Genomic DNA, 326,359 nt, shown 5'->3' on the forward strand with positions numbered 1-326,359 from the left:
GACGGCTTCAAGCACCTTAAAGCAGAAGCCGGAAGATGTCAAATGGGTTCTATACGACCAAATACCTAATCAACAACCACACACTCTTTCCGTTTTTTGCGCCTTTCTTACATCCTAAACAGGCTCAGAAACTTTGGACTGATATGGAAGGGGCACGAGGACCAGCTATCAAAATGCGCTCTGGTGTTATGGCAAGTACTGTTCGTCCTCCAGAATGGCTGAGATTTTGTCCCCTCTGTACATTACGTGATGAACAAGAATTTGGTGAGTACTATTGGCATCGTCTTCACCAATTACCAGGAGTTCAGGTTTGTCCTGAACATAATGTTTGTCTGGTCAATAGCCAAGTTCGAATTCTAACGCCTAAAACCCGCCATGAGTTTGTTGCAGCAGAGCAGGGAATTCAGCTACCAAAGACACTCCCACTCGCTGTAATACAACCTCACCACAAAATTCTGCTGAAAATTGCACAGGATGCTGCTTGGCTGTTAAAGCAAACTATTTCCCCGTCCGGATTAGATGTGCTGTTGAAGCGTTATCATCAACTCCTCACAGAGAGGGAACTTGCTACAAGTAGCGGTAGGGTGCGGGTTAGCCAGTTGCTGAACGAGTTTTGTCATTTCTATTCCAACAATTTCCTGCAAAGTCTTCAATGTGAGATTAATGCTGAAAGTCAGCACAACTGGTTATTTCGGTTAATTCGATCGCCCAAAGGATCTCAACATCCCCTACACCACCTATTGCTCATGCGATTTCTGAAGTACTCAGCCGAGTCATTCTTCCAGTTTCCTAATCAATTCAAGTCTTTTGGTAAGGGACCTTGGCTTTGTCTAAATCAAGCTGCTTCTCACTTCCATCAACCTGTAATTCACAATTGTGAAATTACCTACACTCAGGATCACGGAAAGCCAATAGGTACATTCCATTGCTCTTGTGGCTTCATCTACTGCCGTACTGGTCCTGATAAAACTCAGGAGGATCAATTCCGTATTACAAAGGTTCGAGCTTTTGGCTCAGTTTGGGAAGAAAAGTTGAAAGAACTGTGGGCAAATTCAACAGTTAGTCTTCGAGGCATGGCACGGGAGCTTGGAGTTGATTCAACTACTGTCAAACTACACGCTGCTGCACTGCAATTGCCTTTTCCACGCCAGGGCAAACGGCAAACAAACAGAAGTAATAGGATGCTTGTTTCTTCATTAGAACATCAAGAAGGAGTACCAGCGAATACTCTAGAGAACTACAGGGCAGAATGGTTGACTGCACGAAGCGAAAACCTTACATCACGAAGAACGAAACTGAAGAATCAATTTCAAAGAGTTTATACTTGGTTACGGCGAAATGACCGCCAGTGGTTAGAATCTAACCTACCTCCTAAACAACAAATAAACTCGCCATCTCTACGTGTAGATTGGAGCAATCGAGATTCTGAACTTGCAGAAGCAGCGAGACTTTCTGCTACCAGTTTATACAAGCAGGAAGGACGACCAAACCAGGTAACAGTTGCAGCGATCGCTCGAGAACTCGGTCAACTAGCTTTGATTCAAAAACATCCAGATAAGCTACCGCTGACATCGGACGTTCTAGCTAATGTTGTAGAAACCCGTGAATCTTTTGCATTGCGACGAATCGACTGGGTGGTGCATTGCTATAGAGAGGAGAGAGTTTGTCCGCAAAGATGGCAACTGATTCGCCGAGCAGGGTTACGACCAGAGCTTGCAAAGCTTGAATCGATTCACGAAGCAATCAATTCAGCATTAGAGTCTCTGAAGATCCTTTAAGGATTACTCTTCTGCTGCCTCTGCTGCCAGTCCAATTGCATCATTGAACTATTGCTGTTCTATGCCGCACCAGAATTTGGGATTAGAGTTACCAGTTAGCAACCCTACAGAGTTTGCTTACGGAACTAGAAGGGGAAATTGCTTTTCCCTTTTCCTATTCATAACTAGCAGAGAATACCACTTCCATGCGTCAAGCAGATCAAACGGTTAAACTATTTCTACCCGCAGTGCTTGTGTATCAGAGGTTTCAATGACTAAGTATTTATGCTCTGTGCCAGTTAGTAAAGAATTCTATTCCCTACTTAAGAATTCTATTCCCTACTTAAGAACCCTATTCCCTTTGTACAATATGAAACTGCTACGGAAGACAGGTTACTCCACGGTAACTGATTTTGCCAAGTTGCGCGGCTGATCGACATCTAAGCCTCTACGAGCTGCAATGTGATAGGCCAAAAACTGTAGTGGAATCACCGTCAGAATAGGAGATAGTAACTCTTCTACAGCGGGTACAGGCAGCAGATGATCGAAGACCTCTGCTGCTTCTGCATCATTCATGGGCGTAACGCCAATTAGCTTTGCATCTCGCGCCTTTGCCTCCTGGGCATTAGACAAAACCTTTTCATAGACCATTCCCGGCATCGCGATCGCCACCACGGGCACTTTTTCATCTAGCAGGGCGATCGGCCCATGCTTCATTTCTCCGGCTGGATAGCCTTCGGCATGGATGTAGCTGATCTCTTTGAGTTTCAAAGCGCCTTCCAGGGCGATCGGGAAATTGATGCCGCGCCCGATAAAAATAAAGTCTTGAGTTTCGGTGAACTCATGGGCTAACTGCTCCACATACCGTTCTTGCACTTCCAAAATCGACTCAATTTGGGCAGGCAGCAGCCGTAGTTCTGTGACGATTTCCTCTAGGCGATCGAGCGACAGCGTTTTACGACGATAGGCAAGATCGATCGCCAAGCAGTAGAAGGCAACCAGCTGAGCCGTAAAGGTTTTGGTAGCTGCCACCCCAATCTCAATCCCTGCATGAGTATTAATCAGGTGATCGACTAAGTGGCTGAGGGTGCTGTCCGTTCGGTTGGTAATGCCCAACAGCTTCGGCTGAAATTTTCCACCCATCTCGGTTCTGCGACGCTTCTCCATATCTAGTGCCGATAGGGTGTCAGCCGTCTCGCCCGATTGAGTCACGCCGATCGTCAGCGTATGGGGAGTCAGCGGGGAAGCCCCATAGCGAAACTCTGAGGCATACTGTACCTGCGTCGGAATATCCGCAAGCTGCTCTAGCAGGTACTTCCCTACCAGGCTTGCGTGCCAGCTCGTACCACACGCCACAATTTGAATTTGCTCTAGGTCAGCATAAAACTCTTCTGGTAGGCTCAGGTGAATGGGCGATGTGAGAGACTGTGCTGTCCATTCGCTATCCAAATAGGCTTCTAGACCTGCCCGCACGACTCCCGGCTGCTCATAGATTTCCTTGAGCATGAAGTGCTTGAAGCCCTGCTTTTCCACCAGAATGGGGTTCCAATTCAGCGTTTGCGGCGTTTTGCGGAGGCGATCGCCCGCAAAGTTATATACCTCTACGCCCAGACGCGTCAGACGGGCAATCTCGCCGTTCTCCAAGGTCAGCACCGTGCGCGTGTGGCTGACTAACGCGGGCGTATCCGAAGCACAGAAAAACTCGCCTTTGCCAAAGCCGATCGCCAGAGGAGCCTGCTGCTTGACCGCGATCAGCTCATCGGGATAGTCAGCATTGACGATCGCCAAAGCAAAAGCACCGCGCAGGTCATTAACGGCTCGGCGAACGGCTTCCAGAAAAGGAGTCAGGTGCTCTTCTGCTCGGATGGCCTTCAAATATTCCGCAATCAGGTGGGGAATCACCTCAGTATCGGTGTCAGAGCGAAACTCGTGTCCTTTCGCTTTCAGGTCTTCCCGCAAGTCTCGATAGTTCTCGATAATGCCGTTTTGCACCACTGCAATCCGGCGAGCGGTGTCCATGTGGGGATGGGCATTGTATTCTTCGGGCTTGCCGTGGGTTGCCCAGCGCGTATGTCCAATGCCGACCTGCGCCGGATTTTCCACGCCTTCTAATCTATCCTGTAAATTTTGCAGCTTGCCCTTAGCCCGGACACAGTGAATTTCATCGTCCCAAAGGGTGGCAATGCCCGCAGAGTCATAGCCTCGATACTCCAATTTTCGCAGCCCTGCCAGCAAAATTGCGCTTGCGGTCTGATTGCCGATATAGCCCACAATTCCACACATGACCTATTTCTCCTGATCGAAGCTAGAGATTGCTTAGCATACAATACTTGACCCGACAAATTAAGCCTTATTGCAAACTCGCTATTCCTGCAAATGTTGCGATAGCTTTGGAGCATGAGCTTGAATACGAGCTTCGGAGGACAGCACAATGGGATTTAAGCGAATTCTGGCGGCGATCGATCACTCTCCCCTCAGCCAGTTAGTGTTTGAACAGGCGCTTGATCTGGCAAAAACCAATCAGGCAAATTTAATGTTGTTTCATAGCGTGTCAGCAGACACAGTGGCACTGTCTCCCGTCTTCCCTGGCGAGTTTGGCGTATCGCCACAGTTTATTAATCAGGCTTATCAGGGTGAGCTTGTCCGTTTAGAGCAGCAGATTCAAGAAATTCAGGCGACCTTGCAGCATTTTTACGATTTGGCAAGACAGGCAGACGTGGCGGCAACCTATCAGTACAAAATTGCTGAACCGGGGCAAGGTCTTTGTGAAGCGGCTCAGCAGTGGCAAGCCGATCTAATGATAGTGGGTCGGCGAGGACGCAAGGGTTTGACCGAGGCGCTACTGGGCAGCGTCAGCAACTATGTGTTGCACCATTCTCCCTGCGCGGTGCTGGTGATTCAGTCGGCAGGGCTATTGGCAGGACAGTCGGAGCGATCGGCGTTTCCGCAAGCGTCCTTCAAGCAAACAGCACCAACCACAGCGGGATAGTCAGCAGCAGCATCGCGGTAGACAATACAATGCTGCTGGCAATGAGTTCGCGATCGAGCTGATATTCTTCTGCCAAAATCAATCCGGCAAACGCTGAGGGCATTCCCGACATTAAAACCAGGGCAAGACGCGCATCGCCTCCCAGACCGATGAATGGAGTCAGCAATCCAATCAGCACCGGGCTAACCACCACTTTTAGCAAAGCTGGGACAATAGCAAGGCGTAGACTCGACCAGCCTCGCAACTGGCTCAGCCGCATTCCCATGAGCAGAAGAGCCGCCGGGATGACCACCCACACGGAAGCCTCAAGCCCAAACTCGATCGCCTCTGGCAATACCACCGAACGGGTAGAAGAACCGATCGCAAATGCCCAGAGCGAAGGTACAGTCAGCACATCCCGAATCTGCGTCCACCAGTGGCTCTTTTGCAGACTGCGCCCATAGTAGCTCGACAAAAACACGCCAATCCCATAGGTGCCTACCACGTTTTGCGTCACGCTGTAAAGCACCAGCCAGCTCGCATAGGCAGAATCGACAAAAGCAGGCGCGATCGCCAAGCCCACAAATCCCGTATTGCCAAAAATTGAGGTGAGAATAAAGCTGCCTCGTCGAGCGCGATCGTGCCAGGGATCAATTTCTGCAATTGGAGCAGCATCAGGTTCCTGTAGGGTTTCACTCTTCTCAGCTTTTGGCTTCTCAGCTTTTGGCTTCTCAGCACTGGATAAAGGGAAAGGCAATTGCCGAACTGCCTGAAGACTGAGCCAAGCCAAGCCCCAAACGACGATGAGTCCGGCGATCGTTACAATGGGCGCTAACCCAACCTGCCTTGAAAAGTGAGTCTGGCGTGCCAATGCCAGTATTTCTAAAGGCACACCCACCCAGTAGAGACTGCGCCCTAGTACGCGAGGCAGCGACTCCGGCAAAAAGCGCAATAAGACTACTCCTAGTCCCGTCCAAAGAAAGAGCGGTAAATAGGCTTGGATCAAAGAGTCTGTCATTCCTCCAGTCTAGGAGAAAAACCCGTCTTGAAAACCCATGTTGGAGATCTCCGGGCAGGATGGTTTAGAGCGCCTGAATAGATTCGATCCGCCATTGGTCGCCCTGCCGAATGAGGGAATACTGAACCCGCAGATTTTCAGGACTGGCAGTGTTGCCATCGGGTCTTCCATTGGAGTAAGGCTGAATCTTTTCGGTGACCGTTGCCTCTACTGTGGCGCGATTAGTCTCTCCTGCCGTAGGAATTGGGCTGGCAGAATCAGAGGGGGAAGCGATCGCCCCCTCTGTCGGTGAAACGGTGGGCGAGCTGTCTGTAGATGGGTCAGCTGGTGAGGCTGTACCCGACGAAGCTGTATCGGTTGGTGAAGCTGGAGAGCCTTCTGTCTCTACTGAGGTGACCTCTACGTTAGAGTGTTCGTACACCAGATAAGAATTGGCAGCCTTTACCTGCTCTGCATCCCCTTTCCACTGAGACAGAATCGGCTCAGCCAGCACCTTATCGAGCTGCGTCAAGTCATGATTTTCGCCCATTGCAGCTGCCTTTGCCGCCAGCCAGGACTCGATCACAGATTTTGCTTCTTCTGGCGTTAAGGAAGCGCTGGCGGTCGCAGGTCTGCCCTGCTGAGTCAGCTGACCAAAGCCCTGCTCAGCTTTCGTTATTGCACTGGCGGTTGCAGTCTGCGATCGCCCACCCAAAAGCCTGCTGCCCAGAAAACCTAGCAACAGCAAGCCTAAAATTCCTAGCGCCGCCAAAAACAAGAGGCGATCGAGTCGAGGGGCAGGAGAACGCCGAGAAGGAGCATCTTGCCCGACTCGCGTTGGGGCAGTACCAGACGATTCAGACCGATCTATCGAGTCCCCGCTGTAGCCGTTACCCGTATCCGTAGAAGTCGGGTAAATCACCTCAGACAAGCCTGAGCCGTTATTGGCATACCCTGAGTTAACGTGTTCAGAATCGGTGACAGAAATATTCTCACTCGATACTCGACCCGTTTCGAGCGGTCTCATGCGCGGCGTGTAGGGGACATCAGATTCTCGACGGGGCGACTGTCGAGGGGTCTGCCGGGGAGCAGGCGATCGGCTCCATGCCACCGACATCTCTGGCTCGTTGGGCAGTTCCTCTAGGTAAGCCTGTACATCCTCGTCAGCGAAATATTCTTTCAGAGAGGGCTGCTTTCTCGACAGGTCGCGGAAGTGGGGAAACACTTCAGTTTGCAGCCAGCGTTCGCTGTACAGGCAAAGCCCAGGCAGCAGGTCAGGCGATCCTTGAGAATGCTCCCGGATAAAAGCAAGCGAGTCAAATTCCTGGCTTAGCCCTAGCGCCCGACTGGCTTCATCGGTTTGTCCTAACAGCAGAGCGCAAACGGCTTGCTCCAGATGCACATCTTGCTTGGTGCCTAGCCGCAGCAGCACTAATTTTGCCCGTCGGATGAGGGAAGGCTGACGTTCGGCAAATCCGCGAGCTAGCAGCGCATAGACGGCTAGATAGGACGCAACCGCCGAGGGACGCTGAGCCTCAGCCTCAAACAGGGTTTGCTGCTCGGTTGCGGTCAAATAGCTGCGCAACTGCTGAATGAATCGGAGGAAATCATCGACTCCCAACCCCGAATGATCGTCTGCAGAGCCATCAATGCCACCGCGATCGTGCAGCATATCCTCCAGTAGGCTCAGCCCCTGCCGCCTCACATCCTCCCGGTTTCCGGGCATAGCCAGCAGCTCTAAAATTCGGTAGGGTCGCAATTTATAAAGATCGGATCGCATCTCACCCCGTAGACTTGCAAAAATTCCTTCTCGTAACAAAAGCTGTTGCCCCGTCTCCAGAGATTCAGCCGCATTTTCATACTGTCCCTGCTGCCATTGCTCTCGTCCGAGTTCTAGGCAAGAGAGCGCCACCGTTAAAACAATATCGGCTGACACAATCTCTGGGTCGCCGAATTCGCCAGCTTTGAGGCTAAGGTTGCCGCCGCTGAGGTACGGACGACCCAGCCGCAGCACTAGCTCATATTCCCCCAGCTCAAACAGAACCACAAGGGCACCAATAAACTGAGATTCTGAAATTTCGATACTTGGGCTGTGGGGATCAGTGCTTGAGTCCTGAACGGCCATTTGTTCGCGGCCAATCTCGCTGTCAGGTTCTATACTTCTACCTGCATCCAAAAGCTCATAAGATTTAGCCAGAAAGCGAACATCATACTCTTGACGCGCCTCCGGATCAGAGAGTACTGCGTAGGCTACATCCAAAAGCTGCCGCCGCGAGGCGATCGCCGCCTCCGAGAATTCGCGCCTGGGAAGTTGCTGGGAGCGATCGCGATGAGCTTGCCGCAGCTGATCAGCCGTGGCTTGAGTTGGTAAACCTAAAATCCGATAATAATCGAGCGGAATTCGCACAATTCCCATCCCCGCAACTAATAAATCCATTAAAACCCCAGCTTTTCCCACTCATCGCGGTTGCGATTTAACCCCACTATTTAATTTTGGCGGAACCTCTGTAAGAGCGTTCGCCAAAATTCACCCCAACCATAGACAAAAAATCAGCAGCTTTTACACATATTTTCTAAAGCGTTTACATATATTTTCTAATTGAGAAGCTTGATCTTACTCTCTATCAAAACCTGAATCAAATTTACACTTGGTTATACTTCGGACTCTAAAGGATTGCAACTGCTCATATCGTAACCCCTGGCATATAAGTGCATTGGAGCTAGCGTGCTAAAGCTACAGAGCAAGCCATAGCGTGAGCAATAGGGCTTGGAGTAAGGGCGAAACTCACGTGAGCCATAGCACAAGCGATTTTCAGCAAGGAAGCCGAAAGCCAAGAGCTTACTTTATTAGGACTTACGCAAGCCAGCCGTAATGCATTTTTGTTGTGTGTGGTGGGCTGCGCCCACCACACACAACAAAAATGCGTAAGTCCTATTTATTTTCCATCTGTTGAGTGGAGCGATCGAGCCACTCAGTCATCCAGAGAAGTACTTCTATACTGAAATATTTCCGTACTAAGCGGTTGACCGAGGGTAGATCGGCGCGTAACTTAATTTACAGGAAGATTGCCCTTAAGGTTAGCTGACACAGATATAAATTAACCGAGTCAGATAACGGTTTTATGTGCTTTTAGCTGAGCAAAGCTTAAAATAATCTGCTTTAGGTATAGGTAGATACGGTTGCCCTGAGTCATGTCAACATAATCCTTTCTCACAAGGGTGCTGACCGGGTTATCTTGGAATGAATATATCTAAAGACTACACCGCTTTCTAAAGGATACTGTACGCCCATGATTGAGGAACGGATCATCCCCACACTGCCTTCGATCGCATCCATCTCGCGAGAAGAAGGGCAAAGGCTCTACGAAGACATGAATCTGGGGCGCATGTTTGAAGACAAGTGCGCTGAAATGTACTATCGGGGCAAGATGTTTGGGTTTGTCCACCTTTATAACGGACAGGAAGCGGTTTCGACGGGCGTCATCCAGGCGATGCGTCCGGGTGAAGACTATGTGTGCAGCACCTACCGAGATCATGTCCATGCCCTCAGCGCTGGCGTACCTGCCCGCGAAGTCATGGCAGAGCTATTTGGCAAAGCCACAGGGTGCAGTAAGGGGCGTGGCGGATCTATGCACCTGTTTTCATCCGAGCATCGGCTTCTGGGGGGATACGCCTTCATCGGCGAGGGCATTCCAGTCGCGCTAGGAGCCGCATTTCAGTCGAAATATCGGCGCGAATCGATGGGGGATGCCTCTGCGGATCAGGTGACGGCGGCATTTTTTGGCGATGGTACTAGCAACAACGGTCAGTTTTTTGAATGCCTGAACATGGCGGCATTGTGGAAACTGCCGATTTTGTTTGTTGTAGAAAATAATAAGTGGGCGATCGGCATGGCTCACGAACGCGCCACCTCCCAGCCGGAAATCTACAAGAAAGCCAGCGTTTTTGGAATGCCGGGAGTTGAAGTAGACGGCATGGATGTTTTGGCAGTGCGCACGGTGGCTCAAGAGGCGGTGAGACGTGCCCGTGCGGGTGAGGGACCTACCCTGATTGAGTGCTTGACCTACCGTTTTCGAGGACATTCTCTGGCAGACCCAGACGAACTGCGCTCTAAGGCCGAAAAAGAGTTTTGGCTAGCCCGCGATCCAATTAAAAAGCTGAAGGCTCATCTAATCGATCAGCAGCTTTTTGAAGAAGAAGAGCTGAAGGCGATCGAGCGGCGGATTCAAGCCGAGGTTGAGGAAGCCGTTCAGTTTGCTCAAGACAGCCCAGAACCCGATCCTAGCGAACTTCACCACTTCGTATTTGCGGAAAACGAGTAAATTGCCACATTGAAGCGCCACAAGAACTTTTTGTGGCGTTTCGGGTGATTCGTATAAAAATCTCAGCAAGCCCTTTATCCGTCTCGCTATGCCCGATCCGCTGATGTATCAGGCGAATGAAGCCTACGTCATTCTGGAACCCAACCAGCCAGAGCAATTTCTCACGCCCACAGAGCTGCTGGAAAAGCTAAAGGTCATTTTGGGCGATCGCCAAGATGATTTGCCCCAAGATTTGCAGCGGTTTACTGACCTCACCGATCAGGCGAGGCATCTGATGGAGACAACCTGTGAGCTAGATATGGAGCCAGGGCAGTTTTTGCAGTGGTATGCGGTGCGCCTAGAAAAGTGATCTGCGAAAAGTAGTCTGCAAGAAATAGTCTGCAAATCGCTCAATAGGTCGGGAACTGCTCTTGATAAGCCAGATAAACTGCCTCCAGAAATTGATCAGAAGTTAATCCTGGCGGGATTTCTGCAAGCTGGACGATCGCCCTCGTTTGTCGCGCCAGATTTAGGCTAAGTTCGCTTTTAGCTTTGGCATCCATAAAGCCTCGGCGCTGAAGATATTCGCGGATCACCGCAAAGTCGTCGGGCAAGAGCTGGGTTAACTGCGTCATTTGAGGCAGATCCGCCGCTAACCGCTTTGCCTCTGGACTGACCAAAATGCCAGACCGACTTTGCGGTCGCTCCTCCTGCACTACCAGCGTTCCGGCAACCCAGTCGCCTAGCCGCTTTTCTCGCTTGCCAAAGAAAATAAGAAAAGCTCCGGTGAAAAAGAAATCATCTAGCGGTCTGAGCAAGGCTCGTAATGTCGCCTGACTCATTCTGATGGGTCTGCCGTTATCGCGAATCACCCGAATCTTAGTCAGGCGCTTTCCGGGTGTTTGCCCCTGCCACAGCATCTCAAAAAACACAAAGTAACCCACAAAAATTGCAAAGCTGACCAGAAGCGCGATCGCTCCTAGCCAAATAGGCAGACTTTGGTAGGCAGCTCCTGTATTCTCCAGGTAATTTAAAACCTGATTGGAAATGATGCCCCACACCGTCCAAAATAGCAGCAGACACAGCAGCAAAAAGGTGTAGTCGAGGGAGAGTGCCAGCGCTCGGCTGCCAATGCCAGCTAGCGTAAACTCTAGCTCAACGCTTTCGGGAGTCAGCAGTTTAACTCTGTTAAAAAGGCGCATGGGGGAGATACATGAATGGGCAATCGCTGGGTGTACTAGCCACGTAACCGTAAGCCAAGACCTTCTCGACGGCTACGCAAGTCGTAATACAGGGCAGCTTTGATGGTTTGCCAGAAGGGTAAAAACAAAGCGCTGGTCATGAAGGCAAAAATATAGCTAACCGTTATGGACAGAAGATAGAGCGCGGAAACTCCTGAAGGCTGGATGGCTACTAGGACACCGCTAATAATGCTGGTGACAATTTGAATCAAGAGCTGCAAAACGAACGCAATCATAGCGGCAATAAACAGAATCAAAAAGATGCGCCACGCGCTTTTTTTCGTCAGCTGCCAGCTTCGACCGACCGATCGCGCCCCATCCATATCTAATTCGATCGCCAATGGCACATCGGCGATGGAAAAGCGAGCGCTGAACCAGCCAAAGATCGCAATGAAAAGAACCACAACCACCAGCATACCCAGACCAAAAGTTAGCAGAAACCCAGGGCTACTAGCGATTCTCTCAAACACGGCCTCTGGCGCTGCGGATTGAAGCACCGACAAACCGCCAACCGCTCCAAAGGCGACGGCAAATAGCACCGCCACGAGCAAATAGAACGCAGTTAAAACGCCGCCAAAAATCAGCGAAGTCAGGAGTGAAGTGACCCAAAACCACCACAGACGCGAACTGGTAAACTTCTTGGCTTGCTGCGTTGATTCAGGCTGTTGTGTCAGTTCCCCAAACGCTAGTCGGGCGATCGCTGCCGAATCTGCCATATATTTGCCGACACAGTAGGCTAACAACACCAGCCATGCGGGAATAATTAGCCCTAGCAGGGCATAGTAGTCTTGCACCGACGCAAAAAAACCGACGATCAGGGCGATCGTCACAATGGGTAGCAAAATCCACAGTGTGGCAACCAGCGCCACCCCCATATACTGTTTGAAGTGGTCGCTATAGAGCCGCAGCCCGACGCTGACGACATTGCCAACGCTCAACGGCTGAACCAAACCTTGAGGATCAGAACTTGAAGCCATCTGCTACTTTCTCCCAGATTTCAGGTGCAAATGAATACGGCATTCCTATGTTTCCCTGTTTCAATCGAAACACATCCTCAGCCGGATCAGAGGCAGTGAATCACCTCCTACAAGCTGAGTTTATTGATCTGTATTACTCAAACTATCGTCTAAATTTCAGCAGAATACGCATTACAGCTTTCAATTGCATAAACCACAGTTATTTTTTAGAAGCCGTGCGGAGCAGGGTTTCTGAAAAATGACCCACACTTAGCCAAGCGCAAAGCACTATAAGGTCAGAACTTAAAGTTAGAACTTAAAGTCAAAACTAGAGACAGACAAAGATGGATATTCAGCGTTGGGTTGCGCGACGAGAACAGACCTGGAAACAGTTGGAAAGTTTGCTCGATCGAGTAGAAAAATTTGGCATTAAATCTCTTAAGGCAAAAGAAGTTCAGACGCTAGCCAGCCTTTATCGCTCTACGTCAGCAGATTTGGCTCGTGCCCGTACCCATCAGGTGGGAAACCTGATCGTGCAAAATTTGCAGACTTTGGCGACCCGTAGCTATGCACAAATCTATCAAGGATCGCGGCGGCAAGAATGGAGAGCGATTCGACAATTCTATCTCTGGGGCTTTCCTGCCGTTGTGCAGCAAACTAGAGGCTACATTGCCCTGTCTACAGCGCTGCTGTTAGTTCCTGGCTTAGTGAGCTGGTGGTTGGCATGGCGTGATCCCACTTATCTGGCTCTGGTGGTGCCACCCGATCTGATTTCTCAGGTGCGCGATCGCCAGGAGCTTTGGATGGGTTCTATCCTGGGCGTAGAGCCATTTGCCTCTGCCAATATCATGATCAACAATATTCGGGTGTCTTTTAGCGCGTTGGCGGGCGGTATGACAGCCGGATTGGCGACCACCTACATTATGGTGATTAACGGCATCTCGTTGGGGGCGATCGCCGCGCTGGTGGCTCAAAACAATCTTTCCTATCCCTTTTGGGCGTTTGTGTTTCCCCATGGCGCTTTGGAGCTACCCGCGATTTTTTTTGCCGGAGCCGCAGGGTTTTTGTTGGGGCGGGCGATTTTGTTTCCGGGGCAATATCGGCGTGGGGATGCCCTGAAGCTCTATGGTCAGCAGGCAGCTCAGCTGATGTTTGGGATTGTGCCGCTGCTGATTATTGCCGGAACGATCGAGGGGTTCTTTTCCCCCAATCCTGCCATTCCCGATCTGGTGAAATATGCAACGGGCATCGGGCTGTTTGTGGGGTTAGTAATCTATCTCCGACGGAAAGTCTCTACCCAATAGTCCCTACTTGATATGGCGCTACGCGCTTAGACCCAATGAGTTATTTTTTGAGAGCTGCGCTCTGCGCAGCTCTCAAAAAATAACTCATCCTCACTCGATTACGTAATGCTACATCGATGGGGATAGTTTTCTGGCATGGTAGCCCCGCATAGTTCTTTTGTACTATAATGGAAGCAGCTCAATCTTCCACAAACATGCTGGTTTCCACCTACCGCAAGGGCGATCGCTCCCAATTGCCAGTTGCCCAACCTGATTCTGACTTGCTGGATGCGCTACGAATTGAAAACCTTTGCCACACTGCATATCTAGAGAGCAATATGGACATTCGAGACATTACCACCCAACTCAAAGCCTGGTTTCCACCCGAAGCACACCGAGAGAGAGATTTACCGGGCGGTAGCAAATGGTTCTATATTCCTTGGCAGACAATCCGCGAACGATTTGACGAAGTTTGCCCTGACTGGGAGGTGTCTTACTCGGCTCCATCCTACTTGGGTGATTACTGCGCCATCACCTGTACTATTACGATCGGCGGGATTGCCAAACAGGGAGTCGGCAATGCGGAAATTATGCTGCTGAGCAGTAGCGGCAAAAACATGGCAAGAGGGACACCGATCGAACGGGCGACTGCCGATGCCTTCAAGAATGCCGCCGAAGTCTGGGGCGTAGCCCGCTACCTTGATGAACAAACGGACTCGAAAACAAAGGCAGATTTTGTTCGCTATATGCAGCATGCGGGTGATGGACGAGCCGCCGATTTTCACCACCGCAATGTGGGTAATTTGCCAGCTCGTTCGTCTGCTACCAAGATTCAGGCAAAGCCTTTTGGTCAGTCTTCGTTTGGACAGCCTTCTGCAAAACCCGTTGTCAAAAACACCCGCGAGATTAGCCGCGAAGAATGGGAGTCGAAACGACAGCAAGCTGGGTAAGTAGAGGTATCATCCGTTTGCTGGGAACATTTTGGCGGGGCGCAAAGCGCCCCGCCAAAATGTTCCGGCATTAATCAGGAAGGTTTGACCAAAACTTCCAGGGCTTTAAGATTTGCAGCTACATTTAGCTGAGCTTTTCAATAATCTGCTGGAGTCATACCAATTTGAATTGGAACCACGACAGATCCCGGTACGGGCTTGGCAATGCCAAGCCCCTTCTGAGTTCGATGTGCCCACAAATTCTTTTAAATCGGTATCACATTGATCTGCCCTTGACAGAAGATTTTCCCTTCAGCAATCCGTAGTTCTCTAAGATTGACTTCTTCCCCTAGATCCGCTTCAAAGGTTTCAAAGGCAGTGAGAGGTTGCCCTTGCTCCGCTCCTGGTGAGGACAAAGACTCTGGATGATCGAACCGCAGACGAGAGCCGTTGAGCATCTGCAAACCCGTTCGCAACATAAAGGGAAGGGTTCGATTCTCGACAATGAGTTGAAGGGTTAGAATCGCTCGATCGCCTCTCAACACCACTTGATGGGGTTGAAAGTCAGTAAGGCGATCGCCCCAAAGCTCTCCGGTTGCAGGATCGGTAATGCCAGACCGCAGCAATGGCAGTAGCGCCGACCGCATGGCTTCACTGAGCAAGGGCGAACGGAGAGAGAGATTCAAGTCGTCTTGCTGAAACTGAACTTCTCCAGCGATCGGGATCTTTGCCAGCAGCCTTAAGGGCTTTCCTTGCAAAACCTGACTCAAATTAATCCGAATTTCCCCAGCAGTAATAGCAGTCTGGCTAATATGAATGCCTCGGTAAACGGCTTTTTCAGCCGTGACGACAACACCTGGAATACAGCCTGCGAGGATTTGGCGATCGCTGCCCTGAATTTGAAATTCTAGATGAGCGATCGACTCAACCTGCGATCTAATCCACAGACGCACCGCAGGAGATAGAACTTTGCTAATTAACCGACTTTGCATGGCGTACTTCAAACAGGCAAACTCACCAGACGCACAGCTGAGATTGAATCTGCACTTGATGAGCAAATTTACTCATTTTGCTTATGGTATACCAGTCGCATGGGCGATCGCCTAATGTCATGATTTCACAACATTAGGCGATCGCGTAGACTCCAGGCGAGCTGCAAAATGTCAGGATTTCTTGACATTACGATCCCCGTTTTTCCTATAGTCCCGTAAAACGCTTCAGAATCAAGCCTGTCACCCCCTTGCTTCCTGAAAGAATTTTCTGCACTATGGAGAGGCAAGTTGATCCCCATAGCCTGAAAGCTGTGATCCCAAAGAAAAGTGATAGATTTGCAGAGCAGCGATCGCCCTTTTTATATGGGAAGCCACTTGTAAAGCGCTATAGCCGTTTATCTATTGAATTTTGTTAATTTTGCTCGTTAAAGCTGATTGATATCTGAACAACCGGAGGTATTTTCTATGTCTGCCCAAAGACCACCCGTGGAGGAAATGACCCTCCGACAGCTCCGCCGAGTGGCTAGTGAGTTGAATATTTCTCGCTATAGCCGGATGCGTAAGGATCAGCTGCTTAACTCTATTTTGGAAATTCAGCAGCTCCGAACTGCTTCTGACTCTACTCGTGTTCTCGAAGCGCAGACAGCAGAAGCAGGGGTTAAGTTTGATGAGGAGCAAGCTGAGCGTTCCCGTACTTCACTCGCCACTGTTTCATTAACTGATGTGGATGAAACATTGCCCGATTTGCCCAATGGCTATGGCGAGAGCCGTATTGTCTTGATGCCTCGTGATCCTCAATGGGCATACGCCTACTGGGATGTCTCTAATGCCAGTAAGGAGAGCCTACGTCAGCAAGGAGGCATACGGCTGGCGCTAAGGTTTTACGACATTACCCACGTTGATATAGAGACTCAGCGCCCGCACAGCTTGCAGCAGTACGAGTGTGACGAATTAGCAAGAGAGTGGTATTTGCCAGTTCCAGTGAGCGATCGCGATTACATGATCGAGATTGGCTACATCACACTAGAGGGGCGCTGGCTAATGTTAGCGCGATCGGCATCGGTGAGGATTGCGCCTGTCTATCCCTCGGATTGGATCGATGACCAGTTCATTACAATCGACTGGGACGAAGACTTGCGGAGCAAAACGTTTCTCCGTCTGGTGCATCCTGCGAGGCAGCTAGCGGTTGCTAGTGTTGCCATGCCTGTCTATCAAGAGGCGTTTGCCTTGGCAGAAAAGGCAGAGTCGAAGCGATCGACAGGCTCTGTATTTGGCTCAGTGCAACAAGTTCCAGAAGAATCTATCAGTTCCTATGTTTTCCCTTCGGGTATGGGGCAATGGGCATCGGGTGCAGGTTCTTTCTCTGAAGCGGAAAACATGTCGGGCGTTGGGCGATCGTCCGGTGTGGGTGCAACTGGAATGTCAGGTGTAGGGATGACATCTAGTACGGTATCCGGTGTCGGGGCGATCGGAATGTCTGGAATGGGCACGATGTCGGGCATTGGTACCATGTCGGGTATCAGCACAATGTCAGGTATCAGCACAATGTCAGGTATCAGCACGATGTCTGGAATTGGAATGTCGGGCATTGGTGCAGCAGGGATGTCGGGTATGGGAATGTCCGGTGTCGGAATGTCAGGTATGGGTGCAGCAGGAATGTCCGGTGTCGGTACTGTGTCAGGTATCGGATTCTTGGGAACGGGAACATCGGGAATGGGGATGTCCGGTATCGGTATCATGTCAGGTACAGGTATGTATACAACTTCTGGCACAGGAATGTCGGGTATCGGAATGTCGGGTATCGGAATGTCAGGAATTGGTTTCTCCGCGTCCATGCCTCCTATTCGCCCACGCCAATTTTGGATGATTGCTGATGCCGAGCTGATTATTCATGGCGCAACTGAAGCAGATGCCAACGTGACGATCGCTGGACAACCCATCAAGCTAAATCCTGATGGTACCTTCCGGATGCAAATCTCTTTTCAAGATGGTGAAGTTGACTTCCCGATTATGGCGGTAGCGGCAGATGGAGAACAGACGCGATCGATTCATCTGAAGTTTAATCGTGAGACTTTAGAGCGCCGCACTAATTCTCCAGAGGAATCAGCGCCAGAATGGCTGTCCTAGTCTTTCAATTCGTTGAGCAACAAAACGTCCTTGAGAGTCTCTGTCCCTCAAAAATTTGGGGGACTTTTTGTTGCTAAGGATTTTTTTATTGTTTTGCTAGATTGACTTTTGTAAATAAGCTTAAATCGAGATGAAATAAATGGGCGATCGCGTCAATACTTGAGCTAAGTACAAAAATTCATCGGGTACGCCGGGTCATTGCTCTAGGTTTTACAGGATTCAACTCGTGATTCAAACGATCTATGTGTTAGTGCATGAGCTGATTAGAGCCATTCAGCCCTTCATTGTGCCGATTTGCTTTGTCTTTGCCTGGGCGATCGTCCTACTGATGATTTGGAGTGTCGTTAGCTCTCTGTGGGTAGGCATTGCTAACGTGAGGCAAATGCATCAAATTCCCTGTGCCAACTGTCAGTTTTTCACCCAAAACTACTATCTCAAGTGCCCCGTGCATCCGTCCAAAGCGCTCTCAGATGCGGCTGTTAACTGTCCTGATTACGAACCGTCCTGACTATCTAATGCCAAGGATTGCATACAAAATGAAACCCAATAGTTTTTTGGAAGTGTCGCGCGGAGCGCGACACTTCCAAAAAACTATGCCAGATCAATTAATTGGTGATCCTAAGCACTGAGCTGCAAAGCTACGCAAGTTCCTCTAACCAGGATTTTTAGACAGGACTTTGACCAAAATCTCAAGCTCGATCGCCTTATCCCAATTTACTTCCCCTCCATGCTGATCCAAAAACTCTCCGATTGCCCAGAATTTATTGCTGGAGATGGAACTCGGCTACGGGAACTGCTTCACCCTGATAAGCAGACGATCGCCATTCGCTATAGCTTGGCTCACGCGATCGTTCCCCCTGGACAAACTTCAGTTCCACACGCTTTGACCACAACAGAGGTGTACTACATCCTGAGTGGAGTCGGCGAGATGCACATAGACAATGAGACACAGCGCATAGAACCAGGTGATGCAGTGTATATTCCACCTAATGCCAAGCAATTTGTGCATAATTACGGCTCTGAACCGCTGATCTTTGTGTGCATGGTTGATCCTGCATGGCGGCAGGAAGATGAAACAATCTACTAATTTTTAGCGTTGGCTATTTTTTGTGAGGCTACAAGAGGCACACGCCTCACAAATCGTAGGGTGCGGAGTCTGTTTCAAGAGTCCGGTGCAACGGTTGTTGGGCAAGGAGAGCTTGGAATAGTTCGCGATCGAATCGCGATCGAAAATTCTGCCGCCTGTAATAGCGCCGTTTATAATGGGCGTGGCTCCTGAGTTAGGTGATAGATGGCACGTTTTAGGGAATTCTAATCTTGAAGACCCGTCGAATTTTTGCCCACTGTCCTTAAATATTTACAACAGTTCCCTTTTGCCACCATGCAAGTAGCCCTCCCATCTTCCACTAGCCGCTACACTGCCCTGATTTTGAAGCTGACGGGTGTCATCTTGATCTTGGGTGTGCTGCTTGATTACGTCGTTCTATCATTTCCGCCCAATTTTAATAATTTTGACTGGCTTGTTGGCTTGATTAACGAATGGGTAGGGCGTGGTACGGTGCCGCTGTTAGGTGTTGCGTTTATCGTGTTCGGCACCTGGATCGATCGCACTTCCGGTCATTCTCCAGCCGATCGCAGCGCCCTAATGACGGGCGCTCTCGTTCTTTCGCTGCTGTTAGGAATTATTTTTTTGCTGTTTGTACCTCTACACTTCAACAGCAGCCGCCTGTCTAGCGCCGCATCAACCCGGCAAATTAATGACCAAGCTGCTCAGGCTCAGCAGCAGCTTGAAGCCACTCTAGCGCAGCAGAAAGCCAAGGTGACCGCTCTGCTAGCGAACCCCCAACAGGTAGCGCAGTTGCAGCAGCAGCTAGACAGCGCCGAAATTCCTGCCGATCAGCAGGCACAGTTGCAGCAGCTCAAAGACACGCTGCAAAAGGTTAAAGCTGATCCAAAAGTGCTGGATCAAGAAGTGGACAAGGCGCGATCGCAAGGCATGAGCCAAATCCAGCAGCAGCAGCAACAGCAGCTTGATCAGGTGCAGGGGCAAATGCGCAACTCTAGAAATCAGGCGACGCTTAACAGTTTCCTGCTTTCGATCGGCTATTTCATAGTGGCAGCAACGGGGCTGGGAACTGCTAGAGCAGGGCGAGTGAAATCGTCGAGACGATCGCGAAAGTAGTGGTTTCTGCCCGTAAGACTGCTGCTGTAGCTGGTAATGTGCAGCATACGTAATTAAGTTAGGACGAGTTATTTTTTGAGAGCCGCGCTCCGCGCGGCTCTCAAAAAATAACTCATTGGATCTAAGCGCGTAGCGCTACAGCAATTGATCAAAAACAGCAAACCTATTTTTCTTCCCCTTGCAGCACATCTTCCAACAGGGGAACCAGCTCTTTATTCAACCGTCCGGCTCGGACAAATTCTGCATAGGTATCGGCTTCGATCGCCAGGAGTTCTCCACGTAGCTGCTCAGCCATAAAGTCCCGTAGATCAGGATACTCATCCCGCAAGGTTTCGATTTTTGTCTTCAAGGTTTCACTCTCCCCTTTGAGCAGCGCTTCCTGATAACGATAGAACTCTGGCTCAATTCCAGGTCGGGTGTCCGCTTGCAAGTGTTGAAGGGCGCGATCGAGCGCCACGTTACGAGCTACCAGCTCTAAATACTCCTCTCGCATCGGCTGATCTCCCAGTAGATTGAGCCACTGAAGCAAGGGTTTGACCGTTAGACCTTGTGCCAGCAACGTAAACAACACCACACCAAACACAGTTGCAATGACTGTTTCACGTTCGGCTATTACTGTAGGTACGCTCAGCGCTAAGGCAATCGATACAGCTCCTCGCAAGCCGCCCCACCAGAGGACGGTCTGCTGGGGCAAAGAGATCGTTTCAGTGGGAGCGAAACGGTTGCAGAGACTGCTGAGAACAAATGTAGCGATCGCTCGTGCCACCACCATTCCAGCGATCGTAATTGCAATAATTCCCGAATTGTTCAGGACGCTGTCGAAGTGAATTTGATCGCCAATTAGCAAAAAGACGATCGAATTGACGAAGAAAGACAAGAACTCCCAGAACTCAGACACAATCACGCGAGTTCTGGGACTCATACCGATGCGGGAACCAAAATTTCCTAAGATTAAGCCAACGCTCACAACCGCGATCACCCCAGAGCCACCCAGTTCTTCGGTAACGAGATAGGTACCATAGGCAGATACTAATGTAATAGATTGTTCCACTAACGGCAAATCAAATCGCTGCGTTACATAGGAAATGCCGAAGCCAACGACGCTACCCACCGCAAGACCAATGCCAACTACCGTAAAAAGCTGAGTTAGTACCGACTGGACTCCTAAATTTGCTGTCCCTAAAGGCAACGCCACCAGTAAACTAAAGGCAACGACTGCCATCCCGTCATTAAACAAGCTTTCGCCCTCCATCAATACAGAAAGGCGTTTTGAGACTCCCAATTCTCGGAATAAAGCTGTTACTGAAACTGGATCGGTTGCCGATAAGCTAGCGCCAATCAGCAGCGCTGTGGTCAGAGACATTCCTGCTAACTGGTTGAGTCCCAAAGCCACTCCAGCAATAGAAATACCTACGCCAACGATCGCATATAGACAAATAGGCAGCAAATCCCGTTTGAGGTCTGACCATTTAAGGTTCCACGCTGCTTCAAACAAGAGAGGAGGCAGCAAAATAGTCAGAATCAATGCGGGAGAGAGATCTACCAATCGCACATCCAGAAACGCTAATCCGGTGCCAACGATCACCAACAGCAGAGTGTAAGGAATTTGACGAAACCATCTTAAAACCTGGGGAAGCGTTGCAACGGTTAAAGACACCGAAAGCACTAAAAGAAATTGCTTCAGGTGGGCTTCGATTGCCGCTTCACCCACTGCAGAGTCGATCGTCATATTCTAATTCCTAGAACTTCATAGGCAATATTACTGATCTGTCCACCAGATAGCAACTTTTTGCTTACGATCGCTTCTCCACCCAAACCGAGACCGAGCCACCATTGCAACGAAACTCTCCCCAACCATCCTGATTTGTATAAATGGATTCTTTGACATGTTCAGTCAGGTCATAGAAAGCAGTGTTGGGCTTACCGACCTCCATCCACTTGCTGCCGCCTGACGCGTCACTCATAATCACCGCCATTGCTCCTGGATGCTGTTCTGTGCCGAGTCGCGTCCAGCCAATGATATCTGGGTGATCAAAGTAGTCATACTGCGCGCCATAGGCAAAGTTTTTGCGCGCAAACAGGAAGCGATCGAGAATCCACTGGTGCGAATCCATCCAAATTTCGTAATCGTTACCGTCTCTGCCTTTATCCTTATAGTGGGCACCGTAGTAATCGCAGTGAAAGATACAGGGATATCCTTCTGCACGCAGTAGCGTAATGGCATAGGCTAGCGGCTTAAACCAGGATTCCACCATCGATTCCAAAGCTTGCAGCGGCTGAGTGTCATGGTTATCGACAAACGTAACGGCAAACAGGGGCAGGTTCTTCATCAAGCTGTTGTCGAGGATCAATCGCATATCAAATCTGCCACCCGACTTGCTGGCCCGGTAGAAGTTGTAGTGGAGCGGCACATCAAACAGGTTCAATCTGCCACCCGCGTTACCGATGTACCAGCTCAACGTACCAAAGTCTTCCGTCCAGTATTCACCCACGCAAAATAGGTTTCGTTTTGTGTAATTTTCTAGGTGATCGAGCCAGTCGTTGAAGAAGTCTCCCTGAATATGTTTAACGGCATCTAGGCGAAAGCCATCGACTCCCACCGTGTCCATAATCCACTCGCCCCAATACTTCAGCTCACCCCGCACCTGGTCATTATTCATGTCCAGATCGCAACCCATCAGGTAATCATAATTGCCCGATCGCAAGTCTACCTTATTCTCGAAGTTTTTATCCTTCATGCGGTAAACAGCACGATAGTTAGGATCGTTGCTGTTGTAGTCTACTGAGTCAAAGTGCGTCCAGTTCCATTTCATGCTGGAGTAGGTATTCCCCCGACCTGGAAAGTCAAACTTTGTCCAGGACTTAATTTTGTAGCTATCGCCTAAAGGACGGTTGCGATCGTTCGGATCAAACGGGATGATCTCAAATTCCTCCTCAGCATCACCCCCCATTTTGTGATTAAAGACAACATCCGCATAAACCTGTAATCCTGCCTGCCGCGCCGCCTCTACAGCAGCAACATATTCATCTTTGGTGCCGTATTTGGTGCGAACGCTGTCTTTCTGATTAAACTCTCCTAGATCAAACAGGTCATAGATACCATACCCCACATCAAACTTGCCGCCGTTGGCTTTATAGGCAGGCGGCATCCAGAGGGCAGTAATCCCTGCATCTGCCAGCGCCTTAGCCTCTTGTTTTAAGCGGTTCCAGTGGTTGCCATCACTAGGGGTATACCAGTGAAACCATTGCATTAAAGTACCGTTAAACTCAGCCTCCGCCTTTTTCTCAGCGAGGTTAGCGGCATATTCTTCCAGCCACTCCTTCAAGTAAGTTTTGGCATCTGCTAAGACGGCTGGGTTCAAATCTTTACCCAGCGCTTTAAATCGTTGCTGTAACTGTTGAAATGGGTTGCTCATTTTTCTGAAGGAGGTTTGGGAAGAGTTACAGAGAACTCTATACCAAAACTGTTTCTCTTCAGAGTCAGCTACGTAACCTTATTCTTCGCGGTTCGGCAGTTCTTCTGGAATAGATATTTGCCGAAAATCGGGTATTTCCAGCCGTTCTTGCTCTACCAGCTCCTTCTGAGGCTGCTTTAGCTCAAGGGGTAAGGCGATCGGTACGGCTTGTTCGATCCAGCAGCTGGCGATCGGCAATGTGTCTTCCAGATCTTCCAGCGGTCTGGGAATCACCATGACGGCATGAAGTTCGCCAATCCGTTCTGCCTCATGCATCCCCACTTCTATTGCCATAGCTACATTGGCAACCTGCCCCCGAATAATGGCGGTGCATAAGCCATCTCCCGTCACCTCGTAGGCAGCAAGCTGCACATCCGCAGACTTCAACATGGCATCGGCTGCGCCCACCATTGCCGGAAAACCGCGCGTTTCCAGCAGTCCGATCGCCATATTGCTTAGGAGGCTATGACCTTGCTCAGCCGCATACTTCGAGAGACGATTGCTGATGGGTAGCACCACCTCCAAGTTAGGCATGGGGCGGGCAACAATCGTCTTGGACACCAACTGCCCAAACTTCTCGGCAACGTCAGCCCCAGCCTCTACCGCCAGCCGAACATCCGAGATGTTGCCTCTAATGACCGCCGTGCAGAAGCCGCTACCCGTCTTTTCGTAGCCCACTAGCCGAACTGATGCCGATTTCAGCATCATATCTGCGGTGCCCACGATCGCAGGAAAGCTGCGGGTAGAAACCAGACCTAACGCACTGCCTTCTGGAATGGGCGATCGACTGAATGAATTCATGACAAATCCCGCTATTGCAGGCAACGTCAGCCTGTGTATCTCATCTCAGTATAGAGCTTCAGCCCAGGACACCATTCATGATCCTAATGCAGGTTTATCCTGATGTCGGTTCAGATGGCGGGATGATCAATTGCTCAGATGCCTGCCGATAGGGAAACATCGTCACCAGGATCTTTTCTAGATAGGTGCGCCCATAGATCGGCGGCTTGGGCGATGACCCATTCTGCACCGGATCGTTCTGAGTTGCGGCAGGCGGCTCGATAAATTCGCCGCCCTGCCCGTTCAAGTCAATCTGACGGCTCTCGTCTCCTATCAGAGAACCAGATGCGACGACTTGCTGTGGGGCGATCGACTGATTGAGAAGAGTGACCGCCGAGCCAATACAGGCATTTGCGCCGACCGTGACCTGACCCACAATCAGCACACCGCTCCCCAGCGTTACACCTGCTTCAATCATTAAGTTGCCCTGGTAGGCATGAAGAATCGCGCCAATGCCCACACAAACGCCCGCGCCGACCACAAGCCGACACCCTGGATCGGCTTGCAGCAAAACTCCTGACGCGATTGCCGCCGTCGGATGAATCGTAACATCGCCAGTCACAAAAAACTGCGAGTCATGAATCAAATGCGGTGCAGGCGATCGGATGGGGGGATTCATTACGCTCAATTCATCGTTGCCTCATAGCCTTCATAGCCTTTATAGCCTCAGCCTAAGGGCGTTGAATCATCAGCTCTAAAACCCGTCGCTTGGTCTTAGTATCTACTCCCACTAGACGAACGTATTTGCCGGAATTTTCGTTCACGCAGGACTCTAGAGCCGACAAAACATCGGTATCGCGACTGCTCTGAATGGGAGGGCAGGTCGTCCAAGAGCTAGTCTGAAAATGTCGCTTGTCCGCATGTTCAGCCGAAACTCGATACCCTTGAGACAGAAGTTGACGCACTTGGTTTACCACTTCGGCACTCAGCTTACCGGACGCTTGCTTGTGGCTGCCGTTATTAGCCGACTGGCTGCTGGGCTTGCTCGACGAGTAGCTGCTAGAAGCAGACGAGTGGCTGGGTGCGGTCGTTACTGTTTTGTCTGCTGGACGCTGAATAATCATTTCTGAAACGCGCTGCTTGGCTTTGGTATCGATACCAAAGAACCGAACATATTCTCCTGCATGTTCTATCAGGCAGCTTTCTAGAGCCGCGATCGCATCGCTCTCCCGATTGGCTCGAATCGGCGAACAGCTTGTCCAGGAACTTGTCTGGAAACGGCGCTTATCAGCATGTTCTGTGCCAATCAGATAGCCCTGAGCCACAAACTGACGGATCTTGGCGATCGCTTCACCGCTGAGCTTTGTATTAGTCGGAGCTGCCTGTCCACGGCTGAAACCACCGCTAAATCCACCGCCAGACCCACCGCTAGCCTTGACGCTGGGCGCTGGAGCCGCCGCACCACCTGGGCGCTGAACCATCATTTCTGAAACCCGACGCTTTGACTTGGTATCAATGCCAAATATGCGAACATATTCACCAGGATGCTCAGCTACGCAGATTTCCAGTGCGGAAAACACGTCAGCTTCACGATGGCTCTGAATGGGCGTACAGCCATACCAGGAGCTAGTTTGAAAATGGCGTTTGTCGGCGTGTTCTGAACCGATCTGGTAGCCCTGAGCAAGAAGCTGGCGAACCTGTGCGACAACGGCGGAATCAAGACGAGCAGTAGTTATCATGGGACTGTTTGAGATAGAAGAACTGGTTTTTCTGACAGAATCGGCGTTAACAGAATCGGCGGTGTAAACTTTTTCGAGCTGCTGACGAATGGGCGCAATCCCAGCAATGTCTTGATGATGCCCCGATCGCAGGGCTTGATTGGCTCCCACCATATGAGCCGCAAACTGAGCATCAGCTTCCTGCACAGGGGGTAAGCGATCGGCTTGCTCTTGTGAGGTGATAATCGACCCGGACGGCACAAATTTTCCGGCAGCAATTTCCACATCTTGAATCAGCGCATGCATCATAACAATGCAGCCATCGCCAATTCGGGCATTAATCACGGTCGATCGGAAGCCAATAAAACAGCCATCTCCCACAAAGGCTGGCCCATGAACCAGAGCCATATGGGTAATCGACGTGTTTTTGCCAATCCAGATCGAGTAGGGATGCTGATCATCCCCCAAAACTCTCCCTTGCCCCAGACCATGAATAACAACGCCATCCTGGAGATTGGTGCCCTCTCCAACATACAAAGACCCTCCTTCCTCTGCCCGCATAGAAACTCCGGGGGCAACCAGCACATTTGCGCCGATCGCCACATCGCCAGCGATGCTAGAGAAAGAATGGATGTGAGCGGTCTGATCGATTTTGGGTTGCATCAGACTATTGGGTGCTGAGGCGTATGGAGTATGTGAAGCAGCAGAGCCGCTGACAACCATAGGAATTTCTCCTAACTAAGTAGCAGCCTTAAACTGCCCCAAGACTTGAGCTGCCTCAAAAACAGAGTACAGCTTCAGGCTGCCATAAAAATTAGGGCTGCCATAAAAGTTAAAGTGCAGCTTGAAGCTGTCATATTTATAAAACGTTGCTGAGCGGACAAGGCTGCTGAGCAGCGAAGTATGTAGGAGGACTATAGGAAGGTGATGAGGCGATCGTTCCCGAATCGCCACACCTTCTACCGATCCTGGTCTCGCTTACTGTAGAGTCGCTGGTTTCCGATGCTTACCGTGTCAATAATGCCCACAATTAGCGCATCAAGTGGGCGCGCTTCGCTGCTGGAAGACTGACGTGCAGCGCTTCCTCGGCTCACCAAAACCCACTCATCCAGTCCAGCCCCTACACTATCTGCCGCGACCTCATACTCAGACAAAGGCAAGCCGCCTTCATCAAGAAACTGCACTAACAGAAACTTGACTCCGGTCAGGCTTTGCTCTTTGTGATTACTGACCACCGTGCCGCAAACTCTAGCAATTTGCATGAGAGCTAATAAGATCCTGCTGATTACGATCTTACGGGCGACCGATCGGACGGATACCGCTAACGCTCTCCCGGAATGCTTCAACTGCCTCGGTGTAACGGATAGGCAGGACATACTCCAAGTTTTCGTGAGGACGCGCAATGATGTGAGTAGACAAAATCTGTCCGCCGTTTACCCGCTTAACGTTTTCAATGCCAGCCGCGACTGAAGCTTGAACCTCAGACACATCGCCTCGCACGATCACGGTAACGCGACCGCTACCAATTTTTTCGTAGCCCACCAGGGTAACGCGAGCCGCTTTCACCATCGCGTCTGCTGCTTCCACTACTGCTGGGAAACCTAGGGTTTCAACCATTCCAACTGCAATTGCCATCGTACTTTCTCCCTTCCAGTGATTGCTTTAAACTTAATCGCGCTGAGAATTTCAGCGACTTCTAGCCATCAAACCGTTCTATCTAGGAACGGAACTGATCTACCGCTTCGGTGTAGCGAATTGGCAGCACATACTCTAGGTTCTCATGCGGACGCGCAATAATGTGAGTCGAAACCACTTCGCCACCATTCACTCGCTTTGCACACTCTACCCCAGCCGCAACAGAAGCCTGAACCTCGGACACGTCGCCCCGCACAATCACGGTGACGCGACCACTCCCAATTTTCTCGTAGCCCACTAGAGTGACACGAGCCGCTTTCACCATGGCGTCTGCCGCTTCGACTACCGCAGGGAATCCCCTGGTTTCAATCATTCCTACCGCAATTGGCATCGTCTATCTCCCGCAACAAATAGAAACTCTTAGTTAAATGCTGTCTAAAAACTTCGACGGAATAACCGATCGTTAAATCTTTGTTAAGGCATTTTCAGAATCCCCAGATCTAACAATACTAGGGTTGTTTAACGTTTGCAATATAAAACAAAATGATTGTAATTTATGTGAGTTATAAAATACGTTTATCTGTACGGATCATTTTTAGATAAAGTTCTGCAAGCCAGGTTGGCTAAATATTAGCCAACCTGGGTCGTGCTAGTATTTCGTTAATAAACTGTGAGATTTCCTTACTTCTCTCTCTTACTTTTCTCTCTAAGTATCTGGCTCTGTACGTATCTCAAAGAGGTCACGAGCTAGTCTGCGGAGCTACCCTCCACCCTCAGCCTACCTCCATCGCCTAGCCACTGCTCGGACTGGGTTGGCTTTTATAAGAAATAAATTCAATAAGAAATCTAAGACAAATTCATGATTGAGCTTTTCTCACAGACTAGCTGGTGGGTTCCCGTTTACGGCTTGATCGGCGCGGTCATCACTCTGCCCTGGTCAATTGGTCTAGTGCGTCGCACGGGATCTCGACCTGCGGCATATCTCAACGTGCTAATGACCGTTTTGGCGCTGATCCATAGCTCCATATTGCTATGGAGCGTTTGGGATTTGCCTCCAGAGCGATTGCTGATTCCCTGGCTCCACGCTCCTGGGTTTAACATTTGGCTGACCCTCGTGACTTCCAGAATTAGTGTCGGCGGCACGGTGATCATCGCAGGTCTGAGCCTGCTGGCTCAAGTTTTTGCCTTGGGCTACATGGAAAAAGATTGGGCATTGGCGCGTTTCTTTGGGCTGATGGGAGTCTTTGAGGCGGCGCTGAGCGGCATTCTCCTCAGCGATTCGCTGTTCTTTAGCTATGCACTACTGGAGATTTTGACCCTCTCTACCTACCTGCTGGTGGGCTTTTGGTACGCACAGCCTCTAGTCGTCACTGCGGCAAGAGACGCATTTCTTACTAAGCGAGTGGGCGATCTACTGCTGCTGATGGGCGTAGTCACGCTCTCGTCGGTTGCAGGCAGCCTGGACTTTACGCACCTCGCTATTTGGGCAGAAACGGCTCAGCTTTCGCCCCTAGTGGCAAACTTGATGTGTCTAGCCCTATTGGCAGGGCCAGTAGGTAAATGCGCTCAGTTTCCGCTGAATCTATGGCTGGATGAGGCAATGGAAGGCCCTAACCCAGCTTCGATCTTGCGAAACTCGGTGGTGGTTGCCTGCGGAGCCTATGTGCTGATTGCGCTTCAGCCTGTGTTGGCGCTCTCTCCGCTGGCGCTGACGACGCTGACGGTGCTGGGGGCGATGACAGCGATCGGGGCTTCTTTGGTGGCGATCGCCCAAATTGATATCAAACGTGCTCTATCTCACTCCACTAGCGCCTATTTAGGTCTGGTGTTTTTGGCGGTTGGGATGCAGCAAGATGAGATAGCGCTGCTGTTCCTTTTCGTTCATGGGTTAGCTAAAGCGCTGCTGTTCATGAGTACCGGGTCAATTATTTTGACCACCAGCACTCAAGACTTAACTGAAATGGGCGGACTTGCCTCTCGGATGCCCGCAACTACGGCAGCCTACGTTGTCGGTGCGTTTGCCTCCATTGGGCTGCTGCCGTTGGGCAACTTTATGGCAATGGTGGAGTGGGCAGAGGCTGCCTGGATCTCAGCGCCTTGGTTACTGGGTGTGCTGATTACAGTCAATAGCCTGACGGCTTTTAACTTGGTGCGAGTCTTTGGGCTAGTGTTTTGGGGAGAGCCAAAGGTTAAGACGCGCCGTGCCCCAGAGGTAGGCTGGCTGATGGCGGTGCCTATGGTGACATTGACCATCTTTAACTTACTGACCCCGTTTATTCTGCAAAAGTTTTATATCTTGCCCACTTGGGATGATTCAAACCTTAGTCTGGTGGTAGTACTGGTGCTTTCTAGTCTGTTGGGCTGCGGTTTAGGCGGATGGCTCTACCTCAGCCCTCAGCGACCCAAGCTGGCTGGCGCAGTTGCGGCTCCGTTACGCGAAGTATTTGCCGATGATTTCAAGATGAACCGTCTCTATCAGCTCAGCGTTGTATTTGCAGTCTTGCTAGGATCTCGTATGGCGGCGTGGTTCGATCGCTACATTGTGGATGGTCTGGTCAACTTTGTGGGTGTCGCCTCAATTTTTGGCGGCGAAACGCTGAAGTACACGATCTCTGGTCAGTCGCGGCATTATTTGCTGACGGTGTTTATCGGCATTCTGCTATCCATTACGGTCTTGAGCTGGACGTTTTGGGAGTGGTCGCCCGATCTCCATTCCTTGGCAATTAGAGTTCAGCCCTAGATCTGGTTTGCTCTGGAGCTGTTTTTTGGGCGATCGGCGGTGACGTAAACAAGTTTAGTCATAAGGACAGGAGCCGTAGGTTAGGAATGCTGAGTGTTTTAGTTTGGGTTCCCATTGTTGGCGCGATTTTAATTGCGGTATTGCCTGAGTCTGGAGTGCAGACCCGATCGCGGCAGGTGGCGCTGGCGATCGCGGGTCTCACCTTGCTTTGGACGGCTTACCTGTTGATTCAGTTTGATGTCACTGAACCGGGCTGGCAGTTTCAAGAGTCGCTGCCCTGGATTGAGAATCTAGGGCTTGCCTATCAGATGGGCATTGATGGTCTTTCCCTGCCGCTGCTGCTGCTGAACAGCTTGTTGACGGCGATCGCCATTTTTTGCACCGATTTGAATATCAACCGTCCGCGACTCTACTACAGTCTGATGCTGGTGTTGAGTAGCGCGGTGGCAGGAGCGTTTTTGGCGCAGAATCTGCTGCTATTTTTCCTGTTCTATGAGATTGAGCTGATTCCGCTGTATCTAGTGATTGCGATCTGGGGCGGGGCGCGGCGCGGCTATGCGGCTACAAAATTTTTGATCTACACAGCAGCTTCAGGTGTGCTGATCTTGGTGGCTTTCTTTGGGCTAGCGCTGGTTAGCGGTCTTTCTAGCTTTGACTATGAGGCGTTGCGATCGCACACGCTTCCCCTTTCGACTCAACTTGTCTTGCTGATAACGCTGCTGATCGGCTTTGGCATTAAAATCCCGATCGTTCCTTTCCACACCTGGCTACCCGATGCCCACGTCGAAGCGCCAACCCCCGTTTCCGTTCTGCTGGCAGGGGTCTTGCTGAAGCTGGGAACCTACGGCTTGCTCAGGTTTGGTCTGGGGCTGTTTCCTGAAGCATGGAACATCATTTCGCCGGGATTGGCGGCGATCGCTGTAGTCGGCGTCCTGTATGGCTCTTTGGCGGCGATCGCGCAGACCGACATGAAAAAAATTGTTGCCTACAGTTCGGTTGGGCACATGGGATACATCATTTTAGCGAGCGCTACTGCTACACCCTTGAGTCTGGTGGCAACGATCGCGCAAATGGTCAGCCATGGTTTGATTTCGGCAATGCTGTTTTTGCTGGTGGGCGTGGTCTACTCCAAGACGGGAACTCGCGATATTAATGTGCTGCGCGGCTTGCTTAGCCCAGAACGCGGCTTGCCTTTGGTCGGCAGCATGATGGTGATCGCAACGATGGCGAGTGCTGGAATTCCGGGCATGGTGGGCTTTATTGCCGAATTTTTAGTCTACCGCAGCAGTTTTCCAGTCTTTCCGGTACAGACGTTGCTGTGCATGATCGGCACAGGGCTAACCGCCGTCTATTTCTTGATGCTGGTCAATCGCGTGTTCTTTGGTCGCTTGCCCGAAAGTTTGTCCAACCTCCCTAGGGTCAAATGGCGCGATCGCATTCCGGCTGGGATCATTGCTGCCCTCGTCATCCTTTTAGGCATTCAACCCAACTGGATGCTGCGCTGGAGCGAACAAACGGCTACGGCAATGGGGATGAACAGCGAGGAGCGCGTAGCCGAAATGAAGCGGATGGAGGCTGCCCATGAAATTGCAGAGGGCGAAATGACACAGCGTTTAGAAAAAGCTATCGAAGCCCCCGAAGTGAAAGTTTCGGTATCCCAAGATCGATCGCATTCTTGAAGTAATCTGAAATAATTGAGGGGCAATCTGCGGCTGAGCTGGAATCCAGCATCAGTCGGGTACATTGCTATAGGTTGTTATACTGAGATCGCGCCATACCTGGCTTTAAAAGCCTTTACTTTGAGTCTATGCAGCCCACCGACCCTAGCAAATTCACCGAAAAAGCCTGGGAGGCGATCGTCAAATCCCAGGATGTTGCCCGTCGTTTTCGGCACCAGCAGCTAGAGGTCGAACATCTGGCGATCGCGACCCTCGAACTAGAAGGGACGGTGAATGCCATGCTGACTAAGGCGGGAGCAGATCCGGTAAAGCTGAAGCAGCAGATGGAAGCCTTTGCTCAGCGTCAGCCCAGGGTTGCTGCCGATGGACAGCTTTATCTGGGACAAGGGCTAGACACCCTGCTAGACAATGCCGAAGCCTCCCGCAAGTTTTTTCAGGATGACTTTATCTCTGTCGAGCATTTGTTGATTGGGCTTGCCGAGGACGATCGCGTGGGTCGTCGTCTGTTCCGCAGTTTGGGCGTGGAGCCTAAGCAGCTTGAAACCGCCATTAAAGCCATTCGGGGTAGCCAAAAAGTTAAGGATCAGGCTCCAGAATCTAGCTATGCGGCGTTAGAAAAGTATGGACGCGACTTAACCGAGCAGGCAAGAGCCGGAAAACTCGATCCGGTGATCGGTCGAGATGAAGAAATTCGGCGGGTGGTGCAGGTGCTATCTCGCCGCACCAAAAACAATCCTGTGTTGATTGGGGAACCGGGCGTGGGCAAAACGGCGATCGCTGAAGCCTTGGCGCAGCGGATTGTTAACGGCGACGTGCCAGAATCTCTAAAAGGAAGGCAGTTAATTAGCCTGGATATGGGGGCTTTAATCGCTGGAGCCAAATATCGCGGCGAATTTGAGGAGCGGCTACGAGCCGTTTTGCGAGAAGTCACGGGTTCTGGCGGACAAATTGTGCTGTTCATCGACGAGCTGCATACCGTCATGGGTGCCGGGGCGGCTCAGGGAACGATGGATGCAAGCAACTTGCTAAAGCCGATGCTGGCACGAGGCGAACTGCGCTGCATTGGCGCGACAACTCTGGATGAGTATCGCAAGTACATTGAAAAAGATGCGGCGTTAGAACGTCGATTTCAGCAGGTTTATGTGGATCAGCCTTCGGTAGAAGACACGATCTCAATTCTGCGGGGACTCAAGGAGAAGTACGCCACCCACCACGGCGTCAAGATTTCGGATTCGGCATTGGTTGCCGCCGCCACCCTATCCGATCGCTACATCAGCGATCGCTTTTTGCCCGATAAGGCGATCGACTTGGTGGACGAAGCTGCCGCCAAGCTGAACATGGAAAACACCTCTAAGCCCGCAGAGCTGGAAACCATTGAGCGTCGCTTGCGCCAGCTCAAGATGGAGAAGCTGTCTTTAGAAGGAGAAGGGCAGCCTGCTGTGGCGATCGGAGCCTATCAAGGATCGAGAGAGCGGCTGGAGAAAATAGATCAAGAAATCAGTGATCTAGAACAACAAGAGGGTGACTTTAACTTGCAGTGGGGGTCTGAAAAACAGCTGCTAGATGCTATTAATGCCCTCAAAGAAGAAGAGGAGCAACTGCGTCGTCAAATTGACAAAGCTGAGCGAGGATATGATCTGAACACAGCCGCCCAGCTCAAGTACGGCAGGCTAGAAGCCGTTCATCGTGACCTGGAAGAAAAAGAAGCCAGCTTGGTAGAAATACAAAAGCAAAGCCGATCGCTGTTGCGAGAGCAGGTGACAGATGCTGATATTGCCGATATTGTCGCCAAATGGACAGGCATTCCGGTAACGCGATTAATGGAATCCGAGCGCCAAAAGCTATTGCAAATGGAGCGTTATTTGCACCAGCGCGTCATCGGTCAGCAGGAGGCTGTAGAAGCAGTTTCAGCCGCGATCCGACGCGCCCGTGCAGGTATGAAAGATCTGGGTCGTCCGATCGGCTCCTTCATGTTTTTAGGTCCGACAGGTGTGGGGAAAACCGAGCTGGCGAGAGCGTTGGCAGAATGCCTGTTTGACACTGACGCGGCTCTGGTGCGGCTAGATATGTCGGAGTATATGGAGAAAAACTCCGTGGCGCGGTTAATCGGCGCACCGCCGGGGTATGTCGGCTATGAAGAAGGCGGTCAGCTTTCTGATGCGATTCGGCAGCATCCTTATTCTGTGCTGTTGCTAGATGAAGTCGAGAAAGCTCATCCAGACGTGTTTAATATCCTGCTGCAACTGCTGGATGACGGACGCATTACCGACTCCCAGGGACGCACTGCGGATTGCCGCAATACCATTGTGGTGATGACGAGCAACATCGGCAGCGAACATATTTTAGATGTGTCAGGGGATGAGGCAAAGTACGAAGAGATCCAAAAGCGGGTAATGAATGCTTTGCGATCGCATTTCCGTCCCGAATTCCTCAACCGTGTAGACGACATCATCCTCTTCCACCCCCTCAGCATTCAGCAATTGCGCCAAATTGTGAGCATTCAGCTTCGGCGCGTACATCGTCTGCTGGATGACCAAAAAATTGGACTAGAGCTGACGGTTGCTGCGCAAAACTTCATTGCAGACGTAGGCTATGACCCCGTATATGGGGCACGTCCGCTGAAGCGCGCCATCCAGAAGCTGATCGAAAACCCGATCGCCACCAAGATATTAGAAAACGCCTTTGTTGAAGGTGACATCATCCAAATTGAAGTGGTTGATCACAAGCTAACGTTCGTCAAAAAATCGCCTGTTGTGGGCAATGCACCTGCGATCGTTCCTCAAGCTTTGGCGGCTGAAAACTAAAAGAACACTTTGCGCTGAACACTTTGCACTACGGTAAAGCCATCGAGGTCGCATAGGAGAAAGCCATGCAAACTCAGCCAAGCTATCACAAGCCTGAAGAATCTGTCCCTGAAGAACCGACCTTGGCGGAGTCTGCGCTCAAACGCTACACGCCCGAAGAATATTTACGGCTGGAGGAAACTGCGGAATTTCGCAGCGAGTATCGAGATGGAGAAATTACGCCCATGACGGGAGGTTCAATTAACCATAATCGTATTGTGGGCAGCATCTATGCTTATTTAAAGTTTGCGCTACGCGGTAAAAATTTGGAGGCCTTCACAAGCGATTTGCGTCTCTGGATTCCGACCTATCAGCTCTATACCTATCCGGATGTCATGGTGATTCAGGGCGAGCCTGTCTTTCAAGCCAAAAGAACTGACACGGTCATGAACCCTTGTCTAATTGTAGAAGTGCTGTCAAAATCAACTCAAACCTACGATCGCACCCGCAAGTTTAAGTTCTACCGATCGATCGCTGCACTTCAGGAATATGTGCTGGTTGATCAATATGCGATCGAGATTGAGCATTATACTCGGCTAGAAGATAATTCTTGGCGGCTGCGGGACTATGGAGCTGATACACAGAGCCTTACACTTTCCTCAGTGGAGCTGGAGATCGCGATCGCCGATCTCTACGAAGGCGTGAATTTTGACCTTCAAGACCCTGAAGCCGCACCTTCTGAAGCACAAGCTGAAGAACAAGCAGCAACTTGAGCAACGTCTCTACTCGTTCCGAACCTCAATCAAGTTGCAAGTCGTACTCATAACGAGTATGATTAATTGAGTGAAGGATTCACAAGGAGACTCAGAGCAATGACCGCTACTCTACAAAACCCGACTGCCAGCATTGTTAGCACCCTTAACCGCGAACAAGCCAACGCCTTAGTTGCGTACCTTAACTATAAAAAATATCACTGGCTGACTTTTGGCCCCTTATTCCGCGATCTGCACCTGCTGTTTGAAGAGCAAGGCGGCGAAGTCTTTGCCATGGTAGACGAGCTAGCCGAACGTAGCCTGATGCTAGATGGCAAACCCATCGCTGACCCGGCTGACTACCTGCGGACGGCAACAGTTACTCCCTCAACAGGCGAGCTGGCAGTGCGCGATATGGTGGCAGAAGCGATCGCTACCCACGAGCTGATCATTAGCGAAATGCATGAAGATGCGGCGATCGCCAATGACGCAGGGGATATTGGCACGGCTGACCTGTACACGCGCTTGGTGCAAGTTCATCAAAAGCACCGCTGGTTTTTGAAAGAGCTACTCAGAAAAGGGGACAACCTCGTGTCTTAGTTGGATACAGGGTAGCCCTTGAGAGGTGAGGATTTTTAGTGGCGTGGGCAAAGCCCACGCCATTAAAAATCCTCACCTAAGTACCACTACCAGACACAGTTAGAGCGACATAGTTTTTGAGAGAAATACGCTGCACACCTTTCAAAAAGTAAGCGTTGCTGATGTACCTGTAGCTTGGACATTCCGCCCACACTACAGGTACATTTTTATTCAGAAATTTCCTAGATCACGCGATGTGCGACTCTTTTTCTAAGGCTCTTGATCTATGTGGGACAGGCATCTTGCCCGTCCGAATCTGGGGAGGCAAGATGCCCATCTACAAGACTTTCAGACCAAGTTGGACGTCGCGTTAGATCCTTATTTCACAGTGCCGTCTGGCATTGTTGTATTTGACAAAGTAGCATTGCCTAAGTCAACCCCAAACAGATTAGCTCCTTTGAGTTTTGCCCCTGTTAGATCCGCGCCGTCGAGATTTGCGTCACTGAGATCCACGCCACTGAGATCAGCATTGCGTAGATTTACGCCGCTGAGGTCGGCTCCCTTGAGGCTGGCGCTCTTGAGGTTGGCGAAAGATAAATCGGCACTGCTTAAATCCGCGCCGATAAGTTTGGCGTTGCTGAGATTGGCAAACGAGAGATCGGTCTGGCTCAGGTCGGCATTGCTGAAGTCGGCTGCCGTCAGATTGGCGAGGGATAAGTCGCCGCCTTTGAGATCGGCACTATTAAAATTGGCATTGCTCAGGTTAGCAAAGAACAGCTTGGCATCTCCCAAACTGGCTCGGAAAAACTCGGCACCGCTTAAGTTAGCAAATGACAGATCCGCACGATTGAGCGTTGCCCGAAATAGTTTGGTGCCGCTAAGGTTGGCGCGGCTGAGATTGGCATCGCGCAAGTCAGCATCGCGCAGGTCAAGATTGCTCAGCGTCACGCGACTTAGGTCGGCGCTGCTCAAGTCGGCACCTACGAGAGAAATCACCGGAGTTTTGCTGTCAATCAAATAAGACTCTGCTAAAAACTTGAGCAGAGCCGCTTTCCGCTGGCTGTCTAATTGTTCGAGCGTGGCGATCGTCTCTTGCTTTGCCTGAGTCCGAATGTCACTGCCTTCTAAAGATGTTTTCAAATCCCGATTTACAACGAAAGCATGAATCTTGTCCTGATAGTCTGCTAATAGTTCTTGCTGCGATCGCCTTACTGCTGGCTGCGGATTAGAGCGCCTCATCCGGGTCGGTTCATCTGCTATGTACGTCGGCTCAGAGGCATACAGGTCACTGTCAACTGCTTCTGGCACAGTTGCACCAGAGGTATCATCTATATTGGAAGCATCCATATTGGAAGCATCCGTTGCACTGGTGGCATCAGGATTGACGCTAGAGTCGCCGCCCACAGCGCCATCCACAGCGCCATCCACAGCGCCATCCACCAGATCAGAGCTGACAGGTGTCTCGATCGCAGTAGGGATAGGGGGGCGATCGATATAGACAGGCTCATCGGCAATCTGTATCGCCTCTATGGGTCTAGAAGGGTTCTGCTGAGATTGACCCGGTGGCAGGGGAGAGCGATCGTCCTGTATTGATTCGGATGAGAGCGTTTTGGCGATCGAAACTCCCTGAGACTGCACCAAAAGCAGGGAAACGACCAGCAGTTTTAGGGAGGGCCACCAAGTTTGCTTCAATTTTTCTCTAGACATGTTGAATAGCCGGGATGGGAGGAGAATGGGTAGTGCTGGCATCAAGTAACTCTTTTAATCATTACCTGATGAGAAATTAGAGATAAGTAAATGAGACATAGTTGAGAACTACGTCATTATTATTTTTAAATAGAGGTACGATCGATTCAGGATTACATCCGGATGAATGATCAAAGTTAATGACGGTCATTCGCTTAATTTAGCTCCCGCTGTCCTGGCTTAATTTTGTGAATTTATAGCTGTCGCCAGTTTGCTTAGGACATTTTGGGTGGGGCGCTTCGCGCCCCACCCAAAATGTCCCCGTCCTCACCCCTTTGGCGGTTACCATAGCAATCATTACGAAGTTCTAGCTGCAAAAGCGCTACACCGGAGAAGTCGATCCCTTGCTCGATTTCCTCTAACGAATTTCCCCAACGCATCGCTTTTAACCATTTGATGAGTAAAAACTCCCCTCGTCGATCGCCACGTTCACGCCCTTCACGTCCTGCAAAAAAGGTGTCTCGCTGGCTTGCCAAAGCGATGTCTTCATTGCGGAACAGAGTCAGAGGCATACTGCAATGGCTGCGTCCCCACCAGCCCATGGGCGTAGGGCTACTATTACTTTGGGTGATTGGCTCTCTGCTGGTGATTCGAGTGCTTTCAGGAGAATTTCAGACAGGTCAGAGTCAGACGGGTGATCGCTCCCAGTTTGAATCTGCTTTTCAATGGGTTTCTCAAATAGGGGCTTCTGATACTGATGCGCGAGCTAGCAAGTTTGGGATCAACCAAATGACTTATAACCGCTGGCGGCGATCGCAAAATCAGCCTTATCGGAATGTGAGTGAAATCAGCGAAGGTGAAGCCAAAAGACTCTACCAGACTTACTGGCAGCAAGAACATTGTGGCAGCTACGCGGCTCCGCTAGATGCTACCTGCCTCGATACGATGGTTAGTTTCGGTATGAGCGGCTCCCGTTCAACGACGGAAAGATTCTTTTCAAACCTGCCTACTGATCCTCAGGCAGCGGCGATCGCGGTTCTCAATCGCCGTATAGATTATCGTCAGCAGCTCGGCACAAGATATGGAGACCAGTCACCTAACTCCCAAACGCCACTTCGCGGTCAGTATCCGCATTCTGCGGGGCAATCTCAAGGGCGACAATCTCAAGGGCAGCTCCCACGATCGCTCCAGACTGGAGTTGCACAAGGATTGAGGCGTGATCAAGAGCTGCTTGCCCAAGTCGAAGCCTACCGTTCGCCTCAGCCCTCTGGTTCTCTATGGGCAGCCGGATCAACTTTTTTGCAGCGGCTAATTTTTCCCTCTGGCACTTCATCCAGTTCACCATCGCCACAACTGCTTTCATCTGACCAAATTCGCGCTAACGCAGAACCCTTCACTGTTGAAGTCTGGATTACCCTAGAAGACGGCACTTCTGCACCCGCCACTGGCATTGTGGTTGCTGACGGATTGATTCTCACCAATGCCCATGTGGTTGAGGGTAATCCGCGACCTACCATCCACACGCGCGATCGGCTGCAAAATGAGCAAACCTACAGCGGACAGGTCATTGCAGACGATCGCAGCGTCGATATGGCGCTCATCCAGATCTCTGCCAGGGGATTGCCGATCGCCCCTTTAGCGGACAGCACGGCTCAGGTGAAAGTGGGAGACACTGTATATGCGTTAGGTTCTCCAGTGGGCTTTCATTGGAAGTTAACCACGGCAAAAGTGATTGAAGTGCAGAGTCAATGCGGTCTTCCAGGATTGAAGTGTATTCGGATGCCGCGAAATTTCTTGCACCCCGGCAACAGCGGCGGCCCCCTGCTTGACGCAACTGGAATGGTGATTGGCATCAACCGAGCCGTACAGGGCAGTACAGGCGAGGGAGTCAGCATTCCTGTTGAAGAAATTAAGCGCTTTCTACAGGAGGAAGGACTGCGATCGGCAGCACATAAGCCTGATCTCTCCAACCTGACTTAACGCCATACCCTTTTGCCTTCCCGCATTTATTGTTGTGCGCTTACACGCGTTGGCTATACGCCGGGTCTAATCACAAAATCGTCAAACCAGGCATGTTCAGCAGAACCTTCGCTAGGCTGATCGCTCTCTGCAAATAGCCCTACCTTGACGGGACCTTCAGGCAAATTGCAGGAAGTCTCAAAATGACGTATCCAGGGCGTTTTTTCGTTCTCACGAATTTCAGAAAGTAATCTGCCCTTACTGTAGGTCAGCCTAAACTCTACTTGGGTTTTGGGATGCCAAGGCAAATCAATTAAGTCCTCTGGTGTTCTGGAGTCTACGCCGTCAGTTTCCTTTAGGAGAACCACAACAATCTGCTGCATGATATTGAACTCAATAACGACTTTGCAATAATTATCGAGGTCATTAAACAGCAGAATGCCTGCCTGCCCAAAAGCCTTTTCGTTATAAAAACCGACTTTGCACTGCACCTGAAACCCTTCTGTAAGTCGGTACCCTACCCGATAGAGAATAGGGACAGGAGTTTGTCCGTGATAGGTGTCGGGAGTGCGGTAGAATCCGTGACCTTGATAGCGGCGCATGTCTAAGCGCCCCTCCAAAAGCTTCCAATCAGATGGAGACTCATTTACCCAGTAATATCCGGGCTTCAAAGTTGATCCCTCAAAACCATCGGTGAATATTTCATCAGGTTGAGATATCTGAGTAGATGGAGAGCTTTGAGTAAATTGAGATATCTGAGTAGGCTGAGAGCTTTGAGTAGGCTGAGATATTTGAGTAGGCTGAGACACTCTAGAAGAACGCGCGTTTACAAGAGTAACAGCCTGCACGGTTCCAAAGGCAGTTGCCATTAAGACAAACTCTCGTCTTCCTATCATTGCCATAATACTTTTCCTCCGCTGTTAGATTCCATCATCCACCTACAGATTTTTCGGCAGCTTCCGTAAAACCCGTCAGATCTGAGTTTAGGTCTGGGCTATGGGCGAAACTGCTCTCAAAAATTACCTAAATCTTCATCAGGATGCACTCTGGAATACAGCCATTGATCCCAGTCACGGAAGCCAGGATTTTTAACTGAACGTAGATATATTGCCTCAGGCTTTTCTATATTAATCCACTCTATTTAGCTTCCATCTCTACCTTAAGACGGTGGCGCTTGGAAAGCCTTCCTGAAAGTTGAGACAAACAGCTAACTGAGTCTTTCTCTAATTTGTCCGGGTCTACCCCATAGTACGCGCTCCTGCTTATAGATCACCATTCCGGGCTTTGCGCCCTTGGGCTTGTAGACAAGCTTGGGTTCTGTATAGACCACCGGAGCCTGATCGCCTTGGCGCGCCCGACTGTAGTAAGCCGCCAAGTCTGCCGCGCACTGTAGATCGATCGCATCGGCAACGGCTCCAGGCTCTAGGCGCAGCAGCACATGGCTTCCAGGAATCTCTTGAGTGTGGAACCAAAGATCGTAATCTCCGGCGACGCGGAACGTCAGCTGATCGTTCTGACGGTTGTTGCGACCAATCAACACCTCGAAACCATTGGGAGTGCGATCGCGCAAAAAGTTCGTCGTTTCAGCCGCACCCGTATTCCGGTAGCGCTGCTCAGGATCATCCATGTAGCTTTGCTGAATCAGCTCCTCGCGGATTTCTGCCAGAGACACCAGATCTTCGGGATTGATGTACTGATCAAACTGAGCGATCGCCACCTCAATTTGCTCCAGGTAATGAATCTCAGCCTGAACTTCCGCTAACAGCGGCTCTAGGGCAAGGCGCGATCGCTTTAGCTTTTGGTGCCGCTTGTAGAACGCCTGAGCATTCTGTACGGCGTTCTTTTCAGGATTGAGCGGAATCTGGACAGGCTGCTCGGTGGTAAAGTCAGTCAGAGTAATTTGCTTCATTCCGGGCTGCCATTCATGCAGGTAGGCCATCAGCAAATCAGCCTGTTCGCGGTACTGGTCGGCATTGTCTGACTGTTGTAGCCGCGACTGAAAATCTTTTGCCTTCACGTACAGCTTTTTCAGAATATTGCTCAACTTTTGGCTAATTTGGTGCCGCAACTGAGAAAAGTCCTGCTGGTTTAGCTCATCGGTATAGTAGCGATTTAATAGCGCCTGCACCGTTTTCTCAGGTCGCTCTATGCCCCAACCCATGACCGTGTAACCTGACGATCGCCATCCCGGCTGAAACTGCTCCTGCTCTAGTCCGTTCAGCCAGGTTTGCCAGCCCTGAAAGAGCTGCTGCCAATCCAGTGCCGTCAGCGTTTCGGTAGACTGCTCAGGGTCTAGCCCTGCCGCGTCAATCATCGACAGCACCAGCGCCGAACTTAACCCGCGATAGCATTTAATCAAATTTCGTCGCAGCGATCCCGGAATCAGGCTCAACCGCTCTTGCCAGCGCGATTGAGATTCCGTTAACGTCGGCACAGCATCCGTTAGCGCCGGGGGAAATTCGTAGGGCTGACCAGTTTGGATGGGTCGGACTCTGGACTGCTGAGCGCTGACCTGATGCGCCGCCGTCACAATTAGATCCTCTTGATTGGTCAAAATTACGTTGCTGTAGTTGCCCATGATTTCGACATAGAGATGCCAGAGGGCGCTATCTCCGGGGCGGCGGGCGAACTGCAAGTCTATCACCCGCTCCCAGGGAGAGAGGGGAACGATCGCCACCAGTGCCAAACTGCCCAACTGATGCCGTAACTGCTGGCTAAAGGTAAAGGTATCGGGTAGCCGAGGCGGCGGGTCACCCATACAGACGCGAGCCGCCTGGGGATGCCAGGAGAGGGTGAGCCAACCCCGCTGATCTAGGGTGCGGAGCGCTAGGGCGATCGTGTGGCGATCGATCTGATACACCTGCTCCAGCCGAGCCGGAAGCCAATCGGCTCTGAGTTCGGCACAGGCAGCCATTAAGGTTGTAAAGTCTACAGGTTGCACAGAGGATGAGAGAGATAAAGAGTATTGCGGGAAAAGTGATTTAAGCGCTCAAAACCCTAAATTTTTGATGAAGCATTTCATCATTTAAGTCAAGAGTTTTAAGGAATTGAGAGGTTTAAGTTCTGAACTTTCTAAATTTAAGTTGAGTACAGTACCTTAAGATTCAGGGTGTAACCGCCAAACTTTCTAAAAATTGAGAATATTTCTGTCTTTGGATAGAGTGATGTGGTTGTAGGTCAATATTTTTCCCGATAACATAAAAAGGCAACAAGGTTCCTGATCGGCTACGAAAACGGGTTACTTATGGATATTAAGCTCATAAACATTGGATTTGGCAACATTGTGTCTGCCAGTCGGGTCATTGCAATCGTAAGCCCAGAGTCAGCTCCGATCAAACGAATCATTACAGATGCTCGTGAACGCAATCAGCTCATTGATGCGACCTATGGTCGTCGGACGCGAGCCGTCATCATTACAGATTCAGGACATGTTGTGCTCTCGGCCATTCAACCTGAAACAGTTGCAAATCGCTTTGTGGTCAGTAAAGATATGGCAGGAGAAGATAAGTAGCTCGGTTCAATAAAATCGATATCTTGCAAAGTCAACAGTGTTTTGTAGAATCAACAGAGTATACTGAACTACATTTGGCGATCGCACAACGGTACAGATATGGCTAAAGGTAGACTAATTGTACTGACTGGACCCAGCGGTGTCGGCAAAGGTACGTTGCTGCAATCCCTGTTTGCGCGTCATCCAGAACTGTACTTATCCACTTCTGTGACCACCCGTGCGCCTCGTCCGGGGGAGATCCACGGACAGCACTACTACTTTGTCACGCGTACCGAGTTTGAACGCATGGTGGCAGAGGGCGACCTACTGGAGTGGGCAGAGTTTGCCGGAAACTGCTACGGTACGCCTCGCCGCCCCGTAGAGGAGCAAATTCAGCAAGGGCGATGGGTTGTCCTAGAACTTGAGCTTCAAGGCGCTAGACAAATTCACAAAAGCTTTCCAGAGGCGCTGCGTGTTTTCATTATGCCGCCTTCGCTGACCGAGCTGGAGCAGCGCCTACGCAACCGAGGGCAGGATACTGAAGAGGCGATCGTCCGTCGTTTGAAAACTGCTAGAGCTGAAATAGCAGCCGTTGACGAGTTCGATTTTCAGGTCGTTAACGATGATTTAGACAAAGCGCTACACCGCATTGAACAAGCTTTGTTTATGCCGATCGCCAGCGGTGCGTAAATAAAGCTTGCAGCAGAAGCTCATCAAGCAAATTGGGGCGATCGCTCCTCTCTTAAACTACCCTGCTGTCAGGCAGAGCCGAAAGCTTGGGAAGGGTGAGCGATCGCACTCTGCAACAAAGATTACTGGGATAAATCTATGCAAAGTTGAAAATTGGGAGAGGGTGGGAGCGATCGCACGATTAGCAATTAAGCACACAGGCGCAGTTCTCTCTGACAAGAATTGATAAACTGTTGATCGGAACTCTGAGGTCAAAGACCTATGCTCAAGAACTCTTCAACGATTAGCATCTCTTCTGAAATAATGGGCGGCACTCCGGTTTTTGCTGGCACTAGGGTTCCTGTGCAGACGCTTCTGGATTATCTTAAAGCTGGAGAATCGATCGACGATTTTTTAGATGGATTTCCAACGGTGGCTAGGGAGAAAGTGATCACCTTTCTAGAGGAAGTAGGAAAACGGTTCATTAGCGTAGCATAAAATAGTGGAATGACATGAAGCTATTGTTGAGATGATTTTACTATGGTTCAAACCACAGAGCACCTTTATATCGTCAGAGATGAGCAGATTCTAGGCAGTGAACCAATTATTAAAGGAACGCGTACACCTGTTAGGGCAATTGTTGAGACTTGGCGCATGGGAATTGCCCCTGAAGAGATTTCAAAGGGATTACCCCACCTCACCCTTGCACAAATATTCAATGCGTTGAGTTATTACAGCGATCATCAAGATGAGATTAACGCTTATATTGAGCGAAACCGCATCCCCGATGACTTAATTGATCCATTAGTGATCGATCTATGAGTAGCCTATTTATTCGTCTGTATCTGGACGAAGATGTCAATGTATTGGTGGCAGATTTACTGAATGCGAAAGGATTTGATGCTTTAACCGTAAGAGATGCGGAGCAACTTCAGGCAAGTGATGAAGAGCAACTTGCCTACGCAGTCAATCAACAAAGGGCATTTGTTACCCACAACCGTAGTGATTTTGAAGAACTTATCCAGACTTATTTTGATGCAGAACGAAAGCACTATGGCGTAATTTTAGCTGTCCGTCGTTCGCCTCAAATAATTGCACAGCGATTATTGGCAATTTTGAACCAAGTCACAGCAGATGAGATGGAAAATCAGGTTCGATATATCTAATTATTCAGTTAGACGGCTTGCTTTTGGGTTTCCAAGTGCGAAGTTGAAAACCTGGATGGGCGATCGCGCTCTGCAACAAAAATCACTGGGATGAATTTATGCAAAGTTGGAGAGGGGGCGATCGCTCCTCTCTTAAACTAATCTGCTGTCAGGCAGAGCCGGAAGCTTGGGAAGGGTGGGCAATCGCGCTCTGCAACAATCACTGGGATAAATTCATGCAGGGAGATTGAAGGAACGATCGCCCTACAACCTTAAAATTAAGCTTCGTTGACGACATCCAAAATCTTGTTGTACAAGGCTGTGGACACTCTAAATTCTGATGTTGCAATCAGGGCATCCATCAAGGGTCTAACGGCAACAATTAGATTTTTCCCCTTTGCCTCAATTAGGATACCTAATAATCCAGTAATCCTAATGCCTAAGCGATCGGCTTCTGCTCTGCCACGACGCTCATCAATCAAGAGCAGATCTGCATCAAGCTCTAGGGCAAGAGCGATCGCCTCAGACTCTCCAGGATCTAGCTTCACCTCGTCTTGAAGACGTTCAACGATTTCGCGGCTAATCACCTGTCTGACTTCAACCCAAGGAACTGTCTGAATTTCGAGAGTTCCCGGAACAGGAGGATCGATATCAGCAAGTTCTCGATAGACTGCTTCAGGAATTGTGACTTGATCGTAAAGCTGGGGCAAAAGTTGTAGGTAGTGAATTGCCGCTAAATTTGTGATGGCTGACGTATCGCTAACAACAGTCACAATCGTCCCAATTCACGTAAGTTTTTCAGATCTAGGTTAAAGTCTTCGACATCATAGGGGTAAAGTGGAATGCTGCGCTGCTTTAGAAGCTGACGAAAGGTGTTAGGGGGCATCTCTGCTAACTGACTGGCATAGCCTAGCGTCAGACGACCTGTTTCAAACAGGTGCAGTGCAATTTCTTGGCGAAACTCGCTTGGGGTGAGGTGAGATGCTTGCAGGATTTCGTCCGAGATTACGACACTCATAACAGGGTTACCTTGCCAATAATGCTTTCAGAGTAACCCAAAACCCTCTAGCCTGACAGAGATCCAGCGATCGCGCTCTGCAACAAAAATCACTGAGATGAATCTATGCAAAATTGGAGGGTGGGGCGATCGTTCCTCTGTAAACCACAACTTGGCGTGGAATCTTGGAGGTAATCGAAGAAGTCAGCTAACGGTTCTAGTCAGCGGCTACCGATCGCTTTAAAACTCATCCAATCGACTTAGACCAGTCCGCTGCACTAGAATCGTTATGCTGCATCAACTTCTATTGAAAGTAGAAATCGTTAAAGAAAACTCCTTTACCATCTAAATTGTCTACACAAAAAGGTAGAAGCTTACCATTCCAGGGCGCATCGGGGTTAGGCTTCTGAATAACAATCTGTCCTCCCTGACCTGCTGTGGGTGAGTAGTTCGCCGCGAGTCTAGAGCATTCATCATGAGTAAGTTGAGGGTTATTGGTGTCAACTTGAATACGCTTGCCATTACCTAGGGGCGTTTCACTCACACGATGAGGTGGAAGAGCAACCACGCTGGGACTAGGTGACGAGTTCGCTGTAGTGCGAATATTTTGATGCGCATATTCTAAATTCGTTTGATATTCAACCGCTTTTTTCTGGGCAGTCTCATAATTCGGACTAGCCTCAGGGACAGCTTTCATAAGATTAATAGATTGTTGCCAGGAAGCTGCTACCTTAGTCCACTCCTCAGATGTCTTAGCTGTCTGTGCGAGTTTTGCAGCTTCCATCGCCTGATTGACCGCATCTCTAAATGAATTAGCCTGTGTAGATTGATTTGAGGCTGTTGATTCAATAGCTTGAGGACTATTCGGTTGTGCTTCTGGCGCTGGATTATCAGAAATACAACCAGTTGTAGATAGAATCAAAGCCTCTGTGCATACTGCAAGAACACATACATTTATTCGCATTACAATTTCTCACGGCTATTGGTGTACAAACATAGATGCTCAACGCATACAGCCTATTTGTAGTATTCCCAACCGATCGCTTCAGCGGACGCAGGTACCTTTGAAATCCATGAAGCAAATTTCATGTTCCACTGCAACACGGTTGTTATGTCTCTTTGATTTATTCTTACTTTCGCGCTGCACGGAATTTAAGGAAAAATGATACCTCATTCAGTTGCTCATATATATCATTGCTTGCTAGCAACAACTTTTCAAAAGGATCGTCCTCATCTTCTTGCTTCACAAATGCCCACTTCCACATTCGTCCAACACTATGCGCTTCAGCAGTACGAAAATTATCGTCAATCTCTCTAACATATTTCTCAAATTGATCAATAGACTGTTCTAAAGCCTTATTCCACTCCTCAGCCTCCTCTATCTGCTTTTCATCGGCTATTTTCCATGTATCTACAACCTTTTTAAATGCTCTAAGCCTGCTTTTTGCTCCAGAGAAGCTCTCATATTTATCTGGACAATATAACAGTACTTTAAGACCCATCAACTTGTCCCACATTGCTCGAAGTCGTATGGCTGTATTACTTGAGGCTATGTATCGTCCCATACGAAGGGAGAAAAAACCGTCGATTTCTCCTCCCTTGTATTCACGATTTGTCTCATCTTGAATAACTTTAAGATCACTTTGTAGGGCTACGTCTTGCAGATATATATCAAAAAAGGCAGAGAAAGATTGACGGAATTTTGGATACCCTTCTAGAGCATTAAAAGTGTCTTCAAGGGAAATAAAAGGCCATTGATGAATGTGATGGTCTAATCGATATTGATTTAACAACTGATCAAATTTTCTGGCATCTAATTCTGTTAAAATTTTGAATTCAGTAGCCTTCATGAGATGAAAACCTAGTAGTGTGCATCATAGGGGTGAGAGACATAACTATTGATTAGGCTGAATCCCGTCGGGGTATTCACTCAATTGGCGCATTAGCCCAAATATTTTTCGCCTAATTCCTGAAATAGGGAATTAGACTAACCTCTTTTCCGCATGATACTTCTTACCTGCTGATTAGCCCGAAAAAATCATGATTTTTTCGGGCTAATTCTTGCTAAAGCTCTGCCTAATTCGCCTAGTGCAAGATTAGAGCGATCGCTCTCCATAATCTCCAAAAGTAGTTAGTAATCAGCTATTCCTTGGGAGCAGCAAACTCGTCGGGCATTTCTTCCAGCGTCCAGCCCATCAACCGACAGAGCCGCTTTACCTCGCGGGGAGTCATTTTTGGCTCATACAAGCCTGTTTCCCAATTGCTGATGGTTTGAACGGTTTTGTCGAGTGCCGCAGCAATTTCTCTCTGCGTCAAACCCAATTCTTCTCTACGCTTTCTTAGCGGAGATTCTTTATCTTGCTGTGGTTCTTTAGTCATGCTTTGTTAAAGAACACTTATATAACCCATATTGACAAACGGGTTTAAAGTCTGCTTATATAACTTTTATGGATAAGTGATCCAAGATTTTCGGGCGATCGCCAGCCAGCGTTTGCCTTGAAAGCCTTTGGTTCGTTCCTTAGTTTCTCATCAATTCAGCGATTTACGGTCTTTTGTCCTCGCAATGCGGCGAGTTAGCTGCGTTCGTCTGTGAACGAGAGCCGCCTTGCAATCCTACCCATCCCCCTAGCGCGATCGCCCGATCGCCCCCATTTCCCATGTCTTACTCCGAGATTTTGTTTCCCTGGTGCATCATTCTCTGCTTGCCCAACGCCCGCACGATCGTCATAGAACGCTTTCGCCGCCGCAGCGATGCCGAGGCGTATCTGCGAATACTGCGCCAGATTAACACTGAGGCAACCTACAGCATCATGTTCGATTGGGGCGATCGGCGCTCTTAATTAAGACCAGCACATATTATCGTGAATAGATTGTCCCTCGCTCCCCATCTCCCCATGCCTACCCCAAAAATCATCGTTCTCGACGACGACCCCACTGGTTCCCAAACCGTTCATAGCTGCCTCCTGCTCATGCGTTGGGATGTGGAAACGCTGCTGTTGGGGCTACGGGATGCCGCACCGATTTTCTTTGTGCTGACCAACACGAGAGCCATGACCGCCGAGAATGCCCTGCACACCACGCGAGAAGTTTGCCAGAACCTAAAGCAGGCATTAGCGATCGCCCAGATCACCGATTTCCTGATCGTCAGCCGCTCCGACTCGACGCTGCGAGGACATTACCCGGTGGAAACCGATGCGATCGCCCAAGAGCTAGGCTCCTTTGACGCCCATTTCCTCACGCCAGCATTCTTTGAGGGCGGACGGTTCACAAAAGACAGCGTGCATTACCTGATGGTGAACGGCGTGCCGACCCCCGTACATGAAACTGAGTTTGCCAAAGATTCGGTGTTTGCCTTTAGCCATAGCTATCTGCCGGACTACGTGGAAGAGAAAACCGAGGGCAAGATCAAGGCAACCCAAGTCGAGCGGATTTTGCTGGAGGACGTGCGATCGGATCAGGAGGCGCTGCGTCAGCGGCTAATTCAGTTCCACGATAACCAGTGCGCCGTGGTCGATGCCGAAACGCAAGAAGATCTCAACCAGTTTGCCGCCGCGATCCTGGCTGCCGCCTCGCAGGGCAAGCGGTTTTTGTTTCGCAGCGCGGCAAGTCTGCTGACGGCGCTAGCAGCCCTGCCACCCCAGCCTGTTCCCTCCGAAGACATGGCATCCTACACGCGCAACGGTAAGCCCGGAGCTGTGATTGTCGGATCTCACGTTCAGAAGACGACTGAGCAGTTTGAGGAATTGCTCAAGGCAGAAGCGATCGTGGGCATTGAGATTGAGGTATCCCGGCTGCTGGAAGATTTGCAGGCGCGATCGCGCCTGCTCCAGGAAGCTCTAGAACAAGTCCATGCCGCCCATGCCGAGGGCAAAACCCCTGTGATCTACACCAGTCGCCAAGAGCTGAGCTTTGACGATGTTCAAACCCGTCTCGACTTTGGCACCGCCGTTTCTGACCTGCTGATGGACATCGAAAAGGGCTTGCCTGCCGATATCGGCTTTTTGATCAGCAAAGGCGGCATCACCTCCAACGACACTCTTAGCAATGGACTTGCATTAACCGCCGCCCGTCTGCTGGGTCAAATTTTGCCCGGAGTTTCCGTCATTATCACGCCCGACGACCATCCCCAGTTTCCGAAAATGCCCGTGGTGCTGTTTCCGGGTAATGTGGGCGATCGCCATGCCCTAGCTGCCGCCTATCAGCGATTGCGGGGAAAGGGGTAACATAAAGGCGTTCCCAGTTCTAACCTGCTTTGACGGGATTTGCATCGCATGAACTCTGATTCTTCCCTGCCCTCTCTCTCGACAAGCAGCTCACCCGCCCCTGATGAACAGATGCCGTCTGACGAAGGACGAGACGTGCCGCAGGTGCGTCTCAAAGGCGAAGGTGGACGGCTGTTGCTGCTATTGCCCCCCGAACTGGATACGCCCAGCGCACCCAACACCTGGACAGAAGTGTGTCGGCAGCTTCAGCAGCGGTTAATGGCTGGAGAGCGCTTTTGGCAACCGCACACTCCCGTGCATCTGATGACCCGCGATCGCCTCCTCGACGGACGGCAGCTCCAGACGATCGCCGATACCCTGACAGATGCACAGCTAATCCTCAAGCGGGTTTATACCAACCGTCGTCAGACCGCCGTAGCGGCAACAATGGCGGGGTTTTCTGTAGAGCAGCAGCCGATCGCTCAGCTCAGCGTCACTCAATCTAATCCGCCCCCGGAAGGCAAAGCGCTAGTGGAACCGCTGTATATTCAGAGTACGGTGCGATCGGGCGTAGAGATTCGCCATCCCGGCACGGTCGTGGTGCTGGGCGACGTCAACCCTGGCGGCAGCATTGTTGCCGAGGGCGATGTGCTGGTATGGGGAACGCTGCGGGGCTTGGCGCAAGCGGGATCTGCCGGAAATGGTCTTTGCCTGATCATGGCGCTGCGGTTAGAGCCAACCCAAATCCGCATTGCCGACTTTGTTGCCCGTGCCCCCGAAGCCCCGGCACAATATCAGCCTGAGGTCGCTTATGTCAGCGAAGGCGGCATTCGCATTGTCCGCGCCGCCGATTTCTCTCGCGATCGCCCTATCTAGCCCCGCTCCCCACTCCCAAACATCCTGCTCACCCCTCGCGCACTGCGAAGATCTATCTACTGCGAAGATCTATTACAGGGCGGCACAAAAAAGTCCGATCGCCTGGTTCAAAAATCCCATCTCAAGCTATAGTTCAGTCCACTGCTCCATTTATTTCGGCAACGCATGAGTCGCATTATTGTTATTACGTCTGGCAAGGGTGGAGTTGGCAAAACAACTTGCACCGCTAATCTGGGAATGGCGCTTGCCCAACGCGGTCACAAAGTTGCTGTGGTGGATGCCGATTTTGGATTGCGCAACCTGGATCTATTGCTGGGTCTAGAAAACCGCATCGTCTATACCGCAGTTGAGGTTTTGGCAGGGGAATGTCGCCTAGAGCAGGCTTTGGTGCGAGATAAACGTCAGCCCAATCTGGTGCTGCTGCCTGCCGCCCAGAACCGCACCAAGGATTCTGTCTCGCCCGACCAGATGAAGAAGCTGGTAAATGCCCTGACCAAAGTTTTTAGCTACATCTTGATTGACAGTCCGGCCGGAATTGAGATGGGTTTTCAGAACGCGATCGCCCCAGCTAAAGAAGCCCTCGTCGTTACTACGCCGGAAATCTCTGCCGTGCGAGATGCCGATCGCATTGTCGGGCTGCTAGAAGCCAACGGTATCCGCAATGCCCACCTGATTATTAACCGCATCAAGCCTGCGATGGTGGCACAAGACAAAATGATGTCGGTGAAAGATGTGCAGGAGATTCTGGCGATTCCTCTAATTGGCGTGATTCCCGACGACGAGAAAGTGATTGTCTCCACCAACCGAGGGGAACCCTTAGTTTTGGCGGCTGAAGCCAGCCAGAGAGGACTGGCAGGGCAGGCACTCCAAAATATTGTTCGCCGTCTAGAGGGTGAGACAGTCCCGTTCTTAGACCTAACTCCTCCCGCTGATGACTTTTTGGCGCGGCTCCGTCGGCTCTTTCGTCCCACCGAATAGCCGCCTTGTCAACCAGTCTCGTCAAGCCGCCTCACCCAATCCCACCGAATAGCTTCTTCTATTCATCGCCTGTCCATGCCTTTCAGATGTCCGCCCATGTTGCAAGAACTCCTCGATCGCCTTTTTTCCCGTGGCACGGCTCAAAAGACCAGCCGGGAGACGGTCAAACGTCGCCTACAAATCCTTCTAGCCCACGATCGCGCCGATCTCTCCCCGGCAGTCATGGAAAAAATGCGACAGGAAATTCTGGAAGTCGTATCGCGCTATGTAGAAATTGACCCCGATCATTCGGAGTTTTTGCTAGAGAGCGACCAGCGCACCACCATCTTGACCGCAAATTTGCCGATTCGAGGGGTCAAAGAAGTCCCTGATGCTCCGAAGATTGCAGATTCAGCCGCAAATAGAATCCCAGAGGCGACTAGCTCGACCCTGCCCCCCGCTGAACCCTCAGCCGATTCTCCGCCTGACGTTTTAGATCTTTCAATGCTGGATGCGATCGATGCAGCGATCGACCCCAAAACGATCTCCAGCCCTTCTAATGAAGGCAGACAGACACTCTAGTAGAACTTACGCATCTGTCCCCTAAATTCCCCAAATTTGAGGAACTTTGAACTCCGGCTCCCCCAGAATTGGGGGTTGGGGGGCAGATTTCGCTTCAATTTGCGTAAGTTCTGTCTGGTTCTGCTCCTGCTGAAAAGCTCGTATGGCATTACTTAATTGAGTTAGGACGAGTTATTTTTTGAGAGCCGCGCTCCGCGCGGCTCTCAAAAAATAAATCATTGGATTTAAGCGCGTAGCGCTATACCTAAAAGATTTCAGAATCTCAAATCCAAAAGGTTTCGCCTTAATGAAATCTTGGCAGCCCGTTAATGACCAGTTGGTAGAGTTTTCTCATCTACTGGTTGTTACCAACATCATGAACTGGCACCCTTCTTCAGATCAACAGCCTTCACCTCTGCATTTTCTACCGTCAACCTTCAAGCGGCGTGACCTTCTTCGGGGAGCGGGCGTTCTAGCAGGCTTGGCTCTCACAAGTCAGTTTCCGCAGCGCGTCGTAGCCCAGCCCAAATTTTCCAGCTATCCCTTCACCCTCGGAGTTGCCTCCGGTGATCCCATTCCAGATGGCGTAGTGCTATGGACAAGGCTTGCACCCGATCCACTCAACGGCGGCGGCGTGTCTAATTCCAGAATTGCGGTGCGCTGGCAGATTGCCGCCGATGAAAACATGCGGCAGATCGTCAAGTCTGGAACCGAAGTGGCGATCACAGAATTAGCCCACTCCGTTCATGTTGACGTGCGGGGGTTGAAGCCCAATCGCCCCTACTGGTATCAGTTTAAGTCGGGTGGCGAAGTGAGTCCGATCGGTCGGACTCGCACCGCACCCTTGCGCAACCAGACACTCAACCATATGCGCTTTGGGTTAGTCAACTGTCAGGACTGGCAGAATGGATACTATACCGCCTACAAACACCTGGCAGAAGAAGAGCTAGATGTCGTGCTGCATGTGGGCGACTATATCTATGAGTATGGACCTGAACCAGGCGGCCCTCGTCAGCACAACAGCCCTGAAATTAGGACTCTGGCAGATTATCGCAACCGTCATGCGCTGTACAAAACGGATGTCAATCTTCAGGCAGCTCATGCAGCGTTTCCCTGGATTGTGACCTGGGACGACCACGAAGTTGAAAATAACTATGCTGACGAAATCTCTGAGGACAGCGATCCCGTCACAGAGTTTGTCCTCCGCAGAGCCGCTGCCTACCAGGCGTATTACGAACATATGCCGTTGCGGAAGTTCTCCTTTCCCAATGGAGCAGATATGCGGCTGTATCGTCGGTTGACCTACGGCAACTTGGCGCAGTTCAACGTTTTGGATACGCGCCAATACCGCACCGATCAGCCCTGCGGCGATGGCTTGAAGCCGCTGTGTGAAGAGGCTCTTGACCCTAATGCCAGCCTGACCGGAGCTGCACAAGAGCGCTGGTTATTTGAAGGCTTACAGCGATCGTCCGCCCAGTGGAATGTCTTGGCTCAGCAGGTGATGTTCTCTCAGTTCGACTTTGATGCCCGTCCAGAAGTTCAGGCGTTTAACGTCGATCAGTGGGATGGCTATGTTGCTGCCCGCAACCGCATTTTGTCCTTCTTGGAACAGCAGCAGCCCTCGAATCCGATCGTTCTGGCGGGTGATATTCACTCAAGCTGGGTGCATGACATCAAAAAGGATTTCAGCAATCCCAATTCCAAAACGCTGGGCACCGAGTTTGTGGGAACCTCAATTTCCTCAGACTTTCCTACGGCGTTTCTTCAGCCTGTCACCCTGGCGCTGTCCAACAACCCACACACGAAGTTTTTCAACGGGGCGCTGCGGGGCTACGTCCGGTGTGATTTAACGCGCGATCGCTGGCAGAGCGACTATCGGGTCGTTTCCACGATCGCCGAACCTGAAGCAACGATCAGCACTGGTGCCTCGTTTGTTGTAGAGGATGGCAAACCCGGCGCTCAGCGGGCTTAAGATCGTAAATTGAGTAACCTGTGGGATAGCAGGATGCCCATCCCACAGGTTATTCCACCCACAATCCTACCCCTAGGGAGCATCTAGGCAAGGCTGGCAGTGAATCCAGAGTTAGTGCTAGCTTTAAGTTCAGAGTATTGCGCGAGAGCTATGCGTTATGTCTTCTACATCTGTCACTACGATCGTCAAAATGCTCGAATCTCTGCCTATTGAAGTTCAAGACCGAGTTGCAGAGCACCTCCGGGAGTACATTGACAATCTACAGGATGAAATTAGGTGGGATCAATCTTTTCAACGAACTCAGTCAAAGCTTATTACTGCTGCACAACAAGCCAGACAGGAGATCGCTAAAGGGCACGCAACCGCAATGGATTATGACCAGCTATGAAGTCGGCTGTTCTTCCATCCTTTTGGGTTGAATATCGGCGGTTGAATATCGAAATTAGGCAGAGTACAAGGAAAGCGTACCGACTTTGGGAAGAGAACGCGTTTCATCCATCCTTACATTTTAAGTGCATCAACAGTGAAGAAAAAATCTGGTCTGTCAGGATAACGCGAAGCCATCGAGCACTTGGAGTATTAGAAGGCGACACAGTGACGTGATTTTGGATTGGCAGTCACGACGACTATGAGCGTTTTTTCTCATGAGTTGCGGTAGAGGGTGTTCAGTCACTATCGTCAATCACCGCCGCCCGATCGAGCAACAGCAGATCTCTTAGCCCGTTGGTATCTAGCTCAGCTAGCCAGTTTTCCCCTGCGCCCACCACCTGCTCCGAGAGGGCTTTTTTGCTTTCGATGATCTCGTGGATGCGTTCTTCCAGGGTGCCTGTGCAGACAAACTTGTGAACCTGGACGTTGCGGGTTTGCCCAATGCGGAAGACGCGATCGGTTGCCTGATTTTCCACCGCCGGATTCCACCAGCGATCGAAGTGAAACACGTGGTTGGCGCGGGTCAGGTTCAAGCCGACACCGCCCGCCTTCAGGGACAGGATAAAAATCCTCGCGCCCTGCGGATCGTTCTGGAAGCGATCGATCATTTCCTCTCGCTGCTTTTTGGAAGAACCGCCGTAGAGAAACAGCACCTCCCGATCGAACTTTTTCGCCAGGTAGGGCTGAAGCAGCTTTCCCCACTCCGCAAACTGCGTGAAGATCAGGGAGCGATCGCCCGTGAGCAGAATCTCCTCCAGCATTTCCTCAAGGCGCTGCAATTTCCCAGAGTGGCTAGCAAACTGAGCGCTAGAGTGGGTTTCAGCATCCCCTGTTTTGAACAGCACCGGATGGTTACAGACCTGCTTCAGCCGGGTCAATAGCGCCAAAATCATGCCGCGCCGCTGAATACCCTCCGCCGATTCAATCGCCTCCAGCGACTGATCCACCAGCTTTTGATAAAGGGCGGCTTGCTCTGCCGTCAAGCCACAAAACACCGTCATCTCCTGCTTGTCGGGCAAGTCTTGAATAATGGAGCGATCGGTTTTCAATCGACGCAAGATAAACGGCTGAGCCAATGCCCGCAGCGTTTTCAGAGAAGCGGTATCGCCATAGCGTTCGATCGGCACGGCAAAGCGGCGCTGGAAGAAATTCTTGGGACCCAAGTAGCCCGGATTCAGGAAGTCCATGATTGACCAAAGTTCCGAGAGGCGATTCTCGACGGGCGTTCCGGTCAGGGCAATGCGGAACTGTGTGTCAATCTGTCGCGCCGCCTGAGACTGCTTCGCATCAGAGTTTTTCACGTTCTGCGCTTCATCTAGCACAATTCCCTGCCAGGAAAGGCTTTGCAAGTCCTTTAGGTCGCGGTGAATCAGCGAATAGCTCGTGATCACCAAGTGCTGATCTTTGACGGCTTTGGTAAAGGCTTTGCCCTGCGATCGCCGATCCCCATGATGCACAATCACCTTGAGGCTAGGCGCAAATCGCCGAATCTCCCGTTCCCAGTTGCCCAATACAGAGGTAGGGCACACCAGCAGGGTGGGCTTCTCTAGCATCTCCTGCTCTTGCAGGTGCAGCATCATGGCGATCAGCTGAATGGTTTTGCCCAGCCCCATATCATCGGCAAGGCAGGCTCCTAGCCCCCAGCGTTCGAGGAATGTCAGCCACGACGCACCCCGCAACTGATAAGGACGCAGCTCACCCTGAAAACCATTGGGTGTAGAGATTAATTCAACGCTTTGATTTCCAGTGGTGAGCGCATTGATGAGTTCCTGCAAGGTGCCTGATGCCTCAAAGCCGACCACAGGAAGCTTTTCAATCATCTGCGTGTCGCCCGTGCTGATGCGCAGCGCATCCTCTAGAGACAGCGCCATCTGATCTTTGCGACTGTCAAAGAAAGTCTGAGCCGCCTTGATGTCCTGCGGACGCAGCTCCACCCATTCGCCGTTCACCTCTACTAGAGGCGCGTTTTGTGCCACCAGGCGATCGAACTCTACTTTAGATAATCTTTGTCCGCCGATCGTCAGCTCCCACTTGAAGTTGAGCAAACTTTGCAGCCCCAGCCGCTGCTTTTTGCCCAGCTTAGGCGCTTCCGCCTGCACCCGTAGCCCTAGCCGATTTGCCCAGCCCTCCTGGTTCGCTAAGCTTGGCGGCAGCACCACCCCAAAACCGCTGTCTTGCAAGCGCCATGCCGCAGATTTAATAAACTCAAAGACCTGAAGCGGGTTAAGTGGGCAAGACTGAGGCTGCTGCACCTGCAAGCTGGGTTCCACCACAGGATACAGCCGGGAAGCCAGACCCAGACCAGCCAGCAGCGTTTCTTGGGGTAAATCGATCGCCCGTCCCCCATACTCTAGACGCTCCACAGGATTCCTCCAAATCACCCGCGCGCCCACCAAAAACTCTGGGTCATTCACGGCTTGCAGGTAATACTCCAAAGCCCAATTGCCTTGACCTGTAGCAGGTGGCTGGAGGTAAAAGCAGGTGCGAAAGGCAGCAAGTTTCTGGTTAAGCTGATGCTGAAGCAGTGCCGTCCATTGGGACAGCACCGACTCCAGGCGATCGAGCCTAGCCGTATCTAGAGCAATCATTGGATCGCCGCCCAGCGCCTGAAGCCACTCTCGCAGAGGCGTTTCCTTGAGTAGGGGAACATTGGGCAAGGGCTGAAGGGCAGTTAGCGATCGCACAACCGTATCGATCGTGCCATTGAGGAAAGAGCGAATCAGGTGTTCTCCATTCTTTAAGCCATTCTCATGGCTCAGGGCCTCATGACTCAAGCCCTCATGGCTTAGAGCATAGGCGCGGCAGGCTCCAGGTATCTGACGGGCAAACTGCTCTAGCCGCCCCTGATCGGTGGCGCTGTCAATCAAGACCTGCCATTGCGCGATCGCCTTTTCTGCCGTCAGACGCGTCAGATGGGATAAAAATTTGGTTCGTGCCAGCAAATCGAGCTGCCAACGCGTCACATGCGACCAAAACCGCAAATCTCCCCCCATCCAGGCAGATTCCTCGTCCTGAACCGAGCTGAGGGGCAACGACTGAAGCAGCGCCAGAGCCTCGGCTGCCGTTAGCCAAATGCCTTGCACCTGCCAGGGATATAGTGCCTGTGCAGCCTCCAGATCGCTCTCCGCCGCAGAGTGCCGAGGGACAAAAGCCGCCTGATCATCCGCAACCGTTCGGTAGGTGGGAGCCGCAAAAGTAAAAGTCTGCCAGCGAGGCGATCGCTCCAACGGCGGCTCGGCTTCCAGCGTTGCCCCACGTTTGCGCGATTTCCCTTGCGTCGTCGCCGCCAGCGAAAATTCTGCCACCGTCCAGTTGAGCTGCTGGGATGCATGGAGCAATTGCAACCAATCCCGCAATTCTTTAGCAGTCATCGCAAATGGGTGGGGCACATCTGAGTTCAGATGTCTTGATTCTGTTGCTTCCTCCAAGACAAGCGGTTCAACCCGTCGCCAGACTTCGCCCCAAATGAAGAAGCCGCCATGCTCGATCGACTCCTCTGCCCTCCCTGCTGAGGCAAGAGCTTGAGACTGAGAAATCCAGCTACCGTGAAGAATTGCCATACTTGACTCTCCAAACGTCGCCGCAACCGCTGCTAAAAAACCAGAAAAAAGTTCTCTGGAGATTCCCCAGAAGGCGCAGTTCCTTCTGCAATGCTGGACTTATTGTAGCGCTCAGAGGCTAGAGAATTAAGGGACGAGCAGCTAAGCGGCTATTTCGCGGTCAGGGCTGACCGAGGTGCAAAGCGTTAGATCTGTCTTAGAGGCGATCGATTCTAGGAAACAGGCTGCCCTCAGATAGAGAAATTCCTAAATCAATCAGGATACTCTTGCACATAGGCGGTCGAGGGCAAATTGGCTCTGTGCAATCTATATCTGTGTGCAATCAACATCTGATAGGAGGGAAGAGCGCATGGCAGTATCGTACCAAATCAGGCTAATGAATGAGAGTGAGGGCATCGACCAAACGGTGGAAGTCCCGGATGACGAATATGTTTTGGCAACTGCCGAAAGTGCAGGGATGGAGCTTCCTTCCTCCTGTCGTCAGGGGGTTTGCTCAACTTGCGCTGGAAAGCTAGTCACAGGCACTGTTGATCAAGCCGATCAGTCATTTCTGGAAGAGGAGCAAATTGCTGCGGGCTATGTTCTAATCTGCGTTGCCCACCCGACCTCAGACTGCACCATTCTGACGCACAAAGAAGAAGAACTAGCAGGTTGATCTGAAATGAGCAAAATTCTAGAGGCTACTATGACATTCGATCGCATCTTAATCCAATCGCAAGCCTTATTTGAGCGAGCTATTGTTGTTCCACCAGAGCCGCCTTTACCGCCCCAGCCGATGCCTCAACCCATTCCCCAGCCGATGCCAGATCCACTGCCAGACCCGCTACCGCCATCGCCGCTACCCGATCCCTATCCACCCTCAATTCCCATGCCTGAAGAACTGCCTGAACCTATTCGGGATTGAGCAACCTATAGGTGTCGCCAGTTTGCTTAGAGCATTTTGGGTGGGGCGCTTCGCGCCCCACCCAAAATGCCCCGTCCTAAATGCCTTGACGGTTGCTCCATACACCCAAGGCTGTACAGATAAGCAGGCATTAACTAGGGGCTTGGCAGTGCCAAGCCCCTACTCTATCAAACCTTGCTATGGGAGACAGACACGTCAAACGACATTACTTCTCAGTTGAAGCTCGCGCAGCAGAAGCTTCGTCTGGGTGAATGCCTAACCGCGTCAGGTTAACCCGACCGCGATTGTCGATTTCTCGAATCTTGACGATCACCTCATCGCCCATTGCCACCTCATCTTCCACCTTGCCAACGCGATAGTCTGCCAACTGCGAGATGTGAACCATGCCTTCTTTACCGGGAAGGAATTCCACAAATGCACCGATCGGAATGATCCGCGTTACCTTGCCGACGTAGACATCGCCCGCGCTAAGCTTGCGAGTCATGCCTTCAATAATGGCACGCGCCTGCTTCGCCTTGACTCCATCGATCGCAGAAATGGTAACGGTACCGTCGTCGTCAATATCCACCTTGGCTCCCGTCTGCTCGGTAATGCCCTTGATGGTTTTTCCACCTGGTCCAATCACCATACCTATCAAGTCAGTGTCGATCTTGATGGTCAGCAGACGAGGCGCATAGGGAGACATATCTGAGCGGGGTTGGTCGATCGTCGCCAGCATTTTCTCCAAAATGTGGATACGAGCAGGTTTAGCCTGATTGATCGCATCCGCAATGACGCTGATGGGCAATCCGCTAATCTTCATGTCCATTTGCAGTGCCGTGATGCCGTGATCGGTACCCGCAACCTTGAAGTCCATGTCGCCCAAGAAGTCTTCAATGCCCTGAATATCCGTCAGGATACGGACTTCTTCGCCCTCCTTAATCAAGCCCATTGCTGCACCGCTGACAGGTTTGGTAATGGGAACGCCAGCATCCATCAAGGACAGCGTTGAGCCACAGACCGAACCCATAGAGGTGGAACCGTTGGAAGAGAGCACTTCAGACACCACCCGAATCACGTAAGGAAAATCTTCCTTGGAGGGCAGGACAGGCACCAAAGCCCGCTCTGCCAAGGCACCATGCCCCACTTCCCGCCGACCGGGCGATCGCATAGGCTTCGTTTCTCCCACCGAGTAGGGCGGGAAGTTGTAGTGATGCATGTAGCGCTTTTCTTCGTCCGGATGCAGGTCATCCATATCCTGCGCGTCGCCCGGAGTACCCAAAGTCGTGACAGACATCACCTGCGTCAGACCCCGCTGAAACAAGCCACTGCCATGAACTCGATTGGGCAAAACTCCCGTCCGGCAGGAGATGGGGCGCACTTCGTCCAGCTTGCGTCCATCGACGCGGACGTTATCTTCCACAATTTGGCGACGCATCAGCTTCTTGGTGATGCCCTTGAAGGTATTGCCCAGCGCCTTAGAGTTTTTCGCCGCCGCAGCGCGAATTGGGTCTTCTTCAGGCATTTCGGCAATCGCCGTCACCACAGTCGCCTTCACCTCATCCAGAGCCGCCTCGCGCTCAGACTTGGTGAGCGAGAATTGAGCCAAGATTTGCTTCACAGCATCGTTGACGCGATCGCCAATGAAGTCTTCCAGCGTCGGATCAACCGGAGGCTCTGTCTCCTGTACCAGCTCGATACCCAGCTCTGCCATCAGATCGCGCTGTGCCTGGATCAGGTCAGCCACCACCTCGTAGCCAAACTCGATCGCCTCAATGATGTCCTGCTCAGGCAGTTGATTAGCGCCCGCCTCGATCATGATCACGCCATCGGGTGAGCCTGCGACGACCAGATCCAGATCGCCCGCCTCAATTTCACTGTAGGTGGGATTGATGATGAAATCATCGCCGATCAAACCTACCCTGACAGCCGCCATGGGACCATTAAACGGAATCTTTGCCAGCATCGTGGCGATCGAAGCTCCCGTCACCGCCAACACATCGGGCGGCACTTTCTCGTCCATGGAAAGTGTAGTAGCCACAATTTGGATATCATCTCGCAACCAGCCCGGAAACAGCGGACGCATGGGGCGATCGATCAAACGGCTAATCAGCGTAGCCCGCTCTGGCGGACGACCTTCTCGGCGCAAGAACCCTCCCGGAATTCGTCCGGCTGCATATAGTCTTTCTTCGTAATCAACCAGCAGCGGCAGGAAATCAATTCCTTCTCGACCCGATGCCCGCGTTGCTGTCACCAAAACTGCGGTGTCGCCGGACTCTATCAACACCGAACCGCCTGCTTGCGGTGCAAGCAGACCTACTTTCAGCCTAATATCCCTTCCATCGAAGGATATCGACTTGTCTATTTCGTTGATCATGAAGCGCCCAATCCTTGGCTAATGTCCTCTTTTTTCTTCTGAGGCAATCGTAACACTGATATTGGGATAGCGCTTCATTAAGGGGTGATGGGTGGATGGGGTGATGGGTAGATGGGGTGATGAGTGGATGGGGTAAGGTTTATCCACTCATCCACCCATCCACTCATCTACTTCTACCGTGCTCTGCCTTTAAAGGAATCGAGCCATTCCCGAACTTGATCGCCAGCAACATCTCGTCCACCCAAGCCAAACGCCAGGGCGATCGCCACGGCAATTGCGCCTAAGAGCAAACCAAAGGCAAGGTTGACAATGCTGCTAGCAATACCCATTTGCTGTAACGCCATTGCAGTCACGAGAGCAATGATGGCAATCCGCGCCGTTTGACCCAAGATCTGCGCTTGGCTATTGCCCGATGCGGTAATGAGCTGGAAGGCAAGATTGGCAAGGTATAAGCCCACGCCAAAGATCACCACGCCCACCAAGACACGAGCCGCAACGGCAAGAATACCGTTAACGATCGCCGTCAGCACAGGCAGCCCAATCACTTCGGTTGCGGCAACCGCACCAAACAAAAGGATGCCCACTAAGACGACGATGCCCGCAATCTCTGAAGGCGTGCGTCTTGGCAGCGGCGGAGTTAGCGCCTGTCTAGAGGCAACCTCTTCTTCCGCCAAAATATCTTGAGGATAGGGAGGCGTGACCACCGGAGTCGGAATCGGCGGCAGACCCAGCCAGTTAAAGATATTGTCAAAGCCAATGCTAGTGAGGATGCTAGCCACCAGATCGGCAACAAACCGTCCGATGACGTAGAACAGAACCAGAATGAGCGCTGCGGTAAAGATCTGCGGCAGCGTCGTCAGGATTTGCTCCAACATACGGGTCGCAGGGGCAGAGATCGCCTGAACATCTAGGGCGTTGAGAGCCGCGATCGCCGTTGGAATGAGCACCAGCACATAAACGATCGTGCCGAGCAGTGCCGAGAGCGACATGCCTCCCGTTGAGCGGGTTAAGCCAACTCGTCTGCCGAGTTGATCAGTGCCAACTGCCGCCAAAAGATTGGTGACAATGCCCCGCACGACTCGCGCTACTAGCCAGCCCACAGCCCCAATAATGACTGCCGTCAGGATCTTCGGTAGCGCCGAAAGCACTTGATTCAGCAAGTTCTGGACGGGAGCTAGCGGCCCTTGAAGATCCAAGACATCCAGGATCAGCGGCAGGAAGAATAGCAGAATAAACCAGTAGAGGGCATTTCCCAAGGTTTCGTTCAACAAAAACGGACTAGCTTCGCCCGTTTGGGAAGATAGGCGATCGTCTAAGTTAAACCGCGCCAGACCTCTTGTTAAAATCGTCTTAGACAGGGTTGCCAGCAGCAGCGCCACACCCAGCAGCAGCGCAGCGCTACCCAACTTGGGTAAATAGCTAAAAATTTGCTGAAGGAAGCTATTCAGCGGTGCCGATACCGATGTCAGGTTGAGGGCATTGAGGAAGGCGACGATCGCAAACGCCATGATGACCCAGAACACCAGCAGCGAGAGCCACTTCTCGATCGGGGGCGAATCGGCTCCGGCAGGTCGTCCGGTCATCCAGTTAGCAATGCGATTGTCAATACTGGTGCGATTCAGAAGACCTTTGACGACTGAAGCCACCACCAGCGCCACCAGCCAGCCGATAATCAGGAGAGCGATCGCTCCCAAAATACTGGGTAAATAGGTGCCAATCTGGGTGAGAAATCCCGGTTGAACAAGCTGCACTGAACTCGGCTGAGCGGGGGCGGCGTTAACCTGGGCTAGCCAGAAAACAGGAGACGTTGGTTGCCAGAGAACACTTGCAGGTGAGTACCAAAAATGATCCATATTCTTACCCTTATGAGCTAATACAGGGCTAAATTTGACGCAGAAGTAAGATCCGAGAATTATCAGAGGCTAATAATCTCGTGACCTTTTCGCAGCTTGAGGTCAACAGGCTGCTGATTAAGCACAGCCCGGAGGACAGTAAGCGGCTAGAAACTGACTCATGCGCTGATAGAACTTTAAGGCTTAAGAGGTCATAAAACTAGCAAACACCGTTACACTATTTCGCTGATCAGAAGCTAGCTTCCGCTTTTATGCTGAAATAGGCTTGAAAATAGCAGAGTTTTTTTTATATAAATTTAGAAAGGCAGCCTGCCTATGTCAGCTCCATAATTTCAATAAACCTCTTGCAGATTGGATTGAGTGGGAGCTATGCCCCCACTCAATCCAATCTAGAAATCCTAATCTGCAAGAGATCTAATATTCTTTGTGAATTCTCATGCCATCTGAAGCGTTTGAACAGTCGATCCAAATCTATGCCAGCGCCACTGCCGTAGAGCGATGCATCACGGATCTGACCTTAATGCACCGCTGGCTGAATCCTGCCCTGCGCTGTGAGCCGATCGGCAAGTGGAGTACGGAGCTAGGCAGCAGGAGCCGCTTTGTGATTCAAGTGCCTTGGGTGAAACCGACCCTCAAAAGCGTAGTTGTGGAACGAGAGCCGGGATTAGTGGTCTGGGAATTTAGCGGCTTTTTTAAGGGACGCGATCGCTGGGAGTGTCAGCCCAACAAGCAAGGCACTCTTTTAGTCAATCGCTTTGAGTTCAATATTCCTAATCCGCTGGTGCGCTATGGGTTCAATACCTTTGCCGCTAACTGGACGAAGCAAGACATGCAGGAGCAGCTCCGCCGATTGAAACGAGTTGCAGAAGAGAAAATCTAGATGTTGTTTAGCTCTTCTGTTTAACGTAGATATTCTTCATGTGCTTCTTGACGGTATTGGGCGTGATGTGCAGCTCTAACGCAGTTTGCTTATAGGTGTATCCCATGCGGTGAAGTACCCAAACTTCTTTTTCACGCGGCGTTAAGCCATATCGTTCTGATTCTTCGATCGCCATATTTCTAATAGCCTGATGTCGATCTTCTATGGTGATCAGGAGGCAAGAGTGTTCAAAAGATTCTAACTTTAGCCATCGCACTCGAATATGAAAAGCAGAGCTGTCTGTAAAAATCTCAGATTCAATCAGCCACTGCTGTTCAGGAAATAAATTACGGCTATGAATTAAGGACTGGCAAACGTGCCAGATTTCTCCAGGCACTAGCTCAATCAACGACTGATTTTGATTGAGCTGCTGCAAAACTCGACGGGCGCGATCGTTTGCATACAGCACTTCTTTTTGATCAGTCAATATTAAGATGCCATCCATAGAGTCTTCAATACTTTTTTTAAGGATTGAAGATTGCTCTTGGCCTGAAGAAAAGAATGTTTTAGATAAGATTGTTTGCCCGGTCTGAGTCGTTAAACCTTGGGGAGGATTAAGAGTACTTTTCATTTTAGGGGGCTTGAATGAATACCATCACTTTCTATCAAAAATTCTGGTCAAGCCATCACCCGCAGGGGTAAACATTAGTGGATAGTTTACTGACACCCAGAAAAAATCATGCGATGCAAGTGTAACACTGCGGTATCTGCTATGGCGATCGCGCCATGATTGATAGCGGTTGGGGCATGAGTATCTGCCACTTGGCAATGAAGTGGGGAGCATTGCTGATCTTCATGCGTGATTTTTTGAAAAGGGCGCGTTGTGCCCTTTTCAAAAAATCCAAACAATCACGCCCAGATCAAGGAGCCATGAGTTTCTCGATCGCCCCCAAAAATTCCTGCTCTAGATAGGGCTTGGTGAAGTAGTCTGCCGCTCCTAATTTCAGCGCTAGCCAGCGATGTTTATCATTGCTGCGGGAGGTCAACATGACCACCGGGATCTCTGAAAGCTGAGGATCTTGACGGCGATAGCTGAGGAATTCAAAGCCATTCATGTTGGGCATTTCAACATCGCAGATCACGAGCTTTACAGATGCGTGACGCAACTGATCGATCGCCTCCCATCCGTCTCTCGCTTGCAACACGCGAAAACCTGCTCTTTCAAGTGAAAGCGCCAGCGTTTGCCGCAGAGTCGTAGCATCGTCTACCACAAGAATGGTAGAAGTTTGTGGTCTGATTGCAACAGGTTTATGGATTGCGGGAGTGCTGCTCAGTTTTTCTCCCAGAGAAAGCAGTGTTGCCCCATCGATGACAGGCACAAGGCTACCGTCTCCCAAGATGGTGCAACCATAGGCATAGCGGGGAGGGGTGATGGCAGTCCCAAAGGGTTTGACAATCAGTTCTTGCTCATTAATAAGGCGATCGACCTCTAGCGCAAAAATCTGCTGTTCTTGACGCACAATCAGCAGAGGTAATGCCCAATCATCAGGGGAGGAAACGACAGTCAAAGCTCTGCCAGGAGCCGTTTCAGGTAATGGACAGTGATAGTCCAATAGATCACCTATTCGATAGGTAGGAATGATCTGCTCCCGCCAATAGAGAAAGCGCTGTGCCCCAGATTGCTTAATCTGGTCGGCTTGAGGCGTTAAGACTTCTTCAACGCTGTCAGCCGATAGCGCCACCGCACTTGTCCCCACGAGACAAATAATCAGTTTGGCGATCGTCAAAGTTAAGGGCAAGTGCATCATAAAGGTCGTGCCTTTGCCGGGTGCAGAAGTTACGGTGACGCTGCCTTTGACGGCTTGAAGCTGCGATCGAACCACATCTAGCCCAATGCCCCGCCCTGACAATTCACTCACCTGGACAGCGGTTGAAAAACCAGGTTCAAAAATGAATTCAAATAGCTGATCTGGAGAGGTAAAAATGAGCTGATCGGCAGATAGCCAGCCCAATTCAAAAGCTCTGCTCCGAATGCGATCTAAGTTAAGTCCTCGACCATCATCTTTAACTTCCAAAATCGTCTGATTGCCTTTGTAATAGGCCCGAATTTCTAGCTGACCCTGTTCAGATTTACCTTGTTGAAGCCTAATAGTGGCTGGCTCTATTCCATGATCAAAAGCATTCCGCACTAGGTGCAGCAGTGGGTCATAGAGCTTTTCTAGAATTGCTTTATCAATAAGAATATCTGTTCCCGTTAGCTTCAGATTTACAGGCTTATGATAGGTTGTAGACAGATCTCTCAAGACGCGAGGAAGGCGGTTTAAGACTTCTCCCACAGGCAGCATTCTTGCCCATCTAAACTCATTTTGAATGTGAGACAGCGTTTGCTTTTGCTGATCTAAGATGCGGTTTGACTGTCGGGCAAACAGCGCAACATCGTCGATCGACTCCTCAATCTGAACGACATTTTCAAGCAGCTCCTGAAATTGAGAATAGAGCGATCCATAACGATCCATTTCTAGAGAATCAAACTCTACCCAACTGGGATTAGACACAGGAAAATTTAGGGTGCCCGTGATCAAAGAACTTTCTTCCTGAGTTTCCAGTGTTCCATTTCCCACGATCGCAGTTCTTACATCAGGAGCATCCTCTTTGGGATTGCTTAGCAATTGATCCGATCGTTCCTGTAACTGAATCACCGTAGCTTGAAACCTAGAGAATCGATTGCGCAACTCTCGCAAGACGCTTTGAAGCTGTTCATTTTGCAGCGACAGCCCCTCGCGATCGATCATCAGTTCGCCTGTCAGGTTATTCATCCGTTCTAGCCGTTCCGAATCCACTCGGACGGTAAGCGGAGCAACGGGCAATTCTGTCTGGCGGGCAGCTGTACGAGCAGGGTAATAGAGTTCAGCAGAGCGGCTGACTTGGAGCGCTCCGCTTACTTCTTGCGGAAAGTTTGGAGGCGTAGCTTCAAATCCATCTGGGTCTACGGCAGCATTAACGATCCACTCTGCATCAATGGTTTCTGGGCTGTTAGGGCTTAAGGGATTAGAGCTTAAAATATTAGGGCTTAAAGCATCGAAAGTTTCAAGCTCAGCCTCAACCGTGATACCGACTGTGATACTGTCCTGCTGAAAATCTTCTGTTAGTGCAAATGAGTCATCAGCTTCTGACAGATCAGGAATATTGGGTGAAGGCTCAGAGCGATCGTCCTCAAATTCTGTTTCAAAAACGACATCACGGGTATCAATCAGGTTTTCAAATTCGTTTTCAGTGGCTTCATCAAATTCACGCTCAAATTCATGATCGAATTCATCGCCAAATACATTACCAAACACATTTTGAAGTAGAGGAATTGCGGCTAGAGCTTCTACCTGTGAGTCTATTTGTAGATCTGCTTGTGAATCTGCTACGTGAGTTACTGTATCCAGTAAAGTGCCATCTGCTAGCGCCAACAGCATTGCTGAAGGTTTAATTAATTGAGTGCGATCGCTCAGCGCTATCTGCCTACTGCGTTCAAAATCAGCTAACGCCAGTCGAGTAATTTCCAGAGCGCGATCGGGATGGTCATCTAGCGCACCACCCACTGTTTCAGCAATGATTCCTAAAGCGGGCAGACTAAGCATCTCAGCAAATCCTGCAAACACCTCTAGCTGTGCCCGCAACTCCCCCGCCACTTCGTAGTCTTGAGGACATGCCACCACTGCCGCCAAATGTTCCAGCCCTTGCACGACATCGACTTCCAAAATAGAGGAAAGCATGTTCACGCCCATATCAGAGGAGCTGGGAACATAGCTCTCAGTTTGCAGCAGGGCATCGCCGCAATATTGCTCAATCTGCGTCAGAATCGGATCAGCGATCGCCAACACGGCTTCGGAATCTAAATGACCTGTTGTAATTTGCTCCATCAGCGGCAGTCGCAGACAGTCGTAAGCGCGCAAAAGCTGACTCTCTAGCTGAGTATCTATCTCTAACGTTTCGCTGTAGAGCGCCTTAAAGATGTTTTCCAGACGGTGAGCGAGGGTGGCGATCGCTTCTAAGCCAACGCTAGCCGCGCCACCCTTAAGAGAATGGGCAGCCCGCATCAGATTATGAACCTCGGCAGTGCTGCGACCTTGGCTAAGGCTGAGTAAACCCGTCTCAATAATTTGCAATAGCTCAGGAGCTTCTGCGCTAAAAAACTGATAAGCTTGGTCGCGAATATCGGGATTAATTGCCATAGACTGATTCCCTTAACCAATTCTGCTTGACTAGGTTGCTTCAAACGGGGTTGCTTCAAACGGGGTTGCTTCAAACGGGGTTGCTTCAAACGGGGCTGCTTTAGAGGATGTTTGAAAAGTGAAAATTGCTACCCAAACTGCCCCCTAAGTCCCCCAATTCTGGGAGACTTTCGTTCGCTTGCGTGTGCGAAGCACGTAGCCGATTTTTGTTCAAAGCCATCCAGAATTGGGGGGTTGGGGAGCAAATGCAGAACATTTGATACTTTTACAAACATCCGTTTAAATCGGGCTGCTTTAGGCTGCTTCAAAGGTCGCGCTCTAAGCTCTCAATAATTTTGGGCGATCGATTACGGAGTAAGACAAACAGCAAACCTCCAGCCCCAAGATATAGCAGGAATAGATAAGGGAACACGTTGTAAGGGAAAGCAGGAACCGGAAAGAAACTGCCTGCGATCGGGATCAGCATAAACATAACGCCCAGGAAAGACAGCGCGATATGGTGTGCCCGAAGCTGACCACATCGAGCCATATAGACAGGTGCAGCGATCGAGATGAGGACATAAGCTGTCAAAAATCCGTAGGTGCAAAGCGTTCCCAGATAACCATAAATATCTAAATCTCTTATGTTGAATAGCGCCATTGAACTAGCAAGCAAAAACGACACTACTGCCGACATAGAAATCGCAAAATGGGGAGTCTGGTTGTAGGCATGAACTTTACCCATGGATGCAGGATAAAAGCTATGGCGAGATAACGCAAAAATGATTCGCCCTCCTGCATTAAAGCTGGCAAGCATACAGCCAAGACAACTCATTGAGATGCCCACACCCAGGATCAAACCCAAGACATCGGCACCAGCCAGCGTCGCCAAAACATTCAGAGGATTACCACTTTCGTTCAAGGGACTTGAATAGCCACGAAATCCTAGAATTTCCACATAGGAGATAAAAATAAAGAAAAGACCGCACAGCCCCGTACTCCAAAGCAAAGAGGGGGGAATAAATTGAGTGGGCGACTTTGCCTCAGCTCCCAAAGTCGCTGCACTTTCAAATCCTACGAAACTGAGAACCGCAACTACCATGCCTAGGCTAATTCCACCGGGTGTAACATCCTTAAGCGTGAGCTGAGCTGTATCAATGGCAAAACCCTGATGCCCTAGTACCAGCACTGCCAAAACTATGATAATTCCGACTGAAATTAGCTCTAGCACCAGCATCAAAATAGTGGAGAGCTGGATATCGGTATAGGCGTAGTACCAGGAGATGCCAATGCAGATGGCATAGAGAACGATCGAAGGAATCTCCAGCCCCAGGTCAGCCAGCACAATATGAAAGTAGTGGGCAAAGCCCCCTGCTTCGGCAACGACCAGAGCCAGATAAGCCAGGGTCAGCGCCCAGCCACAGATGATTCCAGCCGTTGAGCCTAGACCTCTGGCAACATAGAGGTATAGCGCTCCTGGAGCAGCAGAGCGGCGGGCAAAGACATTGATATTGAGACCCACAAACATCAACCCGACTGTGGCAATGACAAAAGCCAGCCAAGTGCCATTCCCCGCATTACCAAATACCAATGGGGCATTGAGGGCGGCTGTTAGAGTGGGCGCAATCAGAGCGATCGATTGCGCCAGAATTTCTGGAAAGGAGAGGCAATTGGAGCGTAAGCTCACCAGTCCCGGCGTTGCATTGAGTCTTGAATAGGTTGCCATACATTAACCTCTAAAGAGTGAGTCCTTGTGCGTCAGAGACTGCTGGAGCGTTATGCAGATGCGGCTGTCGTACCCAGTGCGTTCGCAAAGACAGCCCGTTTGTCAAAGGTGGCGGTAGCGATTCGAGCATAGGAAGACACCCATTTAAAGAGGTCAGCCGTACTCCGAGAGATGGGAACTTTGGAAAACAGGATAATTGCGAAAAGATTTCCAGAAGGCAACATTCCTCCAAAGCCCACGACAGACTTAATTCCATAGGGGATTACAAAATCTTTTTGAGCGGGAATATGAGCGCTTCCCAACGCATCAGGAACATAGAACACGTTAAAGTTGGTCTGATACAAATCTACAAGCAGCTCTGGATCAGGTTCCAGAACAGCAGTAATTTCCAATCCAAATTGTTGAATCAATTGTGAAATCATTGGAGCGCGTTCGATGAAATCTTTATCCACAAGCGGAATTGCTCGGTGTCCGCTCGATTCACGCCTGAGGTTCCAATGGGGTTCATCCCCGGCGGTCGCTAAGAGCGTCAAGCATTTGGTTCCTAGAGCGATCGATCGCCCTCCCAAAATTTCGCGAGCAGATTCTTGAAGTTCTTCATTCAGCTGTCGATAGGGATAGGTTCTAAAGAACCGAACCAGTGCACAGGCAGATTCATTGGTTTGGGGATCAATGAGGTTCTCATACAAGTAGCGAACCATGCGTTCGGCTACTTCCTCCATACTTCTCGCATTGGCATCCATGTTGCGGAGCGCAATTGCGCAATCGTTCATATCTTTGTTTGCAAAGTTTCCGAGGTCAAACATAGCTATTGCACCTGCGTAATGGATTTTAGTTAGCTCACCTTAAATTGACCCACACCCTCTTGCAGCAGTTGCGCCACCTTTTTCAGTTCCTCAAAAGAAGACGAAACCTGGCTGGCATCTTGCGAAGTTTTATTGGCGCTGGCTGCCACATCTTTCATGGTTTGAGTCACGGTTTCGGAAGCCTGAGACTGAGTGACGGTTGCTTGAGCGATCGCCTCCACCAGTTCACTAATCTGAGCGCTGACAGCCGTAATTTTGTTCAAACTTTGGCGCGTTTCATTCACAAGCTGAGTTCCTGTGACCACCTGCTCAATACCCGATTCCATCGCCGTCACCACTTCGCTAGTTTCTGTCTGAATATTGCTGACCAGCTTGCGAATTTCTTCGGTTGCCTCGGCGGATTGACGTGCCAGCGATCGCACTTCGTTTGCCACCACCGCAAAACCTCGCCCCTCTTCTCCAGCCCTAGAAGCCTCAATAGAAGCATTGAGCGCCAGCATGTTGGTTTGCGCAGCAAAGGCGCTAATTAACTCCACCACCTTGGAGATCTTTTGGGAAGATTCTCCCAGATGTTTAACCTTCTTTGCCGTATCGGCAACCGTAGAGCGAATCACCTGAATCCCTGCAACAGTGCGGTTCATGACGGCATCTCCTTCTTCCACCGTTTGTGCCGCTTGCTGTACCGCCATCTCTGCTTGCTCAGCGCTGGCGGCAACCGACTGCACCGTATTCGCCATACCCTTCACAATTTCTAGCGCGGCAGAAATTTCCTCTGCTTGCTGCAAGGCATCTACCGAGAGGGCTTGAACAGAGGCTTCATTGTTACTGGCAGTGGCTGTCACCTGGTTAGTCGCTTCTTGCACTTGCAGAACAATCTTCCGCAGGCTGCTGACTGTGGCGTTGTAGGAGTCAGCGATCGTGCCAATTTCATCTACCGTCACCTTTGCCCGAATCGTCAAGTCGCCTCGGCTAATCGGATCAACCTCCATCAGCAGCTCTAGCGCCCGTCTTTGTAAACTTTCTTTTAACTGACGCTGTTCTGCGGCAAGTGCAGTGGTTTGCTCTAGCAAATTAATCCGATAAATGGAGAGTCCTATCTCATTGCCCAATCGCTTCAGGAAGCTAATTTCTGACTCTTGCCAATGACGATGAGCCGCACAAGAATGTCCAATTAGCAGTCCAAACAGCTGCCCCCCACCAAAAACGGGGACAACAAGATTAGACTTAACCTCCAGACGCTTGAGCATCTGCAAGTGATCGGGATGTAAATCTGCCGCAAATACATCCTGAGCAACGATCGTTCGCCCCTGTCGATATTGTTCCAGCAAATCATCTGGAATACAGGTATCGTCAACATTGCCTTGCAGGGCACTTGTCCAACCTGTATCCACTGATTCAGAGACTATTCCGGCTTTTGATTCTGTGTTGAAGCGATAGATAACCACGCGATCGAGATTAAGAATCTGTCGAGCGCCCTCAACTGCCTGATCAAAAATATCTTGTAAATCCGCAGCGCTTACCACTCCCGAACCTTTTGCGGCTGTTAGCAGACGTTCCTGCTGCACTTCAAAGATTTGCGCCACCAGAGCATCCTGAAGCCGAGCCGCCATGCTGTTGATGTTTGTCCCCAAGGAGGCAATTTCGTCTGATCCTTGGACAACCAAACGCGTGTCAAGTTCTCCTTGACCAATTTTTTCTACCGCATCTGCCGCAGATAGAATCGGACGGGTGGCGCGGTTAGCAATAGCTGAGGCGATCGCCCCAATCAGCAACGTCGCAATACCCACCCCCAAAATCAAAATCAGCAGCAGTTGACGCTGGGGCGCAAAAGCAACTGCCGTATCCACGGCAATTATTGCCCTCCAACCTAGATCGGGCAATCCTTGCATTCGCACAGGCGGCGCATAGGCAATCAGCTGCTCCTTATTGGATTTAGTATTGCGAGAAATCACCGTGCTCAGCTGATTCGTCCCCTCAAAACCTGCAAGCGCCGGAAAAATTTCTTGAGGTTCGATCGCCTTAAAGTCACCCTTGCGCGTATCGGCTTCGCCAGATGAGAGCTGTTTGACATAGGCTCCTTCTGGGCCAATAAAAGCTTCTCCAGCGCCATCGATCAGATAGTACTGGGTTCCGGGCGTAGCATAACTTCTGAGCACCTCTTCTAGAGCGCTCACTGGCATTCTGGCGCGAATCACGGCGATCGGTTCACCCGTATCCTTATCTTTGACCGTAGAGGCTGAAAATACGCTAAAAATACCGGAGACATTGGAAATTTCAGGCTGACCTAGAATCGGGCCATTGGCTTTAAGCGCGGCTTGAAAGTAGCGGCGATCGCCCAGGTTATTAATCGGTTCTCCGTCGGTTTGGGCAATCACATTTCCCTTGAGATCTAAGAGGGCAATGCTGTCATAGATGGTGTAGCTTCGCTTGATCCGGTTAAGGGCTGCAACTCTGTCGCGGTTTGAGGCTCTTGCTCTGAGATCCGGATCGATCAAAATATCCAGCCCCGCCATCACCTGAATATCGCTGAAACGATCGCGCATGAATTGGTTGACCTTGCTTTGCAGATCAGCCGCCCTCACTTTCTCAAATTCCTCAACTTGAGCCGTGACGGATTGATCGGCAAAGTAATAGGCAACTCCCCCAATGGTCAAAACTGGAGCGGTTCCAATTAAAAAGGCGATCGCAGAGGCTTTGGTTCTGACACTCAGATCTCTCCACCACCGAGATTTTTGTAATTTTGCCGATCGTCCTGTCTCCTCCAAGCCAGCTAATTGAACCGGATGAAGCGCCGGAGAAGATTCTTCCCAAACGGTGTCAGAAACAGTATCAGATTTAGGAATCACGAGAGGAGAATCCTGTGGAGAAGCTTCAAGATTGGGTTTGGGGAACATCTGGGTCATAATATAAACCTCATCAAAAACTCAAAATCAAAAACTCAAAGTGTCAGATCAATTCAGCAAAAGGAACGTTAGAGGATAAGAACTAGGCTCAGTTCCATCCTTAAGTTCTTTAAGGGAAGACTAGGGCATTGCCTCAGCGATCGCTTCTCCATCCAAAACTGCCAGCATGTCATCGCTCAAGTTCCACCAATATCCGCGCAGAAATTGCGTGATCTCTGGCGTAGCAGCAGAAAGGGATAAAGCCTGAATCTGATGAGGATCACACCACTCCATCTCACCAATTTGACTAACCACCAGCCCCAATGTCCGGCTTTTAGCAGATGCAGACCTAGAAGCAGGGCTAGCAGGCAGACGAATTTGCAGCACAACTGCTGCATGGGCTGAAACAGCCTGCTGCTCATACCAGGGAGCTAACCCGCACAAGTGGCAAAGGTCAACCATCCACAGCACTTCTCCTCGCCAGTTATAGACACCCATGACCCAGGTGGGCATATGGGCAATGGGGACAATTTGACCGATCGGTACCGTCAATACTTCAGTCATCTGCCCTACCGACAGCAAAACCGGAGTATTTAACAGGCGGAGTCGCAAAAATTGTTCAGTGTTAGCTGGAATCGAAGCAGGTGTGGGTTCGATTCCAGTTTCAATTTCAGCCGCAGTGGGCGATAGGTAAAAATCAGTCGCAGAAGAATCAGACATAGAGCTTCTCAAGCTAAAAGATTTTTTGGTGGTGCTGATCTCTGGGATGAATTTTTGTTTGAGAGGGGCGCTTCGCGCCCCTCTCAAACAAAAATTCATCCCCCATTAAGCAATGCCGATTTTTTAGACCTAGATTTTTGGGCGTTGCTGAATCTTGGCGTTGCTGAATCGAAACATGAATCTGTCTGAGCTGTCAGTTCTCTCGCCCTCTTTCTTGCTTGCCGCAGGCACTTTTCTTGCCTACCGCAGACGCTAAACCCCGATTCCAGGGAACTTCCAAACCCTTCAAAGTCCCCCAAAATCGACTGGGGGCATTCATCCTTATATTCAGCAACGCCGATTTTTACGCTTAGCTTACTGCCTAGCTTTTCATCAGATTTTTAATTGTGCGCATCAGTTCTGCTTGGTCAATCGGCTTGGCAAGATAGGCATCTGCCCCCTGTTTCATGCCCCAAAATTTGTCCATCTCGCTGCCTTTAGTAGAGCAAAGCACCACAGGAATATCGCTGGTATCAGCTTCAGCCTTGAGCTGACGACACACCTCAAAGCCGCTGCAACCCGGTAGAACCACATCTAGAACAACAGCATCAGGCTTTTGCTGCGTAATGGTGGCGATCGCCTCTTCTCCACTCTGAGCAACCAGAACATTAATGCCTCCCTGCTGCAAACAGTGGATCAAAATTTGCATATCTGTTATCGAATCTTCAACGACTAGCACAGTACCCATGGCAGTGACCTCAATAGAACAATAGGGCAGATGAGAAAAGCATGATGAGAAGAGCATTAAGAAGACAGATCAGCCGCCAGAGAACGGTTTGTCTGTGGTTGCAAATGCTGACGAACAACCCGAAGAACAGCCTCAGCCTCTAAAGGCTTACTGAGAAAATCTGATGCACCCACAAAATTCGATCGCAAACGGTTGGCATAGCCGTCACTGCTGGTCAAAATGACGATCGGCGTATGCCGAAATAAAGAAAGCTTGCGCAACTGCTCACAAATTTCATGCCCGTTGGCGTTGGGCATCATCAGATCCAGAAAAATAAAATCAGGCTTGCGAGCTAGCAAAATGCCGATCGATCGCAGCCCATCATCTACTCCTATAAACTGATAGCCCGCAGAAGTCAGCAGCTTCTCCATCATGTGGCGCACCAAAAAGCTGTCATCGACACAGGCGATCAGCTTTTGCTGCATGACTTGAGGCACGACTCGCTGGGCAGGTAAAGCATTACAGGGATAGCGCGGAGTCGGCAAATCAGGAATCTGAATCAGCTCTATCCAACCTAGTTGAATAAAAGGCAATAGAGACAAAGTGACTTCCGTAACGTCCCGTCGCATTTGTACTGCCAGATCTTGTAGCGTATGCTGTCCATTCAATAGCGTCACTAGATTTTGATAAAATGCCGCAGAAGTCTGTCTTTGAATCTGTTCAGCTTGCCGAATCACAGGCGCTTTTTGGGGCGAATAGTTGCCAAGCTTAGCGTCCTGCCAGGTCTGCCAGCGCACCTGTGCCCTTGCCGTAGCTTTTTCTAATTTAATGAGGCGAAGTCGCGTTGATAGGAGATTATTCTCATAAACTTGGTCGGTGAGTGTACCAGCCTGAAAGATTTCAAACAGTATGTCAACAATGTTAGACAGAATGACTTTGGCGGCTTGCTCGTCGGTGATTTCTTGTCGGGAAACCCATAAATTTAGCAGCGCATATTCCCAGCCGATCGCACAATCAGAGGCGCTAAGATACTTTAGGTCTGATATCCATGCGTCTTCTTGTACAGATTCTTGTATAGAAAATGTTGTGGAGGTGTGGACTTTTAGTTGAGCGTTTTGAACAGCTTCAGTTTTTTCAACAGCCTCAGCTTTATGACCCATTTGTGTAGTCTTACGAATACCGTGCAGAATTAAATTTCTACGCCAACGCTTGACGGGATGTTCGCCCCCGGTTGCATAAACGATCGAGCCTTGGGACAAGTAGAATCTCCACTGCCGATTAGCTGAGTCCGTACGTATTAATTGACCGCTGAACCGAAGCTGTCCTAAATTCCTCAAAAAATAAAGATGTTTCACGAACTAAGCCTCTGGGAGCGGAGGGGAAGATATCACCCGATATCAAGAGCTATTTTGATCGCAAAATAACTTGCTAAAAATCAGTTCATGGTTCAAATGCGGCATTGCTTAATCGGGGGATGAGTTTTTGTGTGAGAGGGGCGCAAAGCGCCCCTCTCACACAAAAACTCATCCCTAAAGTCAGCCTTAGAAGGCATAACCGACATCAGGGCAAGCCGAAGACAAAATTTTCCTTAGTTCTACGAGAAAATCTTTGAAAGGTAGTTGCTGCACCTATGCTGCTTTTCGGAAAGCAGACCCTCTGCGGCTAAATTTCGCCTAATCTAAGTTTTGCTTAATCTCAAGTCCACAGGGTCAGTCAGTTGCACCCGATCTATGGAATACCTTTCCACTAAAGCACAGGATTCTGAGAGTTGCCTCGCGATCGCCAATGATCGTCACTGAAATTAATCAAATCTTTATGGACAAAAGAAGATTTCTACGGACATCCCGATCGCCATAACCTCCAGCAAGTCTCATTTTGCAACAAAGCCGAAAAAAGCCCGCCTGCGACGGTTTTTTCGGCTTTGTTGGGGGAGTTCGCGCCCTGCGGGCGCGAACTCCCCCATATGAAATCCATAATGATAACTGCTGCTAAACCTCACGAAAGATTGAGTAGAGGCTCAGCAGTATGAGATCATAGATTTCATTGAATGGCGATTAACGAAGGCTGAACAGCATGGAATCACAACAAAATCCACAACAGAAGCCAACAGTCATCATCACGGGTGCCTCGTCTGGAGTCGGTTTGGCAGCGGCAAAGGCACTCTCCGACAAAGGATGGCACGTGGTCATGGCTTGCCGAGATTTACCCAAGACAGAAAGCGTCGCTCAAACGGCAGGCATCCCGCGAGACAGCTACACCATCCTGCAACTCGACTTAGCTGACTTAGGAAACGTCCGGCAATTTGTCAAAAACTTCAGGGACAGCGGCAAGTCTTTGAATGCGCTGGTGTGCAATGCCGCGATCTATATGCCTCTGCTCAAAGAGCCTCTCTACAGCGTCGATGGGTATGAGTTGAGCGTTGCCACAAACCATCTGGGGCATTTCCTGCTGTGTAACCTTATGCTTGAGGATCTAAAGCACTCTGGTGCTGATCCCAGATTAATTATCCTGGGAACCGTTACCCACAACCCCGACGAGCTGGGCGGAAAGATTCCACCACGTCCCGACCTAGGCAATTTTCAAGGGTTTGAGGCAGGGTTTAAAGCCCCTATCAGTATGGTTGATGGCAAGAAATTTGAGCCTGTCAAAGCCTACAAGGACAGCAAGGTCTGTAACGTGTTGACCATGCGAGAACTGCATCGGCGTTATCACGAATCCACTGGAATCACCTTCAGCTCTCTCTATCCAGGGTGCGTTGCCGATACGCCGCTGTTTCGCAATCACTATCCGCTGTTCCAAAAAATATTTCCCTGGTTTCAGAAGAATATTACGGGCGGCTATGTGTCGCAGGAGCTGTCAGGTGAGCGGGTTGCCGTCGTGGTTGCCGATCCAGAATATAAGCAGTCTGGAGCTTATTGGAGCTGGGGAAATCGCCAAAAGAAGGACGGGAAATCGTTTGTGCAAAAAGTCTCTCCCCAAGCCCGCGATGACGAAAAAGCGGAGCGAATGTGGAATCTGAGTGCAAAACTGGTGGGGCTTGAGTAACGTGCTTGGGTGGTGTTTCAAATGCGTTGTTTATTTTTGGGAAAGCCTTTTCCAAAAATAAATAACAAGCCTAGAACATTACCCGTGCTTGAATGGCAGTCTTGAGTGACAGACTTCTTCTATACTCAGCAAGTACTATAGGCAACACAAGCGATCGGGGCATCAGGCAATGAGAGAGATGAGGGCAGACAGCAAGGTAGATTTAACTCCGGCAGACCAGAGCTGTCCGCCATTCTCATTGATTATCCCGGCTTACAACGAGCAGCTGGGCATTGCTCCAGTTCTAGAGCATTTGCAGGGCATTCTGAATGCCGCACAGTGCGAGTACGAGATTATTGTGGTCAACGATGGCTCAACAGACGATACGGGCAAGCTGCTGCGATCGCATCCCGGCATTCGGCTAATTGAGCATCGTCGTAATTTAGGCTATGGCGCAGCGCTCAAAACGGGAATTCGCAACGCTAAGCATTCGCTAATCGTCATCACCGATGCAGACGGCACCTACCCCAACGAACGAATTCCAGAGCTGGTAGCGTTAGCGCCTCAGTCGGACATGGTCGTGGGAGCCAGAATTGGCGCTAACGTGCGCTATTCAAAAATTCGCCGCATCCCCAAATGGTTTTTGGTCAACTTTGCTCAATGGCTCACTCAGTCCAAAATTCCCGATCTCAACAGCGGCTTGCGGGTTTTTCGCAAAAGCACGGTCGAGCGGTTTCTGAATATTTTGCCCAACACCTTCAGCTTTACCACCAGCATCACGGTTGCCATGCTGATGAACAACTATTTAGTGCATTACGAGCCGATCGACTATCACATGCGGGTCGGCAAGAGCAAGATTAAGCCGATTCGCGACACGCTACGGTTTGTGCAGTTGATTCTACGCACAGGAGTCTATTTTGCTCCGCTGCGAGTATTCATGCCGCTTGCAGGCATCTTCTTTGCCGGATTTCTATTCACCTTTTGCCAAGATTTGTTTGTGCGGGAAGATTTGACTGAGCGCACTCTGATTTTACTCATTGCCTCCACGCAAATTGCGATGTTTGCTCTGTTGGCGGACATGATTGACAAACGAACCGGGAAGTTGTGACCTGTTTATTTCGGGAATCTTTTGGTTACATTCACAGTCTGCCCCTACCGCTATATGTAGCGTCTAGAAAGAACATATCATCCTAAATGTGGAAAGTTTTGCTGACCATTTTAATCTCTATAAATGCCTGAAATTCTTGCTAAGAGAGGCTTTTAGGCATTTATATAAATTTTGGTCAGATCTAGGAATTTATAGCAGGTTCAGAGCGCGTTATTTCCCCTGGTAAGCCCTAAAGGTTACATATTTTTCGTCGAGCATTGTGCTGAGGTGTTTGCACTGAAAGCGTTTGAGCGATCGCCCTTGCATTTGCTCAGGAATTCTCTAGATTTGCAAGTTTCATCAATACCCCAGGTATGACCCAAAAGTTAGGGCGATTGCTCTTTCCAAAAAGTTACTATTTTTCACTTCAAAGGCTCAGGTATGACTCAAAAGTTACGTCTATTGAGGGGAGCGATCGTTCTCCCTGTTGAAGTCTAGCCTTTTTATCAAGCTGTCTGCGCCTTCCATAGTTTTAGGGTCAGGTTACACGTCAATATCCCTGGTTTGACCTAAAAATGCCCCTGGTTTGACCGAAAAATACCTTTGATACGTTCCAAAAGTTACATTGCGCAGGACTACACTGCCGATTGCTCATGGGTTTCAAAAAAAGGTTACAAGTTTGATCTCTTGATCATTTGATCGGTGGGGCTTTCTAGACCCCTGTAACCTTGCTGCTACATTGACTTTGGATTAACAGATCAAAAGCTGAAGTTCTTCAAATCCAATTAAAAACCCTAACTCTATTTGAGTCAGGGCAAAAGTCCATTCCGCAGAATGGAGGCTGGGACTTAATCTCAATTGAGCTTGGCGGCTTTGAGTTAAGTCACATATGTGTTGCTATATCCATAGTAAAGTCAACGGGTTCGCAATTGCAATACAAGCGATCGCATCCCGCAAGTTGATCTTATTTTGTGGGGCACTCCATTCTGCAACTCTTCAAGTGTGGAGTGCTGTTGTGTGTCTATACGTTCATCTGCTGTAAGTCTATCTGCTACAAATTCATTTCAATCCGTTGAGGATCAGAGCGATCGCTTTTTCAATCTGTTCCCTCACCGATTCGACTATATTTATGCCGAGCACCCTGAGCCTGCGCGATCGCCCAATTGGCAGACTGAGCGAAGACATCCTCTGTCAAGCCGAGTTTTTCAGCAGGGTCGCTACTTGTTTGGCGTTCGCTTTGGCACTCAAACTCAGTATTGTCTATTGGATATTGATAGAGGCAGCATCTATCATCCTCAGAGCGATCCGTTAGCCCTTTCACGAATTAGTGCAGCCCTAGAAGCCGTTGGGTTAGAAAGTTATGTAGCTTGTACCAGTTCCTACTCTGGAGGGCTTCACCTTTACTTTCCCTTCGTTGAATCTCAAAATTCCTGGGAATTGGCGGCGATCGTCACAGCCCAGCTTGAAAATGCAGGCTTCTCGATCAAACCAGGTCAGCTTGAAGTTTTTCCTAATCCCAAAACCTATGTTGAAGGCTGTCCCAGCCTATTCAATGCCCACAGATTGCCCATGCAAGCGGGATCTTATCTGCTTGATGAGAGCTTTCAGCCTGTCTGGAGCGATCAGATGCGCTTTCTAGATCAATGGGAGTTTATCAAAAATCGAAATTCGATCGATCGCAAAACAGTCAAGCGGCTTCTTAAGCAGGTTAAGCGCACCCAATTTAGAGTTTCTGGAAAAGCGGATAAATTTATCGGCGATCTGAATGCCGAGATTGAATTGGGCTGGACTGGTTCAGGACAGACCAATCGCCTCTTGGGTCGTATTGCCATGCGCGCCTATATTTTTCATCACGTAATTTCTGGCGGTGCGCCTCTGGAGGGCAAGGCGTTAATTGATGAAATTGTGAATACCGCTCAGTCTTTACCTGGCTATCGCGACTACTGCAATCATCAGCATGAAATTGAGCAGCGGGCAGAAGAGTGGGCAAGATGTGTACAAGGTAGCCGATATTTTCATTACGGAGATCTAAAGGGGAAATATAAGGCCAAGCAGGAAGATGTCATTGCGATCGCCGATCTCCCCAACTGGAATCAGCATCAATCTGGCTCAGCCCGCGATCGAATTCGTAGAGCGATCGCAGATCTGTTGGAAAAAAACAGTTTGCCTATAGGAACAACAGCTCGGTTTCATGCCTTGATAGGTTACGGAATTGGCGGAGGTTCTCTTTATCGCCATCGTGATCTTTGGCATCCTACTGAATTGGTTGAATTTACAGAGGAGCTTACAGAAATAAATCAACCTGTGGAAAACCCCCCGCACCCCCCAAATCTTAGTAAGCCTGAGAAGTTCGATTGCGAGGAAGTCGCATCGAACTCTCATAGTCTTACAAGCTTATTATCTACATCAGGCGGTAATGGTATTTCTGACAAAGGGTTGAGCGATCGCACCTCTGAGATATCTTTGGCAGGTGGTAATTCGTTTCTAGACGGTTCTCTGTCTTTACATCGGAGGCAACAATACCTGGCTTCAGGCGATCCAATCCTGGTAGCGGAGGCTCTGACTTGGATGAAGGCAAGTTCTGGTGTTTCCGAACCTGGATTCAAAGCTGAGAGTGACCTATCTTCTGTCTCCCCGATGTCTGAGAGTAGGCAGGTTCTATCTCGAAGCGTTCAGGAAGCTCAGGAAGAGCCACAGGAGACAGCTTGGCGTGATCTATCAGACACCTTGGTAGCCCTCTCGGTCAACATCAGGCTGCTTGGATGGAGCCGAATGCAGGTTAGATCCAATCTCTTGGATCTATTTGATAAAAGCGATCGTGCTTTGTTGTCAGACGTGGAGCTGGGGCAATGGCTGTCTTGGCTGACCGCTAAGGTAGATGCTTGCAGTCAAGCAGCAGGGCAGATCTCTCAGCCTGAAAGAGGCGATTTGATTGGAACTCGATCGGCAATATTGCCGCCGATAGGTTCCAATTAGAGGTTTTGAGTCCAGTCAAGCCTGCTTTTTGAAAAAATAGCCTGTACTCGGTTGACATCTAATCCATTGAGTTTGCTATACTTCGGGGGTAGAAGACGATTATCGATTCAAAAAAGTCTTGAGATTTCACAAGTAGATATGTCCCGGACATTGCAGCAACGAGCGTTGCACCTGCACGTCTTCGGCTATTTTTTTGCATTCACTCACACGTTCAATATTTCTGGAACCAGCATTTCTAAAACCAGTATCTCTGGCGATCGTTGGGTGCTTCTGCCAAAGCGATAATCGTCCTTTTACGTATTTCTTACTCTTTCTTTAATTCAAGGAGCAATCATGGCAGGACTTGATCATCAAGAACAGCATGAACAGCAAAATGCTATTGGCGCAGTAGATCTCTCTACTAATACTGCTGCTAGTACCGCAACGGGTGGTTCAAAGGGTTCCTCAGTTCAGTCATCAGATCTTGAGGCAAATCTGAACAGAGCGTTTGAGTCAAACCACACATCGCTAGATAACGTTCAGGTGGTTCGCGGTCTCGATCTCAAGGGCTTGAAAAAAGAGGATTCATTTAATGATGATGTGGGAGTCAAGGGTGATTTTCTGACTCCTGGTGCGGGTAAGAATACGGTGACTGGCACTGCGGATAAAGATCTCATTGATGGCAGAGGCGGCGGAATCAACACGATTACTACAGGTGCAGGTAAGGACAGCATTCTGCTTGGACGTGAAACAACCAACAGCGTGCTGGACTTTGACCTCAACTTGGATCGACTTCTCTTCACCAAAGAGATTGATCTCAACAATGTTGTGATTGCGCAGGGAAAAAACCAAGATGCAAACAGCTTGGATTCTGTCAATAATGCCTTAATCATCGACAAGTCAGAAGGACATATTCTGGCATCTCTGAAATCAATTCAGGCTACAGCACTTCAGGGAATTGAACAGTCTGGTAGAAAGGGCTTTAGCTCGGTTGAAGATAACGTGTTCAATACGCTCAACACGCTAAAGTTTGATACGACGAAAGAAGGAGATGGGCAGCTAGCTGGTTCCGCGGGTCGGGATAAATTGGTAGGTCGAGGCGGTGACGATATTCTAGGGGGTGAAGCGCCTGTTGTTGTCGCTCCTCCAAGTGGCGGCGCAAATCCAACGCCTCCAGTCACGCCTCCAGCCACGCCTCCAGCCGATGATCATGACCATACAGGTGCAGGAGCTAGCAGCGAAAATCATGTCGATCTAGGTCAAGTTGACGTGGTTCGTGGTCTTGATCTGAAGGGATTGAAAAAAGAGGATTCCTTCAAGGATGATGTGGGAGCTAAGGGTGATTTTCTGATTCCTGGCGGGGGCAAAAACACCGTGATTGCCACTGGAGATACGGATTTGATTGACGGTCGAGGCGGTGGGTTTAACACCATCACCACGGGTGGCGGCAAAGACAGCATTCTACTAGATGGTAAAACCACAAATCGCATCTTAGACTTTGATCCAACTAAGGATAGATTGCTCTTTACTCAGGGCATGAATCTTGACAATATTGTCATCGCGCAGGGGAAGAATCCAGGCAAAGGTGGAGTCAACCAGCCGCTAGATTCGGTCAACAATACGTTGATTATTGATAAATCGGATGGGCATATTCTGGCATCTCTGGCATTCACCAAGGCAACCTCTCTTCAGGGAGTTGAGCAATCTGCTAGAAAGGGCTTTAGCCTTGTTGACGACAAAGTTTTCGACACGCTCAACACGCTGAACTTTGCTAAAACCCAACAGGGCGATGGCAAGCTATCAGGTAGCCAGGGACGTGACAAAATGGTCGGTGGCGGCGGCAATGACTTCCTTTACGTGGGCGATGACGGATTCAAGATCGGCACGGCAAAGGGCGATGGCAAAGGAGAATTTCCTTTCCCTAACGACAGTCCTGGAACCAGTGAGGCAACTGCGACTCTGAAGAATGGCGTACTTAACTTTACGGGCAAGTATCAAAACTTTGATGGAGCGCCGCTGTTTAGCCAAAATGAGACTGTGATTGATCCCAAAGCCACCATTCTCAACGGCTCTGACCCAGTCTCTCTAATCAATGGCTTCTTGAAGGTTCCACAAGACGTAGAAGGGAATAAAATCTCTGGCACTCACCTGCACTTTAGCCCCTCCCAAGATAGCCGAGGCGACTTCGCAGATGCTACGGTGATTCGCTACTTCAACAATACGCCTACTGATGCTAAGTCAGGCACTATCTCCGGTGAGTTTGAACTCACGCCAGAAGAGCAGGCTGCGTTCTTAGCTGGAGATCTCTACGTCAATATCCACACTAATGTAGATACTGATGGAGACGGAAAGGCAGGCTTCCCAACGGGCGAAAATCGCCTTAACTTCAACCAGAATGTTGTTAGCCTTGTGTAGCGATCGACTCTAAAGCGGGCAGAGAAGATATTGTTGCCGTGCCCTAACAATATCTTCAGCAGCAGATGTCCATAATTTTCTCACTTAGCCCATGGGTTAAGTGAGAAAATTGCTATAGCGATTCCAGATAACCTGTGAGATGGTTTGCTATATGTAATTGTGACTTAAACTACCGATAAAGCGAATTCTAGTTGCCTACAGTGGGTGAGGATTTCATCTAAGAAAGGTTATGAAAAAGCAGCTAGGTTGGGTATTGGGTGCGTTTCTATTTTTTTTAAGCCTCAGCTTTCTGCCGTTTAGTTTGAATGCAGCCCAAGAAGCCCCTGGAATGCCCTCTCTTGTAATTATTGGGGGTTCTTTGCGGTACGACAATGCTGAAGTGTTTAACAAAATGATTGAGCTGGCGGGTGGGGCAGGAGCCAAGATTGCTGTTTTTCCTACAGCCAGCAGTAGCCCTGTGAAAAATGGTCAGCAGACTGTGGATGCCTTTAAGCGCTATGGCGCAGATGCGATACTGATGCCGATCGCCCTAAAAAATATTGATGTAGATTACAAGGTCGCAGTCAACGATCCGGTGCTGATTGCCCAGGTTAAAAGCGCAGACGGCATTTACTTTATTGGTGGCGATCAGGCTCGAATTACGCAGGCTTTGTATACTGAGACGGGCGATCGCACTCCCATGCTAGATGCCATTTGGGAGGTCTTAAATCGAGGTGGCATGATTGGTGGCTCTAGCGCTGGGGCAGCGATCATGAGCACCACCATGTTCAAAAACTCAGTTGACGTTTTGTCTACGATGAAAGTGGGCGTAAAAGAGGGAGGCAGCATTGACAAAGGGCTAGGCTTTATCGGTTCAGAGGTGTTTGTCGATCAGCACTTTTTGACGAGGGGTCGCTTTGCCCGTGCTTTAGTCGCCATGCAGGCTAAAGGCTACAAGCTGGGAATCGGCGTAGATGAGAATACGGCACTCGTCGTTTTTCCAACCACAGGAACGGTAGATGTAATTGGCTACAAAGGTGCATTGGTGCTAGATCTAGCCGAGACAACGACCGATGTTGCCGTTCCTCAATTCAATCTCCGCAACGCCAAATTGACCTACCTCGATCGCGGGGATCAATTTAACCTTAAAACCAAAACAGTAACATTGCATCCCGATAAGCTGAATGACGTAAAGGTGGATACTAACGATCCAAAATATGAACCTTATTTCACAGAAGAACTCTTTGCAGCAGACATTTTAGAGAACACGGCAGTGGTCGATCTAATGGCAAATCTGATTGATAATAGCCACAAAGAGGCGATCGGGTTAGCCTTTACCCAAGCTGTCGATGTTCCCGAACCCGACCTAGGGTTTGAGTTCAAGTTTTATAAACAATCAGACAGCCTGGGATACTATACAGGCACCTTTGGAGGAGAAGACTATAGCGTTGAGAATGTCCATCTAGATATAACGCCGATACAGATGGGTCAGCCGCTCTATAAAAAACTATAGCCAGCTTAAGGCGGTCTGTACCAGTAACCAGATGTTTAATCCTGCAATGATCACGGCGATCGCCCATGCCATTATCTTCAACCACTTGGGATTGACGAACTCGCCCATGATCCGGCGATCGCTTGTAAACATGACTAGAGGAACGACTGCGAAGGAGAGCTGGAGACTCAGAATCACCTGGCTAAATACCAGCAGAGTTCCTGTGCTTTGTTCGCCAAAGAAGATAATTGCGATTAAAGCAGGAATAATTGCAAGAAGCCGACTGGCGAGACGACGTAGCCAAGCGGGCATCCGAAACTGGATGAAGCCTTCCATCACAATTTGCCCTGCCAGAGTAGCGGTGAGCGTCGAGCTTTGCCCCGATGCCAAGAGCGCTACACCAAAGACAGCGCTGGCAGCACTGACTCCTAGCATGGGTGACAGCAGCTTGTAGGCATCCTGGATTTCAGCAACGTCTTGATTGCCTGTCGTGTGAAAGGTTGCAGCAGCAACAATCAAAATGGCGGAATTGATCAGCAGCGCTAGAGACAGGGCAATGGTAGAGTCGATCGTACAAAACTTAATCGCCTCCCAGCGCTTGACTGAGGTAGGTTGCCATGCGCGAGTTTGCACAATGGAGGAATGCAAATAAAGGTTGTGGGGCATGACGGTTGCCCCCAGAATCCCGATCGCCAGATACAGCATATCTGGATTGCGAATGATTTCGCGGTTGGGCACATAGCCCGCTAAAATGCCGCCCAAGTCAGGACGAGAGAAGAAAATCTCGGCTGCGAAACAAATGCCGATCGTGCTGACCAAAACAATGATCAAAGCCTCGACATAGCGAAAGCCTTTGTTTTGCAGGAACAGGAGCGCCAGTACATCTAACGCCGTGAGGCAGACTCCCCACACTAGCGGGATGTTGAACAATAGATTGAGGGCGATCGCGCTACCCAAAAGCTCTGCCAAGTCACAGGCGGCGATCGCGATTTCACAGAGAATCCACAGGATGAAGCTAGTGCGTGGACTGAAATATTCTCGGCAAGCTTGCGCTAAGTCTTTGCCAGTTGCCACCCCTAGCCGAACACACAAAGCCTGTAACAAAACAGCCATCAAATTCGAGAGCAAAATCACGCTCAGAAGCGTGTAGCCGAAGCGCGAACCCCCTGCAATATCTGTTGCCCAATTGCCGGGATCCATGTAGCCCACTGAAACGAGATAGCCCGGCCCAGCATAAGCCATTAGCTTGCGCCAAAAACCTCCACCACTGGGAATAGGAATGCTGCGATGGACTTCAGAAAGGCTGGGGCGAGGGTTGGAGGATGTCATGGTGAAGTGCCGACCATTTCATAATCATTTCATAAATCACGATAACACTAATTGAGAGGCGCTTGATTCTCTCCTATGCCTGAACTTGGAATATGCCGCTGGTTGAGGATATTCAGAATTGTGTGCAGCGATTTCCACACCCTTTTAAGGAGTCCTAAAACCTAAAATTACGCAATCTTTCCTTTGACCGCTTGAGTCAACAAATAATGAAGTCTACGCTTGAGTCCAGGAATAGGAAAAATCTGTAACCCAACCTCTAGTCATCCCCAACTCCGCCTCTTCAAAAGACTCATACCCATTTAAGACCCAAACAGGGCAGATGATTTTTGAGAGCCGCGCGGAGCGCGGCTCTCAAAAATCATCTGCCACCTCATCAATTTAGTTGGTATCACTAGATCGCAAACCAATGCTCACGCTAGGAATACTCGTGTCTGGTCCCCCTAAATTCCCCTTAAATAAGGAGGACTTTGAGTTCTGAAGTCTCCTCTTTAAGTGGAATTTAGGAGGATCGAGTGTAAGCTTTGCGATCTACTGAGACTGTTTGTGCTTGATTAAGTCAGTACAGTTCATACTTCATGAGTTGACAGGGTAAAGTGCCATTGTAAACTGCAAACCTTTGCGACGATTTTAGCCCGATTGACTGTGAGAGTTCCTTATTGCCACTCAGCACAAACGCCGTCCAGCCTTTGAAGCGTTGCTTCAGCACATCGCCTAATTGTTTATAGAATGCGCCCAAATCGCTATCTCGCCCTAGCCGTTCGCCATAGGGCGGATTGCAGAACACTACGCCGCTGTCTGCGGGTGCGGCAACGTCTTCAAGGTCAATTACCGCTAAATAAACGTGGTTCAGCACACCACAGTGATCCGCATTGGTGATCGCCTGTTCAATCACGTCTCCATCGCGATCGCTGCCCCAAATCGGCGCGGGAAGGCTGTCGTGCTGGCTAGTTTTGGCTGATTGAATCATTTGTTCTAGCAGAGGTCGGTCAGCGTCAAGCCAGGTTTCAAACCCAAATTGTTCGCGAAATAGACCCGGCGCAATGTTAAGCGCCTTCAAGCTTGCCTCTAACGGCAACGTACCAGAGCCACAGAGTGGGTCATAAAACATCTGCTCTGGCTGCCAACCCGACAGTTGGATTAACGCGGCTGCCAGTGATTCCTTAAGCGGTGCAGCGCCAACAGCTGGGCGGTACCCTCGACGGTGCAGACTCTGACCCGAACTGTCTAAGCTGACGGTACATACGTCGCGTTCAATATGTACGCTGATTTGCACATCCGGAGATTGCAGCTCGACATCAGATCGATCGCCTAGCCGTTCTTGCTGCTGATCGACGATCGCCCGTTTGACCTGAAGTGCCGTGAAATGGGTATGGTTAAGTTGCTCACTTTTGCCCGTCGCATTGACCGCCAAAGTTAGGTCGGGTGTCAGATACTGCAACCAGTCGATCGTCTGAATTCCACGATAGAGATCCTCTGCATCTTGGCAGGGAAACTCATGCAGCTTCATTAAAATCCGGAAAGGTAACCTAGCCCAAAGGTTAACGCGATACAGCAGAGTGCGATCGCCTGCAAACGCAACGCCACAGAACCCTGGCTCTACGGCATTGGCACCCAACTGCTCTAACTCCTGTGTCGCCAGCGTTTCTAGCCCTCGCGCCACTGTTGCAAAATACTGATTCATTCATGCGACTCATAACTGCAAGGCACCGTGAAGCTCACTCGCCCTTAGCAATTATATCGATCGCAAGAAGATCTGTTTTTCTCGATTCGGTAAGGAATGGGGTAATCCTTGCCTAAATACCACTACCCATGAACTGTTGATAAATGAGATTACACGGCAACGACTTGACGAGTATAGGCAGCAGAGTCGCCTTTGATCGCCTGACTGTGTTTTCCCTCAATACTCACTGGCAGATCACCGCCGATCGTGACGCGCTGAACGCGACGAGGCTGGTTGCCGTAATCATCGATCGCATAATGTTGGGTCGCACGATTGTCCCAGAAAGCCACGTCACCTACCTGCCAGCGCCAACGGACAGTATTCTCTGGGCGGGTGATGTAGGATTGCAACAGTCGAATCAAATCGTTGGATTCAGTTTGAGATAAATTTTGGATACGACGAACGAATCCGCCGATGAATAGTCCGCGATCGCCTGACTCTGGATGAACTCGCACCACAGGATGCAGCGTTTCATAAATTGTAGACTCAAATATAGCCCGGTAAGCCTTCTGCTTTTCGGAATATTGGGGAGTCGCGTAGTCGTAGGCATTGGTATGAACTGCCCATAGCGAATCAGCCAAACTCCGCAGATGGGGCGGTAAATCTTGGTATGCGGTTACAGAATTTGCCCAAAGCGTGTCACCCCCCACAGGTGGAATGTCAACAGCCCGCAGGATAGAGCCAAGGGGAGGGCGATCGACAAAGGTGACATCAGTATGCCAACGATTTGCTGGAGCCACCGTGCGACCATAATCGAGATCGAAGACTTCTGGATGTTCGGGCAGAGAAGGCACAGTTGGATGAGCTGCCGTGAGATTACCAAACCGCTGCGCGAAATCGATTTGTTGATTTGCGTCGATCGCCTGATGGCGGAAAAAGATGACTTTATATTGAATTAGCGTTTGACGAATCTGCTGGATCAGGTTATCACTCAGCTCAGCACCAAGGTCAACGCCAGTAATTTCAGCCCCGATCCGTCCGGCAATAGGCTGAATGTCAAAGTGGAAAGAACTCATGGAGGTACGCCTCTTGTGGAAAAAGTGAAGAATTCTAATCTACGGTAAATCAGTAGATTTAAAGATGTTTATCTACAAGCGCTATCTTTCCACAAAGACAGATGAAAAGCAAGAGAGGAACATTTGCTTTTTTATAGCGCTTTTCACTTCAGTGAGATACGGATTATTTTGAAAATTCTGCTCCGCAAGGCTTTCAAAGATAATCGATTTCAATCGAGCGCGAAGCACCATAACCATCAGTGAGAGAGATTTCTTGATCATCGAAATTAGTTCATGCTAATTTTGATGGCAGCAATCTACGGTAATCTGATAGACTTACAGTAAATTAATCAATGCCGAGCTAGACTTTATAGGACAAATCACCCATGGTAAGCACTATCCCAGTTCAAGACTCTGCTCAACCTCATGCTCGGTATCGAGCGAGAAGATTCCATACACATCGCTTGAAGCGCCCTTGGAGCTACGGACGCGGATACGGGGTGATTGTGGGTGTTGCGCTACTTGTTTTAGTAAGTCTTGCTATCGTTCATCTACATCAAATTTGGCAAGGGCGATCGCAGCGGCTCAGTCAATAGCTCATAGCCCCAGAGCTAACTTACAGTGAGCGCTCTGATTCACTTTTACCCAATGACCATAAGGTTCGTATGATTACACTGCTGAGAAGACCAGCGAATCCACTGCTTGTACGCGATCGAGGTACGCTGTCGGTTCCGCTTACCTGGGTTGCCAGTACACCCAATTGTCCTCTTGCCAATTTAGGAGATGCCCTTAGCCCTATCCTTGTTAGCGCTCTGTCTGGGTTGCCCATTGTACACCGTCATTTTGACGCTCCTCAGAAAAAGTTGGCCTGTGTGGGAACGATCGGTCATGCGCTGAAGAATGGTGAGGTTCATCTTTGGGGAACAGGGGTAGATAAAGCAAAGCACCCCATTGATCGCAATCTTGCCTATTATCAGAAACCTCCGAAGACAAAGTTTCAAGTTCATGCGCTGCGAGGTGCCTTTAGTGCCCAGGCTTTCCAGCAGCAGGGCATTGAGGTGCCAGCGGTGTATGGCGATCCTGTCTGGTTTTTGCCTTCGCTGATTCAACCTGCGATCGAGAAACGCTATGAGCTAGGGGTTATTGTCCATCTCTCAGAACTAGAATCATTGAACGAGACGGCAAATGTACGTGAGGAGCTGATTCGATATCGGGTGCCTGAATCGATCGCTGCTGATGTTCGCATTATCACAACTCTGAGCCAGCCAACTTTTGAGGCGCTGGAGGCAAAGGTAGAAGAAATTACCGCCTGCAAACGAATCATCAGCACGAGTTTACATGGTCTTGTCATTGCTGAGGCTTATCAAATCCCTTGTGCTTATTTTCAGATCGTTGGAGCAGGGGGTAGTTTCATACAACTCAAAGATCAGCAAGCTCGAATTGAGCATCGCTTTCGAGACTTCTACAGCGGATTAGGTCTGGAACAACTCTTTGTATATGGTCAAGAATTAGAGCAAGAAACTAATTGGGAACAAGTCATTCGTGCCGTAGATCAATTCTGGAGTCCGGTAGAGTGGTCTGCCGAAGCATTTCTAGAGGCTTTTCCGTTACCACTAGCTTTTAATCCTTTGAAAGGTCAAAAGTTTGAACAGCGATCGCTTTTTCATCACATTCGGCTATGACGGCTCAACTTGCAAATCAAGTAGGGAAACCAGGCGAGAGAACCAGTAGACAATTTCTGGATCACAACAGGTTGAGAGGCGGGAAATCTCTCTAGCAAGCTGATACGCTTCCTCACCTTTGGGATGGTCAGTCAGCCCAGCACGAGCGAGTAAAGCTGCCTTCAGATCGCCTGGATAGGTGGGTAACCGATGCTCCTCTTCAGTTGAGATGTGCTGAAGAATGGGAGTCCAGTCGATGCTGTTCTGGACAGTGGAGTTTTGCATAAAATATCCTACGAGTTTGCTAAAGGGCTGAAAATTCAAACATTTATTCACAAAGTTGAAGCAAAGTTATAGTTTCAATTTAAATTGTTTGACTTATAGAAGCAAATATTCTTTTTGCTTGAAACAATAAATTATATTTATCGTTACCGCCAAGGCATTGAGGATAAAGATCCCAACCAAACTAAGCAATACCAAAAAGCCCCATTCTTAACGGAATGGGGCGGGTTTACACGTTTGGGAGACAATGATTGGAAGGATAATAATGGCTAAGCGCCTTTACCCACTTCGATCGGTAAGTCAGGATAGGAGGAGTATTCCGTCCAGGAACCTTCGTAGATCCTGACCTTCTCATATCCAAGCACATGCTTTAGCACGTTGTATTGCAGGGTTGCCTCGCGCCCAGTACTGCAACTTACGATAATGTCATCTGAAGAAGAAATACCGCGATCGGACAAGATTTGTCTGATTTCATCTAGCGGTTTCAGCTGGTGAAAATTCGCTTCTCCAAGCGTAAAGGTGACCCAAGGGATATTTTTTGCACCAGGAATGTGCCCATTACGTACCCAAATCTCCTGTTCTCCAGCAAAAACTTCGGGAGGGCGAGGATCGATAAAAGTAACTCCGGGTTTTCCGATCAAGGCTTTCACTTGATTCAGCGTGACTCGAATGGATGAGTTGTCTGTGGTAGTAAATTTACCTGGCGTGTACTTGGGAAATTCTTTGGTAACGGGGAGCTGAGCGGCTTTATATCCCGCAAAGCCGCCATCTAGAATCGCCACATCAGAGTGTCCTGTGCGCTCTAGTAAGTAGGCAACCATTGTGGCTCCCAAAAAGTCTCTACCGTCTGAGTAGACGAGAACTTTACTATCGTCTGTTACTCCCGCTTCAGAAAACAGCGATCGCAGCTTGTCCGGTTGCCAGTATTGTACAGGCAATGCACCGTTTGGACCTCGAAAAGTATTGTCGGCGATGTGAACAGCTTTAGGAATATGCCCCACGAAATAATCGAATGGGCTGATCCGCACATCTAGAATTCTCAAATTAGCATCGCTTGCATGCTCTGTAACCCATGACGGAGGAACAAACTGAACTGTAGATGAATTCGCAACCGCAGGAGAGAAGGGGAGTAATGGAAGAACGACGGCAAAAGCGATCAGCGATGTGATGAAAGTGAGAGCCGATCGCCAATTTTTCAAGCGTGAAAGCTGTTTTTCGATTGTAAATCTCATGTCCTGATTACCTGAATTTGTAACTTGAAGCTGTTATCTGCAATTTTCTCTAGACTTGTACTTTGCCTATATCTGTAGCATCTGGAACCTCAACTAATTTTCCTGTTTGCACATCACAGATAAAGCCGCAAATAGGAATGCTGGATGAAACAAGAGGATGAGTGTGAATGTGCTGATCATGATTTGATCAGTGAATTTTCTTATTCCGCAATTGGTGTGGTAAGGCACAAACATTTTGTGTTGCTAGAAGTTTATACGAGATGACGAGCGATTGAATGCTAATAGAAATTCTTCATCACCAGGGACTGCCAAAGTGGACGAACAGCCGGATGTGTCAAAAATAGTGATGTGAGGATGACAGCTAGACCCACCATACAGAAGAGCGTGAGGAAGAATAGTGAATTACTGTCGATCGTAGATTCACTTTTGATCTGCATAAGAAATACCTCAGAAACTAGCAGTCTAGAACTTAACTAGGAAAAATCTTGGAATAGTCCTCGGACGGCAAAAACACCTCATTTACCTGAACCGATTTAGGAATCACCTTGCTCTTGTAGAAGGTATCAGCCACGGCCTGCTGCGCCTCCTGAATCTGAGCATCAACAGGCAAAACCTGCCAACTGCGGCGCTTATAGACTTCTTGCAGAACAACCTGATCGACCTTGATATCTTTAGAGAACCGTTGAGCCACTTCCTGAATGTTTTGAGCAATCCAGTTGCCATTCTCTTTTGCTGCTTCTAGAACCGTTTTGAGCATCGTTGACTGACTTTTAGCGAACTGCTGCGATGCCAGGAAATAGTTACGGCGTTCACGTCCGACGTTTAGCCCTCGAATGTTGCTACTTTGCTGAGCAACCGCTAAAAATGGGTCCCAAATTGACCAAGCATCGACGTTGCCTTGTTCAAAAGCAGCTCGTGCATCTGCGGGAGAAAGGGAAACTACTTCGACCTGATCGGCTGAAACTGATGCCTCTTCTAAAGCTTTTAACAGCAGGTAGTGAGCGCTGGAGCCTTTTTGCAGCGCTACTTTCTTACCTTTAAGGTCAGCGGGCGTTTGAATGGCTGAGTTTTTGGAAACCACAATGTCCTGCGATGCGGCAGATAAGGGCGTAACGCTGACATAGTAAAATTGTCCCCCTGCGGCTTGAGAGAAGATGGGCGGCGACTCTCCAACGCCACCAAAGTCAATCTTGCCGGCATTCATAGCTTCCAGCATCGGAGGGCCTGAAGGAAACAGCGCCCATTCTGCCGTTGCGCCCAGTTCGCTTAATTTCTTGTCCAGTTCTCCTCTGGTACGCAGCAGATCAAGCTCAGTCGCCTTCTGATAGCCAATATGGATCGTCTGACCTGCGCTAGTTGCGGGTGCAGCACTAGGAGAGACTTGCGAGGTGGTTGGACTAGATGAATCACGGGTGCAGCTTGACGCAATCAAGGGAATGCTCAAGCCAATCAGCCCGGAAAGAACGGTTCTGCGTTTTAAATGCATGACTAATTGAGAGATGAATTGATTAAAGAATTACGTTGCAAAAAGCGGTGCTGTGTAGGCTGGTTCTGAAACGGGAGGGCGCTGCCGCTTGAGAATGCGATCGAGGATTTGAACTTTAAGTTCTGCAAAGGGCACGCTGGCAGTATCACGCGGACGAGGCAAAGTAATGGGCAGATTCAGCGTGATGTTCCCTTCCTCAATCACAATGACGCGATCGCCCAAGCACACGGCTTCTTCCACATCATGGGTGACAAGCAGTGCTGTAAATCGCTGCTCTTGCCACAGGGTTTCAATCAAGTTTTGCATGCCGATTCGCGTCAGAGCGTCCAATGCGCCCAACGGTTCATCCAGCAGCAGCAGACGCGGCTGACTAACCAGCGCCCGAGCCAACGCTACCCGCTGTCGCTGCCCCCCAGAGAGCTGCATAATCCACTGCTGAGGACGATCGCCCAATCCGACTTGATCGAGTGCCCACTGTCCCTGCTGCTGCGCTTGATGCTTCAGCCCCAACGACACGTTATCTAGAACTCGCCGCCAGGGCAGCAGCCGGGAGTCTTGGAACATGACCCTAGCATCCCGGTTCAAGCCCTGAAGCACTTGTCCATTCTGATAAATCTGTCCTTGAGTGGGCTGATCCAAGCCGCCAAGAAGTCGCAATAGCGTGCTTTTGCCACAGCCACTCTTACCCACAACGGTAACAAATTCACCCGGAGAGACTTCAAGGTTAATGTCCTTCAATACCTGAAAGTCACCGAAGGCTTTACTCAGGTTTTGAATCTTTAAGCGTGCGCCATTCTCGTACTTTACACTATGGATACTCATACCTTGATACTCTATTTGCGTCATCATACTTTTCTCTCAGATTGATTGTTTACAGCGCTTTGCGCTTGGTTAGGTGTAGGTTATTTTTTAGAAGCCGCGCGGAGCGCGGCTTCTAAAAAATAACTGTGGCTTACGCAATTGAAAATTGCTGTAAGTCATTAAATTCCCTGGCTCGGATGCCAAGGCAGCCACCAATGTTCCAGCACCCGCACGATCGAATCTGCCAGTTTGCCAAGCAGGGCATACATCAAAATACTGAGTACCACCACATCGGTTTGCATGAACTCTCTGGCATTCATCGCCATGTATCCGATTCCAGAATTAGCGGCGATCGTCTCAGCAACAATTAGCGTTACCCACATGATGCCAAGGGCATAGCGCAGACCGACCAAGATACTAGGCAATGCACCGGGCAGAATAATTGTCCAAAATAGCTCACGGGGGCGCAATCCATAAACTTCTCCCATTTCTAGGAGGTTGGGGTCAAGCGATCGAATACCGTGAAATGTATTGATGTAGATAGGAAAAAATACGCCTAGCGCTACCAAGAATAGCCTAGCGGGATCACCAATGCCGAACCAAAGAATGACTAACGGAATCAGCGCTAAGTGAGGAATGTTGCGGATCATCTGCACCGTGCTGTCTAGGAATCGCTCGGCGATCGGCGAAATTCCATTGAGCAAACCTAGTCCAAACCCAATGCTACCCCCAATCAGAAATCCGACCAGTGCCCGATAAAGGCTAATCCCTACATTCGCGATCAGTTCTCCACTCAGAGTAAGCTGAATCGCGGCTTGGACGATCGCTGTTGGAGCGGGCAAAATACGAGTGCTCAGCAATCCGAGCTGAGACAACACTTGCCAAACGAAAATAAGACCCGCAGGAACGATCCAAGGAATGAGCTGCTGTAAGGGCAGCAATCGCCAGGGAGAAGCTGAAGTTTTTGATTGCGCGATTTGCATAGGAGATGACTCACTTTGAGCAACGAGCTATGAATACTGCGTGACTACAGGATGCTCATGATTTAAGAACCAATTGCCGATATCCCGATACTTGTAATCGACCGGATCATGCAGCGTGAAGGTTCGCAGATCTCGCCAGTAGCGATCGAAGCCAAACTGCACGTCTGTTGACCGACTACCCGTTAGCTCAAAGATGTGATTAGTCACTTCCAACCCAGCACGAGTTGCCGCTGCCTTAGTGGCAAATACAGCCACTGCAACCTCTGCCCGCTCCTCATGGGTCAGGGCAGATTCCTTTTCCCAGGCAGCTTGTGCGGCTTGAGCAGTGCGATCGGCAAGAGCGATCGCCGCCGCCAGAGAAGACCAGAGTTCGCCGTAGTGCTGCAAAATATAGGGATCTGCTGTGGCATAGCTAACCCCAGAGGTAATCCAAGGACGGCTGAGCGTGCGCGTATATTGGCTAGCGGCCTCCAGCGCCCCCTCAGCAATGCCCAAATAAACGTAGGCTTTAGTGAGTTGAGCAATGATGCCCAGGAATGTCGCAAAAGCATTGTCGGGTGGATTAGGGTAGCCCAGAATCTCACTCGGTTCAACGCGCACATTATCAAAGCTGATACTACCGCTGGCAGTGCGTCGTTGCCCCACGTTGTTCCAATCGTCGTTGAACGTGATGCCCTCGCGTCCCTTTGGCAGTACGACCAAGAAGGGAACTTCAACCCCTTCTTGAAACGCACCAAATACGAGCTGATCGGCAACCGGGATACCTGTGCCAAAGCCCTTCACCCCATCCAGCCGAAACCGATCGCCTGTGGGTGTGAGCTTGAGGCGAGTGTCCCGTAGATTGATTGAGTTGCCCCAAAACCACTGATGTTCGACAGTGCCACGATAGTAATATTCTTTCTGGGTTGAACTTCCAGAGACATGGGCAAGCGTCGTCAATCCTAGGTGGTTGCAATAGAGCTGTCCAACCGACCCATCTGCCTTCGAGAGTTCTTGCAGCACCTTCATCGCCGTCGGAATACTTTCCCCCGCACCACCATATTCTGACGGAATCACCAATGTCAGTAAGCCCGCCTGCCGCAGACGATCGATCTCATAGGTAGGCAAACCCGCTTCCAGATCACGCGCTACAGCATTGCCTGAAAATTCTTGCGACAGTTTGCGGGCGATCGCCTGATAGTCCTGTTGACGTTCTACAAGTTGAACCATAGTCTTCTCCATCTATTGACGATAATCAAATGCAATTAGCTGGCGATAGCGGGAATTCTTTCGTTGGCAATCACTTCTCCCACTGGGCTAAACTGAAGGCTAGGTGGTGGTAATTTCACATCCACAGGCAGTTTTGGAAACAGCAGTTCTGCCACACGATAGGCTTCTTCTAAGTGCGGATAGCCCGACAAAATGAAGGTATCAATGCCGAGATCTGCGTATTCCAGCATCCGAGCTGCGACAGTATCTGGATCGCCAACTAATGCGGTTCCTGCACCGCCCCGCACCAACCCTACCCCTGCCCACAAATTGGGGCTAATTTCTAGCTCAGCCCGACTGCCCCCATGCAACTGCTGCATTCGCCGCTGTCCTTCCGAATCGCTCCGTGAGAGTGCTGCCTGAGCCGCCGCGATCGTCTCTGCATCTAAATGCTGAATCAACTGATCAGCCGCGCTCCAGGCTTCAGCCTCTGTTTCACGCACAATCACATGTAGCCGGATGCCAAACCGCAGCGTTCTGCCATATTCTGCTGCCCGTCTGCGGACTGCCGCAATTTTTTCGGCAACCTGCTGAGGCGGTTCTCCCCAAGTGAGATACAGATCAACATGCTTGGCGGCAACTTCGATAGCCGCAGGTGAAGAACCGCCAAAATAGAGCGGTGGATACGGCTCCTGCACAGGCGGAAACAAAATCTTGCTGCCTTTGATTTTGAGGAACTCGCCTTCGTGATCGACGACCTCACCCGCCAGCACGCCTCGCCAAACGGTAAGGAACTCATCTGTCAGACCATAGCGCTGATCATGATTGAGATGTAGTCCATCTCCTGCCAATTCAACGGGATCGCCACCTGTCACTACGTTAACGAGCAAGCGACCTTTGGAGAGCCGATCGAAGGTAGCTGCCATCCTTGCCGCCATCCCTGGGGAAGAAATACCTGGGCGAATCGCCACCAGAAACTTCATTCGCTGGGTGACGTGAATCAGTGAAGCAGCAGTCACCCAGGCATCCTCACAAGATCGCCCTGTCGGTAAGAGTGCCCCCGTAAATCCGAGGGAGTCGATCGCACCTGCGAGTTGCTTGAGATAGTCAGGTGTGACCGCACGTCCGCCGATCGCAGTTCCTAAATAGCGACCATCTCCATGCGTTGGAAAGAACCAATGTATATCCATACTGAATCCAAATTCCTCTAGCCTATCGTTAAGTAATAAGATTAAATCGCGCTTCAAATCTGGTAATGCCAGAGTTCATGTTCTTGAACAATAATGCGTTGCAAAGGTAAGCACTGAATCAAGCCTTGTTTCTCAAGTTGGTTGAGAATGCGCGTCACGGTCACTCGCGTTGTGCCGATCGTCTCTGAAATATCTTGATGGGTCAATCTCAAATTGATCAATCGTCCAGTCGCTACATCTTGACCAAATCGCTGGTCTAACCAATCTAGAAACTTGAGAATCTTGATGTCAACTCGTTTCTGGCTGTGAATTTGCATCAGTGTTTCCGCCTGATGCAAGTGAGACAAAAGTACCTTTGAAGCGTTCTGCAACTGTGAAAAAGGAAGAGCGATCGCCTCCACCTTAGTTAAGCACTCCATTTGAAAAGGATCTGCTTGGGAAAAGGGTACACCGACCACATCACCTTCACCCCAAATTCCCAAGGCAACATTGGTACCGTCTTCTAACCAGGTGAGCGTTCGCACAAATCCAGACTCAATCTGCCAGAGGCGATCGAGCTGAGGAGTCAGTACAGCACGGGCGGCAAAGTGATGGAGCTGCTGTTGGGATGAACGGGAGAGCAATGCGGAGACAGTCATAATCAGCGCTTATGAAAAATCGGCGGAGGCATCATGGGCAATTCACTATCAGAACCGTTGTGACCCAAGAATCTGATTTTTAATCATCAGTAACTTGATGTAATTACAGTAGTTTCTTGTAAGCTACACGTTATCACGGTCAACTTGAGAAGGCAAGTCTCTGCCAAAGTTTTCTGATTCTGACGTTTTGGGCAGAATTTTCCTTCCCACAATATTCAGCGCTGCTGATTTCTGGGATGAACATTTTCTAAGGGTTATGAGAATCTGCTAATTTATGATTAAATACTTTAAGTCGATCAATAAGTCGTAGTATGCTGACGAGATTCACAAAGTGAAACCGCTTTATAGGACTCTCAAAGCAGTTCAACCCCAATCTGGTTAATACTGGTGGCAGCAACTCAGTTTTTCCTATCCAATGAATATAGAGTCGAGTAGTCAAACGCTTGCTGCCAATCCTGCTAGAAAGACAAATAGCGATATCTCGATCGCCAGTCGAATGATCTTGGCGCTGTTAATTTTGGCGATCGCCTCTAGCTTCTTTGCCATCATTGGAGCCGGACAGCGCGGCGTGTTGATGCGATTCGGTGAAGTGCAGCCGCAGATTTTGGGCGAGGGCATTCATGTTGTTATTCCTCTGTTGCACACCGTAGAAAAGATCAGCGTGCGCGTTCAGAAGCAGGAAATCTCGGCAGAGGCTTCCTCAAAAGACTTGCAGGATGTCTATACCAAGGTAGCGCTGAACTGGCACGTGATTCCGACTGAAGCCAATTTGATGTTTCAAGATATTGGCGATGAGGAAGTTGTTGTCGATCGCATCATCAACCCAGCCGTTGAAGAAGTTCTCAAAGCAATCGTCGCCAAGTATACTGCCGAGGAAATTATCATTCGCCGCAGCGATGTTAAAGCCGAGGTCGATCAGTTATTGCTGTCTCGTTTAGCCCCATATCATTTGGCGATCGATGATATTTCCCTGGTGCACGTCCATTTTTCTGAGCGCTTTAGTGATGCCGTCGAAGCGAAGCAAATCGCTGAACAGGAAGCCAAACGCGCAGGATTCATGGCGCAGAAAGCTATAAGAGAAGCCGAAGTGAGAGTGAATCTTGCTCGTGGAGAAGCTGAAGCCCACCGCTTGATTCTTGACACGCTGACCCCAGAGATTCTTCGTAGACAGGCGATCGAACGCTGGGATGGAAAGCTGCCGCTGATTGCACCAAACTCTGGCTCAACGCTGTTCGATCTGGAGCTAGAGGATTTAATGACCGCAAATCGCTGACGGCAGAATTTGTTTCACGCGCCTCAAGGACTGGATCTCTAATCCTCAAAATTAGGCGGGTCGAAGACAATCTCATAGGCGATCGCCGGATTGAGGCGTTTCACGACTTTCAAATAATCCTCGGCATCGTTGCGCTTCCGAAACCGAGCCACAATGACATATTGCAGCTTTGGTAAATGTTGAATAATGCACCAGGGCGCTAGAGCATCACGATAGCTCATGGCTCACCTGCCGCCTGTATTCGCACAAGACCATTCACCGCCCTTGATGGCGGCAACATTCCTGATATCATGGGGGTACTTCCTGTTATGGGAATTTGTAGCGTTGGCACAAGCCTCGCGCAGCGATCGCTCTCGTGTTTTCCAGGCAAGAAGAGCGATCGCTGTAGTTTGATCTTATAAAATCATTGAAAACTACGATCGTAGTTTCTGTCAAGCTAAAGATGGGGCGAATCAGGCTGAAAATCCGAGAACTGGCTTCTGAAAAAGGCTGGACATTAAAAGAGGTGTCTAAGCGATCGGAAATTCCCTACAGCACAGTGACAAATTATGCGAGTTCGCCTAGTCTTTCCACCGTAGATTACACTGCGCTACACAAGCTGGCTCGGCTATTTGATGTGGCGATCGAGGATTTGGTGGAGATTTTAGAGGAATAGAGGCGATCGAGTTTCTGCTTGACCGTTCAAGATTGTTACTCAATTTCTGCTTCATCTTGCAGAATTCGATCGTATAGAGGCTTGCTGATCCGAAAGCCTGCTTGATCAATCATACTGTCTAAAACTGGCTTGACTGCTGTAATTAAGTGTCGATGCTTGGCAACTCGCAAGATACCTAAAATTCCAATAATTGATAACCCCAGAGATGCCGCTTCTTGTCTACCAAGTCGTTCATCAATCAAAAGATCGTCAGCTTGAACTTGAATAGCCAATGCGATCGCGTAGGCTTCTCCAGGATCAAGTCCACGATCGCGCTGAAGACTTTCGGCTAGAGCGATATTAGTGAGAGGGCGAATTTGTATCCAGTCTAGGGTGAGAATGGCTTGAATCGTGGGAATTGTGCTGGCATTCGCTAATTCATCGGCAACGACTTGCGGAATAATGACTGTGCCGTAAATGGCGGGCAATATCCAAAGATGATTGGCGATCGCCAGGTTACATAGAGGCGAAGTGTCACTCACAACAATCACAACCAACCTCGTGCTTTGAGGTTTTGTACATCAAGTTGATATTCTTCAAGGTCGTAATGGATGCAAATGCCTCGACTGGCAATCAGTCGCTGGAATTCAATCTGATGGAGTTCAGCAAGTTGGCTAGCACTGCCTAGTGTGATGTGTTCTTGCTGAAATAGAGCGATCGCTAGTTCTCGCCGTAGGTCAGCTTCGGTGAGCGAGAAATTATCTGGAAGGTTGATTGTAATTTGCATTGAGGTTTCTCCTGTGAAATTATTCCACGTCTTCAGTCACGCCTTCTAGAAAAGCGATCGCCCCTTTTCCCCAAGGACTCTCTTCAGCGAAGTGTTCGCCCACTTTGACAGCCGCTGTTTTACCGCCGTTGAGCAAGCGCTTATAGTTCAGCAAGTTTTTCCAGCGCCAAGGCTGTTTTTGCTTGATTTCTTGAAATTCGGCTTCAATGATGATAGATTGCTGCTCTGGTCGGGCATTCGGGTATTTGGTTTGCAGATCTTGAATCACTTGTTTGAGTTCAGCGATCGCTTCTTTTTCTTCTGAAGGAATCGCAGAGTTATTCTCGATATAGGTATCAACTTTCTCGAATATTTGTACTTTTTGGGCGTTTGGAAAGTTGTATTTAGGCACATCTGACATTTGCTGAACCCCTTGCGCGATCGCATCTAATTTATCGTGAATTAAATCTTCTTCAGTCTGTACTGTGATTTCCGTAGTTTGAACAACCTCAGCAGCTTGGAAGATTTCGTAGTTGTAGAATTTGCAGCGGGCTTGGATGGAGGCGATCGCTTCAAAAATGGAAGCATTCGTTTCGGTAGGAATGAGTCTTGAAAGATAAGTAAGAGCATAACCAGGAGAAATTTTCTCCGGAATTCTCTTTATGACCCACACGGCATCAAACGATAGTAGATCGCCGCTTTTCCACCCATTCGCTATTGCTACCACAGCGGGTTCAGTTCCAATCATAGCTAATGCCTCAGCAGCGATAATTTGAACAGCTCCATGTGGATCTTTCAAGGCTTTGGTCAGTTCAGGAATTGCCAATTCAGAGCCTATTTTACCTAATGCCTCTGCTGCTCCCTGGCGTACAATGTCTTTTTTATCGTTTAGTAAAGCTTGAGTTAAATGGGGAATTGCTTCTTCTGCTTGTAATTCGCCAAGTAATTTTGCTGCTTCATAACGATAATCAGGAAACCAAAATTCTAGCAAGACTTCTGAGAGTTCCAGAATTGCTAACTTTGATCCAAGTTTTGCTAATACAAAAGCTGCATCACGCCGCACATCTGGATCTGGGTCTTTCAAGGCTTTTGATAGTTCGGGAATTATTACTTGAGTGTTAGCTTTTTCTAATGAACTTGCTGCACTACGACGAACTGATATCGCTTCACTTTTCAGATCGCTTAGTAACTTCTCAATATCAAGCTCTTGTTCAGAATGTATAATTTTAGGCAGTGGCTTATTCAAAGTAATAGAAGGTTTTGCTTCTATATCACGTATTGCAGTGGTTATCATACCCTGTATCCAGGATTCATTATTCTGTAGTAATCTACGTAAAGTAGGGATTGCACTTTTGATTTTTCGTTGTCCTGAAACAACTATTGCCGTACCATACACTTCATCGCATAGATCATTAAGGGCTTTTAATACACCCGGAATAATACTCTTAGACTGGATTTTCCCCAACCCCTTAACGGCTCTACAACGTACACCTTTAGATTTATCATCTAAAGCTGCTAACAAGATAGGAATTACTAACTCAGAATCTATTTCTGCAAGCGCTTCTATCGCCTCACAGCGTACAGAACTATCCTTATGCTTCATTGCCTGTTGTAATCCTGAAATTACTCTCTCCGAGCCAATTTCTCTTAGCGCATTCACTGCACTAGAACCAGTGAGCCACCACGAGTTTCGTAAGGCTTCTAAAACTTGGGTTAAAACAAAAATCGCCTGCTCAGTTGCTATCTTACCCACTGCTCTTATTACTTGTTGAGCAGTACTATCGTCGCAGTACTGCTCTTGTAAGATTTTTAATAAACTTGAAATTGATACGTCTAACTGTTTCAGTTCTAAAAACCTGCTCTTCCTCCAATCCGAAATTCTCGGTACATCCTTTATCTGTTTATTCATTATCTCAAAAGCTTCATCTCGAAGAATCTCTATCAGTTTTGAAATTGCCATATCTGATTGGCTCTTTCCCAGAAGTTCGATTCTGAGCCAACAAGGGCTTTTTTGACCATTTTCAATGGTTAACTGATATAGGTACTCAACCGATCGCCCTTGAAATTCCTGCTTTACCTCTCCCGCCAACCGCGCTCCCAACATCAAATCCACCCTGATCGCCAATTCCACCACCCTTACCGCCAGCCCCTCATCCTCTACCAGTGCCAACATCAGCGCGATCGCCTCTGTCCATTTCAGATAGTTCAAATACTGCCGCTGCAACGCTACATCACTCAGCTTGGGCAACTGACGCAACAAATACTCGGCTGCATAATATTCTTGAATTAACTGATGCCGAAACTCAATCTTGTCGCCATTGATTTGAATCAGATGATGCTTCAGCAGATCCTCTAGCCACTGCTTGGCAAAATCACGCGGTTTGTCAAACTTCTCTTCTGTGAGATATTGCGTCAGGATGTCTTCCGCCGTTTGGTGCGCGATCGCCACCTGTAGCTCCGTCGGTTTCTCCTGCGGGTTCTCTCCCTGCATCATTGTAAATGCCAATCGCTGCAACAACAGCGACCACCAGCGCCGCGACTCTGCCGTAACTGGAATATCCTCCTTCAGACTCCGCTCATAGCCCTGCGTAAACTGCCGAAACACCATGCCCAAGTTGGGTGGCACTGTGCCCAATCGTTGAAACAGTCCACACAACATCCACAGCAGTAAAGGCGTTTGCCCCAGCTCTCGCAGACGGTCTTTGAGCTGGCGCAACATCTGCTCTGCCTGATTTAGCGGCAGATAAGCCCGGACAAAATCCTGCATCTGGGCTTCCGTCAGCGGCTGCATTTCCAGCTTTTTGGTAATGCCCAAATCGCCACCCACGCTCAGCTCTCGCGTGGTAAAAATCATCGGGGTTTGAAGATAATCCCGTCGAAACGTTGCCACATCGCGTCTTGCCTCTTCCGAAGGCAGCTCGTTCAATCCATCCATCAGCAGCAGCAATCGACCTTGCCGCAGCCAAGTTTTCAGCGTGTCGGCATCCAGATCTAAGCAATTTCCCTGCTGCAAAACGGTGAGGATGCGATCGATCACGCTCGTCTGCCAATAGCGAAGCTCCACCAGCACCGGAATCTTCGCCGCTGCCGATTCATTCTCTGCCTCTTCCAGCAACAGCCGAATCAATGCCGTCGATTTTCCCGATCCGGGTCGCCCCACTAGCAATATATGCTCTGCCGCATACTTCCGCATTCCCGCCAGCACAGGCAGCCGCTCTAGCTTCTCTTCCAGCTCCTCGCCCTTTTCTTTTTCCTCTACAGGCTTAGCCGTCTGCACCATCAACCCAAAATCAAAGGGAAAGGCAGATTTCTCCGTTTGCCGTTTCACCTGCTCCCGACCCACCGCATCCATCAGCGTGTAACGCTCCCACCACTGCGCGTATTGAGTGGCGATCGCGCTCAAATAATCAGAGAAATCGGGGCTAGCAGTCATACTGAGGGTCAGACAGCCTGTAGATCTTGAATCTACTGTAACTCAAGGCTCTGAAGCAATCATTGCTTTTGCTAAAGCGTTAACTGATCTCACTTGAGCGTTTGTTGCTTTTGCTGAAGCGTTTATTGATTTTACTTAAGCATTTGTTGCTTTTACTTAAGCATTTGTTGCTTTTGCTTGAGCGTTTGTTGCTTTTGCTTGAGCGTTTGCAGTCAGGCTGATCCTCAAAGCGATCGCAGTGTTCTAATTGAATAGATTCATCCAGTAAACTAGAGTAGCTCTTGAAAAAATTGCGGAAGTCAGGCGATGGTTGCAGCGTTACGTCGAGCCGATCGGGTTGTGCTGCACAGCATTAGCTGGGAGCAATTTGAGCGATTGCTAGAAGATTTGAGCGATCATCGTGCCGCCCGTATCGCTTATGACAAAGGCACCTTGGAAATTATGACCCCTCTACCGGAGCATGAATACTTTAAATAAGTGATTGGCAGCGCGGTCAAAGCTGCAACATCTGCTCAAAAGCGATCGCCACACGGGTTTGGAACCGCTCCCGATGTTTGAGCTTGAGGACAGGCTGCACGATGTGTAACGGTCGTTTAGATGCGTTGCTAAACACCTGAAGCGATCGTAGCGTCGCCAGCTTCAGCTCTTTTTTCACCATGAGTTCTGGAATAGCGGCGGCACCGACTCCGCTTTCCACTACGGCTTTCACCATTTCACTGCTGCTGAGAACCAAGACGACATTTAAGCTTTCCAGAGTAATGCCCCAGTTTTGCAAGGCTTGCTCTAACATTTGCTGCGCTCCCGATCCAGACTCGCGCATCACCCAGGCAGTTTCAGTCAACGCTTCAACCGGAATCTTGACTTGCTTAAACCAGGGATGAGAGGTGCCGACTACGATTTGTAGACGATCGCTCCCTACCACTTCTTGCTCCAGCGTTTGCCGTAGAGTTGGCTTCACCTCGCCCGTCACCAAACCGATATCAAATAGCCCGGTTGCGGTGCCCGCGCAAATCTCTTCAGCATTGGCAAGGGTACAGTGAACGCTAATGCCGGGATACTGCTGCTTGAACTTGCTGATCTTCTCAGGCAGCCAATAGTTACCGATCGTCAGACTTGATCCCACGCGCAGCTCACCCTGCTGTAAGTTGTTGAGTTCGCGTAGTCCCCGCTCGGTGAGGGCAACCTGCTCCAAGATTTTTTGCGCTTCGATTTGCAGCAGCTTTCCGGCATCCGCAATTTCAATTCGTCGTCCAACGCGATGAAATAGCTTAACGCCATATCCTTCTTCTAGACAGTGAATTGCAGCACTAACGGCAGGCTGTGTAATGTAGAGTTCCTCAGCAGCGCGAGTAAAATGCAAATGTTCTGCGACTGCCAGAAAGATCCGCAATTGTTCAAGCGTCATTAGGTTTCGTCATTCTATTACTGCGCTCTAGACAAGTAATGTATCATATTCTCCGGTTTCTCTATCAAATAAATGGGCAAACTGAGATTGCTTACTCGTAGCGTTTCTGAGTTGCTAGGAAAAAATTACTGCTCATAAATTAGCCTTTTGAGCGGGAGATTGTGGAAAAGATGCGATCGCTTCACGCCCTATCTTTATTTCAACTTTCCCTGTATTAATCAACTTGTCTCTCATCCAATATCCTGCAATCAATTACTTTTGTTTATGATTCTGACAAAAAAGAGTATTTGATTCTATCGATCGCAGTCACTAAAGTTAAAGCTATGGATTTTAGAGTTGCTTAACAGTGATATTCATCTAATTCACTCTCCATTCATTTTATTTGACCCATCCCATCAATCTGCTTATCCCCTAGGAGCTTCTAGATGACTGCTGATATTCCAATGAGCGCCCATGGCTTGAAACGCGACTGTCTCTCCTACGGTGAGGTGATTGCTCAGTCCATTGCCGTCATTGCGCCGACCACCACCCCCGCTGCCAACCTGGGCTTAATCTTCGCACTCTCTGGAAACGGCACTTGGCTAAGCTTCTTGATTGGCTTGGTGGGCTTAGTCTTCGTGAGCATCAATATCAACCAATTTGCCCGTCGCTCTGCTTCGCCCGGTTCGCTCTATACCTACATCGCGAAGAGCCTGGGGGCAACAGCAGGCGTGATGTGTGCTTGGGGCTTGATTCTTGCCTATCTGTTTACGGGAATGGCGGTACTGTGCGGCTTTGCTAACTTTGGGCAAGAGATTCTCAGTCATCTGGGAATTCATACCCATATTCTGACGCTGCTGGCGATCGGTGCCGGGATTTCCTGCTACGCCGCCTACAAAGACATTCAGCTCTCTGCCAAAGCGATGCTGTGGCTAGAAGGAGTATCGATCGGCTTGATTGCTCTTTTGGGCGTGATTATCTGGGCGCACAAAGGGTTTGCGATCGACTTTTCTCAGCTCACGCTACAGAATACGACTCCCGGCGGTGTCGCCATGGGCGTAGTCATGGTGGTGTTTGGCTTTTCTGGATTTGAAAGCGCCACTTCCCTGGGAGATGAAGCCCGGAAACCGCTGAAAAACATTCCCAAAGCCGTCATGCAAAGCACGATTCAAGCTGGAATCTTCTTTATCTTCATGGCTTACATCGAGGTCTTGGGCTTTAGCGGCACCTCGGTCAGCTTAGCCGAGAGTGAGGCACCGCTGACGTTTCTGGCTGACCAAGCAGGCGTAGGATTTTTGGGAGCCTTAATTAGTCTAGGAGTGCTATTGAGCTTCTTTGCCTGTATCCTGGCTTGCATCAATCCCGCCGCCAGAGTGTTCTTTATGATGGCGCGGCATGGATTGCTCCCCGACTCATTGGGGACTACACATGATACCAACCTGACTCCCCATACGGCGATCGCCCTTTCTTCAATCGTCACCTTCACAGTTCCTGCTGTCATGAACTCCTGTGGACTTCAGCCCTTCGAGAGCATGGGCTATCTAGGAACGCTCTGTACCTATGGATTCTTGCTGGTCTATATCCTGGTATCGCTCGCTGCTCCTGTTTATCTCTACCGTTTGGGCAAGCTGCGCCCGATGGACATTGTCTTCTCAATGCTAGGAGTGGGATTTATGATGATTCCAATCGTGGGTATGGTTGGCATTCCTGGAAGTGAACTCTTTCCCGTTCCTGAAGCCCCCTATAACCTGTTTCCCTATCTGTTCTTACTTTATCTGATGCTGGGCTGTGGCTGGTTCATGGTACAGAGAATCCGATCGCCCAAGCTGGTTCGCAGAATGCAGCGCGAGATCGAAGCCATCCACCTCAGCTTCAGCAACCCCAAAGGATAATCCCCTCACCCCCCTCTTCTTATCCACCCATCCACCCATCCACCCATCCACCCATCCACCCATCCACCCATCTACCCATCTACCCATCTACCCATCTACCCATCTACCCATTCCCCTCTCCCCATGCCAATACTCACTCCTCTCTCCACAGCCATCACCGCCTTCACCGCCACCAACCTAGACGACATCGTGATTCTGCTGCTATTTTTCTCTCAGGCTAATGCACTATTTCGTCATCGCCACATCGTGATCGGACAATATCTCGGCTTTGCTGTGCTAGTGCTGGTAAGCCTACCCGGATTCTTCGGCGGACTGCTGCTGCCCGTATCCTGGACGGGGATGTTGGGGATCGTGCCCATCGCCATCGGACTCAATCAGTTGCTAAACCGAGAGGAAGAGGAAGAATCTGGTGCTGAACTAGAACCCATTTCTGCCCCATTTGGCAGCTTTCTCTCACCTCAAACTTACGGAGTTGCTGCTATCACGTTTGCCAACGGTGGCGACAATGTCGGGATTTACGTGCCGCTATTCGCAAGCTGCACCTGGGAAAGTTTAGTTGTGGTGCTGGGCGTCTTCTTTTCGTTAGTCGGCGTATGGTGCTACACCGCCTATCGGCTGGCCAAAGTTCCAGCGATCGCCACAGCGCTGACCCGTTACGGCAATCAGTTTGTGCCTTTCGTGCTAATAGGTTTGGGCGCTATGATCTTGATTGAAAGCCATACGCTCGAAGATCGAGGTCTACTGCTGCTAACTTTGGTAGCCTGCTGCTGTACGGTGATCACGCTGAGCCGAAATTTAATACAGCCTGCTAAATAGCCGCTGGAGGAGTTTGGGATTTGTCATGAATGAGCTAGTCAAGGCGATCGTTACTGGGAGCACTGCCTTCGCTGCAACCAACATTGATGATATTGTAATCCTGACGCTTCTATTCGCCCAAGTCAATTCTGTTTTTCGCCCCAAGCACATTGTTCTCGGTCAATATCTCGGATTCGCAGCGCTGATTTTGGCAAGTCTTCCTGGCTTTTTAGGTGGATTGGTTGTGCCGCCCGCCTGGATTGGGTTGCTAGGTTTTGTGCCGATCGCGATTGGCATCACTCAACTCGTCCGTAGAGATGCTGACCAACCCCATGTTCAAACCGTAACTCAACGGCAGTCCAAAAGAGCTAACCTTTTTGCTCCACAAGTCTATAGTGTTGCCGCTATTACTTTGGCAAACGGGGGAGATAATATTGGGATTTATGTTCCTCTATTTGCGAACAGCAATCTGGAAACTTTGGGTACAATATTGATAACCTTCTTTGTCATGATTGCAGTTTGGTGCTACGTTGCTTATCGATTAACTCAGCAACCTGCGATCGCTCACATCTTGACTCGCTATGGTCATCGTGCCGTTCCTTTTGTTCTCATTGGTTTAGGTGTTTTCATTCTGATAGAGCGCGGCACCTATAAACTGCTGCCGCTGTTTCAAAATCAATAGCGTGATTAAATGCTGTAATCCAGTCCCTGCACAAAAAGATATTAAGCTTTTCCGACATCAGGATTTAGCAAAAAGATCAACCACATTATTCAGGAGAACCCTCATGAAACTTGCGAGAATTGTTCTAATCGTTTTGGCATTCGTTGTAAATTTGGCGATCGCTCAGCCCGCTTGGGCAGATGCACCCAAACTCACCACCAGTGCTGACTACGCTGAAATCACGCAAACGCTGACTGACCTGTTAAACGCCAAATCACCTGAAGACACAGGCTACAATGCAGCCGGACTGCAACAGAAAATTGGCGAGTTAAAACTTCAGAAGTATATTTTGGAATCTGCAACGGACTGGGGCACCTGCCGTAATGAAACGGGCAAAACGTTAGCAGTCTATGCCCACAAGCCCTCAAAGAAAGCTGCCTTTACTGCCGAGCAATCCACGCTCTATTATTTGGGAGCAGGTCAAGAGACTGATGACAGTTGGAATTGTGATGGGGTGCTGCTGCCCAGCGGTATCAAGGTCGCAGGGGTTGCAGATCAAGAATTGACTGAGCCGTTAGCGGTCAAATTTGTGCCTGGAACTCAATTCGTTGCCACCGCTAATCCTGACACGGACACTGTGGAATTCAATGTTCCTCCTGCTAAAGTTTTCAAAGCTGGTGAGGGTACCTGGGCAATTCCTAGCCTGTCACAAACAGAGATCGATACTCAATCGCTCAATGCGCCGATCGACGACTAGAAAGCTTCTAATTTTTTTGTAAAAGAGATCTAGCGTAAAAGCAATCCAGCCTTGATGAGTAGAGATACATCCATTGTGCTCCACTCATCAAGGCATTTAATTTATGCTACAAACTTTATGCTAGAAATATCGCTGTAATCACCGTTAAAGTGTGAGAGAATACGAAAAATAAGTTCCTAATACAGTATCAAATTTATATCCGCTGATTTGCAAATTGAAATCTAAATTAAGAGAGACGAGTAGATGCATCTGTTCTTTAAGTCTTCCAAAGATGTGGTAAACGAGACTGGAAAACCAAAGAAACGCAGTTCCGATCGCGTCCGAGATCACTTGGCTAATGAGCGCACCTATCTGGCTTGGATGCGTAGTGCAATTGCCCTAATGGGATTCGGCGTTCTCATCGTTCGTCTACGGCTGCTGCGTCCGCCTATGGCTCCTCAACCGCCCGGTACAGGCTGGAAGCTAGGGCTGGCTTTCTCGATCGTCGGGATGCTGATGGTGCTGCTTTCCACCCAGCACTATTTTGCCGTGCGCTACGACATTGATGAAGATGCCTATGAACCTGGCGATCGCTGGGTGCTGCTCTCTAGCCTTGCCATACTGCTGCTGGGCGCAGGTGTCATTTACTATGTTTTTACCGTGCCGCTAGAATCTTTGAATTCGATCGTGCTGGACTGATGGCTATACCAAATGAAGACCAAATAAAGCTACACCGAATGAACTAACTTCCAGCTCACCATCACCAAAAGACTGTAAACCACAAACCTGAGCGCCCGCTGGGGAGTCACTTCACAGATTTTGGCACCCAATAAGACACCTGGCACAGAGCCACACCAGATGGGCAGTACCAAACCCCAATCGACTGTTCCCAAACTTAAATGTCCGATCGCCGTGAACGACAGCAAAATTGCTGCCTGAAAGATATCCGTCCCCACCAATTTACGGGCATCTAGCTGAAAAAAGGCAATTAGCACCAGCGCAAACAGGGAACCCGAAGATACGCTGGTTAAACCCACAATGCAGCCCAAGATTGCCCCGATGGCGATCGTCCAAATTTTTCCCTTGAGCGTCTCTAAGTCTAGCTTGGGTAGAGCAGGCAACCGTAACTGTGGCGCAAAGATCAGCAGCAGCATTTGCACGATCGCTATTCCAGTCACGCCTAAAATTGCCATGCCGATCAGCCGTAGCAGAAGGGCATCTAGATCTAAGCTGCTAGTTTGCCGGAGCAGATGTAGAATGCCCACTCCAATGAGCGAACCGGGGACGCTGCCGCAAGCTAACCACTTTGCCACCTGGAGATCAAGCGTCTGCTGCTGCCAGTGTTTAGCTCCTCCCACAATTTTCATCAGCGTGGCTGCCATGACATCAGAGCTAATGGCGATCGCGGGTGGCACCTGAAACACGAGGATCAGCATGGGTGTGATCAGGGAAGCACCACCAATTCCTGTTAATCCCACCACAATGCCAACCAAGAAGCTCAAGGAAGTTAGCAGGACATAATTCATAAGTCCACAGAATATAGAGGAGTATGGAAATACGAGAATACTTTATGACACTAAAGTAGATAAGAAGCTGAGACTCATAGCGTTCTCGCTGTCGAATAGATGGGGAGCATCCAAAACCTTTAGCTGCACCAACGCCAGAATGATTAGTGTATAGACTGTAGAAGTGACTACACCCGCGAGCAGATCCTTCTTAAGGTTGCGCGGTTCTGATTCAGTCTGCCCTTGAGGAGCGGATTGCAAAACATCGATCGCTCCCAACTGCATCATTAAGATTCCGATAATATTGGATAGCCAATAGCCACCGATCGCTCCCGGCAAGAAAGAGCCTGGATAAACCCAGTTGCAAAAGTGACCCAACAGATAGGCAATGGGCAGGTTAAACACAAGATCATTCCACCAGCAGAGTGGAGAAAGCAGATACCCCATCAGCAGGAATAAACCACCTCTGATGTTTTTTAGGGTAAAGACCTGACTGGGCGATGCGATCGCCAAATGTACCTGTGCTTGAATAGTTTGCTTGACGCTACTGAACTTGTCTACGGCAAAAAACTTCTCAAGAGTAGTCTTAAAATTTTTCATGCTTAAGCTTTAGCTGAAGTCCAACCAACTCTAGCTAAATTTTAGCATTCATAAGTATCGTATTCCGATGGGTTTACCGTATTTTAATTATAAGAATTGCTGGTTACTGGGAAAACTCTTCAAATGGTGTGTTTCAAAGGGTGCGATCGCTCGCTCTTACGGCAATACGTAATTGAGCTATGGTGAGTTATTTTTTGAGAGCCGCGCTCCGCGCGGCTCTCAAAAAATAACTCATTAGATCTGAGCGCGTAACGCCACACAGACTGGGCGTTGCTGCTGTCACGCAGATCAAGATGTCAAAATTTAGATCAAGCTATGCCTCAACATATTGAGCGGCAAAAGATTTGGCATCCTTCGGTTTGACATAGACCCGCTGACCTGAACGGAGATTGAGCTGTTTAAATTGCTCTCGCGATAAGTAAACCGTAAAAGCGTGACCGTCTTCCAGAGCCAGTTCAGCCTGAATCTCCCAGCCCAAGTGAATCACCCGATTAACGATCGCCGGACTCGTATCCTCATCTGAAGTCAACGCCACTAACACATCATGCGGACGGAGAAACACGTTGGGATGCTCTGGCTGATAGCCAACCCGCTTGAAGATGGGAGCGCTGCTGGGTAAGACATTAACGGGGCCAATGAAACTCATCACAAACGGCGTAGCGGGGTTGTCGTAAAGCTCTGCAGCGCTGCCGACCTGCTCGATGCGTCCCTTATTCATGACCACCAGCTCATCTGCAACTTCCATGGCTTCTTCCTGGTCATGCGTCACAAAGACTGTCGTCACATGCACGGTGTCATGCAGATTCCGCAGCCAGCTCCGCAGATCTTTGCGCACCTTGGCATCCAGCGCCCCGAAGGGTTCATCTAGCAACAGCACTTGGGGTTCCAGCGCCAGCGCTCTAGCCAACGCCACCCGCTGCCGCTGCCCGCCTGAAAGTTGAGAGGGGTAGCGATCGCCCATCCCCTGGAGCTGCACCAGATTAATTAGCTCTTCCACACGATGCTTAACGCGATTTTTGGGCTGCTTAGCAATCTCCAGCCCAAAGGCGATGTTTTGCCGAATGGTCAGATGTTTGAACAGCGCATAGTGCTGAAACACAAAGCCAATCCTACGATTTTGTACACTTTGGTGGGTGGCATCCTGTCCGGTCAGGTAAATCTTGCCGCGATCGGGGAGTTCCAGCCCAGCAATCAAGCGCAGCAGCGTGGATTTGCCCGATCCAGAAGGCCCCAGCAACGCCACTAAAGACCCGGTTTTCACCTCTACACTCACCTGATCAACTGCTTTGAAATCTCCAAAATGCTTGGACACATGCTCAACCGAAATCCCCATGTTGCAAATTCTCCAGAGAGGAAGTATCTTTATCTCTAAACCCCAGCATCTCAATCAAGATACTGTACTTCTACCACAGCTTGCTGTATTCTGTAAGTCAATTGAGCAAAATATTCCGGCAGCTTGATCAATTTACCGTAGTTTAGAGCGTTTAACTAGGTCTGAACGAGGTTTGTGCATAGCTTGGACTTAGATACTTTTGGACTTAGGTACTTTTGGACTTAGATACTTAAGAGAGGCGGATTTAATCTTCTCAAGTCTAGGATGTTGATTTTTGCAATTCTGTAGAGCATTTCATTTGCGAAGAGGCGTTGTTTATGGGTAGGTTTAGATTTCGATCGCTGAAAGGATTTCTGTCACTGTTTCTGGTGGGTCTAGGGCTATGCCTGACACTTGCGGCCTGCAATACTAGCCCTTCGGAGACTGCCGCATCTCCTGCGGCTGGTGGATCACCTGCGGCTCAAAAAGAAACGGCTAACCTTACTCTGGTGAGTTACGCCGTTACCCAGGCAGCTTATGAACAGATCATTCCAAAGTTCACTGAAAAATGGAAGGCCGAACACAATCAAGAGGTCGTGTTTGACCAAAGCTACGGTGGGTCTGGATCTCAAACTCGTGCTGTGATTGATGGGCTGGAAGCCGACGTTGTAGCGCTAGCGCTAGCGCTCGATACGAAAAAGATTGAGAAAGCCGGATTGATTGAAGCCGGATGGGAAAAGGAAGCGCCCAATGGTGCGATCGTTCACAAATCAGTTGCGGCTCTAGTGACGCGCGAAGGCAATCCTAAAGGGATAAAAGCTTGGGCAGACCTAACCAAAGGAGCGCAGGTGATTACCGCTAACCCCAAGACTTCGGGGGGCGCTCGCTGGAATTTCTTGGCGCTGTGGGGAGCCATTACTCAAACGGGGGGCAATGATGCCAAAGCGCTCGAATACACCACTCAAGTGATGAAGAATGTCCCTGTCTTGCCAAAGGATGCCCGTGAGGCAACTGACGTTTTCTTCAAGCAGGGACAAGGCGACGTGTTGATTAACTACGAAAACGAAGTGCTTTTGGCTAAACAAAGAGGAGAAAACCTGCCGTTTGTCATTCCCACCGATGTGAATATTTCGATCGACAACCCTGTTGCGATGGTAGATAAAAATGTGGATAAGCATGGCACCCGCGAAATCGCACAAGCTTTCGTAGAGTATCTGTTCACCCCCGAAGCCCAAGAAGAATTCGCTAAGGTGGGCTTCCGTCCGGTTGATCCGAGTATCGGCGAAAAATATGCCAACCAATATCCGAAGATCGATAAACTGTTCACCGTGCAAGAACTAGGCGGCTGGGATGCAGTGCAGAAGAAATTCTTCGACGATGGCGCAATCTTTGACCAGATGCAATCCAAGGCGTAAGATCTGATCTTTCATGCCGATCGCTAATCAAATCTGCTGTTTGAAAGCTGGTGATGAGTAACAGTTGGCAGGTAGATGGGTAGATGGGCAGATGGGAAACTCTCATCCACTCCTCTACCCATCCACCCCTCTACACCAGCACATCAGCTAATAACAGACCACCAGGCTCCAGCTTTCAAACAGCTACTGAACTATCCTCTCGTCCCAAGTGCTCTTATGACTACTGTTTCTGCTAATCGTGAGGGGCGATCGCCTGCTTTGCCTCGCCTCTCCATTCCCTGGATTGTCACCGGGACTTATTTGAGCTTGATGCTGCTGGTGCCGATCGCCGCCCTAATTCTCAAATCTGCGACCCTTAGCCCTGGAGAAATATGGAAAATTGCGACCAGCCCGACGGCTCTCTCTGCCTATAATGTCACTTTCGTAACCGCGCTGGGTGCAGGTGTGATTAACGGTCTAGCGGGCTTAATTATTGCTTGGGTGCTGGTGCGCTACAACTTTCCACTCAAGCGATTTGTCGATGCCTTGCTCGATCTGCCGTTTGCTTTACCCACAGCTGTTGCAGGGCTAACGCTGGCGACCGTCTACAGTGAGAAGGGCTGGATTGGCGCACTGTTTGCTCCCTTTGGTGTGAAAATTGCTTTCACGCGCTGGGGCGTGTTTTTGGCAATGCTGTTTATCTCGCTGCCGTTTGTCGTGCGAACGGTGCAGCCTGTGCTGTTGGAGGTCGAGAAGGAAGTTGAAGAAGCTGCCTGGTCGCTGGGAGCAACGCCCTGGCAAACCGTCTGGCGGGTGGTGCTGCCTCCCATTATGCCTGCGGTGCTGACCGGGGTAGCGCTGGGGTTTGCCCGCGCCGTAGGGGAATATGGCTCCGTGGTGATTGTGGCTTCTAACATTCCATTCAAAGATCTGATTGCGCCTGTGCTAATTTTTCAGCGATTAGAGCAATATGACTATGCCGGGGCAACAGTGATCGGCACCGTTATGCTGCTGATCTCGCTGATCATGCTGCTGGCCATTAATTTACTGCAAGCTTGGGGTCGTCGCTATGGCAACTAATCTCTCAACAGTCGATCGCATTACTGAAGCCCCATCGCCCTCGCAACCTCCGCAGACGGTAGGATTCGATCGGTTTGTTAAACCTGCTTTGATTGGCTTCACGCTGCTCTATTTGGGGCTAATCCTGTTTATTCCAGCGCTGAATGTGTTCGTGCAGGCGTTCACGGGGGAAGGTCTTCAGGGATTCATTGCCACATTCTCCGATCGATTCTTTCTTAATGCTGTGAAGCTAACCGCGCTGATGGCGATCGTTGCCGTTCCGCTCAATACGGTTTTTGGGCTATGTGCGGCCTGGGCGCTGGCACGACACAAAAGATTTCCGGGACGTGCTTTGCTAATTAGCGTCATTGATTTGCCTTTTGCGGTATCCCCTGTAGTCGCAGGATTAATGCTCGTTTTGCTCTACGGACGCAATGGCTGGCTTGGCCCCTGGTTAGAGGCGAATGACTGGAAGGTGATCTTCGCAGTCCCTGGTATGGTGCTGGCAACCTCGTTTGTCTCCATGCCGTTTGTAGCGCGGGAAGTGCTGCCCGTGCTGGAAGAGATTGGTACCGACCAGGAAGAGGCAGCCAAGACGCTGGGTGCTTCGGAGTGGCAAACTTTCTGGCGTGTCACCCTGCCTTCAATTCGCTGGGGATTGCTGTATGGCGTTATTCTCACGAACGCGCGGGCGATGGGCGAATTTGGTGCGGTCATCGTTGTATCCGGCAATATTACAGGCAAGACACAGACGCTACCCCTGTATGTTGAGGAGGCCTATAAGCAATATCACACCCAGTCAGCCTATTCGGCAGCGGTGCTGCTGGCTTGTTTGGGTGTTTTGACTATGATAGCGAAGGTGATTCTGGAAAATAAAGGCGCAGGAATCCGCAGAGGACATTAGGGGTGACTGATCTGATCCTTCAGGAGGGGGCGGCTTCCCTTTCTGAAGGATTGATGTAATAGATCAAGTTGTCCGGCTCCTTGACCGATTCGATGTTGACATGGATCTTGCAGCGTTACCTGTTATGAGGAACATTTTAGGGTTGAGATGAACGTCCTGCTAGGCAGCTCGCGCTAGCGATCGATTCAACAAAAGAGAACCCGAAGTCTCCAGAGCATTGTGAGAAGGAGTTTTCTGACTCCGACCCTGAAGGTGTATTTTTAAAACCGCAAAACTTCCCGTTCATAGTTCTCTGGAGTAGGGTCAACCTCCCACACTATTCCTTCTCCAGGTTCCAGAGCTACCACGACATAGAGCCGCTCTACAGAAGTTGTTGCCATGGCTTCGTTATTTTCAAAGGGTTGTAGGGATTCTGTCAAAAGCCTTAGCTTCATGCCTTTAGGAATCGTAGCTGTGGGAATTGCGGCTGTGGGCAGCTTGCATAATTCAAAACGCCAAATCCCTGATTGAGGGGCATCTTGAGGGATGATGCGTAATTCGTAGCGTTGTTCTGCAATCACCAATGGGCGAACCAAAATCGACCCAGGATTTTGAGAAATTTCTATGCTGCGCGCTCCCGCTGCATAGGGTTGTAACGCAACTTGTTGCCAGCCAATCTGTTTAGCGATCGTTGACACACCACCAGCCAGCCATTGCAGCACAGACCATTGCTCTGGCATTTGCAAGCGGTGTTGATATAGGCGCTGTCGCCAAGCGGGATGTTCTAGCAGCGCGCCCCATAGGGTAAAGGGAACTTCTAACCTAGGTAACAGCACTTGGGGGTTTCCCAAGCGGGCAATCAGGCTTTCTGCTTGCGGTGCTGAGAGTTCGGGGAGCGGCTGAAGGGCAGCGCGGATTGGCTCCTCTGGGCAAAGCTGTTGAGCGTCCCATAAAACATTGAGGTCTTGAGTCAGGTCATGGGCATCCAGCGCGTAGGTGCGATCGCCCGTATCATAGGTTCCTTTTGCCTTGAGCCGCGCATGAGTCGTGAAGCCCCAGATCCTCAGCCAGCCTTCATCTGGTTCAACTTGTGCCGCCAGATAGTAGTCGCCTGCCCAACTGGGAAGATCGACCCATTCTTGGGGTACCCGCAGTTCGCTAGTGTCGATCGCAGCGCTAGGAATTAGAACCAAGCGAATGGTGTGTCGGGGGTTAGCAGTATGTCCGGTTAAGGTAATGGCGCTACCATCGACCACTTCCCAAAAGCTAGGATGCTGTAAGGCTTGAGTCCAGGGTTTTGCCTGAGGATAGTCTTGGCGCAGCCATGCCAGAACGGTGTTCAGGCAAATTTGGTTGAGATAGGCATTCCAGTGGCGACTTGCCCCGGAGTAGTTCTGCTGCCAGCTCTGAGCTTGCTCCTCTGGCGAAATTTCTAAAGAGATCTGAGTCGGTTCAGTTTCGATGAAAAGTGGTGATTGGGTCATAATGGCGATCTGGGGTAGGAGGTAATTTCAGAGGTGCGGAGCCAGAACTCACATCGTTTGTGTTTCTTAGGCTTCAATGACAACTCGACCCACCGGAGCCGCAACACAACACAGAATAAAACCTGCATCTTGCTCACTTTGATCCAGAGCATCAGGAGCTGATTCGTACCTGACTTCGCCTTCTAGCTTACGCTTTTTGCAAGCGCCACAAACCCCTTGACGGCAGTTGCTGCGAATTTTAATCCCTTCTTGTTCAGCCAACTCCAAAATAGATTCTGTGCCAGCCACCTGTTTGCCAGACTGAGAGAATACTACGACAGGCTGGGATGTCCCTGCTGAGGGTGAGGGGGCACTGATCGGAGGAGCGGTGGGGCGATCGGGTGTGGCGACACTGGCTACAGAATTGGCTTCAGAGCTGGCTACAGAAGAATTTCCTGCACTTTCAGGTTTCTGAACCTTCACCTTTTTCGGTGCGCCGAAGCTCTCTTCGTGATAGTTCTGCATCGGGAACCCCAGCCCCTCTAATAGCACCTTCACTTCTTGCATAAATGCATTGGGACCACAGACATAGACCGTGCGTTCCTGATAGTCTGACGCGACCATTTGGAGTAGGGGTGCCGCGATTCTGCCTGTAAACCCAAACCAGAGCTGACCTGGTTCTGGACGAGTGGTGCTGAGCGCTAGGTGAAAATTGGGTAGCCGTGCTGCCATCATTTCCAACTCTTGCCGAAAGACGACATCGCGGGGGGTACGCGCACAATGGAAAAAGACAACGTCAGACTGCTGCGCGGTATCCGCAATCCACCGCGACATCGACATGACGGGCGTAATGCCGCTGCCTGCTGAAATAAACAGGAGTTTCTGGGGTAGATTCTGGGATAGATTCTGGGACGGATTCTGGGCAGAGTCAGGCTGGCAGGTGAATTTTCCTAAAGGCCCGCTCAACTTAATTTGGCTACCCACCTTGAGGTTGTCATGTAGCCAGTTAGACACTAGCCCCGGTTGCAAGATCCCTGCTGCGGCAGCAACCCGCTTCACCGTAATTTCTAGCGTGTGGGGGCGAGAGGGGGTCGATGAGATGGAGTAGGATCGCAGCACCTGATCTCCGTTAATTTCTAGCTCTAGGGTGACAAACTGACCGGGCTTATAGTCAAACAAAACAAGCGGCTCTGCAACAAAGGTGAAGGTTTTGACATCGGCAGTTTCATTGGTGATGCGCACACAGCGAACCGTCAAGTCGCCCTTCGTCCAATAGCGATCGCCCCCCAATTTCTTCCAGGTCGAAGATTCTGCGCTTGATTCAGTCGGTTCGATCGCTTCTACCAGCAACACAAAGTCGGCAATCCGGAGCAAGTCATTCACCTTGAGGGCATGACTTTGGTGCGCTTGAACTTGTTCATTGTTGATGTGCGATCCATTGGCGCTGCCTAGATCGGTGTAGTAATACTCCCCCTGTCGCGCCTTGATCCGACCATGCACACGGCTCACATCCGGGCTTTCTAAAGCCAAGTCGCAATTGGAGGCGCGTCCCACCAAACATTCTCCTTGCGGGGTCGAGTCTGGCGATAGAGCCGTTTCCTGAAATTCGCCAGTTTGAGAGTTGAATACTTTGAGCTTGAGCATTTTGGGTTTCCTACAGCGCTATGCGCTTGGTTAAGTGTGGGTTGTTTTTTAAGAAATGCGTCCCTTGCTTGTACTTAACGATGGATGTTGGATCTTTATGCAGGGGCGTAGAGGGATGGCTGGGTAAATGAGTGGATGGGTGGATGAGATCTTATCCACCTATCTACACGCCAACTCTGTATTTGACTAATCCGCATCTGACTAATCTGTATTTGACTAATCACGAGTCTGGACGAGAATCAGACGGGGGTATATCTTGAGCAGTCGGTTTGATCACCGTTTGATCAAGCTCATTGAAGCTAATGCTGCGATCGGGTTGGGCGGCAGGAGTTTGTTGAGCAGGCGGAGTTTCAGAGCGGCGATCGATCGGACGATAGACGGTTGCTTCTGCGGTAGTGTGGGGGGCAGGAGAGCGCCTGATGACCGTAGTCTCTGAATCTCGATGCCCTTGGGAGGCAGGAAACAGGTTGGGGGCTTCCGTCTGGAGCTGGTCTAGAATTGTCCAATGCAGTTCCTCAGAAATCTCTAGTTTTTGGCGTAGGGTGTGAAAGACTTTGAGGCTTCTGACCGGAGTGACGCTACCCTGCTCTAATGCTTCTTTTAGGGTGCCTTGGTAGATTTGCAGACGATAGTTATTGCTGAAACCGGGCAACACTTTTGCCAGGGCATATAGCTCATCGGGTTTGAGCTGCTCCATCGTCCGACCTTCGAGAAATTGAGAGAGGTCGATATTGAGTTTGCTAAGCTGTCGCCGCAGCAGATTGGCATCTCGCTCTCGGTTATAGCGCTGCATACTGCGATTCCAGGATTTGACCACCCACAAACTGCTGGCAACGACAGCCGCCCAACTCAAGATCTGCTGGATGGGTGCAGGGAGATAGCCCAGCGTGGGGCGAACGCCCATAAAAAACAGCAGATTAAACGCAGTAAATGTGGCGATTGCAAACATCCGACTTTGCACCTGTTCGGAACTGAGCGGATGTCTTTGCCGTTTGTTATAGCGTTTGTAGTACCATTCTGCCCACAGCCCGATCGCATAGGTCATGCCGGAAGTAACGGTCAGGGTGAGCGGAACTGCAATCAGTTTGGGAATGGCGATCGCCTGACCTGCAATAAAGAACCCAGGTTGAAGCAGGGTGGCAAGCTGGTTTGTTTCGTTCCAAACCCCGGCAGATAGGAAACTCCAGCTTCCAGAGTACAGCCAAAAGTAAAGGTAAAATCCGATTACCAGTCCTACATAAGCGTAGTAAAGCAACTTGCGATCGGGTTTTTTAATGCCTTCCCAATAAGCCCCTTCGGCGTCAATGTCGATACAGCCAACCTTACAGGCGACACAAGCACTTTTTTCTTGACCGCTTTTGTCCACCGTTCGACACATCGACTGAGTGATGGTTTTGGGGGGCGCTTGGTGCGCTTCGCTGCCCAGTAATCCGCTAGGTTCGCTGTAAATCATTTGTACAGGTGCCATCGGACAAAAATAATGACACCATGTTTTTCCGTCATAGAGGGAACCAACGGTAATCGCTAAGAGAATGGTAGAAAGTAAGAAAATTCCTAAGAGCAAGCGATCGGAATTGACCAGCAGCAGACGCAGATTTAGTCCAATAAACAGTAGAGAAAACTGAAGATACAGGGCATTCCGTCCTAGCCAGGAGCTTTCATCAACTGTGCGTTTGCCCTGCCGCCCCAAAGCGCGAGGAATTTGCGATAGAAAGGACAGGGGACAAATTCGCCGCCAAGCTTCATGCCCAAAAACCAGAAGGGTGATGATGGACAGCGGCAGAACCATACCCCAGAAAATTCGTGCCCCCAAGGGGTAATCCGTTAACGGACGGCATTGACCTTGAAACTGATAGCAGCCCGTTGTTGTGGAAGCTGCAAATAGCTGATTAGATGCAGTGAGCTGAGCTGAAATAGGATCATAAAACATAGACGCAATCAGGATTAGCCAGCCGATCGCTAATCCCCATCGGGTCAAGTGCATATACTTTTCTGGAATTTTTGCAAACATAGAAATCTTCCTTAAACGTCCCTTTGCCAACAAAAACAAAGTAAATGGATTTGCTGGCAAAGCCAGCCTGAAAAAGTCCTAAAAAGTCAGGTGTTTTTATGCCCGACCATAATGAATTTTTAGCCACTCCTCCAGAATTCCGCTGATAGACTCAATAACGTCTAAGTTGGGAGCAATATGCAGTGTGTTTTGACTCCATTCGACTAATTGACGCTGGAGCGATCGCTTAATCTTTGCCAACTGACGAGAGATTGTGTATTGCTGCACCTGCATCTGTTGGGCAATCTGCTGCTGGGTCAGCTCTTCTCTGTAGTACAGCTGCAAGAGCTGCTGGAGGTCGGGTTCCAGTTGGGCGATCGATTCCACTAGCACAGCATTAATCTGGTCAAGCTGGGTTGTTTCCTCTGCCGCAATCATTTCGGCTAGCGCGGGTTCTGCGTCTGGCTGAGGTAAGGTGTCTAGCAATTCCCCTTCTTCTCGCCCAGGTCTGGGGGCGTTAATCGAAGTCCAGGTCGGGTAGAGATATTGACGACCTGCCGTTGCACAGGCGGTGATCCACTTCTCGATCATGTCGGCAGAGAGGGCTGGGGTTGTCTCAGAGAGCTGGGTCTGGCGCTGCTGGTTATAGAGAGTGGCGATCGCCGCCCAGGTTTCTGGCTTAGGCTTAATCAGCTTGCGGCTGGTTGCGGTGCGGTTAGGAACTTCAGTCGGAGCATGAATCGCATTGAAGCATGTCCAGGCAAGCACATAGCGCTGAATCATCTCTGGCGATAGTCCTGCACTTTGCAAGGATTCAATCAGCCGCTTTTTGCTGAGCTTGTGCAGTAGTGCCCAGGGGGTACAAATATCGGCAATTTGCCGCTGGCGTAAGATGTCTTTGATGACGCTACTAAACTTAAGGCTAGCGTAACCCTTTAAGGAAATGCTGCGCTTGGCATCAAAGCCTTTTAGCACCTTATCGAGAGCGGCAATTGCCACCTGAAAACAGTCGGAGAGTTGAAACTGAGCGTTTTCAAGATAGCGACTCGTTTTTTGCGCTGACCAGTAGCAAACCTCTTGAAGATAGGCGGCTAAATGGCTCTGTGCCAAACGACTCTGTGCCAAACCGCTAGTTTGCATTTGCCAAGCTTTATGCCAGTAGAGCACTAAAAAAGCATCTGAGCGTTCTGTCTGTGAGAGTTGAGCTAAACAACGCTCCATACTTCGACGCAGCTTAGGGTCAGCCAGCCAGCCCTGAACCCGATCGGCATCGAATTGTAAAAACGTTGAAAAGATTTCAACAATTTCTTGGCGAGGACGCATGGCTCAACCGTGTAACGCTTAGAGCAACATATCACGCTGGAGCGCCTTACCACGAGTTCATAGTGGTATTCAGGTAATGATTTTTTGTTGTAGGGGCGAAGCCCCTACAACAAAAAATCATTACCTTTTGAGGACTACCCACGAGTTCATGGAATCTGTAGCTATGGAATTAGGCAGTGCTGAATCCGGGCGTGATTTTTTTGAAAGGGTCGCGGAGCGACCCTTTCAAAAAAATCAGACATAAAACAGCAATGCCTGGAATTAATCCCTCAGCCCCAAAATTGAAAACCTTCTGACTTTTTCTGACTTTTTCAGGCTGGCAAAACGAAGAAACCTGCTTAATCTAGGTTTTGTGGTCAAGCAACGACCCGCCCAGAGCGATCGCTCCATTCTCAAATTTGTCTGACAACCGACTGCATAACAAGTTAAAAGCGATCGTCTTAAAGGAAAGAAGGAACTCAAAACTTTACTCACACCGCGAGAGGTTCGTGATAAAAAAGTTCCATCAATCAGTCACCTCAACATTCAACACAACTAACAGGAACTAATCATGGCTAAACTAACTAGAGCTGCTCAACAATCTGAACAAAGCGATGAGCTGAACAATCAAAGGATCGGAACCTGGGTAAAAAACCAGGCTATTGATGCCCTCGACAACAACAAACCCGACACACCCGACTGGAGAGGCAGCAGAAGATCAGACATCTTTCAAGGTTCTGACAGAGATGACACTGTATTTGCTGGACAAGGCGATGACATTCTGATCACTGGCGGGGGTTCAGATTTAGTTTTTGCTGGCGCTGGAAATGATTTTATCCTGGCTGAAGCAGGCAATGATGTAGTTTTCGGGGATCTGGGAGATGATTCCATTTTTGGTCAAGCAGGCAATGATGTTCTGCTGGGGGGCGTGGGTCTTGACACGGTTAACGGCGGACTGGGCAACGACATCCTTGTAGGAGGCGAAGGCACAGATGTACTTACGGGTGGACTGGGTAACGATCGCTTCGTCTATAACGCTGATTCCTTTAGAGGTGCCGTGTTTGCCCCGGCTGCTAACCTGATCAATACATCCAACTTGCCACCTGATGCGATCACGGACTTCTCGATCGCTGACGATCAGTTCACCTTGGTGGGTAGCGATCTCGGTCTGGTCAATGCCGCCTTCCAAAAGGGTAACTCTGCCCAGATTGCAGGCAATGGCAACATTATTGTCCTGACCGATGCTTTTGCGAATGCTGCTGCGGCTGCCAAAGCGATCCAGAACAACAACAACATTCAGGCGGATGCAGGCGTGTTCGTCTACTTCAACGTCAACCTAGGAGTCAGCCGACTGGTTCATTCTCAAGATTTGGGCGACGGCGGCAGCATCAGCGTTTTGGCTAACTTGACCAACCAAACAGGTCAAAACGGCATCACGGCTTTGAACACCTTCTCTGCCAACAACTTTGCCGTGGTTTAAGTTCTCTCAAGGGTTCTTTCAATAGAGAATTGACCCGTCAGCAGCTTGCCAACGTGACTTCTCCCCACCCCCTTTCGTTTCTCTCTTGAAGGACAAGAGGACTAGGGGAGAGGTCTTTTTTCCTACCTTTTAACCAGAATTTTTCTAACCTGAATTCAACTAGGAATGCTGATTATGCTGAGACAATTCAACGTATGGAATCCTATTCGTCACGCTCTGGACGCGATCGAAATTCACAATCCTCAGCTTGCCCGCTTTATCTGTAAGACCATTCCAGCCCACTGCCCCTTTGAACGAACGATTAGTTGTTTGGGCTATTGCCTGCGTATTCCTCCGCTCTGCAAGTTAAACCCGCTCTATGAGCAGATAGCAGGTTTACGGTTCAAATGTTTATCTTTCTTAGCGGATCAATGTGGTGAAGATGTTACAGAGTATTGTTAATTAAAGTCAGCCTACGGTAGTCATTCTAGTTCTGCATTCATTCCCTACACCTGAGGTTCTCTGCTATGTGTCCTCTGAGCCTTAAAACCAGCGACTCCACTCAAATCCTGGCGACCGGAAAAGCAAAAATGTGGATTCTCCTTGTGGGAGTCAATCAATACCAGGACGAGCATTTTCCAGCGTTGGACTACTCCGCGATCGACTGTCAGCAATTGGGAGCGGCGCTGAACGAAGCCACAAGAGAATTTCCCCGCAAACAGGTGATTGTCCATCACGATTTTGCCGCTTTTCCCACCTTTGCCGCCGTCTACAGCAGCCTGAAGCAGATCACATCAGCCGCTCAGCCCCAAGATACCGTACTGTTCTACTTCTCTGGACATGGCGTGATCGAACAAACCACGCAGCAGGCTGTCCTGTGTCTCAGCGACACCCAAAACGATTCGCTCTTGACCACAGGTTTAAAAATGCAGGAGCTATTGCAGCTTTTGGAAGGGTGTGCCGCCCGTCATCAGTTGCTATGGCTTGATGCTTGCCACAGCGGCAGCTTGGTCTTGCGGGGGGCAAGGGGAATGGATGAACCTACGGCGATCGGCTCGTTTGAACCGACCGTACAGCTCGTCAAAGTTTTGCGAACCCGCGCGGCTCAGAGTAGAGGATTTTATGCGCTATTGTCCTGTGATGAAGGGCAGCGCTCTTGGGAATTTCCTGAACTGGGGCATGGCGTGTTTACCTACTACCTGATTCAAGGATTGCGGGGAGATGCGGCAGATGCCCAAGGGGTAATTGAAGCCGATGCGCTCTACCGATATGTCTATCGTCAGACCGTAGAATACCTGAATCAAAAAAACTATCAGCTACGTCTGATCAATGAAGAGAAAAAGCTGCGCAAAGAAAGCCCGCTCCACCCGGAATATCCGCTCCAGACGCCAAAGCGAATTGTGGAAGGGGTGGGTGAGCTAGTCCTGGGACTCCTTTCAGAAAGTTCTGATATTTCTGGGGCTGATATTTCTGGGGCTGGCATTTCTGGGGCTGGCATTTCTGGGACTGGCATTTCTGGGACTGGCATTTCCACAGCAACCGCGCTTGTGGCAGCAGACCGACCCGGAAACGACAAGGCAGAACTTTCTGAAACCCGGTTCGCCCAAAACTTTGCCCACAACGAAGCCCATAACGAAGCCTCTCCTACGCGAACTCCTATCTCCGCTCCCGTGAATCCTCCCTCCTCGCCGGATTCACAAATTGGTGTGTCCAAGGCTGTCCCGCAAAGTGAAAGCACTCTTGTTGCTCTCAAGCAGTTGTCTGTCTTTGGTTATGCCGGAATTACTCTAGCGATCTTGGGCGCTGGGTTTGCGTTGGGCGGTCTGACTGGATTATTCAATCCTCATCTGTTCACGAGTCTCAATCCTGCTGGCGAAAATGCCGAAAACGCAGAGGCTTGCGATCGCCCCCTCGAAACCTTACCCGGTTCTAAACAGCCCATGGAGGCTCAGCTTTTGCTGCCAAACTGTGCGGCAGGGGCAGGCTGGGAACAGGTGAAGGTGCAAACATTTATCGGGCGCTTGGGCGCAGCTTGGTGGGTGGCGCTGACTTCAGATGGCAATACCTTGGCAAGCGTTAGCGGTAATGCGGTTGAGGTGCGTGATTTGCAAACGGGCGAAACTCTGCGCGTTCTCAAAGGTCATAAAGACATTATTCATGCGATCGCCATCAGTCCCGACGGCAAAACTTTGGCAACGGGCAGTGCAGATAAAACCATTAAGCTATGGGATTTGCAAACCGGGGAACTGCTGCAAACGCTGGTCGGACATGCAGGGGTGATCTGGTCGTTGGCTTTTCACCCCAATGGACAAATCCTGACCAGTGGCGGCGGCGACAGCACCATTCGATTGTGGGATGTGCAGACCGGACAGCTATCGCGCACCATTTCGGGGCACAAAGACCGCCTCTTCCCGGTCGTGTTTAGCCCCGATGGTAGTATCCTCGCCAGCGGCAGCAAGGATACCACCATCAAGCTTTGGAATTGGCAAACCGGAAAGATGCTGCGTAACTTGCCGGGGCACACGGATACCGTCAGGGCACTCGTCTTTGATGCCAAGGGTGAGCGACTGGCAAGCGGCAGTTGGGACGGCACCGTCAAGCTCTGGGATGTCCAAAGCGGTGAGGAACTCAATACCTTCACTGGACATATAAACAATGTTGTCTCTGTGGCCTTTAGCCCTGACGACAAAACGCTTGCCAGCGGCGGCATTGACAATACCGTCAAGCTTTGGGACTTAGAGAATCAAACCTTGCTTGCTACTCTTAAGGGACATCTGGACTGGATTCTGTCTGTTACATTCAGCCCCGACGGCAAAACTCTGGTCAGTGGCGGTCGAGATGGAACGGTTGCCGTTTGGAAATTGCAGCCGTGAGATTGCAGCCGTGAGATTGCAGCCGTGAGCAAGCCTCTTCATCGTCTAATTATTTAATTTTTCATTTGAATTGTCGCCCTTCTTAGGTGTTGGCTGTATTGTAATGTCTGAGAGCTTCCCATGGTGATAGCCTTGAGTCAGCCTAATTCTTTATCAAGTCAGCCTAATCCTTGGAGTGGTCGTTTGGTGGGCGATCGCTATCGCGTCAACGAACGTCTGGGCAGCGGGGGCATGGGCGATGTGTTTCTGGCAACCGATATCCGACTGGGCAAACCTGTTGCGGTCAAGCTCTTGAGAGAGTCGCTGGCGCTAGCCGAAGATCTAGACTTCAAACGGCGATTTGAGCGAGAATGCGCTATCTGCGCTGCCCTCAAGAGTCCTCACATTGTCCAAGTCAGCGATTATGGGGTTACGGCAGAAGGATATCCCTTCTATGTGATGGAATATCTTCAGGGTCAACCTCTGGATCAGCTGCTTTTCAATCAGCCGCGCCTATCGGTGACTCGGACTTGCAACATCATGACTCAGATTTGTGCAGGCTTGCAGTTGGCCCACGAAGGGGTCGTGCTTTGGAGCGGCGAAGTTGCCTCTAGCGAGCGCATTAAGGTGATTCACCGAGATTTGAAACCTGCCAATATCTTTTTGGTGCCCTCTGCTTTGGGCGAATTTGTTAAGGTCATTGACTTTGGGATTGCCAAAATTCACTCCCTCCAGGCTGAGTTTACCAGCGCCACCAGCGTATTCCTGGGCACCTGCCACTATGCTTCCCCAGAGCAGTTTGATATCCGGGGAGAAGTCGATGAGCGTTCTGATATCTATAGTCTGGGCGTCATTCTCTACGAGATGCTGGCAGGGATCGATCCGTTTGGGTTTGATTTTCGCGCCAAGCGCGTCAGTAACGATGTCTGGCTCACTGCTCACGCCACTCAGCCCGTGAAGCCCCTGCGATCGCAACCGAACTGCGACTCCATATCCCCGGAACTAGAGGCGGTGGTGATGCGATGTTTGGAAAAATCTCCGGGCGATCGCTTTGTCTCTGTAGCTGCCTTGAGCAAAGCGCTGCAATCCGCCAATGCTGAAACGCCCATTAATTCTTTACTGTTGGCTCCCGCTACTGGACAGCAGCCCGCACCTTCTCAAACCGACCTCGCTACAGTTGCCCGATCGCCTCTGGCTACACCTGTTCCTGGCTCCTCGTCTCTTGGCTCCTCGTCCCTTGGCTCCCCGTCAAGAGCAGTCAGCCCCCTTGAAACGGCTTCACAGCAGTCTGGCCGTAAATTTCCCCTCCTGCTGATGGGTGGAGGAGTTTTGTTAGCGCTGGCGATCGGCATTTACGCCCTTCCCCAAGTCTTGCAGTCTTCACAACCCAATGGAACATCCACTGCTCAACTGGCAAGCAGCATTCGCACCTTTTCTGTGGCAAAAACCCTCAAGGGCAATTCTCATCCGGTTTGGTCAGCGGTTCTGAGTCCTGACGAGCAAACCCTGATTAGCGGGGGTGAAGACAAAGATGCGGCAGGTCAGTTCTATCCCATCAAGATCTGGGATATCAAAACTGGGCAAATGCAGCGCACTCTAGAGGGGCATCTCGCCGCCATCCGATCGCTGAGTCTGAGCCAAAATGGTCAAATTCTCGCTAGCAGCGGTGGAGATAACACCATCAAAGTTTGGGATGTGCCCACCGGAAAATTGCTTCACACCCTTGAAGGGCATGCAGGCTCTGTTTGGTCAGTTGCCTTGAGCAAAGATGGACAAACCTTGATTAGCGGCAGCGAAGACACTACGGTTAGGGTTTGGGATCTGCGTACCGAAAACAGTCGTGTGCTGGCTGAACATGCGGCTGTGGTCTATTCGGTGGCGCTAAGTCCTGATGGAAAAACGATCGCCAGCGGTAGCGCCGACAAAACGATTCGCATGTGGGATCTGGCGACCGGAGAGCTAATCCGGACGTTGGGAGAACCAGGGGGGCATCGGGATACCGTTAGAGCCGTTGCCTTTAGCCCCAATGGTGAACAGCTTGCGAGTGTGGGCTGGGATGGATTTGTCAAGTCGTGGGATTCCACCACCGGACAGTTGCTGCAAACCTTCGAGGGGCATAGCGATCGCGTTGATTCTGTCACCTTTATTAACGATCGGATGCTTGCCAGCGCCAGTCTCGATAAAACAATTAAGATCTGGGACACTCAGAATGGGCAGATGCTGCAAAACATCCCTGCCCACTCTAACTGGGTCTTATCTGTGAATGCTCAGCCTGCCGCTCAATCCCTAGTTAGCAGCAGTAGTGACACCACAATTAAGCTCTGGCAATAGACCTACGTTTTTCGGCGTTGCTGATTTTATAGCCGGATTAGGCAATGCACGTTTTTCGTCGAGGGTAGCTTGCTGTGGAATCATCGAGAACCGTAAAAAATCATTTTCTACTTCAAGTTAAGCTTTTCATTTTTGCCACCATCCGCTGATTTGCCAGTAGTAGCGGCTTTAATGAACCCGATCGTTTTTGCCATCCAACCTGCTGGAGCATCCCAATACTCAGCTGTCTCGACTGTCACTTTGAGCAAGGCAATTTCTGGTTCGTCTAGTTCTTGAGGAAACCATGCTTTAAGTTCTGGCTTCCATAATTCCTGCATTTTGGCGCGATCTCTTATGGTTTGTGCCGTACCTGACAGGGCGACATAGCGCTGCTTCTCTGGCGCAGAAAAGCTGACGCTAACCTGCTCAATGCGATCGACTTCGGTTACTTTGGCGGTATCCGCGTAGGTGAAAAACCAGAGATCGCCATTTGGCTCAATTTCTCCATTGACCGACATGGGACGGCTGTGCAGACTGCCATTTTCAGTAATCGTCGTCAGCATACAAAAGTCAATCTCTTTCACCAGATCTCGCAATTTTGCAACTTTTTCATCATGAGTAGCTGTCGTCATCATTTGCATCTCTCCTTAACGCTATGAGTGTTTAAAGCTGTGAGTGTGAGCCGAAACTTAATCCTGATCTACTGCCATTAAGTAATGCACCCGATTAGAGTAGATGATCGTTCCTCAAGTCTTGCTCCTTCACCAGAGGGATATTCCTAACGCTAATTGAGAGATAGAACTAAAGTATTACTGCTGATATAGCGATCGCCAAGGCGGTTAGGATCGTGGATTAAATAACCTGTACAGCCGATCTATTATAGTACAAAAGATCTATTATTAGGGGCTTAGCTAAGCCCCTACCCCAAGAATTGCTATCGCTTGCCCGTCCGACTCTGGACAGACATCTTGCCTGCCCCACGTAGATTCAAGAGCTTTAGAAAAAGAGTCGCACATCGCGTAATTTAGGTCTTTTGAAGGGCTGTTAAAATAAGCTTGTATCTCTCAACTGTGTTGCTAAGTGATTATGACTATTGCATCTCAGAAGATGACACTGGAAGAGTACCTTAACTATGACGATGGCACAGATATTCGGTATGAGTTAGAGAATGGAGAGCTAGTTGCTTTGCCGCCAGAAAGCGAATTGAACATTCGGATTGCATCACTCCTGTTTGCCTTTTTCTTAACACAAGGTATTCCTAGTTTTCGAGTCAGGATTGGCACTGAGATTGTCGTGAGTGGTTCACAAGCTACGACACGTTTTCCAGATATTCTGGTTTTGTCGGAGGAGCTAGCAGCAGCATTGGAGGGAGCAAGCCGATCGACCGTGACGCTGGATATGCCGCCACCGATGTTGGCCGTTGAGATTGTCAGCCCTAAGCAGGAAAACCGAGATTACCGCTACAAGCGATCGGAGTATGGGGCGCGAGGCATTGCAGAATATTGGATTATCGATCCGATGCAGCAAAAGGTGACAGTGCTGGAATGGGTGGAAGGATTGTATGAGGAGAAGGCGTATGAGGGGAATCGCCCGATCGTATCTCCATTGCTTGGAGTTCTGAATCTCACTCCCTCACAAATTCTACAAGGGCGATAGGAACAGTTCTAAGCTGTAGAACGATAGTTTACTTCAGTTCACCTCATGAGTTCAAGACACTTTGTACTTTTAGACTTTCAGACAAGTAGACTTTCAGACAGGTAGACTTTCAGACAGGAATTTTTTACTAATGCTTCGTACAGTTAAACTAAGAGTCTCCCTAACATAGCCAGGAAGACCCTCAACTTTGGTGATTAGATGTAGCTCTAGTTAACCAAGTGCAGCAAATCGCGCACAACGCTAACACCTGACAAATCCCACAACAGATAGGCAACAAAACCAATCATGGCTAAACGTCCGTTCCACAATTCGGCTTGGGGATGGAAACCAAAGATGAAAGCATTGCGATCGATTCCGTTGTACTCTTTAGCGATAGGAGGCAATTCGGTTTTGTTAGCTTGCATTGTTTACATTCCTTAATAGCTGGTTCTCCTTCATGCTATTTGTAGGCTTGGCTTTTGCCTACCTGTCTTTAGAAGTATCTGTAAACTCTTTACAGGAAGTATTTCCAATCTATCTAAGTCAAAGCTAATTTTGATTGCAGATAAATAATTACAGCGTCACTGTACTTGTCCCATCATCGGCAGGCTAACTGTAAAGTGAATTTGCCCTGATGTACTCTCAACGGTAATAGCGCCGTCCAAACGTTCTGTTAATTTCTGGACTAATGCTAGTCCTAATCCGGTTCCGCCTTGCTTCCAAGGATCGGAATTAGGAATGCGATAGAACTTGTCAAAAATATGGGTTAGATCACTCGCCGGAATCTCCAAACTTGTGTTGCTGACTACTATCTGAATTGAGCCAGATTCAGCCTGCACACGAACAGTAATTTGCCCCTTTAACGGCGTATATTTGCAGGCATTATTCAATAGCTCTACCAAAATTCGCTCTAGACTTGCACAGTCGGAGATGAGATGAGGCAAGTTGAGAGGGAGGTCAAGATGCAGCGTTTGCTGGCGATCGCGCGCCCGCTCTTGGAACAGGGCAACGACTTCAGGCAGCCAGTCTTGTAGATCAATCGACTGCATGAATAAAGGATGCTCACCCGCCTCAAGGCGTTGAAAATCCAGCAGGTTGTTGATCATGCTAATTTCTCGATCGCACTCTGTATCCAGAATGTGCAGATACCGATCGACAGCTCCAGCTTTTTCTAGTCTAGTTGCCTCCGTGTTTGCTGACTCTGTGCGTGCTGATGCAGCCGCCCGTTCTTGAGCCAGCGCCAGCCTCAAAACCCGAATCGCCATTCTCATAGTGGCAACAGGCGATCGCAGTTCGTGAGAGGTGGTGCTGAGAAAACTGTCTTTCAGCTGATCGAGTTTTTTCATCTCCTCAAGTTGGACTTGCGAGGCTTGATGGAGTTGGGCTTGGCGAATGGCGATCGCACACTGGTTGGCTACCTGCTGCACCAGCCGAATTTCTAGCTCATCAAAGGCATCCTCTCGCCGCTTGAATAGCCACAGGTCGCCCAAAACACCCTGATCATCGGCAATGGGACAGGACAGGACGGCAAGATGGCGCGAAGCAATTTCACAAAACTGGAAATACTCACCTTGCAGCAACTGACGATAGGTTTCTGGCAGGGTTGTCATCGGGATCACCTGACCCAATGAGGAAGGAGAAGCCTTAGCTTCAGAGGTTGTAAACTCATAGCGAACGGTGGATGTGGCTAAGCCTAGGTCATGGTTGCTGTCATACAGCGCTGTATCACAGCAAACGAGATTCAGCACCAGAGCCAATTCCTGCACGGCAGACTGCAAGATCTGACCTTCATCTAGGCTATCCCGCACCTTATCTGTCACGCGTTTTAGACCCGCCTCAAACCTTAGCGCCTGCTGCAATTGAGTTGTGCGCTCCTGCACCTGACGCTCTAGCTCTGCGTTGAGATGTTCTAGAAGCCGTTCGACCTGCTTGCGCTCGGTGGTGTCACGTACCATCCACCGTAGACTGGCGACCCGACCCTCTGCATCGCGAACCGAAGTGACCGTCAGCGCTGCATCGAAAATCGATCGCCTGGGTGAACAGAGATGAATTTCCCAATCTTGCAGCTTGCCTACTTTCTCCAATCGATCGAGCGTGAGATGAAACCGAGAGCGATCGGATGGCTCGATAAAAATCAGCAGCGGCTTGCCAACCATAAACTGCTGCGAAACGTTGAGCAACAGAGCGATCGCTTGGTTTGCCTCCTGGATCTTGCCGTTGGCATCGGTAACGAGATAGCCATCTGGCGCAAACTCAAATAATTCCTGATAGCGCTGACGTTCGGCATCTACCGCCTGACGAGTGCTGATCAATGCTTCATTTTGACGATACAGCTCTTCCTCAGAAGCCTGCAATTCTGCTAAGACCGCCTGAAGTTCCTCTAAGGCTTGTGAGAGAAGAGCCTGCTGTGAGTCGGGTAGAGTGTTTGCCCGCTGCTGCAACACCATCACCCGTTGGTAGACTGCCTTAAGCTGTGAGGACTGGATCATGCCCGTTTATCTTGAGTGTTTTCTTGGAGACTGTAGGCATAGGGCAACTTCCAAGATAAGGCAGCATAACTTAATTTACGTCAGCCTTACTATAGGCTATCTGTTGATGCGATTCTTGCTGATGCGATTCTTGCTGATGCGACTCTGAGTCACAGAGCTTTTTCACGCAATCTAGAAGGCTTTTGTTGTCGATCGGTTTACGCATCAAGAAATTTGCACCCATTTCCAGCGCTTCTTTGCGGCTAATGTCGTTGTAGGCTGTTAGCAGCACAACGGGCACAGTAGACAGCTTTAGCTGAGTGCGAACACGCTCAATGACCTCATAGCCCACCATGTCGGGCATCATCACATCTAGCAATATCAGATCAGGACAGCAAGCCTTGATCTGACGGATGGCCGCCCAACCCCCTGCCGCAGTCTCTACAGCGTAGCCTTCGGTTTCTAGAAGGGTTTGTAGAAAAACAGCATTGTCGTCAATGTCATCAACCACAAGGACTCGATACATAAAGCCCCGCTTATGGCAATTCAATCTTGCACTCTACAATTTTGCCTATATCCTTGCTAATTCTCAACCCTGTCCACTAGATTTGCAACAATTGCCACCAGATGAGCAGGATCAATGGGTTTCCCCAGATGCCTTTGAAACCCAGCATCGATCGCCAGTTGCCGCTCTCCAGCGCTGACATAGGCAGTGATGGCAACCGCCGGAATGTCTCTCACCTCCGACTCTAGCGCTCTCACCTGCCGAATCAGAGCAAAACCGTCTTCGTCAGGCATTCCAATATCCGCTAAGAGGGCATCATATCGATCGGTATCCAAAGCGGCGATCGCCTCCCTTGCCGAAGTCACGATAGCCACTTCTGCCCCTGCATCTTCCAGCATATATTTCATCAGGTTCAGGCTGTCTACATCGTCATCGACCGCCAAGATGCGTAAGCCTGCCAGAGAAATCTGATCCGTAATTTCTGGCTCTGCCGGAGGCGGCTCGACCCGCGTTTCTGACAGCTTCAGGGGCAGTCTCACAACAAAAGTGGTTCCTTGCCCAATGCCAGGGCTTTCGGCTTGCACCGTGCCGCCATGCAGCTCCACAATATGCCGGACGATCGACAAGCCTAAGCCCAAACCCTGTCCAGTTTTAGTGGTGCTGGAATCTCCTTGATAAAAGCGATCGAACACATAGGGCAGCAGTTCGGCTGCGATGCCTTTTCCGGTATCGCTGACGCGAATCTCAGCCTGAGTCAGCACAGGTTCCACCGTGATCTCCACGCGTCCACCCGCTGGCGTGAACTTAATGGCATTCAGCAGGATGTTCCACAGCACCTGCTGCAAGCGATCGGCATCGCCCATCACGGTTGCTGAAGTCAGCTGCGAAACCAGCTCAATCGATTTGGCTTCGGCAGAAAGTTGAATGGACTCCAGCGTCATTCCCACAATGGGAACCAGATCCAGCATATGCGTATCCAGGCGCAGTTTGCCGCTCGTAATTCGAGAAATATCTAGCATGTCGTCAATTAGCTGAGATTGCGCCTTGGCATTTCGCTCGATCGTTTCTAGGGCACGAGCGACGGTTGCCTCGTCTAGCTGACGGGTGCGCAGGAGTTGCGCCCAGCCCATCATCGAATTGAGCGGGTTGCGGAGTTCGTGGGAGAGGTTAGATAAGAAGGCATCTTTAGCTCGGCTGGCAGCTTCTGCCAGCTGTCGGGCAGACTGTTCTTGACTCAAGAGCTGCGATCGCTCAACTTCAAACTGCTGGCGCTCGGTAATGTCAACGATCGCCAGCAAAATTCGCTGAGCCTCTCCGGGTGCAACGATTTTGAGCGCATTCAGCAGCATGGTTCTCTGCCCAATGCGCTCGAAATTGCGCTCGATCTCAAGGTTTTCGAGCATTGTATCGTTGACCAGAATATCTTCGAGCAGCGATCGCAGTCCGGGGATATTCCACTGACCGTTGCCCAAATCAAAAAACGGCAGTTGCGTCGTTTCGGAGGGCGAAACCTGAAACGCTTCGTAGAAAGATTGATTGGCTTTGTTCACCCGGAAATCTGATTCCAGAACGACCAGCGGCACCTGCACCGTTTCTACGATCGCTTCGGCATAGTTTCGGGCGACCTCAAGGGTGACAGCACTGCGCTTCAGGGCATCAATATCGAGCAAGACCAGCACCACGCCGTCAATCTGATTTTCGATAGTGCGATAGGGGCGGATGCGGAGATTATACCAATGCCCCCCCTGGGTTTGCACCTCTAGCTCTTTGACGCTCAGAGTTTCCAGCACCTCCGAAATTAAAGGCTCTAAGTCTGGAATATTGAAATTGCTTCTGATGTCGCTGAGCGGTCGTCCTGCGTCGGTAGGAATGAAATTGAACAACCGCTGCGCCATCGGCGTGAAGCGGCGAATGCGAAAGTCTTGGGTCAGCATCAAAATCGGGATATTGATGCTGGCTAGCAGATTAGTCAGATCATTGTTGACTTGGTGCAGTTCGGCGTTGCGGCTGCGGAGTTCCTCATTGGTCGTGTTGAGTTCTTCATTAGTCGCCTGAATTTCTTCTTTGGCAGTTTCTAGCTCCTCATTCGTGCTTTGCAGCTCTTCGTTACTCGATAGAATTTCTTCATTGGCAACTTTGAGGTCTTGATTGCTATCTTCCTGGTCTTGAATGACGGCTCGCAGGTATTCCTGGGTGGCAGATCGCTCTCGGATGGCAGCCGCTAGCTCCTGTTTCAGCCGTTCGTTCTCCTGCTCCAAATTTCCCTGGGGGCTGGTGGCGATCGCACTAGGGTCAGCTATGGCTGCGTCTTCAAACAGCACCAAAAAGCGGACTTCTTCGGCAGTCGGCACCCTAAAGGGAATCACCTGAATGTTGACAATTCTGGAGCGATCGCCATCCTCCAGCCGCAGCCCGCTTTTGAGAATCGGCAGCTCCTGCCGTTGTGCCTGATAGATAGCGGCTCTTAGCTCGACGAGCAACCCCCCGCGCGCTAGGTTAAATAGATTGAGGCTAGCTACTCCAGAGACTAATTGCAGGTAGCGATCGATCTCTCCCCGGAGCTGCAAAACCTGCATTTTGTCATCCACTACAGCTCCAACGGGCGCGTAGTGAGCCGCAATCAGCTGATCAACTTTTTTCTGGAGGTCAAACCCTTCGGGGGGAACTTGGGCAGCCGTGATGCGATCGTTCACGTTAACGATGGGGTAACTGCTGGGGGAAAATGAAAACGTCGTGCGTGTTGCGGTTGGCTTCTTGGTATAAATTCTGTACTTTTTTTCGACCAAAGTAAAGAGTTCAGAATATTGACCCGTCCCTTCTGACGTGCCCAGCAGCAGAAATCCGGTCGGGTTGAGGCTGTAATGAAAAATCGGCATGATCCGCCTTTGCAGCGAGTCGCCCAGATAGATCATCACATTGCGACAGCTAATCAGATCAATATTGGAAAATGGGGGATCACTACCCAGGTCTTGACGGGCAAACACACAAAGTTCACGCACCGCCTTACTAATTTGGAAGCCTCCCCCCTCGATCGCATAAAAGAATCGACGGCGCTCAGCAGAAACCTCCACCATCTGATTTTCTGTATAAATGCCCATTCGAGCTTTGGCGATCGCCAGTTCGCTAATATCTGTCGCAAAAATCTGGATCGGCAGCTGGGTGGCTCGATCTGCCAAAAACTCTAGAAGGCACATGGCGATCGAATAGACTTCCTCACCCGTCGAGCAGCCCGCTACCCAGATGCGAATGGGGAACTCTGCCGACTTGTTTTGCATAATTGCCGGAAAAACGCGCGTCTTCAGCAGGTCAAAGGCTTCGGGATCGCGGAAAAAACTCGTGACATGGATTAAGATTTCCTCGTACAGCGCCTTCACTTCTGCCGGATGCTCTCGCAGATAGACGACATAATCTTCTAGCTGCTCCAGCTTATACAGCAGCATCCGGCGCTGAATCCGGCGATCGAGCGTGTTGGGCTTGTAGCGGCTAAAGTCAACCCCTGTAGCCGATCGCAGCAGCGCAAAAATCGTTGTCAGAGCATCGGGCTGCTGCGACTCATCTGGAATCAGCGGCAGCGAACAAGCCAGCATCGGATTGCGGCTGAGGGTGACTAGCTCTTCAGCAATTTTGTCGGGCGGCAGCACAAAATCGACGTTTCCGGTGGCGATCGCCGTGTTGGGCATACTGTCAAATTTTGCCGTGTCTTCACACTGAGCAAAGGTGACGCCCCCCACCGCCTTAATTGCCTTTAGCCCCAAAGAACCATCGCCATCGGAGCCTGAAAGCACGATCGCGATCGCCTTGTGTCCGCGATCGACTGCCAGCGAGGTAAAAAAGGCATCTCCCGGCATATATTTCCCGAACACCTTCTCGCGGGGAGAGAGCTGCAACATGCCCTCAGACAGGATCATCTTGGTATTGGGCGGAATCACATAGACGTGGTTTGGCTCCACGGTCACGCCGTTCACGACCTCTTGTACAGGCAGCCTTGTCGCTCTGGCAAGAATCTCCGTCAGCAAACTCTCGTGGTCTGGAGATAGATGCTGAATCAGCACAAACGCCATGCCTGTATCGGTGGGCAGATGGCTGAGGAGCTGGGTGAAAGCTTCCAGCCCTCCCGCAGAGGCAGCAATCCCGACGATCGGAAAAGGTGCATCCACTGAGTTTTGCAGAGTCAAGCCAATCACACTCTCAGTATCGAGCATTTGCTGAGAGGATGGGTCAGAAGTCATAGGTCACGAGATCCAGATTGACACTTTGCTGGGACAGCGATCTCCTTCACTCTATGACAGTTTACGCGATCGGTCTGTAACGATCGCCAGATTTTCTGTTGCCATCGAGTTTCGCACCGCACGAAACATCCCAAATCGGCAAAGCCCTGTGCCAAATGCCAATCGCATTAACAAAAGAGTTGGCACTTCCCGCAAAGATTTGACAAAACCCGATAAACCAAACCGCACCAAGCCTTCAGGACGAATCACCCCTTGCCAGATGGAGTCGAGCCACGAAGGGAGAGTTTGTTTTGTCCAATCCGCCGTGATCACGTCACTCTGGACAAATCCTGTTGCCTCCAAAAGCTCAGCAAATCCTTCGATACTGGCAAATGCCGGATGCGACCACTGATCGAGCAACTGCTGCATCACGGGCTTTTCCCAAAAATTGAGCGGTTTCCGGCGATCGTCCCGCTGATTCCAATCGGCAACCACCAATATGCCTCCAGGCTTAAGGACGCGCATTAGCTCCCTGGCAAACACCGCCTTGTCGGGCATATGAGGTCCTGCCTCAATCGACCAAACCACATCAAAACTCGCATCCGGAAACGAGAGCGCCATGGCATCATCGACCTGGAACTGAGCGTTCAAACCCTTGGGCGTGAGCTGCCGTGCGCGTTCCACCTGCTGCGGGCTGATGGTGATACCCGTGACTGCAAACCCGTAATCCTGCGCCAAAATTCGGCTGCTACCGCCAATGCCACAGCCCACATCTAGAACGGTCGTACCTGGAGGCAGTTTGTCTAATCCTCCCCAGCGCACCATCTCATGCACAAAGTCGGATTTGGCTATCAGAAAATCCTTCCGTCGAGGCGGCGAACCGTAGTGACCCAGGTGAATATGTTCGCCCCAGTAGAACTCCAAAATGCCGTCTTCCGTCCATTCGTCATAGGAGTGAGCCACAGAATCCGCAGATTGGTAGCGGCGAGCCGTTAGCAGATAGAGCGCAATGCCCAAGACCAGCAGGGCAAGGAAAGCGCCAAGTGCAACCACAAAAAAATTCATCCTGACTTAAGCCTCAGCATTTTTGACCATTACGTTTGCTGTCTCCAGCCGATCGGGTTGAATCGCCTGACGAAATGATGCGATCGACACCAACCGATTTGAAGCAGAATCCCACAGCAGAAACTCAAAGCAATCCGGGATATCAGCCATTCGCAGTTTCTTGACATCAGCCAACAAATGACTGTTTCTATTGTGACAAGCTTCGAGGTTATAGTTTGGAATTCTCTCAGAAAGATGGTGAATATTGTGATAGCCAATGTCTGCGGAAAACCACTTAAAAATAGTCGGCAACTCTAGGTAGCTACTGCCTGCGATCGCCCCCAGCAGATAGTCCCAGCCTTCTGTCTTGTGGGCGTAGGAGCCATCAAAGTTGTGCTGCACGAAAAAGACGCAGATAAAGATCGCTGCCGAGCAGGTCAACGTAATCGAGTAAACGCTGAAGAACAACCCAAACCCAAGGATGTGACCGAGAACAATCCAGCTGCCAACCACGCAGATATTGTTAAACAGCAGATCCCAGAACTCACCTGCCGTGTACCAGTTTTTAGACTTGTGGGAGGAGATAATTTTTGCCCAACTCATATCGGGCTGTTTCAGACAGGTCAGCAGATGACCGACAAAATCGCAGGTGCCTTTGATCAGAGCCAGTCTAGGCTTGATAGCAAGATAGAAAAATCCTCCCGGAAACATCATCAGCGGGTGCCGCAGGAGCTCATAGCGCTTTTGAGCCGATGGAGTTAACTTGGCAAAATCGCCTGTTGAAATTAAGGCAGAAGGCCCGCGATACCGCTCCCAATCGCCATTCGTTTTGTGGTGAAAGGCATGTCCGCGTGACCAGGGATACTGAGGTATAGCGTTGATTACTCCCAGGATAAAACCGATCGATCGATTCACCCTTTTTGAACGAAAGAGGGAATAGTGTCCACAATCATGCATTAAGGAAAACAGCCGCAGTGAGAACAGCGTCATCAACCCCATAATGGGCAGCAGCAGCCAATAGGAGATCGCGGCAGCCTTCCCGACCAAAAACCACAAAAGCACGTAAGGAACAACCGTATTGAGGATCTGATAAGTCGCCCGCAAGTCGTTGCTCTTCATGTAGGGAGCAAGGACAAAGTCTGACTTTTTAACTGTAGTTTCCATTCAATAAAGTTTCCCTGTGAATAACCACTTGTGAATAAACGCGATGTAAGACTCTTTTTCTAAAGCTTTTGATCTACGCGGGGCAGGCATCTTGCTTGCCCAGATTCGGACAAGCAAGATGCCCATCCTACAAGACTTTCAGACCAAGTTGCACATCGCGTCAATAATCCATGGTGTAAATAGCCCATGGTGTCAATGACTCTAGATATTTGAAAAGTCTGATAGCGACCCGACCCCTATATCCCCCAATTCTGAGGGACTGTGAATACAGATGAGGTCTGAAATCTTCCAGAATTGGGGGGTTGGGGGCAAACGCAGAACTTTTGATACTTTTGAAGCATCTTCTAAACGGTCTGCGCCGATTTCTCCTCTATTGAAGTCGAGCCTTCTGAGGTTAAGCCTTCTGAGGTCGAGCTATGGGAGCTAAGCTGAATTAGCTCAACCTTATAGCCATCTGGATCTTCCACAAAGGCAATCACGGTCGAGCCATGCTTCATCGGTCCTGGCTCACGGCTGACTTTGCCGCCTCGGCTCTTAATCATTTCGCAGGTGCTGTAGATATCGTCTACGCCTAGGGCGATGTGTCCGTAGGCGTTGCCCAACTCATAGGCGGCTGTGCCCCAGTTATGGGTAAGTTCTAAGACAGTATGGTCTGACTCATCGCCATAGCCCACAAATGCCAGCGTAAATTCGCCACCCGGATAATCTTTGCGACGCAAGAGCTTCATGCCCAGCAAATCACAGTAGAAGGCGATCGATTTGTCCAGATCGCCGACCCGCAGCATAGTATGCAGCATTTTCATAGTCTTGTTCTCCTGTTTTTTGGCTTCTCTATCAGCTCAGTTTTTTGAATCTGCCAGTACCATTCTGAAACATCTTGGAGAAAATCGGTTCAGCCTCAAGTTCGGTAATGGTCTGAACATACTATTGATTTTTGAAAGGAGCGCTCCTTTCAAAAAATCAACAACACATTTGAGACACGACCCTGACAGCCTTAGGAGTAGGTAAGCCGCTGATTGATCAAGGCGCGATTCCGGTTCAGGCTTACCTCAGTTTCGGCTAGCTCCATGAGCTGTTTTTGCAGCTTTTCCGCCTTGCGCTTAAACTCAACCTTGCGCGTCAGAGCCGCGCGCGCTAGGTCTTCACGGTTTTTTTGAAGCGCCAGACGCGCCACCCGATCCCAGGTCAGCATATCATCTTGGGCTTGGCTATATTGCTGCTGGAGCCGAGATTGGGCGATCGCCACATTTCCCGAAGCCTGCCGCATCAGCTCGATCGCCTGAATCGGGTCGCCTTCCTGAGCCGCGATGTTAATTAACCCAGCGTTGCCGTTTAGCTGTCTCGCATCCAGCCCATAGTTTAGGAGCTGCTGGCTGACGTTTCGACCCGTTTTGCACCAGTTGGCAAAGTGCTCACAATTGTTGGTCACTAGATTGTATTGCCGTTCGCCCAGGCGACTTTCGGCACGTTCCATCACCAGATCTGGAATAAAGGAAACCGAGGTCTTGTACGGGTAAACCGGACTGCCCATCGCAAAGGTTTCCATTGTGGTGCGGCTGATAATCGGTTCGCCACTTCCTTTATAGTAATGAATGACGGTGCCATCGCCACAGTCAATGCCGTGATGTTCGTAGACGCTATCCATACCCGCCAGGGGGCGCATCACATAGATTTGGTCGCCTCGTGCCATAGATTAGAGTTCCTGCAAATCTCGATCGCTCCGCACCTATTACCCTATCTCATTCCTTGCGATCGTCGCATTTGCATAGCAATCCCAAATGGGCTATGCTCGCCTCACCTCTCACAACCCATTTGGGATTGCTATATCTGGATAAGATTATCCAGATTAAATATTAAGATGTTTGTAATAGGAAGACCGACTAGCATTTTCAATAGTTATTTTATTCTCTAGTGAATTATTAATTTATGTCAGCTAAATATATTGTTCATGAGCCTCATATAGTCCAAGTCAAATCATCGGATAAGATGATGCATATCCCTAACTCTTGCAAGATTCGATCGACAAAAATCTAGGGTTGTCTATGAGAATCCTGCGTGACTTCTACCCTTCTGCGAAGTCCTAATTTCAATTTTCCTAATGAGTCAAAAGCATTTTTGCTTTCAGACAGGAGAACCTTTCTACTACTACTTCGCCCAGTTAAACTTTCGAGAGTTTTTCCCGCAGAGTCAGGTGCTTACCTGGCTTAGTTAATTCATCTACGATCTCTGGCATCAGAATATTCGGTTTTTGTAGAAGCCGTTGAAGGTGTAAGTAGGAAGAGGTGTAATTACTTATGAGGTGTAATTACTTATGACATTCCGAATTCCGGAGCAATTCATCTAGGTCACGCATGCGCTGTGACTAGGCAAATTAAGAGTTTTAGAAAAGCTTTTGAACTGAGGTTATATAGGTTATGAATCCTCTGGCAGAGTACAAATCTTGGGCTAGACGTCAAGCCTGTGAGTTCACAGTCAATCTTCAACGCCTGCAGAATACAAGTGATTTAAGAGTCATTTTCTGTGTTGATGGCCCTAAGAACGGGCAGTCATCTGGTTTGCGTGGCTATGGTATCGCTGAAGCTCTAAAGCCTCTGGGTTGGCGAGCGATCGCGATTCCCCCTCAACTTAATCTATCTCAGCGACAGCGCATTATTCAGGACGAGCAGCCTCAAATTATAGTTTTGCAATCTGCTCGTCCTAAGCTAAACAATCCTCAGCTTTATCCTGATCAGCTTTGTGTGTATGACCTTGATGATGCTGATTTTCTAGATCCTAGGGACGAAGTAAAGCAAACAGTTATCAACTGTGCTACGGGAAGCCGAGCTGCTATTGCTGGCAGTCACTATGTTGCAAATTTCTTGAGGCAGCATTGTCGGCAAGTTGAAGTAATCTGGACTAGCTCTAAACCGCTACAGCATTCCAGCCCTCCAGTGAAGGCGAATCCTCCTGTAGTTTGCTGGGCTTGTGCTAATCCGCATACGATGCACGAGGAAGCTTCACTGGTTCAGGAGATCATGCTGGGTCTCTCTAACCATCTTCGCAGCCAATTCTGGCTAATTGGAGTTCAAGATCGATCTAAAGGTCAAGATTTTGTGCAGCCGATTATCGATCGCGGCATCCCTTGCAAAGTGTTCCCTTTCATGGGATACGGAAAACTGTTAAAGACGTTGGAAAAAGTATCCATTGGGCTTGCTCCACTACTCATCAACAAATCTCCTTTCAGTGCTGGAAAATCTTTTGGCAAGGTATTAGCTTATCTGAATGCCTACACTGTTGTAGTTGCATCTAATTGTGCAGAGTATCCTTTATTTTTCAGAAATAGAGACAATGGCATACTCATATCTGATCCCTCTGAATGGGTAAAGTCGGTGGAATTTTTGCTGTCTCATCCGGATCAAGTGCGTCGTATGGGAGAACAGGCTAAGCAAGACTACCTGACTCGCTTGACCGTACAAGAAGCCGCTAGAAGAACAGACTCACTGTTTCGGCAGGTGCTTAGCCTTCAATGATCAACGAATCCTGATGCCTAACAATGTGTCAGAAGTTTTACAAAATAGGCTATGCAGCATTCTTTGCTTAGAGTGAATCAACAGAGGCGTTATCCACTCAAGTAGATAACGCCTCGAACTTTTGGGTGCAAGCTCGCGAAGCTATGGAGATGCAAGAAATGACAGCAATTGCTGTACATCATCACAAAAGTGCATCATCACAGAAAAGTGGGGCAGAAATGATCTACCCCACAGAATCTACCCAGATTTAACTAAGATGCGATGAGAGGCTCTAGATCACTGACCATTTGGAGGCTGTTATGTCATTACCTGAGCCACTAGAAGCGATCGCATCCGAGAAGCTAGTCGAGCCGATCGAGTTCATTCCCATGGCGGTTCGCGTAGTTGCGCAGCTTCCACAGGGGCAACGGGTGGCATTCAGTTCGGCTCCCGTCGTGCTGACTACAGCAGAATCTTTGAGGGATTGAAAGCTGGGTGCGTAGCTATCGATCGCAATGACTGTAGCTGAAGCCGTAGTGCCCACTGCATCAGGCATTAGACCGTCCGGGCGGTTAATGGATTGGCTCAGTGAGAAGTCCTCTGCCGCGCCATAGTTAACGTTCCAGCCCAAGTCTCTGAGGGAAGCGATCGTCACTTCGCTCAGCGGCATTTTGACACCAATGCTCTCGGCATAGGGGGTCAACAGCTCGTTTTGGAATGTGTTTTCATCCCAATGACCGTAGGAACCTGACTCAACCGGAACTGCGGTAGGTTGCAGAGTGCCTGTTACCTGACCATAGGCACGACCCGCATAGCTGTCTGCTTTGTAGGTATTGGTAGAGCGATTAATCAAGCTGTTGCCGTTTTTCTCCCAGATGGTGCCGATACCCAGCACGTGGGCTAATTCATGGGCAACAATGCCTTTAAGATAGTCAGGATTGTTGTTGTAGGTGCTGGCATAGCTGGTGTTGAGTCGAATTGTTCCGGTTGTCGGCAGCCATTTGCCGTTAGCGGCGTTCTGACCTCCTGTATTCGTAGCAGCAGCTAGCCAATCCTGAGAACTGTTGATACCCACCACATCAATGTTGAGCGTGTGTGCGCCGTTGAAGCTGCTGGAAGGAATGACGTTCTCCCAGATTTTGGCGGCATCGACGAGAGCGTTGCGTACCGTAGAGCTAATGCCATTTAGCCCATCTTTGTAGTTGAGATTGATGGAAAACTTGCGATCGTCACTGCTCTGAGCATTAAAAGTTGTGTTCAGCGTGTAGTCCTTCATCTCGGTGCCATAGCCCATCACCTCAACGAAGTAGTTTCCGGCAGAGAGGAATCGGCGGATGTTCTCATTGCCTGCGCCCCATTCCCACTGCCAGCCCAGCACTTCACCCTGATCGACAGAGCCGTTGTTGTTTTTGTCTTGAATCAGCTTCACGTCAGCATCGCCAGAAAGTCCGGTGAGATTGGCGGTAAATACGCCCGACTGACCTATGTTGAAGCGGTAGAAATCCTGATCATCATTGTTGACCTGCTGGGTGCGGGAGAAGGCGGCGGAAGACTTGACCTCAGCGCTGCTTAGAGTATTACCCGGATCGCCCGTTAGGTTTGTAGTAGGCGCAGGGCTAGGCGAGGGGATGGGCGAGGGACTTGACGATGAGCCAACCGCAGGAACGGGATTACTAGGTTGTCCTGTGAAGTTGGAGGAAATATCTAACGTGTAGTTTGACTTGGCGCTAGAGAACGGCGCAACCTGCACAAAGTATGTGCCTGCCGCCACGGTCTGATTAATTGATTCGTTTGCCTTGCCCTCGTTGGTGGACTTGGCGATCGCCGCGCCATTGCCATTGAGAAGCTGCAAATCGACATCGCCGCTGATACCGCTAGCCGCCAATTTTACACTGCCGCCTTCAGATACATCTACCCGATAGTAATCAGCCGTGTCACTGCCTCCCACCTGTCCCCGGTAGCGACGCTGGGTGCGGCTAATATTTCCGGCATCTAGCGCTTTAGTTTGTGCGTTCCCTGCGTCGTTCGATTTTCCGGAACCCTTGAGGTTTAGGCTGTAGTTAGCGCTAGCGTCGTCTGTAGTTACCTGAACGTAGTAAGTGCCTGCCTTCAGGTTTCCCTGGATCGATTCATTTCTCGTACCGCTACGAGTGGATTTTTTCAAGGTACTGCCGTTTGTTTTCAGTAGCCACAGGTCGGCATTGCCGGACTGCTTACTCAGATCCAGTTTGAAGTTAGAAGTCTTGGAGAGCGAGAACTTAAAGAAATCGCTGGCATTGTTTCTGCCGACAGAATCATTGCGGCTATATGCCGACTGACCGCTGAGATTTCCTAGGTTTTGGGCATTGCCGATCGTGTTGCCGCCCAGGGTTTGAGTTCCAGAGGCCTGAATTTGCAGATAGGGCGCTTTCAAAAACTGAAAGCCATTCTTTTTAGAGGAACTTGCCCGACGAGATTGAGACTTTAAAGATTTTTCAGAATGTGCACTGAAGGAATTTTTGCGATCGCCCTGAATCTGTAAGCGGGCTTTGGTATCGAGCGGACTGGATGCGAAACCTGGGTTGGAAGCGTGAGCCATAAATTCTCCTGATCGCCTAAGCAGTTAAAAAATAAGCGCAGCAAATTGGAGCCGATCGGCTATCTTAATTCGATCGCTTGCGATGTCAATTGCTTGCCTGTTGGCTGTATTACCTTACGTGTGCGAGCTAGTTATGTGCCAGTTAAAGCTAGTGACTGGAGAGAACCTATTTGGTTCCGCAGGTGGTCTAGAAAGTTGATAGACTGCAATGTTTTTTAAAGCGCAAACGGAACGGCAAGCTTTGAAGCTGTAGCTTAAATGAACGCGCCTGTCGTCCAAGGAATGAGGAGTGCCCGATGCGAATGAAATTTTTGAGCCTTGCCGCGCTTTCGGTTGTGGCGCTATTGCTGATGAGCCAAGTCACCTCGGCAGCACCCAGCCGCACCTGTAGCTATGATGTCAACTCAGGAGTGCCCAATCCTCTGGGCATGAGAGCCTATGTGACGATCGCCGAAGATCAGGGAGACACCACAGTGGTATTTGAGCAATTTCCTTCTCCTGTTGGAGAGGGGCAGGTGCCCACAACGATCGCCTCTAGCCGAACGCTCACCTTCTACGGCATGAAGATCGATCGCGTTCGTGCCCTGATGTTAGAAGACTCCCGGTATTACACGGAACTCATGGGCTATGAAGATCCTGAAGGCTTCGCTCCGGTGAATGCGGTGCTAATCTGTCGTTAAATTTTTAGCTGCCGTTAGAGTTACAGCAGTTTTTCTAGTCCATAGACCAGAGATTTTAAGGGCGCAACTTTACGGATAGACAGCAGCACTCCGGGCATATAGCAGATGCGATCGCTGGTGTCGTGCCGCAGGGTATAAATCTGTCCGGGTGCGCCAAACAGCACCTCCTGGTGAGCAATCAGTCCGGGAAGGCGAATGCTGTGGATGCGAATCCCGTCCTGAGTTTGGCTGCCTCTGGCTCCGGGCAGTTTCTCGGTTTCTGTAACGCTGGGCAGATTGTAGAGTTTGCCAAATTCTTCTAGCAACTGCGCCGTTTGAATTGCGGTACCGCTGGGGGCATCGGCTTTTTGGTTGTGGTGCAGCTCAATAATCTCAACGTGATCAAAATATTGTGAGGCGCGTACGGCCGCCTGTTGCAGTAGCACCATGCCGATCGAAAAATTGGGAATAATTGCGCCGCCGATGCTGGCTTTATCGGCAAATTCAGCTAAGTCCTGAATCTGTTCTAGAGTCAAACCCGTTGTGCCGACTACCGGACGCACGCCATAAGCGATCGCGGCTCGCACGTTGTCGTACACCGCGTCTGGATGGGTGACATCCACCATGACGGCAGGTTCCCGCTCCTGTCCCGTCATTGCCAGCGTCGCCTGAAGGTCGGCAATAATCGGCACCTCTAACGCCCCACAACCAATCACCTCGCCAATGTCTTCGCCTTGAAGATCGCGATTACGGGCGATCGCCCCTACCAACCTCATATCCTCCGCTGCCACAACGGCTTTGATGATCTCACGACCCATTTTGCCAGTGGCACCATTGACGACGACGGGAATTAGAGAGGTCATAGCTTTCTTTGACACGACAACAGCAATTCTATAGCGCTACGCGCTTATGATCCAACGAGTTATTTTTTGAGAGCTGCGCGGAGCGCAGCTCTCAAAAAATAACTCGTCCTAACTCAATTACGTAATGCCATATCAGGCGCTCTCAGGTCATACTCCTGTTAGCCTACTGAAATATTGCCTGTTGGCGCCGGGTCTGCTGGCGCCGGGTCTGTTGGCGCTGGGTCGATGGGAACTTTGATGGTAAAAATAGTTTGTCCAAGCTGGCTAGTGGCTGCAATGGTGCCGCCCAGGTACTCCACCAGTTTTTTGACCAGCGCTAGCCCTAATCCAGTACCGCCCTGATTCCAGCGATCGCCGCTCGAAATGCGATAGAACTTGTCGAAGATTCTATCTAGCTCTGCCCCAGGAATTTCAGACCCTGAGTTGCTGATTTGAAACATGATGTAGGCAGGAACTGAATGTACCGCCTCAACGCAGATCTCAATTTCCCCTTCTGGGGGCGTGTATTTGCAGGCGTTGTTGATCATCTCCGCCAAAATTCTCTCTAAGCTATTGCTATCCGAGAACAAGGGGGAAAGGTTGGGTGCCATCTGAAGCTGGAGCGTTTGTTGGCGGGATTTGGCACGCTCCTGAAAAGACTCCATAAATTGGGGCAGCCACTCTTGCAGATGGATCACCTCTAGAGCAGGGATTTTTGCTCCTGCCTCCAAACGCTGCAAATCTAGCAAGTCATTGATGAGATCAATTTCACGCGTACATTCATCTTCCAAAATCTGAAGATACCGGGTGCGCCGATCTTCTGAAGCTGAGAGTTGCAACATCCGAATCGCCATGCGCATGTTGGTCACGGGAGTTCGTAGCTCATGAGAGACAGTGCTCAGGAAATCGTCTTTGAGCTGGCTGAGCTGTTGCAACTCCTGCATTTGCTGCTGCAAATTTTGCTCGACCTGCTTGCGATCGCTAATGTCTTCCAGGACGAGCAGCAAGCCGTCTAGCTGCCCAGTCGGATCTGGGGGGTTAGCTAAATGCGCACGATATGACAAAGGTTCAAACTTTAGCTCAAACCAGCGATCGCCCTGCTGAATTTCCCAAGACGCAGGGCTGTTCTCGCTTAGGCTCTCACCTTCTAGGCTCTCACTGTTCAAGGCGACCGAAGGCAGCGGCCACTGCGCCTGCTGCAACTGCGTTTGGCTCAGCCACTTGGGAATAAGCTGGTGAAGGCGATCGCCCACCTGCACCTGTAAATGAGCGGTTGCCGTGAAATTACAAAACCAAATTAATCCTTCTATATCAGCCGCCACCAGACCGATCGACAGACTGCGGGCTACGGCTGCCTGGGCAGATTGAGAGCGACCTAACTGCTCTGCTAACGCCGCCAATTTTGCCATCTGGGGCAGAGGCAGCACTTCAATTAAGGCATTTTGTACGGCTCTATTGGGCATTGCTTTGTTCTGCACACCTTGCACCACCAAATCGTCACGGTAGGCTTGCCAAAGGCGATCGATCTCTTGTTGCAGCCGGAACCCTGCCTTGAAGTGCTTATGTAGAGCCACTGTTGCCGTAGTGGAAACTAGGAGGGCGATCGGTGAAGCCACAGGTATCCAGTAGCCCCAGTGAAACAGGAGTAAACTAGCGACGCTCCATCCGGCACAAAGCCCAGCTAAAGCGACCAACTGTCGTTCTAGTTGCCAGCGAAACAGCGCTAGGCTAAAGAGAGAACCCAATAGCGCTAAGCCTGACAACAGCCAGCTTTCGGGCAAGATTTGAAGAAAGTTTTGCCTTAGCAAATTGTTGATCAGAGCAGCATGAAGATACACGTTTGTAGTCGGCGGGCTTTGATCGAACGGAGTTTGTAGCGGATCAAATCCGATCGCTGTAATACCCACCACCACAATTTTGTCTCGGAGCTTCTCAACAGCGACCTTTTGCTGAAGCACGTCAGCAAAAGAATAGGTGGGCGCTGTCGAAGCAGAACCCGGCCAATTGATCCACAAAGGTTGCCTCCGGTCAGGTTCGGGAACTGCTTCTCGTACCAAGCTATAGACTTGAGTTGTCGCCAGCCCCAATGCCGGGATATCTTGCATCTGCGGCTCGATTCGACGAGTCAGACCATCGCGATCGTATTGCTGGTAGATATGTCCATGGTTTGCGGCTGCCTCTCGTAAAACAGAGTTAGACAAGAGGGGAGATCCCATTGAGTCCCAGGCTTGCGCCAATACGACTCGACCCTGTTGAACCATGGCGGCAGCTAGAGCCGGATCATCTGGGCTAGGCTCTGACAGCAAAATATCTAAAACAACGGTACTCGCCTCAGCCTGAGTCAAGACCTTCAATAGCTCAGTATACCGCTGCCGAGACCAGGGAAAGCGCCCCAATGTCTTAAGGCTCGGCTCGTCAATGGCAACCACCACCACGCGATCGTCCCAGGGTATTGCACCTCTCAAGCGAAACAAAGTGCTGTAGCTCAGAAGCTCCAGAGGTTGCCATGTGCCCAATTTGAGTAAGCCTATAATGACGAGTGAGGCAAAACTACCAGGTAGAAGAGGTTCTGCATTCTGCCAAAACTGATGTAGATAGTGCTGCCATCTCATGGTCTGTTTTCTGAGACACGACTGATAGCTTATGGAAGATACATCACTCGTGCATCTAGATTCAGAGTACGCAAGTAGCGAGATAACCTCTCGGCAGCCGATCGCTGTGGAAAAGCCCCAGCACGGATATAAGCACCCGCTCGCGATCGCGCCTCAAACGCATCTGGCACACATTCGCGTACAGTATCTAAAGTTACATCATCTTGCTTGAGTACGGCAACTACGTAGGGAGCATCTGGAATTTTCCCTAGGATAATTACGGTCTGCGGCTCAACGCTACCCTGCGGCTCAACGCTACTCTGCGGAGCCGCATTGTGGAAAGCGCATTCAGCGGATGCGCTAGTTTGAGCTAGGGCTGACGGTAGGCTACTCCAGGCGATCACGACTGCGGCTATAGCGATCGCCCCCAAAATAATTTGAGTGCTTTTTTGAGTGTTACCAAACATCTGCAATACTCCTGACTTCAGTATTTATCAGTATTTAGAAGAATAACCAGCTAGGGAACAACCAGCTCATAGGCTTGTCGGGTTCCCAATGGCGTAATCACAACTGCCGAGATCTGCCGATTGGTGGGCAAAGGAATTTGCAGATCAAATTCGCCACTCCGCTCAACGTTTTGAGTCTGATCGGCAATCACGAGCAAGTTGACGGGATCGATCTGACCTACGATTCTCACGGTTCTCTGACCTACTGCACTTGGTCTGACGATCGCCAAATATCTAATATCTAGCGAAGGGTCATCCTTCAGAGGGCTGGGCGGCAAGGGTGGCTCTCCCGGAATAATCCTGCTCTGTAAGCCAGCATCTACATCAACGGTTTGCCCTTGCGCGGAAGCAGCAACGCTGCCCTCAAGGGTGGCTACGCCCGTCGCACCGCTGGGTTGAACGCTCACTCCAAACTCAGTACCTCTAACCCCGCTCACACCCGCCGGAGTCTGAATTTCTAGGATAGATTCACGGTGTGTGAACGCTCGAACACGAAGCTGTACCTGCCCGCCCGTTACCTTCAGCAGGGTGATTTTACCCCCATCGGAAGCAGTATCTAATTTCTGAACTTGCAAGGTTGTGTTTTCTGAAACGCTGATGGTGCCAATTCCAGTATCTATGCCAAGCTTGGCGCTGGAATTTTGACCCGTGATGAGCGTATCACCGACCTCTTCAAGGCAAGTGTGAATTTGAGCGGCTGCGGAAGTTTGCCCACGGCGATAGGTGACGGTTCCCGTAATTTGCTGTAGCTCTAGGCAACGATCGACTCTAACGGGTAGAACCTGTTGGGCGATCGCCAGAGGGGTCGCTAGAGCTATAGCGGTTAGGGCAGCCACAGTCGCTAGGGCAGCTAGACTGAGCGAAATCACCCCTGTTCTGAAAGCAGTAGATGCAAAACCTGATTGAGACTTGTTTGACGACACGGCTGAAAGTTTTTTTAATTTGAGATCTCAGAGTTTTTCTGAAGCATGTCTATAAACATAAACGCCTAGAGGTTTCTCAGATCAATTTCAAAACAAATGTGTACCTGAATTTAGCCTTGGAATGTTCAGATTGGCATCGAATATACCGATCCCAAACGCCTTTGGGACTGCTATCTACTCAGGTCTGTTTTAAAGAAATACCTCTTTAGGAAAGGCTGGAGTGTCTCAGCCTTCGAGCTGAGAATGTTATTTTGAGGATGGAGATACAAAACCCATTAGGGGTTTTAGAACTTTAGTGGTATGGAAATCTAGCCTGCTATGCGAACGGAATCCAATCCTCAATTTGATTTTTTGCCCCAGGGTTCTGATCACAATCGACTTAAGCGTGTGCTGAGTCATTTGAATCACACGCTTGATCGAGATGCTCTAGTGCAACAAACGGCCAATAACCTACGTGAGGCTCTACAAGTCGATCGCGTGGTTCTTTACTACTTCTACAGCCAGTGGCAAGGGCAAGTGACTTTTGAGGCGTTGAGTTCCCCAGACTATTCGATCTATGGGTCTACGGGACCTGACGAATGTTTTAACGGTGAGTATGCTGCGCTCTACCTAGCAGGACGAGTACGCGCAATTGCTGACGTTGAGCAAGAGCCGATCGCCGATTGTCATCGTGAGTTTTTACGTCAGTTAGCAGTGCGGGCAAATTTGGTCGTGCCCATTCTGACGGCTAAGGGATTGTGGGGTTTACTGACGGCGCATCACTGCCAGTCTCCTCGGCAATGGACGGCTGCGGATATTGAGCGAATGCAGACAGGGGCACAAATTTTGGCAACCGCTCCAACGATCGCCGCTCGTTAGGGGTTGAATAGCACTTAAAAACGCAGCAATTCTCATTTTTTCGGGCTTTGTTGGGGAGTTCGCGCCCTGCAGGCGCCAACTCCCCGATATGAAATTCATCATGAGAACTGCTGTTCAAAACGCGACTCGCTCGTGGCAACGTCCGGCTTGTGTCAAAATGAGAAGCAGTGTTTGATGTTTCTTTCGCATTTTTAGGTTTAGAGCTGTGAGTCTTACGGTTGCCGCCCCCAAAGTCGCTCGTCGTGCTGTGTTTCCCTTCACGGCGATCGTTGGTCAAGAAGAAATGAAGCTGGCGCTATTGCTGAACGTGATTGATCCCAAAATTGGTGGGGTGATGATCATGGGCGATCGCGGTACGGGCAAATCCACGACGATTCGCGCTCTGGCAGATGTGTTGCCCGCTATTGAGGTGGTGTCGGGCGATCCCTTTAACAGCCACCCCAGCGACTCCAGCATCATGAGCGATGCGGTGAAGCAGCGGATTGAGTCTGGAGAAGCAATTGCGCTAATCCAAAAGAAAGTGCCGATGATTGACCTGCCTCTAGGGGCAACTGAAGATCGCGTCTGCGGCACAATCGACATTGAAAAAGCTTTATCTGAAGGGGTGAAAGCCTTCGAGCCGGGGCTGCTGGCTCAGGCAAATCGCGGCATTCTCTACGTGGATGAGGTCAACCTGCTAGACGATCACTTGGTGGACGTGCTGCTAGACTCTGCCGCATCCGGCTGGAATACTGTGGAGCGCGAGGGCATTTCCATTCGCCACCCGGCTCGGTTTGTCCTGGTGGGTTCGGGCAACCCTGAAGAAGGTGAGCTAAGACCCCAGTTGCTCGATCGCTTTGGTCTTCATGCCGAGATTCGTACAGTCAAAGATCCGGCGCTGCGGGTGCAAATTGTGGAACAGCGATCGGAGTTTGACCAAGAGCCAGAAGCCTTTCTGGAGGAGTATCGCCCTCAGCAGGAAGAATTGCAGCAGCGGCTAGTTGGGGCACAAGAACGCCTCAGATCGGTGACGATCGACCATGACCTTAAGATCAAAATCTCGCAGGTTTGCTCTGAGCTAGACGTAGACGGGCTGCGCGGCGACATTGTTACCAACCGCACGGCAAAAGCGCTGACGGCACTAGACGGACGCACTGAGGTGACGGTGGAGGATATTAAGCGGGTAATTGTGATGGCGCTACGTCATCGTCTGCGCAAAGATCCCCTAGAGTCGATCGATTCTGGATACAAAGTTGGCAAAGTCTTTGATCAGGTCTTTGGAATTGTAGACTCGACTCCAGAAGTCCCGCAGAACGGCAAAAAGTAGCCTATAGCTAACCGCCAAGGTGGCTAGGACGGGGGCATTTTGGGTGGGGAGCGAAGCTCCCCACCCAAAATGCCCTAAGCAAACTGGCGGCAGCTATAGATTAGAGAGCATTTTTTAATCCGGGTGTGAAATTATTTTGGGAGGTGTGCGGAGCACACCTCCCAAAATAATTTCATAGATAGAACGCCGCTTATCTCTATGCAGAAAGCTGGTGGGTGACAGCAGCAGAGCTATTTTGCAACATGCCATCTTCTAGATAGGTGACGCGATCGGCAACATCTATAATCCGGGGATCATGCGTCACCATCAGCACCGTGCGTCCGCTCTCTTTTGCCAGCTTGCGCAGTAGATTAATGACCGCATGACCACTCTGAGAATCTAGAGAAGCCGTGGGTTCGTCTGCCATGATGATCTGTGGATTTCCTGCCAGAGCACGGGCGATCGCCACTCGCTGCTTTTGCCCACCTGAGAGATCGCGAGGGTGCTTTTGGGCGCGATCGGCAAGACCCACCTGATCCAAGAGATGCAGGGCTTCCCGGCGAGCTGCCTTGCCTTTGGTGCCTTTCATCTCTAGGGCAATCTCGACGTTTTCCACTACAGACAGCGCTGGAAATAGATTGAACTCCTGAAAGATAAACCCAATGTTGTGGAGACGAAAGTTCGCCAGCTGCGACCGATTGAGGCGCGTCAAATCTTGCCCTAGAAGGCAAACGCTGCCAGCCGAAGGGGTGAGAATGCCGCCTAGTATCGACAGCAGAGTCGTTTTACCAGAACCAGAAGGCCCCATCAAAAGCTGAATATCGCCCCGATTCACGTCCAGATTAATATCCTTTAGCCCGTAAAATTTTTGCGCGCCATTCTGGAACACCATCTCCACGCCCCGCGCCACGATCGCCTTAGCTCCGTTAAGGGAGTCAGCCACTTCCATGCCCTGACCCGCCGCTTTAGTCGCTGGTGCAGTCAAATTCATTTGAAAGTTAATCGGTGTAGCAGTCATGATTACAGTTCGATGGATAAGGGTATTGGGATGGAGTAACCGGGGGTGGTACTAGAGACTAAGCAATTGGAGGCGCTATACCTAGACTGGAAAAACTGGCTTTTTGTTCTACGCTGTTTGATCTGCTAGGGCTTTTTAATTCTTTGTAGACAATTGTTCCATTTACCAAGGCTGGCGATAACGACCTGAAGGCAAAAGGGCTGCATCTTCATCGGATCTAAACACATCACACGTCAAGACTTAAAGACGATCGCTGGATCAACACGAGTCACCTTTTGAATGGCGAACAGAGCCGAGCCGACACACATGAAAACGGTGATACCAAAAATTCCTGCTGCCGCGATCGGTGTCACCAAAATCGTGATGCCCTGGGTGGCAAATGTCCAAGCTCCCAGACCGATACAAAGTCCCAGACTAGGGATATAGCCCAAGATCGACATGAGCAAAGCCTGCTGGATGATGATGCCATAAACGACGCGATCGGGTACGCCCATTGCCTTGAGCGTGGCGAACTCCTTCAGGTGATCGGCAACTGAGGAATAGAGAATCTGCCCTACAATTACCATGCCGACGATGATGCCGACTGTAGCCCCCAATCCCAAGATGAAGCCAATTCCAGTGCGCTGTACCCAATAATTTCGCGTTCGTGCCGCCATCTCATTCCGAGTGTAGGCGCGAGTATCGGGCAATGCCGCCTCTAGCTTTTGCTTGAGTTCCTGAAGGTCTTGACCTGGCTCTGCTTGAATCAAGACATAGCTGATGGCATCCGTGGAGGTCAGCGGCATGGGCTGAAGTGAAGCAGGATTAGCACCTGCCGACTGCTGATAGACATTGGTGCACTGAAATTCTTCGTTTTGCATCCGACAGTTGAGGTTTGCCGTTCGGTTGCCCGTCGCATACGCCTTAGCATTTTCCAGAGAGCTAAAGAGGAAAGTGCCAGAGGCGATCGACTGCACATCTGTGGTTAATCCCACAAGCTTGACGCTAAGCGACCCAATCGTTGCTGCTTCGCCGACTTGAGTGACATCTAAACTGTCCAGATTGGTCGCATCCGTGATCACCGTGTAAGGCTGCTTTAGCTCAGCCAGATTGCCTTGCGTTACCTCAAACGGCTTGAACAGAGTTCCAGCAGAATCAAAGCCAAATAGCCGCACTGAAGTGATTTTTCCTTGAGGGCTGCGCCAAGTACCACCGCTCAAGAGTAATGCCTCAGCTCGCTGCACCCCCTCAATTTGCTGAGCTTGCTGTAGGAAAGCAGCAGAGATGGGCAGCGTCAGCTCCAGCCCCACCATGTCTTGGTTGGCAACCCAAATATCGGCTTCGGAGCGATCGATTAAAATGCCTGTCGATCGCGTAAATCCGTTTAGAATGCCCGTCTGAATGGTCACTAGACTCACGGCAAACATGATCCCCGCCTGCGCCACCAGCAGACGAGGGATGTCCTCAAATAAATTCTTGCGCGCAATCGATGCCATGAGTCTTAATCTAGCGAAAATCTGTGAATGGCAGGTGACATTGTATTGAATTTATCGTGTTCTCATTGCCATAAGGGGAGAAGCTGTGACAGTGAGGTGGGGTGGATTAGGATAGGGCGAAAAGGGGTAGGGATCTGCGGAGGGCAAGCTGTTTTGTTTACTTCTCAATCCTATTCACTGCTTTTATGCCAGCTTGGTCAAAATCCCCAGAAACGCTTTGGTTCGGGGAGTCAAAAGAGTACGGCGATAGGCATCGGCAGCTTTCTTAATGGCTTCCGCCTGAGTCGGGTAGGGATGAATGACGCTAGAGAGCTTACTCAGCCCGATGTTATGAACGATCGCTGTCGTAATTTCACTAATCATGTCTCCCGCATGGGAAGCCACGATCGTTGCCCCCAGAATTTTGTCGGAGCCTTGCTGGTGCAGGATTTTGAGAAAGCCTTGTGCCTCATGGTCAATCAGGGCGCGATCGACGGTTTTAAACGGAATCTTGATCGTGTCTACGGCAATATTGCGATCGCGGGCTTCTGACTCATACAGACCGACATGAGCGATTTCCGGGTCGGTATAAGTCACCCAGGGCATCACCAAACTGCTGAGCTTAGAACGTCCGATCCCAAAGGGCGAAAACAGCGTGTTCTTAATGACAATCCGGGCGGCGGCATCGGCGGCATGGGTAAACTTCCAATCCATGCAAATATCGCCAGCGGCATAGACTTTGGGGTTGCTGGTTTGTAGATAGTCATTGACCTGAACGCCGTGCTTTGAGTCATAGGCTACGCCGATCGCCTCTAGGTTGAGTCCTTCAACATTGGGGGCGCGTCCGGCTCCTGCCAAGATTTCATCTACGGCGATCGCCTCTACTTTTCCCTCCGCTATCAGGTGGATCATTTTGCCTTCAGGGGTCTGCTCAACCCGTTGCAGCTCGGCATTCAGCACCACACGAACGCCGTCTTGGACTAGCGACTGTCGCAAAATCTCAGCGGCTTCCGAATCTTCTTTGTTGAGCAACTGCGCATTTTTGTGAAACAGCACCACCTGACAGCCCAACCGCTGGAACGCTTGAGCCAGTTCGCAGCCGATCGGACCACCGCCAATCACCGCCAGCCGATTGGGGCGATCGGTCAAAGAAAAGACGGTTTCGTTGGTCAGGTAGCCTACCGCTTCAATTCCGGCGATCGCTGGCTTAGTAGCTCTCGCGCCCGTCGCAATCACGGCTTTTTTGAAGCGCAGGGCTGTCTCCCCTACCTGCAAGGTTTGCCCGTCTACAAAGCAACCGTCACCCAAAAACACATCTACGCCCAGCTTTTGAAACCGCTGAGCCGAGTCATTAGGGCTAATTTCAGCTCTGATGCGGCGCATTCTTGCCATGACGGCCGAGAAATCAACTTGGGGGCGATCGGACATCACCCCCAAAGCCTCTCTGTCTTGCGGAATTGCCGCCCGTGCCGAGCGAATTATGCACTTAGAGGGGACGCAGCCAACGTTCAGGCAATCGCCCCCCATCAGGTGCCGCTCGACCAATGCCACCTTTAGCCCTAGCCCTAACCCTGCGGCTCCCGCGGCAACGACCAATCCTGCCGTTCCTGCGCCAATCACCACCAAGTCATACAAAGCCTGCGGCGTGGGGTTTACCCAATCCGGTGGATGCACATTGGCAATGAGGGTTTGGTTTGCCTCATCCATGGGCGCAACAGTGATAGATTGAACGTCAAAACGGGTCATGGATGCGGCTCCTTGGGGCTGTAGCTTAGGGCAGTAGCTTAAGACGTTGACTCTGAATCGGGAATGGCGGCAAGTGCCTTACGGGCAATGCGCGTGACGTAGAGCGTGACCGTAACAGTGGCAATGAAGCCAACGACGCGAATCGCCCATATTGCAGCGGGCTGGGTAGAGGAACCGATCGCCGCCAAATTGCCCGCTAGAGAACCTAAGTAAACGTATAGGAGAGTACCAGGAATCATGCCCACGAATCCCAGGATATAGTCTCGCAGCGAAACTCCTGTGATCCCCAGGGCATAATTCAGCAGCGTGAATGGGAAGACGGGTGAAAGCCGCGTCAGCAGCACGATTTTGAAGCCCTCACGCCCGATCGCCTGATCGATCGCCTTGAATTTGGCATTCTCTGCAATCCTTCTAGCCACCCAGTCCCGAACCCAGTAACGCCCAATTAAAAAAGCCAGCGTCGCGCCCAAACACGCGCCCACAAAAACGTAGAGTGCTCCTTGAAGTACGCCAAACACAGCGCCTGCCCCCAAGGTCAGCACGGAGCCAGGGACAAGGGCGATCGTTGCCACTGCATAGAGAGCCATGAAAGCGATCGCGCCAACAGCACCCAACCCCTGAATCCAATCCAAGGAATTTTGTAATAGCTCTTGTGGATTAAAACCCATAGGATGTTGGATTGTGAGGATCTTTCTGGTCTGCTCCTACTGTAAGGGGAATAGGGGTTAGAGAAGTGATGCGGCAATGAATAGAAGGTGAGATTTGGCTGAGAGCCGAGATTGGAGCTGAGATTACTGATCGCGTACCGCTAGGGGCTGGGCGATCGCCTTTTTCTTCGCTTGCTCAACCGGGTTTAGCCACCGCTCTAGCCAGCTAAAAACCTGCGAAAACAGCAGCGTTAGCACTAAGTAGACGATCGCCACGCTGAAGTAAATCTCAAATGCCTTATAGTTGCTGGCAACAATGATTTGACCGCGACGAAACAGCTCCTCAAACCCAATCACGGCGACTAAACTGGTGTCTTTCAGCATCGAAATAAATTCGTTCCCTAGGGGCGGAATCATGCGTCGGAGAGCCTGCGGAAAAATGACGTATCGCATCGTTTGAACGGCTCCCAATCCCAGCGATTCAGAAGCTTCGCGTTGCCCTAGCTCGATCGACTGAATTCCCGCTCGAACAATTTCGGCGATATAGGCAGCGCTATTGAGGCTCAGTGCCAAGGTCGCCGCCATAAATTGACTCAGCGAAAACTTTAGCCCGCCCTCTCGCAGTAGCACAGGCAACCCAAAGTAAATCATGAAAATTTGCACCAGCAGCGGCGTACCCCGAAAAAAGTCAACATAGCAACGTGCTGCTAACCTCACGAGCCGCGAAGAGGATAGACGAGCCATGCCAATGAGCGACCCAGCAATCATGCCAATGACAATGGCGATCGCCGTCAGTTGCAGCGTCACACCCGCTCCTAGCAGAAGATTAGGGAGCGCTTCGACAATAGTATTGAAAGATTGCAGCACGGCAGTCAGAAAATAGAGGATGAACGGAAGTAAGGACAATTTTGGATTTTAGATGCAATCCAAAATCCAAAACTCAAAATCAAATGGGCGCTTTGTCAGGAAGCGTTGGCGGCGTGCCGCTAAACCACTTTTCGTAGACTTCAGCGTACTTACCGTTGCTGATAATGGTGGCTAAGCCGGAGTTGATTTTTGCTAGATTGGGCGAACCTTTGGGAGTTGCCATGCCGTAATATTCTTCGGTGAGCAGTTGCCCCACCACTTTCAGACCCTTGATGTTACCGCTCTTGATGGCATACAGCGTTACGGGCGCATCGTTGACGACCGCATCGACATTGCCATTAGCGAGTTCTTGTAGCGCTAGGGGAGCGCTGTCAAATGTACGTAGATCTGAGGGGCTTGCAGCTTTGGCTGTGTCTGCGCCCGTGGTGCCAATTTGCACGGCGACTTTTTTGCCCTTCAGGGATTCCAGAGAGGTAATGTCGGTGTTGCTGTCCTGTACGGCGATCGCCAGACCCGCCTTGAAGTACGGACTCGAAAAATCGACGGTTTTTGCCCGCTCGGCAGTAATGGTCATGGTGCTGATGGTGGCATCCACGGTTCCGGCTTGCAGTGCTGGGATAATGCCATCAAACGGCAGCTGCTGAAGTTCGGCTTTGAACCCAGCCGCTTCGGAAAGGGCGTTTAGCAGGTCAATATCAAATCCTTCATAGCTGCCGCTTGTTCCCTTACTTTGGAAAGGTGCAAAGGTGGGATCGATCGCCACTTTCAGGGTTTCAACGCCTGTCGGAGAGCTACCTGCCGGAGAGCCTGCTGAAGTATCTGCCGTTGGTGTGGGGGAACCACAGGCTGCAAACACGACAACACAGCCGAGGCTGAGTAATCCCAAAATCAGTTGGCGCAAAAAGCGCGATCGCGTCATTTTAAACATGCTGAATCTTTTCTCCTCAAAGTTTGTTGTCCGAAAGGATCAAGGTGTGAACCTACGATAATCAACTCATAAAGGCGTTTATGCAGTCATCTTACATAGAGCCAGTTTACATAGAGTCAGTTTACAAAGGTCAGTCAATAAATGTTGCTCTCCATACACTCTGTGGAGTTTTTCAGCAGCCTGTGGAGTTTTTCAGCAGCCTGTGGAATTCCAACAGCCTGTGGTATTTTTAGCAGAGCGATCGGCTCTAGGGCTTCTAGAATACTCGATCAGCTTTAGACTAAATGAACTCCTTACTATTCTTCTCCTGCCATGACCTCTGACCCCGCGATCGCATTCACTCAGCTTGAAAAGAACTACGGAGAACTGCGCGTCTTGAAGGGTATCAGTGGCTCCATTCAGTCAGGCGAAGTGGTGGCAATTATCGGCTCGTCAGGATGCGGCAAAAGTACGCTGCTGCGGTGTTTCAATCGGCTGGAGGCAATTAATGGTGGACAGCTCATCGTCAACGGCATGGATTTGTCGCATCCTGACCTTTCTCTCCAGCAGCTCCGGCAGTTGCGCGCTCAGGTGGGCATGGTGTTTCAGCAGTTCAACCTGTTTCCCCACATGACGGTGCTGGATAATCTGACGCTGGCTCCCCAGAAGGTTTTGGGGCAACCTGCTAAAGAAAGCTCTCGGATGGCGCGATTTTTTCTCGATAAAGTCGGCTTGGCAGAAAAAGCGGAGGCTTACCCAGACCAGCTCTCCGGCGGGCAAAAACAGCGGGTGGCGATCGCCCGTGCCCTCTGTATGAAGCCCAAAATCATGCTGTTTGATGAACCCACTAGCGCCCTCGATCCAGAATTAGTGGGCGAAGTCTTAGCCGTGATGCAGCAGCTAGCCGAAGAAGGCATGACCATGGCGATCGTCACCCACGAGATGCAGTTTGCCCGCGAGGTTGCCCATCGGGTGCTGTTTCTCAACCAGGGACAGGTGGAAGAAGAAGGTGCGGCTCGACAGGTGTTAGATCAGCCCAAGAGCGATCGGCTGAAGGCATTTTTGAGCCGGATGAATTTTGCTAAGGTTTGAGCGATCGGCAGAATCCCGGTATCCTCAGTTAGGGTATGACGCGATGTGTAACTTGGTCTGAAAGTCTTGTAGGATGGGCATCTTGCCCGTCCGAATCTAGGCAGGCAAGATGCCTGCCCCACGTAGATCAAGAGCTTTAGAAAAAGAGTCGCACATCGCGTTCTCTACTCTTTGGGATCAATAAGGTCTTTGGGATCAATAAAGCCGATCGCCAGCTCTTGGTAGGTCGTGATGGGGTCAGGTTCTCGCCAAAAGCTGAGGTGGGGCAAAATGCCAATAATAATTTCGGCAGTGGTGTAAATCAGGCATCCCGGCATTACATGTCCGCCTAGGGTGCGTCCAGTAGAGTCGGCGATCGCCATATGGTAGTGCGACCCGTGCCTCGACATCACGCCTGCTAAGGACACAATCTCGAATTTGCCTTCTAGTAGAGTGCCGTCAGCCTGACCCGCAAACCGCACCGCGGCTTGGGTGAGGCTACCAACACAGGTGATAATGCAGGCGGCTTCAATTCCTTGTGTTTGGACGAAGGCTTCCAGTTCAGCTTTTAGATCTTGCTGTGGGTGAAGACGTAAGGCTGTAGTGTGTATCGGGGTGATGTGCATTAGAGCGATACTTCTTGCTAGAGTGCAGGGGTGTCATGCCACCTCAACATCATCGCTCATGGATATCCTAGAAATCCTGAAAGCAGACTACCGCAAATTTCCGCAAGACCAGACCTATGGCGTTTACGCGTCGGACGTTTACTTCAAAGACCCGATGAACGAATTTCGGGGGTGCGATCGCTACCGTCAGATGATTGGGTTCATTAACACCTGGTTTATCGATCCGCAGCTCGATCTGCATGACATCCAGCAAACTGATGACCAGATTCGCACCGACTGGACGCTAAGCTGGACAACTCCGCTGCCCTGGAAGCCACGTACTCAGATTCCAGGCTGGAGCGAACTGACGCTAAATTCTGAGGGGTTGATTTGCGCGCATGTCGACTACTGGCACTGCTCAAGGCTGGATGTGCTGAGCCAACAGTTTAGGAGACGCTCCCAAAGCAAGCCTTAGAGCCAATTAAACTAGAGCAAATTAAACCGCTGAAGCTGAGTTTCGATCGCCTGGGGCAGCAGCTTATTCAGCTCGGTCTTGCCGCGAAACTGAATGCGATTGCCACTGGGCACATCAAACAAAAACTGCCCGTTGATGTCCGATCGCTCCATGTGAGCCAGCAAAATTTGCTCCGTGCGCTTGCAGTGCAGCGCATACCCCACCTCAACACAGACTTTGGGGCTAGGGACAGGCTGTGGTGGACTGCCATCAATCTGCAAAATTGGCGTACCGTCGGCAACAAACAGTAGACTCTTGCGGATTTTGCGCATGAGGGTACTGTTGAGTCGGACAGGTCCCTCGGTGAGGCGATGGGATTCTTCTAGGGTGATGGGCAGACGCGATCGCTTGTTCAGCCTCTCCAGCACCGACTGAATCGACTCCCTCAACAGATCGCTCGACTCCAAAAATTCAGTTTGGTAGCAGAGGAAAATGGTCGGCTCCAGCTGCGCCATGACATCCTTCTTGGTGAAGTACAGCTCATGGCTGATCAAATCAATATTGGAGATGGCGTAGCCACCGCTCCCCTCAATGTAAAATTCGACCGTTTCTCCGTCTAGATAGCGCTTAAACCAGGCTGACTCCCGAACTTCTGCGCTGTCTTCCAAAAAATCCGCCCTAAGAGCAGACTTTAGCAAACTATTTTTGCTTAGGCGAAGGTCATGGGGACGTTTCTCTAATTCACGAATTGGCTCATATTCCTGAATGTACCAAGCTTTTAGCGCAATAATTGCCATGATCCATTTCTACCTGTCTAGTGAATGAGCTGTCTTTAGAGCATCTGCCTTAGAGCATTTAAGCTGAGAATTATATCTTTCTTGTCTACAAATTACTGATCCTTAGGTCGTAGTTTGCAAACAGGTGCAAAAGCGGTTTCACCAAGGGTACTGGTATTTATGTAATGATTTTTTATGGGGTAGGCTTTGCTCACCCCATAAAAAATCATTAGATTTTGAGGACGACCCCACCAAGAGCTGCTGTTTTTCAGATTGAAAATTGTCCAGGGGCGTATTGCTCTCAATGACCATGGGGGCTAATGTCAAGCTCAGGAATGATTTTTTTGATTTTCAGCAGTTCTTGAGTCATAGTTTTTGAGTCCTAGTTCTTGAGTCATGGGCAAACACCAAACTCTAGGTCTTAACTCTATGGTTTAATTATGCTGGATTCAGGTGAGGCAAAAAGGGGCGATCGCTGACTCATGAACAATCGCTTTCTAAGTTAAGCCCTTTCTAACTGAATTATGAAAAATTGCCTGATTGGGGGAGCGATCGCTCCTAAAGCGAGGATCTGCATCGCGCTCTGCTCGCTAAAATAAAACGTCTCGTTCGCATTGAATCGCGGACAAGACGTTCTCACTAAAAAACTTTATTAGGACTCGGTCGATTACCCAATTAAAGAAGCAGCGAAATAATAAAGTTCAGCAGTAGAAATGCTTTGATAGACCTTGAGTTTAGCTCTATTTGAGAATCGATGGTGTCAGCACAGGAGCCATCAACATTTCAAACTCTAGGTTAGTAGCGCTGACCACATTTTCGACAATCTTGCCGTCCCGTAAGCGCATGACATGGGTTTCAATGAAGGTGATATCCCGATGAGTTGCCGCAACGCCAAAAAAGTCTTTTGTGTGTTTCTGAACGGAACGAAAGCGAACCACTACGCGATCGCCTGCGGCAAACAGATCTTCAATGAGCATTTCTGAACCCGGAATCGGTGGAAAAGCGTCATAGAAGGCACTGAAGATCTGCTTATACTCTTCCCGTCCGTTAATCGGGCCATCGGGCTTTAGTCCTGTTATCGCCTGCACATTTTCATCTAAAACTTCTGGGGCAATGCTAATGTCGCCTTTGCCTAAGAACTGTTCAATAAAGGTGCGGGCGATCGCTAAGTTCTGGCTCTCAATTTCAGTCATGGTTAGTACGCTGTGGTTTTGTCGTGAGTAATAGGGTTCAGGTAATGATTTTTTGTTGTAGGGGCTTTGCCCCTACAACAAAAAATCATTACCTTTTGAGGACTACCCTGTCGTGAGTTAGTAAACGATTTCTGAGTCAGAGTCGGGATTGGTATGAAAAGCCCAATACTGTTCAGCGATCTGACCGGGACTATATTGGGGATCTTCAGGATTCACGGTGCCGCAAATCGTGATGGTGCCCACGTGGATGCCGTCAGGTTTCAATGCCTCAGCCAGCATTTTGGCAAGACTTCTGATCCCGGCTTTGCCTAATGAAAGCGAACCAAAATCTGAGCTGGGATACATCGCAAAGCCGCCACCTGTGAACAGAATTGTCCCTTGCCTTTGGGCTTGCATGGCAGGCAATACAGCTTTTGTGGCGGCTAATGCTCCAGCAACGTTGATCTTGAAATCGATCGCCAAGGTATCCATTGTTTCGTTCAGAATTTTCTCCATCTTGGGTGTAGCCACGTTGTAAACCATCACTTCTGGACTACCTAACTGGGCTTGAATGGATGTAAACGCAGATTGCAAAGAGGCTTCTTCACCCGCATCAGCAGCAAAGGCATGAGCCTCAAATCCTTCGGCTTGAAGCGTTGCCTGAAATCTTTCAAGCTTGGCGGCGTTGCGGGCAATCATGGCGATCGCAAACCCTTCTTGGGCAAACCGTCGGGCGATCGCTAGCCCCATGCCATCTCCCATACCGACGATCGCAAACAGTTTTGTCATGATTTCCATTTCAAAATGTGCTTCTACTGGCAATTTAGCAGTAGGCTATAAATTAAGCAAATTGATTTTTAAGATAGTTAAAATCAATGAAATCGATTGATCTAAGCGCGATCGACTTGAACCTGCTGGTTGCCTTTGAAGCTCTACTAGAAGAACGGAGCGTCACCCTTGCTGCCCAACGACTGCATTTGGGGCAGCCTGCGGTGAGTGCGGCATTGGGGCGATTGCGAGGGGTGTTTGAAGATGAGCTATTTATGCGGATGGGTCGGGAGATGCAGCCGACCAGCAAAGCCCTAGAGATTGCTTCAGGCATTGTGTCTGCTCTGAATCAGATTCGGCAGACCCTTGAAACCAGTCAAGTTTTTGACTCTAAAACCTCATCCCGTCGGCTGGCGATCGGCAGTTCTGATTACACTAGCTCGGTTGTGCTGCCCTCCCTGCTGGGGTTTTGTGGTCAACAGGCTCCGTATCTCAACTTTCGGCTGATTGGTTTTGAGAAAGATAGCGTGGGTGATTTACTAGAACAAGGCGCTATTGATGTGGCGTTAGGGGTGTTTCCAACCCTACCCCATCAAACCCACAGTATGGCTCTGTTCCAAGAGCATTTTGTCGGCATTGCCCGCCGGGGGCATCCGGCGATCGCCCGTGGCACAATGGCGCTGGAAACCTTTGCGAGCCAACCTCATGCCCTGGTGACACTGCGGCGAGACACGACAGGTAAAATCGATGAACTTTTGGCTCAGCGCCATCTCCAGCGTCGGGTGGCAATTACCACACCCCATATGCTGGCACTTCCGGCAATTCTTGCCGCCTGCGATTTAGTGGCAACTGTGCCCTACCGTGTTGCTGTACAGCTTGCGCGATCGCATAGTCTAGAACTATTTGAGCTGCCCATTGAAACAGAAGCCTGGACAGTCTCTATGCTGTGGAGCAAGTTGGCAGATAAAGATGCTGCGAATGTTTGGCTACGTCAAACGTTGAATGCGATTAGTCAAACGATTTAAAGCCGATTGTCTATGAAAATCATTGAAGAAAAAGCTAGTCGTTAGTCCTCCCAAAATTCGACCTCGCAATGCAGCCGGGGTGGATGAAGTCAAACATACATTCATGTTGGGCATCAGAAGTCCTATCCCCAACCCTCCGATCGCCAACCCGACTAAAACTATAGCTGTAGACAGCGAGGTTAGGACAAGGACGTTTTTGGTGGCGCGCGGAGCGCGCCACCAAAAACGTCCTAAGCAAAGTGGCGACAGCCATACCTCATAGCTACGGGCAAAGCTAATCACCCAATAGCCAATTCTCATCAGCAAAAACGCGATCGTGTAAAGGTTCGTAAAGGTGAAACGAGCTTTAAGGCGTTGGTAGCCCAGCGCGCTGATCGAAGTGGCTAGAGTCGTAAGGGCGATCGCCAGATGCTTTCAGGATTCTATTGACGGTGTAGAGGGATAGTGCGGAAAAGTAGGCAAGCGAAAGCCGAAGATTGCGCCATTAGGAGAGCGGTTTTCTGCCCAAATTGTGCCCCCGTGAGCTTCAATAATTTGACGCGTTAAGTAAAGCCCTAGCCCAGAACCTTTAGCATGGCGATCGCTGTGTCCCTGATAAAATCGCTCAAATAGATGAGGAAGCTCTTCTTCAGTAATCCCGGCTCCGCTATCCATCACCTTTGCCATCTGGCTTGAGGCATGAGATTCTAAAACGACCTCTACCTTGCCACCTCTGGGAGAGTGATTAATGGCATTAGTGAGCAAATTGGCAAATACCCGTTGCAGTTGCAGAGCGTCGCCATTGACCCAGAGAAACCTGCGAAAGTCAGATTCTCCATAGCTAAAGGAGATATGCACTCGCCGACTTGCCGCCAACTCCGTTAAGCTAGTTGCCACCTCTTCAACCAGCGCTACTAGGTCGGTGGGATTGTTTTGCAAAACCAGTCCTTCTGTGTCGTTGCGATAGACATCCAGCAGTGTTTCCACAAGCTGTAAGCTAGTCTGGTGGCTGCGCACGATCGTTGCCAAAACCTTTTGCTGCCTCAACGAAACTATGCCAAACGCGCTTTGCTGAAATGCCTTGAGCGTTTCGATCGCCCCTAGCAGCGGAGTTTTTAGATCATGGGTCAGCGTCGAGACAAAATCTTCCCGCATATCTGCCAGCTTTTCTTGAGCCTGAAGCTTTGCCTGCTGCTGAGCTAAAGCCTCTTCATAGCAGCGGTTACGATCGCTCAACACCGCCGTCACCAGCATGGCTAAAACGGCGATCGCGCGGCTGGCAACAATTGAACTGCTCAGCACTCTGTTCTCTGGAAGCCAGGAGTTTAGCATCGTCAAGACTGCCGCAGTTAACGTAATTTTGACAGCATTTGTCCGACTGAGGCGAGAGGTGGCTAACAAGACTGGACCAATATAGAGATACCCAAACACGTATTCGGGCGGGGTGGAAAATTCAAGAATAATGACGGTAACAAATAGCCCCAAAATAATCCAGAGCGTGCTCGTGCGAGGATCTCTGGCGATCGAAGATGGCTTAAACAATTTGAGATTCATCGATCGAGTAGTTGCCGTAAATTTAATAGATTCGCAATAAAGCAAACTTATCTATTAAATTCTAAAAGCTATAGAAAATAAGAGGTTTTCAGACTAAAACGCATGTTTAGATGTGCTCTATACCTGGAAATATAGATCACATCTAAACACATCTAAACGTTTTTCAATTAAAGCTATATCTTGTCATATAAAACCTGAATAGATTGCAACCTATATCTTGTGTTTCCTTTAGAAAGGCGAGATGATGAAATTTGAGAATCATTTGATTGATTTTATTAAGACCTCTACAGTCAAGGTTTGTCGCAAAAGTGTTGGCTTAGAACGCAGTTGCGTCGTGCTATCTTCACCCATCTCATTAGCCCGATAAGATTGCCTTAACTAGAAAATCTTGACTTACTTAATCTACCTGGAGCCTTTTGGATTCATGTTTCAAGGATGGTTGCAAATTGCGTTGACGATCGCCCTATTCGTCGCGTTGGCTCCCACATTTGGGGGGTATATGGCTCGCGTGTATCTGGGACATAAAACTCTGCTTGACCCAGTGTTGGTACCTGTAGAACGAATACTTTACTCGTTGACAGGGACTGAGACGAAGGAGGAGATGACAGGCTGGAAGTACGCCAGGGCGATTCTGTACAGTAACGTGGCTATGGCGCTACTGATCTTTTTTCTAATCATGAATCAGGGATGGTTGCCTTTAAATCCTACGGGTCTGGGTGCTCCAACCTGGGATACTGCCCTGCACACCACGATTTCTTTTATCACTAACACTAACCAGCAGCACTACTCTGGTGAGACAACCCTCAGCTATGGCAGTCAGATGCTTGGCTTGGGATACCATATGTTTACGTCAGCGGCAACAGGTCTGGCGGTTGGGATCGCTTTCATTCGAGGTCTAACAGGCAGACCGCTAGGAAATTTCTACGTGGATCTGATTCGATCGATTACCAGGATTTTGTTGCCAATCAGCATTGTTGGTGCAGTAGCTTTAATTCTGTTGGGTGTGCCTGAAACGCTGGCAGGGCCAGTTGTGGTACCCACGCTCGAAAATCCGGCATTGAGTCAAGCGATCGCGCGGGGGCCAGTCGCTCATTTTGAAATTATCAAACAATTGGGAGAGAATGGCGGCGGCTTCTTTGCGATTAACTCTGCCCATCCCTTTGAGAACCCTAACCCAGCCACTAATCTCATTCAGATTGTCGGTATGGTAGTCATTCCTTCGGCTTTTATCTACACCTATGGTGTATTTGCCAACAGTCGCAGGCAGGCTTGGTTGATTTACAGCATGGTGCTGGCGATTTACCTGCTATTTGTCACCTTAACAGCAATAGGCGAGTATCAAGGAAACCCTGCTGTCAATTCTTTGCTAGGAAGCGTACAACCTAACTTAGAAGGAAAGGAGGTTCGCTTCGGCTGGGCGCAGTCTGCTTTGTTTGCCACCACGACAACAGGAACAATGTGTGGGGCAGTCAATAGCCTTCACGACTCATTCATGCCGCTTGGTGGCTTTGTCCTGTTGTCCAACCTGTTTTTGCAAATTATTTGGGGTGGGCAGGGAACTGGAACAGCTTACCTGTTTGCTTACCTGATCCTAGCTGTGTTTGTCACAGGGCTGATGGTAGGACGGACTCCAGAATTTCTGGGACGCAAAATTGAGAAGCGAGAGGTAGTTCTAGCCAGCTTTCTGATTTTGCTGGTACATCCTATCGCCATCTTGATTCCAGGAGCGATTTCCCTAGCATTCCCTGAAACGCTTTCAGGCATTAGCAACCCTGGGTTTCATGGTCTTAGCCAGGTCATCTACGAATATGCTTCAGCCGCAGCTAACAACGGTTCGGGCTTTGAAGGATTAGCAGATTCTCAACCTGCTTCTACAGGGCTGTGGTGGAACCTAAGCACCTGCTTCAGCTTATTATGTGGACGCTATATTCCCATCATTGCCTTGCTGCTGCTAGCAGACAGCCTATCTCGTAAACAGCCTGTACCGATGACTGTTGGGACGCTTCGCACCGATACGTTTTTGTTCACAGGTGTGACTGCTGGCGTAGTGCTGATCCTGGGCGCCCTCACTTTCTTCCCGGTCTTGGCGTTAGGGCCGATCGCCGAAGCTTTTCAAATTGCTAAAGGCGGCTGAATCCAGCGGGATGAGGTCACTTGAATAGATAGCATCAGACTTCGCCCATCCCCTCACTCAAAACTCTTCAAATCTGCGCTCTTTAGAACCCACTATGGAATCCAGCAACCAATTTTCATCGACTCCACCCCGCGCTCCAGGCGGCCCACGGGAATCTCGCAGACATACGCCCAAAGCCGATATGAGCGGACTCTATCAACGGGCTGTTAAAGAGGCTTTTATCAAACTTGATCCTCGGATTACCGTCAAAAATCCGGTGATGTTTATCGTCTGGGTCGGGACGATCGTGACCGCACTCGTGACCTTTAACCCAAATTTGTTTGGTAACGTTCCAGATACAGGCCTAAACCAGCAGATTTTTAATGGACTGATTACCTTCATCCTGTTTTTTACCCTTGTTTTCGCCAACTTTGCCGAAGCGGTTGCCGAAGGACGAGGCAAGGCGCAGGCAGATTCGCTTAGGGCAACGCGATCGGATACAGTTGCCCGCAAAATGCTGCCCGATGGCTCTGTGCAGGAAGTTAGCTCTACGGATTTGCGGCGGGGCGATCAGGTCAAGGTCATTGCTGGAGACATGATTCCCTCAGACGGCGATGTGATTCAGGGCATTGGCTCAGTGGATGAGTCAGCTATTACTGGAGAATCGGCTCCCGTGCTGAAGCAACCTGGAACAGACATTGCCAGCTCGGTAACAGGCGGTACGCGTCTGTTATCAGATGAGCTAGTCATCCGCATTACTTCCGATCCGGGTAAGGGCTTTATCGATCGCATGATCGCCCTCGTGGAAGGTGCAGAGCGGTCGAAGACCCCGAACGAAATTGCCCTCACCGTGCTGCTGGTGGTGCTGACCCAGGTTTTCCTGATCGTGATCGCCACCATGTCTCCTCTAGCAAACTATGTGCAGTCTCCTACGACGATCGCTATTCTGATCGCGCTATTGGTTGCGCTGATTCCCACTACCATTGGCGGATTGCTGAGCGCTATTGGTATCGCTGGCATGGATCGGGTAGCACAGTTTAATGTCATTGCCACTTCTGGACGGGCGGTAGAAGCCTGTGGAGATATCAACACACTGGTGCTGGATAAAACCGGAACCATTACGTTGGGGAATCGGCTTGCCAGCCAATTTATTCCGATTAACGGCTATTCTGAACAGGCGGTTGCTCAAGCAGCTCTGGCAGCTAGCGTTTTTGATGAAACGCCTGAAGGACGATCGATCGTGCGGCTAGCAGAAGAAATGGGAGCCACCGTTGACTTCGATCGCAATGCGGCTGAGGGGGTCGAATTCTCGGCGCGGACTCGCATGAGCGGTACCAATTTACCTGATGGTGGCGAGGCGCGTAAGGGTGCAGTGGATGCCGTCAAGGGGTTTGTGCGATCGCGCGGGGGCACACTCTCTGCCGATCTCGACGCAGCCTATGAGCGAGTGTCGAGATTGGGCGGTACACCTTTAGCTGTTTGTAGAAATAGTGAGGTATACGGCATTATCTACCTAAAAGATATTGTTAAACCCGGATTGCGAGAGCGTTTTGACCAGCTTCGCCGCATGGGGGTACGCACGATCATGCTGACGGGTGACAACCGAATTACCGCTTCTGTGATTGCTGAAGAAGCAGGTGTGGATGATTTCATTGCGGAGGCTACGCCAGAAGATAAAATTGATGTCATTCGCCGAGAGCAGGCACAAGGCAAGCTCGTTGCCATGACGGGCGATGGCACGAATGATGCCCCGGCTCTAGCTCAAGCTAACGTTGGTGTGGCCATGAACTCTGGCACACAGGCGGCAAAGGAAGCCGCAAACATGGTGGATTTAGACTCTGACCCCACCAAGTTGATTGATCTAGTGGCGATCGGCAAACAGCTCCTGATTACGCGAGGCGCTTTGACCACTTTTTCGATCGCCAATGATATTGCCAAATACTTTGCCATTATCCCGACAATCTTTGCGGCGGCAGGCATCGGCTCTCTGAACGTCATGGGGTTGAAGAGTCCGCAGTCGGCAATCATCTCAGCCTTGATCTATAACGCGCTGATTATTCTTGCCCTAATTCCTTTAGCGCTTAAAGGAGTAGAGTTTCGCCCGCTCACCGCGAATCAGCTCCTGCAACGCAATATCTTAATCTATGGAGTGGGTGGCGTAATTGCTCCGTTTATCGCCATCAAGCTTATCGATCTGATTCTGCCCATTTCTTAAGAGCCTTGTTCACTGAATCTGTATTCCTTCTGTATTCCTTCAGAATCTACTCTCTATGAAATCTCCCGCTCCTAATCAATACCTGATATCATTCTATTCCTCCCAAGCTTTCGAAGATATGGGTGAATTTTGGTCTGCTTGGCGTAGACGCAAGCTTCCCTCGTATCTGTTTTTAGCGCTATGCTTTAATACCCTCTTTGCGCCCGCAGTTTTGGCAGCTACCGGAGGAGAACTCGATCGCTTACAGGTCTGGGCATTGACTCTGCTTGGTATTGCCACTGTGTGCCTTTCTGCCTATCTTTTTGTGGTGATGTTTCAACCTGAAAGATTCTAACTTCCATTCACTTTCCATTCCTTACCATGAGTTTTGTTAGCTATGAGTTTTGCTAGAGAAGCCAGTAGAGCCGTTCGAACGACCTTTGTGCTTTGGCTGCTGACAGCCATTTTGTACCCCTTGGTGATGATTGCTTTTGGACAGCTCGTTTTTCCTTACCAAGCCAACGGCAGCTTGATTAAAAATGCGCAAGGTACTGTGGTAGGTTCTGCTCTCATTGGACAACCTTTCACATCCGATCGCTATTTCAACAGCCGCCCCAGCACCACTAGCTACAGCACGGCTGATCCTCAAAAAGACGATGCGGGTATTCTGAAAACCGGAGTTTCAGGAGCCAGTAACTTAGCACCCAGCAACTCTGCACTGCTCGATCGCATCCAGGGTAAAAGCGATCCAGATCCGAGTCAGGCGATCGCAGGAGACTTACCCAGACTTGAACAGGCAGGAATTAAACCCACTGCCGATCTACTCTACACATCTGGTTCTAGCCTTGACCCCCATATCACCGTAGAGGGCGCTCGTAATCAGGTGACGCGAGTTGCAGCCGCTAGGAACCTTCAACCTATCCAGCTTGAGCCATTGATTGCTCAAAACACCGAGGGGCGATTTTTGGGTATTTTTGGCGAACCCGGCGTTAATGTCCTTAAGCTCAATCTAGCGCTGGATGCTCTACAGCCAGCTTAGGATTCTAGCTTTAGTAAAATGGGTAGGTGGAATACATGACTTCACCTACTCGCCCCCTCACCTTCTATCGCTCCTCTAGTCTCAGTCTATGAGCCATAACCTCCCAGTTTCAACCTCTTCACATGGCTTTTCGGGCGATAATCTCTCCGAAAATTTTCCGAGTAGCGGACTGCTTCAAAACCGCTATCGCCTCCACAAATGGATTGGACAGGGCGGATTCGGCAAAACTTTTCTGGCATTCGATCAGCTCCAGCCCGCTCAGCCGTACTGCGTAATTAAGCAGATTATGTCTCCTCTGCCAACCTGCGAAAGTCAGCCCAGAAATGCGCTGCGGCAGGAAGGTCTGAGATTAGCAGAATTGGGACAACATCCTCAGATTCCAGCCCTGCTAGACCTGTTTGAACAGGGTGGACAGGGTTATCTGGTGCAAGAGTTTATTGAGGGTCAGACGCTAGAGCAAGAATTGGCTGAGGCGGGCGCGTTTAAGGCTGCTCAAATTCGCCAACTTCTCACCCAGCTATTGCCCGTTTTGCAATTCATCCACGATCGCCATATCATTCACCGCGACATCAAACCTGCAAACATCATTCGCCACCGTCAGGATGGACAGCTTGTTCTAGTAGACTTTGGTGCTGCCAAAGCGATCGCCGAGGATTTACCTATCCAGACAGGCACCTTAATTGGTAGCGCCGAGTATGCTGCACCTGAGCAAACTCGCGGCAGGGCGGTCTTCGCTAGCGATCTTTATAGTTTAGGAGTTACTTGTATTCATTTACTGACTCAAATGCCCCCTTTTGATCTATTTGATACAGGTGAGGATGCCTGGAACTGGCAAAACTTTCTGCCTCATCCGATCGATTCCTCTCTCGCTCATATCCTTAATCGACTGTTGCAACCCGCAATAAATCGCCGCTATCAGTTTGCGTCAGAGGTGCTGGAGGATTTGACTTTTTTGCCGCAGGCTGAGGTAAATCCTGCCTCAGGCGCTTCGAGTTCAGTTTCAGCTACTGTCTATGAGCCGCTGACCCGCAAGTGGCATCATATTTCCGATCTGCGAGAACAGTCTGAGTTAGTGTGGGCTGTTGCACCATTTTTACGTCCTCATGCGATCGACTTTCCATTTACAGATTGCAAAAACTTCTTTTAATCATTCAGTAAGTCTCTTATTAGCAGGTCATAGACTGATTCACCTTGAAATCCCAGAATAATGTACAATCCATCCCCCGATACACTCTATAGCAGCAGCACTCGTAAAGGTAAACATAAGATCTTCATCGGCATGGCTCCGGGTGTGGGCAAGACCTATAAAATGCTGGAAGAAGGACATCGTCTGAAACGAGAGGGCATAGATGTTGTCGTTGGGCTTCTAGAAACCCATCGCCGTAAAGAGACGGCAGAAAAGTCGATTGGCTTAGAAATCCTCCCTCGCAAGCATGTTATGCACTCAGGGATTGTCCTTGAAGAAATGGATACAGATGCTATCTTGGCGCGTCGTCCGCAGCTTGTGCTAGTAGATGAGTTAGCACACACCAATGTACCTGGCTCAGAACGAGAAAAACGCTACCAGGATGTTGAAGCTATCTTGAATGCGGGAATTGATGTTTACTCCACAGTTAACATTCAGCATCAGGAAAGCTTGAACGATCTGGTGGCTAGAATCACGGGAGTTGTCGTTCGCGAGCGTGTACCCGATCGCATTATTGAAAGTGCTGATGAAATTGTTGTCGTAGACGTTACGCCGGAAACGCTGCAAGAACGTCTGCGGGACGGCAAAATCTATGCTCCTGAAAAAATTGAACAATCGCTGCAAAACTTTTTTCAGCGAGGAAACCTGATTGCATTGCGTGAGCTGGCTCTACGAGAGATCGCAGATAATGTCGAAGCTAACGGCATGGAAACTGCTACCAGCAGGCAGTTTTGTAATATTCACGAACGGGTGCTGGTCTGCATTTCCACCAATCCTAACGCCATACAGCTCCTCCGTCGCGGCGCTCGCATTGCAGACTACATGAAGGCTCCCCTTTCAGTTCTGTTCGTCAACACTTCAGACCGCTTTTTGACTAAAACTGAGGCGCTGCATATAGAAACTTGCGAACGCTTGTGCAAAGAGTTTGAAGGTGAGTTTTTGCGCGTTGTTCATGTCGATATTGCCGAAGCGATCGCCCAGGTTGCCAAAGAGCGCCGAATTACTCAGGTCGTACTGGGAAAAACCCAAAAAGCAAGATGGAAAATTTTGCTCAAAGGATCATTTGTGGATCGATTGATGCGATCGCTCCACGAAGTTGATATTCACATCATTGAAACAGGGAATTAAATTTAGAGCGATTGATGTGCTAGCTTGCTGACCTCAGCTATTGAGTCTTGCTCTCAAAATCATCTGCCCTGTTTGGGTCTTAATATTGGTATAACGCTGGAGGAGTTCTGTACCTGCAAGCAGACCTAGCTCATCCCTAGCTTTCAAAGGGCTGACGAGCCAGAAAGACTGCTAGTTCGGCTTGAGTGGGCAAAGAGGGCTGCGCTCCAGCTTTTGTGACAGAAAGTGCTGCTGCTGCTGTTGCTTGTGCGATCGCTTGACGCAGGGACATTCCGTGCGCCAGTCCAGCCGCCAACCCGCCGTTGAAACAGTCTCCAGCTGCTACCGTATCGATCGATTCTACCGGAAAAGCAGGGGTACAAAAAGATTCCATCTCGGTAATGCAGTAAGATCCTTGCTCCCCTAGCTTGGTGATAACTGTGGGGATACCGCGCTTGTACAAAATGGCGGAGGCTTTGGCAGCGCTCTCAAGATCTGTTACTGGGATTCCTGCAAGCTGGCTGGCTTCGACTTGATTAGGAGTAAGGATATCAATCAGCGAATAAAGTTCGTCAGGTAAATCCGATCGCGCTGGAGCCGGATCGAGAATCACCGTTACGCCGATCGCTTTAGCTGCCCTAGCTGCGGCTACTACCATCAAGAGAGGAATTTCTAGCTGAAGCATCAAGACTTTAGAAGAGGGCAAGATTTGCTTTAAACGCTCTAAGTCTGACTCATCGATTCGCCCATTGGCTCCTGGAATAATCACAATATTGTTCTCACCTGTATCCTCCACCGTAATCAGAGCAATTCCTGATTGAGTTGAGTCATCAATCGTGACGCGATCGCACCCTACGCCGCTATGCCTCAATGCTTTCACAAGATCTTGTCCAAAACTATCGGAACCGGCTCGCCCAACCATCTGAGTTGGCACCCCCAGACGCGCTACGGCAACCGCCTGATTGGCACCTTTACCACCGGGAATCATAGCGAACCCATGCCCAGTCAGCGTTTCTCCCGGAGCCGGAATTCGCGGCGTTCGAGCCACAAGATCCATGTTGATGCTGCCAAAGACAATGACGCTCATCAGGTTTACGGAGTAGAGATCAGGAGAATACTATATTTTAGCGTTGCTGGTTTTAGGTATGAGTTTTTTCGAAAGGTGCGGAGAGCGCCCCCGCTCAAAAAACTCATACCCAGATTCAGATGCCTATCGAGTCACTGCTGGCACAAATAGATTTAGATGGGTTGGGCTAATCTCTGTGGGCTAATCTCTGTGGGCAAATCGATTGTAGAGAAAATCTAGCGCTTCATTTCGCAACTTGTAGTATTCAGGATCTTCCATGATACGAGTGCGATCGCGCGGTCTGGGGAAGGGAATCGTCATGATTTCGCCAATGTCAGCCGCAGGGCCATTCGTCATCATCACCAGGCGATCGGCGAGAAACAGTGCCTCATCAATATCGTGAGTGATCATTAGCACGGTACAGCGGTGCTCATTCCAAATCTTCAAAAGCTCCTCTTGCAGTTCCTCTTTAGTGATGGCATCTAACGCGCCAAAGGGTTCATCCAGAATTAGCACCTGCGGCCGGGTTGCCAGGGCACGGGCGATCGCCACCCGCTGCTTCATGCCGCCCGAAATCTGGGTTGGCTTTTTGTCCATCGCATCTGATAAGCCCACCATGGCTAGGTGATCACGGGCGATCGCTTTTTTCTCGGCTTCAGATTTTTCGGGGTAGACGGAATCTAGCCCCAGGTAGACATTTTCGAATGCCGTCAGCCAGGGCAGCAAGGCATAGTTTTGGAAGACCACCATGCGATCGAATCCAGGCTTAGTGATGGGTTTGCCTTGCAGCGTTACCGAGCCTTGAGTGGGCTGAACAAATCCAGACACCATATTCAGCAGGGTAGACTTGCCGCAGCCAGAATGACCGATGACGCAAATGAACTCACCCTGATGAATGGCTAAGTTGACATCTTGTAGAACATTATAGGTACCCTTGGGCGTGGGATAAACCTTGGAAACATGGGCGATCGACAGGAAAGGGGGGTGATCTTCCTGGAGGGAGACTGGAGGGCGAATGTTGGTTTGATTCAGCATGATGGGTGGATGAGTGAATGGGTGGATGGATTGGACGAGCTAGGCTCTCTAGCTTCCTAAATCCCCTAATTCTGGGGAACTTTGAACTCCGGAAGTCCCTAGAATTGGAGGGTTGGGGGGCAAGATGCAGAATGTTCAGCGAGAGTCGGAGATGTGTAGGGCAGGTGGAAAGGATGTGGGGTGGCTATGCGGCTACTCTGCGAGCGTCGAGGGCAACTTCGGCAACGCTGAAATCGCGTTTGATGGTGAGGTGGTTGAGATAGGCGATCGGGTCTTCGGCATCAAATTTGACTCCATCGAAGAGCTGGATTGGCCCTCGGTGGTATTTCATGTCTAGTACGCCGAGTTCACGGGCAGCAGTGCTGAAGACGCTGACGCGACAGACGCGCTCTAAGATCTCTAGCCAGTTGCGCGGGAAAGGAATGTCTCCCCACCGCGCCATTTGGGTCATCATCCACAGATGCTCGGTACGGCTAGGACGATTGACCCCATCGCCGTAGAACAGGTGGTGGGCATACTCGCGCATAGGTTTGTCGAGGGTGCAGACATAGGCATTGGGGTCGCCAAGCTGAATATATTCTTCGCTGGTGCTGAGGTATTCGCGGCGAGACAGCAACTCCTGTATTTCTGTCGCGTGAGCCGGATCGGCGCAATATCGGCAGGCTTCCATGAGCGCCTTGACTAAGGCAATGTGGGTATTGGGATAGGCGATCGCCCATTCTTCCTTTACGCCCAAGACCTTGCCGGGATGTCCTTGCCAAATCTCTAAATCTGTTGCCACCGTGAAGCCAATATCCTCGATCGCCGCCCGCAGATTCCAGGGTTCGCCGACGCAGTAACCGTCGATTGTACCTGCTTTGAGATCGGCAACCATTTGTGCCGGGGGAATGGTTTCGAGAACAACATCGCGATCGGGATCGATACCGCCGGATGCCAGCCAGTAGCGCAATAGGATGTTGTGCATTGAGGAAGGATGCACCATGCCCAGCGTGTGCTGACTATCGGCGGAGTCGAGCAGCATCTGCTTGAAGTCGGCAGCGTTGTAAATACCCTGCTCGTAGAATTTTCTTGCTAGGGTGACGGCATTGCCGTTGCGGGTCATGGTCAGACCGCTGACGGTGGGGATGGGTCGGTCTTGATGTCCACCCACCGTCAGCCAAACGGGCATTCCAGCAGGCATTTGCACTGCGTCAAGATAGCCTCCGGCAATGCCGTCCACAATGCCGCGCCAGCTTGTTTCCCGCACCAGACTTACCTCATCTAGCCCATGTTTCTCAAAAAAGCCTTTCTCTTTGGCGACCACCAGCGGCGCGCAGGCGGTCAGCGGCACAAAGCCTAGCTCCAGATTGACTTTCTCCAGACCGTGACGGGCGATCGCCTCCATTTTCTTTGCCCGCAGCTTTTTGATCCGCTTCTGCTGGTTAAGGAAATAGATAATCTCCGATCGCAGGCTGTAGTAGCTGGGATGATTCACCACCTCCATGCGCTTGCGGGGGCGAGGAATGTCTACCTCCAGAATGCCGCCAATTTTGGAGCAGGGACCGTTGGTTAACATGACGATGCGATCGGATAGCAGCACGGCTTCATCGACATCATGGGTCACCATGACTGCCGTCACCTGATTCTCTTCGCAAATCTGCATCAGCTGCTCTTGCAGATTGCCCCGCGTCAGGGCATCTAATGCACCAAAGGGTTCATCCAGCAGCAGCAGCTTAGGACGGATGGCAAGGGCACGGGCGATCGCCACCCGCTGCTTCATACCGCCTGAAAGCTGTGCTGGGGGTTTGTCGGCGGCGTGTTGCAGCCCCACCATGCGGATGTGGCGCTCGGTAATGTCCTGGCGATCGGCTTTGCTGACTTCCATCACGGAATCTACGGCAAGGGCAATGTTTTCCCGCACCGTTAGCCAGGGCAACAGCGAGTAGTTTTGAAACACCACCATGCGATCGGGACCGGGTTGAGTAATCGGGCTACCCTCCAGGGTCACGGAGCCGCTCGTCGCCAAATCTAGACCTGCCAGCATATTCAGCAGCGTCGATTTGCCACAGCCAGAGTGACCAATGAGAGAAACAAATTCTCCTTTCTTGATCTCTAGATTAATCCCTTTGAGTGCAATATACTCTCCGCCACTCGACAGCGGAAATACCTTATCAACTTGATCAATGGCAACAAAAACAGACATGATACTTCACCTGAATGAGGATTTTTCAGAAATGTTAAAGAGATAAGGCTAATACATCCTATTTAGGATCTTCAGGAACAATTCTGTTCTGGATATATGCTGCCGCCTTGTCCAGGACAAGACCCACTGCACCGATATAAACTAATGCCAGAATGATTTGGCTGACATAGTTGTTTTGGTAGGAATCCCAGATAAAGAAACCAATCCCAACCACACCCGACATGACAATTTCTGCGGCAATAATTGCTAGCCATGCCAGACCGATCGCAATTCGTAATCCTGTAAAGATGTAGGGTAATGCCGAGGGAATCAAAATCTTGAAGAAGAACTTTCGATTTGAGAGTTGCAGCACTCGCCTGACGTTGATGTAATCTTGTGGAATTTGACGCACGCCCACCGCCGTGTTGATCAAGATGGGCCAAATTGCGGTGATGAAGATAACGAATAGTGCCGCAGGTTCATTTTGCTGAAGAGCGGCCAGGGCGATCGGCACCCAGGCAAGCGGCGGCACCGTCCGCAAAAACTGAAACAGCGGATCGAGCGCCTTCGAGATCATCGGACTGACCCCGACAATGACTCCCACGCCAATGCCGACGATCGCGGCTGCACTATAGCCGATCGCCACCCGCTGCAAGCTTGCCCAGGTTTGCCAGAATAGCCCTTTATCCAATCCTCCCAAGTCATAGAACGGGTAGAGCAAATAGGTACGGGTGCGATCGTCTAAAAACAGGCTAGATGGCCCCGGAAGCTGGGTCAGTCCAGAGCGGGAAAATAGTTCCCAGACCAGCAGAAAACCCAATGTGCCAAAGAGGGGGGGCAAAATGTTTTTAGCCTGCTTTTTCCAGAATTTGGCGATCGATCCTAAAAAGTCTGACGTGTTTCGAGTTGGCAGTTTAGTAGCGGTCATTCTATATACTCCTAATTATTCTCTAAGGGAATCGTTTTTTGAGTCAAATGGTGGTTGCTTGAGCATTCCAAAAGCAATGAGTATTCGGGAAGCGATCGTCTATATCTTGACCGTCTTAATCTTGAGGCTCTTGAGATAGTCTTCAGGCTTTTCAGGATCAAACTCTGTGCCGTCAAAGAATTTCTCAATACCCCGCGATGTGCTGGTAGGAATATCGGTAGCAGCAATACCCAACGACTTTGCCGCCTCTTTCCACAGGTCTTCGCGGTTCACTCTATCGATAATGGTTTTGGCGTTTGCCAGGGTGCTAGCAGGCAGGAAATCCCAGCGTACGCTCTCGGTGAGGAACCATAGATCGTGGCTTTTGTAAGGGTAGGAAACATTGCCGCGCGCATCTTTCCAGTAGAGTGTAGACTCCTTGACGTCATTGATTTGAGGCTTGCCATCCCCCATGTCATATTTGCCTTTGTAGGGTTCTGACAGAATTTTGGGGGCAATATTGAAGTAGTTGCGACCTGCCAAAATCTTTGCCAGCTCCTCCCGGTTTTCTGGAGTATCACACCATTGCTGTGCCTCCATCACCGCTTTCAAAACCGCCTGGGTTGCCTTGGGATTTTTGTCCACCCAATCCGATCGAATTGCCAAATATTCTTCAGGATGGTCAGGCCAAATTTGGGAAGTCAGGGCTGCCACAAAGCCAATGCCATCTCCCACGATTCGATAAGGCCAGGGATCACCTGTGCTAAAGGCATCCATTGTGCCCGTTTTCATGTTGGCAACCGTTTGTGCCGCCGGGACTGCCAACAAATTAATGTCAGTATCAGGATTGATGCCTCCAGCCGCTAGCCAGTAGCGAATCCAGAAATCCTGATTGGCTTTTGGAAAAGTGTATGCCGCTTTGAAGGGAGTGCCTGCTGTCTTTAGTCCGCGGATGTAGTCGGCAGCTCCGCTAATATCTAGCCCAAAACCTTTATTCGAGTGTTTTTGGGCGATCGCAATACCGTTCCCCTGCGTATTCAACTGCGCCAACACATACATGGGTACTTTTCTGTTCCCTTTTGTGATCACCCCCTCGGAAATTAGGTGAGGCATTGGCATCTGCCATTGTCCACCGTCGATTCCCCCGGCAGCAGCACCAATTTCAACGTTGTCTCGTGCCGCTCCCCAGTTAGCTTGCTTGGAAACCTCGGCTCCCGTCATGCCGTACTTGTTAAAAAAGCCTTTCTCTTTGGCAATGATCAGCGGTGCAGACTCAACGATCGGGATATAGCCCAGCTTGACGATCGGGGTTTCGGGCGCATCCCCTACCGCTATATTCACCAGCGGAGCAGCAAATGTTGCCTCACCTTGAGCATTAGGCACTGAACCCGGAGGGTTGCCAAGACATCCTTTTAAGAAAGTTGCGCTTGCAGCCGCACCTGCCGTAACTAGAAACTTGCGTCGATTCACAGGGGAAAAATTAGACATGAAAACCTCCCTGCAACAGATGAACTGTTGCTGATACATAGATTTTTTTCTATCTAAAACTGAATCTGCATTGGTTTAACGCATGAAAATTAGTCTACTGCGAATTGCGGCGTAGGCATATACTTATCTCAATGATTTTCGAGATGATTATCAAATAAAATCTATAAGTAAAAACTAATCGTTTGCCCTTTTGCGTCGGCTCATGCTCCAAGCAACCCCTGCACCGATCGCTTCCGCCAAAATGCTCACCAGACGATAGAGCGCTACGCTACCCAAGACAATGCCTGTGGGGAACTGATGCAGCAGAGCGATCGCCGTCGCCTCAAATACACCAATGCCCCCCGGTGCACCAGGAACGATGAGACCCAGCAACCAGGCAAAGCTGAATCCGCTGATCAGCGCCGGGATTTGCTCAGGGGCGATCGGGCTGAGCGCCGACATGGTTAAAAGAAATCCTGTTGCCCGCAGCAGCACAAAGCCCGCTTCGCCCAAGAGCGGTCGCAAAGGATAGCGTCTGAGTTGCAGGGTTTCTGTAGGCTCATCCGCAGGCTTGCCCTTTCCCTTCAATCGACTGGCAACCTGCAATAGCGGATTCAAAACACGCGGGTGAATGCTGGCTAAAACGGCGATCAGAATTAATCCCTGCAAGAGTTGATTGTTTTGTTGAGCGCCGATGAGGGCGATCGCCAATGCCGCAGCCGCCATTAGCAGAGGCTCTAGCACAACGCTAAGAGTCGCTGCACTGACTGAAAATCCGACATTTTTGGCTGCCATTACCCGCCCATAAAACTGCCAAATGTTTCCCGGCAGATACTTGGCAATGTTGGTTTTCAGGTAGGTGGCAATACTCCAGGAGGGCTGTGCAGGCTGATTTAGCTCTCGCAAAATCCAGCCCCAAACCCAGCCTGACCAAATATGCGCCAGCAGCGTCACGCCTAGTCCAGCAATCAAATATCTGTAGCCAAGGGCAGTTACCCGAATCGCGGCAACTTCTTCCCAGTGATGCTTGAGCGTGGTGACTAAAAAGAAGAGGATCGCCCCCAAAACCACCCAGCGTCCATAGGTTTTTAATTGCTTCATGCTGACCCGGAATGGATTTCTTAGAATGAATTTCTTCAGACAGTGTTCTGAAAAACTATGCTTCAGGTGTGGCAACCGCCAAGGCGGTTAAGACGGGGACATTTTTGGTGGGGCGCTTTGCGCCCCACCAAAAATGTCCTAAGCGAACTGGCGACAGCTATAATTCCCCAAATCGATCGCGGTATCGTGCCAATTGTGCCGCTAGCTCTTCGGCTCTTTGGCGCTGCTCTTCGGCGATCGCTTCTGCCTGCTGTCGGGTTTGAGTTTCTTGCTGCAATGCTGCCGCTAGTTCATCAGGAATCAGAAGCTTTCCACCTGTATCGAGCCGATAAAATCCAATCAGCAGACCTTCGACGGTTAGCCGCAGTTGCAGGACTTGACTGTGTCCGTCGGTAATGGGTTCATAGACTGATTCTGGTTCGCCATCCAGCGTTACAAAATCATGGAGGCGGTACCCTCGCAGCTTTTCAGTAATCCACTCTCCTCTGGGGTCAAACTGCCAATATTCCTGCACTCCCATCTGGGCGTAGAGATTTTTCTTGGAAAGCTCGTCATTTTGGCGAGTCGATGGAGAGGTGATTTCAAAGATCACGCTAGGAATCTGTCCTTCTTCCCAGGTTTTGTAGGTGTCTCGTCCACCTGGCTCTACGCCAAAGATTACCATCACGTCGGGCGCGACGCGCAGGCGGGGAAAGCCCTGAGCATAGTAAAGAAATTGATTGCCTAGAACTGTGGCTTGTCGTCCGGTGAGGTATTGCCGCAGCACCTCAAGAGTCACTAGCAGCGCATAGAGATGGTCAAAGGTCTCTGCCACGGGTTTACCATCGCCAGTGGGATAGAAGATTTCGACTTGGGATGCAGGAGAAATCACCATCTTGCAGCACCAAAATAGATTGCTTAGTTTACTCTATAGCGCTACGCGCTTAGATCAAATGAGTTATTTTTTGAGAGCCGCGCGGAGCGCGGCTCTCAAAAAATAACTCGTCCTAACTCAATTATGTAATGTCATACGATCTAATCTAGGGCTAATCTAGGGGATCGCGCTCAACCAAAATGATGTTTTCGGTGATTTTCTCGAACGTGTCGTCATGGCTAATGACAAAGAGCTGCCGGAAGCTTTTGATATTGGCGATCGCCTCTGCCAAACTTTCTCGACGGGGGCGATCCATGTTGGTGGTAGGTTCGTCGAAGAAGGCGATATCAATGTCTGCCAGAACGCGTAGCAAGGCTAACCGCACCGCCAGCGCTGCACACATCTGTTCGCCTCCCGATAGGTTAATAAATCGGCGAGAGTGCGCCCCTTCCTGCACCATAATTTCGTAGTCTCGCGTCCATTCCAGAGCTACGTTGGGGCGGTTGAGCAGTTCCCGAAACAGGCGATCGGCTTCGCGGGAGATATTTTGCACATAGCGCTCGGTGATGCGCGGCCCCGCTTCTTTGTAGACTTTGCGAGCAAAGCTGATGAATTTGCGAACTTTGTCTTTTTGCTTGAGGTCTGCCTGTGCCCGATCGCGCTTCTCAGCCATGGAGTCTAGAATGGCAAGCTGGCTGTCTAGCTGCGCCATGAGTTTTTGCTGCTGAGGCAACCCCCCAGCAAGGCGATCGGCTTCGCTGCGAGTTTTTTCATAGAGGGTCTGGATCTGCTGCCACTGCTGCGGATCATAGGTCTGGGTCAGATGCTCATACTCGACTTGTAAGGCGGATTGCTCTGTCACCAGCTCTGCCAACTGTTCAGAAGCGAGATGAAGGTCGGCCTGCAACTTTGCTAACTGATTGGCATCATTGCGGTGCTGCATATAGATCAGATAGGTGGGCTGATGGGTTTGGCGGAGCTGCTTTTGCTGCTCTATCTGATCTTCAAGCTCGGCAAACTGCATGAGCTGTGTTTCAAGCAGGGCGATCGCCTCCTCTAGTTTGGCGGACTGAGCTTTGAGGGCAGCGTATTGCCTGCTCAAGGCGTCAGCTTGCTGAAGATCCCGGACTAGAAGCTGTGCCTGTCCTTTAGGGTTCGCGAGTTGATTTAGCTCGGCTATGAAATGCGATCGCTTCTCTAACCAGTCGGGTTCAGCGGCGAGGGCGGCAGCAATTTGGTCGATGCGTTCCTGAAGTTGGGCGGATTCTGTCTGCCAGTGCGTCTGCTGAGCCTGCTTTGAGTCTAGCGCTGCAAATTCTGCTCTGTGCTGATAGCCCGCCTCAAGCTGTGTTTTGATTTGGCGCAACTGCTCCTGAAGCTTGGACACAGAAATCTGCTCCGACAAATCTGACAAGATCCGCCAGAGGGCGTTGAGCAAATCTGTGTTGAGTTCAACGCCTAACCGAATAGTCGCCAGTGCCGCTTCTACAGAAGCACTTGCCAACAGCGGCACCGTTTGCTGAACGGCTTGAAGGGTGGCTAATGCCTGCTCAGCCTGAGACTGATGGCGATCGCGCTGTGCCTCTCCCTGACTGACCAACTGCCGTAGCTCTGACTCAAACTGCTTGGCGGCTTCTACTCGGCTGAGCTGCTCCTGAAGGCGATCGCGCTTCAGTTCTAAGTCGGGAATTTGGCTGATCAACGATTCTAGCGATCGAATCCGCTCGATTTCGGCACTCAGCTTTGTCTGCTCCGCCCGAATTTTTGCCATTTGCCGAGAGAGATTCTGCTGTTCGGGCTTCAGGGCTTGGAGCTGGTTAAGCTGCTCTATCAGGCTGAGCTGCTGCTGTTCTAGCTCGGTCTGCTGAGCGATGAAAGGCTGCAACTGCTCCAGATCGGCTGAGGCTTGATCTAGCGCCTCCCGCTTGATATCGAGCTTGGTGAGTTGAGTTTGTAGATCGGTGAGTCCTTTTTGCTGCGCTTCTCGCTGTCTGAGGATGCTCTGCCGCTGTTTTGCCTGTTGATCCAGCTCTTTTAAGGTAACCTCTGCCTGTACATAGGTCTGGTAGTTTTCCCGATTTTCCTGACAGACTTGTACGGCGGCTTGCGCCCGCTGCACCGACTGATTGAGCAAGGTAATTGCGGGCTGTTTACCTTCAATCTGCACCGTCAAGTTTTGCAGTTTTGCAGAAGTTTGCTGTACTTGCTGTGCCTGCGCCGTTAGTCGATCTTTCTCAACTTGCAGCGTTGCCAGCTCGGTTTGAAGACCCGCTAATGCCGTTTCGCTAGCGGCGATTTCGCGGCTGACAAACAGATGGCGATCGCGCAGAGACTCCCACTCTTGTAGCGATTCATTGTACTGGGCGATCGAGCGTTCTAGACCCTCGGACTCTGCCTTACCATACTTTTCTAAGGACAGCATCTGCTGATTTGCCATCCGATATTCTTCCACCTTGAGGATGGCATCGAAGATCGGTTTGCGCTTCTCGGAAGACAGCAAAAAATCTGCGGTGAACATTCCCTGAGGAACGCCAATTGTATTGGCAAATAGCCGCGCTAAATCTGTTCCTGGCGCAACGCCAAACTGCTGTCGCAACCAGGGCAAGACCTCGTCTTCAATATGCTTATAATCCAGTTTGGTATCTAACTGCGGATCGTAAAGCGTATAGCCTTTCGTCGTACAGCGCTGAACTTCGTAGGTACGTCCATCTCGACTGGAAACGAAGGCGATCGTCACCTGAGCGCTGTTTGATCCGTTCCGAATCAAATCTTCTTTGTTGTAACCGCCTCGGTAATTAAACATTGCCCAGGCGATCGCTTCCAAAATACTCGTCTTTCCGGCTCCGTTTTCGCCACAGATGGCGTTGGTTCCAGGCTGAAAAGCGAAATGGCGATCGCTATGGGATTTAAAGTTCTTCAGCGTCACCGAAAGAATTTCCATGCTAATCTGCCTTTGCCTCACAAACCATGCCTTCAGGGTAGAACATTTGCACCACGATGATCACGCTGACTCTACTGAATTTTGGCAAAAGTTCTGCAACTGGGTGTGACAGGTTTGCAGAGAAAGACAGGTTTGCAGAGAAAGACAGGAAGCGAACGTTAATTCAAATCGACATATCGCGTTAGGCTGCGCATCAGTTTTCCGGGAACGGGAGCCGGAAGCAAAATTGTCCATTCGTGAACTTCAGCAAATCGACACAGATAGAGTCGATGAATCATAGATTCGATTCCCGGCTCAGAACCGATGATCAGGTGATCAGGATTTGGACGGGTTCGCGATCGGGGTGCTTGGGCGCAAGAGGCAAAGTAGAGATTTCAGGGCATTGATTCAGGATTGGGAATAAAGCCTTTGAACATATTGGTTCACCAGATAGTTAGATGACGATCGCATAGTTGCCAATCGTCATCTAACTATCATACCTTTTCAGTTGCTAATTGTCATCTAGATGCTAATCTACATCGTTTACTCCGTTCAGACTCTCTGACACAATCGAGAGCATGGGAAGAGCAGGAAAAGCGCTTAGACAAGTATTAGAGCATTACAGTATTAGTCAGTATCAGCTTGCAGCCGTGATGGGGATTGATCGCTCCAATGTGAGCCGTTGGGTCAGCGAAGAGAGAGATCCCTCGGCAGAAGCAGTGTTTACAATAAAAAATTCCCTTCAGAAGCTGAACTCTGAAGCGGCAAAGGATTTTGTCCGGCTTTATCTAGATGACATGGAGGAGTAGAGGAATAGAGGAGTATAGGAGCGATCGCCTTTTATTCCTTACCTACAGCGATCGCTGTAGCAGCTGAGTTAAAGTTAAATTAATTTTTTTTGACTTAGCGCTCCTAAGAAGCTGCCAGCAATACCTCTTCCACAGGCTTTGGCAACTTAATCGGGTAGAATCGATTTGCAGAAAAAGCGTAATCTTCCCCACTCTCATCAATGACTCGAATTAATCCATTGGTTTCTGCTTCGTTATCATTGATGATGCGGTATATTTTGCCGACTTCCAATGAAGCTTTGTAGCCTTCACTATTTAGACATACCGCAAACTGATTTATTTGAATCTGCTCTGTTTTCATAGTTAATCTAAAAACGGTAGCTTGAGTTTGAACTCTTTCTTGCCAATTCCATGAGCCTCATACCAATGAATCTCAGCTACCCGTATCATACCGTTGGGAAGCTGAACTTGGGCTACGCCCTTTAACTTCCTCCATTTGGCTCGACCATATTGCTTCTGCAATCGCGCCCGATCTCGAATTCCTGTTCCTATGGCGATAACTTCAATATCTCTGATATCGCCAATAATCTCAAAGTCCACGCGAGAGCAGCCCAAAAAGTGTTGTTTGAATACTAGCGTACTTCGCTTCTTGACTCCCTTGCCTCCAGCGATCCCTTGACCTATTCTGCAAAACCGCATTAAAAAACCAGCACCCTTTAACGGAGACTGGCTTTCTAAAGGCTCAGGAGAGTCGTGGATAGACATTTTCTGAGAAAAAACTTACCCATTTTCTGAGAAGAAGGAACGGCTCCATCGCGCCCTCCTCTCAAAAATGGGAGTTTCTTATCGAGAAATGTCCGCAGGCTAATACATAGAAACAACTGGAGCAACACGAGGCAGCAAACTGATAATGACATTGAGCAAAAGAAACGCCAGCATGGGAGAAAAATCAATGCCGCCCAGAGGAGGAATGATCGATCGAAAAAGATTGAGATAAGGATCGGTAAGCTGGCTGAGAATCGAGAATGGCGGGCTGAGCCAGTTGATATTGGGGAACCAGCTCAACAAGATGCGAATCAGCAACAGCACAAGATAGGCATTCAGAAAGATGGTTAGCGGAGCCACAATCATGGATACGGCGCTCATGGGTTCGTAGGTTCCCTAAATACTAATTACTTGACAATACTTCTAAGCTTAGCGGAGATCAACTGGAACTATCCGATCGCCAAGATACTGGAGCGGAGAAAATCATGGGAAAATCACGGGATCAAGCGATTGGGCGAGAGTTGAGCAAGTAGAATGTCTGGCTCATCCGGCTGACCCATGGCAGATTGGGCAAAGCGCCGTGCTACAGGCGGCAACACTGCAAAAGGATTGCTAAACCCAGAAAATAAGTATAAACCCTCAACAGCTGCAAGCTGACCTACCAACGGAAGGCGATCGCCGCTGAAAGAGACTAAACAGCTAGACCATTGCCCTGGCAACTGTTTCAAGGCAGGCAAGAAATGTCCTACTGTCTGCCGTAGTTCACATTCGCTAGCTGCCGCATCGGCTTGAGCTTGGGGATCAGTCAACGTGCGGCTGACCTGCCCAATCCGCAGGCTGCCGTCCTGAAATTGGATGGCTCCAATATCTAGAACTGGGGCAACCACTTCGTGACCCGGCTGATCCCAGAGCGCGTCATGTTCTATGCTTCCAGCCGTTGCCTCCATTTCAAATCGCTTTAGTTCGGCAGGCATCACAATGGTCTGGAGCTGCACCTCGACAGGAAGGGTTTCGATAATTTCAGCTTGGGTGAAATAGAGTCGAGTCGAGATGCCGACATTGTTGAGTAGCGATCGACTCAAGCCACCCGCACAGATAGCCACATTAGCTCCCTCATAAGTCTGCGTAGGTGTAGTCACTCCCTGTACCCGATCGCCCATCTGTATCAACCCTGTGACTGGGGCAACTTGCATTGTGCCTCCAGCGCGTAAAAAAGCCTGATTGTAAGCCTTTACCGTAGCTTCAGGCGACACATGCCCATGGGGCAGTAGCAGAGCTGCCGCGATCGCCTCAGGATTGAGCAGCGGTTCTGCCTCAACGGCAGCATCAGGCGTTAGCAAGGCAGGTGTGATGGGAAACTGCTGATATTGGCGAACAATCGCTTCAGGATCGCGATCGGCATCGATCATAAGCAACAAATTCATCTCGCGAAACTGCGTGTCTGCCCCTAGCTCAGACGATAGATGGTGATGAATGGCAATCCCTTCTTGGCAGAGCTGCTTGGTCAGATCCGTCGAGCCTGACCAGTAGGCAATACCTCCATAGCTGTAGCGCGTTCCATTTGAAGGAACTGGCGAGTCTTCTAGCAGCAAAACTGAAAACCCTACCTTTGCGAGTTCGTAGCTTAGTGCCGAACCTGCCAAACCCCCACCTACTATGATCCAATCAAACGTTTTCATATCTGCACCGCTTCATATTTGCACCGCCTTACATAGCACTACGCGCTTAGAATCCAAGGAGTTATTTTTTGAGAGCCGCGCGGTTCTCAAAAAATAACTTATCCTAACTCAATTACGTAATCCCATATCGGCACTACTGTGTTTGCGTTCAATTTTTGCCTCTCAGGTCTACTGATATAGGACTTACGCAAGCCCTCTAGCTGTAGTGCATTTTCGTTGTGTGTGGTGGGCGCAGCCCACCACACACAACGAAAATGCGTAAGTCCTATGATCATTACACGTACCGTATGGCAGCCGCCAAGGCGGTTTGCTCAGGACATTGAGGGTGGGGCGCGAAGCGCCCCACCCTCAATGTCCTGAGCAAACTGGCGATAGCCATACCTCTCGCAGATTAGAGTTTTGGGATTGGGTTTGGTGGAGGCGCGCCTCCACCAAACCCAATTTGCATGAGGTTTGCTGATGATCACACGTAGAGGTTGCTCGTGCGGGTCAAGAAATCGTAGCTACATTCTGCATTATTACCACTGTGGAATGAAGTCGGAATGAGCAGAATCGACTATGTAGATCTAATTCACCTGAGCCGTCACTTCAACGTCATGAGCAGAAATACTATGAGCAAAAATTCTCACCGCTTCTGGATTGCGATCGCCGTCTGTGGCGTACTCGGCATTGTTTTTGGGGGTGCAACCAGTCAGGCTGCTATCGATCAATGCACGCAGTCAGATAATTCCAGCGCGAGTTGCAATGTCCGAGATCCCTGGATTATTCGCCTAGAGAACATGGGAATTGGTCTATTTGCTGGCGTTGGTGCAGCCGTTGGTGCAACCTGGCAAGCAGGACAAAAAGAATAGGAGTGGGGCGCTACACCATGCTTGCCAACATCAAATCCTCACTCATCTCAAAATTTGCCGTAGCGCTTTGCACATCGTCCAGTTCCTCCAAGGCATCCATCAGCTGAAGGAGCGATCGAGCCTGATCGGGATCGGTGACTTCAACGCTGTTTTGAGGAATCCATCGCAATTCAGCCTCAATGACGTTGTAGCCTTTATCCTTTAGAGTTTGCACCAAAGCTTCTAAGGTATTGGTATCCGTGTAGACTTCTGCTCCGGGCACCTGATCTTCAGACACCCCCTCCAGGTTAATTATCTCATAGGATTCTGCGCCGCCTTCTAGAGAGGCTTCTAGCAGGGCTTCTTCATCAATCGCCTCAAATGTGCCCTTGCCTAACGCCTTGCCCTGAAGCGTCGCCACACCCTTTTGTTCAAACATCCAGCCGACGCAGCCCATTTCGCCCAAGTTGCCGCCCCGCTTGTTGAAAGCAGCTCTGAGGTCAGCCGCCGTGCGGTTGCGGTTGTCGGTCAGGGCTTCCACAATTACGGCAACGCCACCCGCCCCATAGCCCTCGTAGCGAATCGCTTCTAGCTCGTCGCCGCTCAGTTTGCCAGAGCCTTTGGCGATCGCCCGATCGATGTTTTCGTTGGGCATTCCTGCGGCTTTTGCTTTTTCGATCGCCGTCCGCAGCTGAAAATTGCCTGCTGGGTCAGGTACACCGCTCCGAGCAGCCATAATAATTGCCCGCGATATTCTGGCAAACGTTGCGCCTTTAACCCCATCGCTCTTGGCTTTCTGCCGTTCAATACTTGCCCATTTACTATGTCCCATGATTCCTAATATAGCGGTCGCCAGTTTGCTTAAGACATTTTAGTGGAGCGCGAAGCGTCCCACCAAAAATGTCCCCATCCCAACCGCCTTGGCGGTTGCTACCCATGTCCCATGCTCCTAATACTTGCGCTCTAGCGGCTCAAACATCGTCAGCGATACAGGACGATAGTTGATATTGATACCCGCTGGAGAGTAAAACGCCATCGTGTGCTTGAGAAAATCAGGATCATTGCGATCGGGAAAATCTTCCCGGCAATGTGCCCCTCGGCTCTCCTGACGATTGAGTGCGCCTGTGAGAATCATTTCTCCGACGATCAGCAGACTTTGCAGCTCCAAAGCCTCCACGAGTTCGCTGTTCCAAACTGCGCCTTTTTCGTCAAGATAGATGCGCTGAGCTTTTTGGCGGATACCTTGCAGTTTTTCCAGCCCTTCCCGCATCAATGCCTCATTACGGAAAACGCCGCAGTAGTCAGTCATGCAGTCCTGGAAAGCTTGACGAACTTCGTTGATACGGTACTGTCCCGGCAAGTCAATCAGCTCCTGAATTTGCTGTTCTGCCTGAGTTAAGTAACGCTGCTCATCTACATCAGGAAGCTTGCGGTTTTGCACATATTGGGCGATCGCTGCTCCGGTACGCTTGCCATACACCACACATTCCAACAGCGAATTGCTGCCCAGCCGATTGGCACCATGCACCGACACACAGGCAGTCTCGCCAGCCGCAAAAAAGCTTTCCACCAGCCCATCGCCAATGCCGCTACGCACTCGCCCATCTGTATTGGTGGGAATGCCGCCCATGGAGTAATGAACGGTAGGACGCACAGGCATCGGCTCGGTCACGGCATCAATCCCCACCAGCCGATGGGCTTCTTCCCAGCAGAAAGGGACTCGGCTCATGATTTGCTCTTTACCCATGTGGCGCAGATCGAGGTAGACAAAAGGCCCACCTGCACTGCCGTCTTTATGAACACCGCGTCCCGCCCGAATTTCGAGTGTGATAGCGCGGGAGGTAATGTCTCTAGGAGCTAACTCCATGCGGCTAGGGGCATAGGTCGCCATAAAGCGATCGCCCTCACTGTTGATTAAATAGGCTCCTTCGCCCCGCACGGCCTCCGAGATCAGGACGCCCACCGGATACAGACCCGTGGGATGAAACTGGACAAATTCCATGTCTTCTAGGGGCAGTCCGGCAACAGCCGTCATCGCCAGCCCGTCTCCGGTAGAGGCATAGTCGTTGGAGGTAGTGTTGTAAACCCGCCCGTAGCCGCCCGTGGCAAACATGATGGCTTTGGCTCGGACGACTTCCAGACGGCGATCGCGGATGCGATACATCACCAGCCCCTTTGCCTGATCTTCTTCCAAAATCAGCCGCATCACATACCACTCGTCATAGATCTGTACGCCGTAGCGCCGCAGATTGTTGACCAACTCATGCAGAATGGCGTGTCCGGTTTTGTCGGCAGCGTAGCAGGTGCGTTTGTGGGAATGTCCGCCAAAGGCACGCTGGGCAATACGTCCGTCAGGCAAGCGGGAGAACAGTACGCCCATATGTTCTAGATCGATCACCACGTCAGGGGCTTCGCGGGTGAGAATTTCGACGGCATCCTGATCGGCTAGGTAGTCAGAGCCTTTCACCGTATCAAAGGCGTGGGCTTGCCAAGTATCTTCTGGATCGATGTTCTTTAACGTGGCTGCCATGCCGCCTTGAGCTGCCACAGAGTGCGATCGGATGGGGTGGGTTTTTGCCACCACGGCAATGCTCAAGCTAGGGTCAGTTCTAGCGATCTCGACTGCCGCGCGTGTTCCTGCCAAGCCACCGCCCACAATTACGACATCATGCTCAATCATGTCCAGGTTTCTATCGCTACGCTACTGTCTCTCTATCCTGACGCAACTTGTAGGGTCTGGCATAGAAACCGCTGAACTTCTTTAGAAATGGAGTTTGGAGGAGCTGTCTCAAACCTTCCTTCTATAAGGTGCGGTACCATGAAGCAATCGCCCTGCCTCATGGGCTAATGGAGTTTGGGTATGGGATTATTTGATCGAATTGGACGGGTCGTTCGCGCCAATCTTAACAGCATGGTCAGCCAGTCAGAAGATCCAGAGAAGATACTGGAGCAGGCGGTGCTAGATATGCAAAACGACTTGATCCAGGTTCGGCAAGCCGTTGCCCAGGCGATCGCCACCCAGAAGCGCACTGAGCGACAGATCTCTCAGTCTCAAGCGACTGCCGAAGAATGGTATCGACGGGCGCAGTTGGCTCTGCAAAAAAATGATGAAACCCTGGCTCGTGAAGCTCTTGCCCGTCGCCAGTCCTACCAAGACACCGCCAACGCCCTCAAGTCACAAATTGAGCAGCAAAGCACTGTAGTCGGCAAGCTGAAGCAAAATATGGTGACGCTAGAAAGCAAGCTCTCGGAAGCCAGAACCAAGAAAGATATGTACATTGCTCGTGCCCGTTCGGCAAAAGCCTCGCAGCAGCTCAACGAAATGCTCGATCGCGTCGGCACCAACAACGCTATGGCAGCTTTCGATCGCATGGAGGAGAGAGTCCTGCAACTAGAGGCTCAGTCCGAGGCGATCGCTGAATTGAGCAGTGGAGATGCGATCGAGAAGCAGTTCAAGGTGTTAGAAAGCGGCGGCAATGTCGATGATGAGCTGGCAGCCCTCAAAGCCAAGCTGATTGCCGGAGATGCTCCCAGTCTCACCGCCTCACCCTCAAATCCGGCAAAGCGATCGGCGATCGACGATGAGCTGGAGCAGCTGCGGGCAAAGTTGGAGGAGAGCTAATTCTGCGTGAGGAATATCGAATTTGAGGGAGGCGATCGCCCCCAGGTGATTTTTCTGGATGCTGTCGGCACCTTGTTCGGCGTGAAAGGTAGCGTGGGGGAAACCTATCGGCAAGTGGCGCAAAAGTTTGGAGTCGAAGTAGAGGCGGCGCTGCTGGACAAAGCCTTTTACCACAGCTTCAAAACTGCTGAAGCTCCTATGGCGTTTCCTGGCGCAACGCCAGCCGAGATTCCCCAAAAAGAATATGAATGGTGGGAGCAGTTGGCGCACCGAACCTTTGAGAGAGCAGGGGTGAGCGATCGCTTTGCCAATTTCTCAGAATTCTTTGCGGCGCTCTATGCCCATTTTGCCACCGCCCAGCCTTGGGAGATCTATCCTGACGTTCTTCCAGCGCTAAAACATTGGCAGAGTCAAGGCATTCCCCTAGGCGTGTTGTCCAACTTTGACACGCGCCTTCATGATGTCCTGTCTGCTCTGCAACTCTCCGAGTTTTTCACCTCAGTTACTATCTCGACTGAAGTTGGAGCCGCTAAACCTCACCCTAAAATTTTCCAAAAAGCACTCGCAAAACACGGCTGCCCTTCAGAAAAAGCGTGGCACATTGGCGACAGCTTCAAAGAAGATTACGAAGGGGCTAAAAATCTGGGTATCCGAGCCATTTGGATCAAGCGCGGCTAAAAACAGAATTTCAGCGACTTCCCCAACTATGCTAGAGGTATAGCCTAGGCTGAACTTAGTCCAAACTCACAGTCCAAATTCACTGAATCACTCAACAAACGGGATATGCAAACTCTTCCCAATCTAGCTAGTGCTCAACCTTCGGCGTTCAACTTGCCCACAGACGGCACCCTTCGTCGTCGCAAAACCCGCCCGGTTCCGGTCGGCAGTATAACGATCGGGGGTGGTCATCCGGTTGCCGTGCAGTCGATGATCAACGAAGACACTCTGGATATCGATGGTTCCGTGGCAGCGATTCGGCGGCTGCATGAAATTGGCTGCGAAATTGTCCGTGTTACCGTGCCCAGCATGGCTCACGCAAAGGCTATGGAAGAGATTCGCGATCGCCTTTACGCCTCCTATCAACCTGTGCCCCTGGTGGCAGATGTGCATCACAACGGCTTGAAAATTGCCCTGGAAGTAGCAAACTACGTGGACAACGTGCGGATCAATCCGGGTCTTTATGTGTTTGAGAAGCCCAGCGCCAATCGCACCGAATATACTCCGGCAGAGTTTCAGGAAATTGGTGAGAAAATCCGGGAAACCCTGGAGCCGCTGGTAATTTCCCTGCGAGATCAGAACAAATCCATTCGGATTGGAGTGAATCACGGCTCCCTTGCCGAGCGGATGCTGTTTACCTACGGCGATACGCCCGAAGGCATGGTGGAGTCGGCGCTGGAGTTCATTCGCATCTGCGAAGACCTGAATTTTTACAATATCGAAATTTCGTTGAAGGCATCCAAAGTGCCCGTGATGATCGCGGCAAACCGCCTGATGGTCGCCCGGATGGATGCCTTGGGCATGGACTACCCGCTGCACTTGGGCGTGACTGAAGCCGGAGATGGCGAATATGGGCGGATTAAGTCTACGGCAGGGATTGGCACCCTGCTGGCGGAAGGTATCGGTGACACCATCCGCGTTTCGCTAACGGAAGCGCCGGAGAAAGAAATTCCGGTTTGTTATGGCATTTTGCAGGCTTTGGGGCTACGTCGGACGATGGTGGAGTATGTGGCTTGTCCCTCCTGCGGTCGGACGCTGTTTAACCTGGAAGAAGTGCTGCACAAAGTCCGCGAAGCCACCAGCCATCTGACTGGGCTGAACATTGCCGTTATGGGCTGCATCGTTAATGGCCCCGGCGAAATGGCAGATGCCGATTATGGCTATGTGGGTAAACAGGCGGGCTACATTTCTCTCTATCGCGGTCGAGAAGAGATCAAGCGCGTTCCTGAAGAGCAAGGCGTAGAGGAATTAATTAACCTGATTAAAGGCGACGGGCAGTGGATTGAGCCACAGGTGAGTGAGCCGTAGTTCAAATCATAGACCAAAGCTCTTTGTGATTTGAAAGGGGTACGCAGCACCTCTTTCAAATCACAAACTTCAGCCCGGTTTTCTTCCGTCTATGCTAGATTGGGCGTACCTTCGTTACCGCTAATCCTCTTCTGCTCAATCCTCATCTGGATCAAACTATGGTCATTACAAAGCGTGGACTTGTTTTAGGTGCAACTGCCGTCGCTGTCGCCGCAGTGACTGTTACCGGAGCGGGGTTGCACCTGTCTCAAGGTCAAGCCTTCTTTCAGGGAAACCCGAAAGAGTTGATTGATGAGGTTTGGCAGCTGATCGATCGCACCTATGTTGATCCCACCTTTAATCAGACTGATTGGCGAGCCGTGCGGCAGGAATATTTAGGCAGATCCTACAGCACGCCTAAGGAAGGCTATGATGCGATTCGGGAAATGCTGAAGAAGCTTGACGATCCCTACACGCGCTTCATGGATCCTGAGCAATTCCGCGATATGCAGATTGATACCTCAGGAGAATTGACTGGAGTAGGTATTCAGCTTTCTCAGGATGAGGAGACCAAAGAGCTGATTGTGGTATCGCCCATTGAGGATACGCCTGCCTTCCGAGCCGGAATCATGGCACGAGATGTCATCACCAAAATTGATGGTAAAAGCACGCAGGGTATGGATAGCAACGATGCTGTGAGTCTGATTCGGGGCGAAGTGGGTACTCAAGTAAAGCTCACTATCCGACGTGGCACTCAGGAAATTGACTACACCCTGGATCGGGCGCGCATTGAGATTCACCCTGTGAAATACTCCGTGCAGGATAGTTCTGGCAGCAAGATCGGCTACATTCGCCTGACTCAATTCAGCGCTAATGCCCCAGACGAAATGCGATCGGCAATTAAAGATTTAGAGTCAAAAGGGGTTGTGGGCTACACTCTTGACCTGCGCTCCAATCCAGGTGGCTTGCTTTACTCCGGTATTGACATTGCGCGGATGTGGATTAACGAGGGTGGCATTGTTTCGACCGTCGATCGCCAGGGAGTTTCAGAAAAAGAGAGCGCTAACGGCACTGCACTAACTACCAAGCCCTTAGTGGTGTTGGTAGATGGCGGCTCGGCAAGCGCCAGCGAGATTTTGTCGGGAGCGCTGCAAGACGACAAGCGCGGCACGTTGGTGGGAAGCCAAACCTTCGGTAAAGGATTGGTGCAATCGGTGCGGGGTCTGGGAGACGGCTCTGGTCTGGCAGTGACGGTGGCAAAGTATCTCACCCCCAGCGGTCGGGATATCAACCGTTCTGGTATTAGACCTGACGTGGTAATTGACCTAACGGATGACCAGCGCAAAGACTTGTTTGGCGCAAACAATCGCCTAGGTACAGCTGACGATATTCAGTATGCCAAGGCGCTAGAGGTGCTGAATCAAGAAATTGCTGAAGCGCGATCGGGTTCCCAGGCAAACACAAGACCCTAATGAGTTGCCCTGCCCGAATTACGAGGTCTGCATACCCAAAGATTGGGGGGATGCTCTAGGTGTGTTGTTGATTTATTTTGAAAGGGTAAAAATATTGCCATCAATGGGGCGTTTGTAAACACTCCTCGTGGTAGGGCTTGCTCTTTAAGTGATCTCTGGGGTTGCTGAAAGTCCCATCTGCCTAGCGGTGGGGTCGTTTACGTTATGATTGGCGATGTCGAACGTTGGTGGACATACCTGATGGATCTTGATGTTGTGCGCAACCGCCGTTCTGCTAAGCGAAATGGCGATCGCCGTCTCCGCTCGGCGACGAACTTCTTCAAGTTTTCTCCTGTGGCTCTGCAAATGCAGCTTTTGCCGCGCTGGGTATTTCTATCGCTGGCGGGCAATGGGCTATTGGCAGTAGCGCTGTTACTGTCACTGGGGCGATCGTCTTTACCGCAATCATCCCCACAACCGTCTCCGATCGCTTTGAGCACCTCTCAGTCTGTAGAATCTGCTCCATCTCCAGCTTTGGGCGAACGTCATCAGTTGACTTACCAACAGTGGGTTGATCAATTGCGGCAGGAGGCAAAAATCGTGGCGACTCAGAAACCCGCTCGATTGACGGTCTTGGCGGGAGATTCCATCAGTCTTTGGTTTCCGCAAGACCTGCTGCCGACGGAGCGATCGTGGCTGAATCAAGGCATTTCGGGTGAAACTTCTGCTGGACTGTTGAAACGCCTCAGTCTATTTGATCAGACCGCGCCAGAAACAATTTTTCTGATGATCGGCATTAATGACTTGATTAGAGGCGTTGACGATAAAACGCTGCTGGATAATCAGGAAAAGATTGTCCGGGACATGAAAAATAATCACTCAAAGTCGCAAATTGTCGTTCAGTCTATCTTGCCCCACGGGGGCGATCGCGTGAAGTGGGAAGGGCGCGATCGCCTCTTGGCAATTCCGGCAAGCCGTATCCAAGCGCTTAACCGAGAGCTAGAGGCGATCGCCCGACAGGAAGGCGTATACTACCTGGACTTGGAATCTCTGTTTGCTGATGCCCAAGGCAATCTTAAGCCCAACCTGACGACAGACGGCTTGCACCTCAGTTCCGAAGGCTACCAAATTTGGAGCATTGCTCTCCAGGTTTATAGCCGCGAAGTGCTAGAACCCGATCGCAAAAAAGCTCAGGGTTGAGGGGCGATCGGAGAAGCTCTTGATGGGCTACACCGATGAAGAGGTTGTGTCGATGGATTTCCGAACGGATGCGCGATCGAGTATTTTCGACGCACTGGCTGGAATTGAGCTAAACTCCAACTTCTTCAAGGCGATCGCCAGCTTGCTTAGGACGTTTAGGGTGGGGCGAAGCGCCCCACCCTAAACGTCCCCGTCCTAACCGCCTTGGCGGTTGCTATAGCCCTACATAATTGAGTTAGGACGAGTTATTTTTTGAGAGCCGCGCTCCGCGCGGCTCTCAAAAAATAACTCATTGGATCTAAGCGCGTAGCGCTATATATGACAATGAGTGGGGCTATGCCTGCCGCGTGATTGCCCTGCTGTTGGCAATGGCTGGAATGTTATTGCGTTGCAAACTTTGGGCGGTGCTGTGCCCAGGGTCTTGCTGCCTCTATTTGAGCTGCTAGGGCAATTAGGGTCGCCTCATCGGCCGGACGACCGACGATTTGAATCCCCAGCGGCAGACCTTCAGGGGTAAAGGTGCCTGTGGGCAGAGCGATCGCGGGCTGTCCTGTGGTGTTAGCCAACGGACAGGGGGCAACCCAGCGGACGACCTTTGCTAGGATCTCTGCTGGGTCAAGGTTTGCCCATTCCCCGACGCGAATTTGTGGATGCAGATAGGTCGGCACAAGCAGCACGTCATAGCGATCGAAAAATGCCACAATTTGACGGCTAATTCTTTGCAATGTCCAGACTGCCTTTTGATAGTCGCCGTTAGAGCCTCCCTGTTCGTAGAGCCAGCGATTGAGCGGCTGCATGGCTTCAGGCGGCAGTCCACAGGCGCTAATGCCCGTTCTCCAGAGTAGCTTGAAGGGTTCAACCATGTTGGCAGTGCCCTCTGGGAATCCAGGCTCTACCTGGTGTCCCAGGCTTTCCAAGAGCTGAGCAGTGTCTAAAACAGCTTGAGCGCAAAGTGAATCCGCTTCTCCAACCGGAGCGATCGCCGTGCTGTAGGCAATTCGGAGCGGCTTCATGCCCTGAGCCGCCGTTAAAGCAACCTGCACAAAAGTCGGCTCAGGATCGGGCAGCCAGTAAGGATCGCCCGTGATGTAGCCCGACATCACATCGAGCAATGCAGCGGCATCTGCCACCGTGTGCGCCAGCGTGCCAAAGGCTCCTAGCCCACTCAGGGCATCGCCGATCGGAGCATAGGAGACTCGCCCCCTAGCGGGCTTGATGCCCACCAATCCACAGCAAAAAGCTGGCCCTCGGATCGAGCCACCGCCATCTGAGCCTTGGGCGATCGCTGAAAAACCTGCTGCCACTGAAGCTGCCGCGCCGCCGCTCGATCCACCTGGCGTGTAGTCTAAATTCCAGGGGTTGCGGGCGGGTGGAAAGGCTTCCACCTCGGTGTAGGGCAAAGAACCCATCTCAGAAGTTGCCGATTTGCCCAAGATCACGAAACCTGCGCCTTTAATCCGAGTCACCATGCCATCGTCGTAGCTAGATTTGTGATCCAGCATTGCCTTGTTGCCGTAGGTGCAGCGAACCCCTGCCACTGCATTTAAGTCTTTGATGGAAATAGGCACTCCCCAGAAGGGTGGTAGATCTGGTGGGGCGGCTTCAGTCTTAGCTCTGGCATCTGCTAACGCCTCGTCAGCAATGACCGTATAAAAGCTTCCCAACTGCGGATCAAGCTGCTGAATCCGATCGAGATAAAGCTGTGTCAATTCCAATGGAGAAATTTCTTTGCTGCGAATCAGCCGCGCCTGTTCCAACGCGGGTGCAAATGCCAGATCTAGCGAGTTCATGCAGGTGTCCTTAAGCGATCGCAGGTTTATATCTAGAATCTCAAAATCTAAAATTCCATAGACTCTAACAGCAAATCGCAGGTTAACTCACTTCTCATCCGCCAGATGATGGATTGGCTGGACGGGGCGGCATTCCAGGCGGTATTCCGGGCTGGGGCATACGCGCTGTTCCTTCTACGGGTCGCCGTTGCGGGAAGGCACACTCTACAGTAATTTTGACATTACAGGCAACGGTGCCTTTGGCGATGTAGGGCATTCCGGTTTCGCCGCCGACATTGACACCAAACTCCAGCGTCACCTTTTGCACATCTGCCAGTGCCGCATCCTTGAAGGCATTGAGCGTGTACTTGGTGTAAACCTTGATGGTGTTTTGAATTTGCTCAAAGCTACGCGCCATTTGCATCACGCTACCGCTAGACTCCCAGCCTTTGCCACCCCCTCGCTGCACTTCTTCTGGCTCCTCGATCGCCACTGGCACCTCTATATCATCTTCAGCCTCTATATAAATGATGGTATCTTCGTCAATCTGAACCGCTTGAAGTTTTGGCATAGAACGAGTTGCACCTTTGGCGATATCTTGCTTTACGAGAATACGTCAGGAGAGGGAGCGATCGCACAGGTATCTATCCCCCCACAGGCAGCACTATTACTCACAGGCAGCATTGTAACGTTCTAAAATTTGTAAAGTTCCAAAACAAGACTCCACACCGCCTCATTTTTTCTGTAGCATAAAATACATAATCAAGTTTATATTGTTGATTTGCAAATAGTTTGACTGCAAAGTTATAGGTTTTCTCCCTTGCAGCCCAAACGTTATAAGCAAGATTTGCATACCAGGATAAACTCTTCACTTCATAGGAGATTATGAAACTACAACTTGACACTCGTACGGCACATATTCCCGCATCTGTTTGGGAAAACCTCAGTCCTTGCTCCGATGTTGTTCCTAGCAAAATAGAGTCTTCTACTTGGGTTAAGCTACTTCATCCGCCCACAGCTTTTAGCTTTGATGAAGCTTGGCTGCTTTGCCAAGTCTCTGAAAGTCAATGGCTAGGTTGGATTCCCGATTATGGTGAGATGCTGTTAAATCTAGATGAGTTTGCTATGCCCGTTTAAACCGCTTCAGCTCAGATCTTAAAAACTTGTGGGAAATAGTAATTAGAATTGCTGAAGTACTTTTGTCTTGAAGATTTAAAGATGATTGAAAAGAGTTGCCGATCTTTATCAAGATTAACGTTCTCGTCCCCTTTGAGTAGAGCTTGAGCTGCATCATATCCTATGGCAGTACGCCAGTTAGCTGCTGTTAGATCCCTAAGCCTCTTACTATGGCAACCGCCAAGGCGGTTAGAACGGAAACATTTTTGGTGGGGCGCTTAGCGCCCCACCAAAAATGTCTTAAGAATCGTGGATTAAATAACCTGTACAACCGGGCTGCTGTAGGGGCTTAGCCCTATAGTTGGCGATCCCATGAGCCGCTCCATCATGGGCAAATCTGATAGCAGGCTAGAGAGCATGAAACTTTTTCGCTACAGCCGCTTTCAAGAAAATGGTGTGGTTAAGTCACCGCTAAGCTATTCGCAAACTCGTGAATTAAAATAGCCTATAAATTAAGACCCAAGGAAGATATTCCTTGGGTCTTAATTTATGGTCATTGGCGAGACATAAATTTGTTTAAAAGGACTCCTCTGCGCCCCTCTTGAACAGGTTTATACCTAGAACCAACAGCGCCGGATCGCTTTGCCTCTGACGGATGTACGGACTAATGCAGCCTACGGATTAGCTGTTTGCAAGAGCTGCTTTAGCTTCTCCAACTCCTGCGCCCAGCGTGGATCAGGTTGAATAGACTCAGGATCTTCGGTCACTACAGCCTTGCGACCAGCTACAGCTTTGCCGCTATTGCCGGTGCTGCCACCCTTAGCACGGCGATTGATGGTGGGAGCAGGAGCAGAGCTACTAGGCTCCATTTCGTCTTCCTTACCCTTTGTCCGAGGTTGTGCCCGCTCAATTTTCAGCTCGGTTTCTTTAAACATGGAGCCGTTGAACTTCTCGATCAACTGATCGGCTTCCTCTTCAGTCTTCACCGTGACAAAGCCAAATCCGCGACATTTTCCTGTTTTGCGATCGGTTATTACTTTTGTAGATGCCGAGTCGCCAAACTCGCTAAACACAGCTTCCAACTCTTGCCGCTCGAATTCCTTAGGCAAGTTGCCCACATAAAGACGAATAGACATGAAAAAAATCCCTCCAGAGGCTTCAGTAACAAACGATTTGAAACGTGTCTATATGACGCTGCTTTTTGATAAATCTAAATATAGAGCTGGGTGTATGAAAGAATTTGCCAACTAACGCGTAACCCTTCGACCCATTCTGAGAATACAGCTTGATGAGTACCTTCATCGATGCTAAACGACACCTGCTTTTCAAAGATCTACACTTAGGAGGGAAAAAACTGCCCAAATAACTTGTGAACCGCGCTTTTTCAATCTCAAAATGTGAGAACTATAGGTTTGGCTGGAGTTTGACCGCATCAATATGTCTACGCCACCCACTAAGGTATCACGGTGTTGAGCCATGAGCCAATTCAAAACAAAGATTTCATTGTGGACATAAGCGATCGCCACTGCCCTTCACAAAACCAGCCTTTCCGTCGCTTCGACCCCAAACCAGAAACTTTTGTTGCCAGTTTGTTGCCAGCAAACTGTCCGCTCAGACTCCTTCATTGAAAAACAGACGCTATAAGGATATGTCCGAAAGACCTGTCGATAGCGCAACCTAGCTTCGATAGCCCTTGCAACAAAAACCAGCCTCTAAATCGGGCTGGCTGAACTCGCTGTGTTGGGAGGAGATAACCCGATACCACTGAAACATTCGGATGACGGCAAATCAAAAGAAATTTCTAAGCTTTACCTTGACTGAATGAACTTGGCTTCGTATTAAGAAATATAACATTACTTCTGGATATGCCGCAATATTTCTTCACAAGCCCTCTACGGGGGCAGCTCTTTTATGTTTCAGAGGAAGACTCATAGGACTTACGCATTTTTATTGTGTGTAGTGGGCGCAGCCCACTACACACAATAAAAATGCACTACAGCTAGAGGGCTTGCGTAAGTCCTAACTCAATTATTTTTGATTATTCGCTCCATTTCCCGTTTATCTTGCTTACGCTTCAGGTCCTCCCGCTTGTCGTGTAGCTTTTTGCCTCGTACCAGAGCTAGTGTTAGCTTGACCCAGCCGCGTTTCAGGTACATTTTCAGCGGCACAAGCGTTAAGCCCTGCTGCTCTACTTGACCAATCAATTTGCGGATTTCCTGTTGGTGCAGTAGCAGCTTACGAGTGCGGCGCGGGTCGTGGTTATAAGCCTGAATAGTGCTTTGGTGAGGTGAAATATGGATATTATGCAGCCATGCCTCGCCGTTGCGGATTAGCGCAAAGCCATCCCGCAGATTGGCTTTGCCTTGCCGGATAGATTTTACCTCTGTGCCCCTTAACTCAACCCCCACTTCGTAGGTTTCTAAGATTTCATATTGAAATCGGGCTTGGCGGTTATCGGCAACTATTTTGTAACCGTCGTCATTTTCGCTCATGAGAAATTGCAGATGAATTAAGATAAATCAATTGAAGGCTGGGGCTGCGGGGCATTGGGCGATCGCCGACTAGACCCTGACGCTCGATCCTGTCGCTACTCAACGACGATGCGCCATTCATGAAGCTGGTAGTCTACACAACCATTTTGAATCAGCGGATCACGAGCAACGATCGCCCTAGCCTCTTCCAGATTTGCAGCCTTGAAGAGGAGCATTCCGCCGCCAAATTCTGCCCAGTAGCCTGATTTTGCCTCATGCCCTTGGGCAATCAAGTCTCTCACATAGTCTCTGTGAGCTGGAACAAATTGGTCAAAGGTCGTCCTATCTACGATACCTTTCTCAATCTTGACAAACCAATGCACAGACTGACCTCCTTTGATGGGAAATTCTAGGATATCCGACAGGACTGCAATTCTTAGTGGCTGTGCTATTATCCTTACGCATTAAATTCACCAGTATTAAATTCACCAGTGGCATCTCAAGCGGTGGCACCATGAGCAAGCCGGGAATGAGCGAGGTTAAAGTATGGGTTTGAGAAGGCTGGGCCTGTTAACTGTGCTGAGCTACAGCATGATAGAAATCGGTAGATTGGGGATTGGTTTATTGGGAGGGGCGATCGCTTCTCCGATCTATCAATCCAATGTAGATAGGCAGTCCAGTGCAGATGGACAGTTTGATGCAGATAGACAAGTTGCCCAAAACTCTGATATAGGCTGCCGTCAAACCAATGCCATAACCGGAGTTTACGAACAGCCAAATCTAGACAGCGCTTCGCGGGGCATCTTGCCCTTGGCACAGACCGTGCGGATAGAAGTCTTGGGAACCGGAACAGGCTGGGCACGCATTAACCAACCTGTAGTGGGGTGGATACAGGCTAGATATCTGACGCCCGATGCATCCTGTGGCGATCTGGGGGTGGCTACTCCTCAAAATCCCGTACTTTCCAACACGGCAACCTCTGGATCGGCTCAAGCCCCCAATCGCTCCTTTGGTCAACCGGGTTCCTCTAGTCAGCCGCGCCAGCGCCAGCCGCGCCAACAGGAAGCTAGTTCCTTCCCCAGCCCAGATCTGTCCAGTCTTCGTTCTAACCGTGCTGGTAACGGCAGATCTACACCCGAAATTCGATCGCCTAATGCTGCTCAAGCCCCTGATACTCAAGTGACGACTTTAACCTGCGACGTGTTGCCTACTGAAGAGCTGATGGTAAGGCGTGAGCCAATTGTGGCGGCTGATACCTTTATTACAACCATCCCTATCGGAACCTACCAATTCCAATTTACGCGCACCACCCGCACCGTCGAAACTCCTCAAGGAATTCAGCGCTGGGTCTACATTACGGCTCCGGTAGAAGGCTGGATTTCGTTAGGCTATGTGGGTAAAGACTTTAATTTAGGAGGACGAGAGTGTGGTTAATGCTAATCGTGAGGGCATGAAGAGCGAAAGTGGGGAGGTTCTAGCACCGCCGATCGCTGCTCAGCATCCTTATGTGCATTCGTTGCATGGTGACGAGCGAGTTGATCCCTATTTTTGGATGCGCGATCGCGAAAATCCAGAGGTGATTGCCTACCTAGAAGCCGAAAATGCCTACACCGAAGCCATGATGGAGCAGACGCGATCGCTACAGCAGTCGCTCTATGACGAAATCTTGGGCAGAATTCAGGAAACTGATTTGTCGGTGCCCTATCGTAAGGGAAATTATTACTACTACAGCCGCACTGAAGAAGGCAAAAATTACTCGATTTTTTGCCGTAAGCTGGGCAGTCTGGAAGCACCTGAAGAAATAGTGCTGGATCAAAATCAGCTTGCAGAAGGGAAAGAATATTTTTCTCTAGGGGTCTTGCGGGTTAGCCCCGACCATCAGTTGCTGGCATATTCAGTCGATGCAACAGGTGCAGAGGTTTACACCCTGCAATTTCTCGATCTCAATACGCGCCAGCTCTATCCTGAGAGCATTCTCGATACAGGCTCTTCGTTTGCTTGGGGCAACGATAGTCAGACGGTGTTTTATACCACCATGGATGAAGCCCATCGACCCTTCAAGCTGTTTCGGCATACCCTGGGAGGGGCGATCGACTCAGATGTGCTGATTCATCACGAGACGGATGACTCGTTCTATCTGGGTGTGGGTAAAACCCGCAGCGAAGCCTATGTGCTGATGAGTATGGGCAGCAAAATCACTTCAGAAATTCACTACCTAGACGGCAATAATCCAACGGGCGAGTTTCAGGTGATTCGTCCGCGCACCACGGGCATTGAATATGACGTAGAGCATCACACAGACGCTTTTTATATCACCACCAACGAAGCTGCCATCAACTTTAAGCTGATGAAGGCTCCCGTGGGTGCAGTGAGTGACTGGCAGGAGGTGCTGCCCCATCGAGAAGATGTGCTGCTAGAAGGGGTAAGCGCTTTTGTCGATCATCTAATTATTTACGAGCGTCAGGGTGGCTTGCCCAAGATTCGGATTCGTCAGCTCTCGACAGCAGAAGAACACTATATTTCCTTCCCTGAACCCACCTATGAGGTTGGGGAATCCACGAACCCAGACTTCAACACCGATACACTGCGCTACGGCTACACGTCTCTGGTCACACCCAGCTCTGCGTTTGACTACAACTTGAACACGCGAGAGCAAACCCTGCTGAAGCAAACGGCTGTCTTAGGCGGCTATGACCCCGCACAGTATGTCAGCGAACGGCTAGAGGCGATCGCCCCTGACGGCACTTCCGTACCTCTCTCGCTGGTTTATAAGAAAGGGGTAGTTCTCAATGGCGCTAATCCGGTTTATCTAACGGGCTATGGCTCCTACGGCTATAGCTATCCTGACTCATTTTCATCGACGCGGCTGAGCTTGCTGAATCGCGGCGTGGTGATCGCGATCGCCCATATTCGCGGCGGCTCCGAGATGGGGCGCAAATGGTATGAAGACGGCAAGTTTCTGCATAAAAAGAATACCTTTACCGACTTCATTGCTTGTGCAGAATACTTAATTCAGGAAAACTGGACATCGCCTCGGCATCTGGCAATTTCGGGCGGGAGTGCCGGAGGACTGCTGATGGGGGCAGTGCTGAATATGCGGCCTGACTTGTTTGAAATGGCGATCGCAGATGTGCCCTTTGTCGATGTTGTCACCACGATTCTCGATACCTCGCTGCCGCTGTCGGCGATGGAGTGGGAGGAGTGGGGCAACCCTAACGACAAAGCCTACTACGACTACATGAAGTCTTACTCGCCCTACGACAATGTAGAGGCTAAAGACTACCCGGCGCTGCTGATCACGGCAGGTTTGAATGATCCTCGCGTTTCGTACTGGGAACCCGCCAAATGGACTGCCAAACTGCGTGACTTGAAAACAGATAGCAATATTCTCTTGCTCAAAACCAATATGGGAGCCGGACATGGCGGTGCCTCTGGGCGCTACGAGCAGATTAAAGAGATCGCCTTCGAGTTCGCCTTCCTGCTCGATCGGTGGGGCTTAGGTGAGAAATAGTCTGTATTTTTCGCAAGAGAGCCGTTTTGGAGTAGTTTACTGCCCCAAAATAGCTCTTGGATGAGGAGCTACATCAGGGTCGCTAGATTAGGTGAAGATATGATAGAATGCTTGACTGCATTGTTATTTTTATAGGGACAAGCTACTGTTATGGCTCTGTTGCAACAGCGTAAGCAGGAAATCATCACGGATTATCAGGTTCACGAAACTGATACCGGATCATCAGATGTTCAGGTTGCCATGCTAACCGAACGTATTAATAAACTCAGCTCCCACCTGAAGGGAAACAAGAAGGATCACGCTTCTCGCCGGGGACTGCTAAAAATGATTGGTCAGCGCAAGCGATTGCTGGCTTACATCATGCGTCAAGACAAGGATCGCTACAGAGCGCTGATTACTCGTCTAGGTATTCGCGGTTAAATTTTTGTCGCTGGTTTCTAGTTCAGGTCATATTGCCAGGTAGTTGTATGTCCTCTCGCCCAGAATTAGACGCTTCAAAGGGCAACGGTGAAAAAGGTGAACCGGATGCTAATGCGGCTCAGCGCCAGCTGCTGCCGTTTGAACCTAAGAGTCGCAAGCCTGTAGACAATTCAAAGATCACCCCTCAGGCGAAGGCGGGCAAAGCTAAAGGCGGTAAACCCGCCGCTAAGCCTGCTGCCGTTGGTAAGCCTATTTCCGGGAGATCTGGTGAAACTAGCCGGAGCGCGATCGCCTCAGGCATTCCCGATGAGGTAAGTCGCCGCATGGTGTGGCGGATGGCGCTTCTCTGCGGCATTCCATCTGCACTGGGGATGCTGACCTTTGTGGGCAGCTATCTTTTGGTCATTAACGATGTCGATTTGCCAACTTATGCGGTCTTGCTAGTTAGCCTCGGCTGGTTTGGCTTAGGCGTGCTGGGGCTAAGCTATGGCGTACTTTCGGCTTCGTGGGACGAAGAGGTTGTGGGTAGCCTGGTGGGTTGGGACGAGTTTACAACCAACTGGGGTCGAATGCGGGCAAACTGGCGAAACAATGCTGAACTGGCTAAGGCGGCAAAAGCGGAGGCAGACATTGAAGCCCGGAGAGCTGCGAAAAAAGCTAAGTTGGGCAAATAATTTTCTGCATTGGGTCTGCCCCGACTTTAGGCAATCTGAATCAGGCTGGGGTACTCTGCCAAAAGCTCGTCGTGGGTTAGGCTATCGGCTGAGTCTTGAGGACTCCAGAGCAGTTCAAAGACGGATAGATATTCTGGCGGCAGAGCAGAAATTTGGCGAAGTGAGTTTTGCAGCTCCTCGATCGTATGCATAGGGCGCACTAGAGGATTGTCGTTTTCGGTGCCAATGAGTAAGGTGACTACGATGTAAGCCGCAGGTTCATCTCCCGCGCGTAGCGTTTGTCTGCGGGTTTGTCCGCCAACTTTGGCTAAGGTTTCAGCGCTGAATTTGCTACGCTCCTCGATCGAAACCTGCTCAAATTGAGATTCGGCTTCCTCACGGCTTTTGAAGGTTTGAGATTTCGCGAAAACATGTGTCCAGTTTTCGGGCGATCGCAGTAATGCCAGCACAGATTCTCGCAGGAGTTCAGTTCTTCCTTCGGGCGTGTCAGTCTCCAAATTGAGGGTTAGCTCGGTTAGGTCAGCCTGAAGTTGTCGGGCTTGTGCCAAGAGTGCGACCTGAAGTTGGGTAACAGTGACGGTATCGTTTTGCAGGTCTCTATTTGTCCCTGGGACGGCTTCAGGTTGACCTGCTTGATTTGCAGGACGTCGCACCAGGAAGTACCACAGGATGACTCCAAAAGTGGCTAGACCTCCCGCTAACAGTATAAAGGTCAGGAAATTTAGAGGGCTGCTGTAGCCATATCCCCCCACAGGATAGGAACGGTAGGGATAAGGATCAACATAGACCCGCGGATTGTCGGATCGGTAGGGCGTAGTGGAGCGACTGGGGGCTGGAGGAGACGATCGCCGAAATGATCCGCCTCGGCTCCGCCCCCCTGAGCTTTTTGCCTCAACGCGATCGCCCTTCAGATGAACCGAGAATTCAGCCTGCTCGCTAATGCTCAGGTTACTAACGCTCAGGCTACTAACGCTCAGGCTATTGACTAATGTGAACGCAAGCAATGGAGTAAGCAGGTGCAATCTAGAACGGTGCGACATGGAAGGCAACCTCGGTGAGCGATCGGGAAGGGTATTCTCGATTCAGTTTGCCCATTTGCCGCTGTAGAATCTCAGAGCGATCGCCTTTTCCTAGCCGCTAGACTTGTGCTACTGATACAGCGCTGACCCCGGCATTGCGATCGAACAAAACTTTAGGTCGCAGCAAAATTCTAAACAGCAGCCAGAGAGACTGCAACTCGCCCGGAGTATAGCGATTTTTCCACTGTCCAGGGCGACAAAACAGCATTTCTACTAGCTGACGCTGCTGCGATAGCCCTACCGACTCAAACACCAGCCGTACGGTCGGAAATTCTCCGTCAAATCCAGTTTGGGTTGCTTCAGCAGAGAGCAGCAGCCCATTTTCCAGAATTTCTAGAGTCACAGGCATAGTCTCCTGGAAAGCTGGCGTAGAAATTGGGGCACGGCTTTCTGGATTCACATGGCTTTCTGGATTCACATGGCTTTCTGAGTCCAGAAGCGGAACGAGAGCCGGAAAACCTGCCTGAGTTAGCGCTACTTCCGCCCCAATTTCGGAAATCATCGTCGTCACACCACAAAAAGTCAGCTCTCTGCCGTCTTGTGCCACCCTCAACCTCACAGTACGCCGCAAATCAAACCACTCATAGGGGCTAGGGCGGGGCACATCCAATAGAATCAGTAGAGCAATGCCGATCATAATCAGGTTATAGCTGCTCCAGATCCAGCCCAAGCCAACGCCTTTCACCTGCTGAGCCACTTCTGGCGGCACGGTGCTGACCCAGACTCCCTTAATCATGCAGATGCCAAAATTGACCCACAGGCTAATTGCCGTGGCAACGAACAGCAGCAGCAAGGGCCATGCTAGGTTCCAATTAAAAGAGAAGCGATCGCTCTGGGTGCCTTTGGGCGTGACCTTGAAGCCTCGTGCAAATGGATTCAGCATCGCCTGAACCACCGTTACCGCCAGCGGAAAGCACAGCACTAGCGAGTAAATATCTGAAAGCAGGGCAGAACGCGATCGATAGTTGAGCCAGGAAAAGACCGACACCTGCACTAAATAATAGGGCAGAAAGAAATACAGCAGCTCGGCGGCGGTTGCCCGGAGCGGAATCACGCCCAAGAACGAGTATGCCAGCGGCATAAACACAAAGCCAACCCGCGAAATGCTGGTAAACCAGTGCAGCAGACCCTCTAAGTGGGCAAGCCGCTGAAGCGGATTTAGCCCCTGAATTGTCAGTGGATTAGCTTTGATGAAGAAGGCTTGCAGGGTGCCGCGTGCCCAGCGCAATCGCTGGAGGGCGTGAGCTGAGATATTTTCGGCAGCTAGTCCAGCACTCAGCTTTTCATCTAGGTAGATCAGCCGATAGCCTTGGGCAGACAGCCGAATGCCTGTGAAATAGTCTTCGCTGAGGGAATCGGTGACAAATCCACCTGCTGCCTCTAGAGCCGATCGCCGCACCACAAAAGAAGTGCCTGAACAGATAACGCTACCTGCCCCATCGCGAATCGGCTGGATTTGCCGATAAAACACCTCTTCTTCAGGAGTGAGAACATTCTCTAAGCCCAAGTTACGGGCGATCGGGTCTGAGTTGTAAAAGCTCTGGGGAGTCTGCACCAAAGCCACCTGAAGATCCTGGAAAAAGCCGACCGTACGCGTCAAAAAATTAGTGGTAGGCACAAAGTCTGCATCGAACACCACCAGCAGATCTCCCTGAGTTTGGGCGATCGCATGATTCAAATTCCCGGCTTTGGCGTATTGGTTATCCGGACGAGTCATGTAGACGCAGCCCATGTCTCGTGCCAGTGTCTCCACTTCTGGGCGGCGAGTGTCATCCAGCAGATACACCGTTTTTGCCGGATACTCGATCGCCTGACAGCCAATTACCGTCCGACGTAGGATAAAGACTGGCTCGTTGTAGGTCGGCACAAAGATATCTACGGTGGGCGTAAACCGACCTTCGGCAACATCCATTGCCAGCCAGTCGGCTTCCCGGCGGCGATCGCGCACCCGCAACATCAGAAAAAGCTGGATTGTGCTGCTAGTCAGCATTAGCAGCTCTAGAACAAATAGCCCCATGCTGAACACACCGTTCATGGGTGTACTGACATTGAGCGTAGAGAGCGATCGCCACAGCAGATAGCGAATGGTGAGCGCCAGCAAAATCCCCACCACCACAAATCGAGACCAGGGTCGCGGCTGAGGCGACAGACGCATTACCAATAGAACAATCAAAAATAGCGCCACTGTGGGAAACACCAGATATCCCCCGGCAACGATGGGCACCTCTAGCCACAAAGGAGGACGCTCTTGAATCTGATTAATCTGGAAAAAGATTTTGCTGATGGTTCCTTGTCCGGCAAACCAGGCTGAGACGATCGCCCCAGACAGCAGCACTACGGCTACCATCACCAATGTGCCAATCTGGGGACGAGAGAACTGATTGTTCCCAGGTTTTTTCCGTGCGCCTTGACCGTCCAACGGCGAAATAGTCGTCATGGAAATACCTCAACAAGATGGCAGAGATGAGCAACAGGGAGGAATGACTGCGATCGGCGGTGATCAGGCTTCTAGTTTTTCAGGACACCGTTTTTCAGGACACCTAAGATCCAAAACCATAACTGTAACCCCTTAAACCTATTCCCTACGCAACTTGCATGGGAATCTTCAAACTGTTTGGGAGCCTAAAAGCTTCGTAACTTAGAGCAAACACACCCCTGCAAGACGAAATTCCGATCGCTAAGTTCCCCAAGACTGACTCAATTTCAAAAAAATTAACGCTGACTTTATGATCTGTTGCAAACCCCCTGTCTCTTGGCGCAGCGGGTATGCTGAGAGAAGCAATGCCACATTTCAATTTTTGAATGCTTGATATTTCTGCTCTATCGGAGTTCTCTCGATCGCACTGCATCGCCATTTGCGCTGTTTTGGTGCCCATCAACCTGCTGACAACGCTGCAAACGATGCTGTGGGTTTGGTTTCGTCGTCCCACGACTCAGATTCAGGGAATGGCGGCGATCGCCAGCTTTTTTGCGCTGATTTTAATCCTGCATGTCATCACCTGGCTAGCGATCGGCGTGGTTATGGCTCCCACCTATATCTTGAGTTTCTTGGGTGGGCTTTGTATCGCCATTAATTTGAGCTGTGTGGTGATTAGCGCTAGAAGAGATCAGCAGGCTAGAAGACATCACCAGACCATGCGAGTCAGCGGGTAGAATTGGCATGGAATTGGCAAATTGGCTTGGCACAGATCAATTCGATTGGGTTGCGGGTGGGTTGGCAGTCTCCCTCTTGGTTGCCAGCTTTGGGCTAATTTTTGTGATGATCACGGCTCGAAAAACTCGTCAGTAGCGCGATCGCGATCTGTGCCTTCAGGACTACAGCAATTTTCAATTGCATAACCCCTACTTACACCAAGCGCAAAGCGCCGTAAGTCATGATCGCAGATGTATCTGAAACTCTTGCTCTAGGCTAGGGGTCTCAATCTTTTCGGCAGATAGCATCTGCAACCCATCCATTTTTTTCTGAAGTGCCAGCATCCGTTCCTGCAATCTGGCTTGAATGGCTTCTGACCCAGCCGCGACGCAATCTCGACAGGCTTCGCCCCAGACAACGCCGCGCTTGTCGTAGATAACAGCTAGTAGAAGCTGATTATGGCTGTTCTTTATCGGATAGGATCGGCGATCGCAAATAGCGCAAAAGACCGGAGCCTCGCCGACATAAATGCTGTGTTCCCAGACAATTTTCATAGAATTCTTTTCAGAGACCCTACGCTTAACCTTTGCCGTACTCTAGCCTGACTTTTTGCTAAGTTAAGGTTTTTCTAGAACAATTTTTAGAAAAGTTGATTTTAACCTTCCATGCTCTTGATCACCTATGCAGACTTTGCCTCGAAGCGCTATACTCTCCAGGGTGAAAGCGCTGATACACTTGTTTGAATAAAATAATTGTTTGAATAAAATAATTGTTTGAATAAAATAATTGTTTGAATAAAATAATTGTTTGAATAAAATAAAAAACCCTTCAACTGGGTCGAAGGGCAGAATAGTTAAACGCTACTTGCTTTTAAGTGTGCGAAAAACGATCGCCTATTTCCCTGGAAATGTGCCGATTTTTGCAGTGTCCCCATTATTTTTGAGCCTGTTCAATTTAAAACCTGTTCGATTCGAGATATTTTCATGGTTAAACTTCCTAATTTTACCCAGGACACCCTTTGGGAAATTCTCAAAGACGAGATGGATGATGCTGCCGTCAATCAGCTTGTATGGCAGTGCTTGGGCTACCGCTACGACGAGCATACCCGTCAGTGGAGCAGTGACAGCGTTGCACCTGAGTGGCGATCAGAGTATCCAGAACCGCCTGACTTTATTGACAGTCGTCCGGCTGTGGTCAAGCTCACGCGCTCTATCCCTCCAGAGAACAAACAGCTCTTGAAGGAGAAGCTGGGCTTTGAAGGATATAAGATCCATGAACTCACGCCTCGCAAAACCCGCCGCGCCACAATGGTCAACTGGTTGCTAAGCTACTGCCAAACTTTGCCGTCCCGCTGATAATGTTCAAGAGAGGATAATGTTCAAGAAGCATCAGCTGATTTTCAAAGAATTAGCAGGTTTTGCCCTATAGATAGTAGGCTTAAACGTATGCTTTTTGAAGTTGCTTAGGTTTAGGGTTGCTCAGATTAAATTAAGGGTCTTGGGGAGTGGAAGTTAGAGCCAGCCATTTAGAGGGCGTTGTTTTGCAGATTGGAGAAGCCGTGTTGGCAACAGCGGAGACTGTGGATCAACTCGCTGGAGAGGTTAGCGCACTATCTTCTCAGATTCAGCAGCAAGGCTACCAAATTTTTGCCCTTAGCAATGCAGTGCAAACTCTGGCAGAAAATCAAGACACCACTCTAGAACGTTTGAGGCAGCTTACAGAAACTCTGCAAAGTTTAGTGGTGGCGATCGAAACCACGGACGGATAAAAGGGCGAATCAGACAGAAGCGTCGGCGAAAACCAAGGATTAGCGATTTGATGGCAGTGGTTGAAGAACTTAGGCAAAATTGGCGATCGCAGCTTCAAATCGGCTGCCCAAATTTGTCGTCTGCTGAACAGGAGAGCATTGTAAATTGGCTGCTGGGCGAAAATCCTGAGCGGCTAGAGGATCTGCCATTAGCACAGATAGGGGTGGCTAGGCAGGCAATGGATTACCGCTATCGAATTTTGCAGCAGCGATATCTGGGCGTACCGCCTGAGCGCGCCTATCGCCAGTTACTTCAGCGTCTTAGCAGCCTATTCCTGATTCGCAGCAAGATTAAAACCTGGGTGGCGCTGTCCCGCGATCGTCGTCGTACGGTTGTGGATGTTTTGCAGGAGGTGATTCAGGAACTCATGCAGAGCGACAATTACATGCGTCAACAGATTGCCTGGATTGGGCAATGTGCCGCCGATCCGCGACTGCGAAACGCCCTGATGCTGGCCAGCATTGAGGAGTATTGTCTGCGCCCGATCCGTAATCAGCCGCTGCTGGTCTATCGCTTTGTCAACTATTTACGGCGCTCTCAGCGAGGCGGCATGACTCAGGTGCCCACGGGTGATTTGATTCGCTTAGTTTCTGAGGAAATTATGCCCGATGCTGCCGACAATCCCGTGAGCTTGTTGGATGGTCAGGCGATCGCCCAGTATCAAGACACTCAGGCAACTGAAGAGCAGCAGATGCTCCGCGACAAGGTAATCCAGGAATTTGCAGTATATCTGCGAGAGCAAGTTGAGCCTGTGGCTGCGGACTGGCTGAGGCTGCATCTGCAAGGGCAATCTCAGGAGGCAATTGCTCAGGCGCTCAATTTGCCGATTAAGCAGGTCTATCGGCTACGCGAAAAAATTAACTATCATGCGATTCGAGTCTTCGGGTTCAAGCATCAGCCGGACTTGGTGGGAGCATGGCTGGGCACATCGCTGACGGAGCACAGCATGGGATTAACACCTGAGCAGTGGCAAAAGTTTTGTGGTAGCCTCACGCCGTTTCAGCAGCAGATTATTGATCGCCTCAAAGCAGGGCAGCGATTGGAGGCGATCGCTAAGGATCTGAATCTAAAGCTCAATCAGGTGACGGGAGAATGGGGTAAGCTCTATCTGGCTGCACAGGAGCTACGAGGCAGTTTCTAGGGACAGCGGCGTTGCTGAATGCAAGTATAAATGCCTTCACCTCCCCTAATTCTGGGGAACTTTGAAGGGTTTGGAAGTCCTGCCACAAAATGGGGGGGTAGCGCCTGCGGCAAACCTATTCCTTCGCGCCGAATTTTCAGAAAATTTGACGCGATTTAGTCCGAAGTCCAGTTGGTATAGCGCTACGCGCTTAGATCCAATGAGTTATTTTTGAGAGCCGCGCTCCGCGCGGCTCTCAAAAATAACTCGTCCTAACTCAATGACGTAATGCCATTTAGCTTTCGCCAGGTTGCTTTATTTGAGCGCTTTTTTAAGCATAATTTATATTGATTTGTGATTAATTTATACAAAGGTTTGTTCATTGAGAGGATAATGTTGGGAACTCTGACCTTAACATCAGCTCAAACTGCCTTTATTTCACCGGGATAATTTTAGCTATCTATGGCGTCTCCCTTGGACGACCGCTCCTATTTTCGTCTCTCTGACCCCGTGCAGCGGCGCATTCTGTCCCAATTTCAGGGAGATTGGGTCGATCGCCTCAATGGCGAACAAATGTTTATGCTAATTGATGGCATACTGCCTTTTGAAGCCTGCCTGTACTACCAGGTGCTGCCTCTATTTCTGGAGGGTAACCGCCTAAATTTAGGCATGGTTAGCCCTGAAGATATCCCGGCTTGCGAGTACGTCCGCCGCATTATTTCCTATCTCAATTACTCGCTGGTGCCACGCCAGATCTCATCAGAAGCTGTGCAGGTCGTGCTGACGGCCTACTTAAATCATATTGGCGAGAGGCAATCGCTTGAGAGCAAGCGCCAGATTTTTAGCTACGGTCATCATCGCTATTCTGACGGAGCGGCTAGTCACGAAACCACTCAGAACGATCGCCAGACTCTGATTGTAGACAGCCCAGAAGATCTAAATCTACCTCCGACTGCGACAAACCCGGTGCCACCGAGCGCGCCGCCTCAAGTACCGCCTCAGCTACCTGACCTTGAAATCACTCTATCAGACGCATCTTTACCAGATGCGTCTTTACCAGATGCGTCTTTACCAGATGCGTCTCCGCCAGAAACGACCTTACCCGCAACGTTAGAGCCGATTCAGGAAAAGCCGATCGCAACAGTAGAAGCCGCTTCATTGATAAAAGCGCTGCCGCCGCTGGAAATTCAGGCTGATTACCTATCTGCTCCGGTCGAGACATTGGCAAACTTGTCACCTAGGGCAATGCTGCGAGAGCTGCTAGGTCGAGTGTTAGTGGGCGGTATTGGACGACTTTATTTTGAATCTCATATGTACTATGGGCGGGTCATGTGGAGTCAAAATGGAGTGCTGCAATCTGTTTTAGAAAAACTGCCGCTGATGGTCTTTCGAGGCTTAATAGACGAACTTAAGCAAATGGCAGGGCTGTCTTCACAGACTATAGAGCAGGCTAAACAGGTAGAAATTGAATATTTGTACGATCGCAACCGAGTCTTGTTACGGTTTAGGTTTATGAGCGGTGCCCATGGCGAGGAAGCCACCCTACAGGTTTTGCGCGGTGCGGCGTTGAAGTTTTATCAGCAGCAGCAGGTCACGAAGCTAGAGCGCGATGCAATGGGCATTGCTAGGCAGCTTCAAAACAAGTTGAAGGAAATCCGCGATCGCGCTCACTCGGAGCCTGGAATAACCGGAGCCAGATTTGAGGTTTTACCTGCGCTAAGTCAAATTTTGAGAACTTTAGAAGATGATTTAGATGACTTAGGTGTGAATAATCTAGATACAAATAATTTAGATGTGAGTGATTCAGATATGAATCGGCAGGGTGAATAAATAGCAATATTACCACAAGCTCAATCTCAGTTTGTCGGCGGCTAAAGCAACTCATAAGCAACATAATTTAACATTACCTTATTGCAAATCTATCTCATTAACTATGCTAGGATTGCTTCCAGGTTGCTAATGAGATAAATTCTCAATTATAAGTTTGTGCCGACGATAGCCCCTGCCTTGTTGAAGTGCTTTCAGAATAGCTAAGCTCTTTAGCTGTTCTGGCATTTTGCGAGGAGAAGAGTTAAGCGCTTCCAGTTCTATAGCTGAAAGCCTGATTTTGTCGCGACTAATCCTGTTTGCCCACAGCAAACTGAGCAAAAGCTAATCTCATTAAGGAGAAATGCAAATATGCAGACCTATGACAATACCGACGTGAAATATGATTGGTGGGCAGGAAATGCCCGCTTCGCCAACCTGTCTGGATTATTTATTTCAGCCCATGTGGCTCAGGCAGCTCTAATTACGTTTTGGGCAGGGGCTTTCACCCTGTTTGAAATTTCCCGATTTAATCTTGCTCAACCCATGGGGGAACAGGGGCTAATTCTTTTGCCTCATCTGGCAACTCTTGGCTGGGGGGTAGGAGATGGCGGTCAGATTGTCGATACGTATCCCTACTTTGTCGTGGGTGCAATTCACTTGATTTCATCGGCTGTGCTGGGAGCGGGTGCGTTATTCCACGCATTCCGGGCACCCGAAAATCTCAAAACCGCAACGGGTCAAGCCAAAAAGTTTCACTTTGACTGGGATAATTCCAAGCAATTGGGGTTGATTCTGGGGCATCACCTGCTGTTTTTGGGGGCAGGTACGCTGTTGCTGGCGGCTAAAGCCATGTATTGGGGAGGGCTTTATGATTCAACAACGCAGACGGTTCGCGTTATCACATCACCCACACTGAATCCAGCCGTAAATCACGGCTATCAGACTCACTTTGCGAACATTAGCAGTCTGGAAGATCTGGTCGGCGGACATATTTTTGTTGGGGTGATGCTAATAGCTGGTGGCATCTGGCATATTTTAGTGCCTCCATTGAATTGGGCGAAAAAGGTTCTGATCTTTTCGGGTGAAGCGATCTTGTCCTATTCTCTGGGTGGAATTGCCCTAGCGGGGTTTGTAGCGGCTTACTTCTGCGCAGTGAACACGCTAGCCTATCCACCGGAATTTTATGGGGCACCTCTAGAAGTCAAGTTGGGTGTCGTGCCTTACTTTGCAGATACGGTAGGTTTACCCTCAGGTGCCCACACGTCTCGCTGCTGGCTTGCTAACGCTCATTTCTTTTTAGCGTTCTTCTTTTTGCAAGGTCATCTCTGGCACGCACTACGGGCGATCGGCTTTGATTTTAGACGAGTCGAACGTGCCCTTAACTCTGTAGAGGTTTAGTTCTTTTCCTGACGCTATGGGGAGTTCCATAGATTGTCTGGAACTCTCCTCTCTTCATTCACCATTCGATTCTATTTGTTCACAAATAGAAAACGATCGAGAAATTTATCTAGGGGGAAATATGGCAAAGATCGGTTTATTTTACGGTACTCAAACTGGAAACACTCAAACCGCCGCAGAGATAATCCAAAAAGAATTGGGCGGATCTAGCGCTGTAGATTTACATGACGTATCGACTGTCGATACGACTGATTTTGAGGGTTACGAGTTTATCATTATCGGTTGTCCTACCTGGAATATTGGCGAACTGCAAAGTGACTGGGAAGGCTTCTATGATGAGCTAGAAGCGATCGCCTTCACGGGTAAAAAAGTGGCGTATTTTGGTGTGGGCGATCAGGTGGGCTACGCTGACAACTTTCAGGACGCAATGGGAATTTTGGAAGAGAAGATTTTATCTCTGGGAGGTACAACAGTAGGCTGCTGGTCTACGGACGGCTATGACTTCAATGAGTCGAAAGCGGTTAGGGATGGGAAGTTTGTGGGACTGGCGATCGATGAAGATAACCAGTCAGAACTGACGGACAGCCGAATCAAGTCTTGGGTAACACAACTCAAGCGAGAGTTTGGTCTGTAGAAAATTGCACATGAAGTGAGCCTTAAATGTCTAAATTGCCAGAAGTTCTGCCGGATGTTGTTTGGTTGAGCGTTAGTCCAGCTTTGCGCCAGTTCGATCGCCCTTTGCTAAGCAGACTATCGCAGTCTCATAGCGTGGCGCGATGGGAGTACTCTCAGACGTTAGATGAACCCAACTCATTTGACGCTGCCTTGGTTTTACTCCATGACTATTTGAAGCATCAACCTCGCCCGATTCACCTCATTGGGCATAGCACGAGCGGGCTGCTGGGCTTGCTTTATGCCCGCCAGCATCCAGAGCGGGTCAAATCACTAACGCTGTTGTCAGTCGGGGTGTATCCGGCAGTAGACTGGCAGGCTCACTACTACGCTCAAGCGCAATTTCTGAGTTGCAGTCGTCTCGTGTTGCTCACCCAAATGGTTTACAACCTGTTGGGTCGCCAATCGCGATCGATCACTCAAGCTTGGGTCAAAGTTCTAGATCGAGACTTATTGACATCACTCTCGCCCCATACGCTTTTCCAGCGAGTGAGTATCCCGCCCGGTGACGTTCCTGTCCCTCTGATGGTTTGTGGAGGGGCAGACGACATTGTTATTGACCCTAATTTGTTTCAAGGATGGCGGGATTGGGTTAAAGAGGGCGATCGCCTTTGGCTCTGCCCTAAAGGTGAATACTTCTTCCACTGCAACCAGTCGGCGCTGACGGGCGATCAGATCTCTAAATTTTGGTCATCATTACAGACTCCAACTCATCCTGCCTCTCGTACATCGTTCTCTCCATTCTAGTCATTTGGTTATGAATGAACCCTTACATTTTTTGTGTTCAGCTTGCCTCTATATTCTGTTGATGATGTTTCTCGTGGCGGTTTGTTTCGCGGTACAGGAGGGCATCATCCGATTGCGACGGCTCCATCAAATTCCCTGTAGCCGCTGTGCTTTCTTTACGGGAGACTATCGGCTGAAATGTACAGTGCATCCCTGTAGAGCATTGTCGGAAGAAGCTATTAATTGCCTAGACTATGAGCCGATCGCTTTATCGCCAATTGCAGTATTACCACCGGGTTGTCTACGGGTAAAATGTTCGTCTAAAAAACGGAGTCAGTCTGGAATCAGTTCATCTGCAGGCACGCTCTCTTCTTGATTTTCTAGCGCATTGATTTCTAGTAGATTGGGGGGCTGAAAGTTCGGTCGCACGATTAAGCTGACGCTAATTGCCCAAGCCAATGTCAGCATCCATCCTGCCAAAATATCGCTGGGATAGTGAACGCCCAGATAGAGTCGAGTCCAGCCGATCGCCGTCACAAATAAGCTGCCCAGACCGATCGCCAATCCGCGCCAGCGAGTTTTCCACGCTAGCACAGTCAAAGCTACTACCAGCACCATGCTTGACATGGCGTGACCGCTAGGAAAAGAAAAACCATGGATCGAAGAATGCTCCCATAGGCTAGGGCGATCGCGGTGCAAAAATGCCTTAGCGCTCGTGTTGATCATGCCACATCCTATAGTGGTGATCAAAACATAGGTGAGCGATCGCCAGCGTCGATAAAACAGTAGAGACAAAGCAATTAACCCAACAGCCGGAAATACTCCCCATGCTGTGCCAAAGTTGGTCAAGACTTTGGCGAAGGCATCTAGCTGAGGGCTAGCCATCCCATGCACCCCGTTCAGAATTGCGATGTCCCACTGAAGTCCGCCCTGGTGTCTCCAGATTACTAGCGCCAAGATGAGGAAAGCCTGTAAAGGAATCAGAACACCCAATAGCGCTACAGTGACTGACTGCCAATGGCGACTCATCCATTGCTTGAGAAACTGATTAAAAGAATGAGGGCGTGAAAAACTGCCGTTAGCCATGCCACCTCAGATTAATAAGAAATTCTTCAATGATTATTCTACTGGTATGGCAACCGCCAAGGCGGTTAGGACGGAGACATTTTGGGTGGGGCGCGAAGCGCCCCACCCAAAATGTCCCAAGCAAACTGGCGATAGCTGTATAGCGCTACTTGCTTAGATCCAATGAGTTATTTTTTGAGGGTCGCGCAGCTCTCAAAAAATAACTCAATGACGTAATGCCATATTTGCTCTGAGAGGATGCCTTGGGTCTTTTAGGTAACTAGCCTGGTCAGAACAGCTATCTATTCTGACTAATCTATTCTGGCTAGCAGGGTAAAAGGCTGTGATTTGAGTCTGTGGTTGCGGTGTTTAGCGGTACCGTTTTACGGCTTTAGGTAGAGGATACAGCCTTTATTTCTCTGCTACTTTGCGTATGGAAATGCCTGTGATTGTAGAAAAACATCTATGGGCAATTTTCAACGGCGTTGCTATGACACTTGCTTGAGTAAACTGAACATGAAAGGGTTGAACAAACCTATTAATTCCTGAGCCGCTGTTAATTCCCGAACTGCTTTTAACCCCTAAGCTACAACAGTCTAAAACTCCATGCAACACGATCGTCTTTCAAGTGGAATCCTAGGACTAGATGAAGTGCTAGAGGGTGGGCTAATTCCTCAACAAGCTTACTTGGTGAGAGGAGGGCCTGGAGTCGGCAAAACTACGCTGGGTCTAGCGTTTTTGATAGCTGGTGCAGCGCTGGATGAGCCAACACTTTTTATCTCTCTAGGAGAATCTGAAGCCCAGCTGCGGTCAAATGCCAGTCGCTTAGGATTTGATACTAAAGGCGTTTCCTTTCTCGACCTTAGCCCTAGCTCTAGCTTTTTTACAGAAGTGGAAACTTACGATATCTTCTCTCCATCTGAAGTTGAGAGAGCGCCGACCACAGAGCGAATTGTGGAATGTGTGCAGCAGATCCAGCCGCGTCGGGTCTTCATTGATGCCATGACACAGTTTCGCTATCTATCGAGTGATGTATTCCAGTTTCGTAAGCAGGTTCTGTCTTTTTTACGGTTTTTGCTAGAGCAGGGAGCTACAGTTCTGTTTGCTTCTGAAAGCAATGTCGCTAATCCAGATGACGATCTGCAGTTTATGAGCGACGGCGTGATTGAGCTTTGCCAAGATGAAGGCGATCGCAGCGTTAGCATCACCAAATTTCGCGGTTCGTCCTTTCGAGCAGGTTCACACACCCTACGGCTGCTAAAGACAGGTATGGAAGTGTTTCCTCGACTGCGCCCTGAGCAATATGAACAGAATTTTGCAATGGAGGTTATTTCGTCTGGTATCCCAGAGCTAGATCGGTTGCTGCATGGCGGCATTGAGCGCGGAACCATCACGGTTCTGACTGGCCCTACGGGAGTCGGCAAAACCTCTCTAGGTCTGCAATTTATGAAAGCTGCCGCAGAGCGTGGAGAGCGATCGGTACTCTACACGTTTGAGGAGCAGGTGGGCACTCTACTGCACAGAGCCGAGGCAATTAGCACTCCCGTACGGCAGATGATTGAATCGGGCACCCTATCAATTGTGCCAATCGAGCCAATGGATCTTAGCCCGGATGAGTTTGCTAGCAGAGTGCGAGAGGAAGTAGACCAGCATCATGTTCGAGTCGTGATGATTGACAGCACTGCGGGTTATCAGCTATCAGTGCGAGGGACAGCGCTCATCACCCATCTGCATTCTCTCTGTAAGTATCTTCAGAATGTTGGCGTAACGGTCATCTTGGTGAATGAGACTGAAAGCATTACGGGAGACTTTCGCGTTACCGAAATTGGCATTAGCTATCTCGCCGACAACATTTTGTTTCTGCGCTATCTGGAGATGCAGGGTGAAATGCGTAAGGCGATCGGGGTGCTTAAGAAAAGGCTCTCTGATTTTGAACGGACGCTGAGAGAGCTAGACATTACCTCAGAGGGGATAAAAATAGGTCAACCCCTAGCGCATCTACGCGGACTGCTGAGTGGAATCCCAGAATGGGCAGACAAACGTCACCTCTTGTAATGCCTGATGTGTAAGGTCTGAAGCCCTGATGCCCAAAGCTCCTCCAAAAATCCTGATCCTCGATCGCAACCGTCACAACCTAACTTTGATGACGCAGTTTTTAGAGAAGCAGGGTTATCAGACTTTGCCCGTAATCTCTCTAGAGGAGGTTGCCCGCACCCTAATCCCCTCGAATACAATTAACCTGGCACTTATAGACATTACTGGGTTTGATTCCAGCGTTTGGACGGTATGCCAGCAGCTTCGTGAGCAGGGAATTCCTTTTTTAGTGGTTTCACCACGCCACCATTCTGCCATTCAGCAAGCAAGCATTGCCTCTGGAGCAATGGGGTTGCTAGGAAAGCCTCTAGCCATGCGGGAATTTGCACAGCTCATTCGGGATTTGCTGAAAGGATCAGAATGAATCGGATTTTACTGCTTCTGGAACACCGCGAGAACCGCCGTCTTTTATCGGAATGGCTTCAGCCTCGCTATCAGGTGATTGAGTTAGAACCAGACGCAGATGGCATTGATGAGTCGCTGTTGTCGCAGTCTTTCGACCTATGCATTATTGGGCCTAGAACTTTAGATCAGCTCTGGCAGGCAGTACAAGTCCGACGCTCTGCCGAGCAGCCTGTTTTGCTGCCGTTTCTGCTGAGTACCAGTCGGCAAGGCGTAAAGTATGGAACGCGGTATTTGTGGAAAAGCATTGATGAACTGATTACTCAGCCGATTGAAAAGCTTGAATTGCAGGCAAGGGTTGAGATCCTGCTACGATCGCGCCAGCTTTCGCTACAGCTTCAAGCTTCCAAACAGATCACAGCAGAGCAGATTAAGGCTCGACAGCAGGCTGAAGTGAAACGAGATCGGGCTATCTCAGCTCAACGCTACAGCGATGAGCAGTTCCTCCAGATGGCTGAGATTATTCCTAGCGTGTTCTGGCTGTTTGATCTGCAAACTCAGCAAATGATTTATCTGAGTCCTGCCTATCAAGAGATTTGGGGACGTTCTCGTGAAGAGCTGTACGACGATTTTAGTATCTGGATTGAGACAGTGCATCCTGACGATCGCCCACAGATGCGCACTGCACCCGAACGCTGTATCGCAAATGGTCGGAATGATGAAGAGTATCGGATTATTCAACCTGATGGTGCGGTGCGCTGGATACGCGATCGCGGCTTTAGTTTGTATGACGCCCAGGGGCAGCCTTGTCGATTGGCGGGCGTTGCTGAAGACATTACCGATCGCAAATATACCGAGCTGGCTCTGCAAGAAAGTGAGCAGCGCTATCGAGATCTAGCGGAAGCCATGCCCCAAATTGTAGGGCTAATGCAGCCTACAGGGGAGATTACCTATCTCAATCAGCAGTGGTATCGCTACACGGGGCTAAGTGAAGCCGAGTCGCTGGGGTTTGGCTGCTTTGTTGCCGTGCATCCAGACGATCGGGAGCGGATTGTGCAAAGTTGGCAACTGGCAGTGGCAGCTGGACAACAAGCTGAGGTGGAGTATCGGTTACGCCGTCGAGACGGGATGTATCGCTGGTTTGTGAGTCGAGCGGTGCCGCGCCATGATCGATCGGGTCAAATTGCCAGCTGGATTGGTACCGTCACCGATATTGACGATCAGAAGCGGGGACAAGAAGCGGCTGAACGCGCCAATCGCGTCAAAGATGAGTTTCTAGCGGTGCTGTCCCATGAGCTGCGTACGCCCATGAATCCCATTCTGGGCTGGGCAACATTGTTGCAACGCGGCAAGCTAGATGCCGCAAAAACGACTCAAGCGCTGGCGACGATCGAGCGTAATGCCAAACTTCAGGTGCAGCTGATTGACGATCTGCTGGACATTTCCCGAATTTTGCGCGGTATGCTTACTCTAACGATGCTGCCCGTTGATTTATCGGCTGTGGTCATGAGCGCGATCGATACCGTGCGTCTTGCCATCGATGCCAAAGCCATTCGGCTTAATCTACGGCTTAGCCCAGAGGTGGGGTATGTATTGGGTGATACGACTCGGTTGCAGCAGGTCGTCTGGAATCTCATCACAAATGCCGTCAAATTCACGCCCGCTGACGGAGAGATTTCTATTGAGCTAATCCAAGTCGAAAACCAGGCTCAGATTCAAGTCAGAGACAGCGGTAAGGGCATCCAACCCGACTTTTTGCCCCATGTGTTTGAGCATTTTCGTCAGGAGGATGGCGCAACGACCCGCAAATTTGGCGGCTTAGGATTAGGTTTGGCGATCGTTCGTCAAATAGTTGAGATGCATGGTGGCATGGTGAGGGTAGAGAGTCCCGGCAAAGATCAAGGCGCAACTTTTACCGTTTGTCTGCCGCTGATGTCTTCAAAAACCGCGCCGCAAGCATTAGAGCGATCGCCCCAATGTACGGGCGATCTGAGCGACATAAAAATTTTAGTTGTGGATGATGATCCTGACTCGCGGGAGTTCATTGCTTTTGCGTTAGAGCAAGCAGGCGCAACCGTCACGGTGGTCGGCTCTGGCAGCGAAGCACTTCAGTCCCTAATCCAATCTCCTCCTGATCTCTTGATCAGCGATATTGGTATGCCTGAAATGGATGGCTACGCGCTGATGCAGCAGATCCGAAGTCTGACGAGTCCTCAAGGAAAAATTCCGGCGATTGCGCTAACGGCTTACGCCGGGGAAGCTGATGAGCAGAGAGCCTACCAGGTGGGTTTTCAAAAGCATATGGCAAAGCCGATCGATCCGGTCGCTGGCGTTGCAGCTGTCTCTGAGCTAATACGGAGCCTAGCGTAGGTCAAGCCTTGCTTAGGGCTTTTCAGTTCATTACGGTTCGCGTAAGCCCGAATCTTCCCATCACCCGCTAAAATTCTTAAGGATGGGACAGCTTATTCACTGAGATAAATTATTCCTGTGAATAAGCTATCCCAGCATCAGGTTTTCCTAATTATCTTGAGTTTTTATGTCTGTTCGCGTTCGCATTGCTCCTAGCCCCACCGGAAAGCTTCACATTGGCACGGCGAGAACTGCCATCTTTAACTGGCTATTTGCCCGTCATCACCAGGGTACTTTTGTGTTGCGGATTGAGGATACCGATCTGGAGCGATCGCGCCCTGAATACACCGAAAACATCATGGAGGGCTTGACCTGGCTGGGTCTGACTTGGGACGAAGGGCCAGTTTATCAGACGCAGCGCATGGATTTGTATCGCCAGAAGATCCAGGAGCTATTGGATAAAGGGCTGGTGTATCGCGCCTATGACACGCCCGAAGAGCTGGATGCCATGCGTGAAGCCCAGAAGGCAAATAATGAGGCTCCGCGCTACGACAATCGCCATCGTCACCTTACGCCTGAGCAACGCGCCGCTTTTGAAGCCGAAGGACGCAAGCCCGTGATTCGCTTCAGGATCGAGGACGATCGCGAAATTTCCTGGACTGACTTGGTGCGCGGTACCGTCACCTGGAAGGGGCGAGACTTGGGCGGCGATATGGTGATTGCCCGTGCAGCAGAAGGCGATATCGGTCAGCCGCTCTATAACTTTGTGGTTGTGGTGGATGACATTGATATGCAGATTAGCCACATCATTCGCGGCGAAGACCACATTGGCAACACCCCCAAGCAGATTTTGCTGTATGAGGCGTTGGGTGCAGCTTTACCCTTGTTTGGACACACGCCGCTGATTCTCAACACAGCAGGGGCAAAGCTCTCTAAGCGGGATGGTGTTACCTCCATCTCGGATTTCCAGAAGATGGGCTACACGCCAGAGGCGATCGCCAACTACATGACGCTGCTAGGCTGGTCGCCGCCGGAAGGCATGGCTGAGATCTTTTCGATCGAAGAAGCAGCCGCAAATTTCGGCTTTGAACGGGTGAACAAAGCAGGAGCCAAGTTTGACTGGGACAAGCTCAACTGGCTCAACAGTCAGTATCTCCACGCCATGCCGATCGATCGCCTGACGGATCTGCTCATTCCCTACTGGGAGGCAGCAGGCTGTGAGGTGAGCGATCGCCCTTGGCTAGAGCAGCTTACGGCCTTGCTGGCTCCAAGCCTAGTGCGGCTAGAGGATGCGGTCGCCATGAGCCGATATCTTTTTGTGGCAGATGTAGGCTTCACGGAGGAGGCAACGACTCAGCTCCAGCAAGAAAAGGTCGCCACGGCGCTGGGAGGCATTATTGAGGCGCTAGAAACCGTTTCGCTGACGGAAACCAACGTTCAGGATGTGATTCAGGCAGGCGTGAAGGCGGCAGGCGTGAAAAAAGGCGTCGTGATGCGATCGCTGCGGGCGGCTCTCACGGGCGATATGCATGGGCCTGATCTGGTGCAGTCCTGGCTGTTGCTCAATCAGCACAAGATGGATTTGCCTCGCCTGAAGCAGGCTTTAGCGGTCAGTCAAGGGAGTCATGGCAACCCCCAAGGCGGTTAGGACGGGAACATTTATGGTGGGGCGCGAAGCGCCCCACCATAAATGTCCTAGGCAAACTGGCGACAGCCATAAGCATAAATCTTGGAACAGTTCACTTCTAAACTCGGTCACTTGCTCTAACAGATTGCACAGTTCGTGCAGCGTTCGCAAAATCAGCTATTCATACACCCCATGCAACTTCCAGGGCTGAACTTAGGTATCAGAATCTCTCAAGCGATTGTTTTAGGAACGGGTTTGGTGACGGGACTGTGGGCTGGGTTGCCCGCGATCGCTCAAAGTCCCACCACCATCTTTGAAAACGTCACTCTTAGCCCCAGCTTTACCCCCGATCCGACGACGGTGCGCGGCATTAGTGGGGGCGAAGCGGCGGCTAGTCAGGTTGCAGAACGGGCAGACACAGTTACAGGTCCTTGCAATGGCTTCATTGACGCTCAGCCCGATCACACGATCGTCCTGACGCAATATTTCAACTACCTCAGTTTGCAAGTCCAAAGCCCAGAAGATACCACCCTGGTAATTCGCGGCCCCGGAGGAGTCTGGTGCAATGACGACTACTCCGGAAAAAATCCGGGCATTGCGGGCAAGTGGCTTTCGGGCACCTACCAAGTTTGGATTGGCTCCTATGACAGCCAAAAATATCATCCCTACGTGATGCGCATCACGGAACTCCAGCAGCCCTAGAAATCTTCGAGTAGCGGCCCCAGGCGATCGAGTAAAGGATCAATTTCTTGAGGGACTTGCTCGACTTCTGGAGCCGTTGGGTTGTCTAAATGCGCACGAGACGAGTAACTGGCATCAGCCGCGATCGCCTCCGGGATCTCCAGTCGCGCCAACCGATCGGTAAGGTGGCGCACCTGCTGCTCCAAAAATTCCTTGCGCTCTAGTGTGTCTAGGCGATCGCCCAGTTCCCGCATCTGCTGCTCTAGTTTGCGCAGGGCATAGCGCTGGCGTGCCTCCTCTTTGCCCTCCAGTCGTGCCATTTGCACTTGCAGATCTAGCACCTGCTGCTGAAGGGCAGCCACAGACTGCGGCAGTTCTGGAGGATTGAACCTCTCTGAAGAATTAAGAAAAAGCTGGAGCGATCGCTTGCACAAGTCGCTGAAGCTAAGCGACTGCGCCTCCAGGGTCTGAGTCACTGCCCGCAGCAAAGCCTGATCGGCTTCAGCCTGAGCAAAGTTAACGACATAGCCCGACTTATCTGCAATAGACCGCTCTGAACTCGATCGGTCTGGACTAGCTCTTTCTTTGCGATCGCTCATCACCCCATTCCCTACTCCCTACTTCCTACTCCTCACTCTTTATTCTCCACGCTCCTTATCCCTTTGCTGCCGCCAGCTTACTCGCCATCGCCACCAGCTGCGCCTCGCCATAAATATACTGCCCCAGCGCATTTGCCTGACGAGAGGGTTTTGCCAAATGTCCTTTGAGTCGGGCTTCCCGCAACAGCGGACGGAAATCGTTCCAGAAGAACTCACCGCCACCGCCGCTAACAATTACATCGGTCACCCGTTCGGGCAGCCAGGTGATGAGGCGATCGCTCAGTTCGCGGGCAAAGCTTTTGCGCAAGCTAGGCAGAATGTCATCTAGATTCGTCGGCTTGGTTTCGCCTCTCGGACGGTAGAACCGTTCGCCTTCAGGACGGTGAACCACTTCAATCAGCGAGAGAGACTGGCTGTCAGCTCCCTGAATTTGGGCAGCAACTTGCTCATAAAACTGGCTCATGGCGAAGGGTTCGCTCTTCGATGCGCCCCTAGCAAACCGAAAGCGATCGACCATCAAAAAATCTGTAGTTTGGTGCCCAATATCGACGATCGCCACCGAGAGGCTAGGAAAATCGGGGCTAGCGGCTTTTTTGTCCTGTGCTTCGCACCAGATGAGGCTGCCAAATCCCTCCGGCATCACCCAGACATTCTGGATATCCACGGCAACAAAATCGCCGCGATAGCTCATGACATGGGGCGATCGCACCAGACTAATCACCTGCTCTTTCTCGCGGTCAAACTGCTCTTGCGAGTAGTAGGGCAGCCCTACGACCACCGAAATTTCTCCCTTCAGCCCAAAATAGCCGACGCAGGCCAGCACCTTGACCAGAGCATCCTCCACTTTGGATTGCCCTACGCCGAGGTTTGCGCCAAAGTCAGCGGCAAGTTGACCGATCGCAAAGCCTCGCCCCTGAAACTCCAGCCAAATATCCATCAGTGGGTCGGTGGGCTGCGACTCAAAGCCGCCGCGCCGCACCTGCTCAACGGTGAGATGCGCCACGTTCGCCGGAATGAGCACTACTTTTTCGGGTTCACGGCTGGCGCTTGCCTTGGTGGAGGTGCGACCTAAGTCAACGCTGAGGACGGTCATTGAAGCAGTGACGGGAAGAGTAGCAGGGGGTTTGCTGACCATGACTTTGTGTAGCCTCTTTGTTTATGAACAGGTGAGCAGGAAATAGTCTGAATAAAAATAGCTTTGTCTATAAACATCTGCCGATATAGCAACCGCCAAGGGGGTTAAGGCGGGGACATTTTTGGAAAAACGTCCCAAGCAAGCTAGCGATAGCCTTATCATCCCATGGGCTTAATATCAGGCTCAACGGATCAGACCTGATTGTGACAAATCCTGCTCAATCCACCTGTGTTTTACCACACGATCGCTAAAAATAGTACAAATGTTCGCTAATATTCACTGGGTGATGGGCTAAACCGGGCATTGCCTGAGCCGATCGCTCTCCGATCACGCTTAGAATTCAGCAACGTGGGTTAGTTTAATTGCTCGAAGTTTCAAAATTAGGTTAAATTTAGTTAAGATTCGTTCTCAGTTTAGTCAGAATCTTCCACCTACAGATCTGTTTTTGACGGGTTAGTTTTGCGGAAAATGGCTGATTCTGAGACATTTTTAACTTAAGCACGTTTAATTCAACAGTTTTTAAGTTTTACGGTTCTAAGCTTTGCTACTTTATTTGGTTTTAAGGGCGGATTGATCTATGAAGCTTTCCTGGAAAGTTGTTCTTCTCTGGACATTACCATTTTTGGTTATTGGCTTCTTTGTATGGCAGGGTGCGTTCTCCAGCTCACCTGTTAACATGGGCAGCAATACCGCTAACACCCGCATGACCTACGGGCGTTTTCTAGACTATTTGGATCAGGGGCGGATCGTCAGCGTTGATCTATTCGAGGGTGGACGCACGGCGATCGTGGAAGCGAAAGATCCAGAGCTAGATAATCGGGTACAGCGGCTTCGGGTCGATCTTCCTGGCAATTCGCCTGAGCTAGTCACTCGGCTGCGTAAGGACAACATCAGCTTTGATGTGCACCCTCCTCGCAGCGATGGTGCCATCTGGGGTCTGCTGGGCAATCTCATCTTCCCGGTTCTGCTGATTGGCGGTTTGTTTTTCCTGTTTCGGCGGTCTAACAACGTGCCAGGTGGGCCAGGTCAGGCGATGAACTTTGGCAAGTCTAAAGCTCGGTTCATGATGGAAGCCAAGACAGGCGTAATGTTCGACGACGTGGCTGGCGTTGAAGAAGCAAAGGAAGACCTTCAAGAAGTCGTAACTTTCTTGAAGAAGCCAGAGCGCTTCACGGCAGTGGGTGCAAAGATCCCCAAGGGCGTTTTGCTGGTTGGTCCTCCAGGAACGGGTAAAACTCTGCTGGCAAAGGCGATCGCTGGCGAAGCAGGCGTGCCCTTCTTCAGCATCTCTGGGTCTGAGTTTGTGGAAATGTTTGTGGGTGTCGGCGCATCCCGCGTCCGCGACCTGTTTAAGAAAGCAAAAGAGAACGCGCCCTGCATCATCTTTATCGATGAAATTGACGCAGTGGGTCGGCAGCGCGGCGCGGGTATCGGCGGCGGTAACGACGAGCGGGAGCAAACCCTCAACCAGCTCCTGACGGAAATGGACGGCTTCGAGGGCAATACGGGCATCATTATCATTGCGGCAACCAACCGTCCTGACGTGCTGGATTCGGCGCTGCTTCGTCCCGGTCGGTTCGATCGCCAGGTACAGGTAGATGCACCCGATCTCAAAGGTCGCCTAGAGGTCTTACAGGTTCACGCTCGCGACAAAAAGCTGGCTCCTGACATTTCTTTGGAAACGATCGCTCGACGGACACCGGGCTTCACGGGTGCTGACCTAGCAAACCTGCTGAACGAGGCGGCTATCCTTACGGCACGTCGCCGCAAAGATGCCACCACGATGGCAGAAATTGACGATGCAGTCGATCGCGTGGTTGCCGGGATGGAGGGTACTCCGCTGGTGGACAGCAAGAGTAAGCGCCTGATTGCCTACCACGAAATTGGTCATGCGATCGTCGGGACGCTGATCAAGGAGCATGATCCGGTGCAGAAAGTCACTCTGATCCCCAGAGGGCAAGCGCAGGGCTTAACTTGGTTTACTCCTGCCGAAGACCAGGGATTGATTTCTCGATCGCAGCTGATGGCGCGGATCGCTGGGGCGCTGGGCGGACGAGCGGCTGAGCAAGAAATCTTTGGCGATGCTGAAGTGACTACAGGCGCTGGGGGAGACTTGCAGCAGGTGTCTGGCATGGCACGCCAAATGGTGACACGCTTCGGCATGTCTGATTTGGGGCCGCTGTCGCTAGAAAGCCAGCAGGGTGAGGTCTTCTTGGGTCGAGACTGGACAACTCGATCGGAATACTCTGAAGAGATTTCAGCCCGGATTGATGCTCAAGTGCGATCGATCGTCGAACGCTGCTACGACATCTCCTGCAAAATCGTTCGTGAGAACCGGACAGTAATCGATCGTCTGGTGGATCTGCTGATTGAGAAAGAGACAATTGACGGTGACGAGTTCCGTCAAATTGTTGCCGAGTACACGGTAGTTCCTGAGAAGGAAGAGGTTATGCCGAGGCTGTAGACTGAAAAGCTGAAGGGCTGAAACTTAGAAGCTGAGCAGGTATCTGCTCAGCTTTTTGATGTTTGAGTGTTTATGAATCAGTTCAAGATTGGTACGGCTGTAGTTTGCTTAGGGCATTTAGGGTGGGACGCTTCGCACCTTACCCTAAGTGTCCCCGTTTTAACCGCCTTGGCGGTTGCTATTCTGTCACACTTGGTTTTAACTGCGTCAACTACTAGATGCCGCATTGTTTGGGGCGGGCAGAAGATAAATGAAGCCTGAGATTAACGTCAAGGCGACAGAAATCCAGAAGGCGATGAGTGCAACATATTCAAATGAGGTCAAAGGTGCGATCAGAAGGGCGATCGCCGCAATTTGGCTGACGGTTTTGAGCTTGCCCCAAATATTGGCTCCAGAAATCTGAGTCTGGTTGACTCGCCATCCCGCGATCGTTAGCTCTCGTGCCAAAATCAGAAATACGCCCCAGGCAGGTATTTGTCTTAGCTCAATCAGACAGAGCAATGGCGCAAATACCAGCAGTTTATCCACCAGCGGATCGAGGAATTTGCCCAAGTCTGTCACCTGGTTGAGCCGCCGCGCCAGATAGCCGTCGAGCCAGTCTGTTCCCGCAGAAATCAGGAAAATTGCTAGGGCAATCCAGCGGGAGCGATCGCTAGGCTGGTAGAGCAGATATAGCAGCAGCGGTACGCCAAACAAACGTGAAACCGTAATCCAAGTAGGCAGATTTAGGGTGGGGAGATTCATTGTTCTGCCTCGGTTTGAATGGTCAACACCTGCGGCGGTGTGGCATCGGGGGGATAGAGAAAATTGAACTCGACTAAACGACGGCTGCTAGGCGGCATAGTCAGCGTCACGAGCGGTTCGCCCTGCTGTCCGCGTCGCTGCACCAGATGAAAATAGCGCGTTTGGGGAAGACCGCGATCGTCGTTATAGCGAAATCGAACCGTGCCGCGAAAAAATGTCTGACTGGATTGACCAGCCGAATCAAAGAAACGTAGCCCTTCTGATCGATCTTCCTTGATGGGAGTTTGTACGGTCAGCGTCACGATTTGGGTCTGAGTTGTAGGGTTGTAAAGCGGCAAGGTCAGATCATATTCAATGCCGTAGTTGCCGTGGGCTTCGTAAGCAGTATCAGGATAGCGCACTAGAATAGGAGCCGTTTGGCTTTGCCTTGAGCCTAACCTGCCCCGTGCCAGAGTGCTAAGCCCGTAGGAAAAAGCGGCTCCAGCAGCGGGAATGCTAAGTTCTGTGCTGGTGGAACTGTCGGTAACTTGCGCCTGCCAGCGATCGCCCCGCGCCACTCCAGCCACTCGACCATAGACGATCTGATTGGTGGGCAGCGTGTTATCTCTCAGGGAGGGCGGACGATCGCGTGCCCCTGCCAATTCGCCGTTTTCCAGGAGCGATCGCCATTCTTCTAGATCGGGCGGACGATCGCTGCCGTCTGCATTGCGGCGTGCCAAGAGCGCCAAGCTGGCAACATACACTCTGCCATCGCTTCGCAGCCGCATCAGCGTCGAGCGACCGTTTAGCGGCGGTTCTAGAGTGGCAACCGGAATCGGCAGGTTCATCACCATGCGGTACTCTTGGGGCGGAATCACAATTTGGGGCAGAAAGGAATCTTGCCGTCTGCCGCGCAAAATATCGCTCATGGCGCGGCTCCCTGGCCCCGCATATACGTCGCCCTGTAAATTGTCCAACACTGAAGGGAGCTGAATGAAGGGCGCATCAGGCTGACTGAGGTAGCTGGCGGCTTGCAGCGTTTCTAACGTGACGGGGCGATCGCTCGGATTGTAGACAATAATGCCCAAATAGAGGCTGCTCAAATTATCTGGGGCTAGGGCGCGAAAGGCATGATGGGCAAAAATATCGAACTCGCCATCAAACAGAAAGTTGAGATGAGCCGCAGGATGCTGCTTATTCTGGGGCGGAAACGTGGACAGCAAAATGCCTTCCGTTTGCACTAGCTCCGGGCTATTGCTGTTAAACACAGGCACTCGATTAAGCTGTCCTGGCAAAGGACGCACGACCTGCATCTGCACAATTTCTGGGGGCTGGGGCAGAGAGGGGGGCAGGGCTTGTGCTAGGGGAAAGATTAACATTATCGATTTTAGATTTTATAGCAACCGCCAAGGCGGTTAGGACGGGGGCATTTAGGGGCGCTCGCCCTACTCTAAATGTCCTAAGCAAACGGGCGACAGCCGTAGGAGATTTGTTATGTGTGAGTTTTGCAGAATCCTCTGTCGCGTTTATTGTTTAGGTTAGGGTCAGATGGGGGCTGATGAACTGTGGACAAAACCTGCAATGGCAGTATTCTAAGGCTTTACGATCGCCCTCTTGCCTCAAAATATAGAATCCTGGGTAGCCTACGCTAGATGCCCCTAGTTCCTTCTATCCAAAATCCAAAATCTAAAACCGCTATGCTCAACTCCCTTGATTCCTTTACAACTCTAGATGTCTTGGCACCCTGGGCTTTTGCGATTGGACTCAACGCAATTTTGGTAGCGATCGCCTGGGTTGTGCCCAAAAAGCTGTTGACTCCTGCCGGACTGATTCACGCGGGTGTTCTGGGGATTATTCTTTGGGGGACGTTAGGCTGGCGGGGCTATGTCGTCATGATGGTTTACTTTTTGGCGGGTTCTGCCGTGACGCGGATTGGCATGAAGCAGAAAGAAGCAGCCGGAATTGCCGAGAAACGATCGGGGGCTAGAGGGCCTGAAAACGTCTGGGGATCGGCTTTCATCGCTACGCTTTGTGCCTTGGGAGCCTACGGACTGGCTGCCGCGCCTCTTCCCTGGTCAGCGCAGGTGATTTTTCTCCTGCTCTTGGGCTATGTGGCTAGCATCAGCACCAAGCTTTCAGACACCTGCGCTAGCGAAGTGGGCAAAGCCTACGGCAAGCACACTTTTTTGATTACTACGCTGAAGCCCGTCGATCGCGGCACTGAAGGAGCCGTCAGCCTGGAAGGGACGCTGGCGGGCATTGTGGGTTCGGCAACACTGGCGATCGTCGGCTGGCTGGTGGGACTCATCACCCCGATCGATATTCTGTGGTGCATGATTGCGGCTTTCATTGCTACCAATCTAGAAAGCGTCATCGGTGCAACTCTGCAATCTAAGTTTGACTGGCTGACTAATGAAGTGGTGAACATCGTAAACACGCTGATGGGGGCGATCGCTGCCGTCTTGCTGGTGCTGTCTTTTCAGGCTTTGACTTGATCTCACCTCGCTATAGACAAGAGCAATTTCGCCTAGCGCCTAGCTGAAGTGAGTCGCATTCTTTTAAGATACGTAAAGAGACTCTTCAGGAATGCGTAGGAATGCGAGTTGCGATCGTTGGAGCGGGATTGGCTGGGTTGGCGGCTGCCGTAGAACTGGTAGACGCTGGACATGAAGTAGAAATATTTGAAGCGCGATCGTTTGTCGGCGGCAAGGCGGGTAGCTGGATTGATGCAGAAGGCAACCATATTGAAATGGGTCTGCATGTGTTCTTCAACAACTACAACAACCTGTTTGCCCTGATGCGTCATGTGGGAGCATTTGAGGCGCTGCTGCCCAAAGAGCATGTCCATAATTTTGTCAATCGTGGAGGCGAAATCGGCAAGCTGGATTTTCGCTTCCTGCTAGGTGCGCCGTTTCATGGACTCAAGGCATTTTTCACAACCGGGCAGCTGACGCTCAAAGACAAGCTCCAGAACGCGATCGCTCTGGGCACCAGCCCGATTGTGCCAGGATTAGTCAGCTATGACTTGGCGATGAAGATGATTCGTAACCTCGATCGCATCAGCTTTGCCGACTGGTTTAGAAGTCATGGTGGTTCACAGCACAGCCTAGAGCGGATGTGGGACCCGATCGCCCTAGCGCTGGGCTTCATTGACACCGAGCAGATTTCGGCGCGCTGTATGCTGACCATCTTTATGATGTTTGCCTCCAAGACCGAGGCTTCGCGGCTGAATATGCTGGCCGGATCGCCCGACGAGTACATTCACAAGCCAATTCTCAACTACCTGGAGGAGCGCGGAGCCAAAGTCCATACCCGCCGCCAGACCCGCAAGATTTTGTTTGAGGAGCAGGATGGCGCAACGCAGGTGACGGGCATTCTGGTTGCCAATGGGGAAGAAGATGAGGCGATCGCTGCCGATATTTACCTCGCAGCTTGCGATATTCCCGGCATTCAACGGTTACTGCCCCCGGAATGGCGCACCTGGAAAGAGTTCGACAATATCTACAAGCTGGAGGCGGTTCCCGTCGTTACGGTGCAGCTCAGGTTTGATGGCTGGGTGACAGAATTGCAGGATGCCGAGCAGAGGAAGCAGCTCGACCACGCCGCCGGGATGGACAACCTGCTGTACAGCGCCGATGCCGACTTTTCCTGCTTCGCCGATCTGGCTCTCACTAGCCCCAAAGACTACTATCGCGAAGGGCAGGGTTCCCTGATGCAGGTGGTGCTGACTCCTGGCGATCCGTTCGTCAAAATGAGCAACGAAGACATTGTTCAGCACGCCCTAAAGCAGCTCCATGAGCTGTTTCCCTCCTCGCGTGATTTGAACATGACCTGGTCTAGCGTCGTCAAGCTAGCTCAGTCGCTCTATCGAGAAAATCCCGGAATGGATCTCTACCGTCCCGCACAAAAAACGCCTGTGTCCAATTTCTTCTTGGCAGGCAGCTACACGCAGCAGGACTACATTGACAGCATGGAAGGCGCGACTATTTCGGGCAAACAGGCGGCAGCGGCAATTCTAGAGCCGACGGGATACAAGGTGAAAGGCTCAGGGTTGTTCAAATACTAGCCGCGCCTACTTCACCAGCAGCACCGACTTGACCGGACGCTCGATCGCCCTTCCCTGCTCATCCAGCTTGCCGTAATGTGTCGTGCCGTTGTAGTAGAGCGAAGCAGAGCCACCACCATCCAGGTTTAGCGCTTTCGTAGCTCCCAGAGACTTGAGGAAATCGGCAAGCTGCTGGAGGGTCATGCCCGAAGCATCGATCGCCTCCGCTTTCTGCGCCACCATGACCCAAACCACGCCACCATCTGGCAAAATGCCGACTGCACTCCGGGGACTGAGGCGATCATGATCGATCGGATCTCTCACTACAGCACCGTTCGAGATTTCAAGAAAGCTTTCCGGCTGCAAATTTAGCTCCGGCAGCAGACGCGGCCCAGCCCCTAGCGCGCTGACAAGCTGGCAGTTGGCAAGCGGCGCATCGCTGTGCAACGCAATGTCATACTGAGTTGTCTGACTGCTCCCTTGGTTACACAGATATTGCCGAAACTCTGAGCGATTGAAAATCTTGTCCAGATAGGGGGCAAGGTCGGGGTTTTGGGTGAGGCGATCGTTCTGTTTGGGGTCAGCCGCAGGTTTGCTGTCTAACGTAACGTGCGACGTAGATTGTTGATTGGCAGGGTCAAAAAAGCCGCCATTGATCACGGCGATCGCCCCTGCCGGAGCCGCAAAATCCTTCAGCGTTGCCACCCCATTAGACAGAGCCGGAACGACCTGATACTGGCTCGGAATCGTTAAAATATGCACCTCAGCTTGAGGCAGCGATCGCTTTTCGTAGCGAATGGGCTGAGCGATCGGGCTGGCGGTTGGTGAAGCATCGGCTTGTGGTGCCGGGGAGGGGGGTATCGCCGACGAAGAGGTTGAAACATACAACAAAAGCGCCTCTAGCCCAACAAACGCTAAGCCCAGTATCCAAACTAATTTCACGCAGTTTCCCTCTTTCGATAGCTATCACTATCTTACGCAAGGCGCTCCGAGATTTTAGACCTCCGAGATTTTGAAAACCTCGGAGGTCTGAGGGTCGCTAGCTCAAGCCACTCAGCCCAGTGTTCACTGAGGTGGGCAGAGTGACGATCGCCTGAGAATCATTCAGACCGATCGCTACGGGCGCTGTCAGAAGCTGCCCTCCGACTCCGGAGTTCTCGGTCAGAACTTCTGGGAAGGGTTGGACGTTGGCGACCTGCACATTGAACAGTGAAGTCTCTGCCAACTCTCCGCTTCTGACGCTTGGTGTATTGAATTGACTGTCAGCAGCATCTCTATTGAGAGAAGGGGTCGAGCCAGCTAGAGCATCGGCAGGGCGATCTAGACCCGCCAATCCAACGCGATCGTCCAGATTTAAAGGCGTTGCCAACTTCAGGGTAACGATCTCGTTGTTGTCGATCGCCGGGGGACGACCGATCGAGAACGGGTAGTTGTTGTCGTTGGCAACCAGGATGGTGTCTTTGTCTAACACCAACACATCTTCGATCGTCTGGAAGGGCATTCTGTAGGTGGTGCTGCCGTCGTGGTTGAGGTCGCCTGGATCTTGAATGTTCAACAGATCGGCAACTTCCACTTTAGAGACAAAGCCGTCGGCATCTTTCTGAGACAAATCTACCTTGTAGATTTTTTTGAACTTGGCGGCAGTGCCCTGTTCGTTATCTCGCTCAATCACCAGATACTCGTTGGCGTTGATTACGGTAAAATCACCGATCGCATTCGTTGCGCTTTCGAGTTTGTAGTAACCCTCCAGTCCAGCAAATTGCTTTGAGGCCACATCAAACTTATAGATGCGCAGGGTACCTGCCGGATCGCCCACGACCGTTCCTTCCAGCAGCGGGTACAGCGTGCTCTTGTCCGGACTGATCGCCATGCCCTCAAAGCCTCTGGATTGTCCCAAGTTGGAGACTTGAGCAGGGGTGATGAAGGTGCTACGAGCATCCTCTCCGGTGCCGGGGAAATCCGCAAAGTAGCCATCCACGCCTAGCTCAATAAATTGCTTGAACTCCGCCAGCGGATCGCCGTTGTAGCTGTCGGGCAAGAAGAAGCTCTCGTTGCGGAAGGTGTAAGGGTGAACCAACAATCCGACCTGATGGGCATCGGTAACGAGGGTCGTGGGACTGCCCGTGACGCGATCGCCATCGCTAATCTGTCCGTCACCATTCAGGTCATCCGGGCGACCGTCATTGTTGAAATCCACGGTCGAGAGGGGGACGATCCGCTGTTTGTTGGGACCAATGCCCTCGGCATAGGTGGCGATTTCCACCAATCCTGCTGGGGTAGACAGGTCGGTATAGGTGCGCGTGTCGCCGCTGACCACGAAGTCATAGGGACGACCTGAGCCACCAAACAACTGCACTATCGGAATGTTAATTCCTGCCTGGGGCATGAGGGTGGCGTTGAGTTCCTTCAGGTTGGCAACCTCAAAGGATTGAATGAAGATGCGGGTCGGATCGGTGAATTTCTTCTCCACCAGCGTCTCCACCAGCAGTTGGCTGGTGTTGTAGCCCTGAGCGGCAAAGAAAGTCGGGTGCTTGGTTTCAGGATAGATGCCAATTTTGCGCCCGGTTTCTTTCTCAACTTGCTGCACCAGGTCGATCACTTCTGCCAAGGTGGGCACCTTTAGCTTGTCGTTGTCGAACTGCGTTCCTCGCAGGGCGGGCAGACGCTCGATCGCATTCAGGGTCTTGATTTCCGCCAGGGTAAAGTCTTCAGCAAACCAGCCCGTGACGGTAACGCCGTCCAAAACCTTGGTGGTTCTGCGATCGGCAAATTCAGGCCGCAGATAAACATCGGTGCTGGTGTCGGTGGTGTTGAGTGCGCCCGTCGCCGTCAACACCGCCAACATGGGTTCGTGGCGGGCGATCAGCACGCCATCTTTTGTTACCACCAGATCGGGTTCGATGAAGTCAGCACCGTCGGCGATCGCCTTCTTGTAGGCCGCCAGCGTGTGTTCTGGACGTTCGCCGCTCGCTCCCCGGTGACCGATGACGATCGGCGCTTTGCCATCCAGCGTATTGAAGGTCGTGGTTTGCAGCACCTCTGGATTTTGGGGCGATCGGACAAAAGGGCTGGTGATCTGATCGCGGACTAAATCGCCTGTGCCCGGAAAATCGGTAAAGTAGCCGTCTACACCCAGATTGATGAACTGCTCAAATTCCCTGACCGGGTTGCCGTTGTAGTCGGAAGCCAGGAAACTTCCCTCATTGCGGAAGGTGTAGGGATGCACCAGCAGTCCGGCGTTGTGAGCATCGGTAATCAGCGAAGTGGGTTCGGTTGTCACCTTGTCGGCATCGTTAATCACGCCGTCGTTGTTCAAGTCATCCGCTTTGCCATCCCCGTTGGCATCTACCTCTTTGACCGAAACGATCATCCGCTTCCAGGGACCAATGCCATCCGCATAGGTGGCTACTTCCTGTAAACCTGCGGCAGTCCGCAAGTCGCCATAGGTGCGGAGGTCGCCGCTGACGACAAAATCGTAGGGGCGGATTTCAATCAGCGTGCCGTCCGGATTGACATCAAACGCATCATACAACTGCACCAGCGGAATATCAGTTTTCTGGTTTAGCTCCTTCAGGTTGGCAACCTCAAAGGACTGGATGAAAACACGGCTAGGGTCAGTGAAACCCGTTTTGTCCAGCGTTTCTAGCAGCGGCTCTTCGAGCGAGAGTCCCAAATTGTCATGGAAAGTCGGATGCTTGGTTTCAGGATAGATGCCGACTTTTCTGCCCGTTTCTTTCTCCGCCTGCTTGACCAGGTTGATCACTTCTTCAAACGTGGGGATTTCAAACACGCCATTGAATGCCTGGGTGCGGAATCCCTGGGGCATGATGGCGCGCAATGTCTTGATCTCCGCCAGGGTGAAGTCAGACGCAAAGTAGTCTTCGACTGCTACACCGTCCAAGATCTTGGTGGTTTTGCGATCGGCAAATTCAGGTCGGCTGGCAACATCCGTGGTGCCGCCCAGCATTGGCTCATGGCGGGCAATCAACACACCATCTTTGGTGGCAACCAGATCGGGTTCGATGAAGTCAGCCCCGCGCTCGATCGCCAGCTTATACGCTTCCAGGGTATGCTCTGGCAGTTCGCCACTGGCTCCCCGGTGTCCAATCACGATTGGCGGCTTGCCATCCAGCGTGTTGAGATTGACTGGATTGGGGGTAGCAATGGGAGCGTCCAATAGCTTTCCGGTGGCATCGAAGTGCAGCAGGAAGGGGCCAAACTCATCGCCAATCCAAATCGTGCCGTCCTCAGCAATCACAAAGGATTCAATGTCGAAGTCTGCGCCCGTTAGGAGGCGATCGCCCGTTCCCTCATTGACAATCTTGAAGGGAATTTTCTGGTCAGGATCGGCAAACTGAATAAAGTTATCGAAGATCTTGACGCTGCCATCTCCGCCTTCCGTGCCTCGGAAGTTGGGATCAACGCGGTAGATCCGCAGCAAAAAATCAGAGCTGTTATTCTTGGCACCGTAGCCGTTGTCTGGCATAAACCAGAAGCTATCTTTATCGAAAAACTGAACCCCGCTAAAGCCCTGAACGGGCTGCCCCGCAAAAGGGCCTGTGCGACCGTTGGCAGACACATCTTTGCCAGATGCAGGTCCCGCAGCAAGCGTATCTGCGGGAAGTGACGCGAAACTCTTCAATACAACATCTGTCATGGCTTTCTGTGGATTCCTGAATGTGGGAAAGAATTTCACCCCAATCAAGCTCCCATAGGGACGTTAAGAGACAGCTAACTTCTCCTCAAGCCCGACTTTAGGAAACATTAAGCGATCGGCTGATTGCTTTCTTCACAAAGCCTGAAATGCAGATGGGCAGACACATTTAGCTAGAGAAAGGACTCGTGAATTCGCCTTCACTATTCAGACTACAGCTACAGCTAACATGAAGATTTCGTAAATTTGAAAGGGGCACAACATTGCTGAGGATCTTTGCCCAAAAGAAAAGGTTGGGTGTTATGGACATCCTGGATTGCCCCACCCAACCTGAATCACAGCATCAAGACTTATGACATCAAGACCCGCAGCAGCCCTTAGCGAGATGCACTTGCCGCCCCACCTAAACAGCTCAGCGTCCGCAAAGTCGCCGCCGCCGCATAGTTGCGCTGAGCAGCCGTATCAGGCGCAAAAGCTGAACCCGTCTCATTCAACGGAGAAGCTACTCCACAGTAGGAAGACATTTGGCTAATCAAAGGATTTGCCCAATGACCATTCGTATCTGCAAAGGTAGCAGCCGGACGGTTGCCCTGAATTTGAGGCTGTTGACCTTGCATCGCCTTGCCATACTCTGCCGCCCGACGCAAGACCGCCATTAGCTCTGCGCGAGTCACAGGCTGAGCCGGACGGAAAGAACCATCCTGATAGCCCGTAATAATGTTGTTGTCGCGGGCAAACTGAATTCTAGCAGCACTCCAGCGGCTAGCTTCTACATCAGAGTAAGGGTTGCCAGTCGCCTGAGTAGGAACATCAAGCTTGACGTTAGGTAAACTGCCCAGCGCGCCCAACACCATAGATACCAACTGTTCGCGGGTCAGAGAAGCCGTAGGGCGGAACGTGTTGTCCTCAAACCCAGAAATAAACCCAGTTTGAACCGCGCGATTGATATCGGCAGCGTAAATGTCGTTAACAGTATCGTTGAAGCGAGATGGAGCCGGGGTGCCTGTAGACCCTGTACCTGTATTACCTGTAGACCCGGTGCCTGTGTTGCCTGTATTGCCTGTAGAGCCTGTAGAGCCAGTGCCACCGCCGACATTCGCAACAGGAACGTTATCACCATCGTAGGTGAGGTAAACATGCCCTAGAGTCTGTTCACCAAATACCCGCTTGGTAAAGCGCCAGCCCGGATCGAGGGTGATTTTGGCGAAGTCAGAGGTCACTCCGTTAGTGCGACCAATCAAGATGGCTTTCTCGGCACGGCTGCTAGGGGCACCAATCAGCAGCATATCGTTGTCTTGTTTAACCACTCGCAGGCTATAGCGCAGCCCTAGATCTTCGTCATTGACGCGGATGGAGTAGCCGTTGCTATCGGTACTGCGGCTGCATACCCCCGTGAAGTCAAACTCTAGCAAAAGAGGGTTAATTGCAATCAACGCATTGGGAGAGCCAGACTCGCTCCAGCAAGGACGGCTATCGGCAACTTGTTCTAAGATGAGGAGTTGGTGAGCTGCACCGCCTCGGTAGGGGGAAGCCACTGCAACAAATTTATTTTGATCGACTTCCTTTTCACCAAACTGCGCAGCCAGTGCGGGTGTGATAGCAGATAGAGCGCTAGCAAGGGTAGTTGTGGTGACGGCAGCGATCGCAGCCATGCGACGAAGAGCAGGTTTCATGGTTTGTTCTCAGGTTGATTCTGTGATGGAGGAAAGAATTACTTTGCCGTAGTATTCTGTTGATTCCTATACGGCTTCGTTGTGATCAATGACATCTAAAACGACACTTTTGTTTCTCAATGCTTTGCTTAAAAAATCTTTTAAGCTATCAATTTTGAAAGTCGTTATTGATGAATTTAGAGACATAACACGAGATCTTTATGTTCCCATTACGGGTAAGAAAAGAATTAAACTGCGATTCTTTCAAAACAATGAATATCAACATCTCAGCGTTTACTTAATAGTTCCAAAGTAATGAGGTAACTACAAATAAACTGATATGACTATGAAACCTATCCCAATGTTTCCGGCTTGCTCAAATTGATTCTTAAAGCGTTTTTGAACCGAAGATGACTGAAAAGTGGCCGCAAAAGTTTCCTGCCGATCGCCTGTTCTTCGCCTCAATTTGCAAACAGATTGGAAGTCTCTTGGAGAGTGGTGTGCAGGCAATATTTTTTGTGGTGTGGGCTTTGCCCACACCACAAAAAATATTGCCTCTTGGGGACTACCGGAGTTTTATCCCGGCAGAAAAGATACATGAGCGCTGACTACTCGCCAGCCCTCTAGCGATCGCATCCAGGTTTGGCTTTGCCGTCCGCTCTTGCCAAGGCGCTGAAATTCGGTGTTGGCAGTAGCAAAATCTCTGCCGTAGGTGGTGATCACAGTGTTGCTGAGGGTGCGATCGAGTCCTTGTGCCGAACGGGCGCTGCGAAAGGCAGCGATCGCCTCATAGCCGTACAGATTTTCGGTCGCGCCATAGCGAATGGTATGGGGGCTATTCCAAAATAAGGTGTCCAGGACGGCGACATCGTTGCTTGTAAGCGCCGCTTCGTAGCGTTCAAAGGCGATCGTCACTTCTGCAACCACGTCAGGGAGATTGATGTCCATTACTTACACTCCTTCACTAACCCAAAGCCGCTCGTTTGCGGTTCGATCGCCGACCTTTAGGCGGAGGCGCAACAGCTGGGCTAGCATTTCCTTGACTGCCATTACTCACTATCTCTGGAGCGATCGGCAGCGTGAAGTGAAACTGGCTACCCTGATCGCGACCGGCTGACTCTGCCCAAATTTGTCCGCCCAATCCTTTGATAATTTGGCGACAGATAGCCAGCCCTAAGCCTGTACCCCCAGCAGTGCGGCGCAAGGCTCCCTCTTCTTGATAGAAGCGATCGAACACGGTTTCTAGTCGGTTTGGTTCAATGCCCCGCCCGGTATCAGTGATGGTAATTTCCAGCATTTTACCGCCGTTGGTCTTGGCTTCAATCAACACCTCACCTTCTGGATCGGTGAACTTACAGGCATTATCCAATAGCTTCGAGAGGACTTCTACTACGCGCTCACCGTCTGCCTGCACCTGGGGAAGTTCTAAGGGTACCTGCGCCCGAATCTGAGGAAATTCTTCCCGGTTCATGCCGCGAATGCTGCTGACGGCAAGATCGACACATTCATCTAGGGCGATCGGCTCCAAATGCCACTGAACTCTGCCGCTCTCTAAGCGCGACAGGGTAATAAAATCCTGAATGAGCTTCCTCATGCGATCAGCATCCGACATCGCCGTATTCAGCATCACCTGTCGCAGTTCTGGCGGCATATCTGGCTCGCTCGCAAGGCTCTCTAAACAGACTTGAATTGTGGAAAGCGGCGTACGCAGCTCATGTCCAGTGATAGCAATTAAGTTGCTACGGGTGCGCTCCAGTGCCTCAAGCTGCTGATTCAAATCTTCTAGGTTGGCGTAAGACTCAGACTGAATCAGGGCTACGCCGAGCTGCGTGGCAACGGCTTCCACTAGCCCTACTTCATCTTGGCTCCAGCCGTATGGCTCTGCCTGACAGTGGTGCAGCTCCACCATGCCCAGCAGCCGTCCTTGGTAAATCACAGGCACCATGAGCCAGGAACGAATTTGCCAGCGATCGACCAACAAATCCAGCGAAGACAGGTCAATCGGCTGAGGAATCTGCGTATCGGCTAGGGCGATCGCCTCTTGCCGCTGTGCCACCGACTGAAACAGAGGATTGCCTTGCAACGACCAGTTTTGCCCCACGACTGATTTGATCCTTGCACTCGCCAATGATTCATAGACGATCGGCACAGTCGCATCGGTTGCCTTGCAGCGATAGACCAGGCAGCGGCAGACCTGCATGGCGCGTCCTAGTTCCTCAACGGCTACTTTAAAGATCTCGTTGGGGTCGAGCGATCGCCGCATAGCGGACGTAATCAAATTAACCAGCCGCTCTCGCCGCTCTTGAGCCGACATAGAGCGATATGCCTTCAGCAGCTTATATTGCCCTGCCTGAAGGTAAGTCACTAGCCGCTGAGCAAAAGGATCAGGATCAACCTCACCCACTCCAGACACTGCTTCTACTAAGTAATCTGTCTTGGCTTGCTCAACCTTTAACTGTAATTCTGGGCGGTACAGGGCAATGCGATCGAGCAAGATTCTGGCGGCGGTGCAGCTCACCTGGCGATCGAATGTCCAAACGCCTTCAAACCGCCGAGTTTGATCCATAGCAGGCAGTCCGGCATTTTCCTGTTCACTGGGGGCAAGAGTTTGGCGCTCCTGACAAACCAGGCAAGCCGCATAGTTTTGTCCAATCACCACCAGATGCCATTCATGGCTAAGCTGATCCTCTGGGTCAAAGGCGATCGTTTCGTACTCTTTAGACTCGTTCATGAAGCTGGTTTCTGGAGCCGCCAGCACATAAACATGCGGCGTCAGAGCCGCAATTCGCTCATAGCGATGTGACTCCTGCCGATAAAACCGTTCTCGCTGAAAGCTGGCGATTACCAGAGGCATACGAACACCTCCCGCCAACACCTGATCCTCCATGGCGTGGGATAGGGCAGTCAGCGAAGCCTTGAAATAGAGCTGGGGTCGGAGCTGGGGACAGCTTTTTAGCAACTCCTCCAGCACAGAAATTTGGATACGCATCGATCGTTCAGCGGTATAAGCTCCACTATATAGTTTCAAGGGGAGCAGGGGAAGCAATGGGGTTGCAACTTTAACAAGCGTACAGAATCAAACAAGCGTGTTAGTAACCGCCAAGGCGATTAGGTCGGGGACATTTTGGGTGGGGCGCGAAGCGCCCCACCCAAAATGTCCTAAGGAACATGGATTTAACAAGATGTAATTCTTGGGGTAAGGGCTTAGCAATGCTAAACCCCTACTGGCGACAGCTATAGAATCAGCAGCCCATTCATCTTGACAGGCAAAATTGCTGGGAGTTATATTAAAACGAGCGATCGATATAAAATAAAGTAGACCATGCCGAAAGTTGTTGATTCAGAGCTGTACCGCAAAGAACTTCTCCACAAGTGTTTTGACCTGTTGGCGGAGAAGGGCTATGCCAACGTGACGACTCGCCAAATCTCTAAAGAGCTTGGCATTTCGACTGGGGCACTCTATCACTACTTTCCTAGTAAGAAAATCTTGTTTGAACAGCTTGTAGAAGAAATGAGTCAGCAAGATGAGGTGATGCTCAGGGCAGCAGCTCAGGGCGCAAGTACTTTACCAGAGAGAATTGCAGCCCTAGGGCAGTTTTTGGTTGAACACGAAAGCTATTTTGTTAAACAAGCCGTCATCTGGATAGATTTTTGCCAGCATACTGATTTGCATGAGATTCTGAACAATCCCGTGTTTCAGCAAGTAGATGAGCAATATCAGCAGATGATTACCAGTGTGTTGGGTCTTTCCAACCCCAAGGTGGCTCGATTTATCTGGACGCTAATCAATGGTGTGCTGATAGAGCAAATTGGGAGTGATGAATCATTCCCCTTTGGTGAGCAGATTGATCTCTTGGTCAATATGCTCACCGCGTACTTCGAGAAACATGGGGTCTGAGTTTAGAACCTTCTGAACAGAAGGTCTGGAGTCGTTTTGTTTATGTGGTTTTATTTATATCGATCGCTCGATTTAACTCCCTAATTCTTTTGAGAGGTCTACGCTATGCGGTTTCCTACGATCCTTCCTGCACAGTTCACAATTGTATTCAACACCAGAGCAGCGGAAATTCAGCATCATCTGCACCTCTTGCAGGTACTCAAGCCCTTCGTGACTTTGCTGTACGGAGAAGATAGCCTAGATACGGTAGGCGAACTCTCTGTCGCCCTCCTCAAGACCCCCTCCTTTGACTTGGCTGTCCAACATTTGCAGCGTGATCCGGCTGCTGCGGCACTCATTCAGGAGCGATATTTAGCTCCACCGCACGATCTTGATGCCCTGCTGCAATATCCCCAGGATTCTCTGGGTTATGTCTATGCCGCTCAGATGAAAGCAAAAGGCTTTGATCCAGACTTGTATTCTCATCTCAACGTTGACTCTGATGCCAGCTACGTCGAAGCACGACTGGGGCAAACGCATGACATTTGGCATACAGTAACTGGATTTAAGACTTCAGCGATCGACGAGATTGGGCTACAGGCGTTTCACCTTCCCCAGTTTCCTTATCCGCTGGCAACGATGCTGATCGCCAACAGCCTAATGGCAAGCACTTTTTTTGAGCCTGCGGAATTGCCCCAGCTCCTCAACGCGATCGCTCAAGGATGGGAGATGGGCAAGGCAGCAAAATCTCTGTTTGCTCAAAAGTGGGAACAATCCTGGGACAAGCCGCTATCGCAATGGCAAGCGGAATTGGGCATTCAGCCTATTGTCTATCAGCCTATTGTCTATGAGAACTTCCAGCATCAGGGTGAGGAGCGATCGCCTGATTTCAACTAGGTATAGCGCTACGCGCTTAGATCTAATGAGTTATTTTTTAAGAGCTGTGCTACGTGCAGCTCTTAAAAAATAACTCGTCCTAGCTCAATCACGTAGGGCTATAAACTATATTTTGGTAATTTTTACCATAAATAGGGTATCATCTAATGAGATGGACTGATAAAAGCATTCGCCCGTCCTCCAATCTATAGTTTCCCTATTCTTAAGAGATGAGACACTCTCCATGAGCACTTCAACCCAGCTTCCTATTCCGGTGCACTTCAATTCGGCAAAAGTCGGTGAAGTCTGGCGCGTACCTTACCAAAGCCGAGCTGCCGAAGCCAAGATTTGGGCGCAGCAGCAGCAGATTTTACCTGCTACCCACGACAAGACTCGCGTGTGTCTCTTGGCGATCGATGTTCAAAACACCTTTTGCATTCCAGAGTTTGAGCTGTTTGTGGGAGGGCGATCGGGTAAGGGAGCCGTGGAAGATAACGAGCGGCTGTGCGAGTTTATCTATCGCAACCTGGGCGCGATTACCGAAATTGTTCTGACGATGGATACCCATACGGCAACGCAGATTTTTCATCCCGTATTTTGGGTGAACGCTGCCGGAGAGCACCCAGCACCCATGACGATGATTCATCGAGAAGATGTAGAGCAAGGCATCTGGAGCGCCAATCCTGGGGCAAATCTAGGACAGGCGGACTATGGGGGCGATCGCCTTCAGGCTCACGCACTGCACTATGTGCGCCAGCTTGACGCAGCGGGTAAGTTTCCGCTCACCATTTGGCCCTATCACTCCATGCTGGGGGGCATTGGTCACGCGATCGTTTCTTCAGTCGAAGAAGCCTGTTTTTTCCACAGCATGGCGCGGGATAGCCAGACGCGATTTGAAATGAAGGGCAATAATCCCCTGACCGAAAACTATTCGGTGCTGAAACCCGAAGTTCTGGAAGACGAGAAGCAAAAGACGATCGCCCACAAAAACACGGCGCTGATTCAAAGCTTGCTCAACTTTGATGTTGTCTTGATTGCCGGACAGGCAAAGAGCCACTGTGTTGCCTGGACAATCGATGACCTGCTGACTGAAATTCAGGCGATCGATCCTGCTCTGGCGCGGAAGATTTACTTGCTCGAAGATTGTTCTTCTCCCGTCGTGGTTCCTGGCGTGGTGGATTTCACCGATCAGGCTAATCAAACCTACCAACGCTTTGCCGATGCCGGGATGCAGGTGGTGCGATCGACAGATTGGAGTTCTTAAAACCTAGTCTGAAACTCCAGCACCGCTCGGCTTTCTCCACTCAAGTTGCTAGAGCCGCGCAGCAAAAGCTGATCGTTAATTCGGTAGCGCAGGCTAAAGCGAGTCGGTTCTGCGACAGTCAGCAACTGCAACACTGAAACTGAAAGATTGTCCGTGATGTCGTACCCCAACTCGGCAGCCAGAGCCAGAGTTGAAGAACGCGCGTTTTCAGACGAAACGGTCGTGGGAAAGAGGCGAAAATCAGTCAGTCCGGTGGCATCGCTGATCAGGTTTTGCAAGCCTGAGAGTAAGGTTGACCCGGCAACGCTGGCGAGTGCCAAGGTGGGATTATCGGCAGCTTGACTGATGCTGCCAAGGAAATTGCCGCCAATCAACGCCACAATTTCCGCCTCGGTGCGGCTAGGGCTACTCGAAAGCTCCAAATTATTGTAAATCTGGCTAGCGAGTCCGGTGACACTCGCCTGTACTCGAATGGTTTGCAGCGAGCCAAAATCGGTGGAGGTGGAGGGGGATGCCGTGGTATCCGCTAGCTCTGCTACCCCAAAGGGTGAGGTGGTATTGGCGACAGGCACCCGCACCACTTCAGGGACAGAGGTAATCAGGCGGACATCAATATAGGGATCTAACCCGCGAGTGGGCGAAAAGACGGCTCGGTTGTTATAGTCTCGCTGCAAATTAAACTGAGTGGCAAACAGATTGACCTGACCCTGCTTTAGGTAAATCGTGCCGTTGGGGCTAATGTCATCAAAGGTTTCGTTGAGGGTGCCATTAATTAACAGATCGCCTGTGGCCACAAAGCTGAGGATGGGATCGCTCGTGACGCGCATGCGATCGCCCAGGCTAACCTGTAAATCATTAAACTGCGGCTGCGTGAGAAATCCGGGGGTGGAAGGCGCGGAAGCAGTCTGGACAGCAGGGGCACTGCCCTCACCATTAGGCAAGATAACCCTGCCGTTGCTGAGGTCGATGTCACCCCCGATCTGAGCCGCTAGAGCTGCACCCGTTACCAGAATCGTGCCATTCACGTTACCTTCAAAGCGGTTTTCTAGGTTCAGGGCAATTCTGTCTAGGTTGACAACCAAAGGCGTAGCGGCATCTGGATCATTAGCGGCTAGAGGCGCGAGAATAGGCAATGTTCCTTGAGCCGTCACCTGTCCGTTGCTAAACTGTCCCTGAAGGTTTTCTACCCGGATGCGATCGTTGTTAAACAAAATATCGCCATTCACATTGGTTAAGTCTTGGGGCAGCGCTTTGGCAGAAAAAACTGCGTCTTGGAACGTCGCCTTGCCTGTGGCATTGAGCCGCACAGGGCTAGAGAGCGCCGGATCGAATGTACCCCGGACTTGCAGTTTGACATCTCCTTCACCGCCTTTCCAAGCCACCAGGTCGGTGAACAGACTGAGGAGGGCAATGCCATTGTTGCGAATATCGACATCCAGGCTGAGGTCAGTATTGTTGGGCTTCACCGTCATAAACGGAAAGGCGTAAGGCACGCTACCGTTGAGCTGAAAAGTGTCTGCCTGACTTCTAGGTGTCCCCGCTGCCGGATTACCAGTTGCCGGATTTTCAGTTGCCAGCTCCTCGACCGTTTGATTCCCAGCCACCCGATCGCCAATGACTCTGCCGTTAAAGTCGAGTCGCGCATTGGCATAGCCAAACAAACTCCTCAAGGGCGGCACTGTCTGACCATTAACGGTTGCATCTGCCAAGACCAGCTCTCCAGTCACCTGAGGATTGCCGACGCTACCCGCCACAGAGACATTGGCGTTGAGATTACCATCGATCGCCACAGGCAGCTTAAACAAGTCTTGAAGCGCCGCGACCGGAATATTTTGCGCCAAAAGCTGACCCGACTGCTGCTCGCCGCCCAAGGTGCCAGAGAAGTTGAGAAACGAGTTGTCCGACTGGAATCGCAGCGGCAATAGGGTCAGGATGCCGTTTTCCAGCCCCCCAGATGCCACCACCTGATTCACCTCATATTCTCCCCACCGCCAATCCTGTCCTTTTAAGTCGAAGCCCAGAGTTGCCCCGTTCCTGGGCGAAAAGGCAACGTTAATGTCTCCGGTAAACACGCCTTGCAGCTCCGACAGATCGGGCAAGAAGGCATTGTTTTGACGCTGAGCAATCTGCTGGTCGCGTAGCGCCGTGATTTCGGAATAGCGGCGGAGCTGGTTCAACAAGCTTAGGCCGTCCGTTGTCACAGATGTAGGCAGGATATCGATCGCTGAGGCAAAGCTAGGAGCGCCGATGCCCCGCCCCAAATCCGTCAGGTCAAAAATTTGCAGCGCCGTCAGAATATCTTCTACTCTGCCGGAATCAGCGGTTATTTTGCCCTGCAATTGCGGATCGGCTCCTGGGCTAAAGCTCCCCGACAGCAGATAGCGGCTGTTGCCCTGGCGCAGTTCACCTTCATCTAGCACGCCAATACCCTGGACGTAGCGGAAGCGTCCGGTGAAGGAATCGGCTCTGATGTAGTCGATCGCCGGATTGGCGATCGCCACCTCTCCCACCACGTCTGGCTGCGCCAAATTGGCAATATTGAGGTTGAAATTGCCGTTTACCCTACCTGTGACTCGCCCCAGCCCATAGTCAGCCGCAGGAGACAAATTGAGAATAGCAAGCGGGAAATTTTCCAGGTCGACGACCAGCCGATCGCCGTTGCCTCTGCCCTTCGCGATCGCCTCTCCCTGCTGCACAAAAAAGGAAACCGGGCGATTGCGGCTGTCTAGCTGTAGGGCAATGCGGTCTTGCGCCCCGGCCACATCTAGATTGAGCGATCGATTGGTGACGTACTGAAGTTCGCCATTCAAAGCTGGCTCGAAGGCGGTTGCGTTGACCACCAGATTATTCACACCCACCCGCCCAGCAATCGACAGCGTCTCTAATGCCCCGGTCAGCCGACCGCTGAAGTCTGTGGTTCCGGCAACCTGAACCTGCTGAGGAATCGGGATGGGGAGCTGAGTAATGTCGTAGCCCCGCAGATTGACATTCAAATCTAGGTTGGTGATGGCAGGGGTGCCTTCTAGGGAAGCAAATACAAAGCCGTTGGCATCAAATCCGGGCGCGGATGCCTGCCGAATTTGGAGGCGATCGCCCAGCCATTTCACCGAAGCCGTCAGCGGATTAGCAATCAGCGAAACGCCTTGAGACAGCCGCACCTGTCCTTCAGCACTAATGGCCTCTGGGCTGAGATTATCTAGACTGCCGCCCAGGGCGAAATTGCCGCTGAGAAGCCCCCGCAGGTCAGAAGAGAACTGGCTGAGTTCAATTCCCGACGTGTCGAGATCGGCATTCCAGCGGTTTTGGGCGATCGCCCCCTGCCCCCGGACAATGCCCCCGGCAACCAGCAGCAGCGTGTCTTGAAAGCGGATGGTATCTCCCGCGATCGCCACCGTACCTCGCCCCGGATAGGTGGCTTCAGGAGCTTCCCATTTAGCGATCGCCTGCACGTTGTCAAACCCGCCAAAAACCTGAGCGGTGGCGTTGACGTTGCCAACCGTGACGCTGCCTAGATTAGCTCCGTAGGTGCGGGCGATCGTATCTGCGGGTAGACCTTGGGCACGAAGATCAAAGGCTAACCCCCCGCGATCGCCCAATTTCACATTGCCGCTGCCCGTCAGTAGCCCCCCTGCTTGGGGCACCGCTCGAATATTGCTGATGTCGATCGATTGCAGCGTTGCTGTAAACTGTGCCTGTGCCGATCGGAGGGCAACTTTATCTACCAGAACGGGCTGAGTATTTTCGACAACTCCCGCAATCAGGGGTTGATCACTGCTGCCTTTGACCGTGGCATTGGCGCGGAAAGTTCCTGTGAGGGCGATCGGCAGTGTTTCAGGATCAACGTCCAGAGTCTTGAGCACATCTGCAATTTGGGTAGGCTGCACCTGCACCGTCAGGTTGTAGCCTTTTTGGGTATCCAGACTGCCGCCAATTTGGGCATTTACCTCGCCATAGCGACCGCGCAGATCCTGCATGGCGATCTGCTGACCCTGAAAGCGCAAGCCGCCATAGACATTGCGGATCAGCTTGGGTACTCCCTCAGCGATCGCAGTGACATTTTGCAGCCGCACGGTACCCTCTAGCCCCAAAGGCTGGTTGTCGGGCGGAAACAATACCTGCAGGTCAGCATCTAGCAACCCTGCCTTCAGCGTCAGCGGTAGAGGAATGAGCAAACCAATATCTGCCGCCAGCAGGTCATTCCCTTTTGTGTTGAGGGTAATCTCTGGAAGCCGCAGATCGGCTTTGCCGTCTAGATCAAAATTGCCTCCTGTTTCAGGCTTTCCGGCAACTTCAAAGGTAATCAGCTTGTTGTCTTCTCGGAAGGTCGCTGAGCCATTCACCTCCTGAAAGGTAAGGAGTGGCTTAATGCGGGCTTTCTCAGCAGGAGAGCTGCTTTTGGAAGTGGGAGAGGGCGTGTTTGTAGGCTCATCGGAGACGATCGCTGATTGCTCTACTTCCTTACCGTAGGGCGCTAATTGCAGCTTGGCGTTTTGCACCCGCAGCGTATCTAGCTTGAGCTTAATCAGATCCTCGGTGGGCGGCTGGTCTTTCAGCTCAGTGGCAATCCACAGCCCTGTTTCATCCTGGTCAATGTAGGCAGTGGGATTGACCAAAGTCACATTAAGGCTGAGCGATCGCTCCCACAGCACCTCCCAGGGATTGAAATTGACCCAGACGGACTCCACTTGAGCGGTGTCGGCATCGCTAGCGGTGGGCGGCAAGCTAGAAGCCCCAAACTTCAGGCTGGTGAGAGAAATTTGCTCTAGCCGCCCCACCTCAACCGGACGATCGAGCAAATCACTTAAGCTGGTTGAAACTTGCGGAGCTAGGTCATTTTGCACGTACCGCCATGCCCACCAGCCGCCCACCGCCGCACCTGCCAAAGCGACTCCGCCTAGGGCTGCGCCCACCCATAGCCAAACGCGCCGATTGCCTGAGGGCGGCTCAGGCTGCTGATCTGGCTGATTATCCGAATGGGGAGAATTCGTCATGACCTTGCACTTTCACCCAACAGTCTTCACCCAACAGTCTTCGTCCAACAGTTTTCACCCAACAGTCTTCATCTTCAGCCTGACGTTGAAACGTAGCTTAAAGATTCTGGCGCGTCCCTAACAGAATATACCTTAATCCCTCCGCTCCCATTCCCAGTAGGATAGACAAGACGCTTTTTTCTCAACGTCCCATGCGCGTGTTTGTTTTGCTATTTAATGCCCGTACCGAGAATGAAGGAATCCATACGCTGAAGATGGACGATCGCAACGTCGTTCTAATGTTTGAATCAGAAGACGATGCCACTCGTTACGGTATCTTGCTCGAAGCCCAAGACTTCTCTAACCCTACGGTAGAAGCCTTTGAAACAGAAGAGATCGAGGAGTTCTGTGATAGCGCCAACTACGAATGTAAGCTAGTGCCAGAAGGTATGTTGGCAGTGCCTCCCGAAACCAATGTTGAAGAACCTGACTGGAATCCGGAGGGGCAACCCGCTAGCTCCGGCGACCCGGCTGACGAGGCTGAGATGCCCCCCTCAGAGCTAGAACGACTGCGGCGACGGTTTGAAGGGCTGCTGTAAGCCTGAAGTTTAGCCATGACCAGGTTAGCTATGAAAGTAAGGTTAGCTATGAAAGTTTAGTCATGAAAGAAGATTTTGTTGAACGAGGGCATCTGCTGACCGAGCAAGTTAACCCTAATAGTCAGACGCTTGATCAGCTGACAGCGCTTGAAATTGTCGATCTGTTCAATCGCGAAGATGCTCAGACGATCGCTGCCATTGCCGCCGCACGGATGGATCTAGCTGAGGCGATCGATCGGACGGCAGCGGCTTTGCGTCAGGGCGGACGGCTGTTTTACATTGGGGCAGGCACTAGCGGTCGTCTGGGGGTGCTAGATGCTGCCGAATGTCCGCCCACGTTTTGCACCCCGCCCGATCTGGTACAGGGCATCATTGCCGGAGGATCGGGGGCGCTCGTTCGCAGCTCCGAAGATTTGGAAGACCGCCCGGAGGACGGGGCAGAGGCGATCGCCCATCGTCAAGTCACCGAGCTAGATGTTGTGGTGGGCATTACGGCAGGAGGCACCACGCCCTATGTTCACGGAGCGCTCCGTGCCGCCCGTCAGCGCGGGGCCGCCACGGTGTTCATTGCCTGTGTGCCTCGCGATCAGGTCAGCCTGGATACTGTTGATATTGACATTCGCCTGCTGGTAGGCCCAGAGATATTGGCAGGTTCTACTCGCCTCAAGGCAGGTACCGTCACCAAGCTGGCGCTCAATATTTTGTCTACGGGCGTGATGGTTAAACTGGGCAAAGTCTACGGCAATCGCATGGTGGATGTGGCCGTCACCAACACTAAGCTGCATGATCGCGCCCTGCGAATCCTTCAAGACTTGACCGATCTGAGCCGAGAGGAGGCGATCGCTCTTCTAGAACAGAGCGGTCTTCAGGTGAAGCTGGCACTGCTGATGCACTGGACAGGGCTAGATCGGCAGGGGGGCGATCGGCTCTTGACTCAGCATCAAGGAAACTTGCGGCAAGCGATCCAGGATTTCAAGGGGTATTAATACTCCTTGTTTGAGAGTCTCTTGGTATGCTTAAAGATTATCCATACTTTGTGGATTAATAGAGAGCCTCTACTGAATGATTACTGCTGTGATTCTGCTCGTGGCATTGGCACTATTGGGGTGGGGTTTCTACCGCGCCTTACCCCTTGGCAAGCCGGGAGTTTTGGCGTGGCTGCAATCCGTAGCGCTCATGCTGCCTTGGTTTCTATTTTTTGGTCTGTCGGCAGTAGGTACATTCATTAATCTTGCAGAAGCCTTGTCTTTGCTGGTCGGCTCTACACTGATCTACATTGCTTTGGGCAGATGGCTACGAGATATAGTTGGCAATGATCCGGAGAAGTATATCTCTCCGGCTCCCACGCCTCCTCTAGCTCAATCTCCGCCACCTCCAGTTGCTCAGGCGGAACCCGTTCAAGATGCAACTCCTGCCCTTCCGGCCGCCGACCTTCAGACAATTCGCGGCATTTTTGGAGTAGACACGTTCTTTGCAGTCGAAGCTATCCCCTATCAGGCAGGTGTCATCTTTAAAGGCAATCTGCGGGGAGAGCCACAGTCCACCCATGAGCGCCTCTCTGTCCGACTGAAAGAGCGCCTAGACGATCGCTATCGCCTGTTTTTGGTGGAAGGCATGGAAGACAAGCCCGTTGTGGTGGTTCTGCCCAGCAGTAGTGATCCCAAGCCCGCTACGGTTTCGCAGATTGTGCTGGCTATTGGGTTAGGTGTGGCGACGATCGCGACCTGTTTAGAAACCGCAGGGCTAATGTTGGGATTCGATTTGTTGACGACTCCCGCCCGACTGCTGGAAGTTTTGCCGATCGGCGCAGGGATTTTGCTGACTTTGGCAGTTCATGAGATTGGGCATCTGGTGCTAGCAAAGCGCTACCAGGCTCAGCTACTGCCGCCCTTTTTCTTGCCTGTGCTGCAAATTGGCTCTTTTGGGGCAATTACGCGCTTTGCTTCCCTGCTGCCTAGCCGCACTGCCCTGTTTGACATCGCTTTTGCGGGGCCAGCTGTCGGCGGGTTGACTGCTTTGGGAATGCTGATTGCAGGTTTGCTGTTGTCCCATCAAGGGAGCTATTTTCAACTTCCTTCAGAGTTTTTTCAGGGATCGCTTTTGGTAGGACTGCTTGCCAAGGTCGCTCTAGGCAATGCGCTTCAGCAGCCTGTTGTTGATGTGCATCCGCTCGTAGTCATTGGCTGGCTGGGATTGGTGATGACGGCAATTAATTTACTGCCTGCCGGACAGCTTGATGGCGGACGGATCTTACAATCCATCTATGGTCGTAAAGTGGCGGCTCGCACCACCATTGGCACTCTGATTGTTGTGGGTTTGGCGGCTTTGGTCAATCCGCTGGCGCTGTATTGGGCGATCGCCATCCTGTTTTTGCAACGTGATTTAGAACGTCCTGCGCTCAACGAGCTAACGGAGCCAAATGACGCAAGAGCCGCGCTAGGTCTACTGATTCTGTTTGTGATGGCGGCAACGCTGCTGCCCTTAACCCCAAGTCTGGCAAGTCGCTTGGGCATTGGGGGCTAATTGTAGAGATTAAGTTCACAGGGTGCTTTTTGAAGACTACTTTACTCAGAGGCTATTTTTTAGAGGCTAAATCTACCATGGCAGTTCCCCCAGTTATTTTGGTGTTTGATATCAGCGCGCTGTCGGTTTCTTCTCCTAGCGAATGGCAAGAGTTTTCACGAGTCGGTAGCTGCTACATTCCTCAAGTGGTTTATGAGGAAATGAAGCTAATGTTCGATCGATCGCCCGATCCAGACTTAGAGAGAATCGCAAAAGCGTTTAACCGCTTCTATGCCTCTAGCGGCTGGCAAATTACCGATGCCAATGCCCACCACCCTACGCTGAAGGTTGGGTCTGGACAGGCGTTAACGCGCCGCTCTAGGGTCTCATTAGCGGTGGGGCGCTGCGCCTTTGCCCTGTCCCAAAATTTCTCTAATAGCCTGGTGGTATTGGTTTCCAAAGACCGAGCCTTGCTGCAACGGCTCTATGAAATTCCGGTGGTGAATCTGTGTGGCATTACGGGAGAATCTCTCCTGCAATGGAGCCGTACCGGACAGCGCCCCATTGCCGTCAGCCAGAAATTTCAGCAATTTCGGACTGCCTATGGGATGCCCCCTGCCGCCCCTGCCTATCAGCGTACTTCTCCCACCCGAACGACTCCCCAGACTAAGCCTACGATCGTTCGGAATACTGTTTCAAGACCTGATTGGTTGCCCGATGTGATATCGCTGCTTTTGGCGGTGGCAGGATTGGCGATCGCGGCCTATCTCATTTGGTTTCTTTTGAATAGCGCTGATCTCAAAAAATACTGGCCTCAAACTCTTGCCCCTCACCAATTGCCGTTCAAAGAATTGCAGGTGGCAGTTGACAAGAAGTAATTCTTTTGGCTAATCTAGTAAAAGTGAAAAGGAACCTGCCCCCATCGTCTAGAGGCCTAGGACACCTCCCTTTCACGGAGGCGACGGGGATTCGAATTCCCCTGGGGGTATCCAAAACTCAAGATACGGAACATGACCTGTAGGAAACTTCTTACAGGTCATGTTTTTGCGTTCTTATCTATCTCTACTTTTAAGATTGGCTAGTGGCAACCAACGATATCTATGTGGTGGTGTGCAGGTAATGATTTTTTGTGGTGTGGGCTTTGCCCACACCACAAAAAATCATTACCTTTTAAGGACTATTATCCATTCTTGGGAATGTTATTAATTAATAACCTCTCCCCCGTTACTTTTTAAAAATGCTAGGATGATACCTGAGATTAAGTATCGGTGGCAGCGTTTGTTTCAAGTATTAAAAGTTTTTCTACGTTTGGTATTGGCAGGCTTCTCTCCGAGATTTTTCTCTACAAGTTTTTCAATTTTGGAGATGAGTTAATGTCGATTTATATTGGTAACCTGTCCTATCAGGTGAGCGAAGCTGACGTAACGGCTGTATTTGCAGAGTACGGTTCAGTTAAGCGAGTTCAGATACCGACCGATCGCGAAACGGGTCGAATGCGCGGCTTTGGCTTCGTAGAAATGGGTACAGACACTGAAGAACAGTCTGCTATTGATGCTCTAGATGGATCTGAGTGGATGGGGCGTGATCTGAAGGTCAACAAAGCTAAACCTCGTGAAGATAGAAGTTCTTTTGGTGGCGGAAATCGTAGAGATAGCTTCTCTCGTAACTAATAACCCTTAAAGGATGGTTGGAAAGTCCAACTATTGGTAGGGAAACGTTTCAGATTCTCCTCGATCCGCCTTAAAAAGGAGGACTTTGAATCCATTTCTCCCTTTCTAAGCGGGCAGGGGGATCAGCAGGTGCCTAAAATCACAGCCGACCGCTTTTAAACATCCTCTTAAGTTATTGTATTCATTTCTTTTACTAGAGGTATTTTATCTCTAGCTAATTTCAAGGTTCAGGCAGTAGTGTCTGAACCTTTTTCATGCCTATTAATAACAATTCTTAGCCGCCTATCCTAGACTGCTTGCGCCTCTAAAAATACTTTCTGTTTGCACTGTCACAACCAACAATAGAGTTGGCTTTTCAAACAAATAAATAAGCTTATTTATTAATTCTGATATTAAGCCCATCACTTCATTCGCTCTATTCTCTTGACAAGATTAATCAAAAAAGAGTACCCAAGTCGGGTACTTATCAATGGCTTGTAGTTGAAGGATTATAGATTCATTGGAAGCCAAAGTAACTGAGCCAAAGAACGAAAAACTGAAAGCTGATTCTACGAAGGCTTGCAACTCAATCCATAAACTTGAAATCAAAAAAGGGAAATTATCATGTCTAACGAAATGCAAGAAATGGCAGCCCGCGCAGCACGTTCTCAACAAATCTCAACAGTGGTAGGTGTGCCTGGACAACGTGATGAAAATACACTATCTGAGACACGTTCTGAAGGTATTGTCGGTCCTGTAAAGTTCACGCTTTCTAACCTGGATATCAAAGGCTTGGGCAACGTTCCTGCTGATCCTGCCAACTCGCAGTATATCGCCGCTGAAGATGAGTTTTTTGTTGCCAGCGTTGATATCGAGTTTAACAAAACTCCTCTGACTGAGCTACTGATGTGCTTAGGAACCCGGATCAATATTGACTTTGCGCTTGAAGGCTATGGCAAGAAAGCATCAGAACTGAATTTGGGTGCTACGATCCTGACTCAAAAAGGGGTATTCAAGTACAGCCTGAAGACGATTCCTACTCGTCCCGTTGATCAGAATATGCCTGCTGGTCTTTATGCAATGGGCGCAGTTGTTACAGTTGGGCCTGTTGAAAACGCTTGCACCACTAAGATCTGGGGACATGGCTACATTGAGCAAGTGCTGCTTCAAGTCTATGCTTCGGGTCAAGAGTAATCTTTTCCAGATGAGAGTAACGCTGATTGAGGCGTAACGATCGCCTGGTAAAGTTCAAGACTCTGACAGACCTGGCAGGGCACGGTACCTGCCAGGTTTCCTATTGAAGGTTATAAATGTGAAGGTTATGGTCATCGCCAGTTTTCTTAGGACATTTAGGGTGGGGCGCTTCGCGCCCCACCCTAAATGTCCCTGTCCTAACCGCCTTGGCGGTTGCTATATAAATGTGAACAGGATTGCAGCAAAATTCGGTTTGGATATCTGCAAACGTTATTAGAAACGTCGTTAGAAATTAACCAACGGAGAGAGGGTGCTATCTATTTGCTTAACCCTCAGCTAATAATTGACTCTGCATTTGTCATATTGAATAGACCTCTTGCAAATTAGGTTTAGTGGGGGTGCAACGCTCACTAAACCTAATCCCAAAACTTTAATCTGTAAGAGGTCTAATGAAGCGCTGGCGGAGTTGAAATATCTTGTCTTCTAACGCGACGTTGAGATTCTTCATTTCGCTAAATTCAGAATGATAGTCATAACCTACCGCAATTTTCAATAGAAGCTGCGCGGAGAGCGGCTTCCAAAAAATAACTCGTACTTAACCAAGCTTAAAGCACTGTATGTTGTCAGTATAAATTTAGGGAGATTAGTCATGATCCATAAGCTAAACACGCCTCAGAATCTCAAAGACTGGATAGGCACAAGAAAGCAGCCCCAAAGATGCCCTATTTGCTGCATTTTGCCACCGCAAATGTTAGATCACATTATCCGGCATGGCGACGATAATCAATGTGATTGGGCACTTAAAACCCTGAGAGCCTCAGAACAATTTCGCGGCAGACGTTCTGCTGTAGGTAACATCTCGTTTGCGGTATCGCCGGGTCGAAAGCGACGCACAATCTACGATGCTAAAAACAGCCAGTCTCTTCCTGGTGTGCTAATTCGAGGGGAGGGCGACCCGGCCTCTACCGATGAGGCAGTCAATGAAGCTTATGACGCATCTGGAGCCACTTACGATCTGTTCAAAGACATTTATGGACGCAATTCTATTGACGATAACGGATTGCGATTAGACTCCACCGTACATTTTGGTGTGAACTATGACAATGCCTTCTGGAATGGCGATCAGATGGTCTATGGCGATGGCGATGGTCGCTTATTTAATCGTTTTACTATCGCGATCGATGTCATGGCTCATGAACTCACCCATGGAATGGTTGATTACACAGCGAAGTTAAAGTATGAGGACGAACCCGGTGCGCTCAATGAATCCTTCTCTGACGTGTTTGGGACATTGGTCAAACAGCGATCGCTCAACCAGACAGTCCATGAGGCAGATTGGCTGATTGGTGCCGGACAGCTAGCTGTCGGGGTGAATGGTGTGGCGCTCCGCTCCATGGCAGCACCCGGAACAGCCTATGACGATCGCGTTTTGGGGAAAGACATTCAGCCTGCACACTACAGCGACCTTTATCGAGGCACTTCCGATTTTGGAGGGGTGCATATCAATTCTGGTATTCCTAATCGCGCTTTCTATCTTGCTGCTATGGCGATCGGCGGTTTTGCTTGGGAAAAGACTGGGAAGATTTGGTACCTTACGCTGAAGAAAGAGCTATCTCCTGAGGCAAATTTTCAGCAGGCAGCTGAGGCAACTATCCAGATTGCAGGGCAGATTTATGGTAGCGACGGGGACGAACAAAAGGCGGTGAGTAGCGCTTGGCAACAGGTTGGAGTTCTTTAAATAGCAAAGCATAAGTCTTGCAAATCTCACCTGAACGCAGTAGCAAGTTTAGAAAATTAAACCTAAAGCTTCAATATAGTGTATGCTGCACAACATCTTTATGCAGCACACACAAACTATGGCACTGATCAATCACCGTCCTCACCGTGCAGCTATTCGCTTCAAGGCTAAAATGCAGCTTCTAGAAACAACTGACGAGTTTTTTGGAACGGATGATTGTTTCGAGTCGGCTAATCCTCTTCTAGAAGAACTGGCGGCAACTTTATTTCAATCTAGGCAATACCTAGTGTTTTACGAGCAGCATCACTCTAAACAAGAAGCAAAGCAGGCAGAGGACAGACTGGCTCAGGAGCTAGCAGGGATCTATCTGCAAGTCATGAGACATCGACAAAATCCTGTCGTTCAAAGCCTCAATGCTTTGCTGTAAGCAGTGGTCAAAGCTGGTCATGTGGCTAACCAGTCTTAGAGAATGTTTAAAGGGTAACAACTGCTGTCTAAATCGCCCCCCAGATCCCCCAAATCCCAGGGACTTTCGAGCCAGTTCTTGTTGAGAGTCCCCTAAAGTTGAGGGACTGGGAGGCGAATGCAGAACATTCTGTACTCCTCAAGTGTGCTCTTGTACCAGCTGTCACGAGCAGATGCAAACCCTCAAGGTAGCTCTGCATGATGCAGGTTTTCTTTGGGTAAACTATGACATTCCACAACACCTTGCTAATGCTGCTTGATCAAGGCAACGATGTCTCTCATCTTTTTATGATCTAAAGCTGCAACATGAGCAGATCTAGAAATCTTTGCCTCTTCCCGGCTTTTGAAGGGACCAAACTGGTAAGTTTGCTGGGGAGCGGAGATAAAAACTTCCACCCACCATGATAATGCTGTTTGATCCGGTGATAGTGTATTCATCAGAGATACCTGTAGATTTTTTTAACGGAGTTTAAAGCGATCGAATTTAAAAGGTTTCTACCGTACTAGGAATATGAAAAGGGCAGTTTGATACATACGCTTCGTTTAGCTAGATCCAGTGGATACTGGTGCGTTGGCTATGTATGGAAATCGCTAACTGCGATCGCCTACCATGATTTTAGCGGTTCACTGGGGCGTGTATAGCTTCATTGAGCTGAGACAAATTAAAATTCAGGCTGACTGGAAGCTTGTCATTATTAAAGTTATACAACCCATACAGGTGTAGCATCTATCAATTTGTAGAGATTGGTAGAGACAAGACAGTAGAAATAACGCTGGAGAAATAACACTGGGAGAAAGCTGCAAGGCAAACAAGGTAGTGTCAGCCTGTGCAATCACTTTTATATCACCTTAAAAGATAGTACAGGAATGATTGAAATCGCGTCTATTCAACTATTTGAATTGTATAACTTGTGTCATATAAATTGAAATGTATTAAAACTTCACTTAGGCTGTCTTAAATCAGGTGTGAGATTTCTCCCTGCTGTTGAGATTCTTTCTAGCCCGACCAGCTCATGAGGCAATAGCAAAGCAGCTTCAATTTCTTGCCGCACGGTAACGGTTACTTCGCAGTTGCTATTGAGGCAATCGAGCAGTAATTGATTTGCATCACAGTATCGCTGCCATACTTCCTGCTGCTCTAGACTGAAGTCAAAAACAATATCTAGAAAAATTCCCCAACTCAGCATAGAGGCAAGCACTAGGTGCGGAACAAGATGAGGCTGATGGGTGAGGGCAAAATAGAATGTGTGAATTGCAGCAGGCTGTGGAGAAGCGACAAGAGGTTTGTGCGCTGCCCAAGTTAAAAGTTCTTGCAGATCAGCGTCTTCAGTCCCGATCGCATCAATTTTTTGTTTCATTAGCTGCACTAAAGGATCAGCGGTACGCAGCATTGCCGCTGTCATGAGAAAAACTTCTCGCCAGCGGGATTCATTCATATGGCTAACTAACTGTTCCAATGAGTGATCGGTGGCATCTGAATTGTGATTGGCTACAATTTTTCGAGCCGTAAAATATTCTTGAAATATTGGGTAAGAGAATGAAAAAATTCCCTGCACCTGTTCTGTTAAAATTCCATGCTGTGATTCGATCGCTTTAAGTATCCTTTCGCTCTCTAACTGCGATTCTTCTAATTCTATCGAAGCATTAGGTAAGCCCTGAATGTAATCACTGATGTGGTGCTCGATAACCTGTTTTCCAAAAAAATAATCCTCCTGCTCAAAGGTGATCTTAGCAACTTGGCTCAGAAGCTTCAGCTTTTGGGGCAGTAAGCAACCGCAAAACATTTCGTCTCGCTCAACGCCTTTGGTTTCATCCCATTTGCTGAGCAGCAGATCTAAACATTGCTTATAAAATTGCGATCGTCTAATAGGAAATCTACCCTGGTAATGGAAAATCCAGCAGGCAAGGTGAAGAAATAGCGGCGTAGTGACAAGCCGACGGAGAGGCATATTTTCCGCCAAGTCTAGTTTCTGAATAAAATGAACTGCCTGCACTTGCCCAGCGTGGGTCGTGGTCTTCGTTAGGGTAGTAAACCATTTCTGAGCAAAATCCACAATTTGGTCTTGTGTAAAGGGAGCCATCTCTACATCTGTGAAGCGCCTGAGAGTGGCAGCTTGAGTTGCTGTACGACAAGTTACGACAAATAGGTTCCGCTGATACTTTTCGGAAAGTCTGCGAATTTCTTTAACAACCGCCTTGCGTTCTTGATGCAGCACTTCATCCAAGCCATCTAGCAAGAGCAGCATTCTACCCTCTTGAAGCAGAGTTCTGACTACGGATGGGTCTGAAATTCCTGAGGTGAGAAACTCATCATGCAGGTAGGTGCCTAAACTCAGCTCGTCTGGGTCTTTAGCTTCATCGACAAAATCTCTCAAGGTGATAAAAACAGGAACTCGCTCAGCAGCAAAGCTGCCTTGGCTGCATCGAATTGCCAGATGCTGTAAAAAAGTGGTTTTCCCTGCCCCTGGCTTCCCCAAAACCCTCAGTTTTGAGTAGGTTTCGACGGCTTCTACCCCCGCAATCTGGGTTTGAGAAACATCTCCTAATCCAAATCGATTGAATTCTTTGGGCGTGAAGCGCTGTAGGTCGGCTAATTCTAACCACTGTTGGCTCGGAATCTCTTCCAGAGTATTGACATTGATATAGATGTTGTCAATTTCAACGGGGTGGCTGATATTCAACAGCTGGAGAGTGCCGCACTGATGCTGAATTTTGTCCCGACGCTGCAATCGCACCTGTTTGACTAAAGCATCAATCTCGGCAACCGAAGTGCTGGAAACCCCTCCAAGCTTAGGAAAATCCGAAGGCGGATCGATCGCTATTTTTCGCCAATCTAGCTCCAATATTAAGCAAATTTCCAAAAAAACCTGCCGCTCAATCGGCTGACCTGTAAAAAACCGCCAAATTGACTGGCGTGTTTTTAGCCCGACTTCTCCCGCTAGGTTTTCTTGCGTCCATCCCTTCTGGGCAAAAGCACGTTTCGCTTGCTCAATACCGAGAGGTGATGTCCGAAGCGATCGTTTGACCATGAGATAAAACCTCTGGTCTCTACTGTAAAGTCATATATACCACTAACACATATCAATCTACGATTATCCTCTGTATTGTGAATCTATCGTTTTACCGAAATCAAAAGAATCCACAAGTTTCAGGTGAAACAAATTCACGCTATTGAAGGAGCATAAGCTTTAAGGTAAGAGCTTTTCTCACTCAGAACACAGCAAAAAATCCTTAACCCTTAAGGACTACCGATTCAAGATGCGCTCAGCTGTACGATTCAGCCCTCTCATAGGCGCGATCGCGATCAATATTTTTAGGGGTGGTATTCAGGTAATGATTCTGTGTCGTATAGTCTTTACCCGTACAGCACAAAATCATTACCGACTGAGCACTACATTGTTATTGCTGCCATTTCTCCCTACCGTTTGAGAATTGCCGTTAGGGAAATAGTGGTAGAGACTGGTTCACTTCAATCCGGTCGTTTCAGAACACCAGGTAATCTATCTCCCTCATAGCTGTACTGCTGAAGCACCGCCATCAGCTGGGGAATAACTGCTGCTTGAGACATAGATTGACTTCAGAGATAGATTGACCTCAAGAAAATTTGCGCTCCTACTTGACATTATACTGAACGTTCGGTAAATTTTAGTTGTACCAAACGTTCAGTATAGATAATTGTCCCACTCACCCATTGGAAATTGAACCCATGCCTACAACCTTCCACACCATCGCGATCGAGGGACTCAATATTTTCTACCGAGAAGCAGGTTCCAAAGATAAGCCTACGATTGTGCTTCTGCACGGTTATCCAGCTTCATCTCATATGTATCGAGATTTAATCAATCAATTGTCTGATCAATTTCATTTAGTTGCGCCAGACTTTCCTGGGTTTGGCAACAGCGATACGCCGTCCATTGATCAATTTGAATATAGTTTCGATCGCCTTGCCGACATCACCGAGAATTTTTTGAAAGCGCTAGGACTGACTCGATTTAGCTTTTACTTGCAAGACTATGGCGCACCTGTTGGCTTTCGGGTTGCGACTCGACATCCTGACTGGATTCAAGCGCTGATTTTGCAAAACGCCAATGCCTATGAAGAAGGTTTAACTTCCGCTTGGCAAGCGCTCCGAGATTTGTGGCGCGATCGCACCGAAGCCACTGAAACTGCTGCGCGTGAATTTTTCAAGCGCGACACGACAATTTTCTTTTACACGAGTGGAACACGCGATCGGCAAAATATTAACCCCGACAACTGGAATTTGGATCAATCTTTTCTCGATCGCCCCAACAACGCTGCCGCTCAGCTGGAATTGATCTACGACTACCGCAAAAATCTAGAGAGCTACCCAGAATGGCACGCCTATTTCCGTACTCATCAACCGCCCACGCTCGTTGTCTGGGGCAAGAATGATCCGTTTTTTGGGCCTGAAGGTGCTAAAGCCTTTGCACGAGATTTGAACATAATTGAGACTCATCTGCTCGACACTGGACACTTTGCTCTGGATGAAGAAGGTGAAGCGATCGCTCATCAAATTCGCCGCTTTCTTCCTGCTCACATCGCCTAATTTAAAGTCACCTAATTCAGAACCTATTCACTCTACAAGGACTACCCGAAGATGATTAAGCTTTACGGTCACGAAATCTCTGGCAATAGCTACAAAGTTCGTCTGTTTTTATCTCTATTGCAGCTTGAATTTGAATGGATCAAGGTTGATTTGTCGAAAGCAGAACAAAAATCACCCGAACATCTAGCGCGCAATCCTTTCGGTCAAGTGCCAACGCTGGTGGATGGTGCTATCACCTTATCGGACTCACAGGCAATTCTCGTCTATCTAGCGCGGCAATATGGTGGCGAGCCATGGCTACCGATCGAGGCGCTGCCTCTGGCACAGGTTGTGCGGTGGCTATCAACATCGGCAGGAGAAGTCCGTCAAGGGCCTGAACATGCGCGGCTCTACCATTTGTTTGGAGCAACTGACATTAACATTGAAAGGGCGAATCAGAAGGCAGCGTTTATCCTGACGCAATTGAATCAGCATTTGAGCGATCGCACCTGGTTAGAGTTTGAGCGCCCAACGATCGCTGATATTGCCGTCTTTCCTTACATTGCTCTAGCACCAGACGGCAAGATTGACCTTGCTCCTTACCCCAATGTGCGGGTGTGGATCGATCGGGTTAAGCAACTTCCAGGCTATATCGCTATGGCAGGGATCTGAAAAAGCTGGCGCTGCTGGTTTTATGCACGAATTTCTTAAAAGGTTTGCTCCGCGCCCCTTTCAAAAAAATTCATACCCAGATTTAGCACTGCCAAAAATCTGAGCCTCAATATTGTACTAACCAAGGAGAGAAAGCATAATGAGCCATTCAGGCTGGCTGCACACCGAATCCCCCTTTCATCCTGGCGAACTGGCAATTCAAGCCCAGCTCGGTGTCCAGGAGCAAATGGACAAGCAGGGACGACGCGTGATTCGAGATTATCTTCCTGATCAGCACCGTCAGTTTTTTGCCCAGCTCTCCTATGTGATTGTGGGCACAGTTGATGCCTCTGGTTCGCCCTGGGCTTCCATCCTGGCGGGCGAACCTGGCTTTCTCTCCTCCCCCGACGATCGTTCTTTACAAGTTACCGCTAAACCTCTGTTGGGCGATCCCTTAGCCACCATTCTCAGAGCAAGAATCGACATTGGATTACTAGGAATTGAGCTTCATACCCGGCGACGGAATCGTTTGAACGGCACTGTTACTGCAATTCACCCGGATCGCTTTGATGTGCAGATAGTACAGAGTTTTGGCAACTGTCCTCAATACATTCAGGCACGTCTGCTTGAGTTCAGCGAGTCGGATATCGCGGCGCCTCAGTCTGTCCATTTGGTTGAAGTGCTAGGAGAACCCGATCGCGCGATGATTGCTGCGGCTGACACATTCTTCATTGCGACTGCCTATCAAGACGCTGCTGCCGCTGGTGGCGTAGATGTTTCCCATCGGGGCGGCAAACCGGGTTTTGTCCGAATTGATGGCGATCGCACATTAACGATTCCTGACTTTTCTGGCAATGATCACTTCAATACCTTCGGTAATTTAAAGCTGAATCCCTATGCAGGACTGCTGTTTATAGACTTCGATCGGGGCAATCTGCTGTATCTAACAGGAACTGCCGAAGTGATTTGGGAAGGGGATGAAATTCGGGCTTACGCAGGAGCAGAGCGATTGTTGCGCTTCCGCCTCTCTCATGGGTATCGCGTAGAGGGCAGCTTGCCGTTACGCGGGTCAGCTCCTAATTTTTCGCCCTTTCTCGATCGCATGGGTTCCTGGTAGAAACGCACTGTCTACCAACCTCTAGGAGATTTTGCGGGGACACAGCCTCAGCTCAACTTCTAGCTAAGCTCGTGGCTAAGCTCCTCCGATTCAGCGTGGACTGCATCTGCTTCAGCTTGAATCGCCAGCAATAGCTCTTCTTCTTGAGTCTCAAAATCTTCTTCTGAAATTTCGCCCATATCGAACGCCAGCTGAAGCGAGAGTAAGCGTTTGCTTAGATTCTCTTTTTCGTCAAGCGCTATGTTGGCTTGCTCTAAAATTTTTTCGCCAATCCAGGCAATACCATTCAAAGGAGCAGTAAGAGGAGCAACAAGTAGATCAAAAAACATAGGGAGTGGGGGAGTGGGGGAATGGGGAATGTCAATCTAAGATCGATTAGGCGAGCTGAGCGAAGTTGAAGGGAGCTGTGAAGTTGTTGTAGCGAAGTCTCAAACGGTTCTCAAAATGGCGATCGACTTCTTCAATTTGCTCTCCAAACTGTGGTTCTGCCTCCCAAGGAATCAGATAGGCAGCGTTATAGATCATCTTTTCGGTGAGAACATCGTTTTCCACAATCTCGATCGCTAGCGGATTTAAAGCGTCCTGAAATCGAGTCACAATCTCTTGCTTACGATCGTCCATTGCCCGTTCAATTGACTGTCCAATTTTCACCACCTGATCCATGCTGAGAGATCTGCCTTCTAAGCGATCGCGTTTGGTTCGCAGATCGTCGTTTTCTCGCATCAGCGATTCCAGTTCAATCTCCGGTTCCCAAAAGATCTTAATGCTGACTTCTCGATATCCCTCTAGTTTGTTGAAAAGCTGCTTGAGGCTATCCCCTTTTGGCACAGTCAACTGCTGACGCACCATTTCCCAATCGCTGATGATTAAGCCAAACTGCAACGGCAACAGCGTCGGATGACCTTGCTGCATCACCTGCTCTAAGACCCGCTCATGACCCAACAAGTTTTTGCGGCTGGCAAGGTAGCGATCCTGCTCGGTTTCCGAATACAAAAACATAAAGTTATCTAGTTCGTGCATTTGCACAGGCTGCTGGTCTAAGCCTTCTAGCTGCAAATCTGAACGAATGGAAGGGGGGAAAATGCCGTATAGATAGAGACCGTTTGCCATCATGAACTCCTGGAGGAATTGGTGTAGAGGGCGATCGAAGGGGGCGATCGCCTTTTCTATTCCCTAGAGTTCCCAGGTTGCTCTTGAAAATTCAGATCAAGCAAAATTGAGATCAAGCAAAATTATCGACTCATCCCTAGGTGATGCTCTAGACACGTTGTTGGTGTTTGTGAAAGGGGCGTGGAGCGCCCCTTTCACAAACACCAACAACAAATTTGAAACACTACCAGCCGATCGATGGTTCACGGTAATTACTTTCGCTCGGTAACGACGTGATCGATCGCTAGACATTTTGGCGCTAGCAGGCTTAGAGGAGCGGAGTCAGTATCATCCAGAAAACCTGTCGGGCGGACAACAACAGCGGGTGGCGATCGCTCGTGCGTTGGTCAGCCATCCCCAAATCGTGCTGGCAGATGAACCCACGGCTGCGTTAGATAAGCAGTCTGGTCGAGATGTGGTTGAGCTGATGCAAAAACTTGCTCAAGAACAGGGCGGCACTATTCTGATGGTGACACACGATAATTGAATTCTCGACGTTGCCGATCGGATTATCTATTATGGAAGACGGCAAGCTGACTAAAACCTCAGAAGCCTTTACACTGAAAGAGAGGAAATTAAGATATCTGGCTCTCTTCTCCCCAGGGGAAAAGGTTGGGGTCAAGAACGTTACTTAATTTGCTGCTGAAAGTAATCGCGCAAATCGGCTGCCAAGGCTGGCACTTGGAGGGCGCGGCGCACCAGGTCTTCACTGGCTTCACGCACGTAGATTTGCACAATATCGGCAACGGTGACGTTGTTTTCGTCACGGCTCACCCGCTCGATCGCATCTCCTGCACCCACTTCACCTTCCTGCACCACTGAAAAGTAGATGCCGCTCAAACGGCTGTTCAAGAAGCGCTTGACCATATCATCGCGCCCAAACTTGAGGTTGAGCTTGAAGCAAGGGAACCGGGGTTGTGTCACCATCACCTCGGCAGCGCCAATGCGAAAACGATCGCCAATATTCACTGCTGTTTCCGACAAGCCCTCAATCGTCAGGTTTTCGCCAAACGCGCCCCAAGAAAACGCCTCATCGGGTAATTCTTGCTGCCAGTAGGCGTAATGCTCCTTGGGGTAAGCGTAAATGGCTTTCTCGCTCCCACCATGAACCGTCAGATCCGCCTGTCGATCGCCGTCTAGATTGAGCGATCGCATCATCACTCGCCCATCCACAGGCTGCTTAAAAATTCCGGTCATGACGGGTCTGCCCTTCCAGATAACCTCACGCGGCTCTCCAACGCAAACGGAAGTAAGTTTCATCTGGCAGCCTCTTCAACAGCTTTCTGAGACTTTACCGCATCTTCGCGTTGCTTTCTCATTACAGTTAGCTTTTAGTTCCTGCCATCCAGGATAGTTGGAGATACAATTCTTAAATGCCCCATAGCGTTTTTGCGTAAATCTGCCGCGATGACAGAACCCGGAAGCTACAAAGATACGGTTAACTTGCCCCAAACCCAGTTTGATATGCGCGCCAATGCCGTCAAACGAGAACCCGAACTGCAAAAATTCTGGGCAGACCACAAAATTTACGAAAATCTGTCAGAGCACAACCCTGGAGAGCCGTTCACGCTGCACGACGGGCCTCCCTACGCCAATGGGGCGCTGCACATCGGTCATGCGATGAACAAAACCCTCAAGGACATTATCAATAAGTATCAGCTCTTGCAGGGGCGCAAAGTTCGCTATGTGCCCGGTTGGGACTGTCACGGACTGCCGATCGAGCTAAAAGTCCTCCAAGAGATGAAGCCTGAAGAGCGTAAGAATCTCACGCCCTTAGAGCTGCGTCAGCGGGCAAAAGCATGGGCATTGCAGCAGCAGCAGCAGCAGAGCAAAAGCTTTATGCGCTATGGGGTTTGGGGCAATTGGGAACATCCTTACCTGACGATGCTGCCCAAGTATGAAGCGGCGCAAATCCATGTGTTTGGTCAGATGGTGCTGAAGGGCTACATCTATCGCGGCTACAAGCCCGTTTACTGGAGTCCTAGCTCTCGCACGGCGCTGGCTGAAGCAGAACTAGAATATCCGGAAGGGCATACTTCGCAGAGTGTGTATGCCGCGTTTCGGATGATTAGCCTTGCAGATGCGGCGGCGGCACTCCAGCCCTACTTATCGGAACTGGGGGTTGCTATCTGGACGACTACGCCCTGGACGATTCCGGCAAACCTGGCGGTAGCGGTCAATCCCGATCTGAAGTATTCGGTGGTAGAAGCGGCAAACCTGCCGTTTAAGTACCTCATTGTCGCAACCGATCTGGTGGAACGCCTCTCTCAGCTATTTGAAACTGAGCTGACGGTGAAGGCAACCGTCACGGGCAAAGACTTAGAGCATTCCACCTATCAGCACCCCTTGTTTGACCGCCAAAGTCCGATCGTCATTGGCGGCGATTATGTGACCACCGAATCGGGTACGGGGCTGGTGCATACTGCTCCGGGTCACGGGTTGGATGACTTTATCGTGGGTCAGCGCTACGGACTGCCGCTGCTGTCGCCTGTGGATGATGCCGGGGACTTCACCGATGAGGCGGGCAAATTCAAGGGGCTGAATGTCTTGAAAGATGCCAACGGGGCGATCGTCGAAGCCCTAACTGCCGCTGGATCGTTGCTGAAGGAAGAAGCCTACGCCCACCGCTACCCCTACGACTGGCGCACCAAAAAGCCCGTGATCTATCGCGCCACCGAGCAGTGGTTTGCCTCGGTTTCCGGGTTCCGCGATCAGGCATTGGAGGCGATCGCCGCAGTCACCTGGATTCCGGCGCAGGGCGAAAACCGCATCACCTCAATGGTGTCGGAGCGATCGGACTGGTGCATCTCGCGCCAGAGAAGCTGGGGCGTACCCATCCCGGTATTCTATGACGAAGCCACGAATGAGCCGCTGCTGAATGCTGAGACGATCGCTTGGATTGAGCAAATCTTTGGCGAAAAAGGCTCGGATGCCTGGTGGGAGATGTCCGTGGAGGAATTGCTGCCGGAGCAGTACTGCAACGACGGACACACCTACCGCAAAGGCACCGACACCATGGATGTTTGGTTCGATTCTGGCTCTTCTTGGGCGGCGGTCTTACAGGCGGGAGCCTACGGCGGTGAGCCTTTGCCCTATCCAGCAGACCTTTACCTGGAAGGCTCCGATCAGCATCGCGGCTGGTTTCAGTCGAGCTTGCTGACTAGCGTGGCGGTGAATGGCTATGCGCCCTACAAGACGGTGCTGACCCACGGCTTTGCCCTAGATGAGCAGGGACGCAAGATGAGCAAATCGATCGGCAACGTAGTCGATCCGGCGATCGTCATTGAGGGCGGCAAAAATCAGAAGGAAGAGCCAGCCTACGGCGCGGATGTATTGCGGCTGTGGGTGTCTTCGGTGGATTACTCCAACGACGTGCCTCTGGGTAAGAACATCCTGAAGCAGCTTGCCGATGTCTACCGCAAGATCCGCAACACCGGACGATTTTTGCTGGGCAGCCTGCACGACTTTGATCCGGCCGATGCGGTGCCCTATGATCAAATGCCCGAACTCGATCGCTATATGCTGCACCGGATGACGGAAGTCTTCGCCGATGTCACCGATGCCTTCGAGAGCTACCAGTTTTTCCGCTTCTTCCAAACCATCCAGAATTTCTGCGTGGTGGATTTGTCCAACTTTTACCTAGATGCGGCAAAAGATCGGCTCTACATCAGCACCGAGAATGCCCTGCGGCGGCGAAGCTGCCAGACGGTGCTGGCAGTCGCGATCGAGAATTTGGCAAAGGCGATCGCTCCTGTTCTCTCTCACCTAGCCGAAGACATCTGGCAATACCTGCCCTACAAAACGCCCTACCAGTCGGTGTTTGAGTCGGGTTGGGTGAAGCTAGAGGACTCCTGGAAGCAGCCGCAGCTTGCAGAAACCTGGGAGCAGTTGCGCGACATTCGGCAGGAAGTCAACAAGGTGCTGGAGCAGGCAAGAGTTGCCAAGGCGATCGGCTCTTCCCTAGAGGCAAAAGTCCTGCTTTACGTGCCTGACCTGACGCTGAAGCAAAAGCTGCAAGCCATGAATCTCACGGACAGCCTCAGCAGCAATGGCGTGGATGAACTGCGCTATCTGTTTTTGACTTCACAGGTGGAGCTATTGGAAACGCCCGATCGCCTCTCAGACTCTAAGTTCCAATCCCAATCCGATGCGCTGGGCATTGGCGTAGTCGATGCTGAGGGAACGAAATGCGATCGCTGCTGGAATTACTCCACCCATGTGGGCGAATCTACAGTCCATCCCCTGCTGTGTGAGCGCTGTGTGGAAGCGATCGACGGTCAGTTTTAAGATATATGCGTCAGTATCGTGATGTTCATCTATAGCAACCGCCAAGGCGGTTAGGATGGGGACATTTTTGGTGGGGCGCGCAGTGCCCTACCAAAAATGTCCTAAGGAACATGGATTTAACAAGATGTAATTCTTGGGGTAGGGGCTTAGCATTGCTAAGCCCCTACCGCAGATCGGTTGTACAGATTATTTAATCCACGATCCTAAGCCAACTGGCGGGCCATATAGGCAGATTTGCTGAGTGGTTCACGGATTTTATCAAGAAAGCATGGTGTAAAAAAAATACTTTCTCGGACGACATACTGAGAAAAACTGCCTAAATTAAAGGAGTTTCCCCTTCCTGCTTAGGATATTTTGATATGCAGAATGATATGCCTGTCGAGAATGCACCCGATTTAATGCCCTTGCCCGACCAGAAAGAAGAAAGCGAAATGCCTCCAGATATGGATGATTCACTGCCTCCAGAAGCCAGTGAGAATCGGATACGAATCAAAACTCAGCGATCGGGCAAAGGTGAAAACCGCAAAGAAAAACATCGGCATCCAGGTCTTGGAACCGAGGGTAACGATGTTCTCACAAATAATAAGGGCGGTAAAGTCAAGCTCAAAGGGGGTGCGGGCGATGACAAACTTATTGGCGGCAAAGGTAAAGATCTGCTTGTAGGGGGTGAAGGAAATGATGTCCTTTTTGGGCATAGAGGGCCAAACATCCTGGAGGGTGGTGCTGGAAGCGATATTTTTGTACTGAATCGAGGGCGCGGCCACAATGTAGTTAAAGACTTCAATGCCTTAGAAGGCGACAAGCTGGTGTTGCCCCAAAAACTCAGCTTTGAAAATCTGACTTTCAGGCAGGTTGGCAATCACACCTCGATTCAGCAGGGAAATCGTAAGGTTGGGCTGTTGCTTGGAGTTCAAGCCAGCTCGATAACAGCAGATATTTTTGTCAAGCCACCTGTGTTAGCAAACCTGTCTCCTCTGACCACTCCAGCTCCAGTGTAATAGCGTCCTATAGCTGTCGCCGTCCTAACCGCCTTGGCGGTTGCTATGGAATTTTTCAGGTCGAACAAAGGAGGGGTTAGGCTCTGCCTAACCCCTCTTTTTGTAGCTGCAAATGCTTGCCTCAGAATCATTGTGCGATCGAAAATCACTCACCTAAAATGCCCTGAGCTTAATTCCCCGAATCGAGGCATCCAGCAGCTTGATCGGATGTATGACAGGCACAGATTTCCCTTGAAGTTCCAGGTGCTTCAAAATTTGCAGCGAACAGCCCGGATTAGAGGAAGCAATCATCACCGCTCCCGTATTCAGCAGGTTGTTGACTTTCATTTGCCCCAATTCCTCAGCCACTTCCGGTTGCAGCATATTGTAGACCCCAGCACTACCACAGCAGAGCGCTGCGTCGATCGGTTCTCGCACCACCACCCCCGGAATCTGGCGCAAAAGCTGGCGCGGCTGGAGGCTAATTTTCTGCCCATGTAGCAGATGGCAGGCGTCCTGATAAACCAGCGTTAGCGGCTCATCTTGCAGCGGATGCAAGGGCGCAACTAGACCGATCGCCCCTAAAAACTCCTGAATATCTTTGACCTTGTGGGCAAATTCTTTGGCTTTGTCGCAATATTCCGGGTCGTCCTGAAGGATATGATCGTATTCCTTCAAGGTATGACCGCAGCCCGCCGCATTGATAATGATGGCATCGACTTGGGTATCCGCAAAAGCATCAATCATCTGCCGAGCCAGCGATCGCGCTTGGTCTTCCTGTCCCTGATGCTGGGGTAGCGCCGCGCAGCATCCCTGAGACTTGGGAATCACCACCTCGCAGCCGTTAGCGCTCAGCACTCTTGCGGTTGCCTCGTTCACGTCGCTAAAAAATAGCCGCTGGACGCAGCCTAAGATCATGCCCACGCGATAGCGCTGTTTTCCCTGCGCCGGAACCACGGTCGGCAGATTGTCTTGAAACGACTGCACTGTAACCTGCGGCAACAGCGATTCCATTGCCGCTAGTCGGGGCGAAAAACGATCGAGCAGTCCAGTTGCTCTGACTAAACGCGAGATGCCCAGCTTTTGGTAAATGCCCAGCGGAGCCAGCAGCATTCGCAGCCGATCGGGGTAGGGAAACATCGAGAATAGAAGCTGACGAAAGAGGCGATCGCCCCAGCCACGCTCGTGATTGCGCTCAATTTGGGGGCGGGTGGCACCAATCAGCTTGTCGTACTGCACGCCAGAAGGACAGGCCGTGACACAAGCCAGACAGCCCAGGCAGGAATCAAAATGCTGAACGGAGGTAGGCGAGAGCGGTGCGCGTCCTTCGTTAATGGCATCCATCAGGTAGATGCGACCTCTGGGAGAATCAGTCTCTTTGCCCAGCACCCGATAGCTGGGGCAGGTCGAGAGGCAAAAGCCACAGTGAACGCAGGCATCAATTAGCTTAGGATCAGGCGGATGCTGGAGATCAAAACTGGGATCAAAGCTGGTGTCGAGAACGAGGTTGGGCGTTTCTGGTGTGGAGGATGCGGTCATTTTGGGCTGAGGAAGGAATGAATTTCTGGAGCTTTTTTGTCTGTTTTTTTCAAAGCGTCTCGGCTAAATACCGCCGACAAACCGACCGGGACTGAAGAGATTTTCGGAGTCAAACTGCTGTTTTAGCCGTCGCATAATCTCCAGCGAATTGCCAGAATAACCCCATACATCTAGCTTCTGCTTGATGGCGATCGGCGCTTCCAACACCGTCAAAAATCCGCTCTGAGCTTGGCAGATTTGCCGCAGGTCGAGGATGCTTTGGAGAGATGCCGAACAGCGTACCGTTCCTAATCCGCTACTGGCGTGAAAGGTGGCGATCGCCGGGGCTAAATCGGGCAAGCCTGCCAGCTTGACAAGCGTTTCCACCACTCTGGCAGGCAATACTCCTATTTTGCAGAAAATTTGCGGTTCAGGGGGGCGATGCTCCATCAGTTCTTGCCGTTGGTGCCATAGAGAGTTTTCGGGGTCATCGGTCAGATCAACGCTGGATAATCCCAGCGTTTGGCTGATTTTTAGCACCTGCTCTGTCTGCTTTTCCACGCTAATTTCAATGCCTTGGAACCGCGCTATCAAACCCAGGTCTGCGCCGCGTGAGCCGAATAGCGCCTTCACCGCCTCAGCCGAGAGCAGTTCGATCGCCGTTGGGGTTAGGCCAGAGGCTCGTAGGGTAGAAGTGGCTTGAGCGATCGCCTCGGCATCTCCCGTCAGCACCACCGTCCGAGATGCCGCAGGTAAGGGATACAGCCGAAAGGTGAGTTCGCCAATTGCCCCCAACGTGCCGTAGGAGCCAGTAAACAGTTTCATCAAGTCGTATCCGGCAACATTTTTTACGACTCGCCCACCTGCCTTTGCTGTCTGACCGTCCGTTCGCGCTATGGAAATACCGATGAGGAATTCACGGATGCCGCCGTAGCGCTGCCGCAGTGCGCCTGTGTCTGCCGTTGCCACAATGCCGCCTACTGTCGCGATCTGAGGATATGCCGGATCGGCGGTGAGAAATTGCCCTGACTTCGCCAGTAAAGCCTGAAGCTCGACAAACCGCATTCCTGCCTCAACGGTAACGGTCATATCTCCAGCCGCGTGTTCAATCAGCCGATTCATCCGAGCGGTGCTGATAACGACCTGAATACCCTGCGCCAGACCGCCCCAGTGGAGCTTGCTGCCACTCCCACAGAGCAGAACTCGCCAGCGCTGAGTATGGGCACAGGCGATCGCTTCGGCAAGTTCTGCTAGGGTGCTGGGATAAATAATGCAGTCGATTTGTGTCTCTGGCGTAATGGCTTGGGCAATCTGAGATTGGAGGCTGGGCTGAATAGCATTCAAGGTTTCCCAACTGCAAACTGCATCCGCACCCAGAATATGTTCAAACGTTTGGGCGATCGCGCTCATTCAATCAAAGGAAAAGTAGAGAGGGTCAGTAATCCTACCCTACACCCGATGCTTGCCTGTTGATCCGTTTAATTCAATAGACCTCTTGCAAATGAGAGGTTCTGGATTAGGTTTGGTGGGAGCGTAGCCGCCAAACCTAATTTGCAAGAGATCTAATCCGTCAATTTTCAGGAGACTCTGAATCTCAATGAATGCGATCGCTCCTCATTCCAATCTGGATAACGATGCCGACTCGAACACGCTGATTCATCAAGTGGGCAAGGTGCTAATTCTGGCGCATCGAGAATCGACTGACCTGCTGCAATCGACCTTTACCCAAGCAGGGTTTGAGTGTGACGTGCTGCGGCAAGCCGACAAGCCCGAATACCAGACTTACGCCTCAATCTATCGCTGTTTGCTCAATCATAGTCAAGCCTGGGAATTCGCCGCTCAGGCACAGCAGCCCACCCTGATTGTGGAAGCCGATTTTGTGCCGATCGTTGATCTTGGGAAACTGCCGCTGCCCTTTAGCCCCGACCAAGCCAGACTAGAAAATGTGGGCATGGCATGGCTCTACACTTGTGCGCCGCAGATTTACAGCGTCACCGTAGACGGATTTGCTGAGGGTTTCTCGACAGCATTGGTGGCGTACATCCTCACGCCCCAAGGAGCAAGGGCGCTGCAAGGCTTTGTTGGCGAAATTACGGTACGGCACGGCACAGGATACTACAACTTTGATTCTGAAATTGACGGCTTTTTACGCGCTCAAAATCTCAAGAACTATGTTCCTTTTCGCAACTATGGTGAACATGGCGGCAGAGCCAACCCAGAACATCGGCGCAACGGCATGAGTGGTCTGCATCGGGCAGATGTGCTGTGGGGAAGCTTAGCATTTTTACCAATCTATTCAGAGGGTTCTCATCTACGGCTCTTTGGGGCGCGTTTGCAAGCTCGCTTCAAGGGCATTGCCCGTCTGGCGATGGGCAAATACCTACGCCCCAAAATTGTTAAAAGCTCCAGAACTCCAGGTCGGCTCATCAGCTTTGCAATCCGACGGCAGTTAACGCTTTAGGCAGTTAACGCTTTAGATAGGCTAACGTTACGCTGCGCTTCACTCATGTGGCACTCTATAAGATATTCACCGCAACACATACCCGATACTCCGCACTGTGTGAATCAGTCGTTTGGGGTATTGCGCTTCCAGCTTGCGTCGTAAGTAGCCAATGTAGACCTCGACAACGTTAGATTTGCCCATGAAATCAAACCCCCAAACCTGCTCTAAAATCTGATCTCGGCTCATTACTTGTTCTGAATGCTCGACCAGATAGTCTAATAGATTAAACTCTGTGGCGGTCAGCTCGATTTCTTGTCCATTTAGATGAATCTGTCGCGCATTACGATTGACCAACAAATCGCCATATTCTGCTAAATGAGACGGTGCGTTTTGCGATCGCCGTAATCCTGCCCGAATTTTTGCTAGCAGCTCCTCCAGGGCAAACGATCGCGCTAGATCCGATCGCACGAGGCAATGATCGGCACCCGCATTGAGTGCAGCAACACAGGCTGAGCTATCTTCAGCGATCGCAATAATCACAGTTGAGCTACGGGTAGCCCGCAAACGTTGACAAATTTCTAAGTACGAAATGCCAGGTGATGAACTACTCAAGATGACCAGATCTGGACAGGTTTCTCGAATGCTCATCAGACCCAACGTACCGTCCTGACAGAGGTCAACATGATATCCCTCGTAGGACAGCTCTAGCCTAATCAGTTGAGCGATTTTGTCATCGCTCTCAATCACGAAAATATGTGCTGAACCTGTTTCTGACGGGGTATGTTGAGGAGAAAAACATTTAGCCTGCATTTTTAATCTCCATAATTTTACAGCAATTTTCAATTGCATAAACCACAGTTATTTTTGTAGAAGCCGCGCAGAGCAAGGCTTCTACAAAAATAACCCACACTTAACCAAGCGCAAAGCGCTGTAATTTTCACAAACCTTGGATTTGTTCTGCTACCTCTAAATTGCCCTGCTGATTCGTTCGTACCACTACCGCTCCGCCTGCCGGAGGATTCACGCCACTAATCGCGCCGATGTTGACAAAGTGCGACACCATTACGATCACGCCAGATGTGTTTAGATGATTGAGAATTTGTTGGCGCACCTGTGCGGATTGTTCCGCTTCATTGCCGCGATCTGTAAAAGTAGAATTCAGCATGGCAGAAGATTCGACCTCACCTAAGTCGAGTAATCTTGCCGTATCCAAACAGCGGCAGTATTGACTGGAAAGAACCTGGCGAATGGGGATACCGCGATCGCGGAATGCTTTGCCAATCCGTATAGCTTGCTGCCTGCCCGCCTCTGACAAGTTACGTTGGGTGGCGCAGTCATTTAGCTGAAACCCAGGTGGATCGCCCGTCCCATCAACCGTTTGGGCATGACGCAACAGCACGACGTAGCCTGTGCCTTGCCGCATCTGTGCCCAAATATCTTGTCCAGTTCTCTGAAAGGCAGGAGTTTCCAACTTTGCCGAGGGAGATGCTGAAGGGCGATCGACATTCGCAGGCTTATCAGGATTAGATACAGCAGGATTGGATATAGCAGGACTGGAGGCAGCAGGACTTGGGCTGTTGCGGGTATTCAGGGACGTACAGCCAACTATACTCAGACTAACCACACCCAGAAAAGCCCCAATTAGCAGAAAGAATCGATCGGTAGATTTCATGTCAGCTGTTTTCAGTGCTTCTATTTCCAGTGCTTCTATTTCCAGCATTTCTAGTAGCTGCCAGACCGGGCAGACGCACCAGTCCATTAAACTGTTTACCGGGATACCAGGGCATCTGTGCGAGTTTGCTAAAGCTAGGTAGGCTCTCCATATGTCGCACCATACGGGTACGCATTTCGTTGTCAGGAAGTGATCCTCTTAACGCTCCTAAATTCTCAGTAACGTGAGCAGGGTTTGTGGTTGCCGGAATGGCACAAGTTACGGCAGGGTGAGAGATTACGTACTTGAGGAAAAACTGTGCCCAGTTTTCGCAGCCGATCTCGCTGGCAAAATCTGGAAGGGGTTGTCCCTGAACCACTTCAAACAGACGTGCCTTCTCAAAAGGCATGTTGACTAAAACTGCCGTACCTTGATCTGCCGCTGCCGGGAGAATTCTTTCCTCAGCTCCGCGTTCAAAGATCGAGTAGCGGATTTGAACAAAGTCGAGATTACCTTTTCCAATCCAGCTTTCGATCGGTGCAGCATACAGGGGCAAATCGTGATGTGTTACTCCAACGTAGCGAATTCTGCCCTCCTGCTGCCATTCTCGAAGTATTGGCACAATCATTTCTACGTTGACCAAACTATGAACCTGCATAGCATCAATGCGATCGCGTGACAACCGTTTCATCGATTGCTCAAGCTGGCGCAGCGCCTGACTGTCATCGCCTAAATACTCGCCTGTCGCCCAGATTTTGTTGGTAATAAACAGTTCGTCAGTCATGCCAAGTGCTGCCGCAAATTCGCCAACATTTGCTTCTGACATACCATACAGGGGCGAGACATCAATCATTCGTCCACCGCCGTCTCGAAAGCGCTGCATCACCTGCTGAAGATGATCGCGCGGCTGTTCTCGCAATACATCAAATGTTAAAAACGTTCCCATGCCGATCGCAGGTACTTTTTCATTCGTACTGGGAATAGCTTTCGTGATAATATCTGACGTTTGGTTCTGACTTCCTGAATTCTGACTTCCTGAATTCTGACTTCCTAGGTTTGAGTTGACCTGACTCTGGGCAGGTTGGGATCTACTCAGAGCCAAAGGCGTAAGGGCAGCCGCAGCGCTGATTCCCATTGCCTTAATGACGCTACGACGAGAAAAGGCTTGTGGATTGGATGAATCAGCATGATCTTTGTTCATTAGAGTCTCCTTATTCAGTAAAAGATGCGGTAGTGCTGAATCTGGGTATGATTTTTTGAAAGGGGCGCTCTACGGCTCTTTCAAAAAAATTCATACATAAAACCAGCAACGCCGAAGATGCTGAGATGTGAAAGATTTTGAGGTTCAAGGCGCAATCATCACCTGATGCGCACCGCGATCGACTTCAATCACTTGGCGGGTGTGCCGTAAGCCAAGTTCTGGGCTACGAATTACCTGCCACAATTCAATTCCGGCTTCCGGCTTTGAGGTGAAATAGTCATAGACGGCAACTGCCAAATAATTTCCGCTAGCATCAAAGGCAGCACTTTCTGGCAAAATTCCTTCAAACGGATAGTCACCTACTTTGGTGAGTTGCCCAGATTGTTCTAGCTTCAGCAAGCTAAGAGAGGCTTCACGGGTAAATCGGGGTGATAGAGGCGGAAACAGTGTTCCTCGCATATTGACCGTAACCACTAGCGATCCGTCTGGGCTGATCGCTAAACTCTCAGGAGAAAGATCGCTGGTTGCAGTAGATACGACCTGATGTTGAGCGTTGTCTAATGCTAGTTGAATGACTGACACTGTTCCTTGAGCTGAAGGTATGCGCTGCTCTAGGGTGGTAATATTTTCACCAAAATTACGTCCCCAGTTGCTGGTTAGATAGAAACGTCCGTCAGGCGTGAACTGTCCGGTAAACGGATCTTTGCCAACGTTGACGGGCGTTCCCCAAGGTATGAGCTGAGGATTTCCGCTTTGATCCTGCCGTAGTTCATAAAATGCAATTTGGTCGCGATAGGTGAGGTTCACTGCCAGATAACGTCCAGACGGATGCCACTGCACAGAGCTGACATACATGCCGTCTTGGAATCGATCGGGATCAGGCTGAATTCCCAACTGGCTCAGCGAGAACTCGATTGGCTGCCCAAAAACCTCATTTTGAATGGGAATGAGAAGGATTTCTCTGCCTGGGGTCTGAGTTGAAATGGTAAGCAGCGCTCCGCCGGGATGCACACTCACCGTTTCGGGCTTAGGTGCGATCGCAACTACACTCTCAACCCTGGGACGACGCGAATCAGATAGGTCAATCATTACCAACTGCTGTCCTGGTGGGAGCTGGTCGCGTTGGGTTGCGCCTATGGGCGGAGCTGCAAGCGTCTCCACCACAAAAGCCGTCTGCCCATTTGCGGTTAAATCAAACGCATAAGGTGCGCCAGTCACCGAATTGGATGCCTCTACCTGGGCGATCGCCGCACGCTCATCTAGAGGAAGCTGAATAATAGATAGCCTGTCTGGATTGATCGAATCAGGCAGCTTGCCATCGGCATAGGTGCTAGCAAGAAAATCACCATCAGAAAGGGTGGCAATGTAGCGACCTACAAAGTTTGGGAGCTGTACGGGTTGGGCATCGCTCAATTGACTCTGAACACAAATTAGAATCAAAGTGGTGAAACCCAGGATTAGGGTTAGGACTCTGCGAGTGAACTTCATAAAGAACAGTTAGATTGAGAACTGTATTGAAAAAGGCATCGAGAATTCTTTTCGCAAAAAACTTCAGCTCGGACATGGATATCAGTCTAGAGAGAAATTCTCACAGAAAGATGACAGAACTGCGCCTATGGAATTTAGCAATGAAATTTAGCGATCGATGATCTTGTAAATCACGAGTCTTTTGATCTCTTGCGGCGATCGCCCTAACTCCTGAGCAATTGATGCTTCGATCGCCTGGGGTTCCGTTAGGAAAAACTCAAACTCAAGTTTTTTGAGTGCCGACTTAAATAATTTGACCTGCGCTAAGGCAATCCCTCGCGACCGATCGATTTCTACCGTAATGGATGCGATTTGCGGAGTAGTGGCTTCATCAGTCTGAGTATTCGCAACGAGAGCGCGAGAGGTATTGTTAGATTGGTTCAGGACTTGCAGCGTGATGAACCTACCAGCAATCCAAAAGCCAAACGCCAGCAACAATAAAGGCAGCCAAAACCGGATATTTTGCAGAATTAAAACTTGAAATCGCTGCGATCGTGACATATGTTTTGCTATTCATTCCCCGGCTATGATTAAAATAGCAATTTGATTAAAATAGCAATCGATCGAACCGTTGTTTCATGATTATTCTTTTTGATGATTATTCTAATCGTTGAGGATGATCCGGCTCAACTTCGACCTCTGTGCCTAGCACTATCAAAGTCTGGTCATTTGGTCGATGGCATTGAGGATGCCGAAACCGCACAGGGGTTGCTGACCCACAAAGACTATGACTTGTTAATTTTAGATTGGATGCTGCCAAAGCTCAGCGGTGTTGCCTTATGCCAACAGTATCGCAGGATGGGAAAATCCTCGCCTGTCTTGATGCTAACCGCTAGAGATGCAACGATCGATAAAATCTCAGGATTAGATGCAGGAGCTGATGATTATTTGGTGAAGCCCGTGGATCTGAATGAATTGCTGGCGCGAGTGCGGGCATTAGGGCGGCGCTCTCCGCAGTGGCATGGCGATCGCCTGGTATTAGGCGATCTCTGTCTAGACTTGACCACCCTAACGCTGGAGCGACACAACACGCAGATTCAGCTTTCCAGTCGAGAGTTTCATCTGATGGAGTACCTCATGCGGCGATCGGGTCAGGTTATCCCGCGTGAACGGATTGAGCAAGCCATTTGGGAGTGGGGAACCGAGCCGGAGAGCAATGCAATGACTGCCCTAGTATGGCGGTTGCGCCAGCGCTTACAGGAGCTAAACGCCAAAGATTGGTTGGAAACAGTCTACGGAGCGGGTTATTGCCTCAAGCTTCCCAATGAATTGTAAAGGCATTTCTATAATTTAACCGCCCATGTTTAACCGCAGTCGCCTTAATTTAGCCCACTGGTTTGCCCTCTCAATGGGCAGTATCTTCACTTTATTCACGGCAGGTCTGTATTATCTGCAAGCAGATGATCAGCTTAATACTTTTGATGAAAATCTATACCAAAAAACCAAAGTGGCGGCAACCAAGGTGCAGCATCAGCTAGAGCAAGGGCAGTGGCAAGTTAAGCTTCAGCAGGGTACGCCGCGATCGGGACGCGAGGCATCGCCACAAAACGAACTCGTCTATGCCCGCTGGTATGATGCAAACGGACGCTTGGTGCAGTTCACCGGACTTCAACCTGTTCCTGAGCAGATTACTCTAAACAATCCTGTGTTTCAAACTATTCGAGTGAGTGTTCCCACAGCGTTAGCAGAAGGGTCGCTGAAAGAACTAGAAGAACGATCGCTGCGGCAGTTCACTGTACCCGTAAAGCACAATCGAGTTATTATTGGCTACCTGCAAACAGCAACGCCACTTGCGCCATTAGAGGCAGATCTCAGCCGAATGCTGTTGATGTTGACTCTCGGTGTTCCCATCACATTGGGGGCGATCGGTCTCACCGGATGGGCTTTGGGTGGCATGGCAATGCAGCCGATTCGTCAGTCCTACGATCGCTTGCAGCGGTTCACTGCCGACGCCTCCCATGAATTACGAACGCCTCTAGCAGCAATTTTGAGCAACGTGCAGGTCGCAATGATGCCAGCCTTTAAGGCGGGTGAGCAAGCAAGTGAGCAGCAGCAGTGTCTGGCAGAAGTCGAAAAAGCGGCTAAATCTATGGGTGGGCTATTGGACAACCTGCTGTTCCTGGCACGGCATGAGGCACCCATGATTACAGCGACATTGAATCAAAAAATTGATACCCTTGACGTACTCTATCCTCTAGTGAATCAGTATCAGAATCGAGCCTTGCAGCAGGAGCGCACCTTTACGAGCCATATGCCAAAACAGGCAATATACATAAGGGCAGACACTCAACTGCTACAGCGATCGATCGCCAACTTACTGGATAATGCCTTCAAATACACGCCTTCTGGTGGCAGCATTCATCTTCGCTGCCTCACTCAATCTCACCATGCCGTGATTCAAGTTGAAGATAATGGCGTGGGCATTCCAGAACCTGATTTGCCCCATATCTTCGATCGCTTTTATCGCGTGGATGTCGCCCGATCGCGTCAGACTGGGGGGTTTGGGTTGGGATTATCGATCGCCCAGCAGATTGTGCAAGCGCATGGTGGACACATTAAAGTGAGCAGCGTTTTGGGGCAGGGGACAAGATTTCAGATTGAAATCCCCCTTGGCTATGGGCGCAGCAAAGTCAGCTAGCCCGAAAAAATGCCTCCATGGGCTTGCAGGGTGAGCCATTATTCGCAAACGACCTCCCGCAATCGGTTGGCATCATTGAGCAATATTGCCAACCGATTCATTGCTGCGAAGATCAAACATATATTGGCGGGCTTCTTGCTGAGTTTCAAAGCCGCCCATAGTAAGGGCTTGAGTACAGGTTTGACTTTGCCGCCAGTACTGGAGATAAAAAGTATCAACGTTTTGCCAGATTTCATAGACCCAGCGATGGCTAATGGCTCCGCTGGCTACACGAAAATCTCCTGTCGAGACAGGCTGACAAGCTGTATACGCAATTTCGGCAGGACGCTCTATCCCCAACAGATCTGCATTCGATGGAGTCGTCAAAGCAGCGATCGCTACGCTGTTAGATACAACTATCTCATCTGGAGCGCCAGATGTAGCTCCAGCCATCCCCATTCTCTCTAGAGTCCCTTCCCAGTTAAAAGAGGACTGAGCAGTCAGAAGCCGAACGCTTTCCTGAGTTGCTCCTGCCATCACAGTATTGCCCTCACATTGAGAAAAGGGAGTCGTTCCAGCCTGATAGGCAAACAGATCTTGCCGAAGCGCCAACAGCCAGATTCGTTCGCTAGGATGAATTTCACTGCCCACCAGCGCTCCCGAAACGCCGATCGCCTGAGACCAGTTTTGACCACACATGGCCTGTTGAAGTTGCGATCGCCATGCTGCAATCTGATGCACTTCGCTAGAAACGGCAGGAGTTGCAAGTGTTGCCAATACTCCAATGAGTAATCCGCCCAATCTATATTTCATGCTGAATCTCTGTTAGCTATTTCCCTTTGATGACAGAGTGCCCAAGGGACTTACAGAGCTATCAAAATTGGCGCTGTCAGAATTTAGCGCTATCAGAAATCAGCATTGCCTACTCAGCCTTACGGAGTAGAAACTAACGCTGGACGCAGAGTCAACACTTCTACACCCTCGGTGGTGACAGCGATCGTGTGTTCAAACTGGGCAGACAGCTTGCGATCTTTCGTCAGCGCTGTCCACTGGTCAGACATCACCTCCACCTCCCAAGTCCCTTCGTTAATCATCGGCTCAATCGTAAACACCATGCCGGGACGAATCCGCTTGCCTCTGCCCCGAAAGCCGTAGTGAGGAACTTGCGGCGCAGTGTGAAAGATTCGACTTACCCCATGCCCCACAAAATCTTTGACGACTGAAAACCCTTGCGCTTCCGCATATTCCTGAATTGCTGCGCCAATATCGCCAATCTTGCCGCCCGGTCTGACGGCGCGGATGCCTCGCCACAGGCACTCTTCGGTGACTTCGACCAGCTTACGGGCGATCGGTGAAGGCTCTCCCACAAAGAAGGTGCGCGAGGTGTCGCCATGGTAGCCATCGACTAGCGGCGTGACATCAATGTTGATAATGTCGCCTTCTTTCAAAATCTGCTTAGCGTTGGGAATGCCATGACAGACCACTTCATTGACGCTAGTACAAATAGACTTTGGAAAAGGATTGTTGCCTCCTGCCGGGTAGCCCAGCGGCGCGCTTTTGGCTCCTCGTTTTTGCGTCCAGGCTTCGGCTGCATCATTGAGTTCTAGCGTGCTGACACCAGGTTTCACCATTGGCTCCAGATAGTCCAATAGTTCGGCAGCCACCTGCCCAGCCTGACGCATTTTCTCAATTTCTCGACTGGATAATAATATGATTTGCTCGTTATCCATGAATTCCGTGGGATTCCTATAGCTCTTGTGAACTGCACCAACGTACCTCAACTCGTTAGGTACCTCAACTAATTTAGCTCTATTTCAGGGCTATGATGCGGTTTACTAAAGAGGTGCAATGGTAGCCGTTTCCTGATCTTCTAGATGGCTAGTATGGCTCTCGGATTGGCTAGTGTGGTTGCCAGGGTGCTGGGCAAGATGGTGCTGGAAGGCATCGCGGGTATGGGCGATCGCCTGTGCCAACACCAGATCCTCTTGAGTTAATAGACCGATGACTCGCTGCGGCTCTTCGCGGGTAATGACTGGCAGCTGTTGCAGTCCACGGGTCGCCATCCGGGCAATTGCCTCCGTCAACAGCTCATCGGCATGGACAGAAAGCACCTTCGTGGTGCAAAGCTGCTGAATGGGCTGGCTCAACGTCGCATTCTCGCCGTCCGATTTTGCTCGTGCCAACAGCCGATTAATATCTTGCAGCGTCAAAATCCCCACAAGCTGCTGATCGTCTCCTACGACCAAAGCACTGCGATCGCGTCGTTCAATCAGGGTTTGGATTGCGGCGGCAAGGGGCAAATCTGCGGATAGCTGTAGCGGAGCCAAATGCATAGCTTCAGCCACAGTAATATCTGGAATTTCTGAGGGGGCGATCGTCTCAGCCTGTGGCTCCGGCGTGTTGTCAATCACCACCTGCGCCTGCGGCTGGTCAATTAGCCAAATGCTTAGCCCCACTGCCGTCATTAGGGGCAGCACGATTCGGTAGTCGTGAGTCAGTTCGAACAATAGCAAAATCGAGGTCAGGGGGGCACGGACGCTAGCTGCCAAGACTGCCGCCATGCCCACCATGGCGTAAGCCGGAGGCGAGGCAATGTAGTCATGCAGCATCGGGAGCGCGAGCGCCAATACCTTGCCATACATCGCTCCCAGAGATGCGCCTAAAAACAGCGCTGGGGCAAACACGCCGCCCACAAAACCGCTGCCAAAGCTCAGCGCCGTCATCAGCAGCTTCATGACCAGCAGGGAGACCACTAGCGGTAGGGGAAACTGCACGTCTTGCAGCATCGACTCAACGGTTTCGTAACCCACTCCCAAAATCTGCGGCAGCCACAGCGCCACAATACCCAGACATAGCCCTCCCATAACCGGATGGAAAGGTCGCGGAATTGTTGCCAACCAGCGAAACCCCGCTATCTCACCCTGAAAGCAGCGCTGAGAAAACTTCAGCGATCGCACGTACAGCAGCGAAACCCCGCCAGCTGAAAGCCCCAGCCCCACATACAGCGGCAGCTCCATCAAGCTCCGCACCTCGTAGGCAGGTAGGGCAAAGGCGGGCTGAGAGCCTAACCCAATTTGGGCGATCCATGCCGCCACTACTGCTGAGAGCAAAACTGCGCTCGCCGCCGAAGCTGCAAAGGTTGTGCGAGACACTACTTCTAGGGCAAAGAATACCCCGGCGATCGGCGCATTGAACCCTGCCGCCAGACCTGCTGCCGCCCCAGCGCTCAGCAACAGCCGCCGTCGCTCTTGTGACACCTGCAACGCCTTGCCTAACAGCAGGCTAAAGTACGCGCCGATTTCCACGCTAGGTCCTTCAGGCCCCAAAGATGCACCGCTACCCAGCGAAATCGAAGCAGCCACCATCTTCGTTACAGGATTGAGCAGCATCACCTCACGGTTGCCTTGCACCACCTCCATAAGCTTTGCCAGCCCAGGTCCAAAGTCCTGCATCCACCAGCGCAATAGCCCAATCAGCACCCCGCCCACCAGAGGGATGAGTGCCAGTGTCCAATGCCCCCAAGGCGAAAAAAAGCTAGAAACCTCCCCAAACATCAAGCCATGAATAAAATGAATCAGCGTCCGAAACAGCACTACTCCTGCACCCGCACCCATGCCAATTAGAACCGCCAATAGCAGCAGCGTCGTTTCAGGTTTGGGCTTAACTCGGCTGAGCAGATCGACAACCGATTCGGCAGGGAGCGATCGCTCCAATGGCATCTGATCTTGGGATTCAGAGGTCAGTTTCATTCGTTGGGCAAAGGCAGAGCTAGATGACTGACAAAACAATTGGGCAGGATTGGCTAAGGCATTGACGCAGGGTTAATCCACAGGAGGGTGCTTACCCTCCTCAAGCGTGACTGTAGCCCTACATCTGGAAGAACCACACATCTGTAAGCAGGCAGATGAAGACATCCTACAGCCATTCTGGGGGATAGGAGGGGAGGTTGAGTCCCTTCTCTTAACCGCCATGAACCAATCTCAGCTACAGAAGATGAAGACACCGAGAGTTTCAGTTTGTTTCTCTATTGTGCGTGATGCCAAGGCAGAATTGGAGAAGTTTTCCTTACCAGATCCCCAACAGACAGCGCCCTGCCCAGCGAGAAATTCGAGAGCAATCTTCTGAGTAGGCGTACTGAATCTCAGGGATAAATGATTGTGAGAGAGGCGCTCTGTGATCCTCTCTCACAATCATTTATGCGCTGCTGAATTCTGGGACAAAGCCATTCGAGCCGCCCTAGCCCTCTCCCAAAAGGAGAGGGAACAAAGATTTCGGCTCCCTTCTTCTCAGGGAGAAGAGCTGGGGATGAGGGCAACTTATCCCGATATTAAGCAATGCCGCATTCATCCCCCGATCGCGCAATGCCTCAGAGCATGGGGAACAGGCAGAGAGTTGGCTAGCGATCGTTCAATTTCTAGTATCTGTGACACGCCAACTCAGCTTCAAGTTGAGCCAGAAATTCCAAAAGGTCACAGCCATAATCGCGATCAGGTTCGCCAGATAGCGGTTGATTCCCAGCACGTTGTACAGCATATTGAGCAGCAAAACGTTGAGGATGAGTCCTGCCAGACAAACCATATTGAACTTCAGAAATCGGCGAATCCGCTTGCGCTTCCCCTTCTGTTGACCGGAGATGTCGCCGAATGTCCAAGCATCGTTCCATGTGAAGTTGTTGACAATGGCTACCTCAGAGGCAATGATTTTGCTACGAGTCAACCCCCAGCCCAGACTGGATGGATCGCTCAGCAGATAGAAGACCGCCATATCGACAAACACGCCGCTCAGTCCGACCAAGCCAAACCGAATAAAACGCTGCCAAGGAATCTGTTCTCCCAAGCTGCCAAAGCGACTATGCGCCCCGCTGAAGCGCAGCCTGACGAGGTGCATCAGGTACTCAATATATTGCTTCCAAGTAACCTTACTTTCTCCTTCCTGACGCTCTTGAAACACATATCCGACTTCGGCAACTTCCTCAACATTGCCGCGCCCTAACACCTCTAGCAAAATCTTGTAGCCCAGCGGATTGAGCGTGCATCCAGCAATTGCCTCCCGGCGCACCATAAAGTAGCCGCTCATGGGGTCAGAAACTCTCCCGACGACACTGGGCAACACAATCAAGCCCAACGTTTGGGCACCTCGTGATAAGAAGCGACGGGTTGGACTCCAGTCACTCACGCCACCACCCTCTGAGTTGCGACTGGCAACGGCTAAGTCAGCGCCCTGATCGATCGCCCTGAGCAAATTCAGCAGCACCTCTGGCGGATGCTGTAAATCTCCATCAATTACGCCTAGCACTTCGCCCCGTGCCGCCTGCCAACCGCGAATGACTGCCGTGGACAAACCCCGTTCTTCTTGCCGCCGCATCACGCGCAGATGCGGGTAGTCCGTCATGAGGTTTTGTGCTAGTTCCCAAGTGCGATCGGGACTATCATCATCAACTACGATCAGCTCATAGGCGTTAGGCAGCGCAGCATCCAGCAAATTTGAGAGTTTTGCAGCGATCGCTCCAATATTTTTGCCTTCGTTATAGGTTGGGATGATGAGCGAAAGTCTGATGTTAGGTTGCAGTTGCCCCAGCGGAGGTTGATCAGCTCCAGAGCGCATTCCCGTCAAATCTGGAATGAGTAGTGCTCCTGAAGGCACCACCAGCAATGCTTTTTCAGAACCCGTCATAATAGTTATATCCGTGTAGTTATATTGATAGTGTGAAGGGTTGCGAAAGCCAAAGGTCTTGCTGAGGCGGATAAAACTCTAGCCTTCGATCGGCAGCTTCAGTGAACTAAGCTCTGTTCGGTATTCAGATTACTGGCTGGATGCAAAGTCCAAGCAATTTCATCCTAAGGAGTAGGGCTATCCTTTACAACCTTCGACATAATCGATAAAGGTCTGTATAAAGAGAGAGATTTGCTAAAGACAGAGTGTCTTCTGTAATACCGATACAGTTCTATCATCTGTTTGCAACTTACTTATCTCTAGCCATGACACTTTAGACAAAACTAATTATTGAGCTGCCTTTGTGAAATGCCAATAAATCTATTTGATGTTTTACAGCTGGAACAAAGTGCTGCTTGCTATTCTCATATAGGCATCTGGCAGGGTGGAACAACTGATAGAAATTTATTTTGATGCTAATACCAATTTTATATAAAGCTACATAAAATACGAGGGCTGAAACCCCTGCCAGTCAAAGAGATTATTCTGTGTAGCCTCATAGAAAATTGGTATAAGTGTATTTCAATATACATCCGACTTCTACCTGAATAAGCTTCTGTACCCAGAGATGAGCAAATCAAGCCAGAATCTTAATTATTCATTGAGAGTATTACCTAGAAATTCTTATTTCTCAAAAGATTTTGAGAAGCTTATTAGAAGATTAAGTGACTTACGCAAGATTTGTTGAGCAGCCGCTCAAGGCATAGGTATGAGAATAAATCGGTTCCAGGACTGAGCTATTGTATCTATTGAATGTAAGAAAATATGACGATTAATTTATTTTGAAAGTTAAGCGACCAGCTTATCTAAGTAAATTTTAAGGTGAGCCTACTAGACTATTGAGTCTAGTACCTGAAGCCACCAAATACTTAATAAATGTTTAATTTGAAAGTTTAATCAACTCCAATTAGAAGTTGCTTTATTGTCGGGGAGATAACATTTTGATATCACAAAATAAACTTGCAGATATGGAAAAATCTTCGCCTCAAAGCTTATTTGGAGCAGATTGGCGTTCCATCTCTAATCTGTGGCGACTTATAATCATAGGCTGCTTGGTTTTAGGAATTGCACTACGATTTGTCAATTTGGAGGGTAAAGTTTATCAGCATGATGAAACATTTACTTCATTAAGAATTTCAGGATACACCGAAGCCCAGGCTGTGCAAAATCTGTCACAAGCAGGTGTGGTTAGCCTTGATGATATCAAAAAATATCAGCAGTATAATCGTGAAACTACCGTTAACGATACTATCAAAGGCTTAGCTGCTGAAGAATCGCAGCTAACGCCCCTATATTTCATTCTGACCAGGTTTTGGACGGGAATCTTTGGTGACTCCATCGCAGCAATTCGTATTCTATCTGTAATAGGCAGTATTTTAGCTTTGCCTTGCATGTATTGGTTGTGCTGGGAACTCTTCAAATCTGCCTCAGCCGGATGGTTGGGAATGGCAATCTTGGCTATTTCTCCCTTCCAGATTCTCTATGCTCAGGAAGCACGTCCTTACAGTCTGTGGGCAGCTACCCTTTTACTGTCTAGTGCTGCTTTGCTCAGGGCTGCACGAGTACAGACAAAAGTAAGTTGGTTAATTTATACCCTAACTACAGTTCTCAATCTTTATACCTGTCTATTTTCAATATTTATAGTGATTGTTCATGGTCTTTACATATTAGGAATTGAACGGTTTCGACCCAGCCGACGGATGCTATCATTTGCAATTACCTTGGGCATCAGTCTTCTCGCTTTTTTACCGTGGATTCTTATTCTTCTATCTACAACAGAACAGATTAATCATGCTACGCGGTGGACGTGGACTGTCAATAATGCTTTATCCCTATCCGATCTTTATCGCCAGTGGATGTACTACCTTAGCGTTGGATTTGTTGATACAGGTGGACAGGTATTTCCAACACCTTTGAAGTATTTCTTCTCTTTAGCTTACTGGGTCTCGCGTTTTCTAGTTGTGTATGGGCTTTACCTACTCTGCCGCAAAAAGCTTTGGCAGGCTTGGCTGTTTGTTCTGCTGCTAATTCTTGTTCCTGCTCTTGGATTAATCTTACCTGACTTAATATTCGGGGGAACTCGATTTCTGGTTCCGCGCTACATGGTTCCACTGTTCTTAGGCTGCCAAATTGCTGCAACTTATGTTGTGGCTCGCAAGTTGCCAGGGCGCGGCATTAAGCATCGGCAGCAGACAGTATGGCAAGGAATTACAGCCATTATGCTTATTGCAGGTATTTTGTCTTGTGGATTAATCGTTCAGTCGAGTACCTGGTGGAACAAAGGAATTAGCAATAACAATCCAGCCATAGCCCAAATTATTAATCAAGCTAAGAACCCCTTAGTCATTAGCGATACTGGACTTGGTGACCTTCTTTCCTTAACTCACTATCTAAAGCCAGAAGTAGATTTGTTAGTTAGACCCTATTGCTACACCGCGTGTCAGGTTGATCCTGCCTACCGCGCCTTAGAGCTTTCTCCCTACTTGCCGTCGATTCCTTCAGGTTACACTGACGTGTTTTTGTTCTACGCCCGACCTCAACCTCTCTGGCAGAAGCGGTTGAAGGAAGCCAAGTACTATCCTCTAGAGGTTTTGGCAAAAAAAGATGAGGAATGGCTCTGGAGGGTGAAACAATAAATATTAGATTGCCGGGATAATAGCGATCGCGTCATCTGCCCATCCCAAGTTCTCTATTCAAAATGCTGCTCATCTCAATCAGTCTCTTGGCGTTTTATCTTGCCTGGAATCTAGGAGCCAATGATGTCGCCAATTCTATGGGCACTTCGGTCGGTTCTGGGGCGATTACGCTAAGACAGGCGCTCGTCATTGCGGGCATTTTAGAGCTTGCCGGAGCCTTACTGTTCGGACAAAATGTTTCGGCGACTCTGGCAACCAAGATTGTCAATCCTGCTCTATTTGCTCCCAATCCGGCTGAGTTTATCTGGGGAATGATCGCGGTAGTGATGGCTTGCGGCATTTGGCTCAACATTGCGACCGTGTTGGGACTGCCTGTGTCGTCCTCCCATGCAGTGGTAGGGGCGATCGCCGGATTTGGCTGGCTGGCGGCAGGGCTAGAAGCCGTTGCTTGGAAGTCAATTGGCATGATTACGCTGAGCTGGGTGCTTACGCCTGTGATTAGCGGGGCGATCGCCGCCTTGTTTTATGCCATCCTTCAGCGCAGCATTATTCAGTCTGCCGACGCGCTAGTGCGTTGGCAGGAGTTTGTGCCCTGGCTAGGTGCCGTTGTTCTGGCAACATTCGGGCTTTTGGTACTGCCAACGATCGCGCAAGGGCTGCAACAGGTGATGCAAGACAAACTGGGAGAGAGCTGGAATTTGCCTGTGCATACGCTGGTCATTGGTATGGAGGCGATCGCCACCTTTAGCCTCACCTGGTTTAGCTTGCGAAATTTGCAGTTGCAAAACTTGCAGTCACAAAACTTGCAGTCTACGGCTGAACTTAGCTCAGCTCCTCAAGCTTCAATTGAAGCTCAGCTCATCTCGTTTCAGATTCTCAGCGCTTGCTTTGTGGCGTTTGCTCATGGAGCCAATGACGTGGGAAATGCGATCGCCCCCCTTGCCGCCATCGTCTTTGTGCAGCAGACTGGCTCGGTTCCCATGGGCAATTTTCAGACTCCGCTCTGGGTACTGCTCTTGGGTGGGGTGGGCATTGTCGCTGGGTTGGCAGTATGGGGTAAAAAAGTGATTGCGACAATCGGAGAGGGCATTGTGTCGCTTCAGCCTAGCGGCGGCTTCTGTGCGCAGTGGGGCGCGGCAACAACGGTGTTGCTCGCTTCTCAACTGGGGCTGCCCGTGTCTACCTCCCATGCGATCGTGGGGGGAGTCGTAGGCGTGGGTTTAGTCCAGGGTCTAAAGGCAATTCGGCTCAATATGCTGCGAGATATTGCTCTAGCTTGGGTGGTGACGATTCCAGCGGCGACAGGTCTAGCCGCTGGGCTTTTCCTGATCTTTTCTGCGATCGGGCGATCGGCTTCGTGAGGCTTGAGATGGGAAAGGTCATGAGCAAGGTTAACTGAACGACTGCCCTTCCTTAACTGAGGCTTTACCTTCATGCCATAAGCTGCACGGAGGCTAGATAAGAATCGTTTTTTCTTTGGAGAGAGCTTCAAAGGCAAAAGTTATAGATCACAAGCCCATAACATAGCTCTCTTAGGATCTGGATCTCAGTTTTTACATGACTTTTGAACTGCCCTCGTCCCGAAGCTCGGATCTTTGGCAGCCTAATCGACAGATGAGCAAACTATCTGAAGGGGCTGCTAAAGCTACATTTACGCTGTTTGCCCTAGTTTCGGTGGCGACTACTTTGGGCATTATCCTCACGCTAATCTTTGAGACGATCGAGTTTTTTCAGGTTGTCCCACTCTGGCAGTTTTTGACTGAAGATCGGTGGACTCCACTCTTTGCGGATGCCCACTTTGGCATTTTTGTCTTGGTCAGCGCTACGCTGCTCACGTCTGCGATCGCGATTTTGGTCGCTGCGCCCATAGGTCTGCTGGCGGCCATTTTTTTGAGCGAGTATGCTAGCCCAAAACTGCGTCAGTGGTTAAAGCCCATGCTGGAGGTTTTGGCGGGTGTGCCTTCGGTCGTCTATGGCTACTTTGCCCTGCTGTTTGTCACGCCGCTTCTACAGCAGATTATTCCCGATTTGCAGGGTTTTAATGGGTTGAGTGCAGGTTTGGTGCTGGGCGTTTCTATTATTCCGTTGATTGCTTCACTCAGCGAAGACGCGATTTATGCAGTGCCCCGCAGTTTGCGAGATGGTGTGTATGCGTTGGGCGGCACTAAGCGCGAGAGCATTATTTCGGTCGTTTTGCCTGCGGCGCTTTCGGGAATTGTTGCTTCGCTGATTCTGGCGGTTTCACGGGCGATCGGTGAAACTATGATCGTGACGCTGGCAGCCGGACAGAATCCGACTCTGGGCTTTAATCCGCTGGTGCCGATCCAAACAATGACGGCTTATATCGTGCAGGTAAGTCTGGGGGATACGCCTGCCGGATCGCTGGCATACAAAACCATTTTTGCTGTAGGCATGACGCTGTTTTTGATCACGCTAGCGCTGAACGTTTTTAGCTTCTGGTTCGTTCGCCGTTTCCGAGAAAAATACGAATGACGGTTCAAGATTCAAGGAAAAGTTTGTTCATTAACCCGCTCCCCAGTAGCGGTATGTTTACGGCAAATTTGCCCCAGCGCTATCGGCTCGATCGCCTGTTTGTCTTCTTCTGTCGAGCGGCGATCGTTCTCTCGATTTTGGCGCTGGCTATTTTGATGTATGACTTCTTGGTGGATGGATTACCCCGACTCAACTGGCAGTTCATCACCAGCTTTCCCTCGCGCAGAGCTGCTTCTGCGGGCATTGCTCCAGCTCTAGTGGGCACCATTTGGATGCTGCTTGTGGTAACTTGTGTTGCTTTTCCTATCGGAATTGGGGCAGGGATTTATCTTGAGGAATTCTCAGGGGATAGCTGGTTCAGCCGAGTCATTGAGGTGAACATCAACAATTTGGCGGGTGTGCCGTCTATCATCTACGGGCTGCTGGGGCTGCAAATTTTTGTGCGCGGCATGGAACCAATTACGGGTGGGCGATCGGTGCTTGCGGGCGGTCTGATTCTCTCTCTGCTGGTTTTGCCGATTGTCATTGTCACCACGCGAGAGTCTCTGCGCGCTGTGTCAGACAGTATCCGGCAGGCGGGAGCAGCGCTAGGGGCAACGCAGTGGCAGGTCGTGCGAGAGCAAATCTTGCCCATTGCAGTTCCGGGAATTTTGACGGGCACCATCTTGGCATTGGCACGAGCGATCGGTGAAACTGCGCCGCTAGTAGTGCTTGGGGCACTCACATTTGTGCCTTATTTGCCTACAAATCTGCAAAGTCCGTTTACAGTGTTGCCCATTCAAATTTATAACTGGATTTCTCGCCCTCAGCCCGCGTTCCATGACAATGCGGCTGCCGGAATTATTGTGTTAATGCTGGTGCTGCTCTCCATGAATGCAACCGCTATCTATTTTCGCAACAAGTTTCAGAAGATACGTGCCTAATCTTCTGGAGACTCTGGATCTATTGAGCATCTGCTCCCCCAATCTATGCTGACCTCAGAAGCCAATAAAGCCAGAGCAAGCCGCAGACCTGAGCGCATTCTCATTGTTGAAGATGAAGAGTCTATTCGAGAGGCGATCGCTCATTCACTGCAACGGGAAAGCTATGAGGTGCTCACCGCTGCAGATGGCACGGCGGGTCTTGATCTAATGCAGCGGGGCAATGCTGCGATCGCCTTTGATCTGCTGATTCTAGACTTGATGCTGCCGGATATGAGTGGCTTTGATCTCTGTCGGCAAATCCGTCATCAGGGCAGCAACTTGCCAATTTTGATCATTAGCGCTAAGTCGAGTGAGGGCGATCGGGTCACGGGTTTGGACTTGGGAGCGGATGACTATCTGCCTAAACCTTTTGGAATGCGAGAGTTGATTGCACGCTGTCGGGTGCTGCTTCGCCGCTGGGATGCGCCCCCTCCCCCCCCTCCGCTTCTGACGGTTCGAGACATTGTGCTAAATTTGCATTTGGCAAATGTGCTCGTCCGGGGCAAAGAGATTTCCCTATCTCCTAAAGAATTTCAGCTTTTGGAGATTTTTATGCTGCATCCCCGCCAGGTTTTGACGCGAGAGCAGCTGATGAAGCAGGTTTGGGGTAGAGAAGCGATCGGAGACTATAAAACGCTGGATGTGCATGTACGGTGGCTGCGGGAAAAATTAGAAATCAATCCTAGTCAACCTGAATATTTGATTACCATGCGCGGATTTGGCTATCGCTTTTGCTGAATTAATCCACCTCTTTTGAGTAGCTTTCTTATCATTATTTAGTGTTAAGATACAGAGCCGCAACTAGAGAAAAATGGATCAACTTAATCGTCTGAAAACTTTGCGCTCTTTACTCCCTAAAGAGGCGTTTATTCCTGATTCTGGCAAGCTCGTTATCCTGGTCATTAATCTATTGATCTTCATCGCAGGCTTGACGATCGCCCGTGATTTAGATCAGTGGTCTTTAGGGTGGCTCTGGCTGTATTTGCCGCTGGCAATCGTGATGGGAAACAGTGTGGTTGTGCTTCTGTTCTCTTCCCATGATTTACTTCATGGTAGCGTGATCAAAAATCCTCGTCTGGCGCATTTCATCAGCCTGTTTGGATTGGCACTGCTGTGGATGCCGCCGACGCTTTGGAAAGTTGTCCACAATCAAAAGCATCACACCCAAACCAATGCAATGGATGATCCCGATCGCAGCTACCTCTTGCAGCAAAGCCAGACTTGGGGTAAGTGGATTCAGAATCTTGTGGTGCCCTCAGCAGAGGTTAATTCCTTCTATTTGATCCTGGGAATGGCAACAGCTTGGGGAACCCATACCTTTCGCCACCTCACCTCAGTTTTGCAGATTAACCCATCTGGCTTTGGCCCCACTCCGATCGCATCTAACGCCAACAAGCGCAAAATGATTGCAGGAGAGCTGTTGATTATCGCCTTGGCTCACTTCAGTATTCTAGCTTACCTGAAGTTCAGCTTTTTGAGTATACTTCTGGGTTACTTGATGCCGATTTGGATTGGATATGCGGGAGTGATGTTTTATATTTATACGAATCATTTTCTTTGCCCTATGACAGAGATAAATGATCCATTTTTCAATAGCCTTTCTATCAAGGTTTACAAGTTTTTTGATCTACTTCATTTTAATTTCTCTTATCACACTGAGCATCATTTTTTCCCCAGCATCAATTCAGATTATTATCCGCTCTTGAGAAACTTGATCCTAACTCATTATCCTAATCGCCTTAACTTGCTGACGGCAGGTGACGCGTGGCAGAGTTTGCTGAATACTCCCCGTCATTACAAAGATCAGCAAACTTTAACGGATTGGTCGGGCAATAAGTCTGTGATCTGCCCCTGTGTTTCAGAGCCAGCGATCGCCTCTCCTCAGAGAACGGGCATCAAAGAAACTGCTTGAAGAAGATGGGGCGTTGCTGATTGGGTAATGATATGCCTTGGATTTACGTCCTGTAATCGCTCTTGCTTTGTGAACCAATACCTGAAAATCATTACGAATTTAGCAACGCCTGAAAGGTTTTTTGTATCGGGTTGTCACCACTGCCGCCAAGATTTCGCCGGTTGCCTCATCCACTCCCAAATGCAACTTGCGCCATGTCCGTCGCTTGCTCACTCCGTGTTGACGGGTTTTCCATTCCCCTTCCCCATACACTTTCACCCCGGTTGAATCCACTACCACATGCCGAGCACCCTCCTTGAGCATCACGGGTAATGCAACCGATAACTGACCCAATCGGCGTGATAGAGTGCTGTGGTCAGGCACCGATAAATCAATTTCCATTAACTCAAAGATGGATTCCACAAAGCCCTGGCATTGTCTTCCTGCTAGACGATACACTGCTTTTAGCGTTGCCATTGTCGCAATCGCCAATTCGCTATAAAGCTTAGATGCTCCAGGTTTACCGCTTAAATTCTCAACAATCCATGCCTCTAGCACGGACTCCTCGACCCAGAAGGTGAGGCTTCCCCTCTGCTTCAATCCAGCGTTATACTCAGACCAGTTGCGGATGCGGTGTTGAGGTTTCATTGCGTGGTTTTGGTGTGGTAGTTGAAACTTACCATGTCTCCTACCCTCCGCAACCCCCCTTCATGCAACAACGCCGTGGGCGATCGCCAATTCCATGCTGTCTCGCAATCTAATTTCGCGCCAATAGCCCTAATCTAACTGCCATGGATATTTCCAGATAGTATCAAAGTCATCGGCGCTAAAGGCATTTTGTTCTTCTGACTCCTGAAATAGTTCCCAATAGTTGTGCTGAGAAAGGTAATTGCCATGGTGTTAATGATTGGAGGTTAAAGGGTGCGATCGCCGACTAATGGGGATACACATTGGTGTTCCAGCAACGGGATCTTTAACAATCCGACTCTCTAAACCAAAAACTTCTCGCACTGTTCCTTCTGTCATCACATCAGCGGGAATTCCTTGCGCCACAATCTGTCCTTGTCGTAGAGCGATGACAAAGTCTGCGTAGCGACAAGCTTGATTCAGATCATGTAAAACCATGATGATCGTTCGTCCCTCCACCTGATTAAGGTCATAGAGCAAATCCAAAATCTCGATTTGATAGGCCAGATCTAAAAATGTTGTGGGTTCATCTAGCAATAGAATGGCAGTGTTTTGTGCCAAAGCCATAGCGATCCAGGCTCGTTGCCGCTGTCCTCCCGACAGGCTATCCAACGGACGCTCTGCTAACTCTGTCATATTCGTAATGGCAAGGGCTTGTTTGGTAAAGTTTTCATCTTCCTCCGACCATTGCTGAAGCCAGCCTTGATGGGGATAGCGCCCCTGTGCAACTAACTCTCTCACGGTCAATCCTTCGGGGGCAACAGGGCTTTGGGGCAGCATTCCCAATCGTTTTGCAACTTCCTTAGTAGATAGTTTGAAAATGGAAGCGCTGTCCAGATAAACTGTTCCCTTAATAGGTTTGAGCAATCGCGCTAATCCTCTGAGCAACGTAGATTTGCCGCAGCCATTAGAGCCAACTAAAGCAGTAATCTTCCCTGATGGAATGGCTAGATCTAGCTCGTTAAGAACGATCGCCTGATCATAAGCAAGTGTCAGTTTACGAGTGGTTAAGGCAGGTTCAGAATGGGTGAAATCAGAATTGATGGGCGTGATGATAGCCATAGGGTTTAAGCATTACGGTTACGATAGAGCAGATACAGAAAATAGGGTGCACCCACGGCGGCTGTCACTACGCCACAGGGAAGCTCGATCGGGGCAAAAAGCGATCGCCCTAACAGGTCAGAAAATGAGACGATTAATCCGCCCACTAGGGCTGAAGTTGGGACTAATCCTTCATGAGCATTGCCCACGAGTTGACGTGCTAAATGAGGAGCCATTAGCCCCACAAAACCAATCGTGCCTACGGCCGCCACACTAGCTCCAGAGAGAGCTACGCAGGTTATGAGCAACAAGCCTCGCTGCCATTCCACCCGGCTGCCCAAGCCCCGTGCTATTTCATCTCCCAGGTTTAATGTATTTAATTCTCGCGCCAAAAGTAAAGATGCTGGGATAAACAAAATCAGCCAGGGTAGCAGCGCTTGAACGTGTTCCCAAGTGCGACCATAAACACTTCCTGCTAACCAGACTAACGCCTGACTGACATCGCTAATCTCGCCAAAGGTGATCATGACGCTGGTGAATGCAGAGGCGATCGCTCCTACTCCTATTCCGACTAAAATCAACCGAATTGGTGAACTGCCATTTGCCCATGCCAGTAGATAAACTAGGGCTGCTGCGATAAATGCTCCGGTAAACGCGGCGATCGGTAGAAAGAAAACGGGTACGGATGGAAAGAGGACAATTATTGTCACTGCAAATAATCCAGCTCCTGCTTCCACTCCAATAATTTCAGGAGCCGCCAATGGATTACGGGTCAACCCTTGCATAATTGTTCCGGCGATCGCTAAAGCTGTTCCTACTAAGAATGCAGTAATGACTCGCGGCAACCGAAGTGTGTGAATGACAAAATTGTAATCAGGATTATTAGTAGATAATCCTAAAATCGTTTTAATAACATTTAGCGGTGAGATAGGGTATTCTCCATAGCCAATGCTAATTACCATGATCATCAATGTCATTATGATTAGAGCTAACAATACCCAAGGAACTCGACGATCGATCCGCATTGAGAGAAGGGATTTCTGAGTCCGAATTACTATCCAACTGTTTGTCATAGCTCTTTCAAAAACTTCTCAAAATAACGCTGAATGCAATGACGCTAAAGATGGTGCTAAAGGTAAAAACCAATCAGGACTTGATCTTGCGCCTTGCTAGGTAAATAAAAAATGGCGCCCCCACTAAGGCAGTCATGATGCCTACCGGAAGCTCTTGCGGTTTAATGACTAAACGAGCGGCTAAATCTGCTAGAGAAAGCAACATCGCCCCCCAAATTGCAGCATAGGGCAGCAGCCAACGATAATCGACACCGACCCAAAAACGCACGATGTGAGGCACAACTAAGCCAATAAATCCAATAGGCCCAGCTAAAGATACGGCGCTGCCTGCTAACAGAACAACTGCCACAGCGGCGATCGCTTTAACCCATCCGATTTGTAACCCAAGCCCTTTAGCCACATCTTCTCCTAGGGTCAAAGCCGTGATTTGTTTACTCAAGCTAAAGGCGATGATTAAGCCAACGACAATGTAGGGCAACACCTGAACCAAACTATCTAAATCTCGCCCTGCCACCGATCCGGCTAGCCAAAAGCGAATTTCATCTAGGGTGCGTTGGCTAAGAATGAGAATGCCTGTGGTTAAAGCCGACATTAAATAGGAGAGGACAGCACCCGCCAAAATTAGCTTGAGGGGTGTCATGCCGTTTCGTCCGACTGAACCCAGAGTGTAGACCACGATCGCCGCGATCGTCCCTCCCGCAAAGGCAATCCAAGTGTAAGATTGAACGGATAAACTACCCCAGAAAAAAGTGCTGACCACCACGGCGAGGGCGGCTCCGGCGCTAATTCCTAAAATACCGGGATCTGCCAAAGCATTCCGGGTCAGTCCTTGCATTAACGATCCAGCAACTGCTAATGCTGCTCCCACTGCCGAGGCAATCAGAACGCGGGGCAAACGAACTGTTGTGATAATTAAATGATTGGTAGAACCATCAAAGGCAAAGAGCGCCCTCCAAACCACATCGGGGCTAATATCTGCTGCACCCAAGGTAAGGCTGATCAGGGAGCAAACGACCAACAGCAAAATGCCGACTATTAATCCTAGTAACCGGAATGAATGCGATCGCTTTGATGGGAGTTGTTGCTGCAAATAAGACTGAGATGTATTCATGATTTCGATCGCTGCGTGGCAATTCCTAACGTCGCTCCTTCGATCGTCCTCACTTGATCCATCACTTCAATCACCTGACCATGATCTACAGTGCGATCGGCATTAATGACAACTAAGACTTTATTTTGTTTTCCTTTTGCAGATTGAATAGCAGTCTTTAGGTCTTGAGCGGTAACAGCTTTGCGATCGAGAAACAGTTTGCCCTGGTCATCAATTGTTACAGTTACTCTCTTTTGCTTAGTATTAGTCTGCGTGGAAGTTTCGGCATTGGGCAAATTAACGGGTAAACCTTCCGAGCGCGTTAAAAACAACGTCGCCATGATGAAAAAGGTTAGAATCGCAAAAATCACATCGATCATGGGCACGATGTTGATCTGAGGCGGTGAGTCAAAATCTTCGTCGCGGATGGTCATAGTTTTAGTTGAACGAAGGGAAGAGTTAGGAGAAAACAGAACTGAGAGAATTAGAGACTTTTCTACTCTCTTAACTTGATCAGCTCAGCAGAATTTTCTGTCCGTCTTTCTTGATGGCGACAAAAATGTAGTGCTTCCAACTGATTTGTATATTCTTGAATTAAGGTCAACTGGCGGCGATAAAAACCTCGGAATACATTAGAAAACATCAGCACCACCAGTGCCACAATCAAACCCGTTGCAGTTGAAATCAGCGCTTCACTGATTCCGCCTGTCACTGCAGCGGTGCCTTCTTGCCCAACACCGCCCAAATCTATATTGGCGAAGGATTGAATTAAGCCTGTGACTGTTCCTAACAAACCTAGCAGCGGAGCAGATGCAACGATCGTGTCGAAAATTGTGTTGAATCGACGTAATAGCGGTAACTCGGCTTGAATGGCACCTTCAAGAAAATTGTGAAAGGCTTGGGGCGGCGCATAGTCCATTTCTAACGCTTCCATAAAAATGCGGGCAATGGGTAAGTCGCTGTTTTGCTTCAGCTTGGGCAGAACGTCATCAGAGCCGTTTTGATAATCTGCCAGTACACCGCGCACAATCCGCCGCTGTTGACGATTAACCTTTGACCAAAAAATACAGCGCTCAATAATTAAGGCAACCGCTAAAACTGAAAACCCCAGCAGCGGATACATAACGATCCCACCTGCGGCAAACAAATCAGTCAGGAACATAAGCGAACCTTTGAAGTAATGTTGCTCAGCCCGAATACCCTGCCATAACTCGTTGCCCACCCAACCCAGCGTTATCTGACCTGAGAGAGAAAGCTGTAAATCAGTAGCCAGCATTCGAGCGATCGTACTATTTTATAGTGTTGCAAGACTCTCTCAACAAGTCATATAAAAAATAACTATTTACAATTCCCCGAAGTGTCATGATCTTCTAACTCAGACAGAACTGAAATATCGAGAAAAGCTCTTCTAGACTGGGCTTTAGTCCTTTGACCCAGGCTTTTGATCCAATGTTTTTTGAGTATTGGGTCGTTTTATCTTGAGTTTAATGTCATAGATTTGACCCTGTAGCTGCTTAGTAGTTGCAATAGCTGGTAAATTAAGACATAGTTTCCCCTTCCTCGGCAAAATGGCTCTCCCAAAATTTGCAGACCAAAAGCGAGAGCAGGAAAAGAATGGCAAGGCTCCCCGATCAGGCGATCGTCAAAACGCCAGCCTAGCCTGCCCATAATTGCTGCATGAAGAGCAGTAAAGTTCAGCCGCTATGCCAATGTTGACAACAGAAGATTCAGTCCCACTTGGTGCGGCTGCTCAAACAGGATCAACTGGAAGAAACTATTGAAGCGAAGCCTTATACGGACGGTTTCGCCAGTAAGGTTGACTTGAAAAAGAACTTTTCACGCTATTCAAGCAGAGAGCGATCGAATTCAGTTATGGCTGTTGCCAGTTTTAGGATATTTCCCGATTGAGAACTAGCTTCTTGCAGACTCAGTGAAGTGAGGGTGGTTCAGGCGGCACCAAATTCCCTCTGCGCCTATCGACCGATCGCATCACCTCAATCGTGCTCTTGATGGTAGCGGCGATCGGCATTGCCAGCACAACTCCCAAAAAGCCCGCCACCCGGAAGCCGACTAGCAGAGCCACCACTACCCAAATGGGGTTAAGACCCGTGAAATTTCCTCGCAGACGAGGGGCAATAATGTTGTCAGTAATTTGCTGAAAGAAAACACCTGAAATCAGAATTTGAGCGGCAGTCCAATAACCCTGGATGCCCAGTGCCAAAAGTGTGACAATGCCAATGCCGATCGTTGCTCCAAACAACGGCACAATTTCAAAGAAGCCAATCAAGAGCGCAAACGAAAGGCTATATCGAATTTGCAGAACCAGAAAAATCGGCAGCAAAAACAGCACCATCACCAAAGACAGTAACAATTGAGTCAAAAAGAACTGATGGAACTGCTGTTGCAGAGAGTCGCTAAGGGCAGTCCCTAACTTTTCGGGTAAGAGGCTGATGATGCCATGCCAAAAGCGATCGCCATATAGCAGCATATAAAACGCCAGCACGATCAGAAAAATGGTGGCAAACACTTGTCCTAGCGTGTTGACCGCCAGTTCTGGCAGTAGCCCCACGGTACCCTGAATTTGAGAGGTTGCCTGGGTGACGATTTGATTGAGATCAAGGGGCAACTGCCGCTCGTTAATCAGATTTTGAAACCAGGTGAGATTGCGATTGCCTGCCTCCAGCAGTCGCGGCAGCCCCTGCAAGATTTGGGTTGCCTGATCAGCTACGATCGGGATTAGCGTCACGGCAGAAACAATCACTACGATCAAAAACGAAGACAGCACCAGTAAAATTGCCTGGGTGCGGTTGAATCCAATGCGCTGAAAAAAACGGACAATGTAGTTGAGCAGCAGCGCCAGCACAGCACTCAAAGTTGTAAAAGTAATAATTCCCTCAAAATAGCTAAACAATTGACCTAAAACCCAGAGGTTCAAGGCAATTATTGGACCGCTCAACCCGTAGAGCAAATAGCGTCTAACCAGTTCTGAAAGCTTCATCAGGTATTCATTTGCCCGAACTTTTTACGTTGACTACTTCTACAGCTTCTGCTTTGATTTTGCTTTTCAAAGAAACTAGGGGGCTAGCATCTGCTGAAGTACCTGCTGGATCACCTCTGTGGACACTTGATCGGTCACGGTTACAGATCCAATTTGGGTAGGCAAAACGAATCTTACCCGTCCCGCTCTTACTTTTTTGTCGGTTTGCAGGGCTGTTAAGATTGCTTCAATATCTATTCCTGCTGGTAGTTGAGTCGGTAGTCCCGTTTTCTCAATGAGCCGTCGCTGGCGATCGCTCTCCTCTTGCGTCCACATTTCCAGCGCCACGGCAATTTGCCCAGCTGCGACCATGCCGATCGCCACAGCTTCTCCATGATTGACCACCCGGTATCCGGTCAAGCTCTCAACGGCGTGACCAACTGTATGTCCGTAGTTGAGAATGGCGCGCAGTCCCGCCTCTTTTTCGTCTTTGCTGACAACATGGGCTTTTGCCTGACAAGAGCAGGTGAGAATTGTTTGCAGCAGCTCCGCGCTGACATAACGCTGCTGATCGAGGCGATCGGCAGCTTCTAGCTGAGCAAACAGCTCTGTATCCCAGATCACGCCATATTTAATCACCTCTGCCATGCCTGCCCGAAACTCACGGGGTGGCAGGGTCGCCAAGACCTGCGGATCAACTAGCACCAGACGCGGCTGATAAAATGCACCAATCAGGTTTTTCCCTTGGGGATGATTGACTCCCGTTTTGCCGCCGATCGATGCATCCACCATGGCTAGTAGCGAAGTAGGCACTTGGACAAAGTTGATGCCCCGCAGCCAAGTTGATGCCGCAAAGCCCGACATATCGCCGACAACACCGCCTCCCAACGCGACGATCGTCGAAGAACGTTCCAGCCGATGCTCCAAGGCAGTATCGTAGATTTTTTGAATCGAAGCCAGGGTTTTGTAGCGTTCACCTGCGGGTAGCATGTGCGAAATCACCTGAAATCCTGCCTCAGTCAAGGAGGCGATCGCCTCTTCTCCGTAGCGCTTGAAAATCATTGGATTTGACACCAGTAGCACCTTTTGACCTAGCTTCAGCGGCTGCATCCAAGTGCCCAAACGGGAAAGCCCACCAGGGACGATCGCCACCTCGTAAGACTGCTGGGGTAACTCTACGGAAATCGCTGATGTCATGGGATGTTTCTCACGCTGGACTCTTGCTGACACTAGAACAGGCGAGCCGCCCGTTAAAATCAATACCAGTGACGCTGTATTTTACTCCACAACGGCTCTCAATGGCTTCCAGATATAGTGCGATCGGCAGGTTGGTGATCCCCTAGACATGCTGTTGATGTTTTTGAAAGGGGCGCTCCGCGCCCCTTTCAAAAACATCAACAACACCTTTGAAACACTACTCGGTAAGTTATGCGGTGGAGCAGGCAGCCTGCCCTTCCGCCATGGCGCTCTCTAAATGCTTAATCAGCATTGCCTGAGAAAGTCCGCTCTGAATATGGCTCCAAGGCAGCACCTGCTCTGTTGACCAGTTGGCATGAACGTAGTAATCCAGCTCTGGCAGCTCTCCTCGTAGCTCCTTAAACGCACGACGGAAACTGCCCAACGTGTCGCCATAGTGACGGGCTAACTCCAGAAGGGGGGCAAGACGGCGATCGCCCCTAGAAATTAACGCCTGAATGACCGACCAGCTGTAGCTTTCGGGGCGAAAATCAATGCCCTGCGATCGCAACTGCTTTTGCAGCGACTTGAGCCGTTTCTCAGCATCCGGGCTGACCCCAAACCACTGAAAAGGGGTATGGGCTTTGGGCACAAAGGTGCTACACCCGTAGGTGAGCCGCAAACCTGGAGCCGCCCGCTTCAGGTTTCGCAGCATTGCCACCGTTAGATCCAAGTCTTCTGGCTCCTCGCCGGGAATCCCCGCCATGCCGTAGAGCTTGAGGGCGCTCAATCCCCCGGCTTTGGCGTTGATGGCGGCTTGGGTAATTTCGTCATTTTCCAGCTTTTTGTTGATGATGCGTCGCAGCCGATCGCTGCCGCTTTCTACAGCGATTGTGATTGAGCGGGAGTCATGCTTTACCAGGACACGCGCCAGCTTTTCTGTGACAGTATTGGTGCGAACAGAGGAGAGGCTGAGGCGTACATCATCATACTGTGGGCGATCGAGATGATCGAGCAGCGCATCAAATTCTGGGTGTTGCGTCACCGAGGCTCCTAGTAAGCCCAGACGGTGGGTGACTTGTAAGCCGCGATCGATCGCCGGGATCAGCGAAGCTTCTAGGCTTGCCGCTCGAAAGGGGAGCGTTAGGTAGCTCGCCAGACAAAAGCGACACATCTCTGGGCAGCTTCGCACCACCTCCACCATGTAAATGCTTTCCCAGGCCGCTTTTTCAGTCACCACCGTCGAAGCCGAAAGCGTGTTGCCCCGATAGGTCTGCTTCTGCACCTGTGCCGGAATCGCGGCATCCATCGGCTGAATCGACTGAATAGCGCCATCTGGGCAATCGTAAGTGACGTGATACAGACTAGGGACATAAATACCCGGAACCTGCGCCAGGTGCCGAAGCTGAGTAGGGCGATCGGCATAGCGCACTGCCTTAAATGCCTCAATAAATTCTCCCAGCAGCTGCTCCCCATCCCCTAGCAAAATCAGGTCAAAGAAACTAGCAAAGGGTTCAGGATTAGCGGTCAAGACGGGGCCGCCGCCGAATATGAGCGGGTGGGAAGTGCGATCGCCCGCTCGAATGGGAATCTGCAAAGACTCTAGCAGGTTGAGGATATTCACATAGTCCAACTCCCAGGAGAGCGAAAAGCCCATCAGCTCTGGAGCGGTGGGCAACGGCTCATGCAGGTCGGTGAACAGGCGGCTGACCTCTACATCGCTGCGAGCAGCCAAAGTTGCCCACACAACCTGGTACCCCAAGCTGGTAATGCCAACGCTGTACTCGTTTGGGAAAGCAAAAATCGTGGCGATCGCCTCTCCATCTGGTGTGGCGGGAGTGAACAAAAGGTGTTCGGATTCAAAAGCAGAAGTTGGAGACATGAGGAGGAGTTCGGTAGGTGGAGCGCACCTGCTGAGGGCAAAAATTCTAGCAAAAACTAGAGGGCAGAAGTTACAACAAGTCTAACTAAAGTCATCCAGAATTCCAGCTTATACAACCCAGCTTAAGCCACATTCAGCCTAGCATCTGCTTCTCAAACCGTTTAATGACAGATCTACATAGCCCCGTATTTACTCGGAATTTATTTGGAAGCTAGGTGTAAAAAATAAACCCAGAATTCACGGTATACACCGTAGGCTTTTACCTGTTTTTCATATAAACCTATGTATAGACAAAGAAATAAATCTGCTGATTCAGTAACATAATTATTTCTTTTCTTTAAGTTGGGTTTCAAACAAATTAACAAACGGCTATTTGCCCCACGAATTCAAGCCAAAGATAGCGAAACACAGCCTAAGTTTATTTTTGTTCAATCTTATTTTCATCAACACTAAATAAATACAAATTAATAATGGAGCTAGTGAGAGAATATCTGAGTAGATTCAGCCAGGAAAGGTGGCAAGTAGAGCAGGTAAGAAATTTAGGCTGCTTTAGTTGCTATATTCGCTCCTGAATTTACAGTCGAAAGGTTTTCCTCGCCTTCTCTGATTTACTTCTCATCCAGGGCAGCAACAGCGAAACAAAAGTAAGGCATCAAAACGAGACTTTAGAGTCGAGAAGGTTAGATTTATGGTGAAGTCAGTGGACGAGAAGCATGGAACGTTTGTCCCACTTTCAGAGCGGTTTACAGACGGCGGTGCCCGGTTTGCCGAACCTCGAAAACTTGAGGCAGACTGTCTTCTAGAAAAAGCGGTTGAGCAATATCAGATTCGTAACTTTCAGGCGGCGCTGAAAACCTTTCAGCAGGGCTTGGAAACTTACCGCGATTTGCAAGATTTGCAGGGTAAAGGACGCTGTTTAGGAGGATTGGGGCTAATTTACTATGCTTTGGGCAACTATCCTGAAGCGATCGCCTGCTCTCACCAAAGCTTGACCATTGCCCGCCAGTTTAAAGACCTGCCAACTGAGCGTCAGGCGCTCAGCAATTTGGGGAACTCCTATCGCCATCTGGAAGACTATGGCAGGGCGCTAGATTACAAACAGCAAAGCCTGACCGTTGCCCAGAAGAATGGCGATCGCCGAGGCGAAATGGCGGCACTTAACAACCTGGGCATGGCGCACAAAGCCATGAATGACTGTCCTCAAGCGATTTACTACTACCACAAAAGTCTGACCATTGCCCGCGAGATGTCAGATATGCAGGTTGAGGGACAGGTGTTACGCAACTTGGGCAACGCCCATCATGCGATGGCAAATTATGCTCAAACGGTTGTGTGCTACGAGCAACTCCTAGCGATTGCTCGCCAAGATCCCGATCGCCAGACCGAAGCGCAAGTCCTGAAAAACCTGGCAAGCGCCTGTTACACCCTCGGAGACCAGCCTAGGGCGATCGCCTATCATCAGCAGCGTTTGGCGATCGCCCGTCTCCAGGGAGATTTTCGCGCTCAAGAGCAGGTGCTAGAAAGTTTAGCTGTCCTGCATGACAGTTTGGGCGATTATGAAAGGGCAATCCAGTATCACGAGCAGCGGCTCAGCGTCGTTAAAGCCCTGCAAGATGAGCGGCTAGAGCAACAGGTGTTAGCTAGTCTCAGGACTGTCTCTTGTGCGATCGGCGATTTTTCTAGGGCGAATAAGTATTAGTAGGATTTTGGATCTTAGATGTTTGATAACCTGACAAGCTATCCCTATGCTTCGGGTCGGCGCGTGGTGATGGGCAAGCGCCATGCGGCGGCTACGAGCCAACCGTTAGCGACCCTAGCGGGGATGGAGATGTTTTGGGCAGGGGGTAATGCGGTCGATGCGGCTCTGGCAATGGCGATCGCCCTAACGGTAGTTGAGCCAACCTCTAATGGCATTGGCTCAGATGCCTTTGCGATCGTCTGGGAGGGAAAACCGCATGGACTAAACGCTTCGGGCAAAAGCTCTCAAAGTCTACAGGTTTCAGATTACGCGGGTTTGGCAACGATGCCGCAATTTGGTTGGCGGAGCGTGACGGTGCCAGGTGCAGTTTCTGCATGGCGATCGCTTTGGGAGCGCTGGGGTAAACTGCCCTTTGAACAGCTCTTTGCGCCTGCGATTCGCTACGCCGAAGAGGGTTTTCCTGTATCTCCAGAGACGGCAAGGGCATGGCAAACAGCTGAGGCTTTGTTTGTGCCCTTGAATGCACCGGAATTTCAGTCCTTTAAACAAGTGTTTTTTGAGGGCGATCGCGCTCCCAGAGCTGGAGAAATTTGGGCGAGTCCGGCTCATGGGGCAACGCTGCGAGAAATTGCTAGTACGGGAGGCGAGAGCTTTTATCGGGGCGAACTGGCTAACCGCATGGCTGCCTTTGCTGACGAAACGGGTGGAATCTTGACCGCCACAGATTTGGCAGATCACCAGCCGCTTTGGGTAGAGCCAATTTCCACAGATTACCGGGATTTGACCCTGTGGGAAATTCCACCCAACGGACAGGGAATTGCGGCATTGCTGGCGCTGAATATTCTGGAAGGATTTGACCTGTCTCGCTATCCCAGAGATTCAGTAGAGAGTTTTCATCTGCAAATCGAGTCGATGAAACTAGCGTTTGCCGATGTTCATAGCCATGTCTCAGATGCAGATTGGCTGAGGGTTTCAGCGGCCGAGCTGCTAGATAAAAGCTACGCTGCCCAGCGCAGAAAACGGGTGAGCGATCGCGCCACTATTGCCTATCCTCACATTCGCCAGGGCGGCACGGTCTATCTGGCGACTGCCGATCAAGACCTAATGGTTTCATTTATTCAATCTAACTACGAGGGCTTTGGCAGCGGCATTCTGATTCCTGACACGGGGATTGCCCTGCACAATCGCGGCATGGGCTTCTCGCTAGAGCCAGATCACGCCAACTGTCTTGCCCCAAACAAGCGACCTTTTCACACGATTATTCCAGGATTTTTGAGTCAAGGCGATCGCCCCCTAGGCCCTCTAGGCGTGATGGGCGCCCATATGCAGCCGCAGGGACATCTACAAATGATGGTCAATCTGAGGGATTATGGCATGAACCCCCAGGCGGCTTTGGATGCGCCTCGCTGGTGCTACACGACAGGTAGATCCGTGCTGCTGGAGCAATCGGTACCGCGATCGTTAGCTTTGGGCTTGAGCGATCGCGATCATGCCGTGCAGGTGATGGCAGAAGCGCGTCCCTTTGGCAAAGGGCAGATGATCTTACGGCAAAATGGTGTGCTGGTAGCCGCCTCCGAACCCCGCGCAGATGGGCTGGCGTTGGCAGGATAAAGGACGCAACTTTAAATTAGGACTTACGCAAGCCCTCTAGCTGTAGTGTATTTTTGTTATGTGTGGTGGGCGCAGCCCACCACACATAACAAAAATGCGTAAGTCCCATAAATTTGTGATTTTGAACCTTTAAACTCTTATAGCAACCGCCAAGCGGTTAGGACGGGGACATTTAGAGTGGGGCGTGAAGCGCCCCACTCTAAATGTCCTAAGCAAACTGGCGACAGCTATATTGCCACAGCGTACAAATCACCTTGCCGAAGACTAATCCTATCGACTAGGCTAGGCTCAAATTTCTTCGCGCTGAGTAAGATTTATGACATCTAAAGTATTTGTCGCTGTTGCCCTGATCGCTATGGGTGGAATTTCGAGTTTTTGGGAGCCTGCGATCGCCGCTCCTCTTGCCGTCGAGCAATTGGCACAAGTGCAAGGACAAATCTACCGCGAACCTACAGGACTCTTTGAAATCTCGCTGCCAGAAGGCTACACCTATGAACAGACGGGCAGCGGCATTGCTTTTACCTCGCCCGATCAAAGATTTGGAGGTTCTGTCGATTACGGATCTGCTCAGGGCAACGTGCTTAGCATTGCCCAACTGGAAGCCTCTCTCAAATCAGAGTATGAAAAGCGGCTCTCAGATCTAGTGTGGCAAGGATCTTCATCTCAGCCCGATGGTAGCTTACGCATAGACTGGCTAGGGCGCGACCCACAGGGCAATGCTTTAGACGCTGTTTCCTTTGTAGAACAGCGAGGCAACACGATTTTTATCTTGAATCTATTTGGGGTAAATGCAGATTATCAGGATTACAATGCCGATGCTGAAATAATTGTTGGCGGCTATCAGGTCAGCACGCGATCGGCTTCGACAGGCACAATTCCTGCGAACAAGGCTTTTCCCGCTAGCGTTCTGTTTAGCCGCGTGAGTTCTGAAGCGCCTGCTAACACCCTGCGTTTAAGTGCAGAGCCTAGCCGTGCCGCACAATGCGGTCAACTCATTGCTGTAGCCAATCAAGCCGTTTCCACCGTGCAGGGCATTGCCCAGGGCGCAAATTCAGGCAGCACAGCAGCCATGTCTGGGATTGCCGAAGCCAGCGATCGCTTTGCCAACGAAATGCAGGCATTACAGCTTACCGATCCGCAGCTTGCGGGTTTCCAGAACCGATTTGTGTCAATGTATCTAGACACAGGCAGCGCTACTCGCGCCATCGTTGAAGCCGCAGAAAATGAAAACCCAGAGGTGGCTCAAAGCAGCTTTGCTGCGCTGAAAACAGCAACCGATCGCGAGTCCCCCTTGGTTAGTGATATCAATCGCTACTGCGCTTCGTAGCCTGTTACGGCGCTACGCGCTTAGATCCAATGAGTTATTTTTGAGAGCCGCGTGGAGCGCGGCTCTCAAAAATAACCTGTCCTAACTTAATTACATAGCGCTATGAAGCTTGGGAAGGATGTGAAGCTTCCCTCTCAGAAATAGCCAACAGCAGACAAACGGCATCCCGACCTCTTGATTCCAGTGTCATCATAAAGAAGCGCCATGAGGCGATGTTCTGATTGGTTGGCGCTTGTACATGAATGTTTTGGAAGCAGTTCACCTGCAAAAGATTTACCGCGATCGTCAAAAGACCGTTGCTGCTGTTCAAGAAGTTTCCCTCACCTTAGCCGCAAAAGAAGTCCTGGCTTTCCTGGGGCCAAACGGCGCAGGTAAAACCACCACCATCAAAATGATTGCCGGACTGATTTTGCCTGATCGCGGCAGCGTCAGAATTGTCGGACGCGATCCGCATCGCGATCCCAAGGCATTGCGATCCGTGGGAGCCGTGCTAGAGGGCAACCGCAACGTTTACTGGCGGCTGACTCCCGAAGAAAATCTAGAATATTTTGGCGTGTTGCGCGGGCTAACCCGCAAGGTAGCTCGTCAGCGTGCCCAAACTCTGCTAGAGCGATTTGACTTGACGGACAAGCGCCATAGCCAGGTGCAGAAGCTGTCTCGTGGAATGCAGCAGAAATTAGCGATCGCTGTTTCCCTGATTCACGATCCGCAGCTATTGCTGCTAGATGAGCCGACCTTGGGTTTGGATGTAGAAGCCACCGCAAGCGTCAAGCAGCTCGTGCGCGAAATCGCGGCGGAGGGACGCGCCATTTTGCTGACCACCCATCAGCTTGATATTGCCGAAGAACTCTCCGATCGCGTTGCCATTATTAGCCAAGGCAAAATCGTCATCGAAGAACCCACCTCTGAGTTAATCCGGCAGTTTTCCGGTACCGCCTACCGAATTGAGCTAGAACTGCCGCTTGATGACGATCGCACTCAAAAAATTGGGGCGCTGGGGGCAGTTGTAGAGGGCGATCGCATCCTTGTTGAAGACATTACGCTGCTCTATCCCATTTTGGATATTCTCAAGCCCTTGCCTTTGGTGCGCCTAGAGAAAGATCGGACTAATTTGACAGAAATTTTCTTGAAGCTTGTAGGCAGCAATGCATTAGGCAGCAGTACATTAGGCACCAACCCATGATATTTGAACTCTTTCTAGCGGAATTAAGACGGAGCTTCATTCAATCTACCCGCTACTCCGCCGAAATCATTGGTGGCATCGTCGGCACCACCATTATTTTCTATGGTTTGTTTTTGAGCACCCGATATGTTGCAGGGGGAGGCTTTCAGTTTGGCGATCGCTTCGACTCAATCATCATTGGCTACGTGCTTTGGACATTAATGATCTTCATTCAGGGCAGTATCTCAGGCAATCTCCAGGATGAGGCTAGAACCGGAACCTTAGAGCAAGTTTTTCTCTCCCCTTACGGCGCATCGCAGGTCTTTTTGTCAAGGGCGATCGCCAGTCTCCTGATCAACCTCGTTATCAACATCAGCATTTTACTGATCATCGTTGCCCTTACGGGAAGCAACATCAGCTTTCCCTTAATTTTGGTTTTACCCCTGCTCACCGTTTTGCTAGGGGCATACGGTCTGTCATTCATTATGGGATCGTTAGCCCTAATTCTGAAGCAAGTTCAGCAAGCTCTCAGCATCTTTCAATTCGGACTTCTGTTTCTATTTACCGCTCCCATCGAAAGCTGGACAGGCGGCATGAAAATCCTAGGCTACTGTATGCCCATGGCTCCGGGCGCAGGCTTGCTACGTGACGTTATGGCACGAGGCGAAGCTTTAGATGGCGGCAGATGGGCGATCGCCCTCCTCAACGGCACCCTCTACTTCAGTCTGGGAATGCTCCTCTTTCGCTGGTCAGAACGAGAAACCAAGCGCCGAGGCAAGCTTGGAGGCTACTAAACTTGGAGGCTACTAAACTTGGAGGCCACCAAACTTACAGACCAAAAAGCCGACCGAGTAAAGCCAGCTTTATTTTGAACTTTAGATTTTGGAGGTAATTGGAAATTCCTGGGCGATCGGTCAAAGCACCTCTAGTAAACAGCCACCCCCGATCTGCCCAACCAATGCGAAGCGATCCCAACGACTCATCTAAAGCCTGATGCGGAGGGGGTGTGGGGGACGCGCCCGTCCTCCGCTAGGGGTTTGGGGGAATCCCCCAAGGCTGTTCGGCTGTTTCTCAAACCTCAAAACCATTCCAGCCCTTAGTAGACCTCTTTCAGATTAAAGTTTTGGGACTAGGTTTAGTGGGGAGCGCAGCCACCACTAAACCTAATTTGCAAGAGGTCTAGTGCAAGAGGTCTAGTTTTTGAAGTCCCGTGATCCTGTATAGCCCGACAAATCAGCCAACTGCTGAAGCGTCTGCGTTCCCGAAGTCATTTTGCCATTAATCTCCCAAGTCGGGAAACCCTCAATCTTCTTCTCTTGACACAGCGCAGTCTGAGAATTACGCCCATCAGGCGCACATTCCACCACTGGCAACACTGCCACAGCCTGCTTCCCAAACAACTGCTTTTGGTCATGACAGTGCGGACACCAGTAGGCAGAGTACATCTTCGCCCCAACGCTAGTTAAATGCCGAGCAAGCTGAAGTTCTGACTGACCTGATAACGTCGTAATAGCAGGCGCAGCCCGACCCGGCGCATCAGGATTTGCCACAGCAGAGCCGTTAACATTCGCATAAACGCCCAGCGTCCCCACGATCGTCACCATACTCACCAAAATTCCCGTAAAGAAAAGCTGCCCCACATCCTCCCAATCACGCCCAAATAGCGTTAGCACAAACAGCGTTAGGGCAAAAATCGCAGAGGCGAGGCAGTAGTAGCACAACCCCTTTGCCCCATAAAGCGCCACATACTGAGAAAACATGATGTACATCAGATAGGCGCTAAACACCAGCATTGCCGTCGCTCCCGCAAACAGCAGCAGCCAGGTTTGGTTTTCTAGATTCGATCGCTGCGATCGCTCCTTCTCAGGATTCACCGCCAGCGGCACCAGCGCAAAAGCAGCCATGCCCACATAAGCCAGCAAACCAAACAGCGCCAAAGGCAACCCGAAAACAGTGGCATACGGCCCAGAAAGCACCTGTTCACAGCCGCTAGTCGGGCAGGCTGTTTCTCCCCCAAATAGCTTAGTAGCAGTGATATATCCCGTATTTAGCGCCCCCAGAACAGCAACCGCAGCAATCAAATACCGCGATTGACGGTACATCCAGGGAATTTGACGACGACGGCTAGTCATAAGGCTCCAGTTGCAAGAGGCTTCAGAGAGAGCAAAGTAAAAAATCAGATCGAACCGCTAGATTAACAAGCAGCTTACCTGTAATCCATTCTGACTCAAACTTAAACATAAAGTGCCCTATTTGAAAACCTCAAGGAACACAGAAGTTTTATGCTAAAGGTTCGCGCCGCACAAACCTACGCACAAATTTACGTTGAGGTTGATAGCCCTGCAACCTGCGAATTGGGAGCCAGCGCGGCGATCGCCGCATCCGACTTGACAACTCCTTGAACTGCTCCTTGAGCCGCCAGACTGCGCCGCATGGCCTCCACAAATTGGCTAACGCGAATTGGATCGATCGGCTGATCGATTTTGCCACGCCGCTTCAACGAGCTAGACACAATCACACCATCTGCAGCTTGAATCAGCTGAGGAATATTCTCCCAGCTAGCGCCGCTGCCAATAAACACCGGAGTTCCGTTAGCAGCAGCACTCGCCAGCTCTAGATCCTCCAGAGTAGGAGGACTTCCGGTTGCCCAGCCCGACAAAATTACCCCATCCGCCAAACCGCGATCGATCGTTTCCTGGACTGCCGTAGTTAGATTAGGAGAACCCAGCGGTCGAGCATGTTTTACCAGCACATCCGCCAAGATCTTGACATCGCTGCCCAACTCTCGCCGATAGCGCAGTAGCGTATGGGCTTCCCCTTCAATCAAGCCCTGATCAGTTGCCATAATGCCCGTCAGCACGTTAACCCGAATGAATCGGGCCTGAGTGCAGGTGGCGATCGCAATGGCGCTCCGAGCATCATTACGCAAGACATTTAACCCGATCGGCAGCGTCACCAGATTCATCAAGCGCTGTACCACCAGAGTCATAGCGCTCACCACAGCCGGATCAACACAGCTTTTAGCAAACGGTGCATCAAAGAAATTCTCGACAATGATGGCATCTACGCCTCCAGAGGCAAGTGCCGTGGCTTCCTGCTCAGCGCGATCGATCACTGCCTGGAGACTGCCACCCCAACGAGGAGAGGTAGGAAGCGGCAGCAAATGCACAACGCCGATTACGGGATTTACAGTTTTAAAGGTTTGTTTCAAGTCCACTGGTCTAAGATAGATATCGGGCGAATTGATATCGGGATTCAAGCATATTCAAGGAAACTTGCCAAGAAAATTTACGCAAGGCAGAGGTGTCCCCTCTACTACTTAAATTTACTCTAACAGTGTGCCTCCGACCTGAGAGATCTCCATTGAACTGTGTCGTGAGCTATTTATTATCGAAGTATTTGTGTTAAGATTGTTGTACTTCCTGCCTGAGACGGGCTGAACTTGATTGTTAAAGGTCTGGGTTAGATCCATAGATCAAGAGTTCAGTTCTCGAAGCCCTTTGAAGTTACCTCTTAGATACAGGCTACAAATGGGTAAGCCACGTCTGAAGTAAGCCGCCGCGCCAATCCGTGCGATTGCAGTTAACGATGCCTCCCAACCTAGTTGGGATAGCTCTAGAGACAGAAGTCTAGCCCGTTGATGAAGCGATCGCCACAACCTGAAAATTGGCAACTTTGTCACACTAGAAGTCTCAAAAAACATCACCTGCATGGGCAACAAACTCTCTATTGCCGTCTCTCATTTAGGTTGCGAAAAAAACCGAATTGATACAGAGCATATGCTCGGTCTGCTGGTTCAAGCTGGATATCAGGTAGATTCCAACGAGGAGCTGGCAGACTATGTTATTGTCAATACTTGCAGCTTTATCCAGTCAGCCCGCGAAGAATCGGTTCGGACGCTGGTAGAGCTAGCAGAAGACAACAAAAAGATCGTCATTACGGGCTGCATGGCACAGCACTTTCAGCAAGAATTGTTGGACGCAATTCCAGAAGCTGTGGCTGTTGTAGGCACGGGTGACTATCACAAAATTGTTGACGTAATCCAGCGGGCAGAGACGGGAGAACGGGTTAGCGAAATTTCTGTTGACCCCGTCTACATTGCCGATGAAACGGTGCCTCGCTACCGAACTACCACTGAGGGAGTCGCCTACCTGCGGGTAGCGGAGGGCTGTGACTATCGTTGCGCCTTTTGCATCATTCCTCATCTGCGGGGCAATCAGCGATCGCGCTCCATTGAGTCGATTGTTGCTGAAGCCGAACAGTTGGCTACTGAGGGCGTTCAGGAAATTATCCTGATCTCGCAGATCACCACCAACTACGGGTTGGATCTGTACGGCGAACCGAGGTTGGCAGAGTTGCTGCGAGCCTTGGGCAAGGTACAGGTGCCTTGGATTCGCATGCACTATGCTTATCCAACTGGGTTGACTCCGAAAGTGATTGAGGCAATGCGAGAAACGCCAAACGTACTGCCCTATCTCGACCTGCCGCTTCAGCATTCTCACCCTGAGGTGCTGAAAGCCATGAACCGTCCCTGGCAAGGGCAGGTAAACGACAAAATTATCGATCGCATTAAAGCCGCCTTGCCCAACGCGGTTTTGCGAACGACCTTCATCGTGGGCTTCCCTGGCGAGACAGATGAGCATTTCCAGCATTTGCTCCAGTTTGTCCAGCGCCATGAATTCGATCACGTTGGGGTGTTCACGTTCTCTCCCGAAGAAGGAACACCCGCCCATGACATGCTTAACCAGATTTCGCAAGAAGTTATGGATGAGCGACGGGATGCCTTGATGACTGTGCAGCAGCCGATCTCGCTGCGAAAGAATCGGGCAGAAATTGGCAAAGTTGTTGATGTGTTGGTTGAACAAGAAAATCCTGAGACTGGGGAATTGGTGGGGCGATCGGCTCGCTTTGCGCCTGAGGTTGATGGATTGGTCTATGTCCAGGGAGATGCGCGTCTGGGATCGATGATTCCGGTGGCGATCGCCGATGCCGATGTCTATGACCTTTACGGTCACGTTGCCGATACTTCAACTCAATTGAGAGGCGCAATCAGCCGTGTCTCTGTTCATACGTCCTAAGCCCATACATCTCAGTTCATACGCTCAAAATTCACCCTCTTAAAGGAGTTTTCAATGACGCTTTCGTTTAATAGTCTTGGTCTGTCTGAAACCGTTGTTCGCCACCTGGAAAAAACAGGATTTACGGAGCCAACCGCGATTCAGGCGCAAGCCATTCCTCACCTGCTGGCTGGGCGCGATGTCGTCGGTCAGGCGCAAACAGGTACAGGTAAAACAGCCGCTTTCTCGCTGCCCTTGCTGGAGCGGATTGACCTCAACAGCAACGCCGTTCAGGCGCTCATTCTCACCCCAACCCGTGAGCTTGCTGTTCAGGTGCATCAATCCATGCGCACCTTTAGCGAAGATCGCCGCCTACAAATTCTGCCAATTTACGGCGGTCAAGCGATCGACCTGCAAATTCGTCGTCTGCAGCGCGGCGTTCAGGTGGTCGTGGGCACCCCCGGACGAGTGCTGGATCTGCTGAAGCGCGGCGACCTCAAGCTTAATCACCTCAGCTGGCTGGTGCTAGATGAGGCAGATGAAATGCTGAACATGGGCTTTATTCAAGATGTCGAAAGGATTCTGGCACAGGCTCCCGCCGAACGCCAAACTGCTTTCTTCTCAGCAACTATGGAGCCTTCCATTCGAGCTTTGGCGGCTAAGTTCTTGCGATCGCCCGTCACCGTCACGGTTGAGCAGCCCAAGGCAGCTCCCACTCGAATCAATCAGGTGGTCTATATCGTGCCACGCGGCTGGACGAAGAGCAGAGCACTTCAGCCCATCTTAGAAATGGAAGATCCAGAGTCGGCTCTGATCTTTGTCCGCACCCGCAAAGCTGCTGCCGATCTGACTCGTCAGTTGCAGTCTGCAGGGCACAGCGTCGACGAGTATCATGGCGACTTGAGCCAATCCCAGCGAGAGCGTCTGCTGCTTCGCTTCCGTCAGCGTCAAGTGCGCTGGGTTGTGGCGACTGACATCGCAGCTCGTGGGCTGCACGTAGAAGATCTCACCCATGTGATCAACTACGATATGCCTGACAGCGTTGAGAACTACGTTCACCGGATTGGACGGACGGGTAGGGCAGGCAAGGAGGGCGTAGCCATCTCGCTGCTCCATGCTCTTGATAAGCGTAAGCTGCGAGATATCGAACACCACATTCGTCAGCGCTTGGAAATCGGCACCATTCCAACCCGTGCCCAAATTGAGGCTCGTCATCTACACAAATTGCAAGAGCAGCTCCGTGAAGCCCTTACGGGTGAGCGCATGGCTTCCTTCTTGCCGATCATCTCTCAACTCAGCGAGGAGTTTGATCCCCATACGATTGCAGCAGCAGCTCTACAGATGGCGTATGACCAAATTCGCCCAAGTTGGATGCGGGTTGATCAGCCTGGTAATGATGACGGCATGATGATGGACGAACCCAGACAGCGCAGCTATGGTGGCGGTCACGGCGGCGGTCACGGTGGCGGTCACGGCGGTCCCAAGTCCAAGCCTATTGTCAAGAAAGACAAGCCCCGCATTCCTTCTAAGCCGTAGAGTTTGAGGTGTACTGCTTGCGCCTCTTGGTACGAGCAGTACACCTCTCAGTTTTTAGGAACTTCCTCTATGCTTTCTTCTGAGTTGCTGCGTTACTACCGTTGGGTTAGCCAACAGCCCCTGGCGATCGTCGATGTGGAGACCACAGGGCGATATGCCACCACCAGTCGCCTGACAGAGATTTCTGTGATTCGGGCGACTTTGGCTGAAGGGGTTCTTGAGCAGCAGACGAGCCTGATCAATCCCCAAGAGCGAATTCCTGCAAAGATTGTTCAATTTACGGGCATTTCTCAGGCAATGGTGGAGACTGCACCCCTCGCCGCTGAGATTCTTCCCACCTTTTTGCCGCTGCTCAACAGCGGCATTTTGGCGGCTCATAACCTTGAGTTTGATTATGGTTTCTTGCAGACAGCGTTTGCCCGATTGGGTTTAGCCTTCGATCGCCCAGAGGATCAGCAGCTTTGCACGGTTCAGCTCTCTCGGCTAATGCTGCCGGATTTGCCCTCTCGCAGTTTGCCTGATCTGGTGCGCCATTTCCAATTTAACGTGGGCAAATCTCACCGCGCTGCCGCCGATACCCTCGCCTGTTGGCTATTGGCTGAGCAACTGCTCACTGAAATTAACGCCGAAGAGGATCAGGTGCTGCTGGCTCGATTTGCACGACAGTGGTTGCCCCTCAAATATGCGGCGCGGCTATTGGGCTGTTCGCAAGCTGAAGGGCGATCCCGCCTTGCAGAGGTAGCCTCGCGGTTTGTGGGTCGCGGGAGCAGTGGCACTTGGATGTACCGACGGGGCGATGTGGAGAAAGTATTCTACGAGCAGCAAGAGAATCAGCTTTCCTTGCTGTAAAGGTGGCGTTGCTTTTACGCGATTCAGCACTGCCCTCAGGGCGAACGCATCTTAACCACACAAGACCTTGAGCAAATAGTCTTCATC

General features: G+C 50.4%; 277 protein-coding genes, 1 tRNA gene and 4 pseudogenes. 138 read left to right on the forward strand and 144 right to left on the reverse strand.

Annotated features, from left to right (window positions below):
- Positions 1–35: 35 nt before the first annotated feature.
- The gene (locus AC5JMP_RS10740; RefSeq protein ID WP_495851456.1) at positions 36–1,778 is read left to right on the forward strand and encodes a TnsD family Tn7-like transposition protein; all 1,743 of its coding nucleotides are present in this window, start codon (positions 36–38) and stop codon (positions 1,776–1,778) included.
- Between the two features lie 372 nt (positions 1,779–2,150).
- Here the strand turns inward: AC5JMP_RS10740 and glmS are convergent, their stop codons facing one another.
- Positions 2,151–4,040 (reverse strand): glutamine--fructose-6-phosphate transaminase (isomerizing), encoded by a 1,890-nt coding sequence (gene glmS, locus AC5JMP_RS10745; protein WP_495851457.1) that lies wholly within the window; start codon positions 4,038–4,040, stop codon positions 2,151–2,153.
- Between the two features lie 148 nt (positions 4,041–4,188).
- On the opposite strand from glmS, the gene AC5JMP_RS10750 reads away from it, so the two are divergent.
- Positions 4,189–4,746 (forward strand): universal stress protein, encoded by a 558-nt coding sequence (locus AC5JMP_RS10750; RefSeq protein WP_495851458.1) that lies wholly within the window; start codon positions 4,189–4,191, stop codon positions 4,744–4,746.
- Here AC5JMP_RS10750 and AC5JMP_RS10755 read toward each other — a convergent pair.
- Positions 4,715–5,743, reverse strand: a complete 1,029-nt coding sequence (locus AC5JMP_RS10755; protein ID WP_495851459.1) for an AEC family transporter — start codon at positions 5,741–5,743, stop codon at positions 4,715–4,717. The genes AC5JMP_RS10750 and AC5JMP_RS10755 overlap by 32 nt on opposite strands.
- A 64-nt stretch (positions 5,744–5,807) precedes the next feature.
- Entirely contained in the window at positions 5,808–8,159 is a 2,352-nt protein-coding gene (locus AC5JMP_RS10760; RefSeq protein ID WP_495851460.1) for an IMS domain-containing protein, read from the reverse strand.
- 853 nt (positions 8,160–9,012) lie between these two features.
- Between AC5JMP_RS10760 and pdhA the strand changes: the two genes are divergently transcribed.
- Both pdhA and AC5JMP_RS10770 read left to right on the forward strand, forming a co-directional pair.
- A complete protein-coding gene (gene pdhA, locus AC5JMP_RS10765; RefSeq protein ID WP_495851461.1) occupies positions 9,013–10,044 on the forward strand; it encodes a pyruvate dehydrogenase (acetyl-transferring) E1 component subunit alpha in 1,032 nt (343 codons plus the stop codon).
- 88 nt (positions 10,045–10,132) lie between these two features.
- On the forward strand, positions 10,133–10,393 hold the full coding sequence (locus AC5JMP_RS10770) for a CRR7 family NDH-1 assembly protein (RefSeq protein ID WP_495851462.1): 261 nt from the start codon (positions 10,133–10,135) through the stop codon (positions 10,391–10,393).
- A gap of 40 nt (positions 10,394–10,433) precedes the next feature.
- On the opposite strand, the gene AC5JMP_RS10775 is transcribed toward AC5JMP_RS10770, so the two are convergent.
- Together AC5JMP_RS10775 and AC5JMP_RS10780 are read right to left on the reverse strand one after the other, a co-directional pair.
- Complete coding sequence (locus AC5JMP_RS10775; RefSeq protein WP_495851463.1) at positions 10,434–11,225, reverse strand: RDD family protein; 792 nt, start codon at positions 11,223–11,225, stop codon at positions 10,434–10,436.
- Between the two features lie 35 nt (positions 11,226–11,260).
- Positions 11,261–12,241, reverse strand: coding sequence for a glycerophosphoryl diester phosphodiesterase membrane domain-containing protein (locus AC5JMP_RS10780; protein ID WP_495851464.1), 981 nt, complete (start codon positions 12,239–12,241; stop codon positions 11,261–11,263).
- Between the two features lie 323 nt (positions 12,242–12,564).
- Here AC5JMP_RS10780 and AC5JMP_RS10785 point away from each other — a divergent pair, with 323 nt between their 5' ends.
- Both AC5JMP_RS10785 and AC5JMP_RS10790 read left to right on the forward strand, forming a co-directional pair.
- Positions 12,565–13,524 (forward strand): stage II sporulation protein M, encoded by a 960-nt coding sequence (locus tag AC5JMP_RS10785; RefSeq protein WP_495851465.1) that lies wholly within the window; start codon positions 12,565–12,567, stop codon positions 13,522–13,524.
- 167 nt (positions 13,525–13,691) lie between these two features.
- Positions 13,692–14,453 carry a Rad52/Rad22 family DNA repair protein gene (locus tag AC5JMP_RS10790; RefSeq protein ID WP_495851466.1) on the forward strand — a complete coding sequence of 254 codons (762 nt, stop codon included), beginning with the start codon at positions 13,692–13,694 and terminating at the stop codon, positions 14,451–14,453.
- 245 nt (positions 14,454–14,698) lie between these two features.
- On the opposite strand, the gene AC5JMP_RS10795 is transcribed toward AC5JMP_RS10790, so the two are convergent.
- Positions 14,699–15,424 carry an LmeA family phospholipid-binding protein gene (locus AC5JMP_RS10795; protein ID WP_495851467.1) on the reverse strand — a complete coding sequence of 242 codons (726 nt, stop codon included), beginning with the start codon at positions 15,422–15,424 and terminating at the stop codon, positions 14,699–14,701.
- A gap of 465 nt (positions 15,425–15,889) precedes the next feature.
- Between AC5JMP_RS10795 and AC5JMP_RS10800 the strand changes: the two genes are divergently transcribed.
- From AC5JMP_RS10800 to AC5JMP_RS10815, 4 genes are all read left to right on the forward strand, one after another.
- Entirely contained in the window at positions 15,890–17,551 is a 1,662-nt protein-coding gene (locus AC5JMP_RS10800; protein ID WP_495851468.1) for a DUF4912 domain-containing protein, read from the forward strand.
- Between the two features lie 226 nt (positions 17,552–17,777).
- Positions 17,778–18,059: a hypothetical protein gene (locus AC5JMP_RS10805; protein WP_495851469.1), complete on the forward strand. Its 282-nt coding sequence runs from the start codon at positions 17,778–17,780 to the stop codon at positions 18,057–18,059.
- Between the two features lie 219 nt (positions 18,060–18,278).
- Positions 18,279–18,638, forward strand: a complete 360-nt coding sequence (locus AC5JMP_RS10810; RefSeq protein ID WP_495851470.1) for a cupin domain-containing protein — start codon at positions 18,279–18,281, stop codon at positions 18,636–18,638.
- 294 nt (positions 18,639–18,932) lie between these two features.
- Positions 18,933–19,733: an HpsJ family protein gene (locus tag AC5JMP_RS10815; RefSeq protein ID WP_495851471.1), complete on the forward strand. Its 801-nt coding sequence runs from the start codon at positions 18,933–18,935 to the stop codon at positions 19,731–19,733.
- A gap of 163 nt (positions 19,734–19,896) precedes the next feature.
- Here AC5JMP_RS10815 and AC5JMP_RS10820 read toward each other — a convergent pair whose 3' ends face one another.
- The 9 genes from AC5JMP_RS10820 to AC5JMP_RS10860 all read right to left on the reverse strand — a co-directional run bounded on the left by AC5JMP_RS10820 (position 19,897) and on the right by AC5JMP_RS10860 (position 27,712).
- Positions 19,897–21,462, reverse strand: coding sequence for a cation:proton antiporter (locus tag AC5JMP_RS10820; RefSeq protein ID WP_495851472.1), 1,566 nt, complete (start codon positions 21,460–21,462; stop codon positions 19,897–19,899).
- Between the two features lie 64 nt (positions 21,463–21,526).
- Positions 21,527–23,149 carry an alpha-amylase gene (locus AC5JMP_RS10825; protein ID WP_495851473.1) on the reverse strand — a complete coding sequence of 541 codons (1,623 nt, stop codon included), beginning with the start codon at positions 23,147–23,149 and terminating at the stop codon, positions 21,527–21,529.
- 78 nt (positions 23,150–23,227) lie between these two features.
- Entirely contained in the window at positions 23,228–23,989 is a 762-nt protein-coding gene (gene ccmO / locus AC5JMP_RS10830) for a beta-carboxysome assembly protein CcmO (protein WP_495851474.1), read from the reverse strand.
- A 94-nt stretch (positions 23,990–24,083) separates the two neighbouring features.
- Positions 24,084–24,647 carry a beta-carboxysome scaffolding protein CcmN gene (ccmN, locus tag AC5JMP_RS10835; protein WP_495851475.1) on the reverse strand — a complete coding sequence of 188 codons (564 nt, stop codon included), beginning with the start codon at positions 24,645–24,647 and terminating at the stop codon, positions 24,084–24,086.
- Between the two features lie 52 nt (positions 24,648–24,699).
- The gene (locus AC5JMP_RS10840; RefSeq protein WP_495851476.1) at positions 24,700–26,409 is read right to left on the reverse strand and encodes a RuBisCO small subunit-like domain-containing protein; all 1,710 of its coding nucleotides are present in this window, start codon (positions 26,407–26,409) and stop codon (positions 24,700–24,702) included.
- Between the two features lie 15 nt (positions 26,410–26,424).
- Positions 26,425–26,640: a hypothetical protein gene (locus tag AC5JMP_RS10845; protein WP_495851477.1), complete on the reverse strand. Its 216-nt coding sequence runs from the start codon at positions 26,638–26,640 to the stop codon at positions 26,425–26,427.
- A gap of 5 nt (positions 26,641–26,645) precedes the next feature.
- Positions 26,646–26,948 carry a beta-carboxysome shell vertex protein CcmL gene (gene ccmL, locus AC5JMP_RS10850; RefSeq protein ID WP_495851478.1) on the reverse strand — a complete coding sequence of 101 codons (303 nt, stop codon included), beginning with the start codon at positions 26,946–26,948 and terminating at the stop codon, positions 26,646–26,648.
- 31 nt (positions 26,949–26,979) lie between these two features.
- Positions 26,980–27,321, reverse strand: coding sequence for a carbon dioxide-concentrating mechanism protein CcmK (locus AC5JMP_RS10855; protein WP_495851479.1), 342 nt, complete (start codon positions 27,319–27,321; stop codon positions 26,980–26,982).
- Positions 27,322–27,403: 82 nt separating this feature from the next.
- Positions 27,404–27,712, reverse strand: coding sequence for a carbon dioxide-concentrating mechanism protein CcmK (locus tag AC5JMP_RS10860; protein ID WP_495851480.1), 309 nt, complete (start codon positions 27,710–27,712; stop codon positions 27,404–27,406).
- A 468-nt stretch (positions 27,713–28,180) separates the two neighbouring features.
- On the opposite strand from AC5JMP_RS10860, the gene AC5JMP_RS10865 reads away from it, so the two are divergent.
- From AC5JMP_RS10865 to AC5JMP_RS10890, 6 genes are all read left to right on the forward strand, one after another.
- Entirely contained in the window at positions 28,181–30,061 is a 1,881-nt protein-coding gene (locus tag AC5JMP_RS10865; protein WP_495851481.1) for an NAD(P)H-quinone oxidoreductase subunit F, read from the forward strand.
- Between the two features lie 86 nt (positions 30,062–30,147).
- Positions 30,148–31,740, forward strand: coding sequence for an NADH-quinone oxidoreductase subunit M (locus tag AC5JMP_RS10870; protein WP_495851482.1), 1,593 nt, complete (start codon positions 30,148–30,150; stop codon positions 31,738–31,740).
- Between the two features lie 128 nt (positions 31,741–31,868).
- Positions 31,869–34,544, forward strand: coding sequence for an ATP-dependent chaperone ClpB (clpB, locus tag AC5JMP_RS10875; protein WP_495851483.1), 2,676 nt, complete (start codon positions 31,869–31,871; stop codon positions 34,542–34,544).
- Positions 34,545–34,609: 65 nt separating this feature from the next.
- Positions 34,610–35,296, forward strand: a complete 687-nt coding sequence (locus AC5JMP_RS10880; RefSeq protein WP_495851484.1) for a Uma2 family endonuclease — start codon at positions 34,610–34,612, stop codon at positions 35,294–35,296.
- 99 nt (positions 35,297–35,395) lie between these two features.
- Positions 35,396–35,875 carry a Dps family protein gene (locus AC5JMP_RS10885; protein ID WP_495851485.1) on the forward strand — a complete coding sequence of 160 codons (480 nt, stop codon included), beginning with the start codon at positions 35,396–35,398 and terminating at the stop codon, positions 35,873–35,875.
- Between the two features lie 267 nt (positions 35,876–36,142).
- Positions 36,143–36,268 carry a hypothetical protein gene (locus tag AC5JMP_RS10890; RefSeq protein ID WP_495851486.1) on the forward strand — a complete coding sequence of 42 codons (126 nt, stop codon included), beginning with the start codon at positions 36,143–36,145 and terminating at the stop codon, positions 36,266–36,268.
- Here the strand turns inward: AC5JMP_RS10890 and AC5JMP_RS10895 are convergent.
- Positions 36,233–37,561, reverse strand: coding sequence for a pentapeptide repeat-containing protein (locus AC5JMP_RS10895; RefSeq protein WP_495851487.1), 1,329 nt, complete (start codon positions 37,559–37,561; stop codon positions 36,233–36,235). The two genes, AC5JMP_RS10890 and AC5JMP_RS10895, sit on opposite strands and share 36 nt — an antisense overlap.
- A gap of 254 nt (positions 37,562–37,815) precedes the next feature.
- The gene (locus AC5JMP_RS10900) at positions 37,816–38,112 is read right to left on the reverse strand and encodes a hypothetical protein (protein WP_495851488.1); all 297 of its coding nucleotides are present in this window, start codon (positions 38,110–38,112) and stop codon (positions 37,816–37,818) included.
- 28 nt (positions 38,113–38,140) lie between these two features.
- Here AC5JMP_RS10900 and AC5JMP_RS10905 point away from each other — a divergent pair, with 28 nt between their 5' ends.
- Positions 38,141–39,520 (forward strand): trypsin-like peptidase domain-containing protein, encoded by a 1,380-nt coding sequence (locus tag AC5JMP_RS10905; RefSeq protein ID WP_495851489.1) that lies wholly within the window; start codon positions 38,141–38,143, stop codon positions 39,518–39,520.
- A gap of 53 nt (positions 39,521–39,573) precedes the next feature.
- Here the strand turns inward: AC5JMP_RS10905 and AC5JMP_RS10910 are convergent, their stop codons facing one another.
- Together AC5JMP_RS10910 and AC5JMP_RS10915 are read right to left on the reverse strand one after the other, a co-directional pair.
- Entirely contained in the window at positions 39,574–40,401 is an 828-nt protein-coding gene (locus AC5JMP_RS10910) for a DUF1349 domain-containing protein (protein WP_495851490.1), read from the reverse strand.
- 305 nt (positions 40,402–40,706) lie between these two features.
- Positions 40,707–42,440, reverse strand: coding sequence for an Rqc2 family fibronectin-binding protein (locus AC5JMP_RS10915; RefSeq protein ID WP_495851491.1), 1,734 nt, complete (start codon positions 42,438–42,440; stop codon positions 40,707–40,709).
- A gap of 303 nt (positions 42,441–42,743) precedes the next feature.
- On the opposite strand from AC5JMP_RS10915, the gene remA reads away from it, so the two are divergent.
- The 6 genes from remA (at position 42,744) to AC5JMP_RS10945 (ending at position 45,054) form a co-directional block, all read left to right on the forward strand.
- Positions 42,744–43,010, forward strand: a complete 267-nt coding sequence (gene remA / locus AC5JMP_RS10920; protein WP_495851492.1) for an extracellular matrix/biofilm regulator RemA — start codon at positions 42,744–42,746, stop codon at positions 43,008–43,010.
- 99 nt (positions 43,011–43,109) lie between these two features.
- Positions 43,110–43,679 (forward strand): guanylate kinase, encoded by a 570-nt coding sequence (gene gmk / locus AC5JMP_RS10925; protein ID WP_495851493.1) that lies wholly within the window; start codon positions 43,110–43,112, stop codon positions 43,677–43,679.
- A gap of 261 nt (positions 43,680–43,940) precedes the next feature.
- A complete protein-coding gene (locus tag AC5JMP_RS10930; protein WP_495851494.1) occupies positions 43,941–44,156 on the forward strand; it encodes a DUF433 domain-containing protein in 216 nt (71 codons plus the stop codon).
- 42 nt (positions 44,157–44,198) lie between these two features.
- Positions 44,199–44,480, forward strand: a complete 282-nt coding sequence (locus AC5JMP_RS10935; protein ID WP_495851495.1) for a DUF433 domain-containing protein — start codon at positions 44,199–44,201, stop codon at positions 44,478–44,480.
- A complete protein-coding gene (locus tag AC5JMP_RS10940) occupies positions 44,477–44,824 on the forward strand; it encodes a DUF5615 family PIN-like protein (protein ID WP_495851496.1) in 348 nt (115 codons plus the stop codon). Before AC5JMP_RS10935 ends, AC5JMP_RS10940 begins: the two co-directional genes overlap by 4 nt.
- A gap of 98 nt (positions 44,825–44,922) precedes the next feature.
- Positions 44,923–45,054 (forward strand): hypothetical protein, encoded by a 132-nt coding sequence (locus AC5JMP_RS10945; protein WP_495851497.1) that lies wholly within the window; start codon positions 44,923–44,925, stop codon positions 45,052–45,054.
- Positions 45,055–45,081: 27 nt separating this feature from the next.
- Here AC5JMP_RS10945 and AC5JMP_RS10950 read toward each other — a convergent pair whose 3' ends face one another.
- The 5 genes from AC5JMP_RS10950 to AC5JMP_RS10970 form a co-directional block, all read right to left on the reverse strand.
- Complete coding sequence (locus AC5JMP_RS10950; protein WP_495851498.1) at positions 45,082–45,576, reverse strand: PIN domain-containing protein; 495 nt, start codon at positions 45,574–45,576, stop codon at positions 45,082–45,084.
- Entirely contained in the window at positions 45,573–45,821 is a 249-nt protein-coding gene (locus tag AC5JMP_RS10955; RefSeq protein WP_495851499.1) for a UPF0175 family protein, read from the reverse strand. The genes AC5JMP_RS10950 and AC5JMP_RS10955 overlap by 4 nt, the downstream gene beginning before the upstream one ends.
- 283 nt (positions 45,822–46,104) lie before the next feature.
- Positions 46,105–46,722, reverse strand: a complete 618-nt coding sequence (locus AC5JMP_RS10960; RefSeq protein WP_495851500.1) for a hypothetical protein — start codon at positions 46,720–46,722, stop codon at positions 46,105–46,107.
- A gap of 208 nt (positions 46,723–46,930) precedes the next feature.
- Positions 46,931–47,650: a hypothetical protein gene (locus tag AC5JMP_RS10965; RefSeq protein ID WP_495851501.1), complete on the reverse strand. Its 720-nt coding sequence runs from the start codon at positions 47,648–47,650 to the stop codon at positions 46,931–46,933.
- Between the two features lie 292 nt (positions 47,651–47,942).
- Complete coding sequence (locus tag AC5JMP_RS10970; protein WP_495851502.1) at positions 47,943–48,179, reverse strand: helix-turn-helix transcriptional regulator; 237 nt, start codon at positions 48,177–48,179, stop codon at positions 47,943–47,945.
- A 173-nt stretch (positions 48,180–48,352) separates the two neighbouring features.
- On the opposite strand from AC5JMP_RS10970, the gene AC5JMP_RS10975 reads away from it, so the two are divergent.
- The 8 genes from AC5JMP_RS10975 (at position 48,353) to AC5JMP_RS11010 (ending at position 54,971) form a co-directional block, all read left to right on the forward strand.
- Positions 48,353–48,640, forward strand: coding sequence for a hypothetical protein (locus tag AC5JMP_RS10975; protein WP_495851503.1), 288 nt, complete (start codon positions 48,353–48,355; stop codon positions 48,638–48,640).
- 54 nt (positions 48,641–48,694) lie between these two features.
- Positions 48,695–50,023 carry a four-carbon acid sugar kinase family protein gene (locus tag AC5JMP_RS10980; protein WP_495851504.1) on the forward strand — a complete coding sequence of 443 codons (1,329 nt, stop codon included), beginning with the start codon at positions 48,695–48,697 and terminating at the stop codon, positions 50,021–50,023.
- Between the two features lie 48 nt (positions 50,024–50,071).
- A complete protein-coding gene (gene minC, locus AC5JMP_RS10985; protein ID WP_495851505.1) occupies positions 50,072–50,878 on the forward strand; it encodes a septum site-determining protein MinC in 807 nt (268 codons plus the stop codon).
- A gap of 165 nt (positions 50,879–51,043) precedes the next feature.
- A complete protein-coding gene (minD, locus tag AC5JMP_RS10990) occupies positions 51,044–51,856 on the forward strand; it encodes a septum site-determining protein MinD (protein ID WP_495851506.1) in 813 nt (270 codons plus the stop codon).
- A 96-nt stretch (positions 51,857–51,952) separates the two neighbouring features.
- Positions 51,953–52,417 carry a cell division topological specificity factor MinE gene (gene minE / locus AC5JMP_RS10995; RefSeq protein ID WP_495851507.1) on the forward strand — a complete coding sequence of 155 codons (465 nt, stop codon included), beginning with the start codon at positions 51,953–51,955 and terminating at the stop codon, positions 52,415–52,417.
- A 355-nt stretch (positions 52,418–52,772) separates the two neighbouring features.
- Positions 52,773–54,368 carry an alkaline phosphatase D family protein gene (locus tag AC5JMP_RS11000; protein WP_495851721.1) on the forward strand — a complete coding sequence of 532 codons (1,596 nt, stop codon included), beginning with the start codon at positions 52,773–52,775 and terminating at the stop codon, positions 54,366–54,368.
- A 157-nt stretch (positions 54,369–54,525) separates the two neighbouring features.
- Positions 54,526–54,756 carry a hypothetical protein gene (locus AC5JMP_RS11005; protein ID WP_495851508.1) on the forward strand — a complete coding sequence of 77 codons (231 nt, stop codon included), beginning with the start codon at positions 54,526–54,528 and terminating at the stop codon, positions 54,754–54,756.
- The gene (locus AC5JMP_RS11010) at positions 54,753–54,971 is read left to right on the forward strand and encodes a hypothetical protein (protein ID WP_495851509.1); all 219 of its coding nucleotides are present in this window, start codon (positions 54,753–54,755) and stop codon (positions 54,969–54,971) included. The genes AC5JMP_RS11005 and AC5JMP_RS11010 overlap by 4 nt, the downstream gene beginning before the upstream one ends.
- A gap of 62 nt (positions 54,972–55,033) precedes the next feature.
- On the opposite strand, the gene AC5JMP_RS11015 is transcribed toward AC5JMP_RS11010, so the two are convergent.
- On the reverse strand, positions 55,034–58,357 hold the full coding sequence (locus AC5JMP_RS11015) for a sll1366 family intein-prone helicase (RefSeq protein ID WP_495851510.1): 3,324 nt from the start codon (positions 58,355–58,357) through the stop codon (positions 55,034–55,036).
- 349 nt (positions 58,358–58,706) lie between these two features.
- On the opposite strand from AC5JMP_RS11015, the gene AC5JMP_RS11020 reads away from it, so the two are divergent.
- A complete protein-coding gene (locus AC5JMP_RS11020) occupies positions 58,707–59,012 on the forward strand; it encodes a 2Fe-2S iron-sulfur cluster-binding protein (RefSeq protein ID WP_495851511.1) in 306 nt (101 codons plus the stop codon).
- Between the two features lie 6 nt (positions 59,013–59,018).
- Entirely contained in the window at positions 59,019–59,261 is a 243-nt protein-coding gene (locus AC5JMP_RS11025) for a hypothetical protein (protein ID WP_495851512.1), read from the forward strand.
- Positions 59,262–59,466: 205 nt separating this feature from the next.
- Here AC5JMP_RS11025 and AC5JMP_RS11030 read toward each other — a convergent pair whose 3' ends face one another.
- The gene (locus AC5JMP_RS11030; protein WP_495851722.1) at positions 59,467–61,614 is read right to left on the reverse strand and encodes a polyribonucleotide nucleotidyltransferase; all 2,148 of its coding nucleotides are present in this window, start codon (positions 61,612–61,614) and stop codon (positions 59,467–59,469) included.
- Positions 61,615–61,790: 176 nt separating this feature from the next.
- A complete protein-coding gene (locus AC5JMP_RS11035; RefSeq protein ID WP_495851513.1) occupies positions 61,791–63,470 on the reverse strand; it encodes a mechanosensitive ion channel in 1,680 nt (559 codons plus the stop codon).
- Positions 63,471–63,906: 436 nt separating this feature from the next.
- On the opposite strand from AC5JMP_RS11035, the gene AC5JMP_RS11040 reads away from it, so the two are divergent.
- Entirely contained in the window at positions 63,907–64,350 is a 444-nt protein-coding gene (locus AC5JMP_RS11040; RefSeq protein WP_495851514.1) for an SRPBCC family protein, read from the forward strand.
- A gap of 7 nt (positions 64,351–64,357) precedes the next feature.
- Here AC5JMP_RS11040 and AC5JMP_RS11045 read toward each other — a convergent pair whose 3' ends face one another.
- The 8 genes from AC5JMP_RS11045 to AC5JMP_RS11080 form a co-directional block, all read right to left on the reverse strand.
- Complete coding sequence (locus AC5JMP_RS11045; RefSeq protein ID WP_495851515.1) at positions 64,358–64,834, reverse strand: helix-turn-helix transcriptional regulator; 477 nt, start codon at positions 64,832–64,834, stop codon at positions 64,358–64,360.
- A gap of 415 nt (positions 64,835–65,249) precedes the next feature.
- Positions 65,250–68,549 carry a response regulator gene (locus AC5JMP_RS11050; RefSeq protein WP_495851516.1) on the reverse strand — a complete coding sequence of 1,100 codons (3,300 nt, stop codon included), beginning with the start codon at positions 68,547–68,549 and terminating at the stop codon, positions 65,250–65,252.
- Between the two features lie 304 nt (positions 68,550–68,853).
- Positions 68,854–70,254 (reverse strand): APC family permease, encoded by a 1,401-nt coding sequence (locus AC5JMP_RS11055; RefSeq protein ID WP_495851517.1) that lies wholly within the window; start codon positions 70,252–70,254, stop codon positions 68,854–68,856.
- Between the two features lie 50 nt (positions 70,255–70,304).
- Positions 70,305–71,027 (reverse strand): hypothetical protein, encoded by a 723-nt coding sequence (locus AC5JMP_RS11060; RefSeq protein WP_495851518.1) that lies wholly within the window; start codon positions 71,025–71,027, stop codon positions 70,305–70,307.
- Between the two features lie 62 nt (positions 71,028–71,089).
- On the reverse strand, positions 71,090–73,963 hold the full coding sequence (locus tag AC5JMP_RS11065; RefSeq protein ID WP_495851519.1) for a methyl-accepting chemotaxis protein: 2,874 nt from the start codon (positions 73,961–73,963) through the stop codon (positions 71,090–71,092).
- Positions 73,964–74,083: 120 nt separating this feature from the next.
- Positions 74,084–74,662 (reverse strand): chemotaxis protein CheW, encoded by a 579-nt coding sequence (locus AC5JMP_RS11070; protein ID WP_495851520.1) that lies wholly within the window; start codon positions 74,660–74,662, stop codon positions 74,084–74,086.
- Positions 74,663–75,023: 361 nt separating this feature from the next.
- A complete protein-coding gene (locus AC5JMP_RS11075; RefSeq protein ID WP_495851521.1) occupies positions 75,024–75,389 on the reverse strand; it encodes a response regulator transcription factor in 366 nt (121 codons plus the stop codon).
- 56 nt (positions 75,390–75,445) lie between these two features.
- Entirely contained in the window at positions 75,446–76,723 is a 1,278-nt protein-coding gene (locus AC5JMP_RS11080; RefSeq protein ID WP_495851522.1) for a response regulator, read from the reverse strand.
- A 718-nt stretch (positions 76,724–77,441) separates the two neighbouring features.
- On the opposite strand from AC5JMP_RS11080, the gene AC5JMP_RS11085 reads away from it, so the two are divergent.
- From AC5JMP_RS11085 to AC5JMP_RS11105, 5 genes are all read left to right on the forward strand, one after another.
- A complete protein-coding gene (locus AC5JMP_RS11085; RefSeq protein WP_495851523.1) occupies positions 77,442–78,413 on the forward strand; it encodes a protochlorophyllide reductase in 972 nt (323 codons plus the stop codon).
- A 178-nt stretch (positions 78,414–78,591) separates the two neighbouring features.
- Positions 78,592–79,500, forward strand: a complete 909-nt coding sequence (locus AC5JMP_RS11090) for a glycosyltransferase family 2 protein (RefSeq protein ID WP_495851723.1) — start codon at positions 78,592–78,594, stop codon at positions 79,498–79,500.
- 996 nt (positions 79,501–80,496) lie between these two features.
- Positions 80,497–82,455 (forward strand): hypothetical protein, encoded by a 1,959-nt coding sequence (locus AC5JMP_RS11095; protein ID WP_495851524.1) that lies wholly within the window; start codon positions 80,497–80,499, stop codon positions 82,453–82,455.
- A gap of 333 nt (positions 82,456–82,788) precedes the next feature.
- The gene (locus AC5JMP_RS11100; protein ID WP_495851525.1) at positions 82,789–84,849 is read left to right on the forward strand and encodes a CHRD domain-containing protein; all 2,061 of its coding nucleotides are present in this window, start codon (positions 82,789–82,791) and stop codon (positions 84,847–84,849) included.
- A 229-nt stretch (positions 84,850–85,078) separates the two neighbouring features.
- Positions 85,079–86,341 (forward strand): cyanophycinase, encoded by a 1,263-nt coding sequence (locus AC5JMP_RS11105; protein ID WP_495851526.1) that lies wholly within the window; start codon positions 85,079–85,081, stop codon positions 86,339–86,341.
- Here AC5JMP_RS11105 and AC5JMP_RS11110 read toward each other — a convergent pair.
- The 3 genes from AC5JMP_RS11110 to AC5JMP_RS11120 form a co-directional block, all read right to left on the reverse strand.
- Positions 86,336–87,649: an Nramp family divalent metal transporter gene (locus AC5JMP_RS11110; RefSeq protein ID WP_495851527.1), complete on the reverse strand. Its 1,314-nt coding sequence runs from the start codon at positions 87,647–87,649 to the stop codon at positions 86,336–86,338. The two genes, AC5JMP_RS11105 and AC5JMP_RS11110, sit on opposite strands and share 6 nt — an antisense overlap.
- A 556-nt stretch (positions 87,650–88,205) precedes the next feature.
- Positions 88,206–89,330, reverse strand: a complete 1,125-nt coding sequence (locus AC5JMP_RS11115) for a THUMP domain-containing class I SAM-dependent RNA methyltransferase (RefSeq protein WP_495851528.1) — start codon at positions 89,328–89,330, stop codon at positions 88,206–88,208.
- Between the two features lie 149 nt (positions 89,331–89,479).
- Positions 89,480–90,385 (reverse strand): TauD/TfdA dioxygenase family protein, encoded by a 906-nt coding sequence (locus tag AC5JMP_RS11120; protein ID WP_495851529.1) that lies wholly within the window; start codon positions 90,383–90,385, stop codon positions 89,480–89,482.
- Positions 90,386–90,750: 365 nt separating this feature from the next.
- Here AC5JMP_RS11120 and AC5JMP_RS11125 point away from each other — a divergent pair, with 365 nt between their 5' ends.
- Together AC5JMP_RS11125 and AC5JMP_RS11130 are read left to right on the forward strand one after the other, a co-directional pair.
- Positions 90,751–90,960, forward strand: a complete 210-nt coding sequence (locus AC5JMP_RS11125; RefSeq protein ID WP_495851530.1) for a hypothetical protein — start codon at positions 90,751–90,753, stop codon at positions 90,958–90,960.
- A 69-nt stretch (positions 90,961–91,029) separates the two neighbouring features.
- Complete coding sequence (locus AC5JMP_RS11130; RefSeq protein WP_495851531.1) at positions 91,030–92,046, forward strand: polysaccharide pyruvyl transferase family protein; 1,017 nt, start codon at positions 91,030–91,032, stop codon at positions 92,044–92,046.
- Here the strand turns inward: AC5JMP_RS11130 and AC5JMP_RS11135 are convergent.
- The 9 genes from AC5JMP_RS11135 to AC5JMP_RS11175 form a co-directional block, all read right to left on the reverse strand.
- Complete coding sequence (locus AC5JMP_RS11135) at positions 92,041–92,310, reverse strand: hypothetical protein (RefSeq protein ID WP_495851532.1); 270 nt, start codon at positions 92,308–92,310, stop codon at positions 92,041–92,043. The genes AC5JMP_RS11130 and AC5JMP_RS11135 overlap by 6 nt on opposite strands.
- A gap of 266 nt (positions 92,311–92,576) precedes the next feature.
- Positions 92,577–93,539: a sulfurtransferase gene (locus AC5JMP_RS11140; RefSeq protein WP_495851533.1), complete on the reverse strand. Its 963-nt coding sequence runs from the start codon at positions 93,537–93,539 to the stop codon at positions 92,577–92,579.
- Positions 93,540–93,817: 278 nt separating this feature from the next.
- Entirely contained in the window at positions 93,818–93,976 is a 159-nt protein-coding gene (locus tag AC5JMP_RS11145) for a hypothetical protein (protein WP_495851534.1), read from the reverse strand.
- A 32-nt stretch (positions 93,977–94,008) separates the two neighbouring features.
- Positions 94,009–95,025 carry an aliphatic sulfonate ABC transporter substrate-binding protein gene (locus AC5JMP_RS11150; protein ID WP_495851535.1) on the reverse strand — a complete coding sequence of 339 codons (1,017 nt, stop codon included), beginning with the start codon at positions 95,023–95,025 and terminating at the stop codon, positions 94,009–94,011.
- A 30-nt stretch (positions 95,026–95,055) separates the two neighbouring features.
- On the reverse strand, positions 95,056–95,874 hold the full coding sequence (locus AC5JMP_RS11155; protein WP_495851536.1) for an ATP-binding cassette domain-containing protein: 819 nt from the start codon (positions 95,872–95,874) through the stop codon (positions 95,056–95,058).
- 131 nt (positions 95,875–96,005) lie between these two features.
- Positions 96,006–96,809, reverse strand: coding sequence for an aliphatic sulfonate ABC transporter permease SsuC (ssuC, locus tag AC5JMP_RS11160; RefSeq protein ID WP_495851537.1), 804 nt, complete (start codon positions 96,807–96,809; stop codon positions 96,006–96,008).
- A gap of 27 nt (positions 96,810–96,836) precedes the next feature.
- Positions 96,837–98,018, reverse strand: coding sequence for an acyl-CoA dehydrogenase family protein (locus AC5JMP_RS11165; RefSeq protein WP_495851538.1), 1,182 nt, complete (start codon positions 98,016–98,018; stop codon positions 96,837–96,839).
- A gap of 35 nt (positions 98,019–98,053) precedes the next feature.
- Positions 98,054–99,187 carry an FMNH2-dependent alkanesulfonate monooxygenase gene (gene ssuD, locus AC5JMP_RS11170; RefSeq protein ID WP_495851539.1) on the reverse strand — a complete coding sequence of 378 codons (1,134 nt, stop codon included), beginning with the start codon at positions 99,185–99,187 and terminating at the stop codon, positions 98,054–98,056.
- 53 nt (positions 99,188–99,240) lie between these two features.
- Complete coding sequence (locus AC5JMP_RS11175) at positions 99,241–99,825, reverse strand: Crp/Fnr family transcriptional regulator (protein ID WP_495851540.1); 585 nt, start codon at positions 99,823–99,825, stop codon at positions 99,241–99,243.
- Positions 99,826–100,240: 415 nt separating this feature from the next.
- Here AC5JMP_RS11175 and AC5JMP_RS11180 point away from each other — a divergent pair, with 415 nt between their 5' ends.
- On the forward strand, positions 100,241–101,098 hold the full coding sequence (locus tag AC5JMP_RS11180; protein WP_495851541.1) for a prohibitin family protein: 858 nt from the start codon (positions 100,241–100,243) through the stop codon (positions 101,096–101,098).
- A gap of 38 nt (positions 101,099–101,136) precedes the next feature.
- Here the strand turns inward: AC5JMP_RS11180 and AC5JMP_RS11185 are convergent, their stop codons facing one another.
- Complete coding sequence (locus AC5JMP_RS11185; protein ID WP_495851542.1) at positions 101,137–101,319, reverse strand: hypothetical protein; 183 nt, start codon at positions 101,317–101,319, stop codon at positions 101,137–101,139.
- Between AC5JMP_RS11185 and AC5JMP_RS11190 the strand changes: the two genes are divergently transcribed.
- Positions 101,318–101,491, forward strand: coding sequence for a hypothetical protein (locus tag AC5JMP_RS11190; RefSeq protein WP_495851543.1), 174 nt, complete (start codon positions 101,318–101,320; stop codon positions 101,489–101,491). The genes AC5JMP_RS11185 and AC5JMP_RS11190 overlap by 2 nt on opposite strands.
- A gap of 49 nt (positions 101,492–101,540) precedes the next feature.
- Positions 101,541–101,753 (forward strand): helix-turn-helix domain-containing protein, encoded by a 213-nt coding sequence (locus AC5JMP_RS11195; protein ID WP_495851724.1) that lies wholly within the window; start codon positions 101,541–101,543, stop codon positions 101,751–101,753.
- A 35-nt stretch (positions 101,754–101,788) separates the two neighbouring features.
- On the opposite strand, the gene AC5JMP_RS11200 is transcribed toward AC5JMP_RS11195, so the two are convergent.
- Genes AC5JMP_RS11200 through AC5JMP_RS11210 form a run of 3 tightly spaced genes read right to left on the reverse strand, consistent with a single transcriptional unit; the run spans position 101,789 to position 105,931 of the window.
- Positions 101,789–102,283: a PIN domain-containing protein gene (locus AC5JMP_RS11200; RefSeq protein WP_495851544.1), complete on the reverse strand. Its 495-nt coding sequence runs from the start codon at positions 102,281–102,283 to the stop codon at positions 101,789–101,791.
- Entirely contained in the window at positions 102,280–102,519 is a 240-nt protein-coding gene (locus AC5JMP_RS11205) for a UPF0175 family protein (RefSeq protein ID WP_495851545.1), read from the reverse strand. The genes AC5JMP_RS11200 and AC5JMP_RS11205 overlap by 4 nt, the downstream gene beginning before the upstream one ends.
- 19 nt (positions 102,520–102,538) lie before the next feature.
- Complete coding sequence (locus AC5JMP_RS11210) at positions 102,539–105,931, reverse strand: HEAT repeat domain-containing protein (protein WP_495851546.1); 3,393 nt, start codon at positions 105,929–105,931, stop codon at positions 102,539–102,541.
- A 306-nt stretch (positions 105,932–106,237) separates the two neighbouring features.
- Between AC5JMP_RS11210 and AC5JMP_RS11215 the strand changes: the two are divergent.
- Positions 106,238–106,405 (forward strand): annotated as a pseudogene (locus tag AC5JMP_RS11215) (Uma2 family endonuclease); the annotation flags it as partial.
- 19 nt (positions 106,406–106,424) lie between these two features.
- Here the strand turns inward: AC5JMP_RS11215 and AC5JMP_RS11220 are convergent.
- Entirely contained in the window at positions 106,425–107,336 is a 912-nt protein-coding gene (locus AC5JMP_RS11220; protein ID WP_495851547.1) for a LysR substrate-binding domain-containing protein, read from the reverse strand.
- Positions 107,337–107,761: 425 nt separating this feature from the next.
- On the opposite strand from AC5JMP_RS11220, the gene AC5JMP_RS11225 reads away from it, so the two are divergent.
- From AC5JMP_RS11225 to AC5JMP_RS11245, 5 genes are all read left to right on the forward strand, one after another.
- Positions 107,762–109,207, forward strand: coding sequence for an APC family permease (locus tag AC5JMP_RS11225; RefSeq protein WP_495851548.1), 1,446 nt, complete (start codon positions 107,762–107,764; stop codon positions 109,205–109,207).
- A 123-nt stretch (positions 109,208–109,330) separates the two neighbouring features.
- On the forward strand, positions 109,331–110,023 hold the full coding sequence (locus AC5JMP_RS11230; RefSeq protein ID WP_495851549.1) for a cadmium resistance transporter: 693 nt from the start codon (positions 109,331–109,333) through the stop codon (positions 110,021–110,023).
- Between the two features lie 25 nt (positions 110,024–110,048).
- Positions 110,049–110,684, forward strand: a complete 636-nt coding sequence (locus AC5JMP_RS11235; RefSeq protein ID WP_495851550.1) for a cadmium resistance transporter — start codon at positions 110,049–110,051, stop codon at positions 110,682–110,684.
- Positions 110,685–110,787: 103 nt separating this feature from the next.
- Positions 110,788–111,420 (forward strand): hypothetical protein, encoded by a 633-nt coding sequence (locus AC5JMP_RS11240; protein ID WP_495851551.1) that lies wholly within the window; start codon positions 110,788–110,790, stop codon positions 111,418–111,420.
- A gap of 243 nt (positions 111,421–111,663) precedes the next feature.
- Positions 111,664–112,098: a YidH family protein gene (locus tag AC5JMP_RS11245; RefSeq protein WP_495851552.1), complete on the forward strand. Its 435-nt coding sequence runs from the start codon at positions 111,664–111,666 to the stop codon at positions 112,096–112,098.
- A 29-nt stretch (positions 112,099–112,127) separates the two neighbouring features.
- Here AC5JMP_RS11245 and AC5JMP_RS11250 read toward each other — a convergent pair whose 3' ends face one another.
- The 3 genes from AC5JMP_RS11250 to AC5JMP_RS11260 form a co-directional block, all read right to left on the reverse strand.
- A complete protein-coding gene (locus AC5JMP_RS11250) occupies positions 112,128–112,925 on the reverse strand; it encodes a sulfite exporter TauE/SafE family protein (protein WP_495851553.1) in 798 nt (265 codons plus the stop codon).
- Between the two features lie 42 nt (positions 112,926–112,967).
- The gene (locus AC5JMP_RS11255) at positions 112,968–113,504 is read right to left on the reverse strand and encodes a DUF7980 family protein (RefSeq protein WP_495851554.1); all 537 of its coding nucleotides are present in this window, start codon (positions 113,502–113,504) and stop codon (positions 112,968–112,970) included.
- A 313-nt stretch (positions 113,505–113,817) separates the two neighbouring features.
- Positions 113,818–114,837, reverse strand: coding sequence for a sulfate/molybdate ABC transporter ATP-binding protein (locus tag AC5JMP_RS11260; RefSeq protein ID WP_495851555.1), 1,020 nt, complete (start codon positions 114,835–114,837; stop codon positions 113,818–113,820).
- A gap of 317 nt (positions 114,838–115,154) precedes the next feature.
- On the opposite strand from AC5JMP_RS11260, the gene AC5JMP_RS11265 reads away from it, so the two are divergent.
- The 3 genes from AC5JMP_RS11265 (at position 115,155) to cysW (ending at position 118,173) form a co-directional block, all read left to right on the forward strand.
- Entirely contained in the window at positions 115,155–116,231 is a 1,077-nt protein-coding gene (locus AC5JMP_RS11265; RefSeq protein ID WP_495851556.1) for a sulfate ABC transporter substrate-binding protein, read from the forward strand.
- Between the two features lie 216 nt (positions 116,232–116,447).
- Positions 116,448–117,290, forward strand: a complete 843-nt coding sequence (gene cysT, locus AC5JMP_RS11270) for a sulfate ABC transporter permease subunit CysT (RefSeq protein ID WP_495851557.1) — start codon at positions 116,448–116,450, stop codon at positions 117,288–117,290.
- Positions 117,280–118,173 (forward strand): sulfate ABC transporter permease subunit CysW, encoded by an 894-nt coding sequence (gene cysW, locus AC5JMP_RS11275; protein WP_495851558.1) that lies wholly within the window; start codon positions 117,280–117,282, stop codon positions 118,171–118,173. The genes cysT and cysW overlap by 11 nt, the downstream gene beginning before the upstream one ends.
- Before the next feature lie 260 nt (positions 118,174–118,433).
- Here the strand turns inward: cysW and AC5JMP_RS11280 are convergent, their stop codons facing one another.
- The 4 genes from AC5JMP_RS11280 to AC5JMP_RS11295 form a co-directional block, all read right to left on the reverse strand.
- Complete coding sequence (locus AC5JMP_RS11280; protein WP_495851559.1) at positions 118,434–119,636, reverse strand: DUF1822 family protein; 1,203 nt, start codon at positions 119,634–119,636, stop codon at positions 118,434–118,436.
- A gap of 66 nt (positions 119,637–119,702) precedes the next feature.
- Positions 119,703–121,259, reverse strand: coding sequence for an FHA domain-containing protein (locus AC5JMP_RS11285; RefSeq protein ID WP_495851560.1), 1,557 nt, complete (start codon positions 121,257–121,259; stop codon positions 119,703–119,705).
- Between the two features lie 220 nt (positions 121,260–121,479).
- Complete coding sequence (locus tag AC5JMP_RS11290; protein WP_495851561.1) at positions 121,480–123,270, reverse strand: hypothetical protein; 1,791 nt, start codon at positions 123,268–123,270, stop codon at positions 121,480–121,482.
- Between the two features lie 96 nt (positions 123,271–123,366).
- Positions 123,367–124,572 carry a sigma-70 family RNA polymerase sigma factor gene (locus tag AC5JMP_RS11295; RefSeq protein ID WP_495851562.1) on the reverse strand — a complete coding sequence of 402 codons (1,206 nt, stop codon included), beginning with the start codon at positions 124,570–124,572 and terminating at the stop codon, positions 123,367–123,369.
- A 550-nt stretch (positions 124,573–125,122) separates the two neighbouring features.
- On the opposite strand from AC5JMP_RS11295, the gene AC5JMP_RS11300 reads away from it, so the two are divergent.
- The 4 genes from AC5JMP_RS11300 to AC5JMP_RS11315 all read left to right on the forward strand — a co-directional run bounded on the left by AC5JMP_RS11300 (position 125,123) and on the right by AC5JMP_RS11315 (position 131,193).
- Positions 125,123–126,031: a calcium-binding protein gene (locus tag AC5JMP_RS11300; RefSeq protein WP_495851563.1), complete on the forward strand. Its 909-nt coding sequence runs from the start codon at positions 125,123–125,125 to the stop codon at positions 126,029–126,031.
- A 174-nt stretch (positions 126,032–126,205) separates the two neighbouring features.
- Positions 126,206–126,472 carry a Mo-dependent nitrogenase C-terminal domain-containing protein gene (locus AC5JMP_RS11305; RefSeq protein ID WP_495851564.1) on the forward strand — a complete coding sequence of 89 codons (267 nt, stop codon included), beginning with the start codon at positions 126,206–126,208 and terminating at the stop codon, positions 126,470–126,472.
- A 65-nt stretch (positions 126,473–126,537) separates the two neighbouring features.
- Positions 126,538–128,883, forward strand: a complete 2,346-nt coding sequence (locus AC5JMP_RS11310; RefSeq protein WP_495851565.1) for a caspase family protein — start codon at positions 126,538–126,540, stop codon at positions 128,881–128,883.
- A gap of 120 nt (positions 128,884–129,003) precedes the next feature.
- On the forward strand, positions 129,004–131,193 hold the full coding sequence (locus tag AC5JMP_RS11315; RefSeq protein WP_495851566.1) for a protein kinase domain-containing protein: 2,190 nt from the start codon (positions 129,004–129,006) through the stop codon (positions 131,191–131,193).
- A 107-nt stretch (positions 131,194–131,300) separates the two neighbouring features.
- Here AC5JMP_RS11315 and AC5JMP_RS11320 read toward each other — a convergent pair whose 3' ends face one another.
- Positions 131,301–131,807 carry a pyridoxamine 5'-phosphate oxidase family protein gene (locus AC5JMP_RS11320; protein ID WP_495851567.1) on the reverse strand — a complete coding sequence of 169 codons (507 nt, stop codon included), beginning with the start codon at positions 131,805–131,807 and terminating at the stop codon, positions 131,301–131,303.
- A gap of 451 nt (positions 131,808–132,258) precedes the next feature.
- Between AC5JMP_RS11320 and AC5JMP_RS11325 the strand changes: the two genes are divergently transcribed.
- The gene (locus AC5JMP_RS11325) at positions 132,259–132,828 is read left to right on the forward strand and encodes a Uma2 family endonuclease (RefSeq protein WP_495851568.1); all 570 of its coding nucleotides are present in this window, start codon (positions 132,259–132,261) and stop codon (positions 132,826–132,828) included.
- Positions 132,829–133,034: 206 nt separating this feature from the next.
- On the opposite strand, the gene AC5JMP_RS11330 is transcribed toward AC5JMP_RS11325, so the two are convergent.
- The 8 genes from AC5JMP_RS11330 to AC5JMP_RS11365 all read right to left on the reverse strand — a co-directional run bounded on the left by AC5JMP_RS11330 (position 133,035) and on the right by AC5JMP_RS11365 (position 143,886).
- A complete protein-coding gene (locus tag AC5JMP_RS11330) occupies positions 133,035–133,232 on the reverse strand; it encodes a high light inducible protein (RefSeq protein ID WP_495851569.1) in 198 nt (65 codons plus the stop codon).
- A 156-nt stretch (positions 133,233–133,388) separates the two neighbouring features.
- Positions 133,389–135,296, reverse strand: coding sequence for a sensor histidine kinase (locus AC5JMP_RS11335; protein WP_495851570.1), 1,908 nt, complete (start codon positions 135,294–135,296; stop codon positions 133,389–133,391).
- Between the two features lie 70 nt (positions 135,297–135,366).
- Positions 135,367–135,801 carry a response regulator gene (locus AC5JMP_RS11340; RefSeq protein WP_495851571.1) on the reverse strand — a complete coding sequence of 145 codons (435 nt, stop codon included), beginning with the start codon at positions 135,799–135,801 and terminating at the stop codon, positions 135,367–135,369.
- A gap of 56 nt (positions 135,802–135,857) precedes the next feature.
- Positions 135,858–140,009 (reverse strand): chemotaxis protein CheB, encoded by a 4,152-nt coding sequence (locus AC5JMP_RS11345; RefSeq protein WP_495851572.1) that lies wholly within the window; start codon positions 140,007–140,009, stop codon positions 135,858–135,860.
- A gap of 51 nt (positions 140,010–140,060) precedes the next feature.
- Positions 140,061–141,041, reverse strand: a complete 981-nt coding sequence (locus AC5JMP_RS11350) for a methyltransferase domain-containing protein (RefSeq protein ID WP_495851573.1) — start codon at positions 141,039–141,041, stop codon at positions 140,061–140,063.
- Between the two features lie 18 nt (positions 141,042–141,059).
- On the reverse strand, positions 141,060–142,196 hold the full coding sequence (locus tag AC5JMP_RS11355) for a fatty acid desaturase (protein ID WP_495851574.1): 1,137 nt from the start codon (positions 142,194–142,196) through the stop codon (positions 141,060–141,062).
- A 344-nt stretch (positions 142,197–142,540) separates the two neighbouring features.
- Positions 142,541–142,999 carry a lactoylglutathione lyase gene (gene gloA / locus AC5JMP_RS11360; protein ID WP_495851575.1) on the reverse strand — a complete coding sequence of 153 codons (459 nt, stop codon included), beginning with the start codon at positions 142,997–142,999 and terminating at the stop codon, positions 142,541–142,543.
- A gap of 191 nt (positions 143,000–143,190) precedes the next feature.
- Complete coding sequence (locus AC5JMP_RS11365) at positions 143,191–143,886, reverse strand: lecithin retinol acyltransferase family protein (protein WP_495851576.1); 696 nt, start codon at positions 143,884–143,886, stop codon at positions 143,191–143,193.
- Between the two features lie 865 nt (positions 143,887–144,751).
- Here AC5JMP_RS11365 and AC5JMP_RS11370 point away from each other — a divergent pair.
- Positions 144,752–145,705 (forward strand): glycosyltransferase, encoded by a 954-nt coding sequence (locus AC5JMP_RS11370; protein WP_495851577.1) that lies wholly within the window; start codon positions 144,752–144,754, stop codon positions 145,703–145,705.
- A gap of 271 nt (positions 145,706–145,976) precedes the next feature.
- Here AC5JMP_RS11370 and AC5JMP_RS11375 read toward each other — a convergent pair whose 3' ends face one another.
- On the reverse strand, positions 145,977–148,262 hold the full coding sequence (locus AC5JMP_RS11375; RefSeq protein ID WP_495851578.1) for a pre-peptidase C-terminal domain-containing protein: 2,286 nt from the start codon (positions 148,260–148,262) through the stop codon (positions 145,977–145,979).
- 296 nt (positions 148,263–148,558) lie between these two features.
- Between AC5JMP_RS11375 and AC5JMP_RS11380 the strand changes: the two genes are divergently transcribed.
- Complete coding sequence (locus AC5JMP_RS11380; protein WP_495851579.1) at positions 148,559–148,942, forward strand: hypothetical protein; 384 nt, start codon at positions 148,559–148,561, stop codon at positions 148,940–148,942.
- Positions 148,943–148,962: 20 nt separating this feature from the next.
- On the opposite strand, the gene dapB is transcribed toward AC5JMP_RS11380, so the two are convergent.
- The 4 genes from dapB to AC5JMP_RS11400 all read right to left on the reverse strand — a co-directional run bounded on the left by dapB (position 148,963) and on the right by AC5JMP_RS11400 (position 153,729).
- Entirely contained in the window at positions 148,963–149,784 is an 822-nt protein-coding gene (gene dapB, locus AC5JMP_RS11385; protein WP_495851580.1) for a 4-hydroxy-tetrahydrodipicolinate reductase, read from the reverse strand.
- A gap of 158 nt (positions 149,785–149,942) precedes the next feature.
- The gene (locus AC5JMP_RS11390; RefSeq protein ID WP_495851581.1) at positions 149,943–152,375 is read right to left on the reverse strand and encodes a CHASE2 domain-containing protein; all 2,433 of its coding nucleotides are present in this window, start codon (positions 152,373–152,375) and stop codon (positions 149,943–149,945) included.
- A gap of 29 nt (positions 152,376–152,404) precedes the next feature.
- Positions 152,405–152,821, reverse strand: a complete 417-nt coding sequence (locus tag AC5JMP_RS11395) for a hypothetical protein (protein WP_495851582.1) — start codon at positions 152,819–152,821, stop codon at positions 152,405–152,407.
- Between the two features lie 50 nt (positions 152,822–152,871).
- Positions 152,872–153,729: a FecR family protein gene (locus AC5JMP_RS11400; RefSeq protein ID WP_495851583.1), complete on the reverse strand. Its 858-nt coding sequence runs from the start codon at positions 153,727–153,729 to the stop codon at positions 152,872–152,874.
- Positions 153,730–154,101: 372 nt separating this feature from the next.
- Here AC5JMP_RS11400 and AC5JMP_RS11405 point away from each other — a divergent pair, with 372 nt between their 5' ends.
- Complete coding sequence (locus tag AC5JMP_RS11405) at positions 154,102–154,641, forward strand: GAF domain-containing protein (protein ID WP_495851584.1); 540 nt, start codon at positions 154,102–154,104, stop codon at positions 154,639–154,641.
- A 205-nt stretch (positions 154,642–154,846) separates the two neighbouring features.
- Positions 154,847–155,947, forward strand: coding sequence for a magnesium chelatase ATPase subunit I (bchI, locus tag AC5JMP_RS11410; RefSeq protein ID WP_495851585.1), 1,101 nt, complete (start codon positions 154,847–154,849; stop codon positions 155,945–155,947).
- A gap of 196 nt (positions 155,948–156,143) precedes the next feature.
- On the opposite strand, the gene AC5JMP_RS11415 is transcribed toward bchI, so the two are convergent.
- The 6 genes from AC5JMP_RS11415 to AC5JMP_RS11440 form a co-directional block, all read right to left on the reverse strand.
- On the reverse strand, positions 156,144–156,875 hold the full coding sequence (locus AC5JMP_RS11415; RefSeq protein ID WP_495851725.1) for an ABC transporter ATP-binding protein: 732 nt from the start codon (positions 156,873–156,875) through the stop codon (positions 156,144–156,146).
- Between the two features lie 302 nt (positions 156,876–157,177).
- Positions 157,178–158,419: an FtsX-like permease family protein gene (locus AC5JMP_RS11420; RefSeq protein WP_495851586.1), complete on the reverse strand. Its 1,242-nt coding sequence runs from the start codon at positions 158,417–158,419 to the stop codon at positions 157,178–157,180.
- Positions 158,420–158,602: 183 nt separating this feature from the next.
- Positions 158,603–160,144: a mercuric reductase gene (locus tag AC5JMP_RS11425; RefSeq protein ID WP_495851587.1), complete on the reverse strand. Its 1,542-nt coding sequence runs from the start codon at positions 160,142–160,144 to the stop codon at positions 158,603–158,605.
- Between the two features lie 38 nt (positions 160,145–160,182).
- Positions 160,183–160,812, reverse strand: a complete 630-nt coding sequence (locus AC5JMP_RS11430) for a TVP38/TMEM64 family protein (RefSeq protein WP_495851588.1) — start codon at positions 160,810–160,812, stop codon at positions 160,183–160,185.
- Positions 160,813–160,935: 123 nt separating this feature from the next.
- On the reverse strand, positions 160,936–161,697 hold the full coding sequence (locus AC5JMP_RS11435) for an amino acid ABC transporter permease (RefSeq protein WP_495851589.1): 762 nt from the start codon (positions 161,695–161,697) through the stop codon (positions 160,936–160,938).
- 40 nt (positions 161,698–161,737) lie between these two features.
- Entirely contained in the window at positions 161,738–162,586 is an 849-nt protein-coding gene (locus tag AC5JMP_RS11440) for a basic amino acid ABC transporter substrate-binding protein (RefSeq protein WP_495851590.1), read from the reverse strand.
- Positions 162,587–162,898: 312 nt separating this feature from the next.
- Between AC5JMP_RS11440 and AC5JMP_RS11445 the strand changes: the two genes are divergently transcribed.
- Entirely contained in the window at positions 162,899–163,657 is a 759-nt protein-coding gene (locus tag AC5JMP_RS11445; RefSeq protein ID WP_495851591.1) for an amino acid ABC transporter ATP-binding protein, read from the forward strand.
- 164 nt (positions 163,658–163,821) lie between these two features.
- Here AC5JMP_RS11445 and AC5JMP_RS11450 read toward each other — a convergent pair whose 3' ends face one another.
- Positions 163,822–164,262 (reverse strand): PPC domain-containing DNA-binding protein, encoded by a 441-nt coding sequence (locus AC5JMP_RS11450; RefSeq protein ID WP_495851592.1) that lies wholly within the window; start codon positions 164,260–164,262, stop codon positions 163,822–163,824.
- Positions 164,263–164,320: 58 nt separating this feature from the next.
- Between AC5JMP_RS11450 and AC5JMP_RS11455 the strand changes: the two genes are divergently transcribed.
- Positions 164,321–164,716 (forward strand): C6orf136 family protein, encoded by a 396-nt coding sequence (locus AC5JMP_RS11455; protein ID WP_495851593.1) that lies wholly within the window; start codon positions 164,321–164,323, stop codon positions 164,714–164,716.
- Positions 164,717–164,727: 11 nt separating this feature from the next.
- Here AC5JMP_RS11455 and AC5JMP_RS11460 read toward each other — a convergent pair whose 3' ends face one another.
- From AC5JMP_RS11460 to AC5JMP_RS11470, 3 genes are all read right to left on the reverse strand, one after another.
- Complete coding sequence (locus tag AC5JMP_RS11460) at positions 164,728–165,492, reverse strand: hypothetical protein (protein WP_495851594.1); 765 nt, start codon at positions 165,490–165,492, stop codon at positions 164,728–164,730.
- Positions 165,493–166,211: 719 nt separating this feature from the next.
- Positions 166,212–166,664 (reverse strand): ester cyclase, encoded by a 453-nt coding sequence (locus tag AC5JMP_RS11465; protein ID WP_495851595.1) that lies wholly within the window; start codon positions 166,662–166,664, stop codon positions 166,212–166,214.
- Positions 166,665–166,781: 117 nt separating this feature from the next.
- Entirely contained in the window at positions 166,782–167,432 is a 651-nt protein-coding gene (locus tag AC5JMP_RS11470) for an SDR family NAD(P)-dependent oxidoreductase (protein ID WP_495851596.1), read from the reverse strand.
- Positions 167,433–167,518: 86 nt separating this feature from the next.
- On the opposite strand from AC5JMP_RS11470, the gene AC5JMP_RS11475 reads away from it, so the two are divergent.
- Both AC5JMP_RS11475 and AC5JMP_RS11480 read left to right on the forward strand, forming a co-directional pair.
- Positions 167,519–168,436, forward strand: coding sequence for a LysR family transcriptional regulator (locus AC5JMP_RS11475; protein WP_495851597.1), 918 nt, complete (start codon positions 167,519–167,521; stop codon positions 168,434–168,436).
- A 22-nt stretch (positions 168,437–168,458) separates the two neighbouring features.
- Positions 168,459–168,698 carry a hypothetical protein gene (locus AC5JMP_RS11480; RefSeq protein ID WP_495851598.1) on the forward strand — a complete coding sequence of 80 codons (240 nt, stop codon included), beginning with the start codon at positions 168,459–168,461 and terminating at the stop codon, positions 168,696–168,698.
- Positions 168,699–168,850: 152 nt separating this feature from the next.
- Here AC5JMP_RS11480 and AC5JMP_RS11485 read toward each other — a convergent pair whose 3' ends face one another.
- Complete coding sequence (locus tag AC5JMP_RS11485; RefSeq protein WP_495851599.1) at positions 168,851–169,969, reverse strand: sensor histidine kinase; 1,119 nt, start codon at positions 169,967–169,969, stop codon at positions 168,851–168,853.
- 424 nt (positions 169,970–170,393) lie between these two features.
- Between AC5JMP_RS11485 and kdpA the strand changes: the two genes are divergently transcribed.
- The 6 genes from kdpA to AC5JMP_RS11515 all read left to right on the forward strand — a co-directional run bounded on the left by kdpA (position 170,394) and on the right by AC5JMP_RS11515 (position 177,629).
- Entirely contained in the window at positions 170,394–172,103 is a 1,710-nt protein-coding gene (gene kdpA / locus AC5JMP_RS11490; RefSeq protein WP_495851726.1) for a potassium-transporting ATPase subunit KdpA, read from the forward strand.
- A 94-nt stretch (positions 172,104–172,197) separates the two neighbouring features.
- On the forward strand, positions 172,198–174,297 hold the full coding sequence (gene kdpB / locus AC5JMP_RS11495; protein WP_495851600.1) for a potassium-transporting ATPase subunit KdpB: 2,100 nt from the start codon (positions 172,198–172,200) through the stop codon (positions 174,295–174,297).
- A gap of 118 nt (positions 174,298–174,415) precedes the next feature.
- On the forward strand, positions 174,416–174,631 hold the full coding sequence (locus AC5JMP_RS11500) for a potassium-transporting ATPase subunit F (RefSeq protein ID WP_495851601.1): 216 nt from the start codon (positions 174,416–174,418) through the stop codon (positions 174,629–174,631).
- Between the two features lie 42 nt (positions 174,632–174,673).
- Positions 174,674–175,315: a K(+)-transporting ATPase subunit C gene (gene kdpC / locus AC5JMP_RS11505; RefSeq protein WP_495851602.1), complete on the forward strand. Its 642-nt coding sequence runs from the start codon at positions 174,674–174,676 to the stop codon at positions 175,313–175,315.
- A gap of 88 nt (positions 175,316–175,403) precedes the next feature.
- A complete protein-coding gene (locus tag AC5JMP_RS11510; protein WP_495851603.1) occupies positions 175,404–176,462 on the forward strand; it encodes a protein kinase domain-containing protein in 1,059 nt (352 codons plus the stop codon).
- A 60-nt stretch (positions 176,463–176,522) separates the two neighbouring features.
- Positions 176,523–177,629, forward strand: a complete 1,107-nt coding sequence (locus tag AC5JMP_RS11515) for a universal stress protein (RefSeq protein WP_495851604.1) — start codon at positions 176,523–176,525, stop codon at positions 177,627–177,629.
- A gap of 136 nt (positions 177,630–177,765) precedes the next feature.
- Here the strand turns inward: AC5JMP_RS11515 and rbsK are convergent, their stop codons facing one another.
- The 8 genes from rbsK to AC5JMP_RS11555 form a co-directional block, all read right to left on the reverse strand.
- Positions 177,766–178,695 carry a ribokinase gene (rbsK, locus tag AC5JMP_RS11520; RefSeq protein ID WP_495851605.1) on the reverse strand — a complete coding sequence of 310 codons (930 nt, stop codon included), beginning with the start codon at positions 178,693–178,695 and terminating at the stop codon, positions 177,766–177,768.
- A 180-nt stretch (positions 178,696–178,875) separates the two neighbouring features.
- Entirely contained in the window at positions 178,876–179,709 is an 834-nt protein-coding gene (locus AC5JMP_RS11525) for a nitrate ABC transporter ATP-binding protein (RefSeq protein WP_495851606.1), read from the reverse strand.
- A gap of 184 nt (positions 179,710–179,893) precedes the next feature.
- Positions 179,894–181,891 carry an ABC transporter ATP-binding/substrate-binding protein gene (locus AC5JMP_RS11530; protein ID WP_495851607.1) on the reverse strand — a complete coding sequence of 666 codons (1,998 nt, stop codon included), beginning with the start codon at positions 181,889–181,891 and terminating at the stop codon, positions 179,894–179,896.
- A 58-nt stretch (positions 181,892–181,949) separates the two neighbouring features.
- Positions 181,950–182,798 carry a nitrate ABC transporter permease gene (gene ntrB / locus AC5JMP_RS11535; protein ID WP_495851608.1) on the reverse strand — a complete coding sequence of 283 codons (849 nt, stop codon included), beginning with the start codon at positions 182,796–182,798 and terminating at the stop codon, positions 181,950–181,952.
- A 99-nt stretch (positions 182,799–182,897) separates the two neighbouring features.
- Complete coding sequence (locus tag AC5JMP_RS11540) at positions 182,898–184,265, reverse strand: CmpA/NrtA family ABC transporter substrate-binding protein (protein WP_495851609.1); 1,368 nt, start codon at positions 184,263–184,265, stop codon at positions 182,898–182,900.
- Between the two features lie 174 nt (positions 184,266–184,439).
- A complete protein-coding gene (locus AC5JMP_RS11545) occupies positions 184,440–185,345 on the reverse strand; it encodes a UPF0104 family protein (RefSeq protein ID WP_495851610.1) in 906 nt (301 codons plus the stop codon).
- 157 nt (positions 185,346–185,502) lie between these two features.
- The gene (locus AC5JMP_RS11550; protein WP_495851611.1) at positions 185,503–186,219 is read right to left on the reverse strand and encodes a Uma2 family endonuclease; all 717 of its coding nucleotides are present in this window, start codon (positions 186,217–186,219) and stop codon (positions 185,503–185,505) included.
- Between the two features lie 151 nt (positions 186,220–186,370).
- Positions 186,371–189,139 (reverse strand): AAA family ATPase, encoded by a 2,769-nt coding sequence (locus tag AC5JMP_RS11555; RefSeq protein WP_495851612.1) that lies wholly within the window; start codon positions 189,137–189,139, stop codon positions 186,371–186,373.
- Between the two features lie 557 nt (positions 189,140–189,696).
- Between AC5JMP_RS11555 and AC5JMP_RS11560 the strand changes: the two genes are divergently transcribed.
- Positions 189,697–189,927: a helix-turn-helix domain-containing protein gene (locus tag AC5JMP_RS11560; protein WP_495851613.1), complete on the forward strand. Its 231-nt coding sequence runs from the start codon at positions 189,697–189,699 to the stop codon at positions 189,925–189,927.
- A gap of 103 nt (positions 189,928–190,030) precedes the next feature.
- Here AC5JMP_RS11560 and AC5JMP_RS11565 read toward each other — a convergent pair whose 3' ends face one another.
- The 4 genes from AC5JMP_RS11565 to AC5JMP_RS11580 all read right to left on the reverse strand — a co-directional run bounded on the left by AC5JMP_RS11565 (position 190,031) and on the right by AC5JMP_RS11580 (position 192,350).
- Positions 190,031–190,267: a hypothetical protein gene (locus AC5JMP_RS11565; protein ID WP_495851614.1), complete on the reverse strand. Its 237-nt coding sequence runs from the start codon at positions 190,265–190,267 to the stop codon at positions 190,031–190,033.
- Between the two features lie 2 nt (positions 190,268–190,269).
- Positions 190,270–190,506 (reverse strand): hypothetical protein, encoded by a 237-nt coding sequence (locus AC5JMP_RS11570; RefSeq protein WP_495851727.1) that lies wholly within the window; start codon positions 190,504–190,506, stop codon positions 190,270–190,272.
- Between the two features lie 264 nt (positions 190,507–190,770).
- Positions 190,771–191,052 (reverse strand): YggT family protein, encoded by a 282-nt coding sequence (locus AC5JMP_RS11575; RefSeq protein WP_495851615.1) that lies wholly within the window; start codon positions 191,050–191,052, stop codon positions 190,771–190,773.
- Positions 191,053–191,165: 113 nt separating this feature from the next.
- The gene (locus AC5JMP_RS11580) at positions 191,166–192,350 is read right to left on the reverse strand and encodes an NAD(P)/FAD-dependent oxidoreductase (protein ID WP_495851616.1); all 1,185 of its coding nucleotides are present in this window, start codon (positions 192,348–192,350) and stop codon (positions 191,166–191,168) included.
- Between the two features lie 611 nt (positions 192,351–192,961).
- Here AC5JMP_RS11580 and AC5JMP_RS11585 point away from each other — a divergent pair.
- The gene (locus tag AC5JMP_RS11585) at positions 192,962–193,201 is read left to right on the forward strand and encodes a hypothetical protein (protein WP_495851617.1); all 240 of its coding nucleotides are present in this window, start codon (positions 192,962–192,964) and stop codon (positions 193,199–193,201) included.
- Positions 193,202–193,211: 10 nt separating this feature from the next.
- On the opposite strand, the gene AC5JMP_RS11590 is transcribed toward AC5JMP_RS11585, so the two are convergent.
- Complete coding sequence (locus AC5JMP_RS11590; protein WP_495851728.1) at positions 193,212–194,015, reverse strand: YebC/PmpR family DNA-binding transcriptional regulator; 804 nt, start codon at positions 194,013–194,015, stop codon at positions 193,212–193,214.
- 114 nt (positions 194,016–194,129) lie between these two features.
- Entirely contained in the window at positions 194,130–195,860 is a 1,731-nt protein-coding gene (locus AC5JMP_RS11595; protein WP_495851618.1) for a succinate dehydrogenase/fumarate reductase flavoprotein subunit, read from the reverse strand.
- 180 nt (positions 195,861–196,040) lie between these two features.
- Between AC5JMP_RS11595 and AC5JMP_RS11600 the strand changes: the two genes are divergently transcribed.
- The 6 genes and pseudogenes from AC5JMP_RS11600 to AC5JMP_RS11625 all read left to right on the forward strand — a co-directional run.
- Positions 196,041–196,802: a PspA/IM30 family protein gene (locus AC5JMP_RS11600; protein ID WP_495851619.1), complete on the forward strand. Its 762-nt coding sequence runs from the start codon at positions 196,041–196,043 to the stop codon at positions 196,800–196,802.
- Between the two features lie 6 nt (positions 196,803–196,808).
- Positions 196,809–197,480 carry an HAD-IA family hydrolase gene (locus AC5JMP_RS11605; protein WP_495851620.1) on the forward strand — a complete coding sequence of 224 codons (672 nt, stop codon included), beginning with the start codon at positions 196,809–196,811 and terminating at the stop codon, positions 197,478–197,480.
- Positions 197,481–197,585: 105 nt separating this feature from the next.
- On the forward strand, positions 197,586–198,827 hold the full coding sequence (gene ispG / locus AC5JMP_RS11610; RefSeq protein WP_495851621.1) for a (E)-4-hydroxy-3-methylbut-2-enyl-diphosphate synthase: 1,242 nt from the start codon (positions 197,586–197,588) through the stop codon (positions 198,825–198,827).
- Between the two features lie 158 nt (positions 198,828–198,985).
- On the forward strand, positions 198,986–200,278 hold the full coding sequence (ctpC, locus tag AC5JMP_RS11615; protein WP_495851622.1) for a carboxyl-terminal processing protease CtpC: 1,293 nt from the start codon (positions 198,986–198,988) through the stop codon (positions 200,276–200,278).
- A 240-nt stretch (positions 200,279–200,518) separates the two neighbouring features.
- Positions 200,519–201,457: an SGNH/GDSL hydrolase family protein gene (locus tag AC5JMP_RS11620; protein WP_495851623.1), complete on the forward strand. Its 939-nt coding sequence runs from the start codon at positions 200,519–200,521 to the stop codon at positions 201,455–201,457.
- A gap of 13 nt (positions 201,458–201,470) precedes the next feature.
- Positions 201,471–201,596, forward strand: a pseudogene (locus AC5JMP_RS11625) (type I glyceraldehyde-3-phosphate dehydrogenase); the annotation flags it as partial.
- Positions 201,597–201,837: 241 nt separating this feature from the next.
- Here the strand turns inward: AC5JMP_RS11625 and AC5JMP_RS11630 are convergent.
- Both AC5JMP_RS11630 and AC5JMP_RS11635 read right to left on the reverse strand, forming a co-directional pair.
- Entirely contained in the window at positions 201,838–203,247 is a 1,410-nt protein-coding gene (locus tag AC5JMP_RS11630) for an amidase (protein WP_495851624.1), read from the reverse strand.
- A gap of 94 nt (positions 203,248–203,341) precedes the next feature.
- Positions 203,342–203,797 (reverse strand): CU044_2847 family protein, encoded by a 456-nt coding sequence (locus AC5JMP_RS11635; RefSeq protein WP_495851625.1) that lies wholly within the window; start codon positions 203,795–203,797, stop codon positions 203,342–203,344.
- Positions 203,798–204,111: 314 nt separating this feature from the next.
- Between AC5JMP_RS11635 and AC5JMP_RS11640 the strand changes: the two genes are divergently transcribed.
- Positions 204,112–204,363: a hypothetical protein gene (locus AC5JMP_RS11640; RefSeq protein ID WP_495851626.1), complete on the forward strand. Its 252-nt coding sequence runs from the start codon at positions 204,112–204,114 to the stop codon at positions 204,361–204,363.
- Positions 204,364–205,016: 653 nt separating this feature from the next.
- On the opposite strand, the gene AC5JMP_RS11645 is transcribed toward AC5JMP_RS11640, so the two are convergent.
- From AC5JMP_RS11645 to AC5JMP_RS11655, 3 genes are all read right to left on the reverse strand, one after another.
- Complete coding sequence (locus tag AC5JMP_RS11645) at positions 205,017–205,478, reverse strand: RNA recognition motif domain-containing protein (RefSeq protein WP_495851627.1); 462 nt, start codon at positions 205,476–205,478, stop codon at positions 205,017–205,019.
- A gap of 888 nt (positions 205,479–206,366) precedes the next feature.
- Entirely contained in the window at positions 206,367–206,834 is a 468-nt protein-coding gene (smpB, locus tag AC5JMP_RS11650; protein WP_495851628.1) for an SsrA-binding protein SmpB, read from the reverse strand.
- A 95-nt stretch (positions 206,835–206,929) separates the two neighbouring features.
- Positions 206,930–207,196, reverse strand: coding sequence for a YciI family protein (locus tag AC5JMP_RS11655; RefSeq protein WP_495851629.1), 267 nt, complete (start codon positions 207,194–207,196; stop codon positions 206,930–206,932).
- A gap of 208 nt (positions 207,197–207,404) precedes the next feature.
- Here AC5JMP_RS11655 and AC5JMP_RS11660 point away from each other — a divergent pair, with 208 nt between their 5' ends.
- The 4 genes from AC5JMP_RS11660 (at position 207,405) to AC5JMP_RS11675 (ending at position 211,418) form a co-directional block, all read left to right on the forward strand.
- Complete coding sequence (locus AC5JMP_RS11660) at positions 207,405–208,247, forward strand: SH3 domain-containing protein (protein ID WP_495851630.1); 843 nt, start codon at positions 207,405–207,407, stop codon at positions 208,245–208,247.
- Between the two features lie 16 nt (positions 208,248–208,263).
- The gene (locus tag AC5JMP_RS11665) at positions 208,264–210,324 is read left to right on the forward strand and encodes a S9 family peptidase (RefSeq protein WP_495851729.1); all 2,061 of its coding nucleotides are present in this window, start codon (positions 208,264–208,266) and stop codon (positions 210,322–210,324) included.
- A gap of 150 nt (positions 210,325–210,474) precedes the next feature.
- The gene (gene rpsO / locus AC5JMP_RS11670; protein ID WP_495851631.1) at positions 210,475–210,744 is read left to right on the forward strand and encodes a 30S ribosomal protein S15; all 270 of its coding nucleotides are present in this window, start codon (positions 210,475–210,477) and stop codon (positions 210,742–210,744) included.
- 47 nt (positions 210,745–210,791) lie between these two features.
- Entirely contained in the window at positions 210,792–211,418 is a 627-nt protein-coding gene (locus AC5JMP_RS11675; RefSeq protein ID WP_495851632.1) for a PAM68 family protein, read from the forward strand.
- A 26-nt stretch (positions 211,419–211,444) separates the two neighbouring features.
- Here the strand turns inward: AC5JMP_RS11675 and AC5JMP_RS11680 are convergent, their stop codons facing one another.
- Together AC5JMP_RS11680 and AC5JMP_RS11685 are read right to left on the reverse strand one after the other, a co-directional pair.
- Positions 211,445–212,458, reverse strand: a complete 1,014-nt coding sequence (locus AC5JMP_RS11680; RefSeq protein WP_495851633.1) for a DUF1517 domain-containing protein — start codon at positions 212,456–212,458, stop codon at positions 211,445–211,447.
- Between the two features lie 97 nt (positions 212,459–212,555).
- On the reverse strand, positions 212,556–214,934 hold the full coding sequence (locus AC5JMP_RS11685; RefSeq protein WP_495851634.1) for a glycosyltransferase family 2 protein: 2,379 nt from the start codon (positions 214,932–214,934) through the stop codon (positions 212,556–212,558).
- Between the two features lie 365 nt (positions 214,935–215,299).
- On the opposite strand from AC5JMP_RS11685, the gene AC5JMP_RS11690 reads away from it, so the two are divergent.
- Both AC5JMP_RS11690 and AC5JMP_RS11695 read left to right on the forward strand, forming a co-directional pair.
- Positions 215,300–215,650, forward strand: a complete 351-nt coding sequence (locus tag AC5JMP_RS11690; protein WP_495851635.1) for a hypothetical protein — start codon at positions 215,300–215,302, stop codon at positions 215,648–215,650.
- Between the two features lie 7 nt (positions 215,651–215,657).
- Positions 215,658–215,786 (forward strand): hypothetical protein, encoded by a 129-nt coding sequence (locus tag AC5JMP_RS11695; protein ID WP_495851636.1) that lies wholly within the window; start codon positions 215,658–215,660, stop codon positions 215,784–215,786.
- Positions 215,787–215,869: 83 nt separating this feature from the next.
- Here AC5JMP_RS11695 and AC5JMP_RS11700 read toward each other — a convergent pair whose 3' ends face one another.
- The gene (locus AC5JMP_RS11700; protein WP_495851637.1) at positions 215,870–216,184 is read right to left on the reverse strand and encodes a hypothetical protein; all 315 of its coding nucleotides are present in this window, start codon (positions 216,182–216,184) and stop codon (positions 215,870–215,872) included.
- A gap of 429 nt (positions 216,185–216,613) precedes the next feature.
- Between AC5JMP_RS11700 and AC5JMP_RS11705 the strand changes: the two genes are divergently transcribed.
- The 7 genes from AC5JMP_RS11705 (at position 216,614) to AC5JMP_RS11735 (ending at position 223,184) form a co-directional block, all read left to right on the forward strand.
- Positions 216,614–216,985, forward strand: coding sequence for a DUF1823 family protein (locus tag AC5JMP_RS11705; RefSeq protein WP_495851638.1), 372 nt, complete (start codon positions 216,614–216,616; stop codon positions 216,983–216,985).
- A 149-nt stretch (positions 216,986–217,134) separates the two neighbouring features.
- On the forward strand, positions 217,135–217,398 hold the full coding sequence (locus AC5JMP_RS11710) for a hypothetical protein (RefSeq protein ID WP_495851639.1): 264 nt from the start codon (positions 217,135–217,137) through the stop codon (positions 217,396–217,398).
- Positions 217,399–217,448: 50 nt separating this feature from the next.
- Positions 217,449–218,579 carry a HetZ-related protein 2 gene (locus AC5JMP_RS11715; protein WP_495851640.1) on the forward strand — a complete coding sequence of 377 codons (1,131 nt, stop codon included), beginning with the start codon at positions 217,449–217,451 and terminating at the stop codon, positions 218,577–218,579.
- 441 nt (positions 218,580–219,020) lie between these two features.
- Complete coding sequence (locus AC5JMP_RS11720) at positions 219,021–220,388, forward strand: GspE/PulE/PilB domain-containing protein (RefSeq protein ID WP_495851641.1); 1,368 nt, start codon at positions 219,021–219,023, stop codon at positions 220,386–220,388.
- 348 nt (positions 220,389–220,736) lie between these two features.
- A complete protein-coding gene (locus tag AC5JMP_RS11725; protein ID WP_495851642.1) occupies positions 220,737–221,765 on the forward strand; it encodes a chlorophyll a/b binding light-harvesting protein in 1,029 nt (342 codons plus the stop codon).
- A 121-nt stretch (positions 221,766–221,886) separates the two neighbouring features.
- Positions 221,887–222,399, forward strand: a complete 513-nt coding sequence (fldA, locus tag AC5JMP_RS11730; RefSeq protein ID WP_495851643.1) for a flavodoxin FldA — start codon at positions 221,887–221,889, stop codon at positions 222,397–222,399.
- A gap of 26 nt (positions 222,400–222,425) precedes the next feature.
- Positions 222,426–223,184 (forward strand): alpha/beta fold hydrolase, encoded by a 759-nt coding sequence (locus tag AC5JMP_RS11735; RefSeq protein ID WP_495851644.1) that lies wholly within the window; start codon positions 222,426–222,428, stop codon positions 223,182–223,184.
- Positions 223,185–223,496: 312 nt separating this feature from the next.
- On the opposite strand, the gene AC5JMP_RS11740 is transcribed toward AC5JMP_RS11735, so the two are convergent.
- Positions 223,497–224,249, reverse strand: coding sequence for a phosphatase PAP2 family protein (locus AC5JMP_RS11740; RefSeq protein ID WP_495851645.1), 753 nt, complete (start codon positions 224,247–224,249; stop codon positions 223,497–223,499).
- A gap of 585 nt (positions 224,250–224,834) precedes the next feature.
- Here AC5JMP_RS11740 and AC5JMP_RS11745 point away from each other — a divergent pair.
- The 5 genes from AC5JMP_RS11745 (at position 224,835) to AC5JMP_RS11765 (ending at position 231,342) form a co-directional block, all read left to right on the forward strand.
- Positions 224,835–226,283, forward strand: coding sequence for an ATPase domain-containing protein (locus tag AC5JMP_RS11745; protein WP_495851646.1), 1,449 nt, complete (start codon positions 224,835–224,837; stop codon positions 226,281–226,283).
- Positions 226,284–226,311: 28 nt separating this feature from the next.
- A complete protein-coding gene (locus AC5JMP_RS11750) occupies positions 226,312–226,686 on the forward strand; it encodes a response regulator (RefSeq protein ID WP_495851647.1) in 375 nt (124 codons plus the stop codon).
- Entirely contained in the window at positions 226,683–229,034 is a 2,352-nt protein-coding gene (locus AC5JMP_RS11755) for a hybrid sensor histidine kinase/response regulator (protein WP_495851648.1), read from the forward strand. The genes AC5JMP_RS11750 and AC5JMP_RS11755 overlap by 4 nt, the downstream gene beginning before the upstream one ends.
- Before the next feature lie 166 nt (positions 229,035–229,200).
- Positions 229,201–230,661 carry a glutamate--tRNA ligase gene (gene gltX / locus AC5JMP_RS11760; RefSeq protein WP_495851649.1) on the forward strand — a complete coding sequence of 487 codons (1,461 nt, stop codon included), beginning with the start codon at positions 229,201–229,203 and terminating at the stop codon, positions 230,659–230,661.
- A 171-nt stretch (positions 230,662–230,832) separates the two neighbouring features.
- On the forward strand, positions 230,833–231,342 hold the full coding sequence (locus AC5JMP_RS11765; protein ID WP_495851650.1) for a hypothetical protein: 510 nt from the start codon (positions 230,833–230,835) through the stop codon (positions 231,340–231,342).
- Here AC5JMP_RS11765 and AC5JMP_RS11770 read toward each other — a convergent pair.
- Positions 231,339–231,920: a hypothetical protein gene (locus tag AC5JMP_RS11770; protein WP_495851651.1), complete on the reverse strand. Its 582-nt coding sequence runs from the start codon at positions 231,918–231,920 to the stop codon at positions 231,339–231,341. The genes AC5JMP_RS11765 and AC5JMP_RS11770 overlap by 4 nt on opposite strands.
- A gap of 55 nt (positions 231,921–231,975) precedes the next feature.
- Positions 231,976–233,055 (reverse strand): filament morphology actin-like protein FcmB, encoded by a 1,080-nt coding sequence (gene fcmB / locus AC5JMP_RS11775; protein ID WP_495851652.1) that lies wholly within the window; start codon positions 233,053–233,055, stop codon positions 231,976–231,978.
- Between the two features lie 577 nt (positions 233,056–233,632).
- On the opposite strand from fcmB, the gene ftsH2 reads away from it, so the two are divergent.
- Positions 233,633–235,519, forward strand: coding sequence for an ATP-dependent zinc metalloprotease FtsH2 (gene ftsH2 / locus AC5JMP_RS11780; protein WP_495851653.1), 1,887 nt, complete (start codon positions 233,633–233,635; stop codon positions 235,517–235,519).
- Between the two features lie 207 nt (positions 235,520–235,726).
- Here ftsH2 and pgsA read toward each other — a convergent pair whose 3' ends face one another.
- Positions 235,727–236,263: a CDP-diacylglycerol--glycerol-3-phosphate 3-phosphatidyltransferase gene (pgsA, locus tag AC5JMP_RS11785; RefSeq protein ID WP_495851654.1), complete on the reverse strand. Its 537-nt coding sequence runs from the start codon at positions 236,261–236,263 to the stop codon at positions 235,727–235,729.
- Positions 236,260–237,621 (reverse strand): DUF3370 domain-containing protein, encoded by a 1,362-nt coding sequence (locus tag AC5JMP_RS11790; protein ID WP_495851655.1) that lies wholly within the window; start codon positions 237,619–237,621, stop codon positions 236,260–236,262. The genes pgsA and AC5JMP_RS11790 overlap by 4 nt, the downstream gene beginning before the upstream one ends.
- 318 nt (positions 237,622–237,939) lie before the next feature.
- Here AC5JMP_RS11790 and AC5JMP_RS11795 point away from each other — a divergent pair, with 318 nt between their 5' ends.
- Together AC5JMP_RS11795 and zds are read left to right on the forward strand one after the other, a co-directional pair.
- Positions 237,940–238,737: a TIGR00297 family protein gene (locus AC5JMP_RS11795; protein WP_495851656.1), complete on the forward strand. Its 798-nt coding sequence runs from the start codon at positions 237,940–237,942 to the stop codon at positions 238,735–238,737.
- A gap of 101 nt (positions 238,738–238,838) precedes the next feature.
- Complete coding sequence (gene zds / locus AC5JMP_RS11800) at positions 238,839–240,308, forward strand: 9,9'-di-cis-zeta-carotene desaturase (RefSeq protein ID WP_495851657.1); 1,470 nt, start codon at positions 238,839–238,841, stop codon at positions 240,306–240,308.
- Positions 240,309–240,314: 6 nt separating this feature from the next.
- Here the strand turns inward: zds and AC5JMP_RS11805 are convergent, their stop codons facing one another.
- From AC5JMP_RS11805 to AC5JMP_RS11825, 5 genes are all read right to left on the reverse strand, one after another.
- Positions 240,315–241,229: a phosphodiester glycosidase family protein gene (locus tag AC5JMP_RS11805; protein ID WP_495851658.1), complete on the reverse strand. Its 915-nt coding sequence runs from the start codon at positions 241,227–241,229 to the stop codon at positions 240,315–240,317.
- A 97-nt stretch (positions 241,230–241,326) separates the two neighbouring features.
- Positions 241,327–244,944, reverse strand: coding sequence for a glycerophosphodiester phosphodiesterase family protein (locus tag AC5JMP_RS11810; protein ID WP_495851659.1), 3,618 nt, complete (start codon positions 244,942–244,944; stop codon positions 241,327–241,329).
- Between the two features lie 374 nt (positions 244,945–245,318).
- A complete protein-coding gene (locus AC5JMP_RS11815) occupies positions 245,319–246,614 on the reverse strand; it encodes a DUF3747 domain-containing protein (protein ID WP_495851660.1) in 1,296 nt (431 codons plus the stop codon).
- 555 nt (positions 246,615–247,169) lie between these two features.
- Complete coding sequence (gene hpxZ, locus AC5JMP_RS11820) at positions 247,170–247,541, reverse strand: oxalurate catabolism protein HpxZ (RefSeq protein ID WP_495851661.1); 372 nt, start codon at positions 247,539–247,541, stop codon at positions 247,170–247,172.
- A gap of 16 nt (positions 247,542–247,557) precedes the next feature.
- Positions 247,558–249,582, reverse strand: a complete 2,025-nt coding sequence (locus AC5JMP_RS11825; RefSeq protein ID WP_495851730.1) for a DICT sensory domain-containing protein — start codon at positions 249,580–249,582, stop codon at positions 247,558–247,560.
- A gap of 333 nt (positions 249,583–249,915) precedes the next feature.
- On the opposite strand from AC5JMP_RS11825, the gene AC5JMP_RS11830 reads away from it, so the two are divergent.
- The 3 genes from AC5JMP_RS11830 to AC5JMP_RS11840 all read left to right on the forward strand — a co-directional run bounded on the left by AC5JMP_RS11830 (position 249,916) and on the right by AC5JMP_RS11840 (position 252,610).
- Positions 249,916–250,491 carry a TetR/AcrR family transcriptional regulator gene (locus AC5JMP_RS11830; RefSeq protein WP_495851662.1) on the forward strand — a complete coding sequence of 192 codons (576 nt, stop codon included), beginning with the start codon at positions 249,916–249,918 and terminating at the stop codon, positions 250,489–250,491.
- A gap of 105 nt (positions 250,492–250,596) precedes the next feature.
- A complete protein-coding gene (locus AC5JMP_RS11835) occupies positions 250,597–251,367 on the forward strand; it encodes a Coq4 family protein (protein WP_495851663.1) in 771 nt (256 codons plus the stop codon).
- 223 nt (positions 251,368–251,590) lie between these two features.
- Entirely contained in the window at positions 251,591–252,610 is a 1,020-nt protein-coding gene (locus AC5JMP_RS11840) for a cysteine hydrolase family protein (protein WP_495851664.1), read from the forward strand.
- Here the strand turns inward: AC5JMP_RS11840 and AC5JMP_RS11845 are convergent.
- Positions 252,607–257,601, reverse strand: coding sequence for a translocation/assembly module TamB domain-containing protein (locus tag AC5JMP_RS11845; protein ID WP_495851665.1), 4,995 nt, complete (start codon positions 257,599–257,601; stop codon positions 252,607–252,609). The genes AC5JMP_RS11840 and AC5JMP_RS11845 overlap by 4 nt on opposite strands.
- Between AC5JMP_RS11845 and AC5JMP_RS11850 the strand changes: the two genes are divergently transcribed.
- The 10 genes from AC5JMP_RS11850 to AC5JMP_RS11895 all read left to right on the forward strand — a co-directional run bounded on the left by AC5JMP_RS11850 (position 257,600) and on the right by AC5JMP_RS11895 (position 265,689).
- Positions 257,600–257,722, forward strand: coding sequence for a hypothetical protein (locus AC5JMP_RS11850; RefSeq protein WP_495851666.1), 123 nt, complete (start codon positions 257,600–257,602; stop codon positions 257,720–257,722). The genes AC5JMP_RS11845 and AC5JMP_RS11850 overlap by 2 nt on opposite strands.
- Before the next feature lie 70 nt (positions 257,723–257,792).
- Complete coding sequence (locus tag AC5JMP_RS11855; RefSeq protein ID WP_495851667.1) at positions 257,793–258,179, forward strand: DUF3110 domain-containing protein; 387 nt, start codon at positions 257,793–257,795, stop codon at positions 258,177–258,179.
- A 62-nt stretch (positions 258,180–258,241) separates the two neighbouring features.
- On the forward strand, positions 258,242–259,165 hold the full coding sequence (gene murQ / locus AC5JMP_RS11860; RefSeq protein WP_495851668.1) for an N-acetylmuramic acid 6-phosphate etherase: 924 nt from the start codon (positions 258,242–258,244) through the stop codon (positions 259,163–259,165).
- Positions 259,166–259,241: 76 nt separating this feature from the next.
- Complete coding sequence (locus tag AC5JMP_RS11865) at positions 259,242–260,702, forward strand: site-2 protease family protein (protein WP_495851669.1); 1,461 nt, start codon at positions 259,242–259,244, stop codon at positions 260,700–260,702.
- 77 nt (positions 260,703–260,779) lie between these two features.
- The gene (locus AC5JMP_RS11870) at positions 260,780–261,559 is read left to right on the forward strand and encodes a PIN domain-containing protein (protein WP_495851670.1); all 780 of its coding nucleotides are present in this window, start codon (positions 260,780–260,782) and stop codon (positions 261,557–261,559) included.
- A gap of 37 nt (positions 261,560–261,596) precedes the next feature.
- Positions 261,597–261,669: transfer RNA gene (locus AC5JMP_RS11875), tRNA-Glu, on the forward strand.
- A gap of 385 nt (positions 261,670–262,054) precedes the next feature.
- The gene (rbp, locus tag AC5JMP_RS11880) at positions 262,055–262,351 is read left to right on the forward strand and encodes an RNA-binding regulator (protein ID WP_495851671.1); all 297 of its coding nucleotides are present in this window, start codon (positions 262,055–262,057) and stop codon (positions 262,349–262,351) included.
- Between the two features lie 603 nt (positions 262,352–262,954).
- The gene (locus AC5JMP_RS11885; RefSeq protein ID WP_495851672.1) at positions 262,955–263,524 is read left to right on the forward strand and encodes a hypothetical protein; all 570 of its coding nucleotides are present in this window, start codon (positions 262,955–262,957) and stop codon (positions 263,522–263,524) included.
- Positions 263,525–264,173: 649 nt separating this feature from the next.
- Positions 264,174–265,262 carry a M4 family metallopeptidase gene (locus AC5JMP_RS11890; RefSeq protein WP_495851673.1) on the forward strand — a complete coding sequence of 363 codons (1,089 nt, stop codon included), beginning with the start codon at positions 264,174–264,176 and terminating at the stop codon, positions 265,260–265,262.
- Positions 265,263–265,362: 100 nt separating this feature from the next.
- Complete coding sequence (locus tag AC5JMP_RS11895; RefSeq protein ID WP_495851674.1) at positions 265,363–265,689, forward strand: hypothetical protein; 327 nt, start codon at positions 265,363–265,365, stop codon at positions 265,687–265,689.
- A 284-nt stretch (positions 265,690–265,973) separates the two neighbouring features.
- Here AC5JMP_RS11895 and AC5JMP_RS11900 read toward each other — a convergent pair whose 3' ends face one another.
- Entirely contained in the window at positions 265,974–266,165 is a 192-nt protein-coding gene (locus tag AC5JMP_RS11900) for a DUF1816 domain-containing protein (protein WP_495851675.1), read from the reverse strand.
- A gap of 503 nt (positions 266,166–266,668) precedes the next feature.
- Positions 266,669–268,756, reverse strand: coding sequence for an NACHT domain-containing protein (locus tag AC5JMP_RS11905; RefSeq protein ID WP_495851676.1), 2,088 nt, complete (start codon positions 268,754–268,756; stop codon positions 266,669–266,671).
- A 677-nt stretch (positions 268,757–269,433) separates the two neighbouring features.
- Between AC5JMP_RS11905 and AC5JMP_RS11910 the strand changes: the two genes are divergently transcribed.
- The 3 genes from AC5JMP_RS11910 (at position 269,434) to AC5JMP_RS11920 (ending at position 272,041) form a co-directional block, all read left to right on the forward strand.
- On the forward strand, positions 269,434–270,294 hold the full coding sequence (locus AC5JMP_RS11910; protein ID WP_495851677.1) for an alpha/beta fold hydrolase: 861 nt from the start codon (positions 269,434–269,436) through the stop codon (positions 270,292–270,294).
- 51 nt (positions 270,295–270,345) lie between these two features.
- Positions 270,346–270,945 carry a glutathione S-transferase family protein gene (locus tag AC5JMP_RS11915; RefSeq protein WP_495851678.1) on the forward strand — a complete coding sequence of 200 codons (600 nt, stop codon included), beginning with the start codon at positions 270,346–270,348 and terminating at the stop codon, positions 270,943–270,945.
- A 139-nt stretch (positions 270,946–271,084) separates the two neighbouring features.
- Positions 271,085–272,041, forward strand: a complete 957-nt coding sequence (locus AC5JMP_RS11920) for a pyridoxamine 5'-phosphate oxidase family protein (protein WP_495851679.1) — start codon at positions 271,085–271,087, stop codon at positions 272,039–272,041.
- A gap of 59 nt (positions 272,042–272,100) precedes the next feature.
- Here AC5JMP_RS11920 and AC5JMP_RS11925 read toward each other — a convergent pair whose 3' ends face one another.
- Together AC5JMP_RS11925 and gvpF are read right to left on the reverse strand one after the other, a co-directional pair.
- The gene (locus AC5JMP_RS11925; RefSeq protein ID WP_495851680.1) at positions 272,101–272,370 is read right to left on the reverse strand and encodes a gas vesicle protein GvpG; all 270 of its coding nucleotides are present in this window, start codon (positions 272,368–272,370) and stop codon (positions 272,101–272,103) included.
- A gap of 46 nt (positions 272,371–272,416) precedes the next feature.
- Positions 272,417–273,151, reverse strand: coding sequence for a gas vesicle protein GvpF (gene gvpF / locus AC5JMP_RS11930; RefSeq protein ID WP_495851731.1), 735 nt, complete (start codon positions 273,149–273,151; stop codon positions 272,417–272,419).
- 292 nt (positions 273,152–273,443) lie between these two features.
- Between gvpF and AC5JMP_RS11935 the strand changes: the two are divergent.
- A pseudogene (locus AC5JMP_RS11935) lies at positions 273,444–273,825 on the forward strand (ATP-binding cassette domain-containing protein); the annotation flags it as partial.
- Here AC5JMP_RS11935 and AC5JMP_RS11940 read toward each other — a convergent pair.
- Positions 273,818–274,450, reverse strand: coding sequence for an MOSC domain-containing protein (locus tag AC5JMP_RS11940; protein ID WP_495851681.1), 633 nt, complete (start codon positions 274,448–274,450; stop codon positions 273,818–273,820). The pseudogene AC5JMP_RS11935 and the gene AC5JMP_RS11940 overlap by 8 nt on opposite strands.
- A gap of 147 nt (positions 274,451–274,597) precedes the next feature.
- Here AC5JMP_RS11940 and ileS point away from each other — a divergent pair, with 147 nt between their 5' ends.
- Both ileS and AC5JMP_RS11950 read left to right on the forward strand, forming a co-directional pair.
- Positions 274,598–277,477: an isoleucine--tRNA ligase gene (gene ileS / locus AC5JMP_RS11945; protein ID WP_495851682.1), complete on the forward strand. Its 2,880-nt coding sequence runs from the start codon at positions 274,598–274,600 to the stop codon at positions 277,475–277,477.
- A 359-nt stretch (positions 277,478–277,836) separates the two neighbouring features.
- Positions 277,837–278,475 carry a hypothetical protein gene (locus AC5JMP_RS11950; RefSeq protein WP_495851683.1) on the forward strand — a complete coding sequence of 213 codons (639 nt, stop codon included), beginning with the start codon at positions 277,837–277,839 and terminating at the stop codon, positions 278,473–278,475.
- A gap of 153 nt (positions 278,476–278,628) precedes the next feature.
- Here AC5JMP_RS11950 and AC5JMP_RS11955 read toward each other — a convergent pair whose 3' ends face one another.
- Positions 278,629–279,993 (reverse strand): (Fe-S)-binding protein, encoded by a 1,365-nt coding sequence (locus AC5JMP_RS11955; RefSeq protein WP_495851684.1) that lies wholly within the window; start codon positions 279,991–279,993, stop codon positions 278,629–278,631.
- Between the two features lie 63 nt (positions 279,994–280,056).
- On the reverse strand, positions 280,057–281,382 hold the full coding sequence (locus AC5JMP_RS11960) for an FAD-binding oxidoreductase (RefSeq protein ID WP_495851685.1): 1,326 nt from the start codon (positions 281,380–281,382) through the stop codon (positions 280,057–280,059).
- A gap of 187 nt (positions 281,383–281,569) precedes the next feature.
- On the opposite strand from AC5JMP_RS11960, the gene AC5JMP_RS11965 reads away from it, so the two are divergent.
- Positions 281,570–282,433 carry an LPS biosynthesis glycosyltransferase gene (locus AC5JMP_RS11965; RefSeq protein ID WP_495851686.1) on the forward strand — a complete coding sequence of 288 codons (864 nt, stop codon included), beginning with the start codon at positions 281,570–281,572 and terminating at the stop codon, positions 282,431–282,433.
- A 66-nt stretch (positions 282,434–282,499) separates the two neighbouring features.
- Here AC5JMP_RS11965 and AC5JMP_RS11970 read toward each other — a convergent pair whose 3' ends face one another.
- The 5 genes from AC5JMP_RS11970 to AC5JMP_RS11990 all read right to left on the reverse strand — a co-directional run bounded on the left by AC5JMP_RS11970 (position 282,500) and on the right by AC5JMP_RS11990 (position 287,295).
- On the reverse strand, positions 282,500–283,225 hold the full coding sequence (locus AC5JMP_RS11970) for a response regulator transcription factor (RefSeq protein WP_495851687.1): 726 nt from the start codon (positions 283,223–283,225) through the stop codon (positions 282,500–282,502).
- A gap of 127 nt (positions 283,226–283,352) precedes the next feature.
- Complete coding sequence (locus tag AC5JMP_RS11975; protein WP_495851688.1) at positions 283,353–284,087, reverse strand: histidine phosphatase family protein; 735 nt, start codon at positions 284,085–284,087, stop codon at positions 283,353–283,355.
- 1 nt (position 284,088) lies between these two features.
- Positions 284,089–285,267, reverse strand: coding sequence for an aldo/keto reductase (locus AC5JMP_RS11980; RefSeq protein ID WP_495851689.1), 1,179 nt, complete (start codon positions 285,265–285,267; stop codon positions 284,089–284,091).
- Positions 285,268–285,411: 144 nt separating this feature from the next.
- Positions 285,412–286,755 carry a beta-propeller fold lactonase family protein gene (locus AC5JMP_RS11985; RefSeq protein ID WP_495851690.1) on the reverse strand — a complete coding sequence of 448 codons (1,344 nt, stop codon included), beginning with the start codon at positions 286,753–286,755 and terminating at the stop codon, positions 285,412–285,414.
- 147 nt (positions 286,756–286,902) lie between these two features.
- Positions 286,903–287,295 (reverse strand): hypothetical protein, encoded by a 393-nt coding sequence (locus tag AC5JMP_RS11990; RefSeq protein WP_495851691.1) that lies wholly within the window; start codon positions 287,293–287,295, stop codon positions 286,903–286,905.
- 93 nt (positions 287,296–287,388) lie between these two features.
- On the opposite strand from AC5JMP_RS11990, the gene AC5JMP_RS11995 reads away from it, so the two are divergent.
- Positions 287,389–288,069 (forward strand): response regulator transcription factor, encoded by a 681-nt coding sequence (locus tag AC5JMP_RS11995; protein ID WP_495851692.1) that lies wholly within the window; start codon positions 287,389–287,391, stop codon positions 288,067–288,069.
- Between the two features lie 25 nt (positions 288,070–288,094).
- Positions 288,095–289,432 (forward strand): sensor histidine kinase, encoded by a 1,338-nt coding sequence (locus AC5JMP_RS12000; RefSeq protein WP_495851693.1) that lies wholly within the window; start codon positions 288,095–288,097, stop codon positions 289,430–289,432.
- 72 nt (positions 289,433–289,504) lie between these two features.
- On the opposite strand, the gene AC5JMP_RS12005 is transcribed toward AC5JMP_RS12000, so the two are convergent.
- The 4 genes from AC5JMP_RS12005 to AC5JMP_RS12020 form a co-directional block, all read right to left on the reverse strand.
- On the reverse strand, positions 289,505–290,224 hold the full coding sequence (locus AC5JMP_RS12005) for a hypothetical protein (RefSeq protein ID WP_495851694.1): 720 nt from the start codon (positions 290,222–290,224) through the stop codon (positions 289,505–289,507).
- Between the two features lie 119 nt (positions 290,225–290,343).
- On the reverse strand, positions 290,344–291,141 hold the full coding sequence (gene map / locus AC5JMP_RS12010) for a type I methionyl aminopeptidase (RefSeq protein WP_495851695.1): 798 nt from the start codon (positions 291,139–291,141) through the stop codon (positions 290,344–290,346).
- 105 nt (positions 291,142–291,246) lie between these two features.
- A complete protein-coding gene (locus AC5JMP_RS12015; RefSeq protein ID WP_495851696.1) occupies positions 291,247–293,160 on the reverse strand; it encodes a chloride channel protein in 1,914 nt (637 codons plus the stop codon).
- A gap of 658 nt (positions 293,161–293,818) precedes the next feature.
- Complete coding sequence (locus AC5JMP_RS12020; RefSeq protein ID WP_495851697.1) at positions 293,819–295,084, reverse strand: glycosyltransferase; 1,266 nt, start codon at positions 295,082–295,084, stop codon at positions 293,819–293,821.
- Positions 295,085–296,064: 980 nt separating this feature from the next.
- Here AC5JMP_RS12020 and AC5JMP_RS12025 point away from each other — a divergent pair.
- From AC5JMP_RS12025 to AC5JMP_RS12050, 6 genes are all read left to right on the forward strand, one after another.
- Entirely contained in the window at positions 296,065–297,759 is a 1,695-nt protein-coding gene (locus tag AC5JMP_RS12025) for a glycosyltransferase family 39 protein (RefSeq protein WP_495851698.1), read from the forward strand.
- 62 nt (positions 297,760–297,821) lie between these two features.
- Positions 297,822–299,120, forward strand: coding sequence for an inorganic phosphate transporter (locus AC5JMP_RS12030; RefSeq protein WP_495851699.1), 1,299 nt, complete (start codon positions 297,822–297,824; stop codon positions 299,118–299,120).
- 253 nt (positions 299,121–299,373) lie between these two features.
- Positions 299,374–300,252: a phosphate ABC transporter permease subunit PstC gene (gene pstC / locus AC5JMP_RS12035; protein WP_495851700.1), complete on the forward strand. Its 879-nt coding sequence runs from the start codon at positions 299,374–299,376 to the stop codon at positions 300,250–300,252.
- Positions 300,249–301,175 (forward strand): phosphate ABC transporter permease PstA, encoded by a 927-nt coding sequence (pstA, locus tag AC5JMP_RS12040; protein WP_495851701.1) that lies wholly within the window; start codon positions 300,249–300,251, stop codon positions 301,173–301,175. Before pstC ends, pstA begins: the two co-directional genes overlap by 4 nt.
- 45 nt (positions 301,176–301,220) lie before the next feature.
- Complete coding sequence (locus tag AC5JMP_RS12045) at positions 301,221–301,952, forward strand: response regulator transcription factor (protein ID WP_495851702.1); 732 nt, start codon at positions 301,221–301,223, stop codon at positions 301,950–301,952.
- Between the two features lie 73 nt (positions 301,953–302,025).
- Complete coding sequence (locus tag AC5JMP_RS12050) at positions 302,026–303,126, forward strand: fatty acid desaturase family protein (protein WP_495851703.1); 1,101 nt, start codon at positions 302,026–302,028, stop codon at positions 303,124–303,126.
- A 129-nt stretch (positions 303,127–303,255) separates the two neighbouring features.
- On the opposite strand, the pseudogene AC5JMP_RS12055 reads toward AC5JMP_RS12050, so the two are convergent.
- From AC5JMP_RS12055 to AC5JMP_RS12095, 9 genes and pseudogenes are all read right to left on the reverse strand, one after another.
- Positions 303,256–303,753 (reverse strand): annotated as a pseudogene (locus AC5JMP_RS12055) (IS5 family transposase); the annotation flags it as partial.
- Between the two features lie 252 nt (positions 303,754–304,005).
- Positions 304,006–304,854, reverse strand: coding sequence for an ABC transporter ATP-binding protein (locus tag AC5JMP_RS12060; RefSeq protein ID WP_495851704.1), 849 nt, complete (start codon positions 304,852–304,854; stop codon positions 304,006–304,008).
- Positions 304,855–304,859: 5 nt separating this feature from the next.
- A complete protein-coding gene (locus tag AC5JMP_RS12065) occupies positions 304,860–305,906 on the reverse strand; it encodes a FecCD family ABC transporter permease (RefSeq protein WP_495851705.1) in 1,047 nt (348 codons plus the stop codon).
- Between the two features lie 73 nt (positions 305,907–305,979).
- Positions 305,980–307,017 carry a FecCD family ABC transporter permease gene (locus tag AC5JMP_RS12070; protein ID WP_495851706.1) on the reverse strand — a complete coding sequence of 346 codons (1,038 nt, stop codon included), beginning with the start codon at positions 307,015–307,017 and terminating at the stop codon, positions 305,980–305,982.
- A complete protein-coding gene (locus AC5JMP_RS12075; RefSeq protein ID WP_495851707.1) occupies positions 307,014–307,430 on the reverse strand; it encodes an ExbD/TolR family protein in 417 nt (138 codons plus the stop codon). Before AC5JMP_RS12075 ends, AC5JMP_RS12070 begins: the two co-directional genes overlap by 4 nt.
- Before the next feature lie 62 nt (positions 307,431–307,492).
- Complete coding sequence (locus AC5JMP_RS12080) at positions 307,493–308,158, reverse strand: MotA/TolQ/ExbB proton channel family protein (RefSeq protein ID WP_495851732.1); 666 nt, start codon at positions 308,156–308,158, stop codon at positions 307,493–307,495.
- Positions 308,159–308,923: 765 nt separating this feature from the next.
- Positions 308,924–309,994 (reverse strand): AI-2E family transporter, encoded by a 1,071-nt coding sequence (locus tag AC5JMP_RS12085; protein WP_495851708.1) that lies wholly within the window; start codon positions 309,992–309,994, stop codon positions 308,924–308,926.
- Positions 309,995–310,069: 75 nt separating this feature from the next.
- A complete protein-coding gene (aroB, locus tag AC5JMP_RS12090; protein ID WP_495851709.1) occupies positions 310,070–311,170 on the reverse strand; it encodes a 3-dehydroquinate synthase in 1,101 nt (366 codons plus the stop codon).
- A gap of 229 nt (positions 311,171–311,399) precedes the next feature.
- Positions 311,400–313,031: a B12-binding domain-containing radical SAM protein gene (locus AC5JMP_RS12095; RefSeq protein ID WP_495851710.1), complete on the reverse strand. Its 1,632-nt coding sequence runs from the start codon at positions 313,029–313,031 to the stop codon at positions 311,400–311,402.
- A 688-nt stretch (positions 313,032–313,719) separates the two neighbouring features.
- Here AC5JMP_RS12095 and AC5JMP_RS12100 point away from each other — a divergent pair.
- The 5 genes from AC5JMP_RS12100 to AC5JMP_RS12120 all read left to right on the forward strand — a co-directional run bounded on the left by AC5JMP_RS12100 (position 313,720) and on the right by AC5JMP_RS12120 (position 319,624).
- Complete coding sequence (locus tag AC5JMP_RS12100) at positions 313,720–314,730, forward strand: tetratricopeptide repeat protein (RefSeq protein WP_495851711.1); 1,011 nt, start codon at positions 313,720–313,722, stop codon at positions 314,728–314,730.
- A gap of 18 nt (positions 314,731–314,748) precedes the next feature.
- Entirely contained in the window at positions 314,749–316,341 is a 1,593-nt protein-coding gene (locus AC5JMP_RS12105; protein ID WP_495851712.1) for a gamma-glutamyltransferase family protein, read from the forward strand.
- Between the two features lie 316 nt (positions 316,342–316,657).
- Positions 316,658–317,668 (forward strand): hypothetical protein, encoded by a 1,011-nt coding sequence (locus AC5JMP_RS12110; protein WP_495851713.1) that lies wholly within the window; start codon positions 316,658–316,660, stop codon positions 317,666–317,668.
- A gap of 238 nt (positions 317,669–317,906) precedes the next feature.
- Positions 317,907–318,851, forward strand: a complete 945-nt coding sequence (locus tag AC5JMP_RS12115) for an ABC transporter ATP-binding protein (protein WP_495851714.1) — start codon at positions 317,907–317,909, stop codon at positions 318,849–318,851.
- Positions 318,848–319,624, forward strand: a complete 777-nt coding sequence (locus AC5JMP_RS12120) for an ABC transporter permease (RefSeq protein ID WP_495851715.1) — start codon at positions 318,848–318,850, stop codon at positions 319,622–319,624. The genes AC5JMP_RS12115 and AC5JMP_RS12120 overlap by 4 nt, the downstream gene beginning before the upstream one ends.
- 399 nt (positions 319,625–320,023) lie before the next feature.
- On the opposite strand, the gene AC5JMP_RS12125 is transcribed toward AC5JMP_RS12120, so the two are convergent.
- A complete protein-coding gene (locus tag AC5JMP_RS12125; RefSeq protein WP_495851716.1) occupies positions 320,024–320,962 on the reverse strand; it encodes a vitamin K epoxide reductase family protein in 939 nt (312 codons plus the stop codon).
- Between the two features lie 188 nt (positions 320,963–321,150).
- Complete coding sequence (btpA, locus tag AC5JMP_RS12130; protein ID WP_495851717.1) at positions 321,151–322,047, reverse strand: photosystem I biogenesis protein BtpA; 897 nt, start codon at positions 322,045–322,047, stop codon at positions 321,151–321,153.
- A gap of 493 nt (positions 322,048–322,540) precedes the next feature.
- Here btpA and rimO point away from each other — a divergent pair, with 493 nt between their 5' ends.
- From rimO to AC5JMP_RS12145, 3 genes are all read left to right on the forward strand, one after another.
- On the forward strand, positions 322,541–323,908 hold the full coding sequence (gene rimO, locus AC5JMP_RS12135) for a 30S ribosomal protein S12 methylthiotransferase RimO (protein ID WP_495851718.1): 1,368 nt from the start codon (positions 322,541–322,543) through the stop codon (positions 323,906–323,908).
- Between the two features lie 54 nt (positions 323,909–323,962).
- Positions 323,963–325,423 (forward strand): DEAD/DEAH box helicase, encoded by a 1,461-nt coding sequence (locus AC5JMP_RS12140; protein ID WP_495851719.1) that lies wholly within the window; start codon positions 323,963–323,965, stop codon positions 325,421–325,423.
- Between the two features lie 69 nt (positions 325,424–325,492).
- Positions 325,493–326,272 carry a 3'-5' exonuclease gene (locus tag AC5JMP_RS12145; protein WP_495851720.1) on the forward strand — a complete coding sequence of 260 codons (780 nt, stop codon included), beginning with the start codon at positions 325,493–325,495 and terminating at the stop codon, positions 326,270–326,272.
- Positions 326,273–326,359: the final 87 nt, after the last annotated feature.

It is taken from the genome of Drouetiella sp. (assembly GCF_059504425.1).

What these genes read in the sequence shown, in the direction of transcription:
- AC5JMP_RS10740 (WP_495851456.1), top strand. Translation starts at nt 36, where the DNA reads ATGTCAAATGGGTTCTATACGACCAAATACCTAATCAACAACCACACA.
- glmS (WP_495851457.1), bottom strand. Translation starts at nt 4,040, where the DNA reads ATGTGTGGAATTGTGGGCTATATCGGCAATCAGACCGCAAGCGCAATT.
- AC5JMP_RS10750 (WP_495851458.1), top strand. Translation starts at nt 4,189, where the DNA reads ATGGGATTTAAGCGAATTCTGGCGGCGATCGATCACTCTCCCCTCAGC.
- AC5JMP_RS10755 (WP_495851459.1), bottom strand. Translation starts at nt 5,743, where the DNA reads ATGACAGACTCTTTGATCCAAGCCTATTTACCGCTCTTTCTTTGGACG.
- AC5JMP_RS10760 (WP_495851460.1), bottom strand. Translation starts at nt 8,159, where the DNA reads ATGGATTTATTAGTTGCGGGGATGGGAATTGTGCGAATTCCGCTCGAT.
- pdhA (WP_495851461.1), top strand. Translation starts at nt 9,013, where the DNA reads ATGATTGAGGAACGGATCATCCCCACACTGCCTTCGATCGCATCCATC.
- AC5JMP_RS10770 (WP_495851462.1), top strand. Translation starts at nt 10,133, where the DNA reads ATGCCCGATCCGCTGATGTATCAGGCGAATGAAGCCTACGTCATTCTG.
- AC5JMP_RS10775 (WP_495851463.1), bottom strand. Translation starts at nt 11,225, where the DNA reads ATGCGCCTTTTTAACAGAGTTAAACTGCTGACTCCCGAAAGCGTTGAG.
- AC5JMP_RS10780 (WP_495851464.1), bottom strand. Translation starts at nt 12,241, where the DNA reads ATGGCTTCAAGTTCTGATCCTCAAGGTTTGGTTCAGCCGTTGAGCGTT.
- AC5JMP_RS10785 (WP_495851465.1), top strand. Translation starts at nt 12,565, where the DNA reads ATGGATATTCAGCGTTGGGTTGCGCGACGAGAACAGACCTGGAAACAG.
- AC5JMP_RS10790 (WP_495851466.1), top strand. Translation starts at nt 13,692, where the DNA reads ATGGAAGCAGCTCAATCTTCCACAAACATGCTGGTTTCCACCTACCGC.
- AC5JMP_RS10795 (WP_495851467.1), bottom strand. Translation starts at nt 15,424, where the DNA reads ATGCAAAGTCGGTTAATTAGCAAAGTTCTATCTCCTGCGGTGCGTCTG.
- AC5JMP_RS10800 (WP_495851468.1), top strand. Translation starts at nt 15,890, where the DNA reads ATGTCTGCCCAAAGACCACCCGTGGAGGAAATGACCCTCCGACAGCTC.
- AC5JMP_RS10810 (WP_495851470.1), top strand. Translation starts at nt 18,279, where the DNA reads ATGCTGATCCAAAAACTCTCCGATTGCCCAGAATTTATTGCTGGAGAT.
- AC5JMP_RS10815 (WP_495851471.1), top strand. Translation starts at nt 18,933, where the DNA reads ATGCAAGTAGCCCTCCCATCTTCCACTAGCCGCTACACTGCCCTGATT.
- AC5JMP_RS10820 (WP_495851472.1), bottom strand. Translation starts at nt 21,462, where the DNA reads ATGACGATCGACTCTGCAGTGGGTGAAGCGGCAATCGAAGCCCACCTG.
- AC5JMP_RS10825 (WP_495851473.1), bottom strand. Translation starts at nt 23,149, where the DNA reads ATGAGCAACCCATTTCAACAGTTACAGCAACGATTTAAAGCGCTGGGT.
- ccmO (WP_495851474.1), bottom strand. Translation starts at nt 23,989, where the DNA reads ATGAATTCATTCAGTCGATCGCCCATTCCAGAAGGCAGTGCGTTAGGT.
- ccmN (WP_495851475.1), bottom strand. Translation starts at nt 24,647, where the DNA reads ATGAATCCCCCCATCCGATCGCCTGCACCGCATTTGATTCATGACTCG.
- AC5JMP_RS10840 (WP_495851476.1), bottom strand. Translation starts at nt 26,409, where the DNA reads ATGGTTGTCAGCGGCTCTGCTGCTTCACATACTCCATACGCCTCAGCA.
- ccmL (WP_495851478.1), bottom strand. Translation starts at nt 26,948, where the DNA reads ATGCAAATTGCTAGAGTTTGCGGCACGGTGGTCAGTAATCACAAAGAG.
- AC5JMP_RS10855 (WP_495851479.1), bottom strand. Translation starts at nt 27,321, where the DNA reads ATGGCAATTGCAGTTGGAATGGTTGAAACCCTAGGTTTCCCAGCAGTA.
- AC5JMP_RS10860 (WP_495851480.1), bottom strand. Translation starts at nt 27,712, where the DNA reads ATGCCAATTGCGGTAGGAATGATTGAAACCAGGGGATTCCCTGCGGTA.
- AC5JMP_RS10865 (WP_495851481.1), top strand. Translation starts at nt 28,181, where the DNA reads ATGATTGAGCTTTTCTCACAGACTAGCTGGTGGGTTCCCGTTTACGGC.
- AC5JMP_RS10870 (WP_495851482.1), top strand. Translation starts at nt 30,148, where the DNA reads ATGCTGAGTGTTTTAGTTTGGGTTCCCATTGTTGGCGCGATTTTAATT.
- clpB (WP_495851483.1), top strand. Translation starts at nt 31,869, where the DNA reads ATGCAGCCCACCGACCCTAGCAAATTCACCGAAAAAGCCTGGGAGGCG.
- AC5JMP_RS10880 (WP_495851484.1), top strand. Translation starts at nt 34,610, where the DNA reads ATGCAAACTCAGCCAAGCTATCACAAGCCTGAAGAATCTGTCCCTGAA.
- AC5JMP_RS10885 (WP_495851485.1), top strand. Translation starts at nt 35,396, where the DNA reads ATGACCGCTACTCTACAAAACCCGACTGCCAGCATTGTTAGCACCCTT.
- AC5JMP_RS10895 (WP_495851487.1), bottom strand. Translation starts at nt 37,561, where the DNA reads ATGTCTAGAGAAAAATTGAAGCAAACTTGGTGGCCCTCCCTAAAACTG.
- AC5JMP_RS10900 (WP_495851488.1), bottom strand. Translation starts at nt 38,112, where the DNA reads ATGCCTCTGACTCTGTTCCGCAATGAAGACATCGCTTTGGCAAGCCAG.
- AC5JMP_RS10905 (WP_495851489.1), top strand. Translation starts at nt 38,141, where the DNA reads ATGGGCGTAGGGCTACTATTACTTTGGGTGATTGGCTCTCTGCTGGTG.
- AC5JMP_RS10910 (WP_495851490.1), bottom strand. Translation starts at nt 40,401, where the DNA reads ATGGCAATGATAGGAAGACGAGAGTTTGTCTTAATGGCAACTGCCTTT.
- remA (WP_495851492.1), top strand. Translation starts at nt 42,744, where the DNA reads ATGGATATTAAGCTCATAAACATTGGATTTGGCAACATTGTGTCTGCC.
- gmk (WP_495851493.1), top strand. Translation starts at nt 43,110, where the DNA reads ATGGCTAAAGGTAGACTAATTGTACTGACTGGACCCAGCGGTGTCGGC.
- AC5JMP_RS10930 (WP_495851494.1), top strand. Translation starts at nt 43,941, where the DNA reads ATGCTCAAGAACTCTTCAACGATTAGCATCTCTTCTGAAATAATGGGC.
- AC5JMP_RS10935 (WP_495851495.1), top strand. Translation starts at nt 44,199, where the DNA reads ATGGTTCAAACCACAGAGCACCTTTATATCGTCAGAGATGAGCAGATT.
- AC5JMP_RS10940 (WP_495851496.1), top strand. Translation starts at nt 44,477, where the DNA reads ATGAGTAGCCTATTTATTCGTCTGTATCTGGACGAAGATGTCAATGTA.
- AC5JMP_RS10945 (WP_495851497.1), top strand. Translation starts at nt 44,923, where the DNA reads ATGCAAAGTTGGAGAGGGGGCGATCGCTCCTCTCTTAAACTAATCTGC.
- AC5JMP_RS10955 (WP_495851499.1), bottom strand. Translation starts at nt 45,821, where the DNA reads ATGAGTGTCGTAATCTCGGACGAAATCCTGCAAGCATCTCACCTCACC.
- AC5JMP_RS10965 (WP_495851501.1), bottom strand. Translation starts at nt 47,650, where the DNA reads ATGAAGGCTACTGAATTCAAAATTTTAACAGAATTAGATGCCAGAAAA.
- AC5JMP_RS10970 (WP_495851502.1), bottom strand. Translation starts at nt 48,179, where the DNA reads ATGACTAAAGAACCACAGCAAGATAAAGAATCTCCGCTAAGAAAGCGT.
- AC5JMP_RS10980 (WP_495851504.1), top strand. Translation starts at nt 48,695, where the DNA reads ATGCCTACCCCAAAAATCATCGTTCTCGACGACGACCCCACTGGTTCC.
- minC (WP_495851505.1), top strand. Translation starts at nt 50,072, where the DNA reads ATGAACTCTGATTCTTCCCTGCCCTCTCTCTCGACAAGCAGCTCACCC.
- minD (WP_495851506.1), top strand. Translation starts at nt 51,044, where the DNA reads ATGAGTCGCATTATTGTTATTACGTCTGGCAAGGGTGGAGTTGGCAAA.
- minE (WP_495851507.1), top strand. Translation starts at nt 51,953, where the DNA reads ATGTTGCAAGAACTCCTCGATCGCCTTTTTTCCCGTGGCACGGCTCAA.
- AC5JMP_RS11000 (WP_495851721.1), top strand. Translation starts at nt 52,773, where the DNA reads ATGAACTGGCACCCTTCTTCAGATCAACAGCCTTCACCTCTGCATTTT.
- AC5JMP_RS11005 (WP_495851508.1), top strand. Translation starts at nt 54,526, where the DNA reads ATGTCTTCTACATCTGTCACTACGATCGTCAAAATGCTCGAATCTCTG.
- AC5JMP_RS11010 (WP_495851509.1), top strand. Translation starts at nt 54,753, where the DNA reads ATGAAGTCGGCTGTTCTTCCATCCTTTTGGGTTGAATATCGGCGGTTG.
- AC5JMP_RS11015 (WP_495851510.1), bottom strand. Translation starts at nt 58,357, where the DNA reads ATGGCAATTCTTCACGGTAGCTGGATTTCTCAGTCTCAAGCTCTTGCC.
- AC5JMP_RS11020 (WP_495851511.1), top strand. Translation starts at nt 58,707, where the DNA reads ATGGCAGTATCGTACCAAATCAGGCTAATGAATGAGAGTGAGGGCATC.
- AC5JMP_RS11025 (WP_495851512.1), top strand. Translation starts at nt 59,019, where the DNA reads ATGAGCAAAATTCTAGAGGCTACTATGACATTCGATCGCATCTTAATC.
- AC5JMP_RS11035 (WP_495851513.1), bottom strand. Translation starts at nt 63,470, where the DNA reads ATGGATCATTTTTGGTACTCACCTGCAAGTGTTCTCTGGCAACCAACG.
- AC5JMP_RS11040 (WP_495851514.1), top strand. Translation starts at nt 63,907, where the DNA reads ATGCCATCTGAAGCGTTTGAACAGTCGATCCAAATCTATGCCAGCGCC.
- AC5JMP_RS11045 (WP_495851515.1), bottom strand. Translation starts at nt 64,834, where the DNA reads ATGGATGGCATCTTAATATTGACTGATCAAAAAGAAGTGCTGTATGCA.
- AC5JMP_RS11050 (WP_495851516.1), bottom strand. Translation starts at nt 68,549, where the DNA reads ATGGCAATTAATCCCGATATTCGCGACCAAGCTTATCAGTTTTTTAGC.
- AC5JMP_RS11055 (WP_495851517.1), bottom strand. Translation starts at nt 70,254, where the DNA reads ATGGCAACCTATTCAAGACTCAATGCAACGCCGGGACTGGTGAGCTTA.
- AC5JMP_RS11060 (WP_495851518.1), bottom strand. Translation starts at nt 71,027, where the DNA reads ATGAACGATTGCGCAATTGCGCTCCGCAACATGGATGCCAATGCGAGA.
- AC5JMP_RS11065 (WP_495851519.1), bottom strand. Translation starts at nt 73,963, where the DNA reads ATGACCCAGATGTTCCCCAAACCCAATCTTGAAGCTTCTCCACAGGAT.
- AC5JMP_RS11070 (WP_495851520.1), bottom strand. Translation starts at nt 74,662, where the DNA reads ATGTCTGATTCTTCTGCGACTGATTTTTACCTATCGCCCACTGCGGCT.
- AC5JMP_RS11075 (WP_495851521.1), bottom strand. Translation starts at nt 75,389, where the DNA reads ATGGGTACTGTGCTAGTCGTTGAAGATTCGATAACAGATATGCAAATT.
- AC5JMP_RS11085 (WP_495851523.1), top strand. Translation starts at nt 77,442, where the DNA reads ATGGAATCACAACAAAATCCACAACAGAAGCCAACAGTCATCATCACG.
- AC5JMP_RS11090 (WP_495851723.1), top strand. Translation starts at nt 78,592, where the DNA reads ATGAGGGCAGACAGCAAGGTAGATTTAACTCCGGCAGACCAGAGCTGT.
- AC5JMP_RS11100 (WP_495851525.1), top strand. Translation starts at nt 82,789, where the DNA reads ATGGCAGGACTTGATCATCAAGAACAGCATGAACAGCAAAATGCTATT.
- AC5JMP_RS11105 (WP_495851526.1), top strand. Translation starts at nt 85,079, where the DNA reads ATGAAAAAGCAGCTAGGTTGGGTATTGGGTGCGTTTCTATTTTTTTTA.
- AC5JMP_RS11110 (WP_495851527.1), bottom strand. Translation starts at nt 87,649, where the DNA reads ATGACATCCTCCAACCCTCGCCCCAGCCTTTCTGAAGTCCATCGCAGC.
- AC5JMP_RS11115 (WP_495851528.1), bottom strand. Translation starts at nt 89,330, where the DNA reads ATGAATCAGTATTTTGCAACAGTGGCGCGAGGGCTAGAAACGCTGGCG.
- AC5JMP_RS11120 (WP_495851529.1), bottom strand. Translation starts at nt 90,385, where the DNA reads ATGAGTTCTTTCCACTTTGACATTCAGCCTATTGCCGGACGGATCGGG.
- AC5JMP_RS11125 (WP_495851530.1), top strand. Translation starts at nt 90,751, where the DNA reads ATGGTAAGCACTATCCCAGTTCAAGACTCTGCTCAACCTCATGCTCGG.
- AC5JMP_RS11130 (WP_495851531.1), top strand. Translation starts at nt 91,030, where the DNA reads ATGATTACACTGCTGAGAAGACCAGCGAATCCACTGCTTGTACGCGAT.
- AC5JMP_RS11135 (WP_495851532.1), bottom strand. Translation starts at nt 92,310, where the DNA reads ATGCAAAACTCCACTGTCCAGAACAGCATCGACTGGACTCCCATTCTT.
- AC5JMP_RS11140 (WP_495851533.1), bottom strand. Translation starts at nt 93,539, where the DNA reads ATGAGATTTACAATCGAAAAACAGCTTTCACGCTTGAAAAATTGGCGA.
- AC5JMP_RS11145 (WP_495851534.1), bottom strand. Translation starts at nt 93,976, where the DNA reads ATGCAGATCAAAAGTGAATCTACGATCGACAGTAATTCACTATTCTTC.
- AC5JMP_RS11150 (WP_495851535.1), bottom strand. Translation starts at nt 95,025, where the DNA reads ATGCATTTAAAACGCAGAACCGTTCTTTCCGGGCTGATTGGCTTGAGC.
- AC5JMP_RS11155 (WP_495851536.1), bottom strand. Translation starts at nt 95,874, where the DNA reads ATGATGACGCAAATAGAGTATCAAGGTATGAGTATCCATAGTGTAAAG.
- ssuC (WP_495851537.1), bottom strand. Translation starts at nt 96,809, where the DNA reads ATGCAAATCGCGCAATCAAAAACTTCAGCTTCTCCCTGGCGATTGCTG.
- AC5JMP_RS11165 (WP_495851538.1), bottom strand. Translation starts at nt 98,018, where the DNA reads ATGGTTCAACTTGTAGAACGTCAACAGGACTATCAGGCGATCGCCCGC.
- ssuD (WP_495851539.1), bottom strand. Translation starts at nt 99,187, where the DNA reads ATGGATATACATTGGTTCTTTCCAACGCATGGAGATGGTCGCTATTTA.
- AC5JMP_RS11175 (WP_495851540.1), bottom strand. Translation starts at nt 99,825, where the DNA reads ATGACTGTCTCCGCATTGCTCTCCCGTTCATCCCAACAGCAGCTCCAT.
- AC5JMP_RS11180 (WP_495851541.1), top strand. Translation starts at nt 100,241, where the DNA reads ATGAATATAGAGTCGAGTAGTCAAACGCTTGCTGCCAATCCTGCTAGA.
- AC5JMP_RS11190 (WP_495851543.1), top strand. Translation starts at nt 101,318, where the DNA reads ATGGCTCACCTGCCGCCTGTATTCGCACAAGACCATTCACCGCCCTTG.
- AC5JMP_RS11185 (WP_495851542.1), bottom strand. Translation starts at nt 101,319, where the DNA reads ATGAGCTATCGTGATGCTCTAGCGCCCTGGTGCATTATTCAACATTTA.
- AC5JMP_RS11195 (WP_495851724.1), top strand. Translation starts at nt 101,541, where the DNA reads ATGGGGCGAATCAGGCTGAAAATCCGAGAACTGGCTTCTGAAAAAGGC.
- AC5JMP_RS11205 (WP_495851545.1), bottom strand. Translation starts at nt 102,519, where the DNA reads ATGCAAATTACAATCAACCTTCCAGATAATTTCTCGCTCACCGAAGCT.
- AC5JMP_RS11210 (WP_495851546.1), bottom strand. Translation starts at nt 105,931, where the DNA reads ATGACTGCTAGCCCCGATTTCTCTGATTATTTGAGCGCGATCGCCACT.
- AC5JMP_RS11220 (WP_495851547.1), bottom strand. Translation starts at nt 107,336, where the DNA reads ATGACGCTTGAACAATTGCGGATCTTTCTGGCAGTCGCAGAACATTTG.
- AC5JMP_RS11225 (WP_495851548.1), top strand. Translation starts at nt 107,762, where the DNA reads ATGACTGCTGATATTCCAATGAGCGCCCATGGCTTGAAACGCGACTGT.
- AC5JMP_RS11230 (WP_495851549.1), top strand. Translation starts at nt 109,331, where the DNA reads ATGCCAATACTCACTCCTCTCTCCACAGCCATCACCGCCTTCACCGCC.
- AC5JMP_RS11235 (WP_495851550.1), top strand. Translation starts at nt 110,049, where the DNA reads ATGAATGAGCTAGTCAAGGCGATCGTTACTGGGAGCACTGCCTTCGCT.
- AC5JMP_RS11240 (WP_495851551.1), top strand. Translation starts at nt 110,788, where the DNA reads ATGAAACTTGCGAGAATTGTTCTAATCGTTTTGGCATTCGTTGTAAAT.
- AC5JMP_RS11245 (WP_495851552.1), top strand. Translation starts at nt 111,664, where the DNA reads ATGCATCTGTTCTTTAAGTCTTCCAAAGATGTGGTAAACGAGACTGGA.
- AC5JMP_RS11250 (WP_495851553.1), bottom strand. Translation starts at nt 112,925, where the DNA reads ATGAATTATGTCCTGCTAACTTCCTTGAGCTTCTTGGTTGGCATTGTG.
- AC5JMP_RS11255 (WP_495851554.1), bottom strand. Translation starts at nt 113,504, where the DNA reads ATGAAAAATTTTAAGACTACTCTTGAGAAGTTTTTTGCCGTAGACAAG.
- AC5JMP_RS11260 (WP_495851555.1), bottom strand. Translation starts at nt 114,837, where the DNA reads ATGGGGATTTCGGTTGAGCATGTGTCCAAGCATTTTGGAGATTTCAAA.
- AC5JMP_RS11265 (WP_495851556.1), top strand. Translation starts at nt 115,155, where the DNA reads ATGGGTAGGTTTAGATTTCGATCGCTGAAAGGATTTCTGTCACTGTTT.
- cysT (WP_495851557.1), top strand. Translation starts at nt 116,448, where the DNA reads ATGACTACTGTTTCTGCTAATCGTGAGGGGCGATCGCCTGCTTTGCCT.
- cysW (WP_495851558.1), top strand. Translation starts at nt 117,280, where the DNA reads ATGGCAACTAATCTCTCAACAGTCGATCGCATTACTGAAGCCCCATCG.
- AC5JMP_RS11280 (WP_495851559.1), bottom strand. Translation starts at nt 119,636, where the DNA reads ATGACCCAATCACCACTTTTCATCGAAACTGAACCGACTCAGATCTCT.
- AC5JMP_RS11285 (WP_495851560.1), bottom strand. Translation starts at nt 121,259, where the DNA reads ATGCTCAAGCTCAAAGTATTCAACTCTCAAACTGGCGAATTTCAGGAA.
- AC5JMP_RS11290 (WP_495851561.1), bottom strand. Translation starts at nt 123,270, where the DNA reads ATGTTTGCAAAAATTCCAGAAAAGTATATGCACTTGACCCGATGGGGA.
- AC5JMP_RS11295 (WP_495851562.1), bottom strand. Translation starts at nt 124,572, where the DNA reads ATGCGTCCTCGCCAAGAAATTGTTGAAATCTTTTCAACGTTTTTACAA.
- AC5JMP_RS11300 (WP_495851563.1), top strand. Translation starts at nt 125,123, where the DNA reads ATGGCTAAACTAACTAGAGCTGCTCAACAATCTGAACAAAGCGATGAG.
- AC5JMP_RS11305 (WP_495851564.1), top strand. Translation starts at nt 126,206, where the DNA reads ATGCTGAGACAATTCAACGTATGGAATCCTATTCGTCACGCTCTGGAC.
- AC5JMP_RS11310 (WP_495851565.1), top strand. Translation starts at nt 126,538, where the DNA reads ATGTGTCCTCTGAGCCTTAAAACCAGCGACTCCACTCAAATCCTGGCG.
- AC5JMP_RS11315 (WP_495851566.1), top strand. Translation starts at nt 129,004, where the DNA reads ATGGTGATAGCCTTGAGTCAGCCTAATTCTTTATCAAGTCAGCCTAAT.
- AC5JMP_RS11320 (WP_495851567.1), bottom strand. Translation starts at nt 131,807, where the DNA reads ATGATGACGACAGCTACTCATGATGAAAAAGTTGCAAAATTGCGAGAT.
- AC5JMP_RS11325 (WP_495851568.1), top strand. Translation starts at nt 132,259, where the DNA reads ATGACTATTGCATCTCAGAAGATGACACTGGAAGAGTACCTTAACTAT.
- AC5JMP_RS11330 (WP_495851569.1), bottom strand. Translation starts at nt 133,232, where the DNA reads ATGCAAGCTAACAAAACCGAATTGCCTCCTATCGCTAAAGAGTACAAC.
- AC5JMP_RS11335 (WP_495851570.1), bottom strand. Translation starts at nt 135,296, where the DNA reads ATGATCCAGTCCTCACAGCTTAAGGCAGTCTACCAACGGGTGATGGTG.
- AC5JMP_RS11340 (WP_495851571.1), bottom strand. Translation starts at nt 135,801, where the DNA reads ATGTATCGAGTCCTTGTGGTTGATGACATTGACGACAATGCTGTTTTT.
- AC5JMP_RS11345 (WP_495851572.1), bottom strand. Translation starts at nt 140,009, where the DNA reads ATGACTTCTGACCCATCCTCTCAGCAAATGCTCGATACTGAGAGTGTG.
- AC5JMP_RS11355 (WP_495851574.1), bottom strand. Translation starts at nt 142,196, where the DNA reads ATGGAAACTACAGTTAAAAAGTCAGACTTTGTCCTTGCTCCCTACATG.
- gloA (WP_495851575.1), bottom strand. Translation starts at nt 142,999, where the DNA reads ATGAAAATGCTGCATACTATGCTGCGGGTCGGCGATCTGGACAAATCG.
- AC5JMP_RS11365 (WP_495851576.1), bottom strand. Translation starts at nt 143,886, where the DNA reads ATGGCACGAGGCGACCAAATCTATGTGATGCGCCCCCTGGCGGGTATG.
- AC5JMP_RS11375 (WP_495851578.1), bottom strand. Translation starts at nt 148,262, where the DNA reads ATGGCTCACGCTTCCAACCCAGGTTTCGCATCCAGTCCGCTCGATACC.
- AC5JMP_RS11380 (WP_495851579.1), top strand. Translation starts at nt 148,559, where the DNA reads ATGCGAATGAAATTTTTGAGCCTTGCCGCGCTTTCGGTTGTGGCGCTA.
- dapB (WP_495851580.1), bottom strand. Translation starts at nt 149,784, where the DNA reads ATGACCTCTCTAATTCCCGTCGTCGTCAATGGTGCCACTGGCAAAATG.
- AC5JMP_RS11390 (WP_495851581.1), bottom strand. Translation starts at nt 152,375, where the DNA reads ATGAGATGGCAGCACTATCTACATCAGTTTTGGCAGAATGCAGAACCT.
- AC5JMP_RS11395 (WP_495851582.1), bottom strand. Translation starts at nt 152,821, where the DNA reads ATGTTTGGTAACACTCAAAAAAGCACTCAAATTATTTTGGGGGCGATC.
- AC5JMP_RS11405 (WP_495851584.1), top strand. Translation starts at nt 154,102, where the DNA reads ATGCGAACGGAATCCAATCCTCAATTTGATTTTTTGCCCCAGGGTTCT.
- AC5JMP_RS11415 (WP_495851725.1), bottom strand. Translation starts at nt 156,875, where the DNA reads ATGGAAGTGGCTGACTCCCTTAACGGAGCTAAGGCGATCGTGGCGCGG.
- AC5JMP_RS11420 (WP_495851586.1), bottom strand. Translation starts at nt 158,419, where the DNA reads ATGGCATCGATTGCGCGCAAGAATTTATTTGAGGACATCCCTCGTCTG.
- AC5JMP_RS11425 (WP_495851587.1), bottom strand. Translation starts at nt 160,144, where the DNA reads ATGACCCGTTTTGACGTTCAATCTATCACTGTTGCGCCCATGGATGAG.
- AC5JMP_RS11430 (WP_495851588.1), bottom strand. Translation starts at nt 160,812, where the DNA reads ATGGGTTTTAATCCACAAGAGCTATTACAAAATTCCTTGGATTGGATT.
- AC5JMP_RS11440 (WP_495851590.1), bottom strand. Translation starts at nt 162,586, where the DNA reads ATGTTTAAAATGACGCGATCGCGCTTTTTGCGCCAACTGATTTTGGGA.
- AC5JMP_RS11445 (WP_495851591.1), top strand. Translation starts at nt 162,899, where the DNA reads ATGACCTCTGACCCCGCGATCGCATTCACTCAGCTTGAAAAGAACTAC.
- AC5JMP_RS11450 (WP_495851592.1), bottom strand. Translation starts at nt 164,262, where the DNA reads ATGCACATCACCCCGATACACACTACAGCCTTACGTCTTCACCCACAG.
- AC5JMP_RS11455 (WP_495851593.1), top strand. Translation starts at nt 164,321, where the DNA reads ATGGATATCCTAGAAATCCTGAAAGCAGACTACCGCAAATTTCCGCAA.
- AC5JMP_RS11460 (WP_495851594.1), bottom strand. Translation starts at nt 165,492, where the DNA reads ATGGCAATTATTGCGCTAAAAGCTTGGTACATTCAGGAATATGAGCCA.
- AC5JMP_RS11465 (WP_495851595.1), bottom strand. Translation starts at nt 166,664, where the DNA reads ATGACTGAAATTGAGAGCCAGAACTTAGCGATCGCCCGCACCTTTATT.
- AC5JMP_RS11470 (WP_495851596.1), bottom strand. Translation starts at nt 167,432, where the DNA reads ATGACAAAACTGTTTGCGATCGTCGGTATGGGAGATGGCATGGGGCTA.
- AC5JMP_RS11475 (WP_495851597.1), top strand. Translation starts at nt 167,519, where the DNA reads ATGAAATCGATTGATCTAAGCGCGATCGACTTGAACCTGCTGGTTGCC.
- AC5JMP_RS11485 (WP_495851599.1), bottom strand. Translation starts at nt 169,969, where the DNA reads ATGAATCTCAAATTGTTTAAGCCATCTTCGATCGCCAGAGATCCTCGC.
- kdpA (WP_495851726.1), top strand. Translation starts at nt 170,394, where the DNA reads ATGTTTCAAGGATGGTTGCAAATTGCGTTGACGATCGCCCTATTCGTC.
- kdpB (WP_495851600.1), top strand. Translation starts at nt 172,198, where the DNA reads ATGGAATCCAGCAACCAATTTTCATCGACTCCACCCCGCGCTCCAGGC.
- AC5JMP_RS11500 (WP_495851601.1), top strand. Translation starts at nt 174,416, where the DNA reads ATGGGTGAATTTTGGTCTGCTTGGCGTAGACGCAAGCTTCCCTCGTAT.
- kdpC (WP_495851602.1), top strand. Translation starts at nt 174,674, where the DNA reads ATGAGTTTTGCTAGAGAAGCCAGTAGAGCCGTTCGAACGACCTTTGTG.
- AC5JMP_RS11510 (WP_495851603.1), top strand. Translation starts at nt 175,404, where the DNA reads ATGAGCCATAACCTCCCAGTTTCAACCTCTTCACATGGCTTTTCGGGC.
- AC5JMP_RS11515 (WP_495851604.1), top strand. Translation starts at nt 176,523, where the DNA reads ATGTACAATCCATCCCCCGATACACTCTATAGCAGCAGCACTCGTAAA.
- rbsK (WP_495851605.1), bottom strand. Translation starts at nt 178,695, where the DNA reads ATGAGCGTCATTGTCTTTGGCAGCATCAACATGGATCTTGTGGCTCGA.
- AC5JMP_RS11525 (WP_495851606.1), bottom strand. Translation starts at nt 179,709, where the DNA reads ATGCTGAATCAAACCAACATTCGCCCTCCAGTCTCCCTCCAGGAAGAT.
- AC5JMP_RS11530 (WP_495851607.1), bottom strand. Translation starts at nt 181,891, where the DNA reads ATGTCTGTTTTTGTTGCCATTGATCAAGTTGATAAGGTATTTCCGCTG.
- ntrB (WP_495851608.1), bottom strand. Translation starts at nt 182,798, where the DNA reads ATGACCGCTACTAAACTGCCAACTCGAAACACGTCAGACTTTTTAGGA.
- AC5JMP_RS11540 (WP_495851609.1), bottom strand. Translation starts at nt 184,265, where the DNA reads ATGTCTAATTTTTCCCCTGTGAATCGACGCAAGTTTCTAGTTACGGCA.
- AC5JMP_RS11545 (WP_495851610.1), bottom strand. Translation starts at nt 185,345, where the DNA reads ATGAAGCAATTAAAAACCTATGGACGCTGGGTGGTTTTGGGGGCGATC.
- AC5JMP_RS11550 (WP_495851611.1), bottom strand. Translation starts at nt 186,219, where the DNA reads ATGGTGATTTCTCCTGCATCCCAAGTCGAAATCTTCTATCCCACTGGC.
- AC5JMP_RS11555 (WP_495851612.1), bottom strand. Translation starts at nt 189,139, where the DNA reads ATGGAAATTCTTTCGGTGACGCTGAAGAACTTTAAATCCCATAGCGAT.
- AC5JMP_RS11560 (WP_495851613.1), top strand. Translation starts at nt 189,697, where the DNA reads ATGGGAAGAGCAGGAAAAGCGCTTAGACAAGTATTAGAGCATTACAGT.
- AC5JMP_RS11565 (WP_495851614.1), bottom strand. Translation starts at nt 190,267, where the DNA reads ATGAAAACAGAGCAGATTCAAATAAATCAGTTTGCGGTATGTCTAAAT.
- AC5JMP_RS11575 (WP_495851615.1), bottom strand. Translation starts at nt 191,052, where the DNA reads ATGAGCGCCGTATCCATGATTGTGGCTCCGCTAACCATCTTTCTGAAT.
- AC5JMP_RS11580 (WP_495851616.1), bottom strand. Translation starts at nt 192,350, where the DNA reads ATGAAAACGTTTGATTGGATCATAGTAGGTGGGGGTTTGGCAGGTTCG.
- AC5JMP_RS11585 (WP_495851617.1), top strand. Translation starts at nt 192,962, where the DNA reads ATGAGCAAAAATTCTCACCGCTTCTGGATTGCGATCGCCGTCTGTGGC.
- AC5JMP_RS11595 (WP_495851618.1), bottom strand. Translation starts at nt 195,860, where the DNA reads ATGATTGAGCATGATGTCGTAATTGTGGGCGGTGGCTTGGCAGGAACA.
- AC5JMP_RS11600 (WP_495851619.1), top strand. Translation starts at nt 196,041, where the DNA reads ATGGGATTATTTGATCGAATTGGACGGGTCGTTCGCGCCAATCTTAAC.
- ispG (WP_495851621.1), top strand. Translation starts at nt 197,586, where the DNA reads ATGCAAACTCTTCCCAATCTAGCTAGTGCTCAACCTTCGGCGTTCAAC.
- ctpC (WP_495851622.1), top strand. Translation starts at nt 198,986, where the DNA reads ATGGTCATTACAAAGCGTGGACTTGTTTTAGGTGCAACTGCCGTCGCT.
- AC5JMP_RS11620 (WP_495851623.1), top strand. Translation starts at nt 200,519, where the DNA reads ATGGATCTTGATGTTGTGCGCAACCGCCGTTCTGCTAAGCGAAATGGC.
- AC5JMP_RS11630 (WP_495851624.1), bottom strand. Translation starts at nt 203,247, where the DNA reads ATGAACTCGCTAGATCTGGCATTTGCACCCGCGTTGGAACAGGCGCGG.
- AC5JMP_RS11635 (WP_495851625.1), bottom strand. Translation starts at nt 203,797, where the DNA reads ATGCCAAAACTTCAAGCGGTTCAGATTGACGAAGATACCATCATTTAT.
- AC5JMP_RS11640 (WP_495851626.1), top strand. Translation starts at nt 204,112, where the DNA reads ATGAAACTACAACTTGACACTCGTACGGCACATATTCCCGCATCTGTT.
- AC5JMP_RS11645 (WP_495851627.1), bottom strand. Translation starts at nt 205,478, where the DNA reads ATGTCTATTCGTCTTTATGTGGGCAACTTGCCTAAGGAATTCGAGCGG.
- smpB (WP_495851628.1), bottom strand. Translation starts at nt 206,834, where the DNA reads ATGAGCGAAAATGACGACGGTTACAAAATAGTTGCCGATAACCGCCAA.
- AC5JMP_RS11660 (WP_495851630.1), top strand. Translation starts at nt 207,405, where the DNA reads ATGATAGAAATCGGTAGATTGGGGATTGGTTTATTGGGAGGGGCGATC.
- AC5JMP_RS11665 (WP_495851729.1), top strand. Translation starts at nt 208,264, where the DNA reads ATGAAGAGCGAAAGTGGGGAGGTTCTAGCACCGCCGATCGCTGCTCAG.
- rpsO (WP_495851631.1), top strand. Translation starts at nt 210,475, where the DNA reads ATGGCTCTGTTGCAACAGCGTAAGCAGGAAATCATCACGGATTATCAG.
- AC5JMP_RS11675 (WP_495851632.1), top strand. Translation starts at nt 210,792, where the DNA reads ATGTCCTCTCGCCCAGAATTAGACGCTTCAAAGGGCAACGGTGAAAAA.
- AC5JMP_RS11680 (WP_495851633.1), bottom strand. Translation starts at nt 212,458, where the DNA reads ATGTCGCACCGTTCTAGATTGCACCTGCTTACTCCATTGCTTGCGTTC.
- AC5JMP_RS11685 (WP_495851634.1), bottom strand. Translation starts at nt 214,934, where the DNA reads ATGACGACTATTTCGCCGTTGGACGGTCAAGGCGCACGGAAAAAACCT.
- AC5JMP_RS11690 (WP_495851635.1), top strand. Translation starts at nt 215,300, where the DNA reads ATGCTTGATATTTCTGCTCTATCGGAGTTCTCTCGATCGCACTGCATC.
- AC5JMP_RS11695 (WP_495851636.1), top strand. Translation starts at nt 215,658, where the DNA reads ATGGAATTGGCAAATTGGCTTGGCACAGATCAATTCGATTGGGTTGCG.
- AC5JMP_RS11700 (WP_495851637.1), bottom strand. Translation starts at nt 216,184, where the DNA reads ATGAAAATTGTCTGGGAACACAGCATTTATGTCGGCGAGGCTCCGGTC.
- AC5JMP_RS11705 (WP_495851638.1), top strand. Translation starts at nt 216,614, where the DNA reads ATGGTTAAACTTCCTAATTTTACCCAGGACACCCTTTGGGAAATTCTC.
- AC5JMP_RS11715 (WP_495851640.1), top strand. Translation starts at nt 217,449, where the DNA reads ATGGCAGTGGTTGAAGAACTTAGGCAAAATTGGCGATCGCAGCTTCAA.
- AC5JMP_RS11720 (WP_495851641.1), top strand. Translation starts at nt 219,021, where the DNA reads ATGGCGTCTCCCTTGGACGACCGCTCCTATTTTCGTCTCTCTGACCCC.
- AC5JMP_RS11725 (WP_495851642.1), top strand. Translation starts at nt 220,737, where the DNA reads ATGCAGACCTATGACAATACCGACGTGAAATATGATTGGTGGGCAGGA.
- fldA (WP_495851643.1), top strand. Translation starts at nt 221,887, where the DNA reads ATGGCAAAGATCGGTTTATTTTACGGTACTCAAACTGGAAACACTCAA.
- AC5JMP_RS11735 (WP_495851644.1), top strand. Translation starts at nt 222,426, where the DNA reads ATGTCTAAATTGCCAGAAGTTCTGCCGGATGTTGTTTGGTTGAGCGTT.
- AC5JMP_RS11740 (WP_495851645.1), bottom strand. Translation starts at nt 224,249, where the DNA reads ATGGCTAACGGCAGTTTTTCACGCCCTCATTCTTTTAATCAGTTTCTC.
- AC5JMP_RS11745 (WP_495851646.1), top strand. Translation starts at nt 224,835, where the DNA reads ATGCAACACGATCGTCTTTCAAGTGGAATCCTAGGACTAGATGAAGTG.
- AC5JMP_RS11750 (WP_495851647.1), top strand. Translation starts at nt 226,312, where the DNA reads ATGCCCAAAGCTCCTCCAAAAATCCTGATCCTCGATCGCAACCGTCAC.
- AC5JMP_RS11755 (WP_495851648.1), top strand. Translation starts at nt 226,683, where the DNA reads ATGAATCGGATTTTACTGCTTCTGGAACACCGCGAGAACCGCCGTCTT.
- gltX (WP_495851649.1), top strand. Translation starts at nt 229,201, where the DNA reads ATGTCTGTTCGCGTTCGCATTGCTCCTAGCCCCACCGGAAAGCTTCAC.
- AC5JMP_RS11765 (WP_495851650.1), top strand. Translation starts at nt 230,833, where the DNA reads ATGCAACTTCCAGGGCTGAACTTAGGTATCAGAATCTCTCAAGCGATT.
- AC5JMP_RS11770 (WP_495851651.1), bottom strand. Translation starts at nt 231,920, where the DNA reads ATGAGCGATCGCAAAGAAAGAGCTAGTCCAGACCGATCGAGTTCAGAG.
- fcmB (WP_495851652.1), bottom strand. Translation starts at nt 233,055, where the DNA reads ATGGTCAGCAAACCCCCTGCTACTCTTCCCGTCACTGCTTCAATGACC.
- ftsH2 (WP_495851653.1), top strand. Translation starts at nt 233,633, where the DNA reads ATGAAGCTTTCCTGGAAAGTTGTTCTTCTCTGGACATTACCATTTTTG.
- pgsA (WP_495851654.1), bottom strand. Translation starts at nt 236,263, where the DNA reads ATGAATCTCCCCACCCTAAATCTGCCTACTTGGATTACGGTTTCACGT.
- AC5JMP_RS11790 (WP_495851655.1), bottom strand. Translation starts at nt 237,621, where the DNA reads ATGTTAATCTTTCCCCTAGCACAAGCCCTGCCCCCCTCTCTGCCCCAG.
- AC5JMP_RS11795 (WP_495851656.1), top strand. Translation starts at nt 237,940, where the DNA reads ATGCTCAACTCCCTTGATTCCTTTACAACTCTAGATGTCTTGGCACCC.
- zds (WP_495851657.1), top strand. Translation starts at nt 238,839, where the DNA reads ATGCGAGTTGCGATCGTTGGAGCGGGATTGGCTGGGTTGGCGGCTGCC.
- AC5JMP_RS11810 (WP_495851659.1), bottom strand. Translation starts at nt 244,944, where the DNA reads ATGACAGATGTTGTATTGAAGAGTTTCGCGTCACTTCCCGCAGATACG.
- AC5JMP_RS11815 (WP_495851660.1), bottom strand. Translation starts at nt 246,614, where the DNA reads ATGAAACCTGCTCTTCGTCGCATGGCTGCGATCGCTGCCGTCACCACA.
- hpxZ (WP_495851661.1), bottom strand. Translation starts at nt 247,541, where the DNA reads ATGGACATCAATCTCCCTGACGTGGTTGCAGAAGTGACGATCGCCTTT.
- AC5JMP_RS11825 (WP_495851730.1), bottom strand. Translation starts at nt 249,582, where the DNA reads ATGCGTATCCAAATTTCTGTGCTGGAGGAGTTGCTAAAAAGCTGTCCC.
- AC5JMP_RS11830 (WP_495851662.1), top strand. Translation starts at nt 249,916, where the DNA reads ATGCCGAAAGTTGTTGATTCAGAGCTGTACCGCAAAGAACTTCTCCAC.
- AC5JMP_RS11835 (WP_495851663.1), top strand. Translation starts at nt 250,597, where the DNA reads ATGCGGTTTCCTACGATCCTTCCTGCACAGTTCACAATTGTATTCAAC.
- AC5JMP_RS11840 (WP_495851664.1), top strand. Translation starts at nt 251,591, where the DNA reads ATGAGCACTTCAACCCAGCTTCCTATTCCGGTGCACTTCAATTCGGCA.
- AC5JMP_RS11850 (WP_495851666.1), top strand. Translation starts at nt 257,600, where the DNA reads ATGACCTTGCACTTTCACCCAACAGTCTTCACCCAACAGTCTTCGTCC.
- AC5JMP_RS11845 (WP_495851665.1), bottom strand. Translation starts at nt 257,601, where the DNA reads ATGACGAATTCTCCCCATTCGGATAATCAGCCAGATCAGCAGCCTGAG.
- AC5JMP_RS11855 (WP_495851667.1), top strand. Translation starts at nt 257,793, where the DNA reads ATGCGCGTGTTTGTTTTGCTATTTAATGCCCGTACCGAGAATGAAGGA.
- murQ (WP_495851668.1), top strand. Translation starts at nt 258,242, where the DNA reads ATGAAAGAAGATTTTGTTGAACGAGGGCATCTGCTGACCGAGCAAGTT.
- AC5JMP_RS11865 (WP_495851669.1), top strand. Translation starts at nt 259,242, where the DNA reads ATGATTACTGCTGTGATTCTGCTCGTGGCATTGGCACTATTGGGGTGG.
- AC5JMP_RS11870 (WP_495851670.1), top strand. Translation starts at nt 260,780, where the DNA reads ATGGCAGTTCCCCCAGTTATTTTGGTGTTTGATATCAGCGCGCTGTCG.
- rbp (WP_495851671.1), top strand. Translation starts at nt 262,055, where the DNA reads ATGTCGATTTATATTGGTAACCTGTCCTATCAGGTGAGCGAAGCTGAC.
- AC5JMP_RS11885 (WP_495851672.1), top strand. Translation starts at nt 262,955, where the DNA reads ATGTCTAACGAAATGCAAGAAATGGCAGCCCGCGCAGCACGTTCTCAA.
- AC5JMP_RS11890 (WP_495851673.1), top strand. Translation starts at nt 264,174, where the DNA reads ATGATCCATAAGCTAAACACGCCTCAGAATCTCAAAGACTGGATAGGC.
- AC5JMP_RS11895 (WP_495851674.1), top strand. Translation starts at nt 265,363, where the DNA reads ATGCAGCACACACAAACTATGGCACTGATCAATCACCGTCCTCACCGT.
- AC5JMP_RS11900 (WP_495851675.1), bottom strand. Translation starts at nt 266,165, where the DNA reads ATGAATACACTATCACCGGATCAAACAGCATTATCATGGTGGGTGGAA.
- AC5JMP_RS11905 (WP_495851676.1), bottom strand. Translation starts at nt 268,756, where the DNA reads ATGGTCAAACGATCGCTTCGGACATCACCTCTCGGTATTGAGCAAGCG.
- AC5JMP_RS11910 (WP_495851677.1), top strand. Translation starts at nt 269,434, where the DNA reads ATGCCTACAACCTTCCACACCATCGCGATCGAGGGACTCAATATTTTC.
- AC5JMP_RS11915 (WP_495851678.1), top strand. Translation starts at nt 270,346, where the DNA reads ATGATTAAGCTTTACGGTCACGAAATCTCTGGCAATAGCTACAAAGTT.
- AC5JMP_RS11920 (WP_495851679.1), top strand. Translation starts at nt 271,085, where the DNA reads ATGAGCCATTCAGGCTGGCTGCACACCGAATCCCCCTTTCATCCTGGC.
- AC5JMP_RS11925 (WP_495851680.1), bottom strand. Translation starts at nt 272,370, where the DNA reads ATGTTTTTTGATCTACTTGTTGCTCCTCTTACTGCTCCTTTGAATGGT.
- gvpF (WP_495851731.1), bottom strand. Translation starts at nt 273,151, where the DNA reads ATGGCAAACGGTCTCTATCTATACGGCATTTTCCCCCCTTCCATTCGT.
- AC5JMP_RS11940 (WP_495851681.1), bottom strand. Translation starts at nt 274,450, where the DNA reads ATGAAACTTACTTCCGTTTGCGTTGGAGAGCCGCGTGAGGTTATCTGG.
- ileS (WP_495851682.1), top strand. Translation starts at nt 274,598, where the DNA reads ATGACAGAACCCGGAAGCTACAAAGATACGGTTAACTTGCCCCAAACC.
- AC5JMP_RS11950 (WP_495851683.1), top strand. Translation starts at nt 277,837, where the DNA reads ATGCAGAATGATATGCCTGTCGAGAATGCACCCGATTTAATGCCCTTG.
- AC5JMP_RS11955 (WP_495851684.1), bottom strand. Translation starts at nt 279,993, where the DNA reads ATGACCGCATCCTCCACACCAGAAACGCCCAACCTCGTTCTCGACACC.
- AC5JMP_RS11960 (WP_495851685.1), bottom strand. Translation starts at nt 281,382, where the DNA reads ATGAGCGCGATCGCCCAAACGTTTGAACATATTCTGGGTGCGGATGCA.
- AC5JMP_RS11965 (WP_495851686.1), top strand. Translation starts at nt 281,570, where the DNA reads ATGAATGCGATCGCTCCTCATTCCAATCTGGATAACGATGCCGACTCG.
- AC5JMP_RS11970 (WP_495851687.1), bottom strand. Translation starts at nt 283,225, where the DNA reads ATGCAGGCTAAATGTTTTTCTCCTCAACATACCCCGTCAGAAACAGGT.
- AC5JMP_RS11975 (WP_495851688.1), bottom strand. Translation starts at nt 284,087, where the DNA reads ATGAAATCTACCGATCGATTCTTTCTGCTAATTGGGGCTTTTCTGGGT.
- AC5JMP_RS11980 (WP_495851689.1), bottom strand. Translation starts at nt 285,267, where the DNA reads ATGAACAAAGATCATGCTGATTCATCCAATCCACAAGCCTTTTCTCGT.
- AC5JMP_RS11985 (WP_495851690.1), bottom strand. Translation starts at nt 286,755, where the DNA reads ATGAAGTTCACTCGCAGAGTCCTAACCCTAATCCTGGGTTTCACCACT.
- AC5JMP_RS11990 (WP_495851691.1), bottom strand. Translation starts at nt 287,295, where the DNA reads ATGTCACGATCGCAGCGATTTCAAGTTTTAATTCTGCAAAATATCCGG.
- AC5JMP_RS11995 (WP_495851692.1), top strand. Translation starts at nt 287,389, where the DNA reads ATGATTATTCTAATCGTTGAGGATGATCCGGCTCAACTTCGACCTCTG.
- AC5JMP_RS12000 (WP_495851693.1), top strand. Translation starts at nt 288,095, where the DNA reads ATGTTTAACCGCAGTCGCCTTAATTTAGCCCACTGGTTTGCCCTCTCA.
- AC5JMP_RS12005 (WP_495851694.1), bottom strand. Translation starts at nt 290,224, where the DNA reads ATGAAATATAGATTGGGCGGATTACTCATTGGAGTATTGGCAACACTT.
- map (WP_495851695.1), bottom strand. Translation starts at nt 291,141, where the DNA reads ATGGATAACGAGCAAATCATATTATTATCCAGTCGAGAAATTGAGAAA.
- AC5JMP_RS12015 (WP_495851696.1), bottom strand. Translation starts at nt 293,160, where the DNA reads ATGAAACTGACCTCTGAATCCCAAGATCAGATGCCATTGGAGCGATCG.
- AC5JMP_RS12020 (WP_495851697.1), bottom strand. Translation starts at nt 295,084, where the DNA reads ATGACGGGTTCTGAAAAAGCATTGCTGGTGGTGCCTTCAGGAGCACTA.
- AC5JMP_RS12030 (WP_495851699.1), top strand. Translation starts at nt 297,822, where the DNA reads ATGCTGCTCATCTCAATCAGTCTCTTGGCGTTTTATCTTGCCTGGAAT.
- pstC (WP_495851700.1), top strand. Translation starts at nt 299,374, where the DNA reads ATGAGCAAACTATCTGAAGGGGCTGCTAAAGCTACATTTACGCTGTTT.
- pstA (WP_495851701.1), top strand. Translation starts at nt 300,249, where the DNA reads ATGACGGTTCAAGATTCAAGGAAAAGTTTGTTCATTAACCCGCTCCCC.
- AC5JMP_RS12045 (WP_495851702.1), top strand. Translation starts at nt 301,221, where the DNA reads ATGCTGACCTCAGAAGCCAATAAAGCCAGAGCAAGCCGCAGACCTGAG.
- AC5JMP_RS12050 (WP_495851703.1), top strand. Translation starts at nt 302,026, where the DNA reads ATGGATCAACTTAATCGTCTGAAAACTTTGCGCTCTTTACTCCCTAAA.
- AC5JMP_RS12060 (WP_495851704.1), bottom strand. Translation starts at nt 304,854, where the DNA reads ATGGCTATCATCACGCCCATCAATTCTGATTTCACCCATTCTGAACCT.
- AC5JMP_RS12065 (WP_495851705.1), bottom strand. Translation starts at nt 305,906, where the DNA reads ATGACAAACAGTTGGATAGTAATTCGGACTCAGAAATCCCTTCTCTCA.
- AC5JMP_RS12070 (WP_495851706.1), bottom strand. Translation starts at nt 307,017, where the DNA reads ATGAATACATCTCAGTCTTATTTGCAGCAACAACTCCCATCAAAGCGA.
- AC5JMP_RS12075 (WP_495851707.1), bottom strand. Translation starts at nt 307,430, where the DNA reads ATGACCATCCGCGACGAAGATTTTGACTCACCGCCTCAGATCAACATC.
- AC5JMP_RS12080 (WP_495851732.1), bottom strand. Translation starts at nt 308,158, where the DNA reads ATGTTCCTGACTGATTTGTTTGCCGCAGGTGGGATCGTTATGTATCCG.
- AC5JMP_RS12085 (WP_495851708.1), bottom strand. Translation starts at nt 309,994, where the DNA reads ATGAAGCTTTCAGAACTGGTTAGACGCTATTTGCTCTACGGGTTGAGC.
- aroB (WP_495851709.1), bottom strand. Translation starts at nt 311,170, where the DNA reads ATGACATCAGCGATTTCCGTAGAGTTACCCCAGCAGTCTTACGAGGTG.
- AC5JMP_RS12095 (WP_495851710.1), bottom strand. Translation starts at nt 313,031, where the DNA reads ATGTCTCCAACTTCTGCTTTTGAATCCGAACACCTTTTGTTCACTCCC.
- AC5JMP_RS12100 (WP_495851711.1), top strand. Translation starts at nt 313,720, where the DNA reads ATGGTGAAGTCAGTGGACGAGAAGCATGGAACGTTTGTCCCACTTTCA.
- AC5JMP_RS12105 (WP_495851712.1), top strand. Translation starts at nt 314,749, where the DNA reads ATGTTTGATAACCTGACAAGCTATCCCTATGCTTCGGGTCGGCGCGTG.
- AC5JMP_RS12110 (WP_495851713.1), top strand. Translation starts at nt 316,658, where the DNA reads ATGACATCTAAAGTATTTGTCGCTGTTGCCCTGATCGCTATGGGTGGA.
- AC5JMP_RS12115 (WP_495851714.1), top strand. Translation starts at nt 317,907, where the DNA reads ATGAATGTTTTGGAAGCAGTTCACCTGCAAAAGATTTACCGCGATCGT.
- AC5JMP_RS12120 (WP_495851715.1), top strand. Translation starts at nt 318,848, where the DNA reads ATGATATTTGAACTCTTTCTAGCGGAATTAAGACGGAGCTTCATTCAA.
- AC5JMP_RS12125 (WP_495851716.1), bottom strand. Translation starts at nt 320,962, where the DNA reads ATGACTAGCCGTCGTCGTCAAATTCCCTGGATGTACCGTCAATCGCGG.
- rimO (WP_495851718.1), top strand. Translation starts at nt 322,541, where the DNA reads ATGGGCAACAAACTCTCTATTGCCGTCTCTCATTTAGGTTGCGAAAAA.
- AC5JMP_RS12140 (WP_495851719.1), top strand. Translation starts at nt 323,963, where the DNA reads ATGACGCTTTCGTTTAATAGTCTTGGTCTGTCTGAAACCGTTGTTCGC.
- AC5JMP_RS12145 (WP_495851720.1), top strand. Translation starts at nt 325,493, where the DNA reads ATGCTTTCTTCTGAGTTGCTGCGTTACTACCGTTGGGTTAGCCAACAG.